At 67.4% G+C, this 391,413-nt stretch carries 336 protein-coding genes, 3 tRNA genes, 2 pseudogenes and 1 riboswitch; of the genes and pseudogenes, 222 read left to right on the forward strand and 119 right to left on the reverse strand.

Annotation, left to right across the window (positions count from 1 at the left end):
- A pseudogene (locus tag U5771_RS01990) lies at positions 1 to 219 on the forward strand (highly repetitive protein); the annotation flags it as partial.
- 378 nt (positions 220 to 597) lie between these two features.
- Positions 598 to 996, forward strand: coding sequence for a carboxymuconolactone decarboxylase family protein (locus U5771_RS01995; protein ID WP_321802491.1), 399 nt, complete (start codon positions 598 to 600; stop codon positions 994 to 996).
- 207 nt (positions 997 to 1,203) lie between these two features.
- Here the strand turns inward: U5771_RS01995 and U5771_RS02000 are convergent, their stop codons facing one another.
- The 3 genes from U5771_RS02000 to U5771_RS02010 are packed head-to-tail and all read right to left on the reverse strand — an operon-like array spanning position 1,204 to position 4,683.
- On the reverse strand, positions 1,204 to 2,190 hold the full coding sequence (locus U5771_RS02000) for an alpha/beta fold hydrolase (protein WP_322022407.1): 987 nt from the start codon (positions 2,188 to 2,190) through the stop codon (positions 1,204 to 1,206).
- 7 nt (positions 2,191 to 2,197) lie between these two features.
- Entirely contained in the window at positions 2,198 to 3,760 is a 1,563-nt protein-coding gene (locus U5771_RS02005; protein ID WP_322022408.1) for an NAD(P)/FAD-dependent oxidoreductase, read from the reverse strand.
- Positions 3,757 to 4,683, reverse strand: coding sequence for an SDR family NAD(P)-dependent oxidoreductase (locus U5771_RS02010; protein WP_322022409.1), 927 nt, complete (start codon positions 4,681 to 4,683; stop codon positions 3,757 to 3,759). Before U5771_RS02010 ends, U5771_RS02005 begins: the two co-directional genes overlap by 4 nt.
- A 103-nt stretch (positions 4,684 to 4,786) precedes the next feature.
- Between U5771_RS02010 and U5771_RS02015 the strand changes: the two genes are divergently transcribed.
- On the forward strand, positions 4,787 to 5,428 hold the full coding sequence (locus U5771_RS02015) for a TetR/AcrR family transcriptional regulator (RefSeq protein WP_322022410.1): 642 nt from the start codon (positions 4,787 to 4,789) through the stop codon (positions 5,426 to 5,428).
- A gap of 91 nt (positions 5,429 to 5,519) precedes the next feature.
- Here U5771_RS02015 and U5771_RS02020 read toward each other — a convergent pair whose 3' ends face one another.
- Entirely contained in the window at positions 5,520 to 6,473 is a 954-nt protein-coding gene (locus tag U5771_RS02020) for a LysR family transcriptional regulator (RefSeq protein ID WP_322022411.1), read from the reverse strand.
- 126 nt (positions 6,474 to 6,599) lie between these two features.
- Here U5771_RS02020 and U5771_RS02025 point away from each other — a divergent pair, with 126 nt between their 5' ends.
- The 12 genes from U5771_RS02025 (at position 6,600) to U5771_RS02080 (ending at position 23,250) form a co-directional block, all read left to right on the forward strand.
- Positions 6,600 to 7,244, forward strand: coding sequence for a glutathione S-transferase (locus U5771_RS02025; RefSeq protein WP_322022412.1), 645 nt, complete (start codon positions 6,600 to 6,602; stop codon positions 7,242 to 7,244).
- Between the two features lie 31 nt (positions 7,245 to 7,275).
- Entirely contained in the window at positions 7,276 to 9,555 is a 2,280-nt protein-coding gene (locus tag U5771_RS02030) for a pyridoxamine 5'-phosphate oxidase family protein (protein ID WP_322022413.1), read from the forward strand.
- A 132-nt stretch (positions 9,556 to 9,687) separates the two neighbouring features.
- On the forward strand, positions 9,688 to 9,891 hold the full coding sequence (locus U5771_RS02035; protein ID WP_105788692.1) for a DUF2970 domain-containing protein: 204 nt from the start codon (positions 9,688 to 9,690) through the stop codon (positions 9,889 to 9,891).
- 625 nt (positions 9,892 to 10,516) lie between these two features.
- On the forward strand, positions 10,517 to 12,748 hold the full coding sequence (locus tag U5771_RS02040; protein WP_322022414.1) for a TonB-dependent siderophore receptor: 2,232 nt from the start codon (positions 10,517 to 10,519) through the stop codon (positions 12,746 to 12,748).
- A 59-nt stretch (positions 12,749 to 12,807) separates the two neighbouring features.
- Complete coding sequence (gene pnuC / locus U5771_RS02045) at positions 12,808 to 13,419, forward strand: nicotinamide riboside transporter PnuC (protein ID WP_322022415.1); 612 nt, start codon at positions 12,808 to 12,810, stop codon at positions 13,417 to 13,419.
- 60 nt (positions 13,420 to 13,479) lie between these two features.
- Complete coding sequence (locus U5771_RS02050) at positions 13,480 to 14,670, forward strand: phosphotransferase enzyme family protein (RefSeq protein ID WP_322022416.1); 1,191 nt, start codon at positions 13,480 to 13,482, stop codon at positions 14,668 to 14,670.
- Between the two features lie 250 nt (positions 14,671 to 14,920).
- Entirely contained in the window at positions 14,921 to 16,225 is a 1,305-nt protein-coding gene (locus U5771_RS02055) for a TolC family protein (protein WP_322022417.1), read from the forward strand.
- Positions 16,226 to 16,251: 26 nt separating this feature from the next.
- A complete protein-coding gene (locus U5771_RS02060; RefSeq protein WP_322022418.1) occupies positions 16,252 to 17,721 on the forward strand; it encodes an efflux RND transporter periplasmic adaptor subunit in 1,470 nt (489 codons plus the stop codon).
- On the forward strand, positions 17,718 to 17,873 hold the full coding sequence (locus U5771_RS02065) for a hypothetical protein (RefSeq protein ID WP_322022419.1): 156 nt from the start codon (positions 17,718 to 17,720) through the stop codon (positions 17,871 to 17,873). The genes U5771_RS02060 and U5771_RS02065 overlap by 4 nt, the downstream gene beginning before the upstream one ends.
- 57 nt (positions 17,874 to 17,930) lie before the next feature.
- Positions 17,931 to 21,143 carry a CusA/CzcA family heavy metal efflux RND transporter gene (locus U5771_RS02070; protein WP_322022420.1) on the forward strand — a complete coding sequence of 1,071 codons (3,213 nt, stop codon included), beginning with the start codon at positions 17,931 to 17,933 and terminating at the stop codon, positions 21,141 to 21,143.
- Positions 21,143 to 21,826 (forward strand): heavy metal response regulator transcription factor IrlR, encoded by a 684-nt coding sequence (irlR, locus tag U5771_RS02075; protein ID WP_059450488.1) that lies wholly within the window; start codon positions 21,143 to 21,145, stop codon positions 21,824 to 21,826. The genes U5771_RS02070 and irlR overlap by 1 nt, the downstream gene beginning before the upstream one ends.
- Positions 21,823 to 23,250 (forward strand): heavy metal sensor histidine kinase, encoded by a 1,428-nt coding sequence (locus U5771_RS02080; RefSeq protein ID WP_322022421.1) that lies wholly within the window; start codon positions 21,823 to 21,825, stop codon positions 23,248 to 23,250. Before irlR ends, U5771_RS02080 begins: the two co-directional genes overlap by 4 nt.
- A 94-nt stretch (positions 23,251 to 23,344) precedes the next feature.
- Here U5771_RS02080 and U5771_RS02085 read toward each other — a convergent pair whose 3' ends face one another.
- Entirely contained in the window at positions 23,345 to 23,629 is a 285-nt protein-coding gene (locus U5771_RS02085) for a DUF4148 domain-containing protein (protein ID WP_322022422.1), read from the reverse strand.
- A 279-nt stretch (positions 23,630 to 23,908) separates the two neighbouring features.
- Here U5771_RS02085 and U5771_RS02090 point away from each other — a divergent pair, with 279 nt between their 5' ends.
- The 3 genes from U5771_RS02090 (at position 23,909) to U5771_RS02100 (ending at position 25,338) form a co-directional block, all read left to right on the forward strand.
- The gene (locus U5771_RS02090; RefSeq protein ID WP_322022423.1) at positions 23,909 to 24,196 is read left to right on the forward strand and encodes a hypothetical protein; all 288 of its coding nucleotides are present in this window, start codon (positions 23,909 to 23,911) and stop codon (positions 24,194 to 24,196) included.
- A 336-nt stretch (positions 24,197 to 24,532) separates the two neighbouring features.
- Positions 24,533 to 24,808 (forward strand): DUF4148 domain-containing protein, encoded by a 276-nt coding sequence (locus tag U5771_RS02095; protein WP_322022424.1) that lies wholly within the window; start codon positions 24,533 to 24,535, stop codon positions 24,806 to 24,808.
- 35 nt (positions 24,809 to 24,843) lie between these two features.
- Complete coding sequence (locus U5771_RS02100; protein ID WP_415859378.1) at positions 24,844 to 25,338, forward strand: hypothetical protein; 495 nt, start codon at positions 24,844 to 24,846, stop codon at positions 25,336 to 25,338.
- Positions 25,339 to 25,409: 71 nt separating this feature from the next.
- Here the strand turns inward: U5771_RS02100 and U5771_RS02105 are convergent, their stop codons facing one another.
- On the reverse strand, positions 25,410 to 26,705 hold the full coding sequence (locus U5771_RS02105; RefSeq protein ID WP_322022426.1) for an O-acetylhomoserine aminocarboxypropyltransferase/cysteine synthase family protein: 1,296 nt from the start codon (positions 26,703 to 26,705) through the stop codon (positions 25,410 to 25,412).
- A gap of 133 nt (positions 26,706 to 26,838) precedes the next feature.
- Between U5771_RS02105 and U5771_RS02110 the strand changes: the two genes are divergently transcribed.
- Entirely contained in the window at positions 26,839 to 27,507 is a 669-nt protein-coding gene (locus U5771_RS02110) for an O-methyltransferase (protein ID WP_322022427.1), read from the forward strand.
- 14 nt (positions 27,508 to 27,521) lie between these two features.
- On the opposite strand, the gene U5771_RS02115 is transcribed toward U5771_RS02110, so the two are convergent.
- From U5771_RS02115 to U5771_RS02130, 4 genes are all read right to left on the reverse strand, one after another.
- The gene (locus U5771_RS02115; protein WP_322022428.1) at positions 27,522 to 28,676 is read right to left on the reverse strand and encodes a DUF1176 domain-containing protein; all 1,155 of its coding nucleotides are present in this window, start codon (positions 28,674 to 28,676) and stop codon (positions 27,522 to 27,524) included.
- A 232-nt stretch (positions 28,677 to 28,908) separates the two neighbouring features.
- Complete coding sequence (locus U5771_RS02120; protein ID WP_322022429.1) at positions 28,909 to 30,132, reverse strand: RtcB family protein; 1,224 nt, start codon at positions 30,130 to 30,132, stop codon at positions 28,909 to 28,911.
- Between the two features lie 60 nt (positions 30,133 to 30,192).
- Complete coding sequence (locus U5771_RS02125) at positions 30,193 to 31,332, reverse strand: slipin family protein (RefSeq protein WP_322022430.1); 1,140 nt, start codon at positions 31,330 to 31,332, stop codon at positions 30,193 to 30,195.
- A gap of 258 nt (positions 31,333 to 31,590) precedes the next feature.
- A tRNA-Arg gene (locus U5771_RS02130) sits at positions 31,591 to 31,663 on the reverse strand.
- Positions 31,664 to 31,999: 336 nt separating this feature from the next.
- Between U5771_RS02130 and rtcR the strand changes: the two genes are divergently transcribed.
- Positions 32,000 to 33,616, forward strand: coding sequence for an RNA repair transcriptional activator RtcR (gene rtcR / locus U5771_RS02135; protein WP_322022431.1), 1,617 nt, complete (start codon positions 32,000 to 32,002; stop codon positions 33,614 to 33,616).
- A 21-nt stretch (positions 33,617 to 33,637) separates the two neighbouring features.
- Here the strand turns inward: rtcR and U5771_RS02140 are convergent, their stop codons facing one another.
- Positions 33,638 to 34,399, reverse strand: coding sequence for a class I SAM-dependent methyltransferase (locus U5771_RS02140; protein WP_322022432.1), 762 nt, complete (start codon positions 34,397 to 34,399; stop codon positions 33,638 to 33,640).
- A 14-nt stretch (positions 34,400 to 34,413) separates the two neighbouring features.
- Complete coding sequence (locus U5771_RS02145; RefSeq protein WP_322022433.1) at positions 34,414 to 35,040, reverse strand: LysE family translocator; 627 nt, start codon at positions 35,038 to 35,040, stop codon at positions 34,414 to 34,416.
- Between the two features lie 171 nt (positions 35,041 to 35,211).
- Between U5771_RS02145 and U5771_RS02150 the strand changes: the two genes are divergently transcribed.
- The 3 genes from U5771_RS02150 to U5771_RS02160 all read left to right on the forward strand — a co-directional run bounded on the left by U5771_RS02150 (position 35,212) and on the right by U5771_RS02160 (position 37,673).
- Positions 35,212 to 36,012 carry a helix-turn-helix transcriptional regulator gene (locus U5771_RS02150; RefSeq protein WP_322022434.1) on the forward strand — a complete coding sequence of 267 codons (801 nt, stop codon included), beginning with the start codon at positions 35,212 to 35,214 and terminating at the stop codon, positions 36,010 to 36,012.
- 140 nt (positions 36,013 to 36,152) lie between these two features.
- On the forward strand, positions 36,153 to 36,572 hold the full coding sequence (locus U5771_RS02155) for an ATP--cob(I)alamin adenosyltransferase (RefSeq protein WP_322022435.1): 420 nt from the start codon (positions 36,153 to 36,155) through the stop codon (positions 36,570 to 36,572).
- 99 nt (positions 36,573 to 36,671) lie between these two features.
- Positions 36,672 to 37,673: a LysR family transcriptional regulator gene (locus tag U5771_RS02160; protein WP_322022436.1), complete on the forward strand. Its 1,002-nt coding sequence runs from the start codon at positions 36,672 to 36,674 to the stop codon at positions 37,671 to 37,673.
- A gap of 31 nt (positions 37,674 to 37,704) precedes the next feature.
- Here the strand turns inward: U5771_RS02160 and U5771_RS02165 are convergent, their stop codons facing one another.
- Genes U5771_RS02165 through U5771_RS02175 form a run of 3 tightly spaced genes read right to left on the reverse strand, consistent with a single transcriptional unit; the run spans position 37,705 to position 40,644 of the window.
- Positions 37,705 to 38,976: a HipA domain-containing protein gene (locus tag U5771_RS02165; protein ID WP_322022437.1), complete on the reverse strand. Its 1,272-nt coding sequence runs from the start codon at positions 38,974 to 38,976 to the stop codon at positions 37,705 to 37,707.
- Positions 38,973 to 39,683: a helix-turn-helix transcriptional regulator gene (locus tag U5771_RS02170; RefSeq protein WP_322022438.1), complete on the reverse strand. Its 711-nt coding sequence runs from the start codon at positions 39,681 to 39,683 to the stop codon at positions 38,973 to 38,975. Before U5771_RS02170 ends, U5771_RS02165 begins: the two co-directional genes overlap by 4 nt.
- 52 nt (positions 39,684 to 39,735) lie before the next feature.
- A complete protein-coding gene (locus U5771_RS02175) occupies positions 39,736 to 40,644 on the reverse strand; it encodes a LysR substrate-binding domain-containing protein (protein ID WP_322022439.1) in 909 nt (302 codons plus the stop codon).
- Positions 40,645 to 40,752: 108 nt separating this feature from the next.
- Here U5771_RS02175 and U5771_RS02180 point away from each other — a divergent pair, with 108 nt between their 5' ends.
- The 3 genes from U5771_RS02180 (at position 40,753) to U5771_RS02190 (ending at position 43,796) form a co-directional block, all read left to right on the forward strand.
- Entirely contained in the window at positions 40,753 to 41,835 is a 1,083-nt protein-coding gene (locus tag U5771_RS02180) for a tartrate dehydrogenase (RefSeq protein ID WP_322022440.1), read from the forward strand.
- 191 nt (positions 41,836 to 42,026) lie between these two features.
- A complete protein-coding gene (locus U5771_RS02185; RefSeq protein WP_322022441.1) occupies positions 42,027 to 43,337 on the forward strand; it encodes an MFS transporter in 1,311 nt (436 codons plus the stop codon).
- Positions 43,338 to 43,430: 93 nt separating this feature from the next.
- The gene (locus U5771_RS02190) at positions 43,431 to 43,796 is read left to right on the forward strand and encodes a nuclear transport factor 2 family protein (protein WP_322022442.1); all 366 of its coding nucleotides are present in this window, start codon (positions 43,431 to 43,433) and stop codon (positions 43,794 to 43,796) included.
- Positions 43,797 to 43,826: 30 nt separating this feature from the next.
- Here the strand turns inward: U5771_RS02190 and U5771_RS02195 are convergent, their stop codons facing one another.
- From U5771_RS02195 to U5771_RS02210, 4 genes are all read right to left on the reverse strand, one after another.
- Positions 43,827 to 44,324: a shikimate kinase gene (locus U5771_RS02195; RefSeq protein WP_322022443.1), complete on the reverse strand. Its 498-nt coding sequence runs from the start codon at positions 44,322 to 44,324 to the stop codon at positions 43,827 to 43,829.
- Between the two features lie 228 nt (positions 44,325 to 44,552).
- On the reverse strand, positions 44,553 to 45,890 hold the full coding sequence (gene argG / locus U5771_RS02200) for an argininosuccinate synthase (RefSeq protein ID WP_322022444.1): 1,338 nt from the start codon (positions 45,888 to 45,890) through the stop codon (positions 44,553 to 44,555).
- A 319-nt stretch (positions 45,891 to 46,209) separates the two neighbouring features.
- On the reverse strand, positions 46,210 to 47,280 hold the full coding sequence (locus tag U5771_RS02205; RefSeq protein WP_322022445.1) for an FUSC family protein: 1,071 nt from the start codon (positions 47,278 to 47,280) through the stop codon (positions 46,210 to 46,212).
- Between the two features lie 150 nt (positions 47,281 to 47,430).
- Entirely contained in the window at positions 47,431 to 48,963 is a 1,533-nt protein-coding gene (locus U5771_RS02210) for a sensor domain-containing diguanylate cyclase (protein ID WP_322022446.1), read from the reverse strand.
- 586 nt (positions 48,964 to 49,549) lie between these two features.
- Between U5771_RS02210 and U5771_RS02215 the strand changes: the two genes are divergently transcribed.
- The 3 genes from U5771_RS02215 to U5771_RS02225 all read left to right on the forward strand — a co-directional run bounded on the left by U5771_RS02215 (position 49,550) and on the right by U5771_RS02225 (position 52,765).
- Complete coding sequence (locus U5771_RS02215; RefSeq protein ID WP_322022447.1) at positions 49,550 to 51,085, forward strand: amino acid permease; 1,536 nt, start codon at positions 49,550 to 49,552, stop codon at positions 51,083 to 51,085.
- 276 nt (positions 51,086 to 51,361) lie between these two features.
- Positions 51,362 to 51,607 carry a DUF3717 domain-containing protein gene (locus tag U5771_RS02220; protein WP_322022448.1) on the forward strand — a complete coding sequence of 82 codons (246 nt, stop codon included), beginning with the start codon at positions 51,362 to 51,364 and terminating at the stop codon, positions 51,605 to 51,607.
- Between the two features lie 240 nt (positions 51,608 to 51,847).
- Positions 51,848 to 52,765: a LysR family transcriptional regulator gene (locus U5771_RS02225; RefSeq protein WP_012365478.1), complete on the forward strand. Its 918-nt coding sequence runs from the start codon at positions 51,848 to 51,850 to the stop codon at positions 52,763 to 52,765.
- 165 nt (positions 52,766 to 52,930) lie between these two features.
- Here U5771_RS02225 and U5771_RS02230 read toward each other — a convergent pair.
- Positions 52,931 to 53,566 (reverse strand): annotated as a pseudogene (locus U5771_RS02230) (1-deoxy-D-xylulose-5-phosphate synthase N-terminal domain-containing protein); the annotation flags it as partial.
- A gap of 596 nt (positions 53,567 to 54,162) precedes the next feature.
- On the opposite strand from U5771_RS02230, the gene U5771_RS02235 reads away from it, so the two are divergent.
- From U5771_RS02235 to U5771_RS02260, 6 genes are all read left to right on the forward strand, one after another.
- Positions 54,163 to 55,125, forward strand: coding sequence for an SAM-dependent methyltransferase (locus tag U5771_RS02235; RefSeq protein WP_322022449.1), 963 nt, complete (start codon positions 54,163 to 54,165; stop codon positions 55,123 to 55,125).
- Complete coding sequence (locus U5771_RS02240) at positions 55,122 to 56,228, forward strand: Rieske 2Fe-2S domain-containing protein (RefSeq protein WP_322022450.1); 1,107 nt, start codon at positions 55,122 to 55,124, stop codon at positions 56,226 to 56,228. Before U5771_RS02235 ends, U5771_RS02240 begins: the two co-directional genes overlap by 4 nt.
- On the forward strand, positions 56,167 to 57,267 hold the full coding sequence (locus U5771_RS02245) for a terpene synthase family protein (protein ID WP_322022451.1): 1,101 nt from the start codon (positions 56,167 to 56,169) through the stop codon (positions 57,265 to 57,267). Before U5771_RS02240 ends, U5771_RS02245 begins: the two co-directional genes overlap by 62 nt.
- Positions 57,268 to 57,343: 76 nt before the next feature.
- The gene (locus U5771_RS02250) at positions 57,344 to 58,525 is read left to right on the forward strand and encodes a terpene synthase family protein (protein ID WP_322022452.1); all 1,182 of its coding nucleotides are present in this window, start codon (positions 57,344 to 57,346) and stop codon (positions 58,523 to 58,525) included.
- A 45-nt stretch (positions 58,526 to 58,570) separates the two neighbouring features.
- The gene (locus U5771_RS02255) at positions 58,571 to 59,602 is read left to right on the forward strand and encodes a Rieske 2Fe-2S domain-containing protein (RefSeq protein ID WP_322022453.1); all 1,032 of its coding nucleotides are present in this window, start codon (positions 58,571 to 58,573) and stop codon (positions 59,600 to 59,602) included.
- 223 nt (positions 59,603 to 59,825) lie between these two features.
- Complete coding sequence (locus U5771_RS02260; RefSeq protein ID WP_322022454.1) at positions 59,826 to 60,632, forward strand: alpha/beta hydrolase; 807 nt, start codon at positions 59,826 to 59,828, stop codon at positions 60,630 to 60,632.
- Between the two features lie 51 nt (positions 60,633 to 60,683).
- Here the strand turns inward: U5771_RS02260 and U5771_RS02265 are convergent, their stop codons facing one another.
- From U5771_RS02265 to U5771_RS02275, 3 genes are all read right to left on the reverse strand, one after another.
- Positions 60,684 to 61,037 carry a hypothetical protein gene (locus tag U5771_RS02265; RefSeq protein ID WP_059466632.1) on the reverse strand — a complete coding sequence of 118 codons (354 nt, stop codon included), beginning with the start codon at positions 61,035 to 61,037 and terminating at the stop codon, positions 60,684 to 60,686.
- 179 nt (positions 61,038 to 61,216) lie between these two features.
- The gene (locus tag U5771_RS02270) at positions 61,217 to 62,821 is read right to left on the reverse strand and encodes an intermembrane transport protein PqiB (RefSeq protein ID WP_322022455.1); all 1,605 of its coding nucleotides are present in this window, start codon (positions 62,819 to 62,821) and stop codon (positions 61,217 to 61,219) included.
- 13 nt (positions 62,822 to 62,834) lie between these two features.
- Entirely contained in the window at positions 62,835 to 63,497 is a 663-nt protein-coding gene (locus U5771_RS02275; RefSeq protein WP_322022456.1) for a DUF3313 domain-containing protein, read from the reverse strand.
- A gap of 372 nt (positions 63,498 to 63,869) precedes the next feature.
- Here U5771_RS02275 and U5771_RS02280 point away from each other — a divergent pair, with 372 nt between their 5' ends.
- Complete coding sequence (locus U5771_RS02280; RefSeq protein ID WP_322022457.1) at positions 63,870 to 64,484, forward strand: TetR family transcriptional regulator; 615 nt, start codon at positions 63,870 to 63,872, stop codon at positions 64,482 to 64,484.
- Between the two features lie 150 nt (positions 64,485 to 64,634).
- On the opposite strand, the gene hutC is transcribed toward U5771_RS02280, so the two are convergent.
- From hutC to U5771_RS02295, 3 genes are all read right to left on the reverse strand, one after another.
- Positions 64,635 to 65,330: a histidine utilization repressor gene (gene hutC, locus U5771_RS02285; protein ID WP_322022458.1), complete on the reverse strand. Its 696-nt coding sequence runs from the start codon at positions 65,328 to 65,330 to the stop codon at positions 64,635 to 64,637.
- Positions 65,331 to 65,512: 182 nt separating this feature from the next.
- Positions 65,513 to 66,640 carry a porin gene (locus U5771_RS02290; RefSeq protein ID WP_322022459.1) on the reverse strand — a complete coding sequence of 376 codons (1,128 nt, stop codon included), beginning with the start codon at positions 66,638 to 66,640 and terminating at the stop codon, positions 65,513 to 65,515.
- 176 nt (positions 66,641 to 66,816) lie between these two features.
- Complete coding sequence (locus U5771_RS02295; protein WP_322022460.1) at positions 66,817 to 67,047, reverse strand: hypothetical protein; 231 nt, start codon at positions 67,045 to 67,047, stop codon at positions 66,817 to 66,819.
- 173 nt (positions 67,048 to 67,220) lie between these two features.
- On the opposite strand from U5771_RS02295, the gene kdpF reads away from it, so the two are divergent.
- The 13 genes from kdpF (at position 67,221) to U5771_RS02360 (ending at position 79,607) form a co-directional block, all read left to right on the forward strand.
- The gene (gene kdpF, locus U5771_RS02300) at positions 67,221 to 67,562 is read left to right on the forward strand and encodes a K(+)-transporting ATPase subunit F (RefSeq protein ID WP_322022461.1); all 342 of its coding nucleotides are present in this window, start codon (positions 67,221 to 67,223) and stop codon (positions 67,560 to 67,562) included.
- A gap of 138 nt (positions 67,563 to 67,700) precedes the next feature.
- Positions 67,701 to 69,404 carry a potassium-transporting ATPase subunit KdpA gene (kdpA, locus tag U5771_RS02305; protein WP_322022462.1) on the forward strand — a complete coding sequence of 568 codons (1,704 nt, stop codon included), beginning with the start codon at positions 67,701 to 67,703 and terminating at the stop codon, positions 69,402 to 69,404.
- 10 nt (positions 69,405 to 69,414) lie between these two features.
- Positions 69,415 to 70,113: a potassium-transporting ATPase subunit KdpC gene (gene kdpC / locus U5771_RS02310; RefSeq protein ID WP_322022463.1), complete on the forward strand. Its 699-nt coding sequence runs from the start codon at positions 69,415 to 69,417 to the stop codon at positions 70,111 to 70,113.
- A gap of 23 nt (positions 70,114 to 70,136) precedes the next feature.
- On the forward strand, positions 70,137 to 72,221 hold the full coding sequence (kdpB, locus tag U5771_RS02315) for a potassium-transporting ATPase subunit KdpB (RefSeq protein ID WP_415859379.1): 2,085 nt from the start codon (positions 70,137 to 70,139) through the stop codon (positions 72,219 to 72,221).
- A gap of 80 nt (positions 72,222 to 72,301) precedes the next feature.
- A complete protein-coding gene (locus U5771_RS02320) occupies positions 72,302 to 73,996 on the forward strand; it encodes a DUF4118 domain-containing protein (RefSeq protein WP_322022464.1) in 1,695 nt (564 codons plus the stop codon).
- Positions 73,993 to 74,715: a response regulator gene (locus U5771_RS02325; RefSeq protein ID WP_322022465.1), complete on the forward strand. Its 723-nt coding sequence runs from the start codon at positions 73,993 to 73,995 to the stop codon at positions 74,713 to 74,715. Before U5771_RS02320 ends, U5771_RS02325 begins: the two co-directional genes overlap by 4 nt.
- 280 nt (positions 74,716 to 74,995) lie before the next feature.
- A complete protein-coding gene (locus tag U5771_RS02330; RefSeq protein ID WP_322022466.1) occupies positions 74,996 to 75,769 on the forward strand; it encodes an ABC transporter substrate-binding protein in 774 nt (257 codons plus the stop codon).
- 175 nt (positions 75,770 to 75,944) lie between these two features.
- Positions 75,945 to 76,634, forward strand: coding sequence for an ABC transporter permease (locus U5771_RS02335; RefSeq protein WP_322022467.1), 690 nt, complete (start codon positions 75,945 to 75,947; stop codon positions 76,632 to 76,634).
- Positions 76,631 to 77,344, forward strand: a complete 714-nt coding sequence (locus tag U5771_RS02340; RefSeq protein ID WP_322022468.1) for an ABC transporter permease — start codon at positions 76,631 to 76,633, stop codon at positions 77,342 to 77,344. Before U5771_RS02335 ends, U5771_RS02340 begins: the two co-directional genes overlap by 4 nt.
- Positions 77,345 to 77,368: 24 nt before the next feature.
- Positions 77,369 to 78,136 carry an ABC transporter ATP-binding protein gene (locus U5771_RS02345; RefSeq protein ID WP_322022469.1) on the forward strand — a complete coding sequence of 256 codons (768 nt, stop codon included), beginning with the start codon at positions 77,369 to 77,371 and terminating at the stop codon, positions 78,134 to 78,136.
- Between the two features lie 70 nt (positions 78,137 to 78,206).
- Positions 78,207 to 78,641, forward strand: a complete 435-nt coding sequence (locus U5771_RS02350) for a cupin domain-containing protein (RefSeq protein ID WP_322022470.1) — start codon at positions 78,207 to 78,209, stop codon at positions 78,639 to 78,641.
- Between the two features lie 292 nt (positions 78,642 to 78,933).
- The gene (locus U5771_RS02355; RefSeq protein WP_185500349.1) at positions 78,934 to 79,071 is read left to right on the forward strand and encodes an HHHH-motif protein; all 138 of its coding nucleotides are present in this window, start codon (positions 78,934 to 78,936) and stop codon (positions 79,069 to 79,071) included.
- Between the two features lie 68 nt (positions 79,072 to 79,139).
- A complete protein-coding gene (locus U5771_RS02360; RefSeq protein ID WP_322022471.1) occupies positions 79,140 to 79,607 on the forward strand; it encodes a hypothetical protein in 468 nt (155 codons plus the stop codon).
- Between the two features lie 124 nt (positions 79,608 to 79,731).
- Here the strand turns inward: U5771_RS02360 and U5771_RS02365 are convergent, their stop codons facing one another.
- Positions 79,732 to 81,090 carry a polyhydroxyalkanoate depolymerase gene (locus U5771_RS02365; protein ID WP_322022472.1) on the reverse strand — a complete coding sequence of 453 codons (1,359 nt, stop codon included), beginning with the start codon at positions 81,088 to 81,090 and terminating at the stop codon, positions 79,732 to 79,734.
- Positions 81,091 to 81,401: 311 nt separating this feature from the next.
- Here U5771_RS02365 and U5771_RS02370 point away from each other — a divergent pair, with 311 nt between their 5' ends.
- From U5771_RS02370 to U5771_RS02395, 6 genes are all read left to right on the forward strand, one after another.
- Positions 81,402 to 82,064 (forward strand): glutathione S-transferase family protein, encoded by a 663-nt coding sequence (locus U5771_RS02370; protein ID WP_322022473.1) that lies wholly within the window; start codon positions 81,402 to 81,404, stop codon positions 82,062 to 82,064.
- A gap of 240 nt (positions 82,065 to 82,304) precedes the next feature.
- On the forward strand, positions 82,305 to 83,543 hold the full coding sequence (locus U5771_RS02375) for a cyclic nucleotide-binding domain-containing protein (RefSeq protein WP_322022474.1): 1,239 nt from the start codon (positions 82,305 to 82,307) through the stop codon (positions 83,541 to 83,543).
- Positions 83,544 to 83,565: 22 nt separating this feature from the next.
- A complete protein-coding gene (locus U5771_RS02380; RefSeq protein WP_322022475.1) occupies positions 83,566 to 84,330 on the forward strand; it encodes a flagellar motor protein in 765 nt (254 codons plus the stop codon).
- Positions 84,331 to 84,348: 18 nt separating this feature from the next.
- Positions 84,349 to 85,029 (forward strand): flagellar motor protein MotB, encoded by a 681-nt coding sequence (locus U5771_RS02385; protein WP_322022476.1) that lies wholly within the window; start codon positions 84,349 to 84,351, stop codon positions 85,027 to 85,029.
- Positions 85,030 to 85,178: 149 nt separating this feature from the next.
- Positions 85,179 to 87,041 carry a methyl-accepting chemotaxis protein gene (locus U5771_RS02390; RefSeq protein WP_322022477.1) on the forward strand — a complete coding sequence of 621 codons (1,863 nt, stop codon included), beginning with the start codon at positions 85,179 to 85,181 and terminating at the stop codon, positions 87,039 to 87,041.
- 101 nt (positions 87,042 to 87,142) lie between these two features.
- A complete protein-coding gene (locus U5771_RS02395) occupies positions 87,143 to 87,931 on the forward strand; it encodes a hypothetical protein (RefSeq protein ID WP_322022478.1) in 789 nt (262 codons plus the stop codon).
- 136 nt (positions 87,932 to 88,067) lie between these two features.
- On the opposite strand, the gene wecB is transcribed toward U5771_RS02395, so the two are convergent.
- Positions 88,068 to 89,285, reverse strand: coding sequence for a non-hydrolyzing UDP-N-acetylglucosamine 2-epimerase (gene wecB / locus U5771_RS02400; protein WP_322022479.1), 1,218 nt, complete (start codon positions 89,283 to 89,285; stop codon positions 88,068 to 88,070).
- A gap of 1,234 nt (positions 89,286 to 90,519) precedes the next feature.
- Between wecB and U5771_RS02405 the strand changes: the two genes are divergently transcribed.
- From U5771_RS02405 to glmS, 7 genes are all read left to right on the forward strand, one after another.
- Positions 90,520 to 92,016, forward strand: a complete 1,497-nt coding sequence (locus U5771_RS02405; protein WP_322022480.1) for a glycosyltransferase — start codon at positions 90,520 to 90,522, stop codon at positions 92,014 to 92,016.
- A gap of 3 nt (positions 92,017 to 92,019) precedes the next feature.
- Positions 92,020 to 93,015, forward strand: coding sequence for a polymer-forming cytoskeletal protein (locus U5771_RS02410; protein ID WP_322022481.1), 996 nt, complete (start codon positions 92,020 to 92,022; stop codon positions 93,013 to 93,015).
- A gap of 11 nt (positions 93,016 to 93,026) precedes the next feature.
- On the forward strand, positions 93,027 to 94,064 hold the full coding sequence (locus U5771_RS02415) for a YaiO family outer membrane beta-barrel protein (protein ID WP_322022482.1): 1,038 nt from the start codon (positions 93,027 to 93,029) through the stop codon (positions 94,062 to 94,064).
- A gap of 14 nt (positions 94,065 to 94,078) precedes the next feature.
- Positions 94,079 to 94,852 carry a hypothetical protein gene (locus U5771_RS02420; protein WP_322022483.1) on the forward strand — a complete coding sequence of 258 codons (774 nt, stop codon included), beginning with the start codon at positions 94,079 to 94,081 and terminating at the stop codon, positions 94,850 to 94,852.
- 336 nt (positions 94,853 to 95,188) lie between these two features.
- Positions 95,189 to 97,339 carry a polysaccharide deacetylase family protein gene (locus tag U5771_RS02425; RefSeq protein WP_322022484.1) on the forward strand — a complete coding sequence of 717 codons (2,151 nt, stop codon included), beginning with the start codon at positions 95,189 to 95,191 and terminating at the stop codon, positions 97,337 to 97,339.
- A 91-nt stretch (positions 97,340 to 97,430) separates the two neighbouring features.
- Positions 97,431 to 98,519, forward strand: coding sequence for a hypothetical protein (locus U5771_RS02430; RefSeq protein ID WP_322022485.1), 1,089 nt, complete (start codon positions 97,431 to 97,433; stop codon positions 98,517 to 98,519).
- Between the two features lie 47 nt (positions 98,520 to 98,566).
- A complete protein-coding gene (gene glmS / locus U5771_RS02435) occupies positions 98,567 to 100,384 on the forward strand; it encodes a glutamine--fructose-6-phosphate transaminase (isomerizing) (RefSeq protein ID WP_322022486.1) in 1,818 nt (605 codons plus the stop codon).
- A 69-nt stretch (positions 100,385 to 100,453) separates the two neighbouring features.
- On the opposite strand, the gene U5771_RS02440 is transcribed toward glmS, so the two are convergent.
- The 3 genes from U5771_RS02440 to U5771_RS02450 all read right to left on the reverse strand — a co-directional run bounded on the left by U5771_RS02440 (position 100,454) and on the right by U5771_RS02450 (position 104,059).
- Positions 100,454 to 101,695 (reverse strand): amidohydrolase family protein, encoded by a 1,242-nt coding sequence (locus U5771_RS02440; protein ID WP_322022487.1) that lies wholly within the window; start codon positions 101,693 to 101,695, stop codon positions 100,454 to 100,456.
- Positions 101,696 to 101,707: 12 nt separating this feature from the next.
- Positions 101,708 to 103,024 carry an MFS transporter gene (locus tag U5771_RS02445; RefSeq protein ID WP_322022488.1) on the reverse strand — a complete coding sequence of 439 codons (1,317 nt, stop codon included), beginning with the start codon at positions 103,022 to 103,024 and terminating at the stop codon, positions 101,708 to 101,710.
- Positions 103,025 to 103,147: 123 nt separating this feature from the next.
- Entirely contained in the window at positions 103,148 to 104,059 is a 912-nt protein-coding gene (locus U5771_RS02450) for a LysR substrate-binding domain-containing protein (protein ID WP_322022703.1), read from the reverse strand.
- Positions 104,060 to 104,249: 190 nt separating this feature from the next.
- Between U5771_RS02450 and U5771_RS02455 the strand changes: the two genes are divergently transcribed.
- Complete coding sequence (locus tag U5771_RS02455) at positions 104,250 to 104,660, forward strand: TIGR02594 family protein (protein ID WP_322022704.1); 411 nt, start codon at positions 104,250 to 104,252, stop codon at positions 104,658 to 104,660.
- Between the two features lie 22 nt (positions 104,661 to 104,682).
- Here U5771_RS02455 and U5771_RS02460 read toward each other — a convergent pair whose 3' ends face one another.
- The 5 genes from U5771_RS02460 to U5771_RS02480 all read right to left on the reverse strand — a co-directional run bounded on the left by U5771_RS02460 (position 104,683) and on the right by U5771_RS02480 (position 110,358).
- Positions 104,683 to 106,140, reverse strand: coding sequence for an efflux transporter outer membrane subunit (locus U5771_RS02460; RefSeq protein ID WP_322022489.1), 1,458 nt, complete (start codon positions 106,138 to 106,140; stop codon positions 104,683 to 104,685).
- Positions 106,141 to 106,156: 16 nt separating this feature from the next.
- Positions 106,157 to 107,731 carry a DHA2 family efflux MFS transporter permease subunit gene (locus U5771_RS02465; protein ID WP_322022490.1) on the reverse strand — a complete coding sequence of 525 codons (1,575 nt, stop codon included), beginning with the start codon at positions 107,729 to 107,731 and terminating at the stop codon, positions 106,157 to 106,159.
- Positions 107,732 to 107,744: 13 nt separating this feature from the next.
- Positions 107,745 to 108,833 (reverse strand): HlyD family secretion protein, encoded by a 1,089-nt coding sequence (locus U5771_RS02470; protein ID WP_322022491.1) that lies wholly within the window; start codon positions 108,831 to 108,833, stop codon positions 107,745 to 107,747.
- A 65-nt stretch (positions 108,834 to 108,898) separates the two neighbouring features.
- Positions 108,899 to 109,330, reverse strand: a complete 432-nt coding sequence (locus U5771_RS02475; RefSeq protein WP_322022492.1) for a MarR family winged helix-turn-helix transcriptional regulator — start codon at positions 109,328 to 109,330, stop codon at positions 108,899 to 108,901.
- Between the two features lie 107 nt (positions 109,331 to 109,437).
- Positions 109,438 to 110,358 (reverse strand): LysR family transcriptional regulator, encoded by a 921-nt coding sequence (locus U5771_RS02480; RefSeq protein WP_322022493.1) that lies wholly within the window; start codon positions 110,356 to 110,358, stop codon positions 109,438 to 109,440.
- 114 nt (positions 110,359 to 110,472) lie between these two features.
- Here U5771_RS02480 and U5771_RS02485 point away from each other — a divergent pair, with 114 nt between their 5' ends.
- From U5771_RS02485 to U5771_RS02495, 3 genes are all read left to right on the forward strand, one after another.
- Positions 110,473 to 110,901, forward strand: a complete 429-nt coding sequence (locus U5771_RS02485) for a MarR family winged helix-turn-helix transcriptional regulator (RefSeq protein ID WP_322022494.1) — start codon at positions 110,473 to 110,475, stop codon at positions 110,899 to 110,901.
- 67 nt (positions 110,902 to 110,968) lie between these two features.
- Entirely contained in the window at positions 110,969 to 112,216 is a 1,248-nt protein-coding gene (locus tag U5771_RS02490) for an aconitase X (protein ID WP_322022495.1), read from the forward strand.
- The gene (locus U5771_RS02495) at positions 112,209 to 112,658 is read left to right on the forward strand and encodes an aconitase X swivel domain-containing protein (protein WP_322022496.1); all 450 of its coding nucleotides are present in this window, start codon (positions 112,209 to 112,211) and stop codon (positions 112,656 to 112,658) included. Before U5771_RS02490 ends, U5771_RS02495 begins: the two co-directional genes overlap by 8 nt.
- Before the next feature lie 164 nt (positions 112,659 to 112,822).
- Here U5771_RS02495 and U5771_RS02500 read toward each other — a convergent pair whose 3' ends face one another.
- Positions 112,823 to 113,905 carry an AraC family transcriptional regulator gene (locus U5771_RS02500; RefSeq protein ID WP_322022497.1) on the reverse strand — a complete coding sequence of 361 codons (1,083 nt, stop codon included), beginning with the start codon at positions 113,903 to 113,905 and terminating at the stop codon, positions 112,823 to 112,825.
- 75 nt (positions 113,906 to 113,980) lie between these two features.
- Between U5771_RS02500 and U5771_RS02505 the strand changes: the two genes are divergently transcribed.
- Positions 113,981 to 116,014: an NADPH-dependent 2,4-dienoyl-CoA reductase gene (locus U5771_RS02505; protein ID WP_322022498.1), complete on the forward strand. Its 2,034-nt coding sequence runs from the start codon at positions 113,981 to 113,983 to the stop codon at positions 116,012 to 116,014.
- A 191-nt stretch (positions 116,015 to 116,205) separates the two neighbouring features.
- On the opposite strand, the gene U5771_RS02510 is transcribed toward U5771_RS02505, so the two are convergent.
- Together U5771_RS02510 and U5771_RS02515 are read right to left on the reverse strand one after the other, a co-directional pair.
- Positions 116,206 to 116,610, reverse strand: a complete 405-nt coding sequence (locus U5771_RS02510) for a DUF2471 family protein (RefSeq protein ID WP_322022499.1) — start codon at positions 116,608 to 116,610, stop codon at positions 116,206 to 116,208.
- 179 nt (positions 116,611 to 116,789) lie between these two features.
- Positions 116,790 to 117,683: a LysR family transcriptional regulator gene (locus tag U5771_RS02515; protein WP_322022500.1), complete on the reverse strand. Its 894-nt coding sequence runs from the start codon at positions 117,681 to 117,683 to the stop codon at positions 116,790 to 116,792.
- Between the two features lie 86 nt (positions 117,684 to 117,769).
- On the opposite strand from U5771_RS02515, the gene U5771_RS02520 reads away from it, so the two are divergent.
- A complete protein-coding gene (locus U5771_RS02520) occupies positions 117,770 to 118,555 on the forward strand; it encodes an NAD(P)H-dependent oxidoreductase (RefSeq protein WP_322022501.1) in 786 nt (261 codons plus the stop codon).
- 10 nt (positions 118,556 to 118,565) lie between these two features.
- Here U5771_RS02520 and tssE read toward each other — a convergent pair whose 3' ends face one another.
- From tssE to tssK, 6 genes are all read right to left on the reverse strand, one after another.
- On the reverse strand, positions 118,566 to 118,988 hold the full coding sequence (tssE, locus tag U5771_RS02525; RefSeq protein WP_322022502.1) for a type VI secretion system baseplate subunit TssE: 423 nt from the start codon (positions 118,986 to 118,988) through the stop codon (positions 118,566 to 118,568).
- Positions 118,985 to 121,693: a type VI secretion system ATPase TssH gene (tssH, locus tag U5771_RS02530; protein WP_322022503.1), complete on the reverse strand. Its 2,709-nt coding sequence runs from the start codon at positions 121,691 to 121,693 to the stop codon at positions 118,985 to 118,987. The genes tssE and tssH overlap by 4 nt, the downstream gene beginning before the upstream one ends.
- A 94-nt stretch (positions 121,694 to 121,787) precedes the next feature.
- Positions 121,788 to 122,273, reverse strand: a complete 486-nt coding sequence (locus U5771_RS02535; protein WP_006750272.1) for an Hcp family type VI secretion system effector — start codon at positions 122,271 to 122,273, stop codon at positions 121,788 to 121,790.
- A gap of 94 nt (positions 122,274 to 122,367) precedes the next feature.
- The gene (locus U5771_RS02540) at positions 122,368 to 124,146 is read right to left on the reverse strand and encodes an OmpA family protein (RefSeq protein WP_415859383.1); all 1,779 of its coding nucleotides are present in this window, start codon (positions 124,144 to 124,146) and stop codon (positions 122,368 to 122,370) included.
- Positions 124,143 to 124,898 carry a DotU family type IV/VI secretion system protein gene (locus tag U5771_RS02545; RefSeq protein WP_322022504.1) on the reverse strand — a complete coding sequence of 252 codons (756 nt, stop codon included), beginning with the start codon at positions 124,896 to 124,898 and terminating at the stop codon, positions 124,143 to 124,145. The genes U5771_RS02540 and U5771_RS02545 overlap by 4 nt, the downstream gene beginning before the upstream one ends.
- Entirely contained in the window at positions 124,898 to 126,247 is a 1,350-nt protein-coding gene (gene tssK / locus U5771_RS02550) for a type VI secretion system baseplate subunit TssK (protein ID WP_322022505.1), read from the reverse strand. Before tssK ends, U5771_RS02545 begins: the two co-directional genes overlap by 1 nt.
- 566 nt (positions 126,248 to 126,813) lie before the next feature.
- Here tssK and tssB point away from each other — a divergent pair.
- The 14 genes from tssB to tssJ all read left to right on the forward strand — a co-directional run bounded on the left by tssB (position 126,814) and on the right by tssJ (position 145,829).
- On the forward strand, positions 126,814 to 127,326 hold the full coding sequence (tssB, locus tag U5771_RS02555) for a type VI secretion system contractile sheath small subunit (RefSeq protein ID WP_034185094.1): 513 nt from the start codon (positions 126,814 to 126,816) through the stop codon (positions 127,324 to 127,326).
- Positions 127,327 to 127,399: 73 nt separating this feature from the next.
- Entirely contained in the window at positions 127,400 to 128,950 is a 1,551-nt protein-coding gene (gene tssC, locus U5771_RS02560) for a type VI secretion system contractile sheath large subunit (RefSeq protein WP_322022506.1), read from the forward strand.
- A gap of 79 nt (positions 128,951 to 129,029) precedes the next feature.
- Positions 129,030 to 131,501, forward strand: coding sequence for a type VI secretion system tip protein VgrG (locus U5771_RS02565; RefSeq protein WP_322022507.1), 2,472 nt, complete (start codon positions 129,030 to 129,032; stop codon positions 131,499 to 131,501).
- Between the two features lie 63 nt (positions 131,502 to 131,564).
- Positions 131,565 to 133,148: a lipase/acyltransferase domain-containing protein gene (locus U5771_RS02570; protein ID WP_322022508.1), complete on the forward strand. Its 1,584-nt coding sequence runs from the start codon at positions 131,565 to 131,567 to the stop codon at positions 133,146 to 133,148.
- Positions 133,142 to 134,227 carry a T6SS immunity protein Tli4 family protein gene (locus U5771_RS02575; RefSeq protein ID WP_322022509.1) on the forward strand — a complete coding sequence of 362 codons (1,086 nt, stop codon included), beginning with the start codon at positions 133,142 to 133,144 and terminating at the stop codon, positions 134,225 to 134,227. The genes U5771_RS02570 and U5771_RS02575 overlap by 7 nt, the downstream gene beginning before the upstream one ends.
- 233 nt (positions 134,228 to 134,460) lie before the next feature.
- The gene (locus U5771_RS02580) at positions 134,461 to 134,745 is read left to right on the forward strand and encodes a T6SS immunity protein Tli4 family protein (protein WP_415859384.1); all 285 of its coding nucleotides are present in this window, start codon (positions 134,461 to 134,463) and stop codon (positions 134,743 to 134,745) included.
- 204 nt (positions 134,746 to 134,949) lie between these two features.
- Entirely contained in the window at positions 134,950 to 135,213 is a 264-nt protein-coding gene (locus U5771_RS02585; RefSeq protein WP_322022511.1) for a hypothetical protein, read from the forward strand.
- A 9-nt stretch (positions 135,214 to 135,222) separates the two neighbouring features.
- The gene (locus U5771_RS02590; RefSeq protein WP_322022512.1) at positions 135,223 to 136,476 is read left to right on the forward strand and encodes a hypothetical protein; all 1,254 of its coding nucleotides are present in this window, start codon (positions 135,223 to 135,225) and stop codon (positions 136,474 to 136,476) included.
- Positions 136,477 to 136,554: 78 nt separating this feature from the next.
- Complete coding sequence (locus tag U5771_RS02595; protein ID WP_322022513.1) at positions 136,555 to 136,845, forward strand: PAAR domain-containing protein; 291 nt, start codon at positions 136,555 to 136,557, stop codon at positions 136,843 to 136,845.
- A gap of 105 nt (positions 136,846 to 136,950) precedes the next feature.
- Positions 136,951 to 140,745 carry an ImcF-related family protein gene (locus U5771_RS02600; protein WP_322022514.1) on the forward strand — a complete coding sequence of 1,265 codons (3,795 nt, stop codon included), beginning with the start codon at positions 136,951 to 136,953 and terminating at the stop codon, positions 140,743 to 140,745.
- 8 nt (positions 140,746 to 140,753) lie between these two features.
- A complete protein-coding gene (gene tssA, locus U5771_RS02605; protein WP_322022515.1) occupies positions 140,754 to 142,337 on the forward strand; it encodes a type VI secretion system protein TssA in 1,584 nt (527 codons plus the stop codon).
- Between the two features lie 9 nt (positions 142,338 to 142,346).
- On the forward strand, positions 142,347 to 144,161 hold the full coding sequence (gene tssF / locus U5771_RS02610) for a type VI secretion system baseplate subunit TssF (protein WP_322022516.1): 1,815 nt from the start codon (positions 142,347 to 142,349) through the stop codon (positions 144,159 to 144,161).
- Positions 144,158 to 145,282, forward strand: a complete 1,125-nt coding sequence (gene tssG / locus U5771_RS02615; RefSeq protein WP_415859380.1) for a type VI secretion system baseplate subunit TssG — start codon at positions 144,158 to 144,160, stop codon at positions 145,280 to 145,282. The genes tssF and tssG overlap by 4 nt, the downstream gene beginning before the upstream one ends.
- 13 nt (positions 145,283 to 145,295) lie before the next feature.
- On the forward strand, positions 145,296 to 145,829 hold the full coding sequence (gene tssJ / locus U5771_RS02620; protein WP_322022518.1) for a type VI secretion system lipoprotein TssJ: 534 nt from the start codon (positions 145,296 to 145,298) through the stop codon (positions 145,827 to 145,829).
- A gap of 177 nt (positions 145,830 to 146,006) precedes the next feature.
- On the opposite strand, the gene catC is transcribed toward tssJ, so the two are convergent.
- Genes catC through U5771_RS02635 form a run of 3 tightly spaced genes read right to left on the reverse strand, consistent with a single transcriptional unit; the run spans position 146,007 to position 148,413 of the window.
- Entirely contained in the window at positions 146,007 to 146,297 is a 291-nt protein-coding gene (gene catC / locus U5771_RS02625; protein WP_322022519.1) for a muconolactone Delta-isomerase, read from the reverse strand.
- 43 nt (positions 146,298 to 146,340) lie between these two features.
- Positions 146,341 to 147,243 (reverse strand): catechol 1,2-dioxygenase, encoded by a 903-nt coding sequence (catA, locus tag U5771_RS02630; protein ID WP_322022520.1) that lies wholly within the window; start codon positions 147,241 to 147,243, stop codon positions 146,341 to 146,343.
- Positions 147,244 to 147,279: 36 nt separating this feature from the next.
- Complete coding sequence (locus U5771_RS02635; RefSeq protein WP_322022521.1) at positions 147,280 to 148,413, reverse strand: muconate/chloromuconate family cycloisomerase; 1,134 nt, start codon at positions 148,411 to 148,413, stop codon at positions 147,280 to 147,282.
- Positions 148,414 to 148,504: 91 nt separating this feature from the next.
- Here U5771_RS02635 and U5771_RS02640 point away from each other — a divergent pair, with 91 nt between their 5' ends.
- Positions 148,505 to 149,395, forward strand: coding sequence for a LysR family transcriptional regulator (locus U5771_RS02640; RefSeq protein ID WP_322022522.1), 891 nt, complete (start codon positions 148,505 to 148,507; stop codon positions 149,393 to 149,395).
- Positions 149,396 to 149,658: 263 nt separating this feature from the next.
- Here the strand turns inward: U5771_RS02640 and andR are convergent, their stop codons facing one another.
- Positions 149,659 to 150,615: an anthranilate 1,2-dioxygenase regulatory protein AndR gene (gene andR, locus U5771_RS02645; protein ID WP_322022523.1), complete on the reverse strand. Its 957-nt coding sequence runs from the start codon at positions 150,613 to 150,615 to the stop codon at positions 149,659 to 149,661.
- Positions 150,616 to 150,825: 210 nt separating this feature from the next.
- On the opposite strand from andR, the gene andAc reads away from it, so the two are divergent.
- The 5 genes from andAc to U5771_RS02670 all read left to right on the forward strand — a co-directional run bounded on the left by andAc (position 150,826) and on the right by U5771_RS02670 (position 155,604).
- Positions 150,826 to 152,097 carry an anthranilate 1,2-dioxygenase large subunit AndAc gene (gene andAc, locus U5771_RS02650; protein WP_322022524.1) on the forward strand — a complete coding sequence of 424 codons (1,272 nt, stop codon included), beginning with the start codon at positions 150,826 to 150,828 and terminating at the stop codon, positions 152,095 to 152,097.
- Positions 152,098 to 152,114: 17 nt separating this feature from the next.
- Positions 152,115 to 152,600, forward strand: a complete 486-nt coding sequence (andAd, locus tag U5771_RS02655) for an anthranilate 1,2-dioxygenase small subunit AndAd (protein ID WP_322022525.1) — start codon at positions 152,115 to 152,117, stop codon at positions 152,598 to 152,600.
- 16 nt (positions 152,601 to 152,616) lie between these two features.
- Positions 152,617 to 152,943: an anthranilate 1,2-dioxygenase ferredoxin subunit AndAb gene (gene andAb / locus U5771_RS02660; RefSeq protein WP_322022526.1), complete on the forward strand. Its 327-nt coding sequence runs from the start codon at positions 152,617 to 152,619 to the stop codon at positions 152,941 to 152,943.
- A complete protein-coding gene (gene andAa / locus U5771_RS02665; protein ID WP_322022527.1) occupies positions 152,933 to 154,153 on the forward strand; it encodes an anthranilate 1,2-dioxygenase system ferredoxin--NAD(+) reductase in 1,221 nt (406 codons plus the stop codon). Before andAb ends, andAa begins: the two co-directional genes overlap by 11 nt.
- 164 nt (positions 154,154 to 154,317) lie before the next feature.
- Positions 154,318 to 155,604, forward strand: a complete 1,287-nt coding sequence (locus tag U5771_RS02670) for a DUF445 domain-containing protein (RefSeq protein ID WP_322022528.1) — start codon at positions 154,318 to 154,320, stop codon at positions 155,602 to 155,604.
- Positions 155,605 to 155,652: 48 nt separating this feature from the next.
- Here U5771_RS02670 and U5771_RS02675 read toward each other — a convergent pair whose 3' ends face one another.
- Positions 155,653 to 155,952 (reverse strand): addiction module antidote protein, encoded by a 300-nt coding sequence (locus tag U5771_RS02675; protein ID WP_006750245.1) that lies wholly within the window; start codon positions 155,950 to 155,952, stop codon positions 155,653 to 155,655.
- Positions 155,953 to 155,955: 3 nt separating this feature from the next.
- Positions 155,956 to 156,273 carry a type II toxin-antitoxin system RelE/ParE family toxin gene (locus U5771_RS02680; RefSeq protein WP_322022529.1) on the reverse strand — a complete coding sequence of 106 codons (318 nt, stop codon included), beginning with the start codon at positions 156,271 to 156,273 and terminating at the stop codon, positions 155,956 to 155,958.
- A gap of 379 nt (positions 156,274 to 156,652) precedes the next feature.
- On the opposite strand from U5771_RS02680, the gene U5771_RS02685 reads away from it, so the two are divergent.
- The 11 genes from U5771_RS02685 (at position 156,653) to U5771_RS02735 (ending at position 172,493) form a co-directional block, all read left to right on the forward strand.
- Entirely contained in the window at positions 156,653 to 158,293 is a 1,641-nt protein-coding gene (locus U5771_RS02685) for an acetolactate synthase large subunit (protein ID WP_322022530.1), read from the forward strand.
- Positions 158,294 to 158,321: 28 nt separating this feature from the next.
- The gene (locus U5771_RS02690; protein WP_322022531.1) at positions 158,322 to 159,755 is read left to right on the forward strand and encodes an aldehyde dehydrogenase family protein; all 1,434 of its coding nucleotides are present in this window, start codon (positions 158,322 to 158,324) and stop codon (positions 159,753 to 159,755) included.
- 243 nt (positions 159,756 to 159,998) lie between these two features.
- Positions 159,999 to 161,582 (forward strand): Na+/H+ antiporter, encoded by a 1,584-nt coding sequence (locus U5771_RS02695; RefSeq protein WP_322022532.1) that lies wholly within the window; start codon positions 159,999 to 160,001, stop codon positions 161,580 to 161,582.
- 505 nt (positions 161,583 to 162,087) lie between these two features.
- The gene (locus tag U5771_RS02700; protein WP_322022533.1) at positions 162,088 to 163,221 is read left to right on the forward strand and encodes a hybrid sensor histidine kinase/response regulator; all 1,134 of its coding nucleotides are present in this window, start codon (positions 162,088 to 162,090) and stop codon (positions 163,219 to 163,221) included.
- Positions 163,222 to 163,344: 123 nt separating this feature from the next.
- Complete coding sequence (locus tag U5771_RS02705) at positions 163,345 to 165,021, forward strand: methyl-accepting chemotaxis protein (protein ID WP_322022534.1); 1,677 nt, start codon at positions 163,345 to 163,347, stop codon at positions 165,019 to 165,021.
- Positions 165,018 to 165,530, forward strand: coding sequence for a chemotaxis protein CheW (locus U5771_RS02710; protein ID WP_322022535.1), 513 nt, complete (start codon positions 165,018 to 165,020; stop codon positions 165,528 to 165,530). Before U5771_RS02705 ends, U5771_RS02710 begins: the two co-directional genes overlap by 4 nt.
- Positions 165,527 to 166,936, forward strand: a complete 1,410-nt coding sequence (locus U5771_RS02715) for a CheR family methyltransferase (RefSeq protein WP_322022536.1) — start codon at positions 165,527 to 165,529, stop codon at positions 166,934 to 166,936. The genes U5771_RS02710 and U5771_RS02715 overlap by 4 nt, the downstream gene beginning before the upstream one ends.
- A gap of 45 nt (positions 166,937 to 166,981) precedes the next feature.
- Positions 166,982 to 167,686, forward strand: a complete 705-nt coding sequence (locus tag U5771_RS02720) for a chemotaxis protein CheW (protein ID WP_322022706.1) — start codon at positions 166,982 to 166,984, stop codon at positions 167,684 to 167,686.
- A complete protein-coding gene (locus tag U5771_RS02725; protein WP_322022537.1) occupies positions 167,683 to 169,992 on the forward strand; it encodes a hybrid sensor histidine kinase/response regulator in 2,310 nt (769 codons plus the stop codon). Before U5771_RS02720 ends, U5771_RS02725 begins: the two co-directional genes overlap by 4 nt.
- Complete coding sequence (locus U5771_RS02730) at positions 169,989 to 171,008, forward strand: chemotaxis response regulator protein-glutamate methylesterase (RefSeq protein ID WP_322022538.1); 1,020 nt, start codon at positions 169,989 to 169,991, stop codon at positions 171,006 to 171,008. Before U5771_RS02725 ends, U5771_RS02730 begins: the two co-directional genes overlap by 4 nt.
- A gap of 60 nt (positions 171,009 to 171,068) precedes the next feature.
- Positions 171,069 to 171,172: riboswitch (Fluoride riboswitch) on the forward strand.
- Between the two features lie 79 nt (positions 171,173 to 171,251).
- Entirely contained in the window at positions 171,252 to 172,493 is a 1,242-nt protein-coding gene (locus U5771_RS02735; protein ID WP_322022539.1) for a voltage-gated chloride channel family protein, read from the forward strand.
- An 87-nt stretch (positions 172,494 to 172,580) separates the two neighbouring features.
- On the opposite strand, the gene U5771_RS02740 is transcribed toward U5771_RS02735, so the two are convergent.
- Positions 172,581 to 173,294 (reverse strand): riboflavin synthase subunit alpha, encoded by a 714-nt coding sequence (locus tag U5771_RS02740; protein ID WP_322022540.1) that lies wholly within the window; start codon positions 173,292 to 173,294, stop codon positions 172,581 to 172,583.
- A gap of 274 nt (positions 173,295 to 173,568) precedes the next feature.
- Between U5771_RS02740 and U5771_RS02745 the strand changes: the two genes are divergently transcribed.
- A complete protein-coding gene (locus U5771_RS02745; protein WP_322022541.1) occupies positions 173,569 to 174,528 on the forward strand; it encodes a phosphatase PAP2 family protein in 960 nt (319 codons plus the stop codon).
- An 80-nt stretch (positions 174,529 to 174,608) separates the two neighbouring features.
- Here the strand turns inward: U5771_RS02745 and U5771_RS02750 are convergent, their stop codons facing one another.
- The gene (locus tag U5771_RS02750; protein WP_322022542.1) at positions 174,609 to 176,471 is read right to left on the reverse strand and encodes an ABC transporter ATP-binding protein; all 1,863 of its coding nucleotides are present in this window, start codon (positions 176,469 to 176,471) and stop codon (positions 174,609 to 174,611) included.
- Between the two features lie 495 nt (positions 176,472 to 176,966).
- Between U5771_RS02750 and U5771_RS02755 the strand changes: the two genes are divergently transcribed.
- Positions 176,967 to 177,848 (forward strand): Dyp-type peroxidase, encoded by an 882-nt coding sequence (locus U5771_RS02755; RefSeq protein ID WP_322022543.1) that lies wholly within the window; start codon positions 176,967 to 176,969, stop codon positions 177,846 to 177,848.
- A gap of 100 nt (positions 177,849 to 177,948) precedes the next feature.
- Here the strand turns inward: U5771_RS02755 and U5771_RS02760 are convergent, their stop codons facing one another.
- On the reverse strand, positions 177,949 to 178,350 hold the full coding sequence (locus U5771_RS02760) for an OsmC family protein (protein ID WP_059466564.1): 402 nt from the start codon (positions 178,348 to 178,350) through the stop codon (positions 177,949 to 177,951).
- A 126-nt stretch (positions 178,351 to 178,476) separates the two neighbouring features.
- The gene (locus tag U5771_RS02765; protein ID WP_322022544.1) at positions 178,477 to 179,397 is read right to left on the reverse strand and encodes a LysR family transcriptional regulator; all 921 of its coding nucleotides are present in this window, start codon (positions 179,395 to 179,397) and stop codon (positions 178,477 to 178,479) included.
- Positions 179,398 to 179,842: 445 nt separating this feature from the next.
- Here U5771_RS02765 and U5771_RS02770 point away from each other — a divergent pair, with 445 nt between their 5' ends.
- The 6 genes from U5771_RS02770 (at position 179,843) to U5771_RS02795 (ending at position 185,782) form a co-directional block, all read left to right on the forward strand.
- Entirely contained in the window at positions 179,843 to 180,916 is a 1,074-nt protein-coding gene (locus tag U5771_RS02770; protein WP_322022545.1) for a helix-turn-helix domain-containing protein, read from the forward strand.
- Positions 180,865 to 182,181: an Nramp family divalent metal transporter gene (locus tag U5771_RS02775; RefSeq protein ID WP_322022546.1), complete on the forward strand. Its 1,317-nt coding sequence runs from the start codon at positions 180,865 to 180,867 to the stop codon at positions 182,179 to 182,181. Before U5771_RS02770 ends, U5771_RS02775 begins: the two co-directional genes overlap by 52 nt.
- Before the next feature lie 80 nt (positions 182,182 to 182,261).
- Positions 182,262 to 182,849, forward strand: a complete 588-nt coding sequence (locus U5771_RS02780; protein WP_322022547.1) for a phosphatase PAP2 family protein — start codon at positions 182,262 to 182,264, stop codon at positions 182,847 to 182,849.
- Between the two features lie 423 nt (positions 182,850 to 183,272).
- A complete protein-coding gene (locus tag U5771_RS02785) occupies positions 183,273 to 184,061 on the forward strand; it encodes an SDR family oxidoreductase (RefSeq protein WP_322022548.1) in 789 nt (262 codons plus the stop codon).
- Between the two features lie 34 nt (positions 184,062 to 184,095).
- A complete protein-coding gene (locus U5771_RS02790; RefSeq protein WP_322022549.1) occupies positions 184,096 to 185,112 on the forward strand; it encodes an NADP-dependent oxidoreductase in 1,017 nt (338 codons plus the stop codon).
- A 166-nt stretch (positions 185,113 to 185,278) separates the two neighbouring features.
- Complete coding sequence (locus U5771_RS02795; RefSeq protein ID WP_322022550.1) at positions 185,279 to 185,782, forward strand: thioesterase; 504 nt, start codon at positions 185,279 to 185,281, stop codon at positions 185,780 to 185,782.
- A gap of 9 nt (positions 185,783 to 185,791) precedes the next feature.
- On the opposite strand, the gene U5771_RS02800 is transcribed toward U5771_RS02795, so the two are convergent.
- The 3 genes from U5771_RS02800 to U5771_RS02810 form a co-directional block, all read right to left on the reverse strand.
- On the reverse strand, positions 185,792 to 186,844 hold the full coding sequence (locus U5771_RS02800; protein ID WP_322022551.1) for an AI-2E family transporter: 1,053 nt from the start codon (positions 186,842 to 186,844) through the stop codon (positions 185,792 to 185,794).
- A 233-nt stretch (positions 186,845 to 187,077) separates the two neighbouring features.
- A complete protein-coding gene (locus U5771_RS02805; protein ID WP_322022552.1) occupies positions 187,078 to 187,662 on the reverse strand; it encodes a YSC84-related protein in 585 nt (194 codons plus the stop codon).
- Between the two features lie 51 nt (positions 187,663 to 187,713).
- Positions 187,714 to 188,100 (reverse strand): DUF883 family protein, encoded by a 387-nt coding sequence (locus U5771_RS02810; RefSeq protein WP_322022553.1) that lies wholly within the window; start codon positions 188,098 to 188,100, stop codon positions 187,714 to 187,716.
- Between U5771_RS02810 and U5771_RS02815 the strand changes: the two genes are divergently transcribed.
- Positions 188,099 to 188,371 carry a hypothetical protein gene (locus U5771_RS02815; protein WP_322022554.1) on the forward strand — a complete coding sequence of 91 codons (273 nt, stop codon included), beginning with the start codon at positions 188,099 to 188,101 and terminating at the stop codon, positions 188,369 to 188,371. The genes U5771_RS02810 and U5771_RS02815 overlap by 2 nt on opposite strands.
- Before the next feature lie 78 nt (positions 188,372 to 188,449).
- On the opposite strand, the gene U5771_RS02820 is transcribed toward U5771_RS02815, so the two are convergent.
- Entirely contained in the window at positions 188,450 to 190,252 is a 1,803-nt protein-coding gene (locus tag U5771_RS02820) for an ExeM/NucH family extracellular endonuclease (RefSeq protein WP_322022555.1), read from the reverse strand.
- Positions 190,253 to 190,459: 207 nt separating this feature from the next.
- On the opposite strand from U5771_RS02820, the gene U5771_RS02825 reads away from it, so the two are divergent.
- The 8 genes from U5771_RS02825 (at position 190,460) to U5771_RS02860 (ending at position 197,681) form a co-directional block, all read left to right on the forward strand.
- A complete protein-coding gene (locus U5771_RS02825; RefSeq protein WP_121858737.1) occupies positions 190,460 to 190,813 on the forward strand; it encodes a YciI family protein in 354 nt (117 codons plus the stop codon).
- Between the two features lie 125 nt (positions 190,814 to 190,938).
- A complete protein-coding gene (locus U5771_RS02830) occupies positions 190,939 to 191,358 on the forward strand; it encodes a YciI family protein (RefSeq protein ID WP_322022556.1) in 420 nt (139 codons plus the stop codon).
- A 34-nt stretch (positions 191,359 to 191,392) separates the two neighbouring features.
- Entirely contained in the window at positions 191,393 to 191,809 is a 417-nt protein-coding gene (locus U5771_RS02835; protein WP_322022557.1) for a glyoxalase/bleomycin resistance/extradiol dioxygenase family protein, read from the forward strand.
- Positions 191,806 to 193,074 carry an RNA polymerase sigma factor gene (locus tag U5771_RS02840; RefSeq protein WP_322022558.1) on the forward strand — a complete coding sequence of 423 codons (1,269 nt, stop codon included), beginning with the start codon at positions 191,806 to 191,808 and terminating at the stop codon, positions 193,072 to 193,074. The genes U5771_RS02835 and U5771_RS02840 overlap by 4 nt, the downstream gene beginning before the upstream one ends.
- 414 nt (positions 193,075 to 193,488) lie before the next feature.
- Positions 193,489 to 193,911, forward strand: coding sequence for a rubrerythrin family protein (locus U5771_RS02845; RefSeq protein ID WP_322022559.1), 423 nt, complete (start codon positions 193,489 to 193,491; stop codon positions 193,909 to 193,911).
- 123 nt (positions 193,912 to 194,034) lie between these two features.
- On the forward strand, positions 194,035 to 195,372 hold the full coding sequence (locus U5771_RS02850; RefSeq protein WP_322022560.1) for a heterodisulfide reductase-related iron-sulfur binding cluster: 1,338 nt from the start codon (positions 194,035 to 194,037) through the stop codon (positions 195,370 to 195,372).
- A 44-nt stretch (positions 195,373 to 195,416) separates the two neighbouring features.
- Positions 195,417 to 195,998, forward strand: a complete 582-nt coding sequence (locus tag U5771_RS02855; protein ID WP_322022561.1) for a DUF3501 family protein — start codon at positions 195,417 to 195,419, stop codon at positions 195,996 to 195,998.
- 741 nt (positions 195,999 to 196,739) lie between these two features.
- Positions 196,740 to 197,681: a transposase gene (locus tag U5771_RS02860; protein ID WP_322022562.1), complete on the forward strand. Its 942-nt coding sequence runs from the start codon at positions 196,740 to 196,742 to the stop codon at positions 197,679 to 197,681.
- 123 nt (positions 197,682 to 197,804) lie between these two features.
- On the opposite strand, the gene U5771_RS02865 is transcribed toward U5771_RS02860, so the two are convergent.
- The gene (locus U5771_RS02865; protein ID WP_322022563.1) at positions 197,805 to 199,331 is read right to left on the reverse strand and encodes a mannose-1-phosphate guanylyltransferase/mannose-6-phosphate isomerase; all 1,527 of its coding nucleotides are present in this window, start codon (positions 199,329 to 199,331) and stop codon (positions 197,805 to 197,807) included.
- Between the two features lie 426 nt (positions 199,332 to 199,757).
- Here U5771_RS02865 and U5771_RS02870 point away from each other — a divergent pair, with 426 nt between their 5' ends.
- The 10 genes from U5771_RS02870 to U5771_RS02915 all read left to right on the forward strand — a co-directional run bounded on the left by U5771_RS02870 (position 199,758) and on the right by U5771_RS02915 (position 212,735).
- On the forward strand, positions 199,758 to 201,131 hold the full coding sequence (locus tag U5771_RS02870) for an undecaprenyl-phosphate glucose phosphotransferase (RefSeq protein WP_322022564.1): 1,374 nt from the start codon (positions 199,758 to 199,760) through the stop codon (positions 201,129 to 201,131).
- Between the two features lie 65 nt (positions 201,132 to 201,196).
- Positions 201,197 to 202,609, forward strand: coding sequence for a UDP-glucose/GDP-mannose dehydrogenase family protein (locus U5771_RS02875; RefSeq protein ID WP_322022565.1), 1,413 nt, complete (start codon positions 201,197 to 201,199; stop codon positions 202,607 to 202,609).
- A gap of 40 nt (positions 202,610 to 202,649) precedes the next feature.
- Positions 202,650 to 203,093, forward strand: coding sequence for a low molecular weight protein-tyrosine-phosphatase (locus tag U5771_RS02880; RefSeq protein ID WP_124826493.1), 444 nt, complete (start codon positions 202,650 to 202,652; stop codon positions 203,091 to 203,093).
- Entirely contained in the window at positions 203,087 to 204,265 is a 1,179-nt protein-coding gene (locus U5771_RS02885; protein ID WP_322022566.1) for a polysaccharide biosynthesis/export family protein, read from the forward strand. Before U5771_RS02880 ends, U5771_RS02885 begins: the two co-directional genes overlap by 7 nt.
- 50 nt (positions 204,266 to 204,315) lie before the next feature.
- Positions 204,316 to 206,541, forward strand: coding sequence for a polysaccharide biosynthesis tyrosine autokinase (locus U5771_RS02890; RefSeq protein ID WP_322022567.1), 2,226 nt, complete (start codon positions 204,316 to 204,318; stop codon positions 206,539 to 206,541).
- Positions 206,542 to 206,603: 62 nt separating this feature from the next.
- The gene (locus U5771_RS02895) at positions 206,604 to 207,563 is read left to right on the forward strand and encodes a glycosyltransferase family 2 protein (protein WP_322022568.1); all 960 of its coding nucleotides are present in this window, start codon (positions 206,604 to 206,606) and stop codon (positions 207,561 to 207,563) included.
- 211 nt (positions 207,564 to 207,774) lie between these two features.
- Positions 207,775 to 208,911: a glycosyltransferase family 4 protein gene (locus U5771_RS02900; RefSeq protein ID WP_322022569.1), complete on the forward strand. Its 1,137-nt coding sequence runs from the start codon at positions 207,775 to 207,777 to the stop codon at positions 208,909 to 208,911.
- Positions 208,912 to 208,921: 10 nt separating this feature from the next.
- Positions 208,922 to 210,388 carry a glucose-6-phosphate isomerase gene (locus U5771_RS02905; protein ID WP_322022570.1) on the forward strand — a complete coding sequence of 489 codons (1,467 nt, stop codon included), beginning with the start codon at positions 208,922 to 208,924 and terminating at the stop codon, positions 210,386 to 210,388.
- Complete coding sequence (locus tag U5771_RS02910; protein WP_322022571.1) at positions 210,385 to 211,569, forward strand: glycosyltransferase family 4 protein; 1,185 nt, start codon at positions 210,385 to 210,387, stop codon at positions 211,567 to 211,569. The genes U5771_RS02905 and U5771_RS02910 overlap by 4 nt, the downstream gene beginning before the upstream one ends.
- 41 nt (positions 211,570 to 211,610) lie before the next feature.
- Positions 211,611 to 212,735: a glycosyltransferase family 4 protein gene (locus U5771_RS02915; RefSeq protein ID WP_322022572.1), complete on the forward strand. Its 1,125-nt coding sequence runs from the start codon at positions 211,611 to 211,613 to the stop codon at positions 212,733 to 212,735.
- A 156-nt stretch (positions 212,736 to 212,891) separates the two neighbouring features.
- Here U5771_RS02915 and U5771_RS02920 read toward each other — a convergent pair whose 3' ends face one another.
- Positions 212,892 to 214,127 (reverse strand): MFS transporter, encoded by a 1,236-nt coding sequence (locus U5771_RS02920; RefSeq protein ID WP_322022573.1) that lies wholly within the window; start codon positions 214,125 to 214,127, stop codon positions 212,892 to 212,894.
- A gap of 158 nt (positions 214,128 to 214,285) precedes the next feature.
- Here U5771_RS02920 and U5771_RS02925 point away from each other — a divergent pair, with 158 nt between their 5' ends.
- Positions 214,286 to 214,744, forward strand: coding sequence for a helix-turn-helix domain-containing protein (locus tag U5771_RS02925; protein ID WP_322022574.1), 459 nt, complete (start codon positions 214,286 to 214,288; stop codon positions 214,742 to 214,744).
- Positions 214,745 to 215,133: 389 nt separating this feature from the next.
- On the opposite strand, the gene U5771_RS02930 is transcribed toward U5771_RS02925, so the two are convergent.
- On the reverse strand, positions 215,134 to 215,901 hold the full coding sequence (locus tag U5771_RS02930) for an AraC family transcriptional regulator (protein WP_322022575.1): 768 nt from the start codon (positions 215,899 to 215,901) through the stop codon (positions 215,134 to 215,136).
- 25 nt (positions 215,902 to 215,926) lie between these two features.
- A complete protein-coding gene (locus U5771_RS02935; protein ID WP_322022576.1) occupies positions 215,927 to 216,268 on the reverse strand; it encodes an FKBP-type peptidyl-prolyl cis-trans isomerase in 342 nt (113 codons plus the stop codon).
- A gap of 578 nt (positions 216,269 to 216,846) precedes the next feature.
- On the opposite strand from U5771_RS02935, the gene U5771_RS02940 reads away from it, so the two are divergent.
- Together U5771_RS02940 and U5771_RS02945 are read left to right on the forward strand one after the other, a co-directional pair.
- Positions 216,847 to 217,764, forward strand: a complete 918-nt coding sequence (locus U5771_RS02940) for a metal-dependent hydrolase (protein ID WP_322022577.1) — start codon at positions 216,847 to 216,849, stop codon at positions 217,762 to 217,764.
- 438 nt (positions 217,765 to 218,202) lie between these two features.
- Complete coding sequence (locus U5771_RS02945) at positions 218,203 to 219,675, forward strand: sigma-54 dependent transcriptional regulator (RefSeq protein WP_322022578.1); 1,473 nt, start codon at positions 218,203 to 218,205, stop codon at positions 219,673 to 219,675.
- Between the two features lie 977 nt (positions 219,676 to 220,652).
- Here the strand turns inward: U5771_RS02945 and U5771_RS02950 are convergent.
- Positions 220,653 to 221,435: an ABC transporter substrate-binding protein gene (locus tag U5771_RS02950; RefSeq protein ID WP_044846588.1), complete on the reverse strand. Its 783-nt coding sequence runs from the start codon at positions 221,433 to 221,435 to the stop codon at positions 220,653 to 220,655.
- A gap of 233 nt (positions 221,436 to 221,668) precedes the next feature.
- On the opposite strand from U5771_RS02950, the gene U5771_RS02955 reads away from it, so the two are divergent.
- Both U5771_RS02955 and U5771_RS02960 read left to right on the forward strand, forming a co-directional pair.
- Positions 221,669 to 222,088 (forward strand): MbcA/ParS/Xre antitoxin family protein, encoded by a 420-nt coding sequence (locus tag U5771_RS02955; protein WP_059531557.1) that lies wholly within the window; start codon positions 221,669 to 221,671, stop codon positions 222,086 to 222,088.
- A complete protein-coding gene (locus U5771_RS02960; RefSeq protein ID WP_322022579.1) occupies positions 222,085 to 222,786 on the forward strand; it encodes an RES family NAD+ phosphorylase in 702 nt (233 codons plus the stop codon). The genes U5771_RS02955 and U5771_RS02960 overlap by 4 nt, the downstream gene beginning before the upstream one ends.
- Positions 222,787 to 222,900: 114 nt before the next feature.
- Here the strand turns inward: U5771_RS02960 and U5771_RS02965 are convergent, their stop codons facing one another.
- Positions 222,901 to 223,626, reverse strand: a complete 726-nt coding sequence (locus U5771_RS02965) for a metallophosphoesterase (protein WP_322022580.1) — start codon at positions 223,624 to 223,626, stop codon at positions 222,901 to 222,903.
- Between the two features lie 136 nt (positions 223,627 to 223,762).
- Here U5771_RS02965 and U5771_RS02970 point away from each other — a divergent pair, with 136 nt between their 5' ends.
- Positions 223,763 to 224,416, forward strand: coding sequence for a DUF1345 domain-containing protein (locus tag U5771_RS02970; RefSeq protein ID WP_322022581.1), 654 nt, complete (start codon positions 223,763 to 223,765; stop codon positions 224,414 to 224,416).
- Between the two features lie 51 nt (positions 224,417 to 224,467).
- Here U5771_RS02970 and U5771_RS02975 read toward each other — a convergent pair whose 3' ends face one another.
- Positions 224,468 to 225,178, reverse strand: coding sequence for a class I SAM-dependent methyltransferase (locus U5771_RS02975; protein WP_322022582.1), 711 nt, complete (start codon positions 225,176 to 225,178; stop codon positions 224,468 to 224,470).
- Between the two features lie 305 nt (positions 225,179 to 225,483).
- Between U5771_RS02975 and U5771_RS02980 the strand changes: the two genes are divergently transcribed.
- Positions 225,484 to 227,133 (forward strand): DUF3459 domain-containing protein, encoded by a 1,650-nt coding sequence (locus U5771_RS02980; protein ID WP_322022583.1) that lies wholly within the window; start codon positions 225,484 to 225,486, stop codon positions 227,131 to 227,133.
- 36 nt (positions 227,134 to 227,169) lie between these two features.
- Here the strand turns inward: U5771_RS02980 and U5771_RS02985 are convergent, their stop codons facing one another.
- From U5771_RS02985 to U5771_RS03005, 5 genes are all read right to left on the reverse strand, one after another.
- A complete protein-coding gene (locus U5771_RS02985; protein ID WP_322022584.1) occupies positions 227,170 to 227,754 on the reverse strand; it encodes a thiamine phosphate synthase in 585 nt (194 codons plus the stop codon).
- A gap of 22 nt (positions 227,755 to 227,776) precedes the next feature.
- Entirely contained in the window at positions 227,777 to 229,117 is a 1,341-nt protein-coding gene (locus U5771_RS02990) for a hemolysin family protein (protein ID WP_322022585.1), read from the reverse strand.
- Between the two features lie 76 nt (positions 229,118 to 229,193).
- Positions 229,194 to 229,973: a HAMP domain-containing sensor histidine kinase gene (locus U5771_RS02995; RefSeq protein ID WP_322022586.1), complete on the reverse strand. Its 780-nt coding sequence runs from the start codon at positions 229,971 to 229,973 to the stop codon at positions 229,194 to 229,196.
- 67 nt (positions 229,974 to 230,040) lie between these two features.
- Complete coding sequence (locus tag U5771_RS03000) at positions 230,041 to 230,964, reverse strand: DMT family transporter (RefSeq protein ID WP_322022587.1); 924 nt, start codon at positions 230,962 to 230,964, stop codon at positions 230,041 to 230,043.
- A 41-nt stretch (positions 230,965 to 231,005) separates the two neighbouring features.
- Positions 231,006 to 231,863, reverse strand: a complete 858-nt coding sequence (locus U5771_RS03005) for a LysR family transcriptional regulator (protein WP_322022588.1) — start codon at positions 231,861 to 231,863, stop codon at positions 231,006 to 231,008.
- A 109-nt stretch (positions 231,864 to 231,972) separates the two neighbouring features.
- On the opposite strand from U5771_RS03005, the gene U5771_RS03010 reads away from it, so the two are divergent.
- The 3 genes from U5771_RS03010 (at position 231,973) to U5771_RS03020 (ending at position 235,018) form a co-directional block, all read left to right on the forward strand.
- Positions 231,973 to 232,356, forward strand: a complete 384-nt coding sequence (locus tag U5771_RS03010) for a tautomerase family protein (protein WP_322022589.1) — start codon at positions 231,973 to 231,975, stop codon at positions 232,354 to 232,356.
- Between the two features lie 126 nt (positions 232,357 to 232,482).
- On the forward strand, positions 232,483 to 234,126 hold the full coding sequence (locus U5771_RS03015; protein WP_322022590.1) for a CHAD domain-containing protein: 1,644 nt from the start codon (positions 232,483 to 232,485) through the stop codon (positions 234,124 to 234,126).
- A 46-nt stretch (positions 234,127 to 234,172) separates the two neighbouring features.
- Positions 234,173 to 235,018, forward strand: a complete 846-nt coding sequence (locus tag U5771_RS03020; RefSeq protein ID WP_322022591.1) for a TOBE domain-containing protein — start codon at positions 234,173 to 234,175, stop codon at positions 235,016 to 235,018.
- 174 nt (positions 235,019 to 235,192) lie between these two features.
- On the opposite strand, the gene U5771_RS03025 is transcribed toward U5771_RS03020, so the two are convergent.
- The 4 genes from U5771_RS03025 to U5771_RS03040 all read right to left on the reverse strand — a co-directional run bounded on the left by U5771_RS03025 (position 235,193) and on the right by U5771_RS03040 (position 238,321).
- Positions 235,193 to 235,894 (reverse strand): sulfate/molybdate ABC transporter ATP-binding protein, encoded by a 702-nt coding sequence (locus U5771_RS03025; RefSeq protein WP_322022592.1) that lies wholly within the window; start codon positions 235,892 to 235,894, stop codon positions 235,193 to 235,195.
- Positions 235,895 to 236,000: 106 nt separating this feature from the next.
- Positions 236,001 to 236,678 carry a molybdate ABC transporter permease subunit gene (gene modB, locus U5771_RS03030; protein WP_322022707.1) on the reverse strand — a complete coding sequence of 226 codons (678 nt, stop codon included), beginning with the start codon at positions 236,676 to 236,678 and terminating at the stop codon, positions 236,001 to 236,003.
- A 10-nt stretch (positions 236,679 to 236,688) separates the two neighbouring features.
- Positions 236,689 to 237,486 carry a molybdate ABC transporter substrate-binding protein gene (gene modA / locus U5771_RS03035; RefSeq protein ID WP_322022593.1) on the reverse strand — a complete coding sequence of 266 codons (798 nt, stop codon included), beginning with the start codon at positions 237,484 to 237,486 and terminating at the stop codon, positions 236,689 to 236,691.
- Positions 237,487 to 237,622: 136 nt separating this feature from the next.
- A complete protein-coding gene (locus tag U5771_RS03040) occupies positions 237,623 to 238,321 on the reverse strand; it encodes a phosphatase PAP2 family protein (protein ID WP_322022594.1) in 699 nt (232 codons plus the stop codon).
- A 248-nt stretch (positions 238,322 to 238,569) separates the two neighbouring features.
- Between U5771_RS03040 and U5771_RS03045 the strand changes: the two genes are divergently transcribed.
- Positions 238,570 to 239,679: a PHB depolymerase family esterase gene (locus U5771_RS03045; RefSeq protein ID WP_322022595.1), complete on the forward strand. Its 1,110-nt coding sequence runs from the start codon at positions 238,570 to 238,572 to the stop codon at positions 239,677 to 239,679.
- 81 nt (positions 239,680 to 239,760) lie between these two features.
- Positions 239,761 to 239,937 carry a DUF3563 family protein gene (locus tag U5771_RS03050; protein WP_322022596.1) on the forward strand — a complete coding sequence of 59 codons (177 nt, stop codon included), beginning with the start codon at positions 239,761 to 239,763 and terminating at the stop codon, positions 239,935 to 239,937.
- 108 nt (positions 239,938 to 240,045) lie between these two features.
- Here the strand turns inward: U5771_RS03050 and U5771_RS03055 are convergent, their stop codons facing one another.
- The 5 genes from U5771_RS03055 to U5771_RS03075 all read right to left on the reverse strand — a co-directional run bounded on the left by U5771_RS03055 (position 240,046) and on the right by U5771_RS03075 (position 243,545).
- The gene (locus tag U5771_RS03055; RefSeq protein ID WP_031399791.1) at positions 240,046 to 240,465 is read right to left on the reverse strand and encodes an organic hydroperoxide resistance protein; all 420 of its coding nucleotides are present in this window, start codon (positions 240,463 to 240,465) and stop codon (positions 240,046 to 240,048) included.
- Between the two features lie 156 nt (positions 240,466 to 240,621).
- Entirely contained in the window at positions 240,622 to 241,074 is a 453-nt protein-coding gene (locus U5771_RS03060) for a MarR family transcriptional regulator (protein WP_322022597.1), read from the reverse strand.
- A 157-nt stretch (positions 241,075 to 241,231) separates the two neighbouring features.
- A complete protein-coding gene (locus U5771_RS03065; protein ID WP_322022598.1) occupies positions 241,232 to 242,041 on the reverse strand; it encodes a BPSS1780 family membrane protein in 810 nt (269 codons plus the stop codon).
- Positions 242,032 to 243,030: a homoserine kinase gene (locus U5771_RS03070; protein WP_322022599.1), complete on the reverse strand. Its 999-nt coding sequence runs from the start codon at positions 243,028 to 243,030 to the stop codon at positions 242,032 to 242,034. The genes U5771_RS03065 and U5771_RS03070 overlap by 10 nt, the downstream gene beginning before the upstream one ends.
- A 107-nt stretch (positions 243,031 to 243,137) precedes the next feature.
- Positions 243,138 to 243,545, reverse strand: coding sequence for a hypothetical protein (locus tag U5771_RS03075; protein ID WP_322022600.1), 408 nt, complete (start codon positions 243,543 to 243,545; stop codon positions 243,138 to 243,140).
- Between the two features lie 140 nt (positions 243,546 to 243,685).
- Here U5771_RS03075 and U5771_RS03080 point away from each other — a divergent pair, with 140 nt between their 5' ends.
- Positions 243,686 to 245,212 (forward strand): AMP nucleosidase, encoded by a 1,527-nt coding sequence (locus tag U5771_RS03080; protein WP_322022601.1) that lies wholly within the window; start codon positions 243,686 to 243,688, stop codon positions 245,210 to 245,212.
- Between the two features lie 260 nt (positions 245,213 to 245,472).
- Here the strand turns inward: U5771_RS03080 and U5771_RS03085 are convergent, their stop codons facing one another.
- Positions 245,473 to 245,751, reverse strand: a complete 279-nt coding sequence (locus U5771_RS03085) for a hypothetical protein (RefSeq protein WP_322022602.1) — start codon at positions 245,749 to 245,751, stop codon at positions 245,473 to 245,475.
- Positions 245,752 to 246,143: 392 nt separating this feature from the next.
- Positions 246,144 to 246,902 carry a TIGR00730 family Rossman fold protein gene (locus U5771_RS03090; protein ID WP_044845264.1) on the reverse strand — a complete coding sequence of 253 codons (759 nt, stop codon included), beginning with the start codon at positions 246,900 to 246,902 and terminating at the stop codon, positions 246,144 to 246,146.
- Between the two features lies 1 nt (position 246,903).
- Here U5771_RS03090 and polA point away from each other — a divergent pair, with 1 nt between their 5' ends.
- From polA to U5771_RS03105, 3 genes are all read left to right on the forward strand, one after another.
- Positions 246,904 to 249,657 (forward strand): DNA polymerase I, encoded by a 2,754-nt coding sequence (gene polA, locus U5771_RS03095; RefSeq protein WP_322022603.1) that lies wholly within the window; start codon positions 246,904 to 246,906, stop codon positions 249,655 to 249,657.
- 280 nt (positions 249,658 to 249,937) lie between these two features.
- Positions 249,938 to 251,272, forward strand: coding sequence for an NAD(P)/FAD-dependent oxidoreductase (locus U5771_RS03100; protein WP_322022604.1), 1,335 nt, complete (start codon positions 249,938 to 249,940; stop codon positions 251,270 to 251,272).
- A gap of 367 nt (positions 251,273 to 251,639) precedes the next feature.
- The gene (locus tag U5771_RS03105) at positions 251,640 to 252,515 is read left to right on the forward strand and encodes a dienelactone hydrolase family protein (RefSeq protein ID WP_322022605.1); all 876 of its coding nucleotides are present in this window, start codon (positions 251,640 to 251,642) and stop codon (positions 252,513 to 252,515) included.
- A 52-nt stretch (positions 252,516 to 252,567) separates the two neighbouring features.
- Here the strand turns inward: U5771_RS03105 and U5771_RS03110 are convergent, their stop codons facing one another.
- Complete coding sequence (locus tag U5771_RS03110; protein WP_322022606.1) at positions 252,568 to 253,437, reverse strand: sulfurtransferase; 870 nt, start codon at positions 253,435 to 253,437, stop codon at positions 252,568 to 252,570.
- 117 nt (positions 253,438 to 253,554) lie between these two features.
- Positions 253,555 to 254,661 carry an aromatic ring-hydroxylating dioxygenase subunit alpha gene (locus U5771_RS03115; protein ID WP_322022607.1) on the reverse strand — a complete coding sequence of 369 codons (1,107 nt, stop codon included), beginning with the start codon at positions 254,659 to 254,661 and terminating at the stop codon, positions 253,555 to 253,557.
- Between the two features lie 271 nt (positions 254,662 to 254,932).
- Here U5771_RS03115 and U5771_RS03120 point away from each other — a divergent pair, with 271 nt between their 5' ends.
- The 4 genes from U5771_RS03120 to folE2 all read left to right on the forward strand — a co-directional run bounded on the left by U5771_RS03120 (position 254,933) and on the right by folE2 (position 259,056).
- Positions 254,933 to 255,226 carry an exodeoxyribonuclease VII small subunit gene (locus tag U5771_RS03120; RefSeq protein WP_044845270.1) on the forward strand — a complete coding sequence of 98 codons (294 nt, stop codon included), beginning with the start codon at positions 254,933 to 254,935 and terminating at the stop codon, positions 255,224 to 255,226.
- Positions 255,223 to 256,107, forward strand: coding sequence for a farnesyl diphosphate synthase (locus U5771_RS03125; RefSeq protein ID WP_322022608.1), 885 nt, complete (start codon positions 255,223 to 255,225; stop codon positions 256,105 to 256,107). The genes U5771_RS03120 and U5771_RS03125 overlap by 4 nt, the downstream gene beginning before the upstream one ends.
- Before the next feature lie 80 nt (positions 256,108 to 256,187).
- Positions 256,188 to 258,092 carry a 1-deoxy-D-xylulose-5-phosphate synthase gene (gene dxs / locus U5771_RS03130; RefSeq protein ID WP_322022609.1) on the forward strand — a complete coding sequence of 635 codons (1,905 nt, stop codon included), beginning with the start codon at positions 256,188 to 256,190 and terminating at the stop codon, positions 258,090 to 258,092.
- Positions 258,093 to 258,246: 154 nt separating this feature from the next.
- Complete coding sequence (folE2, locus tag U5771_RS03135) at positions 258,247 to 259,056, forward strand: GTP cyclohydrolase FolE2 (protein ID WP_322022610.1); 810 nt, start codon at positions 258,247 to 258,249, stop codon at positions 259,054 to 259,056.
- A 115-nt stretch (positions 259,057 to 259,171) separates the two neighbouring features.
- Here folE2 and tsaD read toward each other — a convergent pair whose 3' ends face one another.
- Positions 259,172 to 260,212: a tRNA (adenosine(37)-N6)-threonylcarbamoyltransferase complex transferase subunit TsaD gene (gene tsaD, locus U5771_RS03140; protein ID WP_124659922.1), complete on the reverse strand. Its 1,041-nt coding sequence runs from the start codon at positions 260,210 to 260,212 to the stop codon at positions 259,172 to 259,174.
- 131 nt (positions 260,213 to 260,343) lie between these two features.
- Here tsaD and U5771_RS03145 point away from each other — a divergent pair, with 131 nt between their 5' ends.
- The 7 genes from U5771_RS03145 (at position 260,344) to U5771_RS03180 (ending at position 269,045) form a co-directional block, all read left to right on the forward strand.
- Complete coding sequence (locus U5771_RS03145) at positions 260,344 to 261,564, forward strand: NAD(P)/FAD-dependent oxidoreductase (protein WP_415859381.1); 1,221 nt, start codon at positions 260,344 to 260,346, stop codon at positions 261,562 to 261,564.
- Between the two features lie 106 nt (positions 261,565 to 261,670).
- Positions 261,671 to 261,883, forward strand: coding sequence for a 30S ribosomal protein S21 (rpsU, locus tag U5771_RS03150; protein ID WP_006479415.1), 213 nt, complete (start codon positions 261,671 to 261,673; stop codon positions 261,881 to 261,883).
- Positions 261,884 to 262,068: 185 nt separating this feature from the next.
- A complete protein-coding gene (locus U5771_RS03155; protein WP_322022611.1) occupies positions 262,069 to 262,515 on the forward strand; it encodes a GatB/YqeY domain-containing protein in 447 nt (148 codons plus the stop codon).
- Positions 262,516 to 262,587: 72 nt separating this feature from the next.
- Positions 262,588 to 264,459, forward strand: coding sequence for a DNA primase (dnaG, locus tag U5771_RS03160; RefSeq protein WP_322022612.1), 1,872 nt, complete (start codon positions 262,588 to 262,590; stop codon positions 264,457 to 264,459).
- Positions 264,460 to 264,547: 88 nt separating this feature from the next.
- A complete protein-coding gene (gene rpoD, locus U5771_RS03170) occupies positions 264,548 to 266,965 on the forward strand; it encodes an RNA polymerase sigma factor RpoD (protein ID WP_415859382.1) in 2,418 nt (805 codons plus the stop codon).
- A 138-nt stretch (positions 266,966 to 267,103) separates the two neighbouring features.
- Positions 267,104 to 267,182 (forward strand) — tRNA-Ile (locus U5771_RS03175).
- A gap of 312 nt (positions 267,183 to 267,494) precedes the next feature.
- Positions 267,495 to 269,045 carry a phospholipase D family protein gene (locus U5771_RS03180; protein WP_322022614.1) on the forward strand — a complete coding sequence of 517 codons (1,551 nt, stop codon included), beginning with the start codon at positions 267,495 to 267,497 and terminating at the stop codon, positions 269,043 to 269,045.
- 138 nt (positions 269,046 to 269,183) lie between these two features.
- On the opposite strand, the gene U5771_RS03185 is transcribed toward U5771_RS03180, so the two are convergent.
- The 10 genes from U5771_RS03185 to U5771_RS03230 form a co-directional block, all read right to left on the reverse strand.
- The gene (locus U5771_RS03185) at positions 269,184 to 271,019 is read right to left on the reverse strand and encodes a S53 family peptidase (RefSeq protein ID WP_322022615.1); all 1,836 of its coding nucleotides are present in this window, start codon (positions 271,017 to 271,019) and stop codon (positions 269,184 to 269,186) included.
- A 676-nt stretch (positions 271,020 to 271,695) separates the two neighbouring features.
- Positions 271,696 to 272,949, reverse strand: coding sequence for a lipoprotein-releasing ABC transporter permease subunit (locus U5771_RS03190; protein WP_322022616.1), 1,254 nt, complete (start codon positions 272,947 to 272,949; stop codon positions 271,696 to 271,698).
- A complete protein-coding gene (locus U5771_RS03195) occupies positions 272,946 to 273,569 on the reverse strand; it encodes a histidine kinase (protein WP_322022617.1) in 624 nt (207 codons plus the stop codon). Before U5771_RS03195 ends, U5771_RS03190 begins: the two co-directional genes overlap by 4 nt.
- On the reverse strand, positions 273,566 to 274,255 hold the full coding sequence (locus tag U5771_RS03200) for a response regulator (protein ID WP_322022618.1): 690 nt from the start codon (positions 274,253 to 274,255) through the stop codon (positions 273,566 to 273,568). The genes U5771_RS03195 and U5771_RS03200 overlap by 4 nt, the downstream gene beginning before the upstream one ends.
- Complete coding sequence (locus U5771_RS03205) at positions 274,252 to 275,697, reverse strand: efflux transporter outer membrane subunit (RefSeq protein ID WP_322022619.1); 1,446 nt, start codon at positions 275,695 to 275,697, stop codon at positions 274,252 to 274,254. Before U5771_RS03205 ends, U5771_RS03200 begins: the two co-directional genes overlap by 4 nt.
- A 4-nt stretch (positions 275,698 to 275,701) precedes the next feature.
- Positions 275,702 to 278,845 carry an efflux RND transporter permease subunit gene (locus tag U5771_RS03210; protein ID WP_322022620.1) on the reverse strand — a complete coding sequence of 1,048 codons (3,144 nt, stop codon included), beginning with the start codon at positions 278,843 to 278,845 and terminating at the stop codon, positions 275,702 to 275,704.
- A gap of 19 nt (positions 278,846 to 278,864) precedes the next feature.
- Entirely contained in the window at positions 278,865 to 280,025 is a 1,161-nt protein-coding gene (locus U5771_RS03215; RefSeq protein WP_322022621.1) for an efflux RND transporter periplasmic adaptor subunit, read from the reverse strand.
- Positions 280,026 to 280,365: 340 nt separating this feature from the next.
- Positions 280,366 to 281,853: an efflux transporter outer membrane subunit gene (locus tag U5771_RS03220; RefSeq protein WP_322022622.1), complete on the reverse strand. Its 1,488-nt coding sequence runs from the start codon at positions 281,851 to 281,853 to the stop codon at positions 280,366 to 280,368.
- 13 nt (positions 281,854 to 281,866) lie between these two features.
- Complete coding sequence (locus U5771_RS03225) at positions 281,867 to 283,453, reverse strand: DHA2 family efflux MFS transporter permease subunit (protein ID WP_322022623.1); 1,587 nt, start codon at positions 283,451 to 283,453, stop codon at positions 281,867 to 281,869.
- Positions 283,446 to 284,564, reverse strand: coding sequence for an HlyD family secretion protein (locus tag U5771_RS03230; protein WP_322022624.1), 1,119 nt, complete (start codon positions 284,562 to 284,564; stop codon positions 283,446 to 283,448). The genes U5771_RS03225 and U5771_RS03230 overlap by 8 nt, the downstream gene beginning before the upstream one ends.
- A 92-nt stretch (positions 284,565 to 284,656) precedes the next feature.
- Here U5771_RS03230 and U5771_RS03235 point away from each other — a divergent pair, with 92 nt between their 5' ends.
- A complete protein-coding gene (locus tag U5771_RS03235; RefSeq protein ID WP_322022625.1) occupies positions 284,657 to 285,502 on the forward strand; it encodes a CerR family C-terminal domain-containing protein in 846 nt (281 codons plus the stop codon).
- Positions 285,503 to 285,509: 7 nt separating this feature from the next.
- Here the strand turns inward: U5771_RS03235 and U5771_RS03240 are convergent, their stop codons facing one another.
- The 3 genes from U5771_RS03240 to U5771_RS03250 all read right to left on the reverse strand — a co-directional run bounded on the left by U5771_RS03240 (position 285,510) and on the right by U5771_RS03250 (position 289,540).
- Entirely contained in the window at positions 285,510 to 287,990 is a 2,481-nt protein-coding gene (locus tag U5771_RS03240) for a mechanosensitive ion channel family protein (RefSeq protein WP_322022626.1), read from the reverse strand.
- Between the two features lie 337 nt (positions 287,991 to 288,327).
- A complete protein-coding gene (locus U5771_RS03245; RefSeq protein WP_322022627.1) occupies positions 288,328 to 289,287 on the reverse strand; it encodes an LLM class oxidoreductase in 960 nt (319 codons plus the stop codon).
- 103 nt (positions 289,288 to 289,390) lie between these two features.
- The gene (locus tag U5771_RS03250) at positions 289,391 to 289,540 is read right to left on the reverse strand and encodes a hypothetical protein (RefSeq protein ID WP_322022628.1); all 150 of its coding nucleotides are present in this window, start codon (positions 289,538 to 289,540) and stop codon (positions 289,391 to 289,393) included.
- A gap of 1,024 nt (positions 289,541 to 290,564) precedes the next feature.
- On the opposite strand from U5771_RS03250, the gene U5771_RS03255 reads away from it, so the two are divergent.
- From U5771_RS03255 to U5771_RS03270, 4 genes are all read left to right on the forward strand, one after another.
- Positions 290,565 to 291,461 carry an NAD-dependent protein deacetylase gene (locus U5771_RS03255; protein WP_322022629.1) on the forward strand — a complete coding sequence of 299 codons (897 nt, stop codon included), beginning with the start codon at positions 290,565 to 290,567 and terminating at the stop codon, positions 291,459 to 291,461.
- Positions 291,458 to 292,099, forward strand: a complete 642-nt coding sequence (locus U5771_RS03260; RefSeq protein WP_322022630.1) for a DUF938 domain-containing protein — start codon at positions 291,458 to 291,460, stop codon at positions 292,097 to 292,099. The genes U5771_RS03255 and U5771_RS03260 overlap by 4 nt, the downstream gene beginning before the upstream one ends.
- Before the next feature lie 97 nt (positions 292,100 to 292,196).
- On the forward strand, positions 292,197 to 293,609 hold the full coding sequence (gene gndA, locus U5771_RS03265) for an NADP-dependent phosphogluconate dehydrogenase (RefSeq protein ID WP_322022631.1): 1,413 nt from the start codon (positions 292,197 to 292,199) through the stop codon (positions 293,607 to 293,609).
- A gap of 200 nt (positions 293,610 to 293,809) precedes the next feature.
- Positions 293,810 to 294,154, forward strand: coding sequence for a DUF4148 domain-containing protein (locus U5771_RS03270; protein ID WP_322022632.1), 345 nt, complete (start codon positions 293,810 to 293,812; stop codon positions 294,152 to 294,154).
- A 114-nt stretch (positions 294,155 to 294,268) separates the two neighbouring features.
- On the opposite strand, the gene U5771_RS03275 is transcribed toward U5771_RS03270, so the two are convergent.
- On the reverse strand, positions 294,269 to 294,586 hold the full coding sequence (locus tag U5771_RS03275; protein ID WP_322022633.1) for a hypothetical protein: 318 nt from the start codon (positions 294,584 to 294,586) through the stop codon (positions 294,269 to 294,271).
- Positions 294,587 to 295,002: 416 nt separating this feature from the next.
- Between U5771_RS03275 and U5771_RS03280 the strand changes: the two genes are divergently transcribed.
- Positions 295,003 to 295,737: a peptidoglycan DD-metalloendopeptidase family protein gene (locus tag U5771_RS03280; protein WP_322022634.1), complete on the forward strand. Its 735-nt coding sequence runs from the start codon at positions 295,003 to 295,005 to the stop codon at positions 295,735 to 295,737.
- Positions 295,738 to 295,788: 51 nt separating this feature from the next.
- On the opposite strand, the gene U5771_RS03285 is transcribed toward U5771_RS03280, so the two are convergent.
- Positions 295,789 to 296,427, reverse strand: a complete 639-nt coding sequence (locus U5771_RS03285; RefSeq protein ID WP_322022635.1) for a Pr6Pr family membrane protein — start codon at positions 296,425 to 296,427, stop codon at positions 295,789 to 295,791.
- Between the two features lie 231 nt (positions 296,428 to 296,658).
- Between U5771_RS03285 and U5771_RS03290 the strand changes: the two genes are divergently transcribed.
- The 5 genes from U5771_RS03290 (at position 296,659) to U5771_RS03310 (ending at position 302,298) form a co-directional block, all read left to right on the forward strand.
- Positions 296,659 to 297,195, forward strand: a complete 537-nt coding sequence (locus U5771_RS03290) for a cytochrome b (RefSeq protein ID WP_322022636.1) — start codon at positions 296,659 to 296,661, stop codon at positions 297,193 to 297,195.
- 156 nt (positions 297,196 to 297,351) lie between these two features.
- The gene (locus U5771_RS03295; protein ID WP_322022637.1) at positions 297,352 to 297,720 is read left to right on the forward strand and encodes a DUF2946 domain-containing protein; all 369 of its coding nucleotides are present in this window, start codon (positions 297,352 to 297,354) and stop codon (positions 297,718 to 297,720) included.
- Positions 297,721 to 297,803: 83 nt separating this feature from the next.
- Complete coding sequence (locus tag U5771_RS03300) at positions 297,804 to 299,933, forward strand: TonB-dependent copper receptor (protein ID WP_322022638.1); 2,130 nt, start codon at positions 297,804 to 297,806, stop codon at positions 299,931 to 299,933.
- Positions 299,934 to 300,165: 232 nt separating this feature from the next.
- Positions 300,166 to 301,260 (forward strand): triacylglycerol lipase, encoded by a 1,095-nt coding sequence (locus U5771_RS03305; RefSeq protein WP_322022639.1) that lies wholly within the window; start codon positions 300,166 to 300,168, stop codon positions 301,258 to 301,260.
- A gap of 3 nt (positions 301,261 to 301,263) precedes the next feature.
- On the forward strand, positions 301,264 to 302,298 hold the full coding sequence (locus tag U5771_RS03310) for a lipase secretion chaperone (RefSeq protein WP_322022640.1): 1,035 nt from the start codon (positions 301,264 to 301,266) through the stop codon (positions 302,296 to 302,298).
- Between the two features lie 33 nt (positions 302,299 to 302,331).
- Here the strand turns inward: U5771_RS03310 and U5771_RS03315 are convergent, their stop codons facing one another.
- Positions 302,332 to 303,855 carry a PLP-dependent aminotransferase family protein gene (locus U5771_RS03315; RefSeq protein WP_322022641.1) on the reverse strand — a complete coding sequence of 508 codons (1,524 nt, stop codon included), beginning with the start codon at positions 303,853 to 303,855 and terminating at the stop codon, positions 302,332 to 302,334.
- Positions 303,856 to 303,963: 108 nt separating this feature from the next.
- On the opposite strand from U5771_RS03315, the gene U5771_RS03320 reads away from it, so the two are divergent.
- The 5 genes from U5771_RS03320 to U5771_RS03340 all read left to right on the forward strand — a co-directional run bounded on the left by U5771_RS03320 (position 303,964) and on the right by U5771_RS03340 (position 310,098).
- The gene (locus U5771_RS03320; protein WP_322022642.1) at positions 303,964 to 305,058 is read left to right on the forward strand and encodes an ABC transporter ATP-binding protein; all 1,095 of its coding nucleotides are present in this window, start codon (positions 303,964 to 303,966) and stop codon (positions 305,056 to 305,058) included.
- 78 nt (positions 305,059 to 305,136) lie between these two features.
- The gene (locus tag U5771_RS03325) at positions 305,137 to 306,183 is read left to right on the forward strand and encodes an ABC transporter substrate-binding protein (RefSeq protein WP_124611791.1); all 1,047 of its coding nucleotides are present in this window, start codon (positions 305,137 to 305,139) and stop codon (positions 306,181 to 306,183) included.
- Between the two features lie 99 nt (positions 306,184 to 306,282).
- Positions 306,283 to 307,548, forward strand: coding sequence for an ABC transporter permease (locus U5771_RS03330; protein ID WP_322022709.1), 1,266 nt, complete (start codon positions 306,283 to 306,285; stop codon positions 307,546 to 307,548).
- Positions 307,549 to 307,585: 37 nt separating this feature from the next.
- On the forward strand, positions 307,586 to 308,422 hold the full coding sequence (locus tag U5771_RS03335; RefSeq protein WP_322022643.1) for an ABC transporter permease: 837 nt from the start codon (positions 307,586 to 307,588) through the stop codon (positions 308,420 to 308,422).
- Between the two features lie 257 nt (positions 308,423 to 308,679).
- Positions 308,680 to 310,098, forward strand: coding sequence for an MFS transporter (locus U5771_RS03340; RefSeq protein ID WP_322022644.1), 1,419 nt, complete (start codon positions 308,680 to 308,682; stop codon positions 310,096 to 310,098).
- Positions 310,099 to 310,168: 70 nt separating this feature from the next.
- Here the strand turns inward: U5771_RS03340 and U5771_RS03345 are convergent, their stop codons facing one another.
- The gene (locus tag U5771_RS03345) at positions 310,169 to 311,908 is read right to left on the reverse strand and encodes a S53 family peptidase (protein ID WP_322022645.1); all 1,740 of its coding nucleotides are present in this window, start codon (positions 311,906 to 311,908) and stop codon (positions 310,169 to 310,171) included.
- Positions 311,909 to 312,612: 704 nt separating this feature from the next.
- Here U5771_RS03345 and U5771_RS03350 point away from each other — a divergent pair.
- The 3 genes from U5771_RS03350 to U5771_RS03360 are packed head-to-tail and all read left to right on the forward strand — an operon-like array spanning position 312,613 to position 313,801.
- Complete coding sequence (locus U5771_RS03350) at positions 312,613 to 312,936, forward strand: metalloregulator ArsR/SmtB family transcription factor (RefSeq protein ID WP_322022646.1); 324 nt, start codon at positions 312,613 to 312,615, stop codon at positions 312,934 to 312,936.
- Complete coding sequence (locus U5771_RS03355; protein WP_322022647.1) at positions 312,933 to 313,364, forward strand: SRPBCC domain-containing protein; 432 nt, start codon at positions 312,933 to 312,935, stop codon at positions 313,362 to 313,364. Before U5771_RS03350 ends, U5771_RS03355 begins: the two co-directional genes overlap by 4 nt.
- Positions 313,361 to 313,801: a DUF1801 domain-containing protein gene (locus U5771_RS03360; protein WP_322022648.1), complete on the forward strand. Its 441-nt coding sequence runs from the start codon at positions 313,361 to 313,363 to the stop codon at positions 313,799 to 313,801. The genes U5771_RS03355 and U5771_RS03360 overlap by 4 nt, the downstream gene beginning before the upstream one ends.
- Positions 313,802 to 313,971: 170 nt before the next feature.
- Here U5771_RS03360 and acnA read toward each other — a convergent pair whose 3' ends face one another.
- The 5 genes from acnA to U5771_RS03385 all read right to left on the reverse strand — a co-directional run bounded on the left by acnA (position 313,972) and on the right by U5771_RS03385 (position 321,131).
- Positions 313,972 to 316,689 (reverse strand): aconitate hydratase AcnA, encoded by a 2,718-nt coding sequence (gene acnA / locus U5771_RS03365; protein ID WP_322022649.1) that lies wholly within the window; start codon positions 316,687 to 316,689, stop codon positions 313,972 to 313,974.
- Between the two features lie 52 nt (positions 316,690 to 316,741).
- The gene (locus tag U5771_RS03370; protein WP_322022650.1) at positions 316,742 to 318,193 is read right to left on the reverse strand and encodes a bifunctional 2-methylcitrate dehydratase/aconitate hydratase; all 1,452 of its coding nucleotides are present in this window, start codon (positions 318,191 to 318,193) and stop codon (positions 316,742 to 316,744) included.
- Between the two features lie 30 nt (positions 318,194 to 318,223).
- Positions 318,224 to 318,733 (reverse strand): hypothetical protein, encoded by a 510-nt coding sequence (locus U5771_RS03375; protein ID WP_322022651.1) that lies wholly within the window; start codon positions 318,731 to 318,733, stop codon positions 318,224 to 318,226.
- 222 nt (positions 318,734 to 318,955) lie between these two features.
- Positions 318,956 to 319,960: an HpcH/HpaI aldolase/citrate lyase family protein gene (locus U5771_RS03380; protein ID WP_322022652.1), complete on the reverse strand. Its 1,005-nt coding sequence runs from the start codon at positions 319,958 to 319,960 to the stop codon at positions 318,956 to 318,958.
- 184 nt (positions 319,961 to 320,144) lie between these two features.
- Entirely contained in the window at positions 320,145 to 321,131 is a 987-nt protein-coding gene (locus U5771_RS03385; RefSeq protein ID WP_226275606.1) for a malate dehydrogenase, read from the reverse strand.
- Between the two features lie 288 nt (positions 321,132 to 321,419).
- Here U5771_RS03385 and U5771_RS03390 point away from each other — a divergent pair, with 288 nt between their 5' ends.
- The 7 genes from U5771_RS03390 to gltA all read left to right on the forward strand — a co-directional run bounded on the left by U5771_RS03390 (position 321,420) and on the right by gltA (position 327,358).
- Positions 321,420 to 322,244, forward strand: coding sequence for a GntR family transcriptional regulator (locus U5771_RS03390; RefSeq protein WP_124611780.1), 825 nt, complete (start codon positions 321,420 to 321,422; stop codon positions 322,242 to 322,244).
- 170 nt (positions 322,245 to 322,414) lie between these two features.
- Positions 322,415 to 322,831 (forward strand): succinate dehydrogenase, cytochrome b556 subunit, encoded by a 417-nt coding sequence (sdhC, locus tag U5771_RS03395; protein ID WP_322022653.1) that lies wholly within the window; start codon positions 322,415 to 322,417, stop codon positions 322,829 to 322,831.
- 4 nt (positions 322,832 to 322,835) lie between these two features.
- Entirely contained in the window at positions 322,836 to 323,204 is a 369-nt protein-coding gene (gene sdhD, locus U5771_RS03400) for a succinate dehydrogenase, hydrophobic membrane anchor protein (RefSeq protein WP_059494581.1), read from the forward strand.
- 3 nt (positions 323,205 to 323,207) lie between these two features.
- Positions 323,208 to 324,983, forward strand: coding sequence for a succinate dehydrogenase flavoprotein subunit (sdhA, locus tag U5771_RS03405; protein ID WP_322022654.1), 1,776 nt, complete (start codon positions 323,208 to 323,210; stop codon positions 324,981 to 324,983).
- A gap of 21 nt (positions 324,984 to 325,004) precedes the next feature.
- A complete protein-coding gene (locus tag U5771_RS03410) occupies positions 325,005 to 325,706 on the forward strand; it encodes a succinate dehydrogenase iron-sulfur subunit (RefSeq protein WP_011658352.1) in 702 nt (233 codons plus the stop codon).
- Positions 325,707 to 325,717: 11 nt separating this feature from the next.
- Positions 325,718 to 325,990 (forward strand): succinate dehydrogenase assembly factor 2, encoded by a 273-nt coding sequence (locus tag U5771_RS03415; protein WP_031400668.1) that lies wholly within the window; start codon positions 325,718 to 325,720, stop codon positions 325,988 to 325,990.
- A 66-nt stretch (positions 325,991 to 326,056) separates the two neighbouring features.
- Positions 326,057 to 327,358, forward strand: a complete 1,302-nt coding sequence (gene gltA / locus U5771_RS03420) for a citrate synthase (protein ID WP_011355741.1) — start codon at positions 326,057 to 326,059, stop codon at positions 327,356 to 327,358.
- 90 nt (positions 327,359 to 327,448) lie between these two features.
- On the opposite strand, the gene U5771_RS03425 is transcribed toward gltA, so the two are convergent.
- Positions 327,449 to 328,426: an AraC family transcriptional regulator gene (locus tag U5771_RS03425; protein WP_322022655.1), complete on the reverse strand. Its 978-nt coding sequence runs from the start codon at positions 328,424 to 328,426 to the stop codon at positions 327,449 to 327,451.
- Positions 328,427 to 328,497: 71 nt separating this feature from the next.
- On the opposite strand from U5771_RS03425, the gene U5771_RS03430 reads away from it, so the two are divergent.
- The 6 genes from U5771_RS03430 (at position 328,498) to iaaH (ending at position 335,003) form a co-directional block, all read left to right on the forward strand.
- Positions 328,498 to 328,887, forward strand: a complete 390-nt coding sequence (locus U5771_RS03430) for a VOC family protein (protein WP_322022656.1) — start codon at positions 328,498 to 328,500, stop codon at positions 328,885 to 328,887.
- Positions 328,888 to 328,997: 110 nt separating this feature from the next.
- On the forward strand, positions 328,998 to 330,251 hold the full coding sequence (locus U5771_RS03435) for a DUF1479 domain-containing protein (RefSeq protein WP_322022657.1): 1,254 nt from the start codon (positions 328,998 to 329,000) through the stop codon (positions 330,249 to 330,251).
- A gap of 228 nt (positions 330,252 to 330,479) precedes the next feature.
- The gene (locus U5771_RS03440) at positions 330,480 to 331,238 is read left to right on the forward strand and encodes an amidinotransferase (RefSeq protein WP_322022658.1); all 759 of its coding nucleotides are present in this window, start codon (positions 330,480 to 330,482) and stop codon (positions 331,236 to 331,238) included.
- Positions 331,239 to 331,339: 101 nt separating this feature from the next.
- Positions 331,340 to 331,804: an Lrp/AsnC family transcriptional regulator gene (locus U5771_RS03445; protein ID WP_322022659.1), complete on the forward strand. Its 465-nt coding sequence runs from the start codon at positions 331,340 to 331,342 to the stop codon at positions 331,802 to 331,804.
- A gap of 139 nt (positions 331,805 to 331,943) precedes the next feature.
- Positions 331,944 to 333,473, forward strand: a complete 1,530-nt coding sequence (locus U5771_RS03450; protein WP_322022660.1) for an amino acid permease — start codon at positions 331,944 to 331,946, stop codon at positions 333,471 to 333,473.
- Positions 333,474 to 333,581: 108 nt separating this feature from the next.
- Positions 333,582 to 335,003, forward strand: coding sequence for an indoleacetamide hydrolase (gene iaaH / locus U5771_RS03455; protein WP_322022661.1), 1,422 nt, complete (start codon positions 333,582 to 333,584; stop codon positions 335,001 to 335,003).
- Positions 335,004 to 335,013: 10 nt separating this feature from the next.
- Here iaaH and U5771_RS03460 read toward each other — a convergent pair whose 3' ends face one another.
- Positions 335,014 to 335,925, reverse strand: a complete 912-nt coding sequence (locus U5771_RS03460; RefSeq protein WP_322022662.1) for a LysR family transcriptional regulator — start codon at positions 335,923 to 335,925, stop codon at positions 335,014 to 335,016.
- Positions 335,926 to 336,063: 138 nt separating this feature from the next.
- Between U5771_RS03460 and U5771_RS03465 the strand changes: the two genes are divergently transcribed.
- The 5 genes from U5771_RS03465 to U5771_RS03485 all read left to right on the forward strand — a co-directional run bounded on the left by U5771_RS03465 (position 336,064) and on the right by U5771_RS03485 (position 341,553).
- Positions 336,064 to 337,446, forward strand: a complete 1,383-nt coding sequence (locus tag U5771_RS03465) for an MFS transporter (protein WP_322022663.1) — start codon at positions 336,064 to 336,066, stop codon at positions 337,444 to 337,446.
- 8 nt (positions 337,447 to 337,454) lie between these two features.
- Positions 337,455 to 337,853, forward strand: coding sequence for a DUF4440 domain-containing protein (locus U5771_RS03470; protein WP_322022664.1), 399 nt, complete (start codon positions 337,455 to 337,457; stop codon positions 337,851 to 337,853).
- A 156-nt stretch (positions 337,854 to 338,009) separates the two neighbouring features.
- Positions 338,010 to 339,356 carry an aromatic ring-hydroxylating dioxygenase subunit alpha gene (locus U5771_RS03475; protein WP_322022665.1) on the forward strand — a complete coding sequence of 449 codons (1,347 nt, stop codon included), beginning with the start codon at positions 338,010 to 338,012 and terminating at the stop codon, positions 339,354 to 339,356.
- Positions 339,334 to 339,816, forward strand: a complete 483-nt coding sequence (locus U5771_RS03480; RefSeq protein ID WP_322022666.1) for an aromatic-ring-hydroxylating dioxygenase subunit beta — start codon at positions 339,334 to 339,336, stop codon at positions 339,814 to 339,816. The genes U5771_RS03475 and U5771_RS03480 overlap by 23 nt, the downstream gene beginning before the upstream one ends.
- Before the next feature lie 39 nt (positions 339,817 to 339,855).
- Positions 339,856 to 341,553 (forward strand): NAD(P)/FAD-dependent oxidoreductase, encoded by a 1,698-nt coding sequence (locus U5771_RS03485; protein WP_322022667.1) that lies wholly within the window; start codon positions 339,856 to 339,858, stop codon positions 341,551 to 341,553.
- On the opposite strand, the gene U5771_RS03490 is transcribed toward U5771_RS03485, so the two are convergent.
- Positions 341,541 to 342,293 (reverse strand): glutathione S-transferase, encoded by a 753-nt coding sequence (locus U5771_RS03490; protein ID WP_322022668.1) that lies wholly within the window; start codon positions 342,291 to 342,293, stop codon positions 341,541 to 341,543. The genes U5771_RS03485 and U5771_RS03490 overlap by 13 nt on opposite strands.
- Before the next feature lie 129 nt (positions 342,294 to 342,422).
- Positions 342,423 to 342,755 (reverse strand): cupin domain-containing protein, encoded by a 333-nt coding sequence (locus U5771_RS03495; RefSeq protein WP_322022669.1) that lies wholly within the window; start codon positions 342,753 to 342,755, stop codon positions 342,423 to 342,425.
- 275 nt (positions 342,756 to 343,030) lie between these two features.
- Here U5771_RS03495 and leuC point away from each other — a divergent pair, with 275 nt between their 5' ends.
- From leuC to U5771_RS03585, 18 genes are all read left to right on the forward strand, one after another.
- The gene (leuC, locus tag U5771_RS03500; protein ID WP_322022670.1) at positions 343,031 to 344,440 is read left to right on the forward strand and encodes a 3-isopropylmalate dehydratase large subunit; all 1,410 of its coding nucleotides are present in this window, start codon (positions 343,031 to 343,033) and stop codon (positions 344,438 to 344,440) included.
- Positions 344,441 to 344,443: 3 nt separating this feature from the next.
- Entirely contained in the window at positions 344,444 to 344,590 is a 147-nt protein-coding gene (locus U5771_RS03505) for an entericidin A/B family lipoprotein (protein WP_322022671.1), read from the forward strand.
- A gap of 66 nt (positions 344,591 to 344,656) precedes the next feature.
- Positions 344,657 to 345,307, forward strand: coding sequence for a 3-isopropylmalate dehydratase small subunit (gene leuD, locus U5771_RS03510; protein ID WP_322022672.1), 651 nt, complete (start codon positions 344,657 to 344,659; stop codon positions 345,305 to 345,307).
- 75 nt (positions 345,308 to 345,382) lie between these two features.
- Positions 345,383 to 346,450 (forward strand): 3-isopropylmalate dehydrogenase, encoded by a 1,068-nt coding sequence (gene leuB, locus U5771_RS03515; protein ID WP_322022673.1) that lies wholly within the window; start codon positions 345,383 to 345,385, stop codon positions 346,448 to 346,450.
- 120 nt (positions 346,451 to 346,570) lie between these two features.
- Positions 346,571 to 346,690, forward strand: a complete 120-nt coding sequence (locus U5771_RS03520) for a hypothetical protein (RefSeq protein WP_006754086.1) — start codon at positions 346,571 to 346,573, stop codon at positions 346,688 to 346,690.
- Between the two features lie 82 nt (positions 346,691 to 346,772).
- Positions 346,773 to 347,894 carry an aspartate-semialdehyde dehydrogenase gene (gene asd, locus U5771_RS03525; protein ID WP_322022674.1) on the forward strand — a complete coding sequence of 374 codons (1,122 nt, stop codon included), beginning with the start codon at positions 346,773 to 346,775 and terminating at the stop codon, positions 347,892 to 347,894.
- A gap of 509 nt (positions 347,895 to 348,403) precedes the next feature.
- Complete coding sequence (locus U5771_RS03530; RefSeq protein ID WP_322022675.1) at positions 348,404 to 350,482, forward strand: FimV/HubP family polar landmark protein; 2,079 nt, start codon at positions 348,404 to 348,406, stop codon at positions 350,480 to 350,482.
- The gene (gene truA / locus U5771_RS03535; protein ID WP_322022676.1) at positions 350,482 to 351,294 is read left to right on the forward strand and encodes a tRNA pseudouridine(38-40) synthase TruA; all 813 of its coding nucleotides are present in this window, start codon (positions 350,482 to 350,484) and stop codon (positions 351,292 to 351,294) included. Before U5771_RS03530 ends, truA begins: the two co-directional genes overlap by 1 nt.
- The gene (locus tag U5771_RS03540; protein WP_322022710.1) at positions 351,291 to 351,992 is read left to right on the forward strand and encodes a phosphoribosylanthranilate isomerase; all 702 of its coding nucleotides are present in this window, start codon (positions 351,291 to 351,293) and stop codon (positions 351,990 to 351,992) included. The genes truA and U5771_RS03540 overlap by 4 nt, the downstream gene beginning before the upstream one ends.
- A 55-nt stretch (positions 351,993 to 352,047) precedes the next feature.
- Entirely contained in the window at positions 352,048 to 353,241 is a 1,194-nt protein-coding gene (trpB, locus tag U5771_RS03545) for a tryptophan synthase subunit beta (RefSeq protein ID WP_322022677.1), read from the forward strand.
- A gap of 9 nt (positions 353,242 to 353,250) precedes the next feature.
- Complete coding sequence (locus tag U5771_RS03550; RefSeq protein WP_322022678.1) at positions 353,251 to 354,102, forward strand: site-specific DNA-methyltransferase; 852 nt, start codon at positions 353,251 to 353,253, stop codon at positions 354,100 to 354,102.
- A 41-nt stretch (positions 354,103 to 354,143) separates the two neighbouring features.
- Positions 354,144 to 354,962: a tryptophan synthase subunit alpha gene (gene trpA / locus U5771_RS03555; protein ID WP_322022679.1), complete on the forward strand. Its 819-nt coding sequence runs from the start codon at positions 354,144 to 354,146 to the stop codon at positions 354,960 to 354,962.
- 64 nt (positions 354,963 to 355,026) lie between these two features.
- Positions 355,027 to 355,899: an acetyl-CoA carboxylase, carboxyltransferase subunit beta gene (gene accD, locus U5771_RS03560; RefSeq protein WP_006755101.1), complete on the forward strand. Its 873-nt coding sequence runs from the start codon at positions 355,027 to 355,029 to the stop codon at positions 355,897 to 355,899.
- Between the two features lie 100 nt (positions 355,900 to 355,999).
- The gene (gene folC / locus U5771_RS03565) at positions 356,000 to 357,310 is read left to right on the forward strand and encodes a bifunctional tetrahydrofolate synthase/dihydrofolate synthase (protein WP_322022680.1); all 1,311 of its coding nucleotides are present in this window, start codon (positions 356,000 to 356,002) and stop codon (positions 357,308 to 357,310) included.
- Positions 357,311 to 357,339: 29 nt separating this feature from the next.
- Entirely contained in the window at positions 357,340 to 358,182 is an 843-nt protein-coding gene (locus U5771_RS03570) for an SPOR domain-containing protein (protein WP_322022681.1), read from the forward strand.
- A 6-nt stretch (positions 358,183 to 358,188) separates the two neighbouring features.
- Positions 358,189 to 358,683 (forward strand): CvpA family protein, encoded by a 495-nt coding sequence (locus U5771_RS03575; RefSeq protein WP_322022682.1) that lies wholly within the window; start codon positions 358,189 to 358,191, stop codon positions 358,681 to 358,683.
- A 51-nt stretch (positions 358,684 to 358,734) separates the two neighbouring features.
- A complete protein-coding gene (purF, locus tag U5771_RS03580; RefSeq protein ID WP_322022683.1) occupies positions 358,735 to 360,267 on the forward strand; it encodes an amidophosphoribosyltransferase in 1,533 nt (510 codons plus the stop codon).
- Positions 360,268 to 360,525: 258 nt separating this feature from the next.
- A complete protein-coding gene (locus U5771_RS03585) occupies positions 360,526 to 361,719 on the forward strand; it encodes an O-succinylhomoserine sulfhydrylase (protein ID WP_057924140.1) in 1,194 nt (397 codons plus the stop codon).
- Positions 361,720 to 361,824: 105 nt separating this feature from the next.
- On the opposite strand, the gene U5771_RS03590 is transcribed toward U5771_RS03585, so the two are convergent.
- From U5771_RS03590 to U5771_RS03600, 3 genes are read right to left on the reverse strand one after another with little or no spacing between them, the layout of a single operon-like run.
- Complete coding sequence (locus tag U5771_RS03590; protein ID WP_322022684.1) at positions 361,825 to 362,790, reverse strand: NAD-dependent epimerase/dehydratase family protein; 966 nt, start codon at positions 362,788 to 362,790, stop codon at positions 361,825 to 361,827.
- Positions 362,777 to 363,823 (reverse strand): GDP-mannose 4,6-dehydratase, encoded by a 1,047-nt coding sequence (gmd, locus tag U5771_RS03595; RefSeq protein WP_322022685.1) that lies wholly within the window; start codon positions 363,821 to 363,823, stop codon positions 362,777 to 362,779. Before gmd ends, U5771_RS03590 begins: the two co-directional genes overlap by 14 nt.
- A gap of 35 nt (positions 363,824 to 363,858) precedes the next feature.
- Entirely contained in the window at positions 363,859 to 364,923 is a 1,065-nt protein-coding gene (locus tag U5771_RS03600; protein WP_322022686.1) for an acyltransferase, read from the reverse strand.
- Positions 364,924 to 365,415: 492 nt separating this feature from the next.
- Here U5771_RS03600 and U5771_RS03605 point away from each other — a divergent pair, with 492 nt between their 5' ends.
- The 3 genes from U5771_RS03605 to U5771_RS03615 are packed head-to-tail and all read left to right on the forward strand — an operon-like array spanning position 365,416 to position 371,583.
- A complete protein-coding gene (locus U5771_RS03605; RefSeq protein ID WP_322022711.1) occupies positions 365,416 to 367,608 on the forward strand; it encodes a hypothetical protein in 2,193 nt (730 codons plus the stop codon).
- A gap of 46 nt (positions 367,609 to 367,654) precedes the next feature.
- Positions 367,655 to 369,121 carry a flippase gene (locus tag U5771_RS03610; RefSeq protein ID WP_322022687.1) on the forward strand — a complete coding sequence of 489 codons (1,467 nt, stop codon included), beginning with the start codon at positions 367,655 to 367,657 and terminating at the stop codon, positions 369,119 to 369,121.
- On the forward strand, positions 369,118 to 371,583 hold the full coding sequence (locus U5771_RS03615) for a glycosyltransferase family 4 protein (RefSeq protein WP_322022688.1): 2,466 nt from the start codon (positions 369,118 to 369,120) through the stop codon (positions 371,581 to 371,583). Before U5771_RS03610 ends, U5771_RS03615 begins: the two co-directional genes overlap by 4 nt.
- Before the next feature lie 532 nt (positions 371,584 to 372,115).
- On the opposite strand, the gene U5771_RS03620 is transcribed toward U5771_RS03615, so the two are convergent.
- Complete coding sequence (locus tag U5771_RS03620) at positions 372,116 to 373,291, reverse strand: acyltransferase (protein WP_322022689.1); 1,176 nt, start codon at positions 373,289 to 373,291, stop codon at positions 372,116 to 372,118.
- 105 nt (positions 373,292 to 373,396) lie between these two features.
- Here U5771_RS03620 and U5771_RS03625 point away from each other — a divergent pair, with 105 nt between their 5' ends.
- Together U5771_RS03625 and galU are read left to right on the forward strand one after the other, a co-directional pair.
- Positions 373,397 to 373,648, forward strand: a complete 252-nt coding sequence (locus U5771_RS03625; protein ID WP_322022712.1) for a hypothetical protein — start codon at positions 373,397 to 373,399, stop codon at positions 373,646 to 373,648.
- A 228-nt stretch (positions 373,649 to 373,876) separates the two neighbouring features.
- Positions 373,877 to 374,764, forward strand: coding sequence for a UTP--glucose-1-phosphate uridylyltransferase GalU (galU, locus tag U5771_RS03630; protein WP_322022690.1), 888 nt, complete (start codon positions 373,877 to 373,879; stop codon positions 374,762 to 374,764).
- A 522-nt stretch (positions 374,765 to 375,286) separates the two neighbouring features.
- On the opposite strand, the gene U5771_RS03635 is transcribed toward galU, so the two are convergent.
- Positions 375,287 to 376,405 (reverse strand): acyltransferase, encoded by a 1,119-nt coding sequence (locus U5771_RS03635; protein ID WP_322022691.1) that lies wholly within the window; start codon positions 376,403 to 376,405, stop codon positions 375,287 to 375,289.
- A 268-nt stretch (positions 376,406 to 376,673) separates the two neighbouring features.
- On the opposite strand from U5771_RS03635, the gene U5771_RS03640 reads away from it, so the two are divergent.
- Positions 376,674 to 377,123 carry an HU family DNA-binding protein gene (locus U5771_RS03640; RefSeq protein WP_011548077.1) on the forward strand — a complete coding sequence of 150 codons (450 nt, stop codon included), beginning with the start codon at positions 376,674 to 376,676 and terminating at the stop codon, positions 377,121 to 377,123.
- Between the two features lie 248 nt (positions 377,124 to 377,371).
- On the forward strand, positions 377,372 to 378,172 hold the full coding sequence (locus U5771_RS03645; RefSeq protein WP_322022692.1) for an aminoglycoside adenylyltransferase family protein: 801 nt from the start codon (positions 377,372 to 377,374) through the stop codon (positions 378,170 to 378,172).
- A 139-nt stretch (positions 378,173 to 378,311) separates the two neighbouring features.
- Here the strand turns inward: U5771_RS03645 and U5771_RS03650 are convergent, their stop codons facing one another.
- The 3 genes from U5771_RS03650 to U5771_RS03660 all read right to left on the reverse strand — a co-directional run bounded on the left by U5771_RS03650 (position 378,312) and on the right by U5771_RS03660 (position 381,788).
- Positions 378,312 to 378,785, reverse strand: coding sequence for a VOC family protein (locus U5771_RS03650; protein WP_322022693.1), 474 nt, complete (start codon positions 378,783 to 378,785; stop codon positions 378,312 to 378,314).
- Between the two features lie 477 nt (positions 378,786 to 379,262).
- Positions 379,263 to 380,420 carry a porin gene (locus U5771_RS03655; protein WP_322022694.1) on the reverse strand — a complete coding sequence of 386 codons (1,158 nt, stop codon included), beginning with the start codon at positions 380,418 to 380,420 and terminating at the stop codon, positions 379,263 to 379,265.
- A gap of 429 nt (positions 380,421 to 380,849) precedes the next feature.
- Complete coding sequence (locus U5771_RS03660) at positions 380,850 to 381,788, reverse strand: YihY/virulence factor BrkB family protein (protein ID WP_322022695.1); 939 nt, start codon at positions 381,786 to 381,788, stop codon at positions 380,850 to 380,852.
- A 140-nt stretch (positions 381,789 to 381,928) separates the two neighbouring features.
- Between U5771_RS03660 and fdnG the strand changes: the two genes are divergently transcribed.
- The 7 genes from fdnG (at position 381,929) to U5771_RS03695 (ending at position 391,193) form a co-directional block, all read left to right on the forward strand.
- Positions 381,929 to 385,000, forward strand: coding sequence for a formate dehydrogenase-N subunit alpha (gene fdnG / locus U5771_RS03665; protein ID WP_322022696.1), 3,072 nt, complete (start codon positions 381,929 to 381,931; stop codon positions 384,998 to 385,000).
- Positions 385,001 to 385,010: 10 nt separating this feature from the next.
- Entirely contained in the window at positions 385,011 to 385,925 is a 915-nt protein-coding gene (gene fdxH, locus U5771_RS03670) for a formate dehydrogenase subunit beta (protein ID WP_322022697.1), read from the forward strand.
- Positions 385,922 to 386,548: a formate dehydrogenase subunit gamma gene (locus tag U5771_RS03675; RefSeq protein WP_322022698.1), complete on the forward strand. Its 627-nt coding sequence runs from the start codon at positions 385,922 to 385,924 to the stop codon at positions 386,546 to 386,548. The genes fdxH and U5771_RS03675 overlap by 4 nt, the downstream gene beginning before the upstream one ends.
- Before the next feature lie 107 nt (positions 386,549 to 386,655).
- Entirely contained in the window at positions 386,656 to 387,591 is a 936-nt protein-coding gene (fdhE, locus tag U5771_RS03680) for a formate dehydrogenase accessory protein FdhE (RefSeq protein ID WP_322022699.1), read from the forward strand.
- 76 nt (positions 387,592 to 387,667) lie between these two features.
- Entirely contained in the window at positions 387,668 to 389,107 is a 1,440-nt protein-coding gene (selA, locus tag U5771_RS03685) for an L-seryl-tRNA(Sec) selenium transferase (RefSeq protein ID WP_322022700.1), read from the forward strand.
- A complete protein-coding gene (selB, locus tag U5771_RS03690) occupies positions 389,104 to 391,029 on the forward strand; it encodes a selenocysteine-specific translation elongation factor (RefSeq protein ID WP_322022701.1) in 1,926 nt (641 codons plus the stop codon). Before selA ends, selB begins: the two co-directional genes overlap by 4 nt.
- A gap of 68 nt (positions 391,030 to 391,097) precedes the next feature.
- Positions 391,098 to 391,193: transfer RNA gene (locus tag U5771_RS03695), tRNA-Sec, on the forward strand.
- Positions 391,194 to 391,413: the final 220 nt, after the last annotated feature.

Raw genomic sequence — 391,413 nt, forward strand, 5'->3', positions numbered from 1 at the left:
CCCGAAGTCCCCGAAGTCCCCGAAGTCCCCGAAGTCCCCGAACTACCACCGCCGGACGTCCCCGACGAGCCGCCGCCCGACGTTCCGGAAGTCCCCGTGCCGGACGTCCCCGACGTGCTCGGCTTAAGCGACGGCGTGACCGGTCCGTCGACCGAGCCGCAGCCGTACAGCGTGACGAGCGACAAGACGGCCAGCGATACCGTCGTCTTCTTCAAGTAATGGTGCATGGTGCCCTCGACATTGGAAGTTGTGTCCGGGCCATTACTGCAAATTTCGCGCCATGACATCGTTCGCGCCGTGCGCCCGCGCTTTGTTGCGAGAATCGAGGCGATCGGCGCGATTTAAACGGAGGAATCGCGGTTTCGCGAGACGGGGGCGCCAGGTGTGCGGGTGCGCGCGCCGTGATGTTCCCGTAAGGCGCCGTAACGCCGGGCCGGATGTTACGTAGCGTTCGACCCGGCGTTTCGCGTGTGACGCAGCCGGCGGCGATCCGAATGCCGCATCTTTGACGAAACGTCCGTGGACGCTGAACATGACGCGAACCCACCCGGCCGCGGGCGACGCCGAAGCGGCCACCACTCCAGACAGGACACGGACATGAGCGAACAGGACAGGGAACAGGGCAAGGCGCGACGCACCGAAGTCATGGGCGAGGCATTCGTCGAGCGCGCGATGCGCGACCTCGACGGCTTTTCGCGTCCGCTGCAGAACTGGCTGAACGAGCACGCATGGGGCAGCACCTGGCAGCGCGGCGGGATCGACCTGAAGACGCGCAGCCTCTGCACGTGCGCGATGCTGGCCGCGCTCGGCCGCGGTACGGAACTGAAGGGGCACGTGCGCGGCGCGCTCAACAACGGCGCGAGCCTCGTCGAGATCCGCGAGGTGCTGCTGCACAGCGCGCTGTACGCGGGCGCGCCGGCCGCGGTCGAAGCGTTCCGCAGCGCGCGCGAGGTGATCACGGAACTCGGGCTGTCGCTGCCCGACGACGAAGCGTGACCGCGGCACCGTGACCGGCGACCGGTCGCGGCGCCGCACGGAATCCGCCGTACGGCACGCGCGTCGATGTCCGCGGCTCCGGCTCCGGCTCCGGCTCCGGCTCCGACTCCGACTCCGACTCCGACTCCGACTCCGGCACTTGCACCTGCACTTGCACCGCGGCACGCCGCCATCATCCGCGCACTCGGCCCGTCCGCCCGCTGACGCTCAATGCTCGACGTGTGCACCCTGCGTCGGCGCATCGACCGGCGCGGCCGCGACGTCGAGCAGCCAGTCCGCCGTCGCGTCCGGCATCGTGACCGGCAGCATGTGCCCGCCTTCGACGACCGTCAGCCGCACGCGCGCGGACTTCCGCGCCAGCGCCTCGCCGTGCGTACGCCAGTTCAGGATCGGATCGGCGCGGCCATACAGCACGTCGACCGGCAGCGAGAGGTCCGCGTAGCGGCGCTCCATCGCGGGCAGGTCGACGGGCGCCGACAGCAGGTCGGTCGCCGTCGCATAGAACACATGCGGGCGCAGCCCGAGCAGCCCGCCGCCCCTCACCGGGAAGTCGCGCGGCACGGCTTCCGGCGCGAACACCTGGGTGACGGCCTTGCGGCCGGTCAGGATCGTCATCGGGATCGCGAAGGTCCACGACACGAAGCGGCGCACCAGCGGCGACGGCAGCATCAGCGGCTTGAACGGCGCCGGCGGCTCGGTCTGCTCGTGCGACAGCGGCGCGATCAGCGCGAGCCGGCTCACGCGCTCCGGATGGTTGAGGCCGACCGCGAGCGCGATCGCGCCGCCGAGCGAGTGGCCGACGAGCACGGGCCGCTCGAGCTTGAGCGCGTCGATGAACGCGGCGATCGTGCGGGCCTGCGCGAACACGTTCGCCTGCGAGCTGGTGCCGCGCAGCGAGCGGCCGGCGCCCGGCCGGTCGACGAGGATCACGCGATGGTGCTGCGCGAGCCGCGTGAGCGGCAGGTACGCGAAGTTGCGCCACTGTCCGGCGAGCCCATGCACGAACACGAGCGGCGGGCCGCTGCCGTACTCGACGTAGTGGAGGTGGTCGCCGCCGATGTCGACGAACCGGCCTTCGGGCGGAAACGCGCGCGTCACGCGGCGCGCGACGTAGCCGGAAAACAGCGCGAGCGCGGCGAGCACCGCGACGACGCCGAGCAGCACGTTCTGGATCAGGTGAAGCGTATGGCTCATGTCGGCCTCAACGGGTTTCGAGTACGGGTTCGGCGACCGGCCCGGTGGCCGGGCCGGTTGTCGCGCGGCGTTCGAACTGCATGGCCGAATCGGCGAGCCCGCTGAACTTCAGCGACGCGAGATCGAGCACGTAGTTCTGGTGGAATTTCCACGGCTTGCGGTGCCCCTGCTTCGGCAGGATGCCGGCCGCGCGCTGGATGTAGCCGGAGCTCAGGTTCACCGCCGGCACGTCGCCGAGGTCACCGGCGCCGAGCCGCGGCACGCAGGTGTCGTAGCCGTTCGCGCGCATGTGGTTCAGCAGCCGGCACACGTAGCGCGCGATCAGCTCGGCCTTCAGCGTCCACGACGCGTTCGTGTAACCGAACGACGACGCGAGGTTCGGCACGTCGCTGTACATCATTCCTTTATAGGACACGGTTTCCGGCAAATCGACCGCGCGGCCGTCGACCGTCACGCGCGCGCCGCCGAGCATCTTCACCTTCAGCCCGGTGGCGGTGACGATCACGTCCGCGGCGAGCCGCTGGCCGCTCTTCAGCTTCAGGCCGGTCGGCGTGAAGCGCTCGATCTCGTCGGTGACGATCGATGCGCGGCCCGCGCGGATCGACTTGAACAGGTCGCCGTTCGGCACGAGGCACACGCGCTGGTCCCACGGCATGTAGCGCGGCGTCAGGTGCTTCGCGACGTCGAAGTCGGGGCCGAGCTGCTTGCCGGCCGCGCGGATGATGAACTGCTTCGTCCGCTCGGGCTTGCGGCGCGACACGTTGTACAGGTACATCGTCAGCAGCACGTTCTTCATGCGCACGAGCCGGTGCGCGAGCCGCGACGGCAGCACGCGGCGCAACGCGTTCGCGATCCTGTCGCGCGCGGGCAGCGACACGATGTAGGTCGGCGAGCGCTGCAGCATCGTCACGTGCTTTGCATCGGCCGCCATCGACGGAACCAGCGTGACGGCCGTCGCGCCGCTGCCGATCACGACGACGCGCCGGTTCGCGTACGACAGGTCCTTCGGCCATTGCTGCGGATGCACGATCCGGCCTTCGAACGACTCCATGCCGGCCCAGTCGGGCAGGTAGCCGCCGTCGTAGTCGTAATAGCCGCTGCACATGTAGAGGAAGCGGCAGGTGTAGATGAGCGTGTCGACCGCGCCATTCCGTGTGCGCTCGATGCGCACCGTCCAGCGCGCGCGGTTCGAATCCCAGTCGGCCGCGACCACTTTCTGGCCGTAGCGGATCGTCTTGTCGATGCCGTACGCGCGCGCGGTGTCGCGGATGTAGTCGAGGATCGTCTGGCCGTCCGAGATCGCCTTGTCGCTGTGCCACGGGCGGAAGCTGTAGCCGAGCGTGAACATGTCGGAATCCGAACGGACGCCGGGATAGCGGAACAGGTCCCAGGTGCCGCCGATGGCGTCGCGCGCCTCGACGATCGCGACGCTCGCATACGGGCAGCGCTTTTGCAGGTGATACGCGGCGCCGATGCCGGACAGGCCGGCGCCGACGATCAGCACGTCGAGGTCGCGGCTGTCGCCGGGGGCGGGCGGCGCGTCGCGCCGATCGGTCGTCGTCGAGGTCATGCGGCATCCTTGGTCGGTGTGGTCGGGCGTGCGGCCGGGGCATGGACGCGTTCTCCCACGGGGACTTCCTTCGGGCGGAGGTTGCGTGCGCGGGCGCGGCGCACGTGGCGCAGCATCAGCCGCTGGTAGCCGGCGCCGAGCAGGCGCGCGAGCTTGTCGAGGCGGCGCGCATCGGCGCCGACCAGCACGCGGCGCGCATTGCGCTCGACGCCGGCGAGAATCTGCCGCGCGGCATCGTCGGCCGTCGTCGCGTTGATCAGGCGGTTCGCCTGGCGGCGGTGGGTCGCTTCGTCCTGGCCCGTGAGCGCATGGATGCTGGTGTCGACGCGGCTCGCGTCGACGATGTTGGTCGCGACGCCGCCCGGATGCACGCAGGTCGCGCTGACCGGCGCGCCGTCGAGTTCGAGTTCCATCCGCAGCGCCTCGGTGAAGCCGCGCACCGCGAACTTGGTGGCGTTGTACGCGCTCTGCGTCGGCATCGCAATGAGCCCGAACAGGCTCGACGTGTTGATCACGTGGCCGTCGCCGGACGCGCGCAGATGCGGCAGGAATGCCTGCGTGCCGTGCACGACGCCCCAGAAGTTGATGCCGACGATCCATTCGAGATCGGCGACGCGCGCGGTCTCGGCGCTCGCGGCCAGCGACACGCCCGCGTTGTTGAAGATCAGGTTGACCTTGCCGTGCTGGGCGCGCACGAAATCGGCCCATGCGAGCACCGCATCGCGGTCGGCGACGTCGAGCCGCCGCGTGCTCGTGCGTACGCCGTGCTTCGCGCACGCGGCCGCCGTGCCGGCGAGCCCGACATCGTTGACGTCGGCGAGCGCGACCTCGCAGCCGCGCCGCGCGAGCTCGACCGCGAGGCTGCGGCCCATGCCCGAACCGGCGCCCGTGATCGCGGCGACCTTGCCGGAAAAACCCTTCATCCGTCGTTCCTCCCGTTCCGCTTGCGCTGCGCCGGCGGCGCGTCTATTGTGGTGTTGGTCGTCACCACTTTAGTTTTCGGGTGTCCTGATGTCAAATAGCGAAATGGAGAAAGCACTCGAAACGGAAAAACGGGGTCGGGCGTACGGCGGCGTGGCGCCCGAGGTGCGGGCCGCCGAGCGGCGCGACGCGCTGATCCGCGCGGCGACGCGCGTGTTCGGCACGGTCGGCTTCCGCAAGGCGACCGTGCGGTCGATCTGCCAGGAGGCGAAGCTCAACGACCGCTATTTCTATGCGGCGTTCGACAGCACCGAGGATCTGCTGCGCTGCACCTACCTGCATCACGCGCAACACCTGCACGACGCGGTCGCACGGGCGGTGGCCGAGCGCGGCGGCGATCTGCGCGAGCGCGTCGACGCGGGGCTCGCCGCGTTCTTCGGCTTCCTGCGCGATCCGTGCGCGGCGCGCGTGCTGCTGCTCGAGGTGATGGGCGTGAGCGCGGACACCGACATGACGTACCAGCGGATGCTGATCGACTTCGGCAAGCTGATCATGGCGATCGGCACGGCGCGCGAGGCCGTGACGCCCGCCGAGCGCACCGAGCAGCGGCTCGTCGGGCTCGCGCTGGTCGGCGCGATGACGAACGTCGGCGCGGCGTGGCTGCTCACCGGGTATCGCGACCCGGAGGCGCAGATGGTCGCGAGTTGCAGGAAGGTGCTGCTCGGGACGTTGCGGGAAGCGGGGTAGGCGGTCCGGGCCGGATGCCGGCCGAGCCTGCAGGACCCCGAAGCAAGGACCACGCCCGATCGTGAAGCCGATGTGACGGGCGGTTGATCCTTCAATCGTCCGCGCGTCGCGATCGCGTCGCGCGTGCGAGAGGCGCGGCCCGCGTTGCCCCGATCCTCGCTTTCATCGCGTCGATGAACACGCGCACTTTCGGCGACGGCAACCGCGTCGACGGATACACCGCGTGAATCCCGGCCCGCGCGGAGCGCCATGCGGGCAGCAGCCGGACGAGCCGGCCGGCCGCGACATCCTCCGCGATCGAGAAATCCGTCAGGAGCCCGAAGCCGCCGCCCGCGAGCGCGATCGCGCGGCAGGCCGTCGCGGTGTTCGACACGACCGGCGCGACGCAGCGCACCGACGCGTGGCCGCCGCGCGCGTGGTCGAGTTCGAGCATGTGCGGGCGCGACAGCGTCGACAGCATCACGAACGGCAGCGCGGCGAGTGCGTCCGGGTCGCGCGGCAGGCCGTGCCGTGCGACGAACGCGGGGCTCGCGACCAGCCATTTCTCGTATTCGCCGAGCTGCACCGCGCGATAGTTCGAATCCGCGAGGCGGCCGATGCGGATCGCGACGTCCAGGTTGTCCGCGACGAGATCGACGATGCGGTCGTTCGCGATCAGTTCGACGTCGAGCCCCGGATGCGCGTCGCGCAGCGCGACGACGGCCGGCGCGACGACCAGCGCGCCGTAGTCGATCGGCACGCTCACGCGCAGCGTGCCGCGCAGCGGCCCCGCGTCCGACGACACCGCGTCGAGCGCGCTTTCGGTCGCACGCACGATGTCGCGGCACGCGTCGTAGAACGCGCGCCCCGCATCCGTCACGTTCAGCCGTCGCGTGGTGCGCACCAGCAGGTTCGCGCCGACCTCGGATTCGAGGCGCTGCATGTGCGTGCTGACGACCGTCTTCGCGAGGCCGAGCCGCTCGGCCGCGGCCGTCAACGAGCCGGCATCGACCACCGCGACGAAGATCGCCAGCCGGTTCAGGTTCACGTCGCGCAGATCGGCCATCGTCGATTGTCCTATGGGAAAGGATAATGTTTCAGCGATTATCCGTCTTCTGGATGTGAACGGCGAGCGCTACGCTGGGGCCGTTCGTCGCCGATTCCCGGCGGCGCGAGATCCAGGAGCCTTTCCATGCCAGCCGCCAGCAAGCCCGCCCGTCCGGTTCGCGTCTATTCGTTCCCGCTGTCCGGGCACGCGCATCGCGTCCGGCTCTTCCTGTCGCTGCTCGGGCTGCCGTTCGAGACCGTCGACGTCGACCTCGCGGCCGGTGCGCAGCGCGAACCCGCGTTCCTCGCGCTCAATCCGCTCGGCCAGGTGCCGGTGATCGACGACGACGGCACCGTGCTCGCCGATTCGAACGCGATCCTCGTCTATCTCGCGAAGCGCTACGGCGACGCGCACTGGCTGCCCGACGATGCCGCCGGCGCGGCGACCGTGCAGCGCTGGCTGTCCTACGCGGCCGGGCCGATCGCAACCGGGCCGGCGGCCGCGCGGCTCGTCACCGTGTTCAGCGCGCCGCTCGATCACGACGCGGCCAAGCGCACGGCCGCGAAGGTGCTCGCCGTGATCGACCAGGAACTTGCCGGCAAGCCGTTCGCCGCGGGGGCGCAGCCGACGATCGCCGACATCGCCGCCTACACGTATATCGCGCACGCGCCGGAAGGCGGCGTGTCGCTGGAACCGTATCCGCACGTGCGCGCGTGGCTCGCGCGCGTCGAGGCGCTGCCGGGCTTCGTCGCCATGCCGCCGACCCGCGCGGGCCTGCTCGCTGCCTGACGCGAAGCCGCGCCTTTACCGGGAGAACGCGATGACCGCGCCGACCGCCGCCGTACCGGGCTGGGAACTCGACGTTGCGCCGTTTCATGCGGGCGAGCTGGCCGTGCAGCAGCGCGCGGGCGTGATGGAAGCCGCGGGGGCGGCCGGCCGGCGCGGGATCCGGCGCTTCATGCCGGACCAGCACCGGACGTTCTTCGCGCAGCTGCCGTTCTTCGTGCTCGGCGGCGTTGATGCGCACGGCCAGCCGTGGGCGACGCTGCGGGTCGGGATGCCCGGCTTCGTGACGACGCCGGACGCGCGCACGCTGCGCATCGACGGCGACGCGCTGCCCGGCGATCCGCTGGCCGGTGCATGGCAGCCGGGCGTGCCGCTCGGCGGGCTCGGGATCGAGTTCGACACGCGTCGGCGCAATCGCGTGAACGGCGTCGTGCGCGCGGTCGACGGCGGCGCGCTGACGATCGCGGTCGAGCAGAGCTTCGGCAACTGCGCGAAGTACATCCAGGGCCGCACGCCGACGTTCGTGCCGCGTGACGGCGATGCGTCCATCGCGGCCGACGTGTCGGACCGGTTGAGCGACGCGGATCGCGCGCTGCTCGCGCAGGCCGATACGTTCTTCGTCGCGAGTGCGAGCACGTCGGCCGGGGCGGGTGCCGCGCGCGGCGCGGACGTGTCGCATCGCGGCGGGATGCCCGGCTTCGTGCGCGTCGACGACGCGCACACGCTGACGACGCCGGATTTCAGCGGCAATCGCTTCTTCAACACGCTCGGCAACCTGCAGCACGATCCGCGCGCGGGGCTGCTGTTCGTCGATTTCGACCGCGGCGACCTGCTGTATGTGGCCGCGCACGCGGAGATCGTGTGGGACGGGCCGCTCGTCGCGTCGTTCGACGGCGCGCAGCGGGTCGTGCGGTTTCATGTGCGCGAAGTGCGGCGCACGCGGGGCGTGCTGCCGTTCCGGTGGTCGGCGGTCGAGCGGGCGCCGCAGTTCGTGGGGAGGGGGGCGGCGGCGATCGCGGGTGGGGCGGTGGCATTTGTCTTGCCGGCGGTGTCGGCGTCGGCGTGCGCGTCGGCACCCGCATCGGCGCCCGCATTTGAATCGGCATCGGCATCGGCATCGACCTCGACCTCGACCTCGACCTCGACCTCGACCTCGGCTTCGGCATCGGCATCGGCATCGGCATCGGCATCGACCTCGGCTTCGGGTTCGATATCGACATCGGCTTCGACATCGACTTCAGCATCAGCATCGACATCTGTATCGGCGTTTGAATCACCCTCGGCCTCCAACTGGCGCCCGCTGCGCATCGCGAGGATCGTCGACGAAGCACGCGCGATCCGCTCGTTTCATTTCGAACCGGCGGACCGCGGCGCGTTGCCGCCCTACGAAGCCGGGCAGCACCTGACGCTGCGCGTCGCGCTGCCGGACGGCGCTGCGCCGACGATCCGCAGCTACACGCTGTCCGATGCACCCGGTGCGCCGGATTACCGGATCACCGTGAAGCGCGAAGGGCGGGTGTCGGCCTGGCTGCACGACCACGCGCGTACCGGCATGACGCTCGATGCGCAGATGCCGCGCGGTCGCTTCACGTTCGACGTCGCGAGCCCGCGTCCGGCCGTGCTGGTGTCGGCCGGCATCGGCATCACGCCGATGATCGCGATGCTGCGCCGCGCGCTGGCCGACGATACCGCATCGCGCCGCATCGTCTTCGTGCACGGCGCACGCGACACGGCCGACCGGCCGTTCGCGAAGGAACTGACGCGCATCGCGGACGCCGACGCGCGCGTATCGCTGCACTGGTTCGACAGCCAGCCGCGATGCGACGGCACGGCGCGAGCGGGGCGCATCGGCATCGCGCAACTGAAGCGCATCCTGCCGTTCGACGACTACGACTTCTACCTGTGCGGGCCGTCCGCGTTCATGCGCGACTTGTACGACGGACTGCGCGCGCTGAACGTGCCGGACGAGCGTATCCGCTTCGAGGCGTTCGGGCCGTCGAGCGTCGTGCGCGGCGCGACCCGCGCGGCCGGGGCGCCGCCGGCGGCCGGCGTGCCGGTCGTGTTCCGCCGCTCGGCACGCGACGCCGCCTGGACACCCGCCGACGGCACGCTGCTCGAATTCGCCGAAGGCCAGGGCGTGGCGGTGCCGTCCGAATGCCGGTCCGGGTCGTGCGGCACGTGTGCGACGCGCGTGTTGTCCGGCGCGGTCGACTACGTGGAGGCACACGACGCGGCGGTCGAACCCGGCTGCGCGTTGCTGTGCGTCGCGCGGCCCGCCCAAGGGGCCGCGGCGCCGCTCGTGCTCGACCGCTGATGCATGTGCGACCAGCATGCGACACGCGGTCGCACAACGCGTGCTGCGCAAAAGCCGCGCGCAACTGCTTCTTTTTCCGGAGACCTGTCGGATCGACGATAGCGTCAACCGATAGAGGAAAGGAGCAACATCATGAAACTGTTCAGCATGATCCGCCTGGTTCTGTGGAGTTTCTTCGGCGTGCGCAACAGCAAGGCGCACGCGTCCGATCTCGCGAACGTCAACTTCACGCTGCTGCCGTTCGTCGCGATCGTGCTCGCGCTGCTGGTCGGCGCGGTGATCTACGGCGTCGTCCATCTGGTCGTCGATCCGACGGTGACGATGCAGGGGTTCTGATCCACGGCCGAGACGCGAGCGCGTCGCCGCTCGCGTTTCGGCCTCGTGCCGTTCGACCGGCACGTTGCCGTACCATCGTCGATGCCGCCCGTCTCGGCGTTGACGTGACGACCGTCGTCGACCTGTCGTCCGAACCGCGTCATCCGTTTTCGTTTGTTCCGTCACCGCCGGTTCGACCCGATTCACCGGCCTTCAGCCCCGCCCGGGGTAAAATGCGCGCCACGCCGCGATGTCGCGCGCGACGGGCATGCCGGCGTTCCGACGAACGGCGCACGCAGATGCCCGGCGCCCGCACCGGGGCGTTCGAAGCGTCCCCCGCGTGACAAGACCGCGCGAAGCGGCCGGCCGCCCGACACGCGCGCGATCCACGGATCGGCGGCCGCGTCGGCGCCCGGCGCGTCACCGGCATCCGATGTCCCATCCTGCGCTTTCCCGATCGATCGGCACGCATGCGCGCCCGATCGTTCGATTCGTCTGATGAATATCGTGTCGACGTATGTCCCAGGCGGTCCGCCGGGACCGTCGCGGGTGCGTGCGCGAGGTCGCGCTTCGCAGCGGCGTAAGGGGTACGAATGGGTTCCGAGTGTTTCGACAGGGTCGAGTGGCGAGTTTTCCATCCAGAACAATGACGGTGAATAGAACAACAGCGGCGCCCGCACGGCGGCGGCGCGCGAAGGTCGGGCTTGGCGTCGGTCTCGGCATCACGCTTTTCGCGGCGCAGGCCGCCGCGGCACAGGGCGACGCGCCGGCCTCCGACGTCGATGCGGCCGGCAGCGCGACGCTGCCGGCGATCACGGTCAGCGGCGAGCGCGGCGGCGCGTTTCGCGTGCGCGAAGCGTCGGTCGCGGGGCTCGACGACGCGCCGCTGCGCGACACGCCGGCCTCCGTCAGCGTCGTCACACGCGCGCAGATCGACGACCAGCAGGCGAAGCGCCTGAGCGACGTGGTGCGCAACGATGCGTCGGTCGTCAACGACTATGCGCCGGTCGGCTACTTCGAAGGCTTCGCGATCCGCGGCTTTCCGGTCGATCTCGCGAGCGCGATCCGGATCGACGGGCTGACGGTGTCCGGCGAGCAGAACGTGCCGCTCGAGAACAAGGAGCGCGTCGAGATCCTGAAGGGGCTGGCCGGCATCGACAGCGGCGTGGTCGCGCCGGGCGGCGTGATCAACTTCGTGACGAAGCGCTCGGCGAACGTCGCGAGCGTGACGGCCGGCGTCGACAGCCGCGGCTCGACGTCGGCGGCCGTCGATCTCGGCCGCCGCTTCGGCCCCGACAATCAGTTCGGCTTCCGGATCAATGCCGCGAAGGAGAACATGCACTCGTACATCGACGGCACGAACGGACGGCGCACGTTCGGCTCGATCGCCGCCGACTGGGACATCAGTCCGCGCGCGAGCCTGCAGCTCAACGCGGAATTCCAGCAGTGGATCCAGCGTTCCGCGCCCGGCTACCAGCTGCTCGGCGGCACGGTCGTGCCGTCCGTGAAGACGACGTCGAAGGCGCTCGGCACGCAGCCGTGGGCGAAGCCGGTGACATCCGACGCGCTGAACCTGAACGCGCGCTTCGACTACCGGTTCAACGACGACTGGAAGGCCACCATCGCCGCGGGCCGCAGCCGCACGATGATCGACGACAACAGCGCGTTCGCGTACGGCTGCTATTACGCGGCGAGCTGCGCGGCCGGCGCGACGTCGCCGTTCTTCTTCGGCGCGAACGGCGACTACGACGTGTACGACTTCCGCAGCCCGGGCGAATATCGCCGCAACGACGATCTGCGTGCGGTCGCGACGGGCAAGTTCGCGACGGGCCCGCTGCGCCACGAGCTGACGTTCGGCGTGAGCGTGCAGCGCCGCGTCGTGCACATGGCGAACGCCGTGTACGACTACGTGGGCAGCGAGAACATCTACGGGCCCGACGTCGCGTTCGCACCGTCGCCGAACACGGCCGGACCGTCGTATCCGCAGCTCGACTCATGGCAGTACGGCGTGTTCGGGCTCGACCGCATCAGCATCGGCGAGCACTGGCAGGTGCTCGCGGGCGGCAAGGAAGTGCTGCTGCGCCAGCGCAGCTGGGACAGCCTCGACGGCGACGCGACGCACACCGACCGCTCGGTGTTCCTGCCGCAGGTCGCGCTCGTCTACAAGCCGCTGAACGTGCTGTCGCTGTACGCGTCGTACAGCAAGGCGCTGTCGCTCGGCGACCAGGCGCCGGTGCGCGCGACCAATGCGTATGCGTTCCTGCCGCCGGTCGAATCGCACCAGTTCGAGCTCGGTGCGAAATACGACTGGCTCGACCGGCTGAGCCTCACGGCCGCCGTGTTCTCGATCAGCAAGCCGTTCCAGTTCGCCGACCCGGACGCATCGGGCACGACCTACACGTTCGTGCAGCGCGGCACGCAGCGGCACCAGGGGATCGAGCTCGGTGCGGCCGGGCGCGTGACCGAGCGGCTCGGGCTGACGGCCAGCGTCGCGGCGATTCGCGCGCGCGCGTACGATTCGGGTTCGCCGGCGTACGAAGGGCACCAGATCATCAACGTGCCGGCGCTGCGCGCGTCGCTGTATGCGGACTACGCGGTGCCCGGCGTCGCCGGCCTGAACGTGCTCGGCGGCGTCGAGTACAGCGCCGCGCGCAACGCGAACGAGGAAGGTACCGCGCGCGTGCCGTCGTGGTTCGTGTTCAACCTCGGCGCGCGCTATACGACGAAGATCGCGGGCCATCGCACGGTGCTGCGCGTATCGGTGGACAACCTGTTCAACAAGTTCTACTGGCGCGACGCGGGCGAGCAGCAGGGCGACGCGTACCTGTTCCCGGGCGCGCCGCGCACCGCGCGCGTGTCGTTGACCTATGATTTCTGATCGTCCGGATCCGGCCGCGTGACGCGCGGCCCCGGCAGCCAACCAGGAGAGCACAGACGATGTCCCCACTCGAAATCGCCGGCGTGATCGTCAGCGCGCTCGCGATCTGGCTGACCGCGAAGCGGCGCATGCTGTGCTGGCCGGTCGGGCTCGCGTCGGTCGCGCTGTACGGCTGGATCTTCTTCGACGTGAAGCTGTATTCCGACATGCTGCTGCAGGGCGCGTTCGCGGTGCTGCAGGTGTACGGCTGGCGCCGCTGGATCGCGCAGCGTACGCTGGAGGCGAGCGGCGGCGCGGCGCCGGCAGGCGACGTGGCGCCCGTCACCGGCGTGCGGCCGCGGCAGATGCTGCCCGACCTGATCGCGGCCGTCGTCGGCAGCGCGCTGCTCGGCGGGATGATGGCGCGCTGGACCGATGCGGCGCTGCCGTTCGTCGATGCGTCGCTGACCGCGTTCAGCCTCGTCGCGCAATACTGGACCGCGCGGCGCTACATCGCGTCGTGGGGGCTGTGGATCGTCGTGAACGTCGTCTACGTCGGGATGTTCGTGTTCAAGGAGCTGTATCTGACGGCCGGACTCTATGCGCTGTTCATCGCGCTCGCCGTGATCGGCTGGCGCGACTGGAGCCGCACGGCTGACGCGCTGCGCGCGACGGCGAACCCGGCGGGCTGATTTTCGGGCCGATTCACGGGCCGATTCACGGGTCGATTCAACTACGGAGTTACCTCGTTCATGTCATTTCCACTCGAGCCGGACGGGCCGTTGTCGCGGGACGTCGCACCGCCGCAATTCGGCGTCGACGGCGAGCAGGCCGAACGCGACTGGCCGCTGATGACGCACGACGAGGTGGCGGCGCTGCTCGCGCGCATCGACGGCGCCGGCGAACCGGCGCGGCTGACGTGGCACAGTCCGCGGCAGTTCGCGGCGGCCACCCTGGTGCGGATGACGGACGGGCGCGCGCTGTTCGTCAAGCGGCATCACGTGAGCCTGCGCGACGTCGCCGGGCTCGAGGAAGAGCATCGTTTCATCGCGCATCTGCGCGAGCGCGGGATGCCGGTGGTGGAGGTGCTGGCCGATCGCCACGGCGCGACGGCCTTTGCGTCCGGCGACTGGACCTATGAGGTCCATGTGGTCGCGCCCGGCGTCGACCCGTATCGCGGCGTGATGTCGTGGCAGCCGTTCACGCATCCTTCGCATGCGTACGCGGCAGGCCGCGCGCTGGCCGAACTGCATCGCGCGTCGGCCGGCTACGATGCGCCGGCGCGGCCCGTGCGCACGCTGCTGTCGAGTTTCCGCGTGCTGTCGTCCACCGATCTGGCGGGTGCGCTGGAGCGCTGGGTCGATGCGCAGCCGTTGCTGGTGCGCGCGCTCGGCGCGCGCGACTGGCGCGGCGACGTCGCGGATGCGATCGGTCCGTATCACGCGCGCCTCGTGCCGCTGCTGCCCGCGCTGCCGCCGCTGTGGACGCACGGCGACTGGCATGCGTCGAACCTGCTGTGGACCGACGCGGGCCCCGGCGCGCAGGTGCGCACCGTGCTCGATTTCGGCCTGTCCGATCGCACCTGCGCGGTGATGGACGTCGCGCTGGCGATCGAGCGCAATACGGTCGACTGGATGGCGCCGGCCGATGCGCGCCGCGTCGAATACGCGCACATCGATGCGCTGCTCGACGGCTACGAATCGCTCGAACCGCTGAGCGACGACGCGTATGCGGCGCTGGTCGCGCTGCTGCCGATCGTGCATACGGAGTTCGCGCTGTCGGAGGTCGCGTATTTCGGGTGCATCATCGATGCCCCGGCGATCGTCGATATCGCGTACGACGGCTATCTGCTGGGGCACGCGCGCTGGTTCGGCGAACGCGATGGGCGGCAACTGCTCGACTGGCTGGTGCAACGCCGGCGCGCGAAGCAAGGGCGTGCCTGACGTGCTTGTCGCGTGTTTCATCGCACGCATGCCGATTTCCTGAGCATCATCTTCCTGCCGTGCGGCGATCGCGCCGCACCTTCACCGAAACCGTCTGACCGTTGAACCGGGACGCTGCTCCCGCGGGACGCCGCACGTCTGCACGTTCGCACGTCGCCGTGCCAACATGACGGAATTGTCATCTTCGGCTCATGTTCGCACTGCACCCGATCCGTAGCATCGGTTGCGAACCGTTATCGCAGAACCGAACATGCTCAAGCTCACTCTCGCCGTGGCCGTCGTCTTCGCGACGGCCGCGACGGCCCATGCGCAATCGCCGCAGGTCGCGGCGCCGACGCTGGTCCCGGCGGCTTCCGGCGATGCATCACCGCCCGACGCGCCATCGCTCCCATCGCTGACGTTGTCCGACGCGCTCGCGACCGCGGCCCGCAACAACCCGGCGCTGCGCGGCGCGCGCGCCGACGTCGATGCGTCGGCCGGCGCGCTGATGCAGGCCGGCGCGCGTCCCAATCCGGAAGTGTCGTTGCTGCAGGAAGGCGTCAGCCGCGCGGAGCGCACGTCGACCGCGCTGATCAACCAGACCATCGAACTCGGCGGCAAGCGGCGCGCGCGGCTCGACGTCGCGTCGTACGGCCGCGAGGCCGCGAACGCATCGCTCGACGAGCAGGGCGCCGTCGTGCGCGCGGACGTGATCGCCGCGTTCTACGGATTGCTCGCCGCGCAGCGACAGTTGCAGGTCACCGAGGAATCGGCCGCGATCGCCGCGCGCTCCGCGGATCTCGCGGGCCGCCGTGCGCAGGCCGGCAAGGTGTCGCCGGTCGAGGCGACCAAGGCGCAGGTGGCGGCCGCCGGCGTGCAGATCGAAGCGGTGACCGCGCGTGGCCGCGTCGACGTCGCGCGCGAAAGGCTGAATGCGGTGATGGGCGAAGCGCGCGGCGACCGGCGGGTCGCGCTCGGCGATCTGGAAACGGTGCCGGCGGTCGAACCGCTGTCCGCGCTGACCGCACGGCTCGACGACGCACCGCTCGCCCGCGTCGCGCGTGCGGAGATGCTGCGCTCGAACGCGGCCGTGTCGCTCGAACGCGCGCGGCGCATCCCGGACGTGACGATCAGCGCGGGCGTGAAGCGGGTGACGACCGGCGGCGTGCCGGACAACCAGGCGGTGGTCGGCGTGTCGATTCCGATTCCGCTGTTCGACACGAACCGCGGCGCGCTGCTCGAAGCGACGCACAAGGCCGAGCGCGCGAATGCCGATCGCGACCGTGAGCGCTCGCGGCTACGGCTGGAGCTTGCGCAGGCGTATGCGAATTTCGACGCGGCCGCGCAGGAAGCGCGGCGGCTGAAGACCGACATCCTGCCCGGCGCACGGCTCGCGCTCGATGCGATGTCGCGCGGCTACGCGCTCGGCAAGTTCAGCTTCCTCGACGTGCTCGACGCGCAGCGCACGCTGTTCCAGGGGCAATCGCAATACGTGCGCGCGCTCGCCGACGCGCATGCGGCCCGCGCCGACCTCGGCCGGCTCGTCGGCACGCCGCTCGCGGCCGTCGCGCAATAGCCGCGCTTCTCACCTGAAGGATCATCATGTCACGCAGCAGAATCTTCATCATTGCGGCGGCCGTGCTCGGCGGCGCCGGGATCGTGCTCGGCGCGCTCGCCGTCACGCGAGGCGGTGCGTCCGCGCCCGCGGGCACCGGGGCCGTGCAAGCGGCCGACGGCGCCGGCACCGGCGCGCACGGCGGCGTCGTGCTCACGCGCGGCAAACTGTCCGTCGAGATCGTGATGACGGAAAAGCCCGGCGACGCACGGCTGGTCGTCTATCCGTCCGTCGACGGCAAGCCGGTTGACCAGGGCGTCGCCGTGTCCGGCACGCTGGTGCGGTACGACCGCTCGCACGAACCGATGCGGTTCGACGCGGCGGGCCGGAAGTTCGTATCGGCGCAGCCGATCGCGAAGCCGCACGTGTTCGACGCGACGATCGACGTCAAGGCCGGCAACGAGGCTGCGTCGTTTCCGTTCGCTCGCGCGGACGGCGCGATCGCGCTGACCGACGCGCAGTTGCAGACGTCGAAGATCGCGCTCGCGAAGGCCGGCCCCGCGCAGATCGCCACACCGTTCCAGTTGCCGGGCGAGATCCGGTTCAACGAGGATCGCACCGCGCACGTCGTGCCGCGCGTGGCCGGCATCGTCGAGCAGGTGCAGGTGTCGCTCGGGCAGAACGTCGCGAAGGGGCAGGTGCTGGCCGTGATCGCCAGTACCGATCTCGCGGATCGGCGCAGCGAACTGCTGACCGCCGAACGCCGGCTGTCCGGCGCGCGCGCAACCTACGAACGCGAACGCACGCTGTGGCAGGAGCGCATCTCGGCGGAACAGGACTACCAGCAGGCGCAGGTGCAGTTGCGCGAGGCGGAGATCGCCGTGCAGAACGCGCGACAGAAACTGGCCGCGCTGAACGCGCCGGCCGGTGGGGGCGCGCTGAACCGCTACGCATTGCGCGCACCGTTCGCGGGCACGATCGTCGAGAAGCACGCGACACCCGGCGAAGCGATCGCCGCGGACGCAAGCATGTTCGTGATCTCCGACCTGTCGACGGTGTGGGCCGAGATGGCCGTGCCCGCACAGCGGCTGAACGACGTGCGCGTCGGCCGCGACGCGACCGTCAGCGCGACCGCGTTCGAATCGCGTTCGAGCGGGCCGATCGCTTACGTGGGCTCGCTGCTCGGCGAACAGACGCGCACCGCGCCCGCTCGCGTCGTGCTGCCGAACCCGGACGGCGTGTGGCGGCCCGGGATGTTCGTCAACGTGTCGGTCGATGCGGGCAAGCAGGCCGTGCCGCTCGCGGTCGCGAGCGACGCGCTGCAGGACGTCGACGGCGCGCCGTCGGTGTTCGTGCGCTCGCCGAAGGGCTTCGTCGCGCAGGCCGTCGAGACGGGGCGGCGCGACGAACGCGCGACCGAAGTGCTGAAAGGGCTCGAGCCGGGCCAGGAATACGTGGCCTCGAACAGCTTCGTGCTGAAGGCCGAGCTTGGCAAGGGGAGTGCGGAACATGAATGAGCATGACGCGTACGCCGGAGCGCGAATCGAGACCCGGCTTGCGGCCCGGCATGGGGCCCGGCTCGCAACTCGATTCGCAACTCGATTCGCGGCTCGATTCGCGGCTCGATTCGCGGCTCGACCGGCGGCTCGCTTTCCGGCCCGCCGCGTGATCGGCCGGGCAGCCCGTCCGGTGCGGGCAACCGTTCCCCGCTTCAAGGAATCCCGCCATGTTTGAGCGCCTGATCCGCTTTGCGATTGCGCACCGCTGGCTCGTGATGCTGGCGATCGCAGCCGTGGCCGCGCTGGGCGTGTACAGCTACCAGAAGCTGCCGATCGACGCGGTGCCCGACATCACCAACGTGCAGGTCCAGATCAACACGGCCGCGCCCGGCTACTCGCCGCTGGAGGCCGAGCAGCGCATCACCTATCCGGTCGAGACCGTGATGGCCGGCCTGCCGGGCCTCGAGCAGACGCGTTCGATTTCGCGCTACGGCCTGTCGCAGGTCACCGTGATCTTCAAGGACGGCACCGATATCTATTTCGCGCGGCAGCTCGTCAACGAGCGCATCCAGGAAGCGAAGGACAAGCTGCCGGCCGGCATCGCGCCGGCAATGGGACCGACGTCGACCGGGCTCGGCGAAATCTACCTGTGGACCGTCGAGGCCGACGCGGCCGCGCGCAAGCCCGACGGCACGCGCTATACGGCGGCCGACCTGCGCGAGCTGCAGGACTGGGTCGTCCGGCCGCAACTGAGAAACGTGCGCGGCGTGACCGAGGTGAACTCGATCGGCGGCTACGTGAAGGAGTACCGCGTCGCGCCGAATCCGGCAAAGCTGATGTCGTACGGGCTGACGCTCGCCGACGTCGTGCGTGCGCTCGAACGCAACAACGACAACGTCGGCGCGGGCTACATCGAGAAGCGCGGCGAGCAGTACCTGGTGCGCGTGCCGGGCCAGGCGCGCACCGTCGACGACATCGCGAACATCGTGCTGACCAACGTCGGCGGCGTGCCGGTGCGGATGAAGGAAGTCGGGCAGGTCGACGTCGGCCGCGAGCTGCGCACCGGCGCCGCGACGTCGAACGGCGAGGAGGTCGTGCTCGGCACGGTGTTCATGCTGATGGGCGAGAACAGCCGCTCGGTCGCGAAGGCGGTTGCCGCGAAGATGGCGGACGTGAACCGCACGCTGCCGGCCGGCGTGAAGGCGATTCCCGTGTACGACCGCACCGTGCTCGTCGAGAAGGCCGTCGCGACGGTGAAGAAGAACCTGCTGGAAGGCGCGATCCTCGTGATCGCCGTGCTGTTCCTGTTCCTCGGCAACATTCGCGCGGCGCTGATCACCGCGCTCGTGATCCCGCTGTCGATGCTGATGACCTTCACCGGGATGGTCAACGCGAAGGTCAGCGCGAACCTGATGAGCCTCGGCGCGCTCGACTTCGGGATCATCGTCGACGGCGCGGTCGTGATCGTCGAGAACTGCGTGCGTCGGCTCGCGCATGCGCAGGCCGTCACCGGCCGGCCGCTGACGCGCGACGAGCGCTTCGCCGAAGTGTTCGGCGCGTCGCAGGAGGCGCGCCGCGCGCTGATCTTCGGGCAACTGATCATCATGGTCGTGTACCTGCCGATCTTCGCGCTCACCGGCGTCGAAGGGAAGATGTTCCATCCGATGGCCGTGACCGTCGTGATGGCGCTGGCCGCCGCGATGGTGCTGACCGTCACGTTCATTCCGGCCGCGGTCGCGCTGTTCATCGGCGAGCGCGTCGAGGAAAAGGAGAACCGGCTGATGGGCTGGGCGCGGCGCGCGTACGAACCGGTGCTTGCCGCGTTCATGACGCGCCCGGCGCGCGTGATGCTCGGCGCCGGCGCGATCGTGCTGGTCACGCTCGGGCTCGCGACGCGGCTCGGCAGCGAGTTCATTCCGAGCCTGAACGAAGGCGATCTCGCGGTCGCCGCGCTGCGGATTCCCGGCACGAGCCTGTCGCAGTCGGTCGAGATGCAGAAGTCGATCGAGAAGACGCTGAAGGCGCGCTTCCCGGAAATCGAGCGCGTGTTCGCGCGCACCGGCACGGCCGAGATCGCGGCCGACCCGATGCCGCCGAACCTGTCGGACGGCTACATCATGCTGAAGCCGACCGACACGTGGCCCGACCCGAACAAGCCGCGCGACCAGCTCGTGCGCGAAATCGAGGAAGCGCTCGCGGAACTGCCGGGCAACGCGTACGAATTCTCGCAGCCGATCCAGCTGCGCTTCAACGAGCTGATCTCGGGCGTGCGCAGCGACGTCGCCGTGAAGATCTTCGGTGACGACATGGCCGTGCTGAACCAGACCGGCGAGCAGATCGCGGCCGCGCTGCAGAAGGTGCCGGGCGCATCCGAGGTGAAGGTCGAGCAGACCACGGGCCTGCCCGTGCTGACCGTCAACCTCGACCGCGACAAGCTCGCGCGCTACGGCGTGACGGTCGCCGACCTGCAGGACACGGTGGCCGCGGCCGTCGGCGGGCAGAAGGCCGGCACGCTGTTCCAGGGCGACCGCCGCTTCGACATCGTCGTGCGGCTGCCCGACGAGCTGCGCTCCGACATCGAGGCGATCAAGCGGCTGCCGATCGCGCTGCCCGCGCCGGCCGCCGGGGCCAGCGCGCCGCTCGCGCAGGCGCCGTACGTGCCGCTTGCGGAGCTCGCGACGATCGAGGTCGCGCCGGGCCCGAACCAGATCAGCCGCGAGGACGGCAAGCGGCGTGTCGTCGTCAGCGCGAACGTGCGCGGCCGCGACGTCGGCTCGTTCGTCGCCGACGCCCGCGAGCAACTGCAGCAGGACGTGCGCGTGCCGGCCGGCTACTGGGTGTCGTGGGGCGGCCAGTTCGAGCAGTTGCAAAGCGCCAGCGAGCGGCTGAAGCTGGTCGTGCCGCTCGCGCTGTTCATGGTGTTCGTGCTGCTGTTCGTGATGTTCAACAACGTGAAGGACGGGCTGCTGGTGTTCACCGGCATTCCGTTCGCGCTGAGCGGCGGCGTGGCGTCGCTGTGGCTGCGCGGGATTCCGCTGTCGATCACCGCGGCGGTCGGTTTCATCGCGCTGTCCGGCGTCGCGGTGCTCAACGGTCTCGTGATGATCTCGTTCATCCGCAACCTGCGCGACGAAGGGATGCCGCTCGACACGGCCGTGCGCGAAGGCGCGCTCACGCGGCTGCGGCCCGTGCTGATGACCGCGCTCGTCGCGTCGCTGGGCTTCCTGCCGATGGCGTTCGCGACCGGCACCGGCGCCGAGGTGCAGCGCCCGCTCGCGACGGTCGTGATCGGCGGTATCCTGTCGTCCACGGCGCTGACGCTGCTGGTGCTGCCGGTGCTGTACCGCGTGAGCCACTCGGTGTCGTGGCGCGCGGTATTGCGCGACGGGTTCGGCGCGGGCGTGCTGCGCCGGCTGGGTTTCTTCAAGGGTAATGCGTGATGCGAATTCTGATTGTCGAGGATGAACCGAAAACGGGCGCCTACCTGCGCAAGGGCTTGACCGAGGCCGGCTATGTCGTCGACTGGGTGGAGGACGGCATCACGGGCCAGCACCAGGCCGAAACCGAGGAGTACGACCTGCTCGTGCTCGACGTGATGCTGCCGGGGCAGGACGGCTGGACGCTGCTGCAGAACCTGCGCCGCAGCAAGTCGACGCCCGTGCTGTTCCTCACCGCGCGCGACGACGTCGGCGATCGCGTGAAGGGGCTCGAACTCGGCGCCGACGATTACCTGGCCAAGCCGTTCGACTTCGTCGAACTCACCGCGCGCATCAAGTCGATCCTGCGGCGCGGCCAGCCGCGCGATTCGAACACGCTGCGCGTGGCCGATCTCGAACTCGACCTGACGCGCCGCAAGGCCACGCGGCAGCGCGACACGATCCTGCTGACCGCGAAGGAATTCGCGCTGCTGTGGCTGCTGATGCGTCGCGAGGGTGAGATCCTGCCGCGCGCGACGATCGCGTCGCAGGTGTGGGACATGAACTTCAACAGCGATACGAACGTCGTCGATTCCGCGATCCGGCGGCTGCGCTCGAAGATCGACGACGCGTACGAACCGAAGCTGATCCACACCGTGCGCGGGATGGGCTACGTGCTGGAAGTGCGCGACGGCGCGGCGACATGATCGCGCGCCTGCTGCCGCGCACGCTGCGCGGACGCCTCACCGCGCTCATCGTCCTGTCGACGTCGGTGATCCTCGCATCGAGCGGCGTCGCGCTGTACGAGGCGCTGAGCAATCGCATCGAGACGACGGCCGCCGAGCAGATGGCCGGCATTTCCGCCGCGCTGGGCACGCACCTCGCCGAAGCGCGTTCGACCGCCGACGTCGCGCGCAACACCGATATCTGGGTCGACCAGTTGCATGGGCATCCGAACATGGATCTGGCGATCTACGATGCGGCCGGCACGCGCATCGTCGGCACGCCCGGGTTCCGGACCTATGCGCCGTTGCTGTCGACGGACGCGGGCCGCATCCCGGTGTTCGTCGCACCGCCCGGCGTGCGGCATCAGTATCTGGTGATGACCGTGCCGCTCGCCGGCGCGGGCGCGCCCGTCGTGCGCGTCGCGGTGCAGTACGACCGCAGCGCCGACGTGCTGCTGCTGCGCACCCATGCGTACACGATCGTCGTGATCGAGGTGTTCGGCGTCGTGCTGGCGGCCGCGATCGCCTATGGCATCGCGGCGCTCGGGCTGAGCCCGCTGCGGCGTTTCGCGGCGCGGGCCGAGCAGATGTCGTCGAACCGGCTGGCCCATCCGCTGCCGGAACTCGATACGTCCGGCGAGCTGAAGGAGCTGGAACACGCGTTCAACGGGATGCTCGCGCGCCTGAGCGAATCGTTTACGCGGCTGAGCCAGTTCTCGTCGAATCTCGCGCACGACATGCGCACGCCGCTCACGAACCTGCAGGCGGCCGCGCAGGTCGTGCTGTCGCAGCCGCGCAGCGCGGACGAATACCGGAACGTGATCGAGTCGAGCATCGACGAGTATCAGCGGCTGTCGCGGATGATCGAGGACATGCTGTTCCTCGCGCGCTCGGAGCAGGCCGGCACGCCGATCGACGTGCGGCGGCTCGATGCGGCCGAGGAAGCGTCGCGTGTCGCCGGCTACTACGAGCCGCTCGCGGAGGATGCGGGCGTGTCGGTGAAGGTCGACGGCTATGCGTGGGTCGATGCGGATCTCACGCTGTACCAGCGCGCGTTGAGCAACCTGCTGTCCAATGCGCTGGCTTACGCGCCGCGTGGCAGCGTCGTGACGATCGACTGTTCGGAGCAGGGCGGCGCGACGACGATCGCCGTATCGGATACGGGGCCGGGCATCGACGCGCAGCATGTCGCGCGAATTTTCGAGCGGTTCTATCGCGTCGATCCGTCGCGGCACAATTCGGCGTCGGGGACGGGGCTCGGCCTCGCGATCGTCCGGTCGATCATGGACAACCACGGCGGCGAATGTGGCGTCGACAGTGACCCCGGCCGGCGCACGACGTTCTGGCTGCGTTTTCCGCAGCGGCCGCCGGTCGCGCCGACGGCCGTACCGGCGGTCGATGCGTGAGCTCGCGCGCAGGCCCGGCCGCGCGTTCGCCGCGATCGGGCGGCGCGCGGCCTGCTGCCGGCGATCGCGCGGCGGGGCCCGCGGCTGACCCGCATCAGCGGGTCGCGAGGCTGTCGTGATTGTCGGCCTGGGGCGCCTTCTCGCCGCCATGCACCGAAATCCCGTGAAGCTCCTTGTTGCGCGCGATGATCTCGCCGGTCGGCGGGTACTGCGTCTTGCTCGTCGGCACGACGCCGTCGTGCTGCGCCTGCTTCAGTTCGTTGATGACTTCCGCGCGGGTCTTGCCCTGCGTTTGCGTCTGCGCGAAGGCGGCTTGCGAGGCGACGCCGAGCGACAGCGTGGCGGTGACGAACAGGGCTGCGAGTTTTGCCGTTTTCATGGAGCTCTCCTTGATGAGGCCGCCGGGTGGCGATCCATGGACCCAGTATGCGAAAGCCGCCGAGCGTGACCGTGATCGGCAGATGACAAATGCGTCAGATTGCGCGGCGGCGCGTGACGTGCGACGCCGGACGACATGACGCAAACGTCATGTTCGGGTCATCGATGCGATGGGACCAGGGCGGAACATGCAGTCACCCAGCGGCGGACGTGTCGGCAGGATGGCTGCCGATATGCGACCCGGCTGCTGGCTTGCGCACCGTTCGCCGCGGCAGTTCCGATGGCGGACGGCCCTGTCACGACACTTCCTCTCGTCCGCCCAGTGAAACGCCTGTCTCTCCGTTCATCGCTTATCGTCACGTTGCTCGTTCCGCTTCTCGCAGGCTGCGCGTCCGTGCGCCCCGGCACCGAATCCGTCGCACCAACCCGCGCGGCAAAGGAAAAACCCGTTGCCGCCGGGCTGATGCCCGGCGAGCAGATCGACTACGCGGGGCATCGCTGCGGCAATCCGAACTTTCACGTGAAGACGCATCCATGCCTGTTTCCGCAGCGTAACGTCGCGCGCTGACGATCGCGGCCGCGGTTGCGTGAATGACCGTTAAAAAAAGGCCCGGCACTGCACGTGTCCGGGCCTAACGCGTGTTCGTGCCGTGCGGCAACGAATCGCTTGCGTGGGTGGTAACGGGCATCGCCCGTCACGCTGTCGATCGTATCGAAGTGACCCGTCGCGAAGCTGATCGGAAGATGAAATTTTTGTCACGCAAGGGCCGGCTGGTTGTCTCGCGGTGCGCCTGATTCGTTTTCGATCGGTGACGAAACCGTCATCGGGCGATCACGGTCGCGCACCGCCGCCGGATCAATCTTGATGCTCCTGTCACGGATTCCTTGCAAGGAGCCAACCCCCATGAACATTCGACGACCGCTGATCGCCAGCGCCGTGGCCGCGCTGTCGATCGCCGCTTTCTCGCAGTCCGTCGCCGCGCAGGCCAGGACCCGGCAGGACGTGCGCGAGGAACTGCTGCGCGCGCGCCACGACGGTGTGATCCCGAGTCCGAATCACGACTATCCGGCGAGCCCGGCCACCATCGCACGCAATCGGGAAATCCATCGCGCGACGGTACATCGCGGCGAATCGGCGCCGCTCGTCGATGCGCACGACAACCGCTTCGCGGTGCGTTGATTGTTCACGAGGAGGAACGGACGATGCGCAACAGAATGAAAGCGATCGTACTGGCCGCGTGCCTGATGTCGACGGCCGCGATGGCGGCCGGCTGGCCGGAGCGCGCGCTGTCGCATGCGCCGGCGCACGACGTCGGCCGCCGCGCGAGCGAACGGATGCGCTGCGAGTTCGCGGCCGTACCGGCGGGCGAGTGGAGCGCGACGTTCACGCGCGGGCAATGTGAAGTCGGGAACGGGCGGCTGACGTTCTTGCCCGCGGATGCGGGAACCGCATCGGCACCCCTCGCCGAGCAGCGCATCCTGCTCCGCGAGGTCCGTACCGCGTCGCATCAGTCGCGCAAATTGAAGGAGCAACTGCAGCTCACCACGCGTGACGAAGTGATCGCGCTGAACGTGCTGACCGACGACGGCAGCCGCAAGTCGCGCGAGCATGCGATCGACCTGTGGACCGCGTTGCGCGACGCAGGCGTGACGCCCGTGAACGGCACGCGCATCGTCGATACGTATCCGACGGCCGCGACGACGTGGTGACGCTCGCGCGTCAGCCGGCCTTCACCGAGCCTTCCGTCAGGAAGAACACAAGTCGGCACGCCCGCTTCGGGTCACACCTGCGCGAGCGCCTGGTCGAGATCGGCGAGCAGGTCGTCGATGTGCTCGATGCCGATCGACAGCCGCACCGTTTCCTCCTTCACGCCGGCCTTCGCGAGTTCGGCCGGCGACAGCTGGCGGTGCGTCGTCGAGGCCGGGTGCGTCGCGAGCGACTTCGTGTCGCCGATGTTGACGAGCCGCGTGAACAGCTTCAGCGCGTCCTGGAACTTCGCGCCGCCGTCGCGGCCGCCCTTCACGCCGAACGTCAGGATGCCGGGCGCGCGGCCCGACAGATAGCGCGCGACGAGCGGATGATCGGGGTGATCGGGCAGCCCCGCGTAGTTCACCCATTCGACGTGTTCATGGCGCGCGAGATGCTGCGCGATCTTCAGCGCGTTGTCGCTGATGCGTTCGATGCGCAGCGCGAGCGTCTCGATGCCCTGCAGGATCTGGAACGCGTTGAACGGCGAGATCGCCGCGCCCATGTTGCGCAGCGGCACGACGCGCGCGCGGCCGATATACGCGGCCGGCCCGAACGCTTCTGTATAGACGACGCCGTGATAGCTGACGTCGGGCTCGTTGAGCCGCTTGAAGCGGTCCGCGTGCCGCGCCCACGGGAACTTGCCTGAATCGACGATCGCGCCGCCGAGGCTCGTGCCGTGGCCGCCGAGATACTTCGTCAGCGAATGCACGACGATGTCCGCGCCGTGTTCGAACGGGCGCAGCAGGTACGGCGACGGCACCGTGTTGTCGACGATCAGCGGGATTCCGTGGCGATGCGCGATGTCGGCGAGCGCGGCGATGTCGGTCACGTTGCCGAGCGGGTTGCCGACCGATTCCGCGAAGATCGCCTTCGTGCGCGCGTCGATCAGCGGCTCGAACGATGCGGGGTCGCGCGGATCGGCGAAGCGCGTCGTGATGCCGTATTGCGGCAGCGTATGCGCGAACAGGTTGTAGGTGCCGCCGTACAGCGAACTGGCGGACACGATGTTGTCGCCGGCTTCCGCGATCGTCTGGATCGCATACGTGACGGCCGCCTGGCCCGACGCCAGCGCGAGCGCGCCGATGCCGCCCTCGAGCGCGGCGATGCGCTGCTCGAGCACGTCCGTCGTCGGGTTCATGATCCGCGTGTAGATGTTGCCCTGGACCTTCAGGTCGAACAGATCCGCGCCGTGCTGCGTGTCGTCGAATGCGTACGCAACGGTCTGGTAGATCGGCACCGCGACCGCGCGCGTGGTCGGGTCGGGGCGATAGCCGCCGTGCACGGCGATGGTTTCGAGGCGCCAGTTCGAAGAGGCCTGATCGGTCATGGGTGCTCCGTCTGTTGTTGTGATGGTCGACCGATTATAGGAGCACGTGCACCGCTGTCCTTAGAACGAATGGTTGGTTGCTTATGGGGGCGTCGCGCATAGAATGCGTTTTTCCGCAGACGAAGAGGGCGCGATGGATCAGGATCAGTGGAACAAGGTGGATGCGTATTTCTCCGCGACGCTCGTGCCGTCCGACGACGCGCTCGACGCCGCGCTCGCGGCGAGCGACGCGGCCGGGCTGCCCGCGATCAACGTCGCGCCGAACCAGGGCAAGCTGCTGCAGCTGCTCGCGACGATTCGCGGCGCACGGCGCATCCTCGAAGTCGGCACGCTCGGCGGCTACAGCACGATCTGGCTCGCGCGCGCGTTGCCGCCGGGCGGCCGGCTCGTGACGCTCGAACTGAACCCCGACCACGCGCAGGTCGCGACGCGGAACATCGCGCGTGCCGGGTTCGCGGAGGTCGTGTCGGTGGTGGTCGGCAGCGCGAAGGACAGCCTCGCGCGGCTCGTCGAGGCGGGCGAGGCGCCGTTCGATTTCATCTTCATCGATGCGGACAAGGACAACAACGCCGTTTATCTGGATGCGGCGTTGAAGCTGTCGCGGCCCGGCACGGTGATCGTCGTCGACAACGTCGTGCGGTGCGGGCGCGTGGCCGATCCGGACAACCATGAGCCGGACGTCGTCGGCGTGCGCGACGGGTTCGCGCGGATCGTCGCCGAGCCGAATCTCGTGACGACCGCCGTGCAGACGGTCGGGCTGAAGGGCTGGGACGGGTTCTCGATCTCGATCGTCGGCGGATGACTGACGGTGGCGCGTCAGCGCGGGTTGCCGGTCGGACCGGCCGTGCGATACAGGCGCGGCCACTGATCCTGGAACAGCCCGTTGCAGGTGCCGTGCATCGCGACGTCGTTCAGCACGAAGCGCCGGCCGTCGAACACCCACGACGCGCTCGACCCGCAATCGCCGGCACCGCGCACGCGGTCGAGGCTCGACAGCATCGCATGCACGGGATCGTAGCTGGCTTCGGTCAGCTGGTTCGCAAATGATGCCGGGTCGAGCCCCGCGCTCGCGTGCTCGCCGAAATCCAGCGGCGTCGGTGCGTACGGTGCAGTGCGATGCACGCGATACCACAGGTCCGTATGGTTGTACGCGCTGCTCGTCTGGCACGGGATCGATACGATCGCGTCGGTGGTCGAGATCGCGGTGGCCGTCGCTGTCTTGCGGCGATCCTGCGCCGACATTTCGTCGCCGGCATCGGCCGCGCAACGCTTCACGTTGCCGCTGAATCTGTCGAACACGGCATCGACGAGCGGCCGCTGTTCGGCGGGCGTGAGGTCGGCCACGCGCGGCGCGGGAACGGGGGCGGGCGGCAAGGCCGGCGCGGCGGGCACCGACGACGCGGGCCGCGTGCCCTTGCGCAGCAGCGCGGTGACCGTGCCGATGCGGCCCTGCGTGTCGTCGATCAGCAGCAGCGCGGCATTGAGCCCCGACAACGACACGCGTGGCGTCTGCGCGGCGGCAGGATCGCCGAAGCTGACCATCCGCGCGTTGTGCGACAGGGTCAGCCATGCGTCGACCGTCGCCGGATCGCTGGTGCGGAGGCGGAACGGATAGACGTCGTCGTCTTCGTTGCCGGCCTTCGCGACGGCGTGCCACTCGGCCGGCACCGCGTCGAACGGCTGGCCGTCGGCGCGCGCGGTGCGCAGGTCGAGCGGCGCCGATGCGAAGATGTCCAGCGACGGCCGCGCATCGGGGCCGGCGTCGCGCGTGAGCCGCACGACGAGGCTGGTGCGCGTGTCGTCGATGTCGTCGTTGCCGCCGTCGGCGACGCAGCGGTTCGTGTTGTCGCACACGACCGACCAGTTCTTGAAGTCGCGCGCGACCGAATGTTGCGCGGGATCGCGAGCGGCGGCGGAGAGCGACGCGGTGAGCAGGGTGACGGCGACAGCAAGCGGGAGATGACGAAACATGACGGTTCGTATCGGCGATGACGGGGCGAAGGGCGGATGTCCGGTTGCAAGCGCATCGTAAGCGCGCGATGCGGATCGAGCGCGGCCGGACAACATCGAGTATACCGCCGCCATGGCGACGATTCGTGTGACGGCGCTCGAATCCAGGCCGAGACGGCAACGGCGCGATGCCTGCGGGCAGCGCGCCGTTCGTTGGTCAGCGGGCGTCGATGGCTCGACGACGCGATGCCCGCTATCCTTTCACGCACACCACCTGGCGCAGCGTGTGCACCACTTCGACGAGGCTGCGCTGCGCCGCCATCACCGCGTCGATGTCCTTGTAGGCCATCGGGATCTCGTCGACCACGCCCGCGTCCTTCCGGCATTCGACGCCGCGCGTCGCTCTCACCTGATCGTCGACCGTGAAGCGGCGCTTCGCCTCGGTCCGGCTCATCGAGCGGCCGGCGCCGTGGCTGCACGAACAGAAGCTCTCCGGATTGCCGAGCCCGCGCACGATGAAGCTCTTCGCGCCCATCGAGCCCGGAATGATGCCGAGCTGCCCCTTCTGCGCGGACACCGCGCCCTTGCGGGTCACGAGCACGTCCTCGCCGAAGTGACGTTCGCGCTGCACGTAGTTGTGGTGGCAATTCACCGCGTGCTCGTCGACCGCGAACGGCTTCGCGATCGCGCCGCGCGCCGCGCCGATCACCGCGTCCATCATCGCCTGCCGGTTGCGGCGCGCGTAGTCCTGCGCCCAGCCGACCGCTTCGACGTAATCGTCGAAGTGCCGGCTGCCCTCGGTGAAATACGCGAGGTTGCGATCCGGCAGGTTCGCGATGTGCTGCCGCATGTCGGCCTGCGCGAGTTCGATGAACAGGCTGCCGATCGCGTTGCCGACGCCGCGCGAGCCGCTGTGCAGCATGAACCACACGTGATCCGCTTCGTCGATGCACACCTCGATGAAGTGGTTGCCCGTGCCGAGCGTGCCCAGATGCGCGTAGTGGTTCGTCTTCTCCAGCTTCGGATACTTGTCGACGATCCGCTGAAAGCCCGGCAGCAGCGACTTCCACGATTCGGTCACGGCGGCCGGCGTGCGATCGCCCCATGCACCGGGATCGCGGCGCCCCGGCGCGCGGCCGTGCGGCACCGCGCGTTCGATCGCGCCGCGCAGCCCGCCGAGCGAATCCGGCAGGTCCGCCGCCGTGAGCGTCGTGCGCGCGGCCATCATCCCGCAGCCGATGTCGACGCCGACCGCGGCCGGGATGATCGCGCCCTTCGTCGGGATCACGCTGCCGATCGTCGAGCCCTTGCCGAGGTGGACGTCCGGCATCACCGCGACGTGTTTGAAGATGAACGGCATCCGCGCGGTGTTGCGCAATTGCGCGCGCGCGTCGTCCTCGACCGCGACGCCTTGCGTCCACATCTTCACCGGCTTGCCGTTCGCCAGTTCCATCACCTGGTAATCGTCGTCATGCATTTGCTTCACCCTTCGTTCATTCGTCCGGCGCGGCACCCATGCGCCGCGCCGGTTCATCCATCACGCGCCCTTGATGCTGACGAGTCCGTTCAGCACCTGATCGAGGCCGCCGAACACCGAGATGCGGTCGATCCGTTCCGCGACGCGCTCGAGCGTTTCCAGCTCCTTGAGCCGCAGCGCGGTCGGGTTCTCTTCCATCACCTTCGCGGTGTTCAGCAGCGAACGCGTCGCCGCCGTTTCCTCGCGGCGGCGGATCACGTTCGCCTGCGCGGCCTTTTCGGCCTCGACCACCTGCGCGAGGATCGTCTTCATGTCGCCCGGCAGCACGATATCCTTCACGCCGACGCTGCGCACGTCCACGCCCGATTGCGCGAGCCGCGCACGCACCTGGGCGATCACGACGTCGTCGATCGCCTGCTTGTCCTCCAGCAGCTCGTCGAGCGAACGCGTGCCGACCGCCGCGCGCAGCGCGAACTGCAGCTCGCGATACAGGTGTTCGACCGGCTTCTGCAACTGGCCGAACGCATGCAGCACGTCCGCATAGCGCCACGTCGCCGACAGGTTCAGCCGCAGCGCGACCTTGTCGCGCGTCAGGATTTCCTGTCCCGCGACTTCGAGCGCCTGCAGGCGCAGGTCGACGAGCTCGACCGCGACGTCGCGGTTGAAGCGCCAGAACGCTGCGACACCCGCATCCAGCAGCCGCTCGATCTTGCCGTCGATCTTCAGCACGCCGACGTGATACGCCGGCACCTGCGCCAGCAGCACGCCCGTCAGGCCCGCCACGCCGCGCGCACGCAGCGCCGGTTGCGCGATGCGCTGCGCGAGCGCGGCCGGCAGCATGCTGTCCTGCGCGAGGTCGACGCGCGCCAGCCGGTGCGCGATCGGGCCGCGCCAGTACAGCCGGCGCGTGCCGGGCGGCAGGATCTCGACGAGCACGTCGTCTTCATAACGCAGGCCCGCTTCGTCGTCGGCCAGATCCATCGCGACGAAGTGTTGCGCGAGCACGTCCGGTGCGTCGTGACGCAGGTAGTCGGCCAGCGCCGCGTCGGCGAGCGGCGCGTCGAGACGCGCGGTCTGCACCGACAGACGCTTGAACGGATCGAAGGCCCTGAACACGCCCGGCTCCAGCACCTTCACGAAATCGCCCTCACGCATCAGCAGCGCGCGTTCGTTCTTTTTCACCACCTGACGCTTCCACATATTCTTGTCCTTTTCTTCAATGGCCGCCGGGCGACACGCATCGCACGGATCGGGGTGCGACGCGATCGGGCGGGCGGCGCGCGGGCCCGGCGCGGCGGCACCCGGCGACGCCTCCTGCATCGCGTCGTCGAGCGCATTCGCGCGGGCCGTCCGGCCGCCCGGCCGATCGCGCGGAACCGCAACCGGTCCGACGCGCGGCGGGCCTGTCGGCCCGCACCGGCGGGTACTGCTTCTGTCAATAGACCGTCCTTGCGGACAGCGTTCGGACGGGATTCGAACCCGCCACACACCGGCTCGCGCCGGCTGCTCCACCTGACTGAGCTTCCGAACAATGGGCGCCCCGGGATTCGAACCCGGACCAGGCTGCCTCGCGCGCCCCGTTGCCGTCGTCTGTCCATGGCGGCATGCGCTGCCGCGACGAACGAGGTTCGGCGGCGGCGCACCAGCAGGGCTTTGTGAACCCTGGCTCGCGGGCCAGCGGGACATCCGGCGCCTTCTATTTAGCGAGGAGCGTGCCAGCGGGCACGTTCATGTTCCGAAGGTTTATTAGTCCATTGAAAACAAAGGGAAATCGCTCGCTACGAAGCGTTGATGGGCGATCCGCTACGCATTGCGGCAACATGAAGTTTCGATACAATGGGATCGCTTCTTATCCAATGAGATAAACATGCGCAAGATCGTCGCGATCGGCTTCCTCGGCATCGTGCTCGACCAGGGCGACCGCACGGCGCGTCGCTACCCCAAATGGCGGCCGACGATTTCGCTGTGCGAACAGCCCGACCTGAAGATCGACCGGCTCGAACTGCTGTATCCGCAGGAATACGTGCGTCTCGCCAATCACGTGCGCGACGACCTCGCGCAACTGTCGCCGCATACCGAGGTGCGGCTCACGCCGGTCACGATCCGCGATCCATGGGATTTCGAGGAGGTCTACGCGACGCTGCACGACTACGCGCGCGCCTATCCGTTCGACCTCGAGCACGAGGATTACCTGATCCACATCACGCCCGGCACGCACGTCGCGCAGATCTGCTGGTTCCTGCTCGCGGAAGCGCGCTACCTGCCCGCGCGCCTGGTGCAGACAGGGCCGCCGAAGCAGACCGACGAAGGGCCGAGCGGGCCGGGCACGATATCGGTGATCGATCTCGACCTGTCGCGCTACAACCGGATCGCGCAGCGCTTCACGCGCGAGCGCGACGAAACGGTGTCGTTCCTGAAGGCCGGCATCGCGACGCGCAACGCGCGCTTCAACGTGCTGATTGAGCAGCTGGAGCGGGTGGCCGTGCGCTCGCGCGCGCCGATGCTGCTCGTCGGTCCGACAGGCGCCGGCAAGTCGTTTCTCGCGAAGCGCGTGTACGAACTGAAGCGCGGCCGCCATCGGCTCGCGGGGCCGTTCATCGAGATCAACTGCGCGACGCTGCGCGGCGACGCGGCGATGTCGACGCTGTTCGGCCATGTGAAGGGCGCGTTCACCGGTGCGCAGTCCGCGCGCGCGGGCTTGCTGCGCGCGGCGGACGGCGGCCTGCTGTTTCTCGACGAGATCGGCGAACTCGGGCTCGACGAGCAGGCGATGCTGCTGAAGGCGATCGAGGAGAAGCGTTTCCTGCCGGTCGGTGCGGACGTCGAGGCGACCAGCGATTTCGAGCTGATCGCGGGCACGCACCGCGATCTGCGGCAGATGGTGGCGGCCGGCACGTTCCGCGAGGATCTGTATGCACGGATCAATCTGTGGACGTACGAATTGCCGGGGCTCGCCGAGCGGCGCGAGGACATCGAACCGAACCTCGAATTCGAACTCGACCGTTTCGGCCGCGAGCAGGGCGAGCAGGTGCGCTTCAACGTGGAAGCGAAGCGGCGCTATCTCGCGTTCGCGGCGTCGCCGCGTGCGGCATGGGCCGGCAACTTCCGCGAGTTGTCCGCGTCGATCACGCGGATGGCGACGCTCGCCGATGCGGGGCGGATTACCGAGGCGATCGCCGAACAGGAGGTCGAGCGACTGACGCGCACGTGGTCGCCGCCGGGCGGTGCGGGCGCGTCGGACGGCTGCGTCGACGCGGTGTTCGGCGCGCGTGCGGCGGAACTCGACCTGTTCGACCGCGCGCAGCTCGAACGCGTGCTCGACGTGTGCCGCGTCTCGGCGAGTTTGTCGGAGGCGGGCCGTGCGCTGTTCGCGGTGTCGCGGCGGAACAAGAAGCAGCCGAACGATGCGGACCGGTTGCGCAAGTATCTCGCGCGGTTCGGGCTCGACTGGGAGGGCGTGCGGGACGCGCTGGGCGCGAGCTAGTCGAGCGGTGCGGTCAACCGCTCACGCGCGGCAGATCGCGATGATCTCCGCGCTGGCTGCGTCGTCGAACGGCGCGCCTTGCCAGTCGCCGCACCAGTCGGCCGACGAGAAGCCCGCGGCCGCTACGCGCGCCCGCAGGTCGGGCTGCGCGATGAAGCGCAGCCGGCTCGCGTTCTTCACCTGCGTGTCGTCACGGTGAAAGCGGTAGACCGTGTCGAACGACACGATCGGCCCGTCGATCGCGGTCACCGCATGGTGCAGGTCGACGCTGCCGAATTCGGGTGAATCGATGCGGGATGCGGACGCCTGGGGCGTCCAGCCAAGCCACGGCGCGACACGCGGGTTGCGGGTTTCGAACAGGAAGCGGCCGCCGTCGGCCAGCACGCGCCGTACGCCGCGCAGCGTCGCGTCGATGTCCGCGTCGGTCAGCAGGCACTGGAACGCGTGTCCGGTCATCACGACGGCATCGAACGGCGCGCCGGGCGGCAGGCCGTCGAGGTCGCACGCGAGCCAGTGCACCGCGCCGGCGCCTGGCTGGCGTCGCGCATGGTCGATCATCGCCGGTGCGGGGTCGATCGCGACGACGTCGTGCCCGGCCGCCGCGAGCCGGCGCGCGAACGTGCCGGTGCCGCAGCCGAGATCGAGAATCCGTTGCTGCGTCGTACCGATGCGCGATGCGTAGAACGCGAAGTCGCGATCGCCCGCGTTGAACCAGTCGTAGACCGCGACGAGGCGCGGGTCGGTGTAGAGGATTTCGCCGGCGGTTGCCGCGTCGGACGTCATGCGAAACGCGCGCGTCAGCGCTGCTGCACCGCGACGCGCAGCCCGAGCGCGATGAAGATCGAGCCGATGATCTTCCCTTGCCAGCGCGTGAGCCATGCGAGCCGTTTCACGAGGCGGCCGAGCGGGCGGATCGAGCATGCGATCAGCGTCGTGTAGAGCGAGCTGAGCACGACGAAGATCAGCCCGAGCACCGCGAACTGCACGAACGTCGAGCCGCGTTCCGGATGCACGAACTGCGGCATGAACGCGAGGAAGAACAGCGCGGTCTTCGGGTTCAGCACTTCGGCGGGAATCGCCTGCAGGTACGCCTTCAGCGGCGTGACGGGCGGCACCTTCGGCAGCGACGGATCGGACGGCCTGTCGAGCAGCGCGCGCACGCCGAGGTAGATCAGGTACGCGGCGCCGACCAGCTTCACGACGTTGAACGCGAGCGCCGACGTCATCAGCAGCGCCGACAGCCCGACCGCCGCGAACAGCGTATGCACGAAGTCGCCGCTCGCGACGCCGAGGCCGGTCAGGATGCCGGTCTTGCGGCCGCCCTGCACGGTGCGGCTCAGCACCAGCAGCACGGCGGGGCCGGGAATCAGGAACAGACCCAGGACGACGGCGGTGAAGGTGGTCAGCGTGGTCAGGTCGAACATGGCGGCTCCGGCAGGGTTGGCGCGGCGGCGGGCGATCGACGCATTGTATTCGGTTCGGCGCGCCGCTGCCGACGCCGGCCGGGAACCGCGCAGCCGCGCCGGCGCCTTTCTGGTATAAGCACGAAAGGCCGCGCGGGCATGCCGTCCGGCCGCCTCCAACGCCTTCGCTCCATGCGCATCCTGCCACCCGTTACCGATCCCGCTGCCGACGCCGACATCTATCACGTGCCGCGTCCGCTCGTCGTGTTCGGCGGCTCGGTCGTCGAGCCCGAATGGCGGCTCGAACGGCACAGCCATCCGCAGGCGCAACTGCTGTACACGCTGAGCGGCGTCGTCTATTGCGAGATCGACGGCGGCGTGTGGAGCGCGCCGCCGCAATGCACGGTGTGGATTCCGGGCGGCGTCACGCATTCGGCGCGCGGCTCGGCCGGCGCGACGTTCTACGCGGTGCTGGTCGAGCCCGATGCGGCGCCCGGCCTGCCGGCGCGCTGCTGCACGCTGGGCATGTCGCCGCTGTTGCGCGAGCTGCTGCTGAAGGCCGCGAGCTTCCCGAGCCTGTACGACGTCGACGGTCCGCAGGGGCGGCTGATGGCGACGCTGCTCGACGAACTCGTCGCGGCGCCGGTCGAGGACCTGTACCTGCCGATGCCGGCCGACCGCCGGCTGCGCAAGCTGATCGATCACCTGCTCGACGATCCGGCCGACAAGTCGCCGCTGCCCGAACTCGCGCGCCGCGCCGGCGTCAGCGAGCGCAGCCTCACACGGCTCGCCGCGAAGGAACTCGGCATGAGCCTCGGCGACTGGCGTCGGCGGTTGCACGTCGCGCTGTCGCTGCGGATGCTGACGGCCGGCCGCCGCGTGCACCAGATCGCGATCGACCTCGGCTACGAGAGCGCGAGCAGCTTCGTGACGATGTTCCGCAAGGCGACCGGCAAGTCGCCGACCCAGTACCTGAGCGACCGGCAGCGCTGACCGCGCCGGGCTGGGTCGGGCCGGGCCGGGCCGGTACGCGCGCGTGGTTGGCCGGATCGAACAAGCGGTTGGCCGGCACGAGAAATGACGGGGCAGGCGTCGTCCCCTAACATGAGAATCATTCTCATCTGGAGATCGACATGCAGATCGTCACGACTGAATTCCCGTTGGTGTGGTTGCGTTACGCGCGTTCGCCGTCGAGCGGTCCCGCGCACGTGCTGACCGAGCTCGACGCGTTGTTCGCGCGCCGGGAACGTTTCGTGTTCCTGACCGATGATGCGCCGTCCGGCGACGATCGCGATGCGCAGGATCACGAAATGCGCAAGAAGCTCGCGAAATGGAGCAAGGCGAATCGCGCGCAATCGCGCGCATGGATTCCCGCGATGATCGCGGTCGAGCCCGACGCGCAGCGGCGTGCGGCGCTCAAGGCGTTCTCGGCCGCGTTCGAAAAGGTCTGGGGTTATCCGCTGAGCGCGGCGGCGAATCGCGACGAGGCGCTCGCGCTGGCGCGGCAACTGCTCGCCGCGCCGGCCCGCGAGGCCGCGGCCGCGCACGACTGAACCGGTCGCCGCGCCGGCGGCGCGGCCTTGTCACTGACAGGCATGCCCCGCGTTGCGTTCGCGCGCGGCGCGTCATGCCGCATTTCGCGGGAGTCTCCGGTGGACAATCCGATTCGCGCGATGCGCATCTTCACGCGCATCGTCGAGATGAACAGCTTCACGCGGGCGGCGCACTCGCTCGGCATTTCGCGCGCCACCGCGACGCGCACCGTGCAGGAACTCGAGGCGGCGCTCGGCATGCCGTTGCTGGTGCGCACGACGCGCGCGTTGCGGGCGACGCCGGAAGGCGACGCGTATTACCGGCGGTGCCAGCGCATCACCGCGGACGTCGACGAGCTGGAGGCGAGCCTGCGCAATGCGGCGCGGCATCCGAGCGGGCCGCTGCGCGTCGAGTTGCCGGGATCGGTGGCGGACGCGATCGTGCTGCCTGCACTTGGCGCGTTCCATACGCGCCATCCCGAGCTCGTGCTGATGCTGGGCGTGTCCGGACGCGCGGCCGACCTGATCGGCGATGCGGTCGACTGCAGCATCCGGCTCGGTGCGCTGCCCGATTCGTCGCTGGTGGCGCGCCCGCTCGGCGCACTCGAACGCGTGACCTGCGCGAGCCCCGCGTATCTCGAGCGCTGCGGCGTGCCGCGTTCGCTCGATGCGCTTGCCGGGCATCGCGCGGTCAACGGCGCGTTCGCGTCGGGCCAGCGCCCGGCCGAACTCGAATTCGCGATCGACGGCGCGGTGCGCAAGATCCGGCTCGACGGCATCGTCAGCGTGGACGACGAGCAGGCGTACCTGGCCTGCGGCGTGCATGGCCTCGGGCTGATCCAGCCGCCGCGCGTCGTCGCGCAGCCGCTGATCGATGCGGGGCAGTTGCGGGAAGTGCTGCCGCGGTGGCGGCCGGGCGCGGTTTCCGTGTCGGCCGTCTATGCGAAGCGTCGGCACGTATCGCCCGGTGTGCGCGCGTTCGTCGACTGGATCGCGGAGCGTTTCGCGGATGCCGCGCAGGACGGGGCCGGTGTGAGCGTGCCTGGGGCAGCGCCGCGGCGGATGGCGGCGACGGCGATCGCCGCGTGCGAGCCCGACGGGAGGCTGGCGGCGGCGGCGTGACGGTGGGGCATCGAATGAAGGAAGCGGGGGCTCAGGTGCCTGCGAGACGAAACGCGTCGGCCATGCGCTCCTGTTCCCGGGCAGAAAGCGCGAGTCGTGTCGCGAGCGTGCGCCATTGGCCGACGACGCCGCGGAAGTCGTCGATGATCTCGTCGGCATCCTTCAGGCTCAGCCGGAAGTATTCACATACCTCGCGAGCGAGTTCGAGGTTCAGCGCGTTATCGGCTTCGGTGATGTTGAGCTTGAGACCATCGGCTACGGCGACGGGATTCATGTCGTAGGCCGCGGAGAGTCGCCAGCCTGCAGCCGGTTCGAGCATGAACCCGTGATTGCGAAGATGGTCGTCGGTATTCGAGACGAGAAGGTTGAAGACGATCCGGGCCCATAGTTCGCGCAGGTCGGCATTCGGTTGCGCGCCATGTCGCATGAGAACTTCCGCCAGTTCCAGGTAGCTGACACCGGTCGATGCATCGTCGCCGTCGGCATGACCGGTCATCGTCATGGCCGAGGCAAAATGCAGCCGGCGGCCATCAGCAGTCCGATCGAAGCGTCGCACCAGGAAGCAGTGGTAATCGCTGGCGAATTTTCGTGCTTCGGCGTGGGCGACGTTCAGGCCGCAGCCGACCGCCAGTGCATTGACGACCATTTCCCAGCCGCCTACGTCGTAGTCGTCACGGGCGCTCGGGAACTTGGCGATATACAGATGCCCGCGGTCGTCGGCCACGCTGGCTTTTGGCCTGGCGCCGCCGAGCGAGCCGCCGGGTGCGATGAGCATCGATAACCAATCGCGACCGTCCGGGGCGATATTGTCGACGTCTTCCTCCAGTGCCCGACTGGCTTGCTCCAGTTCGCGAATCTCCGCGAACGGTGGTGCGGCGAGATCGATGCGGTCATCGAGAAATTCTCCGGTGTCGTCGAGCTTGTAGCGCAATGCACCGACTCGATAGAGATCGTGGACGCCGAGCAGGTAGTCAGATTCATGGAGTCGCGCGCCCTTCGGTCGAAGACCTGCACGAATGTCACGCTCCAGCCGGCGATCCATCAGCATGCGGCCCCACCGATCGGGGCTCGAATCGGCGAACGCGCCGAACGCGTGCCGCGGCGGAACCGGATATTGAGGTCCTTCGAAGAGGCCGATCCCGGGGTCGAGTTGCACGTCGGCGAACTCGGGTGCTGCCAGCGCAACCGCGTCGTACTGGAATTCGAACCGTTCGCTGGCTCGTGTCTGCCGACCGTGCAGAAGACCGAGTTTTCGGGGAGCGGGCAGGCTGCTCCAGTCCGCGTAGACGGAGATGGTCGTCATTTCCTGGTCGCTCCTCCGTGTCGCTTGCCCACGGGTTTCAGCATTGCGGTCAGATCCGCGGCGGTCGTGCCGCGATTTTCGTCAGTCACTGCGTGACCGGATGCCGTCGTCGCTGTTCCCTCGGCTTGGGCGATGGGGGAAACGCTCGCGCGAGCGCGCTTGTCGGACGGGTGCGACGCTGCCGCGGCCGGTGTCGAGGCCGCTTGCTTCGAGCGCCGCGGCGTGGCGAGTCGGGCGTCCTGAAGCTGGCGGCCGAGCGGGTCCGTGGCGGCCAGCTTGTCCAGATCACCCAGGAGCCCGAGCGTCTGCATGACCGAAAGATAGGCCCCCATCGTTACCCCCGAACCGCCAGCTTCCAGTGAGCGAAGCGTCATCGGCGACATGCCGGCGCGTTCTGCGACCTGTTTGGCCGTCAGCTTTCGGCGCAGGCGCGCCAACTTCAGCCGCTCGCCGAAGTCGACGAGCAGCCGATTGGAAGCCGGCAAGAGCGGGGCAGTCTTCTTGGCCATGGTTAGCGCTAATATTTCAGCGATTTTTGTAGGATAACGCCAAAATAATAGCACTTTGGCTGGAGGCAAACGGCATTTCGATTCTGATTCGTGGATGAGAATGTAAATATTTTGGCGTTTTTTGTGAAAAATCGCCAAAATACTGGCATTGTGCCGACCGGCCGATTCAACGCCGCACGATGTTTGCGCAGGGCGCACGGTGCCCCTCGTCCTGCACCGTGCGTTAGCTCCCGTCCGCCTGCCCCCTCCGTCACCCGCCCAGCTCCCCCGCCAGAAAATCGACGAACGCCCGTATCCGTGCGGACATCTGATGCCGCTGCGCATACACCGCATAAATATCCGCGCTCGGCGTCTCGTAGTCGGGCAGCACGACGACGAGCCGCCCGTCGGCCAGATAGTCGCGGATGTCCCATTCCGCGCGCATCAGGATCCCGTGCCCGTCGAGCGCCCACTTCACCGCGATCTCGCCGTCGTTCGTCGTCAGGTTGCCGTTGATCCGCACGGCTTCCGTGTCGCGCGCCGCGCCGCGCCCGCTCGTCAGCCGCCAGATCCCGTAGCCTTCGTCGCCCTGCCGGATGCCGATGCAGTTATGCCGCACCAGCTCGTGCGGCGTGCCCGGCGTCCCGTGCCGCGCGAGATACGCGGGCGCCGCGCACAGCAGCCGCCGGTTCGGCGCGAGCCGCCGCGCGACGACGCGCGTGTCGGGCGGCTCGCCGAAGCGGATGCACACGTCGAACGCGTCGTCGGTGAGCGGCGGCGGCATCACCGACAGCTGCAGTTGCACCGACACCTCCGGATAGCGCGCGACGAAGCGCGAGATCGCCGGGCCGACGTGGCCGCGCCCGAAGCCGAGCGTCGCGTTCACGCGCAGCAGCCCCTTCGGCCGCTGCTTCGCGCTGCCGAGCAGTTCGCCCAGCTCGTCCATCTGATCGAGGATCCGGCGCGCGTAGTCGAGGTACACGTCGCCCTCGGGCGTCAGCATCATGCGTCGCGTCGTGCGGTTGACGAGCGTCACGCCCGCGCGCCGCTCCATCTGCGTGAGCCGCTTGCTGACGGCCGCCGCGGTCAGCCCGAGTTCGCGCGCGGCCGCGCTCAGGCTGCCCGCCGCGGCCAGCGTCGAGAAGAAGCCGAGATCGGCCGGCTGGACGGTATCCGCCATGACGGGATTCATGAATTGAAGTTAAAGATGCTTTGAGTATAGCCCCGGTTTCAGCACTTCCGGTTCGGTAAAGTGCGTTCACGCTCACGATCAATCGAGGATGTCAGCATGAAGACCTACCGTATCGCGACCATTCCCGGCGACGGCATCGGCAAGGAAGTGGTGCCTGCGGCCAAGCAGGTGCTGGAAGCGCTGGCGCGCGGCAGCGACCGCTTTGCCTTCGAGTTCGAGGATTTCGACTGGGGCGCCGATTACTACCGCCAGCACGGCGCGATGATGCCGGCCGACGGTCTCGACGCGCTGCGCGGCAAGGACGCGATCCTGTTCGGCTCGGCGGGCGACCCCGACGTGCCCGACCACGTGACGCTGTGGGGCCTGCGCCTGAAGATCTGCCAGGGCTTCGACCAGTACGCGAACGTGCGGCCGACGCGCATCCTGCCCGGCATCGACGCGCCGCTGAAGCGCTGCGGGCCGGACGACCTGAACTGGGTGATCGTGCGCGAGAACTCGGAGGGCGAATACGCGGGCGTCGGCGGCCGCGTGCACCAGGGGCATCCGATCGAGGCGGCGACCGACGTGTCGATCCTCACGCGTGCCGGCGTCGAACGCATCATGCGCTTCGCGTTCCGGCTCGCGCAGTCGCGTCCGCGCAAGCTGCTGACCGTCATCACGAAGAGCAACGCGCAGCGTCACGCGATGGTGATGTGGGACGAGATCGCGAAGCAGGTCGCGCAGGAATTCCCCGACGTCACGTGGGACAAGGAACTCGTCGACGCCGCGACCGCGCGCATGGTGAACCGCCCGGCGTCGCTCGACACGATCGTCGCGACCAACCTGCACGCGGACATCCTCAGCGATCTCGCCGCCGCGCTGGCCGGCAGCCTCGGCATCGCGCCGACCGGCAACATCGATCCCGAGCGCCGCTATCCGTCGATGTTCGAGCCGATCCACGGCTCCGCGTTCGACATCATGGGCAAGGGCCTCGCGAATCCGGTCGGCACGTTCTGGTCGGTCGTGATGCTGCTCGAGCATCTCGGCGAGACGGAAGCGGCCGCGCGCGTGATGCAGGCGATCGAGGCCGTGACGGCCGACCCGTCGCTGCATACGCGCGACCTCGGCGGCCGCGCGACGACCGCGCAGGTGACGGCCGCCGTCTGCGAGCGCGTTGCGCACGCGGCGGTCGCCGCCTGACGGCAGCGAGGACGGCGACGGCTGCGTGCGCAGCCGGCCGCCTTCCGTTCACCGCCACCCGAAATGTCCTGCCCGCGACTCGCGCATTCGACGCGAGCCGGGCGCCGGCGCACACGCGTCGTCGTGACGCCGGCCGGCACCCACGGAGCACGCGCGGACAGCGCGCGGCTCGACCTCGAAGGAGGAGACACATGCAAGCGGATCTGGAAACCCGCGTCGCGCGGAAACTGATGTGGCGCATCATTCCGTTCGTGATGCTGCTGTACTTCGTCAGCTTTCTCGATCGCGTCAACGTCGGCTTCGCGGCGATGACGATGAACAAGGCGATCGGCCTGTCGCCGACCGCGTTCGGACTCGGCGGCGGCCTGTTCTTCATCGGCTATTTTCTGTTCGAAGTGCCGAGCAACCTGATTCTCCACCGCGTCGGCGCACGCATCTGGATCGCGCGCGTGATGATCACGTGGGGCATCGTGTCGGCGGTGTCCGCGTTCGCGGCCGGGCCGACGAGCTTCTACGTGCTGCGCTTCCTGCTCGGCGTGGCGGAAGCCGGCTTCTTCCCCGGCATCATCCTGTACCTGAGCCTGTGGTTTCCCGCGAAGCAGCGCGCGGTGGCCGCCGCATGGTTCATGGCGGCCGCGCCGATCTCGACCGCGATCGGCTCGCCGCTGTCGGGCGCGATCATGCAGATGCCGCCGATGTTCGGGCTCGCCGACTGGCAGATGCTGTACATCATCGAGGCACTGCCCGCGGTTCTGCTCGGCTTCGTCGTGCTGAAGTGCCTGACCGATGCGCCGTCGAAGGCCGCGTGGCTGCAGCCGGACGAGCGCGACTGGCTGGTCGCGAAGCTGAAGTCCGAGGCCGACGCGCGGCACACGCATGCCGGGCACACGGCCGGCGCGTGGCAGGCGCTGCGCGACCCGCGCGTGCTGGCGCTCGCGCTGATCTACTTCGGCACGTCGGCGGGGCTTTATACGCTCGGCCTGTGGGCGCCGCTGATGGTCAGGCAGTTCGGCTTCACCGCGTTGCAGACGGGCCTGCTGACCGGCATCCCCAGCGTCGCCGCGGTCGTCGCGATGATCGTCTGGGCACGGCATTCGGATCGCACCGGCGAGCGCACCTGGCACGTGGTGATTCCGTGCGTGCTGGCCTGCATCGGCTTCGTGTTCGCGGGGCAGGCGAGCACGGCGCTCCTGACCGTGCTCGCGCTGGTCGTCGTCAACATCGGGATCAGCGCCGCGAAGGCGCCGTTGTGGGCGATGCCGAGCGCGTTCCTGTCCGGCGCCGGCGCGGCCGCGGGGATCGCGATGATCAATTCGATCGGCAACCTCGGCGGCTTCGTCGGGCCGTTCGCGATCGGCTGGCTCAAGCACGTGACGGGCGGGTACGCGGCCGGGCTGTACGTGGTGGCGGGCACGCTCGCGGTGTCGGCGGTCGTCACGCTGCTGCTGAGCCGCAAGGGGGCGCGCGAGCAGGTCGTGTCGGGTGTGCAGCATCATCATTGAAGGCGGGGCACGCCGGACGCGGCGCAGCCGCTGCTACACTCGAGCGCACGGGCCGGCATTCGCGCCGCGCCCGATATGGAGGCGACCCGCCGGATGGAACCGATCACCGACGCATTCGCGCGGCACTTTGCGCAGGAATGGATCGACGCATGGAACGCGCACGATCTCGACCGCATCCTGTCGCACTACGACGATGCCTTCGTCATGCATTCGCCGATGATCGTGCGGATCGCGGGCGAGCCGAGCGGATGCCTGCGCGGCAAGGAGGCGGTGCGCGCGTACTGGGCGAAGGCGCTGCAGCGTGTTCCGGACCTGCGTTTCGAGTTCATTTCGGTGCTGGCGGGCGTGAATGGCGTCGCCATTCACTATCGCGGCGCAAATGGACGCGGCGCGGTCGAGGTGTTCCACTTCGGCGCCGGCGATCGCGTGAACGAGGCATTCGCCCACTACGCGGCGTAAGGCGGCGAATCGCTCGTCAGGACGGCGCCGCTATGCGTCCGATGCGTGGACGCGCTGCGCAATCTCCCGCGCACATGCATCGGCCGACGCCTTCGACGTATCGATCGCGCAATCGCTGAACGCGTGCGCCGCATACCCTTCCCGATACATCTCGGCGATACGTCGCCGCTCCCGGTCCGTCAGCGCGCGCGTGCCGCGATCCGACGCCGCGACCGCTTCGGGCGGCGCGAGCGTCACGACGACGAGGCGCGCATCGCGTGCGTCGCAGGCCGCGCGCAGCCGTTCGAATTCCGCTTCGCCGATCGGGTAGGCGATCACCAGATGACGTTCGCGCGCCTGCGTGATCTGCGTGACGAGACGTTCCAGCGCGATCGCCCACTGCACGTCGAACGGGGCATCGTCCGGTGCGTCGTGATCGTCGCCGTCGATGAAGCGCGCATCCGGCAGCACGTGTGCGAGCGCGCGACCGATCGTGGTCTTGCCGCTGTTGATCGGGCCGTTCAGGTGAATGACGGTGAGGGGAGGCATGCGCCGCGCCGAGAATCGAACGACTGGCAGCTTGCCATGATCGCCGCAGGGCTGCAGCGCCGTTTTCGCGTGACGCGGCGTGATGCGATAGCGGCGGGAAAGCAGGAAGGGGAGAAGCGGAAGGGGAGGCGGGCGGGAGAAGCAGCAGGCCGCGCATGCACCGACGCACATACCTCTGCCCGGCCGGGCCGCGTATCGGCTACGCGCCCCGGCTTCGAACGAAACGGCTTACTGCTCGCTATCGCTCTTGATCTGCGGCAGCGCCGACGATTCACCCGGCGTCAGCAGGCCGACTTGCGAATACACACGCAGCTTGTCGCGCGTATCGGTGATGTCGAGGTTGCGCATCGTCAGCTGGCCGATCCGGTCGCGCGGCGAGAACGTCGATGCCACCTTCTCCATCGACAGGCGTTCCGGCTGATACGTGAGGTTCGGCGACTTCGTGCTCAGGATCGAGTAGTCGTTGCCGCGGCGCAGTTCGATCTTCACTTCGCCGGTGATCGCGCGCGCGACCCAGCGCTGTGCCGTTTCGCGCAGCATGATCGCCTGCGGGTCGAACCAGCGGCCCTGGTACAGCAGGCGGCCGAGACGGCGGCCGTTCTCGCGGTACTGCTCGATCGTGTCTTCGTTGTGGATGCCGGTGACGAGACGCTCGTACGCGATATACAGCAGCGCGAGGCCCGGGGCTTCATAGATGCCGCGGCTCTTCGCCTCGATGATGCGGTTCTCGATCTGGTCGCTCATGCCGAGGCCGTGGCGGCCGCCGATGCGGTTCGCCTCGAGCAGCAGCTCGACCGGATCCTTGAACTCGACGCCGTTCAGCGCGACCGGCTGGCCGGCTTCGAAGCGCACCGTCACTTCCTCGGCGGCGATCTTCACGTCGTCGCGCCAGAACGCGACGCCCATGATCGGGTTCACGATCTTGATGCCGCTTTCGAGGCTTTCCAGGTCCTTCGCCTCGTGCGTCGCGCCGAGCAGGTTCGAGTCGGTCGAATACGCCTTCTCGGCGGACATCTTGTACGCGAAGCCGGCCTGGTTCATGAATTCGGACATTTCGGCGCGGCCGCCGAGTTCGTCGATGAACGTCTGGTCGAGCCACGGCTTGTAGATCTTCAGGTCCGGGTTCACGAGCAGGCCGTAGCGGTAGAAGCGCTCGATGTCGTTGCCCTTGTACGTGCTGCCGTCGCCCCAGATGTTGACGCCGTCTTCCTTCATCGCGGCGACGAGCATCGTGCCCGTCACGGCGCGGCCGATCGGCGTCGTGTTGAAGTACGTGACGCCGGCCGTCGTGATGTGGAACGCGCCGCTTTGCAGCGCGGCGATGCCTTCGGCGACGAGCTGCGCGCGGCAGTCGATCAGGCGGGCGCCGGCTGCGCCGTATTCGATCGCGCGTTTCGGGATCGCGTCGTAATCGTCTTCGTCGGGCTGGCCGAGGTTCGCCGTGTATGCGTACGGGACGGCGCCCTTCAGTTTCATCCAGTGCAGCGCGGCGCTGGTGTCCAGGCCGCCGGAGAAGGCGATACCGACCTTCTGGCCGGTCGGGAGGCTTTCGAGAATCGTGCTCATAGGAATTACCGTGGATTGAAGCCGGTGGGATCGTATTTCGCGGAATATGCGAGTATCGGCTGTCCGGGAAGTTGGGGCAAGACCTGATTTTCGCGCCAATACGTGTTCGGGCCTGTCGCGGCGGGCCTGGCGGGCGATTAACCGGCCGGAGAATCCGTCGCGGACCGGCCCCGGGCGGCGGTCGAAACCGGCGGGAACGCACCGCCGCGCGGGCCCGGTTTGCGGGGCCGGATCGGTTGATCGACACGGCCGCCGGCATCGGGATGCCGGTTCGCTTAAATGAAAGGAATATGAAAGACGACCGGGAATCCGTCGACCTTCAGATATTCCACGCCTGCGCGGTATCGAGCAGTTTCTCGCGCAACTGATCCACTTCGCCGGCCAGCTTGGCCGTGATCGACACGTAGCCCGACAACTGCGGCGGCGGTGCGTCGTGCGGCGGCCCGGCCGGCCGGCGGCGTGCCGCGAGCCGGCTCGGCGTGCCGAACTTGAGTGCGCGGCTCGCGCCGACGAGCGTGTCGCGGATGCGCCGGTTCACGGCCTTCATTTCGCTGCGCATGTATTCGCGGGCGGCCAGGTCGTCGCGGGCCGGCACCGTGCTCGACAGAATCTCCAGGTAGCCGATGCACAGGCGCAGGCTGCGCTGGATCGCCTCGAGGTGCGTGACCGAGATCTCGCATTCCTTCGACACCGACGGCATCAGCGAACGCAGCTGCACCAGCAGCGCGCTCAGCGCGGCCATTTCCTTCAGGTGCGTGTCGTCGCTCACATGGCGGTCGCCCGCGAGCCGCGCATGCACGGCCGCGCACGCGCGCAGCGCGTCGGCGAGCTTGTAGCGCCACGAGTAGGTCGCGTAGAGCGGCAGCGCGAACGAGAACGCCAGCGCGATCGCGATGCCGGTCAGCACGTTCACCGCGCGCCACAGGCCGTCGACGATCTCGTTGTCGCCGTGCCCGGCGACGATCACCATCGTGATCGCCGACAGCAGCGCGATGTAGCCGGCCTTGCCGATCGCGTGATACGCGCAGAACCCGCACGCGATCGCCATCAGCAGGTAGATCACGAGCGGCGCGTGCAGCACGGAGTAGAGCAGGATCAGCCCGAGCCCCGCGAACGCGCCGATCGACGTGCCGAGCGCGCGCTCGGCCGCCTTCTTGCGGATGTTGCCGTGGTGCTGCAGCCCGCCGACGACGATCAGCACGGTGATCGTCGACCATTCGCCGTGCGGTACGTGCAGGCCGGTGGACAAGCCGATCGACACGAGGATCGCGAGCGCGACGCGCGCCCCATGGATCAGCTTCGCGTGCCGGTAGCGGCGGTACGGGTCCAGCAGGGGACGGAGCGCATGGCGCAGGAGCGGCGGCAGTCGGGCAGGGAGCTGGGCGGTCATGACGGAACAGGGGTGGCCGGCGGGGTGGCCGAAATACGCGCGGGCGGCCCGCGCGGGCCGGCGCCGCGCCGCACGCGCAGCTGACGTAACGCTAGCCGAACGCGCGCGGGCTGTCCACGGCGAGGCGACGCGGCCTGGCCGGCCGCCGGGTCACGCGTCGACCGCGCTCGCCTCGGCGTTCGACACGCGATCGCGGCCGCCGGACTTCGCGCGGTACAGCGCCTCGTCGGCCTGCCGCAGCAGCGTCGAGGCGTTCACGCGCCCGCCGGCGGCGGTCGCGGTGCCGATGCTCACCGTCACGTGCCCGTACGGGCTGCGGCCGTGCGCGATGTCGAGCCCGGCGATCGTACGGCGGATCCCTTCGGCGACGGTCGCCGCGCCCCGCGCATCGGTGTCGGGCAGCGTGACGACGAATTCCTCGCCGCCGTAGCGCGCGACGTGGTCGCTGTCGCGGCGCAGGCAGCGCGAGGCGGATTGCGCGACGCGGCGCAGCACGTCGTCGCCGGCGAGGTGGCCGTAGTAGTCGTTGAACGCCTTGAAATGATCGACATCGACGAACAGCACCGACAGCGGGCGGCCGCTGCGCGACGCGCGCTGCGCTTCCGTCGCGAGCACCGCGTCGAACGTGCCGCGGTTGTCGAGGCCCGTCAGCGAATCGGTGTGCGCGAGCCGGTACAGCTTCGACTCGGCGATCTGCCGGCGCCTGAGTTCGCGCGACAGCGCGAGCGAGCCCCCCGCGATGAACGCGGTAAACAGGCCCATCAGCACGGCGGTCCAGATCGTGCGATGGCGCCACGATGCGTAGATGTCGATCTCGGCGGGCGCGACGTCGACCACCAGCGGCAGATTCGCGAGATGCTTGTAAACATAGATGCGCCGCACGCCGTCGATCGCGCCGACGCCCGTCAGCGCGCCTTCGCTGCTGCGCAGCGCCTCGATGAAGAGCGGGGCGTTGTGGAGGTCGAGGCCGACGACGCGCGCATCGTACGGCAGGCGCGATACGAGCGCGCCGTTGTCCTCGACGATCGCCGCGCTGCCGTGCTTGCCGACCGCGAGCCCGTCGAGCAGCGCGCGGAAGTAGTCGATGTTGAGCGTGCCGACGACAATGCCGCCGAAGCGGCCGTCGGCGAGCGTGATCCGGCGGCTGAGCGCGATCGTCAGTGCGCCGCCGCGCAGCCGGGACGCATAGGGCCGGCTGATATAGAGGCCCTGCACGAGCCGGTCGCGATGCACGGCGAAATAGTCGCGGTCGGAGAAATTGCCTTGCCGCGGCGGCGATGCGGCCGAATCGATCACGATATTGCCGTGCGGATCCATCACGAAAATGGCGCCGAGATACGCGCCGGTCGCGGCGCGGTCGAACAGCAGCCGGTGACGCTGGTGCGGCGGCAATGCCATCAGTTCCGGATCGGCGAGACCGTCGACGACGTTTTGCAGCGACAGATCATACAGTTCGATATTGCGGGAAATATCGCGTTCGATCAGCAGCATCAGGTTGCGCGCATTTTCGACCGCATGGTCATACGCGTCGTGGCGTGCCTCGATTAAAAGCGACGTCGAGAGCCCCCAGCTGAACAGCAGCAGCACGATGCCCGCGACGAGCACGCCGCGGGGCGACAGAATGCGGGCCACGGCCGACGCGGTATGGCGGCGCAGCGTAGCGGGCAGCGGGAGTGGCTTCATCCTCGGGGGTGACGGGCGGCGGATATTTGTGTCGTCGACGATTCCGCGCAGTGATTATTTCGCGTTAATCCGCATTATCTCGCGAATTCCTGAATCTCGCCGCGCGATGCAAAACAAGCATGCGCGAATGGCGATTCGGGGCGATTACACATCATTACCGTAAGCCGCGAGTTCGATTTGATTTGAATCAATTACGGGTGGCCGGCATTTCGTCTGATTATTGGTGCGCATGCCGATCGATTTGTCGCTTTAATACAGGATCGGGCGCTTGCGCATTGCCCGGTTCGCCATTGCGGATCATCCGTCGAATGGCATGGCCTTGTGCCGCGATACCCGGCCGTGCCGCCGTGTCATCGCGCGTGCTGCATCCAACGTGTTGATTCTGCTGCGTCCGCATGCGGCGACGGCGTGTTCGGACCCGAGCGGTCCCCACGACGAATCAGGTAGAATCCGCGCTTCGCCGCAGGCGCCCGGCGCGCAACGCGTATCGGGGCCGCATCGAATGCATCGCAGCAGGCGGCGCGTCGCGCCCCGATCCCGCATGCGCCGGCTCCGGATGCCGGCCCGCTCAACGTTCGTCTCGTTTATGTCCGTAATTCCGAATTCCGACCCACCCGGTTCGTCCGCGAACCCACCCAAGCTTCATCGCGCGCTGAAGGCGCGCCATCTGACGATGATCGCCATCGGCGGCTCGATCGGCACGGGCCTGTTCGTCGCGTCCGGCGCGTCGATCTCGCAGGCCGGCCCCGGCGGCGCGATGGTCGCGTACATGCTGATCGGCCTGATGGTCTACTTCCTGATGACGAGCCTCGGCGAAATGGCCGCGTTCATGCCGGTGTCGGGCTCGTTCGCGACCTACGGCGCGAAATACGTCGACGAAGGCTTCGGCTTCGCGCTCGGCTGGAACTACTGGTACAACTGGGCCGTGACGATCGCGGTCGAACTCGTCGCCGCGCAGCTCGTGATGCACTACTGGTTCCCGGACGTGCCGGGCGTCTGGTGGAGCGCCGCGTTCCTCGGCGTGATGTTCCTGCTCAACGCGCTGACCGTGCGCGGCTTCGGCGAAGCCGAATACTGGTTCGCGCTGATCAAGGTCGTCACCGTGGTCGCGTTCATCGGCGTCGGCCTGCTGATGATCTTCGGCATTCTGAAGGGCGCGCCGGGCAACGGCTGGGGCAACCTGACGATCGGCGACGCGCCGTTCGCGGGCGGCCTGCCGGCGCTGATGGGCGTCGCGATGATCGCGGGCTTCTCGTTCCAGGGCACCGAGCTGATCGGCGTCGCGGCCGGCGAATCGGAGAACCCGCGCACGACCATCCCGCGCGCGGTGCGCCAGGTGTTCTGGCGGATCCTGCTGTTCTACGTGTTCGCGATCTTCGTGATCGGCGTGCTGATTCCCTATACCGACCCGAGCCTGCTGAAGAGCGACGTGACCGACATCGGCGTGAGCCCGTTTACGCTCGTGTTCCGCCACGCGGGCCTTGCGTTCGCGGCCGGCGTGATGAACGCGGTGATCCTGACGGCCGTGCTGTCGGCCGGCAACTCGGGCATGTACGCGTCGACGCGGATGCTTTACAACCTCGCGACGGAAGGCCGCGCGCCGAGGCTGTTCGCGAAGCTGTCGCCGGGCGGCGTGCCGCGCAATGCGCTGTATGCGACGACCGCCGTCGGCGCGCTGTGCTTCTTCACGTCGCTGTACGGCGACAAGACGGTGTACCTGTGGCTGCTGAACACGTCGGGGATGACGGGTTTCATCGCGTGGCTCGGCATCGCGATCAGCCACTACCGGTTCCGCAAGGGCTACGTGAAGCAGGGCTATCGGCTCGATCAACTGCCGTACCAGTCGAAGTGGTTCCCGTTCGGCCCGCTGTTCGCGTTCGTGCTGTGTCTCGTGATCGCGCTCGGCCAGGACTATCAGGCGTTCCTCGCGAACCGGATCGACTGGGCGGGCGTGGCCGCGACCTACGTCGGCATTCCGCTGTTCCTCGTCGTGTGGCTCGGCTACCGGCTCCTGAACAAGAGCCGCTTCGTGCGCTACGAGGACATGGAGATCGCGCCGTGGGTGGCCGCGAACCGCAGCGCGCAGATGCCGCGCGTGGAGAATCGCGAAACCGTGGGCTGATGCCGGTGCGGCACGCGGCCGCGCGATTGCGCGACGAAACGGGAAGCCGAGCGGGGAAGCCGCGCGCTTCCCGTTTTTTTTGTCCGCTTTCCCCTGCACGGGGTCAAAGCCGGTTATATTGCCCGACCCTACCGGGCCACGGCCCGGCCGGCGCGACGAGCGCGGCGCGGATCGGGCATCCGGCGCGCGCCTCTTGCGACGGCCGGCGGCGCCCGGCATTTCCATCGTTCCGCCGCGGCCGGCACGGCCCGCGGAGCGCGCAATCCAGAGGAATCCATGAGCGCATCACCCGCCGAGCGGAAGGCCGGACCCGTTTCCATCGTGCGAATCGAAGCCGCGATCAACGCGTGGCGCGAAGTGTATCCGCCGGCGCCGGACGGCGAGGACGGCTACGCGCTCGATGCCGGCAGCAACTGCCTGGCCGAGCTGTACGGCGCGATGATCTGCTATCGGCTGCCGGACGTGCCGCTCGACGCGCTGAGCGACGCGCAGCGCGATGCGCTGTACGCGACCGAGGCGTGACGCGCGGTCGGGACGCTGCCGCGACGCGGCGTCGATGAAGCAACGGGAAGCCTGGCGGCTTCCCGTTTTGCTTTGCGCGGTGCCGCGCGCGGTGGCGGGCGCGGCGCGGCTCGCGCCGGTATCGGCGCGGGCTGAGGTATCGTCATGGCATCGGGAGCAGGCGCTCACGGGACGAGCGGCGCGGGACGTGTCCGCGCGGGGCCGAATGAACGTCCGTTGCCTGTCCGGGAGGGTTCGAACATGGAGTTGAGACACCTCCGCTACTTCGTCGCGGTTGCCGAGGAGCGGAATTTCACGCGTGCGGCCGAGCGCCTGCACATCGCGCAGCCGCCGCTCAGCCGGCAGATCCAGCAGCTCGAGGAGGCGCTCGGCGTGCCGCTGTTCGAGCGCAACGCGCGGCCGCTGAAGCTGACCGACGCGGGGCGGTTCTTCTATTCGCACGCGGTGCAGCTGCTCGCGCAGACGACCGAGCTCGAATCGATGACGAAGCGGGTCGGCAAGATCGAGCGCAGCATGTCGGTCGGGTTCGTCGGCTCGACGCTGTACGGGATGCTGCCGAAGATCATCCGGCGCTTTCGCAGCGAGTATCCGGCCGTCGAGCTGAGCCTGCACGAAATGTCGACGATGGACCAGATCAAGGCGCTGAAGGAAGGGCGCATCGACGTCGGGTTCGGGCGCATCCGTCACGAGGATCCGAGCGTGCGGCGCGTCGTGCTGCGCGAGGAGCGGATGATCGTCGCGCTGCCGGTCGGCCATGTGCTCGACGGCGCGAAGCCTGTGCTGTCGCTGCACGATCTCGTGAACGACACGCTGATCATCTTCCCGAAGGCGCCGCGGCCGAGCTATGCGGACCAGGTGCTCGCGGCATTCCACGATCGCGCGCTGCAGCCGCGGCGCATCTACGAGACGCGCGAACTGCAGATCGCGCTCGGGCTCGTCGCGATGGGCGAGGGCGTGTCGGTCGTGCCGCACAGCGTGTACGGCCTGAAGCGCGACGACATCAGCTACAAGCCGCTCGACGATCCGAACCTCGTGTCGCCGATCATCATGAGCATGCGGATGCTCGACGAATCGGAGGACATCCGCGCGATGCAGGCGCTGATCTACCGGCTGTACGACGAGTCGCAGATGGAGTATCTGCCGCCGCAGCCCGAATGAGCGTGCGGGCGGTGGGGGCTTGCTTGACGCGGTGTGCGTCGCCTCACTCGAGCCCCGGCGGCAGCGGGAATGCCGCGGTTTCCCGCAGGCCGTCCATCGTCGACAGCGCAACGGGCGCGAGATCGCGCGGCGCAACGGGCACGTGTTCGATCATGACTTCCGGCGCGGAGGCGCCCGCCGTGATACCGACCGTCGCGGCGTCGCGCACCCATTCCGCCCGCAACGCCGTGCGAGGCAGCCGCGCAGCGAGCCCGCGGGCGGTGCAATCGACGTGTCGTTGTCGTTGAGCACCACGATGAGAGGGAGGCGGGCGGCCGTGCCCGCGTTGTTCAGCGCTTCGAATGCCATGCCCGCGCTCAGTGCGCCGTCGCCGGTCACCGCGACGCCGTGGCGTTGCTCGCGCCGTAGACGTGCCGCGTGCGCCATCCCGAGCGCGGCGGAGATCGATGTGCTCGAACGCGCGGTGCCGAACGCGTCGTACTCGGATTCGTCCCGGCACCGAAGGCCCGAGATGCTGCCGAACGGGTGCAGCCGGCCCATCTGCTCGCGGCGCCCCGTCAGGATCGTGTGTGGATACGATGGATGGCCGACGTCTCACACGATGCGATCGTGCGGCGTGTCGAACACGTAGTGCAGCGCGATTGCCAGTTCCACACTGCCGAGATTGGGCGACAGGCGGCCACCTGTACGGGACACGCTGTCGAGCACGAAGGCACACAGCTCGTCGCGAGCTGCGGCAGCGCGCGGCGGGAGCCGACACAGCTCGCCGGGCAACCGGACCGATCGAAGGATGGATCGCACGATATCTGCTCCGATGCTGGACGGCATCCGGAGCCCGTTCCGGCTCCGGACGGACCGGATCGTTTCGAAAACCAAAACAGCGCCGATCAGGCCGATCGATTCGTAAATTATTCGGTTTTCCGGGGTGCGTGGCGCTTTTAAAAATTTGATATTTAAATCTCGCCGCTCCTTGAAAAAATCAATCCTGTTTCTTATAAAAGTTCTTCGGGTGGTTCGATCTGGAACATCGTAGTACTTCGATTCGAAAAATGAGAATTGCGATGGTTGCAATGGGTGAGGGCGCTGCACCCGCCAGGCGGGTGTGTCGCCGCTCCCTTCTTGAAAATGGCTGACAGGCCGGCCACGCGGTGCTTTGGGGATCTCAAAGCGCCTCGCTGAAGCGAATTTCAACGTAAAAAAATCGGGGTTAGAAATGAGTTATTCACCTTAAGCGCGATCGCGAGATTCTGAATGAAGTGAAGTTCCATTTGTCGCCACGTTCGTGTCGGCGACAGGGGAGATGTTGTGCCCGCCGTCCTGCAGTTGCCCGAACCGGGCGTCGGGCGATGCACATCGTTATCGATGGTCAAGGGGCAGTACCTGTGTGGAGAGGCGGCATGAATCAGCTCAGCGGACAGGCGGTAGCCGATATCGGTGCCCGGCCCGGCAGCCGGCAATTGCCGATTCGGCAGTTGCGGGGGGAATCGATCAATGATTATCAACGCAAGATCGAAACGACCTACGAAGGCAATCCGGACGACTGGCGCAAGGCGATCGGTGAATATCTGCTGTTCCAGTTCGGCGTGTACGACGATCCGCGCTCGACACCGCCGATTTCGCTCGACGAGTCCGGCATCCGCTACTTCGAGCGGCAGTTGGGGCTCGCGGGTTTCGACGAGCCGGATCATCCACCGGTCGAGCGCATTCTCGATGTCGGCTGCGGCTGGGGCTACATCCTCAAATATCTCGCGGGCCGTTTCGCGGATTGCGTGCGGCTCGACGGCATCAATGTGAGCCGCGAGCAACTCGAATACTGCGCACGCTTCCATGCGAAGCAGGGCCTCGCGCACCGGATCAACCTGTACCAATGCAACGCACAGGACGTCGAACTGTTGCCCGATCATGCGACGCCATACGATCTCGTCATCATTCGCGGCGTGATCTCGCACTTTCCGAACCCGTTGTACGAACGGGCGATGCAGGCGCTGTACGCGCGGGTGCGGCCGGGCGGGTCGGTCGTGATTTCGGACAACCTGTACAACGTCGACCTGGACGAATACCGATCCGATACGCCCGACGAGATTGATCGGATCGCGTGCAAGCATCGCAAGACGCCCGAGTATTTTGCGAAGGTACTGACCGACGCCGGCTTCGCGATGCACGACATGCGCGTGCTGCCGTCGAACATCGACGTCGCACGCTGGTTGATGGATTCGAAGGCGAACATCGAGAAGCATTTCCCGCACGGTGCGACGGGCACGCTCGAGGAACTGCGCGTGCTGGCGGAAAACTGGTCGGTGGCACTGATCAAGAACAAGGTGTCGACCTACAGCGTGATCGTCAGGAAGCCCGCGCGATGAGCCGATCCGACGCGAGGGCGGATGCGCCGGAAACGGCGCCGGTCGTGTGTTTTCCCGCGGCTGGCATCAAGCGCAGCGCGACCGGCCTCGGCCAGGTCGCGTTGCCCTATCCGAACGGGTGGTTTGCCGCGTGCTTCAGCCGCGAGCTGAAGCATGGCGCCGTGCTCGGCGTGCCGTTCATGGGGCAGGAGATCGTGATCTACCGGACCGATGCCGGCCATGTGCGCGCGATCGATCCGTACTGCCCGCATCTCGGCGCGCATCTCGGTTACGGGGGCAAGGTGGACGGCGAGACGCTCGTCTGTCCGTTTCACGGGCTGGGATTCGACCGCGACGGCGTTTGCGTGAGAACGGGCGACGGCCGCAAGCCGCCGGCCGCGGCGTTGACACAGCGGTTCGTACGCGAGGTCGACGGGGTGGTGTTCGTGTGGCGGAACGGCGACGACAGCCCGCCGTCGTGGGACGTGCCGTCGCTCGATTGCGAAGGCTACTCGCAACCGCGCCACGAGACGTTCCATTTGCAGGGCCTGTGTCAGGACATGACGGAAAACAGTGCCGATCCGCTGCACTTCTCCTATCTGCACGGCTTGCAGGACGTGTCGACGTGCCATCAGGAAGACGGCCCGCGGATGATCTACACGATGCGCGCGAAAGTGTTCGGGCAGTCGGTGAACATGCGGATGGTGTGCCACGGGATCGGCTATGCGGTCGGCGAGGCGTCGTTCGAGCGGCTCGGCCTCGTCGCGCGTACGCAGGCGCTCGGCACGCAGGTCGAACCGCTCGCGTGGACCTTCCGGATGATCGACACGATTCGCGTCGAACGCGTCGCGCGGCTGCCGCGCGTGCTGCGCCGGGCCGTCTACGCGCTGCTGCTGCTGTACGTGCATCGCTGGTTCGTGAAAACCGTGCGCGACGATTTCGCGGTGTGGAGCAACCGGTGTTTTCTGGCGCGCCCGAAGCTGGTGAGCGGCGAAGCCAACATGGCGGTGTATCGCCGCTGGACCGCGCAGTTCTATCCGAACGATTCGAACAGGAACCGCCATGACGATCATGTTGCCGCCGCTTCCGCAGCCTTTTCCGTTCGCGATCCATCCGAGCTTTGACCGCGACCGTCTCGATGGAAACCGCTTCGAGCGCGCCACCCGCGACTATGCGGACCGGTTCGAACTCTACCCGGACGAAACCCAGCGCGAACGCCTCGCCAACATCCATTGCGGATGGCTCGGGTCGATGATGTATCCGGTCGGCAGCGACGCATTGCTGCAGGTCGGCGTCGACTTCTGCATGTGGGCATTCGCGTACGACGACGAGTATTGTGACGAAGGACCGATCTCCCGCGATCCGGTGCGGTTCATCCAGGCGTCGGCGGAAATCTGGCGGCAGTTCGAGTCGCCGGAGTATGCGATGTCCGACGATCGTTATGCGCTTGCGGCGCGCGATCTCCGGATCCGTCTCGAACGGCATGCGAAACCCGAACAGACGGCGCGGTTCGTCGAATCGATGCGCGTCTACATGATGGCGGAGATGTGGAAGGCGATCCGGCCGGTGCCGACGCTGAACGATTACCTGTCGATTCGCGCGACGGGCGGCGGTGCGTGGTCGTTTCCGACGCTCGGGCATGTGATCGCGGACGTCGAGTTGTCGCAGCGCGAATACGAGGCACGGCGTGTGCGCGCGCTGTTCGAGATGCTCGATCACCTGATGGCGTGGGAGACCGAGCCGCACGCTTACCTGAAGGAGATGACGCGCGGCTCGAACTACAAGGAGCACAACCTGATCCGCGTGCTGATGCGCGAGCGCGGCTACGCTTTCGAGGACGCGATCGAGGAATATCTGCGGATGCGCCTCGCGGTGCTCGGGTTGTTCGTGCGCTTGCGCGCCGAAGTCGAGCGGGACGCGTCCGACGGGGTGAAGGCGTATATCGAGTCATTGATTCGCTACTACGTCGGTGCGACGACCTGGTCGCAGCATACGCGGCGCTATAAGTCGATGAGCGGCAACGCCGACGAGCACGCGTTCGAGGGCGGCCAGCTCGACTACGGGCGTTCGGAGGCGAGTTTCGCGGATTGCACCGACATGATCGACGTACCATCGGTGAGGTGGTGGTGGGCGTACGACCCGGCGCGAAGCCGCGGGCGCTAGCGGCGGGAAGCTGCGTCGGGAACAGGGTGTCCATACAATGCGTGATCGCACGCAAGCCGATCGAGGAGTCGAAGGCATGAATGCGCTCGTGAATCTGCCGCCGCTTTACTGTCCGTTCAAGTACCGGACGCATCCGAACGTCGCGCAGTTCGACAAGGCGACCGCGACGTGGCTCGACGGCTGGGAACTCTACTGGGACGATGATCAGCGGGCCCGGATGATTCGCGACGGCTGGGGGCTGCTCGCGGCGCTCGCGTATCCGACCGGGACCGACGAGCTCATCCAGATCGCATCCGACTGGATGGCCTGGGCGTTCGCGTGGGACGACGAGTGGTGCGATGAAAGTCCGGTCACCAGGCATCCGGACCAGATGATCGCGCACACATTGCGTTGTCTGCGCGCGCTCGAGTCGCCCGAGTTCCCCGTCGACGACGACGAACGTTATGCGCTGTCGATGCAGGAACTGCGCCGGCGCCTGGATGCGTGTGCGCCGCCGGAGCAGGTCGGCCGCGTCGTGGAAGCGCAGCGCTACTATTTCACGACCGAAATCGTGAAGGCAACCTACATTTCGCCTTCGCTGAGCGATGCCGCGGTGATGCGCCTGGGCGGTGGCGGCGGATACATCTTTCCCGTGTTGCGGCACGTCGTGGCCGGCGTGCCGCTGAGCCAGAATCAATATCTCGACCGGCGGATCGTCGCGATGACGGAGATGGCGGCGACGCTCGTGATCTGGGCCAACGAGCTCTATTCCTATGCGAAGGAGACGCTGCGCAGCAGCATCGACGTCCGTGGCCACAATCTCGTCGACGCGATACGCCGCGAATTCGGTCTGGACGTACCCGACGCATTGCACTGGCTCGCACGGATGCACGACCGGATCATGGCGCTGTTCGCGAGGTTGCGCGAACAACTGCTCGAAACCTCGCCGCCGGAAGTCGAGCGCTACATCGATACGCTGATTGATTACGTGACGGGCATCTTGCAGTGGCATCAGATCGACGAGCGCTACCGCTGCCTGAGCCCGCGGGATGCGTCGCCCTGCTTTTCCGGCGGCGGTTTGTCGAATGCGCCGTCGGACGACAGCATCGAGCCGGTCCCGATCGCGTCGATCCAGTGGTGGTGGTGCTACGACCCGCTTCGGGACAAGGCGCGCACGCCGTTCGATCCGCGCGATCGCGCCGCGGCCGCTCGCGACGCGGGACGGCGGTTCAACGCGCAGCAGGAGCCTTATATCGTGCGGCCGCGCCCGGGCGTGTGAGCGGCCGGCCGGACGGACAGATCACACGCAGCGAGGGGATATCGCATGCTGGCGGACCGCGGAGCGGACGGCTTCGTCACCGATTTCCGGCACCGCGAGCACGGGCCGGCCGACGGTCTGCGCGCGGTCGCCGAAGGGCGGCAGCCGTTGCCTTACCCGGACGGCTGGTTCGCGGTGGGCTTCAGCCGGGAGCTGAAGCCCGGCGATGTGCGCGTCGTGCGGTTCATGGGCGGCGATCTGGTCGTCTACCGGACACACGCCGGGGTCGCGCATGCGGTCACGCCGTATCGCCCGCATCCGGGCGCCCGTTTCGCCCACGGCGGCAAGGTCGACGGCGAGCGGCTCGTCGGCCCGTTCCACAGGCTGTCGCTCGCGCCCGAAGGTGTGTGCGTCGGGACGGGAACGGGGCAGGCATCGCCCCGTCCGACGCTCGAGACATGGCGCGTGCAGGAGCGCAGCGCCATGGTGCTGGTCTGGCGGGATCATGCGGGCCGGGCGCCCGCGTGGGAGATGCCCGAAACGGATCTGTCCGGCTTTTCTCCGCCGAAATCGAGTTGCTACGAGTTGGCCGGCTATGCGCACGACATCGGGGAAAACAGCGCCGATGCATCGCATTTCGCGTGGCTGCACGGGTTCACCGATGTATCGATGTCGTATGAAACGGAGCGCTACCGGATGGCGTTCAACCTGTCCGGATGCTGGCACGGCGTCAGGATCGAGATGCGGTTGACGACGCACGGCCTCGGCCACGTGCTCGGCGAGAGCAACGTGCCGAGCCTGGGTATCCGGACGAAGACACTCGCGTTCGCGACGCCGACCGCGCCGCTCGCATGGACGTTCCGATGGGCGGATGTCATGCGCGTCGGGCGGCTGGACAGGTTGCCGAGGCCGTTGCGCATGGTGCTCTACACCGTGCTGATATCGCTCGCGCATCGCTGGTTCGTCACGGTTGTCCGCGACGATTTTCCCGTCTGGGCGCACCGGCGCTATGTGGCGCACCCGAGGCTGATGTCCGGGGAGGCGTCTGTCGCGGCTTTCAGGCGATGGATGATGCAGTTCTATCCGGCAAGCGAATGACAAGGCGGCGGAATCGTGTGCGACGGCGCCGGGATTGACGATCCGGAGGGCATCCGGGCGACGCAGGCGCCAGTGCCGCGACGCGCAGCCGGACGGCCTGCCGCCGCGAACCGAGTGATGGCTGCTCCTCACCGGCTTGACGCCGCGTGCCTTGCCGGGCCAACATGATCGGCATTGGATGCGGTCGCAGACGGGCGGCCGCTTTCACGCTCGCGACGGAAACATGATCGACATCCTGGCCGACGAGGCCCGCATCGAGACGCCGCAAGGGCGTCTGTTCGTGAAACGCTGGCGGGGGAGTGCCATGCAGGCCGCACCCATGCAGGCCGCGCCGATCGTGCTGCTGCACGATTCGCTCGGCTGCGTCGAACTATGGCGCGACTTCCCCGCGCAACTCGCGCGCGCCACGCAACGCGACGTGATCGCATACGACCGGCTGGGCTTCGGCCGGTCCGATCGCCATCCGGGGCAACTCGGCACGACGTTCGTGCGCGACGAGGCCGATCATGGCTTCCATGCGCTGCTCGAGCGGTTCGGCATCGATGCGTTCGTGGCGTTCGGGCACAGCGTCGGCGGCGGCATGGCGGTCGGATGCGCGGCCGCGTATCCCGCACGGTGCCGCGCGCTGGTGACGGTCTCCGCGCAGGCGTTCGCCGAGGATCGCACGCTCGACGGCATTCGCGCCGCGGGGCGGCAGTTCGACGCGCCCGGCCAGCTCGACCGGCTCGTGCGCTATCACGGCGACAAGGCCGAATGGGTGCTGCGTGCGTGGGTCGGCACGTGGCTGTCGCCGGCGTTTCGCGACTGGAGTCTCGACGACGAACTGCCGCGCGTGCGCTGCGCGACGCTCGCGATTCACGGCGAGCAGGACGAATACGGGTCGGACGTGCATCCGAAGCGGATCGCCGCGCGCGTCGCGGGGCCGTCGTCGTTCCTGCTGCTCGACGGATGCGGACACATGCCGCATCGCGAGCGGACCGACGACGTACTCTCGGCCGTGGCGACGTTCCTGCGCGACGCGCGCGCCTGAACGTCCGGGCGGCGGCGCGCGATGCGACCGGCGGGCCGAACCCGCCGGCGCTCAGAACGACAGCTGGATCGCGAGGTCGATCGCGAGAATCGCAATCGAGCAGCCGATGCCGAGGACCACGTTCGGCAGCCGGTGTTCGAAGTCGCGATTGTCGCGGCGCATCGCGGCACCGAGCAGGAAGATCGCCTCGACGACGATCTGCAGCCCGACGAACAGCAGCATCAGCAGATACTCGTAACCCATCTGCTTGAACGCGGCGAATTGCATCCCGTGATCGCGGATCCACTGGCCGACGCGCAGCAGTTCGTAGACGAACAACAAGGCGGGAAACAGGTAGCTGATGAAATACGTCGGCGCGGTGGCGTGCCGTAGTTCGAGGTGGAAGTGCTGATGCGTGGTAGCCATCACGAAGCCCTCCTTGCAACGCATGATTGCGGTCGCGACGGCGGCGCGACGACGTGCGGACTAGGGGATTGCCCGAGGCATCGTGCGGGGCCGTACGACACCAGCATACTGCTGCGCGGAAGATTTGGCATCCCGTCCGTGCATGCGTTGTAAAAATCCCCGCGCACCGCGCGATGCGTTCAGTGGTGTTCGCTCGCGGCGCGCGACGCGTCGGCCGGTTGCGCGTCGCCCGCGTTGCCGGGCAGCAGCCATTCCGGATGGTGTTCCAGATCGCCGGCCAGCGCGCGCAGCGCGCTCGACGTGCGCGTGAATTGCGTCAACGCGCCGTGCACGTTCGATGCGGACGCACCTTCCTGCCCGAGCGTCGCCTGCGCGGCCGCGAACGCCCGTCGCGCGGCAACCAGCGCATCGCGCGCATGCGGCGCGAGTTCGGTATCGAGCTGTGCGAACAGCGCGGCGGTGCGTGCGAGCGCGGCGTTCACGCGCATGCCCGTGCGATCGAGCGGCAATCGGGAAAGTGCGCCGGCGATCTCGGCAATCTGCACCCGCAGCACGTCGAGCGTACCGGGCACGGTCGGCAGCGCGATCGGCAACCGATTCGTGTCGACCGATGCGGGCGGTGCGTTCGGGAACAGGTCGAGCGCGACGTACGAGCGGTTCGCGATCACGTTGCCGACACGCAGCTGGCCGCGCAGGCCGCGCGCGACGAGCGTGCGCAGCAGCGTCTTGCCGGCTTCGGAGTCGCCATTGCCGAGCACGTCGCGATAGCGCTGCCCGAGGCGATCGGGATAGAGAGCCATCGTCACGCGCATCGTGACGTTGCCGCGTTGCGGGTCGTATTCGGTGCCGACGGCGGTCACGCGACCGAGCTCGATGCCGCGAAAGTCCACCGGCGCGCCGACGTCGAGGCCGCGCAGCGAGCGGTCGAAACGCATCACGACCGGCGCGGCCGGTGCGTTCGGCGTGCGCATGGCGTCGATTTCATCGTCGGCCACGCGAAAGTGCGCGCCGTCCGGTGCGGCGACGATCGCCGTGCGCCCGGGCGGCGCCGCGAACGCGAGCCCGCCGGCGAGCAGCGCGGCGAGCGACGGCGTGCCGAGCTTCATGCCGCCCGCGTCGAGCCGCAGGCCGACGCCGCCGGCCTGCCACCAGCGTGCGTCGGCGTCGACGTAGCGATCGAACGGCGCGGCGACGAACACCGCGATCGACACACCGTGCCCGTCCGGGTCGAGCGCATAGCCGGTCACCTGGCCGACCCGTGCGCGCCGGTGATAGACCGGCGAGCCGATCCCGACCGTGCCGAGCGATGCCGCGCGCAGCATGTAGCGGCGGCCGCGGCCGTCGTCGTCGACCGGTGGCGCATCGAGTCCCGCGAACGTCGTGCGCGGTGCGCCGGCACCGTCGCCGAGTGCGGCCGCGATATACGCGCCGGACAGGACGGTATCCAGCCCGGAGATTGCGTCGGAACCGATGCGGGGCCGCACGATCCAGAAGCGAGTGCCGGCGCTCGCAAGCGCATGCGCGTCGGCGTTCAGCCGTACGTCGACGCGCACGCCGGCCTGCCCGCGCAATGCAAGAATGCGCGTGACGCGGCCGACTTCGACGTTGCGCAGCCGCAGCGTCGACCGGCCGGCGTCGAGCCCGTCGGCGGTCGAGAAGGCGATCGTGATCGTCGGGCCGCGGGTGTCGAGCAGGGTGACGCCCCACGCGACGAAGCACGCCGCGGCCGCGAGCGGGACGAGCCAGATTGCCACGCGCGGCCAGTGGGCGCAGGCGCGTGCCACACAGGCTCGCGCGTTACTCGAACTGCGCGACGAGTGCATCGGCACCCTTGTCGATGCCGGTTTTCGCCGCGCTCAGCGCGCCGAAACTCGCGCCGATGTTCATCGCGTTCGGATACTGCTTCGTCACGTACGCGTTGATCAGCCGGTTCGTCGCGGCGTCGCGGATTTCCACCGCGTAGATGACGGAGCCCGTGAATGCGCCTTCGCGGCCGCGTATCGCCTGCACGCCGTTGTAGAGGTTGCCCGCGAGGTCGAAATGCGCGAACGCGCCGGCGAAGGCCGTCGTCGTCACCGCGCCCGTCAGCGTCAGCTTCACGCGCAACGTGTCGGGGGCCGGCGCGTTCGTCAGCTCGAAGCGCTTGCCGAGCTTCTTCGCGAACGTATCGCCCATGTACGCGGCGAGCGTCGTCCTGTCCTGATCGCTCAGGCTTCCGAACTGATTGTCCGTGCCGCGATACACGGCGACCGGATCGAGGATCAGCTTCCGGTAGCGATGCCAGTCCGCCGGCAGCGCGTAGCGATACGGGACGCGGCCGGACTTGTCCTGCGGATCGCTGCGCAGGTAAGGGGACGATTCGATGCCCGTATAGCGGGCGGGCTGGACGCCGGCACATCCGGCGAGTGCGACGCAAAGCGCGGCGCGGGTCAGGTGGCGGGAGGCGGTCGATCGGTTCATGCATGACTCCGGGGTCGGGTTCGCGCCGTCGATCGGCGCGAAGGGTGGTGCAGCGGGCTTCTATCAAAAAAACCGACTAGGCGGTTTGTTTTTTTGGGCGAGGTTGCCCCATGAATTCGGGGCGCGACACGGCCTTCCGGCGCCGGTCGTCGGCCGGACAGCCCCGCCACGGGCGGGGCTCGCTTGCCGGTGGTCGGTCCGTGCAGCCATTGCGTTGCCGTCACGGGCGACGCGGGAGCCGATCGTAGCACCGCCGTTTTTGGATGTAAACCGACCAGGCGGTTTGTTTGTGATAGACTCCGCGCACTTTCTGCATGCGGTCGCGCCGGTTCGGCGCCGCCGCATCGCGTCACTTCATACCGGGAAAAGGTCATGGACAACCCGACGCGTTCCGAGCGAACGCGCACTGCCGCGATCCAGGCAGCGCTCGCGATTCTCGAGCGCGACGGCCCGGGCAAGCTCACGTTCGATGCGATCTCGCGCGAAAGCGGCATCAGCAAGGGCGGGCTGATGCATCAGTTCCGCACGAAAGGCGACGTGCTGAACGCGCTGATGGAACATCAGCAGGACTACTACGAACGATTCCAGCGCGACTATCTGGCCGCGCGCGATCCGGGCGAAGCGCAGCCGACGCTGTCCGCGCAGATCGCGACGATGCGCGAGGTGATCGACCAGCAGCCGTCGGCGGCGCTCGCGATCATGGCGGCGCTCGTCGAGGATCCCGAGCCGTTGCGGAAGGTCCGGGACACCGATGCGAAGAACGTGCAGCGCATCGCCGCCGAATCCGACGATCCCGATCTGGCGCTGCTGCGCTGGAAGGCGGCGTGGGGTATCGCGCTGTCGGCGATGTTCGGGCTGTGTCCGCTGTCGGCGGACGAGCGCGCGCGCCTGTTCGACCGGCTGCTCGACGAGACGCAATGGCCGGCCGGCGGCGCGCAGACGCCGAAGCGCCGTGCACCGGCGGCCGGATCGTCGAGGAAGCCATGAAGCGCACGCTCGTTGCGTGCGGCGTGGCGGTCGCCCGCTTCGGGCGCACGCTGCTCGCGGTCGTGCTCGGGCGGCTCTGAGCGCCTGACGGGCCGCGATGGCCGGTCAGGCGACCGGCGCTCGACGGCCGGCGCGCTGACGCGCCGCGCGTCAGAAATGCCCGGTGAACCGGTAGCGGCTGCCCGGGTGCCACAGGTTGGCGACCGCCGCGACCAGCCCTTGCGACCACGTGCGCCGATGCAGCAGCAGGCAGGGCTCGCGTTCGTCCATCGTCAGGTGGCGGCGCGTCGGCACGTCGGGCATCGCGGCCTCGATCCGGTATTCGACCCGCTGCAGCGGCGCGACGCGCGTCAGGTACTGGTTCGGCGTCGTGGTCGTGAAGTCCTGCAATGCGTATTCCGGCGCGCAGGTCGGATTGACCCAGCGTTCCTCGAGCTGCACGGGCGTGTCGTTCTCGAAGTGCAGCACGCGCGAATGGAAGATCGGGCTGCCGGTATCGAGCCGCAGCTCGTCGGCGAGCTGCGCGTCGGCGACGGCCGCGCCGACCTCCAGCACCTGTGCACGATACGCATGGCCGCGCGCGGCGACTTCATCCGAGATGCTGCGGATCGCGACCAGCGTCGATTCGTATTTCGGCGACGCGACATACGTGCCGGAGCCGCGCGTACGCGTGAGTACCTGTTCGGCCGTCAGCTCGCGCAGCGCGCGGTTGACCGTCATCCGCGCGACGTTGAATTCGCGCGCGAGCTCGTTCTCCGACGGCACCTGGTCGCCTTCCGCCCACTCGCCCGCATGAATGCGCGCGAGGATGAAGTCCTTGATTTCCTGATAGATCGGTGTGGTCATGGGATCACGGTTTCAGAGTCGGCATCGGCCCGCCGCCGAATGCCGGTCCGGCGCGCGCCCGGCGCCGAGTGTACCGGTTTCGCGGGTGTGCGGGCCCGGATTCCCTGAATGATCCCTGTTCAGCCGGCGCGCGTCCATGCGGGATTGCACAGAGCGGCCGGCCCGCGGCCTGCCCCGTCGCGTCAGAACCGATGCCGGATGCCGACCGTCGCGACCACCTGCGTATGCGTCGACGAAGCGGCGAGCCCCGTGACGTTCGCGAACCCGAGCGGTGCACCGGCCGGCACGCCGAACTGGTGCTGATACACGGTTTCCGCATACACGTCGGTGCGCTTGCTCAGCGCGTAGTCGGCCATCGCCGTCACCTGGTGCCACTTGGGGCGGTGGCTGCCGGTCGCATCGTCGTACCGCCCGTCGGTGAACGTATAGGCGCCGGCCAGCGAGATCGCCGGTGTCAGCGCATAGCGCGCGTTGATCTCGTAGTTGTCGAAACGCAGCGCGTTCAGCGCGCCGGGCAGCGACGCCGCGGCCGTTTCATCGAACCTCGCATGTGTCCAGAGCGCGCCGACCGTCAGACGATCGAACGCATAGCTGCCGCCGGCCCCCATCACGCGCTGACGTAGCGCCGGAAAATTCGGCGCGTCGTTCGACGACAGTGCGCCGCCTGCCGTCAGCCCGCCGCGATCGAGCTGCAGGTAAGCGGCGCCGAGGTTGACCGGCCCGTTCGCATATGACACGCCCGCGCTGTACGCACGGTTGTTCGCGAAGCCGCCGGCCGCGTTGCTGAACCCGTACAGGCCGCCGAATTGCCAGCCGGCGAGCGTCGGGCTCGTGTACTTGACCGCGTTGTCGATATAGAACGAATCGTCGATGTTGTCGTTGTCGAACGGATGCGCGGCGAGGTTGTTGCCGTCGCCGTTGTTCGCCATCGCGAGCGGGCCGAGAAAATCGACGACCGCGTCATACTGCCGGCCGAGCGTCAGTGCGCCGTATCGGTCGCTCTGCAGGCCGACATAGGCGCGCCGGCCGAACATCGTGTTTCGATACGACTGCGTGCCGTTGTTCAGGTTGAAGCCGCTTTCGAGGCGGTACAGCGCATGCAGGCCGCCACCGAGATCTTCGTTGCCGCTCAGGCCGAATACGGTGTTCGACAGCAGGCCGCTGCCTTGCTGCCATACGCTTTTGCCGGACTGGTTGTTGGTATAGGCGATACCCGCATCGAGCAGGCCGTAGAGCGTGACGCTGCTTTGCGCATGCGCGGCGACGCTGAAGAGGGCGAGGGAAAGGGTACCGGCGACTGTCTTTTTCATCAGGTGTGCTTCCAGGAAAGGCCCGTCACGACGGGAACGACGATTCGCCGCGCGCGCCGACGGCGAACGAGGGCGGTTCGTGTGGAACCGCACCGGTTCGCGCCGGACGTGCGTGTGCGAATCGATGAAAGGGATGGCGCGTGACGCGTGTCACGCGTGGCCGCGGCGGCCGCCGGCTAGTGCTGCAGCAGGCGGATCGTGCCGAACTCGGCGGCCGGCAGGATCCGAAGGATCGACAGGATGGCCGGCGATGCCTGCGACCGCGCGACCTCGAGCTCGATGCACGCGCACCCGGTGCGCGTGTCGATCGCGGCGGTATAGAAGTTGAGCGCGGTGCCGACGGCCTCGTGCAGCAGACGTCGCACGACGGCGAGATCGTCCGATTCGACGCGGATCGACAGCAGCACGCGTTCGTCCGTGTGGCACCTGCGCCGCGAACGAACGGATGACGGGGCGCGTGACGCAGCGGATTCGGTTCTGGTCGGTTTCATGCATTCATCTCCCGCTCGCATCACGCCCCGCACCGCGGAGCGCTCGTCTTGGACATGGCGCCCATTCTAGGAATCGTGACGGCGATACGGTGTATAGACTCGCGCCGCTTCTGAAAAGAACACATCAAAACCCGCACGACGGCGCCCGTCTTTACGGCTTTTTTATTCCCGGTAAAGAAATTGAACACCGCTTTGATATGCGGATTTCTACACTGTCGCATCCCGTTCGCCGGATGAGCACGGGGGCCTTCCGGGTCTGCGCCGACACGACACGAAACGACACGACACGACGCGGCCCGGTGCGCCGACGATCGCGCGAACGCTTCGCGCACAAGACAAAGGGGAAAACCATGGTGTGGATCACCGGCGCGTTATCGATCGCGCTCTTTATCTATCTGTTTCATGCGTTGATCAAGCCCGAGCGGTATTGAGCGGCGCGATTCAACAGGAATTCGACAATATCGGTGAATGTCATGAGTGATCTGCTTTTCGTCCTGTTCACGCTCGCGTTTTTCGCATTGACGGCCGGTTTCATCAACGGTCTCGTCCGGATCTGAGCGAGCGTCGACATGTTCAACAATCTCATTCAATTCGCGATCGTTCTCGCGATCATGCTGGCGCTGGTGCCCGTCGTCGGGACATGGCTCGCGCACGCGTTCACGAGCCCGCGCCACACGTGGGTCGAACGTCGCACCTACGCGCTGCTCGGCGTGAATCCCGACGAAGCGATGTCGTGGCAACGCTACGGGATGGTGCTGCTGCTCGGCAATGCCGGGATGATACTGCTCGGCTATCTGCTGCTGCGCATCCAGGACGCGCTGCCGTTCGATGCGCTGCGGCGCGCCGCGCAAACCCCCGATCTCGCGTTCAACACGGCCGCGTCGTTCATCACGAACACGAACTGGCAGGCGTATGCGGGCGAGAGCAGCCTGTCGAACTTCTCGCAGATGGCCGTCATCACGTTCCTGATGGTCGCCAGCGCGGCCACCGGCGTCGCGGCCGCGGGCGGTTTCATCCGCGGGCTGAGTCGCAGGAGCGCGGCCGACATCGGCAACTACTGGGTTGACTTCACGCGCGTGACCTATCGCGTGCTGCTGCCGCTCAGCTTCGCGATGGCGCTCGTGTACGTGTGGCAGGGCATGCCGCAGACGCTCGCCGCCGACGCATGGGCGACCACGCTCGAGGGCGCGCGCCAGCAGATCGTGACGGGCCCCGTCGCGAGCCTCGAGTCGATCAAGCACATCGGCACGAACGGTGGCGGCTTCTTCAGCATGAACGCCGCGCATCCGTTCGAGAATCCGACGCCGCTCACCAACACGCTGCACATGCTGTCGATGCTGCTGATTCCGTCCGCGCTGACCTATACGCTCGGCACGATGATCGGCCGGCGCCGCCAGGGCTGGGTGATCCTCGCCGCGTTCGTCGTGATGTTCGTCGGCTTCCTGGCGGTGATCTATCCGGCCGAGCAGCACGGCAACCCGCTGCTGACCGGGCTCGGCGTCGACCAGCAGATGAGCGCCACGCAGCCGGGCGGCAACATGGAAGGCAAGGAACTGCGCTTCGGCATCGCGCAGACGAGCCTGTTCGCCACGGTCACGACGGCCGCGACCACCGGCTCGGTCGACGCGATGCACGATTCGCTGACGCCGCTCGGCGGGCTCGTGCCGATCGCGCAGATGATGCTGAACAACGTGTTCGGCGGCGACGGCGTCGGGCTGATCAACCTCTTCACGTTCGCAATCCTCACGGTTTTCCTCGTCGGAATGATGATCGGCCGCACGCCGGAGTTTCTCGGCAAGAAGATCGAGGCGCGCGAGATGAAGCTCGTGATGCTCGCGGTGCTCGCGCACCCGTTCAGCATCCTCGGCTTCACCGCGCTGGCGTCGATGCAGCATGCGACGCTGGACAGCCTCGCGAACCTCGGTCCGCACGGCTTCAGCGAAGTGCTGTACGCGTACACGTCGGGCACCGCCAACAACGGCTCCGCGTTCGCGGGCCTGAACGCGAACACGCCGTTCTTCAACACGACGATCGGCTTCGCGATGCTGATCGGCCGCTACCTGACGCTGCTGCCGATGCTCGCGGTCGCGGGCAGCCTCGCCGCGAAGAAGAGCGTGCCGGAAAGCGCTGGCACGCTGTCGACGTCGACGGGCCTGTTCGCCGGCCTGCTGATCTTCGTGATCCTGATAGTCGGCGGTCTCACGTTCCTGCCGGCGCTCGCGCTCGGTCCGGTCGTCGAACACCTGCTGATGTCGGGCGGCCAACTGTTCTGAGGGAAACATCATGATTCAAGGCAATCGCCAGGCCGCGGCCGTCGCCGCGCCGGCTTCCGCTTCGTCGTTCGGCGCGCTGACGCGCGGCCTCGTGCGGCCCGTCATCGTATCGTCGGTCCTGTTCATGCTCGTCACCGGCCTTGCGTATCCGCTGCTCACCACGGGCGTCGCGAACGTGCTGTTTCCGGTGCAGGCGCGCGGCAGCCTCGTCCAGCGCAACGGCGCGACGATCGGCTCGGCGGTGATCGGCCAGCACTTCACGCGCGCCGGCTACTTCCATTCGCGGCCGAGCGCGACGACCGGCACCGATCCGGCCGATCCCTCGAAGACGGTCGACCAGCCGTACAACGCGGCCGGCAGCGGCGCCAGCAACCAGGGCGCGACCAGCAGGAAGCTGCTCGCCGATATCGCGCGACGCGTGCGCGCGTACCGGCAGGAGAACGGGCTCGCCGACGGCGCGCCGGTGCCGGCGGACGCCGTGACCGCGTCCGCGTCCGGGCTCGATCCCGAGATCTCGGTCGCGAACGCGCGGCTGCAGGCGGCGCGGGTCGCGCATGCGCGCGGCGTCGATGCCGCGCGGGTCACGGCGCTGGTCGACCGCATTGCCGCGCCGCGCCAGCTCGGCGTGCTCGGCGAACCGCGCGTGCGCGTGCTCGACCTGAATCTCGCGCTCGACCGTGCGTTCGGCCAGGCGGCCGGCGCGCGGTAACGGCAGGAACTACGGAGTCACTCATGTCCCATATCGAAACCCCGATCAACCCGGCGGTCATGCCGGCCGGCGCCGTGCCGCCGATGCGCCGGACGGCCGTGCTGCGCGAGGCGTTGCGCAAGCTCGCGCCGCGGGTGCAACTGAAGAACCCCGTGATGTTCGTCGTCTATCTCGGCAGCATCGTCACGACCGTGCTGTGGCTGCAGGCGCTGACCGGCACGGGCGACGCGCCGGCCCGCTTCATCTTCGCGGTCGCGTGCTGGCTGTGGTTAACCGTGCTGTTCGCGAACGCGGCCGAGGCGCTGGCCGAAGGGCGCGGCAAGGCGCAGGCCGATGCGCTGCGCGCCGCGCGCAAGCGCGTGTACGCAAAGGTGCTCGACGAGCCGAAGCAGTATGGCAGCACGAGCCACCGCGTGCCGAGCGACGAGCTCGCCGCCGGCAGCATCGTGCTCGTCGAGGCCGGCGACACGATTCCCGCCGACGGCGAAGTGATCGACGGCGTCGCGTCGGTCGACGAATCGGCGATCACCGGCGAATCCGCGCCGGTGATCCGCGAGTCGGGCGGCGACTTCTCGTCGGTGACGGGCGGCACGCGCGTGCTGTCCGACTGGCTCGTCGTGAAGATCACCGCGCAACCGGGCGAAGCGTTTCTCGACCGGATGATCGCGATGGTCGAAGGCGCGAAGCGCGGCAAGACGCCGAACGAGGTCGCGCTCACGATCCTGCTGGTGGCGCTGACGATCATCTTCCTGCTCGTCTGCGCGACGCTGCTGCCGTTCTCGCGGTTCAGCGTGCTGCTGAACGCGTCGGGCGCGGCCGTGAGCCTGACCGTGCTGATCGCATTGCTGGTCTGCCTGATTCCGACGACGATCGGCGCGCTGTTGTCGGCGATCGGCATCGCGGGGATGAGCCGCATGATGCGCGCCAACGTGCTCGCGACGTCGGGCCGTGCGATCGAGGCGGCCGGCGACGTCGACGTGCTGCTGCTCGACAAGACCGGCACGATCACGCTCGGCAACCGCGAGGCCGTGCAGTTCCGGCCCGCGCCGGGGGTGGACGAGCGCACGCTGGCCGAGGCCGCGCAACTGGCGTCGCTCGCCGACGAGACGCCCGAGGGGCGCTCGATCGTCGCGCTCGCGAAGCAGCGCTTCACGCTGGCGGTCGCCGCGATCGACGGCGCCGTCGCGGTGCCGTTCAGCGCGCGCACGCGGATGAGCGGCCTCGATATCGGCGACCGGCAAGTGCGCAAGGGCGCGGCGTCCGCGATCCGCGCGCACGTCGATGCGCTCGGCGGCGCGTTTCCGCAGGCGGTCACGGCGGCCGTCGACGACATCGCGCGGCGCGGCGGCACGCCGCTCGTCGTTGCCGACGGTTTCAGGGTGCTCGGCGCGATCGAGCTGAAGGATATCGTCAAGCACGGGATCGGCGCGCGGTTCGCCGAGCTGCGCAAGGTCGGCGTGAAGACGGTGATGATCACCGGCGACAACCGGCTGACCGCGGCCGCGATCGCGGCGGAAGCGGGCGTCGACGACTACCTCGCGGAAGCGACGCCCGAAGACAAGCTGCGGCTGATCCGCGAGCACCAGGCGAAGGGCCACCTCGTCGCGATGACGGGCGACGGCACCAACGACGCGCCCGCGCTGGCACAGGCGGACGTGGCGGTGGCGATGCACAGCGGCACGCAGGTGGCGAAGGAGGCGGCCAACATGGTCGACCTCGACAGCAACCCGACGAAGCTGATGCAGGTGGTCGAGGTCGGCAAGCAGATGATCATGACGCGCGGCGCGTTGACGACGTTCAGCGTCGCCAACGATCTCGCGAAGTATTTCGCGATCATCCCGGCCGCGTTCGTCGCCACGTATCCGGCGCTCGGCGCGCTGAACGTGATGGGGCTGCACAGCCCGGCGTCGGCGATCCTGTCGGCGGTGATCTTCAATGCGCTGATCATCGTCGCGCTGATTCCGCTCGCGCTGAAGGGCGTGAAGTATCGTGCCGAGCCGGCCGGGCGGCTGCTGTCGCGCAACCTGCTGATCTACGGCGTGGGCGGGATCGTCGCGCCGTTCATCGGCATCAAGCTGATCGACATGCTGCTGACGCCGTTCATCTGACCGAACGCGCCGTCGCGGCCCCGTTCATGCCCATGCGGCGTGCACGGGGCCGTTCGGCGTTTCAATTGCCGGAAGCGATCATGGATGTGAACCTGAACGAAGCGAATCGACGGACAACGGGGCAGCGGGACACCGCCGCCCGCCATGGCGGCACCGGTGCGTGCCGCGACCGCTGGCGCCGCGTGCCGCGCGCGTGCGCGGCGCTGGCCGACCGCATCGCGGGCACGGGGCCCGACGCGCGGCCGGCGCTGGCCGTGCGCAATGCGCGGCCGCACGCATGGGTGTCGCGACATGCGGTGCCGCTGCTGCTGGCCACGCTCGTCTGCGCGCTGGCGACGCTCGCGGCCAGCGCGCTGCTGCGCGTGTTCGATCTGTCGAACGTCGTGATGCTGTTCCTGATGACCGTCGTGCTGATCGCGTTGCGGCTCGGCCGGCTGGCCGGCGCGTGGGCCGCGTTCGTGTGCGTCGGCTGCTTCGACTTCTTCTTCGTCGCGCCGCGGCTGTCGTTCGCGGTATCCGACACGCAATACGTGTTCACGTTCGCGCTGATGCTCGCCGTCGCGCTCGCGATCGGACAGCTCGCGGCGCGCCTGCGCGCGCAGGCGCGTGCCGCGCGCGCGAACGAACGGCGCTCGGCGGCGCTCGCGCGGGTCGCGCACGAGCTGTCGGCCGCGATCGAGACCGAACGGATCGTGGCGATCTGCACCGGCACGATCGCGCCGCTGCTCGGGGTGCGCGTCGCGCTCGTGCTGCCCGACGCGGACGACCGGCTGACCCCGGATCGGCACGCGGGATTCGTCGACCCGCCGGTCGCGTGCTGGGCGTATGAGAATGCGCGCGGCACCGGGTGCGGGATCGCGCCGTTCGAGCGCGCGGCCGCGCAATACCTGCCGCTGCGGGCGCCGATGCGCGTGCGCGGCGTGCTCGTGCTGCTCGGCGATGCGCAGCCGGTGCCGACCGATCCCGACGATCGTCGGCTGATCGATGCGCTGTGCGCGTCGATCGCGATGGCGCTCGAACGCGTGCACTACGTCGGCGTCGCACAGCACACGCTGGTCCGGATCGAGGGCGAGCGGCTGCGCAATGCGCTGCTGGCTGCCGTGTCGCACGATCTGAAGACGCCGCTGACCGCCATCCGCGGGCTCGCCGAGACGCTGGAGCGGCCCGAGCGGCTGGCGGCCGGGCAGCCGGCCGCGCTCGCGCACGGTATCCGCAACCAGGCCGAGGCGCTGCACGGGCTGGTCGTGAATCTGCTCGACCTCGCGCGCATGCAGAGCGAGGGCGTGCGGCTGAATCGCGAGTGGCACATGCTCGACGAGATCGTCGGCAGCGCGCTCGCGCATTCGGCCGGCGTGCTGGCGGGCCGCGACGTCAGCGCCGATTTGCCGGCCGACCTGCCGTTGATCGACGTCGACGCGCTGCTGATCGAGCGCGTGCTGATGAACCTGCTCGACAACGCCGCGAAATACGCGGGTGCGGACGCAGCCGTGTCGGTGCGCGCGCGCGTGTTCGGCGAAACGCTCTACGTGTTCGTCGAGGACGACGGCCCCGGTTTCGTCGCGCGCGATACCGAGCCGCTGTTCGAGCCGTTCGAGCGCGAGCGCAAGGAATCGTCGATCAGCGGCGTCGGGCTCGGGCTCGCGCTGTGCCGCAGCATCGTCAACGCGCACGGCGGCTCGATCCGCGCGGTGCCGCTCGATCCGCACGGCGCGCGGTTCGAGATTCGTCTGCCATTGGGCGCGCCGCCCGCCATCGAACACGAGAGCCGGGCATGATCCGATCGCGCGTACTGATCGTCGAGGACGAAGCGGACATTCGCCGTTTCGTCAGGATGGCGCTGGAACAGGAAGGGCTCGACACCTGCGAGGCCGCGACGGCCCGCGAGGCGCGGATGTACGCGTCGAGCAGCAAGCCCGATCTCGTGATCGTCGATCTCGGCCTGCCGGACGACGACGGCAAGGCGTTCATCCGTGCATTGCGCACGTGGTCGACGGTGCCGGTGATCGTGCTGTCGGCGCGGCAGCAGGAGGTGGAGAAGGTGGCGGCGCTCGACGCGGGCGCGGACGATTACCTTCCCAAGCCGTTCGGCGTGCCCGAACTGCTCGCGCGGGCGCGCGCGCAGCTGCGGCGCGCGGCGTTCGTGTCGGCCGACGGGCAATCGTCGTCGATCGTGCGGTTCGGCGACGTGACCGTCGATCTCGGCCGGCATGAAGTCGTGCGGGGCGGCGAGCCCGTGCATCTGACGCGCCTCGAATTCCGGCTGCTTGCCGCGCTGATCCGCGCGCGCGGCGGCGTGATCGCCGCACGGCAGTTGCTGGCCGAAGTCTGGGGCATTCACGACGCGGATCGCGCGCACTACGTGCGCGTGTACATGACGAACCTGCGGCAGAAGCTCGAGCCGGTGCCGGCCCGCCCGCGCCATTTGCTGACGGAATTGCAGTTCGGCTACCGGCTGGTCGGTCTGGAAACGGTCGCCGCGGCCCGGGAAGTCTAGACAGGTAAACCGGCCGTGCCGCCGGCCGTTTACGCATCGAGAAAGCGGAAATTCAGCACCGCGTAAGCTGTAATTAATTGAAAATGAAGGATATTCACGATCCACGGCAATAATCAACCGACAATTAGAGATAAACACGGATTGCTGGCTGTGACCTGGAAAAGGCAAAGTTGTATGTACAACTTGGGGTGCCGCCTAGCGGAGGGTGCCCGGGTTGGAAGGGTTCGCGGCGGCGACGCCCGACGGGACCCGTGCCCAGATTGCCTACGACAGGAACGCCATGAAGAAACTCGCGCTCAGTATTGCCCTTGCCTGCATCGCGGTCGGTGCCCACGCCAAGGATTGGTCGACGATCCGGTTCGGCGTCGACGCCAGCTATCCGCCGTTCGAATCGAAGGACGCAAGCGGCAAGGTCGTCGGCTTCGACGTCGATCTCGGCAACGAGATCTGCGCGCGGCTGAAGGCGAAGTGCGTGTGGATCGAGAACGACTTCGACGGGATGATCCCGGCGCTGAAGGCGAAGAAGTTCGACGGCGTGCTGTCGTCGATGTCGATGACGCCGGCGCGCGCCGAGCAGATCGCGTTCTCCGACAAGCTGTTCAACACGCCGACGCGCCTCGTCGCGAAGAAGGGCACCGGCGTGCAGCCGACGGCCGAATCGCTGAAGGGCAAGTCGGTCGGCGTCGAGCAGGGCACGATCCAGGAAACCTACGCGAAGACCTACTGGGCGCCGAAGGGCGTGCAGGTCGTGCCTTACCAGAACCAGGACGGCGTGTACCAGGACCTGATGTCCGGCCGCCTCGACGCCGCGCTGCAGGATGCGGTGCAGGCCGACCTCGGTTTCCTGAAGACGCCGCGCGGCGCGAACTTCGAATTCGCCGGCAAGGACATCGACGATCCGAAGACGCTCGGCAACGGCGCCGGCATCGGGCTGCGCAAGGACGACGCCGACCTGAAGGCGAAGATCGACCATGCGATCGCCGACATGATCAAGGACGGCACGTACAGGAAGCTCGAGAAGAAATACTTCGCATTCGACGTCTACGGCGGCTGACCGTCCCTGCGGCGCGCATCGGCGGTGGCGCGCGCCGCGTCGGTTGCCGGGTGCCATCCGCTTCGTGTGATGCGCCTGGCTTGATGAGCAGGCCGCATCAGGTAGTGCGCAGATATCGTTTGATGCGCGGTTAATGACTATTGACAATCCAGCCACATCGTTCTGGATCCCTTCTATGATCTTCCAAGGATTTGGCCCGCTGCTGTGGGCCGGCACGGTCGAGACCGTGAAGCTCGCGGTGCTGTCGCTCGCCGCGTCGCTCATACTGGGCCTCGCGGGCGCGGCCGCGAAACTGTCGACCAACCGGGTGCTCAAGTCGGTCGGCACGTTCTATACGACGCTGATCCGCGCGGTGCCCGATCTGGTGCTGATGCTGCTGCTGTTCTACGGGATCCAGATCCTGCTGAACGACGTGACCGACGTGCTCGGCTGGGACCAGATCGACATCGACCCGTTCGTGGCCGGCGTCGTGACGCTCGGCTTCATCTACGGCGCGTACTTCACCGAGACGTTCCGCGGCGCGTTCCTCGCGGTGCCGCGCGGCCAGCTCGAAGCGGGCTTCGCGTACGGGATGAGCGGCTGGCGCGTGTTCCACCGGATCCTGTTCCCGCAGATGATGCGCTTCGCGCTGCCGGGCATCGGCAACAACTGGCAGGTGCTCGTGAAGGCCACCGCGCTGGTGTCGATCATCGGCCTCGCCGACGTCGTGAAGGCGTCGCAGGACGCCGGCAAGAGCACGCTCGATTTCTTCTTCTTCACGCTCGCCGCAGGTGCGATCTACCTCGCGATCACGACGGTGTCGAACCTCGTGCTGCACCACCTCGAGAAGCGTTATTCCGTCGGCGTCCGGAGGCTTGCACTGTGATCGAACTCGTCAGCCAGTACTGGCAAAGCTATCTCTACACCGACGGCTACCGCTTCAGCGGCCTCGCGATCACGCTGTGGCTGCTGGTCGTGTCGATCGCGCTCGGCTTCGCGCTGGCCGTGCCGCTCGCGATCGCGCGCGCGTCGTCGAACCGCTGGATCTCCGGCCCGGTGTGGCTCTATACCTACGTGTTCCGCGGCACGCCGCTCTACGTGCAACTGCTGATGTGCTACACCGGCATCTACAGCCTGCAGGTCGTGCATAACCACGTGCTGCTCGACACGTTCTTCCGCAACGCGATGAACTGCACGCTGCTCGCGTTCGTGCTGAACGAATGCGCGTATGCGACCGAGATCTTCGCGGGGGCGATCAAGGCGACGTCGGCCGGCGAGATCGAGGCCGGGATGGCCTACGGGATGTCGCGCTTCAAGCTCTATACGCGCATCATCCTGCCGTCCGCGCTGCGCCGCTCGCTGCCGAGCTACAGCAACGAAGTGATCCTGATGCTGCACGCGACGACGCTCGCGTTCACCGCGACCGTGCCCGACATCCTGAAGGTCACGCGCGACGTCAACTCCGCGACGTACATGTCGTTCCAGGCCTACGGCATCGCCGCGGTGCTGTACGCCATCGTCGTGTTCACGCTCATCTGGGTGTTCCGCAAGCTCGAGACGCGCTGGCTCGCGTACCTCTCGCCGCGCGGTCACTAACGTATTCGCAAGGAAGGACCAAGCATGTACAAGCTCACCGTTGACAACCTGCACAAGAAATTCGGCGACAACGAGGTGTTGAAGGGCGTGTCGATGAAGGCGAAGGCCGGCGACGTGATCAGCATCATCGGCTCGAGCGGCTCCGGCAAGAGCACGTTCCTGCGCTGCATCAACTTCCTCGAGCAGCCGTGCTCGGGGCAGATCACGATCGGCAGCGAGCCGATCCAGACCGCGCGCGACCGCACCGGCTCGCTGCGCGTGGCCGACCAGAAGCAGCTGCAGCGGATGCGCACGAAGCTGTCGATGGTGTTCCAGCACTTCAACCTGTGGGCGCACATGACGGTGCTCGAGAACGTGATCGAGGCGCCGATGGCCGTGCTCGGGATCAGCAAGGATGAAGCCGTCGCGCGGGCACGCAAGTATCTGGAGAAGGTCGGCCTCGCGCCGCGCGTCGAAGGCATGTATCCGTCGCATCTGTCGGGCGGCCAGCAGCAGCGCGTCGCGATCGCGCGCGCGCTCGCGATGGAGCCCGAGGTGATGCTGTTCGACGAGCCGACGTCGGCGCTCGATCCGGAACTCGTCGGCGAAGTGCTGAAGGTGATGCAGAAACTCGCCGAGGAAGGCCGCACGATGGTCGTCGTCACGCACGAGATGGGTTTCGCGCGCAACGTGTCGAACCACGTGATCTTCCTGCATCAGGGGAAGATCGAGGAAGAGGGCGATCCGCGGGAGATTCTCGTCAATCCGAAGAGCGAGCGGCTCGGCCAGTTCCTGTCGGGGCGGCTCAAGTAAGCGGGCGCCGCTGCAGCCTGGAACGCTAAATGCTTGTTTCGGACGACTCTTTCGATCGAGGAGCGCCGCGATGAGCACGCCGACCCCTACCGCGTTTTCCCACGTGAAGCCGCAGGACACCGCATATCAAGGCGACGGCCTGCGCGACTTCTTCCTGTATCGCGATCTCGGCATCGCGGCCGCGACGAACGGCAAGGTCGTCGCGCAACTCGTCAGGGCGAATCATGCACCGACGGCGGGCACCGGCTGGCACCGTCACGAGGCCGAGTTCCACATCGTGATCATGCTGAAGGGCTGGGCGCGCTTCATGTACGGCGACCGCGAGACGCTGGTGAACGCCGGCGACTGCGTGCACCAGGCGCCGGGAATCGTGCATTACCTGTTCGACTACTCGCCCGACATGGAGTATCTGGAGATCGTCGGGCCGGCCGATTTCAAGTCGATCGACGTCGAAGGGCCATGCGACGTGCCTGCGCCGACGCCGTGGGGCGACGCGGGCGCGTAGACCCCATTCGTTTCGGATGCGACGCATCCGCGTGCCCGCGACAGACCGCCTTCGGGCGGTTTTTTCTTGCCCCTTTTCGGGTATCGGGCGCGGCTTCGCTGATTCGACCTCCGAAGCATCTGCCGCGTAATGAAATCGAAACAATAGACGGCAGTTTGTCAGCCTCGCGTGACGTTTCGTTACACGGTGTCAAAGATCGTCAATTCGACGCGGTGCGGTGCACGGCGTGTCGGCGGCCGGCGTTAAGGACGTAACCGCCGGACCACCGGCTGGCCTACCCAGGAGAATGTCCATGACCCGCATCGCGAAGATCCTGACGGTGACGGCCGTCGCCTGCGCCACCCTCGTGCCGGCGCTGGCCGAAGCCCATTCGCACCGCGTGTGCCATTTCGATCACCACCATCACCGCGTGTGCCGCTGGGTCCGTTGACCGGCGGCGCGGTACTCCCGGCATGTCGCCGGGCCGTTTTTCCCATTCAGGCAAATCAGGAGAGGATCATGAAAAAGACGATGTTGATCGCCGCGCTCGTCGCGGGCATGGGTGTGTCGATCGGTGCATTCGCACAGGTTCCGGCCAGCGCGCCGGCCGGCACGACCGGGCTGTGCAAGGACGGCTCGTTCTACTCGGGCGCGTCGAAGAAGGGCGCATGCGCCGGCCATAAGGGCGTGAAGACGTGGTACGGCGCATCGTCGGCAGCCGCGGCCAGCGCACCGGCCGCGGCCCCCGCGACCGCGGCTTCCGCGTCCCCCGCATCCGGCGCCGCCCCGGCGAAGAGCGCGCCCGCAACGACCGCCGCGGCGGCGGCCGGCGGTGGCGCGGGCAAGGTGTGGGCCAACGACAGCACGAAGGTCTACCACTGCTCGACCGACAAGTACTACGGCAAGACGAAGCACGGCGGCTACATGTCGGAAGCCGAGGCGAAGTCGAAGGGCTACCACGCGTCGCACGGCAAGGCCTGTTCGTAACGCCGGCGCAACGCGCGAGCGTTGCCGCTCGCGCACTGCCAGCCATCGCGCCCCGCCACCCCGGCGGGGCGATTTCTTGTGCAACGCCGATGTGCCGCGCCGATGGTGGCGATCCCGCGCGGGTTCAGTGCACGTGGCCGGATTGCGTCTCGGCCGTCGCCGCATCGCAACCGGCCGCGCGCGCGTCGAGCAATGCCCGCAGCGTCACGTAGTGCGTGCCGTTCGCACCGCCGTCCGTATCGGCGGTGCGATCGTACGGCTCGTTGTCATGGATCGTCGCCCGCACGATCGGGTAGATCTGCGTTTCCCAGCGGCTGCCGTTGAACACGCCGTAGTGGCCCGCGCCCGTCTGCACGTGGTGGGTTTTCAGGTACGGCGGCAATCCCGAACACAGCTCCTGCGCGGCCACCGTCTGGCCCACGGCGCAGATGTCGTCCTTCTCGCCCTCGATCGTCAGGAGCGCGGTGCGGTGGATCGCGGCCGGTTCCACCAGCCGGTCGCCGACGGTCAGCTCGCCGCGCGCGAGCGCGTATTGCTGGAACACCTTCTCGACCGTTTCCAGGTAGAACTCCGCGGTGAGGTCGGCCGTCGCGAAGTATTCGTCGTAGAAGTGGCGCAGCGTGTCCGCCTTCGCGGGGTCGCCTTTCGCGCGCTCGTAGTACAGGTCGGCGAACGACGCGGCATGGCGGTCGGGATTCATCGACATGAACGCGCCGACCTGAACGAAGCCCGGATACACGCAACGCTGCGCACCGACGAAGCCGGCGGGTACCACGCTGATCAGGTTGCGTGCGAACCATTCGATCGGCTGGCTCGTGGCGAGCGCGTTGACCTTCGTCGGATTCACGCGGCAGTCGATCGGCCCCGCCATCAGCGTCAGGCTCGCGGGCTGGGCCGGATCGCCGGCCGCGGCCATCAGCGCGACCGCCGAAAGCGCGGCGACGGTCGGCTGGCAGATCGCGAGCACGTGCGCGTCCGGGCCGATCTGGCGAATGAAATCGATCACGTGCCCGACGTATTCGTCGAAGCCGAAGCGCCCGGCCGACAGCGGGATATCGCGCGGGTTGTGCCAGTCGGTGATGTACACGTCGTGATCGGCCAGCATCGTGCCGACCGTGCCGCGCAGCAGCGTCGCGAAATGCCCCGACATCGGCGCGACGATCAGCACGCGCGGCTGGCGCGCAACCGGCCGCGCCTTGCGGAAATGCAGCAGCGTGCCGAACGGCGTGGCCGCCGCCGCTTCCTCGACGATCGGCACCGGTTCGCCGTCGACGTCGATCGACGCGATGCCGAACGGCGGACGCCGGTGCGAGAACGCGCAGCATTCGAGCAGTTCGCACAGCGCGTCGACCATGCGGCCCGTCGGCGTCGACGTGGCGGGCGGCCACAGCGACATCGTCGCGCGCGTGGCGGCCGCCCAGGCGCGCGCCGGGCGCAGGCATTCGGCAGACCATTGGTAGAACGGGTAGGCAAGCAGGTTCATGGCCGTCGCTCGTTGCGTCATGTTGCGTCACGTTGTGTTCAGCGAGGCAAGCCGTGTGCCAGCGTGCGGCTGGCACGCGCGTTGCACGCGGTTCGCGAACGTGGCGATCCACACGGCGATTCAGGTGGCGCGTGCAGCCTGACGGCCGGACGCGCTGCGATGCCGCCGCGGGTTCGCGTACCGGCCGTGCCACGGTAACGTGCGGCGCTGCGCCAGTTCGGCGAATGCGCCGCACAGGTGTGGTGCGGTTCGTGTGGCGCGGCGTGCGCTTTCGGTGCAGGGGCACGAACGGCAATCAGAAGGGGAGCGACATGGAACCGACCGGACAGACGACGTTGACCATCAGCAGCCGCAATTACTCGTCGTGGTCGATGCGCGGCTGGCTGCTCGCGAAGCTGAGCGGGCTCGCGTTCGAGACGGTCAGCGTGCCGATCGATGCGGCATCGCGCGCGGAGCTGCTGCTGCTGTCGCCGTCGATTCTCGTGCCGTGCCTGACGCACGACGGCAGCACGGTGTGGGACACGCTCGCGATCGCCGAATACCTGAACGAAATCCGGCCGCAGGCGCGGCTGCTGCCCGACGACCGGCATGCGCGCGCGCATTGCCGGTCGATCTGCGGCGAGATGCATTCCGGGTTCAGCGCGCTGCGCTCCGCGCTGCCGATGAACCTGCGGGCGCATTTTCCCGGTTTCCGGATCTGGTCGCGTGCGCAGCACGACATCGAGCGCATCGTGACGATCTGGCGCGAGTGTCTCGCCGCGTACGGCGGCCCCTGGCTGTTCGGCGATCAGATCGGCATCGCCGATGCGATGTACGCGCCGGTCGTCACGCGATTCCTGACCTACGACGTGAAACTCGAGCCCGATATCGCCGAGTACTGCATGCGCATGCTCGCGCACCCGTTCGTGGCGGAATGGATCGACGCCGCGAAGGCGGAGCATGAAGACATCGACGAACTCGACATGGAGTTCTGACCTGGCGCGCGATGCCCGTTGCTGCGTTCAATCGGGCTACAGCCACGCGCAGCGAAACGAATCGCCGAAGCGGCTGCGCAACTCGCAAACGTTTCACCTTGATTTTTGCCGGAAACGAGTGCGAATTCCCTAAAGGATGCCCGTGCCGATGACGTTAATCGGGCACGGGGATGACTGCCGACCGCCTGCATGCGACATGCGGCGCGCAGTCCGCAACAACCAGCGCTGAGGGGAACCATCATGAATCGTCAGCAATCGTGGACGCGTACGGCCGCGCCCGGCGAGATCATCTACTCGGAGGGCTTCGCCGGCGAGCCCGTCATCTTTCTGATCGCCGAAGGCAAGGTCGAGCTGTCGACGCGCTGCGACGACAAGCGCGTCGTCGTCGCGACGCTCGGGCGCGGCGAATTCTTCGGCGAATCCGCGCTGCTCGCATCCGAGCCGCGCGCGCATACCGCGAAGGCGCTGTCGTTCTGCCAGCTCACGGTCGTGCCGGCCGCGCTGCTCGACGAGGAAATCGAGCACGTGTCCGCGCTGCTCCGTCATATCGTGCGCACGATGATCCGGCGCGTGAAGCGCAAGGACGACCAGCTCGCGACCTATACGCACGCGGACTTCATGCCGGGCGTGCTGTCGTATGCGCATGTGCTGTCGCTGATGGCGGGCGCCGACGCGCGCGGCTCGGACGACGCGTGGTCGCGGCGGCCGATGCAGGCGCACGCGGCGGAGACGTCGGTGCCGCTCGCGGAAGTGATCCGCCGCTGTCGCGCAATCGCCGGCCATTCGCGCCCGCACGTGCTGGCGATGTTGCGCCGCATGGAGAAGCTCAATCTCGTCACGATCGAAGCCGCGCAGGCCGACCATGCCGGCGGCGCGGCCGATTACACGGCGTCGTCGGATGCGCGCCAGGTCGTCACGTTCGACGCCGCGCGCGTGATCGATCGCGCGCAGCAGGTTGCGGATCACGATCTCGACCTGTCGATCAACAGCGAGCTCGAGCTGATCGAGCTCGCCGATCTCGAAGCGCTGATCGGCGTCGACCGGAAGCTGCTGCTCAACAAGCTGTCGCACGGCGAGATCGCCGACGAGGTGTTCGCGTTCCGCAAGTCGAAGGTGCTCGGTTACGTCGAGCAGCAGGGGGTCGCGTATTTCTCGCGACGCAATCCGCGCGCCGGCGGCGACGTGCGTGCGCTCGAGGATATCGTGTCGGTCGATCAGCGCACGCTGTTCGACGTGATCAGCGCATTCGATACCTACGATCTCGCGAAGCTGATCGCGAGCCTCGACGATCGCGCGGTGGCCGACAAGCTGTTCTCGGTGATGACGGAAGCGCGGCGCAACGAGGTGTCGTGGGTGATGCGCCGCGAGCTGAAGCTCGACCCGATCGAGATCGAGGAGATCGAGCGGCGCGTGCTGGATGCCGTGCGCGCGGCCAAGGCGCCGGCTTCATCCGCGCCGTTGGCTTCATCCGCGGCGTAACGCGCACTCGACGGAGACGCATATGGACCTGTTGACCCTGGCCGGCGTGCTGCTCGGCGGCGCGGCGATCGTGTTCGGCTTCGCACTGGAAGGCGGACACTTTTCGATGCTGTTCCAGTTCGAGGCGCTCGTGATCGTGCTCGGCGGCACGCTCGGCGCGGTGATGATCCAGAACACGTGGGCGCGGTTCTTCGACGCGGTGAAGCAGTTGCGGCTCGCGTTCGTGCGCGCGCAGGAAGTCGACCGCAAGCACCTGACCGACCTGCTGGAGTGGGGCGATCGCGCGAAGCTCGACGGCTTGCTCGCCTTCGAATCGATGGACGTGAGCGGCATCCATCCGTTCGCGCGGCGCGGGCTGGAACTGCTTGCGAACGGCGTGTCGACCGCCGTGCTCGAGGACGCGCTGCAGCGCGAGCTCGACGCGTACGAGCGCAGCCGGCTCGCGGCCGCGCGCGTGTGGCAGCAGGCCGGCGGCTACGCGCCGACGTTCGGCATTCTCGGCTCGGTGCTCGGGCTGGTGCAGGTGACGAGCCACATTCTCGAACCGGCGCAGCTCGGGCCGGGCATCGCGGTCGCGTTCATCGCGACGCTCTACGGCCTCGCGTTCGCGAACCTCGTGTTTCTGCCGCTCTACGGCAAGCTGCGCGCGCAGATCGACAGCGAGCTGCGGTTCCGCAAGCTGTATCTCGACGGCCTGCTCGCGATCTCGCGCAAGGAGTCGCCGCATACGATCGAAACGCGGCTGACCGGCGACGTGCGCGGCCGCGCGGCGGAGTCGCTCGCATGACGCACCGGGAGCTTCGACATGACGGCTCGAACTGACGGCGCGCGTGCGGGCTCCGCCGCCGATCGCGATGGAGAGGGCGATGAAGCCGAGGGCGCGCAGTCCGGACGCTGGCTGATCTCCTACGCGGATCTCATCACGACGCTGATGGTGCTGTTTCTCGCGCTGTACGTGCTGCAGCTCGCGAAATACAACGCGCTCGATGCGCGCTATCAGACGCTCGCGCGACACGACGGCGGCACCGCGAGCGCCAGGGATGCGCTACCCGACCGCGCGCCTGGCTGGCTGGCGTCGCTCGACGCGCTGAAGACGGCCGGTCGCATCTCGCTCGTGCGCGCGTCGCACGGCATCGAGATCGGCATCGACGCGAAGATCCTGTTCAACGTCGGCGATGCGCGCTTGCTGCCCGACGCGACGCCGGTGCTGGGCCGGATCGCGCAGGCGCTGAGCGAGCATGCGACCGGCGACATTCTCGTCGAAGGGCATACCGACAGCGTGCCGATCGCGACCGCGAAATACGAATCGAACTGGGAGCTGTCCTCTGCGCGGGCGGGCAGCGTCGTGCGCTATCTGGCCGATCGCGGCGTCGCGCCGCACCGGCTCGCCGCGATCGGGCGGGCCGATACCCAGCCGCTCGTCACCGGTGACGACGCGGCCGCGCGGGCGCGCAACCGGCGGGTGACGATCTTCGTCGCGTATTGAGCGTGCGTGCCTCGACGGGCACGCGACGGCCGCCCGTCGACGACATATCGGATCTCGCATGACGAATATGTGAACCGGGCGATGCGATTTCGCGCGCGCCTGCCGATAACCCAAGCTGGCTCAGACCGAGCGGTTATCGAGGGTGTCCCATGCATTTCTGGCGCAAGCTGTCCATTCAGAACAAGCTGATTCTCAGCATGACGAGTTGCCTGCTCGTGTTCGTCGCGATTTCGAGCGGGTTGAGCGTGCGTCTGATCGGCAACGCCGTGCGCGATCGCGTCGTCCGCGAGGCGCTGCCGACGGCCGTGAACGGCATCCGCGCCGACGTGCAGCGGCAGATGGCCGGGCCGATCGCCGCATCGCGCATCCTCGCGCGCGATGCGTTCCTGCTGCAATGGGAAGCCGACGGCGAGCCCGACGCCGGCACGCGCAACTGGGTCCAGCTGGCGAAGAGCGTGAAGGACGAGCAGAAGGCTGCGTCCGTGCAGTGGGTGTCGGTGAAGAGCGGCAACTACTACAACGAAGCCGGTCTGCAGCGGAAGGTCACCGACCAGGATCGGTGGCTGACGACCTTCCTCGCGTCGGGCCAGCCCTACGACGTGAACATGGATCGCGAGGTCACGCTCGGCGGCTACATGATGTTCATCAACAGCCGCGTGGAGCTCGACGGCACCCCGATCGGCGCGGCCTGCATGAGCTTGTCCGTCGATGCGCTCGCGAAGGGGATCGCCGCGTACCGGATCGGCGATACCGGGTTCGCGTACCTCGTGCGGCCGGACGGCGCGATCATGATGCATCGCGATACGTCGCTGATCGACGGCAAGCATTTCCTGAAGGACGAACCGGGCCTGCCGGGCGACGCCTCGTCGACGCTGCTGGCCGGCAAGCCGTATGCGTACCTGAGCTACGACGGCGACGGCGGTGCGCGCTTCGTCGCGACGTCGTTCATCCCGGAGCTGAATGCGTACGTGGTCGTCGAAGTGCCTCAGGCCGAACTGCTCGGCCCGGTGACGCGTGCGATTCGCAGTGCGGCGCTGGTCGCCGCGATCGCGGGCCTCGGTGTCGCGCTGGTCGTGATCTGGCTGGTCGGGCGCGCGATCGCCGCGCCGATCCGGCGTGCGGCGACGCTGCTGTCGGAGATCGCGAGCGGCCAGGGCGACCTGACGCGCCGGATGACGGTCGAAAGCGAGGACGAGATCGGCCAGCTGTCGGACGCGTTCAACCGCTTCGTGTCGTCGTTGTCGACGCTCGTCCACCGGATCCGCGCGGCGTCCGCGTCGATCGCGACCGGGTCCGCGCAGATCGCGTCGGGCAATGCGGATCTCAGCGAGCGGACCGAAGGGCAGTCGAGCAACCTCGAGCGGACGGCGTCGTCGATGGAGGAAATCACGGCGGTCGTGCGCAACAACACCGAAACCGCGACGACGGCCGCGAAACTGATCACCGGCGCATCCGATACGGCGCTGCGCGGCGGGCAGGTCGTGGGCGAAGTCGTGACCACGATGGAGCAGATCAGCGACGCGTCGCAGCGGATCTCCGAGATCATCGTGATGATCGACGGCATCTCGTTCCAGACGAACATCCTCGCGCTGAACGCGGCGGTCGAGGCGGCACGCGCCGGCGAGCAGGGACGCGGGTTTGCGGTCGTTGCGTCGGAAGTGCGGAACCTCGCGCAGCGCAGCGCACAGGCGGCGAAGGAGATCAAGGCGCTGATCGAGCACAGCGCGGGGACGGTCGACACCGGGTCGCGGCTCGTCAGCGAGGCCGGGAAGGTGATGCGCGATGTCGTGTCGCAGGTGCAGGGCGTCAGCGCGATGATGAGCGAGATCGCCGAGGCGAGCCTGGAGCAGAGTGCGGGCATCGACCAGATCGGCGACGCGGTGCAGTCGCTCGATCAGATGACGCAGCAGAACGCGGCGCTGGTCGAGGAAAGCGCGGCGGCCGCGGAGAGCCTGAAGCAGCAGGCGGCGGAACTGACGCGACTGGTATCGGCGTTCAAGGTCGATGGATGAAGCCTGCGCGACGTTAGAATGACGCGTTTCCGAGGGGCCGCTGCCGTGGGATCACGGCAGCCGGTTTGGCTGTCGGCGCGGGATTCTGTGACGTCATAATAATGAAGCGCATATCAAGATTGAAGGTCGGGGTGGGGGCGGTGGTTGTTGCGGCGGTGCTCGCCGCGGTCGGGGCGAAGGTGATCGCATCGCCGGCGGAGTCGTATCTTGCCTACCGGAAGCAGGCCGCGGCGGCCGTGGCGGCGGCCCGGACGGAGGATCGGGCGGGCCTCGACCGGCAGTACACGGCCGACGTGAATGCACGGCTCGTCAAGCTGATCGGCACGGTCAGGGCGAGAGGGTTTGCCGTGAAGGCGGGGGGCACGGTGCAGAGCGTCGGTCCCGTCGACGGGATGCCGCCGGGGCCCGACGGCCTGTCCTTCAAGTCGGACGACGGCAAGACGAACCTCGTCGTGACGACCGTGCCGTTGCTGAAGGCCTGGGCCGGCACGGCGGACGCCGGCATCAAGCCGACCGATGACGTTGCCGCGATGTTCGACAATGAAACGCTTTACACGGATGTATTCGGCGACGCCGCCGCGGCGTTTCGCTTCGCCGAGTTGCCCGTCAAGCGGCAACCGGCCGACGGCGTGGTGAAGGCGTGGCTGCTGGGTGAAAGCCAGGACGGCGTGCCGGACGGCCCGAACACGCTGGCCGTGTCGGTCCGGCAGGGCGAACGGGTCTATATCCTGTGGAAGAGCGTGACGCTGCGTCCGATCGCGGCTTGCAGCGCGGCGCGCGTGCCCGAGGACGCGCGGCAGGCGTGTTTCGCCAGACAGGTGGTGTCTCAGCGAATCTACCCGCGGCTGGTCGCGCAGGCGCAATCGATGGCCGATGTCGTGGTCCGATAGCGATCGACAGCGGACGGCAGCGGGAGTCGATCGCGCGGCGCGATTCGACGGCGACGGATGGCGGGTCGCGTCGGACGCATGACGGGCAGCGGCATCGCGCGGCGCCGCCCGTCGTGACGCCGTCCGACGATCGGATTCAAGGCGAACGCAAGGCCTGCAACCCCAGCGTGAGCGCGTTGAACGGCATCTCCGCGGCCCCCATCGAAAAGCTCGTGGTCTTCGCGCTCGCCCCCAGCGTGTGCATCAGCGCATGAACGATCCGCTCGCTCGCATGGCCGTCGCCATACGGATTGCTCGCGCGCGCCATTTCCTCGTACGCGCTCTCGCTGTCGAACAGCCGCGACGCCTCCCAGACGATCCGCTCCTGGTCCGTGCCGACGAGCCGCGCGGTGCCTGCCTGGATCGCTTCGGGCCGTTCGGTCGTCTCGCGCGTGACCAGCACCGGCTTGCCGAGCGCCGGCCCTTCCTCCTGGATGCCGCCCGAGTCGGTGATGATGAAATGCGAGCGTGACATCAGGAATACGAACGAAAGATATTCCTGGGGTTCGATCAGGTAGATGTTCGGCACGCTGCCGAGCAGCGCGCGCGCCGGCTCGCGCACGTTCGGATTCATGTGCAGCGGATAGACGAACTGCGCATCGCGATAGCGGTTCGCGAGCGTGCAGAGCGCCTCGCAGAAATGCCGGAACGGCTCGCCGAAGCTCTCGCGGCGATGGCCGGTGATCAGCACGACGCGGCGGGACGGATCGAGAAACGGAAAGTGCGCGGCGACCTTGTCGTTGAGCGTGGTGTCGTGGTCGAGCATCCGTTTGACGTCGTGCAGCGCATCGATCACGGTGTTGCCCGTCATCACGACCGTGCCGGCCGGCACGCCCTCGCTGAACAGGTTGTCGCGCGCCTGGCTGGTCGGCGCGAAATGCCATGACGACACCGCGTCGGTCACGCGGCGATTCAGTTCCTCCGGCCACGGCGACCAGATGTCGCCGCTGCGCAAGCCCGCTTCCACGTGTCCGACCGGCAGATAGCGGTAGAACGCCGCGAGACTGACGGCCAGCGTCGTCGTCGTGTCGCCGTGCACCAGGACAACGTCGGGACGCAAGTCTTCGAAGACGATCCCGACCGCCTGGAGAATGCCGGTCGTCACGTCGGTGAGCGTCTGGCTCTGTCGCATCAGATTGAGATCGTAGTCGGGCTTGATGTCGAACAGCGTGAGGACCTGATCCAGCATTTCCCGATGCTGGGCGGTAACGCATACGCGGGCGTCGACATCCTTGCGCGCCTTCAGCGCGCGGACGAGCGGCGCCATCTTGATGGCTTCCGGCCGGGTCCCGAACACAAGCAAGATCTTTTTCATCGTTGTCCTCGTTGAGCATCTTCGCACCGGACGACATGGCACCTGGCGCCCGGCATGACTGCAGGCGACCCGTCCTGTCTCCGCACGCGTCCACGCCGGCCGCACGACAGGCGGCGGCGTTGCGGGGCGAGCGCACCGTGTTGGTCCGCGCGGTTTCCACCACGAAATCCTCGGACCACGGCCGTCCCCTTGCACCTCGTCAATCACGTCATGAGCGTTCCTCGCTGTGTCGATCGACACGTCCTTTCGTTACACGGATCGCGTCGCCGCGCGCCGGCGCACCCGGAAGATGATTACGATCTCGATACAGCAATATTCAAACCAGCGGCGCTGCGGCTGGGTCCGATTCGCGCGGCACGCCGCGCTTGCTTACAGAACGTTTCACAACTGCTACGGCTGCCATATCGGTGGATGGGCGCGATACAGATAAACATGCGGCCATTCGCGCGATCGGTCCGGTCGCGTCATCCGAAGAACGGCGACACCCGTCGGGCATCGATTGCCGTGAAAACCGCATGCATCTTCGAAACGCATTGAATCGCTTCGATCTACGAATTTTGTCTGGGCAATGAACGGGGTGTCGGCGATCGTCCGATTCGAGTCACGCGCGAACGATTCGTCTGCCGAGCCGCGGCGTTCGTGCTGCCGGCGTCGACAGGTGCGAAACGTTGCGTATCTGTAACGCACGAACGGAATGCTGCTGGCATACCCGCATGACGGCCATCCGATGCGCGCGGCGGCCGGTACCGCGCAGGTCTGCCGGCCGCGGTGCACGCGACGTCGATTCGCGATGGACTGCGTCCCGAAGCCGCATCGTGCAGGGCGACGCGCGCGGGATGAACCGACGATACGCCGCGCGACCCGAACGAAGCGCGATGTCGACCGCACAGGGTGTGCAACAAGCTGATTCGTCGGTGAATCAAAAACACCCGGCCGCCACCCCGGCGGCATCCGCCGCGCGAACGCCGGCCCTTGCTGCACGAGGCATGGCGGCCGATGGCTCGCCGCTTGCTTGTTCTGGGCGGACAGGTGCGTTCCGACGCGTTCCAACGACAGCAAACGGACAGGGACGCGAAAGCAACGAATCCGGAAAGCGGCACGACACGCTCGTTCGGCGCGGAAGACGGCCGCGCTCGCATGACGAACCTGCGGCCGCTTCCCATTGACATCCGCGCGATCCACGGCCCGGGCTCAGGTGCTCGGCCGCCGCCATCGCCGGCTCGGGGGCCAGGACATGAAGAACCGTCGGACCGTGTCGCGCTGCGTCGAGTGCATCCTGCTGTTGATCGTGCTGACTTGCTCGCAGGTCGTGCGCGACACCGCAACGCGGCCGGTCGCCGAAGCGGTGCGCATCGGCATGCCGGCCGCCGACGCGGCGGAGCGTGCGGCGACCGACGCGGACGCGCTGCTCGAACCGGCGCCGGCCAACACCGCGCAGGTCGCGTTCGATCCCGACACGCTGCTGATTCCGTGCGTCGCATACCTGTGGCTGTTCACGCTGCTGACCTGCGTCTACGCGGCGCGGCATTACATGTTCAGTCTCGATCGCCTGTTCAAGCCGCAGCACGCCCCGTATCAGACGATGACCCACGGCGAATGGCCGCGGCTCACGGTGTTCGTCGCCGCGCACAACGAGGAAGCCGTCGTCGTCGATTGCCTGATGGCGCTGCTCGCGACGACCTATCCGCGCGACCGGCTGACGATCATTCCGGTCAACGACCGGTCGACCGACAACACGCGTGCGCTGATCGACGAGGTACAGGCGCTGGAGCCCGAGCTCATCAAACCGTTTCACCGCGAGAGCGGCAAGCCGGGCAAGGCCGCCGCACTGAAGGACGCGCTACGCTTCATCCGCGGCGACATCATGGTCGTGTTCGACGCGGACTACCTGCCGCGCCCCGGGTTGCTGAAGGAACTCGTCGCGCCGTTCTTCGATCCGGAAGTCGGCGCGGTGATGGGCCGCGTCGTGCCGCAGAACGCCGACAGCAACCTGCTCGCGCGGCTGCTCGATCTCGAGCGCGCGGGCGGCTATCAGGTCAACCAGCAAGCGCGCAACAACCTGCGCCTGGTGCCGCAGTACGGCGGCACCGTCGGCGGCATTCGCAAGGGCGCGCTCGATGCGGTCGGCGGCTGGTGCGACGACACGCTCGCCGAGGATACCGACATGACCTACCGCCTGCTGCTGAGCGACTGGCGCACGGTCTACCTGAATCACGCCGAGTGCTACGAGGAAGTGCCGGAGCGCTGGGCCGTGCGCGCTCGGCAGCTGACGCGCTGGGCGAAGGGCCACAACCAGACGCTGCTGCGCTATCTCGGCCCGGTGTTGCGCAATCCGCTGCTCTCGCGGCGCTGCCGGCTGGACGGCGCGCTGCTGCTCGGCGTGTTCCTGATGCCCGCGCTGCTCGCGATCGCGTGGGGAACCGCGATCGCGCTCTATCTGCTCAACGGCGTCAACTCGATGGCGCTCGGCCTGCTCGTGTCGCTGTTCGCGCTGTTCGCGTTCAGCACCTTCGGCAACTTCGGCGTGTTCTTCGAGATCGTCGTCGCCGCCCGGCTCGACGGTCGCGCGACACGCCTGCGGCTCGTGCCGGTCAACGTGGTCGGTTTTTGCGTGACGATCGCGGCGGTGGTCGCCGCGCTATGGGGGCTCACGCTCGACGCCGCGTTGCGCCGCGAACTGAAATGGGACAAGACCGAGCGTTTTCGCCGGCAACTGAAACCGGGGCGGTGAGCGATGACGACCTTCAATGTGATGGTGCCGGTGGCGGGCGTGCTGAGCCTGCCGTTCCTGCCGTTGCTGCGCGAACTGATCCGGTGCAGCGATGTGGCGGCCCTGCCGATCGGCGACGGCCCGTTCGTCGATCAGGCGCTGCTCGCCGCGCGCTGGCGCGATGCGCTGCGCGTGCACGCAGGCGGTGCGCAGCCGGCCGATCCGTCCGCGATGCCGCCGTGGCATGCGCTCGGTCTCCTGGTGCGGCATGACGACGAGATCCGTGTCGTGCGCGACGAGCATTGCGACGACGTGCTGTACGCGGATCGCGCGATCACGCTCGACGGCGGCGCGCGGGCCGCGTATGCGTTCGCCGAGCAGCGCATCGACGTTCATGCCGGCGCGACGATCGGCATGCTCGCGCACGCGCCGCACATCGACGTCGAAAGCGCGGTGCTGCGCGGCGTCGTGGTGGGCGGAACGATGTACCTGCATGGCGCCGGCGGCTTCGCGTGCCTGTACGGCGAGCCGATCGTGTTCGGCAAGGCACCGGCCGTGCCGGCCGACGATATCGCCGGCGCACCGCGCCGTGCGATCTCGCTGACCCGCCACTTCTCGAAGCTGCCGCACCGCTACGTGCACGGCCGCTACCTGCTGCCCTGCGACGTGCGCCTGCCCGCACATACGGTCGTGCAGGGCAACCTCGTGGTGGACGGCACGCTCGTGGTCGGCGACGGCTGCGTGCTGCGCGGCAGCGTCAAGGCGCATCGCGTCGAGCTCGAGCGCCACGCGTTGCTGCACGGCGCGGTGTTCGCGCGGGACGACGTGCTGCTTGCCAGCGGCAGCTGCATCGACGGCGTCGTGTCGGCCGGCGGCCTGCTGCGCTTGACCGGCGGGCGCATCGGCGTCGCCGGTCATCCTGTCAGCGCCTGCGCGCGCGACGTCTCGGTCGTCGGCCATGCGTGCGTGCACGGCGACCTCGTCGCGTGCCGCAGCGGCTGGTTCCACGCATCCCGTTAAGGAGCGCCTCCATGTCCGATCGTTCCCGCCGTCGCGGCTCGCGCGCACCGGTCGCCGCACTGGCGGTGCTGTGCAGCGTTGCCGTCGGTCCGCTCCCGGTGTTCGCGGCGCAGCCGGATGAGGCGGGCGCGCCGGCACCCGCGCAGCCGCCCGCGCAGTCGCCGGCGCAGCCGCCCGATGCTGCGCCCGTCATCGTGCCGCGCACGCTCGACGCGCCGGCGTTCGTGCGCGTGTCCGCCGACGGCCTGCAGGACGGCACGCCGCTCGCCGAATTCTCGCCGGACGATACGAACCGGCCGCCGTTGCCCGACGCGGTGATCGCGCACGTGCAGGCGCCGAGCGAACCGCATGCCGAGATGTCGCTCGGCGTATCCAGCGCGCACCTGACGCACGGGTACGGCGACTGGTACGGCGTGCATGTGCGCGGCGTCTATCAGGACGGCGGCCGCACGATACTCGGCGAGCTCGCGCAACTGCACCGTTTCGGCGAGAACACGCAGCTCGGCGCACTGACGTATGTGCAGGACATGGGACCGGACTGGTTCGGCGGCATCGGCTTTGCCGGCACGACCTCCGGCACGATCCTGCCGAGCGCGCGCGTCGACCTGTCGATCAACCGCAAGCTGCTGTCCAACCGGTCGCTGATCGTGTCGCTCGGCGCCGGCTACGCGTGGAACCGCAGCGGCCACAAGGATCAGCTGTATCACGCCGGCCTGATCTGGTATGCGCTGCCGAAGTGGATCTTCGAGGCGGGCACGAACTATACGGTCGATTCGCCGGGGTCGGTGAAGGCGCCTCAATACTACGGCGCCGTCACCTACGGCGAAGTCGGGAAGAGCGTGATCGTGCTGCGTGGCGGGTTCGGCCGCGAGGCATATCAGGTCACCGGCTCCGGTTCGCAGATCGCCGATTTCCGCAGTCACGAAGTGATCGCGAAATGGCGCTACTGGTTCACGCGCAAGTGGGGTACGCAAGTCGAATTCGATTACTACCACAACCCCTACTATTCACGGATCGGCGGCGAGCTGAGCGTGTTCTATCGCTGGTAGCGGGGGCGCGCGCCATGCAGACGCACCCCGTTCGTCCTTCCGTCGACCGGTCGTTGCGGATCCACCCGCATCCGCAGCGCTGGCTGATGTCGATCGTGCTGCTGACCCCGACGCTCTATACGTTGCTGTGGCTCGGCCTGCCGCTCGCGTGGCGCTACTGGCGTGCGGTCATGGTCTGGGGCGCGCACCAGATCGATCCGGCGCTGCACGTGATCGTGATCGGATACCCGCCCGATGCGCCGCGCGTACCGCTGCTGTCGATCGATCTCGCCGCGGTCACGCCGAGCGCGACGCTGCTCGCCGTGACCGCGGCACTCTGCGCGATCGGCTTCGGCGCGTCGTTCTTCCGGCGTGCGAACTGGTTGCCCGTTGCATATCTGTTACGTATCGCCAGCTTCACGCAGCTGCTGATCTGCGCGTATTTCTGGCTGGCGCCGGGCGCGTTCCCGTATGTGCCGATGCTCCATCTGCGCGACATGTTCGTGCTGCACGGTGCGGCGATCACGCTGATTCCGCTGGTGATGGCGGCACTTTATTACCCGCTCGATTTCACGCTGCTGCAGAAGATCGCCGCATCGGTGCTGGTGGTCGGCTATTTCGTGTTCGCGCTGCCGTTCGTGATGCTGCTGCACGCGGTCATCATCCATCACGGCTCGCTGCTGTTCCTGCCGTTCTGCTATTTCCTGCTCGGCGGCCCGCTGCTGATCGGCCTGCTGGTCACGCTCTACACCTACTGCGCGAGCTGGCCCGGCTCGCTGACGAATCCATCCGAGGATTCGCGCGGATAGCGTGCGCAAAACGCCGCCGTATCAGTGATGAAACGATTCGGCCGCGTTTTTTGCCGGTCCGTACGGAACGCGATGCATGGAGCGAGCACGACAGGGCCTCCGGGGTCAGTGGCACGTTGTTCGCTTCTCTTACAGCGTCGCATCGATTTGCTTTCAACGGAGAACACGGTGCGGCACGCCGGAACAGGGTCGCACGTCCGGCTGCCGATGGCCGACGCCGTTCGATGCTCGACGAACTGGGCAACCGCATACATCTACCGGGCAAGGTTGGCTGACCCGGCGGCACGCGCACCGCTGCTGCCGCGCGCCAGCCATTCCTTCAGCGAGGAGCACACCATGTTGGCAAAGTCAGGCAAGTTCTTGCGGATCCTGTTCGCGCTATTCGCGCTGGCGTTCGCATTCAGTCCGGGCGGCGTTCGGGCGGCCACCAACCAGCTTCTCCTGTTGGTGCCCGACACGCTGACGCTGCCTGATTCCCGCGTGTCCGCGTGGCTCGATACCGCACAGGAGGAGGGGTTGCAGATCACGGTGATGACCGACAGCCAGTTCATGGCCGCCGGCTCGACGCTGTCGCAGTATCCCGGCCTGATCCTGCCGGATCAGGTTCATACGACGGCCGCCGATGCGCTCGTGACGGCAATCCAGAACTACGCGCTGAACGGCGGCAAGGTGATGCTCGTCTACGATTTCGGTGTACTGAATTCGGCCGGCTTCTACGTGAGCCCGAAATCGCGCTTCAGCAGCATGGTGGGCGTCGACTACGTGTTGTATGACCAGTACGGCGGCAACATGATCGGTCTCGGAAACGTAACCGGCATGAGCAGCTGGCTGCGCACGCTGCAGGTGCCGCCCGGCAAGTCGATGGCATGGACGACGACGTCGTCGTCCACGACCGCCAGCCCCGCGACGTCGCTTGCGTCGACGAGCAGCTCCGGCACGTCGACCACGTCGGCATCGACGTCCGGCGATGCGCTGTTCCTGGCCGCCGGCCCGTCGAACCCGGGCGGCCTCGCGAATTACAACCACGGCGCATGGTTCCAGTACGAGACGCCGGCCAACGGCAGCGGCGTGCTGAACCAGACGCTCCCGAAGCTGAACGGCACCGTGACGGGCAAGCTGAAGAAGACCACGTCGTATAGCGCCGGTTCGCTGCTGAGCACCGCGACCGGAAAGAAGGCCAGCACGCTCGCGTCGACGCTCGCGACCACGACCGACACGCTCGAAGGCATCTCCGGCTACGTGTACGGCTTCCTGACCTATCCGAGCTTCGTCACGCAGGGCACGTATACCGGCACGACGATCCTGACCTCGCCGACGTTCGGACTGGTGTCGGGCTACAACACGTACGGCAACGGCGGCGTGCTGTTCGTCAACCTGCCGCTGGCCTACCTCGACGGCCAGACCGACGGCATGCTGATTCACGGCTACCTGCATTATTTCGGCACGCAGATGCTGAACCTGCCGTCGTTGTCGCCGCTGCCGAAGGCGATGGCGGGGCTGGTTTTCAACTGGCACTTCTGCGCGGGCGACCAGATCCAGCCGGCACAGACGCTGAAGAACCTCGGCGTCTGGAACAACGGGCCGTTCTCGCTCGTCGTGACGGCCGGTCCTGACGAGGCGACGTTCGGCGATGGCGACGGCATCAATCTCGCCAACAACCCCGCGGCGCAGAGTCTCCTCAGGTACTTCGTCAGCAAGGGGCATCGCGTCGGCAGCCACGGCGGCTGGATCCACGACTACTGGGGGGCGAATGCGAGCGAAACGAACGCGAGCACGTTCACGCAGTACCTCGTGATGAACCACCAGGCCGTTCAGGCCGCGACCGGCAAGCCGGACGTCGAGTACGCCGCACCGGAAGGCAACACGCCGACCTGGTCGGTGAACTGGCTCGAAAGCAATGGCTTCAACGGGTATTACTTCACCGGCCACACCGGCTCGGCGCCGACCCGCGCCTATCGCAACGGCGCGCTGCTGAACCCGGGGCTGTGGGCCTACCCGGTGATGCCGTTCGGCAAGTACGCGACGTTCGAGGAGTTCCAGCAATACGCGGTGCCGACGACCGACGTGAACAACTGGTATGCCGCGCTGATGAACTTCGTCGTCGCGAACCGCACGAGCCGGCTGATCTATGCACACCCGTTCGGCGCGTCGTCCTATACGTCGACGCTGTCCGCGATCTTCTCGCAAGCCAATATGCTGAAGCTGGCAGGGCAGTTCAAGTGGTACACGATGACTGACATCACCGTGTTCGACCGGGCACGCCTGAACGTCACGTGGACCGCCACCGACACGGGCACCGGCTGGGCATTCGCCGCCAGCCACCCGACCAGCCTGACGAACATGACCTGGCTGCTGCCGAAGGCCGCGTATGCGTTGCCGGTCATCACGCAAGGCAGCGGCAGCGTGAGCATCGCCGACTCGACCTACTGGCTCGTGACCGCGAACAGCGGCACCAGTCTCAAGTTCACGAGTGCCAAGGTGCACTGAGCCACACCGTCGACACGTCCGCCGGGCGCGACGCGGCCAACGCCGCGTCCGGCGACGATTGCGCAGGACTACCGCGCAGGAGCCCCCGATCATGAACCGGCCCGCGCTTTTCCCGGCCGCACGCGCGTGCGTGGCGGCCACCGTCAGCCGGTGCCGCGCGTGGCGCGTTGCCTGTTGCGTCGCCGCGTGCTGCGCCGTGCTGAACGCGGGCGCCGCCGAACTCCAGCTCAACGGGCTGTATCAACGCCCGGACGGCGCGATCACCGTGCGCCTGAACGGCGCCGGCATCGATCCGTATTTCGCGGCCAAGGCGCTGCTGGCCGCCGCCGACACCCGGATGGACGCCCGTCAGGCGGCACTCGCGTGGATCGCATGGTTGTTGCCGCGCCAGCGTCCGGACGGCGGCTTCGACCGCTACTGCGTGAAGGACGGCCAGACCAACCCGTGCGCGGAAGCCGACGCGGACGACGCGATGATGGCGACCTGGATCGAGTTGCTCGCGCGCTTTGCGCCGCCCGACGGCATGCCCGCCGCGTGGGACGCCAGCCTGAACCGCGCGGGCGCGCACCTGGACACGCTGCTCGACAAGGCGACCGGGGTCTATCAGATCTCGTCGTCGCTGCACGTCGCGCTGCTGATGGACAACGTCGAGGTGCACAGCGCGTTCCAGGCGCTCGCCGCATATCACGTGCGCCGTGCCGATCATGCGCACGCGGGGCCATGGAGCCAGCGCGCCGACCGGCTTTCGGCGGCGATCCTCAAGGTGTTCTGGCGCGGCACGCAATCCGGCTTTCGCGCGAGCACGCAGAAGATCAGCGACACGAGCTTCTATCCGGCGAAAGTCGCGCAGATCTTCCCGATCCTGTCCGGCATCCAGGTGCCCGAGCAGTCGAACGAGACGATCTATGCGCAGTGGATGCAGAAGTACGGCAAGACCTGGATGCAGCTCGCCGGCTCCGATTTTCCGTGGGGGCTGATCGCGCTGGTCGCATTCAAGATGAACGACTGGAGTACCGTCGCCTGCTGGTACGCGCGCTCGGGCCCGTACCGTCACGGCACGCACTGGAACGTACTGGAGGAGGCGCTGTACCTGGCATTCGAAAGCCGGATGGCCGACCCGCTCGCACCCGCCACATGCGGGTTCACGACGGCGGAGACAGCGGTGACCGGATCGCGCTGACGAGACGGCGCACGGTCGATGAACGGAAACAGGGAAGGAGACGTGTCATGTGTGGCATCGTCGGCGCGGTCGCGCAACGGAACATCGTTCCGATTCTGATTGAAGGTTTGCGCCGCCTCGAATATCGCGGCTACGATTCATGCGGCGTGGCGACCGTCGTCGACGGCCAGGCGCGCCGCGAACGCAGTGTGTCGCGCGTCGCCGATCTCGACGCGCACGTGCGCAGCGCCGGGTTGTGCGGCAGCACCGGCATCGCGCACACCCGGTGGGCGACGCACGGCGCGCCCGCGACCTGCAACGCGCATCCGATCTTCTCACGCGACGAAATCGCGCTCGTGCACAACGGCATCATCGAGAATCACGAGACATTGCGCAGGCAACTGTCTGACGAGCATTACCAGTTCGACGGCCAGACCGACACCGAGGTCGTCGCCCATCTGATCCACAGCAAGTATCGCGGCGACCTGCTCGCCGCCGTGCGCGACGCGACGTCGCAGTTGCACGGTGCATATGCGATCGCGGTGTTCAGCAAGCACGAGCCGCAGCGGCTGATCGGCGCGCGGGTGGGCTCGCCGCTCGTCGTCGGCCTGAAGGATGACGAATGCTTTCTCGCGTCCGACGCGCTCGCGCTCGCCGGCATCACCGATCGCTTCATTTTTCTCGAGGAAGGCGACATCGTCGAGCTGACGCCGGGCGGCGTGCGCATTCTCGAACGCGGCGGCACGCCGGTCGAGCGCCCGATCCAGACCGTCTCGTCGACGCAAGGCGCGGTCGAGCTCGGGCCGTACCGGCATTTCATGCAGAAGGAAATTTTCGAGCAACCGCAGGCCGTCGCCGCGACCATCCCCGACGCGGGGCTGTTCGATCCGTCGGTGTTCGGCCCGGATGCCGCGCGTGCGTTCGAGCAGATCGACAACGTGCTGATCCTCGCGTGCGGCACGAGTCACTATTCCGGCCTGACCGCGCGCCGCTGGCTCGAGACGATCGCGCACCTGCCCGCGCAGGTCGAGATCGCGAGCGAATACCGTTACAGCGACGCGCTCGCGCTGCCGAATACGCTGGTGATCAGCGTGTCGCAATCCGGCGAGACCGCCGACACGCTCGCCGCGCTCAAGTACGCGCAGGCGCTCGGTCACATCGACACGCTGGCGATCTGCAACGTGCCGACCAGCGCGATGATGCGCCAGACCGGCCTGCGGTTCCTGACGCGCGCCGGCCCGGAAATCGGCGTCGCGTCGACCAAGGCATTCACGACGCAGCTCGTCGCGCTGTTCATTCTCGCGGTGACGCTCGGCCGGCTGCGCGGCTACGTCGACGACGCGCAGCTCGTGCGCTACACGACGCAGTTGCGGCGACTGCCGAACGCGCTCGAGGACGTGCTCGCGCTGGAGCCGCAGATCGAGCGCTGGGCCGCGGCGTTCGCGCGGCACGAGAATGCGCTGTTTCTCGGGCGCGGGCTGCATTACCCGATCGCGCTCGAAGGCGCGCTGAAGCTGAAGGAGATTTCGTATATCCACGCGGAAGCGTATCCGGCCGGCGAACTGAAGCACGGGCCGCTCGCGCTCGTGACGCACGCGATGCCGGTCGCGACGATCGCGCCGAACGACGCGCTGCTCGAGAAGCTCAAGTCGAACATGCAGGAAGTGCGGGCGCGGGGCGGGCAGCTTTACGTATTCGCCGATGCCGATACGCGGATCGACAACGGCGAAGGCGTGTCGGTGCTGCGGATGCCGGATTACTACGGGCTGCTGTCGCCGATCCTGCACGTCGTGCCGCTGCAGTTGCTCGCGTATCACGCCGCGTGCCTGCGCGGCGCGGATATCGACAAGCCGAGGAACCTGGCGAAATCAGTGACGGTCGAGTGACGGGCGCGGGCCGGTCGACGGGTGCCGACCGGCCCGCGCAAGCGGTCAACGGGGCAACGGGTCGAGGGGTCAACGCAAGGCCGCCCGGGCCTTCACGATCTTGCCTCGCTGCAACACGTACGCGACGCTTTCGCCTTCCCCCGCGACGACGCCGATGTCGTCGAGCGGATTGCCGTCGAGCACGACGACGTCCGCGATCGCGCCTGCGGCGATCACCCCCAGTTGCCCCGGCAGGTTGACGATCTCGGCCGCCACGGTCGTCGCCGACCTGAGCGCCTCGAGATTGCCCAGCACGTCAGCCCGGATCCGGAACTCCCCGCACTGGAACGCATGCATTTCGCCGAGCAGGTCGGAGCCGAAGCCCATCTTCACGCCGGCGTTTGCATAAATTTCCAGCGACTCGCGTCCTTTCTGCTGCACGGAAGCCACCTTGGCTACCGAAGCCGCCGGCATCCCGAACTGCGCACCATGCCGGGCAAGCGCGTCGTACGTGACGAGCGTGGGCACGACGAACGCGCCGCGCTCGTGCATGAGCTTTGCCGCGGCCTCGTCGACGAGATTGCCGTGCTCGATGGTCCGCACGCCGCACCGCACCGCGCGTGCGATCGCGCGCCCGGTGTAGGCGTGCGCCATCACATAGGTATTCGCGGCGTCGGCTTCATCGACGATCGCCCGGATCTCGTCTTCCGAATACTGCGTGTTCGCGATCGGGTCGGTCGGCGAGGCGACCCCGCCCGATGCCATGATCTTGATCTGCGTCGCACCTTTCTGAAGCTCTTCGCGCACCGCGAGCCGCACGCCCTCGACGCCGTCGACGACGCGGGCGATCGCCCCGGTGCGAAAGCAGCACGAGCAGGGCTCCAGCACATCGCCGCGCGGCCGGAAATCGCCGTGCCCGCCGGTTTGCGACAACGCCTTCCCGGACGGAAAGATGCGCGGCCCGGAAACCAGCCCTGTCTCGACCGCCTGCATCAGGCTCCAGTCCGCACCGCCCGCGTCCCGCACGCTGGTAAAGCCGCGCGCCAGCATCGCGTCGAGGATCGGCAACGACCGAATCGCCGCGAGAATGTTCGGCTGCGTCGCGTTGGCGCCCAGGTTCGCATTCGACGCGAGCACGTGCACATGGCAATCGATGAACCCCGGCATCACGGTCTTGCCGCGCACGTCGACCACCTGCGCATTCGGAAAATCCACGGGCCGATCGGTGACTTCGACGATGCGCTCGCCGTCGATCACGACGTGATGATGGTCGAGCAGCACGCCCCGTTCGAGATCGAGCACGTTGCCGCCCTGAAGCACGGTAATGGTCATGGGGAAATATCCTTATCGAGTCGTGGACGCATCGCGCCGCGCGTCCTTCACGAAGCGCGTGCCGACGAGGCTGACCGCGGCCGCGACGGTCACGTAGAGCGCGGGGGCCATGTTGCTGCCGGTGCGGGCGATGAGCCAGGTCATGAGGAACGGCGCGAACCCGCCGAAGATCGTGACCGCGAAGTTGTACGCGACGGACAATCCGGTCGACAGCACCTTGGTCGGAAACAGCTCGGCGAACGCCGCGAGAATCGGCCCGGTATAGGTGGCGATCAACATGCCGAACACCGCCTGGAACACGATCAGCGACGTGAAGCCGGGTGCGTGGTTGATCCACGCGAACATCGGCCACGCGAGCACCAGTATCGCGAGCGCCGAGCCGGACAGGAACACGCGCCGGCCCCACGCGTCGGCGAGCTTGCCGACGATCGGCGAGCAGCACATGATCATCAGCCCGCCGACCATGCCGGCCGCGAAGCCGGTCGACTGCGGCAGGTGCAGCGTGCGCACCGAATAGGTCGGCATGTAGAACAGCAGCACATACGTGCAGACCGTCCACAGGATCACCATCGAGAAGCTCGCGAACGTCTCGCGCGGATAGGCGGACAGCACTTCCTTCAGCGGCGAGCTCTCCTTCGCCTGCGCTTCGACGGCGCTGAACGCGGGCGTTTCGTCGAGATGGCTGCGGATGAAATAGCCGACCGGCCCGACGACGATCCCGAGCAGGAACGGCACTCGCCAGCCCCAGCTGTTAAGTGCCTGCGCATCGAGCGACGTCGTGACGAACGTGCCGGTCGCGGCACCCAGCAGCACCGCGAAGCCGATGCTCGACTGGATCCAGCTCGAGTAGTACGCGCGCTTCTCCGGCGGCGCGTATTCGGTGAGAAAGGCGGTGGCGCCGCCCATCTCGCCGCCGGCGGAGAAGCCTTGCAGCAGCCGTGCGACGACGATCAGCAGCGGCGCGGCGACGCCGGCCTGCTCGTAGGTCGGCGCGAGCCCGATCAGCGCGGTGCCGAACGCCATCAACAGGATCGTCAGCGACAGCGCGGCCTTGCGCCCGGCCTTGTCCGCGTAGACGCCGAGCACGATGCCGCCCACCGGCCGCATGAAGAAGCCGACGCCGAACGTCGCGACGGTGAGCAGCACCGACGTCAGTTCGTTGCCGGTCGGGAAGAACAGCTTCGCGATGATCACCGCGAAGAAGCTGTAGACGGTGAAGTCGAACCATTCGAGGCCGTTGCCGATCACGGTCGCGACGATGGCGCGGCGGCGCTGCTGGGTGGCCGCATCGACGGAATGCGCGGCGCGCGGGGAAAGCGTTCCTTGCATGGTCTCTTCCTTTGTCAGAAGACGGGACGGGTGTCCCGCGTGAACCCCATGCTAAGGACAGCCGGATTTTTTTCTGAAACGAAAGATTTGCATGCACGCATGCGCACAGCGCATGCATCGCGTCTACGGCGCGGTCTGCCGGTCCGCCTGCTCGAACAGCCAGCGCGAAAAGAGGCGTGCCGCCTGGTTCTGCGCGCGGTCGTTCGGCGAGATCACGTAGTAGCCGCCGCCGTGGCTCGCGGACGCCTCCGTCACGCGCACGAGCAGGCCGGCCTCGATGCACGCGTCGATCATGTAGCGCCAGCCGAGCGATACGCCCTGGCCGAGGATGGTCATCTGCACGATCTGCGGATACGAGTTGATCGTGATGTCCTGCGGCTGCGCCTTCTGCCGGTCGACGTCGTTCATGTCGAACCATTCGGACCACGACATCCACTGGCGTTGACCGTCCTCGAGCCGCAGCAGCGTCTCGTTCGCGAGGTCGGCCGCGCTCAGCGTGCGGCCGGCCAGGTAGTCCGGCGCGCAGACGGGGAAGACTTCCTCGTCGAACAGGCGGCGCGCGGTGTATTCGGCCGGCGCCTGCTGGCGCACGTAATAGACGCCGACGTCGAATTCCGCGGGCGACATCGACGCCAGGCCGTCGCGCACGATCAGGCGCAGCTTGATGGTCGGATACGCGGCACGGAATGCCGGCAGGCGCGGCGTGAGCCACAGCAGCGCGACGCCGGACGAGCACGCGACCGTCAGTTCGAGATCGCCGTACGGCTTCATCACGTCGTGCGTGGCTTCCGCGCATTGCGTGAGCAGGTGATGAACCTGTGCCGCGTATTGCTCGCCGGCGATCGTCAGCCGCAGCGAGCGGTGTTCGCGGACGAACAGCGAGCGGCCGAGGAATTCCTCGAGCTGCTGGATCTGGCGGCTGATCGCGCTTTGCGTCAGGTGCAGTTCGGCGGCGGCCTTCGTGAAGCTCGCATGCCGCACGGCGGCTTCGAACGCGACGAGGCACTGGAGGGGCGGCAGGGGCGTGATGCGCATGGCGGGCGTGAGGGTCGAGGTCGCTGCCGACATGATACGGGCGGATGCGCCGGAAATCGCATGCCGGAAAGGCGCTGCCGGCCGGCCGTATTCATGCGAAGATTGAGCGACATTCCACCCGCATCCCGTCGAGACCGTCGTGATCCGATCGAACCCCGAGGGCAACCCGCAAGCCGGCCATCCGCCGTGGATGCCCGTCGCACTGGCCGAACTGGGCATTCGCCGCTTCCCGCCCGGCAGCATCAATCCGCGTATCGTCGAATACAACAACCACACGAACCTCGTCGGCTACGACGACAAGATTTCGTGGTGTTCGTCGTTCGTCAACTGGTGCATGACGCATGCCGGCATCCGCGGCACGGGGTCGGCGCTCGCGCGTTCGTGGCTCGAATGGGGGCGGCCGCTGGCGCGTCCGGAGTACGGCTGCATCGCGATCCTGACGCGCGACGACCCCGCGAGCTGGAAGGGGCACGTCGGGTTCTATCTGCGTCACGACGCCGAGCACGTGCACCTGTTCGGCGGCAATCAGCTGGAGGAAGTGCGCGAACTGGCGTATCCGGTGAGCGAGGTGATCGGATACCGCTGGCCCGACGCCGGCTGACCGCGCCGCCCGGCGGCCGCCGTCATTCCTTTGCGGCAGCGGCGACGGCCACGGCCACGGGCGCCGCCTGCGTCCCCTCCGCCGCATCGTTCCTGCTCCACCCACCTCCAAGCGACCGATACAACGCGACCGCCGCCAGCGCATGCTCGCGCTTGACCTGATTGAGCGCATCCGAATCCCGCAGATACACCTCCTGCGCGGACAGCACATCCAGAAAATCCGTCGCGCCGCCCTTGTAGAGCTGGTTCGCCAGCCCGAGCGCCTTGTCCGACGCCGCGAGCGCGCTGTCGAGCCGGCGCGCCGCTGCATCGCTGCTGACGAGGTTCGCGCGCGCATCCTCGACTTCGCGCAGCGCCTGCAGCATGGTCTGCCGCAACCCGAGTTCCGACTCGCGCATCCGGCTTTCGCTCTGCGTGATGTCGGCCGTGATGCGCCCCGCGTTGAAGATCGGGCTCGTCGCGCTCAAGGCCGCGCTGAACAGGTTGTCGGTCAGCGTCGGCAACCCGAGATAGGAAGCCGCCAGAATCCCGTCCGTCAGGTTCAGCGAGAACTTCGGATACCGCTCGGCCTTCGCGACGCCGACCTGCGCCGCGCGCCGCTCGACCTGCGCGTAGGCGGTCAGCACGTCCGGCCGGCGCAGCAGCGCCTGCGAAGGCAGCGTGGCGGGCGACCCGGCCGGCGGCGCCGGAATCGCGCCGGCCTGCGCGAGCACGAGCCGGTCGACCGATTCGGGCGTGCGGCCCGAATACACGGCGATCAGGTTGAGCTGATGCGCGATCTGGGCCTGCGTCGGGGGAATCCGCGCTTCGAGCGCATCGAGCTGGTTCTGCGCGCGCGTGACGTCGAGTTCCGTCGACAGCCCGAACGCCTGCCGCTTGCGCGTGAGCTCGAGTGCATGCCGGCGGATCGCCGCGTTGTCCTGCAGGATGTTCAGTTCCTGCTGCGCCCAGCGCAGGTCGACATAGGCGGAGGCCGCATCGGCCGCGAGCGCGAGCCGCATCGCGTCTTCCGCATGCCGTTGCCCGACCAGCTCGGCCTGCGCGGCCAGCAGGTCGAGCCGTTCGCCGCCGAACACGTCCGGCGACCAGCTCAGCGCGAGCCCTGCGCCGGCCTGCCGCACATAGCCGAGCGGCGGCGGCGTGTTCTGGCGCGCGTCGGCCGCGTGCGCGGTCGCGTCGAGTTCAGGCAGCAGCACCGCACGCTTCTGCACGGTCAGCGCCTGCGCCTGCTTCACGCGTTCGGCGGCAGCCTGCAGATCGAGGTTGCCGTCGAGCACGGTCGCGATCAGCCGGTCGAGCGCGGGATCGTGGAACTGCGCCCACCACGCGGCGGCGTCGATGTCCGCGCGCGGCACGTCGGTGTCCCACGCGGCGGGCGCGAGCGATTGCACGGAATCGTGCAGCGCCGGATGTTGCGCGGGCTGTACCGCACAGCCGGCGGCGAACGCGCTGACGGCCAGCGCGACGAGTAGCTTTCTCATGATGATGATCTCTGCTTCAGTGCGCGTCCGGCGGCGGCGCGTTGAGGGTGATGGGACGGGAAAACGCGACGGCGACCAGCGCGACCACGAAGCACAGCGACAGTGCGTAGTACGCATCCGCGTAGGTGAGCGTCAGCGCTTCCCGATAGATCAGGCGGTGCAGGTTCGCGAGGCCGGCTTGCGCGGTATCCAGCGTGTTGCCGGCCACCGAGGTCCAGTACGCGGCCTGGTGGTCGAGCAGCGACGCGACCTGCGGCTCGCCGGCGCTCACGTGCTCGTTCAGGCGCAGGTAGTGGAAGTTCACCCGGTCGTTGAGCATCGTCGCGCTCACCGCAATGCCGATCGCACCGCCGAGGTTGCGCATCAGGTTGAACAGGCCGCTCGCCGATTTCAGCCGCGACTGCGGCAGCGAGCCGAGCGCCATCGTCACGATCGGCGGCACGCTGAACTGCTGGCCGATCCCGCGCAGCGCCTGCGGCAGCAGCAGCTCCCGCCAGCCCCAGTCGTGCGTGATCGGCGTGTACAGGTAGCAGCCGAGGCCGAAGCAGATGAGCCCGAACACGAGCAGCGCACGCATGCTGAAGTAGCGCGCGGCGAACGCATACGCGCAGAGCGCGAGCAGCTGGAATGCACCGACCGACAGCAGTGCGATGCCGATCTGCAGCGAACTGAATGCACGCACCTGAGCAAGAAACAGTGGCGTGAGGAACACCGTCACGAAGATCCCGATGCCCGTCACGAACGACAGCAGGCTGCCGATCCCGAAGTTGCGCACGGCGAGCGCGCGCAGGTCGACGATCGGATCGTCGGCGGTCAGGGCGTGCACGATGAACAGGAAACCGCAGATGCCGGAGATCCACGCGCAGATGACGATCGCGTCGTCGCCGAACCAGTTCTTGCGCGGGCCTTCCTCCAGCACGTACTCGAGGCAGCCGAGGAAGCCCGACATCAGCGCGATGCCGAGATAGTCGCCGCGCTTGACGAGGCTCGGGTCGGGTTCGTCGATATGCACGTAGCGCGGCACCAGCGCGGCCACGGCGACGCCCGGCACGAGGTTCAGGTAGAACAGCCAGTGCCACGACCATTGATCGGTGATCCAGCCGCCGATCACCGGCCCGATCGCCGGCGCGAGCGACGCGAGCGCGCCGATCGTCGTCGACGCGATCAGCCGCTGCTTGCCCGGGAACAGCACGAACGCGGTCGTGAACACGGTCGGGATCATCGCGGCGCCCAGCGCGCCCTGCAGCCCGCGAAACAGGATCATCGAGTTGATGTCCCACGCGAGCCCGCACAGCATGCTCGTGATCGTGAAGCCGACGGCCGATGCGACGAACAGCCAGCGCGTCGACATCACCTTCGACAGCCAGCCCGACATCGGGATCACGATGATCTCGGCGATCAGGTAGGCGGTCTGCACCCACGACAGCTCGTCCTGGCTGGCGGACAGGCCGCCGCCGATGTCGCGCAGCGACGACGCGACGATCTGGATGTCGAGCGTCGCCATGAAGAAGCCGACGCACATCAGCGCGAACGCGAAGACGCGCTGCTTCGTCGGTTGCGACGCGGGGTCGCCGGAAAACGCGGTGGTCATCGTCGGCTCCCGTTCAGTTCGCGTGGTCGGTGTGCACGGTCACGACCGCGGAGAGCCCCGGGCGCAGCACCTGCTCGATGCCCGGTTGCGGATCGAGATGCACGCGCACCGGTACGCGCTGGACGATCTTCGTGAAGTTGCCGGTCGCGTTCTCGGGCGGCAGCACGCTGAAGGTTGCGCCGGTCGCGGGCGCCAGGCTGTCGACGCGGCCATGCAGGCGCGTGCTCGACGCATCGAGCGCGACGTCGACGCGATCGCCCGCGCGCATCTTGCGCAGCTGGTCTTCCTTGAAGTTCGCGTCGACCCACAGCCCCGACGCGGGCACGACCGTCAGCAGTGGCACGCCGACGTTCGCGAGCATCCCGACGCGGCCGGTGCGGTTGCCGACGTAGCCGTCGACCGGCGAGCGGATCGTCGTGTATTCGACGTTGAGCGCCGCGACGCGTTGTGCGGCGAGGGCCGTGTTCACGCGGGCCCGCGCATCGGCGAGCTGCGCGCCGAGCACGTCGAGCTGCCGCTTCGATGCGAGCAGTGCGGCGTCGCTGCGTGCGACGGCCGCATCCGCCTTCGAATAGTCGGCGTCCGCGCGTTCGACGATCTGGTTCGACACCGCCTCGGATTTGACGAGCTCGCGGTAGCGCACGCGGTCGGACGACGCACGCGTGAGTTCGGCCGACGACGCATTCCGGTCCGCCGCATGCTGGCCGATCACCGCGTATTGAAGTTGCTGCTTCGCATCGAGTTCGGCCACCGTGGAGCGCGCGCTGTCGACTTCCGCGGTCGCCTGCGCGAGCTTCGCATCGTAGTCGCGCGCATCGAGCTGCACGAGCACGTCGCCGGCCTTCACGCGCTGGTTGTCGGTGACGAGAATCCGGTCGACGAAGCCGTTCACCTTCGGCGCGAGCACCGTGACGTCGCCGCCGACATACGCATCGTCGGTGCTTTCCTGGAAGCGCAGCACGAACAGCCAGTCGAGCGCCGCGGCCGCGACCGCGACGACGACGGCGGCCACCGCGATCCGCATCCACGGCACGCGGCGTTGCTTTGCCGGCCGGTCGGTTGTGGCTGCCTCGCGGGAGGCAGCGGCTTGGGTCGTTTCCATCGATTCACCTATGTATATGCACTTATTGAAACGACCGACGACGCGTCGCCGATCGGGAAGAGGTGCTAGCGTTCCGGCAGGTTGTGCGTGATCCGGAACAATTCGTCTCTGAGGCGGGCCGCCCGGGCCGGCCCGAACCGCTGCTCGAACGCCTCCTGAGCGGCGAGCCAGTGCACCTGCGCGTCGGCGATCTTCGTTTCGCCGTGCGCGGTCAGCGCGAACGTCTGGCGGCGGCAACGCGGCTCGATCCGGCCCGTCACCAGCGCCGCGCCGACCAGCGGCTTGAGCGCGCGCAACAGTGCGGTGCGCTCGATCACCAGCACCGCCGACAGCGTCGCCATCGTCAGGCCCGGGCGCTCCCGCAGCAGCGCGAGGATGCTGTACTGCGACGGCGTGACGCCCGCCCGCGACAGGTAGCGCTCGTAGAACTGCGAGATCCGCCGCGCGGCTTGCCGGACCGCGAAGCAATCGTCATCGGTGAGCGTTGTCTTGTGCATGTGCACATATTAGGCGGCAGGATGGCCTGAAGCGAGGGGCGGGGCAGGATCAGATTGGTGTCGTGGCTGTACCAATCGGCGGCTGAACGGCGCGTGCCCGCGCCGGATCACGCCGCGGCCGGAACACGCCAGCCTTCGCGGTCGCAGTACGCGGCCGTGTAGTCGATGAATGCCTTGACTTTCGCGGGCAGCAGCGCGCGATTCGCGTAAGCGAGCTTGATTTCCACGAACGCGTCGACGAGGTCGGCGCCTTCGAGCAGCTGAACGAGCGTGCCCGACGCGAGTTCGGCTTCGACGAGCGTTCTCGGCACGACGCCGATGCCGAAGTCGTGCATCACCATTTCGCGGTTGAAGACGGGGCTGTTCGACGAGATGTCGAAGCTCAACGGCACGGTCAGCGTATCGCCGTCGACGCGGAACGACAGCGCGGGCCGGCGCAGCGACGGCGACAACGCCACGAACGCATGGCCGGCGAGCTCGGCCGGTGTGTCGGGGCGCGGATGCGCGCGCAGGTAGGCGGGCGTCGCGACGATCACCACCGGAATGCGTTCGATCATCCGCACCACGGTCGTCTCGCTCGTCAGCATGTACGGCACGACGATGCCGATGTCGTAGCCTTCGCCGACGAGGTCGACCGGGCGCTCGGTCAGCGTGACGTCGAGACGCACCTTCGGATGCGCGGCCTTGAAGCCGGCGATCAGCGGCACGAGCCGGTTCAGCGCGGCCGTCGTATGCGCGACGAGGCGCAGCAGCCCCTCGGGCTCGCGCGTGTGCGACTGCGCCTGCGCTTCCAGCGCGTCGAGTTCGTCGAGCACGGCCGCGCAGCGCTCGTAGATGCGCTCGGCGGTTTCGGTCAGCGACACCTGGCGCGTGGTCCGGTGCAGCAGGCGGCTGCCGAAGCGCGCCTCCAGATCCGCGACCGCCCGCGACACGACCGGCCGCGCGAGGCCGTGCATGTCGGCGGCACGCGTGAAGCTGCGCATTTCCACCACCGACCGGAAGATCCGCAGCTTGTCGATGTAGTCCATGTCCGTCTCCTCGAGGCGATGGCGGGGCGCCCGATGCATGCGGCCGGCCCCGGCCATTCCGTTAGGGCGGAGTGTACATTGACTTTATGCATATGCACATATAAATTGCCGATCATGAACGATATCCAGATGGCCCAGGCCTGCAACTGCCTCGCGCTGCGTCAGGCGGCGCGCTTCGTCACGCAGCTTTACGAGCGGCATCTGGCCCCGGTCGGGGTCACGCCCGCGCAGTTCTCGATCATGGCGAACCTGTCGCACCGGCCCGGCGTGGTGATGAGCGAACTTGCCGACCGGCTGGTGATGGATCGCACGACGCTGTTGCGTGCGCTGAAGCCGCTGCAGCGCGACGGCTTCGTCGCCGCGGCCGCGTCCGAGCATGATGCCCGCGCGCATGCGCTCAGCCTGACGAAACTGGGCGAGCGCACCTACGCGCAGGCGAAAGTCGCGTGGCAGGCCGCGCAGGACGAGTTCGAGACGCAGTTCGGCCACGGCCGGGCCAAGGCGCTGCGCGACGAACTGTTCAGCCTGACGGCGCAGCGCTAGGTGCAACGCGCGCGGTAGTATGACAAAAGCGATCCGGATCCACCGGACGAGACACGAGGAGCACCCCATGCTGCAGTTGAGCGAGCGCGACGACGCGATGTTGCGCGGCGCATTCGGCGACGGCGTCGCACGCGCGATGCGGATCGTCGCGCGCACGGCCGAAGTCATGTCGGCGCCGCACCTGATCGACATCACGTCCGCGCATATCGACGGCTGTCTTTACCACGGGCAGACGAGCCTCGACTTCGTCGAGTACTTCGTCGACACCGGCGCGCAGGTCGCGGTGCCGACCACCCTGAACGTCGGGTCGCTCGACCTGATCCATCCCGAGCTGTATCACGGCGACCGCACGATCCAGCGCGACGCGCAACGCCTGATGGATGCGCACCTGCAGCTCGGCTGCGAATCGAGCTTCACGTGCGCGCCGTATCAGCTGAAGAATCGTCCACGCCTGGGCGAGCAAATCGCGTGGGCCGAGTCCAATGCGATCGTGTTCGCCAATTCGGTGCTCGGTGCACGCACCAGCCGCTATGGCGACTTTCTCGATCTCGCCGCCGCGATCACCGGACGCGCGCCGTATGCGGGGCTGCACGTCGAAGCGAATCGCGCGGCGCGGATCGTGTTCAACGCGCCGGACTTCGGCAACCGGCCGTCGCGCGACATCTATTTCGCGGCGCTCGGATTGCTGATCGGCAGGATCGCCGGCGCGATCGTGCCGGCGATCGTCGGGCTGCCCGCGGACACCACCGAAGACGAACTCAAGGCGCTTGGCGCGGCCGCCGCATCGAGCGGCGCGGTCGCGCTGTTCCATGCGGTGGGCGTCACGCCCGAGGCGCAGACGCTCGACGCCGCGTTGCACGGGCAGGCGGCGCAGCGCACGGTCGATGTCGCGATGGCCGATCTCGACGAGATCCGCCGCACGCTGAACCACGGTGCGGCCGGCGATGCGCTCGTCGCGGTCGCGCTCGGCACGCCGCACTTCTCGCTGGCCGAATTCCGCACGCTCGACGCGCTGCTCGATCAGTTCGACGGCAAGCCGAAGTGCGATTTCTACGTGAACACGAGCCGCTTCATCCTGTGGGAGCTGGGCGAGCTCGGGCTTGCCCGCAAGTTCGACGCGCGTGGCGTCCAGATCGTCGTCGATACCTGCACGTACATCACGCCGGTGATGAAACAGCTGTCGGGCCTGGTGATGACCAACTCGGGGAAGTGGGCGTCGTATGCGCCCGCGAACATCGGCGTCACGATGGCATACGGCAGCATGCGCGAGTGCGTGCGTTCCGCGTTCGAAGGAAAGGTGCGATTCGATGACTGACGCAACGATCGGGAAACTGACGGGCGACACGCTCGTGCCGGGCAGCGCATGCGCGACGACCATCGTGCTCGACAAACCGCTCAGCTTCTGGGGCGGCTACGACTCGGGCGCGGGGCGGATCGTCGATCGCGGGCATCCGCAGGCGGGCGCGAGCCTGGCCGGCCGGATCATGGTGATGCCGCATGCGAAGGGCTCGAGTTCGAGCAGCAGCGTGCTCGCGGAAGCGGTGCGCAATGGCACGGGGCCGGTCGGGATCGTGCTGAAGGAGCGCGACCTGATTATCTCGATCGGCGCGATCGTCGCCGCCGAGCTGTATGCGATCGCGGTGCCGGTGGTGTGCGTGACGGACGACGTGTATGACGCGATCGTCGCCGCGACCGGCGAGGTGCGGATCGAGGCGGGTGATGGAGACGGCGGTGCGCGGATCTCCGTCGGCAACTGACGGGTAGCGTGTGGATCGTTCACGTCGGTGAGCCGCTGATCGATGCGCGCGAGGCGGTGGCGGTGCGCGGATCTCCGTCGACAGCTGGCGGGCAGCGCGTGGGTCGTTCACGTCGGCGAGGCGGGTCGGTGCGGGCGGCGGAACGCAAGCGCGCTCTTTCCGGCTTACTCGCGCGCCGGCTCGCCGGCTGCTTCGCGATACGCGCTCGGCGTCTGCCCGGCCCACCTCCGGAACGCCCGCGTGAAATTCGCCGGGTCGGTGAATTGCAGCCGCTCGGCGATCGTCTTCAGGTCGAGATCCGATGCTGACAGCAGCTGCTTCGCGTCGCGAAACCGGGCTTCGTCGAGCAGTTGCCGATAGCTCGCCCCGGCTTCCTCGAGCCGGCGCCGCAGCGTGCGCGTCGACACGAGCAACGCGTCTGCGAGCGCTTCCGGGCTCGAATAGTCGCCGGCCGTTCGCGCCAGTTCCGCGCGCACGCGCTCGACCAGATCGCCTTCGTCCTGGCGGACCTGCGCATACTCGCGTTCGACCTGGACGAGCGCCTGCCGGTGCGCGACTTCGTCGGCGAGCGGCAGCGGCCAGTCGAGCACGTCGCGCGCGATCCACAGCGCATTCGCCGCACAGCCGAATTCGACCGGCGGCAACTGGTCGCGATAACGCGCGAAATACTCGGGCTCGGGCCAGGTGAAGCGCAGCACGATCGGCGGCGTCGCGCGTCCGGACCACTGCGAGATGTTCTGCGCGAGCCCCGTCAGCACGAACTCGAACATCACGTGATGCTGCAGCACGGGGCTTGCCTGCACGCCGTGCAGTTCGAGCGTGGCACCGTGTTCGTCCTCTGCATAGGTCAGCCGGTATTGACGGTTGCGCATCCGGAAGTAGCGCTGCGTGACGACCAGCGCGTCGCGGATGTCCCGTGCGGTCAGCGTCGCATAGCCGAGGAAGCCGTGCACGGTCGGCTTCAGCAGCAGCCCGAACGCGAGCCCGATGCCCGGATCGCCGCCGATCTCGATCGCGTTGAGCACGAGCCGGCCCCATTGCGACGGCGCGACGCGCGCGTCCGGTTCGGCCAACACCGCGTCGCGCAGTCCGGTGCCCGCGCGCACGGCGGCCGGATCGACGCCGCGTGCGGCCAGCGCTTGCAGCAGCAGGCGCGTATAGGCGACCGGAATCGTCGGCCGGCGGAGCCCGAGGTGGTCCTTGCGTGACGGGGAGGTCATGTCGATTTGGCCGGAAATGACAAGCATTATGGCTGTTTGGCCCCTCACGTTCAAGGCGGCGCGCGCCTACGATGACATGCATCGCTTATCGGCAGAATCATCATGACGACTTCCTTTCCCCACCTGCTCGCGCCGCTCGACCTCGGCTTCACCACGCTGAAGAATCGCGTGCTGATGGGGTCGATGCACACGGGCCTCGAGGACAGCCGCAAGACGCTGCCGCGGCTCGCCGACTATTTCGCCGAGCGCGCGCGCGGCGGCGTCGGCCTGATCGTGACCGGCGGCTTCGCGCCGAACGTGGCTGGCTGGACCAAGCCGTTCGGCGGCACGCTGATGACCTCGGCCGGCGCGCGACGGCATCGCGTGATCACCGACGCCGTGCATGCGGACGACGGCAAGATCGCGCTGCAGATCCTGCATACCGGCCGCTACGGCTACCACCCGTTCGCGGTCGCGCCGTCGAAGATCAAGTCGCCGATCTCGCCGTTTGCGCCGCACGAACTCGGCGCGCGCGGCGTCGAGCGGCAGATCCGCGCGTTCGTCCGCTGCGCGCAGCTCGCGCGCGAGGCCGGCTACGACGGCGTCGAGATCATGGGTTCCGAGGGCTACCTGATCAACCAGTTCATCTCGATGCATACGAACAAGCGCACCGACCAGTGGGGCGGTTCGTACGAGAACCGGATCCGTCTGCCGATCGAGATCGTCGAGCGCACGCGCGAAGCGGTCGGGCGCGACTTCATCCTGATCTACCGGCTGTCGATGCTGGACCTGATTCCGGACGGCAGCGACTGGAGCGAGACCGTGCAGCTCGCGAAGGCTGTCGAGCGGGCGGGCGCAACGATCATCAACACGGGTATCGGCTGGCATGAGGCGCGCGTGCCGACGATCGCGACGTCGGTGCCGCGCGGCGCGTTCGCGTGGGTGACGAAGAAAATGAAAGGCGAGGTCGGCATCCCGCTCGTGACGACCAACCGGATCAACCGGCCCGAAGTGGCCGAGCAGATTCTCGCGGACGGCTGCGCGGACATGGTGTCGATGGCGCGCCCGCTGCTCGCGGATGCCGAGTTCGTCGTCAAGGCCGCGCAGGGCCGCGCCGACGAGATCAACACCTGCATCGGCTGCAACCAGGCGTGTCTCGACCACGCGTTCAAGAACCAGATCGCGTCATGCCTGCTGAACCCGCGCGCATGTCACGAGACCGAGCTGACCTACACGCGCGTGCAGCAGCCCAAGCGCATCGCGGTGGTCGGCGCCGGGCCGGCCGGGCTTGCGTGCTCGACCGTGCTTGCGCAGCGCGGCCACCACGTCGACCTGTTCGACGCGGCATCGGAGATCGGCGGCCAGTTCAACATGGCGAAGCGGATTCCGGGCAAGGAGGAGTTCGACGAAGCGCTGCGGTACTTCGGCCGTCAGGTCGAGCTGACCGGCGTGAACCTGCACCTGAACCGCCGCGTCGACGCGAGCGACCTGATCGCGGGCGGCTACGACGAGATCGTGCTCGCGACCGGCGTGGCGCCGCGCGACCCGAAGATTCCCGGCCAGGACGGCCCGAACGTGCTCAGCTATATCGACGTGCTCGCCGGCAGGCAGCCGGTCGGCCGGCGTGTCGCGGTGGTCGGCGCGGGCGGCATCGGCTTCGATGTCGCCGAATATCTGGTGCAGGACGGCGAGTCGCCGACGCTCGATCTGGAAGAGTGGAAAGCGGAGTGGGGCGTGACCGATCCGGCCGCGACGCGCGGCGGCGTGACGCGCGCGCAGGTCGCGGCGCCGGCTCGCGAAGTGACGCTGCTGCAGCGCAAGGCCGCGCCGCTCGGCAAGGGGCTCGGCAAGACGACCGGCTGGATTCACCGCGCGACGCTGAAGATGAAGCAGGTGAAGATGGTCGGCGGCGTGAACTACGAACTGATCGATGCGCGCGGGCTGCATGTGTCGTACGGCGAACAGCGTACCGATCACGAACTGATCGAAGCCGACACGATCGTGCTGTGCACGGGGCAGGAACCGCAGCGCGCGCTGCTCGCGCCGCTGCAGGCGGCCGGACGCTCGGTGCACCTGATCGGCGGCGCCGAACTGGCGGCCGAGCTCGATGCGAAACGTGCGATCGATCAGGGCTCGCGGCTCGCGGCGCGGCTGTAACGGACAATCGTTTCGGGTGTCGGGACGGCGTGCCTGGCGCGGCGGTGGCTGGCCTGCGCGACGGCTTGCAACTTTCCGTCCGACGACCCGGCATCCTGGGCGCGCCGACGGCGTGGAACGGATGCACCGCGTCGCCATGCAACGTGGCGACGCGATTCCGGCAGACTTCGCTCGTTACCGGCCGGCGTACGTCAGGCCGCTTCCGCCCGCTCTTCCTCTTCCGCTTCCAGCATCGCCTTGACGATCAGATAGACGGCCGGCAGGTCGTCGTCGTCGCGACGCCAGTCGACCGGCTCCTCGATGTCCGCGGCGACCAGCCGGCTGTCGCGCAGGCGGATGAACGCGTCGACCACCGTCGGATCGTTGCGGCTCAGGAAACCGGTGTTCGAGAACGCGAGTTCCTCGACGTTCAGCAGCGCCTGCCAGCTCATCGTGCGGACGGCGGCCGGATGGGTGCGGCGTCGCAGGCCGAGCGCGCGTTGGGCAGGACCGCCCACGACACGCTGCAGGTCGACGACTGCCCGCTGCGCGGCACGCTCGAAGTGGACGGGGTTGAAGCCGGGTTGCTCGGGATCGAATGCGGATGACTGGAACATGGTCGCCTCACAAAAGTCCGTCCGTCATGGGTGGCTGACGGAATTCGGGTCAAATGGTGCAAAAGCACTGTAAATATATACAGTGTTCGAGGCGGTTTCAAGTCCTGAATGCACAGGCATGTGCGACGACCCGGTTCGGACGAGCGGAGAGGTGGGAGCGCATTCGTCCGGCAAGCGATTTACACCGACGCGGCGATCGTTTCCCGCAACCACCGATGCGCCGGATCGCGATGCACGCGTTCGTGCCACAGCATCGACATTTCGTAGCCGGGGATCTCGACCGGGGCCTCCACCACGCGCAACGCGGGCGTACCGCGCACCAGACGCTCGGGCAGCATCGCGACGAGGTCGGTGCTGGCGACGGCGGACATCACGAACAGGAAATGCGGAACGGACAGCACGACACGCCGCGCGGCCCCCACTTTCGCGAGCGCTTCGTCCGTCACGCCGAAGAAGCCGCCGCCGTCGGGCGACACGATCACGTGTTCCAGCGCGCCGAACTGCGCGAGCGTCGGGCGCCGCTTCAGTTTCGGATGACCGGCGCGGCCGACGAGCACGTATCGCTCGACGAACAGCGGCAGGCGTCGCATCCCTTCCGGCGAACCCTCTGTCGTGTGGAAGGCCAGGTCGATACCGTTGCGCTCCGCGTCCTGCTCGATGCGCGGCGGCACGAGCTCGACGACGGCGAGCCGCGTAGCGGGCGCGGCCGAACGCAGCGCGTTCAGCGCGGGCAGGACGATCGTCGATTCGCCATAGTCGGTCGCGGCCACGCGCCACGTATTCGTCGCGGTTGCCGGATCGAACGGCGTCGCCGTCAGCACCGCGCGCTCGAGCGCGTCGAGCGCGTCCCGCAGCGGCTCGCGCAGCGTTTCCGCCCGTGCGGTCGGCCGCATCCCGCGCGGCCCCGGCAGCAGTAGCGGGTCGCCGAACAGGTCGCGCAGTTTCTGCAACTGCACGCTGACCGATGGCTGCGACATGTTGAGTTTTTCGGCCGCCCGCGTGACGTTGTGCTCGACGAGCAGCACGTCGAGCGTGACCAGCAGGTTCAGATCCAGTCGTTTTAGATTGTTCATGGCTATACCTGGAATATCGGGAATTCATTTCCAATATACCTGCGGCGACGGCATCCTGCAGTCATTCAATCAACGGAGCAGTGAACATGAACGTGCTGATCGTCTATGCCCATCCCGAACCGCGCTCGCTGAACGGTGCGTTGCGGGATTTCGCGGTCGAGCATCTCGAAGCGGCAGGCCATGCCGTGCAGGTGACCGATCTGTATGCGATGAACTGGAAGGCCGCGTTCGACGCGGACGACGTGACCGACCGTGCGCCCGACGCGCGCTTCGATCCCGCGCTCGATTCGAAGCGCGCGTTCGAGACGGGCACGCAGCGTGACGACATCGCGCGCGAACAGGACAAGCTGAAGTGGGCCGACACGGTGATCCTGCAGTTTCCGCTGTGGTGGTTCTCGATGCCGGCGATCATGAAGGGCTGGGTCGAGCGGGTGTATGCGTATGGTTTTGCGTATGGCGTCGGCGAGCATTCCGACCAGCACTGGGGCGACCGTTACGGCGAAGGTTCGCTTGCGGGCAAGCGCGCGATGGTGATCGTCACGACGGGCGGCTGGGCGTCGCACTACAGCGCGCGCGGCATCAACGGGCCGATCGACGACGTGCTGTTCCCGATCCAGCACGGGATCCTGTATTACCCGGGGTTCGAGGTGCTGCCGCCGTTCGTGATCTACCAGACGCACCGGATGGACGACGCGCGTTTCGATGAAACGCGTGCGGCGCTGGGCAAGCGTCTGGACGAACTGTCGACCGCGCAGCCGATTCCGTTCCGCCGGCAAAACGCGGGCGACTACGACATTCCGGCGCTGACGCTGAAGGCGGAGATCGCGCCGGAGAAGGTGGGGTTTGCGGCGCATCTGGCGCACGGGCGGTGATCGCGCACGGTCATGACCGATCAAGGCGCCGTTCGACGCGCAGGCGGCCCGGCGGCTCGAAGTAGGTGCCGAAGCGGACGAGCCCGGCGTTCTTCAGATGGCAGGTCATGTCGAAGCTGACCAGGATGCCGGGATCGCGGTTGTCGACGATCCCGATGTCGATCGAGCGAATGCGCGGCTCGTACTTCAGCAGCGTCGCTTCCATCTGCTGCTTGAGCAGGTGCGACGATGCGGGCAGTGCCTTGTAGATGTTCGTCAGGTCCGGCAGTCCGTAGTCGGGCAGGTGCTTGAGTGCACCTGCCCGCGTATTGAGGATGCGGCGAACGTTCTGCTGCACGCTCAGGCATTCGAGCGTTCGGTCGTCGTATGCGCAGATCGGCTCGCCGCCGATCTGGCCGAGCAAGATGTCGTAGAGGGAGGGGCCGGCGGTCATCGGCGGCTCCATCGCTCGGCGTCGTTATCGACCGCCGCGGGTGCATCGACGAAGTCGATCGTCAACGCGCCTTCGGCCGTCGTGGACAACGAGATCCGCCGTGGCGTGATACCCGATGCCATGCGGGCGAGCAGTTCGCGGGAAACGACCGGGAGCACGCGCTGGTTCAGGAATGCGTCGACGCTGCGTGCACCGGAATCCCGCGACAGGCAGTGCTGCGCGATCGATTCGATCAGATCGTCCGCGCACGCCAGCGTCACGGCATGTTGCCGGTGCAGGCGTCCGGCGATCTTGTCCAGTTTGATTCGCACGATCGACGCGAGCGTCGCGGCATCGAGCGGCCGATAGACGAGCGTCTGAAAGCGCGCGAGCAGCGCCGGCTGAAAATGCGCGACCAGTCGCGGATGAATGGCATCACGCAACGCGGCTTGCGTGATCGAAGGATCGTCGGCCGTCGCGTCGTCGATCTGCGCACTGCCGAGATTGGACGTCATCACGATCACGCAGTTGCGGAAATCGATCTCGCGCCCTTCGCCGTCGCGCATCGTGCCGCGATCGAATACCTGATAGAAAATGTCGAGCACATCGCGATGCGCCTTCTCGACTTCGTCCAGCAGCACGACGCTATACGGGCGCTGGCGCACGGCTTCGGTGAGAACGCCGCCGCGTCCGTACCCGACGTAACCGGGCGGCGAGCCCTTGAGCTGCGACACCGTGTGCGCTTCCTGGTACTCGGACAGGTTGATGGTCGTCAGTGCGGCATCGCCGCCGAACAGCAGATCGGCGAGTGCCAGTGCGGTCTCGGTCTTGCCGACGCCGGATGGCCCGGCCAGCAGGAACACGCCGAGCGGCGCGTGTTCGCTCTTCAGGCCGGCCTTGGCGGTGCGCAGGCTCTCCGCCAACGCGCCGATCGCATCGTCCTGTCCGACCACGCGTGTCGCGAGCGTCGACTCGAGCGCGAGCAGGCTTCGCAGTTCATCCTCGACGAGATTGCCGACCGGTACGCCCGTCCATTCGGCGACGACCCGCGCGATGGATTGCGCGTCGACGTCGGGGAAGATCATCGGCGTTTTGCCCTGAACGGTCGACAGCGCGTCGAGCGTGTTGGCAACGGCTGTCGGGTCGGGCTCCTGATCGGTCGAGCCACGGAGGGTACGCAGGATGCCGACGAGTTCGCGTTCTCGCATGAACTGGCTGAGCAGTCCATCGGCGGTGCCGCGGACGTCTTCGTGTTCCGTGTCGATCGCGATGAGCCGTCCGGCGACGTCGGCGATGCCGGCGCGGGCGTCCGCATCGAGCGCGGCGCGCTCCAGTTCGAGCGCCTCGAGCGTGGCGCGCGCCTGCTGCAGCTCCGCCGGCGGTACGTCGAGCGCCATCCTCACACGTGCGGCCGCCGTATCGATCAGGTCGACGGCTTTGTCCGGAAGTTGCCGGGCCGGAATGTAGCGGCGCGACAGCCGCACGGCCGCGACGATCGCTTCGTCGCGGATGTGGACGTCATGATGCTTCGCATAGCGGCTCGCGAGCCCGCGCAGCATCAGGCAGGCCGCTTCGTCGTCCGGCTCGTCGACCTTGATGAGCTGGAAGCGCCGCTCGAGCGCGGCATCGCGCTCGAAGTATTCCTTGTATTCGGCCCACGTGGTGGCCGCGATCGTGCGCAACTCGCCGCGTGCGAGCGCCGGCTTGAGCAGGTTGGCCGCGTCGGCACCGCCCGCCGCGTTGCCTGCACCGATCAGCGTATGCGCTTCGTCGATGAACAGCAGGATCGGCGTCGTCGCAGCCCGTACCTCGTCGATCACGTTCTTCAGCCGCTGCTCGAACTCGCCTTTCACGCCCGCCCCGGCCTGAAGCAAGCCGAGATCGAGCGTCAGGATGCGTGTGTCGCGGATCGTATCCGGCACGCTGCCGTCGACCACGCGCAATGCGAGTCCTTCGACGAGCGCGGTCTTGCCGACGCCCGGCTCGCCGACCAGGATCGGATTGTTCTTGCGGCGGCGCGCGAGCACGTCGATCATCTGCCGGATTTCGCGGTCGCGTCCGAATACGGGATCGATCTCGCCACGGCGGGCCTTTTCGGTCAGGTCGAGTGCGAAGCGGGCGAGCGCGTCGTGCTCGATCGCGCGCGCGGACGCGTCCTGCGCGGAGGGGGGCGACGTCGTCATTCCGTCGGCGGCTAGCGTGTCGGCCGGGGCGATTTCGCGCGTCGATACGGGTTCGTCAACGGCGTTTTCGCAGGACCGTCTTCCGAGCCGGGGCAGCACGCGACGGATCTGGACGCTGGAGATGGACAGCAACGGCCATGCCCGCTGGGTGCGCAGCACGTGCGGCGCGTCGACGACGGCCTGCAGCAGATGCCCGGAGCGAATCGTGCCGTCGGGATCGTCGGCCATCGCATGCGTCCATGCGTCCTCGATCACCGTGGCGAGTTGTCGCGACAGCGCCGGCATGCCGCGCAACGTGCGTGGCGTGCGGTCGATCACGTCGAGCATGGCATCCCAGACGGCGTCGATATCGAGATCGTAGTGGCGCAGAAGCGCGGGAATGTCGCCGTCGTCCGCTTCGATCAGCTTCAGCACCCAGTGTTCGACCGCGATTTCGTCCGCGAGCCGGGTCTGGCAAAGGCTCGCGGCGGCCTCGAGCGTGCGCGTGCAGTGGGGATTGAGGCGACGAATGAGATGGGAGGCGTCCCGAAGAGGCGGCGTCATGTCGATAGCGGGTCAGGAAGGGAAGAGGGCGGGCGCCCGGAGCGGCGGAATCCCGCCGCGCAAGCACGACGGATTCCGCCATCAGGTCAGCACATCAGGAACGTTCGTTCCAGGTGTCCTTGTGGATAATGTTGCCGTCCTTGTACGACCACGTGATCGTCTCGTAACGCAGTTCCACGTCTTCGAGATGATTGTGCTTTTCGTAGTCGGGGTTCTTGATGTCGAGCATCTTCGGCTTCACCGCAACGATCTTCACGTTGTCGAGCTTCGTGTTGAAGTATTCCTTCTCCTTGCCCGCGTCGTCGATCCGGTACCACTTGATCTCGACCGACTTCAGCGTCTGGCCGCTCGTCACGGCCTTGTACAGATACGGCGTCGACGCGTCCGTCTCCTTCGTCAGCGTGATCGGCTTGTGCACGCGCGTGCCGGTCAGCTTGCCCGTATTGCCGTCGGTCGGGATGTGCACGCCGTGATCGAACGCAACCAGTTCGACGCTGCCCTCGCGGTCCTGGACGGTCACCGAACCCTTGATGTCCGCGCCACCGTCGTCCTTGAGCCACATGTAGGCCGGAATTGCCATTTTTTCACTCCTTCTTCTTCGTACAACGAATCGCCGGAACCGGATTCCGGCGCTGACAAGCCCGGGGCGGTTGCCCCGGGAACCCAAACGCGTATCACTGCGCGGCGCGGGTCCGGGCGACCGGCGCCGGGGTATCGGGCACGAGCGTGATTTCGACTCGACGATTCTTCGCCCGCCCTTCCGGGGTGGTGTTGTCCGCGACCGGCCGCGTATCGCCGTAGCCCTGGATCGCGAACTGAGTCGGCGGGATGCCGGATGCATCGACGAGCCAGTCGCGGACGGCCGACGCGCGATCGATCGACAGCGTCAGGTTGCGATCGGGCCGGCCCTGATCGTCCGCATAGCCTGCGATCAGCACGCGCTTGCCGGGATGGGCCTTGATCAGTTCGAGCGCATCGACCATCGCGCGTGTCGTGCCGGTCTTGAGCCGAGCGTTGCCGCTGTCGAACAGCGACATGCTGTCCAGCGTGACGACCGCGGGCGGCGGCGCGGGCGGTTCGTACGAGGCGATCGCCTCGTTGAGGACCGGCAGCAGTGACGCGCCGCGGTAGGTGCCGAACGATAGCCGGAGCGGAACGCCGACACGCGCGTACCGGTCGAGCTGATCGCGGTCCGACGCAAGGGACCGGAGCGCGTCGCGCCTTGCCGCGTCCTGCGTGGCAGGGATCCCGTTGTAGCGTTCGAGATGCTCGCCGATGCGGGTCATCAACGCATCGTTGTTCTTCGCGGCGCCGCAAATAGCGGCGATTGCCGCGCAGGCAACGATCGCAATGACGTGCGCGACGGCGGTGATGCGCGGCGATCGCCACGAGCGGCGCGGCATCGCGTCGATCAGCGGCTGCGGCAACGGCCAGGGCAGAGGCGACGCGGGCAGTGCGGCCGGGGCGATACCCGTCAGGCTGCGCACTTCACGTTCCCACGGTTTACCGGGGCCCGTTTCCGGGCCATGGTCGATCCAGCCGGCGCCGAACAACGGCCAGGGCGTTGCGGGCTGGCGTCGGTCCGTCAGCGTGTCGAACACGCTGCGCCGGGTCCACCCGATCATCGATGCGATTCCGGCGGCGCGTGCCCCGGCCATCGGACTGCCGTCGGCATGGAGGGCATCCGACTCGGCTGCATCGATTGCGGTGTCGAAGCGGTGCATGTCGCCGATCGCTGATCCCGCCGACGTGCCATACCACTGGGCAGCCGATTCGCTGGCCACCGGCATTGCCGCGGCAGTCGCGTCCGAGAGTCGCTGGTAGACGGCAACGTAGCCCGGCAGCGACGTGCCGAGCATGCGACACGCATCCACCATGGCCTGCCGGATCACGCGCAGCGATTGCGACAGCGTATCGCCGTTCGCATGAAGGCTGGGTGCGACCGACAGCACGACGCAATCAGGGGCAAGGCCGTCGCGCCACTGACGGACGGCGACCGCGAGCCGCGGAAGGTCTTGAGGACGATCGGTACGCAGCCAGATCGCGCCGTCGCCGACATGGACGAAACGCGACCGGCCCGGAACGCGATCGAACAAGGCGGACAGGCCGTCACCGGTGACGAGCGCGAGCGGCATTCTCGTGCGCAGTGCAACGGGCAGGTCGGCTGTCGCCGCGCCGAGTTGCGCAATCACGTGCACGTTCCGTTCGCGAGCCCGCGTCACTCTGCGTGAATGCTGCCAGAGGATCAGCGCGGAGAGTGCGATGACGATCGCGACCCATCCCCACATGACGCCGCGATCGACGGGCAACACCCATCCGATGACGGCCAGCGCTAATGCGGCGGACAGCGTCACGACCGTGCGCAGCGGATAGCCCAGGCCCGACAGGGCCGCGCGTGCGGCATCGGAATCGGTGCGGGTCGCCGCCGGTGCGCGTGTGGCGTCCGAAGTCACGGTTGCTTCACTTTGTGGGCGAGTCGCGCCAGTTCCGCATCGAGGATGCGATCCCACGCGAACCAGACGAGTATCGCGATCACGCAGGCTGTTCCCGCGATCGCCCATGGCGACAGGCTCTTCAGACGGTCGATCAGTCGCGTGTTCGAACGATCGGTGACGAAGCCCGGCCGTGTGGCCGGCCGCAATTGATCGATCTGCGCCGTCAGCGCGGAGATCAATGCCTGACGCTTCGCCTCGCCGTCGCGGGCGTCGGCCGACGAGCCCGACCGGGCGGCGTAGCGGCCGCGGAATCCCAGGCCCAGAACGGCCGCATAGCATTCGAGCAGGTCGACGTTCGGTGCAGGTTCGCGCATCCGGTATTCGAGCCGTTCGTAAACGCGGGTGCCGGCGTCGTGCGTGCCGAATCGGTCGACCTGCAACGGCCGCGACTCCCAGTCCGCCTTGCTGGTGGCCGGCAGATGCCGCAATGCGGCTTCGTCGATCAGTCCGCACTGGGCGATGACGACATCGTCCCGTACGTCGGCAGCGATCCCGTGCGCATCGAGTGCGGTCGAGAGCTGCGCGACGAGCCGGAGGCATTGCTGGCGCAGGCGCTCAGGGTTGTCGACCTGGCCGCCGTTCGACAGGTGAGTGACCAGCAGCGCCGTATCGCGCAACAGCGCGCGCATCGACGGTTGGGGCGCGTGGCCGGTCGACGGCTGCCGCGCGAGCAGCGCGGATTCATGACGCGTGGAGACGATGGCATTCATCAGCGCAGCACCGCATAGAGTTCGATCGACGCGTCGGGAATCGACGCCGGCAGATAGATCTGGCAAGCGTGTACGGCGAGCATCCTCGCATGCGCGGCGTCGTGCGCGTCGAGCGCGAAATAATGGTTGTCCAGCCGGACCGGAATGGCGCCGGGCACCCTCTGCACGGCCTTGAGCGGAATCCCCGCCACGGCGGAATTGACGATGTGTTCGACGTCGTCCGGCGCGCCGATCTTGCACAGTCGCGGGAACTGCTCGACGAGCTCGAATGCCGGCAGCGCGGCATTGACGGACAGATACCAGTCCGCGGCGCCTTCGACGAGGCGCTCGTCGCGGAACTGGCCGACCCAGGTGGTCGGCGTCGTATGCGAGAGCCCGATCGAGACGACACGTGACGGGATGATCGCGTCGAGCAGATCGCGGATCAGCGATTCGAGCGTCGCGAAGACGTCATGCGCACTCGCATGGTCGTAGGGCGGAATGTCGGTCAGCGAGACGCGCGTCGAGAACGTGGTCAGCGAACCGGCCAACTGGGCGAGAACCTGGTACAGGCGATCGGTCGGCTGCCCCGGGTGCGACGCGAGGAAGCGCAGTTGCGGCCAGGCCTGGTGAATGCAGTTCAGGAGCCAGAAGAGCTGGACGTCGGCGACACCGTACTCGGCCACCTGCTCGATGCGCTCGCTGCGGCGGGCGCCGAGGAGCGTGCTTTTTGCGGCGAGGATGTCGGCGAGCCGCTGGATGCGCTCGATATGCAGCGTATGGCCCGACAGTGCCAGGCATGGCGGGACGTATCGGCGATCGATCTGGAACTGTCCGCTCGTCGTGCGCGTCAGGCGTGCGATCGCGCATACGGTGTCGTCCGCGTGCGATTCGGAACTGAACAACAGCCGGACGGCATGGCGCTCGGCGGCGATTTCGGTCTCGCTGACACCGTTCAGGTCCGTCACCTTGACGAACTCGCGATACGCGCGCCGCGGGCGGGCCAGCGCCGTTTCGTCGAAACGGCAGTTGTTGCCGTTCGCATCGGGCAGCGCAAGTGCGGCCAGCACGTCGATGCCCTGGGCGTCGGCAGGAATTTCGCTGACGAGATCGCGCGCAGGCGGCAACGCATCGGCGACGGTCGTGTCGATCGGCGTGCCGTCGGGGAAACGCAATTGCAGCCGGGTGAGCTTCAGGCGACCGGAGGCCAGTGCCTCCTCGTCGATGTCGACGCCCAGCGTTCCCCATGGCGCAACGGCGGTCGCCGAAGCCAGTTGTTGTAGCGCGAACCCGTTCCAGCGCTCCTGCTGCTGGAAATGCTGTTGCGTAAGAATCAGCCCTTCATGCCAGAGCGGTTTGTCGATCCGCATGGTGTGGTCAGTACCGATGTATGAATTATGAGGCGCCGATTCTATACATCGTTTTCTTATTTCGTATACCCCTGAATTTGATGAATCTTTGATAAATGTTTCTATTAAATTGAGATATTTGCAGCGTTAATTTTGAGATTTTGTTGGGGGTGGCGGGTCGTCCGCTTAAGGGTTGCTTTATCGAGATATTGAATCGCGGATTTGTTGTTTTTAATTCATTTGAATCAATGGGTTGCATTCTTTTTTTGGGAAATCTGGATTGTGCTTCAGTGCGGGTGGGGGGATCTTGCGTTGACTGGGTGGATGAGGTTGGTGCGTAGGATTTTTCTTATTCTAAAAAATGGCGGTGTGGTTATTGGGTGATTTTTAATTGCGGATGTTTACTTTGTGATCGGGGGCATGATATTTTTTGCCGCCTGAATCGGGTGTCGTGCCGCGAATATCCGAATCGGCCGTCCGTCGCGATGTGTTGTTGGGTACAGCAAAGGGTGACGTGATCGGCCCACATCCGTGGTTGAGGGTGTGCATCGCGGAGTCTTCAAGCTTCCTGAGATAAGGAGAACGAATTGGATAGCTTTCAGCGAGAGATCCCGAAGAGCCGGGTGTCGATCACCCTCGATCTGCATACGGGCGGGGCGCAGAAGAAAGTCGAATTGCCGCTGAAGCTGCTGGTGGCGGGCGATTTCAGCGCCGGGCGCGAGCAGGCACCGCTGGCCGAGCGCAAGAAGGTGAACATCGACAAGAACAATTTCGATGCCGTGCTGGCCGACTATGCGCCGGATCTCAAGATCGCCGCGGACAACACGCTGGCCGGCGACGGCTCGGAGTTGCCCGTCAATCTGTCGTTCCGGTCGATCAAGGATTTCGAGCCGGAGCAGGTGGCGCGCCAGATTCCCGAGCTGCAGGCGCTTCTCGCGATGCGCAACCTGCTGCGCGACCTGAAATCGAACCTGCTCGACAACGGCACGTTCCGCCGCGAGTTCGAGAAGGTGCTGAAGGACGACCGCCTGTCCGCGAAGCTGCGCGGCGAACTCGCGCAGATCGCGACCGCCGCGACGCAGCCGGAAGGGCATGCGTGAACGGCGCTGGGCAAAACGCGCGTTCAGCGCATTCCGCAACATCGTAGCGATTCGATCGCAGACAGGATCCGAGATGAAATCCACTGAAACGCAGCAGACCGGTGCGACCGAGACCGTCGTGCTGGACGCCCCGCACGGGGATATCGACAGCGTCTATGCGTCGCTGTGCAGCAAGATCAACCTGAAGCCCGTCAGCGAGGCGCGCCCGCTCGAGGCGTTCCGCGACAACGACATGCTGTCCGAGGCGACGGCCGACGAGCGGATCGCGCGTGGAATGGGCGCGTTCCTCGAACTCGTCGCGAAGGCGAGCCAGCCGATGGACCGTCTCGACAAGTCGCTGCTCGATTTCCATATCGGCCAGATCGACCGCCAGATCAGCCGTCAGCTCGACGCCGTCATGCATACGTCGGAATTCCAGGCGCTCGAGGCACGCTGGCGCGGCCTGAAGATGCTCGTGAGTCGCACCGATTTCCGCAAGAATGCGCGCATCGAGGTGCTGGACGTGTCGAAGGATGCACTGCAGCGCGACTTCGAGGATACGCCGGAACTGATCCAGAGCGGCCTGTATCGCCTCACGTACATCGAGGAATACGACACGCCGGGCGGCCAGCCGATCAGCGCGATGATCAGCGACTTCGAGTTCGCGAACTCGCCGATGGACGTTGCACTGCTGCGCAATATCTCGAAAGTTGCGGCTGCCGCGCACATGCCGTTCATCGGCTCGGTCGGGCCGGCGTTCTTCGGCAAGCAATCGATGGAGGAAGTGGCCGCGATCCAGGACATCGGCAACTACTTCGACCGCGCCGAGTACATCAAGTGGAAGAGCTTCCGCGATACCGACGATGCGCGTTATGTCGGCCTGACGATGCCGCGCGTGCTCGGCCGTCTGCCGTACGGGAAGGATACGGCACCGGTGCGGGCGTTCAATTACGAAGAGGCCGTCAAGGGCCCCGATCACGACAAGTACCTGTGGATGAATGCGTCGTTCGCGTTCGCGGCGAACATGGTGCGCAGCTTCGTGAGCAACGGCTGGTGCGTGCAGATCCGCGGGCCGCAGGCGGGCGGCAAGGTCGAGGATTTGCCGGTCCATCTGTATGACCTCGGCACAGGCTACCAGCCGAAGATCCCGACCGAGGTGCTGATTCCGGAAACACGGGAATTCGAGTTCGCGAATCTCGGCTTCATCCCGCTGTCGTTCTACAAGAACCACGACTTCGCGTGCTTCTTCTCCGCGAACTCGTCGCAGAAGCCGGCGCTGTACGAGACCAAGGAGGCAACCGCGAACAGCCGCATCAACGCGCGGCTGCCGTACATCTTCCTGCTGTCGCGCATCGCGCACTACCTGAAGCTGATCCAGCGTGAAAACATCGGCACGACCAAGGATCGTCGACTGCTCGAGCTCGAGCTGAACGGCTGGATCAAGGGACTCGTGACCGAGATGAAGGATCCGGGCGACGAGCTGCAGGCGTCGCATCCGCTGCGCGAGGCGAAGGTCACGGTCGAGGATATCGACGACAACCCGGGCTTCTTCCGGATCAAGCTGTTCATCGTCCCGCACTTCCAGGTCGAGGGGATGGATATCGGGCTGTCGCTCGTGTCGCAGATGCCGAAGGCGAAGAACTGATCCGGCATTTGATCGCGAGCCGCCGGGGTGACGATGATTGTCCCGGCGGCAGCGAATGTTTGCGCAACCGAGAGAATCCATGTCGATGATTTTGCCAACGCAGGCTTATGAATTGAAGCTGGCGCCGCATCCGGCGCCTTTCTCGATCCTGACGTTCACCGGGCTGGACCGCGTGAGCCAGCTGTATCGATACGAGATCGAATTCACAAGCCCGGCCGCGGGGATTCCGATGGACCAGGTGCTGGGGCGACCGGCGAAGTTCATTGCGGATCCGGTCGATTCGGACATTGATTACCTGCGGAAGATGTTCGGGGAGAACGCGGCGCAGTTCAGTGTGAAGCCGGCGGCGTATACGGTTCACGGTGTCATTACCCGGTTCGATGAGCTTGAGACGTCTGCAGACGAAACGCGCTACCGGGTCGTGCTCGAGCCGACGCTGGCCGATCTCGATCGTGGCGTGACCAGCCGGTTGTTTCAGAAGCAGTCGGTCGAGGAGATCGTGACCGACACGCTGCGGCACTACGGTTACCGCGCGGGTGTCGATTTTCAGTTCCAGTTGCGCGGGCAGTACAAGCGCCGCGAATACGTGACGCAGTATCACGAGACGACGTTTGCCTTCATTCGGCGCATCTGTGCGGAAGAGGGGATCTGGTTTCGCTGGGAGCAGAAGAAGGATCGTGCGGTGGCCGTGTTCGGCGACGATCTGGATGCGTATGCGCGCAAGCAGCGCACGGTACCGTATCGGCGTGACTCGGGGCTGGAGAGCGTCGGTGCCGATGCGATCAAGACGCTCGGGCGCGAGATGAAGCGTGTGCCGGAGGCGGTGCGGTTGCACGACTACAACCATCGGCAGGCCGGGGTGTCGCTGCTGGTCGAGGAGAACACGGCGCGCGACGACAAGACGACCAACGCCGTCGATTATCGCTGGGGCGAGCATTACGAGACGCCTGAAGAGGGCAAGCGGGTCGCCCGGCTGCGGCACGAGGCATACCTGGCCCAGCAGATAACGTTCAAGGGGACCGGCAATCCGTTCTGGCTCGAAGCCGGTGAGGTGATGCGGGTCGAGCCGAGTCCAGCCGATGCGAAACACGGGGTGTTCATTACATCGGTCGAGTCGCACGGCGGGCGGAACGAGTCGTACTGGGTGGCGTTCGAGGGGATTCCGTCGGATCGCGTATGGCGCACGTCGACGGCTTCGGTGTCGCGGCCGGTGGTCGACGGGATTCTGCCGGCGCGGATTACGTCGCCGGGCAACTACAAGTATGCGTATCTGACCGAGCAGGGCTGGTACGTGATCAAGCTGCCGTTCGACCTCGATGCATGGAGCCCGGGCGGGACGAGCCGGCCGGTGCGGTTTGCGAAGCCTTATAGCGGTGACAACTACGGGCATCACTTTCCGTTGATCGACGGGGCGGAGGTGGCGATCGTCCATACGGACGGCGATCCGAACCGGCCGGTGATCATCGGGGCGATGCATGACAGCGTGCATCCGGATCTGGTGAACAACCTGAACCATACGCGGAACCTGATTCGGACGGCTGCGCGGAATGAGTTGCGGATGGAGGATAAGGAGGGTGTCGAGCATATCCACTTGACGACGCCGTTTCAGACCAGTGAGCTGAATCTTGGCCATATGGTCGACGAGAATCGGAAGGAGCGAGGTAAGGGAGCTGAACTGCGCACGGATGAGCATGTGTCGGTTCGAGGCGCAAAAGGGGTGCTTGTCACTGCTGAAAGTCAAACAGGTACCGCTGACCAACAGCTCGCAATGCAGGGGGCGCAAGGGTTGCTTGATCTGGCGCTGCAGCAGATGCAGTCGCTTGGTGAGGCCGCGAGTGTGGCGCAGGCCGTCGCTGCCGATTACGAGCGCCAACGTACTTTGCTTGATGGAACGTTGAAGGAGCTCAAAAAATCAGGCGTTCTTGTCAGCGCGCCGGACGGCATGGGTCTCGCCTCCGGAACCGATCTTCAGATAACGGCGAACAACCACCTGTTCGCAACTGCCGGCGGGAATGCGGACATAGGCGTGATGAAGCGCTTTACGGTTGCCGCTGGCGAACTGGTTTCGATTTTTGCGCAAAGACTAGGGTTGAAGATTTTTGCTGCGCGGGGGAAAGTTGAAATTCAGGCGCAGAGTGACGAGATGCATCTGATTTCTGATAAAGACATGCGGATGACGAGTGCCAATGGCCGGGTCACGATCGAAGCAAAAAACGAGCTTATCCTCAGATGCGGTGGTTCATACATTCGAATTTCATCGACTGGCATCGAGGACGGAACTCTAGGAAACCGAATTATTAAGTCGGCCGCATTTGGTCGTCAGGGGCCGTCATCGCTTGCTGAGTCGATGAATACATGGAAGCACGCGAATTTCGACGAGGAGTTTGTTATCAAGTGGCCGTACAGCGGAAAGCCGGTGGCTAACCGCAAGTATTCAATTATCCGGGAAGATGGGAGCGTGATTCGTGGTATGACCGACACGGATGGGAAGGCGGGGTTACAAAGGACGCTCGTCGCTGAAGGGATGCGATTGCGCCTCGACCCAGAGTGATCATGTCCGCTTGTATTTCCTTGACTTACCACATCCTCTTTGCGACCAGACGGAATCATTCAGATGCCTGTTGAACGTATTCTTGCCGCCAAGCATGCCGACGATGGCTCGGTGCACTATTCGTCGGTTTCCTCGCTGTCAGATAACAGTCATGCTGTTTGCCACATGGTGCCTGATCGGGTGATTCCGGTGATCTTCGTGCCAGGGGTCATGGGCAGCAACCTGATGAACAACCAAAATAAATCCGTATGGATCGTCAATAGCGGCCCTGGCATGTTGCCTTGGTCGTGGAAAGATGCGGCATATCGCAAGCAGACGCTGACCCCGGACAATACTCAGGTCTTCAATGGAGGTGATCTTCCCAAAGGCACGTCGCTTACCGATGCCGAAAAGAAGGCGCGAGGTTGGGGCACGGTTTCCAAGAAAAGCTACGGGGACTGGCTTGTGTGGCTACAGGACGCGCTCGACGACGCTCATGCGGGAACCAATCATGGCCGTAACGGCTTGCGCAACAGTCTGATCAAGCAGGTGGTGGCACCGGGCCTCGACACGCTGACCGACGAGGAGGTTGAACTCTCGTATCAATACAAGCTGCCCGTCCATGCGGTGGGCTATAACTGGCTGAAATCAAATAAGGACTCGTCTGAGTACTTGGCGGGCGAGATCAAGCGAATCATGGACGGCTATAGCAAGCGCTTCCGCTGCGAGAAAGTTATTGTAGTAACGCACTCGATGGGAGGATTGGTTGCAAGGCATTGTTCGGAAGTTCGAGGGTGGAACAAGAAGATTCTGGGCGTTGTGCATAGCGTGATGCCCGCCGTCGGCTCGGCAACGGCGTACAAACGGGTCAAGGCAGGTTGGGAGCCGGGTAGCACAGTCGAAGAGGGAATTGGCCGCAAGGTATTGGGTGCAACTGCCGCAGAAATAACGGCAGTATTTGCGCAATCGCCGGGGCCGTTGGAACTTCTGCCGGATGTCAATTACGGCAATGGGTGGTTGAAAATTCGGGACGGCGATCAGCTTGTTTCATTGCCTGAAAAAGGCGACCCCTACGGGGAAATATATGCTCAGCGTGGCAAGTGGTGGGGGCTGGTCGACGATAAGCTCATTGATCCACTCGATAAGAAGAAGGTAAACCTTGACCAAGATTGGAGGAACTTCCAATCCTTGGTTGATAACAAAGTGAAACCGTTTCATGCGGCGATCAGTCTTCGTTATCACGAGCACACTTATGCCTTCTATGGCGACGACAAAAATCACAAGACTTGGGGTGATGTTGTATGGCGGCGGACCTTGCCAAAGCCCAATCTGTTTTCCACCAGTACGCCGCCCATAGCGAAGCCGCTGGAACTGGAAGGCAAATGGGATTCTCGCACTGGCGCCCAACGCGTGATTGACCGTGCCAAGCAACCCTTTCCTCCAATGGATGAGTTCGTTTTGCAACCGGCAGAGGAAAACGGCGATGGCACCGTCCCTATCCGTTCGGGCCGGGCGCCTATGCCGTACGCAAAGGTTTGCGTTGCCTTCGAAGGGATTGACCACGAGGGCGCTTACAACCCGCTGCCGTGCCGATTGTTCGCGCTCCGGGCAATTACGCGCCTAGTGGGCAACGTCAAAGGCACGTCGATGGAATATGAAGCATGTTGAAAATCAGCTGGATGATATGTGCAGTATTGCTGACAGCGTGCGGTGCAAAGACATCGGCGCTGACAGAACATGAAAAGAAGGTGGTAATGGAAATGACAACTGACATGAAGCCGCACTGCGTCGGACGTTACCTAATCGATCTACCGGTCGGCGCAAAGCCGATCGGCTTTGCCAAATTTGGAGGCGTGATCGTCCATGCGAAGGCCCAGTCACTGGAGCAGTTTCAGCATGATATGCGCCAGCGCGGCACGGAATTGAGGGCAACCAAGAGCACGCTTGGTTATCAATTCTTATTTGATAGTGGAAATGCGCGAGGTATAAAAAATTCCCAGTACTTTTTATCTCTTGGTGACTCGGGAGCGACAAGCGATGTCGAGCGTGTGATCGAAGTCTATAAGTGGGATCGAGGCTATCAACTAAATCTACGTGTCGAGGCCAATGACTCAATTCATGCCGAATACACTAAAAAATATCAAGGCACGCCATACGGAATTGCAGAGCCGATGAACGATGTTCCCGATAAAACTCGACTGGCTTTCGACTTGATCGAAAAGCTACAAGGGCGTGCCGAGGACGTTATTCCGACGGAGCCTGGCACCTGCTTCGTTGGCGGATTCATGCCGGGTACGGCAATTGCGGAAAACGAGGAAGTCTCGACCAACTATGTACTTGCAGACAAGACGGATGTTTCGTTCAGTTGGGATAGCTTCGCAAATTTGCAGGCAACGAGTACCTTGCTGTCGCGCGTACGGAGTGCTGATGTCCAGGACGCGTTGAAAACTGCACAGGGCCGTGTCGTTCGATCTGGGAGTGTCACGCTGCCAAACGGCATGACGGTGGACGAGGTGTTGACATCTGCGCTGACGCTGGGTCAGGTGCAGGGGCATCACTTCTCGCTAGAAACGAATTACAAAGGTAATCCTCGAGCGCCTTACATTGTTCTGGATATGGAAACTGCGAGCCCGAATTTTTTGACAGAGGTCGACACGATCAAGAAATCTTCGCTCACGGAAGGGGAGTCGGTGGCTTTATGGAACATGGTGATTCAAACGCTGCGACCACGTCCCAATGGCTTTTGAGTGATGAGTTGTGATGTGGGCAATCACCAAGAGTGTCTGCAATGTTCGGTTCACGGATATGGCGTACAAATCACAACACGTGTCAAAGGCTGCGCAGCGTAGGTTGTTGTGCCATTCCTTGCGAGCGATGACGGTAGAGAAAAACGCGTGACTATCTCATGAGTTATTCGGCATGAAGCAAGGCTGGGGAACGCGCGCAATCGGGTGGCATTCTGCCCGCATTGCTGGGAACGGTGGCAGGTGTAGGCCAGTTGCGCAACCGCGCGCGACCGGTCGGCCCGATCGAAGCCGACGAAATTCTGGTGGCTGGCACGCAGGATGGAAAGCGGACTTACGGTTTCAAGTGGGAAGCGCCAGGCAAGGCATACTCGCTGGCCGAACCCAACCTGAACGCGTCATTGTGTGTTGATGAAAGCGAGTACCCCACGAACAAGGAATCGTTTGCAAACGACGGTGAGGCACTGGAGCTGTGGGATGGCGTAGTGGATTCGATTCGGCTGCGCCCGGGGGCAATATGAAGACGCTGTCTCGCCGGGAGATTTTGATGACGCTCCTTGCCGTGCCGGTTACTACGATGCTGCCTCGCATCTCATTGGGCACACCGCAGGTGACGACAGTGAACGATGCGATACGCTACTTATGCGACGAGGTATTTCCGTCGCCGTGTCAGAAGCGGAACGAATCGCATAGCGCTGCCGATCGCTGGCACAAGAAGGGCCGGCATGAAGCAAGGCTGGAAAACGCAGGCCATAGGGCGGCACCTGTTGAACGCTCCCGCAAAAGCGCTAACTGTTGAGAATATGACGTTGGAGGCCGATTCAAAGGCGGGCGGCGCGGCAGCTCGCTGCCTACTTTGGACATGGACCGGAGTGCCGAATGGAGAGCATCAAGGCAAGATTGATAAGGTTTCCTTACCCGAGGTGAGCGCAGTTAGTTTGCAGGATGCCGTGTCTCGCAGCCTCCGATCTCGTCTCAATGTCTTTTGAGGATGGCCAATGGCTGTTGACTTCGACAAGCTCCCGCCGAAGGAGCCGGAACCGGACAAGTCACCTTCGCGCTTGCTCTGGACTATTGTTTTTTTCGTCGTCGTCCTTGCCGGAGTTTTCGCGGTGCTGCTTCTCTGGCCCAAAGATACGCCGACGCAATCCTTCTGGTTCTGGACATGCGTCACGGTGTATCCGGTTGGCGTTGCGGCCTTCGTCGTATTGCGGCGCTATAGCGTTTTCGAAGGCCGGCGTCTGGACGCGATCGCGTGGAACGAAGCTCGGGAAAAGTATGTGAATGATTTGTTCGAGGAAGCTAGCCGACCGCTTGTGTTGGTCGCTGCCGCATACAGGTTTGCAAGCGACGCGAAAGACGATGCGTTCGACAAATTGCTGGGCGGCTCAATCAAACTCGAACCGCGAGCCGCACCGAATCCCGATACGCCACCAGTGAACGCTCGCTGGTTCGATCAGCCGGACGTAGACGAAGACGGGGGGCGATTCAAGAGTGACGATGAGCGGTGGCACCATGTGCGCGAATGGGTATTCGGCGCGTTGATCGACGATGTCGCTGAAGCCGTTCGAACATTGCCGCCGGATTTGAAACTTGCGATCCAGTTGGTGTTGCCAGGTGTTGCGAAACCGGACGGAGCGTTGGATGCATGGGACCGGCAATGGGCGAAATCGGGTCTCCGGCCACTCAAAGCTGAAACCCTGCCGGAACCTCCCGACCTGATGGTTCTCGACGCGTGGCTTGATCGAATCAACCAGAAGCGGGATCAGGAGGCGCGCTTGTTCGTCTTCGTACGGCTGAACCATGTTCTTCAAGCACTCCCGCCAGATGGGAGCGCGGAAGCCGGCGTCGGGCTTCTGGTTGTGCCGGAACCGGTGCGGCGTAGGTTCAATATCGAACCGATGGCAAGGATGCATCGACCCAATGGGACGGATGCATGTCCAGTGGATGCGGCACTCTCGCGTGCGTTGCGTTGGGGGCGTGTGAAGCCTGCTGACGTTGGCCGTATCTGGCAAAGCGCTCTTGATTCAGCCGAGGCAAACGAAACGATCGCTGCCTCGGTCAAGGCGGGTATTGCAGCGAAGTCGGCAAACATCGACTACATGGTTGGTCACGTCGGCGAAGTCGCGTCCTGGCTTGGTGTGGCTTGCGCGGCCAAGGCGGTAGCTCGGGATGGCGAGCCCCAGCTTGTTGTCACGACTAGCAAGACCGGGCCTTGCTTCTCCGTTTTGCAGAATTGCGCCACGCAATGACGATGGTAATGGCATTGCAATAAATCCTCGCATAGCGAAGCTGAATACGACTTATCTCATAATTTAGGAAGCCAAATCATGGTCAGGCGATACGACGTGACGAAAGGCGACAGGACAACTTCGGACGGCACTGTATTGGGAGGCGATTCGAACGACAGGATCGGAGATCGCGAACAGGCCTACGAATGCGATGAGGTCTGGTGCCCCGCGTGTCAGTCGACGGGGCGCATCGTATGCACTGGCCCTCGCTTCTCGACAAAAGGTCCTGATGGTAGGGAAGGCGCGCTGAGCGACGATCTGTGCTTATGCAAGTGCGATCCGCCCCCACGTCTGCTTCCTTCCCGATACTCGTCCTATGTCGATGTTTGAGCGGAAGAGAGACCATTCTGGCCAAGATGATATTGGCTGTATTGCTCAACAACGAGATATGCGGCGGTGTCTGCGCGGGCAGTCTCGATTCAATTTCTATCTAATATGCTTCGCAAGTTCCGGATTGACATTCTAAGCATCGTCATAGTGGTCATCCTGCCCGGGCTGTTGATCTGGTTGAAAGGCGACTGGGTGGGGCTGCACTCGGTCGAGAAGCGTGCGGAATGGATCGTCGCGCTTTGTATCGTATTCGTCATGTTTTTCATATGGTTCAGCTTCGACTCTTCATCCCGCCCAGCGATAGCCGCGCGGCGTATTAGAGATTGGGTCGCGAATCGGGCCAATTTATCGACCGAGGGGCGCGATATCAAGGCTTCGGTTGTCGGAGCGCGCGCTGCTGTGTTGCGTAGCAACCTTCTCAACCGCCACGGTCGACGTTGGCGCTATCGGGACCGTTGGGTGCTCGTCGCTGGCGACAAGCCGTTCGTTCAACGTCTGGCGCCCGGGCTGGCCGACGGCGGATTTATCGTTCTCGGCAATACAGTCCTGCTGTACGCGACGCAGATCGGTGACAAACTCGATACGGAATGGCTCGATCAAATCCGCCGCCTGCGACGCCGGCGACCGGTCGACGCAATTGTGGCGGTGACACGTGGACGTGGTTCAGCCAACACGTCGTTTGACACCGACGAACTCGCTGCTCGCCTTGCCCGCCATGCGCGCACGTTGCGGTGGGCCGCGCCCGCCTATCTTCTCGACGTGACGGATTTCGGTGGCGATCGGGCGGACATGGACGAAGCCATTGGTTTCACGTGGACAAACACGCGCGTGAACGAAGAGGCGATCGACGCGTCGCTTCGAAAGCTGCTCGACAATCTCGCGGACACGGGTGTCATACGCCTTGCCGCGGATGCCGCCGATCGTTATCCGGTTGAACTATCGCAGCATATTTCCGCGCTGCGCAGTGCGTTGACGGGATGTGTACTGAAAACCTCCGAATCCAGCGTCCGGACATGCGGAATCCATGGTCTGATGTTCGCGCCGCTATTCAAGGAACGGGATCTGATCGGGCCGCATTCCGATACTGAGAACGACGAGGACCTTTCAGTCAATCCTCAACATCGAACGATTTGGCAAACCGTTGCCGAGCACAGTCGCAAGGTTCGTGGGCGCCATGTCGGCTTTTCACCATCGACTGCGGCAGCCTGGATATCAGTCGTCGGGATCGGCTGCTGGGTCGCCGGCACGATGCTGTCGGGCTTCGCCAACCGCGCAACGATTGAAAGTGCCGCGGACACGTCAACGCAGCTTGCCGGAATACAAGATCCGACGCAGTCGTTGCAAACGCTCACGAACCTCGACCGCCAAATCGATGCCCTTGAATTCCAGCAGCGCCATGGCGTGCCTATTACCGCCCGTTTCGGCCTGAATCGCGACCAGGCATTGCTCGCCGCGCTTTGGCCGCATTACGCCGATGCCGCAAACCGCATCCTCGTCAGCCCGATCCGCCAGAAGCTCGAAGCGAGGCTGCATCAACTCGCGTCCTTGTCCGACGCGGAAATCGCCAGCGGCGGCGATGCCCAGGTACAGGCCGCTTACGACACGCTCAAGACCTACATGATGCTCGCCAAACCCGAGCGGGCGGCAGCCGCGTTCCTGATGCCGCAACTCGTCGCGACGTCTGCCCCCGAACGCCCGAGCAATTCACACCTGTCGAAGGGCGGCTGGGAAGACCTGCGTCAGCAAGCGATCGCGTTCTTCGCGAATCACGTCGGGCGTGGCGACGCCTCCAGACAAGCCGCACTGGCGATCGTTCCGGACGGCAGCCTGATCGCGTCGACCCGCCAGACGATCGTCGGCGTCCGAGGTATCCAGAACTCAGGAGATGCGATCTACCAGCAGATCATCGACGAAGCGACACCGAAATATCCGCCGCTATCACTCGCGACGCTGCTCGGCGACGGCGCATCGCAGTCTTCCACTGGCGGCACAACGAGCCGCGGTCTGTTCGGCACGGCCGCGACCGTCCCCGGCGTATTCACGCGTGCGGCGTGGGACGAGCGAATCTCGAAAGCAATCGACGAGGCCGGCGAGCAACGCGATATGGCAAGCGACTGGGTACTCTCCGATACCAAGGTTAATCGCGGCTCCCCGTCGACATTGAAGGCCGAATTACGCCAGCGCTATTTCGACGATTACGCACGGGCATGGGCGCTGTTCCTCAACAGCCTGCGCTGGCAACCTGCACCGACGCTGTCGGCGACTGCCGACCAGCTGACGCTACTGGGCGATCCGCAACGTTCGCCGCTCGTCGCGTTGATGAATGCGATCGTCTATCAGGCGGGCACGGGAGCGAGCCCACAGTCGTTGTCGGACACGCTGGTCAGCAAGGCACAGCAACTGGTCGGCACGGACGAAAAGGATCCGTCCAAGCAGACCAAGCCTCAGATGTCGCCGCTTGCCGCCGCATTCGGCCCGATCTTGCGTCTGACCGGCAACGAACTCGTTCCGGGGGCGCCGTCCGGCGGCAAGGGCGGCACGCCGCCGGCAGCCACCGGTGACCTCAGCCTGGCACGCTATCTGGAGCGGATTACGGCGATGCGTCTGAAGACATCGCAGATCGTCTCCAGTCCGGATCCGGACGCGATCGCACGTCTGGCCGCGCAATCCGTGCTGCAGGGCAAAACCTCCGATATCGCCGACAGCCGCGATTACGCGAGTCGTGTCGCCGCGAGTCTCGGCGAACAGTGGTCCGGATTCGGCGCACTGTTCCGCGCACCGTTCGATCAGGCGTGGCAGGTCATCGTGCAGCCGGCCGCGTCCAGCCTGAACGAAATCTGGCGCACCGCGATCGTCGCCGACTGGAACAGGACGTTCGGTGGCCGCTATCCGTTCGCGGATTCAGACAACGACGCATCGCTGCCGGAGATGGCGCGTTTCATGCGCGCGGATAGCGGCGTGATCGCGCAGTTCGTGACGTCGCAACTGGCCGGTGTCGTCGAGCGGCAGGGCGACCGATGGGTCGCTTCGCAGGGAACCGATTCGGGGGCACTGACGATCGATCCGGCGTTCCTGAGCAGCCTGAACAAGCTCACGCGCACGTCGACGGTCCTGTTCCCGTCCGGCGACGCCCGCGTGCGTTACGAACTGAGGGCCGAGCCGACGCCGGGCGTCACCGACATGAGATTCGTGCTGTCCGGCCGCGAACTGCATTACTTCAACCAGAAGCAGGAATGGACGCCATTCGAATGGCCGGGGCAGTCGCTCGAGAACCTGTCGCATATCGAATGGCAGACGGAGCAGGGCGGGTTGCGCACCGCGCTCGATGCGCAGGGGCGCTTCGGTCTCGTTCGGCTGCTGGAGCGCGCGAAGGTCGCGCAGCAGGACAACGCGCGCTATTTGCTGACCTGGACGCCGGACACGAGCCAGGGTATTCCGCTCAAGGTGCAATTGCGCAGCGAAGCCGGCGGTGGTCCACTCGACGTTCTGCAGTTGCGGAATTTCACATTGCCGACGCGCGTTTTCGTGACGGGAGCGCAGAACACGGGGCCACGGGTGTCGACGATCGGCCCGCCGCCCTTGCCGGCGTCGGCGATTTCGGCCGCGAAGCATGCGGCTGTCCCGTTGCCGCCGGGGCTGCCGGGGCTGCCGGGGCTGCCGGGCGGGAGTCCGTGGCCGGTTGAGACCACGCGGGTAACGACGGAGCAGACATCCGGTCAACGCACCGCGCTCGAATTCGCTCAGGCGAAAACGCGAGCCACCGCGCGTGGATCGGCGAAACAATCGGCTGCGTCGCAGGCTGCGATTCCGCCATTGGCGACCACGTCGGGATTTCCCGACTCCTCCCCCCGTCCGTTCGGGCACGCCCTCAGGCTGCTGGGCGACGCATTCGTTTTTTGAGGCCTGCCATGACGCTTGCCCATTTTGTGAAGACACTCGTCGGCGGCCCCCGCATCGATTCGCTCCAGCAAGCGCGGACGGATACCTGGGCCGCATGGGTTGCGCCGATACCCGGCGAGCACGCATGCGGGCGCGATCCCGGCTACGAAGACGCGTTCTTCGAACTGAAGGACGAAGCCGGCAAGTTGTCGGGAATCGATGACGAGCTGATCGTCCGCGCGTGCGAACACCTGCTCAAGGAAACCGGCAAGGATTTGCGCCTCGCCGGCTACTACGCGTTCGCACGTCTGCGGCAGGACGGCCCGGCCGGGTTCACGGACGGGCTTGAACTGGCCGCCGCGCTCGTCGACCGGTTCGGCGAGTCCGCGTTGCCTGCCCGTCACGAAGCGAAGAAGGCCGCGCTTGAAATGCTGGCGACGGCGCGTGTGATCGAGACGCTGGATCGTCGCGGTGACTTTGTGCCGGCGGATCTCGAGCGCACGTTGGCCGCACTCGATGTGCTCGTGACGCAGACGGCGGCGTGGCCCGATGCAGCCCGTCCGAATTTGCAGGCACTCGTTTCCCGTTTCGAGAAGAAGGATACGCCCGCACGCAGTGTCGATCCCGGCATGGCAATGCCGGCGGCGACTGCTCCGGGAAAAACTGCGGCCGGCTCAATTGCGTCGGCGCGCGACCTGCTCGATCAAGCCCGGTCGATGTCGGTGTGGCTGCGGGATCAGGAAAACGGCTACTTGCCTTCAGTGCGGCTCGTGCGAAGCGTGCGATGGGACACGTTGCACGACGTGCCTCCGTCGGATGCCGCATCGCACACGCGTCTGGCGCCGCCACGCGCCGAGTTGCGGCAGCAGATGAAGCGCCTCGTGCTGCAGAAACACTGGCACGAGTTGCTGGAGCGAGTCGAGGGCGCGTTCATGGAAGGCGTGAATCACCTGTGGTTCGACCTGCAGTATTTCCAGCATGTCGCGCTCGACCACGTCGGTACGCCATACAGCGCGTGGCGAGAATTGCTGCGCGCCGACTTTGCGCTGTTTCTCGAACGATTACCGGGTATCGAACGGCTGGCATTCAGCGACGGCGCGCCATTTGCCGACGACACGACACTCGAATGGATCGCCCGCCATGCGGTCGTGCGCGACCTGGAAGCGGGCGAGACCGTTGCGCCGCTGCCTGTCTCCGCGGATGGCGAGAGCGATGCAACCGGCGACTGGCCGGAGATCGAAACCCAGGCTCGCGAACTGGCTACGCGCGAAGGTATCGAGACGGCTTTCGCCTGGCTCGAAGCGCTGCCCGGCATGAAAACCGATCGACATCGCTACCTGCAGCGCCTCGTGATGGCGCGCTTGGCCGACCATGCCGGCCGTCACGATGCGGCGCTCGCGCTGCTCGCCGAACTCGACGGAACGTCCCGCTCGCTGCCGCTGATGCGCTGGGAGCCGGCGCTGACGTTCGAGGTCAAGCAACAACTGGTCAAGGCACTGAAAGCGATGAGCAGCCGCAAGGACGCCGACAAGCCGGCGCTCGCGCGCCGCATCGGCGAGCTGCGTGCCGAGCTCACGGTGCTCGATCCCGCACGCGCATTGACCCTTTCGTAACGGATTCCCATGGACAACAACGATCCCATCCTGCGCTACTACGAAGCGGAAATGCGATACCTGCGCGAATCGGGCAAGGAATTCGCGAAGGCACACCCCGACCGGGCGCGCCTGCTCAATCTGGACCGCGTCGGCGATCGCGATCCGTACGTCGAGCGTCTTTTCGAGGGCTTTGCGTTCCTGACGGGGCGGCTCCGGCAAAAACTCGATGATGAGCTGCCGGAGCTGACCGAAGGACTCGTCAGCCTTTTGTGGCCGCACTATCTGCGGATGATTCCTTCGCTGTCGATCGTCGAGCTGACGCCGTTCGCGGAGAAACTGCAGAAAACCGAAGTCGTGCCGGCGGGTGTACCGGTGCGGTCCGCACCGATCAACGTGCCGTCGCCGGGCGGCGTAGAGGGCGTGACGCCGCGGACGGTGCAATGTCTGTACCGGACGACGCAGGCCGTTGCGCTGCAGCCGGTGTCGATCACGCATGCCGGGCCGGCCGTGCGCCACGACGGCCGCTCGGTGATTCGCCTCGGCTTCTCGCTGCATGGGTCGGCGCTGCGCAGCGAAACGGACCTGTCGCGGCTTCGATTGCATCTGAACGCGGATCTGCCGACCGCATTCGCGATGCATCTTGCGCTGACGCGTCAGGTCGATGCGATCGACTGGCGCGTTCCGGAAGTCCGCGACGGCGAACCGGTGCCGCTCGCCGGCGTGACGATCGAGCCGGCAGGGTTTTCGGCGGAAGAGCGGTTGTGGCCCAAGGCGGATGCGGCGTTCTCCGGATATCAGCTGCTGCTCGAATACTTCACGTTCCGCGAGAAATTCCTGTTCGTCGATCTGTGCGGGCTGGACATCTCGACGCTTCCTGAAAAAGCGGCTCGCTTCGAGCTGGAAATCCTCCTGACGGACGCGTATCCGTCGGACCAGCGTTTCCACGCGGAGAACGTGCGACTGTTCTGTTCGCCGGTCATCAACCTGTTCGAACTGGACGCCGAGCCGATCGAAATCGACCATCACGAAACCGAATATCGCGTGGTGCCGGCCGGTCACCAGGGCGAGCACGTCGAAACCTATTCGGTCGACGCGATCGCGACGTTCGATCACGATACGGCCGAACGATACGAATACGTGCCGTTCGCGACGTTCCGGCATCGTGGCGGCATGCTGCGGCACGAGGCGCCGGAACGCTATTTCCACACGCGCGTGCGCGCGGGCGTATCGGGTCTGCACGAAATGTGGGTGATTCTCGGCGGCCACGCGTGGGAAACAATGGATACGCTGCCCGAGGAAAGCCTGTCGCTGCGCGTGACGGGTACGAACGGGCTGCTGCCGCGCAAGGGGTTGCGCGAAGCGAGTCTCGACGAACTGGCGGCCAGCACGCCGAGCGTCGCGGGTGTACGCAATCTCGTGTCGCCGACGTTGCCGCTGTATCCGCCGACGGAAGATCGCTTCCAGTGGCGCGTGCTGTCGCATCTCGCGCCGAATTTCCTGTCGATGATGAACGCCGAGGTATTGCGCGGCGCCTTGGCGCTGTACGACTGGACGAACGAAGAACTGAACCGGCGGCGGCTCGCCGGCATCCTGCATGTGTCGCAGGAAATGATCGAGGAGGTATCGGGCGGAGCGGTCGAGCGCGGCGTGCTGATCGAAGTCACGCTCGATGCGCATGCGTTCTCCGGCGAAGGCGACGTGATGCTGTTCGGTGAACTGCTGCATCGGTTCTTCGGTGCGTATGCGGAGATCAATCTGTTCACGAAGCTGGCGATCGTCAGCCTGCCGTCCCGGTCGCGGACGGAATGGCCGCGCAGCAAGGCTCGGCGGGCACCGCTATGAGTGCATCGATCGATCGGGTGCGTGCTGAAGCCGCCGAGTCGAAAAGTCTGCCGGCGGTGGCCGGAAGGCTGTTCGAGCAGGCGCCGAAGATGACTTTCATGCAGTTCTGTCGTCTGCTGGAGGCATGTGCGCCCGAACGCCCCGGGTTCGGTACGCGCGATACGCCGGAGCATGAGCCGGTGCGTTTCCGGCCGCGTCCCCGGTTGGGATTTCCAGCGGGTGAAGTGGCTGCCGTCGAGATTGACGACGAACACCTCGATGCACCGCCAACCGTGCGCACGACCTTCATGGGCCTCTATGGCGTCGACGCGGCCATGCCGTCGCACATGATCGACGAGATCGTATTGCGGGAGGACGGGCACGAAGCGGTCGAGGCGTTTCTCGATCCGTTCAATCACCGGGCGGCGACGCTGCTGTATCGCGCATGGAAGAAATACCGCTATCCGGAGCGTTTTCGGGCCGGCGGCATCGACGATTATTCGCAGAGCCTGTTGTGTCTGGCGGGATTTGGATGGGGCGACAAGCCTTTGCGGGCAGGCTTGCCGAATTCGCGGATGCTCGCGTTGCTGGGGCTGTTGATCCAGCGTACGCGTACGTCGGAAGGGCTGGCTGGCGTGGTGGCGCTGGCCGCGCCGGGGGCCGGCGTACGCGTCGACGAATTCTGGACGGTCATGACAAGCGCAGGCAAGCCGCGGCCGTTGACTTCAACGCGTTCGACCGTCGATGCGCCGGCGGACGGCGCACGTGCCGGCCTCGGGGGCGGTTACGTACTCGGCAGGCGCGTCGCTTATCGCAGTCGTGCCGTGCGAGTGACGCTGCGGCCCGTCGATGCGCAGCAGGCGCACGATCTGTTGCCGGGTGCCTGGTTGCATGGCGAGTTGCTGGCGTTCATTCGGCTGTATATGGGCATCAAGGCCGATGTGCATCTGCGCATGGAGGTGTCGTCCGGATTCGTGCCGAAACCCGTTGTCGCGATCGGGCGCACGGATCCTGCGCCGCGTCTCGGCTGGACCACGGTCTTGCCGTCGTCGGAGGCACGCATGATCGATATCGCGCTCGGCGTCTACGAAGCGTTTCCGACGCCTCAACCCAACCCGCATCTCATGCATCGCACGATCTGATCTCGGAGACTCAATGTTCAATCGAATGAGCGCGGCAACGGTTGCCGCAGTGTTGCTTTTGTCTGGCTGCGGGGCCTGGCAGTCCGTGTCGGATGCGTCGTCGAATGCCTATCGCGCGGTGTTCTTCAAGCAGGTGAAAGTGCTGAAGGTGGATTTGACGGCGCGGGCCGCACTGAATCCCGATGAGGCGGGGCGGCCGACGTCGGTGGCTGTTCGCGTGTATCAGTTGAAGGATCGCAAGGCGTTTGATCAATCGTCATACGACGATCTGCTGAAAAATGACCGCGCTCTGCTTGCGCAGGACTGGCAAGCGGATACGTCAGCGGTCGTCAATCCGGGCGCGTCGGCAAGCCTGTCCCAGCCGATGCAGCGGGATACGAACTTTGTCGCGATCGTGGCGTTCTATCGGAATCCCGGGGACAACGGCGGTTGGAAGCGTGTCGTCGAAAAGAAGAAGCTCGATGCCGAAAAGCCACTGAAACTGGAATTGTCGAAGAACGACCTGCAAGCGGCTGGCACGGTGCCGGGCGTCAGGGAGGCGCGATGATCGGTGCCGGTCGGTACATCGGCTTATCGGCGGAAAGCGAAGAAGCGGCGCCACCGGGCCGCCCGCAGTGAAACGCGGCGGACCAGGGGAGTGTGTTTGCGTGTCGCGGCCACACCATGCAACACGCGGATTTCATGATGGACGCCGGCGTATGGCGACGGCATCCATCACACCCACTTACCGATCATCCTCCCGCACCGAAGAAGGATGCCGGCACAGCGCCCGCACGTCCATCTCCATATACGGAAACAACGGCAGCTGACTCAACAGGTCATGCAGTTGCTGCACGCTCTCGACATCGAAAATACTGACGTTCGCATACTGCCCCGCGATCCGCCACAGATGCCGCCAGACGCCTTCGTTCATCAGCCGCTGGCACATCGCCTTCTCTTCGGCCTTCAGCGTGGCTGCCTTGACCGGATCCATGTCCGCCGGCAGACGGACGGTCATTTCCACATGAAACAGCATTCTGCACTCCTTGCGTTGTCGATGCGTCGAACGGGACGGCCGCTCAGGCCTGCGCCCGCGCCCGCTCGACTTCGCTCGCCGGCACGTCCTGCTTGTCCTTGAGCAGCGAGAAATCGAAGTCGATCAGCGCGAACTGCCCGTCGACGCCATACGGCTTGCCTTCCGCGCCCTCGGCCTGCTTGATCGTCGGGATCAGCCCTTCGCGGGTCGCGAATGCGAAGTCGTCCCAGATATGCGGATCGCCTTCGATGTTGATCTGCGTCGTCAGCTTACGATATCCGTTCGCGGAAACGAAGAAGTGGATGTGCGCGGGACGATGGCCGTGGCGGCCGAGCTGGTCGAGCAGCTGCTCGGTCTTGCTGCCCGGCGGCACGCTGTAGCCGACCGGCAGCACGCTGCGGAAGCTGTAGCGGCCCTCGGCATCGGTGCGGATCGAGCGGCGCAGGTTGAACGCCGGCTGCGACTGATCGAAGTACGAGTAGTTGCCCAGATGGTTCGCGTGCCACACCTCGACGAGCGCATTCGCGATCGGCGCGCCGTCCTGACCGAGCACCTGGCCGCGCATGATCAGCGTCTGGCCCGGATCGGTGCCGTCGTCGAGACGCGCATGGCCGACCGATTCCGGCGCGCCCGCGACATACAGCGGCCCTTCGATCGTGCGCGGCGTGCCGCCATGGAAGCCGGCCTTCTCCTCGGCCTCGTCCATCCGCACGTCGAGGAAGCGTTCGAGGCCGAGGCCCGCGGCGATCAGCCCGAATTCACGGCCGGCTTCGTTCAGGTAGTTGAGCGCGGTCCAGAACTCGCTCGGCTGCACGTCGAAGTCCTCGATCGTGTAGCAGAGGTCCTTCACGATCCGGTTGACGATCGCGCGCACGCGCGGGTTGCCGGGCTGTTCCGCGGCGTCGTCGAAGGTCTTCAGCAGGGCGTCGATGGCTGGCTTGTTCATCTGTGTCTCCGGTTTCGGTTGTCGTGTCGTGTGGGATCAGCGGGCGCCGCGGCGCATCCGTTCGATGCGGGCCCAGTCGAAGGTGATGCCGAGGCCGGGCGTCGCCGGCAGGTGCAGCTTGAAATCCTGGTAACGCAGCGGCTCGACGAGGATTTCCTCGGTGAGCAGCAGCGGGCCGAACAGCTCGGTACCCCATTTCAGCGAGCCGAACGTGCTGAACAGTTGCGCGGACGCCATCGTGCCGGCCGCGCCTTCGAGCATCGTGCCGCCGTACAGGTCGATGCCGGCCGCCGACGCGATCGAGGCAACGCTCGCCGCGCCGAGCAGGCCGCCCGACTGCGCGATCTTCACCGCGAATACGTCGGCCGCGCGGTCCTGCGCGAGCGCGAATGCATCGACGGGGCCGTGCAGCGCTTCGTCGGCCATGATCGGAATCCGCGCGAGCTGCGTGAGGCGTTTCAGCCCCGCGCGATTGGTTGCGGCGATCGGCTGCTCGACGAGGCTCACGCCGGCGTCCGCGAGTCGCGCGGCGGCCCGGATCGCGTCGGTTTCGGTCCATGCCTGGTTCACGTCGACGCGGACGTCGCCGCGCTCGCCGAGCGCGCGCTTGATCGCGATCACGTGCGCGACGTCGTCGTCGACCGCGTTCGAGCCGATCTTCAGCTTGAATGCGCGATGGCGGCGCGCGTCGAGCATCGCCTCGGCCTCCGCGATGTCGCGCTGCGTGTCGCCGCTCGCGAGCGTCCAGGCGACGTCGACCGCGTCGGTCGTGCGGCCGCCGAACAGCTCGGACAGCGGCACGCCGAGGCGGCGCGCCTGCGCGTCGAACAGTGCGGTTTCGATCGCGCACTTCGCGAACCGGTTGCCCTGGAACAGCTTGCGCGCACGCGCCATCGCGGCGCCCGGGCGCGTCGCATCCATGCCTTGCAGCAGCGGCGCGAAGTAGGTGTCGATGTTGACCTTGACGCTCTCGGGGCTCTCCTCGCCATACGCGAGACCGCCGATCGTGGTCGCCTCGCCAACGCCTTCGATACCGTCCGTGCATCGAACGCGGACCAGCACGAGGGTCTGGCAATTCATCGTGGCGACCGACAATTTGTGGGGCCGGATGGTCGGCACGTCGACAAGCAGCGTGTCGATGCGTTCGATGGTGGCGGCAGTTGCTATCATGCGATTCCTCCTGTTGGTGCACATGGTAGGAATTCCCGCCCGGCGTCGTCCAACACTCTTTCCGACTACTTCCATACCTTTGAGGCATGAAATGGAATTGCGCCAGCTCCGGTACTTCATCGCCGTCGCGGAGGAAATGAACATCACGCGGGCCGCGGAGCGGCTGCACATGACGCAGCCGCCGCTGAGCCGCCAGCTCCAGGCGATCGAGGACGAGGTCGGGTTGCCGCTGTTCGAGCGCGGCGCGCGGCCGCTGAAACTGACCGACGCGGGGCGCGTGTTCTACGCGCAGGCGACGCGCGTGGTCGAACAGGCCGACGAGCTCGGCCCGCTGACGCGGCGGCTCGCGCAGTTGTCGGAGCGGATCGTGATCGGCTTCGTGCCGTCGACGCTCTATGGCGCGCTGCCGGACGTGATTCGCGCGTTTCGCGAGGCGCAGCCGAACGTCGAGCTGTCGCTGATCGAAATGTTCACGCTCGAACAGCTCGGCGCGCTGAAGGGCGGGCGGATCGACGTCGGGTTCGGCCGCTTGCGCTTCGACGACGACCAGCTCGTGCGCGAGGCGCTGATCGAGGAAAAGCTGATCGCGGCGCTGCCGGTCGGGCATCCGCTCGCGGATCCGGACCGGCCGCTGACGCTCGCGGACATCGCGAACGAGACGCTGATCGTCTATCCGAGCACGCCGCGGCCGAGCTTCGCGGACCAGCAGCTGTCCGCGCTGCGCGACGGCGCGCTGGTGCCGGCGGCCGTTCACGAGGTGCGCGAACTGCAGACGGCGCTCGGGCTCGTCGCCGCGCAGGTGGGTGTGTCGCTGGTGCCGGAAAGTGTGGAAGGCGTGCGCGTGAAGGGCGTCGTCTACCGGCGGCTGCCGGAACCCACGGCGACGTCGCCGATCATCATGAGCCGCCGGCTGCACGGCGAAAGCGCCGCGACGACGGCGTTCTGCGCGATCGCGCGGGCGATGATCGCGCCGGCGGGGTAGGGTCGGTCGCTCCCGTATAGATTGCAACTAACGGTCGATTTCGGCGCGCGACGCCGAATGCGGAGAAGCCGTCGCGATGCGATGTCATTTGCCGCAGATGCGGACGCGCAGCGAGCCGGCAAGCCGACCAGGCCGCCAGGCGTCAAGGCGTCAAGGCGTCAAGGCGTCAAGGCAGCAAGGCAGCAAGGCAGCAAGGCAGCAAGGCAGCAAGGCAGCAAGGCAGCAAGGCAGCAAGCCAGCACCGCACCAAGCCCCGCCCCCACCTACCGCTTCCCGTCGAGCGTCTCCGACGGCGATTCGCCGAACTTCTCCCGGTACGCGATCGCGAACCGCCCGAGGTGCGTGAACCCGCAATCGAGTGCGATATCGGCGATCCGTCGCTCGGACACCGACCCGCGCAGCAGCTCCCGCGCATGATCGAGCCGCGTCGCGCGCAGGTATTGCATCGGACTCATCCCGCGGAACTGCAGGAAGGCGTCGCGCAGCGTCCGCTCCGGCACGTTGGCGGCCTGGACGATATCGGCGAGCTGCAGCGGCTGCGCGTAGTGCGCGTTCACGAACTCCTGCGCGCGCCGCACGAAGCCGGGTGCCGGATCGTGGCGTGCGCTCAGTACCGACGGCGGGTGGCCCTCGATCAGCAAATCGATCAACAGGTGCTCGAGCTGCGACGCGACACGCGGGTTGGCATTCGCGCGTTCGAGCAGCTCGGGCGAGCGGGCGACGAGCATCAGCTGCTGGCGCCACGCGGCGAGCGCGGCATCGCTGATGTGCAGCACGGGGTCGAGCGTCGCGCGCGGGTCGCCGGTCAGCGCGCCGACGGTTGCGGCATCGATGCGCAGCACGAACTGCTCGCAGTCGGCGGACAGCACCGCGTCGAAGCGTTCGCCGGGCGCGCACAGCACGCCCGTCTGCCCGTCGACGCCGAGCCGGCGCCCCATCGCGCGGACTTCCGCCTGCCCGGACAGGCAGAACATCAGCAGGTAATAGCCGTCGACGGCGTCGACCTGCACGCGCATCGCGTCGCCGAACGCGATGGTGCCGATCCCGAGCCCGCCGAGCCGGACGAAATCCATATGCGATGCGCCTTGCACGCGGCCGCTCGGCAGCAGCGCGTGCGGCTGCATCACGCGCGAGATCCGCTCGCGCGTCTCGTCGAGATCGCGGGATTCGAACAGCCGGTGCGCGCGCAGCGCAAGCGGCTCGAACGACGTTGGGGACATGGGCATCGGCCTTGGTGTGGACGCGCGCTTCGATCCGACGAATGGGTCGCGATCGTGCGCCGGGTCGCGTGTGTCGCCATGCTAGCGCAGAAATCCGCCGAAAGTGGATATTGCGCCGCCGCAATCGCACTTTCCGGATAGACGCCGAATATTAGCTTTTCAAAAATCGGCTCCATGCCATCAACGAAACGGAACCACAAGGAGTCCGACATGGAGCAGACAGAATCGCCCGTCGTATTCGCCCCGCGCGACGACGCGTCCGATGTGCGCTTTCCGCACGACGACGGTTCGCGCGTGCCGTACAAGGTGTTCAGTTCGCGCGCGGTCTACGATCGCGAGCAGGAGCGCATTTACCGCGGGCCGACCTGGAATTTCGTCGCGCTGGAAGCGGAAATCCCGAACGCCGGCGACTTCAAGAGCACGTTCGTCGGCGACACGCCGGTCGTCGTCACGCGCACCGAGGACGGCACGCTGTCCGCCTGGGTGAACCGCTGCGCGCACCGCGGCGCGCAGGTCTGCCGCAAGTCGCGCGGCAACGCGAGTTCGCACACGTGCGTCTACCACCAGTGGAGCTTCGACAACCAGGGCAACCTGCTCGGCGTGCCGTTCCGGCGCGGCCAGAAGGGGATGACCGGGATGCCGGCCGACTTCGACCCGAAGCAGCACGGGCTGCGCAAGCTACGCGTCGACAGCTATCGCGGGCTGGTGTTCGCGACCTTCAGCGATGAAGTGATGCCGTTGCCCGAATACCTGGGCGAGCAGATGCGGCCGTGGATCGACCGGATCTTCCACAAGCCGATCGAGTATCTCGGCTGCACGCGCCAGTATTCGAAGTCGAACTGGAAGCTGTACCTGGAGAACGTGAAGGATCCGTATCACGCGAGCATGCTGCACCTGTTCCATACGACCTTCAACATTTTCCGCGTCGGGATGAAGGCGCGCTCGATTCCGGATGCGAACCACGGGCTGCACAGCATCATCACGGTGACGAAGACGGGCGACGACACGTCGGCCGCGTACAAGCAGCAGAACATCCGCTCGTTCGACGAGGGCTTCCATCTCGAGGACGAGTCGATCCTCGATCTGGTGTCGGAATACGACGAGGACTGCACGAACCACATCCAGCCGATCTTCCCGCAGCTCGTGATCCAGCAGATCCACAACACGCTGGTCGCGCGCCAGATCCTGCCGAAGGGGCCGGACAACTTCGAGCTGATCTTCCACTTCTTCGGCTACGCGGACGACACGCCCGAGCTGCGCGCGCTGCGCATCAAGCAGGCGAACCTGGTCGGGCCGGCCGGCTATATCTCGATGGAGGACACCGAGGCGACCGAACTCGTGCAGCGCGGCACGGTGCGCGATGCCGATGCGACGTCGGTGATCGAGATGTCGCGCGGCAATCCGGACCAGCAGGACACGGTGATCACCGAAAGCCTGATCCGCAAGTTCTGGGTCGGGTACCAGAAGCTGATGGGCTATTGAAGCGGGAGCGCGGAACGATGGAACACCTGACGGAAGACATGAAGACGTGGTTCGAGATTTACATGCTCCAGAACCGCTACATCGGCCACCTCGACAACGACCGGCTCGAACACTGGCCGGCAATGTTCACCGAGGACTGCACGTACGAGATCGTGCCGAAGGAGAACGCGGATCTCGGGCTGCCGGTCGGGATCGTCCACTGCACGAACCAGCGGATGCTGCGCGACCGCGTGGTGTCGCTGCGGCACGCGAACATCTATGAAGAGCACACGTACCGGCACATGACGTCGGGCCTCACGATCGTCGCGGAGCGCGACGGCGAGATCGACACCGAGAGCAACTACGTGGTCGTGCAGACGCGCAGCAACGGCGAATCGAACGTGTACCAGGCCGGCAAGTACTACGACACGGTCGTGCGCACGCCCGACGGGCTGCGCTACAAGACCAAGCGCGTGATCTACGACACGTCGCGCGTGCAGACGCTGCTCGCGACCCCGATCTGACAGCCAAGGAAACGACATGACCGAAGCACTGCTCGCCGAATGGCACCCGCTGGGCGCATTCGACGAATTCTCCGAAGACGAACCGGCGGCGCGCGTCGCCGGCCAGAAGCCGATCGCCGTGTTCCGGATCGGCGACGAACTGTTCGCGATGCACGACCTCTGTTCGCATGGTCACGCGCGCCTGTCCGAAGGCTATGTGGAAGACGGTTGCGTCGAATGCCCGCTGCACCAGGGGCTGATCGACATTCGCACCGGTGCGCCGAAATGCGCGCCGATCACCGAGCCGGTACGGACCTATCCGATCCGGATCGTCGACGGGCAGGTGGAAGTCAATGTCGGCTGACCCGTTCGTGATCGTCGGCGCCGGCCACGCGGCGCGGCGCACGGCCGAGGCGCTGCGCGCGCGCGACGCCGCTGCGCGCATCGTGATGATCGGCGCGGAGCGCGAGCTGCCGTACGACCGGCCCGCGCTGTCGAAGGACGCGCTGCTGACGGACGGCGGCGAGCAGCGCGCGTTCATCCGCGATGCCGCGTGGTACGACGCGCAGCACATCGCGCTGCGGCTCGGCACGCGGGTCGACGCGATCGAGCGTGATGCGCAGCGGGTGCGGCTCGACGACGGCACGACGTTGCCGTACACGCGGCTCGTGCTCGCGACGGGTTCGCGGGTGCGTGCGTTCGGCGGGCCGATCGACGAAGGCATCGTCCCGCATTACGTGCGCACCGTTGCCGACGCGCGTGCGTTGCGCGCGCAACTCGCGCCGGGGCGTCGCGTGGCGGTGCTCGGCGGCGGCTTCATCGGCCTCGAAGTGGCGGCCGCGGCGCGCCAGGTCGATTGCGACGTGACGGTGATCGACCCGGCCGAGCGCTTGCTGCAGCGTGCGTTGCCGGAAGTCGTCGGCGCGTATGCGCGGCAACTGCACGACGCGCGCGGCGTGAGCTTTCGGATGGCGACGCTGCCGCGCGCGATTCGCCGCGCACCGGGCGGCGGCGCGATCGTCGAGACCGATCGCGGCGACGTGCCGGCCGACATCGTGGTAGTCGGCATCGGCGTCGTGCCCAATGTCGAACTCGCGCAGGCGGCCGGCCTCGAGGTCGACAACGGGATCCGTGTCGATGCGGGATGCCGGACGGCCGATCGCGCGATCTTCGCGGCGGGCGAGGTGACGATGCACTTCAATCCGCTGCTCGGGCGCCACGTGCGGATCGAGTCGTGGCAGGTCGCGGAAAACCAGCCGGCCGTCGCGGCGGCGAACCTGCTCGGCGCGGACGAAACCTATGCCGAGCTGCCGTGGCTGTGGTCCGATCAGTACGACTGCAACCTGCAGATGCTCGGGCTGTTCGGCAGCGAGCGGACGACCGTCGTGCGCGGCGATCCGGCGAGCGGGCCGTTCACGGTGTTCGGGCTGGACGACGACGGGAAGATCGCGGCGGTGGCCGCGGCGAACCTGGGGCGCGACATCGGCGCATCGCGACGGTTGATCGCGGCAGGCGCCGTCCCCGATCCGGTGCAGCTCGCCGATCCGGCGGTGAACCTGAAGACGTTTCTCTGAGGCAGTGCGCGAACGCGGCCGGCTTGGCCGTGTTCGCGTCGGGTAGCGGGAACGTTGAAAGAAACCTGTTCCGGACAACCTTTCCGGCTCGTGCAACGCGCACGGGTTTGTCGCGGGCCGGCGATCGGTGCATATTAGCGGCATTGCCGTTTCACCGGTCGCCCATGACGCCAGACAAAGCCCTCGAACTGAAACGCAGCAAGCGCCGCGCGCTATGGCTGTTGCTGGCCGCCGTCGCGGTGTTCGTCACGACGATCCTGCTGCCGCGCGGCCCGTGGGTCGACGGTTTCAAGGCGGTGGCCGAGGCCGCGATGGTCGGTGCGCTCGCCGACTGGTTCGCGGTCGTCGCGCTGTTCCGCCGCGTGCCGATCCCGTTCGTGTCGCGCCACACCGAAATCATCCCGAAGAACAAGGACAAGATCGCCGACAACCTCGCGGTGTTCGTGCGCGAGAAATTCCTCGGCCCCGACGCGCTCGCCGCGCAGATCCGCCAGCACGATCCCGCGCAGAAGCTCGGCGCATGGCTCGGCGAGCCGGCGAACACCGACGCGCTCGGCGGCTACGTGACGAAGTTGATGAGCTTCGCGCTCGACATGACCGACGACGCGCGGATCCAGTCGTTCGTCCACGACGCGTTCCGCGCGGTGATCGACCGGATCGACCTGTCGCAATCGGCCGGCGCGATCCTCGACACGCTGACGAAGGACGGCCGCCACCAGGCGCTGCTCGACGACGCGATCGAGCAGGTGGTCGACGTGCTCGACAAGGAGGAGAACCGCGAGGTGATCGCGGGTTTCATCGTCGAATGGCTGAAGACGCAATACCCGAAGGTCGAGAAGATCATGCCGACGCAGTGGTTCGGCGAGAACGGCGCGCGCATGCTGGCGAGCGCGGTGAGCCGCGTGCTCGAGGGCGTGGCGGCCGATCCCGAACACGAGCTGCGGCAGCGCTTCGACCGCACGGTCGTGCGGCTGACCGAGCGGCTGAAGCACGACCCGGCGTTCATCGCGAAGGGCGACGAGATCAAGCGCTACATCCGCGACGGCGACGCGTTCAACGACTATGTGCGCGATTTGTGGGACCAGTTGCGCGCCTGGCTGAAGGCCGATCTCGCGCGGCCCGATTCGGCGCTGCACCGGCAGGCCGCGACGCTCGGCGGCTGGCTCGGCGCGCGGCTCGCGGAGAGCCCGGCGCTGCGTGCGTCGCTGAACGAGCACATCGAGAAGGCCGTGCACGAGATGGCGCCGGATTTCGCGGATTTCCTGATGCGCCACATCCGCGACACGGTGCGCAACTGGGATGCGCGTGAAATGTCGCGGCAGATCGAGCTGAACATCGGCAAGGACCTGCAGTACATCCGCATCAACGGCACGCTGGTCGGCGGGCTGATCGGGCTCGGGCTGTATCTGGTGTCGCTGGTGCCGCGCTGGGCGGCGGGGTGGCTGCATTGACGCGGGCGCGGCCATCGCGCAGATGGCGTGCAGCCGCGCGCCGTCGAATCACGCGTGCGCCTTCGCGCCGTGCAGTTGCAGGCCGAGCGCCTTGATCACCTTCAGGATCGTGCCGAAGCTCGGATTGCCATCGTGTGACAGCGCCTTGTACAGCCCCTCGCGCGACAGGCCGGCGTCGCGCGCGACCTGCGACATGCCGCGCGCGCGGGCGATCACGCCGAGCGCATGCGCGATGAAGGCCGGGTCGTCGCCGGCTTCCTGCAGACAGGCCTCGAAGTAGTCGGCCATGTCGTCGTCGGTTTTCAGGTGTTCGGCCGAATCCCACGGCCGGGTCTTGATCTTGTCCATCGATCACTCCAGGTCGAGCCGCGCGAGCATCGCGTGCGCGGCGCGGATGTCCGCCTGTTGCGTCGACTTGTCGCCGCCGCCGAGCAGGATCACCCATATCGTTCCGCGCCTGACGTAATAGACGCGATAGCCGGGGCCGTGGTCGATACGCATTTCGACGACGGGCGCGCCGGCGGATTTCCAGTCGCCCGGATTGCCCATCGACAGACGGTCGATGCGCGCCTGGATGCGCCGCCGGGCGACGCGATCCGGCAGGCCGGCAAACCACCTGTCGAAGCCGTCGGTGGTCCGGATACTGAATGTAGGCGCACTGTAGGACATGGATCGCAATATGTCAACCATGGTTCACAGGTTCGATGAATGGAATTCGATTGCCTCTACAGTAGGGCCGCGCGCGCCGTTTGACGTCGAATTGGCCGTCAGGCCGATCCTGTCGCGCGGCCGGACCCGGCCATTCGGTCGAAGCCGGAATTTCGCGAATCCGTCTACAATCAAAAACGTCCTTGCCGCCCGCGCGTGCTTGCCGCGCGCGGGCGGATCCGTTTGTCCTCCTGCACAGGGAGGCGCCGCCGCGCTTCGCACGGCGGGCAGTACCGTGGTCAGTGTCCAGTAGGTAAGCGTCCGCGTGCCGTAGGCCGGCGCGCGTTCTGAACGTCGCGCGCCCGTAAGCCGGGCAGGCGGCATCAACCGAGAGTCCCCCATGAAAGCATCGGATCTGTTCGTGAAGGCGCTGGAGGCCGAAGGCGTCGAGTACGTATTCGGCATTCCCGGCGAGGAAAACCTCGATCTGCTCGAATCGCTGCGGCGATCGAAGATCAAGCTCGTGCTGACCCGGCACGAGCAGGCGGCCGGGTTCATGGCCGCCACCTACGGCCGCCTGACGGGCCGCACCGGCGTGTGTCTCGCGACGCTCGGGCCGGGCGCGACCAACTTCGTGACGGCGGCCGCGTATGCGCAGCTCGGCGGCATGCCGATGCTGATGATCACCGGGCAGAAGCCGATCAAGTCCAGCAAGCAGGGCCATTTCCAGATCGTCGACGTCGTCGACATGATGCAGCCGCTTACGAAGTTCACGCGGCAGATCGTGTCGATCGGCAACATTCCGTCGGCGGTGCGCGAGGCGTTCCGCCGCGCGGAGGAGGAGCGCCCGGGCGCCGCGCACCTCGAACTCCCGGAGGACATCGCGCACGAGGAGGGCGACGGCAAGCCGATTCCGCGCAGCTACAGCCGGCGGCCGGTGGCCGAGGAGAAGGCGGTCGCGCACGCGGTCGACGCGATCCAGGCCGCGCGCCACCCGCTGTTGATGATCGGCGCGGGCGGCAACCGCAAGACCACCTGCAAGATGCTGCTCGAATTCGTCGACAAGACGGGCATCCCGTTCTTCACGACGCAGATGGGCAAGGGCGTGATCGACGAAACGCACCCGCTGTGGCTCGGCAACGCGACGCTGTCCGACGGCGACTTCGTGCACCGCGCGATCGAGCACGCGGACTGCATCATCAACGTCGGCCACGACGTGATCGAGAAGCCGCCGTTCTTCATGCGTACGGACGACAAGACCGTGATCCACGTGAACTTCCTCGGCGCGCAGGTCGATCCGGTCTACTTCCCGCAGATCGAGGTGGTCGGCGACATCGCGAACGCGGTGTGGCAGATGAAGGAAGCGGTGACGCCCCAGGCGCACTGGGATTTCGAGCGCTTCGCGATGATCAAGACGCATTTCGACGCGCACCTGGAGAAAGGCCAGCACGACCCGCGCTTCCCGATGTATCCGGTGCGGATCGTGAACGACCTGTACAACGCGCTGCCGGTCGACGGGATCGTCTGCCTCGACAACGGGATGTACAAGATCTGGTTCGCGCGCTACTGGCGCGCGCACGAACCGAATTCGCTGCTGCTCGACAACGCGCTCGCGTCGATGGGTGCCGGCCTGCCGTCGGCGATCGCGACGAAGATCGTGCATCCGCAGCGCAAGGTGATCGCCGTGTGCGGCGACGGCGGTTTCATGATGAATTCGCAGGAACTCGAAACGGCCGTGCGGCTGAAGCTCGACATCGTCGTGATGATCCTGCGCGACGACGCGTTCGGGATGATCCGCTGGAAGCAGGAAAACATGAACTTCCCCGATTTCGCGATGACGCTGAAGAATCCCGATTTCGTGTCGTATGCGCAGAGCTACGGCGCGCACGGGCATCGCGTCGAAGCGGCCGACGATCTCGAGCCGCTGCTGCGCGACTGCTTTGCGACGCCGGGCGTGCACGTGATCGACGTGCCGATCGACTATTCGGACAACGAGCGCGTGCTCAACCGCGAAATCAAGCGCCTGTCGGCGCAACTCTGAATCCGCCGTTCACCGGAAGGAGCGTGCCATGCTGAAGGATACCTATCCGTACTACCTGGCCAATGAGGCCGTCTACGCGAACACCGATCTGGAAGTGACCGACAAGTTCAGCGGCAAGGTCGCGACGCGCGTCGCGCTGGCCGACGCGCAGGCGATCGATGCGGCCATCGGCGCGGCGGTCGACGCCGCGAAGCCGATGCGGGAGTTGCCGGCCTACCGGCGGCAGGCGGTGCTCGACCACTGCGTCGCGCGCTTTCGCGAGCGCTTCGACGAGCTGGCCGAGGCGCTGTGCATCGAGGCCGGCAAGCCGATCAACGATTCGAAGGGCGAAGTGACGCGGCTGATCGATACGTTCCGCGTCGCGTCCGAGGAGTCGGTGCGCATCGACGGCGAAGTGATCAACCTCGAGATCTCCGCACGTGCGCAAGGCTACACCGGCTATACGCGGCGCGTGCCGATCGGCCCGTGCTCGTTCATCTCGCCATTCAACTTCCCGCTGAACCTCGCCGCGCACAAGGTCGCACCGGCGCTGGCCGCAGGCTGTCCGTTCGTGCTGAAACCCGCGAGCCGCACGCCGATCGGCGCGCTGATCATCGGCGAGGTGCTCGCGGAAACCGACCTGCCGAAAGGCGCGTTCTCGGTGCTGCCCGCGCATCGCGACGGCGCGGACCTGTTCACGACCGACGAGCGCTTCAGGCTGCTGTCGTTCACGGGCTCGCCGGCCGTGGGCTGGGCGCTGAATGAGAAGGCCGGCAAGAAGAAAGTCGTGCTGGAACTCGGCGGCAACGCGGCGGCGATCGTCGACGCGGATCAGCACGGCCAGCTCGACTACGTGGTCGAGCGCCTCGCGTTCGGCGCGTACTACCAGTCGGGCCAGAGCTGTATCGGCGTGCAGCGGATCCTCGTGCATGCGGACCTGTACGACGCGCTGCGCGACAAGCTGATCGCGAAGACGCGTTCGCTGAAGATGGGCGATCCGAAGGATCCGTCGACGTTCGTCGGTCCGATGATCTCCGAATCCGAATCGCGCCGGCTGTCGGGCTGGATGGATGCGGCCGTCGCGGCGGGCGCGAAGATCGTCGCGGGCGGCAAGGTCGACGGCGCGATGTTCGAGGCGACGCTGCTGGAAAACGTCGGCCGCGAACAGGACCTCTACCGCAAGGAGGCATTCGGTCCGGTCGCGATCCTCGAGAAGTTCGAGCGCTTCGACGATGCGCTCGCGCGCGTCAACGACAGCGACTTCGGGCTGCAGGCCGGCGTGTTCACCGATTCGCTCGCGCATGCACAGCGCGCATGGGACGAGCTGGAGGTGGGCGGCGTCGTGATCAACGACGTGCCGTCGTTCCGCGTCGACAACATGCCGTATGGCGGCGTGAAGGATTCGGGGCTCGGCCGCGAAGGGATCCGCTACGCGATCGAGGACATGACCGAGCCGCGCCTGATGGTCGTGCGGCGCCGCTAGCGCGACGCGCGGCCGCATGACGGCACGCGGGCGGGCGATCGCGCCGGCCCGCGTGCCGTTTTCGTTTCGGCGCACACCGACGGGCGCGGCGCCGCCCGCCGTGCGCCATCGTGGCGGCACCGGGTGCCGCGCCGGCCGAACGCGCTCGACTGCACGCATCGCATCGTGATGTAATCGCGCGAAATGGCCAACCGGGGTACGACACCGGCTGGCGTGCGCATTCATTCTTCACGAGGTCGATTCATGTCCCCCGTCTCGGCATTCAAGCTGGTTCTGTTGTCATTCCTCGCGATCGTCGCGCTCGAATGCATCGCGAAGCGGTTGCGGTTGCCGCCCGCGGCCGCGCTGCTGATCGGCGGCATCGGCATCGCGTTCATTCCCGGCCTGCCGCCGATCAACCTCGATCCGGAACTCGTGCTGCTCGTGTTCCTGCCGCCGCTGCTGATGGACGGCGCGTATTTCTCCGTGTGGGAGGAGTTCAAGCACAACGTCGGCGGCATCCTGATGCTCGCGATCGGCGCGGTGGCGTTCACGACGTTCGCGGTCGGCTTCGCCGTGCATTGGGTCGTGCCGTCGCTGCCGTGGGCCGCGTGCTTCGCGCTCGGCGCGATCGTGTCGCCGCCCGACGCCGTGGCCGCGAAGGCGGTGCTCGAACGCGTCGCGCTGCCGCGCCGGCTGATGGTGCTGCTCGAAGGCGAAAGCCTGTTGAACGACGCGGCGGGCCTGGTGCTGTTCCGCTTCGCGGTCGCCGCCGCGCTGACGGGCGCGTTCAGCCTCGAGCACGCGGTCGTGCGCTTCGCGGAACTCGGGCTCGGCGGTGTCGTGGTCGGCTTCCTGGTCGGCAAGCTCGTCGTGTGGTTCCTGAAGCTGCTCGACGACGACTATCTGGTGGTCACCGTCGCGGTGATCGCCGGCTGGATCGCGTACATCGCGGGCGAGATGGTCGAGGTGTCGGGCGTGATCGCGACGGTCACGGCCGGCATGATCGTCGGCTGGCACCAGCACGAGGTGTTCTCGGCAGCCGTGCGCACGCGCGGCACCGCGTTCTGGCAGGTCATCGTGTTTCTGCTCGAGGCGCTGGTGTTCGTGCTGATCGGGCTGTCGCTGCGCGGCGCGATCCACCGGCTCGGCGGCTTCGAGCAGGTGCTCGCCACGATGGTGCCGCCGGTGCTCGCGGTGCTGGCGGCGGTGATCGTGTCGCGCTTCGTGTGGATCTACGCGGTCGAGGCGCTGAAGGTTCCGGTGCGCGGGATCGTTCGGCGCGGTGTCGCGCCCGACTGGAAGGCCGCGACGATCATGAGCTGGGCCGGGATGCGCGGGGTCGTGACGCTGGCGATCGCGCTGTCGTTGCCGGAGGCGATGCCGGGCCGCGACGTGATCCTGGTCGCGTCGTTCGCGGTGATCCTCGTCACCGTGCTGCTGCAGGGCACGACGATCGGGCCGCTGATCCGGCTGCTGCGCCTGCCTCAGCACGAAGAGCGCGCCGCGCATCACCTGACCGAGCCGCAGGCGTGGGCGCATGTCGAGGCTGCGCAGCTCGCGGCGATCCAGCCGCTGGTGCGCGACGAGAGCGGCAAGGTGATTCATCCGCGCCTGCTGGAGCAATACACGTATCGCGCGGAACTGACCGAGCGGGCGAAGAACGAGCCGGCTTATCCGGCGGAGGTGCGCATCGCGCACTACGACGTCGTGCTGGCCGCGATCAAGGCCGGGCGTGCGGAACTGTTGCGCCTGCATCGATCGGGCCGCATCCACGACGAGATGCTGCACCTGCTCGAACGCGATCTCGACCTGCAGGAAGTGTCCGCGCAACACGCGCGCGGGTAACCGGCCACGCGGGTGGGCCGGGTACGCACGGCCGCCTTGTTGCGCCAACCGGGTTCGGCGGGCGGCGCCCCGGGCCTTCGCGTCGCGGCCGATCCGGTCACGGCGCGCGACTTTCCCCCTCCATCTCCCCGTTTCCGTCGCATCCGAATCCAGCCTCGACAGGTTCGACGCGAGGGCCTTGCAGCGCATGCAAACCTCGTGGCATCGGCTTCGCAAACGTTCTCGTCTTTCGCGTCCGGAAATGATCTGATTTATCTGAATCCCGCTCTTTCGCCATATTTGGCAAAACTAAACCGGAAGGAGATAGATGCTGTGTTCTAATTTCATTTAGAATCAGCCGGTTATCTTTATTGAGAGAAAGCGCGCAGAGGTAATGCGACCGTCGGCGGGGGAAAATCGGCGCTCGGATCTCCGTGAGGCAATGCCGACAGGCCAGATCGGCAACAATAGGCGGATTGCTCAGCCGCAAAATTAAGATGGCGTCCAAGTCGTATAAACAACTCCCATGAAAGAATCAATTGGAGATTTGGCGTTTGAAACGGTATTTATGAAAGAATCGAGCGGAGAAAATGCGCCGGATTGTCTCGAGTCGGGGCTATCGGTTCTGCTCGTCGACGATCAGCCGTTCGTCGGCGAGGTGATCCGTCGCGCGCTGCGCAGCGAGCACGATATCGACCTGCATGTGTGCACCGACGCACACCGGGCGATGGCGGTCGCGCGCGACGTGAAGCCGACGGTCATCCTGCAGGATCTCGTGATGCCGGAAATCGACGGCCTCGACCTCGTTCGCGCGTGGCGCGCGGACGCCGACACCGCACGCGTGCCGATCATCGTGCTGTCGGCGAAGGAAGAGCCGATCGTCAAGCGCGAGGCGTTCATCGCCGGCGCGAACGACTATCTCGTGAAGCTCCCGGACGCGATGGAGCTGACCGCGCGCATCCGCTATCACTCGAATTCGTACCTGATGTCGCGGCAGCGCGACGAAGCGCTGGATTTCCTGTCGCACGACATGCGCTCGCCGCAGACGTCGATCCTCGCGCTGCTCGAAGTCTACCGGACCGAGCACGGCGACATGCCGGCGATCATGGAGCGCATTGCCGGCCACGCCCGGCGCGCGCTCGCGCTCGCCGACGGTTTCATCCACCTGACCCGCGCGCAGTCGGAACGCCGCGCGCACGAGGTCCTGAGCCTCAACGAGATCGTGCTCGACGCCGTCGACCAGCTGTGGGAGAAGGCGGCCGGCTTCGGCAGCCGGGTCGTTGCCCACGTGCCCGGCACCGAGTGCGTGACGATGGGCGACCGCATGATGCTCACGCGCGCGGTCGCGAACCTGATCGACAACGCGCTGAAGTACGGCCCGGCCGGTACGGACGTGCATTGCACGCTGCGCGACGACGACGGTGCCTGGCTGATCGGCGTCGAGGACGGCGGCTCCGGCATCGCGCCCGGGCAGCGCACGGCCGCGACCGAGTCGTTCGTGCGGCTCGAATCCGTGCATGGCGCGGCGCGCGGCGGCTTCGGCCTCGGGCTTGCGTTCGTCCGCGCGACGGCCGCGCGGCATCGCGGCCAGATCCTGATGCGCAATACGGCGCGCGGCTTCATGGTCGCGCTTCGGCTGCCGGCGCAAGCGGAGCGATGATTTCGCGGCGCGGCCCGCCGGTGCCGCGTTGCCCGCAGACCCCGATGCGCTCGTGGCGCGCCGTCCGGCGCGCAGGCGGGCGCGGATTTTTTCAACGCTGATTTTGGAAAGCCCATAACTAACATGGCCACCGTGACACCTCGCGCGACCAATGAAAGCCTGCACCCGACGATCGGCGCCGCCCGGCTGACGCTCGGCAACCGTATCCTGCTCAGCTTCGGCGTGCTGTTCGTGCTGATGCTGGTGACGGCCGGCGTGTCCTACGAGCGCCTGCGCGCGATCAACAGCGAAGCCGTCAGCATCGAGCGCGATTCGCTGCCCGGCGTCTATCTCGCGGCGTCGCTGCGCGGGGCGGTCAACGAATCGTTCACGGCGCTGCAGCAGGCGACGTTCGTCGACACCGACCCCGAACTCGTGCAGCGCGATTTCGCGAGGATCTCCGAGGCGCTCAAGGAGGTCGAGTCGTTGTCGGTCGACTACCAGAACACGATGTTCCGCGATGACGACCGCCAGCGCTTCGCGACGTTTCGAGGCGCCTTCGACCGCTATCTGCCGCTGCTGAACGACGCGGTGCAGAAGAGCCGCGTGTCGCGCGAAGAGGCCGTCGCCGCCTATGCGAAGGTGCAGCCTTCGTGGGCCGAGGTCGTGCGCAACGCGAATATCCTGGTGCAGGAGAACCGCAAGTTCGCCGACCAGTCAGCGAAGCTGATCCGCGAATCCGTGCAGGACACCGAGGTCGTCCTCGCGACCGCGCTGGCGATCGTGCTGCTGTCCGCGCTGGGGCTGGGCTACGGTCTGTACCGTTCCGTCACCGTGCCGATGGCGCGGCTCGTCGAGGTGCACGACGTGATGCGCACCGGCAACCTGACGCGCCGCCTCGACCTGCGCCGCCGCGATGAATTCGGCACGCTCGAGACGGGCTTCAACCGGATGGCCGACGAGCTGACCGAGCTGGTCGCGCGTGCGCAGCAGTCGTCGCTGCAGGTGACGACGTCGGTCGCCGAAATCGCGGCGACGTCGCGCGAGCAGCAGGCGACCGCGAACGAAACCGCGGCGACGACGACCGAGATCGGTGCGACGTCGCGCGAGATCTTCGCGACCTCGCGCGACCTGCTGCGCACGATGAACGAGGTGGCCGGCGTGGCGGAGCAGTCGGCGACGCTCGCGGGCGTGAGCCAGAGCGGGCTCACGCGGATGGGCGAAACCATGCGCAGCGTGATGGACGCGGCCGGTTCGGTGAACGCGAAGCTCGCGATCCTCAACGAGAAGGCGCTGAACATCAACCAGGTCGTCGCGACCATTACCAAGGTGGCCGACCAGACCAACCTGCTGTCGCTGAACGCGGCGATCGAGGCCGAGAAGGCCGGCGAGTACGGCCGCGGCTTCGCGGTCGTCGCGACCGAGATCCGCCGCCTCGCCGACCAGACGGCCGTCGCGACCTACGACATCGAGCAGACGGTGAAGGAGATCCAGTCGGCCGTGTCGGCGGGTGTGATGGGGATGGACAAGTTCTCCGAGGAAGTGCGCCGCGGGATGCTCGACGTGCAGCAGGTCGGCGGGCAGCTGTCGCAGATCATCGCCGAGGTGCAGACGCTCGCGCCGCGCTTCCAGATGGTCAACGAAGGGATGCAGACCCAGGCGAACGGTGCCGAGCAGATCACGCAGGCGCTGTCGCAGCTGTCGGAAGCCGCGCAGCAGACGGCCGAATCGCTGCGCCAGTCGTCGCAGGCGATCGACGACCTGACGCTCGTCGCGAACCAGTTGCGCACCAGCGTGTCGCGCTTCAAGGTCGACGCGTGACGCGCGCCGAGTCGCACGGCGGCGCGCACGCGCTGTTCCTGATGTTCGAACTCGACGGCGAGCGCTATGCGCTCGACGCGGCCGACATCGACGAGGTGTTGCCGCTCGCGACCACCAAGGTCGTGCCCGGTGCGCCCGAATGGATTGCCGGGCTGCTGATGCGCGGCGGTCAGCCGGTGCCCGTGATCGACGTGCCGATGCTGGCGCTCGGACGGCGCGCGCATGCGCTGCGTTCGACGCGGCTCGTGATGGTTCGCTATCGCGTCGGGCAGTTCGACCGCGATCGCGTGATCGGCCTGATCGTCGAGCACGCGACGCAGACGCTGCGGATCGACCGCACGGCGTTCCGCGCCAGCGGCGTATCGACCGCGCGTACGCGCTGGCTCGGGCGCGTCGCGAACACGCCCGACGGGATCGTGCAGCAGGTCTCGGTGTCCGACCTGATCGATGACGTTGCGCGCCTGTATCTGTTCGACGGCCTGCCGGGCCACGGAGGGGAGTCCGCATGAAAGAGTCCGATTCGCGATTTCGCGGCTGGCTGCTGCGCGAGACCGGCATCGACCCCGATTCGCTCGGCAACGATTTCCTGAGCCGTGCGCTGACGGAGCGCGTGCAGGCGCTGCAGGGCGACGGCGAGCGGCTGCCGTCGGCGGCGCGGCCGCCCGTCACGCCGGAAGCGCTCGACGCCTATTGGCAGAAGCTCAACGCGTCGGCCGACGAACGGCGCGCGCTGATCGAACTGTTCGTCGTGCCGGAGACGTGGTTCTTCCGCGATCGCGAGGCGTTCGCGACGCTCGCGCGGCTCGCGGCCGAGCGGCTTGCCGCGATGCCCGGGCGCGTGATCCGCGTGCTGAGCGCGCCGTGCTCGACCGGCGAGGAGCCGTATTCGGCGGCGATGGCGCTGCTCGACGCCGGGCTCGAACCGGCCAGCTTCACGATCGACGCGATCGACCTGAGCGCGCGCGCGATCGACCAGGCGCGGCTCGGCTGCTACGGGCGCAATGCGTTTCGCGGCACGGCGACCGAGTTCCGCGGCCGCTACTTCACGCCGGCCGCCGACGGCTGGCTGCTCGACGAACGCGTGCGCGCCTGCGTGCAGTTTCGCCAGGCGAACCTGGTCGAACCGGGCGCCGATACGGGCATCCGCTACGATTTCGTGTTCTGCCGCAACGTGCTGATCTATTTCGACCGCGACGCGCAGGACCGCGTGATCGGCTTGCTCGAAAGCGCGCTCGTCGACGACGGGATGCTGTTCGTCGGTCCTGCCGAAACGGGCGTCGCGATGCGGCACGGGATGCGTTCGGCGCGCGTGCCGCTGGCGTTCGCGTTTCATCGCGTGCGCGGTGGCGCTGCGGCGGACGGCTACGCGGCCCGCCATGCGGCACCGATGCCCGCGGTTGCGCCATACCGGCGCGCCGAGCGTTTCGCGGTGGCGCCGCCGGCCGCGACGCGCCCGCTGCTCGCCGTCGTCCCGCCGACGTGGATCGATGCCGCGCCGTCGCTCACCGCGTTCGCGCCGGCCGAGCGCCCGACGGCGTTCGAGCCGCGGGCCGACTGGCGCGTTGATGCGCCGGCCAACATGCCCGAGCCGGCGGCCCCGGTTGCCGGCGGCGCCGCGCCGACGCTGGAAGAGGCGCAGGCGCTGGCCAACGCAGGCGCATTCGACGAGGCCGAGCGCGTGCTCGCGCAGTTCTCCGCGCACGCCGGGCCGCACGCGGACGCGTTCTACCTGAACGGGCTGATCGCGGATGCGCGCGGGCGTGTCGCGGAAGCGGGCGATTTCTACCGGAAGGCGCTGTATCTGCGGCCGACGCACCACGAAGCGCTGACGCATCTTGCGACCTTGCTGGACGTCGGCGGCGATGGCGCCGGCGCGCAATGGCTGCTCGAGCGTGCGCGGCGCTCGGCCGGATAATGAGAATACGGGTTGGGAGCCGACATCGGGATGACCGAGGAACGAATGAACCGCGACGCCGTCGCCACTGACGACACGACGATCGGCGTCGACGATTGCTGGAACCGGATCGGCACGCGCGGCGACCGCTCGTGCGAGCGGCTGGCCGACTGCCTGCGCTGCCTGAATTGTCCGGTCTACGCGTATCACGCGGCGAAACTGCTCGAACGCCCGCTCGGCGCCGCGGAGCTGGCCGACGCCACGCAGCGGATCAGCGCGTTCGACGCGACCCGTGCGCACGGCGACGACGATACGCACCAGGCGGCGCTGGCGTTTCGCGTCGCCGACGAATGGCTCGCGCTGCCGATCGGCGTGCTGCGCGAGATCGCCGGCACGCGTCCGATCCATTCGCTGCCGCATCGCCGCCATTCGGCCGTGCGCGGCGTGGTCAACATTCGCGGCACGCTGCGCATCGCGATCTCGATCGGCGCGCTGCTCGGCCTCGACGCGGGCAAGGGCGGCGAGGGTGGCGCGGACGGCCGTTTCACGCGGTTGCTGGTGGCCGCGCACCAGGGCGAGCCGGTGGTGTTTCCGGTCGACGAGGTCGAGGGCGTGCTGCGCTTCGGTGCGTCCGAATGGGTGCCCGTGCCGGCGACGGTCGGGCGCGCGAGCGCCGGCCTGTCGCGCGGCGTGCTGTCGTGGCGCGGCAAGTCGGTGGGCCTGCTCGACGACGATCGGCTGTTCGACGCCGTGACACGGAGCATGCGATGAGCGGCGATGACGATCTGAGCCACCTGTCGCTGCTCGAGCTGTATCGCGAAGAGACGCGCACGCAGACCCAGGCGCTGTCCGAACGCCTGCTCGCGCTCGAATCGGGCGAGCCCGATTCCGTCGCGCTCGAGGCGTGCATGCGCGCCGCGCATTCGCTGAAGGGCGCCGCACGCATCGTCGGCGTGCCGCTCGGCGTCGACATCGCGGGGCGCATGGAAGAATGCTTCGTCGCCGCGCAGGCCGGCACGATCGCGCTGACGGCCACGCACGTCGACGTGCTGCTCGCCGGCGTCGATCTGCTCGTGCGCGTTGCCGATCCGCAGGCGCAGCCCGTTTCGTCGACCGAGATCGAGGCGTTCGCGCTGGCGCTGACGGGCGCCGACGGCGCGCACGCGCTGCCGGCAGCGGCCTTCGCACCACCGCCGGCAGCGCCGTCCGTCATGCCGTTTCGCGAGCACGACGGTGCGGCGAACGAGCCCGTGGGGGCCGGCGCCGAGGTGCCGCCGCTCGCCGTGTCGGCGGCCGTGCCCGATCCGGTCCAGGCCGGCCGCGCGGCCGGCGCGGGTGCGATGCGCCGCGTGCGGGCCGATACGCTGAACCGGCTGCTGAGCCTGTCCGGCGAGTCGCTCGTCGAATCGCGCTGGCTCAAGCCGTTCGCGGAGTCGATGCTGCGCGTGAAGCGTGCGCAGCGCGATGCCGCCCGTTCGCTCGATCTGTTGTACGAACAGTTTGCCGATGATCTCGACGCGGGCGTGCTCGCGTCGATGAGCGAAGTGCGGCACATGCTCAACGACCTGCAGCGCTCGCTCGCCGAGCGCATGGACGAATTCGACCGCTTCGAGCGGCGCAGTACGCACATCGCCGAGCAACTGTACGACGAGGCGCTGCAGTGCCGGATGCGGCCGTTCGGCGACGCGACGCGCGCGTATCCGCGGATCGTCCGCGATCTTGCGCGCTCGCTCGGCAAGCAGGTGCGCTTCGCGATCGTCGGCGAAGGCACGCAGGTCGACCGCGACATCCTCGACCTGCTCGACGCGCCGCTCGGCCACCTGCTGCGCAACGCGATCGACCACGGTGTCGAATCGCCCGACGCGCGCCGCGCGCGCGGCAAGCCGGCGGAGGCGAGCGTGACGCTCGAAGCGCGCCACAGCGCCGGCTCGCTGCTCATCAGCGTGATCGACGACGGGCCGGGCGTGGACATGGACGCGCTGCGCGCGGCCGTCGTGCGCCAGCGCCTGACCGACGACGAGACGGCCGCGCGGCTGTCCGATCCCGAGCTGCTCGAATTCCTGCTGCTGCCGGGCTTCTCGATGCGCGATGCGGTGACCGACGTGTCGGGGCGCGGCGTCGGCCTCGACGCGGTACAGGAGATGGTGCGCGGCATACGCGGCGCGGTGCGCATCTTCAACGAGCCCGGCGCGGGCATGCGCTTCGTGCTGCAGCTGCCGCTCACGCTGTCGGTGATCCGCAGCCTGCTGGTCGAGGTCGGCGGCGAGCCGTACGCGTTCCCGCTCGCGCACGTGCGCCGCACGCTCGAACTGTCGCACGACGACATCGACGTGCTCGAAGGCCAGCCGCATTTTCCGTTCGACGGCCGGCGTGCGGGCCTCGTCGCTGCGCACCAGTTGCTCGATGCCGGCGAGCCGGGCATCGCGCGCACAAGCACGGCGGTCGTGGTCGTCGGCGGCGAGCCCGAGCTCTACGGCGTCGCCGTCGACCGCTTCCTCGGTGAACGGATGCTCGTCGTGCAACCGCTCGACAGCCGCCTGCACAAGATCCAGAACATCGCGGCCGGTGCGTTGCTCGAGAACGGCGACCCGGTGCTGATCGTCGATGTCGAGGATCTGATCCGCTCCGTCGACAAGCTCGTGCGCGGCGGACAGCTTGCGAAACTCACGCGCGATCCGCAGCTCGCGCTCGCCGACCGGCGCCGCCGCGTGCTCGTCGTCGACGATTCGCTGACGGTGCGCGAGCTCGAACGCAAGCTGCTGGAAAAGCGCGGCTACGACGTGACCGTCGCGGTCGACGGGATGGAAGGCTGGAACGCGGTGCGCAGCGACGCGTTCGACCTGGTCGTCACCGACGTCGACATGCCGCGCATGGACGGGATCGAACTCGTCACGCTGATCAAGGGCGACCCGATGCTCAAGCGCGTGCCGGTGATGATCGTGTCGTACAAGGATCGCGACGAGGATCGCCGGCGCGGGCTCGATGCCGGTGCCGACTACTACCTCGCGAAGAGCAGTTTCCACGACGAGGCGCTGCTCGATGCGGTGCATGACCTGATCGGGGATGCACGCGGATGAACATCGGCATCGTCAACGATCTTCCGCTGGCCGTCGAGGCGCTGCGCCACGTGATCGCGCTGCGCACCGATCACCGCGTGCTGTGGGTGGCGACCGATGGCGACGAGGCGGTGGATTTCTGCGTCGCGCATCCGCCCGACCTCGTGCTGATGGATCTCGTGATGCCGAAAGTCGACGGCGTGGCCGCGACACGGCAGATCATGGCGCGCGCGCCGTGCGCGATCCTGGTCGTGACCGCGAGCGTCAGCGCGAACACGTCGTCGGTCTACGAGGCGATGGGCGCGGGCGCGCTCGACGCGGTCGACACGCCGACGCTCGCGCTCGGCCTGCCGTCGGATGCGGCGCGGCAGCCGCTGCTCGCGAAGATCGACCAGATCGGCCGGCTGCTCGAAAGCCGGACCGCGACGTTCGTGCCGCCCGGGCCGGCGCTCGCGCGCGGCCAGCCGACGCTGATCGCGATCGGCGCGTCGGCGGGCGGGCCGACCGCGCTTACCGCGCTGTTGCGCGCGCTGCCGGCCGATTTTCCGGCTGCGCTCGTGATCGTCCAGCACGTCGACCAGGCGTTTGCGGTCGGCATGGCGGACTGGCTCGACGGCTATACGCGGCTGCCCGTGCGCGTCGCGCGGCAGGGCAGCGTGCCGCAGGCGGGCGAGGTCCTGCTCGCGGCGACCAACGATCACCTGTACATGTCGCCGCGTGGCGTGCTTGGCTATACGCGGCATCCGGCCGAGACGCCGTACCGGCCGTCGATCGACGTGTTCTTCAACAGCGTCGCCGACGGCTGGCAGGGCGATGCGCTCGGCGTGCTGCTGACGGGGATGGGGCGCGACGGCGCGCTCGGGCTGAAGGCGATGCGCGCGAAGGGGTGCTACACGATCGCGCAGGACGAGGCGACGAGCGCCGTCTACGGGATGCCGAAGGCGGCCGCGGCGATCGGCGCGGCGTCGGCGATCGTGCCGCTCGACCGGATCGCGCCGCAACTGATCTCGCGCGTGATGCGCATGCCGCTCGACTGACGGTGCGCAGCGGCCCCGGCGGGGCCGCATTGCGCGCGACACGGGGCGTCGCGTACAATTGCCGCCTGCGGAGATGGCATGCCTCCCTGCGGTCGATCCCGGCGCGTCGCGCGCGGTTCGGCCCTCAACCGCCGGTTTGCCCGGCTGATGATGCCTGCGTGTTCCTGGGTCGTCAGGAGGTCGCAGGCCGTCCATGCGGTATTCTGCCGCCCAGGTTTTGATGTCCTGTCGAATCTGGAAATCATGTTTTTCTCGACTTCTGCCGATTTTTTCGCGACCGTGCGCTACGTGTGCCGCTGGCTCGCGCTCTCGGCCGTGCTCGGCGCGCTGGCCGGCACGGCTTCCGCGTTGTTCCTGATCGCGCTCGATTGGGCGACCGGCACGCGCGTCGCGCATTCCTGGCTGCTGTGGGGGCTGCCGGCCGCCGGTTTCGCGACCGGCTGGGTCTACCACCGGTTCGGCCAGTCGGTCGCGCGCGGCAACAACCTGCTGATCGACGAGATTCACGACCCGAAGGCGCTCGTGCCGAAGCGGATGGCGCCGCTCGTGCTCGTCGCGACCGTCGTCACGCACCTGTTCGGCGGGTCGGCGGGCCGCGAGGGCACGGCCGTGCAGATGGGCGGCGCGCTCGCCGATCGCATCACGCACCTGTTCCGGCTCGATCGCGAGCATCGGCGCGTGCTGCTGATGGGCGGTATCGCGGCCGGGTTCTCGTCGGTGTTCGGTACGCCGCTCGCAGGCGCCGTGTTCGGGCTCGAGGTGCTCGCGATCGGCCGCGTTCGGTACGACGCGCTGCTGACCTGCGTCGCGTCGGCGATCGTCGCGGATGTCGTGTGCCGCGCGTGGGGCGTGCATCACACCGCTTATGCGATTCCGTTCGTGCCGGCCGTGTCGGCGACGGGGCTGGCCGCGACGGTCGTCGCGGGTGTCGCGTTCGGCGTCGTCGGCCGGTTGTTCGCATTCGCGACGCATGCGCTGACCGCATGGTTCCGCCGCGTCGTCCGTTATGCGCCGCTGCAACCGGTGCTCGGCGGCGCGCTGGTGGCCGTGGCCGCCACCGTGCTGAACGTGCCGCAGTATCTCGGCCTCGGGATTCCGACGATCGAGGCCGCGTTTCACGGGCCGCTGCCGGCTTACGATTTCGCGGGCAAGTTCGCGTTTACCGTCGTCACGCTCGCGTCGGGATTCAAGGGCGGCGAAGTGACGCCGCTGTTCTACATCGGCGCGACGCTCGGCAGCGCGCTCGGCCAGGTGCTCGCGCTGCCGGTGCCGGTGCTCGCGGGGCTCGGCTTCGTCGCGGTGTTCGCGGGCGCGGCCAACACGCCGATCGCGTCGACGATCATGGCGATCGAGTTGTTCGGCGCGGATGTCGGTGTGTATGCGATCGTTGCCTGCGTGGTCGCCTATCTGTTTTCCGGGCACGCGGGGATTTATCGAGCGCAGCGGGTGGCGGTGGAGAAGCGGGCGCAGGTGGAGGCGGAGTGAGGGGGGCGTGCGGGTTGGCCGATCGGCGCGTGTCGGCGGCAACCGACGCCCGGTGATCCGGCGGATCACCGGGAACGGGGGCGTGCGTTACGCCTTCGGCAGCCGCGCGACATTCCGCGCGAGCAGTTCCTCGATATCGATGCCCTTCTCCGCCAGCAGCGCGGTGACGACGCCGTTCAATTCGCCGAGCGTTTCCTTGACCGATTCGCGGATCGTGTCCACGACGACCTGCGTGCTGCGCTCGATCTCGATATTGACCTTGTCGGCGACACCTTTCGCATCGAAGGTGGTCGCACGGCGCGTTTCGGGAATCAGCCAGACTTCGAACCAGCCTTCGTCGCGATTGACGTCCGATACGGTGAGGCTGCAGCCGTTGATCGCGATATAGCCCTTCGCGAACACGTAGCGTTTGAAATCGGCCGGCACGCCGATGCGGATCATCCGGTTGTGTTCGGACGACGCGATGTGCGCGATCGTCCCCATGAAATCGACATGTCCGGACAGCGGATGTCCGCCGATTTCAGCACCGTCCTTCGCGGCCCGCTCGACGTTGATCCGGGCGCCGGTCGTGAGGTCGGCGAGCGTGGTGATTCTCAGGCTCGGCAACATCACGTCGAAGTCGATCAGCTCCGGCGAATGGATGGTCGTCACCGTCAGGCAGACGCCGTCGACCGACACGCTCGCGCCGATCTCGATATCGTCGGTGAATCGCTCGGGGAATTCGATGCTGAACGTTCTCAGCTCGCCGTGATCCTTGACGGCCTTGATGACGCCAACACCCTGAACAATGCCTGTAAACATGATCTGCCTTTCGTCGCAAATTGCCTGGCCGGTATGATAAGTGATCCCGGCGGGCGGTGTCGGGGCCGGATGCGTCGGCGTCGCCTGACGGACGGCGGCGTATTATTCTCCAGCGCCGGCTGGAATACGGCACGAGGCGACGGCGCGCGGTTGCACGATGCGCGTGCATTGCGGGCGTGCGGAACATGCGCTACGTGCGGTACCTGCGGACAACGTCCGGCTCGACCCTCGGGGATCGACAGAAAAGAACGAGAAAAGGGGTAGGTCGAACAATATGCGCAAAATCTACGTGACCGCGTGGTCGGTGACCATCATGCTGATAATCGTCGACGTGATCTGGGCATACCGCGTCGATTTCCGGATTGCGGAGGGCAGTCTGGTGCAAAGCGTACAAATGCTGTTCGTCGTTCTTGTCCTCACCGGAGCGTCCTGGCTCGCATCGCGTCCATCATACAAAGTGCCGGCCAGAAAGGCGTTCTACGAGAACGTCGCGCAATCGTTCCAGTGGATCGCGTTGTTGTCGGTGTTCACCCATGCCGGCGCGCTCTTTCAGTATCTGGCTGTGGCGACCGATCTGCCGCTCGTGAGTGATGCGTTGATATCGATCGATGCCGCGCTCGGGTTTCACTGGCTGCAAACGTATCGATGGGTGACCGCAAATCCGGGTTGGCATGCCGTGCTCGGATTCGCGTATGCATCCGGCAGTGCCCAGCTCCTTGCGATCCCGATCATCCTGGCGCTGACGTCGAATTCGAAAGACTACGCCGAGTTTGCGGTGCAATTTATCGTCGCCGTCTTCGTGTCGATTCTGATCGCCGCATGGCTGCCGGCCGAGAGTGCGTTTCTTCACTTCGACATTCGCGATCCCGGAACGATTTCCACCGTATCGGACTTTGCGCCGTTGCGAAGCGGAGCCGTCCGGGAGCTGGCATTCGCGTCGTCCCAAGGGCTCATTTCCTTTCCGTCGCTTCACACCATCCTTGCACTATGCTTCGCGTATTCGCTGCGGCATGTGCGTTTCGTCTTCCCGGTCGGGATTGTGTTGAACGGCATGATGATCGTGTCGACCCCGACGCAGGGCGGGCATTACCTGTGCGATGTATTGTCAGGGCTGGTCATCGGCGTAGTGGTGATTTACGTCGTTCGCAAGTGGTTTGCCGGGCAGCGCTTGTCGGCTCGCGTGGCGCCCGAGAATGGAATCGACGACGCCCGCAATGGACTGGTGAATTCCTGACGATCGCGTCGACGTCCCGCGTGGCGCAACCGGGCGCGCGGTGGCGGTGTGCCGCGCGCCCGGTTGCGACCGGGTTTCCATCAAGCCTCCGCCGGCTCTCCCAGCGGGCCGGTCTCACCGTCCGCCATGCGCCGCGGCGAATCGGTCAAGCCCTTCGCCAGCTCCAGCGCCTGCCGCTCGAACAGCCGGCGATACGTCCCGCCGACGATGCGGATCAGCGCGTCGTGGCTGCCTTCCTCGATCACCTTGCCGCGATCGAGCACGAGCAGGCGGTCGAGCGAGCGCACCGTCGACAGCCGGTGTGCGACGACGAGCGTCGTGCGCCCGACCATCAGCCGCTCCATGGCCTGCTGGATCAGCACCTCGCTTTCACTGTCGAGGCTCGACGTCGCTTCGTCGAGGATCAGGATCGGCGCATCCGCGAGGAACGCCCGCGCGATCGCGACGCGCTGGCGTTCGCCGCCTGAAAGCTTGATCCCGCGCTCGCCGACGAGCGTGTCATAGCCGTCCGGCAGCGCGACGATGAAGTCGTGCGCGCTGGCGAGACGCGCGGCGCGCTCGATCTCCGCGCGGCTCGCGTCGGGACGCGCATACGCGATGTTCTCCGCGAGCGTGCGGTGGAACAGCACGGGTTCCTGCTGGACGATCGCGATCTGGCTGCGCAGCGATTCCTGCCGCACCTGCGCGATGTCCTGGCCGTCGATCGCGATGCGGCCGCCCGACACGTCGTACAGACGCTGGATCAGCTTGATGAAGGTCGTCTTGCCCGACCCGGAATGACCGACGAGGCCGACGCGCTCGCCGGGCGCGATGCGCATCGAGAAGTCGTCGTACAGCGGCACCGGATGGTTGCCGTAACGGAACGTCACGTGCTCGAAGCGGATCTCCCCTTGCCCGATCCGGATCGCCGGTGCACCGGGACGATCGTCGATGCCGAGCGGCTGGCGCTCGAGCGCGACGAGTTCCTCCATGTCGTTGACCGAGCGCTGCAGGTTGCGGATGTGCATGCCGACGTCGCGCAGGTAGCCCTGCAGCATGAAGAACATCGTCAGCGAGAACGCGATGTCGCCGACGCTGGCTTCGTCGTTCGCCCACAGCCGCAGCGCGACGCCGATCATCGCCGCCTGCATCGCGACGAGCATCGCGCCCTGCAGCCCGCCGTTGAACGTGCCGCGCACCCACGTGCGGCGCGTGCGCTGACGCCACTTGCCGATCACGCGCGCGAGCCGCGCTTCCTCGCGCGTTTCCGCGCCGAACGCCTTGACGACCGCGTTGCAGCTCACGGCGTCCGCGAGTGCGCCGCCCATGCGCGTGTCCCACAGGTTGCCGAGCCGCGCGGCCGGCGCGACGATGCCGAGCGACACGGCGACCGTCACCGAGATATACAGCAGCGAACCCGCGCCGACGACGAGCCCCATCACCGGCCAGTGCGTGCCGAGCAGCACGGTCGCGCCGACGAGCATCGTGACCGACGGCAGCAGCGCGATCAGCACCGTGTCGTTCAGCAGGTCGAGCGCCCAGATCCCGCGCGTGATCTTGCGCACGGTCGACCCCGCGAAGCTGTTCGCGTGCCAGTCGGTCGAGAAGCGCTGCACGCGATGGAACGACGCGGCGGCGATCTCGCTCATCATCTTCAGCGTGAGCGTGATGATGTTCAGGTAGACGCCTTGCCGCAGCAGCGTCGCGCCGATGCCGAGCGCGGCCAGCGTGCCGAACGCGGTGACGGCCGAATGCCACGCGGCGGCACGGTCGGTCAGGCCGGTCGACAGCGCGTCGACGAGTCGCCCGGCAAACAGCGGCGTGAGCACGTCGGCCAGCGCGCCGAGCAGCGCCAAGGTCGCGATCGTCGCGATGCGCGCCGGCTGCTTGCGCCAGTAGCGGAACGTGAAGCCGAAGACGGCCTGGAATGCCTGGCCGCCCGGATGGGTGGTTTTTCTGGTCATGTATCGTTGCCCGGCGCATCGCGCGACGGGACTTTCCGGTTCGGAGAACGTCGAAAACGCAACAGCCGGGCCGCGCGAACAACGCGGGCGGAACGAAACGGGCTGTCGGGAAAATGCGCGGGCTGGCGGGCTAACGGAGCACTCGGGGAGCACTCGCAGGCCGGCGCGGACGACGGGCGGGATCAGCCGCGTCGTGGGACCACGTTCGGGAAGGTTGCTGGCATTCGGAACATCTGCACCTCCCTGAAGTGAACGGTTGAAAGGACGCCGAAAAGACGTGAAGGGATTTTATCAGCAGTGCCGGACTCGCCGCAACGTCTGACGAATGCGGCGTTGCCGCGTCGATACGGTTAGTATTCGGGGTTTAGGCCCTTTTAATGCGTGTTCCGCGGTGCGGTGCCGCACGGGTCGGCGGGCGGCATCGATTACACTTGGCCGTTGCGCGCCGGCCGCTGCGGCCCCGCGGATTCACCCCGACACATTCCTGAGGAAACGATGAGCGACGTTCAGCAAGGCATCCTGGCTCCGATCGACACGGCGGCCCGATACCTCACTTTCACGATTTCGAACAACGCCGATGTGGCAGCGGCGCTGACGGCATTGCGCGAGCTCGTCGACGGGCGCGATACGGTCGCCGGCTTCGGACAGGCGCTGGCCACGCACCTCGGGCGCCCGGTCCCGGGCCTCACCGAATACCCGGCGTTCGCGGTGAACGACCGCACGCTGCCGGTCACGCCGGCCGACGTCTGGGTCTGGCTGCGCGGCGACGATCGCGGCGAACTCGTGCTGCGCGCGCGGGCGATCGAGCGGGCGCTTGCGCCGGCGTTCGCGCTGCAGGACGCAGTCGACGGGTTCCGCTATTCGACCGATCGCGACCTGTCGGGTTACGAGGACGGCACCGAGAACCCGACCGGCGACGACGCGCTGGCCGCTGCGGTCGTCACGGGGCAGGGCGCGGGGCTCGACGGTTCGAGCTTCGTCGCGGTGCAGCAATGGCTGCACGACTTCGACCGGATGGAGCGCATTGCATCGGGCGACATGGATCACATCATCGGCCGCCGCCGCTCGGACAACGAGGAACTCGACGACGCACCCGAGTTCGCGCACGTGAAGCGCACCGCGCAGGAGAGCTTCGAGCCGGAGGCATTCATGCTGCGCCGTTCGTCGCCGTGGTCCGATGCCCGCCGCGCGGGACTCTACTTCGTCGCGTTCGGCTGTTCGTTCCGCGCGTTCGACGTGCAGATGCGCCGGATGAGCGGCGCGGACGACGGCATCGTCGACGGCCTGTTCCGCTTCACGCGACCGCTGACGGGCGCGTATTTCTGGTGCCCGCCGGTGAAGGACGGCAAGCTGGATCTGTCCGCGCTCGGGCTGTAAGCGCCGGACGGCATCCGCAAACGGGCGGGCCGCGCACGATGCGCGGCCCGCCCGTTTTGCTTGTCACGGATCGATCGCGTGCGGCGCCGCACGCCGCCGGTCAATTCAGCGTCGTTTCGATGCGCGTGCCGCGCTTGATGAACAGCGTCACCGGCGTCTTTTCGCAGATTTCCGCGAGCCGCTGGCGCTGCGCGTCGTCGAGCGGGCCGTCGAGCGTCACGACGCGCCGCACGTATTGCTGCCCTTCACGATCGGCATGCAGTTCGGTGCGCACGTCGATGCGCACGGCCGGCCACGTCTTGCGCTGCATGTACATGCGCAGCGTCGCCGCCGTGCATTGCGCGAGGCCGGCCAGCACGAACTCGAACGGCGCCGGCCCGAGGCCCTGTCCGCCTTCGCGCGGCGCTTCGTCGCCGGTCAGCGCGTGCGTGCCGGCCTGCAGCTGGACGACGTAGTCGGGCGCGTCGGCGGCGAGGGTGGCGGCAGCGTGGATGAGCGGCATGGCAAGTCTCCGGTAAGCGGGAAAGAGGCGGCCGCGACGACGCGCGGCGTGCGAGCCGTCAGCATACCGTCTCGACGGAAATCGCGGGCACCACGCACGTCGCGGGGGCGCGTCAGGGTCAGCCTGCTACGCCGACGTTCCGGCGCTCCTGCGCACGAGCGCCGCCACGCGCTCGCGCACCCACTGGTGCGCGCGGTCGGTCTCGCGCGACTCGTGCCAGTACGCGAGCAGCGGAAACGGCTTGAGCCGCAGCGGCAGCGGCTGCACGGCGATCGGCAGCATCGCCGCCATGCGCAGCGCATACGTGCGCGGCAGCGTGAGCAGCAGGTCGCCCGCCGCGACGATCTGGCAGGCGGCGAAGTAATGCTGGCAAACGAGCTGGATGTGGCGGAAGCGCCCGTCGTTGCCGAGCAGCACGTCGAGCGATTGCGGTTCGCCGAGCGACGACACCACAACATGACGCGCGGCGAAATAGTCGCCGCGCCGCAGCGGACCGCTCGCCAACGGATGGTCGTGCCGCATCGCGACGACGAGCGAATCGTCGAGCAGGTGCTCGGTCGCGATGCGCGGACCGGTCTGCACGCGTCGATCGACGACGAGATCGAGATTGCCCGACGCGAGTTCGCGTTCGATGTCGTGCACCGCGACGCGCCGGCTCACGAATCGCAGGCCCGGCGCTTCGCCGGCGAACGCGGCGACGATCTGCGGCAGCGCGATCGATTCGAGCACGTCGCGAATGCCGACGGCGATGCTCAGGTCGAGCGTCGCCGGGTCGAAGGCCGCCGGGTCGCGCGCGGTGCGTTGCAGGCCGGCGAGGTGAAGCTGTACGTCCGCGATGATCGCGCGCGTGCGCTCGGTCGGCACGACGCGGTTGCCCTGGCGGACGAACAGCGGGTCGTCGAAATGCGCGCGCAGCCGGTTGAGCGCATGCGTGACGGCCGGCTGCGTCAGGTGCAGCGCGCGGGCGGCCGCGCCGATGCCGCCGTGCACGTAGACGGCGTCGAGCACGCGGAACAGGTTCAGGTCGAGACGATGATCGGCGGGCACGGACGAAGTCGGCGTGGTGGACGGTGGAGCGATTCTAATGGATGCGCCAACAACGGAACGCGGGTGCGTGCATTAGCGGGACGATCGATGCCGTTCGATGCGTGTCGGTGACGATCGTCTCGATACGTGACGCGATGCATGCGCACGATGCGAGCCTGCCCGTCGGCATGCGTATTTCCGCGCGGCCCGGCCGTCGGCCGGCGACAGCCTGTAGAAATCCGCCATCATGCTGTCCCTGTCGGCCATTTCGTGCCAAAGACACGACCCGTTCGGCTAAGATGCCGTCGCTTCATATTTCGAGATAGCCGTCCTGTCGCACGCGTTCAAACCAAATATAAGCCTGACAGTTCGACGGTATTAAAAGAAGTCGAAACAGTCCGGGGGCTTGGCAGTGGAAGCAGCAGATCAGAGGTGGGTCGTAATCTATTTGAGTACGGGGTTTTCCTTGGCCCAGGCCGCGCGTCTCGGCGAGGCCTTCAACCTGGCGAATCGCCTGCACGCGTTCAGTGCGGATTACCAGCTGAAGTACGTATCCGAAAGCGGGGGATTGCTGCAGTCGTCGTCCGGCGTGCAGATCGCCGCCGATCCGCTCGGCGACGAGCACGGCGAGCGTGCGCTCGCGTTCTTTCATCTTCATGGTGAGCGCGCATCGGTCAACTGGACCGATGCATTGCGGCGTCGCCTGAGCGACATTCGCCGGCATGCGCGATGGATCGTCGATGCGATGGACCTGTCGACGCTCGCGGCGTCGCAGCGACAGGCCGACGCCGGACACGCGCAGACGGATCGCGCGCGCCGTGCGACGGCCACGATCGAACTGCAGGCCGGCGAGACCGACGTGTTCGCGGCCGTGCTCGACATGTTCCGCGCCGATCTCGGCGACAGCGCCGCGCAGGAGATCGCCAGCAACCTGATGCGGCCGGTCGAGCAGCGCTATGCGCAGTCGATGTGGGCGTTTCGCGAACTGAGCGCGAGCCCGTCGATCCGGATGTCGGTGCAGCGGCTGCGTGCGCAGAGCGCGAACCGCATTTCGATCGCGGAAGTCGCGCAGACGGCCGCGATGAGCGAGCGCAATTTCCTGCGGCGTTTCAAGAAGGAAATCGGCGTGACGCCGACCGAGTTCGTGCAGCACGTGCGGCTCGAGCGCGCCTGTCACATGCTGATTCACACGACGCTGCCGGCCGACAAGGTTGCGCGGCGCACGGGCTTCGGCAGCGGCGAGCGTCTGGCGAAGCTGTTTCGCCAGCGCCTCCTGGTGTCGCCGACCGAATATCGCGTCGCCGAGCGCGAGCGGATCCTGACGAACGGCGCCGGGGCGCCGGACCCGCAGGCCGAACTGCAGCCCGCGCCGCGGCTCGCGAAAGCCGACGGCGAGCGGGCAAGCCGGAGCGTGCGCGCCGACGCGCGGGAGAAAGCGGGGCGGATGACCGTAAAATCACCGTGTCGCGATCACGATCCCCGGTTTCCATGCCCTTGCTCCCCACTACCGCCACAGCCCCCTTCTGCCCGTCGGAAGTAAAGGGCAGTATCACGATCGACGCCGGCGCGTCGCGCTGGATGAAGCTCAAGCGCTTCTTCGGCCCGGGCCTGCTGGTGGCGATTGGCTATATGGATCCCGGCAACTGGGCGACCGACATCCAGGCCGGTTCGCAGTTCGGCTATTCGCTGCTGTGGGTCGTCGCGTTCTCGAGCCTCGCCGCGATCTTCCTGCAGATGCTCGCCGCGCGGCTCGGCCTCGTTGCGGGCATGGATCTCGCGCAGGCCAGCTACGACCGCTATGGCCGCTTCGGCCGCATCGTGCAGTGGGTGACCGCCGAGGTGTCGATCATCGCGTGCGACATCGCCGAAGTGCTCGGCTGCGCGCTCGCGTTCAAGCTGCTGCTCGGCGTGCCGCTCGCATGGGGGATCGTGCTGACCGCGCTCGACACGCTGATCGTCCTCGGGCTGCAGGGCAAGGGCGTCCGGCAGATCGAGGCGATCGTGCTCGGCCTGATCGCGACGATGGCATTCTGCTTCGTCGCGCAGGTCGCGATCACGCCGCCCGACTGGCATGCGGTCGCGAAGGGGCTCGTGCCGGGCGATCCGGGCCACGACCGCAAGGACGCGATCGTGCTCGCGCTCGGCATCGTCGGCGCGACGATCATGCCGCACAACCTGTATCTGCATTCGTCGGTCGTGCAGACGCGCCATGTCGTCGGCGGCGCACGCGGCCTGGTCCGCGACACGCTCGCGCTGGTGCGCATCGATACCTGCGTGTCGCTGTTCGTCGCGATGCTCGTCAATGCGGCGATCCTGGTCGTGGCCGGCGCGGCGTTCCATGCGACCGGCCAGCACGACGTGACCGACATCGAACAGGCGTACCGGCTGATCACGCCGATCGCGGGCGGCGCGGCCGCGCTGCTGTTCGGCATCGCGCTGCTCGCGTCGGGGCAAAGCTCGACGCTGACCGGCACGATCGCCGGGCAGGTGATCATGGACGGCTTCCTGCATACCAGGATCCCGTGCTACCAGCGTCGGCTGATCACGCGCGGGCTCGCGCTGGTGCCCGCGCTGATCGGCGTGCTGTGGCTCGGCGACGGCTCGGTCGGGCAACTGCTGGTGTGGAGCCAGGTGCTGCTGAGCCTGCAGCTGCCGTTCGCGATGTGGCCGCTGATCCGCTCGGTCAGCGATCGCAACACGATGGGCGAGCACGCGATCGGCCGCCGGATGCAGGTCGTCGCGTGGGCGCTGTTCGTCGTCATCACCGGCACGAACCTGCTGCTGATCACGGGTGTCGCGGGCTGATACAGCCTGTCACAGGCTGAAACCGGCGCGCGGCGCGCGTGGGGTAAACTGCGCCTTTTGCCAGCCGTTCGACGTTCGTTATGTGGAGTGAAATCAGCAACATCGGCGACGCCGCGCTGACCCTGCCGGTCGCGCTGACCTGCGCGGTCTGGCTCGCGTTGTCCAACTGGCGGCTTGCGGTGCGCTGGATCGTGCTGCTCGCGGCCGGCATGAGCCTGGTCGGGGCGACCAAGATCCTCTATGCGGGCTGCGGTGTCGAGATCCCGCAGTTCGATTTCCGCGTGATCAGCGGCCATACGATGCTGTCGACGTCCGTGTGGACCGTCGCGCTGTCGATGCTGTGGCAGGCGTTTCGTCCGGGCAAGGTGCCGGGCATGGCCGCCGGCCTCGCCGTCGGCGCGGTGACGGCCATCGCGCGCGTGTTCGACCATTCGCACACGATGCCCGAAGTCGTCGTCGGCTGGCTGCTCGGCGCGCTGGTCGCGCTGGTGTTCCTGCGTGCCTACGACCGGGCGCGCCAGCGCGCGTTCTCGCCGCGCATCGCGGCCGTCTGCCTGCTCCTCGTGTCCGGCATCGCGTACGGACATCGCGCACCGTTCCAGCAGATGATCGACACGCATTCCCCGCAGTTCTGCGCGTTCATGCGCGGGTCCGGCGACGGGTTCTGACGGCTGTTCGTTGCGGGGCAGCGGTGCCCCGTCGTGTCGGATGCGGTCGTCGCCACGGCGGCTGCCCTCGCGTCTCATCCCATTCGTTCCCCGTCAGTGTCAAAAGCCGGCGTCCGGCCTTCATTGAGCGTGTATTCGCGGTGATCCGGCGCGCCGCACAGGCACGTCCCGCCGCCCGCGGATACGCGAGTCATGAGCCGCGTCTATGGCTGGGCATTACGAATATTCATTTCATCGATTGGCGGCAATCGCGTACGCTGGCGTTCGATCGATCGGGGCCGGCAGCGGCGGCCTGCCGGATTTGTCCGGCACGATGCGGCCGGCTCGCTATACTCGCGCAAACCGCGCGGCCGTCGGCCGGCGCACGGCAACGGCCGTCGCGGCACCGGTCCGCCACGACGATTCACGATAGGAGCAGGTTCCATGACAGTCGTTTCCTCGCGCCTCGCAGGCAAGTGCGCGTACATCACGGGCGCCGCCGGCGGCCTCGGCCGCGCGATCGCGCGGCGGATGGTCGAGCAGGGCGCGCGCGTGTTCCTGACCGACATCGCCGACGCGGCGGTGCTCGACGCGTTCGCGCACGAACTCAATGCGGGGCACGCGGCGCCGGTCGCGTTCGCGGCCACGCAGGACGTGCGCGACGAGGCGCGCTGGCAGGCGCTGCTCGCGCAGGCGAACGAAGCGATGGGCGGGCTGTCGGTGCTCGTCAACAATGCGGGCGTCGGGTCGATGGGCGCGCCCGCGCAGATCGAGCTCGACGAGTGGCGGCGCGTGATGGCGATCAACGTCGAGAGCATCGTGCTCGGCTGCAAGCATGCGCTGCCCTACCTCGGCGCGAGCCGCCCGGCATCGATCATCAACATCTCGTCGGTGGCCGCGTTCAAGGTCGAGCCGGATTTCACCGCGTACAACGCGTCGAAGGCCGCGGTCGCGTCGCTGACGAAGTCGGTCGCGATCGACTGCGCGCGCCGTGAACTCGACGTGCGCTGCAACTCGATTCACCCGGCGTTCATCCGCACGGGAATCGTCGAGCCGCTGTTCCAGTCGCTCGGCGAACGCGATGCGACGCGCAAGCTCGCGCGCGGCATTCCGCTGCGCCGGCTCGGCGATCCGGACGACGTCGCGCATGCGGCCGTCTATCTGGCATCCGACGAAAGCCGTTTCGTGACGGCCGCCGAACTCGTGATCGACGGCGGCATGTGCGCGGTCTGACGCGCATCGAGAACAACAACCGGAGGAGAACATCGTGTCGACACCCGTGAACCGCCAGCTGCTGCTGAAGACGCGCCCGGAAGGGCGGGTCGGCCGCGAACACTTTTCGCTCGTCGAAACGCCCGTGCCGGCGCTTGCCGACGGCGACGTGCTCGTGCGCGTGCTGTATCTGTCGATGGACCCGACCAACCGCGTGTGGATGAGCGACGTGCCGCAATACCTGCCGCCCGTCGCGATCGGCGAAGTGATGCGCGCGCTCGGCATCGGACGCGTGGTCGCGTCGCGCCATCCGGGTTTCGCGGAAGGCGATCTCGTGCAGGGGCTGATCGGCTGGCAGGACTATGCGGTCGTGCCGGCCGACCAGGCCGCGCAGCTCGTGAAGCTGCCCGCGCAGTCGGGCCTGCCGCTGCCGACGCTGCTCGGCGCGTGCGGGATGAGCGGCCTGACCGCGTACTACGGGCTGACCGACATCGCGCCGGTGCAGCCCGGCGAGACGCTCGTCGTGTCGGCGGCGGCCGGGTCGGTCGGCTCGATCGCCGGCCAGATCGGCAAGATCCACGGCGCGCGCGTGGTGGGTATCGCGGGTGGCGCGGACAAGTGCCGCTACCTGACCGAGACGCTCGGCTTCGACGCGGCCGTCGATTACAAGGCCGACGATTTCCGTCAGCAGCTGAAGGCGGCGACGCCGGACGGCGTGCACGTGAATTTCGAGAACGTCGGCGGCGAGGTGATGCGCGCGGTGCTGTCGCGGATGGTGATCGGCGGGCGCGTCGCGCTGTGCGGCGTGATCTCGAACTACAACAGCGGCCGCGCGGCGGACGACGTCGGCGTGCTGATCTCGAAGCGCATCACGATGCGCGGCTTCCTGATCCTCGACTATCGCAAGAGCCGCGAGGCGGTGCAGACGCTCGCCGGATGGCTGCGCGACGGCCGGCTCAAGGCCGAGGAAACCGTCGCCGACGGGCTCGAAAACGCCCCCGACGTGCTGAATCGTCTGTTCGACGGCGACCATCGCGGCAAGCTCGTGCTGCGTGTCGATCCGGACGCATGAGCCGCGGCGCTCATGCGCCTTGAGTCCGAATAGTCCGGCATCAATTTAGGACTTGTCCCATATATTGTTCCGGCCGCTCTCCTTAAAGTAATTGCCAGCAAACGGCGGCGTGACATGCGCGTCACGCCGCCGTTTTTATTTTGCGCGGCGAGCAGGGAGGCGAAACATGCAAACGAAGACGAGGCGGGCGGCACCGGCGGTGGTGCGCGATCGAACGAAGCGGCGCATCGGCGCGAGGCTGCGGATCGTCGCGACGGGGATCGGCATCGCGTGCGCGATGTCGGGCGCCGACGCGGCCGGGCACGCGAACGCGGACGGCATCGTGCGCTTCACCGGCGCGCTCGTCGATCTGTACGACGTGACATTCGACGCGCCGTCGATCGGGGCGTCGAGCAGTGCGAGCGCGGCGACGCTCCGGTTCGATGCGCATGGCCGGCGCTTGCCCGGCGCGCATGTGGCGCTCGTGGGGCTGGACGGCCAGCCGCTGTCGCGGTCCGCGGGAGCGGAGGTTCGGGCGACCTGGCGCGATGCGCGCGACGATCGGATCGTGCGGCTGGAATCGGGGCGCGCACATCGTGTCGGCCCGTATGGCGGCGTGATGACGGTCGCGGGGCCGGACATGGAAACGGGCGCCGTGGCGCCCGTCGTGATCAGGATTCGTCATCCGTGACGCGTTGCGTCATTCCCCTTGTTCGGCGCGCGCGTAGATGTCCCAGCTCGCCATGAACAGCGCGGCGACGAGCGGCCCGATCACGAAGCCGTTGATGCCGAACAGCGCCATCCCGCCGAGCGTCGAGATCAGCACGACCCAGTCGGGCATCTTCGTGTCCTTGCCGACGAGGATCGGGCGCAGCAGGTTGTCGACGAGGCCGATCACGCCGACGCAGAACGCGACGAGGATCACGCATTTCCAGATCGCGCCGATCGCGAGGAAGTAGAGCGCGGCGGGCACCCATACGAGGCTCGCGCCGATCGCCGGCAAGAGCGACAGGAACGCCATCAGCGCGCCCCACAGCACGACGCCCTCGATCCCGAGGATCCAGAAGATCAGGCCGCCGAGCGCGCCCTGCACGAGTGCGACCGCGATGTTGCCCTTCACGGTCGCGCGGACCACCGTCGTGAACTTCGCGAGCAGCAGGTTCTTGTGCTCTTCGTCGAGCGGCATCGCGCGGCGCACGCGGCGGCCGATCTCGCCGCCGTCGCGCAGCAGGAAGAACACCATGTACAGCATCACGCCGAAGCTGACGACGAACTGGAACGTGTTCTGGCCGATGCTGAGCGCCTGGGCCGCCGCGAACTGGCTGATCTGCGCGGCGCCGTCGGTCAGCTTCTTCTGGATGCCGGGGATGTTGGTCAGCCCGTATTTCTGCAGCAGGTTCTGGATCGACGTCGGCAGCGCATGAATGATGTCATGGAAGTACTGCGAATAATTCGGCTGTGCGCTCTTCAGTTCCTGGTACACGTACGCGATTTCCTGCACGAGCGTCGCCGTGACGAACACGAGCGGCAGGATCACGATCAGGATGATCAGCGACATCGTCACGAGCGCGGCCAGGTTGCGCCGCTTGCCGAAGCGCGCGGCGAGCCAGCGCTGCACCGGCTGGAACAGGATCGCGAGAATGGTGCCCCAGAAGACGGCGCCGGAGAACGGCGCGAGTATCCAGCACAGTCCGACGGTGACCGCGAACAGCAGGAAATAGAAGAATTTTTGGTGATCGTGTCCGCTATCCATGGATGGTTCGCGCAGATTGATGCCTGGTTTGATTGAATTTCGTTGCCTCGGGCGCGATCGGCTCGCGAACGTCACGGATGTCGCGGCGACGTGCGCAGCAGGGCGGCCCGATCGGCAGTATGCCCGCAAAGGTGCCGCCATCATAGCCGCTGCGCGCGGCGCATGCGAAAACGCCGCGGCCGGGGCCGCGGCGTTGCCGGCAAGCGACCCGGCCCGGGGGCCGGGTCGTCTCGTCAGATGTTGAGCCGGGTGACCTTGGTGCCGTTCACCGACAGGTCGCCCATCAGGCCCGCGTTGGTCAGCACCAGCACCTCGACCGGTGCGGTGGCCGTGTTGGAGTCGACCGCGCCGTTCGCGCCGACCTTCACGACCGCGACCGACGCGTCCGCTCCGGCGGCCCAGCCTTCGGACTTGCGGAACGAGTCGAGCGCGTCCTGCGTCATGAACAGGAACACGATCGCCTTCGATTGCGCACCGGCCTGCAGGCCGACCGACAGCGACGACGTGTTGTAGTAGCCGACGGTGCTGCCGCCGACGCGCAGCGCGCCGTTGCCGGACTGGCCGCCGACGATGAAGCCGGCCTGCAGCACGTTCGGGAACACGAGCACGCCGCGCGATTTCGCGACGAGTTCACGCGAACCCGGCACCGTCGAATAGAGGCGCGACAGGGTGGCGTTCACGCTCGCGTCGATCGACTGGCGTTTCGACGCGCTGGCCGCTGCGGTGTCGGGCTTGTCAGGCGTGGTGGTGCAACCGGCAAGTGCGAGACTGCCGAGCATGACCGCGGCGGCGGCTTTCAGGGCGAGGGACTTCTGCATGGCGATTCTCCTTCGTTGTCGGATTGAGGACGGTCGGGGCGGTCGCCCCGTTCAACGGCGGGAAAGGAGCAGGCCGGCGACGAACGCGAGGCCCGCGACGACACCAGCGGTCTGCCACGGATTGTCGTGCACGGCTTGCGACACGCGTTCGGCTGAATCGCGCAGCCGGGCGGCCGCGGTGCCCGACGCATGGTCGAGCGTGCTGCGCGCTTCGTCGAGCCGCGACTGCACGCGCTTGCGCAGCGCGGCGATATCGCCGTCGCCGTCGTTCTTCAGCAGGTCTTCCAGTTCATCGACCAGCCCGCGCAGATCGTCGGTCACGTCCGCATGCAGGTCGCGGGCGGCCGAGCGCGCCGTGCGTCCCACGCGCCGGCCGGTGCGACGGATGTCGGACAGGCCGCGGTCCAGCTTGTGTTCGATCGAGTCGGTGAGCGCCATGGTGTTTATCCTCCTTCGATTTGATTTGCAGGCCAGATTTGCAGGCCAATTTGAAGATAAGACGAATCCCTGCAACCAGTGTGATTCACATCAGCCAATTGAGTTTCGAGACAAATTTTCAATTCGTCGGCAAGTTTCCCGGGAAGCCCCGCGCGATGGGGCGGGGCGGCGTTTGAAAAAATTTCGCGCGGCGGGCGAAGCGACGTCGCGCGCCATTGCGTGGCGTGAAGGTCCGGTAAATATGGCTTCGCCCGGTGCGTCAGGTAAATAGTGCCGTTGCACGCGTCGTGCCGATGCAATTGCACTGATCGCCATTGCTTCTTCGAGCAGGGTTTGTGCCCGCGGCGGCTCAGGTGGCGGCTTCGTCCAGCGCGAGGTCGATGACGACGGGATCGTGATCCGACGAGCGGTATGCATCGGGTGCGTAATAGGCGGCCCGTTGCGCCGGGGTCTTGTAATCGGGCACGGATTGCAGCGCGAGCGGTTCGTCGGCGTTGATGTGCCAGGCATGCACGGCCTTCACGCGGGCGGCGAGCGGTGACGTGGCGAGTGCGTGGTCGAGGTTGCCCGCTTCGCCGCGGAATACATAGCTGTAGCCGGCATGGCCGGCGAAGCGGGCGACGAGGTTCGCGTAGCCGCGCGATTCGAGCGCGCGCAGCGGGTCTTCCTTCGCGTAGCTGTTCAGGTCGCCGATCAGCAGCACGCCGTCGGCCGCGGCGCCGGTCGGCGACGTGGCGAGCCACCCGGCGACGCGTTCGGCCGCGCGCGTGCGTGTCGCGTTCCAGCAGCCCTGGCCGTCCGACTGGTCGAGATCGGGGCCGGTTGCCCGTGGGCAGTTCTTCGACTTCAGGTGATTGACCGCGACCGTGAACGCGCGGGCGCCGCCGATGCGACGGAACGTCCGCGCGAGCGGCGGGCGATTCCGGCCGTCGAGCGCGACGGTGGCGGCGCGCCCGACGGGTTCGACCGTCCGGCTGTCATACAGCAGCGCAACCGCGATCGCATCGCGGCCGAGTCGTGCAGTGCCGGGGTCGACCGCGCGCCAGCCGTCGCCGAGCCCTGCCGCGAGACGCTGCACGGCGCTCGCGGGGCCGTGGCCGTTGTTCGCGATTTCCATCAGGCCGATCACGTCGGCGCGCAGCGCACGCAGCGCGGCGACGATCTTCGCTTCCTGCCGGGCGAAGGCGGCGGGCGTCTTCGCGCCGCGGTTGGCCGGATCGTCGAAGCCGCCGCCCGTGCCGTCGCCGTTGAAATAGTTGAATACGTTGAACGACGCGACCCGCACATCGGCCTGCGGATGCCGCGCCGGCGCATCGGTCCGCGGGTTCGATGCGGCGTCGAAGACCGGCGGCGCGGCTGGCACGGGCTGCAGTCGCCACGTGCCGTAGCGCTTCTCGAGCACGCCTTCGACGCCGCGCACCGTGTAGCCCGCGCGCAGCGTGTTGGCGGCGCTCAGCGCAGGCGGCGGATAGCGGGCGGTCGCGGGGTTCACGCGGCTCGAACCGTCGTCGAGCACGATGCGGTTGCGGGCATTGGCCGCGGCCTGCGCAGCGGCTCGGGCCGGCGGGACCACGTGCGTCGGCATGTACAGGCGGCCGCGGCTGAGCACGATGCTGCCGTAGCGGCCGAGTTCGTAGGTATCGCTGACCGTCAGCGTTTGCGGAAAGCGCACCCGCATGCCTTCATGCGCGGCGAATACGGCCTCGCTGTCGACCGGCAGCACGAGCGCTGCCGGCGTGACGCTCTGCCCGCGCGCGCAGACGGCCACCTGGCCCGACAGCGCGAGTTGCGTCCGGCCGTACTTCTGCTCGATCCTGCCGGTGAGGTGCACGCGCTCGCCGGGACGGGCGCGCGCATGCGGCGCGTAGACGAACAGGCCTTCCGGGACGCCCGGCCGGTGGCGCCGCTGCGCGTCCGCCTGCTGGACGAAGAATCCGCCGAAGCCGTCGGCGCCGGCGAATGCCGCGGTGACGACCGCTTCGATCGACGCGGTGCGCCCGGCCAGCGGCGACCGGCCGCCGGGATCGCGGATGTCGGCGATCAGCGTGGTGGGGCCGCCGCAGCCCGCGCCGACCGGCAGCGCGGCGGTGGCGGGCGCAGCGGCAAGGACGAGCGTGGCGGCGAGCGCGAGCGGGGGCGGCAGGCGTGACATGGAGCGCTCCACAGGAAGAAAATTCGAAGGTTCGGGCAAGCATCTTGACGGCAAAATCGCGTGCTGAGATCGAATTGGCCATCAGGCCAGTGCCGAATGGCCAACGATGACGGCAGGGCCGGCCGGGGCTGCTAGGCTTCGCATCTGACGCGTGATCCCGGCCTGCGATCCGAACGCTCGCGCGCATGGCCCCCACAGGAGATTTCCATGTCCTACATGCTGTTGATTGTCGAACCGACCGGCCAGCGCGCCGAACGCACGCTCGAAGACGGGCAGGCGCTGTACGCGCGGATGGTCGATTTCGCCGAGACGCTGAAAGCGCGCGGCGTGCTGCGCGGCGTCGAGTCGCTGGAGCGCTCGGAGCGCGCGACGCGCGTGCAGGTGCGCGACGGCGAGACGCGCCTCGTCGACGGCCCGTTCGCCGAGGCGAAGGAAATGGTCGGCGGCTTCTTCATCGTCGACGTCGACACGCGCGACGAAGCGATCGAGATCGCGCGCCAGTGCCCGGCCGCGCAATGGTGCACGGTCGAAGTGCGCGCGGTCGGCCCGTGCTTCCTGTGACGGTCGCGCCTAGGTATTTACCCTGGTTCGTCGCGCGGCACGTCGATCCGGCCGTCTGCCGCCCGTCGTCCGGATAAGGCACCGATGAACGGGCGCCCCTTTCCACCCATGACAAGGAGTGAGCGATGCGATTCATGATCATGATCCGGGCAAACGCCGTCAGCGAATCTGACGCGTTGCCGGACAACCGGCTGGTCGAGGCGATGACGGTCTATCACGAGGAACTGACCAAGGCCGGCGTGCTGCTCGACGCGAACGGCCTGCGGCCGAGCGCGCGCGGCTGGCGCGTGCGTTACACCGGCGGCAAGGGCACGGTGGTCGACGGCCCGTTCGCGGAGACGAAGGAACTGATTGCCGGCTACACGCTGATCCAGGTGCGCTCGCGCGACGAGGCGCTGGAATGGACGCGCCGGTTTCCCGCGCCGTTCGGCGCGGAGATGGACTGCGAGATCGAGGTGCGTCCGCTGTTCGAACTCGACGACCTGACACCCAGCGAAGCGGTCGAGCGGTTTCGCGACCTCCACGTCGGCCGCACCCACGCCTGAATCCCCCGAATCCAATTTCATCGGAGCATCCGTCATGCACAAGATGGTTTTCATCAACCTGCCCGTGGCCGACCTGCCGCGCGCGAAGACGTTCTACCAGGCACTCGGTTTCGAGGTCGTACCGGCCTATACCAACGATCAGGCTGCCTGCATCAAGATCAGCGACACGATTTTCGCGATGCTGCTCGTGCGGCCGTTTTTCCAGACCTTCACCGGCAAGACCATCGTCGATCCGGCGACGCAGGTGCAGGTGCTGTCGTGCCTGTCGTGCGACAGCCGCGCCGAGGTCGACGCGATCGTCGCGAAGGCGCTCGCGGCCGGCGGGTCCGCGCCGCAAGCGCCGCGCGAGTATCCGAACATGTACGGCCACGGGTTCGACGATCCGGACGGCCACGCGTGGGAGCTGATGGCCATGCCGCTGGATGCGTCCGCCGAGGGGCAGGCGTCGTGACGCATGAGGCGACTCACCGTGCGATCGAAGCGGTCTGGCGGATCGAGGCGCCCAAGATCATCGCGCGCGCCGCGCGCGTGGTGCGCGACGTCGGCGTGGCGGAGGAACTCGCGCAGGACACGCTCGTCGCGGCGCTCGAGCACTGGCCCGTCGACGGCGTGCCCGACAACCCGGCCGCGTGGCTGATGACGGCCGTGCAGCGGCGCGCGCTCGACCGGGTCCGGCAGGAGTCGCTGCATGCGGCGAAGCGCGACCAGCTCGGGCATGAAATGGACGCGCTCGAAGCGCACGTTGTCCCCGACATCGCGGACGCGCTCGCCGACGCGCGCGACGACGACATCGGCGACGACCTGCTGCGGCTGATCTTCACGTCGTGCCATCCGGTGCTGTCGACCGATGCACGCGTCGCGCTGACGTTGCGGCTGCTCGGCGGGCTGACCACGAGCGAGATCGCGCGTGCGTTCCTGTCGCCCGAGCCGACGATCGCGCAGCGCATCGTGCGCGCGAAGCGCACGCTCGCGGCGGCGCGCGTGCCGTTCGAGGTGCCGGCCGCCGATGCGCGGCCCGCGCGGCTCGCGTCGGTGCTCGAAGTGATCTACCTGGTGTTCAACGAAGGCCACGCTGCCACGGCGGGCGACGACTGGACGCGCCCGGCGTTGTGCGACGAGGCGCTGCGTCTCGGCCGCGTGCTGGCCGGGCTCGTGCCGGACGAAAGCGAGGTGCTCGGGCTTGTCGCGCTGATGGAACTGCAGGCGTCGCGCATCCATGCGCGGACCGATGCGCAGGGGCAGCCCGTGCTGCTGCTCGACCAGGACCGCAGCCGCTGGGATCCGCTGCTGATCCGGCGCGGCCTCGCGGCGCTCGAGCGGGCGACGCAACTCGGCGGCGTGCTCGGCCCGTATGCGCTGCAGGCCGCGCTGGCGGCGTGCCATGCACGCGCGCGGCACGCGTCGGAGACGGACTGGGCGCAGATCGTCGCGCTGTACGACGCGCTTGCCGAGGTCGCGCCGTCGCCGGTCGTCGAGCTGAACCGCGCGGTGGCGGTGGGGATGGCGTTCGGGCCTGCCGCGGCGCTGGAAATCGTCGACGTGCTGCGCGACGATCCGGCGCTCGCGCGCTATCACTGGTTGCCGAGCGTGCGCGGCGACCTGCTCGCGAAGCTCGGCCGCGCCGACGAGGCGAAGGTCGAGTTCCGCCGCGCGGCGGAACTGACCCGCAACGAGCGCGAAAGGGAATTGCTGCTGAAGCGTGCGACGGATGCGTGACGCATGACGAGCGACGCCGGTGTGAATGCACCGGGCGTCGCATCGACCGCCGAGCGCCGAGCGCCGATCGCCGAGCGCCGAGCGCCGATCGCCGATCGCCGATCGCCGACCGCCGACCGCCGACCGCCGACCGCCGACCGCCGACCGCCGACCGCCGACCGCCAAACGCCAAACGCCAAACGCCAAACGCCAAACGCCAAACGCCACCCCAGCCACCACCCCGTCTCCCCCGTCAACCGTCCCCCATTCCCGCCTTCCACTATCACGCGGATTGAAAAAGCCTATTGGGGGATGCGAACGCCAGCGCCTAGATTAAAAGGCACGAAGCGTGCGCGTCCGGCATGCGCTTCGTTCCCCACATACATCATCGGCCCGGCTCCGCACCCGGCCGCGCCGACTCGAACGGAGGCGCAAATGGCTCAACTCAAGGGCAGCAAGACCGAAGAGAATCTGAAGTTCGCGTTCGCGGGCGAATCGCAAGCGAACCGGCGCTATCTGTATTTCGCTTCGAAGGCCGACGTCGAAGGCCAGAACGACGTCGCCGCGCTGTTCCGCTCGACTGCCGAAGGCGAAACGGGCCATGCGCACGGCCACCTCGAATACCTCGAAGCGGTCGGCGATCCGGCGACGGGTCTGCCGTTCGGCCCGTCCCGGCTGAACCTCGAATCGGCGATCGCCGGCGAGACGCACGAATACACCGACATGTATCCGGGCATGGCGAAGACGGCGCGCGACGAAGGCTTCGACGAAATCGCGAACTGGTTCGAGACGCTCGCGAAGGCGGAACGCAGCCACGCGAACCGCTATACGAAGGCGCTGGACGCGCTCGTCGACTGACGCGGGCCCTGCCAAGGCAGCACGGCCCGGCCGGGCATGTCCCGCGGCCGGCCGTGCGTTGATCGCTGCCCGCATTGCGCGGGCGGCGCGTCCGCGCGCATGCGCGCCACGCTGGAGCGCCCCATGCCCCACAAGGAAGGCAGTCTCGAAGCCCCGACCCGGCATCCGCTCGACTGGCAGTCCGAAGTGTTCTACGACCAGGCCGCGATCGATGCGGAAATGACGCGCGTGTTCGACATCTGCGCCGGGTGCCGGCGCTGCGTGTCGTTGTGCGGCGCATTTCCCAAGCTGTTCGATCTCGTCGACGACACGCCGATGGGCGACATCGAGGAAGTGCCGAAGGCCGCGTTCGGCAAGGTCGTCGACCAGTGCTACCTGTGCGACCTCTGCTACATGACGAAATGCCCGTACGTGCCGCCGCATGCATGGAACGTCGACTTCCCGCACCTGATGCTGCGCGGGAAGGCCGCGCGCTACCGGCGCGGCGAGGCGCCGTTGCGCGACAAGGTGCTGTCGAACACCGACGCGCTCGGTCATTTCGCGGGCATTCCGATCGTCACGCAGACGGTGAACGCGGTGAATCGCACGCCGCCCGCGCGCCACGCGCTCGAAGCGGCGCTCGGCGTCGATCGCAACGCATGGCTGCCGGAGTTCGCGCCGCGCAAGTTCCGGCGCGCCGCGAAGCGCTCGGACGGCCCGCCGGTACGCGACGGCGAACGCACGCCCGGCAAGGTCGCAATCTACGCGACGTGCTATGTGAACTTCAACGAACCGGGCATCGGCCACGACCTGCTCGCGATCCTCGCGCACAACGAGATCCCGTACGAGCTCGTCACGCGCGAAGCCTGCTGCGGGATGCCGCTCCTCGAGCAGGGCAACCTCGCGGGCGTCGCCGCGAAGAAGGCCGTCAACATCCCGGTGCTGGAGCGCTATGCGCGCGAAGGGTATGCGCTGATCGGTGCGATCCCGAGCTGCGTGCTGATGTACAAGAGCGAACTGCCGCTGATGTTCCCCGGCGACGAAGCCGTGCGGGCGGTGGCCGATGCATTCTGGGATCCGTTCGAATACGTGATCGCGCGGCATCGCGACGGTTTGCTGAAGACCGATTTCAAGCAGGGCCTCGGCACCGTGTCGTATCACGTGCCGTGCCACGCGCGCGTGCAGAACATCGGCCGCAAGACGGCCGACACGCTGTCGCTCGTGCCCGATACGCGCGTGAACGTCGTCGAGCGCTGTTCGGGGCACGCGGGCACGTTCGGCGTGAAGAAGGCCTTCCATGCGGACGCGATGCGGATCGGCGCGCCGGTGTTCAAGGCAATGGCCGAGCCGAAGCCGGATTTCGTGTCGTCGGACTGCGCGCTCGCCGGCCATCACATCGTGCAGGGCATCGACGAGAAGGGGTTGCCCGCCGCGCCGCTCGCGCATCCGCTGACGCTGCTGCGCCGCGCGTACGGCATCTGAACCGCTCGCTCCACGAAGACATCGACGCTATCCGAGGACATCCCATGACGCTGACCCGCGACTCGCTGCTGACGCTCGAAGCGTACGCGAAGATCCGCAAGACCGAACACGCGCGGCTCGTCGCGCACAAGCGGCGCCGCGCGGTGGCGCTCGGCAATCATCTGCGCTTCCTGTTCGAGGACGAGACCACGATCCGCTACCAGATCCAGGAGATGCTGCACATCGAGAAGATTTTCGACGAGGCCGGCATCGAAGGCGAACTGGAAGCCTATCTGCCGCTCGTGCCGGACGGCACCAACCTGAAGGCGACGCTGCAGATCGAATACGAGCACGAGGCCGAGCGGCGCGCGGCACTCGCGCGGCTGATCGGTGTCGAGGATCGCGTGTACCTGCAGGTCGACGGGCATCCTGACGTCTATGCGATCGCCGACGAGGATCTCGACCGCGACAACGCGGAGAAAACCTCGGCCGTGCATTTCGTGCGCTTCGAATTGAGCGGGCCGATATGCGCGGCGCTCAAGGACGGCGCGACGCTGTCGATCGGTTGCGATCACCCGGCCTATACGGTGGCGCCGCAACGCATCGCGGCGGACGTGGCCGCGTCGCTGGCCGGCGATCTGCACTGACACGCGGCCGCGCGATGCTTCCCGTATCGAGCGGATGGCGCGGATGGCGCGCCGTTGCGACCCGAAACGCGGCGGCCCGACCGTCGCGCTGCCGCCGTCGGCCGCTCGTTACCCGGAGAATGTAACAAACCCGTCGACGCTTGCATGCCGGGAAACAATGTGCATCGTGGGTCGGACCGCTTTCATCACTCGCGGAGAAACAATAAAAAGATTGTGCACGGAGATAATTCAGTTCAGTGGAATTTGAATGATTTACCGATCCGTGAATATCTTGTTACGAAATTTTCCCTGATTTACCGATTTTAGGCGGCAATTCAAGAGATTGTTACCTGCAAGGGTCGGAACACCTCCGGAAGCCCGCCTGTCAGGCCTCGACCACATCCCGCAGAGCCCCGCCGGACGGGGCTTCCCAGCATCGCGCATAACGATCGCGTAAAAAAATTCAAGCGTAAATAGATTGCGCACCCATGGCAGGTTGTTTCAGTGCGTAACATTAAGTCATTGTCATATTGAGATAAACCCTAGGGATGGTATGCTTCGTGCACAAAAATTCCCACATTGGAGTGAGACCGTGATTTGTGCGCCATTGCCGGGAATGGCGGCACCGTGAAAGTGCGGTGTCGCACCGGGGTGCACAACAATCGGATAACCATAATGTGCAACCGGGCCGCCCCGTGACGCGATGCGTGACGACGGCGCCGACAATCGCAGCCCCGGCCTGGCTGTGTGGAGAAATCAACTATGTTCTTCGATGAGCTTAACGATGAAGAGTGGTTTCGACTTTCAACGCTGATCGCCGATGAACCCATCCGGCTGAACCGTCGAGGCCGTCCACGTGCCGAGCCGCGCGTCGTCGCCAACGCGGTTCTCTGGATCCTGACGACCGGTGAAGCGTGGTCCAAACTGCCCGGGCGCTATCCGTCCGGGCCGACGTGCCGCCGCCGCTACGAGGAGTGGCTCGCGAACGGCACGCTGCTGCAGATGATCGACGTGCTGACCCAGTTCAGCGGGCGCACGTTCGCGTATGTGCCGCCGCCGCCGGTGCCGGTCACGCCGGCATGCCGTGCCGAGCCGGTGCCCGACAACGACCGTCTGCGCGGCGTGTTCTGGCAGAACCCCGAGTCGTGGCAACTGCCGGTTGCTCAGGCAAACGTTTGGGAGGGCGAGGGCGCGACGCTGGCCGCGCTGTCGAACGACGACGCCGACGTGTCGTCCGGTTCGTCGTTCGCGGTGCCGGGCGCGCAGCCCGCGGCGCTGCGTCACGGGCGTCCGTCCGCCGCGAGCTTCGCCGCGGCCGAGCCGCAGGTCGACGAATACCGCGGCTACACGATCTGCGGTAGCGCGCAGCCGGTGCAGAACCTGATGTACCGCGCGTGGGCCGAGATCACGCAGGACGACCGGCGCGTCGAGCGCTCGGGCCTGATCGGCCCGCGCTTCACCGATGCGGAAGAAGCGGAGCAGTACGCGCTCGACTGGGCGCGTCAGTGGATCGATCGCCATGGTGCGAGCGACGAACCGGCGCGTGCGCCGCAAAGCGAAGTGCTGGCCGGCCTGTCCGCGCTGGCGCGCGCCGAGTCGGACATCAAGCGCTTCATCGCCGAGCGTCGCGCGGGTGCGCTGTCCGAGGGCCGCAACGACCCGGTGCAGTCGGACCGGCGCGAATACGCGTACCGCGTCGGTTGATCGTCGTCCGAACGAAAACGCGCGGGCCGTCGTGTGTCACGGCGCCCGCGCGTTGTTTTTTGTCTGTCCCGTGCCCGTGATGCCGGGCGCACCGTCGAGACGGCGCGCCCGGCAGGCATGGCGTCACTGGCGTCCGTAGGTATCGTCGAAGCGGACGATGTCGTCCTCGCCGAGATACGCGCCCGACTGCACTTCGATCAGCTCGAGCGGCATCTTGCCCGGGTTCTCGAGCCGGTGCGACACGCCGAGCGGGATGTACGTCGATTCGTTTTCGGACAGCAGGAAGGTGTCGTCGCCGCGCGTGATGCGCGCCGTGCCGCGCACGACGATCCAGTGCTCGGCGCGGTGGTGGTGCATCTGCAGCGACAGTCGCGCGCCCGGCTTCACGACGATGCGTTTCACCTGGAAGCGCTCGCCCATGTCGACCGAGTCGTAATGCCCCCACGGGCGATGGACCTTGCGGTGATCGGTCGCTTCCGCGCCGCGTGCGGCCTTGATGCGCCCGACGATTTTCTTCACGTCCTGCACGCAGGACTTGTCGGCGACGAGCACGGCGTCGGGCGTTTCGACGACGACGAGGTTCTGCGTGCCGACGCATGCGACGAGCCGGCTTTCCGAATGCGCAAAGGTCGATTCGGCGTTTTCGAACAGCACGTGGCCGCGGCCGACGTTCTCGGCTTCGTCCTTCGGCAGGATCTGCCAGATCGCGTCCCACGAACCGACGTCCGACCAGCCTGCGTCGAGCGGCACGACGACGCTTTCGCACAGCTGCGGCAGGCTCACGAGCCGTTCCATCACCGCGTAGTCGATCGAGTTCGACGGCGACGCGGCGAACGCGTCGCGGTCGACGCGGAAGAAGTCGCCGTCGTCCTTGCCGCGCGCGACGGCCTGCTCGCAGGCTGCGTGGATCTCCGGTTCGAGCTGGCGGATCGCGTTCAGCCACACCGACGCGCGCACGATGAAGATCCCGCTGTTCCACCAGTATTCGCCGGAGGCGACGTACTGCTGCGCGAGTTCGAGATGCGGCTTCTCGACGAAGCGGTCGAGGCGGCGCACGTCGAGGTTGCCGGTGGCGGCGTCGCCGAGCGGCGCGCCGACGCGGATGTAGCCGTAGCCCGTTTCGGCCCGGCCCGGCACGATGCCCATCGTCGCGATCTTGCCCTGGGCCGCGCAGTGCACGCCGGCCGCGACGGCCGCATGAAAGCGCGGCTGGTCGGCCACCGCGTGGTCGGCCGGCATCACGGTCATCACGGCATCGCCGCCGCCGGCGACGATCCGCAGCGCGGCGAGCGTCAGCGCGGGCGCGGTGTCGCGGCCGAGCGGCTCGAGCATGATCGCTGCACGCTTGCCGGTCAGGCGCAGTTGCTCGGCGGTCGTGAAGCGGTGATCCTCGCCGCACACGATCAGCACGTCGTCGTTCAGCGGATGACCGGTCGCAAGGCCGTCGAGGCGCAGCGCGGTGGATTGCAGCAGCGAATGATCGCCGAGCAGGCCGATCAGCTGCTTCGGATAGTGTTCGCGCGACATCGGCCACAGACGCGTGCCCGAACCGCCGGCAAGGATCACCGGCTGCACTGCGACGCGGGTCGCGGCGTCGGTGGCGGCGGAAGAAGAAGGGCGCGTATCGGCTAGCACGGCCGGAGCATTCATGATGACACTCTCCTCGATTGAAGTCAGTGCCTGTTTGTAGCACGAAGTAAATCGACAATAAAACCGGGCGCTTTGCACGATATTCGTCGCGAGCGGATCCGGGAAAATTTTCCGCGATAGCATCCGATGCAAATAAAAAAATAAAAAATAATTCGATGGATCGGGCTGTCATCCAAACCAGTAAAGGCTTGGCTGGAACCGTAAAGTTTTCGAAAAAATCCCGATTCGCGATCGATTCGGGAAAACGTGCCGATTTAATTCGAGAATGTCACGGCAAGAATTTCCGATTATTTTTCGAAATACTTGTGCGCTTGAGGAGAGATTTTCTTACCGCTTCAATAGCGTCATGCAACGTTTGAATCGAATGTGCGGCACGGGCTGCGCAAGGAGCTGTTCGGCAAACGCCTGTTCAAAGAGGAAGCAGACATGTTGAGCGTGCTGGCGAGAGTCATCGATATCGCGATGGTCGTGTTGGGGGCGTTGATCGCCGCCGCGCTGCACGGCGGCAGCATCTGGCTCAACGACCTGCAGCGCACGACGGTGCTGTTCGACTGCCTGCTGGTGGTCGTGTTCTTTCCGGCCATCGGCATTTACCAGTCGTGGCGCGGCAAGCGTCTCGTCGGGCTGGTGGGGCGCGTTGCGTTCGCGTGGCTGGTGGTCGAGCTCGCGGGCATCCTGATGAGCTTCAGCTTTCACCAGTCGGGCGACCTGTCGCGGCTGTGGCTGGGCTACTGGGCGGGCGTGACGATGGCGCTGCTCGCCGGCTCGAAGGCTTGCGTGCACGTCGTGCTGCGACAACTGCGCCGCGGCGGCTACAACCTGAAGGCGGTCGCGGTCGTCGGCGGTACGCCGGCGGCGCGGCGGCTGATCGCGCAGATGCGGGCGCGTCCGGAGGCGGGCTTCAACCCGGTGTGCGTATACGACGAAAGCGAAGCGCCGGGCGAAGTCGCGCTCGACGACGTGCGCATCGAGCGGCAGTTCGAATCGCTGGTGTGGCTGGTGCGCAGCCGCGCGATCAGCGAGCTGTGGCTCACGCTGCCGATCACGGAGGAGCGCCGGATTCACCAGATCGTGACGGTGTTCCGCCACGACTTCGTGAATATCCGTTTCATTCCGGACGTGCGCACGCTGTCGTTCTTCAACCAGGAAGTGGTCGAGGTGCTCGGCGTGCCGGCGATCAACCTCGCGGCGTCGCCGATCACCGACGTGCGGATCCTGCCGAAGTTCGTGTTCGACCGGCTGTTCGCGCTGGCGGCGCTCACGGCGCTCGCGCCGGTGATGGTGCTGATCGCGTGCCTGATCAAGTTCACGTCGCGCGGGCCGGTGTTCTTCCGCCAGAAGCGCAAGGGCATCGACGGGCACGAGTTCGAGATCTACAAGTTCCGCTCGATGAAGGTGCATCAGGAAGTCGCGGGCCAGGTCACGCAGGCGACCAAGCACGACACGCGCGTGACGCCGGTCGGCCGCTTCCTGCGCCGCACGAGCCTGGACGAACTGCCGCAGTTCATCAACGTGCTGAAGGGCGAAATGTCGGTCGTCGGCCCGCGGCCCCATGCGCTCGCGCACGACGACATCTACAAGGATCTGGTGAAGGGCTACATGTTCCGCTACCGGATCAAGCCGGGCATCACCGGCTGGGCGCAGATCAACGGCTTTCGCGGCGAGACCGACCAGATCGAGAAGATGATGGGACGCGTGAAGCTCGATCTGTACTACATGCAGAACTGGTCGTTCTGGCTCGACATCAAGATCGTCATGCTGACGCTCTGGAAAGGCTTCACCGGCAGCAACGCTTACTGACGCGGAACGCACCGACACTCCGGTCTTACGAATTTCGAATCATTGGTCACGAGGTCCGACACATCATGAATCTGACTATCATCGGCAGCGGTTACGTAGGTCTTGTCACCGGCGCCTGTCTCGCCGACATCGGGCACGACGTGTTCTGTCTCGACGTCGATCAGGCGAAGATCGACGTCCTGAACAACGGCGGCGTGCCGATCCACGAGCCGGGCCTCAAGGAAGTCATCGCGCGCAATCGCGCGGCGGGCCGCCTGCGCTTCTCGACCGACATCGAGGCCGCGGTCGCGCACGGCGACGTGCAGTTCATCGCGGTCGGCACGCCGCCCGACGAGGACGGCTCGGCCGACCTGCAGTACGTGCTCGCGGCGGCGCGCAACATCGGCCGCACCATGAAGGGCTTCAAGGTGATCGTCGACAAGTCGACGGTGCCGGTCGGCACGGCCGAGCGCGTGCGCGCGGCGGTGGCCGAGGAGCTCGCGAAGCGCGGCGACGATCCGATGTTCTCGGTCGTGTCGAATCCGGAATTCCTGAAGGAAGGCGCGGCGGTCGACGATTTCACGCGGCCGGACCGCATCGTGATCGGTTGCGACGACGACGTGCCGGGCGAGCGCGCACGCGAGCTGATGAAGAAGCTCTACGCGCCGTTCAACCGCAACCACGAACGCACGCTGTACATGGACGTGCGCTCGGCCGAATTCACGAAATACGCGGCGAACGCGATGCTCGCCACGCGCATCTCGTTCATGAACGAGCTGGCGAACCTGGCCGACCGCTTCGGTGCGGACATCGAGGCCGTGCGTCGCGGGATCGGCTCCGATCCGCGCATCGGCTATCACTTCCTGTATGCGGGCTGCGGCTACGGCGGCTCGTGCTTCCCGAAGGACGTCGAGGCGCTGATCCGCACCGCCGACGAGCACGGCCAGTCGCTGCGGATCCTGAAGGCCGTGTCGTCGGTCAACGCGACGCAAAAGCGCGTGCTCGCCGACAAGATCGTCGCGCGCTTCGGCGAGGACCTGACCGGCCGCACGTTCGCGATCTGGGGGCTCGCGTTCAAGCCGAACACCGACGACATGCGCGAGGCGCCGAGCCGCGAGCTGATCGCCGAGCTGCTGTCGCGCGGCGCGCGCATCGCGGCGTACGACCCGGTCGCGCAGCAGGAAGCGCGCCGCGTGCTCGCGCTCGATCTCGCGAATCATCCGAGCTGGCTCGAGCGCCTCTCCTTCGTCGACGACGAGGCGCAGGCCGCACGCGATGCCGATGCGCTCGTGATCGTCACCGAATGGAAGATCTTCAAGAGCCCCGACTTCGTCGCGCTCGGCCGTCTGTGGAAGTCGCCGGTGATCTTCGACGGTCGCAACCTGTACGAGCCGGAGACGATGAGCGAGCAGGGCATCGAATACCACCCGATCGGCCGCCCCGGCTCGCGCCAGGCCGTCGCCGCCCGTGTGCCGGGCGCCGCGCGCGCGAACGCCTGAGCCGCGCGTCACCGTTACCCGTAACCCGAATCGAGACGCCATGTTCCGCAACATCCTGATCGTCTGTCACGCGAACGTCTGCCGCAGCCCGGCGGCGGAAATGCTGTTCAAGTCGCACGCGGCGTCGCGTGGCGGCCCGCGCGCGACGTTCCACTCCGCCGGCGTGCGTGCCAACGACGGCGACGGCATCGATCCGGTGATGCGGCAACTGCTCGCCGAGCGCGGCGTCGATGCGACGACGCACCGGTCGCGGCGGCTGTCGCGCCGGATCGTGCGCGACGCCGACCTGATTCTCGTCAGCGAGCGCGAACAGATCAAGGCCGTCGAATCGGTCGATCCGTTCGCGCGCGGCAAGGTCCACCTGCTGGGCAAGTGGGAGGACGCCGAGATCGCGGATCCGCATGGCGGCCCCGAGGCCGACTATCGCGAGAGCTACTCATTGATCGAACGTCTGGTTCAAGGATGGCTGCAAAAACTATGCTGAAACGTCCCATGCGCCCGCTGGCGCTTGCCGTCGCAATGACGACATTCCTGTCGGCCTGCGCGACCGCGCCCGGCAACTATCTCGACTCGTCGAACCTGAAGGACGAAGGCCGGCAAGGCCCGGCCGAAACCTATCCGGTTCATTACATCGACGCGAAGCTGGTGATGGATCAGCTGCAGAAGCAGCAGGTCGAGCACCCGCTGCCGCCGGGCCGTTATACCGATCCGTCGCAGTATGTGTACCGCGTCGGCCCGCAGGACATCCTCGGCGTCACGGTGTGGGATCACCCCGAGCTGACGACGCCGCAGGGCCAGTCGTTCTCGAGCGGCGGCACCTCGACGCAGTCGGTCGCGGGCGCGCTGCAGCAGCCGTATACGTCCGCGCAGCCGGGCCAGGCCGATCCGTACGGCCAGACCGTGGCCGCCGACGGCACGATCTTCTTCCCGTTCGTCGGCCGCATCCGCGTGGCGGGCAAGACGGTCGCGCAGATCCGCGACCAGATGGCGTCCACGCTCGCGCGCTACGTGAAGAATCCGCAGCTCGACGTGCGCGTGCTGTCGTTCCGCAGCCAGAAGGTGCAGGTGACGGGCGAGGTGAAGCAGCCGGGCCCGCTCGCGATGAGCGACGTGCCGCTGACGCTCGTCGACGCGATCACGCGCTCGGGCGGCTCGAGCAACGAGGCCGACCTGCAGCGCGTGCGCCTGACGCGCGACGGCAAGCTCTACACGCTCGACGCGAACGGCGTGCTCGATCGCGGCGAAGTGAAGCAGAACGTGATGCTGCAGCCGGGCGACATCGTCAACGTGCCGGACCGCAGCGACAGCCGCGTGTTCATCATGGGCGAGGTCAAGACGCCGGTCACCGTGCCGATGCTCAAGGGCAAGCTGACCATCGCCGACGCGCTGACGGCCGGCGGCGGCATCCTCGACACCGATGCGAACCCGCGCAAGATCTACGTGATGCGCGGGATGCGTGACAACCCGACGAAGCCGGAAGTGTTCCGTCTCGACATGACGCAGCCGGATGCGCTGATGCTGTCGAGCCGCTTCCCGCTCCAGCCGCTCGACGTCGTCTACGTCAGCACGGCCAGCTCGGTGCAGTTCAACCGCGTGCTGCAGCAGGTGTTGCCGACGATCCAGACGATCTTCTACATGCGGCAAATCACGCGCTGATAGCCCGCCGGGGCGGCGCCTCCGCCCCGGCACCACTCAAGCGGGAATGAATGGTGAACACGCAAGCGAAACACTCCTACGCGGATCTGACCGCGAAAACCGAGGACGAGGACGTCGTCCTCGGCCAGCTGCTCCAGGTGCTGATGGACGACATCTGGCTGCTGCTCGGCATCGCGGTGACCGTCATCGCGCTCGCCGGCCTCTACTGCTTCGTCGCGAAGCCGGTCTATCAGGCCGACGTGCACGTGCGGGTCGAGGGCAACGACAACACGTCGCAGGCGCTCACGCAGACGCAGACGGGCGCGACGATCAACAGCGGCCCGCAGCAGGCGCAGACCGATGCGGAAATCGAGATCATCAAGAGCCGCGGCGTCGTCGCACCGGTCGTCGAGCAGTTCAAGCTGAACTTCTCGGTCGTGCCGAAGGCGCTTCCGGTGCTCGGCAGCCTGGCCGCGCGCGTCGCGACGCCGGGCGAGCCGTCGCGCGCGTGGTTCGGCCTGCGGTCGTACGCATGGGGCGGCGAAGTCGCCGACATCGACACGATCAACGTCGTGCCCGCGCTCGAAGGCAAGAAGATGACGCTGACGGCCGGTCCGAACGGCACCTACACGCTGGTCGACCCGAACGGCAACCGTCTCCTGTCGGGCCGGGTCGGCGAATCGGAGCAGGCAGGCGGCGTGACGCTGCTCGTGCAGAAGCTGGTCGCGCGTCCGGGCACGCAGTTCACGGTGGTCCGCTACAACGATCTCGATGCGATCAGCGGCTTCCAGTCGGGCATCCAGGTGTCCGAGCAGGGCAAGCAGACGGGCGTCGTGCAGATCTCGCTCGAAGGCAAGGATCCGGACCAGACCGCCGCGATCGCGAACGCGCTCGCGCAGTCGTACCTGAACCAGCACGTGATCGCGAAGCAGGCCGAAGCGACCAAGATGCTCGACTTCCTGAAGGGCGAGGAACCGCGCCTGAAGTCCGACCTCGAGCGCGCGGAAGCCGCGCTGACGCAGTATCAGCGCACGTCCGGCTCGATCAACGCGAGCGACGAGGCGAAGGTCTACCTCGAAGGCAGCGTGCAGTACGAGCAGCAGATCGCCGCGCAGCGCCTGCAGCTCGCGTCGCTCGCGCAGCGCTTCACCGATTCGCATCCGATGGTGATCGCCGCGAAGCAGCAGCTCGCGGAACTGCAGGGCGAGAAGGACAAGTTCAGCAACCGCTTCCGCAGCCTGCCGGCGACCGAAGTGAAGGCCGTCCAGCTCCAGCGCGACGCGAAGGTTGCCGAGGACATCTACGTGCTGCTGCTGAACCGCGTGCAGGAACTGTCGGTGCAGAAGGCCGGCACGGGCGGCAACATCCACCTCGTCGATTCGGCGCTGCGCCCGGGCGATCCGGTCAAGCCGAAGAAGGTGCTGATCCTGTCGGCCGCGGTGTTCCTCGGGCTGATCCTCGGCACCGGCGTCGTGTTCCTGCGCCGCAACCTGTTCCAGGGCATCGAGGATCCGGATCGCGTCGAGCGCACGTTCAACCTGCCGCTGTACGGGCTGGTGCCGCAAAGCGCCGAGCAGGTGAAGCTCGACGCCGTGGCCGAGAAGGGCGGCGGCCGCGCGCGGCCGATCCTCGCGAGCCTGCGCCCGAAGGACCTGAGCGTCGAAAGCATGCGCAGCCTGCGCACCGCGATGCAGTTCGCGATGATGGACGCGAAGAACCGTGTGGTCGTGCTGACCGGCCCGACGCCGGGCATCGGCAAGAGCTTCCTGACCGTCAACCTCGCGGTGCTGCTCGCGCATTCGGGCAAGCGGGTGCTGCTGATCGACGCCGACATGCGCCGCGGGATGCTCGACCGCTACTTCGGCCTCACCGCGCAGCCGGGCCTGTCCGAATTGCTGAGCGATCAGTCGCCGCTCGAGGAGGCGATCCGCGAGACGCCGGTGCAGGGCCTGTCGTTCATCTCGGCCGGCACGCGCCCGCCGAACCCGTCGGAACTGCTGATGTCGACGCGTCTGCCGCAATACCTCGAAGGGCTCGGCAAGCGCTACGACGTCGTGCTGATCGACTCGCCGCCGGTGCTGGCGGTGACCGACGCGACCATCATCGGCCGCATGGCCGGCGCGACCTTCCTGGTGCTGCGCTCGGGCATGCATACCGAAGGCGAGATCGCCGACGCGATCAAGCGCCTGCGTACCGCGGGCGTCGATCTGGAAGGCGGGATCTTCAACGGCGTGCCGCCGAAGACGCGCGGCTACGGCCGCGGCTATGCGGCCGTCCACGAATACCTGAGCGCCTGACGGCATTGCACGAAACCGGGCCGGCGTGCGCAGCACCGGCCCGGCCGACTGGAGAACCCTCGATGAAAATTTCCGTGCTCGTTCCGACCTACCGGCGTCCCGCCGACCTCGCGCGCTGCCTGCTGGCGCTGCAGCGCCAGGAGCGGCTGCCCGACGAGGTGATCGTCGTCGCGCGCCCGGAGGACGATGCCACGCACGAGCGCCTTGCCGATCCGTCGGTCGGCGGCACGCTGCCGCTGCGGATCGTGCCGGTCGACGTGCCGGGGCAGGTTGCCGCGCTGAACCAGGGGCTCGACTCGGCGAACGGCGACATCGTCGCGATCACCGACGACGACGCGGCGCCGCGCGCCGACTGGCTTGCGCGCGTCGAAGCCGTGTTTCGGTCCGATCCGCGCGTCGGTGCGGTCGGCGGCCGCGACTGGGTGCACGAGAAGGGCCGCGTGCTCGACGAATCGCGCGAGCTCGTCGGCCAGCTCACGCTGTCCGGCAAGATCATCGGCAACCATCACCTCGGTGTCGGTGGCGCACGCGAAGTCGACATGCTGAAAGGCGCGAACATGAGCTATCGCCGTGCGGCGATCGAGCGGCTGCGCTTCGACACGCGGCTGCGCGGCGCCGGTGCGCAGGTGCACAACGACATGGCGTTCAGCATGCACGTGCAGCGTGAAGGCTGGAAGCTCGTCTACGACCCGGCGATCGCGGTCGACCACTTTCCGGCCGAGCGTTTCGACGACGACCGGCGCGATGCCGCGTCGCTGAATGCGATCAGCAACGGCGCGTACAACCTGCACCTGATCCTGCGCGAGCATCTGCCGCCGGTGCGGCGCGAGATCGCGTGGTGGTGGTGGACGCTGGTCGGCACGCGCGTCTATCCGGGCATCGCGCACGTGCTGCTGTCGCTGCATACCGCGCGGCGCGACCGCGTGCGCGAGCACTGGCGCGCGGTGCGCCGCGGCGCACGCGAGGCGCGCCGCGCCAACCTTGCCCCCCATCGTGCGGCGATGCCGCCGGTGACGTCTTGAACGGGCTGCGCGCATTGCGCATGGCTATTCCTGGAGGGCTCGAAATGAAACAACCCCCACGCGCGCGTTGCGCGCTGCCCCCCGAGGGGGCGGTCAGCCTCCTTGGGGCGGCCCGGCGGAGGCTGACGATGAAACAACCCCCACGCGCGCGTTGCGCGCTGCCCCCCGAGGGGGCAGTCAGCCTCCTTGGGACGGCCCGGCGGAGGCTGACATGACTGCCACGAAAGTTCACGTTCACCTGTTTTACGGCGCCGATCCGCGGACTTACCGGAAAGGCGAAAACATCGGCTGCCTGTACGGCTATCACCACGCCGAGTCCGACGAATTCGCGCTGACCTATTCGCAGGACCGGCGCGAGAGCCGCGTCGCGAGCCTCGCGCGCCGTGCGCTGAAGGCGGCGCTCGGCTTCGACGCCCTGCACGCGTGGCGCAATCGCGCCGCGCTGCTGGGCACCGACGTGATCTGGACGCACACCGAGCAGGAGCACCTTGCCGCCGCGCTGATCCTGAAGCTCGCCGGTGCGCAAGGCAAGCGCCCGCTGCTGCTTGCGCAGAGCGTGTGGCTGTTCGACAAGTGGAACACGTTCGGCGGCCCGCGCCGCTGGCTATACCGCAAGCTGCTCGCGCGCGCCGACGCGCTGACGACGCTCGCCCGTGACAACGCGGAGCTGTGCCGCCGCTATCTCGGGCGCGAAGCCGAGTTCGTCTACTACGGGCTGAACACGCAGGATTTCCCGCCGATCGAGCCGCTGCAATGGAAACCGGGCCGGCCGCTGCGGATCGCCGCGATCGGCAACGACCGCGACCGCGACTGGCGCACGTTCCTCGCCGCGTTCGGCGGCGACGAGCGCTACGACGTGCGGCTCGCGACGCGCCGCCGCGTGCCGCGCGAGTGGCATGCGCCGAACGTGAGGATCGGCGCGGCATCGGGCCTCGCGAAGCAGCACGAGCTGTACGCGTGGGCCGACGTGATCGTCGTGCCGCTGCGGCCGAACTTCCACGCCTCGGGCATCACCGTGATGCTCGAGGCGGCGGCGGTCGGCAAGCCGATGATCGTGTCCGACGTCGGCGGGCTCAGCGACTACTTCCCGCACGAAACGGCCGCCTACGTGCCGGCGTTCGACGCGCAGGCGATGCGCCAGGCCGCCGATCGCTTCGTGGCCGATCCGGCCGCCGCGCTCGAATGCGCGCGCGCCGCGGCCGCGTGCCTGCGCGAGCGCGACCTGACCACCCAGGCGTTCGCCGAACAGCACGTGCGGATCACGCGCGACATGCTGCGCCGGCGTCGCACGCCGGCCGCCGCGGGCGTGGCGATGCCGCTCGCGGATTCGCGTCCTTCGTCGCGGTGAGAGCGGATCGATGAGTACGATTGCCGCCGAACGCGCACCATCGCGCAACCGCAACTGGTTGCCCGAGCCGAAGCACTGGGTCGGGCAGGCCGGGCTGTGGACGTTTACCGCCGCGCTGATCGCCATTCACCAGGGCAAGGTGCTGACGCTCGCGTTTCCGGTGCTGGCCATCGCGGTCGGCATCTGGCTGTATTTCAAGAGCCCGGCGCGCTACGTCGGCTTCATGTGGTGGGTGTGGTTCCTGAGCCCCGAAGTGCGGCGTCTCGCCGACTGGTCGAAGGGCTCATTCACGCCGACGAGCCTGATCCAGGTCGCGCCGCTCGCGGTGACGATGATCGCCGGGTTCGGGCTGCTCAGGCATTACCGCGTGCTCGCCCAGCGGCGCGGGATTCCCGTGCTGCTGATGCTGTTCGGGCTGACGTATGCGTATCTGGTCGGGATCGTGTCGAGCGGCGTGATGGCCGCGACCTACGACCTCGCGAACTGGGTGTACCCGGTGCTGATCGGCTTTCACATCATGGTCAACTCGCGCGATTACCCCGAGTACCGCGACGTGCTGCTGTCCACGTTCATGTGGGGCATGCTCGTGATGGGCGTGTACGGGGTCGTGCAGTACTTCGTGATGCCGCAGTGGGACGTGCTGTGGATGATCGGGTCGGACATGGGTTCGCAGGGCGAGCCGGTGCCGTACGGCGTCCGGGTATTCAGCACGATGAACTCGTCGGGGCCGTTCGCGTTCGCGATCATGGGCGCGCTGGTGTTCGTGTTCGCGGCGCCGCAGAAGGTCCGCTGGTTCGCGGGCGCCGCCGGCTTCGTGTCGTTCGCGCTGTGTCTCGTGCGCTCGACCTGGGGCGGCTGGGTGATCGCACTGGCGATCCAGCTCGTGCAGTCGAGCAACCGCGTGCGGATGCGAATCCTGATCAGCGGTGTCGTGCTGGTCGGGCTGTGCGTGCCGCTCCTGACCGTCGGGCCGGTGGCCGACCGGCTCGGCCAGCGTCTGCAGTCGATCACGAACCTGAAGGACGACCGCAGCTACGACGACCGCAACAAGTTCTACGCGACCTTCGCGCAGACGGCGTTCACCGACGTCGCCGGCGAAGGGATGGGCGCGACCGGCGCGTCCACCAAGCTGTCGAGCGACAGCGGCGAGCTCGGCAAGTACGGCAGCTTCGACAGCGGCGTGATGAACGTGCCGTTCGTGCTCGGCTGGCCCGGCACGCTGCTGTACCTGTCGGGCGTCGTGATGCTGCTTGCCCGCACGCTGCGCGCGGCGTTCAAGCTGCGCAAGGACAAGTTCGTCGGCGCGTGCCTGAGCCTGTGCCTGTCGGTGTTCGCGATGCTCGTGTTCACGAACTCGCTGATCGGCACGGGCGGCCTGCTGCTGTTCACGGCCATTTTTTCCATACTATCCGCGGCGCACTGGCAGAAGGCGCAGCGCCTGCTGGCCGCCGCGCGTTCACGGGGAGGCGACCATTGAGAATCGCGATCGTCACGCACGTCGTGCGACATAACGACGGGCAGGGCCGCGTCAATTACGAAATCGCGCGCGCGGCGCTGGCCGAAAACTACGAGGTCACGCTGGTCGCGTCGCATGTCGCGCCCGAGCTGCTGGCCGACCCGCGCGTGCGCTGGGTGCCGATCAAGGTCGGCGGCTTCTGGCCGTCGAATCTCGTCAAGCAGCAGGTGTTCGCGCTCAAGAGCGCGGCCTGGCTGCGCGCGCATCGCAGCGAGTACGACGTGCTGCACGTGAACGGCTTCATCTCGTGGATCAAGGCCGACGTGAATACCGCGCACTTCGTGCACGGCGGCTGGTTCAAGAGCCCGTACTACCCGTTCGGCCCGACGAAGGGGCTGTGGTCGGCCTACCAGTACGTCTATACGCGTGTGAACACCTCGCTCGAGCGCTGGGCGTACCGGCGTTCGCGCGCGATCACCGCCGTGTCGCGGAAGGTGGCCGACGAGATCGCCGGGCTCGGCATCGACAGCCGCAAGATCAGCGTGATCTACAACGGCGTCGACGGCAGCGCGTTCGCGGGCGCGCAGGCCGATCGCGCGGCATTCAAGCTGCCGGACGATGCGTTCCTGCTGCTGTTCGTCGGCGACCTGCGCACGCCGCGCAAGAACCTCGGCACCGTGCTGAAGGCGCTGACGAAGCTGCCGGAGAACGTCCACCTCGCGGTGGCCGGCTATCTGCCCGGCAGCCCGTATCCGGACGAGGCGCGCGCGCTCGGCATCGCATCGCGCGTGCATTTCCTCGGGCTCGTGAAGAACATGCCGACGCTGATGCGCTCGGTCGACGCGTACGTGTTTCCGTCGCGCTACGAAGCGATGAGCCTGTCGCTGCTGGAAGCGATGGCGGCCGGGCTGCCGGTCGTCACCGCACGCACGGCCGGCGGCGCGGAGATCATCACGCGCGACTGCGGGATCGTGCTGGAAGACCCGGACGATCCGGCCGCACTCGCGCAGGCGATCGGCTCGCTCGCGGCATCGCGCGACACCTGTCGCGCGATGGGCGACGCGGCCCGCGAACTGATGACCCGTTTCGGCTGGGCGCATATGGGCGCCCAGTATGTCGCGCTTTACCGGCGCATCGGCCAACCCACGCAGCCGTCCGCCTTCGAGCGGGTCGAGCATGCAATCACGCAGGAGCAACCGTGACGTCTCAATCTTCCCGGCCGATCAAATCGCTGCAAATCGGCATGCACTGGTTCCCCGAACGCGCGGGCGGCCTCGACCGGATGTACTACTCGCTCGTCGGCGCGCTGCCGGGGGCCGGTGTCGAGGTGCGCGGGCTCGTTGCCGGCTCGCCGAAGGTTGCCGACGACACGGGCGGCGCGATCCAGGGCTTCGGTCCCGCGTCGCAGCCGCTCGCGCGCCGGATGCTCGCCGCGCGGCGCGCGCTGCGCGACGAGATCCGCAGCGAACGGCCGGACGTGATCTCGTCGCACTTCGCGCTGTACACCTTCCCGGGGCTCGACGTGACGCGCGGGATTCCGCAGGTGTCGCACTTCCAGGGGCCGTGGGCCGACGAAAGCCAGGTCGAGGGCGCCGCGTCGCTCGGACAGCGCGCGAAGCGCTATCTCGAACAGGCCGTCTATACGCGCTCGTCGCGGCTGATCGTGCTGTCGCAGGCGTTCGGCCAGATCCTGACGAACCGCTACGGAATCGAGCCGTCGCGCGTGCGCGTGATTCCCGGCTGCGTCGATACCGCGCAGTTCGATACGCCGCTCACGCCCGCCGAGGCGCGGCACAAGCTGCAACTGCCGCAGGACCGGCCGATCGTGCTGGCCGTGCGCCGGCTCGTGCGGCGCATGGGGCTGGAGGACCTGATCGACGCGATCGGCCTCGTCAAGCACCGTCACCCGGACGTGCTGCTGCTGATCGCCGGCAAGGGCAAGATCGGCGAGGAACTGCAGCAGCGCATCGACGAGGCGGGGCTGCAGGACAACGTGAAGCTGCTCGGTTTCGTGCCCGACAACCATCTCGCGGCGCTGTACCGCGCGGCGACGGTCAGCGTCGTGCCGACGGTCGCGCTCGAGGGTTTCGGGCTGATCACCGTCGAATCGCTCGCGTCCGGCACGCCGGTGCTGGTCACGCCGGTCGGCGGGCTGCCGGAGGCGGTCGCCGGGCTGTCGAACGATCTCGTGCTGCCGTCGACGGGCGCGGATGCGATCGCGGAAGGGCTCGGCGGCGCGCTGTCGGGTGCAATCGCGCTGCCCGACGAGGCCGCATGCAAGCGCTACGCGCGTGACCATTTCGACAACGCGGTGATCGCGCGACGCGTCGCCGGCGTGTACGAAGAGGCGATCCAGGCGGCGGGGTAAGCGAACGCGGCACATCGCCGCGACAGTCGAGCCGGCACACGCGTCCGGTTCGCAGGCCGGCCGCCCGATCCGGGCGAGCCGGCTTTTTGTCGTTCGAAGCCGGGCACGCGGTGGTTGGCGCGCCGTGCTCCGTGCTTTGTGCTCGACACGCGTCATTCATGCACGCCTGAGCGTCACGGCCCATACGCCGAACGCGGCGACGCTGACCGCCGCGCCGAGCGCGCAGACGCCCGTCCATCCGGCACGCGCATACATCATTGTCGATGCGATCGCGCCGAGTCCGCTGCCGGCCGAGTAGAACAGCATGTAGCAGCCGACGAGGCGCGCGTGCGCATCGGGCCGCGCGCCAAGAATCATGCTCTGGTTGACGACGTGGACGGCCTGCCCGCCGACATCGAGCAGCACGATGCCGACGACCAGCAGTGCAATCGACGTATCGCCGAACGCGAGCGGCAGCCACGAGCCCGCGAGCAGCGCGAGCGCGGCGCCGGTCGTCGCTTCACCGCGCCCGCGATCCGCGAGCCGGCCCGCGCGGGCGGCGGCCGCGGCACCCAGCGCGCCGACGAGGCCGAATGCACCGATCTGCGTATGCGACATCGCGTGCGGCGGCGTGCTCAGCGGCAGCACGAGCGCGCTCCAGAAGATGCTGAACGCCGCGAACATCAGCAGCGCGATCGCACCGCGCACGCGCAGCACGCGCTCACGGCGCAACAGCGACACCATCGACCGCAGCAGCGCTGCGTACCCGACGCGTTCGCGCGGCCCGTTCGGGTCGGGCAACAGCCGTGACAGCACGACGAGCATCGCGATCGCGAGCGCACCTGACACGAGGTAGACGGCCCGCCAGCCCGCGATGTCGGTGACGATGCCGGCCAGCGAGCGTGCGGCCAGCAGCCCGACCACGACGCCGCCTTGCGCGGCGCCCACCACGCGGCCGCGCTCGCCGGCGCCCGCAAGCGCGGCCGAGCAGGCGATCAGCCCTTGCGTCATCGCGGTGCCGAGCAGCCCGACCGCGACCATGCCTGCCAGCAACGCGCTGCGCGTCGACGCGGCGGCCACGCCGATGCAGGCCGCCGTCAGCAGCAGAAGCTGAACGGTGATCAGGCGCTTGCGGTTCAGCAGGTCGCCGAGCGGCACGACGAACAGCAATGCGAGCGCACAGCCGAGTTGCGTCGCGGTGATCACGCCGCCGACCGCCGCCTGCGATACGCCGAAATCGCGGGCGATCGAATCGAGCAGCGGCTGCGCGTAGTACACGTTCGCGACGCTCGCCGCGCAGCAGGCGGCCAGCAGCGCGACGAGCGCCGTGGATACGTGCGCGCCATTGGCCGGGCGCGCCGCACGCGATGTCGCGTTGGACGCGACGGTTCCTGAACGACAAGACGATTCCATGGGTTGCCTCACGCTCACGTAAGTAGTTGCAATTTGAAACCAGTGTGAGTGTAGGAAAAGTAGTTTTAAAATGCAACTTGAGTGGCGGCGGGCGACGGGCCCGCGCACCGACGGGCCGGGCGCGTGCGAAGGCGACCGGCGCGACAGCGGAGAAAAACATGGCCAGGCAGAAAAGTCTTGCGGATTCGCCGTGCCCGGTGGCGCGGGCGACCGATATCGTCGGCGATCGCTGGGCGTTGCTGATCGTGCGCGACGCGTTCGACGGCGTGCGCCGGTTCGGCGATTTCCGCGCGAGCCTCGGCGTCGCGAGCAACATCCTGTCGGACCGGCTCAGGATGCTGGTGGACGCCGGCGTATTCGAAGCCGTGCCGGCCTCGGACGGCAGCGCGTATCAGGAGTACGCATTGACGAAGAAGGGCGAGGGGCTGTTTCCGGTGATCGTGATGCTGCGGCAGTGGGGCGAGGCGAACCTGTTCGGGCGCGGCGAGCCGCATTCGGTGCTGGTCGAGCGCAAGACGGGCCGCGCGATCCGCAAGCTCGCGCTGCGGCACGACGATGGTCGGCCGCTGAAGGCGGCGGATACGGTCGTGCGGAAGGTGGGCGAAGAGCGGGCGTGACACGCGCGTGATGACCCGGTCGCCGTGCGACGCAAGGGCCATGTCGTTTCCGTTTCGCGGCGTCGCCGCATCGGTCGCGTGCCCGGTGACGGCCGACCGTACCGTTCAATCGGCTGCCGACATCGCCCGACGCGCCCCCGATGCTGCCCGTCGCGCCCTACGATGCGGGCGAGCGCGGGCGGAAAGGCGGGGGAGGCGAGGGGCGTGTCCATGTTCCGCATCGTAGGGCGCGACGGGCAGGCGATGTTTCAGGGCGCCGTGAAGCGTCGATACCGTGGTGATGCGGTCGCGATGCGGTCGGCTCGCTGGCGGGAGCGCGACAGGCGTCCGGGCGGCTCAGCGAGCCGTGACGCGGCTTTCGGGCAGGCTGGGGCGATGCGCGTGAGCGCTCAGTGCCGTTCGCCGCGCCAGCGCCCCGGCGCGACGCCGAAGCGCTTCGTGAACGCGTGCGTGAAGGTGCTCTGGTCGGCGAAGCCGACCATGCCGGCGATGTCGACGAGCGGATGGCGGCCGTCGGCGAGCAGCACGACGGCGGCGTCGAGCCGCAGCCGCTGCAGGTAGCGATGCGGGGTTTCGCCGAACGCGTCGACGAACAGTTGATGAAACCGGCGCATCCCGTAGCCGCAGTGCGCGGCGAGATCGGCGATCCGCAGCGGCTCCGCGAGCCGCGCGCGCAGCCAGCGGTCGATGCGCGCGAAATCGAGGCCCGCCGCGGGGGCGGCGAGGCCGGCATCGCCGAGCAGTGCGTCGCACAGACGCGCGGCGGCCTGCCACTGGAAGCGATGCGCGCGTCGCGTGTCGCCGGCCGGGCCGTCGAGTTGCGCGGCCGCTGCCGCGACCTGCGCGACGAGCGACGTCAGCGCCGGGTCGATCGACACGGCACGCGCGTTGTCGAACAGCCGCTGCGGCACCGCGAGCGACGCGGCGGGCAGGTCGAGCACGAGCTGGCGATTGTCGCCGAGGCCCGCGTAATCGTGGCGCGAGCCGGCCGGAATCAGCCAGGCCGCGTGCCGGTCGATGCGCTGGCCGACGCCGTCCACCGCCATCACCATCGCGCCGTCGATGCCGAGCACGATCTGGTGAAAGTCGTGCACGTCGGACGCTTCGCACGTGTCGTAGCGGCGCAGCGCGATGGCGGGAGACGGAATGCGTTCCATCGGAAGGCGTCGGCCGGCGGCGTCGTCAGACGGCGAGCAGTTCGACTTCGAACACGAGCGTCGCGTTCGGCGGGATCACGCCGCCTGCGCCGCGCGGGCCGTAGCCGAGTTGCGGCGGGATCGTCAGGCGACGCACGCCGCCGACCTTCATGCCCTGCACGCCTTCGTCCCAGCCCTTGATGACCATGCCGCCGCCGAGCACGAACGCGAACGGGTCGTTGCGGTCCTTGCTCGAGTCGAATTTCTGACCGTCGGTCAGCCAGCCCGTGTAGTGGACGCTGACGGTCTGGCCGGCTTGCGCTTCCGCGCCGGTGCCTTCGGTCAGGTCTTCGAATTTGAGGCCCGATTCGGTCGTGGTGACAGACATGAATGCTCCTGAAAGGGTTGGGTAAAACGCTATTGTAGGCGAGCGGGCAGGGGGCCGCTGCACGCGGCGAAGGCCCGGCGGCGTGCCGATCGCGCGTCGTTCGCGGCCACGCTCACACCGCTCGCCCGAAACGCGAACGGAACGCGCGTTTGAATGTTTCGCGGACCGGATCGGCGGGGTTGCGCCGCGCGAACGGGGCGCGCGTATGAAGCGGTGCTACCCGAGCGCTCGGCGTTGCGTCGAACGCCACCGCACGATCCTGCGAAACGCCCGTCGCGCGGGGCTTTCGGGCCGATTACGGCCCGCACGTGCCGTGCCCGCCAGCCCGTCGCGCGCCGGTGTGTGCGTTCGAATCGCGGGCCGCCCGAATGCCGGTCCGGCATCGTTTTTTCGGTGCTGCCGACCGTGCCCTGTTTGGAAGTGCGCGTCTACCGCGCGGCTTGCGCGCCGCGTCGCCCGCGGCCTATCTTTACAGCTATCGATGTCAAGATTTCGGCGTGGCGCGATGCGCCGCCCGGGCCCGCGCGGCAAGGCCGCAACGGCTGCCGGGTCGCCCGAAAACAAGGAGAACGACGAGCATGAAGTCAGCCGCTTCCGCCACCGCGGCCGAGGTGATGCCGGTGCGCCGCGACCTGCGCTTCGACCTGCCGGTCGAACGCGCGAAGGACTGGCACGCGCTCGGCCCGCACGTGACCCACTTCTTCAATGCGCTGTCGCTGCTGTTTCCGGCCGGCGAACGCTTTTTCATGGATGCGGTGCGCAACTATCGCGACCGGATCGACGATCCGGTGCTGAAGCGGCAGGTGCTCGGCTTCATCGGCCAGGAGGCGATGCATACGCGCGAGCATGTCGAATACAACGAGTTGATGCAGGCGAACCGCCTGCCCGCGCGCAAGCTCGACCAGCGCATCTGGACCGTGCTCGGTTACCTGAAGCGCAAGCTGCCGGATTCGGTGCAGCTCGCACATACGGTCGCTGCCGAGCATTACACGGCCATGCTTGCCGACTGGCTGCTGCGCGATCCGACGCGCCTCGAAGGCTCGGTCGACGGCTACCGTCAGATGTGGGTGTGGCACGCGCTCGAGGAAACCGAACACAAGGCCGTGTCCTACGACGTGTGGAACGCCGTGATGAAGCCGGGCCCGCGCCGCTACCTGATCCGCATCGGCGTCTATCTGCTGACGACGCTGACGTTCTGGCCGACCGTGTTCCTGCTGCACACGACGCTGTTGTCGCGCGATCGCGACATCCGGCATCGCGTGCGCGGCATGCTGCGCATGATCGCGTTCCTGTACGGCCCGCGTCGTGGGGTGTTTCCCCGGATCGCGGGCGAGTGGCTGAGCTTTTTCCGGCCCGGCTTCCACCCGTGGGACCACGACAACCGCCATCACCTCGCGCGGGTCGACGCGCTCGTCGCCGCGTACGGCGAACACGACGGCGCGTCGGCCGGCCGTGGCCGCGCCAACGCGCTCGCGCCGCTCGCATCGGGACGCTGACCCGGTCGCCGCGCCGCCCGGCGCGTGTTGCATTCCTGCATCGTCCCCGTTTTATCCGACGATTGACCGGCGTCAAGCGGAAAACGGTTGCGTGTACCGGGCCGGGGCGCCCCGCGGGGCGTGCCGGCCTGTGCCGCCGGTCCGATCCCGCGTGCCCGGCGCCGCGTGCCGGCCCGGCGCGCCCGCACCGGCGCGGCTTCGCGCGTTCGATACCCGTGCGCCCGTGTTTCGCGCCCGCCGCGCCACCGGGATAACACCCATCTAGCCGCGCGTCGGCGGCGTCGATATACCGTTCATGAAAGGGCTCGCCCGGCACGCGATTATTGCCCGAGGGGATTTTATTCGGACGGAAATGCGGCCAATATGTCGGTTCGATCGAGGTCCGTCGGACGCGGCGGCAAGCCGACGCACGATACCAACGCCAAGCGGGGAACAACGATGGTTGCAAGGTCACCCGACGCAAGCGGGACGGCGGCGTCCGAGATGCCGCTCGTATCCGTTACCGCTCCCGAGGCCGGACGCAAGCTGTTCGTGATCATGCGTTCGCCGGACGAGCCGTTGCTGGCGCAACTGCGCGGGCTCGGCTGGGATATTTCGGTCGCGAAGACGGCCGGCGCCGCGCAGAACATGACGTCCGGCGTGAACGTCGCCGCCGGGCTCGTCGATTTCTCGGGCTTCACGTCGCGCGACTATCCCGCGCTGAAGGCGTGCCTGAGCCAGCCGGCGATCGGCTGGATTTCCATCGCGCAGGCCGGCATCACGATCAGCGCTGCCGTGCGTGAACTGATCCGCAGCTACTGTTTCGATTACGTGACGCTGCCGCTGCCGTACGAATGGATTTCGCACGTGCTCGGTCATGCACGCGGGATGGCCGCGCTCGATCGCGTCGACGGTGCGGCGTACGCGGCGTCGATCGGCGAGCACGGGATGATCGGCAACTGCGAAGCGATGCAGCAGCTGTTCAGCACGATCCGCAAGGTCGCGAAAACCGACGCGAGCGTGTTCATCTCCGGCGAGTCGGGCACCGGCAAGGAGCTGACGGCGCTCGCGATCCACGAGCGCTCGGCGCGCGGCAAGGGGCCGTTCGTCGCGATCAACTGCGGCGCGATTCCGCATCACCTGCTGCAGTCGGAACTGTTCGGCTACGAGCGCGGCGCCTTTACCGGCGCGAACCAGCGGCGCGCGGGCCGGATCGAGTCCGCGAACGGCGGCACGCTGTTTCTCGACGAAATCGGCGACATGCCGGTCGAAAGCCAGGCGAGCCTGCTGCGCTTCCTGCAGGAAGGGAAGATCGAGCGGCTCGGCGGCCAGGAATCGATTCCGGTCGACGTGCGGATCATCTCGGCGACGCACGTGGATCTCGACGGCGCGGTCGAAGCCGGACGCTTCCGCGCGGACCTCTATCACCGGCTCTGCGTGCTGCGCATTCACGAGCCGCCGCTGCGCGCGCGCGGCAAGGACATCGACATCCTCGCGCATTACGTGCTGCAGAAATACAAGGCCGACAGCGGCCGCAAGATCAGCGGCTTCACGTCGGCCGCGCTCGACGCGATGCGCCGCTACGAGTGGCCCGGCAACGTGCGCGAGCTCATCAACCGGGTGCGCCGCGCGATCGTGATGGCCGAGAGCCGGCTGCTGACGCCGCACGATCTCGGGCTCGAGACCCCGGGCGAAACGGAGCCCGTGACGCTCGAGCAGGCGCGTTCGCACGCGGAGCGCGTCGCGATCGAAAACGCGTTGCTGCGCAACGATCACCGGATCAACAAGGCCGCCGCCGAACTCGGCATCTCGCGCGTGACGCTCTACCGGATGATGATCGAGCACGGGCTCAACGACCACGACAACAACGGCGACAACGGCGGGAAGGACGGCTCGCCGCCCGACGACGCCGGCCACCAGCGAGTCGGCTGAACGGCGCCAGGAAGCGTCCGCGGCCGGCCCGTGCGCAGGCGTCCGGCGGCATGTAAAGGGCGTGAAACGTTTCCTGCCGGCGGCCGTGCCAATCGACCCGGTAAATGCGGGCGGCGGCGTGCCGCCCGTGCCGGGAAAATTTTCCGCATGGTCCGTGCGCCTTGCCCGGCAAGGCGCTGCCGTCACGCGTCCGAGGCCGCCTGCGCCCGGCATGTTTCAGTTTCGCAACGTCCGGCATGTCCCGCCCGTTCCGGCCGCGGGCTTGTCCGATGAAAGCCTTGTGCGGCCGGCCTCGAACGAAGCTGGCCCGCTCCTTGCGGCGGTTGGGGGGCGAGAGTCGACGACGTGGCGTCAGGCCGGTTCGGCAGCGAACCATGCGAAGGCCGGCAAGGACGCAGTCCGCGGGGATGACCGGTCGGACGGGCAGCATGGCCCCGTTCCGGGCGGCACGGGCCGTCGTCGTCGGATCGTCGGGGCACCGGCGTTGTCCGGTTGCCGGCACAAGCAACGACTCGAATACGGGGTAGAAAAATGAACGATCGCCACACGCCGCGGCCGGCAGGCCGCGATCGCAGTGATTCGACCCATCGCCGGTCGACCGCGCATCTTGCTGCCGGCCGGCATGCTTCGACAGGCCACCTCTCCGCGCCCGGTGCGAGGCGGATCCGGCTGATACCCGGACATCCGCGCCGGGCCGGCGCTTTCCCGCTCGCCAACCCGATCCGCATGGGCATGTGCACGCGGGCACCGGTACCCCGGCGCCCGCTCTTCGCTTATTGACGACGTCGAGCGCCTGCGGTCGCCAGCGCAGGCGATCCGTTTGCAATGCGAATGATGCGCGGCATCCGGTTGCGCGACACGGGAGATGAAACCGGCGCGACGGCAAACGTCAGGGAGGCGTCGCCGTCCGGCGAGCCGGGGAGGGGCGGTCGGACCGCGCGCGACGGGCATTGCACCCGTCCGCGCGCGGCGCCGCTTCAGCCGCCGTAGATGTCGAAGTCGAAGTACTTCGACGCGAGCCGCTTGTAGGTGCCGTCCTTGACCATGTCGAGGATCGCGCGATCGATCTTCGCCTTCAGGTCGGCGTCTTCCTTGCGCAGCCCGATGCCGGCGCCGATGCCGAGCACCTTCTCGTCGACGAGTTCGGGACCGACGAACTGGTAGCCCGCGCCGCGCGGCGACTTCAGGAAGCCGATCGCGGCCTGCACCTCGTCCTGCAGCGCGGCGTCGAGGCGGCCCGACGTCAGGTCCGCATACACGCCGTCCTGGTTCTGGTACGACACGACGTTCGCACCCTGCTTCGCCCAGTACGCCTTCGCATACGCTTCCTGCGTCGTGCCCTGTTCGACGCCGATCGACTTGCCCTTCAGCGATTCGGCCGTCGGCAGCAGCGGCGAACCCTTCTTCACGACGAGCCGCGTCGGCTGGTTGTAGATCTTCGTCGTGAAGCCGATCTGTTCCGCGCGCTGCGGCGTGATCGACATCGACGACAGCACCGCGTCGAACTTCTTCGCCTTCAGCGCCGGGATCATCCCGTCGAAATCGTTCTCGAGCCACACGCACTTCGCCTTCAGCCGTGCGCAGATCTCGTTGCCGAGGTCGATGTCGAAGCCGACGAGCTTGCCGTCAGGCGCCTTCGATTCGAACGGCGCATAGCTGGCGTCGGTGCCGAAGCGCAGCGTGGTCCAGTCCTTCGCGACGGCGGGGCCTGCCGATACCGCGAGCAGGGCGATCGAAACGGCGGCAATCAGTCTCTTCATGGTGGTTCCTTGGCGTGGTCTATCCGGTTCTGGGCGACACGGTTGCTGCGGGGACGCATCGCGTCCCGGTGCGCTGTCCGCACGGTCATTAACGCAGAAAATAAAATCGTAGTCCAGAATGGACAAAAAATATCGTTCGGTCGGATGGAATGCCGGCATCGCGGGGGGTGACCCTTGCAAAAATACGAAAATGGACTAATCTTGTTAGTAAATTCGTTTCGAGACTAACGATCATGTCACAGCCCGCCTTCGACCCGCATTCCGCCCCGCGGCAGGCTTCGGTCGCGCAGATGTCGGCGGCCGGCCTGCGTGCGTTCTTCAACATCGCGCGCGACTGGGAGCTGACGATCGACGAACAGATCGTGCTGCTCGGGTCGCCCGGCCGCTCGACGTTCTTCAAGTGGAAGGCCGCGCCCGAATCGGCGCGCCTGCCGCGCGATACGCTCGAGCGGCTATCGCTGCTGCTCGGCATCTACAAGGCGCTGCAGATCCTGCTGCCGCAGCCGGCCGCGGCCGACACCTGGGTCAAGCGGCCCAACGATGCAGCGCCGTTCGGCGGCAAGCGCGCGCTCGACCGGATGCTCGCCGGCAACGTCGGCGACCTGGTCGCCGTCCGGCAATATCTCGACGCGATGCGGGGTGGCTGGGCGTGACGATATCGACCGAAGTGCAACACTGGCCCACCGCCGTCGTCGACTGGGCACCTGCCTATCGCGTGATTCCCACCCGTTTTCCAGCCATCAACCTGTTCGACCGCGTCGCGTCCGCCGAGGATTTCGATGCGCTCTATGCGCTCGAATCGCTGACCAACGACCGCATCCGCCACGAAGTCGGCACGCTCGAACTCGTGCCGCCGGCCGAGCGCCGCTACGGCCAGGGCTGGGGGCCGATCATGGCCGCGTTCACGCACCTGAATCCGCAGGGCAGCCGCTTTTCCGACGGCAGCTACGGCGTGTTCTACTGCGGGCGGTCGCGCGATACGGCGATCGCCGAAACGCGCTATCACAGCGGGCTGTTCCTGGCCGCGACGAAGGAGGCGCCGATGCGCCAGCAGATGCGGCTCTACACGGTGGTCGCGCAGGGCGATGTCGCCGACGTGCGCACGTGGCCGCAGCGCAACCCGTCGCTGCTCGATCCGCGCGATTACAGCGCAGGGCAGGCGCTCGGCCGCGCGGTGCGCAATGCGGGCGGCGCGGGGATCGTCTATCCGTCGGTGCGGGACCCGCGCGGCGAGTGTCTCGCGGCGTTTCGCACGACGCTGCTGCGCGACTGTCATCACGCGGCGTATCTCGAATACAACTGGAACGGTTCCGCGATCGATGCGGTGTTCGAGCTGAACCAGGTCGGTTAGCGCGATACGCGTGCGCGCGGGTTCGCGATGAGCGTTGCCGGCCTGGCGCCCATTCCCCGGCTGGACGGAATCATGCTGGTGGCCTGCGCAGCCCGTTACTGGCGTGAACGCGCCCTACGGCAGCGGCAGGTCGCCCGCATGACGCGCGCGCGCGTCGGCCTGGGTGAGCGACCACGTATCGCCCGTGCGCGGCTCGACGATCGTCAGTCGTCCGGACGGTGCGAACGCGCCGGTGTCGATGAACCATTGCGCGCCGATGCGTTGCGGCGCACGCACGGGCGTGTGGCCGCTGCAGGTCAGCGACAGGCCGGCCTGGCGGGCCGGGTCGACGAGCCCCTGGACCAGGTCGCGCCCCCAGATCAGCCGCTCGCGCACGTCGTGCGAATAGTTGCCGGTATCGAGTTCGGCGTCCGGACCGAAGAATTCCGCGTGCAGCACATTGAAGCGGGCAGGGCCGTCGCCGATCACGCGCACGAGCGGCAGCGCGTCGACGCGCGCCGCGTGCGCGTGCAGCCGTTCCGGCGGCAGGTCGGCGCCCCAGTCGCCGCCGATCCCGCGCCACGCATCGGGCGACAGCTTGCCGCGCGCTACGAGGCTCAGCACTTCTTCGTGATTGCCGCGGACCACATGGCACCACGGGCGGTCGAGCAGCTCGAGCGCGGTTTCGGACGCGGGGCCGCGGTCGACGAGATCGCCGACCGAGAACAGCCGGTCGCGCGCCGGGTCGAAGCCGATGTCGTGCAGCAGCGCGCGCAGCACATCCACGCAGCCGTGCAGATCGCCGACGACGAAGTCGCGGCCGGCCGCGTTCGCGGGATGATGGCAGAGGGCGGGAGTCATGCCGATATCTTAGGCGCTCACGCCCATCGCAACGTCATGCCGGAATGGCGATAATCGGGGCGGTACCCGCCGGCGCGGCGCAGCGGGCCGTCCGCACGCCGGCCGAACGCTTTCCATCCGCTTTCGGAATCAAACGATGACGCTTTATCCGCAGGTATTACGCAACCGGCCGCGCCTGGTCGCCGCCTTCGTCGCGGGCGTGCTGTGCGCGGTGCTGCTGCCGTTCCAGCTGAGGCCGACCGCGCGTGCGCTGATCGGCTGGGATTGCGCCGTCTGGTTGTATCTGGTGCTGATGTGGGTGCGCATGGTCACCGCGCATCACCACAAGGTGCGCGAGATCGCGATCCGCGAGGACGAGAACGCGACGACCGTGTTGACGGTCATCTGCATCGCGACGGTCGCGAGCGTGGCCGCGATCGCGATCGAGCTTGCCACCGCGAAGAACGTCGGCTTTCGCGCGGGGCTCGGCCATTACGCGGTCACGGGCGCGACGCTGTTCGGCGCGTGGTTCCTGATCCCGACGATCTTCACGCTGCACTACGCGCGGCTCTATTACGGCTCGCCGAGCGGCGATCGCGCACTGCGGTTCCCCGACCGCAACCCCGAGCCCGACTACTGGGATTTCCTGTATTTCGCGTTCACGCTCGCGGTCGCGTCGCAAACGGCCGACGTGTCGCTCGCGAACCGTTCCGCGCGTCGCGCGGTGCTCGCGCAGTCGATCCTGTCGTTCTACTTCAACATGGCCGTACTCGGACTGTCGATCAACGTCGCGGCAGGGTTGCTGAGCTGACGCGGATTACTTGAGCAGTTCGTACGGGCCGCCTCGCACCGTTTCACACCATCACGCGCTGCGCCGCACCGCGATCCACGCGCCCCAGAACAGGCTCGAGAAAAAGCGCAGCGGCGCATCGAAGCCCGCATCGTGCAGCAACGCGAACACGGCTTCCTCGGTGGCCGGCGGATCCGCGCCCTGCAGGATTTTCGCAAGCTGCGCACGCACGGCGTCGGGCGTCGCGCCCTTCATCCGCCAGCGCTGCTGCCACGCGTCGAGCAGGCGAGGGTGGTCCGCGTAGCGGCGATAGTTGCCCGCGATCACGAGCGGTGCGCCCGGTTTCAGGCGGCGCGCGATCGCGTCCAGCAGCGCGGCCTTCGCCGCGTCGCCGGGGACGTGATGCAGCACGCCGATCAGCGTCGCGCCGTCGAAGGCCGGCGCATCGGGCAGCGCATCGACGCCGGCCTCGACGAATTGCGTGCGGGCGGCGAAACCCGCCGCTTCGACGTTGGCACGCGCGAGCGCGAGCATCGGCGCGGACGGATCGACGGCCGTGAACCGCCAGCCCGGTTCGAGCGCGGCGGGCACGCAGATTTCCTGCCCCGTGCCGCCCGCCCCCACGACGAGGAGCCGCGCATCGGCCACGCCGATCGCCGCCGCGAGCATGCACGCGGCGAGCTCGTGGCACGCGTCGTAGCCGGCGAGCGCGATGCGGGATTGTTCGGCATATTCGTGCGCGCGTGCCGGATCGAACTTCGCGGCGCTGGCGGGGAGCGACATGGCGGATTCCTCGGATTCGGGCGCGGACGGGGTGTCCACGCGCATCGCACCGAGCGTAAGCGCGAGGCTGCGGCGCAACAAGGCGAGCGGCCATTCCGGTATGCGGACTACCCGACTCGCCGCACATCGCACACGAGCGTCGGCGGGGTCGATTCGTATTTAAAAAGGTGAGGATTCGATGCATCGCGATGGTGAATCCGGCGCATACTTTTCTTCCTCCCCCCTGCCTGGCCGTCGCATGCCGGGCCCCGATGCGCCGCGCGGATCGCGCGGCCATGCCGCTCGGCACGCACGAGGAGCGCATCATGTCCGATTGTCCGCACGATCCGTATGCGCAGCACTACATTCACTGCCTGCCGTCCGGCGCGCAGCCCTGCGGCGCGCTCGGTACGTCGCCGCGCACGCATTTCCGCGTGTGGGCACCGGGCAGCACGCACGTTCAGCTCGAACTCGATACCGGCAACGGCCCGACGCTCGTCCCGATGACGGCAGCCGGTCCGCACTGGTTCGAAGTGTTCGCCGAATGCGGTGCAGGCGCGCGTTACCGTTACCGGCTCGACGATGTCGAGTCGATTCCCGATCCCGCATCGCGTTCGCAACCCGACGGGCTCAATGGCCCGAGCGAGGTCGTCGATCCGCGCGCGTTCACGTGGCGCAACACGTTCTGGCGCGGACGCCCGTGGGAAGACATCGCGCTGTACGCGATTCGTCCGCACGCGGTGGGCGGCTTCGACGGCGTGCGCCGCCGGCTGCCGCAGCTCGCGCGTCTCGGCGTGACCGCGCTGGAGTTGCTCGCGTCGCCGCACGACAGCCTGCCGTTCGCACCGCTCGCGGCCGAGGGTGGCCCCGACGCATTGAAGGCGCTGATCGACGACGCGCACGGCTTCGGTCTCGCGGTGCTGCTGGAACTCGATTACGCGCGTTTCGGCAGCGGCACCGACGCGTTGCGTCATTACGCTGCGCCGTTCTTCCATACGCGCGACGATCCGCTGCAGGCGGCGCCGCTCGCGCTCGACCATCCGGAAGTCTGCGACTTCTTCTGCGACAACGCGCTGTACTGGATCGACGAATATCGTTGCGACGGCTTGCGGCTGCGCGAGGCCGACCGGATCGGCACGTCGTGGCTGCGCGAGATCGCCGACCGCGTGCGCGCGGCCGTGCCGGCCGACCGGATGATCCACCTCGTGCTCGGCAGCGAGCGCCATCCTGTACATCTGGCCGATACGCATTTCGATGCGCAGTGGAACGGTTGCGGAGAACGCGCGCTGCATCGGCTGACGGGGCGCGACGCGTCGGCTCACGAAGGGATTTCGCCCCACCAGTCGATCCACACGCTCGCGCGCGCGCTGACCGCGGCCGGCGCGGCGTTCCAGCCGGCCACGGCGGGCGACGGCCCATGCGCGGAAGGGTTGTCGCTGACGTCGCTGGTGCTGTCCGACGGCGCCTGGCGCGAGAGCGAGCATGGCGACCGCGAGCAGGCCCCGGGCCTCGCGGCGCTTGCGCTGTCGCTGCTCACGCCGCAGATCCCGCTGATCTTCGACGAAACCGCGCGCGATGTCGATCGTGCGCATTTCGTGCAGTCGGCACTCGCGGTGCGCGCGAAGCTGATTGCGCCGCGGCTGTCCGATTGCCGGCCGCAGGATGCGCATACGCTGAAGGCGAGCGGTGACGGCGATGCCGATGCGCTGCTGGCGTCATGGCGGCTCGCCGATGACGAGACGCTGACCATCGCGTTGAACCTGTCGCCCGACGCGGTGCCGTTCGATGCGCCGCGAGGGCAGGTCGTGTTCGAGACGCCGGCACGCGCACGCGACCGGGTCGATGAAGGGGAGTTGCCGGCGTATGCGCTCGTCGCGTGGCTGACCGGTGACGTCAACCGCTACGCGCTGACGCACGACGTGCGCCGGATAGACGACAGCGCATGGCGCGAGATGCGTCCCGATCCGCGCGCGTGATGCCCGGAAGGTCGGGCGCCGCGCGCCCGGCCGCCCTTACCAGAAGCTGCGAATGCCCGCGACGCCGTACGCGCCGTGGCGGCGCGCGTCGTCGAGATGCGCACGCGTCATGCCGCCGAGCGCATAAACCGGCATCGCGGCCTGCGCGGCCAACGCAGCGAATTGCGCCCAGCCGAGCGTCGGCGCGCCGGGGTGGCTGAGCGTCGGCAACACGGGCGACAGCGTGACGAAATCCACGCCCGCGCGCGCGGCCAGCACGAGATCGTCGGCCGCATGGCACGCGGCCGACATGCGGCGCGCGGCCGGCAGCGGCCGTTGCGCGACGGCGCGCAGCGCGGCGCCGTCGAGGTGCCAGCCCGCGCCGTCGAGCTGCATTACGCCGGCCGCGTCGATCGGCCCGTTGAGCATCAGTTGCGCGCCGGCCGCGTCGCAGCGCGCGAGCGCATCGGCGGCCAGCCGCGCGAATGCGGCCGCGTCGAACGACTTCACGCGCAACTGCACGAGCGTCTCGCCACGTGCGAGCACGGCCGACAGCCGGTCGAGGAACGCGCGGCAATCGGCGGCCGACGCGGACGCCGGCTCCGGCGTGATCACGCAGCAGCGCGGCAGCGTCGGACTCATCGCGGGCGACGAGGAGCGGCCGTCATTCGTCGGCCTCCTTCGCGATCTTCGGATAGACGCGCACCAGCACGATGCGCGGCCCGTTCATCTTCTTCACGACGACGTCGAAGCGATCGAACGACACGCGTTGGCCTTCGGTCGGCAAATCGCTGAGCGCCTGGATCACCAGGCCGCCGACCGATTCAGCACGCCCTTCGTCGATGTCGATGCCGAGCGCCTGCTCGAGCGACACAACGGGCAGGCTGCCCTTGCCCATCAGCGTGCCGTCGTCGAGGCGGCTCCAGTCCGCGTCGCCCTGGCGGAATTCGTCGTGGATCTGGCCGACCAGCGCACCGAGCAGGTTGTCGAGCGTCAGGAAGCCGATCGGCTTCGCGCCCTTGTTGCCGACCAGCGCGAAGTGCGGCGCGCCCTTGCGGAAGCGGCGGAACAGCTCCAGCGCCGGCGTGTCGGGCTTCACGTACTGCACCGGGCGCACGTAGTCGGACAGGTCCGTGAGTGCCGCACCGGCATGACGCGCGAGCAGCAGGTCCTTCAGGTGGATCAGTCCGCTCACCTGTTCGCGCGACACATCCTCGAACAGCGGATAGCGGCTGAAGCGGTGCCGCGCGACGATTTCCATGTTGTCGGGCAGCGGCAGGTCGCGGCGCAGGCCGATCATTTCATGCGCCGGCCGCATCAGGTCCGACACCGTCATCGACGAGAAATCGAGCGAATGCGCGAGCGTGTTCCACTCGTCGTTGGTGTACGAGCCGCGCGCCGGCTGGGCCGCGTTGCCCGCGCTGCGGCGGCTGCGCAGGATCAGCTTCAGCTCGTCGGTCGAGTAGTGCGCATCGCCGCCGTGGTCGGCCGACAGCCCCGCGAGCTTCAGCACCGCGTTCGCGCTGCTGTTGAGCACCCAGATCGCCGGATACATCGCCCAGTAGAACGCGTAGAGCGGCAGCGCGACCCACAGGCCGACCTTTTCCGACTGGCGGATCGCCATCGATTTCGGCGCGAGCTCGCCGACCACGATGTGCAGGAACGAGATCAGCGAGAACGCGAACACCAGCGAGATCAGGTGCACGATGCGTTCGGACTGCACGCCGATCAGGTCGAGCAGCGGGCCGATCAGTTGCGCGAACGCCGGCTCGCCGACCCAGCCGAGGCCGAGCGACGCGAGCGTGATGCCGAGCTGGCACGCGGACAGATACGCGTCGAGCCGGCCGTGCACGATGGCGAGGATGCGCCCGCGCAGGCCGTGCTTGCGGGCAAGTGTCTTGACGCGCGTCGCGCGCAGTTTGACGAGGCCGAATTCGGCCGCGACGAAAAACCCGTTCAGGGCCACCAGGAACAACGCGCCGATGAGCGCGAAGATCTGTAACAAAGAATCGCTCCAGTCATGACAGGCCCAACAGTATAGGGCCGGAAAGGAAAATGTAATGTGTCGGGCGGCCGATTGCTTACACCGGCGCCTCGCATGGGACGGCGAGCGAGAGGGTGACGGCGGCGCCGTCGGCGAACGCGGCGTGCGTGAAGGTGCCGCCGTGCGCGAGCGCGACACGCTGGCACAACGCGAGCACCGCTGCGACGCGCTTCGCGTCGCGCGGGCGCAGCATCTCGCGGCGTGCGAACGGTTCGAATGCGTGCGGCAGCGCCGGATCGGCGAGGGCGTCGGCGCTCACGTCGCAGGTGACGTGCGCGACGCACTGCGCGCCGTCGCGCGTGCATGCGAACGTCACGCGGCTGCCGGCGGCGCTGGCTTCGACGGCCGTCGTCAGCATCGTCCAGAGCGCCTGCGCGATGCGCTCGCGATCGGCGGACAGCGACGGTTCGCCGTCGGGCAGCGTCGCGTCGACGGTCACCTGTCGCGCGTCGGCGAGCGCGAAGCGCACCAGCGCGAGCGTGTCGTCGAGCAGCGGGCACAGCGCGAACGGCTGCGCGGCGATCGCGAGCGTGCGCGTTGCCGCGCGCGGCGCGTCGAGCACGTCGTCGATCAGCGCGACCTGCTGGTCGATCCCGGCGCGGATGCCCGCGAGCGCGCGTTGCAGGTTCGGGTCGGCGCCGGCGAGCTGGCGCTCGAGTACGTACGCCCAGCTGTGCATCGCGTTCAGCGGGCTGCGCAGGTCGTGCGATGCGGTGGACAGCGCGTGGTCGCGCAGGAACCGCGCGGCCTCGGCGGCATAGTGCGCTGCGCGTTCGCGCAGCAGGTCGGCGGCGGGATCGACGGGATTGGACGTCACGGAGCTGGCCTGTCGGAAGCGGTTGGCATGAAAAACACGCGAATCGCCATTATAGGGATCGCGCGTGTCACGCCGGCAGCGCGTCCTCGTCCTTTTTCCGGGCGTCGCCGTTCGGCAGCAACTGGCAGGCGAGCAGGCCGGCCAGCATCAGCGCGCAGCCGACCAGCGCGCGCAGCGTCAGCGTCTCGCCGAGCGCGGCCCAGCCCGCGATGGCCGCGAACACGCCTTCCATGCTGAAGATCACCGCTGCGTGCGCGGGCGCGGCATCGCGCTGCGCGACGACCTGCAGCGTATAGCCGACGCCGACCGACAGCAGCCCGCCGTACAGCAGCGTCGGCAGCGCGCTCGTCAGCATCGCGACGCTGACCGGCTCGATCGCGAGGCCGGCCGCGAGGCACAGCGTGCCGCACGTGACGAACTGCAGGAACGCGAGCACGAGCGGATCGTGGCGCTTCGCGAAATGGCCGACGGCCATCACGTGCGCGGCAATGATCACGGCGCCCGCGAGCTGGAACCAGTCGCCGTAGAGCACCGAGAAATGCTCGTCGATGCTGAGGAAGTACAGGCCGATCGCCGCGAGCAGCGCGCCGAACCACGTGCCGGCGCCGATCCGGTGGCGGACGAACACGCCCATCAGCGGCACGATCACGACGTAAAGCGAACTGATGAAGCCCGCGTTCGCGACGCGCGTGTACTGCAGGCCGAACTGCTGCAGCGAGATCGATACGGCGAGCAGCCCGCCGAGCGCGAGGCCCGGCACCAGCAGTGCCGGCTCACGGCGAATCGCCGCGAACTGCGTGCGCGACGCCGCGTTGAACGTCAGCAGCGGGATCAGCACCAGTGCGCCGAGCAGGAAGCGCAGCCCCGTAAACAGGAACGGCCCGATCACGTCGAGGCTCAGTCGTTGCGCGACGAATGCCGAGCCCCAGATCGCGGCGGCGGCGAGCATCAGCAGGTTGGCGCGGAGGTGCTTGCGGGCTTCGGGCTTCATCGGAAATCGTCAGAGGATTGCGGGCGGCGAAACCGGTTAGTTTACGCCGAGATTGCAAGGCTGTCGGAAAACCTTCGCAGTGCGGCCGCCGCGCGGGCGTCGCGCACGCGCGAATACAGCACGACCTGCGAGTGCGGCAGCGGCGGCAAGCCGAATTTCGCGCCGACGTCGACCAGCGTGCGCGGTGCGACGCGCCGGGCCAGCGGGCAGACCGCGAGCCCGGCCGCGGCGGCCGCCGTGACCGCCGCGACGCCGCCGCCCGTAAAGCGCTCGCGCCATGGCCGCCCCGCATGCTCGAGCGCGCGCAGCGCAGCGGCCCGCACGCCGCACGGCCCGGCCAGCACCGCGAGCGGCAGCGGCTCGCCCGCGCGCGGCGCCCAGTCGGCCGCGGCGAGCCATGCGAGCGGTTCGGTGAACAGCAGCGTGCCGTCGTCGCGCGGCGGATCCTCGCCCGGTTCATGCCGCACGATCGCCGCGTCGAGCCGCCGCTCGTCGTATTGCGCGAGCAGGCTCGCCGACATTCCCAGATGCATTTCCAGCGACAGCCCGGGATCCTGCCGGTGCAGGCTCGTCAGCACGGCCGGCAGGTCGGGCACCGCGACGTGTTCGCTGACGCCGAGCGACAGGCGGTGCGTGCCGGCCGAAATCGCGCCGAGTGCCTGGTCGTGCGCGTCGAGCAGCGCGCGGGCGGCCGGCAGGAAGTTTTCGCCGTCCGCCGCCAGCTTGACGACGCGCGGCGTGCGCGCGAGCAGCGGCTTGCCGAGGTGCGCTTCGAGCCGCTTCAGCTTCAGGCTGACGGCCGATTGCGTGGTGCCGAGCGCGTCGGCGGCGCGCGTGAAGCTCGCGAGATCGGCGACCAGCACGAACGCGCGCACCGCATCGAGGTCGAGGACTTTCATTTCTGATGTAAATGAATGAAATATTGATTGATGACTGTTCATTATAGTTCTGCGCGCCTAACCTGACATTGCGTTTCCGATTCTCAACGTCACCGAAAGGAGCAGGACCATGCCATTCACCCGTATCGCAGTGCGCGAAGGCAAACCGGCCGCCTACCGTGCGGCGCTCGTCGACGGCGTGCACCGCGCGCTGATGCACACGTTCAACGTGCCCGAGGACGACATCTTCATGGTCGTGACCGAGCATTCGGCCGAGAACTTCTTCTTCGGCCGCCACTACCTCGACATCGAACGCAGCGACGATCTCGTGATGGTCCAGATCACGGCGAACAACACGCGCACGCTCGAGCAGAAGCAGGCGCTGTACCGGACCATCGCCGAGAACCTCGCGGGGCAGCCCGGCGTGCGGCCGCAGGACGTATTCATCAGCCTCGTCGAAGTGCTGAAGGAGGACTGGTCGTTCGGCAACGGCCTCGCGCAATACGTCGTTTGACACGCAACAGGGCGACAGGGCCAGATCGTCGCCCGCGCGTTTTTGCGGCGTGTACTATGGAAGCTGCTTCACGGGCGACGCCGGCACGGAGGATGCGCCGGCGATTCTTCATGTGTGGGAGCCTCCATGTCGCGTGTGCTGGAAATCGTGTTGTGCCTGTCGCTGGAAGGTTGGCCGGTCAAGACGGGAAGCCGGACCCGTGGTGAGCAGCGCGATTTCGGCGCCGAACTCGTCCGTGCGTGGCGGATCTGTCCGCAGGTGCGGATGCGACGCGGCCAGGAGCGCGTGACGATCGAGCCGTGCCAGGTCGAGGAGGCCGAGCCGAACCCCGGCGAGTCCTGGTGGACGTGGATCGAGTCGAACGCGCAGGGGCGGCGTGTCGTCGCGTCGCGCACGAAGGCATTCGCGCCCGGCGTCGTGGCGCGCGAACTGTTCGATGCCGAACATGCCGGCATCGCCGTGGCCACGCCCGCGTCGGCGCCGATCGCCGATGCGGACTCGGCGCAGGCCACGGGCGAGGGCGAGGGCGAGGGCGGCCGCGTGACGGCCGACGCCGTTGACGAAGCGGCGGTCGCCGCTTCGTCCGGGCCGGCGCCGCTGCGGCTCGTCAGCGAGCGGCGGCGCGGGCGATGGGCGGACGACAGCGGCGTGGTGGTCGAGATGACGCTCGACGACGTCACGCTGCACGGCGGCGCCGAGCCGCCGCGCCGTCATGTCGAGTTGCGCCTCACGGCGCCCGACTGGGAAACCGTCGCCGCACGCACGGCCGCGCTGCACGCGCTGTTCGCCGCCGCGCGCGAGCTCAGCGGCGCATGGCCGGCGTTCGTGCAGCTGACCAGCGTGATCGATCGCGCGTGCGCGGGCGAGCCCGCCGTCGCCGGGCCGGTCAAGGCGCAACTCGTCGACCTGACCGGCATCCGCACGCAGCGGGCCGCGCTGTTCGCGCTATCCGGCGATATCGCCGCGCAATGGCTCGGCAACGAGGGCGGCGTGCTCGATCGCGACGATCCCGAGTTCGTGCACCAGATGCGCGTCGCGCTGCGCCGGCTGCGCACGCTGATGCGCTTCTTTCCGCGCTTCGCGGACGATCCATGGCAGAGCACGTTCGGCGTCGACTTGCGCTGGCTCGCCGCGCTGCTCGGCACGGTGCGCGACTGGGACGTGTTCTCGACCGAAAGCCTGCCCGCGCTGATCGCGGCCGACGGCGGCAGCGCCGACTGGGACGGCACGCTCGACGCCGCGCGCGTCCAGGCCATGGCGGCGCGGGTCGAACTGCGCCACGCGCTGCATTCGGCGCGCTATGCGCGCCTGACGCTCGGCTGGCTCGAATGGCTGAGCGCGCTCGCGCTGCCGCCGGCCGACGGCGACGACGACACGCCGTCGCTGCGGCGCCACGCGACCAAGCGCGTGCGGCGGCTGTTCGGTCACCTGTATGCATCGCCGTCGCTCACGTCGCTCGATACAGCCGCGCGGCACCAGGTGCGGATCGACGCGAAGCGGCTGCGCTACGCGCTCGAATTCTTCGCGTCGCTGGCCTCGCGCCGCACGCGCACCGAAACGGTCAAGACGCTCGCGCGCGTGCAGAGCGTGCTCGGCGAGGCGAACGACACGATGGTCGCGCTGCATCATCTCGAGCAACTGGCGGCACCCGCGTACCAGCTCGGTTTCGTGCGCGGCTACGGTGCCGCGCTCGAGCAACGCGCGGCGAGCGACGCCGAGGCGCTGCTCGCGAGCCTGCGTCCGCCGAAGCTCGACGGCAAGCCGCGTTGAGCGGCGCGCTCACTATAATGGCCACCCGTTTTCTTCAGACTGACCGATGAGCGACGCGCCGCCTCCTTCCTCTTCCGCCGAGCCGCTCGAACTGGGCGGCGAACTATGGCTGCGCGCGGGCCAGCAGACGCTCGGCGGCGCCACCCGCATCGCGCTGCTCGCGGCGATCGGCGACACCGGGTCGATCACGCGAGCGGCCAAGGCCGTCGGCCTCAGCTACAAGGCCGCGTGGGATGCGATCGATACGATGAACAACCTGGCCGGCGAGCCGCTCGTGACGCGCTCGACGGGCGGCAAGGGCGGCGGCGGCACGACGCTGACGCCGCGCGCGACGTCGCTGATCGCGGCGTTCCGCACGATCGAGCGCGAGCATCGCCGCTTCATCGACGCCGCGAGCGCGGCGGTGTCCGGCTTCGACGTCGACTGGGCACTGATCGGCCGGATCGGGATGAAGACGAGCGCGCGCAACCAGTTGTTCGGCAAGGTCGAGTCGATCGTGCGCGGCACGGTGAACGACGAGGTGACGCTCGTGCTGCCCGGCGGTCAGGTGATCGTCGCGGTGCTGACGCACGAAAGCGCCGACGCGCTCGGCCTGCAGCCCGGCTCGGCTGCGTGCGCGCTCGTGAAGGCGTCGTGGGTCGTGCTGGCGGTCGACGATGACGGCGGCGCCGAAGCGGCATTGAAGGTCTCCGCACGCAACCAGTTGCACGGGACGGTCGACACCGTCGCGACGGGCGCGGTGAACAGCGAGGTGACGCTGGCGCTCGACGGCGGCGGGACGCTCACGGCCGTGGTCACGAACGACAGTGTCGGTGCGTTGCAACTCGACGCCGGCCGGCGTGCGATCGCGCTGTTCAAGGCATCGAGCGTGATTCTCGCGGTGACGGGCTGAGCGCGCGCGGCGGCGGCATGCGCCGTTTCCGGCGACGATCGTGGGCGGACGAGGCGAAGCCGGCGCCGCCCAACATGCACGCGGCGCCGGCTTCGATCCCGTTTTCAGCTTGTGCCGCCATTGCGGCTTCTCTCAGGCTCCAACGTGGCCGCGTGGGCCACCGCCTTCGCGCGATCACGTGACGCGCGTCGGCCACTCGGCGTGCGGCGTTGCGGCCTGCACGCGTCCTTCGCTCAATTGCACGACCTGGTCGCCGAACGCGGCGACGTCGTCGGGGTCGTGCGAGATGAGCACCATCGGGATATCGAGCCGCGCCTGCAGTTCGGCGAGTTCGTGGCGCATGCGCTGGCGCATCGCGCCGTCGAGCGCCGCGAACGGCTCGTCGAGCAGCAGGATATGCGGCTGCGCGACCAGCGCGCGGGCAAGCGCGACGCGCTGCTTCTGTCCGCCCGACAACTGCGACGGGAACTGTCCGGCGAGCGTGTCGAGTTCGAACGCCTGCAGCCAGTACGCGACTTCGGGCGGCACCGACTTCGCACGCGGGTTGCGCAGGCCGGGCGTGAGCCCGAACGCGATGTTCTGGCGCACGTTCAGGTGCGGAAACAGCGCATAGTCCTGGAACAGGTACGCGACGCGGCGCGCACGGGTCGGCACGTCGATGCCGCGCGCGGCATCGAACAGGGTTTCGCCGTTCAGCGTGATCGTGCCTTCGTCGGGCGACAGCAAGCCGGCGATCGCCTGCAGCGTCATGCTCTTGCCGGCGCCGGACGGCCCGAACAGCACGACGCGCTGCGTGTTCGCCGTGAACGACACGTCCAGCGTGAAGCGACGTTCGGCGTTCGCGTAGGTCTTGCGGATATCGACGGCGACGCTCATGCGGGCCTCCGTCGTGCCGCGCCGCGCGTGCGGGAAACCGCCCGCGCGACCGGAAGGCGTTGTGCCGCGACCGGTGCGGCGCGGCGGTACGGATGCGACCGGCGCGTCATGTCAGCTGGCTCCGCCCGGCGCGCGACGGCACGAGCCAGCCGGTCGCGAGCAGCACGAGCACGCAGGTGATCGACGTCACCAGCACGAGGAAGTTGGCCGTGTTGTCGTCGCCGGCCTGCACCGCCGCGTAGATCGCGACCGACAGCGTCTGGGTGCGGCCGGGCAGGTTGCCGGCGATCATCAGCGTCGCGCCGAATTCGCCGAGCGCGCGCGCGAAGGCGAGCAGCGCGCCGGCCAGGATTCCGCGCGTGGCGAGCGGCAGCGTCACGCGGAAGAACACCGCGGCTTCGCCGAGCCCGAGCGTGCGCGCGGCGCGCTCGAGATGCGGATCGACGCTTTCGAACGCGGTGCGCGCCGATTTCAGGATCAGCGGGAACGCGACGACCATCGATGCGATCACCGCGCCCTGCCACGTGAAGACGAGTTCGATGCCGAGCCTGTCGAGCCACGCGCCGAACACGCCGCGCCGGCCGAGCAGCACGAGCAGGTAATAGCCGAGCACCGTCGGCGGCAGCACGAGCGGCAGCGTCAGCAGCGAATCGACCACGTCGCGCAGCGGCGAGCGCCAGCGCGCGAGCACGAAGGCGGCGGCGACGCCGAGCACGATGTCGAGCGCGGTCGCCCAGCCGGCGACCTTCAGCGACAACAGCAGCGGTACCCAGGCGTCCTGCATCATGCTGCGCTCACTTGCCCGCGGGCTTGAAGCCGAAGGTCGCCAGCACGGCCTGGCCCTGCGGCGACGCGACGAAGTCGATGAACGACTGCGCCTGCGCGGCATGGCGGCTGTCCTTGACCACCGCGATCGGATAGGTGATGGCCGTCTGCGTCGGCACGGTCAGCGCGACCTTCACGCGGCCCGGCATGATCGCCGCGTCGGTGCCGAACACGAAGCCCGCGTCGACTTCGCCGCGCGCGACGTAATCGAGGCTCTGGCGCACGTTGGCGGCCAGCACGCCCTTCGCGCTGACGGCGTCCCACACGCCTGCCGCGCGCAGCGCGCCTTCGGTGTAGCGGCCGACCGGCACCGACGCCGGGTCGCCGTACGCGATGCGCTTCACGCCGGGCGCCGTCAGGTCGTTCAGCGACGTCGGCGCGGCCGCGTGGCTGTCGGCCGGCACGATCAGCACGAGCGAGTTCGCCGCGAAATCGCGGCGCGTGCCGGGCACGATGACCTTTTCGCTGACCGCGCGATCCATCGCCTTCTGGTCCGCCGATGCGAACACGTCGGCCGGCGCGCCCTTGGCGATCTGCTGCATCAGCACGTCCGACGCGCCGAAGTTGAACAGCACCTTGGTGTCCGGATGCTGCTTCTGGTACGCATCGCCGACGGCCTTGAACGCGTTCGTCAGGCTCGCGGCCGCCGACACGACCAGCTCGTCGGCAGCGGAAGCCGGTGCGCTGAACGCGATGCCCGCGGCAAGCGTGGCGAGCGGCAGCAGGCGGAGCAGGGTGCGGCGAAGCGGGCGGACGGTCGAGCGCATGGTCAGGTTGTTTGAATGGTTGAAAACCGTAATCGTAATATAGGGCAGGTTATAACGCTCGACATACCGTTCATGCGACGGCGCGCATGAAATCGTCAGACTTGAAAGGTTGCGGGAATGACGTGCGCGCGACCCGTCACGCGTGCAGCAACGGCTGCGACGAATCGGTGCGGTGCAGCGACGCCGGCTGCGACGCCGGCCGGTAGTTCGGATTGGCTTTCCAGCGGGCGCGGACGAACGGCCGTTCGTGCCCCGACAGCTCCAGCGCGACCTTGGTGACCCAGCGGTGCGACGGCACCGTGATGCCGTGCAGCGCGACGGTGACGAGCGCGAGGCTCACGACGACCGCCGGCACCGACCAGCGGTGCGGCACCGCGTGCCACGAGCCGGCGATGAACGCCAGCGCGGCGATCGCGCCGACGATGCAGCCGGTGATCGATTCGGACGGCGAATGCGCGTCGAGCGCGACGCGCGACACGCCGACCGCGATGCCGGCCGCGAGCCCGAGCGCGATGCCGGCGATCCGCACCGGCGTGCGCGTGCGGATCAGCGCGAGGAAGATCGCGACGGGATAGACCGATGTCGACAGCATCGCGTGGCCGCTGAATCCCGTGAAGTCCCATGCGCGGATGCCGATGCCCCAGCCGAGGAACGCGATCTTCGTGAGCGCGACGACCCCGATCGCGGCCGCGAGCACGCCGAGCCACGCAGCCGCGCGCTGCCACGAGTAGCCGAGCGTGAGCCACACGGCGATCGTGATCGCGAGCGGCAAGGTCAGGCCGGCGCCACCGAACGCGGTGATCGTGATCCACAGATGAGAGGACGGGTCGAACATCGGGAGGGGAACGAGCAGAGGCGGGACGAATGCTTAAATCAACGCGCGAGCCGGAAAGAACGACTACAACGGATACAAGCGGCTAAACCCCAGTATAGCGCCGCGTATGCTCGAGGCCCGTTTTTTGCGCCGCGGGGAACTATCCGCGTGCAGGAGAAATCCCAGAAACAATGTTATGGTGCATTGCACAAAGTCGAACGATGCACCCTGTGTTGTATCCCCATTTTTCCTGACTGCGAGCCCGATCGATGACCAAAAGTCTGACGAAGGTATGGCTGGGCGGCATGAAACGTATGCTGTCTCCGGCCGCCAAACGTGCGGCGCGCGATGCCCAGCGGATCACCCGCGATACGCTCGAGGCCGCCGCGTCGCCCGCCGCAACCGATCTGTCCCCGCCGCGCGAGTCGCGCGTGCGGCCGCGCGCGGCTGCATGGGCGGCCGGCGAGTGGACGCGCGGCGAGCATCCGATGGCGCCCGCGCTCGGCCGCCTGGTCCAGCAGCTCGCCTACCGGCTGTACGTCCCGCCAGGCCGCCGGCGCGGCGCGATACCGCTCGTCGTGATGCTGCACGGCTGCCAGCAATCGGTCGACGAGTTCGCGCAGGGCACCCGGATGAACCTGCTGGCCGACAAGTACGGCTTCGCGGTGCTGTACCCGGAGCAGTCGCTGCGCGCGCATGCGCACGGCTGCTGGCACTGGTATGAAGACACCGACCGCGCGGGCCGCGGCGAGGCGGATTCGGTCGCGTCGCTCGTCGATGCGCTCGTGGACGAGCACGGCTTCGACGCATCGCGTGTCTACGTCGCCGGGCTGTCGGCCGGCGCAGGCCTGGCGACGCTGCTCGCGCTGCACCATCCGGACTGCTTCGCGGCGGTGGCGCTGCACTCGGGCCCCGCACTCGGCGAGGCGAATTCCGGGATCAGCGCGATGGACGTGATGCGGCGCGGCCTGCGGCAGAACCCGGCCGCGGTGGTCGACACGCTGGTCGACGCCAAGGCGTATCCGGGCATGCCCGCGCTGATCGTGCAGGGCGACGGCGACCACGTCGTCGCGCCGAAGAATGCGGACCAGCTGACGGTGCAGTTCATGCGCCTGAACGGGCTCGCGGACAGCCGCGGCGCACTGCGCGGCGGCGAGCGCGTGGAAACGCGCGAGGCAGGCGCGCAGATCACCGACGTGCGTCGCGACGGCGAGTCGATCGTGCGGCTCTGTCACGTGAAAGGGCTCGATCATGCATGGGCGGGCGGCGATGAAGCGGTACCGTTTCATGCGGCGGTCGGCCCCGATGCGAGCGCAATGATCTGGTCCTTTTTCGAAGGGAATCGTCGCACTGTGGCGACTGAACGACGCACTGTCTGATCGACGCTGGTCAAAGGCTAGGGTTTTCCCTATAATTCGGGAAAACCCTAGTCAAAGAACCTTTGGATTGCGAGATCGATCATGTACCTGCTGAGCCACCTCTTCCTGATGCTGACCAAGAACGCTGAAAAGGCCGCGAAAGAGCGCGCCGAAGCGTACCTGTCCGAAGCGACCGACATCTACGATCTCGAATTCCGTATGCGCAAGATCGATCGCGAAGCGGCGATGAACCGTCCGTTCTCGTTCGGCTCGCGTTAAGCAGCGCAGCGCGGTCCGGCGCGTCGGCCGGTCCGGCGAATCACGCAAAAGGGCGTGTGCGGCAAGCAGCCGCACACGCCCTTTTTGCATTCGGCGCCGCGCGTTGCGTCAGACGACCGTCAGGCGCACCGGCACGTTGTTGCGGGTCGCGTTCGAGTACGGGCACACGTGGTGCGCCTTGTCGACCAGCGCCTGTGCATCGGCCTTGTCGAGCCCCGGCAGCGACACGCGCAGTTCGATGTCGAGCCCGAAGCCGCCTGCGTCGTTCGGGCCGATGCCCACTTCCGCGGTGACTTGCGTGTCGGCCGGCAGCGCCTGCTTGTTCTGGCCGGCGACGAATTTCATCGCGCTCAGGAAACAGGCCGAATAACCCGCGGCAAACAGCTGCTCCGGGTTCGTGCCTTCGGCGCCCGTGCCGCCGAGCTCGCGCGGCGCGGCCAGCTTCACTTCCAGCTTGTTGTCGGCGGATACCGCACGGCCGTCGCGGCCGCCCGTGCTCGTGGCGCTGGTCTTGTACAGAATGTTCATGGTGCAGCTCCTGTCGGAAAAATGGGAGGAAGCGGTCCGGTCGGACGGGGTTGTCGCCGGCCACGGAGAAAATATAGAGTACAAATGATTTGTGTGCAAATGAAATTTTGAAGAAAAGGCCCGACCGTGTCGGGCCCGTTTGCGATCGCCGGTTCGTCAGCCTTCGTTGGCCGCCGACAGCGCGTTGCGCAACTGCTGGAGATCCGCGCGCAGCCTGACCAGGAACTCGGGCGTTTGCTGCATTGCGCAAAAGAGATCGGCGGGTACCGAGCGCGCCTTGTCCTTCAGCGCGCGGCCTTCCGCCGTCACGCGCACGTTAACGACGCGCTCGTCGGTCGCGCTGCGCACGCGTTCGACGTAGCCGAGCGCCTCGAGCCGCTTCAGCAGCGGCGTGACCGTGGCCGGATCGAGTTCGAGGCGGGTGGCGATGTCCTTTACCGCGATATCGTCGCGCTCCCACAGCACGAGCATCGCCAGATATTGGGGGTAGGTCAGCGACAGCTTGTCGAGCAGCGGCTTGTACGCCTTCGTCATCGCATGCGAAGTCGAGTAGAGCGCGAAGCACAGTTGCTCGTCGAGCGTCTGGGGCAGCGGGGGCAGGCGGTCCATGATTCGGGCGGCGCGGCGGACGCGCTAACGATTTGTACGCAAATTATTTTGCGCGCAAAAGATTCGGTTGAACAGGGGGCCTGGCACCGGGGGAGCGGGTGCCAGGCTGGCCGGGCAGGGGCTGGACGGCCGGCGGCGTGCGCTGGCCGAGTCGGCGTCAGCGGCCGGACGTGGGCGTCGCGGCGTCCGGTTCCTGCACGCCGAAGCAGCCGCGGTAGGTCGCGTAGAACGAGCAGTACATCATCGTGACGATGATGATCGTCACCGGCATCATGATCGTCAGCACATAGGCGCCGGCGCCGAGCGCCTGCAGCAGCAGCGACAGGCCGAACGACGCGCCGAGCGCGACGCCGAACCACAGCAGTCCGTACACGACGAATGCGCCGCGATTGCGCCAGCAACTGACGATGCTGAAGAACAGCGCCTTGGCGGGCGGAATGTCGTGCCACGCGGTGAGCACCGGCGCGAACCAGAACAGCATCGCGACCGGCGCGTAGAGCAGCGTCGCCAGCAGCAGCGCGCCGAGCGTGCCTTGCGCGGCGAGCGCTTCCGGTGTCGGACTCGCGTCGCTCGTGGCGCCGAGCATCATCTGGAGCAGCCCGCCGCCGTCCACGATGGACGACGTGGCGAACACCAGCACCATCAGCGCGACATAGATCACGCCGAGCACGAGCAGCCGCTGCGTCGTCGCGGAGCCGTACGAGCGGAAGCCGTCGATGAGGATCGTCGGCATCACCGGCTTGCCGGCCACCGTGTCGCGGCACGCGGCCATGAAGCCGACGGCGATGCCGGGGATGAACAGCAGCGGCAGCGCCGCGCCGATCACCGGCACCATCGACACCAGCGTGATCGCCAGCAGGTACGTGAAAAACAGCGTGATGAACGCGAGCGGGTTCCGGCGGAACAGCCAGATGCCTTGACGGAACCAGACATAGCCCGCTTTCGCGGGGACTTCGATCAGTTGCATGCGGTATGGGTCTCGGGAAGCGCGGGTGTGTGGGCGATACGCTCACGCAGGATGCGTTCGAAATGACCGGGATCGTGCGGCTTGAGCATCTCGGCCGCGCGCGGCAGGTAGAAGTCGTACAGGCGCGACACCCAGAAGCGGTACGCGCCCGCGCGCAGCATGTCGCTCCAGTGGCGGCGCTCCTCGGCCGTGAACGGCCGGACCGTCTGGTACGCGCGCAGCAGCGCATCCGCGCGCGCGACGTCGAGCACGCCCGTCGCGAGGTCGACGCACCAGTCGTTGACGGTCACCGCGACGTCGAACAGCCATTTGTCGCAGCCCGCGAAATAGAAATCGAAGAAGCCGCCGAGCCGGACCTCATGACCGGTGCCGGGCGCCGCGTGCGCGAACAGCACGTTGTCGCGGAACAGGTCGCAGTGGCACGGGCCGCTCGGCAGCGCCGCGTAGTCGTCGGACGCGAAGAACGCGGCCTGGTGCGCGAGTTCGTCCTCGAGCAGCGTGCGCTGCGCGTCGGAAATGAACGGGACGATCGCCGGCACGTTCTCCTGCCACCACGGCAGGCTGCGCAGGTTCGGCTGGTAGCGCGCATAGTCGCGCCCCGCGAGGTGCAGGCGCGCGAGCATCTGCCCGACCTCGATGCAGTGTTCGACCCCCGGCGCGAGTTCGGCGGCGCCGTCGAGCTTCGTGACGATCGCCGCCGGCTTGCCGTGCAGCGTGCCGAACAGCGCGCCGTCGTCGCGCGGGACCGGATCCGGCACCGGCACGCCGTGGCTCGCCAGATGGCGCATCAGGTCCAGGTAGAACGGCAGCTGTTCCGCCGTCAGCTTTTCGAAGATCGTCAGGACGTATTCGCCGCGCGTCGTCGTCAGGAAGAAGTTGCTGTTTTCGATGCCGGACGGAATGCCGCGGAACGCCAGCACGTCGCCCAGTTCGTAGTGGCGCATCCATTGCGCGAGATCGGAGTCGGAAACAGCGGTGAAAACGGCCATGCGAGATGCGTCTGGTCAGTTGTCGGAACGCGCGCGGCGTGCGGCGCGACAGGAGGTGAAGGAAGAGCCGGCGCGCCGCGTCGTGACCGACGCGGCGCGGCAGGAAATCAGTAGCGCAGGTTGACCGACGGCAGGCGCGTGATCGGGACGCCCGCGTCGTGCGGCTTCGGCGACGTGTCGAGCGTCGAGCTCATCTGGTAGCGCGTGCCGAAGTTCGACTTCACGTCGATCTCGACCGGCTTGCCGCGATCGCGATACTCGGTGACCTCGGTGCCGTTCTTGCTCTTTTCATGGAAGCTCGGCGTGCGGCGGATGTCGGCGAAGTCGACTTTCGACGTGACTTCGGCGCCCGGCCGGTTGATCTTGCGGAGATCGGGCAGGCCGGCGGCTTCGTTGGCCTCGGCCCGGGCCTGCGCGTCGGCGGCGGGCGTGCCGCCGGCGGCGTAAGCGGCGCCGGCAGCGGCAAACGTGCCGGCAAACACGGCGGCAGCGGCGACGAGAAAGAGCGGCTTCATGATGAGTCTCCAGTGAACCTTCCGATTTTAGCAAATACTGCGCGTCACCCGGCCCTCGCGTGCAAGCGGCATGCAAGCGGGCGGCCATGAGCGTGACCGGGTTCCGTGGTAATGTCGTTCGATCAGACGAGGTGATGAAAATGAAGAACGATTTGAGCCGCCGGCACCGGATGCTGACACCCGAAAGCCCGCCCGTCGAAGCATTCGACGATTCCGTCGCCGCCGTCGCACGGCTGTCGGCCATCTACGACACCAATACGGGCTTCCTGCGCGACGCCTTCGCGCGTTATCGCCGCCACGAACCGATCACCGAGCACGTGCGTGCGTGCTACCCGTTCGTGCGGATTCGTACCGACGTCAACACGCACGTCGATTCGCGCCGTTCGTACGGTTTCGTCGCGGGCCCCGGCGTGTTCGAGACGACCGTCACGCGTCCCGACCTGTTCGCGAACTACTATCGCGAGCAACTGCGCCTGCTGTCGAAGAACCACCATGTGAAGATCGAGATCGGCGTCTCGTCGCAGCCGATTCCGGTTCACTTCGCGTTTCCCGAAGGCATCCACCTCGAAGGCGAACTCGACCGCGACCGCCTGCTCGCGATGCGCGACATCTTCGACACGCCCGACCTGTCGTATCTCGACGACCGCATCGTCAACGGCACGTTCGAGCCGGCGCCCGGCGAGCCGCATCCGCTCGCGCTGTTCACCGCCGCGCGCGTCGACTTCTCGCTGCACCGGCTGCGTCACTACACGGCGACGTCGCCCACGCACTTCCAGAACTACGTGCTCTACACGAACTACCAGTTCTATATCGACGAATTCGTGAAGCTCGGCCGCACGCTGATGACGGAAAGCACCGATCCCGACGTGCGTGCGTACCGCAGCCAGTACAGCTCGTTCGTCGAGCCGGGCGATGTGATCACGTACAACGCGAACCTCGGCAGCGAGCCGGCCGAGGGCGCCGCGCCGCCGCGCCTGCCGCAGATGCCCGCGTATCACCTGAAGCGCGCGGACGGCAGCGGGATCACGATGGTCAACATCGGTGTCGGTCCGTCGAACGCGAAGACGATCACCGATCACATCGCGGTGCTGCGTCCGCACGCGTGGGTGATGCTCGGCCACTGCGCGGGCCTGCGCAACACGCAGCGCCTCGGCGACTACGTGCTCGCCCACGGTTACGTGCGCGAGGATCACGTGCTGGATGCGGACCTGCCGCTGTGGGTGCCGATCCCGGCGCTCGCCGAAGTGCAGCTCGCGCTCGAGCGCGGCGTGGCCGACGTCACCCGGCTCGAAGGCGCCGAACTGAAGCGCGTGATGCGCACGGGCACGGTCGCGAGCGTCGACAACCGCAACTGGGAGCTGCGCGATCACCGCGAGCCCGTGCAGCGGCTATCGCAGAGCCGCGCGATCGCGCTCGACATGGAAAGCGCGACGATCGCCGCGAACGGATTCCGTTTCCGCGTGCCGTACGGCACGCTGCTGTGCGTATCGGACAAGCCGCTGCACGGCGAGCTGAAACTGCCGGGCATGGCCGACACGTTCTATCGCGGGCAGGTCGATCAGCATCTGCAGATCGGCGTGAAGGCGATGGAGATCCTGCGCACGAACGGGCTCGACAAGCTGCATAGTCGCAAGCTGCGGAGCTTTGCGGAAGTGGCGTTTCAGTGATGTGAACGCCGGCCCCGGTGACGGTGCGTGTCGCGAGGTGCGGCGTACCGTCGACCGGGGCAGGTCAGCCTTGCCGACCGGCTCGGCGCGCATCCGGACCTGGTGCCGCTTTCATTGGCGGATGCCGCAGCGTGACGACGCGACGAGACTCGGGTTCCGGCGGCGGCTCGCCGGTCCGGAACGGGGCGTTCAGAAGCGGCAAGGCCGCCTGGCGTCGTAGCGCGCAGGCGGCCTTGCCGTCGATGTTCGAGCCGTGATGCTCAGCACTCGCCCTTCTTCGCGTGTCCCGGCGGGCAGTGATAACCGCCGCGGCCTTCGTGACCACGATGGTGCTCGTGGTCTTCCCACTCGCGACGCTCCCAGTAGCGACGGCCGTCCCAGTAGCGGTCGCCGTGCCAGCCGACGATCACCGCGGGCGCAGGCGCGACGATGACCGGCGCGGGCGTGCCGATGTTGACGTCGACGTTGACGGCGTGGGCGAGGCCGGACAGCGAAACACCGAGGCCGGCGAAGGCGAGGGCGATCAGCGAGCGTTTCATGTTGTTTTCCGTGATGTCGTTGTCTAAAGGCCGGCGCGACGCGATGGACGCGAGGGGGATCGGTCCACCGGGGGAACGCCACGCCGACGAGATGCAGTGTGCTGGTGCGGCGCGGAAAAGGCGAGCCGCATTTGTTACGGCGGATTGGGGCGAGACGGGCCGGCCGGATCGATGGCGGGCCGCATGATTTGACAATGACGTGCGCAGGCGGGGAACGGCGCAACCGCGCTGCGCGGCACAGGCTGCCCGGATTTGACATTCGGCGGCGCGGGGCCGTGCTACAGGATTAACGCGGCGTTACAAAATGACGCGCGGCAGGCGGCGGAATCGCCATGCCTGCCGCGCGAGAAGCGGGACGCCGGCCGTGCGAGCGGCCATCGACGCCGTTCGAATTACAGATAGAACATGCGGTCCTCTTCAGGCCGCGGCGGATGATCGTCGCCGTCCGCGCCTTCTTCCTCGCCGCTGTCCTCGTAGAACGCGAGCACGGCGTCGAGCACCTGGTCGGGATCGTCGATCACCTGCATCAGATCCATGTCTTCCGGATTGATGAGGCCGTTCGGGATCAACTGGTCGCGGAACCATTGCAGCAGCCCCTGCCAGAACGTGCTGCCGACGAGAATGATCGGCACGAGGCGCGACTTCTTCGTCTGGATCAGCGTGAGCACTTCGGACAGTTCGTCGAGCGTGCCGAAGCCGCCCGGCATCACGATCACCGCGTCGGAGTTCTTCACGAACGTGACCTTGCGCGTGAAGAAGTGGCGGAAGCGCAGCGAGATGTCCTGGTAGTGGTTGCCGGCCTGCTCATGCGGCAGCTCGATGTTCAGGCCGACCGACGGCGCCTTGCCGGCGTGCGCACCCTTGTTCGCGGCTTCCATGATGCCGGGGCCGCCGCCGGAGATCACGGCGAAGCCGGCGTCGGACAGCTTGCGTGCGATCTGCACCGCGAGCTTGTAGTGCGGCGTGTCGGGCTTGAGACGGGCAGAACCGTAGATGCTGACGGCCGGGCGGATCTCCGACAGGTACTCGGTCGCCTCGATAAACTCTGCCATAATCGTGAACATCTGCCACGATGCGCGCGCCTTCTTGGCCGTCGCGCGTTCTTGATCTGCGAGCGAACGCAGACTCGGAATCACTTTTCTCTTGTTCATAATGCCTGAAGAACGAAATCTGGAAGGTAAGACCCTGCTATTGGTTGACGGTTCGAGCTATCTGTATCGGGCTTACCATGCGATGCCTGATTTGCGTGGCCCTGGCGGGGAGCCGACCGGAGCGCTCTACGGAATCATCAACATGCTGCGCCGTATGCGCAAGGAAGTCAGTGCAGAGTATAGCGCTTGCGTGTTCGATGCAAAGGGCAAGACGTTCCGTGACGACCTTTATGCCGACTATAAGGCAAACCGCCCGTCGATGCCGCCCGATCTTGCCCTGCAGGTGGAGCCGATCCACGGCGCGGTGCGTGCGCTCGGCTGGCCGCTGCTGATGGTCGAGGGCGTCGAGGCCGACGACGTGATCGGCACGCTCGCGCGCGAAGCCGAGCGGCACGGGATGAACGTGATCGTGTCGACCGGCGACAAGGACCTCGCGCAGCTCGTCACCGGTCACGTCACGCTCGTCAATACGATGACCAACGAGACGCTCGATCGCGACGGCGTGATCGCGAAGTTCGGCGTGCCGCCCGAGCGGATCATCGACTACCTCGCGCTGGTCGGCGACACCGTCGACAACGTGCCGGGCGTCGAGAAGTGCGGGCCGAAGACGGCCGTGAAGTGGCTGTCGCAATACGACAGCCTCGACGGCGTGATCGAACACGCCGGCGAGATCAAGGGCGTGGTCGGCGACAACCTGCGCCGCGCGCTCGACTTCCTGCCGCTCGGCCGCAAGCTCGTGACCGTCGACACGGCCTGCGATCTCGCACCGCATCTCGAATCGATCGAAGCGTCGCTGAAGAGCGACGGCGAAGCACGCGAGCTGCTGCGCGACATCTTCGCGCGCTACGGCTTCAAGACGTGGCTGCGCGAAGTCGACAGCGCACCCGCCGAAGGCGGCGACGCCGATGCGCCGGAAGGCGAGCCGGCACAAGTGGTCGCGGCGGACATCGTCCGCGAATACGACACGATCCAGACCTGGGAACAGTTCGACGCATGGTTCGCGAAGATCGATGCGGCCGCGTTGACCGCGTTCGACACCGAAACCACGTCGCTCGATCCGATGACCGCGCGGCTCGTCGGCCTGTCGTTCTCGATCGAGCCGGGCAAGGCCGCGTATCTTCCGGTCGCGCACCGCGGCCCCGACCTGCCCGAGCAGTTGCCGATCGACGACGTGCTCGCGCGCCTGAAGCCGTGGCTCGAATCGGCCGATCGCAAGAAGGTGGGCCAGCACCTGAAGTACGACGCGCAGGTGCTCGCGAACTACGACATCGCGCTGAACGGCATCGAGCACGACACGCTGCTCGAATCGTACGTGCTCGAATCGCACCGCACGCACGACATGGACAGCCTCGCGCTGCGTCATCTGGGCGTCAAGACGATCAAGTATGAAGACGTGGCCGGCAAGGGCGCGAAGCAGATCGGCTTCGACGAAGTGGCGCTCGAGCAGGCTGCCGCGTACGCGGCCGAAGATGCGGACATCACGCTGCAGCTTCATCAGGCGCTGTATCCGCAGGTCGCGCGCGCAGCGGGCCTCGAGCGCGTGTATCGCGAGATCGAGATGCCGGTATCGCTCGTGCTGCGCAAGATGGAGCGCACCGGCGTGCTGATCGACGACGCACGCCTGCAGGCGCAAAGCAGCGAGATCGCGACGCGGCTCATCGAGCTCGAAGGGCAGGCGTACGAACTGGCGGGCGGCGAGTTCAATCTCGGCTCGCCGAAGCAGATCGGGCAGATCTTCTTCGAGAAGCTGCAGTTGCCGGTCGTGAAGAAAACGCCGAGCGGCGCACCGTCGACCGACGAAGAAGTGTTGCAGAAGCTGGCCGAGGATTTCCCGCTGCCGAAGCTGCTGCTCGAGCATCGCGGGCTGTCGAAGCTGAAGTCGACCTACACCGACAAGCTGCCGCGCATGGTGAATCCCGCAACGGGCCGCGTGCACACGAACTATGCGCAGGCGGTCGCGGTCACGGGCCGTCTCGCGTCGAACGATCCCAATCTTCAGAACATTCCGGTGCGCACGGCAGAAGGCCGGCGGATCCGTGAGGCGTTCATCGCATCGCCGGGGCACCGCATCGTGTCGGCCGATTATTCGCAGATCGAACTGCGGATCATGGCGCACATTTCCGGCGACGCGTCGCTGCTGCGCGCGTTCTCGCAGGGCGAGGACATCCACCGTGCAACCGCCGCCGAAGTGTTCGGCGTGACGCCGCTGGAGGTCAACTCCGACCAGCGCCGGATCGCGAAGGTGATCAACTTCGGGCTCATCTACGGGATGAGCGCGTTCGGCCTCGCGTCGAACCTCGGCATCACGCGCGATGCGGCGAAGCTGTATATCGACCGCTATTTCGCGCGCTACCCGGGCGTCGCGCAGTACATGGAAGACACGCGCGCGGTAGCGAAGGAGAAGGGCTACGTTGAAACCGTTTTCGGTCGCCGCCTGTGGCTGCCGGAGATCAACGGCGGCAACGGCCCGCGCCGTCAGGCTGCCGAACGCGCGGCCATCAATGCACCGATGCAGGGCACGGCGGCCGACCTGATCAAGCTGTCGATGATCGCGGTGGACGACTGGCTGACGCGCGACAGGCTCGCGTCGCGAATGATCATGCAGGTGCACGATGAACTGGTGCTCGAGGTGCCCGACGACGAACTGTCGCTCGTGCGCGAGAAGCTGCCGGAAATGATGTGCGGTGTGGCGAAGCTGAAGGTGCCGCTGGTCGCTGAAGTGGGCGCCGGCGCGAACTGGGAAGAGGCACACTGACGCACCCCCGTGCGATTCCCGTTTCCCGCGGCATATTGTTGCAGGGATGCTGAATATCGAGATGGTTTGCTTGTGGTCAACGCGCAAGCTCCCGGACAATGCAAGTCAGTCAGGCCATTGTCGCGGGGGCAGCGCGCCCCGCGTTCCGGTATCGGACGCATCGAAGTGTTTCGAACTGCACATCGATGATGGCCGAACCGGTTAATCCAACGGACGGCGCGAATGCATCGCGTCTGCATCGTCCGGCGGCAGCAGTTTCGAATCGCAAAGGGGGAATCGGATGCATCGGATCATCATCGTAGGCGGCGGCGCGGGCGGCCTGGAACTGGCGACGCGGCTCGGCGACCGTTACGGCGCTCGCGGCAATCGTCCCGCGCGTGCGCTTGTCACGCTCGTCGACCGCAATCCGACCCACATCTGGAAACCATTGCTGCACGAGGTCGCGGCCGGCAGCATGGACCCGTTCACGCAGGAACTCGAATACGCGGCGCAGGCGCGCTGGCATGGCTTCGAGTTTCAGCAGGGCGAACTGACCGCGCTCGACCGCACGGCGAAGCGCATCGCGCTGTCACCCGTCAACGACAGCGACGGCGCGGAACTGCTGCCGGCGCGCGACCTGGAATACGACACGCTCGTGATCGCGATCGGCAGCACGACGCACTTCTTCGGCGTGCAGGGCGCGGCCGAAAACGCGATCGCGCTCGATACGGTCGGCGAGGCCGAGCGCTTCCGCAAGCGCCTGATCGCTGCGTGCATGCGTGCCGAGCACCAGGCACCGGCGCAGCCCGCGCCGGGGGCGGCGGCCGAGCCGCGCATCCAGGTCGTGATCGTCGGCGGCGGCGCGACGGGCGTCGAGCTGTCCGCCGAGCTGCGCAACACCGCGCAGGTGCTGTCCGTCTATGGGCTGCACAAGCTCGATCCGCAGCACGACGTCGGCATCGTGCTGATCGAATCGGGGCCGCGGATTCTGCCTGCGCTGCAGGAGCGCGTATCGACGGCGACGGCCGAGCTGCTCGAGAAGCTCGGCGTGCGATTGATGCTTGCCGAGCGCGTGACCGAGGTCGCGCCGGGTTCCGTGCACACCGCGAGCGGCAAGACGGTGCGTGCGGATCTCACGGTCTGGGCGGCCGGCATCAAGGCGCCATCCGTGCTGTCGAATCTCGACGGCCTGCAGGTCAACAAGCTCGGCCAGCTCGACGTGCGCCGCACGCTGCAGACCTTCACCGACGACAACGTATTCGCGCTCGGCGATTGCGCGGCCTGCGTATGGCCCGGCAACGAGCGCAACGTGCCGCCCCGCGCGCAGGCGGCGCACCAGCAGGCGAGCTTCCTGCTGAAGGCGATCGGCTGCCGGCTCGACGGGCGTCCGCTGCCCGAGTTCACCTATCGCGATTTCGGTTCGCTCGTGTCGCTGGGTCACTTCAGCGCGGTCGGCAACCTGATGGGCGGGCTGATCGGCGGCAACATGCTGATCGAAGGGCTGTTCGCGCGCTTCATGTACATGTCGCTGTACCGGCTGCACATCGCGGCGCTGCACGGCTATCCGCGCATGATGCTCGATACGGTCGCGCACTGGCTGCGCCGCACGACGCTGCCGCGCGTCAAGCTGCACTGACCGCACGTTGGTGCACCGGACGGGCAGGGAACACGCATCGAGCGGGTTGCCTGCCCGTCGTCGTTTCGGGCGCCGGGTGATTGCGCTGGCGCGTGCCGGACCCGTGCGTCGCGCATGGCCGGCGGGGCCGGTCGACGCGTATCGGCACGTAGCGGCACGGCGATCGATGCCGCCGGATTACGCCGTCGTAATCGAGTCTTACACATCTGACAGTTGACGCGACAACGGATTGTTGGGCATCTTGTTCGGGTTTCCGCTTGCGGCGGGGTGCCAACCGCCGCGACATCCGCGCTGTCCGCCGGCGCGATGCCCCGTCAGGACGCGAATCCATGGCCGTGACGGCGGCGCCCAATCGAGGAGTGCATTCATGTTGAAACCCGAAGTCGACAGCCTGGTTCCCCACGTTCCGTTCTCGCGCCGCAAGTTCATCCAGGCCGCGCTGGGCGGCACCTTCGCGGCGGCCGTGCTGCCCGTGTCGGCGCAGACGATCACGACCGACAGTGCCGGGCTGGACGTCGGCACCATCGAGATCCGCTCGGGCGACGCGAGCATCCCCGCGTATCGCGCGCAACCGGCCGGCAAGACGAACCTGCCGATCGTCATCGTGATCCACGAGATCTTCGGCGTGCACGCCCATATCGCCGACGTCTGCCGTCGCTTCGCGAAGCTCGGCTATCTCGCGATCGCGCCCGACCTGTTCGCGCGCCAGGGGGATGCGTCGAAGTATCCGACGATGAAAGAGCTGTACGACCACATCATCAGCAAGGTGCCGGACCGTCAGGTCACCGAGGATCTCGATGCGACCGTCGCGTGGGCCGGCAAGAACGGCGGCGACCTGTCGCGTCTCGGCGTAACGGGGTTCTGCTGGGGCGGACGCCAGGCGTGGCTGTATGCGGAGCACAATCCGCACGTGCTGGCGGCCGTCGTGTGGTACGGGTTCGTCGACGGCGAGATCGACGAAATGACACCGTTCAATCCGGTCGATCATGCGTCGTTGCTGAAGGTGCCCGTGCTCGGGATGTACGGCGAGAAGGACACGAACATCACGCAGGCGTCGCTCGCGACCATGCGCAAGGCGATCCAGGCGAGCGATTCGAAGCTCGCGCGCCAATCGGAGATCGTCGTGTATCCGGATGCCGGTCACGCGTTCTTCGCCGATTATCGGCCGAGTTACGTGAAGGGCGATGCCGAGGACAGCTGGAAGCGCTCGATCGAGTGGTTCCACAAGTACGGCGTGATGTAAACAACAAGGCGGCGGCAGATGCCGCCGCCTTGTGGGCGCGCCGCGCCGGTGCTTACGGGTTCGGGCCGGTCGCGATCGGTCGCGACGGATCGGCGCTCCATTCGCTCCACGAGCCCGGATACAGCGACGCGCCGTGCAGCCCCGCGATTTCGAGCGCGAGCGCATTGTGGCATGCGGTCACGCCGGACCCGCATTGCAGGATCACGCTGTTCGGTTCGGTGCCGGCCAGCAGCGTGGTGAACGTCTCGCGCAGCTCGTGGCCGGTCTTGAAGCGGCCGTCGGCGGCCAGGTTGTCCTTGAAGAACCGGTTGCGTGCGCCCGGAATGTGGCCGCCGACACGATCGATCGTTTCGTTTTCGCCGCGATAGCGATCCGGCGCGCGCGCATCGATCACGACGCGCTTGGCCGACGTCACGTTCGCGAGCACGGCGGCCGCGTCGACCGTCGATTCGAGCGGGGCTGCCGCACGGAAGTCGCCGGCGGCCGGGTGCGGCACGTCGGCGGTCAGCGGCTGGCCGGCCGCTTCCCATGCCTGCAGGCCGCCGTCGAGCACCGCGACGGAATCGTGCCCGAGCCAGCGCAGCAGCCACCATAGCCGCGCCGCATAGGCGCCGCCTTGTGCGTCATAGGCGACGACCTGCTGCCCCTGCTTGACGCCGCGGCTGGCGATCAGCGTCGCAAATGCGTCGCGGGTCGGCAGCGGATGGCGGCCGTTGGTGCCGGTCTTGCGGCCGGACAGGTCGCGGTCGAGATGGAGATACTGAGCGCCGGGGAGATGGCCGGCCGCATAGGCGGCTTCGCCTGCGCCCGGATCGACGAGATCGAAGCGGCAGTCGAACACGGCGACGCTGCCCGGCGCCGCGGCCAGACGCTCGGCGAGGTTGGCTGCTGAGATGAGCGTGGTGTAGTGGGTATGTGGCATGACGGCTCCCTGGAGTGCAAACGACCTGATACTCCAAGTCTAAACAAAAAAAGACGGGCCGAAACCCGTCTTTTCATATGCCGAATGCCGTGCGGCGCCGAAGCGCCGCGTGCGCGGTCAGAGATCGCCGAGGTGGCGGCGCAGGAACTCGTGGAAGTGCTGCATGCCGTCTTCCATCGGGCTCTGGTACGGGCCGACCTGCGATTCGCCGCGTGCCATCAGTGCGCGGCGGCCTGCATCCATCCGCATCGCGATTTCGTCGTCCTCGACGGCCGTCTCCATATAGGCGGCGCGTTCGGCCTCGACGAACTCGCGCTCGAACAGCGCGATTTCCTCGGGGTAGTAGAACTCGACGATGTTGGTCGTCTTCTGCGGACCGCGCGGAATCAGCCACGACACGACGAGCACGTGCGGATACCACTCGATCATCAGGCCCGGGTAGTAGACCATCCAGATCGCGCCGAACTCCGGCGGCACGCCGTTGCGGAACTTGAGCACCTGCTCGTGCCACTTCTGGTAGGTCGCGCTGCCCGGTTTCGCGAGGGCGTTGTGCACGCCGACCGTCTGCACGCTGTACCAGTCGCCGAACTCCCATTTGAGATCGTCGCACGACACGAAGCTGCCGAGGCCCGGGTGGAACGGGACGACGTGGTAATCCTCGAGGTAGACCTCGATGAACGTCTTCCAGTTGTAATCGCACTCGTGCACTTCGACGTGATCGAAGTGATACTCGGAGAAGTCGAAGTGATGCTTGGTGCCGAGGTTCGCGAGATCGCGCGCGACGTTGCGGCCTTCGGCCTCGAACAGCAGCCCCTGCCAGTTCTGCAGCGGGCTCTTGCCGAGGTTCAGGCAGGGCTTGTCGGGGAAGTGCGGCGCACCGAGCAACTGACCTTCCAGATCGTACGTCCAGCGGTGCAGCGGACACACGATGTTCTGCGTGTGGCCGCGCCCGTTCAGCATGATCGCCTGCCGGTGACGGCACACGTTCGACAGCAGTTCGATCTGGTTCGCCGGGTTGCGGACCAGCACGCGGCCTTCCTTCTCGGACGGCAGCGCAAAATAATCCCCCGCCTCGGGCACCATCAACTCGTGCCCGATGTAACGAGGTCCTTTCTTGAAGAGGGTTTCGATCTCGCGCTCGAGCAGCGCCTCATCGAAGTATGCAGTGACTGGAAGCTGGCTATGAGCCGACTTCAACTGAAGCGCATCGCTCAGATTGGACATTCCCACTCCCGGTGATAGCGTGAAAGCAGTGAACAACCCAACCATCGAAAAATCGATTTAGGGAAACGGGGAATTATACCCGGTTCGCCTCGCAAGGCTAGGATTAAGTGCCTGATTTGTGTCAATTTTTTGTCGGGCGACGATCGAGTGGCGCACAATGTGCGTCGAAGAAGGGGCCCGAATACGTGCCCGGGTGCCCAAGTCGGCAGGTCGGAAAATTCTCTTTTGCCGTAGAATGTCCGACTTGTTTTGAAATTTGACACCCTCGTCCATGGCGAAAACCGCATCCCAAGGCGCCACCCCGCCCGGCAATGGCACCGAACCGTTGCCGGACAACTATGAAACGGCGCTCGCGGAACTCGAGACGCTGGTTGCCCGGATGGAAGGCGGCACGTTGAGCCTCGAGGATTCGCTCGCTGCGTATCGCCGCGGTGCGACCCTCGTTGCGTTTTGCCAACAGCAGCTCGAGAAAGTGGAGCAGCAGGTTCGCGTGCTCGACGGCGCGACGCTGAAGCCGCTTTCATCCGGAACGGCCGCCACGGACGGCGAAGACGACGATCTATGACATTCGAACAATGGATGCGGTCCGTGCTCGACCGTGTCGAGGACGCACTCGGCCACTATCTGCCGGCTGAAAACGTGGTGCCCACGCAACTTCACGAAGCGATGCGCTACGCGGTCCTCGGCGGCGGCAAACGCGTTCGCCCGCTGCTGTGCCATGCAGCAGGCGAACTGACCGGCGCGACCGAAGCGGCGCGCAATGCAGCAGCAGCGGCGCTGGAGATGATCCACGTCTACTCGCTCGTGCACGACGACATGCCGTGCATGGACGACGACGCGCTGCGACGCGGCAAGCCGACCGTGCACGTGCAGTACGACGAGCCGACGGCGCTGCTGGTCGGCGATGCGCTGCAGTCGCAGGCATTCGTCGCGCTGACCGATGCCGCGGCGCTGTCGCCGGTGCAGCAGGCCGCGCTCGTGCGCGAGCTGGCGCTGGCGAGCGGCTCGGTCGGCATGGCCGGCGGGCAGGCGATCGACCTGGCGAGCGTCGGCCTCAAGCTGACGCGCGAGCAGCTCGAGACGATGCACCGGATGAAGACGGGCGCGCTGCTGCGCGCCGCCGTGCGGATGGGTGCGCTGGCCGGCGACACGCCGTCGGCGGAAGCGATGGCCGCGCTCGACGTTTACGCGGGCGCCGTGGGGCTGGCCTTCCAGGTCGTCGACGACATTCTCGACGTCACGACCGATTCGGCGACGCTCGGCAAGACGGCCGGCAAGGATGCGGCGAACGACAAGCCGACCTACGTATCGATCCTCGGCCTCGACGCGTCGCGTGAGCTTGCAGCCCAGCTGCGCGCCGAAGCGCACGATGCGCTGAAACCGTTCGGCGCACGCGCACAGCGTCTCGCCGAACTTGCCGACCTGGTGGTGAACCGGGTCAGCTGACGCGAAGCCCGCCGCTGCGCACACGCTACGGTGCGTGCAATAGAATGCGGGCGCGTTTGATTTCCTACAATGGAACGACGATGTACGACTTGCTGAAAACCATCGACGACCCGGCGGATCTGCGCCGCCTCGATCGTCGCCAACTCCAACCGCTCGCGGATGAACTGCGCGCGTTCGTGCTCGACAGCGTGTCGAAGACGGGCGGCCATCTGTCGTCCAACCTCGGGACGGTCGAGCTGACGATCGCGTTGCACTACGTGTTCAACACGCCGAACGACCGGATCGTCTGGGACGTGGGTCACCAGACCTACCCGCACAAGATCCTGACGGGCCGCCGCGACCAGATGCATTCGCTGCGCCAGTACGACGGCATCTCGGGTTTCCCGCGCCGCAGCGAGTCCGAATACGACACGTTCGGCACCGCGCACTCGAGCACGTCGATTTCGGCGGCGCTCGGGATGGCGATCGGCAGCCAGCTGAACGGCGACGACCGCTTCTCGATCGCGGTGATCGGCGACGGCGCGATGACGGCCGGCATGGCGTTCGAGGCGATGAACAACGCGGGCGTGTCGGAGGATGCGAAGCTGCTCGTGATCCTCAACGACAACGACATGTCGATTTCGCCGCCGGTCGGCGCGCTGAACCGCCATCTCGCGCGCCTGATGTCGGGCCGCTTCTACGCGGCCGCGCGGGCGGGCGTCGAGCGCGTGCTGAGCGTGGCGCCGCCGGTGCTCGAACTCGCGCGCAAGCTCGAGGAGCACGCGAAGGGCATGGTCGTGCCGGCCACGCTGTTCGAGGAGTTCGGCTTCAACTACATCGGCCCGATCGACGGTCACGATCTCGATTCGCTGATCCCGACGCTGCAGAACATTCGCGAACTGCGCGGCCCGCAATTCCTGCACGTGGTGACGAAGAAAGGCCAGGGCTACAAGCTCGCCGAAGCCGATCCCGTGCTCTATCACGGCCCCGGCAAGTTCAACCCGGCAGAAGGCATCAAGCCGTCGACCACGCCCGCGAAGAAGACGTATACCCAGGTGTTCGGCGAATGGCTGTGCGATGAAGCCGAGCGCGATTCGCGCGTCGTCGGCATCACGCCCGCGATGCGCGAAGGCTCGGGCATGGTCGAGTTCGAGAAGCGCTTCAAGGATCGCTACTACGACGTCGGCATCGCCGAGCAGCACGCGGTGACGTTCGCGGGCGGCATCGCGACCGAAGGGCTGAAGCCGGTCGTCGCGATCTACTCGACGTTCCTGCAGCGTGCCTACGATCAACTGATCCACGACGTCGCGCTGCAGAACCTGCCGGTCGTGTTCGCGATCGACCGCGCGGGCCTCGTCGGCGCCGACGGCGCGACGCACGCAGGGGCATACGATCTCGCGTTCCTGCGCTGCATCCCGAACATGACGGTCATGGCCGCGTCCGACGAGGACGAGTGCCGCCAGATGTTGCACACGGCGCTTCAGCAGCCGAACCCGACCGCGGTGCGCTATCCGCGCGGCGCGGGCACGGGCGTGGCGACGGTGAAGGAGTTCACCGAGATCCCGCTCGGCAAGGGTGAAGTGCGTCGCCGTACGTCGCAGCCGGAAGGCAAGCGCGTCGCGATCCTCGCGTTCGGCACGATGGTCGCGCCGTCGCTGGCGGCGGGCGAGGAGCTCGACGCCACGGTCGCGAACATGCGCTTCGTGAAGCCGGTCGATGCGGCGCTCGTGCGTGAACTCGCCGAGACGCACGACTATCTCGTCACGGTCGAGGAAGGCTGCGTGATGGGCGGTGCGGGCTCGGCCTGCGTCGAAGCCCTGATGGAGAGTGGGGTTATCCGACCCGTAATACAATTGGGCCTCCCTGACCAGTTCATCGATCACGGCGATCCCGCGAAGCTGCTGTCGCAATGCGGCCTCGACGGCGCGGGCATCGCGAAATCGATTCGCGAACGCTTCCTGAGCCCGGCGGCCGATGTGGCGGGTCAGGCGAAGCGCGTCGCGTAAGCTGGCACCGCCCGCGGGCGGTGTCGGTGCGACTGGCGCAACCGGTCTACATTGATGCGGAAAACATGGGCCTGCGGGCCCATGTTGCTTTTCCGGCTGCCGCATGACGCGGCGTGCGCGTCGTCGAACGCGCGGCTTACAAGGATTGAACAAGATGAACCAGATGAATCCCGCCTTCGTGATGCCCGACGTGCAGAGCACGGTGGATACCCGCCAGATTCCGATTCAGCGCGTGGGCGTGAAGGCGGTCCGGCATCCGTTGACGGTGTGCACCGAGAGCGGCGACGTGCAGCCGACCGTCGGCGTCTGGAATCTCGACGTGCGCCTGCCTGCCGATCAGAAGGGCACGCACATGTCGCGCTTCGTCGCGCTGCTCGAAGAGAATCGTGCGCCGCTGACGGTCGAGCGCTTCCGCGCGATGCTCGCGTCGATGCTCCAGAAGCTGGAAGCCGAGGCCGGCCGTATCGAGGTCACGTTCCCGTACTTCGTGAACAAGACGGCGCCGGTGTCGGGCGTGCAAAGCCTGCTCGACTATGAAGTGACGCTCGCGGGCGAAAGCCGCAACGGCGAAACGCGCCTGTTCCTGAAGGTGCTCGTGCCGGTGACGAGTCTGTGCCCGTGCTCGAAGAAGATCTCGCAGTACGGCGCGCACAACCAGCGCTCGCACGTCACGATCGACGCCGAGCTCGCGGCCGATCTGCCGGTCGAGGCGCTGATCCGCATCGCCGAAGAAGAGGCGTCGTGCGAGCTGTGGGGCTTGCTGAAGCGCCCGGACGAGAAGTTCGTCACGGAGCGTGCGTACGAAAACCCGAAGTTCGTCGAGGATCTGGTGCGCGACGTCGCGCAGCGTCTCGATGCGGACGAGCGCGTGGTCGCCTACGTGCTCGAGGCCGAGAACTTCGAGTCGATCCACAATCACAGCGCGTATGCGCTGATCGAGCGCGACAAGCGGCACGCCGCGTAACGCTGCGCCGCTGCGGCGTTTTGCCGCTGCAACGAAGAAAGGCCGCTCGATCTTGATCTGAGCGGCCTTTTGGTTTTCCGGCGCTACCGGAGCGTGTGCGAGTGCGTTGCGCGAATCAGCGTGCGAGCGACGCGAGATCCCAGCGCGGTTTCACCGTGAACGCGTAGTCGGCGTTCGCCTGCTCGGGCCAGCGGCCGAGCCGCAAGGCGCCGGCGAGCGCGATCATCGCGCCGTTGTCGGTGCAGAGCGCGAGATCCGGATAGTGCACGTCGAAGCCGCGCTTGGCCGCGGCGGCCGACAGTGCCGCGCGCAACTGGCGGTTCGCGCCCACGCCGCCCGCAACCACCAGGCGCTTGAGCTTCGTCTTCTTGAGCGCGGCGAGCGATTTCGCGACGAGCACGTCGACGGCCGCGTCGACGAAGCCGCGCGCGAGGTCGGCCTTCGCGCGTTCGAGCGCTTCGCCTTCCAGCTTCGCCGCCTCGAACTTCTTCATCTGCGTGAGCACGGCCGTCTTCAGGCCGCTGAAGCTGAAGTCGAGATCGCCCGAATGCAGCATCGGGCGCGGCAGCACGACCGCACCCGGGGTGCCCGTTTCCGCGAGCTTCGACACTTCCGGGCCGCCCGGATAGCCGAGGCCGATCAGCTTCGCCGTCTTGTCGAATGCTTCGCCGGCCGCGTCGTCGAGCGTCTCGCCGAGCGTCTCGTATACGCCGACGTCGGTCACGCGCATCAGTTGCGTGTGGCCGCCCGACACCAGCAGCGCGATGAACGGGAACGGCGGCGGTTCGTCGACGAGCAGCGGCGACAGCAGGTGCCCTTCGAGGTGGTGGATGCCGACGGTCGGTTTGTTCCACGCGAGCGCAAGCGCGTTCGCGATGCTCGCGCCGACCAGCAGCGCGCCGGCGAGGCCGGGGCCTTGCGTGAATGCGATCGCGTCGATGTCGTCGCGGCGCGTGCCGCTTTGCGCCATGACTTCCTCGAGCAGCGGCAGCGCGCGGCGGATGTGGTCGCGCGACGCGAGCTCGGGCACGACGCCGCCGTATTCGCGGTGCATCGCGATCTGCGAATGGAGCGCGTGCGCGAGCAGGCCGCGCTGCGTGTCGTAGAGCGCGAGGCCGGTTTCGTCGCAGGAGCTTTCGATGCCGAGAACGAGCATGGGTCGGGGCGGGGCGCGCTGCATCGAGCGCGCCGCAGGAAGGTAAACGTAACCGCAAATTATAGCAGGCGACGGCCGGCCGCCGCCGGGGCGCGGCCCGGGCGCGCGGCCGGGCAGGTACAATCCGCGCCATGGAAACTTATGACATCGCCGTGATCGGCGCGGGCGCTGCCGGGATGATGAGCGCCGCGGTCGCCGGGCAACTCGGCCGCCGCGTGGTGCTGATCGACCACGCGCCGCGGCTCGCCGAGAAAATCCGCATCTCGGGCGGCGGCCGCTGCAACTTCACGAATCTCTACGCGGGCCCCGACAACTACCTGTCGTCGAATCCGCATTTCGCGCGCTCGGCGCTTGCGCGCTACACACCGCGCGACTTCCTCGGGCTGCTCAAGCGCCATCACGTGACCTGGCACGAAAAGCACAAGGGGCAGCTCTTTTGCGATCACGGCAGCGACGCGGTGATCGACGTGCTGAAGCACGAGTGCGACACGGGCGGCATCGCCTGGCGCCGGCCGGTGGTGGTCGACGGGGTGCGCCACGCGCCGGCCGACGGCTTCACGCTCGACACGCAACAGGCGGGGGCGATCCGCGCACGCGCGCTGATCGTCGCGACCGGCGGGCTGTCGATCCCGAAGATCGGCGCGACCGACTTCGGCTACCGGCTCGCGAAGCAGTTCGGCCACAAGCTCGTCGATACGCGGCCCGCGCTGGTGCCGCTCACCTTTGCGCAGCAGGACTGGGAGCCGTTCGCGGCGCTGTCCGGCGTGTCGCTCGAAGTGCGCGTGTCGACCGGCGACAAGAAGCGCGGCGGCGAATTCGTCGAGGACCTGCTGCTGACCCATCGCGGTCTGTCGGGCCCCGGCATCCTGCAGATCTCCAGCTACTGGCAGTCCGGCGACCCGATCCGCATCGATCTGCTGCCGCAGCGCGACGCGGTGGCCGACCTGCTCGACGCGAAGCGCACGTCGAAGCGCCAGATCGGCTCGCTGCTCGCGGACTGGGTGCCGTCGCGGCTCGCGCACGCCTGGCTCGACACGCACCGCGTCGCGGCCGCCGCGCGGCTCGCGGACCTGCCCGACAAGACGCTGCGCCAGATCGGCGACGCGCTGTCCGGCTGGACGCTGACGCCGAACGGCACCGAGGGCTACAAGAAGGCCGAGGTGACCAAGGGCGGCGTCGATACGCGCGAGCTGTCGTCGGCGACGATGATGAGCGCGCGGGTGCCGGGGCTGTTCTTCATCGGCGAGGCGGTGGACGTGACGGGCTGGCTCGGCGGCTACAACTTCCAGTGGGCGTGGGCATCCGGCACGGCGGCCGGACAGGCGGCGGCGGAGTTCTCGCGCGGTGCCTGACACGGCTGCGCGGGGCTTCCGTTGACGGGACCCGGCCCTTATGTCTTTGCGGGACGCTCTGCTATACTCGTAAATCTTCCCTGCAAACCTTTATTCGTGTCGGATCATGACGATCATTCGCGTTAAAGAAAACGAGCCGTTCGAAGTCGCCATGCGCCGCTTCAAGCGCACGATCGAGAAGAACGGTCTGCTGACCGAGCTTCGTGCGCGGGAGTTTTACGAAAAGCCGACCGCGGAGCGCAAGCGCAAGAAGGCTGCTGCGGTGAAGCGTCATTACAAGCGGATTCGCAGCCAGACGCTGCCGAAGAAGCTGTACTGAACGATTGAGCGCCGCGCGATTCACTGAGCGGCGCACCGGCGACCTCCGCACGATCGGCCTCGATCTCGGGCCGCGAGTCGCCGATGCCGGATTCGAGCAACCCGCTTGAGACTTAGTCCCAAGCGGGTTTTTGTGTTGACGCCCGTTAGCGGGCGTCGAAGTCACGTTTCCATCCCGGGTGCAAGATGAGTTTGAAAGAGCAGATCAGCGAAGACATGAAGGCCGCGATGCGCGCGAAGGAAAGCGAGCGTCTGGCGACGATTCGCCTGCTGATGGCGGCGATCAAGCAGCGCGAGGTCGATGATCGGGTGACCCTCGACGACGCGGGCATCACCGCGGTGATCGACAAGATGATCAAGCAGCGCAAGGACTCGATCAGCCAGTTCGAGGCCGCCGGCCGCGACGATCTCGTCGCGAAGGAGCAGGCCGAACTGACGGTGCTGGGCGGCTACATGCCCGCGCAGCTGTCGGACGCCGAAGTGGCTGCCGAAGTCCAGGCCGCGGTCGCGGCAACCGGCGCAGCCGGCCCGCAGGACATGGGCAAGGTGATGGGCGTGCTGAAGGGCAAGCTCGCCGGCCGGGCCGACATGACGGCCGTTTCCGCGCAGGTCAAGGCCGCGCTGTCGAAGTAAAACCCGCCTCCCGGCGCGTCGCATGCGCGTGCGCCGGGGCGTCGTATTGTCTTTTTTTCGCTCGATCCCACGGTGATTCCGCATTCGTTCCTGCAGGACTTGCTGAACCGCGTCGATATCGTCGACGTGGTGGGCCGGTACGTGCAGCTCAAGAAGGGCGGCGCCAACTTCATGGGGTTGTGCCCGTTCCATAACGAGAAGAGCCCGTCGTTTACCGTCAGCCCGACCAAGCAGTTCTATCACTGCTTCGGCTGCGGCGCGCACGGCACGGCGATCGGCTTCCTGATGGAGCATGCGGGGCTCACGTTCCCGGAAGCCGTGCAGGAGCTCGCGCAATCGGTCGGGCTGACCGTGCCGCACGAACCTTCGATGCGCGGCGGCGGGGGCGGCGGTGGCGGCGATTATCCGGCGCCCGTGTCGAAATCGGTCGCGACCGCGCTGTCCGACGTGATGTCCGCCGCGTGCGACTACTACCGCAAGCAATTGCGCGGGGCGACCGTCGCGATCCAGTACCTGAAGAACCGGGGCCTGACCGGCGAGATCGCCGCGCGCTTCGGGCTCGGCTATGCGCCGGACGGCTGGCAGAACCTCGAAACCGCGTTCCCGGACTATCGCGACGACTCGCTCGTCGAATCGGGGCTCGTGATCGTCAGCGAGAAAACCGACGCGCAGGGCGTCGCGCGCCGCTACGACCGGTTCCGCGAGCGGATCATGTTCCCGATCCGCAACGTGAAGGGGCAGGTGATCGGGTTCGGCGGCCGCGTGCTCGGCAGCGGCGAGCCGAAATACCTGAATTCGCCCGAAACGCCGCTGTTCAACAAGGGCAGCGAACTGTACGGGCTGTTCGAGGCGCGCCTCGCGATTCGCGAGCGCAAGTACGTGCTGGTCGTCGAAGGCTACATGGACGTCGTCGCGCTCGCGCAGCTCGGCTTCCCGAACGCGGTCGCGACGCTCGGCACGGCATGCACGCCGATCCACGTGCAGAAGCTGCTGCGCCAGACCGATACGGTCATCTTCAGCTTCGACGGCGACTCGGCCGGCCGGCGTGCGGCGCGGCGCGCGCTCGAAGCGTGCCTGCCGCATGCGGCGGACAACCGCACGATCCGATTCCTTTTCCTGCCGTCCGAGCACGATCCGGACAGCTATGTGCGCGAATTCGGCGCGGACGCGTTCTCCGAGCAGGTCGAGCGTGCGATGCCGCTGTCACAATTTCTGTTGAACGAAGCAATTGCCGGCAAGGCGCTCGATCAGCCGGAAGGTCGCGCGAAGGCGCTGTTCGACGCGAAGCCGCTGCTGCAGGCGCTGCCTGCGAACGCGTTGCGCGCGCAGATCATGCACATGTTCGCCGACCGTCTCGATATTCCGTTCGAGGAAGTCGCGGGGCTGTCGGACGTCGATGCACGCATCGCGGCGCCGGCGCGCCAGGCGCCCGCGCGCAGCGAGCGGCGGCGCGTGACGGACAGCGAAAAGCGCGCGTTGCGTACGCTCGTGATGCATCCGCGGATCGCGTCGCAACTCGACGACGAACAGCTTGCGACCCTGCGCGCGCTGCCGCGGATCGGCGAGCTGTTCGCCGAAGTCGTCGAGCATGCGCGTGCGCTGGGCGACGGCGCGGAGTTCCGGCTGCTGTCGGATGTCCTGCGGACGTCCTCGAACGGAGCGACTTACGAGGAAATCTTCCGCGAAATTCTGGACTATGATGAAAACGTCCGCGATTTGCTGTTACAGAATCCGGAGGACGAGACGGTGCCCGAGCGGCAGCGTGAACAGGAACGGATCGCGGGGGAGGAACTGCAGGCCGCGGTGCTCAAGATGCGCTATGACGCCTGCTGCGACCGGCTCGATCGGCTGGCGCGGCAGTCCACATTCACACCCGAGGAACTGGCCGAATTGACGGAATTGAACCAGCAGCGAACCGACATGAAGCGTCGGCTCGGGCTGTAGGCGGCCGGAGCGCTGAGAGAGGGCGCCCCAGCGTGCTATAATATAAGGTTTCCAGCGGTTTGTTTTCTAAGCAGAGGCGAGAATCGCGATGGCAAAGACGACAGGCGGAAAGAAAGCAACAGGCAAGGGCTCGACGGAGCCGACCACGAAGGTCACAGCGGCCAAGTCTGCTTCTTCCACCAGGACAACGTCTTCAGCCACGTCAGCCCCTGCAGGAAAGAAAACCGCGGCCGGCACTGCTCAGGCTGCGCCGGCGCCGGCAGCCAGAACACGGGCTGCCGCCAGACCCGACTCCGGGCCGGCCAAGCCGGCGGCGAAGCGGGCAAGTGCGAAAAGCGCAAGGGACACGACTGCCGCCGCGGACGAAACGGCAGTACGTACTACTCATGCACCCACGGTTCAACCGGCTGTCGTCCAGCAGCCGCGAGTCGATATAGCCGGTACGGCGAACTCCATGACCAAAAAGCTGAACGAAGTATCCGTCGATGACGACGCAAATCAGAGCGACGAGCAGCCCGCAGCCGCGGCTGCCCCGGGCAAATCCAAGGTGCGCGATCGTCGCGCCAAGGAAAAGGCGCTGCTGAAGGAAGCGTTCGCGACGAGCACGCCCGGCACGGCCGAGGAGCTCGAAGAGCGCCGCGTGAAGCTGCGCGCGCTGATCAAGCTCGGCAAGGAGCGCGGCTTCCTCACGTACGCCGAAATCAACGACCACCTGCCGGACAACTTCACCGAGACCGAAGCCCTCGAAGGCATCATCGGCACGTTCAACGACATGGGCGTGGCGGTTTACGAGCAGGCACCGGACGCGGAAACGCTGCTCCTGAACGACAACGCGCCGGCCGCGTCGTCGGATGATGAAGTTGAAGAAGAAGCGGAAGTCGCGCTGTCGACCGTCGATTCGGAATTCGGTCGCACGACCGATCCGGTCCGGATGTACATGCGCGAGATGGGCACGGTCGAACTGCTCACGCGCGAAGGCGAAATCGAGATCGCGAAGCGGATCGAGGACGGCCTGCGCCACATGGTGATGGCAATCTCCGCGTGCCCGACGACGATCGCCGACATCCTCGCGATGGCCGAGCGCGTCGCGAACGAAGAGATCCGCGTCGACGAACTCGTCGACGGCCTGCTCGATCCGAATGCTTCGGACTCCGCCGATACGGACGGTTTCTCCGCGAAGGAAGCGGAAGCGATCGAGAACGAGGACGAGGAAGCCGAAGAGGAAGAGGAAGAAGAGGAAGAGGAGGAAGACGACGGTGCCGCGCAGGCGTCGGCCAACGCCGCCCAGCTCGAAGCCCTCAAGCGTGCATCGCTCGACAAGTTCTCGCAGATCAGCGAGTGGTTCGACAAGATGCGCCGCGCGTTCGAGAAGGAAGGCTACAAGTCGAAGTCCTACCTGAAGGCGCAGGAAACGATCCAGACCGAGCTGATGACGATCCGCTTCACCGCGCGTACCGTCGAGCGTCTGTGCGACACGCTGCGTGCGCAAGTGGACGAAGTGCGTCAGGTCGAGCGTCAGATCCTGCACATCGTCGTCGACAAGTGCGGCATGCCGCGTTCGGAGTTCATCGCGCGCTTCCCGGGCAGCGAGACGGATCTCGACTGGGCCGAGAAGGTCACGGCCGAAGGCCATGCGTACAGCGCGGTCCTGTCGCGTAACGTTCCGGCGATCCGCGAGCAGCAGCAGCGTCTGATCGACCTGCAGGCGCGCGTCGTGCTGCCGCTGAAGGACCTGAAGGAAACCAACCGCCAGATGGCGGCCGGCGAACTGAAGGCGCGTCAGGCGAAGCGTGAAATGACCGAGGCGAACCTGCGTCTCGTGATCTCGATCGCCAAGAAGTACACGAACCGCGGCCTGCAGTTCCTCGACCTGATCCAGGAAGGCAACATCGGCCTGATGAAGGCGGTGGACAAGTTCGAATACCGTCGCGGCTACAAGTTCTCGACCTATGCGACGTGGTGGATCCGTCAGGCCATCACGCGTTCGATCGCGGACCAGGCGCGCACGATCCGTATTCCGGTTCACATGATCGAAACGATCAACAAGATGAACCGCATCTCGCGGCAGATCCTGCAGGAAACCGGTCTCGAGCCGGATCCGGCAACGCTCGCCGAGAAGATGGAGATGCCGGAAGACAAGATCCGCAAGATCATGAAGATCGCGAAGGAGCCGATCTCGATGGAAACGCCGATCGGTGACGACGACGATTCCCATCTCGGCGACTTCATCGAGGACAACAACACGGTCGCGCCGGCGGATGCCGCGCTGCATGCAAGCATGCGCGACGTCGTGAAGGACGTGCTCGATTCCCTGACGCCGCGTGAGGCGAAGGTGCTGCGGATGCGCTTCGGCATCGAGATGAGCACCGATCACACGCTCGAGGAAGTCGGCAAGCAGTTCGACGTCACCCGCGAGCGGATCCGTCAGATCGAGGCCAAGGCGCTGCGCAAGCTGCGTCACCCGAGCCGTTCCGACAAGCTGAAGTCGTTCCTCGAAGGGAACTGATTTCCAGCGTCTCACTTGCAAACGCCGCCGGTATCCGCGTGATGCCGGTGGCGTTTGTCCTCTTTAGCGGCTTTGTTGTTACAATGCCGGCCCGGCTTCGTTGCCGGGGCTGCGTGTAAGCCGCATTGCTTCTCGTCTGGGCCCCTAGCTCATGCTTGGTTAGAGCAGCGAACTCATAATTCGTTGGTGCCGGGTTCGACTCCCGGGGGGCCCACCAGATTCGCTTCCAGGGTTATCCGGGGAAGACGCGAAACCCGCGACGCCGCAAGGCTTCGCGGGTTTTTCTTTTGCGCGCTGCCCGAATGTGTCGGACGTGTTGAACGCGTTCACGTCGGCGTCGCCTGTCGTATCGCCGCCACCGGGAAACACGGAGAGCGTGCCGTCCCGATATCAATCGAAGTATGCTGTAGCGCGACCGGCGCGCACGCTCGAGATGCGTCGAGCGCGCGAACCGCAGACCAGCGCCGCGCTCCGTCCGGCAGCCAGAACAAACACACATCGACTTCGCCCGACAGTGGGGGCGGCCATCATGATCATGCTGCGTTCGTGGGGTGCGATTCTCTCGTTGCTGATGCTCGCCGCGTGCGCCAGCCTGCCGCCGCAGGCCGGCCGCGCGCCGACGCACGCATTCACCGATACCGAACACACGCGCCTCGGCATCGCGTTCCGCCAGCAGGCCGCCGCCCATCCGGGGCAGGACGCGTTTCATCTGCTGCGCGATCCCGTCGACGCACTCGATGCGCGCGTGCTGCTGGCCGATCGCGCGGACCGCTCGCTGGACCTTCAGTACTACATCTGGCACGACGACCTGACCGGACACGAGCTCGCGGATGCGATCATCCGCGCGGCCGATCGCGGGGTCCGCGTGCGCGCGCTGCTGGACGATCTCGGGACGAACGCGGACGACCGCAAGCTGCTCGAGATCAGCTCACATCCGAACATCGAGATCCGGCTCTTCAATCCGGTCGCGACGCGCCACTTCAAGAAGATCGGTACGGTGCTCGAGTTCTCGCGCGTCAACCGGCGCATGCACAACAAGGCGATGATCGCGGACAACCAGGCGGCGATCGTCGGCGGCCGCAATATTGGCGACGAGTACTTCGGCGCGTCGTCGATGCTGGAGTTCGGCGATCTCGACGTGGTCGTGCACGGCCCCGTCGTGAACGACATCTCGACCGAATTCGATACGTTCTGGAATTCGCCGTATGCGTATCCGGTCGATGCGCTGGTCGGGCACGACGCGGCGCCGGGCGGCCTCGACCGGGAGCGCGAACGGCTGCGCGACTACCTGCGGGCCATGGAGGACAACCCTTACGTGCTCGAGGCGCGGCAAAGGCTCGATCAGATCGTGCACGGGCAGGGCACCGAGCTGTCGTGGGGGCAGGCGACGGTCCTGTATGACGATCCGGCGAAGATCTCGCGCTCGCCGAAGGACAGCGACGGGCACCTGATGCCGCAACTGCGCGCGCTCGCGTTGCGGCCCGAGCAGGAACTACTGATCGTGTCGCCGTACTTCGTGCCGGGCAAGGAGATGGTCGAACGACTGCGTGCGCTCACGGCGCGCGGCGTGAGCGTGACGATCCTGACCAACTCGCTCGCATCGACCGACGTCGCGGCCGTGCATGCCGGCTACCGGCGCTATCGGCGCGATCTCGTCGAGGCCGGCGTGCGGCTTTATGAGCGGCGCCCGTCCGGCGACAAGAGCATCGCGAAGCAGGTCATCATCGGCTCGTCGCGTGCGTCGCTGCATGCGAAGACGTATGTGTTCGATCGCAAGAGTATCTTCATCGGGTCGATGAACCTCGATCCGCGCTCGCTGAATCTCAATACCGAGATCGGCGTTTACTGCGAAAGCCCGGCGATTGCCGCCGAAGTCGCGGCGGATCTGGAGCCGCGGCTCGACCGAATCGCGTGGCGAGTCGAAGCGCGGATCGATCCGGCCGGGCAGGGGCGGCTCAAGTGGATTCAGACCGACGCGGACGGGAAGGTGACCGAGCTCGATCACGAACCGGAAGTGTCGGCGGCGCGACGCATGGAAGTCTGGTTTCTCGGGCTGTTTCCGATCGAATCGCAGCTGTGATCCCGCCTGCCCGCGACAACCTCGGGCGGTGTGTGCGGACGCGCACCATCGTTCCGGGCGCGACGTGCGCGTGGCCGCGCACGCGGTTCCGGGCGTGCACAACGAGCCACACCCGGAACCGCACCGCTCATCGCGCGATCAGCGCGCGAAATCCGATGTGCTCTGGATGAAGGTGTTCAGCTTCGAGATGTTCACGCTGCCGAAGCCCGTCGTCGCGTCCCAGCCAGCCTTCGCCTTGTAGCCGTACGTGCCGCTGCCGTTGTTGCCGGACGTCACGTCGTGCAGCAGTGCCGCGTTGGTCGGGAAGTACTTGTAGATGCTCGACGCCGGAAAGCCGAGCGCGTTGTTGTTCGCCGATTGCAGCCGCGCCCAGATGCCGGTGAAGATCGGCGCGGCGAGGCTCGTGCCGCCTTCGTTGTTCAGGTAGCCCGAACCCCACAGCGTGTCGGACGTCTGGCCGTTCACCACGAGGATCGCACCGGTGCGCAGGTCGGCGTCGAAGCCGACGTCCGGCAGCGCGCGTTTGGTCGACCCGGTGAGGGTCGACGATTGCCACGACGGCGCGGCTTCGTACTTGCTGTAGCCGCCGCCCGTCGACCACACGGTGCCCGGCTGCCAGCTCGGATCGTTCCACACGATTTCGCTGTTGTACGCGTTGGTCGACGTATTGGTGAACAGCGTCGTGCCGCCCACCGCGATCACGTACGGCGACGTCGCGGGCTCGCTCACCGTGTAGGTCGAGCGTGACGGCGTGCCGCTCGCGCATTCGTATGCACCGTGGTCGCCGGCCGATACCGAGAAGGTCTGCCCCTGCGCGACGGCCTGCTTGAAGATGGTGTCGTCGGTCGCCTGCGAGCCCGTGCTGTACGCGGACGATTCGCACACGCCGAGCGACACGTTGATGACCTTCGCGACGTTGTCGCTCACCGCCTTGTTGTACGCCGCGGTGATCGCCGTGAGCGTCATCGACGGCGCCACGTAGAACACGACCTGCTTCACGCTGCCGCCGGCGGTGCCGACGATCGACTGGCTGTCGAGGTTCCATTCGACGGTGCCGGATGTATCGGTATACGAACTGCCTGACGGACCCGTCTGCACGACGCTGCTGCTGATCGTGCCGAGGCCGTTGTTCGCGGCGAACGTGTTGAGGTCGCTGACCGTCTGCGACAGGTCGCCTTCGGAGATGATGCCGACCGTGGTCTGCGAGGCCGTCGGCGTGCCGTCGCCGCCGTAGAGCGACGAGAATTCCGTCGGGTTGTGCGGCACCGCGGATGCGCCCGCGGGAATCGTCAGGTTGCTGGTGTTGCCTTGCGGCTTGCTGCCCGCGCCGGTATGCATGAGCTCGACGTTCTGCAGGCCCAGCACGGCGCCGACGATGCCGCCGATCGCGTTCGGCACCTGCGCGGCATCGGTGTTCGCGTAGACGCTGCGGCCGTCGCGCGTGAAGCGCTTGAGCGTCGTGCGGAAGGCCGACTTGATCGTTGCCGCGGTGCCGGACGCGGACACGAGCAGGCGGTTCGGCGCGACCACGACGTTGACGAAGCCGGCCTTGCGCAGGTGCGCGACGACGGAGGCGACCTGCTGGTCGGTCGGTGCGTACTGTGTGGCGAACTGCGCCGGCGTGAGGAACTGCTTGTAGTGCGGCGAGCCGGGCGTGTGCAGGTCGTGCAGGTACTGGTCGAGTTGCGCTTCGTTGCGCAGGTTCAGCCCGAGCACGATGTCGACCGATTCGCCGGGCGCCATCTCGGTGGCAGCCGTGGCAGCGGCGGCGGTGCTGGCCGCCGGCGCGCCGGCGGTACTGCTGCTTTCACCCTGCTGGACGAGCGGCAGGAAGCCCTTGGTGCGCGTTTCCGTCCAGCCGGTGGCCGGTGCGGCATGGACGGTCGCCATGCCGAACGAAGCGGCTGCCGCGGCGGCGAAGGCGAGCTTGACGATGCGGATGTGCTTTTGTTTCTTGTCTGCAACCTGATTCATTTTGAATTACCCCTCCGGTTGAACATCGAACGGCACGAACAACAACGGTCGACAGCGGCGCGGATCGTGCGCCGCCGATATCCGCCGCGCTCGCGCGGATGGCGCGGACGCGACGGGGCCTTTCGCCCGATCCGGAAGGGTGGTGATCCTCCGGGGGCGAAATGCTGGAATGCTCGGTAATGGAGGCGCCGCGCCGCGATGCGAGTCGGCCGCGCCGGCAGGCTTGATGCAGGGGGGATGGCTAGAGCAACAGTTTCGGTGTCCTGCTCATTCGATTCGATCCTTCGGCCCGCTGCCGGACGGCAGCTGCCCAACGAAATGCATCGGGATGTTGCATGCGCCAACGGAAGAAGAGACCGTAGGCGGCGAGAACTTCGGTGCGGCGGAAGCGAAATGCGTCGAGCGGAAACGATTGCGTGGTGTGCAATTCGTCAGATTGCTTGCATCGGACGGTATCAAGAACGAAAGTTCGGTGTCAAACTTTTTCTGATTATATGAAACAAAATTAAATGGAATAAGCTGAAATGATTTTGAAAAGTTGTGGGGTATTTTGTAATTTTCAAAGACTCGTTCGGATGTAATGGCGCGTCGTCGGATCGGATAATCGACGGTTCAATTCGTAATGAGCGAATGGTTGTGGAGGAAACATTCGAGTCGCAGGTACCGGCTGCTCCGGTCACTCGTCGCGCAGCGCGGCCGCCGGATGGATCCGCGCGCTTCGCCAGCTCGGATACAGCGTCGCCAGCGATGACATCAGGAGCGACATCAGCGCCACCTCGATCACGTCGGCCGCGATGAGCTTCGACGGGAGTTCGTTCAGGAAGTAGACGGACGGCGTGAGAAACCGGATGCCGAGGGCGTGCTCGATCGTCGGCAACAACCACGGGATGCTCGACGCGATCGCGCAGCCGAGCGCGACGCCCGTCATCGTCCCGACGAGCCCGATCGTCATGCCCTGGATCATGAAGATGCGCATGATCGCGGCCCGCGGCGCGCCGAGCGTGCGCAGGATTGCGATAGCGCCGTGCTTCTGCGTGACGGTCATCACGAGCGACGACACGAGATTGAACGCCGCGACCGCGACGATGAGCAGCAGGATCAGGAACAGCATGCGCTTCTGCAACTGTTCCGCAATGAACCAGGTGCGGTCATGTTGCGTCCAGTCCCGGATGTACAGGTTGCCCGACAGCGTGCGCGACAATTGCGACGCGACCGCCGGCGCCTGCTCCATGTGTTCGATGCGCAGTCGCATGCCGGTCGGTGCGCGGAGACGGAACAGCGACTGCGCGTCGTCGATGTGTACGAACGCGAGTGCGCTGTCGTACTGGAAGTGCCCGGATTCGAAACTGCCGACGACGCGGAACTGCCGGAATTGCGGCATCGGGTCATGCGTCGCGCCCGATCCGGACGGCGCGAAAAACGTCAGGCGGTCGCCGGTCTGCACGTTCAGGTTCGCGGCGAGCGCGGCGCCGAGCACGATGCCGAGTTCGCCGGGAACCAGCGCATCGAGGCGGCCGCTTCGGATGTTCGTTGCGATGCCGGACACCTGCGGTTCGAGCCGCGGATCGATGCCGCGCAGGGCGACGCCCGTGACCTTGCCGTCGTGCGTGAGCAGCGCCTGAGCATCGACATACGGGGCCGCGCCGGTCACGGATGGATGACGCCGCGCTTCGACGGCGCTCTGCCGCCAGTCCGGCATGCTGCCGGTCGGCGAGAAGATCTCGATGTGCGACAGGACCGACAGCATCCGGTCCCGCACTTCGCTGCGGAACCCGTTCATGACCGACAGCACGATGATCAGCGCGGCGACGCCGAGCGCAATGCCGGCCATCGACGCGGCGGCGACGAACGAGACGAAGCCGCTGCCGGGCGCACGTTTGCCGGCGGATGCGTAGCGCAGTCCGATCTGCCATTCGTATGGAAGCTTCAACGGCGCTCCCGTGGCCGAAGCTCGCGCTTCGGCGTGTCGTCCCGCTCGACGGCCTGCAGGTTGTCGACGAGCCGGAACAGGCCGTCGACACAGTGCAGCAGGCGTTCGTCCGACACGTCGCCGGCTACCGACGCGAGTGTCCTGATCTCGTCCAGTCGCGCTTCGAGTTCCGCAAGCGGGGCGCGCACGATGCGGTCCGCATCGGCGGGCGAGGTCATCGTTTCGAAGGCAGCTGCGTGCTTGAAGCGAACGGTCATGGCATTGAAGTCCTCGATGAATGTCGACATGGCTCTCGGGCAACCGTCGCGGTCAATCGCGCGCACCGCAAGATCGCCGGCGACGATCCGGCCGGTAGCGTGTGCAACCGAGTCAAGCGCGTCGAGCGTTCGGCGAATCAGTCGGCACAGATCGGCCGCTGCTGCCAGCAGCCCGACCAGCAGCAGCGCCGCGAGCAGCGGGTACGTGAATGCATCGTGGCGCATCGCGTCGCGCGATAGTTCGGCCGGATGGCGCAACGTGTGGACGATCGACACGCCGGTGCCGGCCGCCAGCACGGCGACGATCGCGAGCAGCGCGATCGCCTGCCCGATTTGCCGGCTCGGCGTCGCCGGCCGGGTCACGGCATGCCCCTCAACCGGTAGCCGACCCCGCGCATCACTTCGGGCATGCCGGGCGCGCCGGCCTGATCGAGCTTCTTGCGCAGCCGGCTGATGTGGCTGTCGACCGTGCGTTCCATCGCGCTCACGTCGGCCATGCAGGCGTCGAGCAGTTCGCCGCGCGTGAACACGCGGTTCGGTGCACGGGCCATGTGCGCGAGCAGCCGGAATTCCGTGAGCGTCAGCGACACCGGCATGTCGATGGATTCCGTGCGCACGCGGACGAGATAGCTGTCGGTGTCGATCTCCAGGTCGCCGACCCGCAGCGTGCGAGCGGCCGACGGCGTGCGTGCGCGACGCAGGATCGCGCGCAGGCGTGCGACCACCTCGGCCGGGTCGAACGGCTTCACGATGTAGTCGTCCGCGCCGGCGCCCAGCGCGTGCAGCCTGTCGATGTCCCGGTCGAATGCGGTGACGACGACGACGGGTGTCGTACCGCGCCGTCGCAGTTCGGTCAGCACGTCCCAGCCGTTGCGGCCCGGCAGCTTGACGTCGAGCAGGATCAGGTCGGGCACCAGGTGCGGCTGTACGTCGAGCACGGCCTGCCCGTTGCCGACGCGATAGGTGCGAAAGCCGTCGTGCGTCAGGTACGCGTCGAGGATGTCCGAGATGTCGGGCTCGTCCTCCGCAATCAGGATCAGCGCGCTCATCGTTGCAGCGCCACGTTGGCCGACGGCGCGACGTCGGTATCCGTCAACCCGCCGCCGAGCGCCTTGTAGAGCGCGACGGCATTGGACAGTTCGCTGCGGCGCAGGTCGAGCAACGCCTGCCGCGCCGCGTAGAGCTGGCGCTGCGAGTCGAGCAGTTCCAGCCGCCCCTCGACGCCCGCGCGGTAGCGCAGGTTCGACAGGTCGGTGCGGCGCTCGGCCGATCCGACCACGCGCGTCTGCGCTTCGATCTGCCGGCCGAAGGTCTCGCGTCCGGCGAGGCCGTCGGCGACTTCGCGGAACGCGGTCTGGATCGCGCGTTCGTATTCGGCAACGGCGCTCGACTTGCGCACTTCCGCGAGACGCAGTTCCGAGCGCAGCCGGCCGCCCTGGAAGATCGGGACGGTGATCTGCGGCGCAAAGCTCCACACGTTCTGACCGCCGGCGAACAGGCTGCCCATCGCCGGGCTGAGGAAGCCGATCGACGACGTCAGCGACAGCCGCGGAAAGAACGCGGCGCGCGCCGCGCCGATGTCGGCATTGGCCGCGACGAGGTTCTGCTCGGCCTGCTGGATGTCCGGCCGGCGGAACAGCAACTCCGACGGCAGGCCGGCCGGCAGTTGCGTCATCACCGGCTGCTGCTCGAGCGGCAACGGGTCCGGCAGGTCCTTCGGCGGCTCGCTGCCGAGCAGCAGGCGCAGCGCGTTGCGCGCCTGCTCGACGGCGCGCGTGCGCGCCTCGAGATCGGCGGTCGCGCTCGCGACCTGGCCCTCGGCCTGCGCGATGTCGACGCCGCTCGCCTGGTGCGCTTCCTTCAGGCGGCGCGCGAGATCGAGCGACTGCTGCCAGTCGCCGAGCGTGCGCTCGGCGAGCGCGCGCTGTTCCTGCGCGAGGCGCTCCGCGAAGTACGCATCCGCCACGGCGCCGACGAGCGAGATCTGCACCGCGCGGCGGCCGTGATCGGTGGCGAGATAGCGCGCGAACGCCGCATCCGACAGCGACTTCACGCGGCCGAACAGGTCGATCTCGAACGCGCTGATGCCGACGTTGACGCCGTACTGGTTCCGCGTCGATTCGAGCAGCGGCGGATTCGACTGCGTGTCGGCCGCGGTACGCTGGCGCGTGAAGCTGGCGCCGGCGTCGATCGACGGCAGGCGCGCCGAGCGCTGGATGCCGTACTGCGCTTCGGCGGCCTCGACGTTCAGCGCGGCCAGCCGCAGGTCGCGGTTGTTGCGCAGCGCGACCTCGATCAGGCGCTGCAGGCGGCGATCGCCGAACATCGTGCGCCAGCCGAGATCGGCCGCGTTCGCGTGCTGGTCGGCGGCCGCGGCCGCCGTATAGGCGGTCGGCACCGGCATCGCGGGTTTCACCAGCACGGGCGTCAGCGAGCACGCGGACAGCGCGAGGGCGGCGGAAACCGCGGCGGAAAGAATAGGCAATCGCATGGCATCAACCTTGTGTTTCGTTATGCAGAGCATTGGGCTTCCGGCGCGCGGCGCGCCATGCTCCGATGCGTTCCTGGATGCTCATCACGAACACGAAGAACACCGGGACGAAGAAAATGGCCAGCACGGTGGCGGTCACCATGCCGCCGAACACGCCGGTACCGATCGCGTGCTGCGTTTCGGCGCTCGCGCCGGTCGCGATCATCAGCGGCACCACGCCGAGGCCGAACGCGAGCGACGTCATCAGGATCGGGCGCAGGCGCAGCTTCGACGCCTCGACGGCCGACTCGATCAATCCCTTGCCTTCCTCGCGCAACTGCTTCGCGAATTCGACGATCAGGATCGCGTTCTTCGCGGACAGGCCGATCACCGTGATCATCCCGACCTTGAAGAACACGTCGTTCGGCAAGCCGCGCAGCAGCACCGCGCCGATCGCGCCGAGCAGGCCGAGCGGCACCACCAGCATCACCGACAGCGGAATCGACCAGCTTTCGTACAGCGCGGCCAGCACCAGGAACACGACGATCATCGACAGCGCCATCAGCATCGGCGCCTGCGATGCCGACTGGCGTTCCTGCAGCGACTGGCCGGTCCACTCGACCGCGAATCCCGGCGGCAGTTGCGCGGCAAGACGTTCCATCTCGGCCATGGCTGCGCCGCTCGAATGGCCGGGCGCGGCGGTGCCGGCAATGCGCGCGGACGGGTAGCCCTGGAAGCGCACGAGTTGCAGCGGTGTTTCGGACCAGACCGGCTGGACCACTTCGGACAGCGGCACCATGCCGCCGGCCGCGTTGCGCACGTACAGCTTCATCACGTTGTCGAGCTGCATGCGCGCCGGCGCATCGGCCTGGATGATCACCTGCTGCATGCGGCCTGCGTTCGGGAAGTCGTTGACGTAGGTCGAACCCATCGCGGCCGACAGCGTGTCGCTGATGCTCGTGAACGACACGCCGAGCGCTTCCGCCTTCTGCCGGTCGATTTCGAGGCGCACGCTGGTGCCCGGAGGCAGGCTGTCGGGGTAGACGCCCGTCACCACCTTGCTTTGCGCGGCCAGTTCGAGCAGCTTCGTTTCGGCTGCCTTGAGCGCCGCGGTACCCTGGTTCGCCCGGTCCTGCAGGCGCATCGTGAAGCCCGAGCTGTTGCCGAGTTCGTCGATCGCCGGCGGCATCAGGCTCATCACCATGCCTTCGGTCACGCCGGACATCGCCTGCTGCGCGCGCTGCGCTTCGTCATGGGTGTTTGCGCCGTTGCGCGCGTTCCAGTCTTTCAGCACGCTGAAGTTCAGCGCGGCGTTCGAGCCGGACCCGGAGAAGCCGTAGCCGATCACCGAGATGTTCGACTGGATCGACGGACGCGAGTCGAGATGCTTCTCGAGCCTCTTCACCGCGTCGATCGTGCGCTCGTTCGTCGCATCGGCGGGCATCAGGAAGCTGGTGATGAAGTAACCCTGGTCTTCCTCGGGCAGGAACGATGCCGGCAGCGTACGAAACCCGATCGCCAGCGCGCCGCAAATCGCGACGAACAGCAGCATCACGCGGCCGGTGCGGCCGACCAGCCGGCCGACGCGGGTTGCGTACCACTGCGTCAGGCGCTCGAAGCGGCGGTTGAACCAGCCGAAGAAGCCGCGCTTCTCGTGATGGCCGGGCTCGACCGGCTTGAGCATCGTCGCGCACAGGGCCGGCGTGAGCGTCAGCGCGAGCAGCGCGGAGAACAGGATCGAGACGGCCATCGACATCGTGAACTGCTGGTAGATCACGCCGACCGAGCCGCTCGCCATCGCCATCGGGATGAACACGGCGGTCAGCACCAGCGTGACGCCGATGATGGCCCCGGTGATTTCCCGCATGGCCTTCGAGGTCGCCGCCTTCGGCGACAGACCTTCTTCGGCCATCAGGCGCTCGACGTTCTCGACGACGACGATCGCGTCGTCGACGATGATGCCGATCGCGAGCACCATGCCGAACATGGTCAGCACGTTGATCGAGAAACCCGCCATCAGCATGACCGTGAACGTGCCGAGCATCGCCACCGGCGCGACGATCGCCGGAATCAGCGTGTAGCGCACGTTCTGCAGGAACAGGTACATCACGAGAAACACCAGCACCATTGCCTCGATCAGCGTGTGCAGCACCTTCTCGATCGAGATCTTGACGAACGGCGACGTGTCGAACGGAATCGAGTAGCTCATGCCGGCCGGCATCGACTTGCCCAGTTCCGCGAGGCGGGTGCGCAGGGCATCGGCGGTCTTGACCGCGTTGGCGCCCGACGACAGCTGCACGGCCGCGAACGTTGCGGGCTTGCCGCCCTGGCGGCTCATGTAGGTGTAGGACTGCGAACCCAGCTCGACGCGCGCGACGTCGCCGAGCACGACCTTCGAGCCGTTCGCGTTGGCGCGCAGCACGATCGCGGCGAACTGTTCGGGCGTCGTCAGCTGTCCCTGGGCGGTCAGCGGCACCGTCACCCGCTGGCCGGGCAGGGACGGCGACGCGCCGAGGCTGCCCGGCGAGATCTGCACGTTCTGCTGCGCGACCGCGGTGGTCAGGTCGGTCATCGACAGGCCGTAGGTGATCAGCTTGTTCGGGTCGACCCAGATGCGCATCGCGCGCTCGGAACCGAACAGCTGCACGCGCCCGACACCTTCGGTGCGGCGCAGCTCCTCGACGACGTTGCGGGCCATGTAGTCGCTGAGCTCGCCTTCGGCGAAGCGGCCGTTTTCCGACTGGAGGCTGATGAACATCAGGAAGCCGGACGATGCCGATTCGACGATCAGGCCGTTCTGGCGCACCGCGGACGGCAGGCGTGGCTCGACGGCCTTGATCTTGTTCTGCACGTCCACCTGGGCCAGCGCCGGATCGGTGCCGGGCTTGAACGTCACGGTGATCTGCGCCATCCCCGAGGTGTCGGACGACGACTCGAAGTAGAGCAGATTCTTGACGCCGGACAGTTCGCGCTCGATCAGGCTCAGCACGCCGTCGCTCATGGTTTGCGGTGTCGCGCCCGGATAGGTCGCGTAGATCGTGACGCTCGGCGGCGCGACCGAGGGATAGCGCGCGATCGGCAGTTGCGGGATCGCGATCAGCCCCATCAGGATGATGAAGAGGGCGATCACCCACGCAAAGACCGGGCGACGGATAAAGAATTCAGCCATGACTGGACGCTCCCGTGACTCAGTGCGCGGACGCGGTCGTGGCCGCGTCGGGCGTCTTCCAGTCGGTCGCGGTCACGGCCGCACCGTCGGCGAGGCGCTCCATCCCTTCGACGACGATCTTCTGGCCGGCCTGCAGGCCCGACTTGATGCGGTAGCTGCGGTTCGTCAGCTCGCCGACTTCGACGGCCTTCAGATGCGCGGTGCCCTTCGCGTCGAGCACCCACACCTGCGGCTTGCCGCCGGCGCGCACGACGGCCTGCTGCGGCACCGTCACCGCGTTCGCGTAATGCGCGCGCGGAATGCGGGCGCGCACGTACATGCCCGGCAGCAGCTGGCGCTGCGGGTTGTCGACCAGCACGCGCAGCAGCACGTCGCCGGTACCCGGATCGACGTTGACGCCGGAGAACAGCATGCGGCCCTTCACGTCGTAGCGCGTGTCGTCGTCGCGCAGCACGTCGACCGGGAGGCCATTGCCGTCCGCCGCCTGCGGCTGGCCCGCGAGCGCGCCGCGCAGCGCGTCGAGCGACGCGGCCGGCTGGCGCACGTCCACGTAGACCTGGTCGATCTGCTGGATGCGCGCCATCGGCTGGCTGTCGGTGCTCGACACCAGCGCGCCTTCGGTCACCAGCGCCTGGTCGATGCGGCCGGCGATCGGTGCTTCCACGGTCGCGAATTTCAGGTCGAGCTGGCGGCGCGCGAGCGTCGCGCGGGCCTGCGCGACGTCGGCGGCGGCCTGGTCGCGTTGCGACACCGCGTCGTCGTACACCTGGCGGCTGATCGCGTCGGCCTCGACAAGCGGCTTGAAGCGCGCCGTCTGCACCTTCGCGCGTTCGAGCGCGGCCTGCGCGCGTTGCAGCGATGCAGCGGCCGTGTCCATGTCGGCCTTGAACGGCGCGGGATTGATCTGGAACAGCGGCTGGCCGGCGCGCACTTCGGTGCCTTGCTCGAACAGCCGGCGTTGCACGATGCCGCTGACTTGCGGCCGGATTTCGGCGATCCGCACGGCCGCGACGCGGCCCGGCAGATCCTCGGTCACGTCGAGGCGTGCGGCGGCCAGCGTCATCGCCGCGACCGGGGTGGCCGGCGCGGCTGCCTGCTGCTCGGCCGGTCCGCAGCCCGCCAGCAGGGCCGCCGTCAGCGCACAGGCGGCGCCGTGGCGGCATCGTTGTTGATTCTTCATAGCGACTCCAGGAAGCGCAGGCAGCCCACTGCCTGCTTTGACGGACTGGAGTTTGCGACGCCTGGTTGGCGTCTTTTATGCGGGAAGATGGAGATTCGATGGAGACAGCGAAAGGACGCGAAAGGCGGGCGGAATCCAGGCGGGGTGGGAAAGGAAGGGAGGTTTTCGTCCGACGAACCGACTCGATTGCACCAGCCATCGTGATCGGTACATCGTTCGAACGCGTGCGCGGCGGCCCGCGCACGCGGTATCGGGGCGGGTTGTCAGGCCGGCTGTCAGCCCGATTGTCAGCCCGGCTGGCAGGTCCGGCGCGACCGCGCCGTCGACGCTCGGCCGTGCGTCAACCCGCGTTCGTCCGCCATCCGAGCCCGAGGCTCTTCTGCAGCGACACGTAATCCTTGAGCAGCTCGGCTTGCCCGGCGATCACGTTCTGTTGCGCGGCGAGCGCTTCGCGTTGCGTATCGAGCAGGTCGATCATCGATGAGACGCCCGCGCGATAGCGCTGGTCCATTAGCGTCGCCGAATGGGTGGCGGACGTCTGCACCCGGGTGAGCGTGACGACGTGTTCGCGCTGGTGCCCGTAGCGCTGCAACGCCGTATTCGCGTCCTGCAACGCGCCGAGCACGGCCTTCCGGTAGTTCGCTTCCGCTTCGTCGCGCGACGCTTCCGCCGCCCGCACCGCGCCACGCGTGCGGCCGAAGTCGAGGATGTTCCATTGCAGGTACGGCGCGCCGATCCACGTGAAGTTCTGCTTGCGGAACAGGTGGCCCGGGTCCGTCGCGCTGAAGCCGAGGTCGCCGAGCAGCGTCACCTTCGGGAAATAGTCGGCGATGTGCTCGCCGATCTGCGCATGGTTCGACGCGAGCCGGCGTTCGGCCGCGCGGATGTCCGGGCGCTGCTTCAGCAGCGCCGCCGGATCGCCGACCGGCACGCTGCCGGGCAGTGTCGGCAGCGGCGCGCCCGTTGCCGACAGCGCGGCGTCGAGCGCACCGGGCGCCTGCCCGGTCAGGATCGCCAGCCGGTCGAGCGACTCCGTCACCTGCGCATCGAGCGGGAGCAACGATGCGCGCGTGTTCTCGACCTGCGTGGTCAGGCGTTCGATATCCGCATCGGCCGCGACGCCGCGCGCGCGGCGCTGCTGCGTGAGTTCGAGCATCCGCTGCTGCAGGTCGGCCGTGCGTTGCGACAGCGCGAGCCGCTGCTGCTGGTCGCGCAGGTCGACATACGCGGTCGCGACTTCGGCCGCGATCGACACCTGCGTGTCGGCGAGGTCGGCGTCGACGGCCTCCGCCTGCGCGGATGCGGCTTCGACTGCGCGACGCGTGCCGCCGAACAGGTCGATTTCCCAGGTCGCGTCGAAGCCGGCCGAATAGAGTTGCAGCGGACCGGAGCCGCCCAGCGACGGCGATGACCCGCCCGACTGGTTCGAACTGCCGGACGGCAGCAGCGAGCCGAGCGCGCTGACGTCCGGTTCGCGCATGCGGATCGCGGCGACGGTGGCCGACGATTTCGGCAGTTGCGCCGCGCGCTGTTGCGACAGTTGCGCGCGCGATGCGCGCAACCGTGCCTGCGCGGCATGCAGATCGGGGTTGTGCGCGAGCGCGGCGGCGATCAGGTCGTCGAGCCGGCGATCGTTGAGCGCGTGCCACCACGCGCTCGGCGCGGGCGCGGCGGTGTCGACGCCGGAGGCCGGCGCGCGCACGAAGGTCGGCGCGTCGGGGGCAGCGGGGGCGCCGCGGTAGTCGGGGCCGACGGTACAGCCGGCGAGCAGGCACGCGGCTGCGCACAGCGTGAGCGCAGGGCGGCGGGGCAAGGAGAAGGGCTTCATCGTGCAAGACGGTTCAATGGCCGGACGACATCGGCTGCGGGCCGCGCGGCGTCTTCAGCAGCAGCGCGAGCGGCACGCAGGCGAGCAGCGCGAGGCCCAGCAGGTAGAAGGTTTCGGAATAGGTCATCACGATCGCCTGGACCTGGATCTGCTGCGCGAGCTGGCCGAGCGCGCGCAGGTTCGAATACGCGAGGTCGCCCGTGTGCGCGAACCAGTTCGCCGCATAGGCCGACAGCCGTTCCTGCCCGATCGGCGAATTGGCGGTCACCGATTCGCGCAGCGCGGCCGCATGGAAGGTCGTGCGCCGGTCGATCACGGTGCCGATGATCGCGAGCCCGATCGAGCCGCCCAGGTTGCGCGCCATGTTGTAGAGCCCGGCCGCGTCGCCCGAGTCCTCGCGTGCGACGGCCGCCATCGACGCCTGGTTCAGCGGCATCATCGCGAGCATCTGCGCGACGCCGCGAATCAGTTGCGACCACACGAAATCGTGGCCGACGCTCTGTGCGGTCAGGCTGATGTCGAGCATGCAGCTCAGGCAGAACAGCAGCAGCCCCGAGATGACGAGAATGCGGAAGTCGACCTTGCCGAGCAGCCGCGGCAGGATCGGCATCACGAGAAACGCGGGCAGGCCGGACAGCAGCATGATCGCGCCCGCCTGCTCGGCGTTGTAGCCGGCGACGATCGCGAGGAACTGCGGCAGCAGGTACGACACGCCGTACAGCCCGGCGCCCACCGCGGACACGATCACGATCACGCTCGCGTAGCGCGGATTGCGCATCAGCGACAGGCGCATGATCGGCCGCTTCGCGAAGCGCTGCGACAGCGCGATCAGGATCATTCCGGCGAGCGACACGTAGCTCAGCGTCACGATCATCTGCGACTCGAACCAGCGTTCGCGCTGGCCTTCCTCGAGCACGACGGTCAGCGAGCTCAGCCCGATCGCGAGGCCCGTGATCCCGAGCCAGTCCGCGTTGAAGAACGTGTGCCATTGCGGCCGGTCGGACGGCAGCCCGAATATCAGCAGCGCCATCAGCAGCAGGCACACCGGCAGGTTCAGGAAGAAGCACCAGCTCCAGCTGATGTTCTCCGCGAGCCAGCCGCCGACCACGGGGCCGAACAGCGGACCGAGCAGCACGATCAGCCCGAACAGCGTCATCCCGACCGGCAACTGCGACAGCGGCAGCCGCGTGCGGATGATGGTTTGCGCGGTGGGGATCAGCGCGCCGCCCGTGAAGCCCTGGCCGATGCGCCCGGCGATCATCATCGCGAGCGAATTCGACCAGCCGCACATCATCGAGAACGCGATGAACAGCGCGGCATTCGTCAGCAGGAAATTGCGCAGCCCGAACACGCGCGTGAGCCATGCGGCGAGCGGGATCATCACGATTTCCGACATCAGGTAGCCGGTCGAGATCCACGTGCCTTCGGTGCCGGTCGCGCCGATCTCGCCCTGGATCTGCGGCAGCGCGGAGTTCGTGATCGAGATGTCGAGCGTCGCCATCAGCGCGCCGAGCGCGCCGGCGGCGACCGCGATCCAGTCGGTGACGCTCGCGCGGCCTTCGTGCGGCGGCGCGGACGGGGTGGCGGCGGTATCAGCCATGGCGTTTCTCGTTGCCGTCCGAACGCGTGTCGACGTCGACGGTCACGGACAGCCCCGGCAACAGCATGCGTTGCGCGCGCGCGTTCGCGGCGAGGCGGATGCGCACCGGCACACGCTGCACGATCTTCGTGAAGTTGCCGGTCGCGTTTTCGGGCGGCAGCAGCGCGAACTGCGCGCCGGTGCCCGGTGCGAAGCTGTCGACGGTGCCGGTGAGCGCGTCGTCCGGCAGCGCGTCGACGTGCAGCTCGACGCGCTGGCCGATGCGCATCCGGCCGATCTGCGTTTCCTTGAAGTTCGCGACGAGGTAGATCGCGTCCACCGGCACGACGGTCAGCAGGCGCGTGCCGGGCTGCACGTACTGGCCGACGCGCACCGTGCGGTCGCCGACGCGGCCGTCGAGCGTGCTGCGCACGATCGTGTTGTCGAGGTCGAGTTGCGCCTCCGCGGCGCTCGCCTGCGCGGCTTCGAGCTGCGCGTGCGCCTGCTGCAGCTGCGCGGTGAACGACGCGATCTGCGTGCGGGCGGCAGCGATCGACGCGTTGTTCGCGGCGAGCGTCGCGGCCGCCTGATCGCGCGTGCTCTTCAGGTCGGCCACGCGTTCATGCGTCTCGGCGCCGGTCGCCGCGAGCGGCGCATAGCGTGCATATTCGTCGCTCGCGTGGCGCGCATTGATCAGCGAGACCTTTGCCTGTGCTTCGGCCTGCTCGAGGTTCGCGCGCTGCTGGCTGATGTCGGCTTCGGCACGCGCGATGTCGGCGCGGCGTGCGTCGACGGTCGCGGTCGACTGCGCGAGCGCCACCCGGTACTGGCGGACGTCGAGCCGCACCAGCGGATCGCCCGCCTTGACGGCCTGGTTGTCGCGCACGTAGACGTCGGTCACGTACCCGGCGACCTTCGGTGCGGCCGTCATGTTGTCGGCCTGCAGGTACGCGTCGTTGGTGCTTTCGACGAAGCGGCCGATCGTCCACCAGTGGCCGAGCCACACGGCGCCGCCGAGCGCCGCGGCCGCGACGACGGCGATCAGGATGCGCCGCTTCGAGCTGCCGTCGCGCGGCGATGATGTGGTTTCCTGACGATCTGCTTTCGATGGCGGGTCTTGCGGGGAGGACATGCGGGCATCCAATTTATTCCAGTCGGACGAATTATTCCAGTCGGAAAATTTCTGTCAAGTAGAATGTCGGTCGATCGAATGACGAGGGATGCATGAACGAAGCGAAGAAGCTGCGGCGCACGTCGACGAGCGGCTACGCGCGCGGTGACGAGACGCGCCAGCGGATCATCGACGCGGCGATCGAGCTGTTCGGCGAATACGGGTTCGCCGGCGCATCGACGCGCGACATCGCCGCGAAGGCCGGCGTGAATGCACCGGCGCTCCAGTACTACTTCGAGAACAAGGAAGGCGTGTACCGCGCCTGTGTCGACGCGATGGCCGAACTCGGCTGGAGCGTGCTGGGCCCGGCGGTCGAACATGCGCGGCAGGTGCTCGACGCGGATGCTGACGTCGATGCGCTGATCGACGCGTTCATCGACATTCTTCGCATGTTGGCCGACCGGATGTTCACGGTGCCGAAGACGCTGGGGCAGCGGATGTTCTTCGCGCGCGAGCAGGTCGGGCAGGAGCCGGCGAGCGCGACGGAAATTTTGATGAAACGCGTGCGCAAGCCGCTCAACGACGTGAGCGCCGAACTGATCGGCCGGATCTCCGGGAGGCTGGCCGACGATCCGGTCACGCGGCTGCGCGCGATGAGCCTGTTCGGGCAGCTGACGGTATTCCACCTCGTGCCGCGCTCCACGCTGCAACTGCTCGACTGGGACAGTTTCGACGGTGAAGGCGGTGCGCTGGTGATGGCGACCATTGCCGATCAGACGCGCGTGCTGCTCGAACACTGGCATGCACAGCGCGGCGCAGTCGCCGATGGTCCGCACGCCGTTGCAAAGCGGCGCACGGGCGCAGACGCCGGCGCGCCGGCGAAACGCGCGCGGAAAAGCGCCGCGACGGCGCGCACGGTGAACGCCACGCCGCGCGCGAAAAAGCCCGCGGCGCGCTGAGCGCGTATCAGTCCGTTGCCGGCCGGCGTTCCGGATTGCCTGACGCTGGCGGCCGGGCGGCGGTATCGGCCGCATCAGCCGCATCGGCGGCATCGTCGCTGGCGCGATGGGTGCCGTCGCCGCCTTGCCCGCGTGGCGCACCTGCGTCATACGCGACGAGGCTGCGCTGCGGATTCGCGATCCGGATCCCGCGTTCGCGGAACAGCACCGCGATCCGCCGGTTGAATTCGCGCTGCACGCCCCAGCGTGACGAGTCCTTGCACTGGATCTGTCCTGCCAGCGCGATCGCCGCGCCGTCGACCTGGTCGATGCCCCAGTAGCTGAAATCCGACAGGATGCCGTCCTGGTAATTCGGATCGTCGCGCAACGCGGCGCCGATCTCCTTCAGCGTCGCGATCGCGCGATCGATGTCCTGGCCGTAGGCGATGCTGACCTTGACGGCCGCGTTGCCGAGCCCGCGATTCGTATTGTTGACGGTCGTCACCGAGCTGAACGGGATCGTGTACAGCGATCCGTCGCCCCCGCGCAGCCGCACGGTGCGGATCGACAGGTATTCGACCGTGCCGGATACGCCGGCGAGCGTGACCCAGTCGCCCACCTGCATCGCGTTCTCCATCAGCAGGAAGATCCCGGTGATGAAATCCTGCACGAGCTTCTGCGAGCCGAAGCCGAGCGCGACGCCGAAGATGCTGGCGCCGGCGAGCAGCGGACCGATGTTCACGCCGAGTTCGCTGAGGCCGGTCAGCACGACGACGAGCGCGATCATGATGAACAGCAGCGAACGCAGCATCGGCAGCAGCGTGCGCAAGCGCGCCGCGCGCACCAGGTTGCCTTCGCGTGTCCACTGCTGCAGGCGGCGCTCGATCGCGATGTTCGCGGCTTCCCAGACGATCAGCGCGACGACGGCTGCAATCGCGATCGTGAGCAGCGCCGACGCGAGCCGATGGCCGATCGTGCCGGTCTCGAACGCGTGGAAGATCGGCACGCCCCAGATCTGCAGCAGCAGCACGACGGTCACGACGGCGATCGCCGCCGACACGCTCTGGCGCACCAGCGGGTAGTAGCGGTACGCGTGCAGGTGGACGAGCGTGCGATCGTCGTCGCGGCGCTGGAACAGCCGCGCGAGCGCGCCGAACACGACGATCGACACGATCCGCATGCCGATCAGCAAGGCGATCGAGCGGCCGCCGAGCGCGATCAGCACGCGATAGCCGTTGTGGACGTCGAGCGCCCACACGAACCACAACGCCATCACGACGAACACCGACACGGGCGCCCACGCGTCGGCGAGCGCATTGCCGATCATCGCGAAGGCCGGCCGATCTTCGCCGGCCGCACGGATCCGCGCGGCGACCGGCTGGCGGCACCGCAGGATCAGCGCCGAGATCATCAGGTGGCCGACGAGCGCGACGGCCTTCAGCAGCGCGACGTGGCCGGCGTCGCTGAGGCCGAAGTTCGCGGCGATCTCGACCGCGGCCGTGCAGGCGCCGACGACGATCGCGATCCGCGCGATCGAGCGCTGGGCGAGCGCGGCCCACGCGTCGCTGATGTGCAGCAGCCGCAGTTGCCGCGCATCGGGCTGGAAGAACAGCCGGCTGACGATCGTCACGAGGCGGCAGATCACGTAGATGTCGATCAGCGATTCGAGTGCGGTTTCGGTCGGCGTGCCGGCGCCGTCGAGCACCGACATCGTCAGGCTCGCGACGCCGACGAACACCAGCAGCGGCACCACCCGCAGTGCGAGGCTGACCAGCGCGCGCGGCATCCGGCGCAGCAGCGTGGTGTGGCGCCGCGCGTGGCCGCGGCCTTGAGAGGACGTATCGGGCGTGTCGGTGCCGTCGGCGCTGGCAGCGGAGGTGGCCGGTTCCGGGGTTGAAGCGGTGTCGTCGGGTTCAGGCGCGTCCGTTTCGGCCGGGCGCGACGATTCGGCGCGCCGTGCGCTCAGGGCGGCCAGCGCGCGCCGCAGCAGCCGTTTCGCGAACCATTCGACGACGAACGCGGGCACGAGCACGGCGAGCATGATCAGGATCGCGCGCGTGAGGTCCGCACGTTCGTCGGCACGCACCAGCCGCTCGTGCCACCAGCTACCGACCGAGCCGACATCAAGCAGCGAGCGCAGCGATTCGTTCAGCGCGCCGCCGATTTGACCGGCCCAGCGCGATCCCTGCCGGACCAGCATCGACGCGAGCCCGTTCGTCGTGAGCGCGGCGGGGGCAGCGGCAGCCGATGCCGCACTGGCCGGGGCCGCGGCGCTCGCCGGGAGCGCGGGCGTGCTCAGCACGCCGACCGCCGCGATCGCGCGCAACGTCGTTTCGACCTGTTCGCGTTCGCGCGGGTTTTGCAGGACGGAGAGGGCCTGCTGCGCCTGTTGCGGCGTCAGCGCGGGCACGGCGCCGGAGGCGGCCGATGCGGCGGCCGGGGCAGGGGCGGCCGCGTGGGCGGCCGATACGACGGCGGCGAACAGCCAGCCGAGCAGGAAATGTCGCATGGGTAGGCGTGCGGGCGCGCGTCGAAACGGGGCCCGCCGATCTGGACGATGGACGGAAGTTAACATGATCGCGATCGGAACCGAATAGTTCCGTCGACGAGTATTCGCATCGGGCATGTGGCACGCGGTGCGGGCGTTTGCGGCCTGCCGGGCGGTTCGTTCCGCGTGGCGCCTGGGTCCGGGCCGTTCATGATCCACCCCGCGGGCAGGTCGTCGGGACGATGACCGCGGTTCCGGCGACAGCGCCCGGTCGGGAACGAAACGTGCTCCCTGGTGCATCGATCCGGTGCAAACCGGGGCTTCGGCTACATGCAGTGAATTCCGGATTCCTGATGAATCAGCCCTGCTCGTCGTGGAAGATCGGCAGTACGTGCTCGGCGATTTCCTCGATGACCTCGCGCACGGGCCGGTCCGAGCCGGGATTCAGCGTAACGTGGTGCGTGCCGGCTGCCCGCATGTCCCGCAGGATCTCGACGAGCGCATGCCGACCGGTCGCGTAGCCGAGCGACAGCGCGGTGGCCGGCGCATCGCGATTCGCATCGAGATCGAGCCGCATCGACACGCCGAACGCGCGAAAGCCCGGTTGCGCGAGCCGGTCGACGGCCGCGCGCCACATCGAATATCGGGAGCGCTGCGTGTCCGGATCGCGGTGGTACGTCATCCAGCCGATCGCGTTCCGTGCGATCCAGTCGACGCTTTGTCCACCGGAGCCGACCGCGAGCATCGGCACCGCGTCATCGCCGCGCGGCAGCAGCGTGAACTCGGGCGCGTCGGGCGGCGTTTCGTCGGGCAGCACGCGGGACGGCACGCCGAGCGCGGCCGCGACGATCTCCCAATGCCGGCGATACCGGTCGCGCCGCGTTTCCGCGTCGACGCCGAACGCCGCATATTCGGGCGGCCGGTCGCCGGAGCCGAGGCCGAGGAGGAAGCGTCCACCGGACAGCGTCGCGACCGACAGCGCGCCTTTCGCGATATGCAGCGGATGCCGCAGCGGCAACACGATCGCGCCGCTGGCAAGCACGATCCGGCGCGTGCGCGACGCGAGCGCGCCGAGCAGCACCCACGGATCGAGATGCCCGACCGGGTCGGGATAGTCGACGCTGTTCAGCGGCACGTCGCGAATCCACAGTGCGCGAAAGCCGAGCGAATCGGCCAGCGCCGCGAGTTCGAGCTGCTCGTTGAAATCCGCGACCGTATGGCCGCTGCGCAGCAGCGGCAGCGTCAGGCCGATCGACAGCCGCTCGGCCGAGAAGACGCGATGCGCGACGCCGGCGCGGTCGGAGGCGGGCAGGGTCATGTCCATTCCTTGAAGACGGGGCGAAGCGGGCGCGCGCCGTACCGTGACCGAATGCTAGCGTGTTTGCGCGACGCGTGCGACGCGCGGCGCGCGATCCGTGGCGTCATGCTCCGCCGCGCGAAACCGACGCGCTCCGCGACGCGTGATTGTCCGCTTCGCTGCTGTCGAGCGGCGTGCGGTAGCCGATATCCAGCCGGTCTCGCTCGGTGCGCATGCGTCGGGTGCGGATTGCGGCGCGGATCGACCAGGACACACGCAGGCTCGACGAGTGCGTTCGACCTTGCATGCGCGCCCAGGGGCGGGCGATCGTAAGCGGATCGTCGGCATCGTGCAGGGGCGAACGGCACGCCGCCGCGCGCGTCCCATTCCTGCAACACGGACGTTGCGCCGGCCGCCGTCGATCGCGCGGGCCGTTTCCCGTCGTTTCACTTTCGAAACGTTCGCGCGTATCTGTCGCCGCACGATCTGCATCGGGGTCACTTCACCGGCCGCGCGGCCTTGCGCCGCGAAGGATGGTGCGCTCCTTGCATGTCTGTGCGGGCCGTGAGCGCGATCGCCGGCGCGGTAGGGCCCGGCCATCGCTTCAGTAGGTCGGACGCATCGAAGACGGGGACAAGAGAATGAGAACAGACCGAATCGCAACGTGTCATGTTGCAAACATGAATCGCCGACCTGCCCGTGAATTCGCTTCGCCGTTGATTGCGGCGACATGAGCGTGCGGCTTTTCGTTCCATCCGATCAAATCGGGTTCGTTCTGAACGACGACGTGCACGCGTGACGCACGAGGCCGACCCGTGCCGGTCGGCCGTCGGGGATGACCCGCCGGTGCACGCGGATGGGCGACCATGACTTCCGGATCGTCATGCCGACGCGCGAAACACGGGCGCGCCGCCCGCGACGCATGCGTGTGCGTGCCGCACGCGGCGCCGCGCGGGGCATCGGCGAACCCGGGCCGGTCCGCACGGGCAGGCTGGCGGCGCGGCGATCCGCGCAAACATCAGGGCAACATCAACGCAACATCGGGAAATCGAAGGTGTAGTCCAGGGGAAAGGTCCGCCGGCGGCGCTGCGGCGGATCCGACGACATTGTGCTGTCAGTTGATCCACTACCCCGATGGATCAATTGTTGAAGCGCCCATCGCCATGTGGTCGATGGGCGTCTTTTTTGCTGCGCCGGTGTCGCGCGCGGACCGCCGGCCGGATCGCGCGGCGTTCTGTATCATGTGCTGGCGCGTTGGCCGCACGGCCTGCCACCGCGCCCGATCACGCGCCGCCAACATGAACGACATCGCCTTGCCCGACCCCTCATCCGCCAGCATCGATCCGGCCGCGCTCGATGCGCTGCACACGTTCGTCGAGCGCCATCCGCGGCTGCTCGTGCTGACCGGTGCGGGCATCAGCACGGATTCCGGCATTCCCGGCTATCGCGACCGGAACGGTCAATGGATGCGCTCGCCGCCGATCCAGCTCCATGAATTCCTCGGTTCCGACGCGGCGCGCCGCCGCTACTGGGCACGCAGCATGATCGGCTGGCCCGTGGTCGGCCGTGCGCAGCCGAACCGCTCGCACGTCGCGCTCGCGCGGCTCGGCGGCACCGGGCGGATCGAGCGCCTCGTCACGCAGAACGTCGACGGGCTGCACCAGCGTGCAGGCAGCGGCGACGTGATCGAACTGCATGGCGGCATCAACGGCGTCACGTGCCTCGACTGCGGCGCGCATCACGCGCGCGCGACGATCCAGACCGTACTCGAAACGGACAACCCCGAACTGCTCGGCGCGCAGGCGGAGCCCGCCGCCGACGGCGACGCGCACCTCGAATGGGCCGCGCTCGACACGTTCCGCATTCCGGCCTGCCCGGCCTGCGGCGGGCTGCTGAAGCCGGCCGTGGTGTTCTTCGGCGAGAACGTGCCGCGCGAGCGCGTCGCGCTGGCGTCGCAGGCGCTCGATGCGGCGGATGCGCTGCTCGTCGTCGGCTCGTCGTTGATGGTGTATTCCGGCTACCGGTTCTGCGTGTGGGCCCAGGCGCAGAACAAGCCCGTCGCCGCGCTGAACCTCGGCCATACGCGCGCCGATCCGATGCTGACGCTGAAGATCGAGGCGCGTTGCGCGCCCGCGCTCGACGCGCTGAACGCGCGGCTGGGCGTCGCGGGCAGCGCGCCGGAGCATGCAGCGTGACCGGGCCGACGTCTTCACCCGATCCGTCCGCGCGCCTGTCGGCGCCGGCGGCCGAGCGCAACCGCGCGCCGATCCTCGACGTGCTGCGCCGCGTGCTGCCGGCCAGCGGCAGCGTGCTCGAGATCGCGAGCGGCACCGGGCAGCATGCGGTCCATTTCGCGCAGGCGCTGCCGGCCCTGCGCTGGCAGCCGAGCGATCCCGACGCGCAGGCGCGCCGCTCGATCGCCGCGTGGGTCGCGCATGCCGGCCTCGCGAACCTGGCCGAGCCGCTGGCATTCGACGTGCGCGACGCGTCGTGGCCGGCCGCGGCGTTCGACGCGATCGTCTGCATCAACATGATTCACATCTCGCCGTGGGCCTGCACCGACGCGCTGTTCGCCGGCGCGTCGCGCGTGCTGCGCCCGGGTGGCGTGCTGTTCCTGTACGGCCCGTATCGCCGCGAAGGCCGGCACACGGCGCCGTCGAACGAAGCGTTCGACCAGCAGTTGCGCAGCCGCGACCCGTCGTGGGGCGTGCGCGATCTCGAGGCGGTCGTCGCGCTCGGCCTCGACCGCGGGCTCGACTGCATCGAGGTCGTCGAGATGCCGGCGAACAACCTGAGCGTCGTGTTCCGGCGCCTGCCGCACGCGGAGCAATGACACGCAAGCGCGCAGCGCGGCCGGGTTTCCACTATCCTTTCGCCTGTGCGCGCGGCCCGGTTCGGGTCGCGCCCCGTTTTTTCCGGAGAATTGACTAATGGGCAAACAAGCAATCGGTGTGATCGGGCTGGCGGTGATGGGCCGCAATCTCGCACTCAATATCGAGAGCCGCGGTTACGCGGTGTCGGTGTACAACCGCAGCCGCGAGAAAACCGACGAACTGATCGCCGAATTCCCCGGCCGCAATCTGGTGCCGACCCATACGCTCGAGGAATTCGTCGCGTCGCTCGAAACGCCGCGCCGGATCCTGATGATGGTGAAGGCGGGCGAAGCGACCGATGCGACGATCGCATCGCTCAAGCCGCTGCTCGAGAAGGGCGACGTGCTGATCGACGGCGGCAACACGCACTTCACGGACACGATCCGCCGCAACCAGGAGCTCGCGCAATCGGGCCTGCACTTCATCGGCACCGGCGTGTCGGGCGGCGAAGAGGGCGCGCTGCGCGGCCCGTCGATCATGCCCGGCGGCCAGCGCGACGCGTACGACCTGGTCGAGCCGATCCTCAAGCAGATCGCCGCGAAGGCACCGTCGGACGGCGAGCCGTGCGTCGCGTACATGGGGCCGGACGGTGCGGGCCACTACGTGAAGATGGTCCACAACGGCATCGAATACGGCGACATGCAGCTGATCGCCGAGAGCTATGCGGTGCTGAAGGACGTCGCGGGCCTGACCAACGACGAACTCGGCGCGGTGTACACCGAGTGGAACCAGGGCGAGCTCGACAGCTACCTGATCGAGATCACGTCGAAGATCTTCGGCAAGAAGGACGAAGAGACCGGCAAGCATCTCGTCGACGTGATCCTCGATCGCGCCGCGCAGAAGGGCACCGGCAAGTGGACGAGCCAGAACGCGCTCGACCTCGGCGTGCCGCTGCCGCTGATCACCGAGTCGGTGTTCGCGCGCGTGCTGTCGTCGCTGAAGACCGAGCGCGTCGCGGCCAGCAAGATCCTGTCGGGCCCGGCCGCCGCGCCGCTCGACGGCGATCGCGCCGCGTTCGTCGAAGCGGTGCGCCGCGCGCTGTACCTGAGCAAGGTGATCTCGTACGCGCAGGGCTTCGCGCAACTGCGCACGGCGTCCGAAGAGTACGGCTGGAACCTCGATCTCGGGACGATCGCGAAGATCTTCCGCGCGGGCTGCATCATCCGCGCGCGCTTCCTCCAGAAGATCACGGACGCGTACGCGAAGGATCCGGCGCTCGCGAACCTGCTGCTCGACCCGTACTTCAAGGACATCGCCGCGAACTACCAGGCGTCGCTGCGCGACGTCGTGGTGGCCGCGGTGAAGGCAGGCGTGCCGGTGCCGGCGTTCGCGTCGGCCGTCGCGTACTTCGACAGCTACCGTTCCGAGCGGCTGCCGGCGAACCTTGTGCAGGCGCAACGCGACTTCTTCGGCGCGCACACGTTCGAGCGTACCGACAAGCCGGGCAGCTTCCACGCGAACTGGTCGTAACCGGCGGGCGAGGACGGATTGTTGCGAAATTCTATTCTTTGAGTAGGGTTTTGGGTTCCCGGATTCCGGAATTGTTGGCTCCGGGGAAACAGTGTTTTCGTTCTTTCATGGTTTTCCCTAGGTGATCTCGGGACTAAACTTTGTTCAATCGCTGCAGACATGGTGTGTGCGGCGGAGCAAAAAAATCCCCGGAGGTAATCATGAAATCGCTGATCGCAACGTTCGCCGCAGCTGCCGTCCTCGCCGTTCCCGCCGTGTCGTTTGCCCAACAGAACGCGCCCGTCACCCGTGCGCAGGTGAAGGCCGAACTGGCCCAACTGCAACAGGCCGGCTACAAGCTGGGCAGCGACCGTACCGACTACCCGGCAGGCATCCAGGCAGCTGAAGCCCGCGTGAACCCGCAACAAAACGTCGCCGCTGCCGATACGAGCGGCTACGGCGCACAACCGGCCGCCCAGCAAGAGTCGGGCGCGCCGGCAGCCGCCAAGACCGGCTGGCAGGTCAAACGCGTGTCGGACGGCGCACCGATCTACAAGGGTCGTTAATCGTCATCGATGGTCGGCCGCATGCGCGGCCTGATCTGACCCCGCGCAGTACACGCAGCCCGTCGTTCCGCATCTCGGAACGACGGGCTGTTTTCATTGGCGGCACCCGCCGCGTCAGTGCAGCGGCCGCGGGCCGCGGCCGATGTCCCGGAACAGCGCGTCGGCCGGCTCCAGCGCCTGCAGCCACGCTTCGTCGTAGCCGCTCAGCGTGTCGAGCGCGTCGCGCAGCCGCTCGATCGCGAGCACCGGCAGCTCGACGCTGTGCCGGGTGTCGCTCAGGTGCGCGACGCTCGCCAGCTGAACGAGTGCGTCCGCGGCTTCGGCGACGTCCGTCGCGAACAGCAGGTGCCGGTTGAGCAGTTCGACGAGGCCGCTGGAGCCGGCGAAATCGTCGGCGTTGAGCTGCACGGACAGAAACGTCGCATTGTTCATGGTTTTCTCCTCGTTATCGCTGGATCGTGCGGTGCACCTCCGAGTATAGGAGGCGGCCGGCCGCGGGGCGGCGGTCATTGGCGCGACACGGCTGTCCGCCGCGGTACGGCCGGCCCGAAGTCAGCCGGACGCCCCGCGCGGCGCGGCCCGCGGCGCGCCGGTACCCGTCCGCGGCGCCGCAAGATTGTTGCCGGCCTGGGCGTCTGTCGCAGGCCTGACCACGACAAATGGTATCTTTGACGATCGGAATGACGCGAAAAAGGGGCCGGTGAGCCTGTTCGCGTCGACGTTCCGCTGTGGAAACTGACGGCCGCGAGAGCGGTCGGATACTGGTTGGTCCGGCCGTCCGGCCGGACATCGTGCGTCGCGCGCCGGAGGGCGGTGGGCGGCGCAACGACGCAAATCCGGGAGGACCCTTGAGAAAAACGATTCCGATCCACGATGCGCTGGCGCGCTGGTTGCCGCAGGCGGCGTTCGTCGCCGCGGCCGCCGCACTGACGGGCTGTACGATGACGCCGTGGACCGACAGCTGGCAGCCGGTACGGCCGTCGACGCCGGCGTCGGTCGCCACGCCGGGCGTGATCGCCGGCTATTACCGCGTGAATCCGGGCGACACGCTCGCCGGCGTCGCCGCCGCATACGGGCAGCGCGTGCAGGACGTGGCCAGCTGGAACCACATGTCGCCGAATGACGCCGTGTCGCCCGGCCAGGTGCTGCGCGTCGCGCCGCCGCCTGCCGCGACGTCGCTCGGGCAGCCGTCCGCGGCGGCCGCGCAACCCGGTTCGCTGGCATGGCCGGCCACGGGCATCGTCGCGGCGCCGTTTTCGGCCGGCAAGACGCGCGGCATCGTGATCGCCGCGTCGGGGCCCGACCGTTCGGTGCGGGCCGCGGCCAACGGGCGGGTGGTCTACGCCGGATCCGGAGTCAAGGCGTATGGCCCGCTCGTGATCCTGAAGCACGACAACGGGCTCATCACGGCCTACGGGCACAACGGCAGGCTGCTCGTCAACGAAGGCGACGCGGTGCGCGCGGGCCAGCCGGTCGCCGAGATGGGCACCGACGCGAGCGGCCGCGCGACGTTCGAGTTCGAAGTCCGGCAGAACGGCAAGGTCGTCGATCCGATGAACTTCCTGCCGCGCAACGGCGGCTGACGCGCCGTGTCACGACGTGTGCGCCGCGCGGCGGCGTACACGTTCCCGCCTTCATCTTTCCCCGAGCGTCGCGGTGCCGGATTGCCGCGCATGATTGCCGAGCCAGCGGATGCCCAGCGCGAGTCCCGCCGCGCCGAGCGCGATCAGCGAACAGTGGATCGCGACCGGCAGGTAGCCGTGCGGCCGCGGATCGACGAACGGGTAGGGATACCAGTTCTCCAGCGCGCCGCGCACGAGCGTATAGCCGAGATAGACGACCGGGAAGCCGAGCCACGCGAACGCGCTGCGCCACGGGATCGGCGAGCGCGGCTCCACGTACAGCCAGTCGCACAGCACCACGAGCGGCACGATCCGGTGCAGGACCCAGTTGTTGAGGGCCGGCGTGATGTGGCGCAGCGCATCGAGCCGTGCGAGCAGCAGTTCGTAGACGATCGCGGTGATCAGCACATAGAGCACGGCGGCGCCGCGCATCGATTCGTAGCGGACCGAGCCGGGGCGCGTGACGCGCGACAGCCCCGCGACCAGCATGGCCGCGGCATACAGGCTGCTCAGTTGGGTGAAGTAGCTGAGGTAGTTGCCGAGATGAAAGGCAGGCATGCCCCAGTAGTCGGCGACGCTGTGCAGCGTGGTGGACACGGCGAGCAACGCGGCGATCAGCCGGTAGGCCGCAACGAAGAACGCTTTGCTCATGATGCCCGTGCAACGCTGCACCAAAACTTCATCGTGCCACAGCCGCGGGCGCGCGCGATGCGGATTTTCCATATGGCGGGCCGCGAGGCGGGGCTGCGCGGATTCTTCGGATATTTGATCCGGTCGAGCAACGCCGGCTGCACGTGAGGCTACAATCGGGGCAGCCGCCGGGCACCGGCCAGCCGCGGCATGTGCCTGCCCCGCATACCCACGAGCAATACGAGACGAAGCATGAAAAACATCCTCGCGAAACAGACGCGCTACAGCTCGCCTGCGATCTTCTTCCACTGGGTCATCTTCCTGCTGGTGGCGCTGGCCTACCTGGCCATCGAGATTCGCGGACCGAAAGGCAGCGACAGTCGCGTGTTCTGGATGAACGTGCACCTGCTGGCCGGCTCGTTCGTGCTCGTGCTGTCGGTGCTGCGCGTGCTGTGGCGGATGATCAGCCGCGTGCCGGACCCAATTCCGCAGGCGGCGCTGCTCAAGTGGCTGTCGAAGCTCGCGCATGTCGCGCTGTATGCGTTCATCATCGGGCAGCCGCTGCTCGGCATCATGATGGTCAACCTGGGCGGCAAGCCCGTGTCGCTCGACTGGATCGGCGTGTCGTTCACGCTGTTCGGCCCCGACAAGGCGCTGCGGCCGACGATCAAGGAAGCGCACGAGCTGATCGGCAACGCGTTCTACTTCGTGATCGGCCTGCATGCGCTGGCCGCGCTTTACCACCACTTCATCCGGCGCGACGGCGTGCTGCGACGCATGGCGCCGTGATCGCCGCGTGCTGACGCCGCGCAGCAGCCGGGGGCGCATGGTTGTATTGACAACCATGCGCCCCCGGTTCGTTTACCGCGATGCGCGACTGGCCTTCGCGGCCAACATTCTGTAACATCTCGGCTGCTTTTACATTCCGCTTACGCACCGCCGCGCATGCTGCACCGACATCGTCACCTGACCGCCTGGCTCGGCGTGTTCGCGATCTGGCTCGCGATCGCGGCGCCGCTGGTGTCGCAGTGGCGCATCGCGCAGGCGGCCACCCCCGATGCGATCGTCTGCAGTGCCGAGCATGGCGCGCACCGTTCGCCCGATGCAGGCCACGCGCACGATCACGCGCTGCATCTCGATGCGTGCGGCTATTGCGGCTTCTTCGCGCACAGTCCCGCGATCGGCGGCGCGGCCGCCGCATCGTTCGCCTTCGTCCCCGCCCACACTGTTTCCGCCGCCGCGCCGCACGCCGTCGCGGCGCGCGCCGACCGCTATCCGCGCGCGTATCCACGCGCACCGCCCGAGCGCGCCTGACGCGCTGTCTTCCGCTTTTTTCATCGCCGATATCCGTGCGGCCCGTCGAGGCCGCGTGGAGGGCGTCACTCGGGCTTTCGATCATGACCATTCTTTCCTTGCGCGCGCCGAGGGCGGCGCGCCATTCCCGCGTGCGGCACGTGCCGCGCATGCTGAAACTCACCGTTCCCGCGCTGGCCGTCGGCGCGATGACCGCGGCGGCCGCGACCGAATCCGCGCGTGCGGCCGGTGCGCCGACGGACGACGCGGCCGTGCTGCTGCCGCCCGTCGAAGTCGTCGCAGCGCCGCTGACGACGCCGCTCGTCGTCGTCACGGATCCGAAGACGCCGCGCCAGCCGCTGCCGGCGAGCGACGGCGCGGACTACCTGAAGACGATTCCCGGCTTCACGTCGATCCGCAGCGGCGGGACGAACGGCGACCCCGTGCTGCGCGGGATGTTCGGTTCGCGGCTGAACATTCTCGCGAACGGGATGCCGACGCTCGGCGCGTGCCCGAACCGGATGGATGCGCCGACCTCGTATATCGCGCCGGAAAGCTATGACAAGGTGACGGTCGTGAAGGGCCCGCAGACCGTGCTGTACGGCCCCGGCGCATCGGCCGGCACCGTGCTGTTCGAACGCGTGACGCCGCGTTTCGAGCGCCCCGGCATGCGTTTCGACGGCAGCGTGGTCGGCGGATCGTTCGGCCGCAACGACCAGAACGTCGACGTGACGGCCGGCACGCCGGACGTCTACGGCCGCGTGACCGCGAATCACGCGCATGCGCAGGACTACAAGGACGGCAACGGCAACACCGTGCCGTCGCAATGGGACAAGTGGAACGCGGACGCGGCGCTCGGCTGGACGCCCGACGATCACACGCGCGTCGAGCTGACGGCGGGCACCGGTGACGGTTATGCGCGCTACGCGGGGCGCGGGATGGACGGCGCGCATTTCCGCCGCGAGACGTTCGGCCTGTCGTTCGACAAGCGGCATCTCGGCGACGTGCTCGACCGGATCGAGGCGCGCGTGTACTACAACGAAGCCGACCACGTGATGGACAACTATACGTTGCGGCAGCCCGACCCGACCAGCAGCATGCCGATGCGGATGGCGTTCGAGGTGCGGCGCCGCACGCTCGGCGCGCGGGCGGCGGCGACCTTCCGTTTCGGCGACGACTTCAAGCTCGTGACCGGCGTCGACGCGCAGTCGAACCGGCTCGACGCGCGCTCGGCGATGGGGCGGCAGAACTACGGCGACCAGCCGTGGGATGCGCAGGCGACGATGTGGAACGCGGGCGCGTTCGGCGAGCTGACGTGGTATGCGAGCGATGCGTCGCGCGTGATCGGCGGCGCGCGGGTCGACTACGCGAGCGCGCGCGACAAGCGCGCGACGACGCGCGGGATGATGGCGAGCAAGCCGAATCCGACCTTCGACGACGATCGCGCGCGCGTGCTGCCGAGCGGCTTCGTGCGCTACGAACGCGATCTCGTGTCGCTGCCGGTCACGTGGTACGCGGGGATCGGCCACGCGGAACGCTATCCCGATTACTGGGAGTTGTTCTCCGCGAAGCGCGGGCCGGCCGGGTCGATCAACGCATTCTCGGCGGTGCAGCCGGAGAAGACCACGCAGCTCGACATCGGCGCGCAGTACAAGGGCGACCGGTTCGATGCATGGGTGTCGGCCTACGCGGGATATGTGCAGGACTACATCCTGTTCAACTACGCGGCCGGAATGATGGGCCCGACCACCCAGGCGACCAACGTCAACGCGCAGATCATGGGCGGCGAAGCCGGCGTGTCGTGGCGGCCGGTCGCGCCGCTGCGCGTCGAGACCTCGCTCGCCTATGCGTGGGGGCGCAACGCGACGAGCGGCGATCCGCTGCCGCAGATGCCGCCGCTCGAGGCGCGTTTCGGGCTCGAGTACACGCGCGGTGCATGGTCGGCCGGCGGGTTGTGGCGGGTCGTTGCGCCGCAGCATCGCTATGCGCTGAACGAGGGCAACGTGGTCGGCAAGGACTTCGGTCCGAGCGCGGGATTCGGCGTGCTGTCGCTGCACGCGCAGTACAACGTCAGCAAGAAGGTGCAGGTCTCGATCGGCGTCGACAACCTGCTGGACAAGGCCTACACCGAGCACCTGAACCTCGCCGGCAACGCGGGCTTCGGCTATCCGGCGAACGCGCCGGTGATGGAGCCGGGGCGCACGGCATGGGTGCGCGTGAGCGCGAAGCTGTAACGCGCGGCACGCGTGTGCGATGCAGCATGCGCGCGTGTGAACGCAGCCCCCGCCCGAACGGGCGGGGCGAGTCAACCGATTAGAGAACCGTATCTAGTCAGGGCGCAAACGTTCGCGACTCGTGATTCACTCCCGCATTCGACGCACACGCTGCCCGCGACCGTTCGCGGCTTGTCGTGCGCGTCGATCCGATCTCATTCGTACCGGCAGCACAATAATCAGGAGAACAAGCATGGCCAGATCGATGCGTTCCAGGGTGGTGGCAGGGGCAGTGGCTTGCGCGATGAGCGTCGCGCCATTCGCGGGGACGACCGCGGTGATGACGCTCGCGACGGCGCACGCGGCGGTGGCGGCAACCGCGCCGGCGGACAACTACGCGGCGACGCGTTATCCGATCATCCTGGTGCACGGGCTCACCGGTACCGACAAGTACGCGGGCGTGCTCGAGTACTGGTACGGCATCCAGGAGGACCTGCAGCAGCACGGTGCGACCGTCTACGTCGCGAACCTGTCGGGGTTCCAGAGCGACGACGGGCCGAACGGGCGCGGCGAACAGCTGCTCGCTTACGTGAAGACGGTGCTTGCCGCGACCGGCGCGACCAGGGTGAACCTGGTCGGCCACAGCCAGGGCGGCCTCACGTCGCGCTATGTCGCGGCCGTCGCGCCCGATCTCGTCGCGTCGGTGACGACAATCGGCACGCCGCATCGCGGCTCGGAGTTCGCCGATTTCGTGCAGGGCGTGCTCGCCTACGATCCGACCGGACTGTCGTCGTCGGTGATCGCCGCGTTCGTCAATGTATTCGGCATCCTGACGAGCAGCAGCAACAACACGAACCAGGACGCGCTCGCCGCACTGAAGACGCTGACGACTGCCCAGGCCGCCACGTACAACCAGAACTATCCGAGTGCGGGCCTCGGCGCGCCGGGCAGTTGCCAGACGGGGGCGCCGACGGAGACCGTCGGCGGCAATACGCACCTGCTGTATTCGTGGGCCGGCACGGCGATCCAGCCGACCATTTCCGCATTCGGCGTCACGGGCACGACGGACACCAGCACGCTTCCGCTGATCGACCCGGCGAACGCGCTCGACCCGTCGACGCTGGCGTTGTTCGGCACCGGCACGGTGATGATCAATCGCGGCTTGGGCCAGAACGACGGGCTCGTGTCGAAGTGCAGCGCGCTGTACGGGAAGGTGCTGGGCACGAGCTACAAGTGGAACCATCTCGACGAGGTCAACCAGTTGCTCGGCGTGCGTGGTGCCCATGCGGAAGATCCGGTCGCTGTGATCCGCACGCATGCGAACCGGCTGCAGCTCGCGGGCGTGTGATCGATGACGGCACGTGAAGGACGCGCGCCGCTCGCGCGGCGCGTGGCGGTCTACGGCGCGGTGGGGCTGGCGGCGATCGCCGGCGTCGCGATCTGGAGCGGTGCGGTATCGCATCGCGGCGCCGACGCGGCGCGCACGTCGGCCGACGCGGCGGCGCTCGGCGGCGCGAGCGCCGTGCCGCCGCAGGCGGCGTTGCCGGCGAGCGCGGGCCTGCCGCCGCCGCTCGCCGGTTCCAGTGCGCCGCGGCTGCCGCTCGATGCCGGCGGTCATCTCGCGAAGTCGCGCGCGGTGCGCGATTTCTTCGACTACTGCCTGACCGCGCAGAGCGAACTGAGCGCGGCCGCGCTCGATGCGCTCGTCGTGCGCGAGATCGCCGCCCAGCTCGACGGCACGGTGGCACAGCCCGAGGCGCTCGACGTCTGGCATCGATACCGCGCGTATCTCGACGCGCTCGCGAAGCTGCCGGAGGCGGGGGCGGTCGACAAGTCCGATCTCGGCGCGCTGCAGCTCGCGCTGGACCAGCGCGCGTCGATCGCGTACCGGACGCTCGGCGACTGGAGCCAGCCGTTCTTCGGCGCCGAGCAGTGGCGGCAGCGCTACGATCTCGCGCGGCTGAAGATTGCGCAGGACCGCACGCTGACGGATGCGCAGAAGGCGGAGCGGCTCGCGGCGCTCGTGCAGCAGATGCCGGCCGACGAACGCGTGGCACAGCAGAAGGCCGACCGGCAGCGGGCCGCGATCGACCAGATCGCGCAGTTGCAGAAGAGCGGGGCGACGCCAGATTCGATGCGCGCGCAACTGACGCAGACGCTCGGCCCCGAAGCCGCCGCGCGCGTCGCGCAGATGCAGCAGGACGATGCGTCGTGGCAGAGCCGCTACGCCGACTATGCGGCGCAGCGCGCGCAGATCGACACGGCCGGATTGTCGCCGCAGGATCGCGACGCGCAGATCGCCGCGCTGCGGCAACGCACGTTCACGAAGCCCGGCGAAGCGGTGCGCGCGGCGTCGCTCGACCGCGGCGCGACGGCCGCGCAGTAATGCAGGCAAGCACGCACGCGATCACGCGCACGCTCATGCCGCGCGCGTGAAGTGCCGCGGCAGATGCTGTTCGATGGTTGCCGCGAGCGTGTCGAACGCGGGGCCGATGCCTTCGTGCGCGACGCACGCATAGCCGAGCAGCAGCCCGCGCCGCGCGGTGTCCAGGCTGCTGTAGTAGCTGGTCAGCGGACGCACGATCACGCCCGCGTCGAATGCGCTTTGCGTGACCGCGCGATCGTCGCACGTGTCGGGCAGGCCGAGCACCAGATGCAGGCCGGCCTCGTCGCCCATCACGGGCAGCGCGTCGCCGAAGCGCGCATGGATCGCATCGATCAGCAATTGCCGGCGCTCGCCGTACAGCGTGCGCATCCGCCTGACGTGCGAAGTCAGGTGCCCGTCCATGATGAATTCGGCGAGCACGGCCTGCTGCATCAGCTGGCCCTCGCGATACAGCTCCGACAGCCCGGTGCGGAACGTGTCGACCAGATGCTCGGGCACGACCATGTAGCCCATCCGCAGGCCCGGGAACAGCATCTTGCCGAGGCTGCCGACGTAGATCACGCGGCCGCCGTCGTCGAGCCCCTGCAGCGACGCGAGCGGGCGGCTGCCGTAGCGGAATTCGCTGTCGTAGTCGTCCTCGATGATCCAGCAGCGGTGCTGGCGTGCGTACTCGAGCAGCATCCGGCGCCGCGCGAGGCTCATCACCATCCCGAGCGGATACTGGTGCGACGGCGTGACGAGCACGAGCCGCGGCGGATGCTGCATGTCGCTCGCGCTCGGATCGATGCCTTCCTGGTCGACCGGCACCGGCGTGAGCGCGAGGCCGGTCGCCTGCAGCACGCTGCGCACGCCCCAGTAGCACGGCTCCTCGACCCACGCGCGATCGCCGATGTCGGACAGCAGCCGCACCGCGAGATCGATCGACTGGTGGATGCCGGTCGTGATGATCACCTGGTCCGGCGAGCATTTGACCGAGCGCGCGACGCGCAGGTAGTCGGCGAGCGCGCGGCGCAGCGGCCGGTAGCCGCCGCCCGGCGCATAGGTCAGCAACTCGGGATTCGCTTCCTTCCACAGCCGCGCCTGCAGGCGGCTCCAGGTGCGGCTCGGGAATTCCGATACGTCCGGCACGCCCGGCATGAACGCGCCCCACTGGCGCCGCGACACGCCCGCGTGCTCGATCAACTGCCGGCCGCGCATCGACAGGCCGCCCTGGGCGTCCTGCTGCGGCGCCGCACCGACACCGGACGGCGGCGGCGCGGCGCCCGGCACGCGAATCGCGGCGGCGTCCGGGCGCGTGTCGGCCACGTAGGTACCGCTGCCGGTCGTCGTCAGAACATAGCCTTCGGCGGTCAACTGATCGTACACATGCAGCACGGTATTGCGTGCGATCGACAGGTCGGCCGCCAGCGTGCGCGAACTCGGCAGCTTTGTTCCTGGCCCCAATTCCCCGGTGAGGATGGCCTGCTGCATCTGTTGCAGCAGTTGCCGGTACATCGGCTCGGACGAGCTGCGGTCGAGTCGGGCGGAGAGCCAGTCGGCGAGAATCACGGTATCCAAAGTGGTTCTACTTGGAATATTGAAATGGTTCCCTAGTATAGAACCGTACGCACCGTATAGTGGTTTGCATCTCAAAAACGTTTGTCGCGCAGCAAGGGGACAGCCACGATGAAGTCCGATGATGTGATCGTCAGCTTTCGCGGCGTGCGGAAGACCTACGACGGGGAGACGCTGGTCGTCAAATCGCTCGACCTCGACATCCACCGAGGGGAATTCCTGACGCTGCTCGGGCCGTCCGGCTCGGGCAAGACCACCTGCCTGATGATGCTGGCGGGCTTCGAGTTCCCGACGGGCGGCGAGATCCGTCTCGACGGCGAACTGCTGAACACCGTGCCGCCGCACAAGCGCAACATCGGCATGGTGTTCCAGAACTACGCGCTGTTTCCGCACCTGACGGTCGAGCAGAACGTCGCGTATCCGCTGACGGTGCGCAAGCTGGCGGCCGCCGAGCGCGCGGAGCGCGTCGCGCATGCGCTGAAGATGGTGCAGATGGAGCGCTTCGCGAAGCGCTATCCGGCGCAGTTGTCGGGCGGCCAGCAGCAGCGTATCGCGCTCGCGCGTGCCCTCGTGTTCGAGCCGAAGCTCGTGCTGATGGACGAGCCGCTCGGCGCGCTCGACAAGCAGTTGCGCGAACACATGCAGTACGAACTGAAGGCGCTGCACGAGAAGCTCGGCGTGACCTTCGTGTACGTGACGCACGACCAGGGCGAGGCGCTGACGATGTCCGATCGGGTGGCCGTGTTCGACAAGGGCATCGTGCAGCAGCTCGATACCGTCGACCGCCTGTACGAATCGCCGTGCAACGAATTCGTCGCGAACTTCATCGGCGACAGCAACCGGCTGCGCGGCACCATCGCGCGCGTCGACGGCGAATTCTGCGAATTCCGGCTGGACGACGGCACGCAGCTCGTCGGGCGCCGCATCGGCGACGTGGCCGAAGGCGCGCCGGCCGTCGCGTGCATCCGTCCCGAACGCATGAGCCTCGCGAACGGGCACATGAACGGCGGCACCGCCAACCGCGTGACCGGCGAGGCGCGCAGCCTCATCTATTTCGGCGATCACGTGCGCATGCGCTGTGCGCTGCCGGGCCAGGACGAATGCTTCGTGAAGGTGCCGCTCGGCACGGGCGCGCTCGACGCGTTCTCGCCCGGCGCGCCGGTATCGCTCGCATTCGCGCCCGAGCACCTGCGCGTGTTCGCCTGATCCATCTTTTCCACGAGTTTCCGCAGCACGTCGTCAACAACAACTGCCCACTTCCACCACGAGAGGAGAGGAACCACCATGAACGGAGCAAGCTCTACCGCGCGTCGTACCGCGCTCGCACTGGCGCTCGCCGTCGTCGGCGCATCGGCCACGGCGGCCGAACTCACGGTCGTCAACTTCGGCGGCGCGAACGGCGACGCGCAGAAGGCCGCCTTCAACCAGCCGTTCGAGAAGGCGACCGGCAACAAGGTCACGGCCGTCGAATACAACGGCGAGCAGGCGAAAGTGAAGGCGATGGTCGAGGCCAAGCACGTCAACTGGGACGTGGTCGAGGTCGAATCGGGCGACCTGAACCGTGGCTGCGACGAGGGGCTTTACGAGAAGCTCGACTGGTCGAAGATCGCGAAGAAGTCCGACCTGATTCCGGAATCGCCGCAGGTGTGCGGCGTCGGCTTCTTCGTGTGGTCGACCGCGCTGTCGTACAACGCGGACAAGCTGAAGACCGCGCCGACCGGCTGGGCCGATTTCTGGAACGTGAAGAAATTCCCCGGCAAGCGCGGCATGCGCAAGGGCGCGCGCTACAACCTCGAGTTCGCGCTGATGGCCGACGGCGTCGCGACCAAGGACGTGTACAAGGTGCTCGGCACGAAGGCCGGCCAGGATCGCGCGTTCAAGAAGCTCGACGAATTGAAGCCGTACATTCAGTGGTGGGAAGCGGGTGCGCAGCCGCCGCAGTTCCTCGTGGCCGGCGACGTCGTGATGTCGACCGCGTACAACGGCCGCATCGATGCCGCGCAGAAGGAAGGCAAGAACCTGAAGGTCGTGTGGAACGGCAGCATCTACGACCTCGACTACTGGGCGATTCCGAAGGGCTCGCCGAACAAGGCGCTGGCCGAGCAGTACATCGCGTACACGCTGACGCCGAAGCCGCAGCAAGGGTATGCGCAGCACATCGCGTACGGCCCCGCGAACGTCGCGGCGATCAAGTCGCTCGACGCGAAGACGCTCGCGAACCTGCCGAACTCGCCGGCCAACGGCAAGAACGCGGTGCTGGAGGACATCGGCTTCTGGACCGACCACAGCGACGAGCTCGAGCAGCGCTTCGCCGCGTGGGCGACGAAGTAACCGGACAGGTGTCCTGATGCAACCTGCCGCGCGGCGCATGGAACGCGTCGCGCGGCATTCCGCCGGATCGAGCCCGGCCGGAGAGAACCGTTGAACACGATGACGATCGCTCCTTCCTCGCCGTCGACAGCCGCGCTCAAGCGCGAACTGAAGGCCGCCGAGGCCCGCAAGCGCACGATGGCGTTGCTGCTGATCGCGCCGCTCGCGATTTTCCTGATGCTCATCTTCGTCGTGCCGATCGGCACGCTGCTCACGCGCGCGGTGCAGAACCCGGAGATCGCGACCGCGCTGCCGAACACGGTGGCCGCGCTGTCGGGCTGGGACCGCAAGACACCGCCGGCCGATGCCGCGTATGTCGCGCTCGCGGCCGACATGACGAAGGTCGCCGACAGCGAGGCGATGGGCGCGCTCGCGCGGCGCCTGAACACCGAGATTCCCGGCTACCGCTCGCTCGTCGCGAAGACGGCGCGCGCAATGCCGCTGAAGGGCGAGGAGGGCGCGGGCGATGCGCCGCTGACGCCCGCGCAAACGCGCGCGAAGCTGATCGACCTCGACGCGCGCTGGGGCGACGTTGCGTACTGGCAGTCGATCGCGAAGAACGGCAGCCAGGTGTCGCCGTTCTACCTGCTCGCCGCGCTCGACCACAAGCAGGACGGCTTCGGCCAGATCGTGCGGGCCGATCCCGACCAGTCGATCTATCTGGCGATCTTCGGCCGCACGTTCGTGATCGGCGTCGCGGTCACGCTGTTCGCGCTGCTGCTCGGCTATCCGCTCGCGTACTGGATCTCGACGCTGTCGGAGCGCCGCGCGAACCTCGTGATGATCCTCGTGCTGATTCCGTTCTGGACCTCGGTGCTGGTGCGCGTCGCCGCGTGGATCGTGCTGCTGCAGAGCGAGGGGCTGATCAACACGGCGCTGATCGGCGCCGGGCTGATCTCGCATCCGCTGACGCTGCTGTTCAACCGCGTCGGCGTGTATATCTCGATGACGCACATCCTGCTGCCGTTCATGATCCTGCCGCTGTACAGCGTGATGAAGTCGATCCCGCCGACCTACCAGCGCGCGGCCGTGTCGCTCGGCAGCCATCCGTTCGCCGCGTTCTGGCGCGTGTACGTGCCGCAGACCTATCCGGGCGTCGGCGCCGGCGCGCTGCTCGTGTTCATCCTCGCGATCGGCTACTACATCACGCCCGCGCTGCTCGGCGGGCCGAACGACCAGATGGTCAGCTACTACGTCGCGTACTTCACGAACGTGACGATCAACTGGGGCATGGCGTGCGCGCTCGGCGGGCTGCTGCTCGCGGCGACGCTGGTGCTGTATGCGGTGTACGGGCGCTTCACGCGCACCAACGTGAGCCTCGGCTGAGCGCCGGGCACAGGGAAACGGGAAGGGGAAGCCGACCATGAAACTCGCCAGGCCGCTGTTCGCGCCGCACATGTCGTTCGTCGAGCGCGCGTGGTACGTCGCGTTGCGCGTGCTCGTCGTGCTGACGCTGCTGTACCTGATCCTGCCGGTGCTCGCGATCGTGCCGCTGTCGTTTTCGTCGAGCACGTTCCTCGTCTATCCGATCCCGGGCTTCTCGACGCGCTGGTACGAGCACCTGATCGCGTCGGACGAGTGGCGGATGGCCGCGAAGAACAGCTTCATCGTCGCGCCGTCGGCGACCGTCGTCGCGACCGTGCTCGGCACGCTCGCCGCGATCGGCCTGACGAAGGCGGATTTCCGCGGCAAGGGGCTCCTGATGGCCGTGCTGCTGTCGCCGATGATCGTGCCGGTCGTCGTGGTCGGCGTCGGCATGTACCTGTTCTTCGCGCCGCTCGGGCTCGCGAACACCTACACGGGGCTGATCGCCGCGCACGCGGCGCTCGGCGTGCCGTTCGTCGTGACGACGGTGGCCGCGACGCTGCAGGGCTTCAACCAGAACCTGGTGCGTGCGAGCCTGTCGCTCGGCGCGAACCCCGTCACGACGTTCTTCCGCGTGACGCTGCCGGTGATCGCGCCGGGCGTGATGTCGGGTGCGCTGTTTGCATTCGCGACGTCGTTCGACGAAGTCGTCGTCACGCTGTTCCTCGCGGGCGCGGACCAGACGACGCTGCCGCGCCAGATGTTCACCGGGATCCGCGAGAACATCAGCCCGACAATCGCCGCGCTCGCGACGATCCTGATCATCTTTTCGACGAGCCTGCTGCTCGCGCTCGAATGGCTGCGCGGACGTAACGCGCGACGTGCGGTGTCGTGACGGCGCCAGGACGCGCGTCGTTCGGCAAACCCCCGGGCCACCGATCGTTGCGTCCTCAACGATGCCGCGCACCCGACGCGGCGCACCGAAGCTTTCGTTTCGCTGACTGACGACGCAGTTGCCTGCACGTTCGATGCGGCTCTGCAACAATACGGCTCGCGGTGCCGCGCGTTCCGTTGCTGTCGCACGCACGGAGCGCCCGGTGCCGCGCCGCTCAATCCGCGACGCCGCGCGTCGCTCGTCAGCCGAGCTTCATCTTGTCCGAATTCGCATCCCCCGCCGGCACCCGGGAGCCGGCCGTCAACTGGCGCGCGATGTCCGCCGTGCTGCTGGCCGTCGCGCTCGCGACGCTCGATACGGCCATCGCGAACACCGCGCTGCCCGCGATCGCCGCCGACCTGCACGCGTCGCCGGCCGCGTCGGTGTGGATCATCAACGCCTACCAGCTCGCGATGGTCGCGACGCTGCTGCCGTTCGCGTCGCTCGGCGACATCGTCGGGCACAAGCGCGTGTATGTCGCGGGCCTCGCGGTGTTCACGCTCGCGTCGCTCGGCTGCTCGCTCGCGGCGACGCTGCCGCAGCTGACGGCGGCGCGGATCGTGCAGGGCTTCGGCGCGAGCGCGATCATGAGCGTGAACGTCGCGCTGATCCGCAACCTGTTTCCCGCGCACCGGCTCGGGCGCGGCGTCGGCTTCAACGCGCTCGTCGTCGGCGTGTCGTTCGCGGTGGGGCCGACGATCGCGTCGCTGATCCTGTCGGTGGCCGCATGGCCGTGGCTGTTCGCGGTAAACGTGCCGCTCGGCGTGCTCGCGCTTGCCGTGGCGATTCCGTCGCTGCCGCAGACGGCGCGCGGCAAGCATGCGTTCGATCCGCTCGCCGCACTGTTCAACGTGATCACGTTCGCATCGCTGATCTTCGCGCTCGGCGAATTCGCGCAGCGCGGGCCGCTGTCCATCGTGTTCGCGGCCGCCGCGGTCGCGCTCGCGTTCGGCTGGCTGCTGATCCGTCGCCAGGCCGGGCATCCGGCGCCGATGCTGCCGGTCGACCTGTTCCGCCGGCCCGTGTTCACGCTGTCCGCGCTGACGGCCGTGTGCGCGTTTGCCGCGCAGGGGCTCGCGTTCGTGTCGCTGCCGTTCTACTTCGAAACCGTCCTGCACCGCAGTGCGGTCGAGACCGGTTTCCTGATGACGCCGTGGTCGGCGATCGTCGCGCTCGCCGCGCCGATCGCGGGCCGGTTGTCCGACCGTTATCCGCCCGGATTGCTCGGTGCGATCGGGCTGGCGCTGCTGAGCGCGGGGATGGTGTCGCTCGCCGCGTTGCCCGCGGCGCCGAACGTCTTCGACATCGGCTGGCGGATGATGCTGTGCGGCGCGGGCTTCGGCTTTTTCCAGTCGCCGAACCTGAAGGCGCTGATGTCGAGCGCGCCGCCCGAGCGCAGCGGCGGCGCGAGCGGAATCATCGCGACCGCGCGGCTGATCGGACAGGCGACCGGCGCGGCGCTCGTCGCGCTGTCGTTCGGGATCGCCGGACGTCACGGGCCGACGCTCGCGTTGATGCTCGGGGCCGGGTTTGCCGGCGCCGCGAGCGTCGCGAGCGGGCTGCGGCTCTTCGCGCCGTCGCACCGGGCCGGCGCGCCGGTCGTGTCGACGCCGGCGAAGGAGCAGGCGACGGAGTAGGGTCGCGGTTCGAACGTTCGTCGTCCGGCGCGCGGCGAACGACTGCCGCGCGCCGGCCTTCGCATCACACTCAGAACCCGCCCGTCTGGATCAGCTTGTTGAGATTCGCGATGTTCAGGCTGCCGAAGCCGGTCGTCGGATCCCAGCCGGTGCCTGCGTTGTAGCCATATCCCTGATAGCCGTTGTTCCCCGACACGACGTCGTAGCGCACGAGCGACGGGTTCGACGGAAGGTCCGCATAGAACTTGCCCGCCGGGAAGCCGAGGCCGGTGCCGTTCGCCGCGAGCAGGCGCGCCCAGAAGCCGGTGAAGATCGGCGCGGCGAGGCTCGTGCCGCCGATCTGCTGCAGCTGGCCGTAGTTGTAGATGTACGCACCGGTGCTTTGCGCGGCATCGAACGACACGTCGGGCAACTGGCGATTGCTGCCGGACTGCCAGGCCGGCGCCGGCAGCACCGTGCTGACGCCGCCGCCCGTCGCCCACAGCTTGCCGTTGCTGTCGAGGCCTTCGTTCCACACCGTTTCGTTCGAGAATCCGCCTGCCGACGTGGTGTACAGCGTCGTGCCGCCGATCGCGAGCACGTGCGGCGACGCGGCCGGCCACGACACCGTGTAGTTCGCGCCGTCTGGATAGCCGCGGTTGTTGCACTCGTACACGCCTTCGTCACCCGACGACACCGAGAACGTCTGGCCTTGCGCGGCAGCCGTCGTGAAGATCTGCTCTTCGGCGTCGATCGTGCCGTCCGCGTTGGCGTCGGTCTCGCACCAGCCGAGCGACACGTTGATCACCTTCGCGGTGTTGTCCGACACCGCGCGGTTGAACGCCTGCGTGAGCCCCGTGTTGCCGGCGGCGTTCAGGTCCGCCATGTAGAACGTGAGCTTGCCGACCTGGCCGCCGGCCGAGCCGACGATCGACTGGCTGTCGAGATCCCATTCGCCCTGGCCGTCCTGGTCGTCGCTGTAGCTGCCGGTCGTGCCGGTGCCGTTGGTCTTGACGGTCTGGGTCGTGACCGTGCCGTAGCCGTTGCTCGACGTGAACTGCTTCAGGTCCTGCAGCGTCTGCGCGACGCCGCCGATCGTGATGATGCCGACGGTCACGCCGGCCGCGGTCGGCACGCCGGTCGCGTTGTAGAGGCCCGGGAATTCCTTCGGATAATGGCCGGTGGCCGTGCCGGCCGCGAGCGCCTGCGGCTTCGCGACGTTGCCGATGCGCAGCATCGGCCGAGCGCGTGCGACGTTCTGCAGCCCGAGCACCGAGCCGACGACGTCGCCGAGCGCATGCGGCACCTGCGCGGTCGACGCGTTCGCGAAGCCCGAGCGGCCGGCGTACTCGAAGTGCACGAGCGACGTGTTGAACGCGGTCTTCACCGTGCCGGCCGTGCCGCGTGCGGACACCAGCAGCCGGTTCGGCGCGACCTCGATATTCACGAAGCCGCTCTTGCGCAGATAGTCGACGACCGACTTCACCTGGGCCTCGGTCGGCGCGTAGCTGGCGAGGAACTGCGCGTGCGTCAGGTACTGGCGGTAATGCGCGTTGCCGGGCCGGTTCACGTCGTGCGCGAGCTGCTTGAGCTGCGCGGCGTTGCGCAGCTTCAGGCTGACGACGATGTCGGTCGTTTCGCCGGCCGCGAGTTCGAGCGACGGGGCGGCGCTGCGCGCCATCCATTGCGGGCCGGTCAGAAAGGCTTTCGTGTGAGTGTCGACCCAGTCCGTCGTCGCATGCGCCGCGCCGGCGGCGAGCACGAGCGGCCACGCGCACGCGAGGCGGCGGGGCGACGGAAGGGGAAAGGCAAACCAGGCGTTCCTTTTCATCGGGAGTCCTTTTTAGGAGAGACGACGTGGGTGGAACCCCCGGCCCTTGTGGGGCCGCGAGCGGTGACGAGCGTAGGGCGTCGGTGCCGTTCAGGTAGCTGCCAGTTTCCATAGCTGTCAGTTCTGACATCGGCGTGCTCGCGTGCATGCACCGGGCCGTTCATGCGCGCAACAGCGCGTCACGGCGAACGGAACCGGTTCGCGGCACGATCGCGCGGCGGTCCACGACGTTTGCACGCACGACGCGTTCGTTGCGGTATCGGAATACGCGCGATGGCGGAGTGAATCGCCGCACGAGCGCGTCGCCTGCGATCGGGCGTGGACGCGTCGCGCGTCGCACTATGTGGTCAGGCGTCGCCGCGGGGCCCGCGCGACGAGGTCCGGATGCGCGGATGCACAAAAACGGGGCCAGTCGATCGCGAGCGCTTCCCGCACTGTGGAACAGCGCGTTGCCGAGTCTTGCAGCGTGCTTTCGATACGCGGGGCGGGCGAGCGGATTAGAGGAAAGGCTCGAATTCGGGCGACGGCGCCGGCTCGGCGCTCGCTCGATGGCCTTTGCACGCCGGTTCGCCGCCGTTCGGCCCGCTCCGGCGAACCGGCACGCCGCGGGATCGAATGCCGTCGCCCGCGAAATTCCGCCTTGACGCGTACGGTTCGGCGGCTATCCTTCAATCCATAACCAACGGGTTATGAATTTGAACGACATGCAAAACGCTCACGACATGCTTTTCAGGACGCTTGCCGATCCCACGCGCCGCGCGCTCTTCGAGCGGCTGTGCGAGGAGGGCGAGCTGACGGTTGCCGCGCTGACGGCCCATGCGGGCGTGTCGCAGCCGGCGGTATCGAAGCATCTGGGCGTACTGAAGCAGGCCGGGCTCGTGAGCGACCGTCACGCAGGCCGGCAGACGCACTACCGCGCGCAGCCGCAGGCGCTCACCCCGCTGATCGACTGGACCAGCCAGATGGCCGGCTTCTGGCAGAACCGGTTCGACGCTCTCGAAGATCTGCTCAAGAGGATGGATCAATGAACCAGGCCACTACCGAAACGCGTACCGTCGTCGTCGAACGGGAACTGTCGCATTCGCCGGAGAAGATCTGGCGCGCGCTCACACAACCGCACCTGATCGAGGCGTGGCTGATGAAGAGCGACTTCGAGCCTGTCGCGGGCCGCGCGTTCAGCTTCCGCGCGGATTGGGGGGCGGTCGACTGCACGGTGCTGACGATCGAGCCGCAGCGCGTGTTGTCCTATAGCTGGGCCGCCTATGGCCTCGAAAGCGTCGTCACCTGGACGCTCACGCCGACGCCGCGCGGCACGCTGTTGCGGATGGAGCAGGCCGGCTTCCGCACGGATCAGGAGCAGGCATACCGCGGCGCGCAGCACGGGTGGGCGCGGTTCTTCGCGTCGCTCGAACAGGTGCTGGCGCGTCCCGATGAAGTCCAGGAGGCCCGGACATGAGCACATCGGAGCTGGAGCCGTCGGCCCGCATCGACGCGCTGATCGCGGGAATCGCCGACTGGCGTGGCAAGACGTTCGCGGATCTGCGCGAGACGATCCTCGCCGCCGCCGACGGCATCGTCGAGGAATGGAAATGGATGGGCAGCCCCGTGTGGTCGTGCGACGGGATGATCGCGGTCGCGAACGCGCACAAGGGCAAGGTGAAGCTGACGTTCATGCACGGCGCGAAATTGCCCGATCCCGACCAGCTGTTCAACGACGGTCTCGATGGCAATGCGCGGCGTGCGATCGATTTCTTCGAAGGCGACAAGATCGACAAGCGGGCGTTGAAGAACCTCGTGCGCGCGGCGATCGAATACAACCGAACGCATCTGAAGAAGAACGCGCGATCGGGTTCCTCCGCGGGCGCGAAGGTACGAAGTAGCAAGGCGGCGTGACGCGCGAGCCGGATACCGGCCGGTGACGTCCAGCGAAAGCGGGGCGCCGCCGTGCGGTCGTCGCGACTACGCCCGCCGGCCCACGGACGAAAAAAAGCCCGACACGAGGTCGGGCATCCAAATCGGCCGCAACCGCCGCGAGGCGGCTGCGGCACCTGCAAAAGCCGCGCTTACGCCGCGAGCAGCGAGCGCAGCACGAACGGCAGGATGCCGCCGTGCTTGTAGTAGTCGACTTCGATCGGCGTATCGATGCGCAGCAGCACCGGCACGCGGGTCGTTTCGCCGTTCTTGCGGTGGATCACGAGCGTGACGTCCTGCTGCGGCTTGAACTCATCGCCGAGGCCTTCGATGTCGTAGGTCTCTTCGCCGGTGATGCCGAGCGACTGGATGCTGTCCGCGCCCTTGAACTGCAGCGGCAGCACGCCCATGCCGACCAGGTTCGAGCGGTGGATCCGCTCGAAGCTGCGTGCGATCACGGCCTTCACGCCGAGCAGTTGCGTGCCCTTCGCGGCCCAGTCGCGCGACGAGCCCGTGCCGTACTCTTCGCCCGCGAACACGACGGTCGGCGTGTCGGCTGCGACGTACTGCATGGCCGCGTCGTAGATCGACTGCTGTTCGCCGCTCGGCTGGTGAATCGTCAGGCCGCCTTCGACGCGCGTGCCGTCCGCCTTCGCCGGGATCATCAGGTTCTTGATCCGGACGTTCGCGAACGTGCCGCGCATCATCACGTCGTGGTTGCCGCGGCGCGAGCCGTAACTGTTGAAGTCGGCCTTCTGCACGCCGTTCTCCTTCAGCCACTTGCCTGCCGGCGAGTCTTCCTTGATCGAGCCTGCCGGGCTGATGTGGTCGGTCGTGACCGAGTCACCGAAGATGCCCAGCGCGCGCGCGCCCTTGACCGTCGGGATCGAAGCGGCCGGCTCCATCGAGAAGTCGTTGCCGAAGAACGGCGGCTCGGCGATGTAGGTCGACTTCGGCCAGTCGTAGACCTGGCCCGTCTCGCCCTCGATCTTGCTCCAGAGGTCGCCCTTCTTGGTCAGCTTCGCGTAGTTGTCCTCGAACTTCTTCGGATCGAGCGCGAACTTGAGCAGTGCGTGGATTTCGTCGCTCGTCGGCCAGATGTCGCCGAGGTAGATGTCGCGGCCGCCCTTGCCCTTGCCGACCGGCTCGGTCATCAGGTCGCGCGTGATGTTGCCGGCGATCGCGTAGGCGACGACCAGCGGCGGCGACGCGAGGAAGTTCGCGCGGATGTTCGGGTGGATGCGCGCTTCGAAGTTACGGTTGCCCGACAGCACGGCTGCCGCGACGATGTCGTTCTTCGTGATCGCTTCGTTCAGTTCCGGCGTCAGGTCGCCCGCGTTGCCGATACAGGTCGTGCAGCCGTAGGCGGCGACTTCGAAGCCGAGCTTCGCGAGGTAGGGCAGCAGGCCCGTCTTCGTCAGGTATTCGGTGACGATGCGCGATCCCGGCGCGAGCGACGTCTTGATGTGCGGCGCGACGGTCAGGCCGGCTTCGACGGCCTTCTTCGCGAGCAGGCCGGCGGCCAGCAGCACGCTCGGGTTCGACGTGTTCGTGCACGACGTGATCGCGGCGATCAGCACGTCGCCGTTCTTCACGTCGACACCGTTGCTCGTCGTGTACTGCGTACCCAGGTCGTCCGCCTTCTTCGCGAAGCCGTTTTCCGCGACCGGCTTCGAGAACAGGTCGGTGAATGTCGACTTGACGTTGCCGATCTCGATGCGGTCCTGCGGGCGCTTCGGGCCGGCCAGCGACGGGGCGACCGTCGCCAGGTCGAGCGTCACCGTCTTCGTGTAGTCGATGTCGCCGGCCTTCGGAATGCCGAACAGCTTCTGCGCCTTGAAGTAGTTTTCGAATGCGGCGATTTCCGCCTTCGTGCGGCCCGTGCCTTCGAAGTAGTCGATCGTCTTTTCGTCGACCGGGAAGAAGCCCATCGTCGCGCCGTATTCCGGCGCCATGTTGCCGATCGTCGCGCGGTCCGGCAGCGACAGCGACTTCGTGCCAGCGCCGAAGAATTCGACGAACTTGCCGACGACCTTCTCCTTGCGCAGCATTTCGGTGATCGTCAGCACCAAGTCGGTGGCCGTCACGCCTTCGCGCAGCTTGCCCTTCAGCTCGACGCCGACGACGTCCGGCGTCAGGAAGTACACCGGCTGGCCGAGCATGCCGGCTTCAGCCTCGATGCCGCCCACGCCCCAGCCGACCACGCCGATGCCGTTGATCATCGTCGTGTGGCTGTCCGTGCCGACGAGGGTGTCCGGGTAGAAGACCGTGCCGTCTTCGTCCTTCTTCTTGTGGACGCCGCGCGCGAGGTACTCGAGGTTCACCTGGTGGACGATGCCGACGCCCGGCGGCACGACCTTGAACGTGTCGAACGCCTGCATGCCCCACTTCATGAACTGGTAGCGCTCGTTGTTGCGCTGGAATTCCAGCTTCATGTTCAGGTCGAGCGCGTCCTTCTGGCGGAAGTAGTCGATCTGGACCGAATGGTCGACGACGAGATCGACCGGGACCAGCGGCTCGATCTTCTTCGGATTCTTGCCCGAACGCTCCGCGACGCCGCGCATGGCCGCGATGTCGGCGAGCAGCGGCACACCCGTGAAGTCCTGCAGCACGACGCGCGACACCACGAACGGAATCTCGTCGACGCGCTTCGCGGTCGGCTTCCAGTTCGCGAGCTGCTCGATGTGTTCTTCGGTGATCTTCTTGCCGTCGTAGTTGCGCAGCACGGACTCGAGCACGATACGGATCGACACCGGGAGGCGCTCGATCTTCGTCTTCAGTTCCTTGCCGAGCTGCGGCAGCGAGTAGAACTTGCCTTTGCCGGAACCGCTGTCGAATTCCTTGAGGGTCTTGTGGAGATTGTGGGCCATGGTGATTTTCCTGGGTTTAAGGCTAGGAAACAAAGAGTCCTGTATCTGACGGCTATATCACATACAGATCGACGTACTCATCGACCGGCATCGCTTCGAGCTTTGCCTGGTCCAGCGACACGTCGAGAATCGCTTGTTGCTGCTTTGCCGGGAAACGGCGGGCAAGGTTGGTCCGGAACTTGTCGACCAGGAGCGGGATGCCGTCCGCACGGCGTCGCTGATGGCCGATCGGATATTCGACCGCCACTTCGGCAAGCGTCGACCCGTCCGCGAATTCGATCGTCAGCGCATTCGCGATCGAGCGCCGGGCCGGGTCATGGTAATCCTTCGTGAACTGCGGATCCTCGACGCACACGGTTTTCGCGCGTAGCGCGTCGATGCGCGGATCGGCGGCGACCGTATCTTCGTAATCGGCCGCGGTCAGCCGGCCGAACAGCAGCGGCACGGCGACCATGTACTGGATGCAGTGGTCGCGGTCAGCCGGATTGGCGAGCGGCCCTTGCTTGTCGATGATGCGGATCGCGGCCGCGTGCGTGCGGATCGTGATCCAGCGGATCTCGTCGGTCGTGCGGCCCGCCGCGGCGAGCTGCGCGTGCAGCTGCAGCGCGGCCTCGGCGGCCGTCTGCGCGTGGAATTCGGCGGGGAACGCGATCTTGAACAGCACGTTCTCCATCACGTATGTGCCGTACGGGCGCTGGAAGCGGAACGGCTGCCCGTCGAACAGCACGTCGTAGAAGCCCCAGGTTTTCGCGGTGAGCGCCGACGGGTAGCCCATTTCACCCGTTTTCGCGATCAGCGCGAGGCGCACCGCGCGGGACGTGGCATCGCCGGCCGCCCAAGACTTGCGCGAACCGGTGTTCGGCGCGTGGCGGTAGGTGCGCAGCGCTTGACCGTCGACGAAGGCGTTGGATACCGCGTTGATCAGCTCGTCGCGCGTGAGCCCGAGCAGGCGGCCGACGACGGCCGTCGATGCGACCTTCACGAGCAGCACGTGGTCGAGCCCGACCGCGTTGAACGAATTCTCGAGTGCGAGGCAGCCCTGGATCTCGTGGGCCTGGATCATCGCGACGAGCACGTCGCGCATGGCAAGCGGCTGCCTGCCGGCCGCGACGGCCGTGCGGGACAGCCAGTCGGCCGTCGCCAGGATCCCGCCGAGGTTGTCGGACGGATGACCCCATTCGGCGGCGAGCCAGGTGTCGTTGAAGTCCAGCCAGCGGATCATCGCGCCGATGTCGAAAGCGGCCTGGACGGGATCGAGCTGGAAGGACGTGCCGGGCACCTTCGCGCCGTTCGGCACGATCGTGCCGGGCACGACAGGGCCGAGCAGCTTGGTGCAGGCAGGGTAGGACAGCGCCTCGAGTCCGCATCCGAGCGTGTCGATCAGGCAATGACGCGCCGTCTCCAGCGCGAGCGCGCTGTCGATGCCGGGGTTCAGCACGTAGTCGACGATGTCGACGAGTACCGAATCCGGCGCGGGGCGGACGTTGGAGACCGGGGCGGACATCGAGGGGCCTGGGAGCGGAAAAACGCGCGCTTAGTTCGTCGCCGGCTTCAGCTCGTTCGATTGCGTCGGCGCCGCGCCGCCTTGCGCCATTTCCGGCGTCACGCATTCGTCGGCGAGACGCTCGCCGCCGTTCGCGTCGCTGAACAGCATCGCCTTGCTCGGGATCACGACCAGCTTGAAGCCCGCGGCCGGATCGTAGAACGTGTCGGCGCCCGTCGTCGTGGCTTGACGCGGCAGCTTGTAGTTCTTCTTCGCCCAGTGAACCGTGACCAGCTGGTCGCGCTTCATGTCGCCGGCGAGGTCGAACGACAGGCCGTCCTTGCACGCCCACTTGACCGCGCCGTCCGGTACCGGATCGACCTTGGCCGCGGCACGTGCCTGTGCCTTCTTGCTGCGCGGAACGATGCGCTTGGCCGGCGCCGGGCGCTTGGCCGTCTTCTTCGCAGTCGTCGCCGTATCCTGGGCGAACGCGCTCGGAGCCGACACCAGCATCGTGGCGGACAACGCGCCGATGGCGGTAGCGATCAGGAATTTCTTCATGGAGTCAGAACCTTTCGATAATCAGTTGACAAGGGCCGGCAGCTGACACTGCCGGCCGGTTTGAAACTGCACGCGCCCCGGAAGCGCGCAGCGGCCGCTATTTTCACCTATTTGGCTGCGCATATTTCAGGTTTTCAGGCTCCGTTACGTTTTTTGTCGTTTCGCAAACCTGTCCGGGTTCACGCTCCGGTGATTCGATGAAATTCGTGTGTCGGCGCGCGCTCACCGCGCGTCCCCGGCGGCCGGGCCGAACAGCGGCGCGGCTTCGGCCGGCACCGGCTGGCCGGTCGCCCGCGCGCGGCGCAGCACCGACCAGTAATAGCGGTAGCTCGCGCGGTCGTGCAGTGTATCGCCGTGGCGCGTCGGGCCCCAGTCGGCGGCCTGCGCGGCCAGCAGGATCTCGGCGGCCAGCGCGACTTCATCGGTGCGCGGCGCGAATGCGTCGACGATCGGGCGGACCTGCGCGGGGTGGATGCTCCACATCCGGGTGAACGCGAACTCGTCGCGCGCGCGGCGCGCGTCGCCGGCGACGACGGCCATGTCGCGCACTTCCGTCGTCACGTTGTGCGACGGGGTCTTGCCGTGCGCGTGGCAGGCCGCGGCGATTTCCAGCTTCGCGCGGCGCACGAGCGGGTGGTCGAACTGGCCGGGCGAACGCATCGCCGCATCGGGAATCGCGCCGTGATGCGCGGACACGAAGTCCATCAGCCCGAAGCTCAGCGTGCCGACCAGCGGCAGCGCGGCGAGGGCGGCCGCCTGCGCGAGCGCGCCGTGGGTCTCGACCAGCACGTCGACCGGAATCGGCTGCGCGAGGCCGAGCTCGCGGCGCGTGCCTTCGATGAACGCGACCATCTCGGCCGCGTCGGCGGCGCTCGCGATCTTCGGCAGCGTGACGTAGGCCGGCGCACGCGCGGCGCGCAGCACGATGCGCACGTCGTCGCGCCAGTGGGGATGGGAAAAGTCGTGGATGCGGACGCCGACCCGCCCGAAGCGGTTTTCGGCGCTGCCGAGGCACTCGGCGACGAGTTGGGCGTGCGCGGCCTCCTGACCGACGGCCGCGCCGTCCTCGCAGTCGAGCGTGATGTCGAACACGGGGCCGAGTTCGGTCTGGAGCGCGAGCGACTTGCGCATCAGCTTCTCGCTGCCCGCGTAGTGATCGCAGCAGGGCAGGATCGCGGGCGGGGACGCCCCGTCGTACAGCACTTGTGCAGGAGTGAGCGCGGACATCTCTTCTACGTCAAGGAAGCGGGCAACGTGGAGAAAATCGGATTCGGGCGCGTTCTGGGCCGGCGCGCGGGGCGCCGGGAGCGGCAAAACGTGCCCGGATCGGATCGGGCGGCGGGGCCGGCTGCAGCCCCGCCGCCCGTGCCGTGACCGGCCCGCCCGGAGGCGGCCCGGCCATGCAGCCTGCTTAGTTCTTCAGCAGGTGGGCGACGCCGTCGCGCTCTTCGAGCAGCTCGGCCAGCGTGCCGTCCATCTTCTCGCGCGAGAACGCGTCGATTTCGAGGCCTTCGATGCGCTTGTACTCGCCGTTTTCGCAAACGACCGGCACACCGTAGATGATGTCTTCGGGGATCCCGTACGAGCCGTCCGACGGGATGCCCATCGTGACCCACTTGCCGTTCGTGCCGAGGACCCAGTCACGCACGTGGTCGATCGCCGCGTTGGCTGCCGACGCTGCCGACGACAGGCCGCGCGCTTCGATGATCGCCGCGCCGCGCTTGCCGACGGTCGGGATGAACGTGTCGCGGTTCCACGCGTCGTCGTTGATCAGCTTCAGCAGCGACTCGCCTTCGACGGTCGCGAAGCGGAAGTCGGGGTACATCGTCGGCGAGTGGTTGCCCCACACGGCGAGCTTCTCGATCGACGCGACCGGCTTGCCCGACTTGGCGGCGAGCTGCGACAGCGCGCGGTTGTGGTCGAGGCGCAGCATCGCCGTGAAGTTCTTCTTCGGCAGATCCGGTGCCGACTTCATCGCGATGTACGCATTGGTGTTCGCCGGGTTGCCGACGACCAGCACCTTCACGTCGCGGCTCGCGACTTCGTTCAGCGCGGCGCCCTGGACCGTGAAGATCTCGGCGTTCGCCGACAGCAGGTCCTTGCGCTCCATGCCCTTCGAGCGCGGACGTGCACCGACCAGCAGCGCGACGTCTGCATCCTTGAATGCAACCTTCGGATCGTCGGTGATCACGACGCCCGCGAGCAGCGGGAACGCGCAATCGTCGAGTTCCATCACGACGCCTTTGACGGCGGCTTGGGCTTGCGGGAGGTCGAGCAGTTGCAGGATGACCGGCTGGTCCTTGCCGAGCAGGTCGCCGTTCGCGATGCGGAACAGCAGGGAGTAAGCGATTTGACCTGCGGCGCCGGTGACGGCAACGCGCTTTGCGGGCTTAGCCATTGAAAATCTCCAGGACGGGTGAAGCGGTGGACGCTAGGCAAAACGCCATTCTATGCGCGTTACGCGTAGCGTTGCATTGAAGCAGGGCGGAGGACTCGCGAAAGGCAGACGCGGTGAACCTGGAGACGGCCGTGGCACGTAGCCGGGGACGCGTTTTGCACCCGCGAACCCTTGCTCGACCGGGAGTGTAGGAGCCGTCACGCGCAATGTCAAACGGTATCATATGTCTTATATAAGACAGATGTTTTGCGGAAATTGAGTGGACGAAAAAGCGCGGTTTGTGATGAAATGCGCGCCATGACATCGAACCAGGCGAACAACGCGAATCCGACCGGCGCAGGCGGCCCAGGGCAGCCGGGCGCGGGCGATTCCGTGCCGGCGCCTGCGGCTTCGCCGTCGCCGACCTTCAGTCCTTTATACCAGCAGATCAAGTCATTGATCACGCAAAGTCTCGAATCCGGTGAGTGGAAGCCGGGCGAGATCATCCCGAGCGAGGTGGAGCTCGCGGCCCGTTACAAGGTCAGCCAGGGCACCGTTCGCAAGGCGATCGACGAACTGGCCGCGGAAAACCTCGTGGTCCGGCGGCAGGGCAAGGGTACTTTTGTTGCAACGCACAATGAAGATCGCGCGCAGTTCCGCTTCCTGCGCTTGCTGGCCGACGACGGTGCCGAGCATCCGCACGTGAGCCGCCTGCTCGAATGCCGGCGCCTGCGCGCACCGGCCGAGATCGCGCGGCAGCTCGACCTGAAGCCGGCCGATCCGGTCGTGCAGGTGCGCCGCCTGCTGGAGTTCGAGAACGAGGCGACGGTGCTCGACGAGATCTGGCTGCCGGGCGCGATGTTCCGCGGGCTCACGTTCGAGCGGCTGAGCGAGTACAAGGGCCCGCTCTACGCGATGTTCGAGACGGAATTCGGCACGCGGATGATCCGCGCGACGGAGAAGATCCGCGCGGTGGCCGCGGAGCCGGCGGTGGCCGACCTGCTGCACGTGCCGGCGGGTTTTCCATTGCTGTCGGTCGAGCGCGTGTCCTATACATATGGAGACCGGCCGGTGGAAGTGCGGCGCGGCTGGTATGTCACAACCGGGTATTACTATCAGAATGACTTGAGCTGACGACGTATCGGCACAAGCAGCGTGCACGCGCACTCGCCGTGCTCGCGTAGCACGTTTCGGGCCGCCTTTATTCTCGTTCGCGTAACGATCCAGAGCAGACTTTCGCTGCAGCGCGATATAAAAAGGCGCTAAAATTGCGGATTAGTGTGACAACATAGTAGGGGTCTAGCATGACTGATGCAGTAAGAAAGCCGAGGCCGGAATACCGGAACATCGGAATCGGCGACATCACGTTGAAATATCGCATGCCGCTGGCGGCGATATTGTCGATTCTCCATCGAGTCAGCGGCGCGCTGCTGTTCCTGTTCCTGCCGTTCTTGCTGTACCTCTTCGACCAGAGCCTCACCTCCGAGCTCAGCTTCGAAGGCTTCAAGTTCTTCCTCTCCAACATCGTCGTCAAGCTGATCGTCCTCGCGCTGTCCTGGGCATTTCTCCACCATTTCTGCGCCGGCATTCGCCACCTGCTGATGGACGTCAATCACGACGCCGTCTCGAAGGAAGGCGGCAAGCGGACGGCCGTCGTCGTCTTTGTCGTCTCGATCGCCCTGACGATCGCCATGGCACTCAAACTGTTCGGAGCATTCTAAGAAAATGGCAGCCAATAACCGAATCGGCTCGAAGCGCCTCGTCGTCGGCGCTCACTACGGCCTGCGCGACTGGCTCGCGCAGCGCGTCACCGCCACGATCATGGCGGTCTACACGATCATTCTGCTCGTCCTGTTCTTCGGCGCGCACGACTTCTCGTACGAAGGCTGGGCATCGATCTTCTCCGCGCAATGGATGAAGCTCGCGACCTTCGTGACGCTGCTTTCCCTCTTCTACCACGCATGGGTCGGCGTGCGCGACATCTGGATGGACTACGTGAAGCCCGTCGGTGTGCGTCTGCTGCTGCAATCGCTGACCATCGTCTGGCTGCTCGCATGTGCGGGCTACGCCGCGCAGATTCTCTGGAGAGTGTAAAGAATGGCTGCAATCAAAACTTCCCTGCCGCGCCGCAAGTTCGACGTGGTGATCGTCGGCGCGGGCGGCTCGGGCTTGCGCGCAGCGCTGCAACTGTCGCGCGCGGGCCTGTCGGTCGGCGTGCTGTCGAAGGTGTTCCCGACCCGTTCGCACACGGTGGCCGCACAGGGCGGCATCGGCGCGTCGCTCGGCAACATGAGCGAAGACAACTGGCACTTCCACTTCTACGACACGATCAAGGGTTCCGACTGGCTCGGCGACCAGGACGCGATCGAGTTCATGTGCCGCGAAGCGCCGAACGTCGTGTACGAACTGGAACACTTCGGCATGCCGTTCGACCGTAACGCGGACGGCACGATCTACCAGCGTCCGTTCGGCGGCCATACCGCGAACTACGGCGAGAAGCCGGTCCAGCGCGCTTGCGCGGCCGCCGACCGTACCGGTCACGCGCTGCTGCACACGCTGTACCAGCAGAACGTCGAGGCGAAGACGCAGTTCTTCGTCGAATGGATGGCGCTCGACCTGATCCGCGATGCCGAAGGCGACGTGCTCGGCGTGACGGCCCTCGAGATGGAGACGGGCGACGTCTACATCATGGAAGGCAAGACGACGCTGTTCGCGACGGGCGGCGCAGGCCGGATCTTCGCGGCATCGACCAACGCGTTCATCAACACCGGCGACGGCCTCGGCATGGCGGCGCGCTCGGGCATCGCGCTGCAGGACATGGAGTTCTGGCAGTTCCACCCGACCGGCGTGGCCGGCGCGGGCGTGCTGATCACCGAAGGCGTGCGCGGCGAAGGCGGTATCCTGCGCAACGCGAACGGCGAGCGCTTCATGGAACGCTACGCACCGACGCTGAAGGATCTGGCGCCGCGTGACTTCGTGTCGCGTTCGATGGACCAGGAAATCAAGGAAGGCCGCGGTGTCGGTCCGAACAAGGATCACGTGCTGCTCGACCTGTCGCACATCGGCGCCGAGACGATCATGAAGCGTCTGCCGTCGATCCGCGAAATCGCGCTGAAGTTCGCGAACGTCGACGCGATCAAGGAACCGATCCCGGTCGTCCCGACGATCCACTACCAGATGGGCGGCATCCCGACCAACATCCACGGTCAGGTCGTCGGCACGTCGCGCGGCCACAAGGATCCGGTCAACGGCTTCTACGCAGTGGGCGAGTGCTCGTGCGTGTCCGTGCACGGCGCGAACCGCCTCGGCACGAACTCGCTGCTGGACCTCGTGGTGTTCGGCCGTGCGGCCGGCAACCACATCGTCGAGCACGTGAAGAACCAGAAGGAACACAAGCCGCTGCCGGCCGACGCAGGCGAATTCTCGCTGGCGCGCCTGGCGAAGCTCGAGAAGTCGACCTCGGGCGAATACACGCAGGACGTCGCCAACGACATCCGCGCGACGATGCAGAAGCACGCAGGCGTGTTCCGCACGTCGAAACTGCTGAAGGAAGGCGTCGACGAGATGGCCGGCCTGAAGGCACGTGTGGAAAGCATCCACCTGAAGGACAAGTCGAAGGTGTTCAACACCGCGCGCGTCGAAGCGCTCGAGCTGGAGAACCTGATCGAAGTCGCCCGCGCGACGATGGTGTCGGCGGAAGCGCGCAAGGAAAGCCGCGGCGCGCACGCCCACAGCGACTACGAGCACCGCGACGACGACAACTGGCTGCGCCACACGCTGTGGTACAGCGAAGGCGATCGCCTCGACTACAAGCCGGTTCAAATGAAGCCGCTGACGGTCGACTCCGTGCCGCCGAAGCCGCGCACGTTCTAAGCCGAGTCAAAGGAATCCGAAATGGCAAAACGCATTTTTGAAGTCTACCGCTACGATCCGGACAAGGACGCGGCGCCGCGCATGCAGACGTACGAGCTCGAGATCCAGCATGAGCGCATGCTGCTCGACGCACTGGTCAAGCTGAAGGCCGTGGACGAGACGCTGTCGTTCCGCCGTTCGTGCCGTGAAGGCGTGTGCGGTTCGGACGCGATGAACATCAACGGCAAGAACGGTCTCGCGTGCCTGACGAACCTGAACGACCTGCCGCAGAAGATCGTGCTGCGTCCGCTGCCGGGCCTGCCCGTCGTGCGCGACCTGATCGTCGACATGACGCACTTCTTCAACCAATATCACTCGATCAAGCCGTACCTGATCAACGACGCGCCGCCGCCGGAGAAGGAACGCCTCCAGTCGCCGGAAGAACGCGACGAGCTCGACGGCGTGTACGAGTGCATTCTGTGCGCGAGCTGCTCGACGTCGTGCCCGAGCTTCTGGTGGAACCCGGACAAGTTCGTCGGCCCGGCCGGCCTGCTGCAGGCTTACCGCTTCATCGCGGATAGCCGCGACACCGCCACCGGCGAGCGTCTCGACAACCTGGAAGACCCGTACCGTCTGTTCCGTTGCCACACGATCATGAACTGCGTCGACGTTTGCCCGAAGGGCCTGAACCCGACGAAGGCGATCGGCAAGATCAAGGAACTGATGGTTCGCCGCGCGGTTTAAGGCCGGGTGCAATGAGCGACGATTCGCATCAATCCGACCCGCACCGTCGCGCGCGCCTCCGCTGGCGCGCGCGGCGGGGTCTGCTGGAAAACGACATCATCTTCGAGCGTTTCTTCGGCAGATACGAGCATGACCTCACCGATGCAGACGTAGGCGCGTTGTCGCGCCTGCTCGATCTGAGCGACAACGACCTGATGGACTTGCTCCTCGCGCGCAAGGAACCAGAGGGCGACCTAGACAGCCCGGACATTCACCGGCTGTTGGAGATGCTGCGCAACGTGTAACGCCAACGTGTAACACGTTACGCCCGTTATCGAATCCCGTTTCTTTATTTCGATTGAGGATGTGCCATGACTCCGTCTGATGTTAAAGCCACGCTATCGTTCAGCGACAACTCGCCGAGCGTCGAACTGCCGATCTACAAGGGCACGATGGGCCCGGACGTAATCGACATCCGCAAGCTGTACGGCCAGACCGGCAAGTTCACTTACGACCCGGGTTTCATGTCGACGGCAGCTTGTAATTCGGCGATCACGTACATCGACGGCGACAAGGGCGAACTGCTGTACCGCGGCTACCCGATCGACAACCTCGCGCAGAACGCCGACTTCCTCGAGTCCTGCTACCTGCTGCTGAAGGGCGAGCTGCCGAACGCGGCGCAAAAGAAGGAATTCGTCGACACCGTCACGAAGCATACGATGGTGCACGAGCAGATGCACTTCTTCTTCCGTGGCTTCCGCCGCGACGCGCACCCGATGGCGATCCTGGTTGCCGCGGTCGGCGCGCTGTCCGCGTTCTACCACGACTCGCTCGACATCAACGACCCGCGTCACCGCGAAGTGTCGGCGATCCGCATGATTGCAAAGCTGCCGACGCTCGTCGCGATGGCGTACAAGTACAGCATCGGCCAGCCGTTCGTGTATCCGAAGAACTCGCTGTCGTACAGCGCGAACTTCATGCACATGATGTTCTCGAACCCGTGCGAAGAGTACAAGGTCAACGACGTGCTCGTCCGCGCGCTCGACCGTATCCTGATCCTGCACGCCGATCACGAGCAGAACGCATCGACGTCGACGGTCCGCCTGGCCGGCTCGTCGGGCGCGAACCCGTTCGCGTGTATCGCAGCCGGTATTGCATGTCTGTGGGGCCCGGCGCACGGTGGTGCGAACGAAGCCGCGCTGAACATGCTCGAGCAGATCGGTTCGCCGGACAACATCCCCGAATTCATCAAGCAGGTGAAGGACAAGAATTCGGGCGTGAAGCTGATGGGCTTCGGTCACCGCGTGTACAAGAACTACGACCCGCGTGCGAAGCTGATGCGCGAAACGTGCTACGAAGTGCTGAACGAACTGGGCCTGCACGACGACCCGCTGTTCAAGCTCGCGATGCAGCTCGAGAAGATCGCGCTGGAAGACGAATACTTCGTGTCGCGCAAGCTGTACCCGAACGTCGACTTCTACTCGGGTATCGTCCAGCGCGCGCTGGGCATCCCGACGTCGATGTTCACGTGTATCTTCGCGATGGCACGTACGGTCGGCTGGATCGCACAGTGGAACGAAATGATTGGGGATCCGGAGCAGAAGATCGGCCGTCCGCGTCAGCTGTTCATCGGCGACACGCCGCGCGAAGCGAAGCCGCTCAACGCACGTTAAGTCGTGCGCGGCGCGAACGGCCGCAAGGCCGCTCGCGTCCGGCAATCGCAACGCCCCGACACCCCGGTGGGTCATCCCGCCGGGGTGTTTTCATTTGCGCGGCCGGGCCGCGTGGCGTTCCAGCGATGGCGGCCGCATGTCGAGCGGCGGCGTGTCGGCGTCGGCGTCGGCGTCGGGGGCGTGGCCGTGCTTCGCGAAGAACTGCCGATATGCGCCGGGCGTCATTCCGCGCGCGGCGAGGAACTGGCGGTTGAAGTTCGCGGCGTTCGGAATGCCGCAGCGCGCGGCCACCGTCGCGATCGGCCAGTCGGTGCCGACCAGATGGCGGCATGCATGCGCGAGCCGCAGCCGCTGCACGTAGCGGCCGACGCTTTCGCCGAGGTGCCGTACGAACAGCCGCTGCAGCGTGCGTTCGGACAGGTGGGCGACGGCGGCGAGCGCGTCGATGCGCAGCGGCGCGTGGAAGTGCCGGTCGATCGCGTCGAGCACGCGGTCGAGGCGCTCGGCTTCGGGCGCGGCCGAGTCGGCCGATGACGCGGCTGCGTCGGGCCGGCCGTAGGCCTGCGCGGTGGCGAGCGGTTCGCCGCCGGCTTCCGCGAGATCGGCGAGCGTGTCGAGTGCAGCCGCGAGTCGCACGCGCGGCGCAGGGGCGAGCAACTGCGGGAGTCGTGCGCGCATCGCGCGGGCCGTATCCGCGTCGAAAGCGAGGCCGGGCGCCGCACGCCGCAGCAGCGAGCGCAGCGGCGCGTACTCGGGGCAGCAGTCGGCCACGCGCCGTGCCCAGTCGCCGTCGAACCAGACGACGAGCGCGACTTCCGGCGCATCGCGATCGATGCGCGCATTCGATGACCACGTGTGCGGCAGGTTGGGCGGCACGAGCACCAGGTCGTCGTCTGCATAGCCGGCGACATGATCGCCGATGAAGCGCCGGCCTCGGCTGTTCAGCGTCAGCGTGAGTTCGTACTCGGGGTGCCGATGCCATTCGAACGGTATGCGCGCGAGTTGGCGGTGGTACACGCGGATCGAACAGCCGGGGGCGAACGTCACGTGCTCGTACTGCGGTTTCATCGCGACCTCCGGTCGAGCGCGGCAACGCGCCGTGGCATGATCGTGATCGATCGTCACGACGGAGCGATGCCATGTTTTCACATGTTTGCGTGGGTGTCAGCGATACCGCGCGCGCGTACGACTTCTACGCGCCGCTGTTCGCGGAACTCGGGCTACGTCTGAAGTTCAGCGAGCCGGACGGCTGGTCGGGCTGGATGCCGGCCGATACCGACCGCCCGCTGTTCTTTTTCGGCCGGCCGCTTGACGGCCGTGCGCCCGAACCGGGCAACGGCCACACGATCGCGTTTACCGCGCGCACACGCGCGCAGGTCGACCGCTGCCACACCCTCGCACTGCGGCAGGGCGGCACCTGCGACGGGCCGCCGGGCCTGCGGCCGCACTATCACCCCGACTACTACGGCGCGTATTTCCGCGACCCGGACGGCAACAAGCTGTGCGTGGTCTGCCATCGGTCCGAATAGCGAGCGGTTGTCAGGATTGTATCGATTGTTGACCGGATAGTGTCGATGGCGGCGACGCGCCGGCCGTACGCTGAACGCCCATCACGACACGATTCAGCGAGGAGACGACGATGCACCTGACGATTGACGATCTGCCGGCCGCGATCCGCACGGCGAAAAGGGCGCTGCGCGCCGATCTGCCCGGTTACGCAGCCACCTTCCGCGAACTCGAGGGCGATATCGTGCGGCAGGTCGACGCGATTCGCCGCGCACACGCGCACGGCCGTGACGTGATTCCGGTGCTGCGGTTCGCGGATCTCGCGAACGGCACCGTCGATTCGCAGGCGCTCGCCGCGATCCGCACGCACGGCGCGGTGGTGATCCGCGGCGTGTTCGACGTGCGGCAGGCGCGCGACTGGAACGACGAGATCGGCGCCTATCTGGATGCGAACCGTTTCGCCGAGCGGCTCGACGCGCGTGCCGAGGACCGTTACTTCGGCAACCTCGCGTCGGGCAAGCCGCAGATCTACGGCGTCTACTGGTCGAAGCCGCAGGTGGCCGCGCGCCAGTCGCCGGCCCTCACCCAGGCCCGCGTGTTCCTGAACCGCCTGTGGCGCCATGCGGACGGCGCGCGCACGCATTTCGATCCTGACCAGGTGCCGGTCTACGCGGACCGGATCCGCCGCCGGCCGCCGGGCTCGACGTCGCTCGGGCTGTCGCCGCATGTCGATGGCGGCTCGGTCGAACGCTGGCTCGGCGCGAATTTCCGGCAGGTCTATCGTCACGTGCTGGCCGGTCGCTGGCGCGATTACGATCCGTTCGACGCCGCGTTCCGTCCCGACGTCGAGGAAATTCCGTCGCCGGCCGTGTGCTCGATGTTCCGTACGTTCCAGGGCTGGACCGCGCTGACGCCGCAAGGGCCCGGCGACGGCACGCTGCAGTTGATTCCGGTCGCGAACGCGATGGCGTACGTCCTGCTGCGCGCGCTGCAGGACGACGTCGCGGACGACGACCTGTGCGGCGCGCGTCCGGGCCGCGCGCTGTCGATCCTGCCCGAGTGGCACGCGCTGCTGCTCGACGCGCTGGTGCCGATTCCGCACATGGAGCCGGGCGATGCGGTGTTCTGGCACGGCGATGTCGTGCATGCGGTCGAGGATGCGCATCGCGGCAGCGGCGACAGCAACGTGATGTATATCGCGGCCACGCCCGGGTGTGCGAAGAACGACGCCTACCTGCAGCGCCAGCGGCTCGCGTTCCTGCGCGGCGACAGTCCGCCGGATTTCCCGGCCGATCATTTCGAGGTCGACTTCGACGGACGGGGCGGCGAGGGCGACCTCACGGCGTTGGGCCGTGCGCAAATGGGGTTCGAGCCGGGCACCGCGTGACGTATGCGGCGGGACGCATCGACCGCGCCGGCGCCCGGGCGCGGCCGTTTGCGCCGTGCTTGCCGGCCGTCTGCCGAATCGGCTGCGTTCGGCCTGCAATTCGACGCGATCGGCTGCGGGCAGGCGCGAATTCGACGCGAATTGCGCAATTTGGCTTCCGATAATGGTCCGGACACAACGTAGCTGCCCCGTGCGCCGCACGGGGGCAGCGTGACCATGGAGGAGTCGATGCAATTCACGCAAGCGATCGTTCGCCGTCCCGCGCCGTCCTGTGGCGCGGGTCTCACCACCGCCGCGCTCGGCGCGCCCGACTACGACAAGACGCTCACGCAGTTCCACGCCTACTGCGACGCGCTGCGCGGGCTCGGTGTCGAACTGACCGAGCTGCCGCCGCTGGACGCATTTCCCGATTCGCATTTCGTCGAGGACGTCGCCGTCGTCACGCCCGAATTCGCGGTGATCACGCGCCCCGGCGCGCCCGCGCGGCGCGGCGAGACGGCGCACATCGAAGCGGCGCTCGGCGCGCATCGCGACCTGCTGCCGATGCAGGCGGGCCGTCTCGACGGCGGCGACGTGATGCTGGTCGGCAAGCGCTTCTACATCGGCCTGACGGGCCGCACCGACGCCGAAGGCATCGCCGCGTTCGAGTCGCTGGTATCGCGCTACGGCTATTCGGTCGTCGCGGTGCCGGTCGGTGCCGGCCTGCATCTGAAATCGGTCGTCAACGCGCTCGGCGACGACACGCTGCTCGTGACCGAGGCACTGGCCGCCCATCCGGCGTTCGCCGACTATCGCCGGATCGCGATCTCGGCCGCCGACGAATACGCGGGCAACACGCTCCGTGTGAACGGCACGCTGATCACGCCGGCCGGCTATCCGCGCGTGCACGACGCGATTCAGTCGCTCGGGCTGCCGCTGCACGTGATCGACACGAGCGAGTTCCGCAAGATGGACGGCGGCCTGACCTGCCTGTCGCTACGGTTCTAGCCGATTGGCGCGCGGCCGCTTCGGCCGGATAATGTGGCCCCCGCGCGGAACCGGAGGAGAGGCTCCGCGCACCAGCCACGACCCGACCGGAGCGAACGCGGATGACCGACAAGAAGATGCAGCTCGACAAGATCGATCTTCGGATCCTCGACATCCTGCGCACCGACGGACGGATTTCATACCGGCAGCTGTCGGAGCGCGTGAACCTCACGCCGCGCCCGTGCCAGGCGCGCGTGGAGCGGCTCGAGGCGCTCGGCGTGATCGAAGGCTACCGCGCGGTGATCAAGGCGCCGCGCGCGACCAAGCCGATCGTCGTGATCGCGCAGATCGTGCTGGCCGACCACGGGCGTTCCCAGGCACCGTTCGAGGACGAGATGCGGACCAATCCGGCCGTGCTCGACTGCTGGCTCGTCAGCGGCACGTTCGACTTTCTCGTGCGGCTCGCGTGCGAGGATCTCGACGAATACCGCCGGATTGCGAACGTGTGGCTGGAAAGCCCGCGGTTCCGGATCGAGAAGATCGTGACGACGGCCGAGCTGCAGGCGATCAAGCGCAGCGTCGTCTGATGCGGTAGTGCGCGTCCGGGCCACCGGCATCGGACGCGCGGTCCGGCGGGCAGGGCCGGTTTTCGACGCGAATAACCGGGCCGATCGATTGGTATTCCGAATCAATTCGGGCGGCCCGACTCCAAACAGGGTGAACACTATGGATGCTTTGCAAGCGGCAGCGGAGACGGCCGCGCCGTCCGGAACGGCGCTGAAGCGCAGGCTGCAGAGCCGCCACATCGCGATGATCGCGATCGGCGGCTCGATCGGCACGGGGCTGTTCGTCGCGTCGGGCGCGTCGGTCGCGCAGGCGGGGCCGGGCGGCGCGATCGCCGCATATATCGCGATCGGGCTGATGGTCTACTTCGTCGTCACCGGGCTCGGCGAGATGGCCGCGCTGATGCCGGTGTCGGGCTCGTTCGCGATCTACGGCGAGAAATACGTCGACGAAGGCTTCGGCGTCGCGCTCGGCTGGACCTACTGGTACAGCTGGGCCGTGACGATCGCGATCGAGCTGGTCGCCGGGCAGATCGTGATGCGCTACTGGTTTCCCGCAGTGCCGGGCATCTGGTGGGGCGCCGGGTTCCTCGTGCTGATCTTCCTGCTGAACACGTTGTCGGTGCGCGGTTTCGGCGAATCCGAATACTGGTTCTCGCTGATCAAGGTCGTCACCGTGATCGCGTTCATCGCGGCGGGCTTGCTGATCGCGGCCGGCCTGATCGGCAACGGGCAACCGGTCGGCTGGCGCAACTTCAAGACGGGCGACGCGCCGTTCGTCGGCGGCGTGCACGCGATGATGAGCGTCGCGCTGATCGCGGGCTTTTCGTTTCTCGGCACCGAGCTGGTGGGGATCACGGCCGGCGAATCGGAGAACCCGCGCAAGACGATCCCGCGCGCGGTGAAGCAGATCTTCTGGCGGATCATGCTGTTCTACGTGCTCGCGATCTTCGTGATCGGCCTGCTGGTGCCGTACACCGATCCGAACCTGCTGAAGAGCGACGTGACCGACATCGGCGTGAGCCCGTTCACGCTCGTGTTCAGCCATGCGGGTTTTCCGCTCGCCGCGGGCGCGATGAACCTCGTGATCCTGACGGCCGTGCTGTCGGCCGGCAACTCCGGCACGTATGCGGCCACGCGGATGCTGTACAACCTCGCGGCGGAAGGCCGTGCGCCGGCGATGTTCGCGACGCTGTCGCCGGGCGGCGTGCCGCGCAACGCGCTGTACGCGACGATGGCGGTGGGCGGGCTGTGCTTTCTCACGTCGCTGACCAATAACCAGAGCATCTATCTGTGGCTGCTCAACACGGTCGGCATCACCGGCTTCATCGCGTGGCTCGGTATCGCGGTCTGCCACTACCGGTTCCGCAAGGGCTTTCTGAAGCAGGGCTACCGGCTCGATCAACTGCCGTACCGCGCGAGGTGGTTCCCGTTCGGGCCGCTGTTCGCGATCGCGATCTGCATCGTGATCTCGCTCGGGCAGGATTACCAGGCGTTCTTCGCGACCCGCATCGACTGGATGGAAGTGCTGTCGATCTATGTGTGGATCCCGCTGTTCGTCGCGATCTGGTGGGCGTATCGCCGCGTGCGCAAGAGCCGGCTCGTGCGGTACGAGGAGATGGAGATCGGGCCGTGGCTGACGCGCTCGGTCGATGCGATCGACGCAACCCGCGAACGGTCACGCGGCGCGTAGCGTGCGTGCGGCCGCGGGCCGGGATACCATCGCGGTTCGCGCGGCGTGCCGGAGAGGGCCTCCGGCACGCCGCGCATTTTCCGATCGATACCGCGTCCAGCACACAACATGACAACACAGCCGAACCGCGTTTCTTCCCCTTCATTCGTTTCCGCCACCAGCGTACGCGCGCTGGCCGATGCCGTGCGCACGGCCGGGCGGCGTGCCGTCGACCTGGCCGACGACGCGCTTGCGCGTCTCGCAGCGATCGCGCCGCTCAATGCGATGGTGCACGTCGATGCCGATCTCGCGCGCCGCACGGCCGAGCGCGTCGATGCACGCATCGCGCAAGGCGACGCGCTGCCGCTCGCCGGCGTGCCGTTCGTGATCAAGGACAACCTCGATACCGCCGGGATGCCGACGCTCGGTGCGAGCCCGGCGGTGAACGGCTATCGGGCGACGGCGGACGCGCTGACCGTGCGGCGCCTGCTCGAAGCGGGCGCGGTGCCGCTCGGCAAGGCGAACATGCATGAGCTTGCGTTCGGCATCACGAGCGGCAACCGGCACTTCGGCGCGGTCGGCAATCCGCAGGATCCGCGGCGGATCGCGGGCGGGTCGAGCGGCGGCACGGCGGCGGCCGTCGCGGCCGGTATCCCGTTCGGTCTCGGTACCGACACGGGCGGCTCGGTGCGGATTCCGGCCGCATTCTGCGGCGTATTCGGGTTGCGGCCGTCCGCGCAGCGCTATTCGCCGCACGGCGTGCTGTCGCTGTCGCCCACGCGCGATACGGTGGGGCCGATCGGCCATGGCATCGACGATCTGCTGCTGCTCGACGCGGTGCTGACGCGCGACGACAGCACGGCTACCGCACCCGGCTGGCAGCAATTGCGCATCGGCGTGCCGGGCGCACCGTACTTCGACGCGCTCGATCCGGGCGTCGCAACCTGCATCGAGCATGCACTCGCGTCGTTCTCGGCGGCCGGTGCGACGCTCGTGCCGTTGCCGGCGATGCCGCTGCACGACGCAAGCGAAGCCTGCGGCTTTCCGCTCGCGGCATTCGAGGCGAACCAGTACTGGCGCCGGTTCGCGGCGGAACGGCTCGGCATCCCGTTCGACACGTTCGTCGAGCGGATCGCGAGCGACGACGTCCGCGCGATCTTCCGGTCGTTCGTCACCGCGCCGGTCGATGCGCAGGCCTATGCGGACGCGATCGTGTGCCGTCAGCGGCTCGTGCGCTGGTACGACGACGCGTTCGGCACGCCGGTCGACTGCATCGCGATGCCCACGGTGCCCGGTGAGCCGCCATCGCTCGACGACACGGCCGCGATGACTGCCGCCCAGGATGCGGCGCTGTTCGCGCGCGTCGTGCGCCAGACCTCGCCCGCGACGCTCGCCGGCGTGCCGTCCGTCTCGATCCCGGCCGGGCGCTCCGCGGAAACGGCGCTGCCGGTCGGGCTGATGCTGGAAGGTCCGTGGGGCAGCGATCGCCGCCTGCTGGCGATCGCCGGCCGGATCGACGCACTGCTGCGGGACGACGCGGCGCGCGCCTGAGCCGCCGCGGTCAGCCCACGGCCAGATACGCCTTCATGAAGTCGACCCACGCACGCACTTTCTGCGGCACGTGCGGGGTCGACGGGTACAGCGCATAGACGGCCTGCGGCGGAAACCGGTAGCCGGGGAGCGCATCGACCAGCGCACCGCTCGCGAGATCGTCGCGCACGAGCCATTCGGGCAGCAGGGCGACGCCGCTGCCTTGCCGCGCGAGCACGCGCAGGACCGACGCGTTGTCGACGACGACGCGCGGTTTGGCGCTGGGCCGGAACGCGTGCGCGTTGCCGTCGCGATCGGCGAGCGTCCACGTGGCGATCCGCTCGAGCCGCGTATGGCCGAGCTGCGGCAGCCGGGCGAGCGCGTCCGGCGACGCGATGTGCGACAGGCCGGCCGCGGCGAGCAGCGACGGCGCGATCACGGGCCGCACGTCGTAGGTCGCGAGGCACGCGCCGCGGTACGGCAGATCCTGGAACTGTTCGAGGCGGCCGAGCCGGATCGCCACGTCGACGCGCTCGCGCACCAGGTCGACTTGCGACGCATGCGTTTCGAGCCGCACGCGCAGCGCGGGATGACGCTGCATGAAGGTGTGCAGCGCGGGGGCGACGACCATCGTCCCGTACTCGACGGTCGACGTCACGCGCAGCACGCCGTGCATCCCGCCATGCTCGCTGCGCGCGTCGTCGATCGCGCTTTCGGCTTCCTCCAGCACGCGCAGGCAGCGTGCATAGAAGCGTTCTCCCGCGTCGGTCAGCTCGACGCGCCGCGTGGTGCGCGTGAGCAGGGTGACGCCGAGTTCGGCTTCCAGCTGCTTGATGTTGAAGCTCACCGCGGCCCGGGCCTGGTTCAGCTGGGCGGCGGCGGCTGTAAACGACGCCGCTTCCACGACGGCACGGAAGACGGCGAAACGATCGAGACTCACCATGGGGTGTCGGATACGAGGCGGAAAACCGACATGGTGCCCTGATTGTCAAAATTTTTCGACCAGTCTTGCCGTCCGGCCGGGCTTATCGACGTGCGTGGCGAACCTTACACTGCGGCGTTTCGTTCGTCTTCCGCCGCCATGACCGATCGCTCGAAAATTGCCGCCGTCTACCTGCTGGGGTTCGCGATCGACCTCGCCAACATGTTCGTCATCAATGCCGCGTATCCGACGATCCAGCGCGAGCTGCACGCGTCGGTCGCCCAACTGGCGTGGATCGGCAACATGTACGTGCTCGGGCTGACGGTCGTGATTCCGCTCGGCACGTGGCTCGCGCGACGGTTCGGCGAGCGCCGGTTGCTGATCGCGTCGCTGCTGCTGTTCGCGTTCGGCAGCCTCGGCGTCGGCCTGTCGGCGTCGATCGGCGCGCTGCTGATGTGGCGGCTGATCCAGGGGCTCGGCGGCGGATTGCTGATTCCGGTCGGGCAGACGATGGCGTATCGCGCGTATCCGCCCGATGCGCGTGCGCACCTGACGTCGATCGTGATGATGGTCGCGCTGCTCGTGCCGGCGCTGTCGCCGGCGCTCGGCGGCGTGGTCGTGGATCGCGTGTCGTGGCGTGCGATCTTCTTCGGGATGCTGCCGCTCGCCGCGGTCACGAGCGTGCTCGCGTTCGCGTGGCTGCCGGCCGACGAACCGGATGGAAGCCCGCCGGCGCTCGACGTGCGCGGCCTCGGATTGAGCGCGGCGGCACTCGTCGCGCTGCTGCTCGGCCTGACGTTCGCGGGACAGCCGGGCGCCGGCCGCGACGCGCTCGTGCCGCTCGCGCTCGCGCTCGTCGCCGGCGGGGCGTATGTCGCGCACGCGCGCCGGGCCGCCGCGCCGTTGCTCGACCTGCGCCTCGTTGCGCAGCCGCTGCTGCGGATCGGACTGATCGTCTATTTGTGCGTGCCGGGCGTATTCACCGGCGTGAACCTCGTCGCCGCGCTGTATCTGCAGAACGCGCTCGGGCTCAGCGCGACGCATACGGGTGCGCTGATGGTGCCGTGGGCGATGGCGTCGTTCGCCGCGATCGCGACGACGCGCCGCTGTTTCCCGAAGTGGGGGCCGAAACCGCTGTTCATCTGCGGGATCGCGATCGACGCGATCGGCATCGTGTTGCTCGCGACCCCGCTCGCCGGCTTCGAGGCCGGGCGCGTGCTCGCGTTCGTCGCGATGGGGCTCGGCGCCAGCATGTGCACGAGCACGTCGCAAAGCGCGGCGTTTCTCGACGTTCCCGCCGCGCGCATGGGCGACGCGAGCGCGCTGTGGAACATCAACCGGCAACTGAGCTTTTGCCTCGGCGTCGCGGTGCTGGGCAGCGCGCTGAACTTCCTGCTGTCGATGCATGGCGACGACGGGCGACTGCCGTACCAGCAATGTTTCGGCCTGGCCGCGCTGGCGACGCTGCTGCCGCTGCCGTTCGTCGCGCGCCTCGCCAGGCACCGTGCGCCCGCCGGGCGCGCGGCTTCTCAACGTTCGTGAGTATTGCGATGAATTCGTCCAACCCGTTTTTCAAGGAAGTGGTCGACGCACATGTCGACATCGAGCAATGGTTGTCCGGCCGCGCGGCGCGCGACGGGCTCGCGCCGCTGCTCGCGCGTTTTTCGCGTGGCTTTTCGATGATTTCGCTGCACGGCCACGCGCTCGATTACGCGGATATCGACGTCCTGTTTTCGCGCGGCTTCGGCGCGCGGCCCGGCCTGCAGATCGCGATCGACGAGCTTCAGGAAGTGAGCGCCTGGCAGGGCGGCTCGACGATCGCTTATCGTGAGACGCAGACCGACGCAGCAGGGCGGCGTACCGTGCGCCGCTCGACCGTCGTGTTCGAGTGCGACACGGACGGCCGCATCGGCTGGCTGAGGCTGCACGAAACACCGGTGACGAGCTGAGGTCACCCGCAACATCTGCGGCCTGCCGCGCGGCGGCAGCCGCACGCTCGTCCGAGCGGCGTACCCACCAGAAACCTGAGAGATGACAAGAAAAGCAATCGACACCGCGCGTCGCGACGACGCGCGGCCACATCGCGTCCGCAGCCGGGGGCGCGCATGACGGCACAACCGTTCACCGAGGCGATGGCATCGCTCGTGCGCGATACCGAGGTGCACAAGGACCTCTATCTGTCGCCGCGCATCTTCGAGCTCGAGATGCAGCAACTGTTCCGCAATACCTGGGTCTACGTCGGCCACGTCAGCCAGATCCCGGAAACGGGCGACTACGTGACGACGACCATCGGCGCCGAGCCGGTCGTGATGGTGCGCCACGTCGACGGTTCCGTGCGCGTGCTGCACAACCGCTGTTCGCACAAGGGTACGCAACTGGTGACGGATGCCTGCGGCAACACGGGCACGTTCTTCCGCTGCCCGTACCATGCCTGGTCGTATCGGACCGACGGCAGCCTGTACGCGATTCCGCTGCGGCGCGGCTACGAGCACACGAACTTCGAATCGTGCGAGGCCAGCAAGGGCATGCAGGCGGTCGGCGCGACCCATGACCATCGCGGCTTCGTGTTCTGTCGCCTGAATCCGTCCGGCGTCGATTTCCACGCGTATTTCGGCGACGCGCTGTCGTCGCTCGACAACCTCGTCGATCGTTCGCCGGAAGGGCGCGTCGAAGTCGCGGGCGGCGTGTTCCGCTACGTGCATTCATGCAACTGGAAGATGCTGGTCGAGAACCAGACCGACACCTGTCATCCGATGGTCGCGCACGAGTCGTCGGCCGGCACGGCCGTGCGCGTATGGGAGCGTGACGGCGCGCAGCAGGCGAAGCCGATGGCGGTCGAGTTGCTCGAGCCGTTCATCCAGCCGCACGCATTCTTCGAGCAGATGGGGCTGCGCGTGTGGCCCAACGGACATGGCCACACCGGCACCGCCGATTCGATTCACGCGCGTTACACGCCGATTCCCGGCTATCACGAGAAGATGACCGCGGCCTACGGCGAAGCGCGTGCCGCGCGCATTCTCGGCGAGGTGCGCCACAACACGGTGCTGTTTCCGAATGCGATGGTGAAAGGGCCGATCCAGATCCTGCGCGTGTTCAAGCCGCTGGCGGTGGATCGCACGCTGGTGGAGTCGTGGTCGTTCCGGCTCGTCGGCGCGCCCGATTCGCTGTTGGAGCGCACGCTCGCCTACAACCGCCTGATCAACGCACCGACGTCGATCGTCGCGCACGACGATCTCGAAATGTACGAACGCGCGCAGCGCGGCCTCGCCACGCAGGCGCGCGACTGGGTGCACGTCGGGCGTCTGTTCGATCCGCAGGAGTTCGCGCAGCCGACGTCGGAGACGAACGGCACCAGCGAGCTGCAGATCCGCAACCAGTTCCGCGCGTGGCTGCACTACATCGCGCCCGTATCGACGCAGGAGGCAGCCGATGCACGCATTTCCGCACGATGAACTCGCCGCGTTCGTCTATCGCGAGGCGCGCCTGCTCGACGAACGGCGCTATGAAGAATGGCTCGCGCTCTACGCGGACGACGCCCGCTACTGGATGCCGCTGTCGCCAGACCAGCCCGACACCGGGCTGCACGGCGCGCTGATGGACGAGGACCGGCTGCTGCTGCGGATCCGCATCGAGCGGCTGGCCGGGCGCCGCACGTTCTCGCAGCAGCCGGCGAGCCGCGGTCACCATCTGCTCCAGCAGCCGCATGTCGATCGGGCCGACCCCGAGCGTGGCGCCTACGTGCTGCGCACGCCGTTTCATTACGTCGAGATGCGGCGCGACGAGCAGACACTGTTCGCCGGCTGGTACACGCATGAACTCACGGTGCGCGACGACGCGTTGTGCATCCGCGTGAAGCGTGTCGATCTCGTCAATGCCGACGCGCCGCTCGGCAGTATCCACCTGCCTGTCTGACCGCATGCGGTCAGCACGGCCTCTTTCGTTCCCGACCACATGAACGCTCCTGAATGCCTGTCGCGCACGCTGCCGTACATCGACACACTGTACGACTACGGCGCCTTCCTGTCCCGCACCGGCGGGCATCTCGGCACGCTGCCGGCCCACTGCGCGCGCGACGCGCGGATCGCGATCGTGGGCGCCGGCGTCGGCGGCCTCGTCGCCGCCTGCGAACTGCTGCGCGCGGGCGCGCGGCAGGTCGTCGTGTTCGAGGCGAACCGCGCGCGAGTCGGCGGGCGCCTGCTGTCCCAGTCGATCAATCCGGACCATCCGCACCTGCTCGCCGAAATGGGCGCCATGCGCTTCCCGCCGTCGCAGGCCGCGCTGTATCACTATCTCGAGCGGTTCGGCGTCGACAGCGCGTCCGCGTTTCCCGATCCGGGCATCGTCGACACCGAGATCCACTACCAGGGTCATGCGTATCGCTGGCCTGCGGGCGATGCGCCTCCCGCGCTGTTCGATCGCGTCGACCGCGGCTGGCGCGCGTTCATTCGCGATGGCGTGCGGCTCGACGACGGCACGCAGCTGCCCGCGCCGGCCGAACTGACGGCGCTGCTGCGCGCGCATCGCTACGACGACGCGCGACAAGGCTGGCAGCAGTACATCGACCGGTTCGGCGACGAGTCGTTCTACTCGGCGATCGTCAAGATCTTCACGGGCACGACGCCGCCCGGCGGCACGCGCTGGCGCAAGGGCGAGGACCTGCGCCTGTTCGGCACGCTCGGTATCGGTTCGGGCGGCTTCCAGCCGGTCTATCGCGCGTCGTTCCTCGAAATCCTGCGGATCGTGGTCAACGAGCTCGAGGTCGACCAGCGGCTGATCCCGGCCGGCATCTTCGCGCTCGCGCAGGGGCTGCTCGACGATGGCGGCAACGGTGCGCGGGTGCGCGATTGCATCGTGCATGCCGCCGTGCGGCGCGTGGCGCAGCAGCCGGACGGCACCTTCGCGCTGACGCTCGAAGACGGATCGACGCACGGTTTCGACCGCGTGATCGTCGCGACCACGACGCGCGCGATGCAGGTCGGCATGGGCATCACGGGCATCGCGAACCTGTTCGCGCCGAACGTCGTTCGCGCGATCAACGAGACGCACATGGTCAGTTCTTCGAAGCTGTTCGTGCTGACCCGTGACAAGTTCTGGCTCAAGCACGGGCTGCCGCACAACATCCAGACGGACACGCTGGCGCGCGGCATCTACTGTCTCGATTACGCGCCCGACGATCCCGACGCGCACGGCGTCGTGCTGATCAGCTACACGTGGGAGGACGATTCGCACAAGATCCTGTCGCTCACCGACAAGGTCGAGCGGTTCAAGCGTCTCGTGGCCGAGATCGGTATCGTGTCGCCGGCGTTCGCCGCCCACCTGCGGCCGCTCGACGACGACTACGCGCGCAACGTCACGAGCCACGACTGGTTGTCGGACCGCTATGCGCTCGGCGCATTCAAGCTGAACTATCCGGGCGAGGACATCCATTCGCAGGCGCTGTTCCACCAGTTCCAGACGGCCGCCGATCCGTCGTCGGACCGCGGGATCTATCTGGCCGGCTGCTGCTGCTCGTTCACGGGCGGCTGGATCGAGGGCGCGGTGCAGACCGCGATCAACGCGGCGAGCGCGGTGATCCACAGTCTCGGCGGAACGCTCGCCGACGGCAATCCGCTCGATGCGATGCGCAGCCGCTATCGCTACGGCGACTGACGCGGCGTCCGCCGCGACTGGTCCAGCTCCGGATAGTGCCGGAAGATTCCCATGTCGTTGAACGGGATGCGGCGCTCCGACGCGAGATAGCGCGCGACGGGCGGATGGTGCGCGACGCGGTCGTGCAGGCCGACGAGTCCCGCGACCTTGCGCTCCGCGCGCTGCATCGCTTTCGGGAACGCGTAGCGCAGGCCTTCGATCAGCTGGAACATCGACAGGTCCGCGTAACTGAGCGCGCTGCCGGCGATATGGCCGCTCTTGTGCGGATTCTGCGCGAGCACGCGATCGAAATAGCCGAGGAACTTCGGCAGCCGATGTTCGAGGAAATCGGCCGCGCGCTCGGCGGCCTCGGCCTTCTGGTCCTCGTAGTAAAGGCCGCTGGCGATCGGGTGATGCGTGTCGTGGATCTCGGTGACGAAATCGGTGACGGTGAGCTGGAGCTGGTGCACCCACAGCCGTCCGGCTTCGTCGTCGGGCGCGAGCCCGAGCCGCGCGCCGAGAAACAGCAGGATGTTCGCGGTCTGCCCGACGACCACGTCGCCGGCCTTCAGGAACGGCGGCGCGAACGGCACGCATTCGGCCGTCGTGCCGTCCATCAGCCGCATCATTGCCGACACGCCCATGCCGCGCCCCGCTTCGCGCGCGACGTCGACATAGTCGGCCTCGGCCGCCTCGAGCGCGAGCCGCACGAATTCGCCGCGGCCCTGGATCTCGGGCCAGTAATAGAGTTCGTATCGCATGCCGTGCTCCTGTGCGGTCGATGCGTCGGGCGATGCCCGCATCGCGATGGCGGGGAGGGCGGTCGTGCGCCGCCCGTTGCGAACAGACAGTCTAGGAGATCGTGCCGGAGCTGCGGAGCTTGCCGCGCGTCATGCGCCGCGTTCGCCCCGCTCGCCGCCTTCGGGGCCGTAGAAGAACACCCAGGTCGAGAAGTCGTCGGAGAAGCCGGCGAAGCGGTGCGACGCGAAGGCGGGGACGAACAGCACGTCGCCGGCCGCGACGCCGCATTCGCGCCCGTCGACGACGAACCGCGACGTGCCGGCGGCAATCACGTAGACCTCGTCGCGCGTGTGCGGCGTCTGCAGGTCCTCGCCGCGCGGCCGGTACAGCTCGATGTCGAGCGTGCCGTGCCGAAACAGCGTCGTGAACAGCGTGCCTTCATCGTCGAGGCGGGCGAGCGATTCGTTGATGCCGAGCTTCATCGTCGTGGGCTCCGGGTCAGGATCGTGGGGACGTTCAGACGTGCGTCGTCCCATCGTATGCCGGAATCCGGCCCGGGGTGAACAGCGCGAGCGCGGGGCGTTGCCGTGTCCGGTGCGTCCCGGTTGCCGGGTAATGCCGATACAGGTATTGGCACTACCAGCCAAACTACTGTTTTTAATGGGTTTTTTCGCGCCGGGCCTGCGCCGTGGCGCATTCTGCGTGGCATAATCGATCGCATTCGCAAGGCTTGTAGTCACAACGACCCCGCATACCCATGGCACAGACTCTCTACGACAAACTGTGGAATACCCACGTCGTCCACACCGAGGACGACGGCACGGCATTGCTCTACATCGACCGTCAGCTGCTGCACGAAGTCACGAGCCCGCAGGCGTTCGAAGGGCTGAACGTCGCGCACCGTCCGGTGTGGCGCATCAGCGCGAACCTGGCCGTGTCGGACCACAACGTCCCGACCACGGATCGCAGCCACGGCATCGCCGATCCGGTCTCGAAGCTGCAGGTCGACACGCTCGACGCGAACTGCGACGCGTTCGGCATCACGCAGTTCAAGATGAACGACGTGCGCCAGGGCATCGTGCACATCATCGGGCCGGAGCAGGGTGCGACGCTGCCGGGCATGACGATCGTCTGCGGCGACTCGCACACGTCGACGCACGGCGCGTTCGGCGCGCTCGCGCACGGCATCGGCACGTCGGAAGTCGAGCACGTGCTCGCGACGCAAACCCTGCTGCAGAAAAAGAGCAAGAACATGCTCGTGAAGGTCGAGGGCACCCTGCCGCGCGGCTGTACCGCGAAGGACATCGTGCTCGCGATCATCGGCAAGATCGGCACGGCCGGCGGCACGGGCTACGCGATCGAATTCGGCGGCTCGACGATCCGCGCGCTGACGATGGAAGGCCGGATGACCGTCTGCAACATGGCGATCGAAGCCGGCGCGCGCGCGGGCATGGTCGCGGTCGACGATACGACGATCGATTACCTGGTGGGCCGTCCGTTCGTGCCGACCGGCGCGGAATGGAACCAGGCCGTCGAGTACTGGCGCGAATTCAAGTCCGACGAAGGCGCGCAGTTCGACCGCGTCGTCGAGCTGAACGCGGCCGAGATCGTCCCGCAGGTCACGTGGGGCACGTCGCCGGAAATGGTCACGTCGATCGACGGTCGCGTGCCCGATCCCGAGCGCGAGAAGGATCCGGTCAAGCGCGACGCGATGGAGCGCGCGCTGGCCTACATGGCGCTCGAGCCGAACACGCCGATCGAGTCGATCAAGGTCGACAAGATCTTCATCGGTTCGTGCACGAACGCGCGCATCGAGGACATCCGCGCGGCCGCGTACGTCGTGAAGAAGCTGAACCGCCGCATTGCGTCGAACGTGCGGCTCGCGATGGTCGTGCCGGGCTCGGGCCTCGTGAAGGCGCAGGCCGAGCGCGAAGGGCTCGACAAGGTGTTCACGGACGCCGGCTTCGAATGGCGCGAGCCGGGCTGCTCGATGTGCCTCGCGATGAACGCCGACCGGCTCGATCCGGGCGAGCGCTGCGCCTCGACGTCGAACCGCAACTTCGAAGGCCGGCAGGGCGCGGGCGGCCGCACGCACCTGGTGAGCCCCGCGATGGCGGCGGCGGCGGCGATCGAAGGCCATTTCGTCGACATTCGCCAGCTGGGGTAACGCGTGACGGCATCGAAGTTCATCGCGCGGTTGGTTGCTGCGCTGGCGCTCGCGGGGCTGGGCTTCGGCCTGGCGGGCTGCAATACCGTCCGAGGCTTCGGCCAGGACGTCAACGCCGCCGGCAACGCGCTGCAGCGCGCCGCGGACTGACGCCCGCCGAGAATTTGTCGATGTGCGCCGGCTGACCGCCGGCCCTTCATACCGGATAGACGGATCATGGAAAAATTCAATGTGCATACCGGCGTCGTGGCGCCGCTCGATCGCGAGAACGTCGACACCGACGCGATCATCCCGAAGCAGTTCCTGAAGTCGATCAAGCGCACGGGCTTCGGTCCGAACGCGTTCGACGAATGGCGTTACCTCGACCACGGCGAGCCGGGCCAGGACAACTCGAAGCGCCCGCTGAACCCGGACTTCGTGCTGAACCAGCCGCGCTACCAGGGCGCATCGGTGCTGCTGGCACGCAAGAACTTCGGCTGCGGCAGCTCGCGCGAGCACGCACCGTGGGCGCTGCAGCAGTACGGCTTCCGCGCGATCATCGCGCCGAGCTTCGCCGACATCTTCTTCAACAACTGCTACAAGAACGGGCTGCTGCCGATCGTGCTGACCGAGCAGCAGGTCGATCACCTGTTCAACGAGACGGTCGCGTTCAACGGCTATCAGCTGACGATCGACCTCGACGCGCAGGTCGTGCGCACGGGCGACGGCCGTGAGTATGCGTTCGACATCACCGCGTTCCGCAAGTACTGCATGCTGAACGGTTTCGACGACATCGGCCTGACGCTGCGTCACGCGGACAAGATCCGCCAGTTCGAAGCCGAGCGGCTCGCGAAGCAGCCGTGGCTCAACAACAAGCTGGTCGGCTGAGATTGCCTCCGGGCGGGCGCGCATGACGTGCGCTCGCCGACCCGCCACCCACACCTATCCAGTCAGGAATAACGCATGAAGATTGCAGTGCTGCCCGGCGACGGCATCGGTCCGGAAATCGTCAACGAAGCGGTCAAGGTGCTGAACGCCCTCGACGAGAAGTTCGAACTCGAGCAGGCGCCGGTTGGCGGCGCGGGCTACGAGGCGAGCGGTCATCCGCTGCCGGACGCGACGCTCAAGCTCGCGAAGGAAGCCGACGCGATCCTGTTCGGCGCGGTCGGCGACTGGAAGTACGACTCGCTCGAGCGCGCGCTGCGCCCCGAGCAGGCGATCCTCGGGCTGCGCAAGCATCTCGAGCTGTTCGCGAACTTCCGCCCGGCGATCTGCTATCCGCAGCTCGTCGATGCGTCGCCGCTTAAAGCCGAGCTGGTTGCGGGCCTCGACATCCTGATCGTGCGCGAACTGAACGGCGACATCTACTTCGGCCAGCCGCGCGGCGTGCGCGCGGCGCCGGACGGCCCGTTCGCCGGCGCGCGCGAAGGCTTCGACACGATGCGCTACTCGGAACCGGAAGTGCGCCGCATCGCGCACGTCGCGTTCCAGGCCGCGCAAAAGCGCGCGAAGAAGCTGCTGTCGGTCGACAAGTCGAACGTGCTCGAAACGTCGCAGTTCTGGCGCGACATCATGATCGACGTGTCGAAGGAATACGCGGACGTCGAGCTGTCGCACATGTACGTCGACAACGCGGCGATGCAGCTCGCGAAGGCGCCGAAGCAGTTCGACGTGATCGTGACCGGCAACATGTTCGGCGACATCCTGTCGGATGAAGCGTCGATGCTGACGGGCTCGATCGGCATGCTGCCGTCGGCGTCGCTCGACAAGAACAACAAGGGTCTGTACGAGCCGTCGCACGGTTCGGCGCCGGACATCGCGGGCAAGGGCATCGCGAACCCGCTGGCGACGATCCTGTCGGCCGCGATGCTGCTGCGCTACTCGCTGAATCGCGCGGAGCAGGCCGATCGCATCGAGCGCGCGGTGAAAACGGTGCTCGAACAAGGCTATCGCACCGGCGACATCGCGACGCCGGGCTGCCAGCAGGTCGGCACGGCGGCGATGGGCGACGCGGTGGTCGCCGCGCTGTAACACGCGCGGTAATGCAGTAACGCGGTGAATTGTAGAAAGGGCGCGAACGGGCCGCGAAATCGGCCGGTTCGCGCGCGGTTGGCCGTTGTGCGGGCAACCGGCTTTGTGTAGACTCGAACGATGGCGCTGATTTCCCTGATCTCCCCGGTCCTGAAACTCCACGGCAACATTGCCCGTGCGGGTACGCGCGCCATCGTCATCACGAAAACCATTACCACGAAAACGATCATTAAACGCTGATCGTCCGTCGTGCCCGCCTGTTTCCCCGCGCGGTCACGCCGGGGGCGGAAATGGCGGGGAAGCTCCATTCAAAGGGTTAGTCATGAACGTAGGTCTCGTAGGTTGGCGCGGCATGGTCGGCAGCGTGCTGATGCAACGCATGCAGGAAGAAGGTGATTTCGACCTGATCGAACCGGTGTTTTTCAGCACCAGCAACACGGGCGGCAAGGCGCCGTCGTTCGCGAAAAACGAGACTACGCTCAAGGACGCGACCAACGTCGACGAGCTGAAGAAGTGCGACGTGATCATCACGTGCCAGGGCGGCGACTACACGAACGACGTGTTCCCGAAGCTGCGCGCGGCCGGCTGGAACGGCTACTGGATCGACGCGGCCTCGTCGCTGCGGATGCAGGACGACGCGGTCATCATCCTCGATCCGGTCAACCTCGACGTGATCAAGGACGCGCTGGTCAAGGGCACGAAGAACTTCGTCGGCGGCAACTGCACGGTCAGCCTGATGCTGATGGCGCTCGGCGGCCTGTTCCGCGAGAACCTCGTCGACTGGATGACGGCGATGACCTACCAGGCCGCATCGGGCGCGGGCGCGCAGAACATGCGTGAACTGCTGTCGCAGATGGGCACGCTGCACGGTTCGGTGCAGGAGCAGCTCGCCGATCCGGCTTCCGCGATTCTCGACATCGACCGCCGCGTGCTCGCGACCATGAACAGCGATGCGATGCCGACGAGCCACTTCGGCGTGCCGCTCGCCGGCTCGCTGATTCCGTGGATCGACAAGGATCTCGGCAACGGGATGTCGAAGGAAGAGTGGAAGGGCGGCGCGGAAACCAACAAGATCCTCGGCAAGCCGGCCATGGGCGAGCCGGGTTCGATCCCGGTCGACGGCCTGTGCGTGCGGATCGGCGCGATGCGCTGCCACTCGCAGGCGCTGACGATCAAGCTGAAGAAGGATGTCCCGCTCGACGAAATCAACGGCATCCTCGCGTCGGCGAACGACTGGGTGAAGGTCGTGCCGAACGAGCGCGAAGCATCGATGCGCGACCTGTCGCCGGCGAAGATCACCGGCACGCTGTCGGTGCCGGTCGGTCGCCTGCGCAAGCTCGCGATGGGCGGCGAATACCTGTCGGCGTTCACGGTCGGCGACCAGCTGCTGTGGGGCGCGGCCGAGCCGCTGCGCCGCATGCTGCGCATCCTGCTCGACAAGTAAGGACCGGATCGCGCTGCGCGCCAGCGGTGCGCGACGCGAAACGCCTGCCAGCCCTTCGCGGGGCGGCAGGCGTTTTTTTATTGGTTGGCGCGGGCCCGGGTGCGAGAACGCCGAGGCGCTTGAGAAGGGGTGACGCAACGTGAACGATAGGGGTCTGATTCGTTCTGGATAGCGATGCCGTCGCCACGATTTTCATCGATTGACGATCCTTTTTTGATAAAACTGACGCGCGCGATTCATTGCGGGGGCGGGCGCGTCAGTCGCGCGTTCCGCACGGCGGCGACCCGGTGCGCGCAGCGGTCGCGACGATGCACGGGCATGAGCAGCCGCATCCGCCGGCGACGAATTCGGCCGGAACCCGATCGTGTGAAGTAAACTATGCGGTTACGACGCGCAGAGCCAATAAAAGCGTCGCGTTCTGCGCGACGCTTTTGCATTTCTGCGGCGACTTTATTGACGCTTCCCTACGCGAATCCGAGCCGCGCCCGCGCGCGGCGATAGAGCCTACGATGTCCCGAATTTCCTTGTTTCCGCGTCAGTCCCGTCTGTCGCGCGCCGTGCGTGGCGCGCTGGCGATCCTGGCGCTCGGCGCGGCCGCGTCGGCCTGGGCGGCCGGCACCGGCGAACTGCCGGCTTCCGCCGCGGGCGGCCCCGTGCCGCTTACCGTGACGGTCCAGCCGGGCCAGTCGTTGAACGATCTCGCGAAGGCGGCCACGCAGTCGCACGACCCGGGCGTGCTTGCGCGCGCCGGACGCGCACTGTTCGACGCCAACCCGCAGGCGTTCATGAAGCGCGACCCGAGCCGCCTGAAAGTCGGCGCGACGCTGACGGTGCCGGCGCTCGACGCGACGGGCACGGCGCTCGTGCCGGCCGGTGCGTCAGGTGCGTCAGGTGCATCGGCAGCGTCCGCGGCCGCCGCGGCGGCTGCCGCGTCGGGCCCAGCCGCGGTTGCGCAGCATGGCGCGTCCGCGCCGCATCCGGGGTCGGCCGTGCAGACGGCGCCGGCAGCATCGGCCGCACCGGTCGCGCATGCGGTGCCGGTCAGCGGCGCGAGCGCCGCGGTGGCGGCAGGGGCGTCGGCTTCGATCGGCGCGTCCGCGGCGCATGGCGCGTCGATGGTCGAACCCGTTCAGCCGGCAGCGCCTGTGGCCGGTGCCAGCGGGCCGCACGTGTGGAGCGGCGCGATCCAGTCCGCCCCGTCGTCCGCGAGCGAGGCCGCCGCCCAGCCCGTGCAGGGCGGCCCGGCTCAAGGCATGCACGAACCGTCCGCGGCGGCACCCGTCGCGGGCGCGTCGGAGCCGCGGCCATCGAGCCTCCAGCAACTGCTCGCGCTGAAGAATCGCGTGCTGATGGAACTGCAGAAGCACGGGATCGGCAAGCCGGCCGCGACGAACAACGTCGCACCCGCGCCGGCACCGGCTCCTGTTGCCCCGCGGCCGGCCGCGAATGACGCAGGCGCATCCGCTGCCGCGTCGTCGCCCGTCGCGAGCGAGGCGGCGTCCGGTGTGGCCGCCAGCGCGGCGCAGCCGGCATCGGCGCCCGTGCAGCCGGCCGTGCCGGTGACGGCGCCGCCGCCCGCGCGTGGTGCCGACCAGATCGACTGGCGCCCGGCCGCAGCGGCCGGCGCGGCTGTCGTCGTGCTCGCGGCCGGGTTCGCGTGGTGCAAGCGCCGGAAGGCGCGGCCGGCCGAGGCGGCCACCCCGGAATCCGGCGGGACGGCAGCCGACGCCGGCGCATCGTCGTCGCCCGTCGAACCGGTGCCGCCGATTCTCCCCGAGACGCCGGTTGCCCGCGACGCGGCCGCCGACGTGAATCTCGTTTCGGCGGCCGCGGTAGCAGCAGAGACTGCCGATCTGCGTGACGCCGAGGTGTTTTCGTCGCCGGAAGCGGCGACGACGCAAGACGACCAGAAGGAAGTGCCGTCCGCGCCCGCCGCGTTGGCGCACGACGCGGCGCCGGCCTCGCACGACGTGAAGCGGGTTCCGGAAGCGGAACCGGCCGCCGACGCGCCGAGCGAGGCACCCGCCGCGCCTGCGGCGAACGACGCCCAGCACGCGACGTTGATGCAGAACGCGATCAGCGCGCTCAACAGCCTCGACATGCTGCTGCCGCCGCGGATGGCGGAAGAGCCGGCCGCCCGTGAAGGGCAAACCGAAAGCGAGCAATCCGCAACTAACGGTCAATCCGCGCTGCGCCCGCCGGTTGGCTCGGTTGATCTGCCGCCGGAGCACCCGGCCGACCAGGACGACGAGTTCGACTGGGATCCGGATGCGGCCACGCCCGCGCCTCACGCGGACGGCGCGTCCGCGCCGTCGTCGCTGCCGCCGCTTGGCGGCGCGCAGTTCGGCGCGTTGAAGCTGGATTTCGACCTCGACCTGCCGTCCGCGCCGGGCGCCGTGCTGCCCGCGCTGACGCCGGAAGAGCTCGCGCGCATCGCCCGCAACAAGCTGGATCTCGCGTCCGAGTACGTCGAACTGGGCGACCTGTCCGGCGCGCGCACGCTGCTGCAGGAAGTGGTCGACGCGAACGATGCCGCGACCCGCGACGATGCGCGCGCGCTGCTCGCGAAACTGGCGGAAGAGGCGTGATGCGGATCGCGCTGGGGGTTCAGTACGACGGCGCAGCGTTCTGCGGCTGGCAGGCCCAGCCGCACGGCAAGACCGTGCAGGACGCGCTCGAGCGCGCGCTCGGCGAATTCGCGTGCGTGCCGCTGCATACGACGGTCGCGGGGCGGACCGACACGGGCGTGCACGGGCTCGGGCAGGTCGTGCACTTCGACACCGAACTCGACCGCACGGATTTCTCGTGGGTGCGCGGCACCAACGCATTCCTGCCGTCGACCGTCTCCGTGCAGTGGGCGAAGCCGATGCCGGACACCTTCCACGCGCGTTTCTCGGCGTTCGAACGCACCTACTACTACGCGCTGTACGTGCATCCCGTGCGCTCGCCGATGCTGGCCGGCCGTGCGGGCTGGATCCACACGCCGCTCGACGAGGACGCAATGCGCGCCGCCGCCGCGCACCTGATCGGCGAGCACGACTTCTCGTCGTTCCGGTCGTCGGAATGCCAGTCGAAGACGCCGGTCAAACACCTGTACCAGATCGACGTGCGGCGTGCGGGCCACTTCATTCATTGTCGCTTCCGCGCGAATGCGTTCCTGCACCACATGGTGCGCAACCTGATGGGCTGCCTCGTCGCGGTCGGGCGCGGCCGCTACCCGGCGGACTGGCTCGCCGACGTGCTGGCCGGGCGCGACCGCAATCTCGCCGCGCCCACGTTCATGGCCGACGGGCTGTACCTCGCCCATGTCGGCTACCCGGCGGAATTCGCCGTCCCGCCCGCGCAGCTCGGCAGCGTGCCGTGGAGCAGCGTCTGGGCCGACCTGGACCCACAACCATGACGGATCACGCCGTGTCTCCTTCGATTCCCGCCGCGGCCGGCCCCGCGCCGCGCACGCGCATCAAGCTGTGCGGCCTGTCGCGCCCCGAGGACGTGCTGCATGCCGCGGCGCTCGGCGCCGATGCGATCGGCCTCGTGTTCTATCCGAAGAGCCCGCGCGCCGTGTCGATCGCGCAGGCGGCCGAGCTTGCGCGCCTCGCGCCGCCGTTCGTGTCGGTGGTCGGGCTGTTCGTGAACGCGACCGAAGCCGAGATCGACGCGGTCGTGCGCGACGTGCCGCTCACGGTGCTGCAATTCCATGGCGACGAGACGCCCGGGCAGTGCGACGCCCTCGGCCGCGCGGCGCGCCTGCCGTGGTTGCGCGCGGTGCGCGTCGGCCCCTCGACGCAGCCGGCCGATTTGGTAGAATCGGCTCTTCATTATTCGAAAGCGCGCGGCCTCCTGTTCGACACCCTGGTGCCGGACTACGGCGGTAGCGGCAAGGTCTTCGATTGGTCACTTATTCCCGCAGAGCTCGCGCATCGGGCCGTTTTGAGTGGTGGCTTGAACGCGCAAAACGTCGGTGATGCGATCCGCCAGTTGCGCCCGTTTGCTGTCGATGTCTCGAGTGGCATCGAAGTAGAGGGCGCGAAGGGCGTGAAGGATCATGCCCGAATGGCGGCGTTCGTACGCGCGGTGCGCGAAGCGGACGCCGGGTGATGCAAGAAGGCGCGGCCCCCGCAGCGGGGCGCGCCGACCGATCGAGAGTGACACCATGTACAACCTTCCTGATGATCGCGGCCACTTCGGCCCGTACGGCGGCGTGTTCGTCGCCGAAACGCTGATTCACGCGCTGGACGAACTGCGCACGGCGTATGAAAAATTCCGCAATGACCCCGATTTCGTCGCCGAGTACGAGCGCGAACTGAAGTATTTCGTCGGCCGTCCGTCGCCGATCTATCACGCGCAGCGCTGGAGCGAGACGCTCGGCGGCGCGCAGATCTACCTGAAGCGCGAGGACCTGAACCACACCGGCGCGCACAAGATCAACAACGTGATCGGCCAGGCGCTGCTCGCGAAGCGGATGGGCAAGAAGCGTGTGATCGCCGAAACCGGCGCCGGCCAGCACGGCGTCGCGACGGCGACGATCTGCGCGCGCTTCGGGATGGAGTGCATCGTCTACATGGGCGCCGAGGACGTGCGCCGCCAGGCCGCCAACGTCTACCGGATGAAGCTGCTCGGCGCCACGGTCGTGCCGGTCGAATCGGGTTCGCGCACGCTGAAGGACGCGCTGAACGAAGCGATGCGCGACTGGGTCACGAACATCGAAAGCACGTTCTACATCATCGGCACGGTGGCGGGCCCGCACCCGTATCCGGCGATGGTGCGCGACTTCCAGCGCGTGATCGGCGACGAGTGCAAGGTGCAGATGCCGGAACTCGCCGGCCGGCAGCCGGACGCGGTGATTGCGTGCGTCGGCGGCGGCTCGAACGCGATGGGCATCTTCTATCCGTACATCGACGATGCTTCCGTGCAGCTGATCGGCGTCGAAGCGGCGGGCGACGGCCTCGACACCGGCCGTCACGCGGCCTCGCTGATCGCCGGCAGCCCCGGCGTGCTGCACGGCAACCGCACGTACCTGCTGCAGGACGACAACGGCCAGATCATCGAGACGCATTCGGTGTCGGCGGGTCTCGACTATCCGGGCGTCGGCCCCGAGCATGCATGGCTGAAGGACAGCGGCCGCGCGCAGTACGTGCCGATCACCGACGACGAGGCGCTGAAGGCGTTCCACGACTGCTGCCGGATCGAGGGGATCATCCCCGCGCTCGAGTCGAGCCACGCGATCGCGTATGGCGTGAAGCTCGCGCCGACGTTGCCGAAGGACAAGATCCTGCTCGTCAACCTGTCGGGCCGCGGCGACAAGGACATGCACACGGTCGCCGAGCGATCGGGCCTCACGCTCTGACCCCGACCGATGCGTGACCTGATCGAACAACCGGGCGGCGGTGCCGCGAGCGAGGCGGAGGCGCTGCAGCCTGCCGTCGCCGTGCCGTGCGCACTGCCGTCCGGGATCGAGCTGCACAACCGCGATTTCATGACCGAAGCCGCGCGCCTGCCGGATGCGTCGATCGACCTGATCGTCGCCGATCCGCCGTACGGGCTCGGCAAGGACTACGGCAACGACTCGGACAAGCGTTCGGGCGACGACTTCCTCGCGTGGACGCGCGAGTGGCTCGAGCTCGCGATTCCGAAGCTGAAGCCGAGCGGGTCGATGTACATCTTCTGCACGTGGCAGTACGCGCCGGAAATCTTCAGCTTCCTGAAGACGAAGCTCACGATGGTCAACGAGATCATCTGGGACCGGCGCGTGCCGAGCATGGGCGGCACGACGCGCCGTTTCACGTCGGTGCACGACAACATCGGCTTTTTCGCGGTTTCCAAGGCGTATTACTTCGATCTCGATCCGGTCCGCATCCCGTACGACGCCGACACGAAGAAGGCCCGCTCGCGCAAGCTGTTCGAAGGCAGCAAGTGGCTGGAGATGGGCTACAACCCGAAGGACGTCTGGTCGGTCTCGCGCCTGCACCGGCAGCACGCGGAGCGCGTCGATCATCCGACCCAGAAGCCGCTGGAAATCATCGAGCGGATGGTGCTCGCAAGCTGCCCGCCGGGCGGCCGCGTGCTCGATCCGTTCATGGGCAGCGGCACGACCGCGGTGGCCTGCGCACGGCAGGGGCGCGACTTCGTCGGCTACGAGATCAACGAAAGTTATTGCGCGATCGCGCGCGAGCGCGTGAGCGCGCTCGCCGCGCCGGCGTGCGCGTGAGTCGCGCCGCCGAGTCGCCGATCGCATCAAGGAAAATTGCCATGTCCTCCCGTATCCAGCAGACCTTCGCCGCACTCGCCGAACAAGGCCGCAAGGGCCTGATCCCGTTCATCACGGCCGGCGACCCCGATCCCGCGAAGACCGTCGAATTCATGCATGCGCTCGCCGCAGGCGGCGCCGACGTGATCGAGCTCGGCGTGCCGTTCTCGGACCCGATGGCCGACGGCCCGGTGATCCAGCGTTCGTCGGAACGCGCGCTCGCGCGCGGCGTCACGCTGAAGAGCGTGCTCGCCGACGTGAAGCGCTTCCGCGAGACCGACACGAAAACCCCCGTCGTGCTGATGGGCTATGCGAACCCGATCGAGCGGATGGGTGTCGACACGTTCGCGACCGAAGCGCAGGCGGCCGGTGTCGACGGCGTGCTCGTCGTCGACTATCCGCCCGAGGAAGCGGGCGTGTTCGCCGAGAAAATGCGTGCCGCGCAGATCGATCCGATCTTCCTGCTCGCGCCGACCTCGACCGACGAACGCATCGCCGACGTGGGCAAGATCGCGAGCGGCTACGTGTACTACGTGTCGCTCAAGGGCGTGACCGGCGCCGGAAATCTGGATGTTTCGAGCATTGCGGGTAAAATCCCGGCCATCAAGTCGCGCGTGCCGGTTCCGGTGGGCGTCGGCTTCGGCATCCGCGACGCCGAAACGGCACGCGCGGTGGCCGAAGTGTCGGACGCCGTCGTGATCGGCAGCCGCCTGGTGCAGCTGCTCGAGAGCGCCGCGCCGGAAGGCGCCGCCGCCGCGCTGAAGACATTCATCGCCGAGCTGCGCGCCGCCCTGGACGGCGCCGGCAACACGGCGCGATAAACACAACACAGGAAGCGGGAACGGGCCGGTCGGCCCGCCCCGCCACGGAACAGGAAACCATACGATGAGCTGGCTCGACAAACTGTTGCCGCCGAAGATCAAGCAGACCGACCCGAAAAGCCGCAAGGGCATTCCGGAAGGCCTGTGGGTCAAGTGCCCGTCCTGCGAGGCCGTGCTGTACCGCAACGACGTGGACGCGAACCTGCACGTGTGCCCGAAGTGCGATCACCACATGCGCATCGGCGCGCGCGAGCGGCTCGACGGGCTGCTCGATCCGGAAGGCCGCTATGAAATCGGCCAGGAAATCGTCCCGGTCGACTCGCTGAAGTTCAAGGACAGCCGCAAGTACCCCGATCGTCTGAAGGAAGCGATGGACGAAACCGGCGAGACCGACGCAATGGTCGTGATGGGCGGCGCGATCCACACGCTGCCGGTCGTCGCGGCCTGCTTCGAGTTCTCGTTCATGGGCGGCTCGATGGGTTCGGTCGTCGGCGAGCGCTTCGCGCGCGGCGCGCAGAACGCGCTGGAGCAGCACGTGCCGTTCATCTGCTTCACAGCTTCGGGCGGCGCCCGGATGCAGGAAAGCCTGCTGTCGCTGATGCAGATGGCCAAGACCACCGCGATGCTGACCAAGCTGGCCGAAGCCAAGCTGCCGTTCATCTCGGTGCTGACCGACCCGACGATGGGCGGCGTGTCGGCGAGCTTCGCGTTCCTCGGCGACGTCGTGATCGCCGAGCCGAAGGCGCTGATCGGCTTCGCCGGCCCGCGCGTGATCGAGCAGACGGTTCGCGAGAAGCTGCCGGAAGGCTTCCAGCGCGCGGAATTCCTGCTGACGACGGGCGCGATCGACATGATCGTCGACCGCCGCAAGATGCGCGACGAGATCGCGCAACTGCTCGCGCTGCTGCAGCGACAGCCGGCCGACGCGCTGGCCTGATTGGCGCGGCGTTGTGAACTGCGCGCGTCGCCCGGCTGAACCGCCGGGCGGCGCGTTTCGTTTTTTGGCGTAGTGGCGGTACCGATTCAGATTTGATCCGATGAGCACTTTTCCCACTCTCGACGCGTGGCTTTCGCATCTCGAACGCGCGCACCCGGTCGGCATCGACATGGGCCTCACCCGCATCGGGCAGGTCAAGGCGGCGCTGCAGCTCGAATTCGCGTGCCCCGTGATCACGGTCGGCGGCACGAACGGCAAGGGCTCGACCTGCGCGTTCCTCGAGGCGATCCTCGTTCACGCGGGCTACAAGGTCGGCTGCCACACGTCGCCGCACCTGCTCGAATTCGGCGAGCGTGCGCGCGTGAACGGGCAGCAGGTCAGCGACGCCGAGCTGCTGCCGCACTTCGAAGCCGTCGAAGCGGCGCGCACGTCGCTGCCCGAGCCGGTCTCGCTCACGTACTTCGAATTCACGACGCTCGCGATCCTGCACCTGTTCGCGTCGCGCGGGCTCGATGCGGTGATCCTCGAAGTCGGCCTCGGCGGCCGGCTCGATGCGGTCAACATCATCGATACCGATTGCGCGATCGTCACGAGCATCGACATCGACCACACCGAATACCTCGGCGACACGCGCGAGAAGATCGCGTTCGAGAAGGCGGGGATCTTCCGTGCGGGCAAGCCGGCGATCTGCGGCGATCCCGCGGTGCCGAACACGCTGATCGACCATGCCGCCGCGATCGGCGCCGACCTGTGGCTGGTCGGCCGCGATTTCCGCTACGAAGCGCAGCCGGGCGCGGAGCGTCAGCAATGGAGCTACCTCGGCCGCGAGAAGCGCTATCCGGCGCTCGCGTACCCCGCGCTGCGCGGTGCGAACCAGCTGATCAATGCGTCGGCCGCGCTGGCCGCGCTCGAAGCGCTGCGCCCGGTGCTGCCGGTGTCCGCGCAGGACATCCGGCTCGGGCTCGCGAACGTCGAGCTGCCGGGGCGCTTCCAGGTGCTGCCCGGCAAGCCGGCGATCGTGCTGGACGTCGCGCACAACCCGCACGCGGCGGCCGTGCTCGAGCAGAATCTCGGCAACATGGGCTTCTTCCCGTACACGTACGCGGTGTTCGGCGCGATGCACGACAAGGACATCGACGGCGTGCTGCGGCACCTGAAGGGTGAGATCGACCACTGGTGCGTGACCGACCTGCCGCTGCCGCGCGCGGCGAGCGCGGAGCAGCTCGAAGCCGTGCTGCGCAAGGCCGGCGTGGAGGAGGGGGCCGATTCGAGCGTGACGCGGTTCGCGTCGCCCGCCGAAGCGTTTCGCGATGCACTAAAAAGAGCATCCGAGAATGATAGAATCGTGGTTTTCGGCAGTTTCCATACGGTGGCAGGTGTGATGGCCTACCGGAAATCGCAGCAACACTGACTGACGGGCAGTTTCGGACTCAGCCATTCATGGGAATTTTCTCGTTCGGCAAGAAAGACGACGACGCGCCCCCGCGGCGCGGCGGTCGTACCGGGGCCTCCCGGAACGTGCGCACGGAGCGCACTGAACGCGTCGAGCGGCGCACGCGCCGCACCGAGCGTCCGGAATCGGACGCACTGCTCCTCGATCCGACCCTTCCAGAAAAGCAACGCGCCCGCCGGCGCCTCGTCGGCGCGATCGCGCTCGTCGTGGCCGCGGTGATCGTGCTGCCGATGGTGCTCGATTCGCACCCGAAGCCGGTGACGGACGACATCGCGATCGACATCCCGAACCGGCCCGCGCATCAGGCGGTCGCGCCGCGTGACGACGATGCGTCCGACGTGCAGGCGGGTGTCGCGCACGACGAGCCGCCGGCATCGGATGTCGCCGTGGCGGCCGTTCCGGCACCCGCGGCGAAGGATGCGGCCAAGCCGGCCGCCAAGCCCGAACCCTCGACGACCACGGCGAGCGTGGCGCCGCCGAAGCCCGCTGCCAAGCCGGCCGCGGCCGCCCCCGCGGCGAAGCCGGCTGCGCCGAAGCCGGCGCCCGCGACGGTCGCGAACGCCGATGCCGCGGCCGACAGCGGCGACGCATCGTCGCCCGCATCGCCGGCCGGTGCGCGCTTCGCGGTGCAGCTCGGTTCGTTCAAGGACGACACGACGGCCCGTTCGTGGGCCACCAAGTTGAAATCGGCGGGCGTGCCCGCATATGTCGAGCACAGCAAGCAGGCGGACGGCAGCACGGCTACACTGCTGCGTGCCGGCCCGTTTGCGGATCGCGCGGCGGCGTCCGCCGCGATCGCGAAGGTGCGCGAAGCCGGACTGACGCAGTAACGTGCGATGCTGACGGCTTTCGACTACGCTGTATTGGCGGTGATCGCGTTGTCTGCGCTGCGTGGCGCGTGGCGCGGTTTCGTCTCCGAGATTTTCGGGCTGATCGGCTGGATCGCGGCGATCGTGATCGCGGGCCGCTATGTCGGACTGGTCGTGCCGTATATTCCGGCGAACTGGCCGGGCGGCGCGCTGACGCAGTGGGTGATCGCGTTCGCGCTGATCGTGATCGGCGTCGTGTTCGTCGCGGGTGTCGCGAACGCGCTGTTGTCGCGGATCGCGCAGGCGACGGGCCTCGGCGGGGTCGATCGCTCGCTGGGCATGATGTTCGGGCTCGTCCGCGGCTGCGTGCTGGTGGTGCTGCTGGTCGCGGCGGCCGGGCTGACCGAATTGCCCAAACAGGATTTCTGGCGCAATGCGCTATTGCGTCCTTTCGCCGAACAGGGCGTGCACGAGCTGAAGCAGCTCCTGCCCGACGGCATGGCCCAGTACGTGCGCGTGTGACGACGCGGCCGGGCAGGACGGAACCGATTTTGTCATCTTGAAGGACATGCCATGTGCGGCATCGTAGGTGTTATCTCCCAATCCCCGGTCAATCAGCTGATCTATGACAGCTTGCTGCTGCTGCAGCATCGCGGTCAGGACGCAGCGGGCATCGCGACGGCGGACGGCAGCAATTTCCACATGTACAAGGCGAACGGCATGGTGCGCGACGTGTTCCGCACGCGCAACATGCGCAGCCTGCCCGGCACCTTCGGCATCGGCCAGGTCCGCTATCCGACGGCCGGCTCGGCGTCGAGCGAAGCCGAGGCGCAGCCGTTCTACGTGAACGCGCCGTTCGGGATCATCCTCGCGCACAACGGCAACCTGACGAACTGGGAACAGCTGAAGGACGAGATGTTCCGGATCGACCGCCGGCACATCAACACCAATTCCGACAGCGAAGTGCTGCTCAACGTGTTCGCGCACGAGCTGCAGCTGTCGACGACGGGCCTCGAGCTCGATCCGGCCGCCGTGTTCAAGGCGGTCGCGGGCGTGCATCGCCGCCTGCAGGGTTCGTACGCGATCGTGTCGCTGATCGCCGGCTACGGCCTGCTCGCATTCCGCGATCCGTTCGGCATCCGCCCGCTCTGCATCGGCAAGCTCGAGACCGAACACGGCACCGAGTGGATGGTCGCGTCGGAGTCGGTGGCGGTCGAGGGCATCGGTTTCGAATTCGTGCGCGACGTGCAGCCGGGCGAAGCGATCTTCATCGACAAGGCCGGCAACTTCCACAGCCAGCAGTGCGCGGAACACCCGACGCTCAATCCGTGCATGTTCGAATACGTGTATCTCGCGCGTCCGGATTCGTGCCTCGACGGCGTGCCCGTCTACAACGTGCGCCTGCGCATGGGCGACTACCTCGCCGAGAAGATCAAGCGCGAGCTGCCGGACGTGCGGATCGACGTCGTGATGCCGATTCCCGATTCGTCGCGTCCGGCTGCGATGCAGGTCGCCGCGAAGCTCGGTGTCGAGTATCGCGAAGGCTTCTTCAAGAACCGCTACGTCGGCCGCACCTTCATCATGCCGGGCCAGGCCGTGCGCAAGAAGTCGGTGCGCCAGAAGCTCAATGCGATGAGCATCGAGTTCAAGGACAAGAACGTGCTGATCGTCGACGATTCGATCGTGCGCGGCACGACCTCGCACGAGATCGTGCAGATGGCGCGCGATGCGGGCGCGAAGTCGGTGATCTTCGCGTCGGCGGCGCCGCCGGTGAAGTTCCCGAACGTGTACGGCATCGACATGCCGACGCGCGGCGAACTGGTCGCACACGGCCGCACCGACGAGGAAGTCGCGAAGATCATCGGCGCCGACTACCTGATCTATCAGGACGTCGACGACCTGCGCCGCGCGGTGCGCGACATCAACCCGAAGCTCGAGCGCTTCGAGGCGTCGTGCTTCGACGGCAACTACATCACCGGCGCCGTGACGCCCGAGTACCTCGATGCGATCGAGCGGGCCCGTCTCGCACCGGCGTCGCAGGCCGATCGCGACACGGCCGGCGACACCGCGCGTTCGCAGATGAACCTGCAGCTGTCGGTCGAGTGATGCCGGCGCACGCTTCCGACGAAGCGTGCTAGGATGTGGCCTTGCGTCGATTTGATTCAGCTTGCGGACGCGGGGCGACTTCCCAAAACAGCTAAAGCGAAGGCCGGCGACAGCCGGCCCGAGTCGATCGCTGTCGTACCGCACCGAAGCCCGCTGATGCCGACGCATAGCGGGCTTTTTGTTTGGGCCTGATTTTGTGGCTGGGCTCGCGCCGGATGCATGACCGTCGGCGCGCCCCTTGAATACGGAAAACGGAACATGGACGACTCCCTCAACTTCGACACGCTCGCCGTGCGCGCGGGCACGCTGCGCAGCAGCGACTTCAACGAGCACTCGGAAGCGCTGTTCCTCACGTCGAGCTTCTGCTTCACGAGCGCGGCTGAGGCGGCCGAGCGCTTCGCGAATTCGGAAGACTATTTCACCTATTCGCGCTTCACGAACCCGACCGTCACCATGTTCCAGGATCGTCTCGCCGCGCTCGAAGGCGGCGAGGCCTGCATCGCGACGGCGTCGGGCATGGCCGCGATCATGTCGGTCGTGATGTCCGCGCTGCAGGCGGGCGATCACCTCGTCAGCTCGCGCAGCCTGTTCGGCTCGACGCTCGGGATGTTCTCGCAGATCTTCAGCAAGTTCGGCATCACGACGACCTTCGTCGATCCGACCGACCTGAACGCGTGGCAGGAAGCGGTGCGGCCCGAGACGAAGATGTTCTTCCTCGAGACGCCGTCGAACCCGCTGACCGAACTCGCCGACATCGAGGCGATCGGCAAGATCGCGAAGGCAGCGAACGCGCTGTTCGTCGTCGACAACTGTTTCTGCAGCCCGGTGCTGCAGCAGCCGCTGAAGCTCGGCGCGGACGTCGTGATGCACTCCGCGACGAAGTTCCTCGACGGGCAGGGCCGCGTGCTCGGCGGCGCGCTGGTCGGCTCCAAGGAATTCATCATGGGCAAGGTGTTCCCGTTCGTGCGCAGCGCGGGCCCGACGTTGTCGGCGTTCAACGCGTGGGTGCTGCTGAAGGGGATGGAGACGCTGTCGCTGCGCGTCGAGAAGCAGTCGGCGAACGCGCTGGAAATCGCGCGCTGGCTCGATTCGCATCCGGCCGTCGCGCGCGTGTTCTATCCGGGGCTCGAATCGCATCCGCAGCACGCACTCGCGAAGCGTCAGCAGAAGGCGGGCGGCGCGATCGTATCGTTCGAGCTGAAGGGCGACACGCCGGAGCAGCAGCGCGCGAACGCGTGGCGCGTGATCGACAGCACGAAGCTGATCTCGATCACCGGCAACCTCGGCGACACGCGCACGACGATCACGCATCCGGCGACGACGACGCACGCGCGCATCACACCGGAAGCGCGTGCGGCCGCGGGGATCACCGAAGGGCTGATCCGCCTCGCGGTCGGCCTGGAGAATGCGGGCGACCTGCGCAACGATCTCGCGCGCGGCCTCGAGGGCTGAGCACGGCGGCACCGATTCCAGGGCCGACATGACGACGGGCCGCTCAGATCGAGCGGCCCGTTTTCTTTGAGGCTGGAGACGAAAACGCGCGTCGTGTTGCCGGAATCAGCCGGCCTGCCCGGGCTCCGGCACGTCGCGCAGCGCTTCCATCATCCAGCGCAGCGTGTCGTCGAGCGGCGTCACGGGCAGTTCGCCCACCGCGCGCCGCAGCTTGTCGCGCGACCCGCTCAGGCGCTTTACTTCGTTGTGCCGCACGAAACGCGGATCGATCGTCACGTCGATCACGTAGCCGGCGATTCGCGACAGCATCGCCAGCACTTCCTTCAGCGAATACGCGCGCTCCGAGCAGATGTTGAACGTCTCGCCGGCCGGCGCGGCTTCGAGCAGCTTCAGGTAGGCGGCCGTCACGTCGCGCACGTCGGAGAAATCGCGGCTCACGTCGAGATTGCCGAGCGAAATGCGCGGCGCGTTGCGCGCATAGTGCGACACGAGCTTCGGCAGCAGATACGCATCGCCCTGGCCGACACCCGTGTAGTTGAACGGCCGCGCGATCACGATCGGCAGCCGGTCGGCCCACAGCTTCGCCGCAAATTCCATCGCGAGCTTGCTGACCGCGTAGTCGTTCGCGGGCGCGGGCGCGATGCTCTCGTCGAGCACGCCGGCCGTCGAATTGCCGTAGATGTTCGCGCTGCTGGCGAGCAGCACCGCCGACGGGCGGCGGTCGAGGCCCGCGAGCGCGGCCAGCAGGTTGCGCGTGCCGACTATGTTGACCGCGTAGGTCTGCGACGGCTCGTCTTGCGCGACGTGCGCACGCGCGGCGAGATGCACGACCGCATCGGGCCGCGCATCGGCGGCCGCCGCGCGCATCGCGTTCGCGTCGACCAGGTCGACCGGCAGCAGCGTGCAGTTCGCGAACGCCGGATCGTCCGGCCGCGCCGCGCCGGGCGCCACGGTGCCCCACACGTCGTAGCCGGCCGCCTCGAGGCGCTGCGCCATGTAGCGGCCGGTGAAGCCCGTCAGGCCCGTGACGAATGCACGGCGCGACGGGCGTCCGGCATCAGTACGTGTCATGGTGACGATTCCGCGTCAGATCGGCTTCGACCATCATCTGGCAAAGCTGTTCGAGCGTCGTTTCCGGCGCCCAGCCCAGCTTGGATCTGGCCTTGTCCGCGCAGCCGATCAGCAGGTCGACTTCGGCAGGGCGGTAGAACTTCGGATTCACTTCGACGAGCACGTTGCCGTTCGAGGCATCGAGGCCGCGTTCCTGCTCGCCCTTGCCGGTCCATTCGATCTGGTAGCCGGCGGCCGCGAACGCCATCTGCACGAAGTCGCGCACGGTCTCGGTGCGGTTGGTCGCGAGCACGTAGGTGTCGGGTTCGTCGACCTGCAGCATCCGCCACATCCCTTCGACGTATTCGAGCGCGAAGCCCCAGTCGCGCTTCGCGTCGAGGTTGCCGAGCTCGAGCCTGGTCGCCTTGCCGAGCTTGATCTTCGCGACCGTGTCGGTGATCTTGCGCGTGACGAACTCGCGGCCGCGCAGCGGCGATTCGTGGTTGAACAGGATGCCGCTGCAGCCGAACAGGTCGTAGGACTCGCGGTAATTCACGGTCATCCAGTGCGCGTACAGCTTCGCGACACCGTACGGGCTGCGCGGGTAGAACGCGGTCGTTTCGGTCTGCGGGATCGCCTGCACCTTGCCGAACATCTCGGACGTCGATGCCTGGTAGAAGCGCGTCTTCGGGCTCACCACGCGGATCGCCTCGAGCAGGTTCAGCGGGCCGATGCCGGTGACCTCGGCGGTCGTCGCCGGCTGGTCGAACGACACGCCGACGAAGCTCTGCGCGGCCAGGTTGTACAGCTCGTCGGGCTGCGTGCGTTCGAGCAGCCGCAGGCTGGAGCCGGCATCCGTCAGGTCGTGCTCGACGAGCGACAGGTTCGGGTGCGTGTCGACGCCGAGCTCGGCGATGCGCCAGAAGTTCACCGAGCTGGTGCGGCGGTAGGTGCCCGTGACCTCGTAGCCCTTGTCGAGCAGCAGCTTGGTCAGGTAGGCGCCGTCCTGCCCGGTGATCCCCGTGATGATGGCCTTCTTGCGAGTTTGGCTCATGGCAATGTCCTGGTCGAAACGATGGATTGAGAAATTCAGGCGGTCGTGCGCGCGGCGGCGGGCACCGCGCTGCGCACGGGGCCGCGCGTCAGGCGCCGCTCGAAGCCGTACCAGCTCAGGGTGGCGTACGCGAGCGTGATGGCGAGCGCGAGCGCGGCCGTGACGAAGCGGTTCAGGTGCAGCGGCCACAGCGCGTACAGCACGCTCAGGTGAATCAGGTAGACGGTGTAGCTGACGGTGCCGACGTACACGAGCAGCGGGTTCGTCAGCACACGCTGCACGAGGCCGCGTCCGCGCAGTGCGATCACGACGATCGACGTGCACAGCAGCAGCGAGATGCTGTAGAGCGCGGCGTTCGACAGCGGCGTGTTCGCCGCGCGGAAACGCGGGAACGACAGGTGCAGCCAGCCGAGGATCGCGAGCGACACGAGCGCGCCTGCGATCGCGAGCGGATAGAACGGTTCCAGCGCGCGCCGGTCGCGGCGCAGCACGATCGCGAGCAGCGCGCCCGCGGCGAGCAGGTCCATCCGGAACGGCGTCAGGTAGTAGATCGGCCAGAACGAATCGAACCACGGCGTCGCGATCGCGCGCAGCACGGGTGCCGCGACGATCAGCGCGGCGGCGATCCACAGCAGCGCGCGTTCCGAACACCACAGCACGATGAACGGCCAGAAGATGTAGAACTGCTCCTCGACGGCGAGCGACCACAGCACGTTCAGGCTGTCGTGGCCGATGCTGCCGAGCGACAGCCCGATGTTGGTCGAGAAGAACGCGAACCACGGCCAGTGCGGCAGCCAGCTCGCGCCGAACAGCAGCGTCGACACGACCAGCAGCAGCACGTACGGCGGCAGGATCCGGCGCACGCGGCGCGCGTAGAAGTGGCTGAAGTACGACTGCCCGCGCGCCTTGCGATCGAGCAGGATGCCCGTGATCAGCAGGCCGCTCAGCACGAAGAACAGGTCGACGCCCATCCACAGCGGCGCCTTCAGCGCGTGTTGCAGGAACACGGCGCCGACCGCGATCGCGCGCAGCCCGTCGAGCTGCACGATGCGGCCGTGTTGCGGCGGGGCGAGGTCGACGGTGCGCGAGATGCCCGTCATCGCGCCGCTCCTTCGCGACGCGCGGTCGATACCGTGGCGCGCCGCGCATCCGATGCGTGAACGTAATGCATGCGTTTAAATGAAATATTGAATCGAAATCGATTCTAGGGAAAAGAAATCGGCAAAAAAACGCATGTCGTTTATCTGGCTGAAAACATTCAAATGCCGGTCGTTTTAATCGCCAGATGAAAGGTTTGCAGGCTGTGCGCCCCGTCGGGCGGGCCGGAGCGGCATTTTCTACGGATCGCCGCGCGAAAGGCGGTCGATATTGCCGCTTCGCCGGGCCGGTTTCACGCTGTTCCGACTCGATATTTCAGGCGGAAACATCCCCAAATATTTCCAATTTTCTTGTGATTATTTTTGCTTGTAACCTGCATCGCGACGTTTGAAACCCATTTAGCGACAGGTCATCCGGGCACGCAGCACGCCGCGGCGCCGGTCGCTTCCGCATCGAGTCTGGAGAGCGCATTGCGACGTCTGATTCTGGTTGGCATGACGATATGCGCGGCGCTGTCCGCGAGCGCCGTATCGGCCGAGACCGTGTTGCCCGCGACCACGTCGTGGATCGGCAACACGTTCGGCTATGGCGACGGCAGCTGGACGCAGATCGACATTCGTGCGATCGCGGTGACGCCCGACGGCAAGGTGTATACGAACGCGCCGTGGGACGAGAGCGGTGCCGAGGCGAGCGTCTACCAGGACGGGAAGATGCTCGGCTTCGCCGGCGGCACGCACGGCTGGGGCAACCTCGGCGGCAACGCCGTCGCGGTGAACGGCAAGTATGCGTACGTCGCGATCGGCGTCGGCAACGAGCGCGGCCACCTGCAGTCGCCCGGCATCTGGCCGGACAAGGGCAAGCAGTGGTACGGCATCTCGCGGCGCACGATCGGCGACATGAAGCAGCCCGCGCCGTTCCGCGCGGCGCCGCAGGTGGCCCCCGGCGGGCGTGCCGATGCCGGCCGGGCGCGGATGGCCGCGAGCTTCATGGTGATGAACGAGGTGGCGGCTCCCGCGCGGTCGGAGGTGGGCGAGCTGAAGGCGGAAGTGGGCGGCCTCGCGGCCGACGACAAGACGCTGTTCGCGACGAATCCTGCGCATGACGAAGTCGACGTGTTCGACGCCGAAACGATGCAGAAGAAAGGCACGTGGAATGCACACGAGCCGGGCCGCATCGCGCTCGCCGGCGACGGCACGCTGTGGCTGCTCGCCGATACGGTCAGCGGGCCCGCGCGCCTCGTGCACGTGCGTGCGGACGGCCGCAAGCTCGACGACGCGCCCGCGCTGCCCGAGGGTGCCGAGGCGGTGGACGTCGCGGTCGACGCGAAAGGGCGCGTGCTGGTCGCGGACAACGGCCCGCGCCAGCAGGTGCTGATCTACTCGAAGGGCGGCAAGGGCTACGCGCCGTCCGGCACGCTCGGCGAGCGCGGCGGGATCTTCGCGGGCCCCGTGCCGGGCCGCCCCGGGCCGCAGCGCTTCAACGGGCTGACGGGCGTGGGCGTCGATCGCGCGGGCAACGTGTACGTGTCGATGAACGGCATCGGGCCGCGCCACGACACGATCGGCGCGGGGCTCGGCGCCGTGCTCGAAAGCTACGCGCCGGACGGCAAGCTGCGCTGGCAGGTGCAGGGGCTGCTGTTCGTCGACGGCGCGTGGCTCGATCCGGCGCGGCCGAACAGCGTGTACACGGGCAACAAGCGCTTCGAGCTCGACCTGTCGAAGCCGCCCGGCCAGGACTGGAAATACGCCGGCTTCCTGTCGAACCGCTTCAAGTATCCGGACGATCCCGTGTTTCACACGGACCAGTACCCCGGCATGCCGTTCGCGCGGCGTATCGACGGCCGCACGTTCCTGTACCTGACCGACATGTACGCCGATCACCTGAAGATCTACCGCTTCGACGCGAAGCGCGACGGCGAGGTCGCGATTCCGTCGGGGCTGATCGCGGGCCGCGGGCGGCCGGTCGACAAGGTGCCGAACAAGCCGCCGGGCGGCGACTGGATCTGGCGCGACACGAACGGCAACGGCCGGCTCGACGAGGACGAGTTCACGACCAACACGACGGGCAAGGCGAAGGCGGGCGGTTGGGGCTGGTGGGTCGACACGAAGGGCGACATCTGGCGCACGAGCGACGTGCGCGGCATTCATCGCTTCAGCTACGGCGGTGTCGACAAGGCCGGCAACCCGATCTACGCGTACGACAAGGTCACGACCTATCCGATGCCGCAGCCGTTCACGCAGCTGCGCCGCGCGATCTACGAGCCGCAGACGGACACGCTGTACGTGACGGGCTACACGGCCGACGCGCCGCCGCAGCCGGGCATCAACAAGGAAGTCGGCCGCGTGCTGATGCGCTTCGACAAGTGGTCGACCGGCTCGCCGGTGGTGCGCTACACGGTCGCGCTGCCGTGGCAGCTCGACGCGAAGCCGATCCTCGACCTGATCGGGATCACGGTCGAAGGCCGCTACATCTTCACGGTGGAGCCGGTCGGCAAGATCCACGTGTACGACAAGGAAACCGGCAAGGAAGTCGGCGTGATGAGCCCGGGCGCCGAGGTCGGCAAGGCGTCGGGCTGGGTCGACGTGCCGTTCGGCATCAGCGCGTTCCGGCGCGAGAACGGCGAATACCTGGTGTTCGTCGAGGAAGACGCACGCGGCAAGGTGCTGATGTATCGCTGGAAACCGTGACGGGCGGCGCGCCGTCGTCGCAGTCGCCGTCACACAAGGCAGAAGCATGGACAAAGGCATACTCAAGAACGTATCGATCAACTTCATCGGGCTGATCCTGCCGACCTTCGTGTCGCTGGTGACGGTGCCCGCGTATATCCACGCACTGGGCGTCGAACGCTACGGCGTCGTCAGCCTGGTGTGGACGCTGATCGGCTATTTCGGGATCCTCGATCTCGGGATGAGCATGGCCGCGCAGAACCACATCTCGAAGGCGCTCGCGAGCGGCAACGCGGACGAAAGCGCCCGCGTGTTCTGGAGCGCGTTCTGGCTGAACCTCGGCACCGGCATCGCCGGCGGCCTGCTGATCTATTTCGGCGCGTTCGTCTACACCGCGTATTTCACGAAGGTGTCGGCGGCGATGCAGCACGAGGTGTATCTCGCGCTGCCGTGGCTCGCGCTCGCGATTCCGCTCGCGAACGTGTCGTGGGTGTTCGCCGGCGCGATCAACGGCGCCGAGCGGTTCGGCGTGTTCAACACGAACCAGACGATCGGCACGTTCCTGTTCCAGCTGCTGCCGCTCGGCGCGGCGTGGTGGATCGCGCCGAACCTGCAGACGGTGCTGGCGGCGGCGGTCGTCGCGCGGCTGATCGCGGCGGTGATGCTCGGTCAAGCGAGCATCAAGGTGCTCGGGATCCGGCGCATCGATCCGCCGCAGTGGGGCACCGCGAAAGGGCTGTTCAACTTCGGCGGCTGGATGCTGATCGCGAGCATGGCGAGCATGATCGCCGACACGCTCGACCGCGTGATGCTCGGCGCCGGCATGGGCGCGAAGTTCGTCACCTACTACACGGTGCCGCAGAACCTCGTCACGCGGCTGAACATGCTGCCGAACGCGCTGGTGCGCACGCTGTTTCCGCGCCTGTCGGCGGTCGGTCGCGATCATGCCGACACGCTCGCGCGCCAGTCGCTCGAATTCCTGAACGGCGTGTTCACGCCGGTCGGCATCGTCGCGATCTTCGCGCTCGCGCCGTTCCTCACGCTGTGGGTCGGCGCCGATCTCGCCGCGCATTCCGCGCCGGTCGGCCGCGTGCTGGTGATCAGCGTATGGCTCGTCGGCCAGGCGAGCGTCACGCGGATCCTGATCCAGTCGCAGGTCAACCCGGCGCGCGCCGCGTTCGCCGGGCTCGTCGAGATGCCGTTCTTCGTCGGCGGCCTGTGGTTCGGCATTCACCACTACGGGCTGATCGGCGCGGCGGTGGTCGTCGCGACGCGCGCGCTGGTCGACTACGGCGTGCTGCTTTACCTGTCGGCGATCCGGATGCGCGCGATCGTGCTCGACATGCTCGCGCATCTCGCCTTCCTGCTCGCGAGCCTGTTTCTCGCGCAAGCGTGGTCGGGGCTCGGCGAGTCGATCGGCCTCTGCGCGGTCGTGCTGGCGCTGAACCTGGCGTGGTCGTTCACGATGACGCCGGTCCTGCGCGCGCTGGTGCGCGACCTGTTCGTCCGTCTCAATGCGAGGAAAACCACATGAATCGCGATCTGGCGGAACACGCCATCCTGAACCTCGCCACGGCCGATGCCGCCGTGGCCGAAGCCGGCGACGCCGTCGCGCTGCGCCGGACCGAACCGGCCGCACAGGCGGGCGCGCGCGATGCGTCGCGCCCGCTGCGCGTGGCGATCGTCCACGACTGGCTCGTCACGTACGCCGGCGCCGAGCGCGTGCTCGAACAGATCGTCGCGTGCTTTCCCGACGCGGACCTGTTCAGCCTCGTCGATTTTCTCGACGATCGCGCGTTCGTGCGCGGCAAGCCGGTGACGACCTCGTTCATCCAGAAGCTGCCGTTCGCGCGCACCAAGTACCGCAGCTACCTGCCGCTGATGCCGCTCGCGATCGAGCAGCTCGACGTGTCGGACTACGACCTCGTGATCTCCAGCAGCCATGCGGTCGCGAAGGGCGTGCTGACGGGCCCGGACCAGATGCACATCAGCTACGTGCATTCGCCGATCCGCTATGCGTGGGACCTGCAGCACCAGTATCTGGAACAGTCGAACCTCACGCACGGGCCGAAATCGCTGCTCGCGCGGATGATCCTGCACTACATCCGCAACTGGGACACGCGCACCGCGAATGCGGTGGACGGCTTCGTCGCGAACTCCGCGTTCATCGCGCGGCGCATCCGCAAGGTCTATCACCGCGACGCGGCGGTGATCTTCCCGCCGGTCGACGTGGACGGCTTCTCGCTGAACGAGGTGAAGGACGATTTCTACCTGACCGCGTCGCGGATGGTGCCGTACAAGAAGATCGACCTGATCGTCGAGGCCTTCTCGCGCACGCCGGAGCGCAAGCTCGTCGTGATCGGCGACGGCCCGGAGATGCAGAAGATCCGCGCGAAGGCCGGCCCGAACGTCGAGATCATGGGTTACCAGCCGTTCGCGGTGCTGCACGACCGGATGCGGCGCGCGAAGGCGTTCGTGTTCGCGGCCGAGGAGGATTTCGGGATCTCGGTGGTCGAGGCGCAGGCATGCGGCACGCCGGTGATCGCGTACGGCAAGGGCGGCGCGCTCGAGACCGTGCTCGAACCGCGCTCGCACGCGAATCCGACCGGGCTGTTCTTCGACGAACAGACGCCGCACGCGATCGTCGCGGCGGTCGACGATTTCGAGCGCGCGCCGCAGCGCTTTTCGGCGCACGCGTGCCGCGCGAATGCGGAGCGGTTCTCCGCCGACACGTTCCGGCGGCGCTTTCTCGACTATGTGGAGGCGGCGCTGCCCGGCGCGACCGCGCAGCGCGGCACGGCCGTCGCGCCGATGCCGGCCGCGCGCGGCCCGGCGACGCTCGTGCTGGACCAGAGCGGCGTGCTCGGCGGCGCGGAGCTGTCGCTGCTGGAGATCATGAAGCACATGCGCGCGAATGCCGACGTGCTGCTGTTCGACGACGGCCCGTTCCGCGCGGCGCTCGACGAGATCGGCGCGCGCGTTGACGTGCTCGACCAGGGCGCGCTCGCCGGGGTGCGCAAGCAGGGCGGCGTGTCGGCCGGCGCGCTGAAGCAGCTTTACACGCTCGTGCGCGACGTCGCACGGCGCGCACGCCGCGCCGAGGTGATCTACGCGAACACGCAGCGCGCGATGGTGGTCGCGGCGCTGGCCGGGCGGCTCGCGCGCAAGCCGGTGGTCTGGCACCTGCGCGACATCGTCAGCGGCGATCACTTCGGCAGCAAGCAGCTGATGGCGATCAAGTACTGCGCGCGGTTCGGCGTCACGCGCGTGATCGCGAATTCCGACGCGTCCGCGCAGGCATTTCGTGCGCTGACGGGCTTCACGCCGCAGCACGTCGACGTCGTGTTCAACGGCATTTCGGCCGAACCGTTCGACGCGCTGGATAACGCCAGCCAGGCCGCGCTGCGCGCGCGCTTCGGGCTGCCCGAGCATGCCTGGCTGGTCGGCTCGTTCAGCCGCCTCGCGCACTGGAAGGGGCAGCATCTGCTGCTGGAGGCCGCGGCACGCCATCCCGACCTGCACGTGGTGCTGGTCGGCGCGCCGCTGTTCGGCGAGGACGACTACGCGGCGCAGCTGCACGAGATCGTCGCGCGTCACGGGATGGACGACCGCGTCCATTTCCTCGGCTTCCAGCGCGACGTGGCCGCGTGCATGAAGGCGGTCGACGTGGTCGCGCATACGTCGATCACGCCGGAGCCGTTCGGGCGCGTGATCGTCGAGGGCATGCTCGCGCGGCGGCCGGTGGTCGCGGCCCGCGCGGGCGGGGTCGTCGAGATCATCGAGGACGGTGAAAACGGGCTGCTGTGCGAGCCGGGCAACGCGGCCGCGCTGGCCGACGCGCTGGGACGGCTGCAGCACGACGCCGCGCTGCGCGAGCGGCTGGTCGTGAGCGGGCGGGCGACCGCGGTGCGCCGGTTCGGCACCGAAACCTATGTGGAGCGGGTCGAGAAGATCCTCGCGGATACGGCGAAGGCCGCGAAGGCGAAGAAGCGGTAGGTGGCAGCCGGCGGCGGCGCGCGAAGCGTGTCGCCGTGAACCGGCGGAACCCGGCCCTCATGCGGCGTTGCGCTGCATGGGGGCTTTGCGTTTTGGGCGGAGCCGAGCCTGTCGCGCGCCGGGCGCGCCGCACGTTACGAATCCGTCGCCTGCGCACAGGCGAGCGATTGCGTGAGCGGCGGAATCCGGGCGGGACTCGGTCGCAGGATCGGGGCCGCAACGACGATGCGGTCGGGCGGCGGCGCGATGCGTCGCGGCGTGCGTGAATCCGGCCGCCGCCCGGACCGGAATCGCTTCGTGGGACGCCAGGAGCGGCGCTGTGTGGTCCTGCCGTGGATCGAATGAGGGGTTGGGCGATGCGACGGTCGTGCAGCCGCCCAGGCCGCGCATGACGCCGCGGCTTACGCACTTCGGTACGTCGTACCCGCCGCGCCCCGCCGCGCACATGCATCCTCGCGACCGTCCTGCCCATGAAAAGGCCCCCGCGCGGCCTGACGCCGGGCGGGGGCCGTGAGCGCGCGAACGGCGCCGTTCAGACGGCCCGTTCGGTTGCCGGTGCGACGACGCGGGCGGTGCGCGCCGGCTTCAGGCTGGCCGACCACGTCATCGCGGGGCGTTCGAACAGCCGGTAGAACACGTAGGCGACCGGAATCGCGGCGGCCATGAACGCGATCGACGGCCAGATCGACAGTTGCAGTTCGGAGTGGAACAGCACCGAGCCGAGACAGACGAACAGCGGCAGATGGATCAGGTACAGCGAGTAGCTGAAGTCGCCGAACCAGCCGAGCACGCGCAGCAGCGGCGTCGGGCGCGGCGGGCAGGCGAGCGCGCGGTACAGGAAGCACGCGAAGCCGGCCGCCCACAGCTGGAACGCGCCGTACTGGCCGAAATGGAACGCGCCGCAGCCCGCGGCCAGCAGCACGGCGGCCGCGAGATACCACGCGCGCGACGGCACGGCGGCCGCGCCGCGCGCCGGCTGCGCGCGCACGTCGGCGATCCACGCGCCGACCGTCCAGGACAGCCAGTACGACGTGAAGAACTGCAGGTCGTGCCGTTCGAGCAGCCACGCCGACGCGACGTTGACGAGCGCGACGCTCGCCACGATGGCCGGCATGCCGATGCGCCGGCGCAGCGCGAACAGCAGCGGGTAGATCACATAGAACTGCACTTCGAGCGACAGCGTCCACAACGCGCCGTTCGACCCGTACGTGTAGCCGGCGACGCCCTGCAGCGAGAACAGGTTCACGAGGAACGCGGTGATGCCGACATCGCGGATCTTGTGGCTGACCGGCGCGATCTGCAGGCTGACCGCGTCCATCGCGAACGTGAACAGCAGCGCGGCGAGCAGCACCGGGTAGATGCGCGCGAAGCGGCGCGCCCAGAAGTTCGGCGCGTCGAGCCGGTACGCGGGGTTGGCCGCGAGCTTGAGCGCCGCGTTGCGGTGGATGCAGTAGCCGCTGATCACGAAGAAGATCGGCACGCCGGCGGATCCCCACGCGAACGGGAAGGTCAGGTAGCCGGCGATCACGCTCGGGTTCAGGGCGTGACCGTAAGCGTGATGGAAGCTCTGCATGCCGACCCAGACGACCTGGCGGCAATGGAAATAGGCGACGAGCAGCGCCGCGAACCCGCGCATCGCGTCGATCACGTGTTCCTTGTGGTCGGCGACGGGCGGCGCGGTCAAAGACGATCCGCTGAAAGCTTGCATGCGATTCGATTCCTTGCGACGGATGAAGGGGATGGTCCAATCGTAATGCGCAAGAATTCGATCGAATGAATAAAAAAATCTCGCCGGGAAATAATGGTATTTCAGATGGCGGTTTTATTCCGGTCTGAAAGCGGTTTCGCCGCCGCCACAATTATTTGCCGATTTTTTTCTGATAGTTTGAAGCTCCAGTTGATTGATGCAAGGAGCGGCAAGATGGACATGCATTGGATCGCGAGCGCGGCAGTACTGCTGGTCATGGCCGTGCTGTCGGCGTACCGCGAGGCGCTGAAGAACGAGCCGATTCGCCCGGGTCTCGAGCGGGGCGGCGTCCCGTATATCGAAGAATTCGAATCGTAAGAATTTGTATCCGGAAAATCGGTAATTTGTTTCTGCCTCGGCGCCGGGTTCGGCAATATCGACCGGGTTCGCGGATTATCTCTTTTCCGGAAACATGGGCAATCTGTCCATATCGAAAATGAGCGGAGTGGAATTGGCCGTGCCGCCGGTTCTCGATATGCCGTTCGGAAAACAATCGCGCCGGGTCGCCCAGCGACGCGGCGCAGTCAACGCAATCAGGATGCGAACATGTTGAAAGTCACCAGGGCCGTGTTCCCCGTTGCCGGTCTCGGCACGCGATTCCTCCCGGCAACGAAGGCGAGCCCGAAGGAAATGCTGCCTGTCGTCGACAAGCCGCTGATCCAGTACGCGGTCGAGGAGGCGATCAACGCCGGTATCACCGAGATGATCTTCGTGACCGGGCGCAGCAAGCGCGCGATCGAGGATCATTTCGACAAGTCGTACGAGATCGAGGCCGAACTCGAGGCGCGCGGCAAGGAAAAGCTGCTCGAACTCGTGCGCGGCATCAAGCCGAGCCACGTGAACTGCTTCTACGTGCGCCAGCCGGAAGCGCTCGGTCTCGGCCATGCGGTGCTGTGCGCGGAAAAGCTCGTGCACGGCGAGCCGTTCGCGGTGATTCTCGCCGACGACCTGCTGCACGGCGAACAGCCGGTGCTCAAGCAGCTCGTCGACGTGTTCGACCACTATCACAGCTCGGTGATCGGGGTCGAGACGATTCCGCGCGAGGACAGCCGCTCGTACGGCGTCATCGAAGGCCGCGAGTGGGAAGAGGACATCATCAAGCTGTCGGGCATCATCGAGAAGCCGGCGCCGGAAGACGCGCCGTCGAACCTCGGCGTGGTCGGCCGCTACGTGTTCATGCCGACGATCTTCGATCACCTGCGCCGGCTCAAGCCGGGCGCGGGCGGTGAGCTGCAGCTCACCGACGCCGTCCAGTCGCTGCTCGCGAACGAACAGGTGCTCGCGTATCGCTACTACGGCACGCGTTTCGATTGCGGCAGCAAGATCGGCTACCTCAAGGCGACCGTCGAACTCGCGCTCCAGCATCCGGAAGTGAGCCGCGAATTCGAGGCGTACCTGCGTACCTGCCTGCCCGCGCTGGCTGCTGTCGCATAAGCAGCCGCGCTGCTCCGTTGTTTCAGGTGGTGGTTGTTCCGTTGGCCCCGGCTGCCTTGTGCGTCGGGGCTTTTTTGCGGGCGGACGGGCGATGCGCAAGCGTGGGGTGGCGGGTAATCCTTGGTGCTGAATCCGGACGGGTTCGACGGGTGCGGGCGCGACGATTCCGGTTTGTCGCCGGGCGGCGATGCCGGCTCGCGTGCGCGTCGGATCCCGGGCACCGTGGCCGTGAACCGGTGACGACGCGTCGGCCGCGTACGGCCTGATGAACGACGGTTGGGCGGTGCGATAGCTGTCGATGCCGGGTCGGCGCGTCGATTCGCAAGGGCGGTCGATGGCGCATCCCCGTGCCGCAGGGGAGCGTTTGTCCGCGTTTGTCCGCCGCTGTAACGCGCGTCTCGGACTGATGGCCGCACCATCTCGGCGCGTGGCATCGCCGGCGCCGACGCACATTTTCCGGTTGCGCCGTGTCCGTCCCGGTGTCCCGTTCAGCGCGGCGACGTAACCGTCCCGGTTTCCTTCTCAGCGTGGCGACGTGCCCGGCCGTGCGACGAAGTACCGGGCCAGCAGCGCGGCGATCGGCTTCTTGAAGTCGAGCAGGCGCCTTTCCAGATAGCGCCAGGACAGATGCGCGAGCAGCACGGCGAGCGTGAACTGCAGCAGTTCCGGCAGCACGTCCCTGACGATTCCGGGCATCGGCACGTGCGCGAGCAGCGTTGGCATCTCGCCGAAACGCGCCGGAATCAGGTTGTGGAACAGGTAGAAGCCGTAGCTGATCGTGCCGAGATAGACGAGCGGCGCCCAGTCGAGCAGCGCCACGGCCGGGTGGTCGGGTTCGGTGACGATCCACAGCAGCAGCGCGCCGAGCGACGCGGACAGGCCGAGATCCGCGAGCCCCGTGACGACGTCCGGCAGCGTCGTGAACGCGGGCAGCGCGAGGAAGAACGCGACGCCGGCGGCGCCGAGCCAGCCGGGCGGAATGCGGCGGACGACGGCCGCGCCGCGATCGCCGAGCGCCATCGCACCGACGCCGCCCAGCGCGATCAGCGCGAAATTCCACGGGGAGAATGCGTAGATCAGCACCGGCGATGCGTCGACGGCGTAGAGCGCGAGATGGGCGAGCGCGCACAGCGCGACGGCCGCGATGCCGAGCGCGACGTGGCGCGCGGCCGGCACCGCGAGCAGCGTGAGCGGTGCAATCAGATAGAACTGCTGCTCAACCGCGAGGCTCCAGAAGTGCGACGTGGAGCCCGGCCAGCCGTCCTTGACGACGCCGATCCAGTAATTCGACAGGAACGCGGCGTGCCACGCGATCCCGAGATTGACGCCGCGCTGGTAGAACAGCGCGTGCGCGATCGCGAGCGCGGCGAGCAGCAGGTAGTAGACGGGAAAGATCCGCAGCGCGCGCTTCGCGAGGAACAGCGCCAACGCATGGCGGCGCGTCATCGTGCCGCACTCGATCGCCTGACGGTTGCGATGCAGTTCGCCGACGATCAGGAATCCGCTGATGAAGAAGAACGTCCACACACCGAGCTTGCCCACGTCGACAGCGAGGACGTGGCCCTTGTGGGACAGGAAAACGAGGATGACGGCGATGGCTCGCAGGCCGTCGAGTCCTTTGACGTATCTGACTTCGCGCATGAAGGCATCCGGGGCACTGAGCGAGGTCAGTATAGGTGCGCAAATATCGAACGTAATTCGCGTTCGGACGCGTTTCGACGTATACGTGAAGGCGTTTTTCGATGCTCGAGCGTCGTTGAAGTCGGTCACGCGCAACAAAACCTGCGGGAAACCCCGCGAAAACGCATAAAAGTACTGCACGAAGCGTCACGGCGCTTGTAGAATCCGGCGTTGAAGCGCGCGCGTTGCACGCTTCGTGTATCCAACGACCACACCTGGTAGGAGAAACATGGCGACTTCCGCAAAAAAGGTGGCCAAGAAGGCTGCCGCACCGGCCACCAAGAAAGTGGCTGCCAAAAAGGCTGCGCCCGCGAAGAAAGTAGTGGCAAAGAAGGCTGTCGCGAAGGCAGCACCGGCCGCTCCGACGCCGCTGAAGGACAAGTTCACGAAGGCATCGCTCGCAACGCACATCGCTGAGCGCGCAGCTGTCGAAGTGAAGGCGGTCAAGGCAGTGCTCGTCGCACTCGAGAACGTCGTGCTGGGCTCGGTTCACAAGAAGGGCGCAGGCGAGTTCACGCTGCCGGGTCTGCTGAAGATCACGGCGCAAGTCGTGCCGGCGAAGAAGAAGCGCTTCGGCAAGGATCCGTTCACGGGCGAAGAGCGCTGGTTCCCGGCAAAGCCGGCCAGCGTGCGCGTGAAGGCACGTGCGCTGAAGAAGCTGAAGGACGCGGCTGCGTAATGCCGCGTAACGGCCGCCGAATGCATGTCGGCGGCCGTTGCGAAGTCCGACGATCCCCGCACGCGAAAGCGTGCGGGGATTTTTATTGGTGCGCAAATCACGCAGCGGCTTCGGCGTCGCGCCGCGCGGATGCGGTGTGACGGAATGCATATCCGGTACCGCGGGCCGCTTGCGCGGATGGCCGGATCGTCGCGTTCGCGCCGACGCGCCGCTTTGCATCGCCGCACGTTGCGCGCGGGTCTCGCGTCATGAATGCCGCGACCGTACCCGCCGGGATCGCCGACCAGGTGGCTGCCGCGTGCGCCGCGCTCGAACGGCATCTCGGCACCACGCTGCAGGCGATGCATCTGTTCGGCTCGGCGCTCGACGGCGGGGTGAAACCGCGCAGCGACATCGACCTGCTGGTGACGGTTGCCGCATCGCCGGGCGAAGCGGTGCGACGCGCGCTGATGCTCGACTTGCTCGACGTGTCCGCGCCGCCGGGGAGCGTGGCGCACATGCGCGCGCTGGAAGTGACCGTCGTCGTGCGCGGCGACGTCGTGCCGTGGCGTTATCCGGCCCGGCGCGAGCTGCCGTTCGGCGAATGGCTGCGCCGCGATCTGCGCGCGGGCATCGTCGAGCCGGCGTGCGTCGATCACGATCCGGCGATTCTGTTGACGAAGGTGCGGCAGCACGACGTTGCGCTGCGCGGGCCGCGCGCGGCCGCGTGGTTCGACGCGGTGCCCGCGCGCGACTTCGCCGCCGCGCTTCTCGCCACCGTTGCGCAGTGGCACGCCGAGCCGGACTGGCGCGGCGACGAATGCAACGTCGTGCTCGCGCTCGCACGCATCTGGTACAGCGCCGCGACCGGCAGGATCGCGCCGAAGGACGTCGCCGCGGCCTGGGTGCTGGAACGCCTGCCCGACGCGTACCGGCCCGTTCTGTCGGCCGCGCGTGCCGTCTATCTGCGCGGCGATGGTGACGGCGACGATGCGCTGCTGTCCGGCGAACCGGTCGCCGCATTCGTGCGCTACGCGCGCCGGATCGTCGAAGCGATGCTGTCGGCGTAGTGGCGCGCGAACGGTCGCGGCCTGCGATTGCGTCGCGGCGCGATGCAATCCCGTCGACGGCTGCGGTCATGCGCCGATCGCACGGGTTCCACCGACGTGCCGATGCCCCGCGAAGGACGCGCCCGCGCTCGTGGCTTCGTCAGCCCGCCGTGCCGGCGTATGCGGCCTGCAGCGCGGCGACGTCGAACTTCGTCATCTGCATCATGGCCGCGGCCACGCGCGCCGCCTTGACCGCGTCGCGGTCGGCCATCATCGGAATCAGTGCGTCCGGGACGATCTGCCACGAGACGCCGAAGCGGTCCCGCAGCCAGCCGCAGCCGTCGGCCGTGCCGCCGTTGTCGAGCAGCGCGCTCCAGTAGCGGTCGAGTTCCGCCTGGTCGCCGCAACTGATCATCAGCGAGATCGCGTGGTTGAACGTCTCGGTGCGCGGGTGGCTCATCGCGATGAACGGCTGCCCGAACAGCTCGAACTCGACCATCCGGGTGCCGCCGGTGCCGGCGACCGCCGTGACGCGCACGACGCGCGAGTTCGGGAAAATGCCCGCATAGAAGGCCGCGGCTTCTTCGGCTTCCGTCGCGTACCAGAGGAACGGCGTGATCTTCTGAATCGTCATGGAGCGTCTCCTGTCGGGTGTCGGTGAGGAGCGGCGCAATCCGCGTGCCGCCATCGATACGACGGACGAAGCCTGTCGAAATCGACACGTCGAAGCATAGTGCTTCGCGTCGCGGTATCGAAATCGGCAGGGCGGACGGACATGCGTCCGTTGCGACGCCGGAACCTCCTGTCACGCGTCAGGGGTGATATGGCGGGGCGCGGTGGCGGCCGGGGCGGCGTGCGCCTGACCGGCCGTATGCCGCCGTCGGACAGTGACGGGTATCCGGATGCCTCCGGACAGGCTTCCTGCGCTCGACAGGCGGCCCAGGCGCCGCTCGTGGCCGGTTGCCATACCCGAGTCCCGGCCACGGTCGCCGCTCGCCACGGCGGCGCCGGCAACGGACGAAAAAAAACCAGCCACGGCCGAAACCGATGACTGGTTTTGCAGTTCGGCGACATGGCGTCGGAGACGCCATGCACACCGGAAACGTACTTCTTAGAACTTGTGGCGAATGCCGAGTGCGACCAGTTCGGCCGAGCTCTTGCCGGCGAAGCCGTACGAAGCGATCGACGCTTGCGCGGTCTGCTGCACGCCGTCGACGAGCTGCGTGCCGCTCGCGTGCTGGTATGCGCCGACCAGGTAGATGTCCGTGCGCTTCGACAGCGAGTAGTCCGCACCGATACCGACTTGGTGGTACTTCGCGTTCGTGTCGCCGCTTGCCTTCGTGTACGAGTAGCCGAGGCCCAGCAGCAGCGGCGGCGTGACCTGGTACGTCACGAACGCGCGGCCCGTGTTGTACTTTTCGGTCGAACCGAAGCCCGAGAATGCGTCCGGCTTGTACTGTGCGTTGCTGTAGCCGAGGCCGAACGTCACCGGGCCGAGTGCGTACTGGCCTGCGACTTGCGCGATGGCGATCGACTTCGCCGTTGCGTAACCCGAGTTGATCGGGCCGTCGATGATGTTGTCGGACGTCGTCGAGCCCCAGCCGCCGCGCACGGGCGTGGTCGTCGGCGACGGGTTGGCTGCGTAGAAGTAGCCTGCTGCAACGCCGACCGGGCCGTTGTTGTACGCAGCAGCGACCGACCACGTCTGGCCCGAGCCCGTCTTGCCTGCAACGCCGCCGAGGGCGTACATGCCTTCGACCTGGAAGCCTGCCCAGACCGGCGACGTGTACTTGATTGCGTTGCTGACGCGCAGCGAGTTGTCGTTGTTGTCGACGTCGCCCGGCGTTGCCATCACGCTGCCGAAGTAGTTGTCAGCCGTGACTGCCTGGACCAGGTCGACCAGCGGGTCGTACTGGCGGCCGAGCGTGAGCGTACCGTACTGGTTGCTCTCGAGGCCGACGTATGCCTGACGACCGAACATGCGACCGCCCTGGTTCAGGTGGCCCGTGCCCGGATCAAAACCGTTTTCCAACTGGAAGATCGCCTTCAGGCCACCGCCGAGATCTTCAGCACCTTTCAGGCCCCAACGGCTGCCTTGCAGGTTGCCCGACAGCATTTGCCACGAGTTGTTGGCCTGGCCGTCGTTGCCGTGAACCCATGCGATCGACGTGTCGATCACACCGTACAGCGTCACGCTCGACTGAGCGTGAGCAGCGCCAGCGGCGCCCAGCAGGGCGAGCGAGAGGGTCGAGAGAGCGAGTTTCTTCATCGTTGAGTATCTCCACGCAAATGATTCGTCATTCGTTATTTGTTGCGGATTGGAGAATAGCTCAGTGCCATACATGCAAGAAAGCTTAAAAAATAAAGTGTCTCGAAAAGGTAACAGCGAGAAAAAGTCTATATATATCAAGCACATCAAGGACTGTTCCTCTTTTTGAAATAGTTGACATTTGCTGCGCTGCGATTGTTGCAACAGTTGGTGCGTTCGGCAGCGAAAGGGCAGGTTTCGCCGGTTGGCGCACGGAAATCGAGGCATGCAAACGTTTGCCGTTGCAGCATGCATCGCGCGCTGATGCAAGGAACGCATCAACGTGCATCAACGCGCGGCGGGCGGGTGGTTGCGGAAAGGAAGGCTGTAGCGTAGGGCGGTGATGCGGCGCGCGCGCCGCGCGGCCGCGTTCGAGGCGATCGGTGGGGATCAGTTGCCGCTTGCGCGATCGGCGGCGCGATCCGCCGGCGTGGACACGGCCGCGACGTTGCCGTTGCCGTTGTGGCGATGCGCATCGCCGCGCGCGGCCGCGAACTCCGCGCCGAGCAGCAGCACGGCCGCCGAGAAGTACAGCCACATCAGCAGGACCGCGAACGATCCGGCCGCGCCGAACGCACTGGCCGTGCCCGCATGCGCGAGATACAGCGCGAACAGCTTCTTGCCGCCGGAGAACAGGATCGCGGACACGATCCCGCCGATCATCGCGTCGCGCCATGCGACGCGCGCATCGGGCAGGAACTTCATCAGCGCGGCGAACGCGCCCGCGAGCACCGCGATGCCGACGAAGAACTGCAGCAGGTTGGTGATCGCGACGTACGGTGAATTGCCGAGCAGCCAGGTGCCGACGAACGTGATCGCGGTATCGAGCACGAGCGACACGATCAGCAGGAACGCGACGCCGAGCACGAGCCCGAACGAAACCAGCCGCACGCGCACGAGCCCGAGCATGCTCGACCAGCGGTTTTCCGTGCTCGGCCAGATCACGCTCAGCGCGGTGTTCAGCGACGCGAACGTCGCCGACGCGCCGAGCGCGAGCGCGGCGAACGAGATCAGCGTCGCGATGCCGCCGCGCTGGCCCGCGCGATGCGCGTTCTGCACGATCGTCTGGATGCTGGCCGCCGCATCGTCGCCGATCAACTGGTGTGCCTGCTCGAACACCTGGCCGCGCGCGGCGTCGTCGCCGTAGAACCAGCCGGCCACGGCGATCACCATCACGAGCGTCGGCGCGAGCGAGAACGCCGAGAAGAACGCGATGCTCGCGGCCATCGCCGAGCAGCGGTCGGAGGAGAAGCGCTTGAACGCGTTGAGTGCCCAGTTGGCCTGTTGTTGCGCGAGACGGGTGGCTTCGGACGTGATCTGTCGTTTCATGAGGGTTCGGTTGGGCGTTGAACGCAGGATCTTGCTGGATCAGACAAATCAGTATTGATCCGAGGATTCGATCATAGTTGCTTGAACTGTCTATAATTCCTTTCAGTTTCACCCCACCCCACAAAAACGCCGAGACCATCATGCTACAAATGTCCCGGCGCCAGTTCCTGAAGGTGACGGCCACGTCGCTTGCCGGCTCGAGTCTTGCCCTGATGGGCTTTTCTCCGACGGAAGCGCTCGCCGAGGTCCGACAGTACAAGCTGGCGCGCACCGTCGAAACGCGCAACACCTGTCCTTATTGCTCAGTGGGTTGCGGCATCCTGATGTACAGCCTCGGTGACGGCGCGAAGAACGCGCAGCCGAGCATCATCCATATCGAAGGCGATCCCGACCATCCGGTCAATCGCGGCACGCTGTGCCCGAAGGGTGCGAGCCTGATCGACTTCATCCACAGCCCGAACCGCCTGACGCACCCCGAGTATCGGGCGCCCGGCTCGGACAAGTGGGAACCGATCTCGTGGAACGATGCGCTCGACCGGATCGCGAAGCTGATGAAGGCCGACCGCGACGCGAACTTCGTCGAGACGGCGGAAGACGGCGCGAAGGTCAACCGCTGGCTGACCACCGGCATGCTGGCCGCGTCGGCGGGCAGCAACGAAGTCGGTTATCTCACGCACAAGACGGTCCGCAGTCTGGGAATGCTCGCATTCGACAATCAGGCGCGTGTCTGACATGGCCCGACGGTGGCAGGTCTTGCCCCGACGTTTGGCCGTGGAGCGATGACGAACCATTGGGTCGACATCAAGAACGCGGACGTGATTCTCGTGATGGGCGGCAATGCAGCCGAGGCCCATCCGTGCGGTTTCAAGTGGGTGACGGAGGCGAAGGCGCACCGCAAGGCGCGGCTGATCGTCGTCGACCCGCGCTTTACGCGTACGGCCTCGGTGGCCGACTACTACGCGCCGATCCGCACCGGCACCGACATCGTCTTCCTGGGCGGCGTCATCAACTATCTGCTGACGAACGACAAGGTCCAGCATGAGTACGTGAAGAACTACACGGACTTCTCGTTCATCGTGCGCGAGGATTTCGCGTTCAACGACGGCATCTATTCCGGCTACGACGCGGAGAAACACGCGTACCCGGACAAATCGAGCTGGGACTACGAGCGCGGCGACGACGGCTTCGTGAAGGTCGACCCGACGCTGCAGCATCCGCGCTGCGTGTACAACCTGTTGAAGCAGCACTACGCGCGCTATACGCCGGACATGGTCCAGCAGACGTGCGGCACGCCGAAGGAGAAATTCCTGAAAGTGTGCGAAATGCTCGCGACGACGGCCGTGCCCGGCCGCGCCGGCACGATCCTGTACGCGCTCGGCTGGACCCACCACTCGATCGGCGCGCAGATGATCCGCACCGGCGCGATGGTGCAGCTGCTGCTCGGCAACATCGGCATCGCCGGCGGCGGGATGAACGCGCTGCGCGGCCACTCGAACATCCAGGGCTTGACCGACCTCGGGCTGATGTCGAACCTGCTGCCGGGCTACATGACGCTGCCGATGCAGGCCGAGCAGGATTTCGACGGCTACCTCAAGAAGCGTGTGCAGCTGCCGCTGCGGCCGAACCAGCTGAGCTACTGGAAGAACTACAAGGCCTTCCACGTCAGCTTCATGAAGTCGTGGTGGGGCGATGCGGCGACCGCCGAGAACAACTGGGCCTACGACTACCTGCCGAAGCTGGACAAGCAGTACGACCTGCTGCAGGTGATCGAGCTGATGAATGCCGGCAAGATGAACGGCTACATCTGCCAGGGCTTCAACCCGCTCGCGGCGGCGCCGTCGAAGGTGAAGACGGCCGCGGGCCTCGCGAAGCTGAAGTGGCTCGTGATCATGGATCCGCTCGCGACCGAGACGTCCGAGTTCTGGAAGCATCACGGCGACTACAACGACGTCGATGCGTCGAAGATCCAGACCGAGGTGTTCCGTCTGCCGACCACGTGCTTCGCGGAGGAAAACGGCTCGCTCGTCAGTTCGAGCCGCGTGCTGCAATGGCACTGGAAGGGCGCGGAGCCGCCGGGCGAGGCGAGGAGCGACCTCGAGATCATGTCGGGGCTGTTCCTGCGCATGCGCAAGATGTACCAGACGGACGGCGGCAAGTATCCGGACCCGATCGTGAACCTGACCTGGCCGTATGCGAACCCGGAAAGCCCGACACCCGAAGAGCTCGCGATGGAGTTCAACGGCCGTGCGCTCGCCGATCTGCCCGACCCGAAGGATCCGGCCAAGACGCTCGTGAAGAAGGGCGAGCAGCTCGCCGCGTTCGCGCAACTGAAGGACGACGGCACGACCGCGAGCGGCTGCTGGATCTTCTGCGGCGCCTGGACGCAGGCCGGCAACCAGATGGGGCGGCGCGACAACTCCGACCCGACCGGCATCGGCCAGACGCTGAACTGGGCGTGGGCCTGGCCGGCCAACCGGCGGATCCTGTACAACCGCGCATCGTGCGACGTGAGCGGCAAGCCGTTCGACCCGACCCGCAAGCTGATCGGCTGGAACGGCAGCGCGTGGAAGGGCGTCGACATCCCGGACTTCAAGGCGGACGAACCGCCCGAGAACGGGATGGGGCCGTTCATCATGAACCCGGAAGGCGTCGCGCGCTTCTTCGCCCGCGCGGGGATGAACGAAGGTCCGTTCCCCGAGCACTACGAGCCGTTCGAGACGCCGCTCGCGGCGAACCCGCTGCACCCTGACAACCCGCAGGCGCTGAACAATCCGGCCGCCCGCGTGTTCCCGGACGACCGCGCGTCGTTCGGCAAGGTGTCGGAGTTCCCGCACGTCGCGACGACGTACCGGCTGACCGAGCATTTCCACTACTGGACCAAGCATGCGCGGCTGAACTCGATCATCCAGCCCGAGCAATTCGTCGAGATCGGCGAAGACCTCGCGAAGGAAGTCGGCGTCGCGCACGGCGATCGCGTGAAGGTGTCGTCCAAGCGCGGCTACATCGTCGCGGTCGCGCTCGTCACGAAGCGGATCAAGCCGCTGACGATCGAGGGCAAGAAGGTCCAGACGGTCGGCGTCCCGTTGCACTGGGGCTTCAAGGGGCTGACGAAGCCCGGCTATCTCGCCAATACCCTGACTCCGTCCGTGGGCGACGGCAACTCGTACACACCGGAATTCAAGTCGTTCCTGGTGAAGGTCGAAAAGGCGTAAGGGGGAAGAGATGGCATTGCAATCGCTGGATATCAAGCGCGTCTCGGCCACCACGACGCCACCGCCCACGGTGCGCGAACCGGTGACCGGGAGCGTCGCGAAGCTGATCGACGTATCGAAGTGCATCGGCTGCAAGGCATGCCAGACGGCATGCATGGAGTGGAACGACCTGCGCGACGAGGTCGGCACCAACGTCGGCGTGTACGACAACCCGTCCGATCTGTCCGAGCACTCGTGGACGGTGATGCGGTTCGCCGAATACGAGAACCCGGCAGGCGACCTCGAGTGGCTGATCCGCAAGGACGGCTGCATGCACTGCGAGGATCCGGGCTGCCTGAAGGCGTGTCCGTCGCCGGGCGCGATCGTGCAGTACAACAACGGGATCGTCGATTTCCACGAGGAGAACTGCATCGGTTGCGGCTATTGCGTGACCGGCTGCCCGTTCAACGTGCCGCGGATCTCGAAGAAGGATCATCGCGCGTACAAGTGCACGCTCTGTTCCGACCGCGTCGCGGTCGGCCAGGAACCGGCCTGCGTGAAGACCTGCCCGACCGGCGCGATCGTGTTCGGCACCAAGGAGGACATGAAGCAGCACGCGGCCGAGCGGATCGAGGACCTGAAGGAGCGGGGCTTCGAGCATGCGGGGCTGTACGACCCGCAGGGCGTCGGCGGCACGCATGTGATGTACGTGCTGCACCATGCCGATAAACCGTCGCTGTACCACGGGCTGCCCGACAATCCGTCGATCAGCCCGATGGTGAAGCTGTGGAAGGGGATCGCGAAGCCGCTCGCGGTCGCCGGCCTCGCGCTGACCGCGCTGGCCGGGTTCTTCCACTACACGCGGGTCGGTCCGAACGAGGTCAGCGAGGACGAGGAAGCCGCCGCCCGCGACGAGGCGCGACGCATCAAGGAGGACGCAAAATGAAGCACGACGACCCCAACCTGATCGTCCGCTACACGCCGAACGAGCGTACGAACCACTGGATCACCGCGATCACGTTCGTGCTGCTCGCCCTGTCCGGGCTCGCGCTGTTCCATCCGTCGATGTTCTGGCTCACCGCGCTGTTCGGCGGCGGCCAGTGGACGCGGATCCTGCATCCGTTCGTCGGTCTCGTGATGTTCGTGTCGTTCGCGATTCTCGTGGTGCGCTTCTGGCATCACAACGCGCTCGATGCGGACGACCGTCAATGGCTGAAGCAGATCGGCGACGTGCTGACCAACCAGGAAGACAAGCTGCCCCCCGTCGGTCGCTATAACGCCGGACAGAAGCTGCTATTCTTCACGTTGGTGGCGTGCCTGCTGCTGCTCCTGCTGTCGGGGATCGTGATCTGGCGGCGCTACTTCTCGTTCTACTTCCCGATCGGGTTGATCCGCGCGGCGGCCGTCGTGCATGCCGTGGCGGCCTTCGTGCTGATCGCGAGCATCATCGTGCACATTTACGCGGCGTTGTGGGTGAAGGGCTCGATCGGGGCGATGGTGCGCGGCACCGTCACGCTGGGCTGGGCCCGCAAGCATCACCCGAAGTGGTTCCGTGAAAGCGTGAAATAACGCACCGGAGCGGAGCGGTACGCCGGCCACGGCGGGCCGCTCCGTCAGCCGTCGGAACTGCCTGAAGCGCCGACCCGTCGGCGCTTGTTTATTTGGATGACATTTTCGTGACACAACGCATTCTCGAACCGACCGAGATCTCGGCGCTCGATCATTCGGCCATTCCGCGCTTTCGCCTGCCGGAGCGCGGCACCGTGTTCGCCGCGCGTGCCGCCCGGCTGCGCAAGCTTGCCGACCTGAACCCGATCAGCGGCTACCTGCGGCTGATGGCGACCGTTGCCGACGCGCAGCACGCGACGCTGCAGGCGCTGAACCTGCCGTTGCCGTCGCCCGAAGCGATCGCGCGCGCGCAGCAGCATTCGATGCCGCTCGTGCCGGCGCTCGACGGCGAGCGCAACCCGCAGTGGCGGGCCGTGCTGTACGAACTGCTCGACCGCGTCGAAAGCGCCGGGCTCGTCAATCCGTCGCTCGCGAAGCTGCTCGACCGGCTGCGCCTGATGGCGCCCGCCGAACTCGACGCGCAGGCCGACGCGATCCTCGCGCTGCGCTTCGCCGAGGTCGACCCGGCCACCGCGCCGTTCCTGATGGCCGCGCTGCAGGTCGTCTGGACCGATCTCGCGAGCCGCGTGGCACCGGCCGACATCCCGTATCTCGACCAGCCGGGGCTGTGCCCCGTGTGCGGCACGCATCCGGTCGCGAGCGTCGTGCGCGTCGGCGGCCAGTACCAGGGCTACCGTTTCCTGCAGTGCGGGCTGTGCACGACCGAGTGGCACATGGTGCGCACGAAATGTTCGCACTGCGACTCGACCAAGGGCATCGCTTACCACGGGATCGAGGGCGGCAGCGAAGCCGTCAAGGCCGAGTCGTGCGACGAATGCAAGACCTATCGCAAGATCGGCTACCAGGAGAAGGACTACGAGTTCGAGCCGCTGGCGGACGATCTCGCGAGCCTCACGCTCGACCTGCTGATGAACGAGGCCGGCTACCAGCGCAGTTCGCCGAACCCGCTGCTGTGGCCGGACATGTCGAGCGAAGCGGAGTGACGGCAGGCAGCCGGGGCGGGCGCGCGAGCGCCGGCAGCCGGCTGCCGGCCACGCATGGAAATGGAGCCACCATTACGTGACCGAACCGGGTTTGAATGAACTGAATGCCGTCCTGGCGCGCGTACCGTCGGTGGAGCGCGTGCTGACGTCGGCGCCGCTGCAGCCGCTGCTCGCCGACTATGGCCGAACGCGCGTGCTGAACGCGGTGCGCGCCGAACTCGAACGCTGGCGCGCCGTTGCTCAGCAGGATCCGTCGGCGGCCGAGCCGCTCGACGAGCCGCGCATCGCGGCTGCCGTCGCCCGCATCCTGGCCGCGCAGAGCGCGGGCACCATGCGCCCGGTGTTCAACCTGACGGGCACCGTGCTGCACACCAATCTCGGGCGCGCGCTGTTGCCCGACGACGCGGTGCGCGCGGTGGTCGACGCGCTCACGCAACCCGTCAACCTCGAATTCGATCTCGGCACCGGCCGCCGCGGCGACCGCGACGACCTGATCGACGATCTGCTGTGCGAACTGACCGGCGCGGAAGCCGCGACCGTCGTCAACAACAATGCGGCGGCCGTGTTGCTGGCGCTGTCCGCGCTCGCGCCGAAACGCGAAGTGGTCGTGTCGCGCGGCGAGCTGGTCGAGATCGGCGGCGCATTCCGCATTCCCGACATCATGAGCCGTGCCGGTGCGAAACTGCGCGAGGTCGGCACCACCAACCGCACTCATCTGCGCGACTACGCGGACGCGATCGGTCCGCGCACGGCGATGCTGATGAAGGTGCACTGCAGCAACTACGCGATCAGCGGCTTCACCAAGGAAGTGACGCTGGCCGAACTCGCACCGCTCGCGCGTGAGCACGGGCTGCCGGTGGCCGTCGATCTCGGCAGCGGCACGCTCGCCGATCTGTCGCAATGGGGCTTGCCGCGCGAGACGACCGTGCAGGAAACCGTCGCGGCCGGCGCGAACCTCGTCACGTTCAGCGGCGACAAGCTGCTCGGCGGGCCGCAGGCCGGCCTGATCGTCGGCGATCGCGCGCTCGTCGCGAAGATCAAGCAACATCCGCTCAAGCGCGCGCTGCGGGTCGGCAAGCTGACGCTCGCCGCGCTCGAACCCGTGCTGCGGCTCTACCAGGCGCCGGAATTCCTGCGCGAGCGGCTCACCACGCTGCGTCTGCTGACGCGGCCGCAGCGCGAGATCGCGGAGGCCGCCGAGCGCGTGCGTCCGGCGTTGCAGGCCGCGCTCGGCAGCGGCTTCGATGTGCAGGTCGAGCCGATGTTCAGCCAGATCGGCAGCGGCGCGCTGCCGGTCGACCAGTTGCCGAGCGCCGGGCTCGTCGTGCGCACGCCGGACGGCAAGCGCGGCGGCCGTGCACTCGCGCAGCTCGAGAAGCGGCTGCGCGACTGGCCGCGTCCGGCGATCGGCCGCATCGCCGACAATGCGCTGCGGCTCGACCTGCGCTGCCTCGAAGCGGCCGATGAAGCGGCATTCGTCGCGCAATGCGTGCGGATCGCGGGGCCGGCTGCATGATCGTCGGTACCGCGGGACATATCGATCACGGCAAGACGACGCTCGTGCGGGCGCTGACGGGCGTCGATACCGACCGGTTGAAGGAAGAGAAGGCGCGCGGCATCTCGATCGAACTCGGCTATGCGTATACGCCGCTCGAGAACGGCGACGTGCTCGGCCTGATCGACGTGCCGGGCCACGAGAAGCTGATTCATACGATGGCGGCCGGTGCGAGCGGCATCGACTTCGCGCTGCTCGTGATCGCCGCCGACGACGGCGTGATGCCGCAGACCCGCGAGCATCTCGCGATCCTGCAACTGCTTGGCGTCGCGCATGGCGCGGTCGCGCTGACGAAGTGCGATCGCGTCGACGCCGCACGGCTGTCGGCGGCGCGCGACGAGATTGCCGCGTGGCTGCACGGCTCGACGCTCGATGGCGCGCCGATCTTCGAAACCTGCGCGACCCGCGAGGACGATCCGGGCGTCGCCGCATTGAAGTGTCATCTCGCCGATGCGGCGCTCGCGTGGCGTGCGCGCCGCGACGACGGCTTGTTCCGGCTCGCGGTCGATCGCGTGTTTACGCTGGCCGGGCAGGGGACCATCGCGACGGGCACCGCGTTCGCGGGCCGCGTGGCGACCGGCGACACGCTTGCGATCGTGCGCACCGGCGGCGCGGCGCGCGTGCGCAGCATCCATGCGCAGAACCGGGCGGTCGAGATGGGCCGCGCGGGCGAGCGCTGCGCGCTGAACCTGGCCGGCGTCGACAAGGCGGACGTCGAGCGCGGCGATACCGTCGCGGATGCGCGGCTCGTCGCGACGTCGCCGCGTCTCGACGTCGAACTGACGCTGCTGGCCGATGCGGGGCTCACGTTGACGCACTGGGCGCCGCTGCACGTGCATCTCGGCACGCTGCATCGCGTCGCGCACGTCGCGCTGCTCGACGGCGATACGCTGGCGGCCGGCCAGACGATGCGCGTGCAACTGGTGTTCGACGAACCGGTGTTCGCGCTGCCGGGCGATCGCTTCATCGTCCGCAATCCGCAGGCGACGCGCACCGTCGGCGGCGGTCGCGTGCTCGACCCGTTCGGTCCCGCGCGCAAGCGTCGCACGCCCGCGCGCCGCGCATGGCTCGACGCGCTGGCGGCGTGGCTCGACGAAGGGCGGCTCGATGCACTGCTCGCGCAGGCGCGGCTCGGTATCGCACGCACGACGCTCACGCACCTGACGGGGTTCGCGCCGGACGCGTTGGCGTTGCCGGACGACGCACTGTCGATCGGCCAGCGCGAGCGCGCGTCGAACGACGGCACGGTGATCGCGCGGGCGCACTGGGACGCGCTGCAGGCGCGGGCGATCGACACGCTGCGCGCGTATCACGAGCGCGTGCCGGACGAGCAGGGGCTCGATGCGGCGCGCCTGCGGCGGATGGCGGCGCCGCTCGTCGGCGATGCGCTGTGGCGCGCGCGGGTCGACGCGCTGGTGGAGGGCGGCGCGGTGGCGCGAAGCGGGCCGTGGCTGCATCTGCCGTCGCATTCGGTGAGTTTCGATGCGCGCGAGGAAGCGCTGGCGCAGCAACTGCTGCCGCTGATTCACGCGGGGCGCTTCGAGCCGCCGTGGGTTCGCGATCTGGCGCGCGACACGGGCGCGGCGGAGGAGGCCGTGCGCACGCTGCTGCGCAAGCTCGCGCGGCGCGGCGACGTGCATCAGGTCGTGCGCGACCTGTTCTATCACGCGGACGTCGTGCGCGAGCTGGCCGGGCTGGTGGCGCATCTCGCGCCGACGCGCGGCGACGGGCTCGATGCGGCGACGTTTCGCGATGCGACCGGGCTCGGCCGCAAGCGTGCGATCCAGATTCTCGAGTTCTTCGATCGGGTTGGGTATACTCGCTTCCACCGCGATCTTCACTTCCTGCGGCCTGACAGCGGTTGGGTGGGTGTACAGGCGTAGGCGCTCGACGTTCTTCTCGCTCTTTGGGTTCTTCAGGTTCTTCGGGCTCTTTGGGCTCTTTTCCCCGCGGAAGGCATTCGTATCCGGTGGTACGGCTGGACTTCAAATCCAGTTGGGGGTGTCAGACACTCCCGGGTCGGTTCGACTCCGGCTGCCTTCCGCCAGTCAAGGCTTCCCGCGCATTCCGGCGACTTCCGTAAACGCGCCGTAGGTCGCTGATTTCAAAGCGATTTGTGGGTAACGGCATGCTTGCGACTTCCGCCACGGCTCTGCACAATCTCCCCATGAAACATGGGTAGCGGGTTGGGTTTTGTGGGTAGGAAAGGAGGACGACATGGCGGGACGACACTTGCATCGGCTTAGCGCACTGCGCGTCGCGAAGGT

It is taken from the genome of Burkholderia sp. BCC1977 (assembly GCF_905339595.1).
Classification (GTDB): Bacteria; Pseudomonadota; Gammaproteobacteria; order Burkholderiales; family Burkholderiaceae; genus Burkholderia.

Bases quoted from the DNA above. Each gene is read 5' to 3' on its own strand.
- U5771_RS02800 (WP_322022551.1), bottom strand. From the start codon at position 186,844: ATGGATAGCGGACACGATCACCAAAAATTCTTCTATTTCCTGCTGTTC.
- U5771_RS02280 (WP_322022457.1), top strand. From the start codon at position 63,870: ATGGACAACCCGACGCGTTCCGAGCGAACGCGCACTGCCGCGATCCAG.
- U5771_RS02780 (WP_322022547.1), top strand. From the start codon at position 182,262: ATGTGGAGTGAAATCAGCAACATCGGCGACGCCGCGCTGACCCTGCCG.
- U5771_RS02805 (WP_322022552.1), bottom strand. From the start codon at position 187,662: ATGCAGAAGTCCCTCGCCCTGAAAGCCGCCGCCGCGGTCATGCTCGGC.
- modA (WP_322022593.1), bottom strand. From the start codon at position 237,486: ATGCGCTCGACCGTCCGCCCGCTTCGCCGCACCCTGCTCCGCCTGCTG.
- rtcR (WP_322022431.1), top strand. From the start codon at position 32,000: ATGCGCAAGATCGTCGCGATCGGCTTCCTCGGCATCGTGCTCGACCAG.
- U5771_RS03450 (WP_322022660.1), top strand. From the start codon at position 331,944: ATGGATGCTTTGCAAGCGGCAGCGGAGACGGCCGCGCCGTCCGGAACG.
- U5771_RS02210 (WP_322022446.1), bottom strand. From the start codon at position 48,963: ATGAAGCCACTCCCGCTGCCCGCTACGCTGCGCCGCCATACCGCGTCG.
- modB (WP_322022707.1), bottom strand. From the start codon at position 236,678: ATGCAGGACGCCTGGGTACCGCTGCTGTTGTCGCTGAAGGTCGCCGGC.
- U5771_RS03225 (WP_322022623.1), bottom strand. From the start codon at position 283,453: ATGGCTGATACCGCCGCCACCCCGTCCGCGCCGCCGCACGAAGGCCGC.
- U5771_RS02600 (WP_322022514.1), top strand. From the start codon at position 136,951: ATGCTTCGCAAGTTCCGGATTGACATTCTAAGCATCGTCATAGTGGTC.
- U5771_RS02675 (WP_006750245.1), bottom strand. From the start codon at position 155,952: ATGGACAAGATCAAGACCCGGCCGTGGGATTCGGCCGAACACCTGAAA.
- U5771_RS02785 (WP_322022548.1), top strand. From the start codon at position 183,273: ATGACAGTCGTTTCCTCGCGCCTCGCAGGCAAGTGCGCGTACATCACG.
- iaaH (WP_322022661.1), top strand. From the start codon at position 333,582: ATGACAACACAGCCGAACCGCGTTTCTTCCCCTTCATTCGTTTCCGCC.
- andAa (WP_322022527.1), top strand. From the start codon at position 152,933: ATGTCGGCTGACCCGTTCGTGATCGTCGGCGCCGGCCACGCGGCGCGG.
- U5771_RS02720 (WP_322022706.1), top strand. From the start codon at position 166,982: ATGAACCGCGACGCCGTCGCCACTGACGACACGACGATCGGCGTCGAC.
- sdhA (WP_322022654.1), top strand. From the start codon at position 323,208: ATGGCTGCAATCAAAACTTCCCTGCCGCGCCGCAAGTTCGACGTGGTG.
- U5771_RS02110 (WP_322022427.1), top strand. From the start codon at position 26,839: ATGGATCAGGATCAGTGGAACAAGGTGGATGCGTATTTCTCCGCGACG.
- andAc (WP_322022524.1), top strand. From the start codon at position 150,826: ATGGAGCAGACAGAATCGCCCGTCGTATTCGCCCCGCGCGACGACGCG.
- U5771_RS02375 (WP_322022474.1), top strand. From the start codon at position 82,305: ATGAATCGTCAGCAATCGTGGACGCGTACGGCCGCGCCCGGCGAGATC.
- U5771_RS02025 (WP_322022412.1), top strand. From the start codon at position 6,600: ATGCCAGCCGCCAGCAAGCCCGCCCGTCCGGTTCGCGTCTATTCGTTC.
- tssC (WP_322022506.1), top strand. From the start codon at position 127,400: ATGAAATCCACTGAAACGCAGCAGACCGGTGCGACCGAGACCGTCGTG.
- tssA (WP_322022515.1), top strand. From the start codon at position 140,754: ATGACGCTTGCCCATTTTGTGAAGACACTCGTCGGCGGCCCCCGCATC.
- U5771_RS02495 (WP_322022496.1), top strand. From the start codon at position 112,209: ATGACTGACGCAACGATCGGGAAACTGACGGGCGACACGCTCGTGCCG.
- U5771_RS03520 (WP_006754086.1), top strand. From the start codon at position 346,571: ATGGCGCTGATTTCCCTGATCTCCCCGGTCCTGAAACTCCACGGCAAC.
- U5771_RS03610 (WP_322022687.1), top strand. From the start codon at position 367,655: ATGGACAAAGGCATACTCAAGAACGTATCGATCAACTTCATCGGGCTG.
- tssG (WP_415859380.1), top strand. From the start codon at position 144,158: ATGAGTGCATCGATCGATCGGGTGCGTGCTGAAGCCGCCGAGTCGAAA.
- selB (WP_322022701.1), top strand. From the start codon at position 389,104: ATGATCGTCGGTACCGCGGGACATATCGATCACGGCAAGACGACGCTC.
- U5771_RS02895 (WP_322022568.1), top strand. From the start codon at position 206,604: ATGAAAATTTCCGTGCTCGTTCCGACCTACCGGCGTCCCGCCGACCTC.
- U5771_RS03675 (WP_322022698.1), top strand. From the start codon at position 385,922: ATGAAGCACGACGACCCCAACCTGATCGTCCGCTACACGCCGAACGAG.
- U5771_RS03620 (WP_322022689.1), bottom strand. From the start codon at position 373,291: ATGCAAGCTTTCAGCGGATCGTCTTTGACCGCGCCGCCCGTCGCCGAC.
- U5771_RS02565 (WP_322022507.1), top strand. From the start codon at position 129,030: ATGTCGATGATTTTGCCAACGCAGGCTTATGAATTGAAGCTGGCGCCG.
- U5771_RS03045 (WP_322022595.1), top strand. From the start codon at position 238,570: ATGACCAAAAGTCTGACGAAGGTATGGCTGGGCGGCATGAAACGTATG.
- U5771_RS02240 (WP_322022450.1), top strand. From the start codon at position 55,122: ATGAGCCGATCCGACGCGAGGGCGGATGCGCCGGAAACGGCGCCGGTC.
- U5771_RS02450 (WP_322022703.1), bottom strand. From the start codon at position 104,059: ATGCGCATCACGCCCCTGCCGCCCCTCCAGTGCCTCGTCGCGTTCGAA.
- U5771_RS02885 (WP_322022566.1), top strand. From the start codon at position 203,087: ATGCTGAAACGTCCCATGCGCCCGCTGGCGCTTGCCGTCGCAATGACG.
- U5771_RS03355 (WP_322022647.1), top strand. From the start codon at position 312,933: ATGAACCAGGCCACTACCGAAACGCGTACCGTCGTCGTCGAACGGGAA.
- leuC (WP_322022670.1), top strand. From the start codon at position 343,031: ATGGCACAGACTCTCTACGACAAACTGTGGAATACCCACGTCGTCCAC.
- U5771_RS02845 (WP_322022559.1), top strand. From the start codon at position 193,489: ATGGCTCAACTCAAGGGCAGCAAGACCGAAGAGAATCTGAAGTTCGCG.
- U5771_RS03650 (WP_322022693.1), bottom strand. From the start codon at position 378,785: ATGACGATTCAGAAGATCACGCCGTTCCTCTGGTACGCGACGGAAGCC.
- catC (WP_322022519.1), bottom strand. From the start codon at position 146,297: ATGCTGTTTCATGTGGAAATGACCGTCCGTCTGCCGGCGGACATGGAT.
- U5771_RS03020 (WP_322022591.1), top strand. From the start codon at position 234,173: ATGAGCGACGCGCCGCCTCCTTCCTCTTCCGCCGAGCCGCTCGAACTG.
- U5771_RS02225 (WP_012365478.1), top strand. From the start codon at position 51,848: ATGGAGTTGAGACACCTCCGCTACTTCGTCGCGGTTGCCGAGGAGCGG.
- U5771_RS03025 (WP_322022592.1), bottom strand. From the start codon at position 235,894: ATGAGCGTCGCCGTCGATATCCGCAAGACCTACGCGAACGCCGAACGT.
- U5771_RS02390 (WP_322022477.1), top strand. From the start codon at position 85,179: ATGCATTTCTGGCGCAAGCTGTCCATTCAGAACAAGCTGATTCTCAGC.
- U5771_RS03235 (WP_322022625.1), top strand. From the start codon at position 284,657: ATGAACGAAGCGAAGAAGCTGCGGCGCACGTCGACGAGCGGCTACGCG.
- U5771_RS03660 (WP_322022695.1), bottom strand. From the start codon at position 381,788: ATGAAACGACAGATCACGTCCGAAGCCACCCGTCTCGCGCAACAACAG.
- U5771_RS02080 (WP_322022421.1), top strand. From the start codon at position 21,823: ATGATCGCGCGCCTGCTGCCGCGCACGCTGCGCGGACGCCTCACCGCG.
- U5771_RS03495 (WP_322022669.1), bottom strand. From the start codon at position 342,755: ATGAAGCTCGGCATCAACGAATCGCTCGCCCGCCTCGACGATGAAGGC.
- U5771_RS02905 (WP_322022570.1), top strand. From the start codon at position 208,922: ATGAGTACGATTGCCGCCGAACGCGCACCATCGCGCAACCGCAACTGG.
- U5771_RS02455 (WP_322022704.1), top strand. From the start codon at position 104,250: ATGCCCGTCGCACTGGCCGAACTGGGCATTCGCCGCTTCCCGCCCGGC.
- U5771_RS02290 (WP_322022459.1), bottom strand. From the start codon at position 66,640: ATGAAAAAGACAGTCGCCGGTACCCTTTCCCTCGCCCTCTTCAGCGTC.
- U5771_RS03180 (WP_322022614.1), top strand. From the start codon at position 267,495: ATGATCATGCTGCGTTCGTGGGGTGCGATTCTCTCGTTGCTGATGCTC.
- accD (WP_006755101.1), top strand. From the start codon at position 355,027: ATGAGCTGGCTCGACAAACTGTTGCCGCCGAAGATCAAGCAGACCGAC.
- kdpA (WP_322022462.1), top strand. From the start codon at position 67,701: ATGTTCAACAATCTCATTCAATTCGCGATCGTTCTCGCGATCATGCTG.
- U5771_RS03125 (WP_322022608.1), top strand. From the start codon at position 255,223: ATGACATTCGAACAATGGATGCGGTCCGTGCTCGACCGTGTCGAGGAC.
- gltA (WP_011355741.1), top strand. From the start codon at position 326,057: ATGACTCCGTCTGATGTTAAAGCCACGCTATCGTTCAGCGACAACTCG.
- U5771_RS02095 (WP_322022424.1), top strand. From the start codon at position 24,533: ATGAACATTCGACGACCGCTGATCGCCAGCGCCGTGGCCGCGCTGTCG.
- U5771_RS02950 (WP_044846588.1), bottom strand. From the start codon at position 221,435: ATGAAGAGACTGATTGCCGCCGTTTCGATCGCCCTGCTCGCGGTATCG.
- U5771_RS02140 (WP_322022432.1), bottom strand. From the start codon at position 34,399: ATGACGTCCGACGCGGCAACCGCCGGCGAAATCCTCTACACCGACCCG.
- U5771_RS02015 (WP_322022410.1), top strand. From the start codon at position 4,787: ATGGAGAAAGCACTCGAAACGGAAAAACGGGGTCGGGCGTACGGCGGC.
- U5771_RS02105 (WP_322022426.1), bottom strand. From the start codon at position 26,705: ATGACCGATCAGGCCTCTTCGAACTGGCGCCTCGAAACCATCGCCGTG.
- U5771_RS02985 (WP_322022584.1), bottom strand. From the start codon at position 227,754: ATGAGTCCGACGCTGCCGCGCTGCTGCGTGATCACGCCGGAGCCGGCG.
- U5771_RS03080 (WP_322022601.1), top strand. From the start codon at position 243,686: ATGAAGAACGATTTGAGCCGCCGGCACCGGATGCTGACACCCGAAAGC.
- U5771_RS02275 (WP_322022456.1), bottom strand. From the start codon at position 63,497: ATGAACCGATCGACCGCCTCCCGCCACCTGACCCGCGCCGCGCTTTGC.
- U5771_RS02085 (WP_322022422.1), bottom strand. From the start codon at position 23,629: ATGAAAACGGCAAAACTCGCAGCCCTGTTCGTCACCGCCACGCTGTCG.
- U5771_RS03600 (WP_322022686.1), bottom strand. From the start codon at position 364,923: ATGACGGGCATCTCGCGCACCGTCGACCTCGCCCCGCCGCAACACGGC.
- U5771_RS02980 (WP_322022583.1), top strand. From the start codon at position 225,484: ATGTCCGATTGTCCGCACGATCCGTATGCGCAGCACTACATTCACTGC.
- fdxH (WP_322022697.1), top strand. From the start codon at position 385,011: ATGGCATTGCAATCGCTGGATATCAAGCGCGTCTCGGCCACCACGACG.
- U5771_RS02695 (WP_322022532.1), top strand. From the start codon at position 159,999: ATGTCCCCCGTCTCGGCATTCAAGCTGGTTCTGTTGTCATTCCTCGCG.
- U5771_RS02055 (WP_322022417.1), top strand. From the start codon at position 14,921: ATGCTCAAGCTCACTCTCGCCGTGGCCGTCGTCTTCGCGACGGCCGCG.
- trpB (WP_322022677.1), top strand. From the start codon at position 352,048: ATGTACAACCTTCCTGATGATCGCGGCCACTTCGGCCCGTACGGCGGC.
- U5771_RS03310 (WP_322022640.1), top strand. From the start codon at position 301,264: ATGACGGCACGTGAAGGACGCGCGCCGCTCGCGCGGCGCGTGGCGGTC.
- U5771_RS02965 (WP_322022580.1), bottom strand. From the start codon at position 223,626: ATGACTCCCGCCCTCTGCCATCATCCCGCGAACGCGGCCGGCCGCGAC.
- U5771_RS03410 (WP_011658352.1), top strand. From the start codon at position 325,005: ATGGCAAAACGCATTTTTGAAGTCTACCGCTACGATCCGGACAAGGAC.
- leuB (WP_322022673.1), top strand. From the start codon at position 345,383: ATGAAGATTGCAGTGCTGCCCGGCGACGGCATCGGTCCGGAAATCGTC.
- U5771_RS02480 (WP_322022493.1), bottom strand. From the start codon at position 110,358: ATGGACTACATCGACAAGCTGCGGATCTTCCGGTCGGTGGTGGAAATG.
- U5771_RS02145 (WP_322022433.1), bottom strand. From the start codon at position 35,040: ATGTTCGACCTGACCACGCTGACCACCTTCACCGCCGTCGTCCTGGGT.
- U5771_RS02445 (WP_322022488.1), bottom strand. From the start codon at position 103,024: ATGCAAGGAACGCTTTCCCCGCGCGCCGCGCATTCCGTCGATGCGGCC.
- U5771_RS02370 (WP_322022473.1), top strand. From the start codon at position 81,402: ATGGAACCGACCGGACAGACGACGTTGACCATCAGCAGCCGCAATTAC.
- U5771_RS02035 (WP_105788692.1), top strand. From the start codon at position 9,688: ATGAAACTGTTCAGCATGATCCGCCTGGTTCTGTGGAGTTTCTTCGGC.
- U5771_RS02545 (WP_322022504.1), bottom strand. From the start codon at position 124,898: ATGAATGCCATCGTCTCCACGCGTCATGAATCCGCGCTGCTCGCGCGG.
- U5771_RS02320 (WP_322022464.1), top strand. From the start codon at position 72,302: ATGGATGTGAACCTGAACGAAGCGAATCGACGGACAACGGGGCAGCGG.
- U5771_RS03290 (WP_322022636.1), top strand. From the start codon at position 296,659: ATGAAAAACATCCTCGCGAAACAGACGCGCTACAGCTCGCCTGCGATC.
- U5771_RS03575 (WP_322022682.1), top strand. From the start codon at position 358,189: ATGCTGACGGCTTTCGACTACGCTGTATTGGCGGTGATCGCGTTGTCT.
- U5771_RS03060 (WP_322022597.1), bottom strand. From the start codon at position 241,074: ATGGACCGCCTGCCCCCGCTGCCCCAGACGCTCGACGAGCAACTGTGC.
- U5771_RS03550 (WP_322022678.1), top strand. From the start codon at position 353,251: ATGCGTGACCTGATCGAACAACCGGGCGGCGGTGCCGCGAGCGAGGCG.
- U5771_RS02150 (WP_322022434.1), top strand. From the start codon at position 35,212: ATGCGCATCCTGCCACCCGTTACCGATCCCGCTGCCGACGCCGACATC.
- U5771_RS03155 (WP_322022611.1), top strand. From the start codon at position 262,069: ATGAGTTTGAAAGAGCAGATCAGCGAAGACATGAAGGCCGCGATGCGC.
- U5771_RS02100 (WP_415859378.1), top strand. From the start codon at position 24,844: ATGAAAGCGATCGTACTGGCCGCGTGCCTGATGTCGACGGCCGCGATG.
- U5771_RS02865 (WP_322022563.1), bottom strand. From the start codon at position 199,331: ATGAATGCTCCGGCCGTGCTAGCCGATACGCGCCCTTCTTCTTCCGCC.
- U5771_RS02205 (WP_322022445.1), bottom strand. From the start codon at position 47,280: ATGACCGCCCAGCTCCCTGCCCGACTGCCGCCGCTCCTGCGCCATGCG.
- U5771_RS02750 (WP_322022542.1), bottom strand. From the start codon at position 176,471: ATGACCAGAAAAACCACCCATCCGGGCGGCCAGGCATTCCAGGCCGTC.
- U5771_RS02935 (WP_322022576.1), bottom strand. From the start codon at position 216,268: ATGTCTGTCACCACGACCGAATCGGGCCTCAAATTCGAAGACCTGACC.
- U5771_RS02250 (WP_322022452.1), top strand. From the start codon at position 57,344: ATGAATGCGCTCGTGAATCTGCCGCCGCTTTACTGTCCGTTCAAGTAC.
- U5771_RS03645 (WP_322022692.1), top strand. From the start codon at position 377,372: ATGAATGCCGCGACCGTACCCGCCGGGATCGCCGACCAGGTGGCTGCC.
- U5771_RS02520 (WP_322022501.1), top strand. From the start codon at position 117,770: ATGAACGTGCTGATCGTCTATGCCCATCCCGAACCGCGCTCGCTGAAC.
- U5771_RS02185 (WP_322022441.1), top strand. From the start codon at position 42,027: ATGCAAGCGGATCTGGAAACCCGCGTCGCGCGGAAACTGATGTGGCGC.
- U5771_RS02500 (WP_322022497.1), bottom strand. From the start codon at position 113,905: ATGCTTGTCATTTCCGGCCAAATCGACATGACCTCCCCGTCACGCAAG.
- U5771_RS02890 (WP_322022567.1), top strand. From the start codon at position 204,316: ATGGTGAACACGCAAGCGAAACACTCCTACGCGGATCTGACCGCGAAA.
- U5771_RS02040 (WP_322022414.1), top strand. From the start codon at position 10,517: ATGACGGTGAATAGAACAACAGCGGCGCCCGCACGGCGGCGGCGCGCG.
- U5771_RS03330 (WP_322022709.1), top strand. From the start codon at position 306,283: ATGACGATCGCTCCTTCCTCGCCGTCGACAGCCGCGCTCAAGCGCGAA.
- U5771_RS02385 (WP_322022476.1), top strand. From the start codon at position 84,349: ATGACGGCTCGAACTGACGGCGCGCGTGCGGGCTCCGCCGCCGATCGC.
- U5771_RS02330 (WP_322022466.1), top strand. From the start codon at position 74,996: ATGAAGAAACTCGCGCTCAGTATTGCCCTTGCCTGCATCGCGGTCGGT.
- U5771_RS03075 (WP_322022600.1), bottom strand. From the start codon at position 243,545: ATGAAGCCGCTCTTTCTCGTCGCCGCTGCCGCCGTGTTTGCCGGCACG.
- truA (WP_322022676.1), top strand. From the start codon at position 350,482: ATGCGGATCGCGCTGGGGGTTCAGTACGACGGCGCAGCGTTCTGCGGC.
- U5771_RS03390 (WP_124611780.1), top strand. From the start codon at position 321,420: ATGCGCGCCATGACATCGAACCAGGCGAACAACGCGAATCCGACCGGC.
- U5771_RS03655 (WP_322022694.1), bottom strand. From the start codon at position 380,420: ATGAAGAAACTCGCTCTCTCGACCCTCTCGCTCGCCCTGCTGGGCGCC.
- U5771_RS02945 (WP_322022578.1), top strand. From the start codon at position 218,203: ATGGTTGCAAGGTCACCCGACGCAAGCGGGACGGCGGCGTCCGAGATG.
- U5771_RS02415 (WP_322022482.1), top strand. From the start codon at position 93,027: ATGTCCGATCGTTCCCGCCGTCGCGGCTCGCGCGCACCGGTCGCCGCA.
- U5771_RS02715 (WP_322022536.1), top strand. From the start codon at position 165,527: ATGAAAGAGTCCGATTCGCGATTTCGCGGCTGGCTGCTGCGCGAGACC.
- U5771_RS02360 (WP_322022471.1), top strand. From the start codon at position 79,140: ATGAAAAAGACGATGTTGATCGCCGCGCTCGTCGCGGGCATGGGTGTG.
- U5771_RS02490 (WP_322022495.1), top strand. From the start codon at position 110,969: ATGCTGCAGTTGAGCGAGCGCGACGACGCGATGTTGCGCGGCGCATTC.
- U5771_RS02730 (WP_322022538.1), top strand. From the start codon at position 169,989: ATGAACATCGGCATCGTCAACGATCTTCCGCTGGCCGTCGAGGCGCTG.
- U5771_RS03220 (WP_322022622.1), bottom strand. From the start codon at position 281,853: ATGAAGCCCTTCTCCTTGCCCCGCCGCCCTGCGCTCACGCTGTGCGCA.
- U5771_RS02740 (WP_322022540.1), bottom strand. From the start codon at position 173,294: ATGTTTACAGGCATTGTTCAGGGTGTTGGCGTCATCAAGGCCGTCAAG.
- U5771_RS02880 (WP_124826493.1), top strand. From the start codon at position 202,650: ATGTTCCGCAACATCCTGATCGTCTGTCACGCGAACGTCTGCCGCAGC.
- U5771_RS03435 (WP_322022657.1), top strand. From the start codon at position 328,998: ATGCACCTGACGATTGACGATCTGCCGGCCGCGATCCGCACGGCGAAA.
- U5771_RS02815 (WP_322022554.1), top strand. From the start codon at position 188,099: ATGGTGTTTATCCTCCTTCGATTTGATTTGCAGGCCAGATTTGCAGGC.
- purF (WP_322022683.1), top strand. From the start codon at position 358,735: ATGTGCGGCATCGTAGGTGTTATCTCCCAATCCCCGGTCAATCAGCTG.
- U5771_RS02925 (WP_322022574.1), top strand. From the start codon at position 214,286: ATGGCCAGGCAGAAAAGTCTTGCGGATTCGCCGTGCCCGGTGGCGCGG.
- U5771_RS02690 (WP_322022531.1), top strand. From the start codon at position 158,322: ATGCTGAAGGATACCTATCCGTACTACCTGGCCAATGAGGCCGTCTAC.
- dxs (WP_322022609.1), top strand. From the start codon at position 256,188: ATGTACGACTTGCTGAAAACCATCGACGACCCGGCGGATCTGCGCCGC.
- U5771_RS02115 (WP_322022428.1), bottom strand. From the start codon at position 28,676: ATGTTTCGTCATCTCCCGCTTGCTGTCGCCGTCACCCTGCTCACCGCG.
- U5771_RS03460 (WP_322022662.1), bottom strand. From the start codon at position 335,925: ATGGTGAGTCTCGATCGTTTCGCCGTCTTCCGTGCCGTCGTGGAAGCG.
- U5771_RS02030 (WP_322022413.1), top strand. From the start codon at position 7,276: ATGACCGCGCCGACCGCCGCCGTACCGGGCTGGGAACTCGACGTTGCG.
- U5771_RS03350 (WP_322022646.1), top strand. From the start codon at position 312,613: ATGCAAAACGCTCACGACATGCTTTTCAGGACGCTTGCCGATCCCACG.
- U5771_RS02535 (WP_006750272.1), bottom strand. From the start codon at position 122,273: ATGGCAATTCCGGCCTACATGTGGCTCAAGGACGACGGTGGCGCGGAC.
- folC (WP_322022680.1), top strand. From the start codon at position 356,000: ATGAGCACTTTTCCCACTCTCGACGCGTGGCTTTCGCATCTCGAACGC.
- U5771_RS03050 (WP_322022596.1), top strand. From the start codon at position 239,761: ATGTACCTGCTGAGCCACCTCTTCCTGATGCTGACCAAGAACGCTGAA.
- U5771_RS03640 (WP_011548077.1), top strand. From the start codon at position 376,674: ATGGCGACTTCCGCAAAAAAGGTGGCCAAGAAGGCTGCCGCACCGGCC.
- U5771_RS02700 (WP_322022533.1), top strand. From the start codon at position 162,088: ATGAAAGAATCAATTGGAGATTTGGCGTTTGAAACGGTATTTATGAAA.
- U5771_RS03000 (WP_322022587.1), bottom strand. From the start codon at position 230,964: ATGAAGCCCGAAGCCCGCAAGCACCTCCGCGCCAACCTGCTGATGCTC.
- U5771_RS02575 (WP_322022509.1), top strand. From the start codon at position 133,142: ATGTTGAAAATCAGCTGGATGATATGTGCAGTATTGCTGACAGCGTGC.
- U5771_RS03270 (WP_322022632.1), top strand. From the start codon at position 293,810: ATGAAATCGCTGATCGCAACGTTCGCCGCAGCTGCCGTCCTCGCCGTT.
- U5771_RS02875 (WP_322022565.1), top strand. From the start codon at position 201,197: ATGAATCTGACTATCATCGGCAGCGGTTACGTAGGTCTTGTCACCGGC.
- U5771_RS02860 (WP_322022562.1), top strand. From the start codon at position 196,740: ATGTTCTTCGATGAGCTTAACGATGAAGAGTGGTTTCGACTTTCAACG.
- U5771_RS03585 (WP_057924140.1), top strand. From the start codon at position 360,526: ATGGACGACTCCCTCAACTTCGACACGCTCGCCGTGCGCGCGGGCACG.
- rpoD (WP_415859382.1), top strand. From the start codon at position 264,548: ATGGCAAAGACGACAGGCGGAAAGAAAGCAACAGGCAAGGGCTCGACG.
- U5771_RS03415 (WP_031400668.1), top strand. From the start codon at position 325,718: ATGAGCGACGATTCGCATCAATCCGACCCGCACCGTCGCGCGCGCCTC.
- asd (WP_322022674.1), top strand. From the start codon at position 346,773: ATGAACGTAGGTCTCGTAGGTTGGCGCGGCATGGTCGGCAGCGTGCTG.
- U5771_RS03425 (WP_322022655.1), bottom strand. From the start codon at position 328,426: ATGAAACCGCAGTACGAGCACGTGACGTTCGCCCCCGGCTGTTCGATC.
- tssE (WP_322022502.1), bottom strand. From the start codon at position 118,988: ATGACCGCCGGCCCCTCCCTCTACGACATCTTGCTCGGCCAGATCGGC.
- U5771_RS02850 (WP_322022560.1), top strand. From the start codon at position 194,035: ATGCCCCACAAGGAAGGCAGTCTCGAAGCCCCGACCCGGCATCCGCTC.
- U5771_RS03300 (WP_322022638.1), top strand. From the start codon at position 297,804: ATGACCATTCTTTCCTTGCGCGCGCCGAGGGCGGCGCGCCATTCCCGC.
- U5771_RS02420 (WP_322022483.1), top strand. From the start codon at position 94,079: ATGCAGACGCACCCCGTTCGTCCTTCCGTCGACCGGTCGTTGCGGATC.
- U5771_RS02755 (WP_322022543.1), top strand. From the start codon at position 176,967: ATGAGCGACGTTCAGCAAGGCATCCTGGCTCCGATCGACACGGCGGCC.
- U5771_RS02070 (WP_322022420.1), top strand. From the start codon at position 17,931: ATGTTTGAGCGCCTGATCCGCTTTGCGATTGCGCACCGCTGGCTCGTG.
- U5771_RS02180 (WP_322022440.1), top strand. From the start codon at position 40,753: ATGAAGACCTACCGTATCGCGACCATTCCCGGCGACGGCATCGGCAAG.
- U5771_RS03230 (WP_322022624.1), bottom strand. From the start codon at position 284,564: ATGTCCTCCCCGCAAGACCCGCCATCGAAAGCAGATCGTCAGGAAACC.
- U5771_RS02970 (WP_322022581.1), top strand. From the start codon at position 223,763: ATGACGCTTTATCCGCAGGTATTACGCAACCGGCCGCGCCTGGTCGCC.
- catA (WP_322022520.1), bottom strand. From the start codon at position 147,243: ATGAACAAGCCAGCCATCGACGCCCTGCTGAAGACCTTCGACGACGCC.
- acnA (WP_322022649.1), bottom strand. From the start codon at position 316,689: ATGGCCCACAATCTCCACAAGACCCTCAAGGAATTCGACAGCGGTTCC.
- U5771_RS03305 (WP_322022639.1), top strand. From the start codon at position 300,166: ATGGCCAGATCGATGCGTTCCAGGGTGGTGGCAGGGGCAGTGGCTTGC.
- U5771_RS02175 (WP_322022439.1), bottom strand. From the start codon at position 40,644: ATGGCGGATACCGTCCAGCCGGCCGATCTCGGCTTCTTCTCGACGCTG.
- U5771_RS02005 (WP_322022408.1), bottom strand. From the start codon at position 3,760: ATGACCTCGACGACGACCGATCGGCGCGACGCGCCGCCCGCCCCCGGC.
- U5771_RS02265 (WP_059466632.1), bottom strand. From the start codon at position 61,037: ATGGCTACCACGCATCAGCACTTCCACCTCGAACTACGGCACGCCACC.
- hutC (WP_322022458.1), bottom strand. From the start codon at position 65,330: ATGACCACACCGATCTATCAGGAAATCAAGGACTTCATCCTCGCGCGC.
- U5771_RS02570 (WP_322022508.1), top strand. From the start codon at position 131,565: ATGCCTGTTGAACGTATTCTTGCCGCCAAGCATGCCGACGATGGCTCG.
- U5771_RS03205 (WP_322022619.1), bottom strand. From the start codon at position 275,697: ATGCGATTGCCTATTCTTTCCGCCGCGGTTTCCGCCGCCCTCGCGCTG.
- U5771_RS02190 (WP_322022442.1), top strand. From the start codon at position 43,431: ATGGAACCGATCACCGACGCATTCGCGCGGCACTTTGCGCAGGAATGG.
- U5771_RS02365 (WP_322022472.1), bottom strand. From the start codon at position 81,090: ATGAACCTGCTTGCCTACCCGTTCTACCAATGGTCTGCCGAATGCCTG.
- U5771_RS03370 (WP_322022650.1), bottom strand. From the start codon at position 318,193: ATGTCCGCCCCGGTCTCCAACGTCCGCCCCGCGCCGGATTCGGTACTC.
- U5771_RS02810 (WP_322022553.1), bottom strand. From the start codon at position 188,100: ATGGCGCTCACCGACTCGATCGAACACAAGCTGGACCGCGGCCTGTCC.
- andR (WP_322022523.1), bottom strand. From the start codon at position 150,615: ATGTCCCCAACGTCGTTCGAGCCGCTTGCGCTGCGCGCGCACCGGCTG.
- U5771_RS02355 (WP_185500349.1), top strand. From the start codon at position 78,934: ATGACCCGCATCGCGAAGATCCTGACGGTGACGGCCGTCGCCTGCGCC.
- tssF (WP_322022516.1), top strand. From the start codon at position 142,347: ATGGACAACAACGATCCCATCCTGCGCTACTACGAAGCGGAAATGCGA.
- U5771_RS02735 (WP_322022539.1), top strand. From the start codon at position 171,252: ATGTTTTTCTCGACTTCTGCCGATTTTTTCGCGACCGTGCGCTACGTG.
- tssK (WP_322022505.1), bottom strand. From the start codon at position 126,247: ATGCGGATCGACAAACCGCTCTGGCATGAAGGGCTGATTCTTACGCAA.
- U5771_RS03375 (WP_322022651.1), bottom strand. From the start codon at position 318,733: ATGAAGAAATTCCTGATCGCTACCGCCATCGGCGCGTTGTCCGCCACG.
- U5771_RS02915 (WP_322022572.1), top strand. From the start codon at position 211,611: ATGCACTGGTTCCCCGAACGCGCGGGCGGCCTCGACCGGATGTACTAC.
- U5771_RS02685 (WP_322022530.1), top strand. From the start codon at position 156,653: ATGAAAGCATCGGATCTGTTCGTGAAGGCGCTGGAGGCCGAAGGCGTC.
- wecB (WP_322022479.1), bottom strand. From the start codon at position 89,285: ATGAAAAAGATCTTGCTTGTGTTCGGGACCCGGCCGGAAGCCATCAAG.
- U5771_RS02475 (WP_322022492.1), bottom strand. From the start codon at position 109,330: ATGCACAAGACAACGCTCACCGATGACGATTGCTTCGCGGTCCGGCAA.
- U5771_RS03465 (WP_322022663.1), top strand. From the start codon at position 336,064: ATGACCGATCGCTCGAAAATTGCCGCCGTCTACCTGCTGGGGTTCGCG.
- U5771_RS03320 (WP_322022642.1), top strand. From the start codon at position 303,964: ATGAAGTCCGATGATGTGATCGTCAGCTTTCGCGGCGTGCGGAAGACC.
- U5771_RS03360 (WP_322022648.1), top strand. From the start codon at position 313,361: ATGAGCACATCGGAGCTGGAGCCGTCGGCCCGCATCGACGCGCTGATC.
- leuD (WP_322022672.1), top strand. From the start codon at position 344,657: ATGGAAAAATTCAATGTGCATACCGGCGTCGTGGCGCCGCTCGATCGC.
- U5771_RS02395 (WP_322022478.1), top strand. From the start codon at position 87,143: ATGAAGCGCATATCAAGATTGAAGGTCGGGGTGGGGGCGGTGGTTGTT.
- U5771_RS03615 (WP_322022688.1), top strand. From the start codon at position 369,118: ATGAATCGCGATCTGGCGGAACACGCCATCCTGAACCTCGCCACGGCC.
- U5771_RS02775 (WP_322022546.1), top strand. From the start codon at position 180,865: ATGCCCTTGCTCCCCACTACCGCCACAGCCCCCTTCTGCCCGTCGGAA.
- galU (WP_322022690.1), top strand. From the start codon at position 373,877: ATGTTGAAAGTCACCAGGGCCGTGTTCCCCGTTGCCGGTCTCGGCACG.
- U5771_RS02825 (WP_121858737.1), top strand. From the start codon at position 190,460: ATGTCCTACATGCTGTTGATTGTCGAACCGACCGGCCAGCGCGCCGAA.
- U5771_RS02090 (WP_322022423.1), top strand. From the start codon at position 23,909: ATGGCGGACGGCCCTGTCACGACACTTCCTCTCGTCCGCCCAGTGAAA.
- U5771_RS02245 (WP_322022451.1), top strand. From the start codon at position 56,167: ATGACGATCATGTTGCCGCCGCTTCCGCAGCCTTTTCCGTTCGCGATC.
- U5771_RS02510 (WP_322022499.1), bottom strand. From the start codon at position 116,610: ATGTTCCAGTCATCCGCATTCGATCCCGAGCAACCCGGCTTCAACCCC.
- U5771_RS02155 (WP_322022435.1), top strand. From the start codon at position 36,153: ATGCAGATCGTCACGACTGAATTCCCGTTGGTGTGGTTGCGTTACGCG.
- U5771_RS02120 (WP_322022429.1), bottom strand. From the start codon at position 30,132: ATGCATGACGACGATTACCAGGTGATGGAACTGGCGAACGGCAAGCCG.
- U5771_RS03470 (WP_322022664.1), top strand. From the start codon at position 337,455: ATGAATTCGTCCAACCCGTTTTTCAAGGAAGTGGTCGACGCACATGTC.
- U5771_RS03605 (WP_322022711.1), top strand. From the start codon at position 365,416: ATGACGATATGCGCGGCGCTGTCCGCGAGCGCCGTATCGGCCGAGACC.
- U5771_RS02255 (WP_322022453.1), top strand. From the start codon at position 58,571: ATGCTGGCGGACCGCGGAGCGGACGGCTTCGTCACCGATTTCCGGCAC.
- U5771_RS03040 (WP_322022594.1), bottom strand. From the start codon at position 238,321: ATGTTCGACCCGTCCTCTCATCTGTGGATCACGATCACCGCGTTCGGT.
- U5771_RS02065 (WP_322022419.1), top strand. From the start codon at position 17,718: ATGAGCATGACGCGTACGCCGGAGCGCGAATCGAGACCCGGCTTGCGG.
- U5771_RS03530 (WP_322022675.1), top strand. From the start codon at position 348,404: ATGTCCCGAATTTCCTTGTTTCCGCGTCAGTCCCGTCTGTCGCGCGCC.
- U5771_RS02440 (WP_322022487.1), bottom strand. From the start codon at position 101,695: ATGACCATTACCGTGCTTCAGGGCGGCAACGTGCTCGATCTCGAACGG.
- U5771_RS02125 (WP_322022430.1), bottom strand. From the start codon at position 31,332: ATGTGGAAGCGTCAGGTGGTGAAAAAGAACGAACGCGCGCTGCTGATG.
- U5771_RS02060 (WP_322022418.1), top strand. From the start codon at position 16,252: ATGTCACGCAGCAGAATCTTCATCATTGCGGCGGCCGTGCTCGGCGGC.
- U5771_RS03295 (WP_322022637.1), top strand. From the start codon at position 297,352: ATGCTGCACCGACATCGTCACCTGACCGCCTGGCTCGGCGTGTTCGCG.
- U5771_RS02460 (WP_322022489.1), bottom strand. From the start codon at position 106,140: ATGAGAAAGCTACTCGTCGCGCTGGCCGTCAGCGCGTTCGCCGCCGGC.
- U5771_RS03245 (WP_322022627.1), bottom strand. From the start codon at position 289,287: ATGACCCTGCCCGCCTCCGACCGCGCCGGCGTCGCGCATCGCGTCTTC.
- U5771_RS02235 (WP_322022449.1), top strand. From the start codon at position 54,163: ATGAATCAGCTCAGCGGACAGGCGGTAGCCGATATCGGTGCCCGGCCC.
- U5771_RS02670 (WP_322022528.1), top strand. From the start codon at position 154,318: ATGACGCCAGACAAAGCCCTCGAACTGAAACGCAGCAAGCGCCGCGCG.
- U5771_RS02920 (WP_322022573.1), bottom strand. From the start codon at position 214,127: ATGGAATCGTCTTGTCGTTCAGGAACCGTCGCGTCCAACGCGACATCG.
- U5771_RS03540 (WP_322022710.1), top strand. From the start codon at position 351,291: ATGACGGATCACGCCGTGTCTCCTTCGATTCCCGCCGCGGCCGGCCCC.
- kdpB (WP_415859379.1), top strand. From the start codon at position 70,137: ATGTCCCATATCGAAACCCCGATCAACCCGGCGGTCATGCCGGCCGGC.
- U5771_RS03145 (WP_415859381.1), top strand. From the start codon at position 260,344: ATGGAAACTTATGACATCGCCGTGATCGGCGCGGGCGCTGCCGGGATG.
- U5771_RS03010 (WP_322022589.1), top strand. From the start codon at position 231,973: ATGCCATTCACCCGTATCGCAGTGCGCGAAGGCAAACCGGCCGCCTAC.
- tsaD (WP_124659922.1), bottom strand. From the start codon at position 260,212: ATGCTCGTTCTCGGCATCGAAAGCTCCTGCGACGAAACCGGCCTCGCG.
- sdhC (WP_322022653.1), top strand. From the start codon at position 322,415: ATGACTGATGCAGTAAGAAAGCCGAGGCCGGAATACCGGAACATCGGA.
- U5771_RS02020 (WP_322022411.1), bottom strand. From the start codon at position 6,473: ATGGCCGATCTGCGCGACGTGAACCTGAACCGGCTGGCGATCTTCGTC.
- U5771_RS02585 (WP_322022511.1), top strand. From the start codon at position 134,950: ATGAAGCAAGGCTGGAAAACGCAGGCCATAGGGCGGCACCTGTTGAAC.
- U5771_RS02410 (WP_322022481.1), top strand. From the start codon at position 92,020: ATGACGACCTTCAATGTGATGGTGCCGGTGGCGGGCGTGCTGAGCCTG.
- U5771_RS03005 (WP_322022588.1), bottom strand. From the start codon at position 231,863: ATGAAAGTCCTCGACCTCGATGCGGTGCGCGCGTTCGTGCTGGTCGCC.
- U5771_RS03440 (WP_322022658.1), top strand. From the start codon at position 330,480: ATGCAATTCACGCAAGCGATCGTTCGCCGTCCCGCGCCGTCCTGTGGC.
- U5771_RS02350 (WP_322022470.1), top strand. From the start codon at position 78,207: ATGAGCACGCCGACCCCTACCGCGTTTTCCCACGTGAAGCCGCAGGAC.
- U5771_RS03485 (WP_322022667.1), top strand. From the start codon at position 339,856: ATGAACGCTCCTGAATGCCTGTCGCGCACGCTGCCGTACATCGACACA.
- U5771_RS03570 (WP_322022681.1), top strand. From the start codon at position 357,340: ATGGGAATTTTCTCGTTCGGCAAGAAAGACGACGACGCGCCCCCGCGG.
- U5771_RS03490 (WP_322022668.1), bottom strand. From the start codon at position 342,293: ATGCGATACGAACTCTATTACTGGCCCGAGATCCAGGGCCGCGGCGAA.
- U5771_RS02335 (WP_322022467.1), top strand. From the start codon at position 75,945: ATGATCTTCCAAGGATTTGGCCCGCTGCTGTGGGCCGGCACGGTCGAG.
- folE2 (WP_322022610.1), top strand. From the start codon at position 258,247: ATGAACCAGATGAATCCCGCCTTCGTGATGCCCGACGTGCAGAGCACG.
- U5771_RS03325 (WP_124611791.1), top strand. From the start codon at position 305,137: ATGAACGGAGCAAGCTCTACCGCGCGTCGTACCGCGCTCGCACTGGCG.
- U5771_RS03120 (WP_044845270.1), top strand. From the start codon at position 254,933: ATGGCGAAAACCGCATCCCAAGGCGCCACCCCGCCCGGCAATGGCACC.
- U5771_RS03105 (WP_322022605.1), top strand. From the start codon at position 251,640: ATGTTGAAACCCGAAGTCGACAGCCTGGTTCCCCACGTTCCGTTCTCG.
- U5771_RS02010 (WP_322022409.1), bottom strand. From the start codon at position 4,683: ATGAAGGGTTTTTCCGGCAAGGTCGCCGCGATCACGGGCGCCGGTTCG.
- U5771_RS02215 (WP_322022447.1), top strand. From the start codon at position 49,550: ATGTCCGTAATTCCGAATTCCGACCCACCCGGTTCGTCCGCGAACCCA.
- kdpC (WP_322022463.1), top strand. From the start codon at position 69,415: ATGATTCAAGGCAATCGCCAGGCCGCGGCCGTCGCCGCGCCGGCTTCC.
- U5771_RS02470 (WP_322022491.1), bottom strand. From the start codon at position 108,833: ATGGAAACGACCCAAGCCGCTGCCTCCCGCGAGGCAGCCACAACCGAC.
- U5771_RS03115 (WP_322022607.1), bottom strand. From the start codon at position 254,661: ATGTCCAATCTGAGCGATGCGCTTCAGTTGAAGTCGGCTCATAGCCAG.
- U5771_RS03255 (WP_322022629.1), top strand. From the start codon at position 290,565: ATGAACGACATCGCCTTGCCCGACCCCTCATCCGCCAGCATCGATCCG.
- sdhD (WP_059494581.1), top strand. From the start codon at position 322,836: ATGGCAGCCAATAACCGAATCGGCTCGAAGCGCCTCGTCGTCGGCGCT.
- U5771_RS03090 (WP_044845264.1), bottom strand. From the start codon at position 246,902: ATGAACAAGAGAAAAGTGATTCCGAGTCTGCGTTCGCTCGCAGATCAA.
- U5771_RS02830 (WP_322022556.1), top strand. From the start codon at position 190,939: ATGCGATTCATGATCATGATCCGGGCAAACGCCGTCAGCGAATCTGAC.
- U5771_RS01995 (WP_321802491.1), top strand. From the start codon at position 598: ATGAGCGAACAGGACAGGGAACAGGGCAAGGCGCGACGCACCGAAGTC.
- U5771_RS02505 (WP_322022498.1), top strand. From the start codon at position 113,981: ATGACGACTTCCTTTCCCCACCTGCTCGCGCCGCTCGACCTCGGCTTC.
- U5771_RS03345 (WP_322022645.1), bottom strand. From the start codon at position 311,908: ATGAAAAGGAACGCCTGGTTTGCCTTTCCCCTTCCGTCGCCCCGCCGC.
- U5771_RS02975 (WP_322022582.1), bottom strand. From the start codon at position 225,178: ATGTCGCTCCCCGCCAGCGCCGCGAAGTTCGATCCGGCACGCGCGCAC.
- U5771_RS03200 (WP_322022618.1), bottom strand. From the start codon at position 274,255: ATGAGCGCGCTGATCCTGATTGCGGAGGACGAGCCCGACATCTCGGAC.
- U5771_RS03430 (WP_322022656.1), top strand. From the start codon at position 328,498: ATGTTTTCACATGTTTGCGTGGGTGTCAGCGATACCGCGCGCGCGTAC.
- pnuC (WP_322022415.1), top strand. From the start codon at position 12,808: ATGTCCCCACTCGAAATCGCCGGCGTGATCGTCAGCGCGCTCGCGATC.
- U5771_RS03185 (WP_322022615.1), bottom strand. From the start codon at position 271,019: ATGAATCAGGTTGCAGACAAGAAACAAAAGCACATCCGCATCGTCAAG.
- U5771_RS02485 (WP_322022494.1), top strand. From the start codon at position 110,473: ATGAACGATATCCAGATGGCCCAGGCCTGCAACTGCCTCGCGCTGCGT.
- U5771_RS02260 (WP_322022454.1), top strand. From the start codon at position 59,826: ATGATCGACATCCTGGCCGACGAGGCCCGCATCGAGACGCCGCAAGGG.
- U5771_RS02465 (WP_322022490.1), bottom strand. From the start codon at position 107,731: ATGACCACCGCGTTTTCCGGCGACCCCGCGTCGCAACCGACGAAGCAG.
- U5771_RS03215 (WP_322022621.1), bottom strand. From the start codon at position 280,025: ATGAAGAATCAACAACGATGCCGCCACGGCGCCGCCTGTGCGCTGACG.
- U5771_RS03335 (WP_322022643.1), top strand. From the start codon at position 307,586: ATGAAACTCGCCAGGCCGCTGTTCGCGCCGCACATGTCGTTCGTCGAG.
- U5771_RS02325 (WP_322022465.1), top strand. From the start codon at position 73,993: ATGATCCGATCGCGCGTACTGATCGTCGAGGACGAAGCGGACATTCGC.
- andAd (WP_322022525.1), top strand. From the start codon at position 152,115: ATGGAACACCTGACGGAAGACATGAAGACGTGGTTCGAGATTTACATG.
- U5771_RS02635 (WP_322022521.1), bottom strand. From the start codon at position 148,413: ATGATAGCAACTGCCGCCACCATCGAACGCATCGACACGCTGCTTGTC.
- U5771_RS03480 (WP_322022666.1), top strand. From the start codon at position 339,334: ATGCACGCATTTCCGCACGATGAACTCGCCGCGTTCGTCTATCGCGAG.
- U5771_RS03380 (WP_322022652.1), bottom strand. From the start codon at position 319,960: ATGTCCGCGCTCACTCCTGCACAAGTGCTGTACGACGGGGCGTCCCCG.
- U5771_RS02930 (WP_322022575.1), bottom strand. From the start codon at position 215,901: ATGGAACGCATTCCGTCTCCCGCCATCGCGCTGCGCCGCTACGACACG.
- U5771_RS02590 (WP_322022512.1), top strand. From the start codon at position 135,223: ATGGCTGTTGACTTCGACAAGCTCCCGCCGAAGGAGCCGGAACCGGAC.
- U5771_RS03085 (WP_322022602.1), bottom strand. From the start codon at position 245,751: ATGAAACGCTCGCTGATCGCCCTCGCCTTCGCCGGCCTCGGTGTTTCG.
- U5771_RS02640 (WP_322022522.1), top strand. From the start codon at position 148,505: ATGGAATTGCGCCAGCTCCGGTACTTCATCGCCGTCGCGGAGGAAATG.
- U5771_RS03100 (WP_322022604.1), top strand. From the start codon at position 249,938: ATGCATCGGATCATCATCGTAGGCGGCGGCGCGGGCGGCCTGGAACTG.
- U5771_RS03110 (WP_322022606.1), bottom strand. From the start codon at position 253,437: ATGCCACATACCCACTACACCACGCTCATCTCAGCAGCCAACCTCGCC.
- U5771_RS03065 (WP_322022598.1), bottom strand. From the start codon at position 242,041: ATGCAACTGATCGAAGTCCCCGCGAAAGCGGGCTATGTCTGGTTCCGT.
- U5771_RS02955 (WP_059531557.1), top strand. From the start codon at position 221,669: ATGTCACAGCCCGCCTTCGACCCGCATTCCGCCCCGCGGCAGGCTTCG.
- glmS (WP_322022486.1), top strand. From the start codon at position 98,567: ATGTGTGGCATCGTCGGCGCGGTCGCGCAACGGAACATCGTTCCGATT.
- tssH (WP_322022503.1), bottom strand. From the start codon at position 121,693: ATGACGCCGCCTCTTCGGGACGCCTCCCATCTCATTCGTCGCCTCAAT.
- U5771_RS02050 (WP_322022416.1), top strand. From the start codon at position 13,480: ATGTCATTTCCACTCGAGCCGGACGGGCCGTTGTCGCGGGACGTCGCA.
- U5771_RS02855 (WP_322022561.1), top strand. From the start codon at position 195,417: ATGACGCTGACCCGCGACTCGCTGCTGACGCTCGAAGCGTACGCGAAG.
- irlR (WP_059450488.1), top strand. From the start codon at position 21,143: ATGCGAATTCTGATTGTCGAGGATGAACCGAAAACGGGCGCCTACCTG.
- U5771_RS03285 (WP_322022635.1), bottom strand. From the start codon at position 296,427: ATGAGCAAAGCGTTCTTCGTTGCGGCCTACCGGCTGATCGCCGCGTTG.
- U5771_RS02835 (WP_322022557.1), top strand. From the start codon at position 191,393: ATGCACAAGATGGTTTTCATCAACCTGCCCGTGGCCGACCTGCCGCGC.
- U5771_RS02900 (WP_322022569.1), top strand. From the start codon at position 207,775: ATGACTGCCACGAAAGTTCACGTTCACCTGTTTTACGGCGCCGATCCG.
- argG (WP_322022444.1), bottom strand. From the start codon at position 45,890: ATGAGCACGATTCTCGAAAGCCTCCCGACCGGCCAGAAGGTCGGTATC.
- U5771_RS02430 (WP_322022485.1), top strand. From the start codon at position 97,431: ATGAACCGGCCCGCGCTTTTCCCGGCCGCACGCGCGTGCGTGGCGGCC.
- U5771_RS03070 (WP_322022599.1), bottom strand. From the start codon at position 243,030: ATGGCCGTTTTCACCGCTGTTTCCGACTCCGATCTCGCGCAATGGATG.
- U5771_RS02795 (WP_322022550.1), top strand. From the start codon at position 185,279: ATGCAAACGAAGACGAGGCGGGCGGCACCGGCGGTGGTGCGCGATCGA.
- U5771_RS02405 (WP_322022480.1), top strand. From the start codon at position 90,520: ATGAAGAACCGTCGGACCGTGTCGCGCTGCGTCGAGTGCATCCTGCTG.
- U5771_RS02680 (WP_322022529.1), bottom strand. From the start codon at position 156,273: ATGTCCTACAGTGCGCCTACATTCAGTATCCGGACCACCGACGGCTTC.
- U5771_RS02220 (WP_322022448.1), top strand. From the start codon at position 51,362: ATGAGCGCATCACCCGCCGAGCGGAAGGCCGGACCCGTTTCCATCGTG.
- U5771_RS02000 (WP_322022407.1), bottom strand. From the start codon at position 2,190: ATGAGCCATACGCTTCACCTGATCCAGAACGTGCTGCTCGGCGTCGTC.
- polA (WP_322022603.1), top strand. From the start codon at position 246,904: ATGCCTGAAGAACGAAATCTGGAAGGTAAGACCCTGCTATTGGTTGAC.
- U5771_RS02745 (WP_322022541.1), top strand. From the start codon at position 173,569: ATGCGCAAAATCTACGTGACCGCGTGGTCGGTGACCATCATGCTGATA.
- gmd (WP_322022685.1), bottom strand. From the start codon at position 363,823: ATGAGCCAAACTCGCAAGAAGGCCATCATCACGGGGATCACCGGGCAG.
- U5771_RS03445 (WP_322022659.1), top strand. From the start codon at position 331,340: ATGACCGACAAGAAGATGCAGCTCGACAAGATCGATCTTCGGATCCTC.
- U5771_RS03240 (WP_322022626.1), bottom strand. From the start codon at position 287,990: ATGCGACATTTCCTGCTCGGCTGGCTGTTCGCCGCCGTCGTATCGGCC.
- U5771_RS03015 (WP_322022590.1), top strand. From the start codon at position 232,483: ATGTCGCGTGTGCTGGAAATCGTGTTGTGCCTGTCGCTGGAAGGTTGG.
- U5771_RS02380 (WP_322022475.1), top strand. From the start codon at position 83,566: ATGGACCTGTTGACCCTGGCCGGCGTGCTGCTCGGCGGCGCGGCGATC.
- U5771_RS02595 (WP_322022513.1), top strand. From the start codon at position 136,555: ATGGTCAGGCGATACGACGTGACGAAAGGCGACAGGACAACTTCGGAC.
- U5771_RS02940 (WP_322022577.1), top strand. From the start codon at position 216,847: ATGAAGTCAGCCGCTTCCGCCACCGCGGCCGAGGTGATGCCGGTGCGC.
- U5771_RS02165 (WP_322022437.1), bottom strand. From the start codon at position 38,976: ATGACGACCATCTCCGTCTACGCGGACTGGAGCAGCCTGCCCGCTCCC.
- U5771_RS02425 (WP_322022484.1), top strand. From the start codon at position 95,189: ATGTTGGCAAAGTCAGGCAAGTTCTTGCGGATCCTGTTCGCGCTATTC.
- U5771_RS03055 (WP_031399791.1), bottom strand. From the start codon at position 240,465: ATGAACATTCTGTACAAGACCAGCGCCACGAGCACGGGCGGCCGCGAC.
- rpsU (WP_006479415.1), top strand. From the start codon at position 261,671: ATGACGATCATTCGCGTTAAAGAAAACGAGCCGTTCGAAGTCGCCATG.
- U5771_RS02195 (WP_322022443.1), bottom strand. From the start codon at position 44,324: ATGCCTCCCCTCACCGTCATTCACCTGAACGGCCCGATCAACAGCGGC.
- U5771_RS03385 (WP_226275606.1), bottom strand. From the start codon at position 321,131: ATGGCTAAGCCCGCAAAGCGCGTTGCCGTCACCGGCGCCGCAGGTCAA.
- U5771_RS03635 (WP_322022691.1), bottom strand. From the start codon at position 376,405: ATGCGCGAAGTCAGATACGTCAAAGGACTCGACGGCCTGCGAGCCATC.
- U5771_RS02515 (WP_322022500.1), bottom strand. From the start codon at position 117,683: ATGAACAATCTAAAACGACTGGATCTGAACCTGCTGGTCACGCTCGAC.
- gndA (WP_322022631.1), top strand. From the start codon at position 292,197: ATGGGCAAACAAGCAATCGGTGTGATCGGGCTGGCGGTGATGGGCCGC.
- U5771_RS03210 (WP_322022620.1), bottom strand. From the start codon at position 278,845: ATGGCTGAATTCTTTATCCGTCGCCCGGTCTTTGCGTGGGTGATCGCC.
- tssJ (WP_322022518.1), top strand. From the start codon at position 145,296: ATGTTCAATCGAATGAGCGCGGCAACGGTTGCCGCAGTGTTGCTTTTG.
- U5771_RS03625 (WP_322022712.1), top strand. From the start codon at position 373,397: ATGGCGGTTTTATTCCGGTCTGAAAGCGGTTTCGCCGCCGCCACAATT.
- trpA (WP_322022679.1), top strand. From the start codon at position 354,144: ATGTCCTCCCGTATCCAGCAGACCTTCGCCGCACTCGCCGAACAAGGC.
- andAb (WP_322022526.1), top strand. From the start codon at position 152,617: ATGACCGAAGCACTGCTCGCCGAATGGCACCCGCTGGGCGCATTCGAC.
- U5771_RS02870 (WP_322022564.1), top strand. From the start codon at position 199,758: ATGTTGAGCGTGCTGGCGAGAGTCATCGATATCGCGATGGTCGTGTTG.
- U5771_RS02760 (WP_059466564.1), bottom strand. From the start codon at position 178,350: ATGCCGCTCATCCACGCTGCCGCCACCCTCGCCGCCGACGCGCCCGAC.
- U5771_RS03590 (WP_322022684.1), bottom strand. From the start codon at position 362,790: ATGACACGTACTGATGCCGGACGCCCGTCGCGCCGTGCATTCGTCACG.
- U5771_RS03475 (WP_322022665.1), top strand. From the start codon at position 338,010: ATGACGGCACAACCGTTCACCGAGGCGATGGCATCGCTCGTGCGCGAT.
- U5771_RS03275 (WP_322022633.1), bottom strand. From the start codon at position 294,586: ATGAACAATGCGACGTTTCTGTCCGTGCAGCTCAACGCCGACGATTTC.
- U5771_RS02725 (WP_322022537.1), top strand. From the start codon at position 167,683: ATGAGCGGCGATGACGATCTGAGCCACCTGTCGCTGCTCGAGCTGTAT.
- U5771_RS02820 (WP_322022555.1), bottom strand. From the start codon at position 190,252: ATGTCACGCCTGCCGCCCCCGCTCGCGCTCGCCGCCACGCTCGTCCTT.
- U5771_RS02345 (WP_322022469.1), top strand. From the start codon at position 77,369: ATGTACAAGCTCACCGTTGACAACCTGCACAAGAAATTCGGCGACAAC.
- U5771_RS02705 (WP_322022534.1), top strand. From the start codon at position 163,345: ATGGCCACCGTGACACCTCGCGCGACCAATGAAAGCCTGCACCCGACG.